This is a genomic window from Aneurinibacillus thermoaerophilus, assembly GCF_019603355.1.
GTDB lineage: Bacteria > Bacillota > Bacilli > Aneurinibacillales > Aneurinibacillaceae > Aneurinibacillus > Aneurinibacillus thermoaerophilus.
Window position 1 is genome coordinate 1,660,862 of the sequence record NZ_CP080764.1, and the last position, 461,373, is coordinate 2,122,234.

The following is a 461,373-nucleotide window of genomic DNA, read 5'->3' on the forward strand; positions in this document are numbered from 1 at the left end:
TTGGATTTTTATATTAGTTTCGCAACAACATCAATATTTGTATAAAATGTTAAAATTATATATTTATTGTTTAAAATTCCAGATAAATTACCTACTATTTAGTTAACTTGCGGATGGATACTAGGGAGGTGGATAAAAGTAAACTCTATTATTTAGCTACGGTAAACTAATAGTTAAAAAGTGCGGTTTGTTTGCTTGATCAGCAAAACTAGATGCATAGCTTATAAAACTTTAGAGGAGAGAACGATATGGGACATGTCATTACAGGAATACGTGCAACAGGAATACCGCACCTAGGAAACTATGTAGGGTCTATAAAACCAATCATTGATTTGCAAAATGAACATACGTTTTTTCAGGTTGTGGAGGATTTACACGCAGTTTCACATGTGAAAAAAGCTGATATTTTAGAACAAAATATCCTGACTATTACTGCCTGCTACCTGGCCTGTGGCATTAATGTAGAGAAATCTATAATCTGGAGACATCACAGGCGAAAGAGCTAACCCGTATCATGTCTGTTTTGTCTGCATGTACATCTCCCGAAGAAGTGGATGAATTAATGGATAGACAGAACAACCAGGGCATGGATTTTCTGAGCTACATGTATCCTTTGCTGATGGCTTCTGATACGCTCATGGTTAATGCAGATTATGTATTCGTTGAAGTGGACCACAAAAACGGCCTGGCGTTTATTAAAAATTTGGCTGAGCGATTTAATAATATGTATGGAAACATTTTACGTGTTCCTTGTTAAGCTTATTGTCGACTTTTAGCTCGATGGAAGAATATGATTCAATTAGTGCAAGCCTTAAAAACAATGAGATTGATTGTGTTTTTGTCAATAAATAAAGAGTTAAATCCAATACGGAAAAAGTTTGCAGAGATTATTAAACATCCCGATTATATTCAAAATGTTTTAGATAACGGATTAAAAAAGATGAGAGAACACAGTGAAAGTCACATTGAAAAGATGTTAAAGGCTGCAGGAGTTTACTACTAGTCGCATCTTATAACTTTAGGAGAAAGTTTGACCCCAACGAACGAGAAAATCCTTGTTTGAAGGGGTCTATTTGTTCTACTTCTATTCGATTAATCCTATAATTTTATTTACCTTGTTTAGATGAAGAGGGTTGATTTTCAATGTATAATTCGGGTGACCAGAACCCCCATAAATGAATGGATAACTTTGTAGACGGTAATCAACTAAATAAGGAAGATCCATTCCTACCAACGGTATGGTGCCGATTTCATACCCGGTAACGCTTTTAATTTCATCCGATTTGGCTAAACGGACTTGAGTGTATCCTAGAACATCACTAATTCGATTTAGGTCTAGTTTTGGACTGTTTCCCGAAGAAATAACAGCAATGTACTCGTCCTCTGCTTTTAAAACAAGAGTAGAGGCGGCCTGCCCTTTGTTAATTTTTAAGATTTCGATGCCGTCTTTTAGCGATAATATGGGCGATTTATGATAGATAAACTCGAAGTCAACTCCTTTATCGGATAATGCTTGTTTAACCTTTTCCATAGAATTTCCTCCTTGATAACACCGGTAATTTTCTTATATGCAAGTTCACGGCGCTTAACAGTATCAGTTCAAGATGTGGTCGCAGCTTTTGTTCTGAAGCATACAAAAAAACATTTTTCTCCCTCGTACTAATTTCTGTGTTATATACTTGGTAAACATCTTTTGCTTGCAGAAAACAGAAGATAGAAGCGAAATCCGAGTGAAATAAGCTCAAAAATGGTCGCTTCTTGATCCTCTGTATAAAAAATAATAGATTTTTGAACCCCTGTATGACTGATTTCCCTTTGTTTGAATAAAGTAGCAGCTTGGACAGAAAATAAATACAGTTCATGGGTATTTTCGGATGGAATTTCATTTACAATGTTGATCTTGCTGTCTATCTCAATTGCAGTAAGGAACTTACATGTTTTATCAAGTGCTCTATGAAGTATATCCTCCTCACTTTTTAGACAGCAAACATTTAACATATTTTTTCACCTGCCGTTCTTCTTTTTTATAGAAATACAGAAAAACTTACGGTTGTATAATAATGTAATTTCAATCCTTTTTATACCAAAATTAAGAAAAAAATTATTGAACATTTAATTCAAAAAATATTCAATTTATTTTACGAAAAACTAGTAATTATACGAGTTTTATAAAAAATGGAATTGTATATAAATGGTTTATTCGGTGGAAGGAGAATTAAAATGGCCCAATTTCTTTTTTTGTTACCGCCCAATCCTAGAGTATACTCAGAAAAATCAACAGAGGTTATAGAAAACTCGTCTCCCCCTTTAGGAATTTCTTATTTAGGAGTGTACTCGAGCAAAAGGAATGTGAAGTACGTATCATAGATATGAATCTAACAGGAATGAATGTAGAAGATATCGTTCCTATTATAGAAAAGGAACAAGCACAAGTCGTGGGCATTTCAACAGGCACGCCAACATTTCCAAATGGTGTAAGAATCGCTGATTTAATAAAGGCAGTACATCCACAAACATATATCGTTTTTGGTGGAATCCATGCAACTTCCTTGCCGAACGAAGCCCTGATAAACCCATCAATTGATATTGTATGTCGCGGTGAAGGTGAGCTTGTTATTGCTGATTTATACGAAGCGTTAATTCTATCGAAAAAACCACTTGCTGAAGTTCCAGGTATCTCTTTTAAAATTGATGACCAAGTGATTCACAATCCGCCGCGTGAATATATTACTAATTTGGATGAAATACCATTCCCAGCAAGGCATCTCCTTTCACTGAGTAAGTATTCCCAACGAGGGGCGATGGTTACTAGTAGAGGATGCCCTGCAAGATGTATTTTCTGTTCTTGTGGTGCATTTGCCGGAAGAACCATTCGAACGCGTAGCCCTGAGAACGTAATAGCCGAAATAAGGGTAATGCATGAAACATATGGTATTACTCAATTTCAATTTCATGATGACACCTTTACCATGTTTCCCGATCGTGCCATTGAAGTATGCAAATTATTAATAAAAGAAAATAAAGGATGGGAGTTTGGTTGCCAGTCTCGTGTAACGCAAATTACACAGGAGCTTGCAGACATTTTATACGCAGCAGGTTGTAGAGCTATACAGTTTGGAGTTGAATCTGGAAATCCTTACGTGCTTCGCTCTATACGGAAAGGAATTACGTTAGAAAAAGTAGAGGAAGCTGTAAAGGCGGTACGAAAGGCTGGGATTCCACATATTACTTGTGGATTTATGGTAGCCCATCCTGAAGATACGAAAGAAACAATAAAAGATACTGTAAATTTTGCTAAAAAATTAATTGGATTAGGAGCTACAAGCTGCCCAATGAGTATTTTTACACCATATCCTGGTACGGACATATTCAATAATCCGGAGAAATATGGAATAAAAATACTAAGTAGGGACTGGGAAAAGTACACTTTTTCGCGCGCACACATTGAGACAAAAAATCTGACTCAACGGGAAATACATGAACTATATGTTGAGGGGCTAATTCAAATTCTTGAGGCGCAAGGAAATAAACCTTTTCAGAAGACTTCTTAACCAAATCGAGAGGATAACTTAAGCAAATATTGGTGGGAGGGGTCGGCATGGATGAACGGTTACAAATGTATAAGGAGTTAACAGAGTTACCAGGTGCACCGGGTCATGAGAAAACTATACGCAAAGCAATGGAAAGATATATCCGGGATTATGCTGATGAGTTAAGTACAGACAATCTGGGAGGCTTGATTGCCCGAATAGGGAACAGAGGGCCTAAAATCATGGTAGCTGCCCATCTTGATGAAGTGGCTTTTATAATCACATCAATCACACAAGAAGGCTTTCTTAAGTTTCTTCCTCTTGGTGGGTGGTGGAATCAGGTTATGCTGGCACAGAGAGTAACAATTCATACGAAAAAAGAGGTAATAGATGGGGTTATTGGCTCGATTCCACCTCATGTTCTATCAAATGAAGAGCGTAGAAAACCCGTTGAATTAAAGGATATGTTTATTGATATTGGAGCAACCAGCAGGGAAGAGGTAATAGAATTTGGTGTGTCTCCTGGTGATATCGTGATTCCGGTTTGTCCGTTTACGGTAATGAAAAATCCCAAAGTAATGATGGCTAAAGCCTGGGATAATAGGGTCGGTATCGCTATCATTATTGAGTTGTTTAAACGTTTAAGACAAGTAGACATTCCGAATCGTGTATTTGGAGTTGGTACCATACAGGAAGAATTAGGGATGCGTGGCGCTAAGACTGCAGCATATACCATTTTCTGAAAACAGGGGAGGTTATTTTTATTTTTTGTCTAAGGGTGTTGCAAAACGCATAATTTCTGAATAATGGGTAATAAAAAAACCACCTGTTTGGAAAAAATGGTGAGTATCCAACCATGAACCAAAAAGGTGGATACTCCCATGCTGCCCCAATTTACAATTATGAAAAATAATCGCTTGATTTTCTAAGCATATTTGGACGGATAGCAATATGCTTTTGGGCGTGGTTTATTTGACTGCACCGGAAAAATAAAGCGACTGGACGCGTTGCACCGTATCGTCCAAATTGTTGGGAATCTGCAGGATGGAATACCCCATCAAGTACGGTGAACCCGGTGCGCGCAGCACAATTTTGGCAATAATGTGACCCTGGTATTCATAGAAGAAAATGTTGTAGCTTTTGTATCTTTTATTCATATGATTTAGCAGAAAATGCACGGCAATCTGCACGTAATCCCCCATCTTATAAAGCGATTTCAGGTCGCTTAACACAACGTTAAATTCGGTGAAGCCACCTCGCGGACGGGTCGATAGATTGAATTCGACGCCGGGAGAACGGTCGATGACGATCCCTTGAAAATGTTCAGGCAGAAGGTGTGTGCGGTAATCGACGTCATAAAGCCCGACAATTTGCATATGTGCGTGATAAATCGAACCACCAGAGTGTATGCCGTGATTTTTGAAGAAAATAACAGAGCGGTATTTTCCGCTCTTTTCTATTGCGAGCCAGTTGTGTATCGCAAAATCAAACAGCGAATGCAGATGTTCTTTTCCGTATGTCGACAAATCACCTTCGCACGTCTCTGTTTCTATCAGTACCATCTGGTAGGCGCGCTCAAGCGTCTGAAACTTGTTTTCAATCAATAAAAAGGGGGCTTGCTGGCTAATAATCACCCCTTCTTTAAAAATGGTCTCCCGATCGCAAAACGGGCAGTTTGTTTCCCGGTTCAGAAGAGTTGAAGGTTTTTCCCGTGCGATGTTCGTTTGAAATTTCAAATATGTATGCATAGCCTACCTTCTTTCACCCGTAGAATGTTATATGTGTATTAAAATCATACTTAATTTTTGATAATCTGAAAACGTCTGTACGTGCCATAGGCGGTTTTCACGTTTCATTTAGTGAAAAAACAGGCTACAATAAAAATCTGTGGACATCATCAAAAACGGGGAGAAAGACATGGATTTTACCGTACAGTACCTTTCTTTTTTTGTTGTGCGCGGCGCAGATGAAAACGAAACAGCCGCCGGATACAAACATTATCAAACGCTGGATGAGGCAGGTTACCTGGGCAGCGCGCTTAAAGATTTTCTTGATGGAGAGTTTGCGCGTATTGTAAAGCGCAAAGTGGATCGCAACCCAAAAAATGAACAGGCGCCCACGAAAATCGGCCGTTTTATTGTAGAATCGGGCTACGAACTGGAAAGCAACCCGAATTATAATCTGTTTGCCCGCTTGCAGGAAGCGACCACCAAGGAAGATTTCCGGTGTCAGAGCGAAGAGCTTGCGCGGGCATATGCGAACACGAGCGCGGTTCGCGGGGGAGCATTAATCGTAGCGCGCGCCAAGCTGGACAAGTATTTTGACAAGGCGTTCATATTTATCATGAAATGCGACTTTGAGCCGAAAATCGCTACCATCACCGATGAGAGCAGCCTAATTAGTCAGGTGGAAATGGCGATTAGCGCGAAAAATATGAAGTCAATCCAATATCCGCATATGCCGGAAGAAGGCATGGTGGAGGAGTGGGAGCTGAAAATTCACCAGGCGTCGCATGCCCGTTATTTCGAAGACTTTCTCAAATTTGTTCAGTATGAAAAATCGTTACCGGAAATTATGAACACGCAAGTCATGGGGCTTGTGCAGCAGTATATTGAAATGACGTACGAAGCGGAAAGCGAAGAGCGGCGGCAGGAAGAAGAAGCGATAGAATTGTGGGCCGCAAGTGAGAAGCGCGAGTTGCAGAAGAAATGGTCGAGCGAACAAGTCATTGAAGCGGCGGCCGCGTTGGTGGAGCAGAGGCCGGATTTGGAAATGAAGCTGAAGCTCGACCATATTGCCATTAAAGCGTTACTTGCTGATTTCGGCGAAAATATTCACATTGCAAGACTCGGCGAGCGGTATGTTGTATTAATTGAAGGAAATACGTTTCAGTTTGAAAAAGGAGTGTCTCCGGTTGAATTGCTGCGCCCGGATGAACTGGAAGATGTACTCGCGCGTATCAGGCAAAAACAAACGCGGGGCATGGAGGATGCAATAGCGGAGGACGACAAACCGCCGTTTTAACATGACTAAATCTTTTGCGATGGCTTGTTGGATTCCTGTTGGATGATTCGATGTAAATCGTATTTTTATAGACCTGTATTTTTAAAAGAAATCATAGTGGAGCGAGCTGGCATCGCTGTCGACTGGTTGGATGAGGTCATCCTCGGAAACGTATTTCAATCCGGTGGAAAAGGGAATCTGGCCTGGCAAGCGACGCTAAAGGCAGGGATTCCGGAGACGGTTCCCGCCAAGCAAAAAGCAAGCAGGCAGTCAGAATAGCCTGCTTGCTTTTTACGCATTCGACTGTGCAAAAATCAACAAAATAATCATAAATGCCAAAAGAATGCTGGCTAAAATATATACGAGGCGTCGCACAAATTGCTTTTCATCCATACTTTATTCCTCCGTTTATCAGATCCTTTTCCAAAAATTATAGCACGTACCATTCTTTCATAAAAGAAAAGAGAAAGTACAAACCCAAATTTATTTTCCTATTCTATTGTGTTGTAACAAAAACATGTCTTTTGCTTACGATGGTAGTAGGGAAAACCGAAATGGTCATACAAGGGGATGGGAGGTATGGAGCACTTTAGCGTAGGCGAATGGGTCAGATTCCCATACAATGATAAAGGGAGAATACTGCTTCTTACCGGTTATGTGAAAGAAATGAACAAGGTGCAAATGATGATGACGGTATTTGTTCCGACAGTTAAAGACGGATTTTCCACGGCGGCGCGCAGCGGCCATTTTCGTGTACCGCTCGATGTGGCGGAAAAAATAAAGGATTTACAACTAGAACGAGAGGACTACGACACGTTGCTTGATATGGCGCTTGATAGCAGAGATGAGCAGTGGTTTGAAGAGCTGGTATGCAGGCGGAATAAAATGTAGCGAGGAGACTCGCTGCATTTTTCTTGCCGGAAAAGAAGGATGGATTTTGTGGTTGCTATAAAGGTTATGTCAGGATAGGGAAACAACGGGCTAGAACAAGCGCTCCAATTGCCCGGCGTAGCGTTGGAGTTGTGAGTAGTCGATCATGCCTTGCTCGTAAAAACGGCATAGTTCCGCGAATTCTTCGCTTTTGACCATTTTATAAAAGGATAGCCTTGGAATGTCGCCGCGTAAGCGGTTACGAAATTCTTTTTGCGTCGGAGCCCCCACGGAAGATTCACCTCGGTTAACAGATTGTTTTTTTAGTTTCGGTTTTTTAGCGTGAAAATAAACATAGCAGGCATAAAACAACCGAATCTATAATTTTATGAATAATTTGGAATATGTTAATTGATATCTTCCTAATTTTACTATATTATGAATATATTATAACAATCTCGTAAGGAGGAAGCAGTATGAAAAAGATGTTTAGGATTTTGTCATCTATCGTACTGGCAACGACTGTATTAGCACCTGCTGTATTTGCAGAAGAGGCTCCAACGCTTTCTTCAGAGAAAATTAGTACAGAAGAAGCCAAAGTAACAACACTAGAAGATTTAGATCGGAAGTTTAATTTGGAAAGTGTTGATGTTTTGCCTAAAGGAGTCATCCCTTTGAAATTTAATTCTGTGACAGAGGCAGACCAATATTTGTCATCAAAATATCTTAATGTAAGTCAAACAGCAGATAATGACAATTTCTCTCAAATGAGTGAAAGCAATGCAGGTAATACAACAGGGGAAATTCTTAGCACGCAAACAATAACAAAAACTAAATCTACTAAATTACAAGGTAGAATAAATCTAGATGTAACAGCAGTATATATACTAAAAAATGGATACATTTACAGTCTAGAAAAAGTAACGTCAGATATATCGGGAGAGACAACAAATTTTTCATGGAAACAAACTAGCTATACAGAAAAGAGACTTGACGCGAATAGAACAATTGCATTGACTGTGTATGGGGAACTCACAGAATATATGTACGTTAACGGACAAATAAGAAAAATTGTAACATCAAAAAATGTTTATGTGGAATTTCATGGTGCTTAATATTACAATAATCAGCCTGAGCAATGGGGCTGATTGTTATAATTACAAAACAATAAAAGCATAAATTATTAACTGTATTTGCCCAAAATGGATAACATAAATTTACAATAGTAAACAAAAAGAGACATCAACATTCATCCTGTGTAAAAATAGATGTACCACCAAACATTTTTACGCAGAGGAGAATGCTGTATATCTCATACGTATAGCGTAGCACATCAACAGGAAATCAACAATATTTTGCGCAAGTGGAATTTCCCGCTCTGTTTTTCAAAAGCAGTCATGAACCATATGGTTCATTTTATAGATGGTGTCATGACCCATGGCTTCTCTGGTACCCTTACCGATATTCACCGAGAAAGCTGCCATTCACGAAATCGGCGTACACTCAGTCATTTCTTATCACACGGAAAATGGGATGAAAACTACCTCATGCGCATCATCCAGGAAAAAACCTGTATCTTTATTGCTAGCTGCAACTTTAATGGCCGGTGCCGGAGTTTCGAGCTTTTCCGCTGTAGCAAGTGCTGCACCTACTACTCAAGATATTCAGATTCAACAAAATGAAAAATTAGACATTAGAAAATTTGATCAGTTTATCACTGTTGAAAACGATCGTTTTATTATCGCTGATGAAGCTGCCTTAGAAAAAGTGGCCACTAATGAAGAAGTAGTTTTAGTTAAGACTGCACTTGACCAAGCTAACGGAATTTTAGATGAATCTCCAGGTGCTGTTCTTGATGGAGAAAAAACTTTCACGGTACCTGCCAAGCAAGAAATAACACAAAATAAGACTGGAGAATTCGCTAGTTTAGCTGCTTCTGGAGAAGGAATACGGGACATTAAGTTTCATTGGTGGGGCGTTGAAATTTATTTAACAAAAACGGACGTAAATGCTATTGTTAAAGGAGGAATCTCAGGAGGTACAACATATCTGGGAGCTATATTTGGTGGCTTAAGTGGAGCAGTCGCAGGTGCTGTAGCAGGTGCTGTCCTTAGTGAATATGCAGGGGCCGTAATCGTTCCTCTCAAAATCACTTATACGTACTTATCTCCTATGCTGCCAAGTGTTTCCCCACAGTAAAGGAGGGAGTCTGTGAGTAACAGCGCGAAAAAGGCACTCATTTCAGCCGTTATCGTCGCTATCTTAGTTGGCTTGTTTAGCATAACTATTTCCGAGCAAACAGTAAGATTAGTCGTTACTATTCCTGCTGTGGTAATTGCGGTTCTGCTAGTTTATTTCTTTATGCGGGATAAAACAGGTGGAAAAAACAATAAATACTAAAAACAAAAGAGGCCGCCCCATATAGGGCGGCTCGATTTTTGGAGTCTACTGTTATAATAAAATAAACAACGATAGGTTTTTTGCTATGATTTAACTAATAACTGTAGTTGCCCAAAAACACTTACACAAATTTACAATTGAATAGAAAAGAGACATATCTCTTCACCCTGTGTAAAAATAGAAGTACCACCAACCACTTTTACGCAAAGGAGAAGACTATATGCCTCTTACGTATAGGGTAGCACATCAACAGGAAATCAACAATATTTTACGTACCTGGCGTTTCCCACTTTATTTTTCTAAGCCGGTAATGAACCATATGGTTCATTTTCTCGATGGTGTGATGACCAGAGGTTTTTCTGGAACGTTAACCGATATCCATCGTGAAAGCTGCCATTCACAAGACCGACGGACACTGAGCCATTTTCTTACTCATGGGAAGTGGAATGAGCAGCATTTGATGCGTATAATTCAGCAACAATCATGGGAGAGCATCAAGAGGGAAGCGAAACATACACAAGAGCCGATTTTCGTTATTATCGATGATACGGTCTGTAGAAAGACAAAGCCCTCGTCACAGGCATTGTCCCCTATGCAAGGAACAGATTTTCACTATTCCCATACCGAAGGTAAGTCAGTATGGGGGCATGCAGTAGTTCAGGAATTCATTCGATGTGGTGAAAAAGCATTCCCTTATGCGTTTAGCCGATACGAATCAGAGCAAAACAGCAAAATTGATATTGCATGTGAACTGCTTTCTATGGTGCCAAAAAGTTCTTTTTCTACTTATGTTCTTATGGATACATGGTATCCTGCTCAATCTGTACTCGAAACCTGCGCTTTATCTGGATTTCACGTCATTAGCGGTATAAAAACCAATCGTATTATTTATCCATATGGTATTTGGCAGTCAATAAAGGAATTTGCCTCGCACATCCATAAAGAAGATACCGACCTTGTGACCGTCGGTCACGCTTCTTATCACGTCTATCGTTATGAAGGCAAGCTAAATTTCATTGAAAATGCTGTGGTACTACTGTGTTGGGATGCGACCCAGCCAATGACTCTCCAAACTATGCGGGCATTCTTAAGTACAGACGTTTCCTTATCTAATGAGCAAATTCTAACGTACTACAGTAAACGTTGGGCGATTGAGACTTATTTTCGTACCATGAAAAGCAACTTTTCCTTTAACGGTTATCAAATACGTAGTACCGTTGCAATTAAGCGGTTTTGGACATTGCTTTCTTTTACAGCCATGTTCTGCAGTGTAACAGGACACGGTGATATCTTAACAGGACTACGAAGTTGGCAAAACAAAAAGACAGAGAGTTGGATCGAATTTGTTTACTATGAAGCAAAGGCAGGAACGCAGCTGGATTTGATAAAAAATCAGTTACAAGCTGCCTAGGAGAACCTTCGGTTCTTTCTACATGGTAAATTTTGTATCAAATTTTGGGCAAGTCTAGTAATAAAATATGAACGGAATTTGACACTCCACATGGCTAAAGCCAGGGGATTCTTAAGTGATTAGCGTTCGCAGTCCATTTCTGTTTTGAACAATCCTTAAGATTACGGTGTGCCATCTCTTTAGCCCCCTAGAGAAGTTGGACACTAAGAGTGTGTTTTGATTACACTTATAGTGACAGAGGGGGAAGACATCCATGACAAGAAGAAAGTATTCCATTGATTTTAAAAAACAAGTGGTGAAAGAAGCGAAAGAGACCGGTAATTTAGCAGCCGTTGCTCGCCGGTATGAATTATCTGCTAACATGGTGGGGCACTGGAAGCGAGAGCTGGAAAGCGGAAAACATGGAGACATCGACTTCTCTACGGTTCCTGTCCTAGATGCCGAAGAAGTTGTGAAAGAAAATGAGCAGCTCAAACGCCTACTTGGCGAACAGGCATTGGAACTTGCGATTTTACGTGATTTGATAAAAAAGAAAAACCCTCACTTGCTGAAAAACTTGAAGTAGCGGAACGCTATATTCAGCAGGGCTATCCGAAACGGCTAGTCTTGCGTTTTGCCCGAATTCCACGCTCCACGTATTACTACCATCGAAAACGAAAAGGGCAGGATGTGGAACCAGTGAAAAGTGAAGGACGAGTCATACCGGGCTATTCCCTAAAGCAGGACGGCACAAAAGTGTCCGATGAACAGATCAAAGAATGGTTGATGGAAGACATGGAAGGCGAAGCCTATGCCTATGGGTACCGTAAACTGACCATCTTTTTACGTCGGATCTGCGTATCATATCAGCTTGTCTTGTGAAGCAAAGGATGCGAGTCGTACTGTACAGCAGGCATTGTTTAAACGGCAGTTATTTGGAACAGAAGCACGTCCCGTCTTTCGTTCCGATAATGGCCCACAGTTTACGTCTCATCACTTTAGCCAAGCGTGTGAAACATTCGGTATTGTGCATGAGCGTATCCCGCCGCGAACACCGAATATGAATGCGCACATCGAAGCCTTTCATCGCATTCTGGAAGATGAATGTCTGGCACGTTATGAATTCATGTCCTACGCAGAGGCTTATCAGGTTGTAGCAGAATTTATCCGCTTTTATAACGAAAGGAGAATCCATTCTAGCATTTGCGATTTAGCGCCACAAGAGTTTTATGTGCTCTAAACAGAACGTAAGTTCGTGATAAAAGAAGTCCGAGTATAAACGAGTAATTGTTTGAAAAAAGACGAATAAGGTTGTCTGTGTCCAAATGGTGGGGGTTAATCCGATTGCGTGATTCCCTATGATTTCAAACGATATGAATCCGAGAAGCAAAGTAAAATTCAACTGGCCTGTGAGCTTGTAGCGAATTTACCACGTTGTTCACAAAAGAAATATCTTCTTATTGATACATGGTATCCTGCCAAAAGTGTACTTGAAACAGCCGCACAATCTGGATGTCATGTAATCAGCGGCTTAAAAACCAATCGCATTTTTTATCCGCAAGGGATTCGTCAATCATTGAAAGAATTTGCGAACCATATTAGAAAAAGTGATACCGACCTTGTGACCGTCGGTCACACTTCCTATCGTGTTTATCGTTATGAAGGAAAACTAAACATGGTTGAAAATGCTGTAGTGTTTTTATGTTGGGATGCCGCTGAGTCGCTCACCTTGAAAAACATGCGAGCTTTTCTAAGTACAGATATTTCGTTATCTAGTGAACAAATTCTATCCTACTATAGCAAGCGATGGGTAATTGAAACATACTTTCGAACGATAAAGGGTAATTTTTCGTTTGACTGTTATCAAGTACGAAGTACAAAAGCAATTCATCGTTTCTGGACACTGCTATCTTTGTACCGCTGCTTTTTGCATCCTTACAGGACACGCTACACTTCTAGATGGATTACAGCGATGGCGGGTAAAAAAAAGCCAAAGCTGGATTGAATTTGTCTATCAAGCAGCAAGAGCAGGAGAGTCGCTGGATTTTATTCCAAAACAGCTGCAAGCTGCATAGGGAATTCTTCGTTTCTTTGTAGATGGTAAATTTTGTTTCTAATTTTTATAAAACTATACAAATCATCTACCATAGTATACCCAACAATTGCTTTACTCCTTTTCCTTTTTAGCTCTTTTATTTTTTCAAACTTTCTCCTCATACGCCTCATCTGATGTTAGCCAGCATTTTGCTATAGATGCGGATTAAGTCCTCGATATCTTGGGCAGATAAGCACTCATAAAACTTCTTCATCAATTCTTTGCGTATTAATTGAGCTTTTTGTAGTGTTTCCCTTCCTTTCTCCGTAATTTCAAGCAGGACAATTCTTCGATCTTTTTCCGACCGTTTACGTTCCACATATCCTCCGGCAATCAAACGATCGGACAGCCCGGTAACGGAAGGAAGCGTAATATTTAATTCGTTAGCCAAATCCGAGACCCGTTTAGGTCCCTGCGTTTCCAGGATTTCCAGCAGTAACGCCTGGGAACCTGTGAGACCGGATTCTGTGTTTTTGTGCAAATTGCTGTTGATTTTCCGGGATAGCACGCGGAAAATTTCTTCTAATTCCTCCAACAAGCGAGTATGCATATTGGTTTCTTCCTGCATCGTTTTTCAGCCCTTTTCCTCGGTTAATTAATGAGCTTTCGAATTATTAGTATAACTAACAATTCGATATTATATTGATTTTTTATTTATTCGTCAACCGGTTGGGATATATTCTGACTTTTTTGAGATGGCTGATTTTATGTGGATTTGACACATAATGTTCATTGAATATTTAACGAAATGTTAAGAAATTAAAACATCACATTAAGAACTTCGTATTACAATGAAACTTGAAGAAGAAAGTACCTTGTGAGGAGGATATAAATTATGAAAGATTGCGTAATCTGCGGCAAAGAAACGGAAGACATATGCATTTGCCAAGTTTGCATGGACGTTCAAGAGTTCGGTTATCCGTCGTTCCCGGCGTACGCGTTGGTTGAAAAAGAGGAAACAGAAGAAAAGGTATTGGAATTGGTCGGCTAATATACATTGTTGATGTTTTATTATTTGCTATTTTTACACACAATAAATCAGGATGTCTCTTTTTTATGAATGGAAAAACGGAGTGCCTTGTGTTGCACTCCGTTTGCGCTTATTTCGCTTTGAAATGAACGACAGCGCTGTAAAGCGGACGCCCGGTTTCCGGATGGAAGGCGACGTGGTGGGTAACCGAATGTACTTCCAGCAGCAGCGCCTTGTTGTTTTCGATTTGCTCGTCGATTTTTCTCTCCAATGTCTTAAGGTCGTTTGCCTCGAAGAATTCGATCTTGTCATGAATGCGTTCCAATTTGAATTCCATTGCGTTTATCTCCTTATCTTTAGTTTTTCCTTTACTCTATCATTCTTATTATAGAAGGAAGGGAAGCGACCGGAAAGTGGGGGGGATTGTGTGGAAGATATGCCTGTCTTGCTGCGGAAAATTTTGATAGAATGGAAAAAAGAAGGCGAAAAACAGTGGAGAAAGACAGGCGTGTAGCCTGCCTTTTGCTTTTATTTTTATAATTGGGAGAGAAAAGGACGGGAAGATAGCATGAAGTTTTTTCATACGGCCGACTGGCACTTGGGGAAAATTATCCAGTCAGTACATATGACAGAAGATCAAGAATACATTTTACGTCAATTTGTGGCAGCGGCATGCGAAGAAAAACCGGATGCTATTATTATTGCCGGCGATGTATACGATCGGGCGGTGCCGCCTACTGAAGCGGTTGATTTGTTGAACAGCGTATTCAACGAACTTGTCATAGAGTTAAACATCCCGGTACTGGCGATCGCAGGGAATCACGACAGTCCGGACAGGCTGGAATTCGGCAGTCGGATTATGAAAGACAACGGCCTCTATATCGCCGGGCGGTTTCGCGCTGTGTTCGAGCCGGTCGTGCTTTGCGATGAATATGGGCCGGTGCATTTTTACCTTGTGCCATATGCCGAGCCGGGACGGGTTCGCCATGCGCTCGGGGATGAAACGATTCGTACCCATGATGATGCGATGCGAGCGGTTACGGCGCGAATTGTCGAAAATATGGATTCAAAAGCGCGGCATGTATTCGTCGGTCACGCGTTTGTCACCCCTACAGGTGAAAAAGAAGAAGGTGTAGAAAACGCGAGCGACGCGGAACGTCCGCTTTCCATCGGCGGAGCTGAGTATGTTCACGCCCGTCATTTTGCGCCGTTCCATTATACTGCGCTCGGCCATCTGCATCAGGCGCACCACGTCGGAAGCGAGGTCATCCGCTATGCCGGCTCACCGCTGAAGTATTCTATTTCCGAAGAGCACCACAGGAAAGGGTTCTATATTGTTGAATTGGACGGACAGGGGAAGGTACGTGTCGAAAAGCGCCCGCTTGTGCCCCGGCGTGATATGCGCACGGTTAGCACAACCATTGAGGAACTGGAAACACACGAACGAAGCGACGATTATGTGTTCGTAAAGCTGTTGGATGAAAATCCGGTGCTTTCCGCCATGGAACGTGTGCGCACCGTATATCCAAATGCAATGCATGTATCGCAAAATTTGATGGCGCGGCAGGCGACCGAGCTTGTCGCTGAGCGGATTGAGCAGCCGGAAAAAGATGATATTGCCTTATTCCGCGCGTTTTATAAAGAAATTCGCGGTATGGAACTAACGGAAGAGAAAGAGCGTATTTTCCGCGAAGTGCTTGAAGAAGTGTTCGCGAAAGAAGGGGAGAAAGTATGAGGCCGATTAAAGTGACGATGACGGCGTTCGGACCGTATAAACACAAAGAGACAATTGATTTTACGGAATTGGGCGAACATCGTCTGTTTGTCATTTCAGGAAACACCGGCGCAGGCAAGACAACCATTTTTGATGCCATCTGTTTCGCGCTGTACGGCGAAGCGAGCGGTGAAGAGCGCAATGATGCCAAGTTTTTGCGCAGCCATTTTGCCGCTGATGACGTACATACGTCGGTGGAACTAATTTTTGAGTTGCGCGGACGGACGTACCGTGTGTTCCGCCAGCTTGGTCATGTAAAAGCTGGAAACAAAACGGCGACTGGAGCGCAGATTGAACTGTATGAGGTGACAGGCGATGGGGAAGTGCCGTGTGTGGATCGGTTTACCGTGAGCGACGTAAACCAAAAAATTGAGAGTTTGCTTGGTTTGACCAAGCATCAGTTCAGCCAGATCGTAATGCTTCCACAGGGCGAGTTCCGCAAGTTGCTTACATCCGAAACGGAGAACAAGGAAGAAATTTTGCGCCGGATTTTTAAAACCGAGCCGTACCAAGCGGTAGAAGACGCGTTGAACCGCCGGCGGAAAGAAGCGGATCGGCGCGTGGTGGAAGCGTGGAAAGAGCAGGAGAAATTCATTAGCCAGATTTCGGCTTTTTTGCCGGAGCGCGAGGGTGCGTTGTTATTTGTGGCGCTTGAACAGGAGACGCGCAACATCCACCAGATTATGACGGGACTTGCCGAAGAGTATGCGTACCATGATACGCAGGCAATGATACATAAAGCAAGGCTGGCGCAGGTGGAGGAAGCTTACAGGACAAAAAATGAAACCTATCACCGGGCGCGGAACATAAACGAGAGGTTCGCTGAACTAGACAGGAAGCGTGCGGCCGCGGAGGAGTTGGAGAATAAGACGGAAGTGATGGAGCGCATGGAAGCACGGCTCCTTTGCGCCGAGCGGGCAGGCAGAATTGAAGCGCATGAAGAGCACTGGATGTCGGCACAGCGGGAAGAAGCGGAGAAGGAGCGGGAATTGGCGCGAGCGCGAGAAGCCGAAGCGTGGGCGAAAGAGCGCCTCGCGCAGGTAAAGCGGACGTATGAGCAGGAGGAAGCGCGTGAGCCGGAACGTCAGACCGTAGCGCGTGAAGTGGAGCGTATGCGGGAAATGCTGTCGGTGGTGGAAGCGCTCAGCCAAAAAGAGGGCAAGTTGCGGGAGCGAAAGCAAAAGCTTGTACAGCTTGAAGAATCGTTAGTAGAGGCCGTGCGTCGGCAGGAAGCTGCCAAGGAGCAAAAGGCTGCGCTTCTTGCGGAAATAAAGGAACTGGAAGGAAAAGTGGTAGCGCTCGCCCGGAAACGAGAGCGTCTAGCGGAGATGCGGTTACAGTTTCGCGCTGTGGATAAATACATGGAATGCGAACGTTCTTTGTCTGCGTTAAAACGGGAAGTAGAAGCGAAGCGGGCGGCGTGCACAGCGGCCGGACAGGAATACGAGGCGCTGGAGCGGCGCTGGATTGAAGGGCAGGCGAGCCTGCTTGCCCTGCACCTGCGCGACGGGGAGCCATGCCCGGTCTGTGGCAGCGCGGAACATCCGAAAAAAGCCGGAAGCTACGGTCACATCCCGACGAAAGAGCAACTACAGGAGGCCAAGAAAGCGCGTGATGAAACAGAGAAAGCACTTCGTGCGGCTGAGGCCAGGCTTAATGCTGGGCAAGAGTCATTGAAGGGATACGCGGAAGAGATGGCTTCCTATGGCTTTGATCCTTACGAGGTACGCGACGTGCATGCGGGCCTTGTTCGTGAAGGGCAGAAGCTGCGGGCAGAAGTAGAGACGTTGGAACGGGACGAAATGAAGCTGGCTGAACGGAGGCAAGAATACGAGCGGCTCGAAGCACAATGGGAGCGGCAGGCCGAACAGAATAGCAGGCTGGAGCGTGAGTTGCAGGAGATGCGAATCGCCTATGAAAGAGAGCGCGCCGCATATGAGACCCAGCTTGTATCGGTGCCGGAACCGCTTCGCTCGCTTGATATTTTGCGTAAGCACTATCAGGAAGCGGTACAGCGTAAGGAAGAAGCAGAGGTGAAATGGAAGCGTACGCAGGAGCAGTACCGCCATGCATCCGAACAGGCGCTTAAGGCAAGTAGCAACGTGCAGCACGCGCAAAAGTTGCTTGCGGAAGCGGCCGCGCGGAACACGCAGGCGGAACAGCGGTTTGCGGAAGCGCGCTTCGAAGCCGGGTTTATGACGGTCGAAGCGTATCGGGAAGCGAAGTTGCCCGCGCCGGAACGCGAGCGGATGAAGAAGGAGTTGGAACGCTTTGCCGCAGAGAAGACCGCGGTCATGGCGCAGCTTAAAGAGCTGGAGCGGGAGCTTGCCGGTAAAGAGCGGTTCGATACGCAGGCGCTTTTGCGCGAATTGGAATGCCTTAAAGCGGAATGCAACGAAGCGCGCGACGCGCACCGCGCCGCGTTAAACTGCCGCGATAAAGCGCATGAACTCGCCGAACATATCGCTAAAGCGAATGAACGGGTAAAGGCAGTGGAAGAAGAGCGAGCGTGCATCGCTGATCTGTATGATGTGGTGCGCGGAGAGAATCGGTACAAAATTTCATTTGAGCGGTATTTGCAGATTGAGTTTTTGGAAAAAATTATTCAGATGGCGAACGAGCGGCTGTATAATCTTTCGAACGGGCAGTTCCAGTTGCGGCGCAGCGATCGGCTTGAAAAACGGGGACGCCAGAGCGGGCTCGGACTGGATGTATACGACGGATATACCGGGTATACGCGCGATGTCAAGACATTGTCCGGCGGCGAAAAATTTAACGCTTCCCTTTGCCTTGCGCTTGGGATGGCCGACGTTATTCAGGCGTACCAGGGAGGGATTTCGATTGAAACGATGTTCATTGACGAAGGATTTGGCTCACTTGACGATGAATCCCTGCATAAAGCGATTGATACGCTAATTGAATTGCAGAGTTCCGGCCGTATGATCGGGGTCATTTCGCATGTGCAGGAACTGAAAAGCGCGATACCGGCCACGCTTGAGGTGCAGAAGACGAAAGAAGGGTACAGCCGGACAAAATTCGTGCTAAGAGAATAGGAGGAAGCAGCAATGCCTCATCGACTGGCGGAATGGATACAGGCGTACCTGGCGGATACGGAAAGCAGGAAGCAGGCGGATGAAATGGAAGAAAAACGTGCGGCGTTCCGCGCTCATTTCACGGAGCTTGAGCGGCTGCGCCAAGGTGAGATCACGCTGGAACAGTTTAAAAAAACGCTGGACCATAAAACGAAGATCAAGCACGTTATCGGCGGAAAAAAAGTGAATATCTGGGGATTCAGTGGTTTTTCCGGGCAAATGTTTTTCAACCAACTGTACAATCAAGCCGTGTCCGCTGGTATGGTGGACGAGCTCACCGCTGCTTTTCTTGCTGCAACGGAAATTCCCGCGTTAGGGACGGGCGGATATAGGTGGACCACAGAAAAGCTGGAGGCATTCGCAGACGCGGTGTTTCGGACGCAAAAGGCGGCGACGGAAAAAGGATATCCGTCCCAAAAATGTGCGTCCGTCAAGTTTTCCACGTTTTTTCTGAGTTTTTTTTGGAATTTGCAGGACCCGGGAAGATACCCTATCTATTACCGCGCGGACCGCGACGCGCTGGCACATTTCGCTTATGATACGGATGGACAGGAGCGCCCGTTTGACAGTGGAAGTTACATGCGGTTTGTCCGGATTTTGTTTGAACTGCGTGAAGAAATCGGGCGAATAAGCGGGGAGACATGGAGTTTGCCCGAGTTGCAACACTTTTTGTTTTATGTTGCGCGGCGCGCGGGTGAGATAGAGAGCTCGCCGCCCGGAAAAGGAAGCTTGCAGGCGGATCGGTTTGCCCAGCGGCTTACGCGCTTGCTCAGGGAGTATGGTTTTCTTGTTTCAAATGCGGAAGAGGTTGAGGCTGTGCAATTGGAACTTGGCGAAGAGTACCGGGACAAAGTAATCTGGCGGTTTGCGGGCAGCGAAGGGAATGCAACGTTCGCTTATGTTTTTGTATGGGATGTGCCCGGAGAGTACATTTGCGCGATTCATGAAGAAAACGAAGAAGGCTTTTTGCGGAAGAGGTATACGATTGAAACGGAAGATGAAAACACGTTTTTAAAAGAATTTGAGACATACCTTGCCCGCAAAGGAGACGAGACACGATTCTATACGCTGGACGACATGGCGGACGATACGTACCTTCCGCGCGCGACGCTGGAAGAATGGCTTAGTTTGCTGCACGAGAAGAAACAACTGATTTTGTACGGTCCGCCCGGCACGGGCAAAACATACGCCGCCCAGCGTCTGGCAAAAGTAATCGCTCAGAACGAACGCCGGGTTTGTCTTATCCAATTTCACCCTTCCTACACGTACGAAGAGTTTATCGAAGGATTGCGGCCGGAAGTGGTCGAAGGGGAAAACGGGGTTACGCACATGAATGTTGTAGTCAGGCCCGGCGTATTTCTTGAGCTGTGCAATGAAGCGCTAAAGCAAGAGAATAGAGAATGCGCGTATGTTATGATTATTGACGAGATTAACCGGGCCAACACGGCCAAGGTGTTCGGGGAATTGCTGTACGCGCTTGAGTATCGAAACTTTCCGGTGCCTTTGCCGTATTCCAAAAGCAAAATGGTGGTACCGGATAATGTGTATATCATCGGTACGATGAATACGGCCGATCGCTCGCTATCGCAGCTTGATTTTGCCCTTCGGCGCCGCTTCCCGTTCGCGCGCTTTTCCCCATATGAAACAGAGCAGGCGCTAGAGCGTTATCTGAAGCGACATTATCCGGATTTAGCGTGGCTTGCAGAAGCGGTGCACGAAGCGAACCGGCGAATCGGGAATTTTGATTTTTGGCTTGGTCATGGCTATTTTATGAACCGCGGTTTGTCCGCGGAAAAAATACGGCGCATTTGGAAGTATGAAATTATTCCGTATCTGGAAGAATATTTCATCTGCGAGCCGGAGCGGGTGCATGAATTTGAGCTAGAAGCGCTGCTTGCTGAGAGGAAGGAACGATATGAGGGAATATAAACGGCAATATATTTTGCGTGAACACGAAACGTTGGAGGGCGTGGAGCTGGCCTCGGCAAGCGCTGAAATGTTGCGGCGAGAATTTTCGTACGCGCTGACGCTTCGTCCGTCCGTGCGAGGGGGGTGGGAGCTCAAGGCTGGCTCTCATATCGGGCGCATTGAACTTAAGGATGCCTCCATACGTATTCAGCCTAAGCTGCCAGCGGATATCGTATGGGAATGGCTGGCCCGGGCGTACGACATTCGTTCGCTTCGCTTTTATCAAGATAGGAGCGGATTTACGGAAAAGCCAGGCGACTTGGAGTGGCTTGTGAAGTTGTTTATTGCTGAATGCAGGGATATCGTCCGACGCGGCCTGTGCAGAGGATATGTGTCGCGGACGGAGAAATTGGGGGGTGTCCGCGGTCAGCTCGCTGTACCGGAGACGTTGCGCTTGTGGAGTAAGCAGGAGTATCGGTTCGGTTGTACGTATGACGAACATACGGAACGAGTGCCCGAGAATGGTGCGATTTACGCCGCGCTGTACGATATGGAAAGAAGGAGCTACCATGATGCGAGCATCAGGCGGGAGATTAAGGAACTTATGCGCTTGTTCGTTGCGGGACGGGAATCAGAAGAGCAAAGGGGACGTCCGCGGTCAGCGCGGGAGCGGCTCGTCGAAGTGGAACGCATTCCGATAACACGGCTTAACCGGCATTACGCGGATGCGCTGAGCCTATTGCGCCTGTACTGGCGGGCGGCGGGGCTCTCGATGCATGCAGGGCATGTGTATTGCGAAAGTTTCGTGCTAGATATGAACGAATTATTTGAACGCTATATCGCTCGGCTGTTATCCGAGGAGTTGCGGCCGCACGGGATTAAGGTGCGCATACAGACACGGCACTGGCTGGGGGAAGGTGGGCGCCTTGTGGTGATTCCTGACATTCTTTTGCAAGACACGATCGGACGGGAAATTGTGCTTGATACGAAATATACAGAGCGTGCTAGGGGATATGCGGAGCATCCGCATGTGTACCAAATGCTAGCATATATGACGGCACGCAGGGCCGATACCGGAATTTTGCTGTATGCTTCGGGACCGGAGTGCGTTGATCGTATTCGGAATACGGGACAGACGATTTATCGCTGGAGTCTGGGTCTTGATGTTCCTCTTGCGGTGAGCGAACATGAACAGCATACAAAACGAATCATCGCACGAATCCTCCGCCTGTTTTACTAGAAACTTTTGAAGTTTACCCCTATACACCTCTATATAAACCGTTCTACATCCAGCGGATGCGAACGGGACAGTGGTCGCGTACCGGAATTCTTTTCGTCAAGGGTTGCCGATACGTCTCGCTCGCTCCGCTTTCTCATGATTTCTCTCGGACGTTTGGCGGGACGAAAGGCACGGGCAACGCACCCCGCGATTCTGGCGTCGCAAGCCTTAATGTATACACCGAATTTCTGCGCTTATATAAAATAGTACAAAAATACTGCGTACTAAATAATTTAAAAAAAATCCCTCTTCCACAAAAGCAAAGAAGGATTTTGTATGACATATACACATTAGATAGTTACTGTACTTTTTTGTTCCCTTTTTATATAAATCCAATACAAAATAAATGCGACAGCTGATATGAGCATTCCTGAGATGTATGGAAGTCCCATTTGTGTGGAATAAAGCGCACCTCCGATCGGTGGGCCGGCGATGCGACCGAGTGAATCGAACGAAGATAATAGTCCGGTAGCGCTGCCTTGGCCACCTTTTGCTTTTTTGGTTACAAGCGCTGAAACGCTCGGACGGATGACACCATTTCCGATGCCGAAAATCGTCACGAAAATAGCGGCGGTAACAAAGCTGTTCGTAAGCAAGATGAGACCAAATCCGATAATGGAAATAACAAGACCTGCCTGGATAACAGCACCTTCCCCGAATTTTTTTGTCAATCGGCCGACGAGACCGCCCTGTACGATGGCTCCGGCCACCCCCATAATCATAAAAATATAGCCCAGTTGCGTCGTATTAACACCAGCACGCGCCGCTGCAAAATAGGCGAATGTCGCCTCCAGACCTGCGAGCGAGAAAGAAACGAACAGTTGCAACACGTACAAAACGGCAACTGGCCCGTTAAACGCTTTCCAGCGGGATTCTTTTGTGTCTGTATTTTGCATCGTTCGTTTTTCAGCCGGTAGTGACTCGCTTAGGAAGAACAAGACGAAGAAGAATGTAATTGCTGAGACCATCCCCGCGATAAAGAATGGCATGTTTAAGCTGGTTTTTGAGAAAACCCCGCCGATAGCCGGGCCGAAGATAAAGCCGAGGCCAACCGCTGCGCCGATAATTCCCATGCCTTTCCCGCGGTTTTCTGGCGTGGTAATGTCGGCGACATAGGCCATCGTTGTTGGCATGTTGGCGGACGATAGGAGTCCCCCGAGAATCCGGGCCGCGAATAACATCCATAGCTTGGTGGAGATAGCAAACAAAAAGAAGGAAATAGACAAGCCGGCGATGCCAATAAGCATTACTGGTTTGCGCCCGATTTTGTCGGAAATTCGTCCCCATATCGGCGCGAACAGAAATTGCATCAAGGAGTACACAGCCATCAGCCAACCGAGCTGTTCCGGCGTTGCGCCTACCCGCTCGGCGAAAAATGGCAGCACAGGAATAATAATGCCGAACCCTACCATAACAAGAAACATTACGACGAACAAAAGCGGCAACGCTTTTTTATTTTCCATATTTCACACCCCATCAGAAGCCCATTGCCCTATTATAAAGCGCTGGTTGGTTATCTATATTGTTTACCAGAAAGCAAAAGTGATTCGATGAATGTAAAAAGGTCATTTATTTTTGACTAATCTGACTGTGATTATACGACTTTGAAGAGGATATAGTCAAGTGTGACTATACCGCTTAAAACAATCAACTCATACGGAAAGCCTGTTTATTTTGTCGAAAAATCACGAAAAGAAATGGTTGTACTGGTGTCCGAACTCCCATACTCTTGTATAAAGCATGAAGGTATAAAAATGAGGTTCTATATGTGAATATAAAATAAATAAGAACAGATGGGATGACTATGCAAGTGGGGGAGACGAGTGAAGAAGCTGCAACGAACGTCGCTATTCATCATATTATCGATTACGTTTTTTACGACTTTGCTGTACGCTGTGTCCGCTATCGTAATGAAGATTAGCAAGGTAAAAGAAACGACCAAAATAGCAATAAAACCGGCTGATTTGCGCAAGCCGGAAGAGAGAAGGGAATCTGGAGCGGAACGTTGGACACCAACTGAAATAATTACGGTAAGCGCCGCCGGTGATGTCACAATTGGACGTGACGAAGCCTACCCGTATCCGTTTAGCTTCGAGCATGAAGTGATGAAGAATGGCAAGGCTTTTTTTGGAAAGCACATTCGGGCTATTTTTAATAGAGACGATTTGACGATTGTCAACCTAGAGACGACGCTGACGACAGCGACCGCCAAAGCGACGAAGACATTTCGTTTTAGGGGAAAACCGGAATATGTGCAAATTTTGACGCTGTCAGGCATTGATGCCGTAAATCTTGCAAATAATCATACGCATGATTATTTGCGGGAGGGATATGAGGATACGATAAAGAATCTGCAAAAATATCATATTGGCTATTTTGGCTATGACAACAAATATATGAAGACGATAAAAGGAATCAAAATTGGACTGCTCGGGTATGAAGGATGGGAGAACAGCGAGAAATTACAGCGGACGATTGCCCGTGATATTGCCGAGCTACGTGGTCGCGGCACACAAATTGTGATCGTAAGCTTTCACTGGGGGGTGGAGCGCAGTTATTATCCGAATCGGACACAAAAAGCGCTCGGCAGATACGCTGTGGAGCGGGGCGCTGATCTTGTCCTTGGCCATCACCCGCACGTAATGCAAGGAATTGAGGAATACAAAGGAAAGTTTATCGTTTACAGCCTTGGCAATTTTATGTTTGGGGGCAATAAAAATCCTAAAGATAAAGATACGTTTATTTTTCAGCAGACGTTTTATGTTAAAAACGGCTCGTTGACAGGAGAACAGGAGATCAGGATCATTCCTTGTTCCATTTCTTCGGTAAAGGAAAGAAATAACTATCAGCCTCTGCCGTTAAAAGGAGTAGAAGCGGAGCGCGTACGGGCAAGGCTAAAAGCGTACAGCCGCAACCTCGGTGAACTGGACTGGAGCACGATTAAATAGCCAAAAATAAGCGATGCGAAAGCGTCAAGGGCCTGTCCTTGGCGCTTTTCGTCTTTACACATAAGCAGTGAAATGCCCGTGAGTTTTTCTTATCATGATAAACAAACAGAAAAATGTTGTATACAGTACCGGGGTATGATATATTGAAAAGTGAAGGAAATAGATACATTAAATTAGAGTTTTTTTTATTATACTATACATAGGTATAGTGTAAGGAGGGGCGCTAAATGTCGGCGAGCAAACAGACAGCGATTCAAATAAAAGGCATGACGTGTGCGGCTTGTGCCAACCGCATTGAAAAAGGGCTTAAGCGAATGGAAGGAGTGGAGGAAGCGAATGTTAACTTTGCGGTGGAGAAGGCCGTGGTTACGTACGACCCGGAAAAAGTGACGCTCTCCCAGCTGGAAGAAAGGATTGAAAAGTTAGGATACGCTACGGTAAAAGAGCAGATCGATTTCCAAATTGCAGGCATGACGTGCGCGGCCTGCGCGAATCGGATTGAGAAAGGGCTTAGCAAAATGCCTGGCGTAACGGAAGCGACCGTCAACTTTGCGCTGGAAACTGCCCACCTAGAGTATCTGCCTGCTGAGGTTTCTATTGAAGATATGGTGTGCAAGGTGGAGAAGCTCGGTTACAAAGCGGTGCCGAAACAAGAAGATGGGCAGGAAGAGAATCACCGCCGGCAGGAAATCAATCGGCAAAAGCGGAAGTTTATTATTTCAGCGATTTTATCTTTTCCTTTATTATGGTCGATGGCCGGACATTTTTCGTTTACTTCTTTTATCTGGATGCCGGAATGGTTGATGAATCCCTGGGTACAGTTCGCTTTAGCCACTCCGATCCAGTTTATTATCGGAGCCCAATTTTATATCGGCGCGTATAAAGCATTGCGCAATAAAAGTGCAAACATGGATGTGTTAGTCGCACTTGGCACGTCTGCTGCTTACTTTTACAGTTTATATTTAACGATTCTATCCATTGGTCAAGCGCATCATGCCCCAGAGATGTATTATGAGACCAGCGCGATACTGATTACATTAATTTTGCTTGGAAAACTATTTGAAGCTTTGGCAAAAGGGCGGACGTCCAAGGCCATTGAAACATTGATGGGCCTTAGGGCGAAGCAAGCGCTTGTCATTCGAAACGGACAGGAAATGCTCGTTCCGGTGGAAGAAGTGATTGTCGGTGATATGATTGTGATAAAACCCGGCGAAAAAATTCCTGTTGACGGCGAAATTATCGAGGGCCGTTCGTCTATTGATGAATCGATGCTGACGGGAGAAAGCGTGCCGGTAGAAAAACAGGTGGGCGCAAACGTATTTGGCGCGACGGTAAACAAAAATGGCGTGCTGAAAATAAGAGCCACTAAAGTCGGCAGAGAGACAGCGCTTGCGCAAATTATTAAAGTGGTGGAAGAGGCGCAGGGCTCGAAAGCACCGATTCAGCGCATTGCGGACCGTATCTCAGGAATTTTTGTCCCGATTGTCGTTGGCATCGCTGTGCTCGTTTTCCTTATCTGGTATTTCTGGCTTGTTCCTGGAGACTTTGCGAACGCGTTGGAAAAGCTGATTGCTGTGCTCGTAATCGCGTGCCCATGCGCCCTTGGCCTGGCTACCCCGACTTCGATTATGGCCGGTTCGGGAAGAGCGGCTGAGCTCGGCATTTTGTTTAAAGGGGGCGAATATCTGGAAATTGCGCACCGAGTAGACACCGTCGTGTTTGATAAAACGGGAACTGTAACAAAGGGCAAGCCGGAACTGACAGACGTGGTGGCGGAAAGTATAGAAGAAGCGGAGTTTCTGCGTCTTGTTGGTGGAACAGAGAAAAACTCGGAACACCCGCTCGCGGAAGCGATGGTCGTTGGTATAGAGGAAAAAGGAATCGCCCTGCCTTCAGCGGAGCAGTTCGAAGCTATCCCGGGCTATGGAGTGCGGGCTGTAGTGGAAGGCAAAGAGGTTCTCATTGGCACACGCAAGTTAATGGAAACATACGGAGTGGATGTAAAGCGGGTGTACGGGAGAATGGATGTCTTAGAAGATGAAGGAAAGACCGCCATGCTTGTCGCTGTCGACCGAAAATACGCAGGATTGGTAGCGGTCGCGGATACGGTGAAGGAAACGTCACGCGAAGCCGTGGCGCGACTTAAACGAATGAATATTGACGTTATGATGATAACGGGAGACAATGAACGAACAGCACAGGCGATCGCGCGGGAAGTAGGAATTAAACAGGTTCGCGCCGAAGTGTTGCCGGAAGATAAAGCAGAGGAAGTAAGGAATTTGCAGGCCCAAGGTAAAAAAGTCGCTATGGTAGGAGATGGGATTAACGATGCGCCTGCGCTGGCGGTAGCTGATGTCGGTATTGCCATGGGGACCGGAACGGACGTAGCGATGGAGGCCGGGGATATTACTTTGATGCGCGGCGATTTAAACAGTATTGCTGATGCGTTTGTGATGAGTCGGAAAACAATGACCAATATTAAACAAAACCTGTTTTGGGCGCTTGCTTACAATTCGCTCGGCATTCCGATCGCTGCCGCAGGATTTCTTGCGCCGTGGGTGGCTGGCGCTGCTATGGCCTTGAGTTCAGTATCGGTCGTTCTTAATGCTCTACGCCTGCAAAAGGCGAAAGTAGAATAAGGGGGTGACAAAGACGATGGAGCCGATGATCCACGAAAATGGACAGGAGGTGTGCAATCACGGGAGCGAACGCACGAGCCATCATTCAGAGAAGTTGAAAAATAATTTAATTACCCGGCTGAATCGGATTGAAGGACAAATCCGTGGAATTAAGGGAATGGTCGAAAAAGATGTGTACTGTGACGACATTCTGAATCAAATCGCTGCCGTTCAGTCTGCGCTAAACGCGGTTGGCCGCCTCCTTCTGGAAGGACATATGAGAAGCTGCGTGATCGAGCGAATCCAGGAAGGGGATCATGAAGTGATTGATGAATTGTTAAAGACAATGAACAAATTAATGAAATAATGCACTTTTACTGATATGGAGGGAATAACAAGATGCAAACTGTAACGATAAAAGTAGAAGGAATGTCTTGCGGGCATTGTGTAAAAGCAGTGGAAGGAGCGCTTGAAGAAATCGGTGCCAAAGGCAAAGTCAATCTGAATGAGAAGACAGTGCAGGTGGAATATGATGAACATAAATTGACATTAGAAGCTATTAAGGAAGCGATTGAAGACCAGGGTTACGATGTTTTATAAACGAAAAGATTGCTAATTGTAAATTAAGAAGAGAGGCTGTCTCAAAAGGTCGTTAAAAAACGTCATGAGGCAGCTTTTCTTTTTTATGCCAAAAAGGGGGGCCAAAAAGTAGCTTTTTGGCCCCCCTTTTCTTAAGTATTAACTATAAATTGTTTGCAGGATTTCCAGATTCACTTTCTCGTTTTTGCGAATGCTCATTTGTTTATCTTGATGAAATACGTCGAGAGGCGAGACAGGAAGCTCTCCGCAGATGTCTACCCCATAAATTTTGGCAGAACAATGGATAAGCGCTTTCACTATCGCTTGCAGTTGAGCAAGTGTCATAACGCCCTGATCCCAGTTTGTCTCGACTTCTTCAGGAGAAAGAACATCTTTATCAATGCTGATATAGACTGTATCCGTATGGATGCTTAAAAGAATGGAAGAAATAAACGTATTTATGTTTGTTTCACGGAGTTGTTGGCTCGTAAAAACTGTGATGTAAGAAGAGAAATGCGGATCGATTTGCGCCGCCAAATCGGATCGGGTGCCGATGAGTATAACGTGGCGCAATAGAGGTAAATGAAGCAAAGCATCGACAACCCAAGAACCGCATGAAAGAAAGTGCTGTGGCACATTTGTCATCATGTCCGTATGGTTGTCAAGAAGAATGAGGGTAAAAGGACGATCGACTTCCTGAAGAAGCGTGCGTGAGACATAATGGTAATTGCCGTTACCGACAAAAGTGATGCCACCTGGATGTCGTCTCTGATGCAGCCGTTCAGCAATCAAACGAAAGGAATCCTGCTCACAGTATCCGTTTGTATGTTCAATATCTTCACATTCGATCCACGTATGAGGCAGAGCAAGCAGGTTCGTTTGAGGAATGTAAACGTGATCGAAATTGCAGATGGTAAGGTCATCATATAGCAATCCCATCGCGATCTCTCCTCTGTTTTACAGCAGACGCGGAATCGAGCAAAGCAATACCGTGATGCTGCATTTTTTTCTATACTATTAATATAGTAGTAACGTCTATATAAAACAATATATATTCCAGTATATTGTGAACCTCTCCCACTTCCTGGCGTGTGAGACACCTTTCATAAGTGGAAATTCACTTTCATTTTTGAAAGAATCTTTTCTTGTATTTATTCTGTTTTTACTTATACGTCTATATTTTTTAATTTTTAAAATTGGCATAATAATTGCTAAATTTAAATGGGCGAAAGCAAGTGCATTTTAGCTAGAGGAGGAAACGTATGATGGGAAAATATCATGTAGCCGTCGATGTTGGTGGAACCTTTACTGACGTATTTGTTTTTGATGAGGAAAAGGGGGAAATTGCTGTTACGAAAGTATCTTCTACACCTGACAATCCAGCTCGAGGCATTTTAGAAGGGATTAAAAATTCAGCGGTTCCGATATCTGAAATTTCATTATTTTCTCACGGTACGACCGTTGGAACCAATGCCTTGATCACAAGACGCCTGCCAAAAACAGCTTTTATTGCAAGCAGAGGATTTCGTGATGTACCGGAAATTCGTCGTGGAACTAAGCTAGAATTATGGGACGCCTATGAAGATGTAGCACCTCCGTACATACGGCGTCGTGACCGGTTTGAGGTTACAGAGCGCACAGACTATAGCGGAAATATTATTACTCCGCTTGATGAACAGGAAGCGCGCGAACTGGCCCGTATCCTGAAAAGGCGCGGGGTAGAATCCATTGCGATTGGTTTCATGAATGCATATGTGAATGGAACAAATGAACAAAGAATGAAAGAAATCCTTCAGGAAGAAATGCCGGGAGTCTATATTTGTACATCGAGTGAAACGCTTCCGGAAATTTTCGAACATGAACGAATGAGCACCACAATTGTAAACGCTGTGCTGGGGCCGATTGTAAGTAATTATATTCAGGAACTGTCAGATTCTTTGCGTAAAGATGGATATAAAGGAGATGTACTTGTACTTCATTCCGGTGGTGGCGTGATGACGTCCGAAACGGTTCCGAGGTATGCCGCTCGTCTCGCCAGCTCAGGAATTGCGGCCGGTGCGATTGCAAGCGCTCACATCGCTAAATTATGCGGATTTCAAAACGCGATTGGATTGGACATGGGAGGGACAAGTACGGATATTTCTCTCATGTATAACGGTGAGTTACGCGTTACAAATGATTGGTATATCGAATATGGTTATCCGATCGGGTTCCCGAGCATTGAAATTCTCACCATTGGTGCCGGTGGTGGTAGCCTAGCCTGGATTGACGATGGGGGTTCACTTCGTAACGGTCCGCAGAGTGCAGGAGCGACACCCGGCCCAGCTTGCTATCAACGCGGGGGAACAGAACCAACGAACAGTGATGCCAATGTGCTATTAGGTCGCCTTGGAACGGAACTTCTGGATGGGAAGATGACGCTTGACAAAGAAAAAGCACGCGAAGCGATTCGAAAAATCGCTGAACCATTCGGCTATACGGAAGCAGAAGCAGCGAACGCCATCATCAAAGTAGCAAACGCTAACATGTGCGATGCGCTACGTCTCATTTCCGTTCGCCGTGGATATGATCCGCGTGATTTTGCGCTTGTTGTGTTTGGTGGTGCAGGTGCACTTCATGGCGCACATCTAGCGAAAGAATTAGAGATTCCAACCGTAATTGTACCACCGCATCCGGGAATTACGTCTGCTATGGGATGTTTGCTTGTTGATGTAAGACATGACATTTCCAAAACGTATTTAATGAACATACAGGATGTCTCATTGACTGAATTAGAACAAACATATGTAAATATGGAACAGGAAGCGGCTAAACTTCTGGAAGAAGAGGGGGTACCGCAAGAAAATACTCAACTTATTCGTTATATTGACATGCGGTATACCGGACAATGGCGTTCATTATCTATTCCAGTTTCCCGTCCGATTCACTCACTTAAGGAAGCATTGGAGCGGTTCCACAGGGAACATGAGCGTGAATTCGCATTCTCAAATCCGGAACAAGGGGTTGAAATTTACGGCCTACGCGTAGCGGCCACCGGAATTGTACCGAAGCCGGATTTACCAATGGAGCAGCCGAAAGGCAATATGAATGATGCGATTCGGGGCAAGCGAGATGTTTATTTTGAAGAAAGCGGGGGCTTTGTAGAAGCAACCATTTATAATCGTTCGCTGCTCCCTGTAGGTTCTACATTCCAAGGGCCAGCAATTGTCGAGCAGATGGATTCGACAGTTGTTATTCCGCCAGGATTTACGGCTGAAGTCGATCCGTATAAGAATTTACTGTTAACGTACAAAAAAGATATGGAGGCGAAATAATGAGTCAAACACAATCTGCCATCACACGTCTAGATCCGGTAACGTTTGAGGTGTTAAAAAATGCGTTTGTAAATTTGGTTGACCAGATGTCTGAGCAAATTCTGCGGACATGCTATTCTTTCGTGATTTATAGCCGTGATTTTAGTTCGGCTATTTGTGATGCTGAAGGGAACACCATTATGCAAGGAACGCAGGATATTTCCGTTCATGTAGGAACACTCCATTTAACAGCCAAAGCAGTACTTGAAGATTTCGGAGACGATATTCATCCTGGGGACGTATTTTTGATTAATGATCCGTATCGAGGTGGGACACATTTTTGTGATGTTCGCGTAGTTCGACCGGTATTCTATGATGGAAAACTTATTTCTTTTATGCAATCGAACGGGCACTGGGCTGATGTTGGTGGTAACGTTCCGGGCTCCTTCAATGTTCGTTCCAAAGATCATTATGGGGAAGGGATGCGAATTCCACCGGTACGGATTTGGAGCAAAGGTCAGTATTTGCAGGATGTGGCCAATCTTCTGGTGGCCAATATGCGTGTTCCGGAAGAGCGCCTTGGCGATTTGCGTGCGCAGGCGGAAGCAACCAAAGTCGGGGAGATGCAACTTGTTCGTTTAATCGAAAAGTATGGTCTTGATACGGTTCTCATTGCTTTTGAAGAAGTGCAAAACTATGTGGAACGTCTCGGACGAGCACGTATTTCCGAACTGCCGAACGGCACATGGGAAACAACAGACTATATTGACATGGATCCGGAAGTTGGTGATCAATTAATCCCAATTCATGTGCGTATGACGATTAAAGATGATGAAATTGATTATGATTTGACCGGTTCACATCCCTACATCAGCTGCTTTTTGAATGCTGGGTTCGGCGCTTCTTTTTCCGCGGTCATTTCCGGAACAAAAACATTTTTCCCGGATATTCCGCTTAATTCTGGTTTTTATCGCTTCATTCATGTGAATTTGCCCGAAGATTCTGTTGTAAATGCACCGTGGCCTGTAGCTGTAACCGGTTTTTGCTCCGGTGCATACGAAAAAATCATGAACGCTATTTTTGAATTGTGGTCTGGTATTATGCCGGAACGAGCGCTTGCCTGCTCGTTTAACCTGGAATATTTGTTAATCGGTGGTTGGGATCGACGCGCCGGATATGACAATTACTTTATGTGGTATGACTGGATGGCCGGTGGACACGGTGGTCGTTCATATAAAGATGGAGCGAATGCGATGTCTCCGGTATTTGGTGTCGGATTAAGCATTCAGCCATGCGAAGGACAGGAGAGGTTGTCCCCTGTTATTACAACGCATCATGAAATTGTAACAGACTCTGCTGGTCCGGGGAAATTTCGCGGTGGCTGTGGTGTGCGTAAAGGTGGAATATTGACATCATGTGAAAATACGGTTATGTCGTACTGCTGCGATCGTTCGCGCTCTGTTACATGGGGGATTCAAGGGGGACTTCCGTCCTTGCCGCATGGAGTAAGGTTAAATCCAGGTAGCGATAACGAACGTTTTTTGGGGACGGTATTTTCGAGTGTGGCGCTTAAACCGGGGGATTCATTCGATCGTCCTTCCGCAGGTGGTGGCGGATTGGGTGACCCGCTTGAACGTGATCCGAAGCTTGTATTGGAAGATGTGATCGATCAGTATGTATCCATAGAGCGTGCGCGTAAAGATTACGGAGTTATTATCAAAGAGATTGACCGCGAGATTGACCTGTTTGAAATTGATGAGGAGGCAACGAAAAACGAGCGTGCGTACATTCGAGCCAAACGCAGACAGTGGTTGCAGGAAGATATCGCTTCCGTAGAGGAAAAATTTAAAAGAGGAGAAATCGATGAACTGGATGTAATCCGTCGCTATGGTGTGATTATGGATTACACAACCGGGCATGTTCTGCCAAATTCGACAGCACAATATCGCGATATGTTATATAAACGCACGCTGGCCCATTGGGAGTAGCGGTAAGATTTTCGTTTGTTTTCACGACATTACAGCCGATGCACAAAAGCAGGTGTCTTTCATAGATGCCTGCTTACTTTATTAATAAGAGTTCATGAAAATGGGACTTTTTTCATGAGGGAAAGTTGTTCATTCTTTGATAAAGAAATTGTACAATAATATAATCAATTTCCTATATTACGTATTAAAGATATATTTAGGAATTTTTGTGGAAGTATAGCAGATTGGTCGTTTTGTGAATTGCAGAACGGGAAAGAGAGGATAAATTATGAAACAAGCGTTTTATAGGATTAGCCTGCTTCTTTTTCTCTTGATGGGGATGTTGTCGGCGGTGGTTCAAGCTGCACCCGCTCCTTCCATTCAGCTCTGGATGAATGGAGAAAGAATGAAGCCGAAGATTCCTCCACAAATTCAAGTGAATGGACAAGCTGTGACAGAGCTATTTGGACAAAACGGCAGTTGGGATAAAGGGAAAACAACATATTCCATAAGTTCTAAAGCAGTCAACGAAGTCGATGAAAAACCGAAAGTAGTTATTGAAAAAGTGAAAATTACAGGGCTTGTGCAAAAGGAAGAAATGATAGAGATAGAAGCGAATGGAGAGGTACAAGCCAAGCATTTCACGATGAACAATCCGTTCCGTATTTGATGTAGTAATGACACGAGAAGGCGACACGTTCCCTGAATTGCCTGAACGAGTAAAGATAGCGAATGGGGAAAAGGCGGACTTGTTTATCTCCGTCCATATTAACTCGGCCACTTCGTCGTCGGCTAAAGGAACAGAAACATACTATTACACTGCAAAAAGCAAAACGTATGCAAATACCGTTCATAAATATCTTATACAGGCAACAGGGTTTTCGGATCGAAAAGTCAAAAAAGCGAGATTTCAGGTCATCAGAGATACGAAAATGCCCGCTGTTTTAGTAGAAATTGGATTTATTACGAATCCTTCAGAAGCGAAGCAAATGGCTGATGAAGAATTCCAGAAACGGGTTGCAGATGCGCTGTATAAAGGCATTCGTGAATTTGTTGACCAGAATTAAGGAATACGAAAACGAGCTTTGTTTTTTGTCTTCCTTAGCGTATATTTTTGTTATGGTACAGAAATAATGACTTTCTTAAAAGATGAGCAAGAAGTAAAGGTCATTGACTATGGGCATAAAGATAGATGAATTTTTACATAGACATTAGAGGCAAGAGGCAATATTTTTCTGCCTCTTTTTTATTATGTAGCGTTTTAAGAGGCTCCCCTTCCTTGTCCATTGAAATCAAAAATGATTTACATTCTCACTGCATTATGATATGTTTCTATTAAACCAATCATCCGATGTTTGGAGGTGTGTGAATGAAATTACAAAAAACAAACCGCATGACGCTGGTCGAACAAGTGGCCGCACAAATTGAAGCCATCATTGAATCAGGGCAATGGCCGATCGGAACCCGGATACCAGCCGAACCAGAACTGGTTAGGGAATTGGGGGTTAGTCGAAATACGTTGAGGGAGGCGATTCGAGCCCTCGTTCATGCCGGACTTTTACGAACCAAGCAGGGAGATGGCACGTATGTATGCTCAACCAGTGTTCTTGGTGCGGCGCTGCAACGGCGTATTCAACAATCCAATATATTGGAAACGCTGGAGGTACGTGATGGGTTGGAGCAGCAGTCAGCACGGTTGGCTGCCCTGCGACGTACGGACGAAGATGTGGAAAAGCTGCGCGCCTGCCTTGCCGCTTGTGATTCCGCTGCGGAAGCGAATGATATGGATGCTTATGTCGAGTTCGATATCCAATTGCACCAGGCAGTTGCAGAAGCTACACACAATAGTGTTCTGATCGATTTATACGAATATATGACAGAAGCTGTCAAACGATCCATTCGTGAATTAGTCGAAGTTGCTTGTTGTGATTCTCATCAAAAAGTGCATCATGAACTCATTGAAGCGATTATTCAACAAGATGAAAGGCAAGCTGTTGAGGCTGTCCGTACCTATATTGAACAGTTTAAAGAAAAACTTCAACAACATCTGGAGGATGAGAAATGAGTTCACACCATCAGGCGATTGAGAAGCACTTTCAAGAAAGTGATGAGCCCTCACGCTCGTCTGCCGGTATCTTGCTGCTTATACTTGGAATAATCTTCATTGGAATGAATCTTCGAGCACCGCTCACATCAGTAGGTCCTTTAGTAGGTATGATTCGTGATGATTTAGGAATATCCAACACTTTAGCCGGTATGTTAACCACTTTACCTTTGCTCGCGTTTGCTTTCGTATCTCCTTTTGCGCCTAAGCTGGCCCGGCGATTCGGAATCAATGCGGTGGTACTCGCCTCTTTACCTATATTAACACTGGGTATCATTTTACGTTCCGTATCCGGGATCGGTACATTATTTTTAGGTACAGCCCTGCTTGGGTTTGCTATTTCGATTTGTAATGTTTTGTTGCCGAGTTTAATCAAACAAGAATTTCCGCTCAGAATTGGATTTATGACGGGTATCTACTCGGTAGCCATGAATTTGTGTGGAGCGATTGCTTCAGGAATCAGCATCCCTCTTGCTACCGATTTTGGACTAGGATGGAAGGTGGTTTTGGGCTGCTGGGCTATTCCCGCTTTTCTTTCACTTCTTGTTTGGTTGCCGCAAGCCCGTAATCGACATAAACAGATGATAGCTGTTAAATCAGATAGGAAAAATGAGCCGGTGAACGTATGGCGTTCGAGACTCGCTTGGAAAGTGACAATATTTATGGGGCTACAATCTTTGATGTTTTATATTATTGTTGCTTGGATGCCTGAAATCCTTATCGAACGAGGATTAAGTGCTAGCTCCAGTGGTTGGATGCTTTTCTTACTGCAATTTGCCTTGCTTCCGTTCACTTTTATCATTCCTGTTATTGCAGGACGTATGTCCAATCAGCGATTATTAGTCATTATTACGTTTCTTTTGTTTGTTGTTGGATACTTAGGTCTCTTGTTCGGAGGGAACCTACTTATTCCGGTATGGGCTATTTTGATTGGCATTGGGGGAGGATGTGCTTTTAGTTTAAGTATGATGTTCTTTAGCCTTCGTACCCAAAATGTTCACCAGGCAGCAGAATTGTCCGGAATGGCTCAGTCCGTAGGATATCTTTTGGCCGCAATAGGGCCAACTCTTTTTGGATTGCTGCATGATATGACACACAGTTGGACGCTTCCACTGTTCATACTGGTTGTGGCTTCGGCTTTACTTTTGATAGTTGGTCTTGGCGCAGGAAGCAACCAATACGTGACTTCAAAGGAAAAGAACTAGAACATACAAAACTTTACCCATTATTTTGTTAAAATTAATCGTACAAAATCATGTAGCTGGAGGAATAAACCTTGAAAGTATTAAAAACGTTCACTCGTATTTATGTTAGCGACTTAGATACTGTATTACCTTTTTGTGAAGAGCTTTATGGTGTAAAAACAGAATTAAGATTTACATATCCTGAAATGAATTTGGAACTTGCATCAGTCGGTGATCTTTTGTTTATAGCTGGATCACCGGAGGCATTAAAACCATTTGAAGGCACGAAAGCTACATTTGTAGTAGACTCATTAGATGAATTTCTAACTCACCTTAATAAAATAGGGGTAAAGGTTATTAGAGAACCAAAACAAGTCCCTACAGGGAAAAATATGACTGTACAACATCCCGATGGAACGATTATTGAATATGTTGAACATACCCAAGCTTACATTGAGAGTTGACACACATTCATTATACCTTCTTATGTTCGTCAAGTAATAGAATGATTCAGTTTAAGGAGGGTTTTTATGAAAATCAGAAATGTACATGAATCAGATTATTCTTACATAATTACTCGTATAAACCAGTGGTGGGGGGGAAGACAAATGTCGGACATGCTCCCAAGATTGTTCTTCTCTCATTTTCAGGAAACATCTTTTGTTATTGAAGATCATGATCGAATTATCGCTTTTGTTATTGGATTTATATCTCAAACACACCCAAAAGAAGCATATATCCATTTTGTCGGAGTCCATCCCGATGGGCGCAAGAAAGGTTATGCTAAAAAACTATATCATCACTTTTTTGAGACGGTAAAACAGAGGGGTTGCAGTATTGTCAAGTGTGTTACTTCTCCGGTCAATAAAGCGTCTATTGCTTATCATACAAAGTTAGGTTTTGACATTCTTGAAAGTGATATAAAGATTGAGGGGATTTCTGTTCATAAAGATTATGATGGACCTGATCAAGATCGCGTCGTGTTTCAAAAAATCCTTTCTACCACATAGCCCATTTTTTGTTTTAAGGGTACTTGAAATTTTTAGCTGGATAGCGATGCATAGAGGAGGCAATCTATAAATTAATAGGACTTCAGGTGCTGTAATTTTCAATTGACCTTTTATCTCTCCGTGCTCCCCCGTTGCTTCTTTTACATTCCTAAAAACATTAAGTATTTGAATCGCATGTGGCAGCAATTTTTCACCAGCTTCAGTTAAAAAAATCCTTTTTCCGATCCTATCAAAAATGGGAGTTCCCAGTTCTTCTTCTATTGCTTTTATATGAAATGTTACAGTCGACTGGGAATAGTTAAGAAGTTCAGCCGCTTTAGTGAAACTCCCTGTTTGAATAACAGCTTTAAATGTATTTAGATGCCTAATTTCCATGAAGTCCAGCTCCTCCTATTTAAAAACTCGATAGATATATTTTAAAACACTAATTTCACTAGCTTAAGGAAAAAACATAAAATAATAATTGGAAAAATCGATATAAGAATTTTATCTTTCAACTTCATTTTTTCATGATTGTAAAAATCATATTATTTATATATGAAAAGATGATATAATAATGGGCAGACAGTACAAAATCTTAGTGAATTCAAAAATTAAGAAGTCTATGCAGACAGGTATTTTGTTGAAAAGGAGTATTATTCCTTGGTTATTTGTTCTGATGTGGAGCAGTGGGGGGATTTTTGTAAAAATTGGTTTACACTATGCCGATCCATTTATTTTTCTGTTTTTTCGATTATTATTTTCCTCTCTTCTTTTTTGGGGAATGTTGCTCATATTTAGACCTTCATTACCAACAAATTCAAAAGAATGGATGGATGTCATTTTCACAGGATTATGTATGCAAGCTGGTTATCAAACCTTTTATTTTTTAGCTTTAGATTACAATATTTCTCCTGGGCTGCTGGCCATTATACTTGGAGCACAACCTATTCTTACAACATTTCTTTCAAGAGAAAAAAGTGGAAAAAATCAATGGATAGAGCTCATTATTGGAATCATCGGTCTTACTTTAGTCGTGCTCGATAGTACAAAAATAGCGAACATTTCAAAAATAGGCATGATGAGTTCATTGATTTCACTCCTTTGTATTACAGGAGGAACCATCTTACAAAAGTCTATACAGGTTAATCAAATATCAAATATGACGATTCAGTATACATCCGGAACTATTTTTTTATCCATCTTATTATATTGTTTTGAACAAAAAGTAAGTTGGTCTCCTATGTTTTTACTCTCCCTCTGTTGGATGGTATTCGTTGTTTCAGTAGGAGCAACCTTATTGCTCTATCATATGATACGACAGGGCAATCTTACAAATGTAACAAGTTTATTTTATTGTGTACCACCTGTGACAGCTATATTCGATTTCTTTGTGTTCAAAAATAGTTTAGCAATGCTGAGTATAATCGGTATGGGTTTGATTGTCTTAGGAATTTTTCTTGTTAACAGACAAGGCAAGCTGGTATGATTCACAAAAACATGCATCTGAATCCTCTTTATTACAAGGAAAGCTTTGAATTGAGTGTAGAGACAAATGGAGCCCCCTCATCAATATGAAAGCCATATGGGTAGCGAAAGTGTATGTCCGTTTATAAGCGATGGTGAAGCATGTGTCAATAACTTCTACAGGTGTAACCAGAAAAACTCGCAGGCTCGCTTCGCCGTAATATCCTGACGCTCCTTGTGGAGTATCACTTTTTCATTGTTTGGCATATGGTATATAAATACAGTTTCAGTTATAGAAAAAGTGGGAAAAGGATAATAGGGGGAGTATACCCCTTTTACTCTACCGAATGGTCATTTGAAAATGTAAGGAGGAGCAGATGCAAGCAAAAAAAATGGACTGGATTACGTTTACCATCACTTTTGTAGTACTGATCGCCGTTTGCATTCCACTGGGGCTATACCCTGAGAAAGGCGGTGAAATGTTAACGGCGGCCAGTAAGTTTTTTACTAACACCTTCGGGATTTCGTATCTTTGGCTTGGAATCGGTGTATTTTTCTTTCTTTTGTGGGTCGCTTACGGACGATATGGAACGATTAAATTGGGTGAGCCCGGAGAACGTCCGGCTTTTTCTACTTTTAGCTGGGCTTCTATGTTATTTTGCGCGGGGATCGGTGCCAGTATTTTGTATTGGGGAACGATTGAATGGGCGTATTATTATGAAAGTCCGCCATTCGGTCTGCAACCCGGTTCTACGGAAGCGATCGAATGGGCCGCCACATACGGCATTTTCCACTGGGGACCGACAGCATGGGCGATTTATTGCCTGCCTGCTGTACCGATTGCATATTTATACCACGTTCGTAAGAAGCCCGTATTGAAAATCAGCGAAGCGTGTCGGCCATTCATCGGCAAGGCGGCAGATGGTATTCTCGGCAAAATGATCGATATTTTATTTATGTTTGGATTGCTGGGAGCTGCCGGAACGACGCTCGGTCTGGGTACGCCGATGATTTCAGCCGGCATTAGCAAAATGACGGGAATTCCGGAATCATTCGGTTTAAACATTGGAGTATTATTGATTGTGACGATTATTTTTTCTTTTAGCGCGTATTCCGGATTACAAAAAGGGATTAAATGGCTGAGCGATATGAACATGGTACTGACTTTTTTGCTGTTGACCTTTATTCTTGTCGTCGGTCCGACCCTTTTTATTTTAAAAATGGGAACGAACAGCGTAGGCTTATTACTGGACAACATTTTGCGAATGAGTTTATGGACGGATCCAATTACAAAATCAGGGTTCCCGGAAAGATGGACGATGTTTTACTGGTCATGGTGGCTTGTATATTCGCCGTTTGTAGGATTATTTATTGCTCGTATCTCGCGCGGTCGTACCATTCGCCAGATGATTATCGGCACTCTTGTATGGGGAACGATAGGCTGTACTGTATATTTTGTTATCCTTGGAAATTATGCAATATATTTGCAGTTAAATGATATCCTTCCTGTATTGAGTATTTTGCAAGAAAGCGGTGCGCCGACGGCGATTATTAGCGTGATGAATACGCTACCTTTCAATAAGATAATGGTACCATTATTTTGTATACTGGCTATTATTTTCTTGGCGACTACGTTTGATTCTTCCGCTTATGTGCTTGCAGCAGTAACCCAAAAGCGCGTCGATAATGACCCGTTGCGTTGGAATCGAATGTTCTGGGCATTCGCGCTTTCGCTTCTTCCGATGGTTCTTATGTTTATTGGCGGGTTAGAAACGCTTCAGACAGCAAGTATTTTAACTGCATTGCCGCTTGTTTTTATAACCTTGCTGTTGATTCTTTCATTCGTCAAAGCTGTACAACAAGATGAAAAAAAGAAAGTAGTAGCGGAAAGAAAAATGTTCTGGGAAGCGGAGAATACGCGCATTCAAGCTAAAAAGCGACATAGTGAGGCGGGGATGGAAAAAAAAGCAAGATAAAATATACCGGTAGGTCATTTCTACGAAGTCATGCGCTTTTTGCATGGCTCTTTCTTTATGGGGTACGTTTGGAGCTACGGTATATACGGCGGCTGGAATATCCCAGCCGTCGTTACGTTTCCACTTTGAAGCTTCGTGCCGCATACAGCGCAGGCGTCGAGAGAACAGAAATGACGAATTTAATTAAGTATGTGGTAATGAAAATATCCATCCATACACCAAAAGAGTGAATACCGGCAAATGCGATCGTACAGAAGACGAGCGAGTCAATCAATTGGCTGATTACCGTACTTCCGTTATTGCGGAGCCAGAGCTGATTGGGCTTCGGAAATTTCTTTTTTAGGAAAGTGTAAATTTTTACATCCAGGAATTGGCTGATGAAATAAGCCGCCAGGCTTCCTAAGGCCAAACGTGGCATAATACCGAATAGTTTTTCCATCGGCTCTTGGGCGAAGTCGCTCGCATGCGGCTGAAATTTTAGCACCATTTGCATGATAATCGTTGTCATAATAAGAGTAAAGAATCCAAACCAAACGGCCTTCTTCGCGTCCTTTTCCCCATACTTTTCGTTCAACAGGTCGCTGGTAAGATAAATTGTTCCATACATCGTATTGCCTAATGTCATGACAAAACCAAACAATTCGATCGTTTTGACTACCTGGATATTGGCCAGTACGGTCGCTACGCCAACCCAAGCGTATAGCCCGACTTTGCCGAATAGACGGTAACAGACAAGAAACAATAAGAAATTGACCAGGACAAATACTAAGCCGAAATAAAAATTATACATTGTAAAATGCCTCCTAGTTTTGATAACGCGGGATTTTGCGAACCGCGGCTTCGGTATATCCGAAGCATGATTCATTTTACTTGTTGAATGAAGAAATCACAACAAAAAATTACAAGCCCAGCATTGGGGCTAGGCCTGTAATTTTTGGCTTAAAAATTATTATTCTACAAGGTGGGGGAAGTCCTTTTTTGTTACTTAACACCGCCAATAAATACGACGATTTTTATCTATTGCTTTTTTTAAGGAAACTTTTCTTTCTTCAATGGTTTCGTATTTATGTCGTGTAATTTTAGACACTAAACTAAACAGTAAGTATAGGATATATAGGCCTTCATCAAATAAGAAATGATTACGCTTTTTTCCGTACCAACGAGACTGCTCAAGTGCAAGTTTGTTCTTTATATATTAGTACTTGGAGGATATTCTATAAGACGAAAGAGTATTCTCTCATATTATACTTCCAATAGCGCCCGATATCCCAAAGCGGAATAAGGGCGCTGTTCGTTATACAAAGTAATATACGCAAAAAAAAGTTACTCCGGAGAGTGACGCACAATCATTGAGTCGATTCACTTGAAACAAACCGACAATTAGCTATACGATTTTTTTAGCGATCAAAATAAAGGTATCATTTCCGCAATCTGGACACCTTTGATTTTTCAATTCCTCAATCGTGGGGAAGTCTCCCTGAATGCCAACAAGTATCGATCCATTGCATTGCTTACACTGGTAGGTGCGTATCGTCCGCTTGACCTCACCTGTATAGAGCACATCTTCGAAAGAGCCGGTAATATCGGGAGATGTCAACTCCGTTGTCTTGAGAACGATCATCTGTCCCCGATTTCCAATCATCTGCGCTCCTTCATACTCATTAAAATGCGAAATCATTTCTTTAAGTGATAAACCCATACGTACAAACTCACGCTGTAATGCTAACATAAAATCAGGCGATTTATGGGCAAACGACAAAAAGATTGGCAATCCTTTTTCTTTCTTCAAGGCGCTTATTCCGCGGGAAACGAATAATGTCATCCCCTGCAGCGTATAAGGCGGGTCCGTAAAAAAGCAGTCGTACTGTCCGTGTAACTCCTCCGAAAGAGGTTGCCGTAAATTTGCATAGTGACAGGTAACCGCTATTCCTTTCCGATCCGCTATGTCGCGAATATACCGCAAGAATCGCTTATCGATATCTACGACTGTAATCGCCGCTTTTTGATTCTTTATGTTCGGGAACAATCGTTTGAGAAGAAAGCCAAGCGACACACTGACCAGGTCGTCATCACCAACACACAAAACTTGCTTTCCGATCAACGCATGCTCCCTCAGGCAAAGAATCGCCCGACGTAGACTTGTTTCAGGTGTACATTTTGACTGGTCAATTTGTACATTAACTTGTGGTCGTAATTGAAATAATTCTGTGAGTAACGATAAAATATCTGCAAGCTCGGTCTTCCAATCTGTCTCATTGACCATAAGCTTTTGATATAAGGCTTTGTCTAATCCACCATATCCCAACTCATTTTCGATATACGCAACTCCTTCATGGGTACAATGCACACCACGGTCCTGCGTTAGAGCACCTGCCTGCATGAGTTCCTTCTTGATCGCGGTAGCAACCGGAACAGGCAGAAGCGTTTTTCGCGCCAGCTCTTTTGTGGAAATGCCGGGCCGTATATAACATTCCACTAAAAGTTGCTCGATTACCCGGGAGCCCTCTTGAAGACGTACATTTGCATTTGCTTGTTCTATATAATTTTTCATGGAATCACTCTCTTATCATCGATATTTTTAACGTGCTATATTCGTTCTGGAAAAGCACGCACGTCATCCAAACGGTTATTTCACTTTTACCCCAAATAAAAAAGGACAGAAAATGAACATATAGCCCATCTTCTGTCCCTCTTAGGGAATTGACTGCTAAACGACTTTCGCCAGAATGGAATAGGCGTTAAAAAGTTCCTATTCCTGACATACGCGTAAAAAAATAAAACCGTGCATAAGAGCACGGCTGTTTGCAGTCAATGAAATATCATGGATGGCCGTCGTGTTCTTAACCAATATAGGTTCATCCACTTGTATCCATGACAAATAAACCACTCCAAAAGTGGATGTTTGCCAAAGCAACAGAATGAACCATATAAAATTAATTAGTTAAGAACAAATACCGACATCAAGACAACTCCTATTTTTAAAGTTATGTTCAATTGTAATTTAAAAATATTAGAAAATCAAGAGGAAAGACATATCCTGTTACTAATAAGATTTTTGACTACACATTATCAGCTTGTAGACAAAGTCTAACTTTCAGACAGGTCTGCCAGCTTTTTTTGTCGAATGAAATAAGTAAACTTTCTTTGAGGGGGAGAAAACGACATGTTTTCGAAACATTCGTCTGAAGGACGCCATCAAATAACTTCAATTTCTGTACTGGAAACCGCATAAAATCTAGGGAGGAGGGTTTCTATGTCCTATCATACAAGACCATATCCCGAATGGTCGTGGTCGCTTGCACGCGATCAGATGTTTCACGCGTGCAAGCGGCAATACTATTATCATTATTACGGCTCTCATGGAGGCTGGTTGATGAGAACGAAGCCGAGAACTTAGTGATATCAACCTTTCTAACCATTTTAAATTTTATGGTATTAGTTTAATTTTCGGAAGTGGTAGCATTTTTGGTAGCATATCTATCCAATACTTGACCGAAATTGTCTGCTGCTTCCGCCTGCATACTCGGTAGCACATGAGAATATGTGTCAAGGGTAAGTTGTGTGCGACTGTGTCCAAGTCGTTCTGCTACGATTTTCGGATGTACTCCTTGTTTCAGCATGATGGTCGCATGCGTATGACGCAAATCATGAAAACGAATTTTCGGTACTTTTGCCACTTCGATCAGGTTGCGAAAACGCCTAGTAATGTTGTTCGGTTTTAGTGTTGTACAAATACTCGTCATTACGAGAGTATCATCGGGTTGTTTACCTTCTATGGCTTTTTGAAGGTCAGGGACGATGGAAGAAGGAAAGACAACAGTTCTGGAACTTCCTGATGTTTTGGTTCCTTCTTTAAATCCTTTTCCATTGTTCAACATGATTCGGTTAATGCTAATTGTTCTGCGTTGTATATCTACATCACGCACACGCAAACCAAGTATTTCGCCCTGACGCATTCCGGTATAGATAGCGAGCAAAAATACAATATAGTATCTACTTTGTTTTGCTACGGCAAGGAAACGGATTGTTTCTTCCTCACTCCAAACATTGAATTGCTTCGCTTTTTGTTTAGGTTTTTCTACGGTATGAGCAGGATTCGTAGCCAAAAGTTGTTGTTTAACAGCAGAGGTCAATGAACTGGCGCATACGCTGTGTACAAATCGTACTGTTCCTTTCCTTCTGCAAGCCCTTTTTTTCTCATTGTTTGAATCAAATCCTGGATGTGTTGCGGTGTGATCCCATTCAACTTTAAATGACCTAGATAAGGAAGAATATGCTTTTGACCATGTTGTTTTTATATACATGACAATTATAAAATTCACTGATTATACCATATTTAAGAAATTCGCTACATTTTCATGGACGAAAGAAGCAAACTATGCGAAAAGTGAAATATTCGGGTGGGATTTTATAGATATAGCAGTAATAGGAGGTAATACACATGGAATATAAACACGAATGGACAGAAGAGGAAATGAAGGCGTGGCATTACTGGGAAATGGAATGGCTGAAGAAAGATTTACTTAAAATGACATTGTCTGACCTGCCATCTTTGAGCGTAAGCGAAAATGGGCAAAGGTTCAGTGAACCTTAACAAGAATGATTTTATTAAACAAACTATTGATTTTTTTCCTAAATTTGTTATATTAAAAATGTGTTAATTAACATTTTTTTCTATGTATGGGAAAACAAGAAAAAAAGAAAGGAGATTAATAATGAAAAAAGCATTGTTTATATGTGCATTAGCATCTTTGGTGATTCCTACTGTTGTATCAGCCACTTCAACCAATTCAACATCTTTAGCCGATCCTACTATTATTGAAAGCAAATCTCATTCATCTGAAACTATTCCAGCTAGTATGGAGCCGGGTGTTGTAATAGAATATGATGAGAACAATAAAATGCATATTGTTCACAAACCAAATTTGGAAGATTTTTATGTTGAAGTCGAAGACTTAGAGCAAGTGAAGAGTAATACAGCAAAAAACAACAACACTTTAAAATTAGAAGACAATGCTATTGTCCCTAATTTTGAGAATGAAAAATTATTTTTACCTAAACCTCAACCGGGAATGAGAGTAGCATATGATGGTCAAGGGCTTCCTGCTTTTATTAAAGTAAATGGGGAAGTTTATTATGGAGATAATAATAAACAAATGTCGGCTCCAGTAATACGTAATCAATATGTGTATGGAAACATTACTTGGTATGACGACGCAATTGGACAAGAGAAACATAAATTGGGGCCAAAAGATTGTGCAACAAAAAGAGGATATGATGAGCCAGACGTTGGAACACCAATCATAGTAACAAAAACGGATGATGGGAAAACTGATACTTTAACAAAATGGGATGTAGGAACACTACCTAATGCAATTCTTGACATCAGATTAGAGGAAATGAGAGATTATTTTAACGTACCAGCAGGATATAAAACAAAAAATGGTAAGAAAATATCATATGGTAGTTTTCAAGGTAAATACATCCATAAGTAATGTTTTTTATAAATGAGGGAAAGAAATCTTTCCCTCATTCTAAATTTCTTGGAAGTGAGTGATTTCGTAATGAATAAACGATATATTATTCTTTTATCTATTGCTTTTCTTGTAGTTTTAATCCTATATGGAGGATATACATTATTTAAAAGAAACACATCCTTTATTGTATTTACATTTACCGATCTAAATCAGGTAACATATTATTATAAGTATGATTTAAAAAATCAACAAACCGAACAACTTTTGGAAAGTAATATAACTACGGCACCAAGAGCTGTTTTACATAAACAAAAAAATGAGATGTATTTTCCTTATCGTTCTTCGGATGGGAGTGTTCAATTATTCAAAAAAGATTTAAATCAAAGAAATAGTGAAAAAACTCAACTAACAAATTCATTGTATGCTATTAACAATTTTTTATTAGCAGACTCAAAAATTTTTATGAATGTTGTTAATGGAAATCATCGTAACTTACAATTAGCAACTTATGATATTGAGAAGAAAAGGCTCAATGTTTGGGATTCTAATGACACGGATAAAAATATAAGAGATTTTGATTACAGTAAAACGACTAATAAAGTATATGCAGTAGTTTATTCAAACAAAGAATTATATGATAAAATATTACAAGCTAGGTCTACAAATCCATATGTTTTAAGCCCCCCAACGTATACTATTGTTGAATATGATAGTAATGGTAATAAATTAAGGGATATTTGTAAGATAAATAAAGGCATTGACAGAATATCTGTATCTAATCAAGGTGATACTTTATTAATTTCAGCTACCGAACAGGAGGTTGTTGGAAAGTCAGCTATTTATAAAATTGATATTGATAAAGGCTCACTAACCCCAGTTTTGGTTGAAGATAAAAACCATATGTTTCTCACTGAACCGCGTTTTTCTCCTGATAAAGAAGGGTTTTATTTTTTGGCATCTCCTAGTAATAAAACATTAAAGGATAAAGAGGGAGTGGAGGGAAGAAACAGAATGCTTTATTATTTTAATTTCAATAGTAAAAAAATAACAAAAGTTTGGGGTAAAGAAAACGGTACAATAAATCATTTTATGATTCAATACTAAAAACCTTTTAAATAAAAATCGTTAAAATTGCATACACTCATTTAAAAACATGGGTTGTTAAGGGGTTTATAATTATTTTATAATATTTTTGATATTCAAGATGTAATTTATGATGGAGAGTTGGTGAACTACTACTAACTCTTTCTTTTTTATTTTAGGAGTAACTTTAAATCAGTTTTATAGCGCCCCAATCTAAAATGCGATGATGAGATGTGTAGAGGTCTCCCTTCTGATACAATTATAGTTAACAGGAGGGAACGGAACATGAAACGTCGCAAATGGTCAGCAGAGGAGAAAATGAATATTGTGATGGAGGGGCTAAAGTGGGAACAATCCATCGCCGAGATTTGCCGACAACATAACATTAGCCAGACTCTGTATTACCGTTGGAAAGATGAGTTCATCCAAGGAGGAATGGCTGCCCTTTCGGGTAAACAACGTAAGACAGCAAAAGAAGACGCTGCCGTTCAAGCAAAGTTGGACGAGTATGAGCAACTTATTGGCAAGTTGACTGTAAAACTTTCAAAGCTAAAAAAAACGTTCGACATCTGAGTGAAGAGCACTGGGCATTTATCTTTGAGGTAGTGGAAGATTCCCACCTGTCGGTGGAAAAAGTATGCCGTCTTCTTGGTGTGCACAAAAGTACGTTTTACCGTCAAAAAGCAAAGGCAACTTTCGTGCGACCGAAACAGGCAGTGATTCAAGAGAAAGTGCGTGTTCTTTGTCAACAGCATCCTACCTACGGATATCGTAGAATTTGGGCTTTACTAAAGCGCCAGGGAATCGAAGTCAATCAGAAAACCGTTTACTCTGTGATGAAAGCCGAAGGCTTAACACAAAAGCAAAAGCGATATGAAGCCAAGCGCACATATCAGCCTGTCGATTTTCAAATCAACTCCTCCAATTAAGTTTGGCATATTGACATGACGAAGATTTGGACAAGTGAGGGATGGAAGTCTCTTGTCAGCATCATCGATGCCTATGACCGTCGTATTGTAGCCTGGAGTCTCGACCGGCACTTATATTACCTTGTATAACGAACAGCGCCCTCATTCCGCTTTGGGATATTGGGTGCCATTGGAAGTATATATGGGAGAATACTCTACAAAAGCTGCTTGATTTTCGTCGCTTTTTGAGGGTAGCATTACAATTCGTAATGAAGACGGTACAAGTACACCTTATGCGACTATTCAAAGCCAAACAGGTAATAGTTGTACAGTACAAGCAGGTAGTACAGTCGGAAAATATGTACTTCTAAAAGCGACATTTGTAGATGACTTGAATGTATATACTGAAAAACGGATACTGATTAAGTCGATATTTTAAAATTTAACCTGCTCGGAGTTAAGTTCTGAGCAGGTTTTATTGTTGCACTATTTTTAGTTAGTGCAGAATTTTGTTATTATTAAACATACCAAGTAATGGTTGCATCTGTGATTAAAAATGATGATTAACCGCCCGTATTTTTTGGTAGCATTTCATCAAAACAAAAATACTTATTCTTGAATTATGCTGTATTTCACTTACTTTTTAGAAGTATACTTTCGTTAGCTTGATAAAAATAAAAACAAACAACTTCTGTACTGGAAACTGCATAAAATCTAGGGAGGAGGGTTTCTATGTCCTATCATACAAGACCATATCCCGAATGGTCGTGGTCGCTTGCACGCGATCAGATGTTTCACGCGTGCAAGCGGCAATACTATTATCATTATTACGGCTCTCATGGAGGCTGGTTATTAACAGCTACACCTGAAGCACAGACAGCCTATCGTTTGAAACAAATGAAAAATTTATACATTGTGCTTGGAGACGCTATACATACAGTTGCACAGAAACTATTGGAGCTGCGTGAGATGGGAAAACCTTACCCAAAGCAAGAACAGGTTATTTCATATATACGTAATCTATTAAACGCGGCTTATCGTGATTCAAAACAGAAAGACCGATGGTGGGGATACCCCAAGCAATATACGATGCTTCATGAAATGTATTACGAAGGGGGGCTTTCGCCCGAACGCATCGAGGTGATCGCCAACCGAATCACCACATGTGTGTCCAATTTGTTAGCAAGCACAAGCTGGCGTGAGATTCGCGATAACCCGGATGTTACACTACTGGAAGTGGAAACGCTTAAAGATTTTATTTTTCATGATGAAAAAATTTATGTAAAACTCGACGTATTATACCGACGCGGTGACGGAACATGGGTGATTACCGATTGGAAAACAGGCAGGATAGCGGAAAAAAATGAGGAACAATTACGATTATACGCGCTGTACATTCATGAATACTACAGTGTACCGCTTACACACATTGAAGTACGAACCGAATATTTATTAGATGGCATATGCACCCGTACCCATCCTGATGTGGAAGATATCGAAAGAATCGTGCATAAAATCCGAGCCAGTTTGAACAGTATGAAAAGCTACCTGGCAGACTCATACTACAACCGGCCTCTTCCGCTTGAACAGTTTGCCGGAGCAGGGCATCCTTCCGTCTGTAAATCTTGCAATTTCCGCCAGATTTGTTCAGAAAAACAATAGAATTTTTCTTGAATGTATCGAGCGTATCCTATCTATGATTTACGACTAAAGGGGAGGATTCGTAAGAGATTCTTCTTTCTTCCCAAAGCACAAATAAAGAAAGGAGATAAACGCGTTATGTGCGTAATCTTGTTTGCTTACTGTGTTCATCCGCAATTTCCGCTTATTATTGCCGCTAATCGCGACGAATTTTACAACCGACCGACCGCGCCTGCCGCCTTTTGGGACGATGCACCCGATGTGCTGGGCGGACGCGACTTGGAGAAGGGAGGAACATGGATGGGCGTGACCCGTACCGGACGCTTTGCTGCCATTACAAATTATCGCGATCCAAAGCATATGCGCCCTGATGCCAAATCGCGCGGACATCTCGTGAGCGGTTACTTAACCGGAACGGATACGCCTATTGTCTATCTCGAAAAAGTAAAGCAAGAGTGCGGGTTATATAACGGGTTTAACCTGTTGGTGGGGGATACCGAATCGCTTTATTACTATACACCGCTACATAACGAAATTAAAGAAGTAAAGCCAGGCATCCACGGATTAAGTAACCATATTTTGGATACGCCTTGGCCTAAGGTGAAAAAAGGAACGCAGCGCCTGTGGCAAGCAATAAAAGAGGATAAAATAGAAGATGATGTATTGTTTTCTATTCTCGCGGACATGGAACAGGCAAAAGATAGTGAATTGCCAGATACAGGCGTAGGTATTGAATGGGAGAGGATTCTTTCGCCACTTTTCATCAGCAGTAAAAAATATGGTACAAGGTCTTCCACAATTCTTATGATAGATAACCATAAAAATATTATGTTTACTGAAAGGTTTCTATTGTCCGATTTGAGAAATTGGAAAGTATCTACTTTTCGTTTTCACATTTAATGCTCCTTTGGAAGTAGGCCCACACATTCACAGGCTCTATGGTGCCCCGTGGCGGTTTGCGCCGCGGGAGCAAAACCACGCTTAAAAAGCCGCCTGTATTGGCCAAACTGGACAGTAAACCGACCTAATTCGGTGGAAATATTTCACGAATAGGGGGGAGAGGTAGCATCCGTCGATTTTGGAGTCATTTGCTCAACAAATGGAAAAGAGCCGCGCAAAGCGGCTCGATGGTGTTTCTAGTATCCTGCGCCAGTTCAAGGTTCAATTGTTTGAGAAGAATGACGTATTTGAAGCAAGCCATTGTCAACAACCAAGATAACCTGACCACTTTGTTGAAGTTCTGTTATATAAGATCGAACTACAGCGCTAGTTAGTGTATGTTGAATTACATTATTAGCTATATTAAACTGGCTCATCACTTGTTGCACCAGGAAATCAAGGCTCGTAGAGTGTTCCGCTATTTGTTCAAGAATAAAATCTTTCGTCTTTTCAATCATCTTTAGATGTTCCTCAATAAGTTCTGACAGAGAGAGGCGTTCTCCTCCATGATAAAGAACATAACTATTAACATTAAGCCTCTCTAGCTTTTCAAGAGAATCCTTAGTTTTAGCAATATCCGTGTAAAAAAGAATCCCATGTTTTTCTAAAGTCTCTTCTCCGAAAATCGCATCCCCTACATATAAAACCTGGTCCGGTGATATTATCCCAATCATACCTTGTGTATGACCGGGTAAGGTTACAACTGTAAATGACTGGCCACCAATATCTAGCGTATGATCTTCGTATTTCAGCACATTAGTCACTTTTGACGGCTTGGCTTCTAGAAATTTGTTGCGCAACTCCTGAAAAGGAAGTGCACCTAAGCAAAAACACAGAGGTTCTAAAAAAGGATCTTCAATGAAATGTGTTTCAAATCGAGTCGCATATATTTGTATGTCAGGATATTTTTTTTGAAAAAAGTGATTTCCACCACAATGATCAGCATGGCTGTGTGTGTTTATGATTGCAGTAGGCTGATAGTCATTTTCCAGTATAATTTTGTCCAATTTTTTAGCTAGATCCTTATCAATTCCACTTGCTCCTTTTGTACGATTTATTAAAAATTATTTCAAAATTGTTAAATTAAGGGGTAAAAATATTCTTTTTGTTGAATTTTATATAGCAATCTACAAAAAAGGAAAGTGCCTAAAAAGATGACTGAATTCACGGAAATGGAAACTTCTGAAATAGAAGAAATGTTGGAACAAGCTGTTAATAAATATGGAATGGAAGGATTACCTCACATCCTTAACACTCAAACTTATTTCCATTCTAACCTACTGAAACGATATTAAACATTTACTTCTTTCATCCACTCCGTTAAATGAAGTAAGACAATCGGCTATATAAACCATTGCTAACTTATAACAAGCGCTCGCATCCATTGGTTCAACCCAAATATTTCTATGATTTGATAAGACAAAAACTAAAAAATGCACATTCAGTTATATAACAGTATTTATTTTTCTTTTTTATCATAGTACAATATATGTTAGAATATTGCATAAATTTTTTATCTTCTTATTGAAAAGCAAGAAAAGTGAGGAAGTAGGAGTGGATAGTATGGAGACGTCAACGCGCAAAGATTTTCATTGCCTGATGCGTGAAGAGGCAAGAAGGCTTTTGGCGCACATTAAAAACGAGACAGATTACAACCGGAGATATCAACTGTGTGGCTTGTTACTGGAAATCTACGAAGAACTTGATATCGAGGTCAGAGACAATGCATCATTCTGGGGGGATATTCGGCTCAATTATCATCATTTTGTCAACCATTATTCATAACTTAACTAGAGCTCCCTTCTGCCTGTTAGGCAGGGGAGATTTTTTTGTCCATCCGGGAGAAATTATGTACAATAAAATGACGAGAAAAAATCTACACAAAGCGGTGATTGAAATTGCTAGAGTTAACCGGAGAACGTGTCATTCCACATCTGATGAAACCTACGAACGGATTGTTGCTCGAACACTTGGCCCGCTACTACTTCGCCATTCCTTACGCAAAAGGAAGGGTGCTCGACATTGCCTGCGGCGCCGGCTATGGCTCGCATATGATCGCTAAGAACGGAAAACACGGGAAACAAATTGTGAAAGAAGTGGTGGGCGTCGATGTCGATAAGACAACCATCCGGTATGCACAAAAAACATATGGTCACCCGCACGTTACGTTTCGCCGGGAAGACGCAACCGATCCGAACCTGCCGAAAAAACTGGGGCAGTTTGATACCATTCTCAGCTTTGAAACACTGGAGCACCTTGAGGATGAAGCACAATTTATGAAAAACCTATATATGATGTTAAAACCGGGTGGCACTTTGGTTCTTTCCACGCCGTTTGGTAAGGGAAGGGGAAAGCCGTGTGGCGTGCCGTTTCACGTACATCAGCTAACAGAACAGGAATTTTGCGAGCTTTTCTCTGGATATTCGCAAGTGGAAATTTACTATCAGCGTGGCGTCACATTTGAGCGCGAGAAAAGAGATGCTACGTATCCGTTAGGTATCGCGGTTTGCGAAAAATAAGCTGAACGATATACATTCGTTTCACCAAAGTATCTAATTTGAAAAAAATGGAGCGCATAAGAAACCGCCCCCAGAAAGTGGTAGATAAGGTCTTTCGGGGGCGGTTGCTTATTTTTCCGATAGCGCAAGCTGGATGCCAATAAGAGAAAATATGATTGCTTTTGCGAGATTTACATACTTGCTTATTGTCGCATTGTGCAAAATCTTTTGGCCCACGCTTCCGGAAAGTAGCGCGACGACGCTGAAAATAATAATGGCCTGAATCATGAACACAAAGCCAAGCACAATCATCTGTAGCGCGTTATTTCCGGCACCGGGTGTCACGAACTGGGGAAGAAAAGCCAAAAAGAAAAGCGATACCTTTGGATTTAACACATTCATCAAAATTCCGCGGCGATACAATGCGCCGAGCTTATATTCTGTAATCGCTTCAACAGGCAAAAGCGGCGCATCTTTTTCTTTAAACGCCTGCCATGCAAGATACAGCAGATAGCACGCCCCTGCGTATTTCAGCGCCTGAAACGCGACTGTAGATTGGTATAGAATAGCGGAAATTCCAAATGCCGCAGCTAGGGTATGAACAGTTACACCTGAGCACAGGCCAAGAGCCGTGGCAATTCCCGCTTTTTTGCCTTGCGAGACGCTTTGCGTAATCACAAATAAAATATCAGGTCCCGGCGCCAGTGTCAGCATGGCTGATACCGCGGCGAAATACAATACGTGTGAGATCTCCATATTTTTTCTCCTCTCTAATGTGAACTATCCGCCATTAATCACTTTTTTACGATATTTCATGACCAAGACAAGATGATAATACAACGCGAACACTGAATGATGATTATTGTCTAAGAGAATGAATGTATCCCTGTTTATGCCGACGAATGACTTATCTGAAAACCGATCGCAGCCGCGATAATACCTATGATGATACTGCTCCCTATATACCAAACCATTTCCTTATGTTTTTTCAGCTTTTTAAGCTGAAAAATCTCATACTGAAATGTCGAAAAGGTTGTAAATGAACCGAGGAATCCTGTGCCAAACATTACGCTCATCTGCCAGTCAACATCCGCCCCATACAGAAAACCCAATAAAAAAGAACCAACAATATTTACCGTTAACGTACCATACGGGAACGAAGAATCTGTCCATTTATTTACAATATTAACCACTATAAAACGGCTAATGGCACCGATAAATCCTCCAACCGCAACCCATACCACATCCATCATTTTTTCCCGCTCTCCTGTGAAAATTGCTTTTTTTCGTAACTGCCTAGCTTGACGCCCAGATAAGAGCAAAAATACCCACCGATCAGGCTAGCTGTAGTATACAAAATCGCGAATATGTAATGTGAATGATGTATGAATTCCAGCGTTTCATAGCTGAAAGTAGAAAATGTAGTAAACGAGCCCACAAAACCTGTTCCAAACGATAACCGAAAATAAGGATGCACCGTAAAGCGAGCAGTAGTTAAAGTATAGAAAAATGCCAGAATAAAGCAGCCGAACAGGTTAATAAGAAAGGTAGAGAAAGGGAATAACATTCCTGCTCCGACCCATATTCCTAATAAATACCGACAAACAGCACCTGCAATACCTCCCAAGCCCACAAGCAGATAAAGCATATGATTCATCCCTTCATCATAATTTTCCTAAACAAAATCGTTCCAGCTTTTTTGTTTGGTTATTCATGACAGACAGGGCATATTCGATCTGAAAAAGCCAGTTTTGCAAAACTGGCTTTAACTGGTTTTGGCTTTAATGTTAAAAAGAGATCACTTTAAACGCGAGTAAAAGCACCAATACCAAAAGAAGAATGAATAACCCCCAGTATGGACCTGTTTGTATTCCCTTACTAGCTCTAATAAGTATTAATTCTATCACACCAATCATGCAGATGGCTACAATTCCTTTTACTACATAGGCCAAAGGGAAGTGAAGGGTAACAAGCATTGCAATCCCCGTGACAATCATAATAGCGGAAACCAATCGCAATAAGACACGGGTAACCTTTTGGAGCTTCGTTTTTTCTTTTTTGATGAATACAAAACTGATTACGGAGAAAAGCAAAATCCAAAACCATGAATGGGCATGGGTTTGATATAGCATATGAAATACATTTGGTGACACCGTCGTTTTCCTCCTGGCTTTTTTTGTCCAGCTTAAGTATAGCAATATTTACACTATTAGTATATGAAGTAACTGTGTAGATTCATTGACAAACTTGTGGCTACTTTCAAAGTTACAACGATAAATGCTGCTTGGCTATGCGCAAAGATTCCTGAAGCGCCGGCGTGACCAATACATCACGACGCCGGATGAAAACCGTTGGCACTTTTCTGTATTGTGCCGGGATCTCGTGAAGGAACAATGAAGAATACGTTCATCCTGTAACTATTGTTCAAGTTTTGAACGTCAGATATAATCATTTTATTAAATGATATTTGTAATTTACAATAAAAGCAAGACACAGGCAAGAATAGAAACTCACTGACACACTCATTTGGCTTTTCATGCAAGCGAGATTAGAAAAGTGGCTTTTGGATTGTGCTTTACCACATACCATTTTAGAAGGGTGTGATACATATGTGGCCAAATACAAAGGTATCCAAAATGTTAAAGATTGACTATCCGATTATTCAAGCACCTATGGCAGGAGGGGTCACTACACCGGAGTTGGTTGCAGCTGTTTCCAATGCTGGTGGTCTGGGGACGCTGGGAGCTGGGTATATGTCTCCGGAACAGATAAGGGCCACTATCCGTGAGATAAGAAAAATGACCGAACGTCCATTTGCGGTCAACTTATTTAGCCCGGAACCAATAGATGAGTCGCCTGAGAAAATCATACAGATGAACAAATATCTGAAACATTACCGAGAACAATTAGGGATACATTCTGTTCCGGACATGAGAAAATATACAGAATCATTCGATGAGCAGATCGGTGTAATCCTTGACGAAAAAGTTCCCATTTTCAGCTTTACATTTGGCATCCCATCATCAAATATCATTCATCAATTAAAAAATAAAGGGACCATGATCATTGGAACTGCAACAACGGTTCGTGAAGCAATTCTTCTTCAGGAAAACAATGTTGATATAATCGTGGCTCAAGGAAGTGAAGCGGGAGGACACCGCGGCACGTTTGCCAGCCCATTTCAAAACGCGCTTATCGGGAGCATGGCTTTAGTGCCGCAAATTGTCGATCATGTTCACATCCCGGTTATTGCCGCCGGGGGAATTATGGATGCCCGCGGTGTTGTAGCAAGCCTTGCTTTAGGCGCTTCCGGCGTACAAATGGGAACAGCCTTTCTCACGTGTCCGGAAAGCGGAGCGCATGAAAAATATAAAGAAGCCTTGCTTAACAGTACGGAGGAAAGTACGGTAATTACCCGCTCTTTGACAGGAAAGCCGGCCCGCGGAATAAAAAATGCATTCATTGCAGAAATGGAGAAATTTCAAGGTGATGTTCCTGATTATCCGATCCAGCATGTATTAACTCGTGAAATTCGGCAATCAGCCGCTAAGCAAAACCGTCCGGAATGGATGTCCATGTGGGCAGGGCAAGCCTCGCGTTTATCCACGACCTGGCCTGCTAGTGAACTGGTAGAGCAAACGGTTGCCGATGTGTCTCGCATCATTCAACAATTGGGCAATTCATCGATTCAGAATGCGTGATCGTTATAATATGAAAAAACGAAGGGTGATGAATCCCCTTCGTTTTTTGCGTTCCAGTCTATGAATTCGTTACTAAATTAATAAAAACAATCACGATCCCAATCGGCACTAACCATTTCATGAGCCATCTCCACGTTGTATAAAGGGAAGGAGAGAAATTTCCAGTAAGTAGAAACTCTTGCTTAACTAAAGTTTCATCCATTTTGTGGATGATAAACAAAGCAATGAGTAAATTACCAATCGGCAGTAAAAGGTTGCTTACTAAATAGTCCGTCGCGTCGAAAACGGTTTTACCAAAAATCTGAAAATCAGCAAGAGAACTGAATGAAAGGGCAGCAGGAATTCCAGCAATAAAGACAATAAGTCCGGATACCCAGGAGACCGCTTGACGAGAACGGTTTCCATTTGCCGTAAAGGCAGAAACGATAATTTCAAGTAAACTGAATGAGCTTGTTAATGTAGCGAATAAAAACAGCAATAAAAACATGCTAAAAAACAGTTCACCAAACGGCATTTTTGAAAAAACGGTTGGGAGTACGATGAATAATAATCCAGGGCCCTCTGCTGGCTCAAGACCAAAGGAGAACACAGCTGGAAAAATCGCCAGACCGGCGAGCACTGATACAAAAATGTTCATAATGACAACCCAACCTGCTGAAGATGGAATGCTTACATCTTTACTTAAATAAGAACTATATGTGACCATACAGGAAAACCCAACAGCTAAAGCAAAAAAGGATTGGCCCAGTGCGTATAAAATAGCTTCACTCGTAATATTCTCAAAGCTTGGTGTTAAGAAAAAGCGCACACCTTCCATTGCTCTTTCTAATGTAAGAGAACGGACAACGAGAACGATGAAAAAGATAAATAATAGCGGCATTAAGTATTTATTCGCTCTTTCAATACCATTTTGAATACCGAAAGATACGACAATGACATTGATGAGTAAAAAGAGAGCAAGTCCGAGGAAAGTGGTCATATGGTTTGAAATGATCGCTTCAAATAACTCTGAATAACTTGCACCATCTTTAATAATCATTCCCGGTATAGATAAGCCTGTATAAATAAGAACCCATCCTCCGACAACACTATAAAAGGATAATAGTAAAAAGCAACCGATAACTCCTAGCCGGCCAACCCATATCCAAAGCGTGTCCGGAGCTAATTTTTTATAAGCACTGATCGCTTCTTTTTCAGCACCGCGGCCAATAATAAATTCAGAGATTAACATCGGAAGTCCTATTAAAATCGTAAAAGCAATGAAAATAAGAAGAAAAGCACCGCCGCCACTCATGCCAGTGACGTACGGAAATTTCCAAATTGCACCTAATCCAATCGCTGCTCCAGCTGACGACAGGACAAACCCGATTCTTGAAGACCATTGTTCTTTTTTTCTCCCATCCATTTCCCCTAAACCCCTTTGCGATTTTCTGTGAAACAACTTTAATCCACTAATACGCCTAATACGCCGCTATATCATAGTTTTGTACGGATGTTCCACAATTCCGGGAAGAAGCAATGATTAAGCACCTTTTTTAAATAGGTAACACCAGATGAACCACCCGTACCCATTTTGTGTCCGATAATCCGTTCGACCGTTTTCATATGGCGAAAGCGCCATTGCTGAATCCAGTCTTCGATATCAATGAGTTTTTCAGCTAGCTGGTATAAATCCCAATATTTATCAACCTCTTGATAAACAGCAAGCCAAGCAGCTTCAACGGTTGGATCCCCTTTATATGGTTTGGAGTAGTCACGTTCTAAGAGGTCTGAGTTGATATCAAATCCAGCTTTCGCCAGTTGTTTAATCGCAACATCATAAATGCTTGGTGCCTCATACGCTTGTTTCAATTCTTTTAATAGCTCAGGAGCTTTTTCATAAATTTTTAAGACATGGTCGGATTTATAGCCTAGGGCGAATTCAATCATTCGATATTGATATGATTGAAAGCCTGATGCCTGCCCTAGCTTATCGCGGAACTCCATATATTCGGAAGGTGTGAGCGTTGACAAGACATCCCAAGCATAAATAATTTGCGATTGTATTTTGGAAACACGTGCAAGCATTTTAAAAGCAGGAGCAAGGTTATCTTGTTCAATTTGTCGGATACTTGCCCGAAGCTCGTGCAGGATAAGCTTCATCCATAATTCACTTACCTGGTGAATGATGATAAATAACATTTCATCGTGATGATCAGATAAACAGATTTGACTCGATAAAATTTGATCAAGTTTTAAATATTCGCCATACGTCATACGGTTTTTAAAATCCGTATGAATACCACGTTCTTTTTCCATTTCTGAAAGATGTTTGCTCATTTACATTCCCTCCGTATTTACTCGTCTAACGACTGCTCGAACCGGGCTTCCATCTGCGCCCTTTATTGGAAGCGGAAGAGCGATCAGTTCATAATCACCTGGTTCAATATGATGAAGAACGATATTTTCTAATATCATAATTCCATGTTTATAAAGTGCTTGATGTGCGGACATTTCTTTACTATCAAGCGGATCAACAGATGGCACGTCAACGCCAATAAGCTTCACTCCATACTCATGTAAATAAGGAGCAAGATCAGGTGAAATAGACGGGATTTTAGTCGGAAATTGATCAGGTTGCTTTTGGCGTGACGTTCGTAATAAAAGTCTCTCGACACCATGTAAGTCAACGTTCTTTAGTTCGCTCGGCCCGATTTTTTCTACTCCTGTTACATCAACCATCCGTGCTTTACCAATGAAAATATTGATATTTAGCTCAAGTATTTTTTCGCCATGATTATCAAAATGAAACGGAGCATCGACATGTGTCCCAGTATGAAGACTCGTGGTTATTTTGCCGATATTCACAGAGCCAGTTTCTTCTTTTGAAAAAGCTATTTCATAGGAAAAGGGCGTATCTCCTGGCCAGTGAGCCATGTGATTATGAAGCGGTTGAGAAATATCGATCCACATTGCTATGCCACCACTTCTCGATTGTTTTCATATTTTTTGTAGCGTTCATTTTCCATAATATCTTTTAAGATTTGAACCGATTGCCAAACTTCTTCAAATGTATTGTAAAGGGCAACGGGAGCCAAACGAATACCGTTTGGAGCACGGAAATCAGGAATGACCTTCGCATCTTTTAGCGCTCTACAAATTCTTGCTGCTTCCTTATGTTCTAAAAAGATATGCCCGCCTCGTTTATTGTCTTCAAGCGGATTACCAAGCGAAAAGCCATAATCGTTGAGCTCTTGTTTTATTAAATCAATCATGAATTGTGTTAACTGCAAAGATTTTTTTCGGATGTTTTCAATCCCTGCTTCATGAAATATTTCCAGAGAGCCGATCAAGGGAGCAGTGCTTAAAACATGGGGAGTGCCAATCTGATAGGCTCCGGCATCTTCAGCAGGTGTTAACGTATGTTCCATATCAAATTGCTTTTCTTTTTTCGAGCTGAACCAGCCAGCAAGGCCAGGTCTTTTTCCGAAGTGCTTTTGATTTACGTAAAGGGCTGCAACACTTCCTGGGCCGGCATTTATATGTTTATAATTGCACCAGAAAGCAAAATCGACACCCCAGTCGTCTAACGCATGGGGAATAGCGCCAATCGAATGACATAAATCGAACCCGATGAGAATGTTTCGTTTATGGGCTTCTTCTGTTAAACGTTTCATATCCAAAATTTGTCCGCTTCTGTATAAAATACTGGGTAAAACAATTAAAGCAACTTCATCGGTCATCTTTTCAATAATGTCATCTTCGTGAAGTGTAAGACCATCACGACTTTTCACACGAATTAAGTGTTCAGAAGGATCGTAACCTTTTAGTTTCAATTGACTTTTTAATGCATAAATATCTGAAGGGAAATTTAATTCATCGGCTAAAATTTTTGTCTTTTTTCCTTTTGGTTCATAAAAAGATGAGACTAATTGATGTAAGTTTACGGTCGTGGAACCACTTACAATTACTTCATTCGCTTTGGCACCTACTAATGGAGCCATCTTTTTGCCTAAAGTTTCCGACAAATAAAACCAGGGATATTCCCCATTTGTCCAACCGTCAATCCCGTATGTTTTCCAAGAATCTAGGATGGAGAGAAGGGACTTTTCGGCACGCTTTGACAAGAGTCCAAGAGAATTGCCATCCAGATAAATAACTCCATCTTGCACATAAAATTCATCTCGAAATTTTGCGAGTTGATCATTTTGATCCAATTGTTGGGCGTTTTCACGTGTTAAGCTCATAGGAATCACTCCAAATATATAATTTTTCCTCATTTCTTAATAATTAAAATATAAGTTTTCATTGATACTATGTCAATGATATAATGTCAGTAATATAGAAAAAGCGGCTAACAGTTTAGCAGAGAACAGATTGAGAGGGTTGAGAAAAGGTGAAACATGAGATTGCGAAGCTAACAACGAGACAAAAACAAGCACTAGAGACTAGACAGAGATTGTTAGAGGCTAGTTTAACGGTTTTCCTGGAAAATGGATTTCAAAAAGCAACCATCTCGCAAATTATTAAAAAAGCAAAAACAGGTTACGGTACAGCATACGTGTACTTTCAAAATAAAGACGAGATATTTATGGAATTAATGGAACATGTGATGGAGAAATTTTATGAAGTAGCGAAATGTCCATTTGAACCGAAGACAAAGAAAGAAGCTTATGACATGATTCAACATCAAGTTCGACTTTTTTTAAACCTTGCTGTTCAAGAACGGAAAATCATGAAAGTTGTAAAGGAAGCCATTGGAGTATCACCGATTATAGAAAAAAAGTGGCAAGAAATTCGCGAACGCTTTATTAAACGGATTACCGAAGATATTCAATATTCTCAACAAAATAAGTTAGCGAAAACAGATTTGAATTCAAACCTTGTGGCAAGAGCTTGGTTTTATGCGAATGAAATGTTTATGTGGGAGCTTGTTAATCAAGAAGAATCATCAATAGATGAGATTGCCCTTCACCTGACGACGATGTACACGAGTGGATTGTATGTATAGTTAAACGTTTGGCTCTTTTGAAACAAAAGCTGTTCCATCTCAATCATTGACTAAAAAGAAATTTAGTGAACACGGCACTTACTAAAAACAAATTTCGGCTTAGAATGATAATGGTATAATTATTAGAGACAAAATAAAGGTAGGATGAACAATGAAAAAATTAGTAATGGGAAAGCCAATCGAACAATGGAAATGTGAAATAAATCTTTTAAATAAGTTAGTTTCTTTATATGAGGTGTTTTGGAAAAATCCAAACCATACTTCAGTTGAAGAGGCGATGTCAGGCTGCTTTTTGACGATAGAGGATGTAAAAGAAGCAGAGGCTCGGCTTCATCGTTTTCGTTCTTATATTCAGCATGTTTTTCCTGAAACACGTGGGCAAAACGGAATGATTGAGTCTCCACTTGTTGAAATTTCGAGAATGAAACAGGCTGTTGAACAATTTTATGGTCTTGATATTCCAGGTCGATTTTTTTTGAAACTTGATAGTCATCTTCCGATTTCCGGTTCAATCAAGGCGCGTGGTGGCATTTATGAAGTGTTAAAGCATGCAGAAGAACTTGCGGTAAAACATCGTCTATTATCCTTAGAAGACGATTATTCAAAGTTAGATAGTGAATCATTCCGAAAGTTTTTCTCACAATTTTCCATTGCAGTAGGTTCAACAGGAAACCTCGGTTTAAGCATCGGAATTATAAGTGCAAAATTAGGTTTTCAAGTGACGGTTCATATGTCACAAGATGCCAAACAATGGAAAAAGGATTTGCTGCGAAAACATGGGGTGACAGTCGTTGAGTATCAAGAGGATTACTCAAAAGCGGTAGAAGAAGGAAGAAAACAAGCGTTACAAGACCCGACATGCTACTTCATTGACGATGAAAACTCTCGACATCTGTTTTTAGGCTATGCGGTAGCGGCTTTAAGACTACAAAAACAATTAGAAAATATGAATATTAAAATTGATGAAGATCATCCGTTATTTGTTTACCTTCCTTGTGGAGTCGGTGGAGGACCAGGTGGAGTTGCATTCGGCTTAAAAATGATCTATGAAGACAATGTTCATTGCTTTTTTGCAGAACCAACTCATTCTCCGTGTATGCTGCTCGGTTTAGTGACAGGCCTTCATGATCAGGTGTCTGTTCAAGACTTTGGAATTGATAATAAAACGATTGCTGACGGTTTGGCTGTAGGAAGACCTTCTCGATTTGTTGGGAAATTAATGGAGCCACTTTTAAGCGGAAGCTATACAGTTTCCGACGAACAATTGTACAGGTTATTAAGTATGATGATCGATGAAGAAAATATTCATTTAGAACCATCTGCATTGGCCGGTGTTTATGGGCCTGTTTCGCTCATAAGAAAAGGGCAAGATTATATTCACCAACAGAAGCTTAAAGATAAAATAAAAAATGCAACACATATTATGTGGGCAACCGGAGGTAGCATGGTTCCGAGAGATATAATAAGGCAAGATTATAAAAAAGGAAAAGAGTTATTAATAAACTGGCAGTAAAACGAATGGCTTTCCTTAAAAAATCGTTCAGGGAAGCTCAGACTAGGCGGGGATATAATGGCAAAGAAAAAACAGAACGATAGGAAAACTCTAGTCATAGCTACGATTATCTTTTTAATTATAGGACTGAGTATTTTTTTAATTTTCTACACTCTTTCCAAACCGGAAGAAAAAACGAAGGTTTATCACTTTTCGTATGAGAATCAGCCCTACATAGGAAAAGAAGATGCTCCGGTACAAATTGTTGAATTTGCTGACTTCAAATGTCCTGTTTGTGCAAAATGGGAGGACGTTTATTTCCCTTTGCTAAAAAAGGAATTTATTGATACAGGAAAAGTTAAGTTTGTGTTTATGAACTTTCCGATTCTTGGTGCTGACTCTTATACAGCTGCTGCGGCGGGAGAAGCGATTTATCATCAAAATGAACAAGCCTTCTGGACATTCTATTCTGCCATTTATAAAAAACAAGGGGAGGAAAACGAGGAATGGGCAACACCAGAATTTTTGGTTGAGCTAGCCAAAAGAAACGTACCTGGAGTCGATTATGAAAAGTTGAAACATGATCTTGAACATAAAACATATTTATCTGAAATCAAACAGGATGCCAAACAAGGGGAGGCAGCATCTGTTCCTGGCACACCTACGTTTTTTATTAACGGGAAGAAAATAGATTCCATTCATTATGAGGATATGAAAGCTGCTATCGAGCAAGAATTGAAGGCTGTTGACACTCCACGCGGCTGAAGTCGTGAGATTCCCGGGTCGTTTGGAAGGGATACCGAGCAACGCCGCCTTTCTGTAAACTAAAGCAGCTACCCTTGGCTAGAACGAGGGGAGCTGCTTTACTCATGAATGTTCTGTTTTTCATCGTGAAAATACGACATATCTTTTTCATGCCCTTCACCACTCTAAGCTAATTTCACCATTATACCTTATTTTATCATTTATAAATGGCTTTTTTATGGAAATGTTTACGTGTGTTGAAACATTACGCCAGTCCCTCCTGGTGGATACTCCCAGTTAATATTATGATAAGGGCACCCCATAATGGAAGCACCGCATTCAATGCAGCGTTCTTGATCAATCTCAATTCGATTGTCTTGCCACCGGTATACTTGTGTCGGGCAAAAATACGTGCAGGGTTTATCGATGCATTTTTTTAGACAGATTTTCGGATCGATGATTCCAATAAACGTTTGGTCAGCAGGAATGCGCTGCACCAGTTCCATCGGCGCCATATCGGTGCGTGTAATCCCCCTATTTTGCATTACAGTACCTCCCAATTTCGAAGCGCCTGCCAGACGTCCTTTACTGATTTCAAGGGAAGTTGCATTTGCTTCAATTCTTGTTGAATTCTTTTCATTTTATCCTGCTCAGCACTCATATCGACACGAAAATATGCTGAGCCAAACTCGTTCATCGCCCGGCTGATTAAATAATCGCTGTCCTGATACTTCTTTACATACTTATCATAATTTTTCTTAGCGCGAATATCATTCATAAAAAAGCTCTCGTTAATTTTCCATCCGTATCCAGCTAAAATCTTCTGACTAAAATCGCCTTTGGCATGTGCCTGTAAGGCGATTTCCGCCGCCATCTTGCCTGATAACATAGCTAAATCCGTCCCGCGCCTGCCGCTGACCATTGTCGCAGCATCACCTGCGACGAGCAAATGATGATCATAAAGCTGCGGAATCATTTTAAAGCCGCCTTTTGGAATCATGTGTGCCGCATACTCAATCGGCTCCGCACCACGCAGCAGGCGGCTAATCATCGGATGGCGCTTCGTGCGTTCCAAAAGTTCATAAGGGCTCATCCTTTTCTGCGCTAGCTGATTTAAAAAGCCACCGACGATAAGTCCTAGTGTTTCTTTGCCTAACCAGATGCCAGCCTTCCCAATGATGCCTGCAGTCGGGTATCCGACAAATCCATATACTGCTCCTTCATCACCATCAAGATGAAATCTCTCTTCCATAATATCACGAGGCAGACGGAATACCTGCTTTACATATAGCTTCACTGTCTCGGCAGGAATATCGGAACGCAGGCCGGCCTGTTTTGTCAAGAATGCGTTAATTCCTTCGGCCAAGATGACAATATCAGCATAATATTTTTGTCCATTATCCAGCTCAACACCTTGGACTCTTCCCTTACTAAATCGGTGTTCCGAGTATAACAATCGAGTAACCAGTGAATGAGTTTGCAATACTGCCCCTTCACTTACCGCTTTCTGTGCCAACCAACTGTCAAACTTACCACGGTGAACGACCAGTTTGTTATAAGGTGGCTTTCCGTAGGTTTGGTTTGTAAATCCGATTTGAAACGCAGAATTGTCATCAAGAAAATATAAATATTCTGTTGTGACAGCACGTTCCCATGGCGCTTCTTCCCAAAACTCTGGGAAAATTTCAGCGGTCGGCACGGCATAAATCGTACCGCCGAACATATTCTTACTGCCCGGATACGTTCCCCTCTCCAGCAGTAATACTTTCAAACCACCACGCGCCATTATATAAGCAGCAACCGATCCGGATGGCCCGGCTCCCACCACAATCGCGTCATACGTGTCCTGCATACATCTCATCCTTTCAAAAAGCGTCTTTTTTTACTGTTTGTTTTTCTGAAAGGTTTTATACTGCTAAATCGATCATCCTTTCGATGTTTTGAGTGATAAAGGTTGGCTAATCACATAAAGGTCAAGCATTGAAACAACTCGATAGAGGAGGAGAATCCGTGAACACGTTTGATTTGACGGGCCGGGTGGCCATCGTGACAGGAGGCAGCAAAGGTTTGGGAGCGGGGATGGCTTTAGCGCTCGCTCAGCATGGAGCAAATGTGGTGGTTGTAAGCCGCAAAGCAGAGGAAGGAGAATTGGTGGCTGAGAAGATTCGCGGAATGGGCCGCAAGTCCCTTGCTTTAGCGGTTGATGTCCAAGACATTGCCGGTTTGCATCGGATGGCAGAAATGGTGAAAAAAGAATTTGGCCGGATCGATATCCTGATCAATAACGCGGGAATCGGGCTCACAAAATTTGCTCTTGAAGTGACAGAAGAGGATTGGGACAAGGTCGTCGATACCAATCTAAAAGGGGTCTTTTTCTGCTCCCAGGCCGTTGCAAAGGTGATGAAACAGCAGAATGGAGGAAAAATTATCAATATGGCTTCCGTTGCCGGGGCAGCAGGAGCCATTGCCATTGCTCCGTACTGCGCGAGCAAGGCTGGAGTGATTAATTTAACGCGAGCGCTGGCTAAAGAATGGGCTCGCTATAACATCCAGGTCAATGCCATCGGACCGGGATATATTGAAACGGATATGAATAGAGAAGAGCTGGCTAATCCGTCTTTTTATAACAAGATCCTTTCCTCAGTAACAATCAAGCGCTTGGGGGAAGTGAACGATTTGTCAGGTGTGGTTGTGCTGCTGGCCTCTGATGCTTCTAACTATATTACAGGGCAGACAATCTATATTGATGGAGGCAGTTTGATTTAGTTAAGGTATCCAATCTATTTTTTGGGGCGATTAATGTAGGGAAAGACAAAGTAAAGACCATCCTTTCATTTTTAGATTCGCACTAAATAAGGATGGTCATTTTTTTGCCTTTTTATATCATGTTCTTAACTTGATGGAGGATGTTGCAAAACGTATAATCTCTGAATAATGAATAATAAAAAAACCACCTGAAAAGATAGAAAAAAAGATGGTAAACTTGTACAAAGAAGAATATAGCTATAATGATATGAAAAGAGATTTGCAAATTGGACGAGAATTCGAGTTTATTTATAATGGAGTAACCTATTACCTAAGTAGAACTAAACAGGGTTGGATTCTCGTAAGTTCTGATGGCCTGGAAACAGAAAGTGCAACATATAACGAATTACTAGAAAACATTTTTGACAATAAAAACATAAAAGATTTGTGGGATAAAATTGAAATTGTTCAAGTTTTTTTAAAGGTCCTATAACAAAGCCATCTGTATTATAATCGCAGATGGCTTTTCATCTGTCGTCGGTTCCCTCATCAATGGAATAAAGATTGACGACATCTTTAAAGCCTTTCCAGGGAATTTGTTCAGGGGTTACCTACTTGTTCACTATTGTCCAGAACAACGGAACCATCGACTTGCTCCCTCGCCTTAGACCTCCGACATTATTGCTCCAGAATTATTAAATAAAGCTGATTATGTGATAACTCTCTGCGGCGATGCAAATGATAAATGTCCGGTGACTCCTCCTCATGTGAAGCGTGAACACTGGGGATTTGACGAACCAGCCAAAGCTACCGGGACAGAGGAAGAGAAGTGGGACGTGTTCCAACGTGTACGCGATGAAATTGAAGATAGAATGAAGCGTTTTTGTTTTATAACAGAGACAAATGAAAATTGATTGTTTTACTTATCATTTGTATAATGGAGTTATAAATTGGTACCTATGTCATGATGAGTTGAAATTTTTTGAATATGGAGGGATGTTTATGGAGCTAGATGCTAAAAATCCGATACCATTGCATGTTCAGTTAAAAAATATATTAGAAAATCAGATATTGCAGGGACAGTATACGGAAAAAATCCCAAGTGAAAGGGAACTAATGGAAATGTACTCTGTTAGTAGAAGTACGGTTAGGGAAGCAGTTTCCGCTTTAGTTCGCGAAGGAATTTTAGAAAAAAAACATGGCAAAGGAACGTTTGTATCGCTTAAGCCTGTACAAGAATGGTTGCGGATAACTAGTTTTACTGAAACGATTAAAAAGATGGACATTAAGCTGTTAGATAGCGGAATTGTTTCTACGCCTGAGAATATCGAAAACGTGAGTGGTTTCCATGATGAATCTTATTATATTAAACGTTTGAGATTAAAAGATAATGTCCCTATTGCAATTGAGAATCATTACTATCCTATGGAAATTGGTGAGAAATTAGCGCAATACGATTTAAATAAAACCATTTTATACGATGTGTTGGAAGGGGAACTAGGCATTCATTTCTGGGAGGCAGAACAAATTATTACATGTGGTTATTTGCCCAAGGAAGAGGCAAAACATTTAGGTGTTACAGAATCTACTTGTTTGTTGATTACCGAGCGCATGATTACAGATCCAGATGGCAACCTTGTAGAGTATTATAAAGGATTCTTTCGTGCTGATATGTATTCCTTTGTAATGAAGATGTCACGAAAACCGAACCTGCTAGTTTGAGTTTATATGTCCACTTTGTTCGGTATAACTCATTTTTATTTCCCGAATAGGTGGGCTTTTTTGTTATACTAGAAAGTCATTTGTATGAAGGGGGCGTTTGTTATGTCGTATATAGCTGTCATGCTTCTCTTAGTTTCAGCGTTTCTTCATGCTACATGGAATTTTTTATCTAAGCGCGCAGAAGGAGGAATCGCATTTGTATGGCTTTTTACTGCTATTGGGACTGTTATTTATACACCAATTGTATGTATCTTTCTTTTTTTAAAACCGTATACGGGAGAAAATACGAGTTTTGTGTATGTATTAGGTAGTATTTTTCTTCATCTTTTGTATTTTGTCATTTTGCAAAAAGGATATACAAAAAGTGACTTTTCTTTGGTTTATCCTGTTGCACGTGGACTTGGTCCAATGCTTGTAACCATCATGGCTATTTTATTATTTAACGAACAACCTTCTATGCTTGCATTTATTGGTACCGGAATAATTGTAGGCAGCGTCTTTTTTTTGACGGGAGGTTTTACAATATTCAAGGACACCAAGGCTTTATCAGCGATTCATTATGGATTATTTTTAGGTATGATTATTGCTGCATATACATTGTGGGATAAGTATGTGGTAAGCTATCTTTTAATCCCTCCTTTATTATTGGATTACTTAACCACACTGGGACGTTTTATAGTGCTGACTCCCGTTGCCTTGCAGTCCTGGGCAGGTATATGTTATGAATGGAAAACACACCGGAGGGAAGCTATTGGGGTAGGGATTCTCAATTCATTAGCCTACATATTGGTTCTTAGTGCTATGGTTTTAGCCCCTATTAGTTATGTAGCTCCTATCCGGGAGCTTAGCATTTTAATCGGAACGATATTTGGCATTTATTTTCTACGGGAAGGATATGGGTGGAAACGTATTATAGCGGCAAGCACGATTGTAATAGGAGTAACATTTGTTGTGATTGGATAGATAAAGGAAAGTACAATATAAAAAGTCTGATATTTTAAAATAGATCTATATTTTTAAAAATTTAAAATAATGTATTGACTTAACTTTTAACAGGGGATACAATAACGATAACAACTGGTACTGACATCATGATGTATAAATACTAGTACGGATGTCATGATGTTAGCTCCAGTACATATGACAAAAAATAAATAGTCATTCTATCAATTCAGAGGAGGAATGAAATCATGGAAAAGGTAAAATCAAAAATCAAAACAGGAACAAAAGTAAAAATGACACCAAGCGAGGCAATCGTAGAAACCTTGGTAGCTGAGGGAGTTACCCATATTAACGGAATTTTAGGCTCCGCTTTCATGGATATGTTAGATTTACTTCCTACGGCAGGTATTCGTTTTATCGGGGTTCGACATGAACAAAGCGCAGCTCACATGGCAGATGCATATACCCGTATTAGCGGGGTAGCTGGGGTTGTCATTGGACAAAATGGTCCTGGAATTACCAATATGGTAACTTCGGTAGCAGCTGCTTATCAAGCTCATACTCCTATGGTTGTTATTTCTCCTTCTGCAGGAACTCCCACTATTGGGTGGGACGGTTTCCAAGAATGTGATCAGGTCTCTGTTTTTAAAGCGATTACAAAAGAGACAGTACGTGTTACACATCCAAGTCGGGTCGCTGATTGTTTACGAACAGCATTCCGTATTGCGTATGCTGAACGGGGGCCCGTCTTATTCGATATCCCTCGTGACTATTTCTATGGTGAACTGGAAGACCAAATTCTTGAGCCTCATCAATATCGTGTCGATGCTCGTGGATGCGGAGCACCGGAATCGCTGGAAAGAGCAGTCCAATTGTTAATAGAAGCGAAAAATCCCGTTATCATTTCTGGTCGGGGTACGGTTGACTCCGATGGGATTGATGCGGTGAAAGCCATTGCCGAATACTTAACAGCACCGGTAGCGGTTTCATATATGCATAACGATGCATTCCCGGCTAATCATCCTTTAGCTGTTGGACCAATCGGATATATGGGTTCCAAAGCAGCGATGAGGACTTTGGCGAAAGCGGATGTTGTGCTGGCGATTGGCACACGTCTATCCGTATTCGGAACGCTGCCTTGTTATGACATTGATTATTTCCCGAAGACAGCAAAAATCATTCAAATAGATATTAATCCACGGAATATCGCGCGTACACATCCGATTGAAGTGGGAATTATCGGGGATGCACGGGCGGCTAGTGAAGAAATTATGAAACGCTTAAGAGAAATTGCGCCAAACCGAAAAGAAGATCGCGATCGCTTGTTAGAAGTTGCAAATGAAAAACAGGCATGGGAACAAGAGTTAATTGATCTGGCTATGGTAGAAGGAAATCCGATTAATCCTCGCAGAGCTCTATTAGAACTTACAAAAGTGTTACCTGAAAACGCAATTGTGACAACAGATATTGGAAACGTTTCTTCTACAGCCAATGCGTATCTCAAATTTAATGAGGGTCGGAAACATATTGCAGCTCTTACATTTGGCAATACAGGCTTTGCGTATCCGGCAGCTTTGGGGGCTAAAATTGCTAGACCGGATTGCCCGGTTGTTGCGATTGTCGGCGATGGAGCATGGGGTATGAGCTTACATGAAGTAAGCACAGCAGTAGAGGAGAAGATACCGGTTGTGGCCTGCGTCTTTAATAACGGAGCATGGTGCGCGGAAAAGAAAAATCAGGTTGACTTTTATAACAGTCGCTTTGTTGGAGCTGATATTGATAACCCTGATTTTGCTGAAGTGGCACGTGCTATGGGTGCTGTCGGTATTCGAGTTGAGAAAGCCGATGAGTTAGGGGCCGTAATTCAAGAAGCGATTGAATCGAATAAGCCTACGGTTATTGATATTCAAGTAGATGGCACGCAATTAGCTCCTCCATTTAGAAAAGATGCGTTAAGAATGCCAGTTCGCTTGTTAGAAAAATACGCACACTTAGATTATAGAAACTGGTAATGTTACGTTGTTCTCTAGCAAATGGCTCATCATCATACATCGACATTCGTTCATGGAGTGAGGGGAAATGTCGAAGCTTCAAAGTAAATTTATATATAAGTGTAAGGAAATGGGAAAGGGATGGGGTATGATGAGGAAAATAATAGAACAAAGTAACAAAAACCTTACAGAATCTTTAGCATATCAATTGGAGCTAAATACGATTCCTGTAGGTATATCAGCCAGACATGTTCACCTTTCCCTTGATCATATCGATATTTTGTTTGGAAAAGGATATCAACTAAGGATCCATAAAGAATTGTCCCAGCCTGGTCAGTTTGCGGCAAAGGAAAGCGTAATGATTGCTGGACCTAAAGGCACTATAGATAAGGTAAGAATACTGGGCCCCGCTCGCTGCACTACACAAGTGGAAGTATCCCTAACCGATGCCCATCGTTTGGGGATCTCCCCCCCAATTAGGGATTCAGGTGATCTTGCCGGAAGTAGTCCAATTACGATCATTGGCCCCAAAGGCTCGATCTATTTAAAAGAAGGGGCAATTATTGCAAGCAGACATATTCATATGTCTGAAGAAGATGCCCGGCAGTTTCAAGTTCATGATAGGGAAAAGGTGCACGTCGTATCGCAAACGAAGAGAGGGGTTATCTTTAGCGATGTGAAAATTAGAGTAAGTGCTGATTATCGTCTGGAATTTCATATTGACACAGATGAAGCGAATGCTGCTGGGCTTACCAATCAAGATCGGGTTTGGATTTTAAAATGAAGTGTACTTTTCATAGAAGGAGGATAAAGGATGATCATAGGTGTTCCAAAGGAAATTAAAAACAACGAAAACCGTGTAGGGATGACTCCTGCTTCTGTAAGCGCATACAGAGATAATGGTCATGAAGTATGGGTAGAGACTGGAGCGGGATTAGGCAGTGGGTTTACGGATGATGATTATGTGGCTGCAGGAGCAAAAATAGTTCATACACCTAAAGAAGCTTGGTCAGCTGAAATGGTTGTTAAAGTAAAAGAACCTCTTCCTGAGGAATATCGATTTTTTCGTAAAGGTTTGATTTTATATACGTATTTACATTTAGCTGCGGAACCTGAATTAACGCAGGCTCTTATAGATAATGAAGTTATTGCGATTGCTTATGAAACGATTCAGCTGGATAATGGAACTCTTCCACTGCTGACTCCGATGAGTGAAGTAGCCGGGCGTATGTCTATTCAAATTGGAGCTCAATTCTTGGAAAAATCCAAAGGTGGAAAAGGTGTTTTGCTTGGTGGCGTACCAGGAGTAGCGCCGGCAGAAGTTGTCATTATCGGTGGTGGTGTTGTAGGTACGAATGCGGCAAAGATGGCCATCGGTCTGGGGGCGAATGTTACGCTGTTGGATATTAATCCTGCTCGCCTTCGTCAGCTGGATGATCAATTCCAAGGACGTTTAAAGACATTAATATCAAACAACTATAACATTGCAGAGGCAGTAATGAAAGCGGATTTGCTTGTTGGAGCTGTTCTTATACCGGGCGCGCGTGCGCCACGACTAGTAACTGAAGAAATGGTCAAAACAATGCAACCAGGTTCGGTTATTGTTGATGTAGCCGTTGACCAAGGGGGTTCCATTGAAACAATTGATCGTACCACTACACATAGCAATCCTACGTATGAGAAGCATGGAGTACTTCACTATGCCGTAGCAAATATGCCCGGGGCTGTTGCGCGTACCTCAACAATCGCTTTAACGAATGTAACGACTCCTTATGGGTTACAAATTGCAGGGAAAGGATATAAGCAAGCAGCTTTGGACAACAAGCCTTTAGCGAAAGGATTTAATGTAATTGACGGAAAAATAACGTACAAGGCAGTTGCTGATGCGCACGGGTACGAGTATTATTCGATCGATTCTGTTTTATGTAATACTCCTGTAACTATTTAGTTATTTTGATTCAAATAAAAGATAACGAGGAGGCTGCATTATGCAAACAGAGCTGAAAACAAACAAACTTATTGAGCAAGACAAAGAGCATTTATGGCATGCTATGTCCCGCTATAATGAGAAAGCAAGCCCAATGATTGCAACGAAAGGGGAGGGAGCTTGGTTTACCGATATTAACGGAGACAAATACATGGATGGCGTATCGGGGCTATGGTGCCTAAATCTAGGACACGGCCGCAAAGAAATTGTGGATGCTGCTTATGAACAAATGATGAACTTATCTTATTTTCCGCTAACCCTTAGTCATATTCCAGCTATTCAATTATCAACTAAAATTAGTGAACTTCTTCAAGGCTCTTACACAACCTTTTTTTCAAATAGTGGCTCAGAAGCAAATGAAACTGCATTTAAAATTGCTCGTCAGTATCATACACAAAATGGAAACCAAGGAAAATACAAATTTATATCCAGATATCGCGCTTATCATGGTTCAACTCTCGGTGCGTTGAGTGCAACAGCCCAAGCTAATCGAAGAATGAAATACGATCCTGCCGTTCCAGGATTCATCCATGTTCCACCACCGTACAGCTATCGTTCTTTATTTGGAGAGAACGCGAAAAATTCTGACCTTTTGGCAGCTGACTATATTGAGCAGGTCATTAATTGGGAAGGTGCTGATACGGTAGCCGGTGTTATTCTTGAACCTTTCATCTCTGGCGGTGGTGTCATCATCCCATCCAACGAATACTTAAAACGTGTTGCTGAAATTTGTAAGAAATATGATGTTCTTCTAATAGTAGATGAGGTTGTTTCCGGATTTGGTAGAACAGGTAAAATGTTTGGATTTATGCATTCGGAAGGTGTACAACCGGATATTGTAACAATGGCAAAAGGGCTGACAAGTGGATACCTTCCTTTGGGAGCTACCGCTGTGAGTTCTAAAATTTACGAAAAATTCAAAGAAAATGGCTCGAACAATCATTTGCGCCATATTTCTACGTACGGCGGACATCCCGCATCATGCGCGGTAGCACTTAAAAACATTGAAATTATAGAAAACGAAAACATTGTAGAGCGTGTGTCGCAATTAGGCAAAACCATCTTAGGCGAATTACATGATTTAATCGAGCTAGATAAAGTAGGAGAAGTTCGTGGAGTGGGATTCTTATACGGTATTGAATTGGTGGAAGATAAAGTATCAAAAACTCCGGTTTCAGAAGAATTTATGGGAGCTATTATCGCTGCTTGCAAAAATAAAGGATTAATCATTGGCCGAAATGGTGATACGGTTCCAGGATATAATAATGTACTAATTATTGCCCCACCACTTTCTTCAACAGAAGAAGATTTGCGTTTTGTAGTAGATACGGTAAAGACTGTTTTGTATCAACTGTGCTAAGTAATGATAATTAAAAGAGGACACTGTAAAACATATCATTCATAATTAATGAATAAAACGGAGTAGAAATCCACCTTGTTTGAACAGAATAAAAGATGCTTAAGCAAGGTGGATGCTCTCGTGACAATCTCCATTCCCGTAAAACATGCTTTTTTAGAATTTATGATGTACTTACAGATAGCATGAGGATAAGCAGTGTACAAGCTGCATTCGGAAAAGTTGCTTTTTCACAGGAATCAATTTACGGTCAGACCGTTTCCTCTAACCAACCCTATATAATTTATAATTCAGTTTTCAAGATTTAAGAATATATGGATATGTATCTATAGTATACCAAATTTTTCATTTCTTTTCTACAAAAAAAAGAGTTGATTCTACCATATTCGTAAAAGGGACAGCTGACCTATCAGGATTCAAATTTGTATTTTGATAAAGGAGGATGCTATCTGTGTCAATGGTTGAAAAAGAATCACAAATTCAAGCAACTGAGTCACATGGACTTAACCGCAGCCTATCAAATCGTCAAATTCAAATGCTGGCAATTGGAGGGGTAATTGGGGTAGGTTTATTCTACGGATCTACTACGGCTGTAAAATTGGCTGGTCCAGGGGTATTAATCACTTTCATCCTTTGCGGTGTGCTTGCTGCCATTGTCATGCGAGCACTTGGTGAAATGACCGTAGAAAACCCTGTTGCCGGCTCATTTAGTCATTACGCCGGGGATCTTCTGGGTGTCCGGATGGGGTTCTTGACAGCGGGAATGTGGTGGTTTTATTGGATAGCCACTGTCATGTCTGAACTTGCTGCAATCGGAAGTTTAGTACAATATTGGTTTCCAACTTTTCCGGCGTGGATACCTGGGCTGATTGGGCTTATTCTTTTTACTCTCTCTAATATGCTTGCCGTACGAATTTTCGGTGAAGTAGAATATTGGTTTGCTGTTTTGAAAATTTTCGCCATCGTTGTATTTATGATCTTCGGCGGACTGATCATCCTTACGGGAGTTTTCAATGATGGATACGCTGTTGGCTTAACCAATCTTTGGGTAAATGGTGGTTTCCTTCCGCATGGCTGGCCAGGGGTTTTTGCGACGATTTCGCTGATTGTACAAGTCTATAGTGGAATTGAGACGCTGGGTGTTGAAGCAGGAGAATCCCATGATCCTGCACAGACGATGCGCAAAGCTTTCCGCTCCGTGACGATTCGGATTTCCTTCTTCTATATTGGGTCTATTTTGATTGCGTTGAGCGCATTTTCATGGACTTACATACTTGAGAGCAACGTAAGTCCTTACGTTCTAATGTTTACGAAAATTGGTATTCCAGTAGCTGCAGGGCTTGTCAATTTGATTATCATTTTATCTGCCCTTTCTTCTTGTAATACTGGTGTATATGGCGGTAGCCGAATGCTCTATGGTATGGCATGTAAGGGACTATATTCTCCCAAATTTACTAAGCTGAATCGGAATCAAGTGCCTCATATAGCGGTTTGGATGACGGCAGCAATGATTTCTATAGGAGTTGTCATTACGTATTTGGCACCTGAAAATGTGTATGTTTGGATAACGAGTGCTTCTGCTTTTGCTTCACTATGGACATGGGGTACGATCTTAGTGAGCGAATTGGTTTTCAGACATCGGGCCAACAAAGAAAAGAAAATCCTCCAATTTGGGATGCCTCTATGGCCTGTTTTACCAATTATTGGTCTGCTAATGTTAGTTATAGCCTTTTTGGCGATTGCAACTTCCCCTTTAACGAGAATCTCCGTATTTGGGGGAATCGGTTGGTTAGTCATTCTGTTAGTGTATTATCAGATTAAGGTTAAGCATAGGATTAACGCTAATGATTGGAATGGTATACAGTACAAGAAGGAAGACCTTGATGCTTCTTAGTGAAGACCGATTCGGAACGATTATGGTTCTGCATCATTTTGTTAACGCTTACATTTATAAGATAATTCTTAAACTGGAGAATATGCCTAATCTTCATAAGTAGATTTTAAAGAATAAAACAAGAGGGGTTTTCCTATAAGTAAGCTGGGAAGGCCCCGTTTTTTGCTTGCTTTTAACAATGGGGCCTCTTCTCGGCGATTTCTCGAAATGAAACCTTTACAAAATTTTATTTTTATGATATTATAAAATTTTAATAATTTACATAAGGGGGTGGGTTTGGTATACTTCTTTTTAGATGTTATCTCTCAGTTCTTAAGGAGATAGACTCTAAAAGGAGGATATTTAAATGAAAGAAAACCAAGTCAGTCTTACTGCAATAATGACCGCCTACTTACGTGCCTACCATGCTATGAATGATACCCCAAAAATTTTTGATGACTTTCTAGCCTATCGTTTGATACCAGAGGAAAGACGTGCACTCATTGAACAAGGATTTTCTAGGGTTCTCCAGATTAATGTTCCCGAAAGTAACTCGACATGCTCCGACCAGGCGACAAATCCCTTGCCGTCTTTATTGCAAGCCATGGGGTTACCTAATGTTCTTAGCCGTTCAAGATATACGGAAGATAACCTTGAGCAGGCTATAAAACAAGGGGTGAAGCAGTATGTGATACTCGGGGCTGGGATGGATACCTTTGCTTTTCGTCGTCCAGATCTTCTAAGTAAGGTTCAGGTATTTGAAGTTGACCATCCGGCCACACAAGCCTTCAAACTTAATCGACTGGCTGAATTAGAGTGGGAAATCCCATCAAACCTTCACTTTGTACCTGTAGATTTCACAAAGGAGAGTTTGGCTGATGCACTCAAGGGAACTTCGTATGACGTGCAGACTAAAAGTTTTTTTAGTTGGCTAGGTGTCACAATGTACTTAACTCGAAACGAAGTGTTCGCAACGCTGCGTTCCATTACCGATATTGCCCCCGTGGGCAGTGCGGTTATTTTCGATTACTTTGTACCAGAAGAAGCTACTCCACATATGAAAGAGATGCAGGAGGATTTACGAAAGATAGGCGAGCCGATCAAAACGACCTTTGACCCGTCAACACTGGCTTTTGAACTGAAAAGTTTAGGGCTCCGTCTTCATGAGAACTTAAGCCCATCCGATATCCAAGAACGCTATTTTCAGAGTCGAACGGACGGCTATTATGCAAGTAAACATGTGCACTTGGCGAGGGCAGTAGTAGAGTAAAAAAATATGTTCTCCCAATATTGAGCGTTTTGCAAAATAACAACAAACGTATTCACTCAGCAACAGAGTATTTTTCGTCTGTCTATAAGCTATCTTTTCTGTGAAATGGTACAGAAAGGATAGCTTTTTGTATATGAAAAATTAAATTTTGCAAAAAAGTTGCGTAGAACCTATAATAATCATGGGTTTGTATATTGTACGTTTGCTGTTTTGGCATTTCTTTACAAAATGTGGTGCAGTGGAAAGATAGAAGCTAGATCACCACATGAAGCATCGAGTGTGCTGGAGGATAGATCGCGAGTATGTACAGTCTTCTCTTTTCAGACAGAAGGCTTTTCTTTTTTATGAATATGAAAAAAGACACGGGTGGGAAAATATGAAAACGTTAGTATTAGCTGAAAAACCGAGCGTAGGGAAAGACATCGCCCGCGTGCTTGGTTGCAATCAGAAACATAAAAACTATATGGAAGGCCCAAAATATATCGTTACCTGGGCGCTTGGCCATCTGGTCGAATTGGCAGAGCCAGAGGATTACGACCCGAAGTATAAAACGTGGAAGCTGGAAGATTTGCCGATTTTACCCGAGCGTATGCGGCTTAAGATCATCAGAGAAACCTCGCATCAGTTCCGGGCGATTTCCCAGCTTGCGAAACGAAAAGACATTAAAGACCTTATTATTGCAACGGACGCTGGAAGGGAAGGGGAACTTGTAGCTCGCTGGATTATGGAAATGATCAAGTGGAAGAAACCGTTCAAGCGCCTCTGGATTTCTTCGCAGACAGACAAAGCTATACGCGAAGGATTTGCAAACGCAAAACCAGGTTCGGTATATGATAGTTTGTACGAATCAGCCGTCTGCCGTGCGGAAGCTGACTGGCTTATCGGTCTGAATGTCACACGGGCGCTCACCACAAAATATAACGCTCAATTGGCTGCGGGCCGGGTACAGACGCCAACGCTGGCAATGATCATTCAACGTGAAGAGGAAATCAGAAAGTTCAAGCCGACCGAATATTGGACGCTTACAGTGGACTTTGGTGCATTCTCAGGTATGTGGCGCTCAGGCATGAACCAAAATAGCCGCATTTTTAAAAAAGAGGCGGCACAAGCGATCGATCAAAAAGTCTCTGGACAAACCGGTAAAGTAATACGGGTTAAAACAAGCGAAAAAACAGAGCCGCAACCGCTGGCATATGATTTGACCGAACTGCAACGCGACGCCAACAAACGATACGGCTTTTCTGCCAAACATACAGCGAATGTTTTGCAACGTCTCTATGAACATCACAAGCTGGTCACCTATCCGCGAACGGATTCGCGCTATTTGACAACCGATATGGTACCGACGTTAAAAAGTCGTTTGGAAAGTATTGAAGTAGGGCCGTACGCGCAATTGGTGCGTCCTCTGCTGAAACAAAAATCGCTGCGCATTACCAAACGTATTGTCGATGACAGCAAAGTGACCGATCACCATGCCATTATTCCGACAGAAGAGCCGGTACGCCTAAACGACTTAACGAATGATGAGCGAAAATTGTATGACTTGATTGTACGTCGTTTTATCGCGTTGTTCTATCCACCGCACCGCTATGAAAGCGTGCAGATAACGATTGATGTGACAGGTGAAGAGTTTTATGCCACGGGAAAAACGGTCAAAGACACCGGCTGGAAAGAAGTATACGGAAAAGATTCGTCCTCTTCCAACGAAGACAGAGAAGAGGATGAACCTGCGGAACAAATGCTTCCATCGTTGCATGAAGGGGATAGTGTGACTGTCAAGCACAGCGCGATTCACAGTCACCTTACCAAACCGCCGCTTCGTTACACAGAGTCCGATTTGCTTGCCAGAATGGAGAAAAACAATCTCGGTACTCCAGCGACGCGCGCCGATATTATCGAAAAGTTGCTGAATATAGATACGATTGAGCGTCAAGGAAACCGCCTGCTTCCGACAAAAAAAGGATTGCAGTTGATTGAGCTCGTCGCAAACGAATTGAGATCGCCGGAATTGACAGCCAAATGGGAACGTCAATTGGAAAATATTGCACGCGGCAAAGGGGACGCGAAACATTTTCTCTCTGGAATTCGCCGTCAGGCGGCAGCGCTTGTAAAAGAAATTACCCAAAGCGATGTCGAATACAAGCCGCACAACGTGACCGGTTCTAAATGTCCGGAATGTGGCCAGAACCTGCGGGAAATCAAAGGAAAACGCGGCAAGATGCTGGTGTGCCCGGATCGTGAATGCGGTTACCGCCGCTCCGCGGAAAAACAACTGTCCAACAAACGTTGTCCGCAATGCCACAAAAAAATGGAGATTCGTACCGGAAAGGCAGGAAAATTTTTGCAGTGCAAAGCGTGCAATGTAATAGAGATGCTGGAAGACAAAAAAGGGGCTCAAATGAACAAGCGCCAGGAACGTGCATTGCTTAAGAAGTATAGCAGCAGTGAAGGATTAACGGCTAATCTGGGCGAAATGTTGAAGGCGGCTCTGGAGAGTAGCAAAGAATAATGTTTTTGAATAAGGCAGACTGTTGATGATTCAAGATTCAGGATAAAGCGTATCTAGGTAGTGAAAAACTTGCGGGCATACCCGCAAGTTTTTCATTTTTCTACTCCCAGGGTTTTTTCGTTGTCAAAAACTCGGCGAGCCGCTTGCTTTCTTCACGTCTCATCTTGCGCATCTGCGCGCGCTGCGCCGCGCGTTCATGCAATTTTTTTTCTTCTTCTGTTTCGGGAATCACGCCCGGTACAGGCACTGGCTTTTTGTTCTCGTCCAACGCCACAAACGTCAAAAAAGCAGTAGCGGCAATTTTTCGTTCACCAGTATACAATCCTTCCGAAATCACTTTCACAAACACTTCCATCGAGCTTGTGCCTGTGGAAATAACAAACGATTCCACACATACAGAATCCGTAGGATTAATAGGGTGAAGAAAATCAACGGAATCAGTGGACGCTGTCACGACTGGCATGCGGGCATGACGGGTCGCCGATAGTGCGGCCACATCATCAATATAAGACATTAATTTTCCTCCGAACAGCGTACCATGTTGATTCGTGTCAGGAGGAAGAACGATGCTTGTTTTTACGACTCTTGAATCTTTTACATATTTCTTTTCCATATTGATTGCACACCTTATATAAAAGTTTTATGTATATACAATTTGTCCTGTAATGAGAGGGTCCATCGCTTTAATTTTTACCATAAGCTATGAAAAGAGCTTACGTCAGATGTATATAGATACAAAATATAAGCATAAATGCTTCGACTACATCATTCATTATAATACCGATCTTATTATTTCAAAACAGGTTCATGATAAGTTTATTTTTTACGATTTTTCGGTTAAGTATCAATTTTTTAGGAAAGTGTTATACACTTTGGTTGACTGTTATATACACATGCGCGCTACAATCAATTTGTGAAAAAGAGATATACATAACACTCTATATAGAAAGTTAAGTGTTATATAAAGCATTATGACAATTATAATTTTAAGAAAAAGGCAGGAGGAATTAGTATGGCACAACAAGGAACAGAACGCGTAAAACGCGGAATGGCAGAAATGCAAAAAGGCGGCGTAATTATGGACGTCGTAAATGCTGAACAGGCGCGCATCGCGGAAGCTGCTGGCGCGGTTGCGGTTATGGCGCTTGAACGCGTACCGGCGGATATTCGAGCAGCAGGCGGTGTAGCGCGCATGGCAGATCCGACAATCATAGAAGAAGTTATGAACGCTGTTTCCATTCCGGTGATGGCGAAAGCGCGCATTGGTCACTTCGTGGAAGCAAAGGTGCTAGAAGCGTTGGGCGTAGACTACATCGACGAATCCGAAGTGTTAACTCCGGCAGATGAAGTGTTCCATATTAACAAGCGCGAATTCACCGTTCCATTCGTTTGCGGAGCACGTGATCTCGGGGAAGCGCTACGCCGTATCGGCGAAGGTGCATCCATGATCCGAACAAAAGGTGAGCCTGGCACAGGCAACATCGTGGAAGCGGTTCGTCACCAGCGTATGATGCAGAGCCAAATTCGCAAAGTAGCGAGCATGTCCGAGGATGAACTGATGGCGGAAGCAAAAGCGCTCGGTGCGCCGTATGAACTGTTAAAGCAAGTACATGATACAGGCAAATTACCGGTCGTAAACTTTGCTGCAGGTGGCGTATCCACGCCGGCGGATGCGGCCCTTATGATGCATCTTGGTTCCGATGGAGTATTCGTAGGTTCCGGTATCTTTAAATCCGAAAATCCGGAAAAATTTGCGCGCGCGATCGTCGAGGCGACAACACACTACGAAGATTACGAATTAATCGGCCATCTGTCCAAAGGTTTGGGCAACCCAATGAAAGGGATTGATGTAGCGTCCCTGCTTGAAAACGAGCGGATGGCTGTACGGGGCTGGTAAGCGATGAAGATCGGAGTACTGGCGTTGCAGGGAGCGGTCGCTGAACACATTCGCCTGCTTGAGCAGGCGGGTGCGGAAGCGATCGCCGTCAAAAGAGTAGAACAACTAGCAGAACTGGACGGCTTGGTCATTCCGGGCGGCGAAAGCACAGCCATTGGCAAACTGATGAAAAAGTACGGATTTGACGTAGCGCTTAAAGAATTTTCTGCACAGAAAAAGCCTTTGTTCGGCACATGCGCCGGAATGATTATTCTCGCCGGAGAAATTGAAGGGCAGGACTGGACACACCTTGGACTGATGGATATAAAAGTGGCACGCAACGCGTTCGGACGCCAGCGCGAAAGTTTTGAAACCGATCTTCCGGTGGCAGGTATTGCCGAAGATTTCCGCGCTGTGTTTATCCGTGCTCCGCTTATCCGCGAAGTAGGGGAAGAAGTCGACATCTTGGCGCGATATAAAGACGAAATCGTCGCCGCCCGCCAAGGGCATTTGCTCTGTGCTTCCTTTCATCCCGAACTTACAGATGACAAACGTATGCACGCTTATTTCTTAGAAATGGTCAGGGAGTACCGGACACAGGAAGCGGCCGTTGCCCAATAAATTAAAATTGCTTAAGACGGCAAGCGAAAACGCTGGAAGCGGCGGGCGCTTGCCGTTTTTATACAACAGGCGTTTTTCTGTAAGTGACCGTCGCCTCAATAAACGCCGCAGTCGCCCGGCACAATTCTTTAACGCCCTCTGCAAGCAATGGTTCATTCATAAACGAAAAACTGAGTCTTAGGAAATGGTGTTTCGACTCAATCGGATAGCAGGCCGCTCCGGGGAGAAATGTAAGCTGATAGTTGCTGGCATACATAAGAAAGTCTTCCGTATCCACATGCGGAGGAAGCGAAAGCCATAAATTTACTCCGCCTCTGGGTGTAAGCCAGCTAATCCCTTCCGGCATATGCTTCGCCAGCAATTCAATCATCATATCGCGGCGAAGTTGCAGAGCAATGCGCAATTTTTTAACATGGTTGCGCATCCGTTCCGAATAAAGCAGCGGGAGCACCGCTTTTTGCGTCAATAGCGGGCTGCCAAGATCCATATTGCCTTTAGCTGCGACCAATCTATGAAAAATTGTGCCAGAAGCGACCAGCACGCCAATCCGGCAACCGGGAGCGAGTATTTTACTAAGGCCTTTCAAATAAATCACATGGCCGAGCGGGTCCATGCTTTTTAGCGAAGACGGGGGCTTATTCTCATAATAAATTTCGCTCCACGGATCATCCTCTAGGATGATGCTCTGTGTCTCATAGGCAATGTCAAGCAACTGGCGTCGTCGCTCGATACTCATCACCGTTCCGGTTGGATTATGAAAGGTTGGCATCGTATAAATAAGCTTTGGCTTGTATTTCTCACATAGCGCCGCCAGCATATCTACTCGCATTCCATCCTTATCTACAGGCACGGGAAGAATGGTAGCCCCGCGCCAGCGGAATACATCAATCGCCGCAGGGTAGGTAGGCGCCTCGGTAATGACGATATCCCCTGGGCCGACAAACGTCCGAGCCACGAGATCAATGCCCTGTTGTGTTCCATTCGTAATTAAAATTTCTTCCGGTGTTACTTGAATTTGCTTATCCCGTAAATAAACAGTTAGTTCTTGACGCAGCGGCAAGTCACCCTGAACGTCGCTGTACGTGGAAAGAATTCTCGGCTCCTCAGCAAGAATGCGCTGAATTTCTTTTTCCAAGTACCGGTTTGGCAAAAGCCCGGGGTCAATCGTAGAAGAAAAAAATTCATAGCGGGCCGATACCTGGTGATAGCGTGAAAACTGCGCTCGTGGCAAATAGTCGGGAACCGACAGTTGCCAATCAAACGGCGACTCTTTTTTTGGCAGCTCTTTTTTCGGCGTTGTATCCGCCGCTTTTGTCCGTACAAATGTGCCTTTTCCTTGAATACGTATAATATATCCATCTTCTTCAAGCGCATCATACGCTTGAACGACTGTCATGAAACTTACATGAATCTGTTTAGCCAGCGCACGGACAGAAGGGAGACGTGTGCCTTCTTCCAACAACTCCGACTGGATACGGTCCACAATCGCTTGATAAATTTGCTTGGCCAACGGAACAGGAAGCTGCCGGTTCACTTTTATTTGCATAACGGATAACTCCTTATTAAGTGTTATATAAAGATATACTGTTATATAAGCATAACATAATCATCAGTTTTATAGAAAGTGCTCCTTCGTTCAATATTTATAGCCTTTCCATCGTAATCAAAGCAGCCGTTCCCATCCACGGAATGGCTTTATTGTTATGTGAGTAAATAATAAAAGGTTATGAATAAAAAATGTATGGATGTTATCTTTTTTATTTTTTCTGTTCTCCGTTTTGATAAGCCGCGATGAACTTAGGAAATCTCCCGAAATAACTAGTACTTTTATGAGCTTCTCTTCATATTCACAAGATACGGTTTAATATTTTTAATAATACAAAAACAGGAAAGATGGTTGATTTATAAAGTTATATTAGTAAAATAATCCTGGTAGAACCAACCTATTCTAATCTGAAAAAGGCAAATCTATCGAAAGGTAGAGACGTAAAGCCAAGGGTCTAAGGTTGCAAAACTATGACAGCCGGTTGCCAAAATTGTAGCGCACATAAGTGCCGTTAGTAAAAGCATTCTATCATCTTATCAAAGGTTTACAAATCGGGTGTACTGCATATTGGCACAGGCTATTCTAAAGAATATGGATGGCCTTTTTCTTTTAGTATTAAAAAAATAAGAAAATCAAGCAAAGGGAATGGGGGATAAACATGAAGATGAAAGACATACAAGCTTTGTTTCCAAGCGAAGATGGAAACAAAGAACGTCGGCAGGTGCTACTTCAATTCATGCAAAACATTGTGGAGGGGCTTGATCGCCTGAAAGACCCACAACGCGCAACACTAGGATCGATGCAGGAGAGGACAGGAGAGTTTTACAAGGATATTATAGACTGCGCGCAGGTTCCAGAGCGCGGAATAGCATTGGATAAAGTCGTTGAAGAACTTCTCGGGTTAGCCAAAGGACATCCGTATCATACAAGAAATTTCGTAAGTAATGTATTGCCTATGGCAAGTATTCCAGGTATTCTGGGCTCTTTACTTACTACATTGTTAAATGGCAACAATTTATGGGATGTATACGGACCGGCTGGCGCGGAGGCAGAAGTAAAAGTCATCGCCATGATGTCCAAACTGGCGGGTTATGACGCTACAAAATCATGGGGATACACGACATGGGGCGGGCAAGGAGCCGTATTCTCAGGGCTGCGCCTCGCTATCGCCAAGCAATTCCCGGATGCTAAAGAAAAGGGCGTGCCTGGCAATTTGTACTGCTTTGCTTCAGAAAACGCGCATTATAGCCTTTTTAAATCCATGGAGGCGACCGGCATCGGCAGTAACCATTTGATTACGGTCAAAGCCGATCCGCTAACGCACGCTATGAATACAGATGATTTGCGCGAAAAAATGGAACGTGTTATTCAGCAGGGAGGTATCCCCATATACATCGTCGCCACGACAGGGGCCACGGATTCATTCGGAATTGACGATATAAAAGCGATTAAAGAAACAGCCGATGCAATTACGAATCGATACGGGCTCCATCCGGCGCATATCCACGCCGATTCGGCGCTAGGCGGATTCTATTGCCTGTTTAACGACTACGATTTTGCGCGCAATCCGCTTCAACTCGAACAGCCTTTGTGCGAGAACTTACTGCAAATCCGCGAAAAAATGCAGCATTTACATCTGGCTGACAGTCTCTGCTTCGATTTTCAAAAGCTCGGACAAACGCCGTATCTTACGAGCCTGTTCCTTGTGAAAAACGGAAAAGATATTGGGCTGCTTGATTTGCATGAGTTCGAAACACCATATGTGGGCAACCGGGGCTATGGCAGTTATCACACAAGCTACACGCTGGAATGCTCGCGTATGGCCAGTTCGATCGCGATATACGCGGCACTGTTGGCGTTCGGCGTGGATGGCTACCGCCAAATCCTTGCCAATTATGTGCGGGTGAATATGGCGTTCCGCGACAGGCTATTGGCCCGTTTTTCGAATGTGGCTGTTACAAATGAGAATAATCCTGGACCGATTACGACTTTCCGGTTTTATCCAGAACAGGCGGAGTGGCACAAAGAAAGAGCAGGGAAACTTACAGGCAAGCAGATTAAACAGAACAACGAATGGAACTACCCAATATTTGAAGAATTAGGCAAACACCGTGAGCACGTGTTTTTCGGCGATACAACAAGGCAATGCTTAGTCGATGCATCCGATGTTTCAAAACGTGTACCTGTTTACGCTGCTAAGTTTTTTTCGATTTCTCCTTATACAACGGTAGAAACGTTGGACGAAATTGTTGAATTTTTGGCGAAACGTGTGGCATGCGTAGACACAATGCGAAATGCGAGGGAAAAGACCTATGTTTAAAACAAAAAGCTCCCTCGGTAAAAAAATTACCGCCTATTTTGCAGGTTGCATTCTCGTATTATCTATCATCTTCAGCTTTGTTTCTTATGAGCTTTCCATGTGGATTGTTAATCAATACGTTTTGCCCCAGTTCGAGAACACGCTGCAAACCAATATCCGGGAACTTGAGCGGAATTTGGACAAGACGCTGGCTACTCGTTCGGACGCAGGCTCAGACTCGGCCTATGCTAGCCTGCTGGCTTTCTTAAATGAACAAAAACAGGACATGGGTGCCGAATATGTGTATGTGCTCGGAAAAAAAGATAAAGCCTATATCGTTGCGCTGAGCGGAGCCGCTGAAAAACGAAACGCGGACTACACGTTCACCGCAGGGATGGAAAGAGCGTTTGACAACCCGGGAACCGTGCAGTTTAGCGAGGTATACGAGGACAGCTATGGTGTACATAAATCGGTCTTCACCCGTCTTGCGGGAACGGATATGATCATCGGCATTGATATGAACGCAGAGTTTGTCAAGAAGTTGAATCGCTACATTATTGGTATTAGCATCTTGCTTACACTGGCACTTATCGTTTTCGGTTTTGCCGCTGGCTATTCGATAGCGAGAAAAATCATAAAACCGATACAGCTCCTCGTCCAACATACACAAAAAGTGGCAGCTGGCGATTTGCGCGATGAAATAAAAATTGCAAACAACGATGAACTTGGGCAGCTTGCGACCAGCTTTAACCATATGAGCCAGCAGCTTAAAGATATGATTTCACAATTGTCGGCTACATCAAACCATGTGGTGGATTCATCCGAGACCTTATCCGCCAACGCGCAACTGACAACGGAGATGGCACACCAAATGGTAGCGGCGACTGAAGAAATTGTATCTGGCAACCAAACAGTGTCGCAAGCTGCGGAAGAGAACGCACAAGCTATGGGAGAAATCGCCTCGGGCATCCAGCACATTAGCGAATCAGCTGTTGCTGTTGCCGAACAATCCGTCAAAGCGGCACAGGAAGCGAATGACGGTAACGATCGGATTCAAAAAGCCGTATTGCAAATGGATTCGATTTCTGCTTCACTTTCCCATTCGACGGTACTTGTAAAGCAAACAAACGAGCGCACAAACCAAATTGGCCATGTAGTGGAATTGATTACGAGCATAGCCGATCAAATTAATCTACTCGCGCTTAATGCAGCGATTGAGGCGGCCCGCGCTGGAGAATATGGCCGCGGATTCGCGGTAGTAGCGGACGAAGTGCGCAAGCTTGCCGAACAATCGGCCGCTTCTGCAAGCAAAATTGCAGGCTCATTGCATGCCATTTGCGAAGATTCGATTAAATCAGTGGAAGCGATGAATCAGATGGCGGCGGAAGTACAGGCCGGAACAGAGGTCGTAAATGAAGCTGGTCAAGCGTTTGAAAATATTCTCAGTCTCATCGACGATATTTCACAAAAAATCCAGGCGGTTTCCGCTGTAACACAACAGGTATCCGCAAGTGCTCAGCAAGTATCTGCATCGGCGGAAGAAACGGTACAGATCGCCTCGGAATCCCTTGAGAATACAAGAAAAATAGCAGCTAGCTCCCAGGAGCAGTTAGCGTCAATGGAAGAGAGCGCAAATGCTATCAAAGAACTGCAAGCACGGGCCCATTCATTGCAAAGCAAGCTCGGCAACTTCAAAATTTAGCAGGAGGAAGAAGAAGGTGTCCCAGAGGTGATGGGGCACCCTTTTTTCCTGCTTTAGAAATGATCCCTTGATAAATAGAAAGCCTATTATTCCTATGTAAATATTTCTAAAAAATAAAATAAATAGTATATATAGAAAGTATTGATTAAATGCATTGTAATGGTTATAATGAAATCGCTTGATCTAAAAAGGAATGGGAAAGTACATAAGTAAAAAAGTAAGGAAAGGGCATATTTCGTTTTATGCTCTTTTTTCGTGCGTAAAAGGTTTTGATTTACAGTATTTGTTATTGTGTGATATTGTATCATTGTTTATTTTGCGACATTCCAAAAAATAAACATAGGAGAAAAAAAGATGAGAGAAACATATTCTGTAAGGGAAAAAACGCGGCAGCTTCTGGTGATTCTGCTTCCAATTTTAATTACACAATTATCACTATATGCGATGAATTTTTTTGACACAGTCATGTCTGGCCACGCCAGCCCAAATGATCTGGCGGGCGTTGCAATTGGTTCCAGTATCTGGATGCCGGTCTATACAGGCTTAAGCGGAATTATGCTGGCCATAACACCGATTATCGCTCAATTAGCCGGGGCCAGAAGTACAGAGCGCATGCCGTTCACAGTCATACAGGGGGCTTACTTGGCACTCGCGTTGTCTATTGTTGTTTTCATTGCCGGTTCGTTTACGCTCAGGCCCATCCTTGACATGATGGAACTGGAGCCCACCGTGCGCGATATCGCTTATCATTATCTGATAGCTATTGGCTTTGGCATCGCGCCGCTGTTCATATCTATGGTGTTTCGCTGTTTTATTGATGCCCTTGGCTATACGCGTGTAACGATGCTCATCATGTTAATTTCGCTGCCCATAAACGTGGCGCTCAACTATGTGTTCATTTACGGAAAGTTTGGGTTTCCGCGTCTCGGCGGGGTAGGAGCAGGATATGCATCCGCGATTACGTATTGGTGCATCGCGTTTTTAAGTATATATGTTATTCACCGGATGTCCCCGTTTGCTAGCTACCGTATCTTTCGCTGCTTTTACCGCGTGGCGTTCTCTGCGTGGAAAGAGCAACTCAAGATCGGAATCCCGATTGGCTTTTCGATTTTTTTTGAAACAAGTATTTTTGCGGCCGTTACGCTTTTGATGAGCGAGTTCAGTACGGTGACGATCGCAGCGCATCAAGCGGCCATGAATTTCGCGTCGTGTCTGTATATGGTGCCAATGAGCATTGCGATGGCCCTAACGATCGCGGTTGGGTTCGAAGTAGGGGCACGGCGCTTTAAAGACGCGGTACAGTATAGCTATCTTGGGATAGGTATGGCCGTGACGATGGCGCTTGTTTGCGCTTGTCTGCTGTTTTTCTTTAACGAACAAGTCGCTGGACTGTATACAACCGATGCTGAAGTGCTTGAATTAACCATGCAATTTCTAATATACGCGCTTTTCTTCCAGTTATCTGATGCCGTCGCCGCTCCGATCCAGGGCGTGCTACGTGGATATAAAGATGTTAATATTGTATTCCTCATCGCGTTCGTTTCCTATTGGCTCATCGGCCTTCCAGTCGGCTACATGCTTGCTAATTATACGTCCCTTGGCGCATTTGGCTATTGGATCGGATTGATTACCGGTCTTTTGTTTGGAGCGATTGGTCTTTCGCTGCGTCTTGTTTACACGCAGCGAAAATTTCACCATGTATCAAAAGGAAGCCGAACAGAGCGGTTGGATAAAGATCTAGCCAATTGAAAGGATGGGAGTGTTTGTCTTTTTGTGGGTAATGCGATATAATTTAAATGTTAAGAAAATATATTTTTCAAGCATGGGATTGCATAGAAAAACCTGACTGTTTGCAGCGCATCATTCAGCACCGTATTTTCAATATACTTTGTAGTTAACGAAACACTTGTACGGAAAGGGGTATGGATATGGATAGCATACAAGGCACTTATCAAATCGTTGATGGCAGCGGTAAATTGGCTCTTGGAAACAAGGAAGTCATTTCCCTGGTAGTAGGAAAAGCGATTAAAATTCTTCACCCCGAACACGGATGGCTGCAGGGAATTTATCAGGGCAACGGTGAGGTCGTTCACCCACAAGGAACATATTCGTTGAAAGAAGGCGACATGATTCGTATTTTAAAGTAATTCTGCATAGAAAAGCAGGCGCACAAAGCGCCTGTTTCAGATTGAAGAAAAACTCCCTCTACTCAATGGCAGTAGAGGGAGTTTTTCGTGTATGCATACGAATTTTCCAAAAGCCTGTGAAACAATTGATAGAAGAATAAAGGAGAGGACAAATTTAAAAGTTGCTGCGCGACTGCCCACCGTCCACATTCAGCGTTGCGCCGACCACCCAGGACGCTTTCTCAGAAGCGAGAAAGACGGCGACATTTGCAACTTCTTCTACCGTGCCGAAGCGGCCAGCCGGAATCTCGTTTTTTACAAATTGCTTAATTTTCTCCGGGTTTTCCTGAAGACGCTTCTGCCAGTTTCCGGTCGGGTGCAAAATTGAGCCTGGCGCGATGCCATTGACGCGGATGCCGTACGGAATGACTTCGTTTGCCAGCGCTTTCGTAAAGCTAATAAGCGCCGCTTTCGCCGCATTGTACGTCGGTTTGCCGCCCGATTCACGGCCGTAAATCGAACTGATATTAATAATGCTTCCTGCTCCTTTTTCTTTCATCAATGGAATGACTGCCTTGCTTAAATCGACGGCTGGATAGAAGTTAATGTCCATGGCCGCCTGAAATAGTTCGAGATCCGTGTCAAGAACGGTGCCACCGTTGCTTCCGCCTACATTGTTAACCAAGACGTCAACGGTTCCCCAATTGTTTACAACCTGGTTTATGATACTTTTGCGGGCCTCCCTGTCTGTCAAATCAGCAGGAAGCGCGAGAATACCATCCATTTCTGCGGCTGCTTCCTGCAACTCTGTTTCGCCGCGTGCAGCAATCGCCACTTTTGCTTCTTCCTCGTAAAAAGCGCGAGCAATCGCGCGCCCGATTCCTTTGGAACCGCCCGTTATAAGCACCACTTTATCTTTTAGTCCTAGATCCATTGTGTCACACCTTTCCACTTTGCTAGGAAATACATTTTATCATACCATTGGGAAAACCAACATAACCATCAAAACAAACTTATACGTTCGGTCAGTTTATCATAGACAAATTTTGCAGATTGTACCGTTTTCTGAATTTGAAGTGCTCGCGCTTGGCTTGCTAGGGCAAAATATGGCTTATGCTCTCTCGACTTTGAAGTAACAATTTTTGTATAACAAATGAGGGGACACTTCTTTTTTTACATATAATAGAATTGGCAATATCCAAATTACAAATTATTAAGTAACTATAAAAATATTATGTAAAGTAGTGTGAGAACAATGCCAAATGATGATTTTTTGAAAGGATAAACGGGTAATTATATAATTGCAAATGAATAAAGGAAGGAATATATGTATGAAAAATTGTCTTGGTGCGCAAATTTTATAAACTGGGTATCGAAAAGGAGAGAGACAACATGTGTAACATGTATCCAGACGACGGCTTTGCACTGCATACGGATCTATATCAAATCAATATGGCAGAAACGTATTGGGAAGATAACATACATCAGCGGAAAGCAGTGTTTGACCTTTATTTCCGCAAGCTTCCGTTTGGAAATGGATTCGGCGTTTTTGCTGGGCTTGAACGGATTATTGAGTATATTCAATCGTTCCGCTTCACGGACAGCGATCTTCAATATTTAAAGGAAGAGTTGGGATACGCAGACGATTTTCTGGATTATTTAAGAACGATGCGTTTTACCGGTACGATCCGTGCCATGGAGGAAGGGCAAATCGTGTTCGGTAACGAACCAATTCTTACGGTGGAAGCGCCGCTTATCGAAGCGCAGTTGATTGAAACAGCGTTGTTGAATATTGTCAATTACCAGACGCTTGTCGCTACCAAAGCGGCACGTATTAAACATGTAGTAGGAAATGCCACAGTTATGGAGTTTGGTACACGAAGGGCTCATGAGTTTGACGCGGCCATCTGGGGAACGCGCGCCGCCTACATCGGCGGCTTCGACGCTACGAGCAACGTACGGGCGGGAAAACGTTTTGGCATTCCGGTCGCGGGCACGCATGCCCATGCAATGGTACAAGCGTACAAGGACGAGTATACGGCGTTTAAAACGTACGCTCGTCGTCATAAACATTGTGTATTTTTGGTAGATACATATGATACGTTGCGTTCGGGCGTACCGAACGCTATCCGCGTAGCTAAGGAATTAGGCAATAACATTCATTTCGCCGGCATCCGCCTCGATAGCGGAGACCTTGCCTATTTATCCAAAGAGGCGCGGAAAATGCTGGATGAAGCCGGATTTACAGACACAAAGATTATCGCTTCCAATGATTTGGACGAATACACGATTATGAACCTGAAAGCTCAGGGAGCAAAAATTGATATATGGGGGATCGGAACCAAGCTAATTACCGCGTATGACCAGCCAGCGTTGGGTGCCGTTTATAAGCTGGTCGCCATCGAAGACGAGAACGGAAATATGGTGGATACGATTAAAATTTCTGCCAATCCGGAAAAAGTCACTACTCCTGGAACGAAAAGAGTGTACCGGATTATCAATACTATCAACCAGCACGCGGAAGGCGATTACATTGCGCTCGAAGATGAAAGGCCACAGGAAGAGGAAAAACTGAAATTGTTTCATCCGGTTCATACATTCATTAGCAAATTCGTTACAGATTTTGAAGCGCGCGATTTACACAAAGAGATTTTCAAGGATGGAAAGCTTATCTATTCGCCGCCTTCGCTTGACGAAATCAAGGTGTTTGCAAACCAAAATTTGGCTTATTTCTGGGAAGAATATAAACGAACGTTAAATCCGGAAGAATATCCGGTCGACTTAAGTCAGAAGTGCTGGGACAATAAAATGCGTAACATTGAAGAAACGAGAGAACGATTGCAGCGTTTTTAAACTGTTTTATTTATCCAAAGCACAACTGGCAATCAGGACTGACTGTGCCAATCGTTTTTCTGGACATGAAGCGATGGATCGTACAGGTTATTCCCGGAATCGAAGGAATATGAGATTAAAGATCCGAATGTACGTTGGTTGTTTGAACGTATTGATAGGTTAGATATCCCCGAAAGGGCACATGAATGTTCGCTATCCATATAAGCAAAATAAGCAAAAGAAGTATTTCAACACAAACTGGGTGGCGGACGGTTTTACGATGGTTAGCTGGGAGGGTAGCGTTTTTTGATTTATTTAGAGAGTATGTTGTCTAAATATTGTATAACTGACTCTCGACTTTTCAAAACGCTTTCTTCCCTTTCCTGATCTTTTTTCATTTTTTTAACTGCTTTATTTAGCACATCTTGCTCAATTGTCTGTGGGATGACCACTACACCATCTACATCTCCAATAATGATATCATTAGGATGAACTGTTACTCCTCCGCAAGAAATAGGGACATTTGTTTCGCCGATACCAACCTTATTGCTTGCTGCCACTGTTGTTCCTTTACAGAAAACAGGAAAATTCAAGTTTTTGATTCCCATAACATCCCGAATGACCCCATCGACAACGATTCCTTGAATGCCTAGTGTTTGTGCCATTCCTACTACAAAATCACCGGCGATCGCACGGTATGTATCTCCTTTGGCATCAATAACCAAAATGTCCCCGGGTTTTGCTTCTCTAATTGCTTTTAGTACGTAAAAGTTATCTCCGGCTGCTGTTTTTACAGTAAAAGCTCTTCCGACGATTTTATACTCTTCTTTTAAAGGTTTAATGTCTGGATGCAAGTTATTAAGCCCTTGCATTGCATCAGATACACAGGTTGTCGGAGTTTCGCGCAATTTCTCAATTATGTCGTTCATCAATGTTCCTCCTCACAATATAATACTTGTTTTTCTATTTTGAGTTATCTTGTTTATATTGTATTATAACAGATTATATTAGTCAATTTTTGTTATACAACTTTTATATTCGTTTTGTTTTTAGGGAAATCGTAGGATGACTAAAATTCACCATGTTATTTTTTATAATGAGCGTTTTGCATAATTTTCGCTCTTGAAGCCCCAAGGCTCTTTTAGTCACAAAAAAGGAATGCACCCCAACTTGTAGAAGAATATAGCTCCCTTTATAAAAGACTGTTTATCTATCAAGTCTTATTTATATATAATGATAGTACCAAACAAAATGAGGTGCTTGACATGCAAAACATCCTTTAAGTTTGTCGTAGAAGTAATGCAGACGTGCCGGACAAAAAGCCTTCTCGCTCGTAAGAGAAAGGCTTTTTATACTGAGATATAAATGTACAAAGGAAAGCTCATAGATAACTGTATATTCAGTCCAATAAATAACTGAACTCAATGTGATTTATGAGCAGAAAATTGGAAAAGTGCTAGCGGAAATTGATCAAAAAATATGACGTAATATATATAAACAAAGGTGTGAAAACATTATGGCTCTAAGATTCGTACTTGGCCGCGCTGGAAGCGGAAAAAGCGCGTTCTGTCTGGAAGAAATCCGTCGGCGCTTGGAACAGAAACCGATAGGCGAGCCTCTGATTTACCTTGTTCCGCAACAGATGAGTTTTCAGGCGGAATACGAATTGACGGCAAAATCCGGAGTAAAGGGCACGATGCGGGCTCAGGTTTTCAGTTTTCGCCGTCTGGCATGGAAGGTGCTACAGGAAACAGGAGGATTATCCCGAATTCACATCGACAGTATCGGGATTAAAATGGCGTTGCGCCGTATCCTTGACAAACGCGGTAACGAGCTCCGCGTATTCGGACGCGCAGCCAATCGGCTTGGTTTTACCGACCAGTTGGAAGAAATGTATTGTGAGCTTACCCGCAATGGCATGACCGCGGAAGATTTGCTGCACCACAAAGAAGCACTTATCCGGCACAGTGTGGAGGAGCCCGGATTTCTCGCAGACAAGCTGCACGACATGCACATCATTTACGGGGAGCTGGAGCAATATCTGGCGGATCGCTATCTTGATTCTGAGCATTATCTGCCGCTGCTGGCGGAGCGACTGGAACATTCCCGTTACATACAGGGTGCAGAAATCTGGGCAGACGGCTTTGACAGCTTCACCCCTCAGGAGATGGCCGTACTTCGTGCGTTGTTGCTGTATGCGGATCATCTTACCATCACACTTACCCTAGATAAGCCGTATGATGGAGAAACGGAACCGGATGAACTGCATTTATTTTACTCTACTGCTGTTACATATCGGAATTTACTTACATTAGCTAAAAATAGCGCCATTCACGTGGAAGTGCCTGTGCTGCTTCCACAAGCCGGCCTGCTTCCGCGCTTCGCGCACGACCCGGCTCTTACGCACTTGGAAAAATGGTATGATAGAAGACCCGCCGCACCCTATCCGTATGAAACAGATACCATTCGCTTGGTTGCCGCCGCGCACCGGCGCGCTGAAGTGGAAGGAGTCGCCCAGCGCGCGCTTGCGCTTGTGCGCGATCAGGGGTATCGGTGGCGCGATATTGCTGTACTTGTGCGCGATATAAAAGACTATGAACATTTATTTATGACGGTTTTTCAAGATTACCAGATTCCGTTCTTCCTAGACGAAAAGCGCCCAATGATTCATCATCCGCTTACAGAACTGATCCGCTCCGCGCTGGAAGTCATCCGCTATAACTGGCGTTATGAATCGGTTTTCCGTTGTATTAAGACCGAGCTGCTGCTTTCTCCAGTGGAAGGGGAAACAATGGAAGACATGCGTCACAGCGTCGACCGATTGGAAAACTATGTGCTGGCATATGGCATAGAAGGATACCGTTGGACAGACGGCAAACGTTGGATATACCGCGCATATCGCGGGCTTGATGAAAATGCGGTACAAACAGCGGCCGCCATACAGCGTTCGGAAGGGGAAGAAAGAATAGAGGTGAAACTGAATGAGCTGCGTGCCCGCGTTGCAAGGCCGTTGCAAAATCTCGAAGAATCGCTAAAAAAGGCAAAAACGGCACGGAACATGTGCCAGGCACTGTATGAATTTCTCATCAGCCTTAATATCCCGAAGCGCTTGGAAGCATGGAGTGAACAGGCAAAAGACGCAGGGCGACCGGAGCAGGCGCGCGAACATGGTCAGGTATGGCAGGCGCTGATCGCCATGATGGATCAGATCGTTGAGGTAATGGGCGAAGAAAAAATGGAACTCGATACCTTTGCATCCGTCATTGAAGCTGGCATGGAAAGCCTGACATTCGCGCTCGTACCACCGGCGCTTGATCAAATGCTTGTCGGAAGCCTGGATCGTACGCGTTTTGCCAATGTGCCGTGCGTGTTTATTCTCGGCATTAATGATGGCATCATCCCAGCGCGACCAAGCGAAAACGGTATGCTATCGGAACACGAAAGAGAACTGCTACTTCAAACTGGCATGTCGCTCTCGTCTAGCAGCCGCCGCAAACTGATGGAAGAAGAATTCATGCTATACCGAGCGCTTACTTCGGCTTCGCACAAGCTGTTTCTAAGTTACGCGCTCGCCGACGAAGAAGGGAAAGGATTGCTTCCATCCGGTTTGATAAAACGGATCAAAGATATGTTCCCGAAAGTACGCGAGGAATTCATTACAACGGAGGTGAGCGAAATTGCCGACGAAGCCGCCCAGCTTGCGTTTGTGGCGAACCCGGCGCGCGCGTTGTCATATGTAAGCGCGCAGCTACAGCAATGGCAAAGAGGGTATTACATTGCTCCGCTCTGGTGGGATGCGTATAACTGGCTGCAGCGTGAATATCCGGAACGGCAAAAGCAGGTCACACGCGGACTTTTCTATTATAACCAGGAAGAGCACCTCCAAGAACAAACAAGCCGCCAACTGTATGGCACGAAAATCCGAGCAAGCGTCTCACGTATGGAAAGATTCCAGGCGTGTCCCTTTTCGCATTTTGCTTCGCATGGCCTAAAATTAAGGGAGCGTGAACTGTACCGGCTGGAAGCGCCGGATATCGGCCAGCTATTTCATACTGCGTTGAAAATGGTCGGTGAACACATCAAAGCCCACGGATTGGAATGGGGTTCGCTCGAAGCTGACAGGATGCATAGATTGGCAGCCGAGCAAGTAGAAACGTTAAAACCGTTATTGCAAAAAGAGATTTTGTTAAGTTCAAAACGAAACCATTATTTGACTTACAAATTAAAAAATGTGGTCGGGCGGGCTGCCGTTGTATTAGGTGAACAAGCGCGCCGCAGCAAATTCACCCCCCGCGCGCTCGAGCTTGCATTCGGCCCAGGCGCCGAACTGCCGCCGCTCACTTTTACCCTTCCAAACGGGTGTGTAATGGAGCTTATCGGGCGAATTGACCGGGTGGATGGCGCAGAAAGTTCGCAAGGATTGCTCCTGCGCATCATCGACTACAAATCAAGCGCTACTGACCTAGCGATTGAAGACGTATACTTCGGTCTTTCGCTGCAAATGTTGACATACCTTGATGTGGTAATCTCCCAGGCGGAAGCTCTGTTTGGACAGGCGGCGAAACCGGCCGGAATTTTATATTTTCACATACACAACCCGCTGCTGAATGGATCTGGACCACTGCCGGACGAAAAGTTGAAAAACGAAATACAAAAACGTTTTAAAATGAAAGGGCTTGTGGTGGAAGATGATGAAATTGTACGTTTAATGGACAGTGAGCTGGACGTGAGCGGAAGTTCGGATATCATTCCGGTAGCCATCAAAAAAAACGGAGAATTCGCAAGCCGCTCCAAAGTCATTTCAGTTGAGCGCCTGGATCAACTGCGCCGCTATACGCGTAGCTTGATTAAAGAAATTGGCCAGCGCATCACCGATGGGGATGTGGCGATTGACCCGTACCGCCACAAGGCACGAACCGCCTGCACATATTGTGCTTATAAAGCGGTGTGCCAGTTCGATCCGTTCATTAAGCCTGGTGAATTTCGCGTGCTGCGCGACGAGGACAAGGAAAAAATCTGGCAAGATATCGCTGCAAGAGGAGAGGAGAAATACGAATGACAACCCTGCAAAAACCGGCCGACAGCATATGGACCGATCAGCAATGGGAAGCGATAGCGGCACGCGGCTCGAACGTGCTGGTCGCCGCCGCTGCAGGCTCAGGAAAAACAGCGGTGCTTGTCGAACGCATCATCCGCCGTATTTCCGATGAGCAAGATCCGATCGGCGTCGATAATTTGCTCGTTGTCACATTTACGAACGCTGCCGCTGCGGAAATGCGCCATCGCATCGGGGAAGCATTAGAAAAGGCAGTTGCCCGAAATCCTTCCCCGTATTTGCGGCGCCAGCTTACGCTGTTGAACCGGGCTTCGATTACCACTCTGCACTCTTTTTGCATGGAAGTGCTACAGCGGTATTATTATCTCATCGATATCGATCCTTCTTTCCGCATCGCAGACGATACGGAAGCGAAACTGCTGCGTCAGGAAGCCATTGATCAGCTGTTTGAAGAAGAATACGGGGAAGAAGAAGAAAATTCGCTATTTTTCCGGCTGGTAGATAGCTATACAAGCGACCGCAGTGACATGGAATTACAAGAGCTGGTACAAAACGTATACGAATTTTCTCGCAGTCATCCATGGCCGGAACACTGGCTCGAAGAAATGGCGCGTATGTATAAGATTACCAAATTCGAAGAATTTTGTGCCCTTCCTTGGTTCGATTCTCTACGCCAAAGCGTATGGCTTGAGTTGAACGGAGCCATGGAACTGCTGCGTCAGGCTGCGGATATCGCCAGGATGGATGGCGGGCCTGCGCCATATCTAGGCACCCTCGACCAGGACGCCACCCTAATCGAACGACTTATCCATACGAGCTACGGAACGTGGGAAGAGCTGTACGAAGCGTTTCAAGGAGCTGCTTTTAGCCGCCTTAACAGTTGTCGCGGCGCGGATTACAATAAAACGCTGGTGGAACAGGTGAAACATTTGCGCGACCGCGTAAAAAAAATAGTGGAAGAACTGAAAGATGAGTTGTTTGCTGTATCGCCGCGGCTACATTTTGAAACCGTTCAGGAAATGGGGCCACTCATTGATAAGCTTATTGACCTTGTGCGAAAGTTCGGGGAAAGATACAGCGCGTTAAAGCAGGAAAAAGGATTGGTCGACTTTTCTGATTTAGAACACTATTGCTTACAAATCTTGCGCGATGAAACGGCGACGCCGGACAACCTCATTCCCTCAGCGGCCGCGCTGGAGTACCGAGCGCAGTTTGGCGAAGTGCTCGTAGACGAATACCAAGACACCAACGCAGTGCAGGAGATGATCATCAGTCTTGTGACGAAAGACAGCGAAGCGGAAGGCAACCTGTTTATGGTGGGTGATGTGAAGCAAAGCATTTACCGTTTCCGTCTCGCTGAACCGGGGTTGTTTCTTGACAAATATAAACGGTTCATGCCGGACGGACGAGGAGGCGGAAAACGAATTGATCTTGCGATGAACTTCCGAAGTCGTCGTGAGGTCATTGATGGTACAAACTTTGTATTTCAGCAGATCATGAGCGAAACGATCGGGGAAGTGGAATACGATGAAGCCGCCCGGCTCGTATTCGGTGCCAAAGACTATCCGGAAACGGAAGAAACCGATTCCTGCATTGAAGTGATGCTGATCGATCGAAACAAAACGAAAAGTAAAGACGAAGAATCTGTACCCCTTCAAGAAAATATGGAAGAAGGGGGAGAGGCAAACACCGGACAAGCGTCCGATCCGTCCGAACTGGAAACGGCCCAGCTAGAAGCTCGTCTTATCGCGAACAAAATTAAAAAGCTGGTGGGTGCGACTGGCGAAAACCCATACCTTGTATACGATAAAATGAGTAAAACAATGCGTCCGGCACAATACCGTGATATCGTTATTTTGTTGCGTTCGGCAAGCAGCCTGGCATCGGTCATGGCAGAAGAGTTCAAGTGGCAAGGAATTCCCGCTTACGCCGAACTTTCCGGAGGGTACTTCGCCGCTACGGAAATTGAAGTTATGACATCGCTTTTGCATGTCATTGATAACCCGTTTCAAGATATTCCGCTCGCCGCTGTGCTGCGTTCGCCGCTTGTTGGGCTTAACGCGGAAGAATTGGCGCAGATTCGCTTGGCACAAAAAGAGAACAGCTATTACGAAGCACTGCTTGCCTATCTCGAACAGCATGCGGACGATCAGCCGCCGCTCTGGCGGAAACTGAACGAATTTCTAACTCGTCTACAGAATTGGAGAACGGAAGCCCGGCAGGGCGCTTTATCTTCGCTTATCTGGCAAATCTACCGTGAAACCGGCTATTATGACTTCGTCGGCGGTTTGCCGGGTGGCAAGCAGCGTCAGGCAAACCTGCGCGTCCTGTACGATCGGGCTTGCCAGTACGAAGCAACCTCGTTCCGCGGCTTGTTTCGCTTCCTCCGGTTTATTGAGAAAATGCAGGAGCAGGGCGGAGATATGGGAACGGCGCGTGCGCTCGGTGAACAAGAAGATGTGGTGCGTATTATGACGATCCATAAAAGCAAAGGGCTGGAGTTTCCGATCGTATTTGTCGCTGGCTTGTCCAAGCAGCACAATCTCCAAGACTTGCGACGAAATTTTTTATTGCACAAAGAATTGGGATTTGGACCAAAATATGTTGATCCTGTACAACGTATCAGCTTTCCAACGCTCCCGCTTATTTCCATGAAACGGCGCATGCGCCTAGAACTGCTGGCTGAAGAGATGCGGGTGTTGTACGTGGCGCTTACCCGTGCGCGCGAAAAATTGCTCCTTGTCGGCACGGTGGATAATCTGGCCAAAGCGGTGGGAAAATGGGCACAGCACGTGTCGCTGCCTTCATGGATGTTGCCGGATTATGAACTTGTCAAAGGGCGTACATATCTTGATTGGATCGGACCTGCGCTCATACGGCATCGGGATGGTGAATTGCTGTATGCATATATTGACCGGACGGAACGCGCACCAGATTTTATCCGTGAGCATCCTTCACGCTGGAAAATCAAGTGTTATCAGGCTTTTGAACTAATAGAAGTGTCGGGCGAAGAAGAACAAATTCAGCAAGAAATAGCGGGCGCGGTCGCTGAAGGACGTCCCGTTCCTGTAAGCAGCCCCTACCGGGAAACGGTGGAACGCCAGCTTTCCTGGAAATACCCGTACCGAAAAGCGACCGAATTATTGTCCAAACTGTCCGTATCAGAACTGAAACGGCGTCGTCAGGCTGCGATGCAGAGGGAAGAGGTAGGCGGACCTGCATATATGTCAGGGCTTTTCCGGAGCGAAACGGCAGAGCGTCCCCAGTTTCTGTCGGAAAAGAAACTGAACGCGGCCGAGAGAGGAACTGCAACGCATACTGTTATGCAGCAACTGCCGCTTGACTGCGCGCTTACAAAGGAAGAAATCGAAGAAGCAATCGCGCGCATGGTTCGGCAAGAACTGTTGACGCCACTGGAAGCGCAAGCGATTGACATCGTGCAAATTGAGCGGTTCTTTCAAAGCGATATCAGCCGGAAAATCCGAGAAAACGGCGGGCGAATTTTCCGCGAAATCCCGTTCAACCTTTCGCTTCCAGCAAGCGAAGTTTATCCGGAATGGAACCGAGGCGAAAACGGAACGGACGAGCAGCTGGATGAAACGGTATTGCTGCAGGGGGTTATCGATTGCCTGGTAGAATATGAAGACGGATGGATATTGCTGGATTACAAGACGGACAATACGGTCGACTTACCGGACGCGTTGCTAAAAGCAAGGTACCGCGATCAGCTTGCTAGCTATGCCCGAGCCGTAGAAGAAATTACGGGTCGCCCAGTGAAAGAGAAGGTACTATATTTCTTTGATGGTTCCCGCATTTTTTATTTATAGGATTTTGACCAAAAACAAACCTCTTTAATTTTTAACAAAATGCTAACAATTTAACCAATCATTCATCATTGATTTAAAAAGTTTTTTCTGTACCATTAATACTATCCTACGTTAGGATAGTATTTTTGCTGAATATGTTGTCACTATCATTTGGGTTCGGACATGTCTGAACCCACTTTTTTATTTTTGGCGAAATGGCATGAAAAGGTATGATTGCATTTACCGTCGCTTTCGTTTGCCGTCACCCCATTTTACAATATATACGTCCAGATGGCGGCGTCCGAATTTTCGAACCTGGTTCATGTTTGACATAAATACGTCAATTTTGTTTCCATGAATGGCGCCACCGCGATCATGAACGGTGCGGTACCCGATTCCTTCGATGTAAATGACCGTTCCAAAAGGGATATGCCGCCCGGCGGCCACCGTAACTCCCGCTTTCGTTCGGTGGCCGCTGGCCGTAATCCCGTAATCTGGATGACGCGATGTTTTTCCTGTTTCTCTTAGGCCATTCGTGTATGCCGAGATATTCCCACGAAACTTCTGTAAGTAATGAGCTGGGCGTTTTTTATCCGCCGCTATAACCTGCTCGTCCCGATTTTCATCGGGAAGCGTCGCTGCCAGTACAGGACGCACCTTTTCCCGCTCCCAAACCTGAAGTAAGAGAGAAGAGGTGTATGTAAGAGTTTCTGTGATGGTCCCATCACCTTTTTGCACCATCGTATCGCCACCCTTAGCGGGATATAACCACATAATGAGCACCAACCCTAATAAGAAACATCCCATTTGCCTAACTTTGTTCATTCCTTCTCCTTTCATTCCTTAAAAAATAAATTTGCTAGAATCGAACGATTCTTTTCATTCATATGGCATGGTTTCTTCTAGTAGAACTTTTTTCTACATTCAGGGAAAAAGTGAATAAAAACCTTGCGTTTTCATAACATAGAAAAAAGAAAAGAAAGGCGTGAAAAAAATGATGGGACGGCAGGATGTCGAAAAGCTAATTGCTGATATTCAGCAAGAACAAATCCAGGCCGCGCTTAACGCCAGTAACCTGCCTGAAAGTGAGGAAGTGTATAAAGAAATTGGCCGAGCGAAAGGCTTGGCGTATGTGCTCGGCCTTTTAAAGGAAAAATTGCGCGATTAATTAATATGCACAAATGAAAGGAGAAGGATGATGAATACACCTTATTTATGCCCTAGATGTAAAACAAACCGAACTCGATTCGCTATTATGGATCAGATTCCGCGCTATGTAAAAATGAATCCGCAGAGCGGAGAAGTGGTGCAGGAATATGCTGCGAATGAGCTTGATCCGTTTCATATGCCTTATCAGGGCAGCACGCGCCGGATTCAATGCGGCGCCTGCGGCTTGATTGAAGATGAACAAACTTTTATCGCGATGGCGCACAATTATCGAAAATAGCAAGGGAAGAAAAAAGGTTGTTGGACATGCATGTTCAACAACCTTTTTTCTTCCCTTTTTTCTTCCTGTGGCTTTGGTTACGCCTGCCAGCAGGAACTATCATAATGAAAAACGAAAAATTGCCGATCGGCTAAACAAGCGTAAGCGAGTGCGTTGTCGCGACCGGTTGTTCTCCGACAAGTATGAGGCCCGGTTTTCCGCTCTCTGTTACAAAAGACGCACGCGTAACGACAGGAGCGCCTTTGCGGCTTACGTACGGAAGCACACGGTAGTCCGTCTGCCATTTTTCCGGCGTTACCGTACAACGCACATAGCCACGATGATTATTAAAAAACTTAATATGCGGATTTTCCTGCAAAATGCGCTCCGTATCGGCGCGCACATCCGAACCGTCGCCACCTGACGTGATCGAAGTGCCTACGATTTCTACACCAAGCGTTGCGGAATTCGAGTCATTAAAATCTTTTTTAATCTCCGCAGCCCAGTTCGCGTGTACATCGCCGGTAAGAACAACAAAATTCCTTCCGGCATGCTCCGCCATAAAATTCACCAAACGATCGCGGTTCGCCGGATATCCGTCCCAAGCATCCATGCTGAGCTTTTGGCCGGGGCCTTCGGTGTAATCACGCTGACAGAAAAACACTTGCTGTGCTAGCACGTTCCAACGTGCTCCTGAGCGGGTAAGGCCATCCAACAACCATTTTTCTTGTTCCGTCCCGAGCAATGTGCGTTGCGGATTCAGCGATTCCGGGCTTGGCGGCTTAGAGCCATCTCCATTGGCCTGATCATCCCGGTATTGGCGCGTATCAAGCACATGAAACTCCGCCAAATTTCCGTATGCGAAACGACGATATAACTGCATAACGACTCCTTGCGGCAAGGAGGAACGACGCAGTGGCATGTGTTCGTAATATGCTTGGTATGCGGCTATCCTTCTTTTCATAAACGCTTCCGGAGATTGTCCTTTTTCTGGAATAGGCCCGGCATAATTATTTTCCACTTCATGGTCATCCCAGGTTACAATCCATGGAAAAGCAGCGTGCGCTTCGCGCAGATCCGCATCCGTTTTATATTGTGCGTATCGGTTGCGGTAATCTTCCAGCGTCATAATTTCGTTTCCTTGGTGGGTGCGGACGTTGCCGCCGTCTGCCACATATTCATTGGCTCCGTATTCGTAGATGTAGTCTCCGAGATGGAACACAACATCTAAATCTTCTTCGGCCATCCGGCGGTAAGCAGTGAAATACCCGTGCTCGTATTGCTGACAAGAAGCAAACGCGAACGTCAGCCGGGCGAGAGGTGCTTCCACCGCAGGCAATGTTTTCGTACGGCCGGTCGGACTGATTTCCGCTCCTGCTTTAAATCGGTAATAATACCATGTGTCCGGGCGCAGTCCATTTACCTCAACATGGACGGAATGGGCCAGTTCCGCACGGGCGAATTCCGTTCCGCGCTGTACAACATGACGGAATCCTTCATCCAATGCCACTTCCCACTGTACGGGCACATTATGAAACGGCATGCCGCCGCCGTTAAGTGGATCTGGAGCTAGCCTTGTCCACAGCACCGCTCCGTCAGGCGACGGATCGCCAGAGGCAACGCCTAGCGTAAATGGATATGATTTGAATTTCGGGGACGCGTCCACCGGAATTCCTTTCAAAGAGCCAAGTAAGGTCAGCCCAAGCGTTAGGCCAGCGATTTTTCCTGTAGCACGCAAGAATTCGCGCCGTCCCATCTTCTGCACGTTCAGTTCATTCGATTTACATAATTCTTGCAACCATTTGTTTTTGTCCACTGAATGGTTCCCCTTTCCTTGATGGATATGTGGTTTGAAATTCTCTATGCATTATAAAAATAGAAATGTTAAGGAAAGGTAATAGATTAGTATATAATATGTAAAAATTTAAAATTTTAGTAAGTTATTCTTAGTTGCCTTGTTTTGGAATCCATCTTTTTTCATAAATCGAAGAAACATTGTTTTCTATGGGCATGTATCGGAAGACGATGTGGATCTATTTCGGCGGCGCTTAAGTTCCGCTTCTCGCGCTTTAATGACTTCGCTTCTGTTGCGCAGCGTATGTTTATGCAGCAAAAATTCGTTCTGTAAATCGCTTGTGGACAGCCAGCGTACATTTCGCTTGCTGCATCGGATTTCGCATGCCCGAAGTAATTTATCAGGACGGATCGGCAAGTTCATATCCGTATAAGGTTTACGTTCATGAATTTCTTGTTTTCTGACTATTAAACGATCGATTAATTCCTGACCGAAAAAACCATACTGATCCAATTCGGCTGCATCAAGCCGCTTCAGTGCGCCTGCGATCATTTTTTCCGCGCCGGCAAAATTACCACGCCGATGATGGTATAATCCGACCGCGATCTGAATTAAGCCGACCCACATCTCGTTCCGTTCTTCTTTCGGCAAACTCTTCCAATATTCTTCTAGTACCTCATGGCACTCGAAATAATCGCGATCCGCATGGAAATATACAAGATAATCAATTAAAGCTTCGGGATACATGTATAGAACCTCGCTTTACCTCAATATCATTTCCTTTTTTTAGTATAGCAAACTGCTCTTGTTTTTTCTTTTTACGTGCTTCGCTCCAGATATACTCAAAGAAAAAAGCCCTTATTTTGAGGGCTTTGCTACATATAAGAACAAGCTTCTGGAATCCCGTATAATTTCTGCGTCGCACGAGTGCTGGACGCGGCGACCTCCGCGAAAGCGAGGCCACGCAATGCTGCGACTGTAGCGATACTGTCTCGCAAAAACAACGGGGTAGTTCTTTTTCCCGTAAACGGCCCACTATGTGGCCAGGGACCGTCTGTTTCCAAAAGCAGGCCGGAGAGAGGAACGCGAAGCGCTAGACGCTGATCTCGCTTCCGGTAGCAAACTTCCGGGGTAAGCGAAATATAATATCCGCATCGGATGATGCGATCGATCACATCGTCTGGCGCCTTGAGCCAGTGAAAATGCGCTTTGCATACACCTTGCGCAAGGATGATCTCTAACGCGGGTTCCGCCTTGTCGTGGACAGCATGCAGCACGAGCGGCAAATCTGTCTCTGCTGCCAGCGCGGCGAACTGTCCCAATAATTCCCCATATGCTTCTGCCCATGCTCCAGCATGCGGACTGTAATAAGGAAGTCCGACTTCCCCGATGGCACAAAGTTTCTCTTTCTCCTGTTTTATAAGTGAAAAGATCTCCTCAATTTCAGCGGGGTGGGGGAAAGGTTGTTCCGGATGATAGCCGATAGCCGCATATACAAAATCGGGATACCGTTTCTTAAGTTCCAACGTCCGATGTGCGGAAGCAAGGTTCATAGATACAGCTATCACCGCACCGACACGCGCGGCTTGCCATTCCGGGATACACTTGTCTAATTCGGTGTCTGAATACTGATCAAGATGGATATGAGCATCAATCAGCATCGTATCATTCCAATTTTTTTCTCCCAGCGAACCCATCATAAAGACCGTGATAGTGCGTAATTTTTTCTTCGCCTTCCCGCCAGCACAACAGCGCTTCCTCTCCATTTATAATCGTTGGAAAATCAACCAGCCCCGGCTCGATTTCTTTTAATTGGGCCCCCTGATTACGGATATTGTTGACATGCATCTTCGCCTGTATTTCTAAAAATTCCATGCTGCTTTCTAATTTAAAGATATATTCTTCCTGTGTATCAAGTGCGGCCTGTTGGACGTGTCGTTTTTTGTATGTCGTCAGCTCAAGATATTTCTGTCGGAATTCGTTGCGAATCTGCTGTAGCGCCGCGATTTCTTCGCGAATCATTGGTAACAGTTGATTTGCTTCCGCGACAGTAAAATATTTTTTTGACATCGGTTCTCCCTCCTTGCTTGTATTATACTGAAAAAGCATGGCTTATGGACAAGACTTAATTCTTTCATATCTTTATGCTATACAGCTCAACGATTACATGGAAACAAAGTAAAACCTCTCCTAATTAAGGCTTCATAACTTCTTTCCTTTTAGGAAATAATGTACTTGTTCATTATTCCTATGATCGTCAATAAGGGGGAGAATCATGGAAAATCGAGTATATTATGTAGCAATGGGAGACTCTTTAACCGAAGGCGTTGGAGCCTCAAGTATCGAATCCTCTTTTGCAGCAAAATTTTTTAAGGCCATAAGGCAAACACCTTATTGTCAATATGTAAACCTTGGTCGCTCCGGCATGAGCAGTAGCGAACTTTTACAGTATATCGAAAAAACCCCTGTAAGGGAGCAATGGCAAAAGGCTACAAATATTACCATTACTATCGGGGGAATTGATCTTATTGAAACATATAAAAGAAAAGGAAGCATGGCTGATTATTTCACAACCATTTACAAATTAAAGCGGAATGTTAATCAGTTATTGCAACGAATTACTTTTGATAATCCCAATGCTGAAGTTATGATTATGGGATTTTATAATCCTGGACACCCTGATGATGCTTTATATTCTTTTGCCAATATGCTCTTGCAAAAGGTAAACAAAATATACGGGATGCTGGCCAAGCGATATAACTCCCATTTGGTTGAGCCTTTTCATGATTTCTTGAACAAACCACATCTGTTAGCAGATGTGGTACACCCGAACGATCTAGGTTACGAGACCATCACTCATTTATTTTTAGAAAAAAGAAACAAAGGATTGTTTGCTGACTTCAGTGATCCCCCTTCATGGATGAATAAAGCAGTACAAACAAAAATTAGGGCAGACTGATATTATTCCCTTGTGGTTGACAGTGTAAAAAAGCCCTGCAAATGAAAAATCCTCCTAAAAAACAAACAAATATTCGAAGGGATAAATCGGTGCTGAATCAAGATTTTCTTGTTTTTTTTAGAAAATGGTTGCTATTTCAATGATTTCATGTATGATGGAAATAGTTTCTATTTTTATTCAGAAGGGGGATTTGTGATGAAACATTCGCTACCATTGGCTGCCTTGCTGCTGGCCTCTTCGTTCGTTCCTGCCGTTCCGGCTCTTGCCGCCGAGACGGGGAGCGAGATGATCCAGCCTGTGGAAGCGGCTGATGCAAGTGAACTTCTTGCTCCTATTCCACCCGCTGTGCAGAAATCGATGGACAGGTTATTTGCGCTGCAGCCTGAATTGAAAAAACTGCACATTGTTACAAGCGGTACCTCAGAAAGAGACGGCAAATTTTTTGTGCATCTGAGTAATCGTTTGCCAGAAGCGGAAAGGGAGCAGAGGGGAGAATCAAGTGCCTATCTTGAGTTTGATGGCAAGACCGGAGAACTGTTGAGCTTTAATCTGCAATTGTTGGAATGGGCGTCTGAGAAAAATCCGTCGCGCCAGCTGGCGTTTGAGGCGGCGGAGCGGTTCCTTACGCAGTGGTTTGGTGCAGAAAACAGGCAACAATTCGGAGAACCGCGATTGAGCGGTGGAAGCGGTTCTGCTATCCATCACGAGGATGGGACAAAAACGGAGTGGAGTGAGCGCCATGTGGATTTCCCACTTATGCTGAACGGCCTTCCCATTCTCTATGAAGGACCGCAATTGGGCATTGATGCTTTCGGCCATGTTGTAAGCTATACATACAGGCCAGTGGACCTTGACAAAGTTTCTGCACCGAAGCCGGATACTGCTAAGTCTGTAGAAGAGATCAAGCAAAAAATCGCCACCGCTGATAGCTTGGAGCTAAACTATGTAGAAGCACAACCGGAGAAATACAGTAGCCACCCATACTCCGAACAAAAAACGAAACCGGTACTGAAGTATGATTTTCTCGGTTATACGTATCTTCATCCTGAAAACGGAAAACCAATTGATATACTGAGCGGGGAAGAATGGAGAAAAGACAGGGATAGCTCCGTCTCGAAGAAAGAAATCACGCTCAATCCGCAAGGGCAATCGCTCATCGTTCGTTCTGAGGAAGAAGCGAAACAGACGCTGGCAAAACTGTTTGGTGTCGAGCAGTTTATATCCCAGCTGCGGCGGAGCGAGCATTTTATGACTGAAGAGGAAAACAGTCCGTATCAGTCATACAATTTCGAGACAGAAGACCCTCGAATCACCTTGCATGCCATGGTAGAGAAGAAGACGGGACGTGTGCAAAGCGCCAGCTGGTCGATGTACACAGAAAAAGAACAAGAGGCAAATGCGACGATGGCAACGAAAGAACAGGCGCTTGATACGGCGCTTGCCTTTTTGGAGAAGTATGCTGGGCCAACGGCCAAGCACATTCAATGGACAGATTTTATTTGGAAGGAACTGGAACCCCCGGCCTGGGTTGATAAAAGCAAACTTTCGCCAGAGATGATGGCAAGTGGGCCAAACGAATATTGGTTTTCTTTTTATGAATTGCACGAGGGTATTCCCGTACAGGATCGTTCCTACTCCGTAACGGTGGATAAGCGAACAGGCAAAGTGAGCGGATTCTCCTTTGCGGCTCCGCGAGACGAACTGAACTTACCTGACGCACAGAATATCGTAACGAAGGAACAGGCGCTTAAAACTTTCCTGAAGAACAAACCGTTGAAGCTGCAATACATTTGGCCAAGATACATGGATCAGCGTGCGCCTTCCCCCATCCTTATCTATGCGTGGGGCCATTCGGAAGAATATGGGTATGTGGATGCTCTGACAGGCCAATATGTAACTGTGCCGATGGAATGGGATGAAGAATAGGGCCCTCGTTTTTATGCAAAAAGGTGAGGGAGCATGAGCGAGGGCATTTCCTTACTTAAAGGAAGCAAATATTAAGTAAGGCCATAATCGACGATGGAGATACCTGAGCCCCATATTTGACGGGGCTCAGGTTATTTATTTGCTGGAATTGTTTTGCGTTATAAAAACGGAATCTTAACGGTTAGTTTTGTAATTCCACATTTCTTCTTGGATAATCGATCGGCTCAATGACAAGTTCGCCTGGACGGGCAGCCTGATATACGGCAGAGCCGACAATATCCGCGACATTGTCCAGCTTTTCTTTGCTAATCTTGTCAAGCGTATCATTTGGTGTATGGTACCATGGTTCGACTGGAGCGTGAATAAACAGAGCGGCCGGAATGCCAAGCGCATGGAACGATTCGTGGTCACTGCGGCCTTCTTGGCCGTATGGCAACACACCGGAGAGGCGGGAGCTTGCTGCAGCACCTAGGTCGGTCACCCGGTTTTTCTTGCCGTCAATCGTATACATGATTAAGTCACCGGCATCCTTGCTTCCGACCATGTCCAGTTGGAACATGCCGATTGTACGCTTGATTTCATCTTCACTGAGCGAAGCCGCATATTTCTTCGAACCGATTAAGCCGTTTTCCTCCGCGCCGAAGGTGATGAAGCGCAGTTCCGTATCGGTTTTTAGTTTGGACATCACACGTGCGAGCTCAAGGGTGACCGCCACGCCGGAAGCGTCATCGTTCGCGCCCGGAGCTTTTTCCACCGAATCGTGGTGTGAGCCGATAATAATAATGTCATTGGTGTTTTTCTTGTTGGCATCCGGTTTTTTAGTCGCGATGACATTGTGGGAAGTGAGCGTTTTTACTTCAGCGCCCGCCACTTTTACAGTGGCTGTGATCTTTTCGCCCGCTCGCAAATTCGCCGCCAGTGCGTCCCCCTCCTGTTTCGTAATACCGACAGCAGCTACGAATGACGCGTCCGAGCCGCCGAGCGTTCCGTTTAGTTTTCCATCCGTATTGTTGTAGATGATAACCGCTTTGGCCCCTTGCTTGGCCGCGTTGCGTACTTTGTCAGCGAACGAAATGTTGCCTCGCTGAATGAGGGCGATTTTTCCGTTCAAGTCTTTGCCGGCTACATCCGCAGTTGTGCCGAGTCCCACATAGACAAGTTCGGCGGTGACGTCACTGTTCGGGGAATATGTAAATGCTTCTCCTTCTTTCTTCTCTGTTCCAATTTTTAATGTCACTTCGGAAGGGGCAGTATATCCCTCAAACTGAAACGGCTGCACTTCTACATGATAACCGTATGATTTAAATTGTTGCTCGATATAGCGAACGGCTTTTAATTCCTCTGGTGAACCGGCTACACGCGGTGCCTGGGAAAGAAATTGGATGGTGTTGTACATGTTTTCGGCGTCTGTTCGTTTCGTGATTTGGTGATCCGCATGGGCCGGCGCGGTGTGTTCATGTTGGATCGGGGCAGGCGGCGCAGCATATACAGTACTTCCAGCCAGCAAGCTTGCGGCCAAGATGGTAGATAGAAAAGAAAAAGGCTTGTGCATCATGAATGTATTGCCTCCTTACATATTTTTGTAATTCAAAATTATGGATGGATTTTGGAGAAGAGCCAAGGGTACACAGACCGACATTCAAATAGGATAAGAACAATAAATTTTCGTTTCTATGAGATTGATTAATAGGAAAAAAATAACAGGTTTTTTTTGTGAATGGGACTATTGGCTATATTGTTGGTTATCATTAATTTTTTTGACCTTATATTCAGAAAAAATGAACATCAAGCATCTTTGGCATTTTGTTTGTAATTTTTCATATAAACAAATAGTGTAACTATGAACAAAGGAGTTGGATACATATGCAAAAAAAACAAATTTGCCAGCGATGCCATCGCGAAATGACAGAGGAAACCATTTGTGGCCGTTGTCAGGATGTATTAGAATTCGGCTATCCATCCTTCCCTTTTTATGAACTTGAAGAACATAAAGAAAGGGAGCCTGTTGCACAGTAAGTACAGGCAGGAACCTTTATATCGAGAGGTTAGGACAAAAAGGTGAAACGCGCTATCTAGCAACGTTTCGCCTTTATTTTTTAAATAAATTGAAAAAAAAGACAAAAAGCAGTACCATTCATTTTAAAGAAGCTAAGGGGGGAAGCGTATTCGTGATTTCATTCCCGTTTCAGAAGATGATTTCCCAGCAGCGAATCCGGAGACAGACAGGCCGAGCGTACTGCCCGTTAGGAAATACGGCTCCTTATACGGTGTATCCCCATACAGAGGAAGAAATTGCGCTTATTTTGCGTCATGCAAACGAACGTGGCCTCACAGTTATTCCCGAGGGCGGCGGTACAAAAAGGGGATGGGGAGGAACAAAAGAGAATGTCGACTTTTTGCTTTCTCTTTCCGAATATAAGGGCATCATCGAGCACTCGCCTGGAGATATGATTGTCACCGTACGAGCTGGCACGACCATTCAAGAGTTAAAAGAAGGGCTTGCCGCACATAAGCAAATGCTTCCACTTGATCCGCCTTGGCCTGAATTCGCCACGATCGGCGGAGTCGTGGCGACGAATGAAAGCGGGCCAAAGCGGTTGCGGTACGGCTCGGCCAGAGACCATGTCATCGGCCTGAGGGTGGTATATCCTGATGGCACCGTGATCCGGACGGGCGGAAAAGTTGTGAAAAACGTAGCCGGATATGACATGAACAAGCTGTTTATCGGTTCCATGGGAACCCTTGGAGTAATTAGTGAAATTTCGCTGAAACTTCGTCCTCTTCCCCAGTATGAGAGCCTGGTTCTGCTTGTTTTTCCGGAGAAAGATATAGCAGCGATGCGCCCTTTTGTCGTTTCTCTGCTTGATTCAGTATTGGAGCCGTTCTCGCTTGAGCTTCTAAGCCCAACCTTAACGGAGCGAATGTATGGGGAAAATGGCTATATGCTAGCGATCGCGTTTGAAGATGTCGAAAAGGCCGTCCGCTATCAGGAAGAATGGATACAGTCTCACAGACCGCCCGTCAGCCGTATGTACATTCTGGAATGTGAAAAGGCGGAAAAATGGTGGGACGATTTTAGTCGGATTTCCCCGCGCGGAGCGGAGGAGGAAGGTCTTTGGGATGCAAGGGTGACAGTGAAAATCGGCAGCAAGAACATGGATGTTCTTGACATCGTGCCCATGTGTCATATGCTGGGTCAGGTTAAAGGAATAACCGTGAAGGCTAGGGGAGGAGCAGGCCATGGTTTGAGCTATGTATATATCGGCGAACATACGGAAGAAACGCTTCTCTCCTATATCGAAGAGGTGCGTTCGTTCATCGGCCGAAAGGGAGGATATGCCATTATTCAGCATGCCCCGCTTGCGCTGCGCCAGAAGATAGAGGTATGGGGAGGTACGCCCTCTTCTTTCTTTTTGCTTGAGGGCATAAAACGTTCGATTGATCCGAACCGCATATTAAATCCAGGACGGTTCATAGGAGGGATATAAACAATGAGCCAAATGCCCACAGATTCAGCCGAACACGAAAAACGGGAGCCGGTCTGTGTTTCTTCCGGCAATTACCTTTGGCCCGATCCGCCGAGCGAGGACAAGTATTCAGCTTGTGTGCACTGTGGTATGTGCCTTGAGGCGTGTCCGACGTATGATGAACTGGGACAAGAACACCAATCCCCGCGCGGGCGTGTCTATCTAATAAAAGCCGTGGCGGAAGGAAAGATGGATGTCAACGAAGCGTTTGCCGATCCTATATTCACTTGTCTGGATTGCCGCGCATGTGAGACGGCTTGTCCGTCCGGCGTGCAGGTGGGGACGTTAATTGAAGAAGCGCGAGGGCAGGTGCGCCAGGCCATGCCTTTGACCGGATGGAAGAAGGCAGTAAATGATTTGTTTCTGAAAAAGGTATTTCCTTATCCGGCACGGCTGCATACGCTCGGGAGTTTATTTGCCTTCTATCAGAAAAGCGGGCTGCAGAAACTGGTGCGAAAAACCGGTTTGCTCCATTTGCTTCCGTCCTATTTGCGTGATATGGAGGCAGTCATGCCGAGCGTTTCCAAACCTATCATGAAGACGCATCCACGCATCATACCAGCGGAAGGTCCCGTTAGGAAGCGTGTCGCCTTCTTTACCGGTTGCGTGATGGACGCTATATTTGGAGAGGTTAACGAAGCTACGATTCGTGTGCTAACGAAGAACGGGTACGAAGTTGTGATTCCGGAAGACCAGCGCTGTTGCGGTGCCCTGCACGTTCACGCAGGAGAACGCGAAGAAGGAAAAAAACTTGCCAGGCGAAATATCGATGCATTTCTCGCTTTCGACATCGACCGGATTGTAGTAAATGCGGCCGGTTGCGGTTGTGCGCTCAAAGAGTATCCAGAACTGCTGCACCATGATGAGCGATACAGGGAAAAAGCGGAAACGTTTGCCGGAAAAGTGGAGGACGTAGCAAAATTTCTCTACGATAATGGGTACAGGAAGCCACGCGCGAAACTGAACGTTAGCGTCACGTATCATGATGCCTGTCATCTGGCGCACGGGCAGGGCATTCGCCTTGAACCGCGCCAAATCCTCAAAAATATTCCTGGCGTAACGATGGTAGAATTTCCTGACGCTGATCGCTGTTGCGGAAGCGCAGGCATTTACAATCTGACCCATCCGGAAATGGCGGGCAGGATTTTGGATAAAAAAATGGAAAATGTGCCGCGCGAAGTGGAATTGATTTCTATGGGGAATCCCGGCTGTATGCTGCAAGTTGCCATAGGCATACAAAAGCATGGACGAAATCAGAAGGCGGTGCACACAATCCAGCTGTTGGATTGGGCATACCAAGAAGAACAGAGGCAAACCGCAAAGGAGGGATAGGTGATGCCAGATCGGATCGTTCAGGAATTGACAGCTATCGTCGGGCCTGATGCCATTTTGTATAAAAAAGAAGATTTGCTTGCCTATGAGTGCGACGGGTATACGATTCACAAAGGGCTCTCTAGAGCCGTTGTTTTTCCGTCCACAACGGAAGAAGTGGCTGCGGTGGTCAAATATTTACACAACAAAAAAATTCCATTCATCCCGCGTGGAGCAGGTACAGGATTGAGCGGAGGTGCCACTCCGCTGGGCGGCGAAGTCATAATCAGTTTGGTACGCATGAAGAAATTGCTGCATGTTGATCTTGAGAACCGCTTGGCGGTCGTGCAGCCGGGATTCGTGAATCTGAAGCTTACGCATTCAATTTCTCATAAAGGATATTACTATGCGCCCGATCCTTCCAGTCAATACGCCTGTACGATCGGGGGAAACGTCGCCGAAAACGCCGGGGGTGCTCATTGTCTGAAATACGGCGTAACGACCAACCATGTGCTTGGCCTTGAAGTTGTGCTTTCTGACGGCAAAGTTGTTGAAATCGGAGGTGTCCCCGACGCGCCGGGCTATGATTTGGTCGGACTCTTGACAGGTTCCGAGGGCACACTAGGAATCGTAACGAAAATTATTGTCCGCATTCTGAAAAATCCCGAAGCCAAGCGAACGGTACTTGCATACTTCGATACGGTAGAGGCGGCAAGCTATACGGTGTCTGATATCATTGCTGCTGGCATCGTTCCCGCCGCGCTGGAAATGATGGATACAGTAGCCATCCAGGGAGTGGAAGCCGGAACATATCCGGTCGTGCATCCGCCGGGGATTAAGGCGCTTCTTCTGGCTGAAGTGGACGGCATCGCAGCCGGAATTGACGAGCAAGTTGAACGAATTGTCGGCATATGTGAGAAAAGGGGTGTCGTTGATGTAAAAGTGGCGCGAGATGAAAAAGAGCACATGAGATGGTGGGCCAACCGGAAAACGGCGTTTGCAGCTATGGGCAGCATTTCGCCTGACTATTTGGTACAGGACGGCGTTATTCCACGAAGCCGTCTGCCGGAAGTGCTTGCGGAAATTCAAACCATCAGCGAACGTTCCGGCTTGCGTATCGCTAACGTATTCCACGCCGGGGATGGGAATCTTCATCCGCTTATTCTGTTTGACGCGCGGAAGCCGGGCGAGGCCGAATTGGCTGTTCGAGTAGGCTCGGAAGTACTAAAGGTATGCGCGGATGTCGGCGGAACGATTACAGGAGAACACGGGGTCGGCATTGAGAAGAAAGAAGAAATGCGATACGTATTCAGCGAGGAAGAGATTGAAGCACAAATTCAAATCAGAGAAGTTTTCAATCCGGAGAATTTGCTAAATCCAGACAAATTGTTTCCGACTCCGGGTCGTTGTGCGGAGGTAAAGAAGGGGAGGCAGTAAGGCGGACGCCGCTTTTGATACCTAAGATACAGATAGAATGCCCTCTTTGATAGATAACATAAGGAAAGACAACACAAGTGAAAAACGGAGCGGTGAGCCACTAGATGGGCCACTATTTGTTTCCACGCCTAATCCCTTAGAAGTAAGAATCTTCTCGACTGATATGATAAAATACATCTGGGATTAGGCGTTTCTGAATGGCTAATTATGAAATGATATTCAAAGATGATAAAGAATGTTTTTCTATCTTAAAGTTTTGTTAATTAACAGTTAGTTATATAAGACAATATACGAAAAGAATATAAATACTGCGTACAAAAAATACATACAAAAAACCAAAAAACAAAGCTCAAAAAACTGCTTCCTCTGTGGTTTAATACACGTATAAAAATAAAGGAAAAATAGAAAACAAGGAGGAACCAAATGGAACTTGCACTTTGGTTTATTATTGGTGCGTTATTTTTGTTAAGCCTTGTAGGGGTCGTCATTCCTGTCATCCCTGACGCGCTTTTAATATGGCTTGCTTTCCTTATTTACCAGTTTGGCATTGATAACGCGACGCTCGGATGGACATTTTGGGTGCCGATGACCATTCTTACTTTGTTTATTATTGGCGCGGATATGCTTTCCAATATTTACTTTGTTAAAAAATACGGCGGAGATAAATGGTCAATGATGGCTGCGGTAGCCGGGATTTTACTTGGGCCGTTTGTGCTTGGCTTGTTTCTTGGTCCGCTCTCCATCGTAGTTGGGCCGTTCGTGGCTGTGTTCTTGGTTCAACTTGTACGCGGCTGTGGAGCAGAGAAGTCATTTCGCATCGCACTTGGAACATTACTGGGATTTCTTAGCAGCACGATAGCCAAAATCATTATTCAGCTCATTATGATGATCTGGTTCTTCATCGTTGTTCTGTAAATGTAAAAAATAATAAATAAAGCAAGATAGAACATGACTGAGACACTTGTCAAAACAGGCTACAGACTGGATTTTACTTCCACATCCAATCTGTAGCCTTATTTTTCAGGCGTATCATCAACGTTTTGTATTCGTTCTTATAGTGCTTAATTAGAACATGAAAGAGGGATAAAAAGTGATAAAAAGTGATAAAAAACTTTTCATTTTACTTACTTCTAATAGGTCAGTTTATGGCTAATTTAGGAGACGCTTTATATACAATCACTGTTGTCACCTTAATTTATAAGCTAACTGGATCTGCAACTTTATCTACAATGATTCCTATTATTCAAACTTTTTTCTGGTATTTTTAATGATGGTAACAAACTATTTAGGGGGAATATTGATTTTAGTCTTTGTAATTTCATTTATAGACGGTTGGACCAGACCTTGTAGAAATTCCTTAGTCTCTCGTTTAGTTTCCTCAAATCAAATAGTAAAAGCAAATAGTTTATTATCAAGTATTAATCAAATAGTTCAGATATTAGGTTGGTCTTTAGGAGGGATACTAATCGTTTATATTGGAGAGATCTATGTTTTATTGATTACAATTTGTTTGTTTGCTTTATCCACAATATCGTTGTTTTTTATTAAGGATCCAACAAATGATACAACAGTAAACCAAGACGCGGAATCTAAATGGAAGCGTTTCAGCTTTGGATGGATAAATATTTGGAATAACAAAATTTTGCGAGTTGCAACATTAATGGATCTTTTTGAAACATTCGCAGGGAGTATTTGGATTGGAGCTATTATTCTAGTTTTTGTAAAGAAAGTACTTTATAAAGGTGAAGAATGGTGGGGGTTTATTAATGCAAGCAATATAACCGGAATGTTGATTGGAAGTGTAGTTGCGTGGTTTTTAGCTAGATGGATTAATAAAAAACTCATCGTTAGTCTGTTTTTATCTTCTTTATCAGTCTGTATCCTTACTTTTATATTTGCGCTAAATAACAATCCATGGATATCACTTGGTATCGTATTGTTAATGGGAATACCATATCAATTAAGAGACATCTCTCAACAAACTATATTTCAAAAAAACGTAGAATATTCTATCCTGCCAATCGTTTTTTCTGCCCATGGGATTCTTATATACATGGTATTTGGTTTATCGGTACTAATCATGGGATTATTATCTGATCTATTTGGGGTTAAAACAGTGTATTTAACAGCTGGCACCCTTTACGGAATATCCGCACTTCTAACGGCGTTAGTAAAATCAAAAGTTAATATTGAAGATAACATAAAAATCAAAAGTACTTTGTAGAATTTTATTATGTTCTTCTCCTTATTTTATAATCTATTTATTACAAAATATTATATAATATGGTATTATGGATGATTCGTTTACAAATATATCAAATAGGAGGGAAAGTTTATGAAAAAAATGTACTAAGAGTTTTATCCTCTGCCGTATTAATCACTGCTTTGTTTACACCTTCTGCATTTGCAGAAGAACCAAGTAGTCCATCGGAAAAATCTCCTATGACAACAATTGAATAATTGGACAAATAATTCAATCCCGAAACTGCGACAGATAGTGCCCCTTTTGCTGCCGCCGCTGAAGTCAATGAAAAAGTCTCACCTGTACTAAATGAAAATGTTATCAGTATCTTAGAGAAAAACAATATTGACTTTCAAAGTTAAATGAAACATCACCTGAATTTATAACTGAGGTTAATAAGTTGCTTAGCTCACAGTCACAAATCAACCTTTCTGAGATGAAATGAGATGATTAAATTTTGGGATACTTTATTACTTTCATACTTAACTTTATAGTAGCTTACTTTATCTACGATGAACCCAGCTATGTTAAACCTTTAATGCATTCTGTTTTTATACTGACTTTGGTTGTTATAATGGATTTAATTAAGAAAAACAAAAAGAAAAGAAAAAATTAATCAAGTTAATGAACAAATGGTACCGTCAAGAATCTTGTGTAAGTAAGCAGGGTATCCACCGGAGGTGGATAGAAAATCGGAATCAACTCCCTCCTTAGTGACTCAGAAAAAAATACAGAAGGTTCAGTCAAGGGCAAGCTAAAAAGCGAGGGCCTGCCGAACCCTCGACGGGTTCTTCTATTTTTTACCATACAAACAGGAAGTTGATTCTACTCTCCATATTTTTGTTTAAATTTGTCTTGCAATGCCATATAAGCAGACGCAAATTCCTTTAGCTTGCGGGTAGACCAACGTTCTTGTAAGTCTTGCAGCGTAAGGTACACAATTTTCTCTGCCGCTTTGAGATTCGATAAGCTGTTCATGGGCTTTTAGGCGTTTACGAATTTCTTTGTTTGTACGTTCAATCCAGTTGGTTGTATAAATGACACCTCGGATCGAAGAAGGATAAGACAAAAAGACTCTAAATATTGGTGAATAACCTTACACAAAACACAAAATAATTACGTCATCTATATTATGGAAAAGAAGCAAGAGTATATAATAATTCCAGCATATAAATTATCGGTTTCACACTGGGTCTTTGCCCGTATTTCTGAGGTTGGGGAGTTCCGTATCGTGGCCCTTCACAAATCAAATGTAGTGCAGGATGTAATTTATAATAATTGAAAGGAGAGGGTTGTAGCCTCTCCTTTTTTCTTAGGGACAATAGCCAACTAAAATATATAATTTATGTTTAATTGATATTTAAGGTTGTTTTAATTCCTATATATCCCTTTTTTATAAAAAAAGGGGGGATATCATTGAAGAAACCATATTCTTATGGGAAATTAAAAGGTGGGTTAGAAAGGAGCGTAGTGAATTTTATTCAACAATATAAAAGAGGATTATCTAATCGTGTTGTGAAAAGCTTTTTATATAATCAGGAACATTTTCATTTGTTTTTAAAAGCAATTTGTTTTCCTACAGCAGATAATATCGAAGAATTAAATCAAGCCTTCCGAAGGCATTATATTGTTATCCGCTTAACTCACTATCTGTCTAAACTTCTAAGTCACACCTCACGAGATTATTACCACAAGCACAAAAAAAGACAGTATCATTGTCTACTTATTTTCGATCAGCCGATTAACAAGGGAGATTCCGTTGAAACCATTGGCAATCTTATAGATATAAATGAAAGTGATACTGCGGAAAAAGTAATTAATAAACAAGATAATTTTTTAGAGCACATCGAAGACTCTTCTTTGTATCACATCTTAACTACATTGAGCAAACGGCAGCTCGAAATTCTAGAATTATCCTTTCTGGACAATCTCACTCATAAACAAATCGCAAAAATCTTAGGTATTACACCTCAAGCTGTGTCTAAATCATATAGACAAGCAGTAAAGAAGCTAGCAGAAGCATACAAAATGAGGGATTCTTATGGAACAGTTTGACTGGGTAGGGGTGATTTCTAATGTAGGCTTTCCCATTTTTATTACGATTTATTTATTGGCTCGCTTAGAAAAAAGTTTTCAGCAATTGGAGAATATAGTGAAAGAACTAATTGACGAAATAAAGAAGAGGGAAACAAAATGAAAAAATTGTATGAACTGGTTGACAATATTCATGATAAAGAAACAATGTTAAAAATTATTAGATTGTTTGAGCCGAAAATTAAAAAATCAAGTCGTTTTATTACCTATTCCGAACAAGAAGATATAGAACAAGAACTACGGATTGAAATGATAAAGGCGATTCAACGATTTGATACATCTAATATACCTGGATTTTTTGAGTTTTTAGAGAGAGCGAATAGTGAAAAGTAAATAGAAATGCAAAAAGAACCTTCCTTCCATAAAAGGTTCTTTTTTTGGTTGTTTTCTTTATCACCTATTCCCTTTTAAGACATAGAAGCCAGTACCTAATCATTCGTTCACCTAAAGTATGGAATAAAAGCGATTATAGTAAAGGGAGTACTAGAGTTATTCCAAAATTCTATTTTTTTAAAGTGGTTGTTATTTTACACCTTGATTCCCTTTTCTATAGTAGAACTTCACAAAAGAGCTAAAGGAGGGAAAATATCATGAGTTCTCCAGAGAAATTGTTTCGCTGTTTCCAAGAAGCAAGGCGAAGTCAAGCACAATACTCTAAATGCTTGCAAGACATATGCTCAGATGGAGAGGAAAAACTTTTTCAGGAGTTAGCTATGGATGCTGCAAAACAAGTAAAGAAAATTAAAGATTTTTACAGAACTTACTATGGGACAAACCTCACATCTTGTCATTGTCGAAAGGAAAGGGGTGATTTATCTAAAAAATTTTTTGGCGGTATAGCCAAGTGGTAAGGCAAAGATCTGCAAAACCTTAATCCTTGGTTCGAATCCGAGTACCGCCTCCACCAAATTTTTAATAAGGAGAGTGTAACTTATGAAACAGTTTGTATCCGATGTTCAGGAGCAACAGTTGGTTGAGCAAGCGAAAAAAAATAAAGACTTTAATATCCTTTTGAAAGGATTAATTAAAGACAACATCTTATTAGCAAAAACCACAGCTTTTACATTAAAAAAAGGGGAAACTATTGTAAATGTTTTGGAGGTCAAATTAGGGAACATAAAAGTTCTTTTTACTGAGTCTGAAGTAGAATCAGTTTTTGGGAGTAAAATTGAAAAGAAAGGAGATATAATCGAAACTACTGGTTATAAAGTTATTGACAACCAAGTTAGTATTGTATATAACAAACAACATACTGAAAATGAGTTTCAAGAAATCCAAGAAATAATGAACGAAAAAATTAATCAAATTGATAGTCTTGATAATAAAACAGAATTAATGGATCTTCCATGTATTTATGGAAATTATTGCGGTCCTAAGTGTGGGTCTGGAACACCAATTAGTCCTGTTGACTGGTGCTGTAAGCATCACGATGATTGTTATGGGAATAATGGTTATTTTAATTGTGAATGCGATAGAAAGTTAATTCATTGTTTAGCACCTTACGTATATGAAGGAAGCGAATGGGCAATTATTATAAATGCTTATTTCCTTAAGCAGTATGAATATAATTGTACTTAAAAAGGTAATTAGAATCATTACAGAAGTAGTGTATTAAACACTACTTCTTTTTTTTGGATAAAATTCCTTGAATTATGATATATAATAAATTTAAATCTAATGATTGAGGTGTTGTTATGAATCAAATTAAATCTCCATGTAATATTGTAGGTTTGGTTTCTTTTTTGTTTTTAGTTTTTTCCATAATAGCCTTTTTTAGTGGTTTTCGCTTATTTGGATCTGAATGGGTGTTGTTTTATGGAAGTAATATAATAGGTTTACTAATTGGAATATCTGCCTTTTTCTTTGAAAAAAATAAACAAATGAACTATTTAAGTAAGTTAGGACTTTGGGGTAATTTAGCCATGGCTATTTTGTTTTTTCCGCCTTTTTACTTTATTTGGGGCACTATTCTTTTTGGTCCTTAAAGTTTTTGATATAGTCAATAATTTGGGGTCCCACCACATCGCCACCAAGCTAGTGAAAAGGAAAAGTTGAGAATCGAAAAACTTGATCATTTTTCCTTCCCAACTATCATATGATCCAGTCGCTCCAATTCTTTTTCCGGGTTTCAAGCTGCTGTAGCCAAGAGCAGGTATGAGCAAAAAGCAATTCGGAGGCAGAAATGGTAGAGAACGTATGATCAGCCCCTTCAAGCGTGATCGCACGACATTCCCCTGTAATCTGCTGCCGCAATACGCCTTCATACAAATAGCAGGCGTCAACCGGAATGACTTCGTCGCGTGTCCCGTGCAAAATAAGTGCATCATCAAGAAAACCAGCGCCAGATGCAAGCGGTTGTGCTTCTGCAAGTGAAATGAAGAATTCTTTTTTAAGACGGTAGCCACTGTATTCCGTTTCGCCGTTTCGCATTGCTTCTTCATATGCATCGTTGCCGATGATGCGGGTAATATCCGCGAACGGATGGGCTACCGGTGCCCAAAGAATCAGCGCATTTACCCGCGTATCTCGTTCTGCAGTCAAGCGGGCAATGGCACCGCCCAAACTATGGCCGAGCAAGAACACACGTGTTTTATCAATACAATCGATGCTTAGTACATAATCAAGTACATAACGCGTTTGCTCAATAAAACTATCGATGCCGTAAGAACCGTATTCGCCATTGCTTTCTCCGCATCCAGCATAATCGAAGCGCAGAACAAAATAGCCTTCCGCTGCCAGTCTGCGCGCCGCTTTAACAAATAAGCGGTTAACCCCAATCCGATTACCGACAAATCCATGGCAGATAATAATTACAGGCCAGCATTTCTCCTTTTGTTTCCTTTTTTCTTCGCATGGATAATGCACACTGGCGACAAGTTCAAGACTTTGATACACGATGGTAATACTGCGTTCCATATTATTTCCTCCTTCAATAAATAAAAAGCTTTCTTCTGAAGAGAAGAAAGGAGGAGAAGAAAAGATCCTTTCTTATCTTTCAGAACAAAATGTCCTGTAGGATGTAGCACCTTGCGAATGCATCCGCCGGTTGCTGGGTTTCATTGGGCCTAATCCCTCCACCACTCTTGATAAGAACAAGAAAACCAAGTATAAAGATGTGATATATTATCTTAAAGTATAGCTATAGATGCTATTGACGTCAATAAAAACTTAAATTCAAACCTGTATAGTTGGTATTATTTCTTTTGCCAAAAACACGCATAACTAAAGAAAGCAGCCTTTAAAGGCTGCTTTCTTTAGTTCTCTAGATTTAATGAATGTTGCGGTATACCCCGATTACTTTGCCAAGAATGGTAACTGCAGGAAGCAAAATCGGCTCCATCGTCGGATTCTCTGGCTGCAAGCGAATGTGATTTTTTTCTTTGAAAAAACGTTTAACGGTTGCCTCATTTTCTTCTGTCATCGCCACGACAATGTCCCCATTGTTGGCGGTTTGTTGTTGGCGAACAATGACGTAATCCCCGTCTAAAATACCGGCATCAATCATGCTCTCTCCTTGCACACGCAGCATATAGACCGTATCATTTCCAACCATGTTTTCCGGCAACACGAAGTATTCCTCAATGTTTTCCACCGCTGTAATCGGCATACCGGCCGTAACTTTCCCCAATACGGGAATCGTTACAGTCTTAACGGACGCGTCTGTAGCTTCATTGCGCTCCCCGTCTAAAATTTCGATAGCGCGCGGCTTTGTCGGATCGCGGCGAATCAGTCCTTTTTTCTCCAAGCGTGCCAAGTGTCCATGAACCGTAGAGCTGGAAGCGAGGCCCACGGCTTCACCGATCTCACGTACGGACGGCGGATAGCCTTTTTCCCTGACTTCTTTCTTTATGTAATCAAGGATGGCAAGTTGACGGCTGGACAGCTTTTTCATACTAACACCCCATTCTTTCTATGAAATCTTCCTTGTTCTTAATTATATCAACATTTGTTCTAGTATACAAACATAAGTTCTAATCTTTGTTGACAAGAACGCTTGTTCTGATTAATATATTGATATACAACTAAGAACAAATGTTCTTTTTCATTCAGTTCTATTATACATAGACAAGCATAAACTCTCAATAACGAAAGCGAAAACAATAGAAGGGGGATAGTACGATGAAGATGAACAAGAAATCATTACTTATCGGAATTATTATCGGTATGGGTATCCTCGGCATGGCAAATCTTGTGTTTGCATCTATTGGCGGAAACGATAAGCCAGCGAACCCACTTGGTGTTGAGGTGATAGTAGAAGCTGGCGATACGCTCTGGTCGATCGCTGATCGTTATAATGAGAAGGCTGGCATGTCCATTAACGAGCTATTATTTTATATCCAGCGCGAGAACAAGCTTGACAGCGCCATTGTACATCCAGGTGATCATATTATTATTCCGATTAAATAAAGTAAAAAAGATTGTGGGGAGAGAAAACGCTTGATATATAAGAGGTTCTCTCTTCTTTTTTTCTTAAAAATAGGCAAATGACCACATTTTGACCACCTTTTGTTCAGCCTTATGTTTTCGTAAGCAAGCGACAGCATAGTCGGAAAGAGAAATAACTCTTTTGGAGCCTCTAGTTTTCGGCTCTTGAAACTGGAGTTTGCTAGCGCCTGTACGATATAACGTTTGTCGAATGCTGATTTTCTTTTCATCAAAGTTACAATTTTGCCAACGCAGTGCAAGAATTTCTCCTCGGCGCATTCCGGTATAAATTGCTAGGAGATATATAATAAAGTTGCTGTTTCCTTTCATAGCTTCTAAAAAGTAGTTTGCTTGTTCTAATGTCCAAGTTTTAATATTGGTTGTCTCTGGCCGTGGAGCTTTGGCTAATGAAGCGATGTTTTTTGGGATAAAATTTCACTCTGTTGCTGCGTTTAGTGCTTTTCTGATAATAGAGTGTATATTACGAATGTAGTTAGAAGAAAGGCTATTATCTAGTTTCTTCTTATATAGTTTTTGAAGATGCATTGGCTTTAAATCTTTGAGTTTAATATGTCCTAAAAAGGAAGGGGAGAGAATTGTAAAAAATAATCAATGATTTCACCTTTCATTTCAACAAGGCCCGTCCTATTTTTTGTAGCAAATACCAATTTGGTTTTTTCAACTTCAGTTTATAAGTGGAAAGACCTTATTGCTTACGTTAGCTCGTAATGGGGGGATTTTTGCTTATGTCTATTTGGTATAGCGCAGTAAAAATGTATTTTGACGAAGGATTTTATACAACGGATGATGTAAAAGTATTTGTTGGTGCAAAATGGATTACAGCTGATGAGTATCAACAAATTACGAATGAGCCATATTCAGCTTAACAAGCGTCTTTTCCAGATCGGAAGAGGCGTTTTTATTATGGAATTACTATTGTAATAGTATCTGGCCCCGTAACTTGACTGATAATACTACCGTTATTTATTGGAGCGACGATTACTTCTGTTTCTTTCGTTAGCAAAAATGCAATAGCTAAAGAAAAGAACAAAATCATTAACAATAATGAAAATAAAAATTTTTTCACGGTAATCCCTCCTAATAAACAAGCTTGGACACAAATAATGAGGGAATATACCTGAACACAGTCGCTTTAGCGGCTTTTTATTTTCCCCAACAGGGGGTGAGGAGGAATATAAGGATGGAAGAAAGCTTACTGAAGATTTTGTTTCAACAGGGGCCGTTCGCGGCCCTTTTTGTTTGGTTATTATTGTCCACTAAGAAAGAAGCACGGGAACGCGAGCAGAAACTCATGGAACATATAGACAAAGAGACATAGTGTTAAAGTCGTGCTGACGAGAACGAGTCTTCATTAAACGGATGAATTTGGCCGAATTCCGGCTTTTTGTGTTTAATGAGTTTACCATAGTGGACAGTATCAGACACTATGAATATAAATGGCATTATCAAACAGGCAAGAATTTGTATGAATTTCATGTACTCAAATTCATTAAACAAGGTATTTACGACTACTTAAAATAGGTACTATTATTTATTGAAAGAGTGTAAAATAGATACATATTCATTCATGGAGGAGAGGAAGAAATGAGTATAAGCAAGAAATTGTTTTCTGGGTTTTTTGCTGTTCTTTTGCTTTTAGCGATGATAGCGGCAATTGGCAGTTACCAAATTTCATCCGTAAACAATACATACTCTAACTTAATTGATGACCGAGTCAAAAAACTTAATATTACTAAAGAGCTGAAGTATTTGTCAGCACAAGAAGCTAAAGCGGTTTGGGGATATTTAATTTCGGGTGATGATTCGGATTTCAAAAGTTATGAGGAAAGCAAAGGTAAATTCTTGGAACTATTAAACCAAATGCAGAAGATTACAAAGTCGAAAGAAGCTCAAACCCTTTTGCAACAGTTAAATCAGCTTCATATTGAGTACGAAGAAGTAGCTAAGCAAATAGCTGCGTACAAAAAACAAGGTAATGTAGAAGGCTACATTGCGCTTATGAAGGAAAAGGGAACGCCTATAGGAGTGAAATTGGCTGCAAAAGCGCAACAGTTAGAAAAATACCAGCAGGATTCATTACATAAAGGGAGCCAGGAAACGTCTGCTAAAGTCTCAAATGTTAAAAGCGTTGTATTCATGATTTCGATTGTTACGTTAGTAATCGGAATGCTTATTGCTTTTTATATCAGCCGCATTATATCTAAACCCGTTATAGCAGTAGCAGAAGCAGCGAAACAAATTGCAGAAGGCGATCTTTCCATCTCTGATATTCATATAAAAAACAGAGACGAAATTGGGGAAATGGCACGTTCGTTTAATCACATGAAGCAAAATTTGCGGGAGTTAATTCGTAAAGTGAGTATAAGTTCCGAACAGGTAGCTACTTCTTCCGAGGAATTGTATGCAGGTTCTGAACAGTCTGCTGAGGCAGCCAATCAAGTAGCTACGTCTATTCAAGATATTTCTAGCGCCACAGATGTCCAGATGAAAAGTATGGAAGAAAATAGAAAGGCGATGGAAGAAAGTGCAGCTGGATTGCAACGTATTGCTGAATCAGCTTCCACAGTTTCAGAATCATCCACAGAGGTGCTACACGAGGCTGAACAAGGAAATCAGATCATAGTTAAAACGATACAACAAATGGAAAGCATAAATCTTTCCGTGCAGGAAGCTGCTGCTGTAATTAAAGATTTAGGAGAAAACTCAAAGCAGATTGGAAAAATTATTGAGGTTATTAGTGACATTGCAAATCAAACAAATCTCCTGGCGCTTAATGCTGCAATTGAAGCTGCACGGGCAGGTGAAAACGGAAAAGGATTTGCTGTTGTTGCAGATGAAGTAAGAAAACTTGCAGAACAATCCAAACAATCTTCCGAACAAATTGCAGTCTTAATTCAGAACATACAAGAAAACACGAGACATGCTGTAAGTGTAATGGAAAAAGGAACAGAAGAAGTCAAGTCTGGATCTGCAATCGTACATCAGGCAGGAGAGGCTTTCCGTCACATTTTGGATTCCATTCAGCAGGTTACTAATCAGGTACAAGAAGTATCAGCAGCAACAGAAGAAATATCCGCAAGTGCAGAACAGTTGACAGCCTCTATAGACCAGATTACACGTATTTCGAAAGATATATCAATGAACACACAGGCAGTTGCCGCAGCCTCTGAAGAGCAGCTGGCATCAATGGAGGAAATTACAGCTTCTGCGGATTCTCTAAGTAAGCTTGCCCAGGAATTACAAAATGAAGTGACCAAGTTTAAGGTTTAATCCCCTACAGTAAATATAGATACACTAAAAAAGCAGTTCTAAGTCTTCTAAAGGAACTGCTTTTTTTGCATAAGGAATATTATCGGATGCGCATTAATTCACAAAAATATTTTCCTTTATATTCCTTATGTGTGTTTTCATGTAAAATGGTTTGTAGCTTACCTATAAGGAATTGAAATCTCACATTTATCACTGCAAAAGAAACCCTTCCTATGTTTTTAGCCTACCTAAAAAGAAACAGCCTATTTATTTTGAGGCTGTTTCTTTCTAATCTTTATATACATGTGTATATATAGACCTAACCCTTAATTCTTTTTAACGGTGAAATAGTAATATCTTTTTTCACCATTTCCTATATCAACAGTAACAAGCGCTTCACCCGGCGCCACGCCTTTTACCCTTGCGAAAGTAAGTCCATTTTTATCCTCATAAAGACGGATATCAATAACATCCGGCCAACCGTATTCAGGTACGAAACTATAACCGTAAATCTCGCGAGAAGTGCTACCAACCCTTAATCTTTCATAAAAAGTATCTGATGCTATTTTGGAATCCGATACTACTGTATGTTCTGTAACAGGTGAAATCGATTGTTCAGAAGCGAAAGCGGCTGGTGTTAAGGAAATGGATAGAGAAAGAGCAGATAATGTAGCTAAAACTTTTTTCTTCATTGATTCATCACCTCTTTAATTTTTTGAAACTTATAGAAATTCCTAACAATATATTAATGTATTTTTCTTCCTATTTATATAAAAAAATTTCATCAAAATTCTGTGTAAAATGACAATAAGAGAGTGAATTAAGGAGAATTTCGTCTAAAAATATACATAAATGTAAATAAATATAACTATTATATTAACATACTATTAATAGTAAGATTTTTCTTGATATTATGTGGTAAAAAATACCCCGCTGTCCTTATGGATGGCGGGGATTTTTATTTTCGGCTATGTTAACTAATATTGTTGATTAATAACTAATAATGATACCTTGTTCGTCAGTGGTATCTACTTTAAAGACTTCATATTTCTCGTTATTCGGTATTTCAATAAAAGATTTCCCATTATTATCTTCAATTGCAACGCTTAATGAATAATCTCCTTTATAGTCACTTTCGTAATCATAATAAACTCCATATACACTATTTTGATGGTTTTTCAGTTTGCGAGAGGCTTCTCCCCACATAGTTTTGATTTTCTCCATCATTTGCTCATCATTAAAATTATTAGTTCTAATGCTGTTGATGAAATACAGCTTCATAATAAGTCATCCCTTTCGATAAAATATTTATTAAATTCTGATTAAATATTTAAATAACGAAAACGTTTGTGGTGATCATAGGTTGCAAGGACGATGAAGCAAAAATCAACAAGGGAAACCCCGTGTAAGTGTTAAAGAGAATGCAGAGTATCTTTACTTTGATAAGGTCTAGTAAAATAAGGGCAGTTGACATTCGAGGAAACCATGCTATAATGAATGGACACTTCCGGTCTCCTTTATTCACAACCTCAAGTTATACTTATTATAGAGAGGGGGATATGACTGGCATGGTAACCGAAGAGAAAATTAGACGGATTAATGAACTTGCCGCTAAATCGAAAAGTACGGGGCTTACGGAGAAAGAGAAAGCGGAACAAAAAGCGCTACGTAATGAATATATTCAGGCAGTTCGCCGTTCGCTTAAAGCAAATCTCGAATTGATTCGTTTAGTGGATGAAAACGGAAGGGAAATAGGGCCCTTGCCAAGAAAATATAAACACTGATACAGTCCCTCCGCATATGTTGGAGGGATTTTTTGCCCTTACATAAAGAAAAGAGCGTAGGTGAAAAAATGAGAGTAGGATTATACGCAAGAGTAAGTACAGAGCGCAAAGAGCAGGAAACGAGCCTCGCTCGTCAGATGGAAGAGCTGAGGCGATATTCATCACAAAAAGGTTGGACAATTGTCCATGAAATTTCTGAACAAGAAAGCGGTTTTGACATGGAACGGTCCGGACTTCTGACGCTGCTTGAAGCGTTATCAAACGGTGAGATCGAAGCGATTGTCATTCAGGATGAATCACGGCTGGGACGCGGCAACAGTAAAATTGCCGCCCTTCACCAAATCCGCAAACTGGGTGGCAAAGTGTTCTCGCTTGATAATCAGGGAGAATTACAGGTAAGTGAAATGGAGGGCATGGTGTTGGAAATTCTCGCGATTGTGGAAGAATATCAGCGCAGACTAACCAACCATAAAATTTCACGTGGCATGCAACGTGCTATTGCAAAAGGATACCGTCCAGAGAAAAATTTAAAAAACACTGACCAAGGCGGGCGCAAACGGAATGAACTTCCGATTGACGAAATCATTAAGTTGCGCCGCAAAAAACTTACATTCGAAGAGATTGCCCTCACGCTTCGCGGATTGGGATACGAAGCGTCGCGAGCCACCGTCCATCGTCGCTTCCGTGAGCATATAGCCGCTCAGCAAGTCGGAAAAAACGGCGAGAATACGGGAAGATGAAAAAGTATGTAACGGAACTTTTACCAGTCTGGTATCATTATAATGAACCAAATTGGATAGAAAAATACAGACACAAAATACATATACAACCACCCGCTTTTTAAACGAATCATATGAAAAGCGGGTGGTTTTTGTTTTTGAGGTTGAGAACGTAATTTTTATGTTAACATGATTTTAAGCTTAGTTATGAGAGGTGAGTATCGTTGGAGTGAAGTAGAAAATTAAAAAAGGATAACAGAAAGGGATAGTGTTCGACTGCAAAAAATATAGTCAGTTTTATGAAAAGGGCAATACATTCTTTTTCATTTAATAGATTTTAGAGATTATTTCTATTCATTCGCAAAACGGTTTCGATAGGTATTTTGTACTTAATGCATATTTTTCTTAAAAAAACAATACCCATTCTTCGTGAATAAAGCTAGAATAAGAATATAATCGGTACATACTTTTTACTATTCGCCCGTAATTTGTCGCTTTTGTAACGTGAAAAATAACAGAGAAATAGAAAAATAAAGAAACAGATAATAGAAAAATAGATAAACATGGGGATGGTGAAAGCAATGAGAAGATTAGCGTTGGCAACTTTTTTGTCCATGGCTATTGTCACGCCTGTATCGGCTGCCTCTTATACCGTTGGCAAGGATGATACTTTGTACAAAGTAAGCAAACGGTTTGGTGTTTCGATAGAGGAATTAAAGAAGGTAAACAAATTGACAAGCGATATAATTAAGGTCGGACAAGTTCTAACAATTCCAGGGACAGAAAAACAAACAACTGGAAATGGCAAAGGTTCATTATCCTCCAGAAATGAAACGAGCGGTATTTTGACCGATTATGTGGCGGCAAATTCCACCAAACGAAGCTCGGTGGTAGCTACGCGCGGGCAACAATCGTCAAACACTGCAAAAGTAGCTCGGCAAACGCCAACATTGGCTCTGAACCAGGAAAGGGAAGAAAAAACTTCGCGTTCTGAATCAAGAACATACGAACCAAGCCAGATGAATGCACTTATTAATCAGCTCCTTGGTATTCCGTACAAATGGGGCGGAACCACGCCAGAAGGATTTGATTGCAGTGGTTTTACGGCATATGTATTTAAATCCATGGGTGTCGATTTGCCTCGCACTTCTGAGGAGCAGTTTGAAGTCGGTCAAGCTGTAGAAGATGAATTAAAACCAGGTGATTTGCTGTTCTTTGATTCGGAGAAAAAAGGCTATATTACTCACGTGGGCATATACATAGGAGACAACAAAATGGCGCATGCCGCATCAAAAAGTGTGCGCATTGATACCTTAGACTGGTACTTTAAAAATTACCAATATTATGGGGCAAAGCGTTTATTCTAGAACAGTGTGTTGATGTAATAATCCCACCTTCATGCAAAGGAATACTTTCTTATTCTTGTTCTTGAAGGTGGGATTATTTTTTCTTTATTCTTATGAACCTCCTACTATGGGAGAAGGCGACGAAGCAGACAAATCAATAGAAAAGTTGTGAAGAGAAGGACGAGAAAGTATGATAAAAAAAAGTATGATAAAAAAGAAGAAAAATGAATGACGGAAACAATCGACAAAGGCAGAAAGAAGGGGGAAAAGCAAGCGTCATGAACAAGCACATTGTTGTACTAGGTGCCGGTTACGGAGGTATGGCCTTTATCAACACTATATTGCCACATATACCATCTGATGTGTGCATTTCAGTTATCGACAGATTGCCTTGTCATACTATTAAGCCAGAATATTACGCGCTGGCCAGTGGATCGTTGAACGAAAACAAAGTCAAAGCAGCTTTTCCTATACATAGCCAAGTCGATTATATTCTTGATGAAGTCGAGGAAATTCAAGTTGCCTATCATAAAGTAATATGCAAAAACAACGAAGTGGCCTTTGACCAGTTAATCGTTGCGCTTGGATGCGTAGACAACTATTTCAACGTACCTTGGGCGGAAAAATATACAGAAAGCATTCAAACTTTTGGCCAGGCGATGCGGACGAGAAAAAAAATTGACCAGTTACCTCCAGGAAGCTGTGTAGCAATTATTGGCGGAGGGCTTTCCGGGATCGAGTTTGCCAGCGATTTGCGCGAACAACATCCCGATTTGAAAATTATATTGATGGAGCGTTCGAATGAAGTATTGTCGACGTTACCAGACCGCATCCGAAAGTATGTGCGCCAACATTTGGAAGATAATTCTATAGAAGTAATGACGAATGTAAGCGTGACGATGATTGATGAAAGGGCCATATATTATGGGCCTGTACAGGAATGGATGGAATACGATATGTGCGTATGGGCTGCAGGTATTAAACCGAATCCGGTTGCAAGTCCGCTTCTGGCTTATAGTAACGCCGATCGTTTAACTCGTATTGTCGTGAAAGAAAACTATGAACTTCCGTATTATAATGACATATTTGTTATCGGGGATTGTGCGAGCTCGGAATTTGCTCCGAGCGCCCAACTTGCGCATATTCAAGGTAAGCAACTCGGACAATATTTCATTTCTGTATGGGAAGGTCGTGAGTATCTTCCAGAGCCAATTAAACTAAAGGGCGTGTTGGGGTATCTTGGAAAGAAAACAGGATTCGGCCTTGTAAATGGGAATGTGCTACTTGGAAAAGTACCGAATGTAATTAAATCGGGCGTGTTGTGGATGCATAAGCATCATTTGGGATAATGATATTTCCCGCGCCGTAGACAACGCTAATCACTAGCTATAGCTAAATTGAAAGTCTGCGCGCGGGAACATTAAATAAATTTAATACTTACTTTTTACATTTTTCATTTTTTATCTCAAAATCTTAATAAATCTTAAGTTTTAAGATTTATTTCTATTGCGTCCGATAATATATATTATGTAAACTAATAAAATCCAATCGTCCCAATAACTCTCCCCTCTTCAAGTTCTTTATATGACGACATAAAACCATCCCCATTCTGCGACATAAACACATGAGCATAATTTTTTATGACATAAAACTATCTTTATTCCTCTTTAATGCGTATACATTTATGTCACGATTTTATGACATAAATGTATACGCATAACTCACAAAAAAATATTATTTTTATCTGTGTATTTAGATGCCACCATAGGCTGCGTATACTAGGAATGATTCCATACAGCCTTAAATTTTTATTTTTCTTCTTGGGCAAAACGCTGAATTCTTTTTTCAATTTCGTCACGTACATGCTGGAAGAATGCCCATTTTTCTTCTTCCGTTCCAGTAGCTTTCGCAGGATCATCAAATCCCCAGTGATCACGCTTTACATGAGGAGGAGTCATTGGACATTTATCATTTGCATCACCACAGAGAGTTATCACATAATCAGCTTTATTTAATAATTCTGGATCAATAATGTCGGAGGTCTGATTTGAAATATCGATCCCCTTTTCTACCATGACCTTTACAGCGTTTGGATTCAATCCGTGAGCTTCAATCCCCGCGCTATAGACATCATACTTGTCGCCTAAATATTTTTTCCCGAATCCTTCTGCCATTTGGCTACGGCATGAGTTACCGGTGCATAGGAAATAGATGATTTTTTTATTATCTGTCATGATTATTTCTCCTTAGGATTTATTGTATTTCCTCTTTCCTTATATTTTTTGTTCTTTAAAGTATTTTCTCTGAAGCCAGAATGCAGCATTCACTAAAGCAATTAGGGCTGGAACTTCTACAAGAGGACCAATGACAGCTGCAAAAGCAGCACCAGAATTGATACCAAACACTCCGACAGCCACAGCGATGGCTAACTCGAAGTTATTTCCCGATGCAGTAAAGGCTAGAGTAGTTGCAATCGGATAATTTGCCCCTGCTTTTTTACTGAGATAAAACGATACAAAAAACATGACCACAAAGTAAATGAGTAACGGAATAGAAACCCGTATTACATCAAGTGGCAGTCGAACAATGACATCCCCTTTTAACGAGAACATAACAATAATAGTAAAGAGCAACGCGATGAGGGTAATGGGGCTAATTTTAGGGATAAATACTTTTTCATACCACTCTCTGCCCTTCGCCTTCACCAATACCAAGCGCGTTAGCATACCAGCAAGGAAAGGAATACCTAAATAAATAAAGACACTTTTTGCAACTTCGCTGATGGTAATATCTACGACAACGCCTTGTAAGCCAAACCATCCTGGAATAACCGTAACAAACACATACGCGTAAATGGAGTAAAAGAACACTTGGAATATGGAGTTAAATGCAACAAGTCCTGCGGCATATTCAGGATCTCCTTTCGCAAGGTCGTTCCAAACAATCACCATGGCAATACAACGAGCAAGCCCAATCATGATTAAACCAACCATATATTCTGGATAATCACGGAGAAAAAGAATGGCCAATAAAAACATAAGAATGGGTCCAATAACCCAGTTTTGTAAAAGAGAAACCCCTAATATCTTTGTATTGCGAAATACATGCCCCATTTTTTCATAACGAACTTTGGCTAACGGCGGATACATCATCAAAATGAGTCCAATCGCTAAAGGAATGGATGTGGTTCCAGTTTGATATTTATTCAACCCTTGCACAAAATCTGGAGAAAAATAGCCAATTCCAATCCCAATAATCATGGCTGCGAATATCCAGAGAGTTAAATAGCGATCCAAAAAGGACATCCGTTTACGAACGGGAATTTCGATCATTTTCATCACTTTCCTTTTAGCCGTTGTTTTCCCTTTCACACATCATCGAATTTCTTTGTTTTTCATACACTTCCAGTTTTTCTTTAAGGGAAGGTGCATGCTGCAGAATAGCCTGAACCACCGGATGAGCCGATTCATCTAATCGATAATACATCCATGTTCCTTGTCTGCGTTCCTGTACTAATCCTGCCTGCTTCATTTTTCGCAAATGTTGACTAATTCCTGGCTGAGAAATACCAATCATTTCAACTAAATCACATACACACAATTCTTTTTCTTGTAAAAGTAATAAAATGGTAAGCCGTGTTTTGTCTGCAGTTAGTTTTAATACCTCAATCATTTCTTCAAGAGAACGCTCCAATATATTCGCCTCCAATTATATAATCTTATAACTATATTATTATTCACTTATATAAAATGCAATTCCTTTTTTACCATTTGGATGCCTATTTTATACGTTAGGTTTGTCGGTACGATCATTTTTCATAAAAGGAGTATTATTGCTTGATAACGACAAATGAGGAGTTATGCACTGACTTTTATGTCGTAAAATTTACGACATAAAAGTCAGTGCATAAAAATAAAAAACCTTATAAAATAAGGTTTTAGAGAATTGATTAATGCACATAAAGCCATGGGAAGTTTAGAAGAATATCAGCCCCATCCTTTCCAACCGGTATTTTTAAATAAAAACGGCGAAAAACTGAACCCACGTGGTTTACATAAGATATTTATAGAAATCTTGCAAAAAGCGGGTCTGTCACCTCAAAGGAACTGTTCTAGTTTCAGCACTAATTCTATTCAGTCTTCACTTTATATTTTTTATAGCTCGAACCAATATCATCATATTTTTAAATATTCCATTAAATCATTTAAAATTCCATCTAAATTATCCCTACAAATATTAACATGAATAATTGTTATTTTAACTATCCCATTTTCCGTTTCAATCTCATATTTACCAAGAGGATTTATATATCCATTATTAATACGGAACATCGGATAAACTAAGATAATGTTTTTGCAATTATATGCTAGTGAATACGAAAGCATTTGATAAATATCTGCTTGTGACACATTTACGTCTATGCCATGAATAGGATTTTTATATTTTACATCAATAATCGTTTCGACTTTTCCATCTTTAAAAATAGTTATATCTGGTTTTAACATAAATGCTTTATTCTTTTTATCTAGATATTTTTGAGGCTTATGATAGAGAACTGAATACTCCTCTAAACCTTTTAAAGCTTTGTAAACCGTATATTCAAATAATTCATTTAAAGGAACTAAAAATGTAAATGTATATTCATCCCCATTAGACATGCCAGCTTGTTCATTATAATAAAACAATTTTGATAAATTAAATAGCGGAAGGTATTGATGATTTAATCTATTAAAACGAATCTTATCAAATATTGTTTGGTTTAATTTTATTGTCTGGACATGTTGTAGATACAATAGCCCTGTTTTTAACCTTTTCTTATTTTCAGCTATTTTTGTTATTCGTAAAAGTCTTTCAATAGTAGTTTTAAAAATCTGGTTTAGTAGAGTATCCTCCGTAAATTCTTCATATATTACATAATGCAAATAATTTAGATCACGATTTCTTAGCAGTGATTTTTGAAAAATGATTTTCCCTTTAATAAACTGTGTGTTTTCTTCAATTGGCTCGTATTGACGATGAACATTTACCTTGAATTGGTTAAGAAATTCTTTAATAAAGATCGCTATAAAAATTTCCAAAATATCATTTTGATATTTTGAAACCATCTTTGGGGTAGGTATTTCTTTTACCTTTAAATAGTTTGAGTAAGTAAGAAGGCGAAACAATAATTGTATAGAATGCTCCTTCTCTGCCTCTATTTCTCTTGATTCACCATCCCGGAAAATTTTAGGAAGAATTTGTATTTGTAAATTTTTAGATGCCACAAAGCCAACATATTTCTTTAACAATACTCGATGATCTGAACGTACAATAAAATTTTGGCTACCCCAAATCCGTTCAAAAGACTGAAGCTCTTTAGTTTGCTCTGGCGTAAGATTAACATAACAAGTTCTATCTTCAAACACCGTAATCATTTCTGAAGGCTTCATCTTTACTTCTCCGTGTAAATCGCCATAATGGCTTGTTCGAACTCAGTATATTGATTATTATTGGGCTTTATACTTAGGTAATGAATATTCCCATATTCATCTAAAAATTTTGAGCCAATAATTTCTTTGATTGTTTCAAAGTCTTGATAAAAATACTCCATAAGCAAAGGAAGAATTTTATAATACCATGTTTTATATAAATCTTCTAGAGTAATGATATCCATAAAATAGGCATGCCCAATTCGATGATCTCTATCTAAATGCTTTTGAATTTTTTTATTCAGAGCATCTAATAATTTGTCTAATTCTATTGAATGATTGACCCTTGCGCTTATATTTAAATACGGTTTGATAAAAATTGTAGGGTCAGGTTCAACTTCAAGAAATGCGAAACGTCTTCTTAATGCTGTATCCAACATCGCTATTGAACGATCAGCTGTATTCATCGTACCAATAATATATAGATTTTCAGGGATTGTGAAAGACTTTTTAGAATAAGGTAACGTAACACTTACATTATTTCGTTTATCTTTTTCAATTAGCGTAATTAATTCTCCAAATATTTTAGAAATGTTTCCTCGATTGATTTCATCAATTATTAGATAATAAGGCTTAATATCATTTGAAGAAACGTGTTGTTTTTCTTTATCCTCTACGTGAACCAGCTTAAGAATATCAGAAATAGATATTCTTGGTAGTTCATACACTGTTTTTAACGTTAATTTTTTCCGTCCATTAAGTTCAAAAATATCTACTGGTTCCTCAAACTCTTTCAACCATGCTACTTCTCTTGTGTGAGGATAAATCATTTTGGGATTGTATTTATAATCACCTTTTACAATTGCTATATCCCGAATAGTTGTTGGACCATCATAGACGAGAATAATATCCCCAATGCTCATTTGATTCACTAGATTATCTAAACTACTTGCATCCTGAAGCGGCTCAGGTTCATCATAAGATCTTTCTTTATTTAAACTTGTAAATATATCTTCATATGAGAAATTTGTTAGATCTTGATTGCTGAGCCAACCAACAGCAATAACTTTTTTTGTCTTACATTCATTATAAACATCATCACTGCTTCGATGTCCCAATGACACTTTCCATACCTTTGAAGAATCACGTATTAACTGAATGTCATTTGAGTGTATGTCTGCTTTTAATAATTGAGTAGATGCAGACTCTACAAATTCTTTTAGAATACCATCTTCTATCTTGTATTTAAGATCAGTGTTATCTTCATTGCTGAGTTGAGGACGAATTCCTTCGATAAATTCTTCATATGAATATGATTGATGGAAAGTTACAAATTTAACACGTTCTTCTTTCAAAACAGTGTCAAACTTCACGTATTTGCCATTTCGTTTAGTCTCAAAACATTCAATAATCTTTTTTGTAGCATAAGTTTTACCTGTACCCGGTGGACCATAGAGAATGAGGTTAGGGCTAAATTCTAATAAATCCGCATATTTTTTGTACTCCTCTAATTCTTCCAAATGTTCTTCTACATCATCATGTTCAAGATCTTCTCCCTCCCTAGGATTACTAATATCGTTTACGGATGAAGTTCTAGGTGTTTTTCTTCTCCCAACTAATATGTTGTCATAAAGCTGAATAGGATTATCGACAATAAAATAACCCTTGTCTTCTAGCTCTGAAAGGACACTTTTAATGTATTTTTCCTTATTTGGAGCTATATCTTCTTGGGCATACTTTAATAACTGATTTAACGAATATTTTGTTGGGTTTTTTTCGTTGTATAAATTTTGAAGAGGAAAATAAGGATGCCAAGCCCCATTTTGATATATTTTTATACCTACAATTTGTGTTTCACGGTTAATGATAATATTTATATCATTTTCTTTAGTATCTATTGCAGTATTTTCTAAGGTAATAAATATTTTTCTTTCATATTGAAAATTATAGCGGGTTGGATTATCAGGTGCATTGGGTGAAAGTTTTATCTCGAAAAAACCACACCCCATAGTCGCCTTAGATATTTTATTAAGTAAATTAATGTCATATTCAAAGTATGGATATTTAATAAATTTTTGAACACTCACAGGTTCTTCAAATATATGTACTTCATCAAATAAGACGACCCAGTTATCTTCCTTATGAATTTTGTTTGGCTTCTCACCATAGCCCTTTACCTTCCAAAGAACATTAATCTTAGAATTAAAAATCGGAAAAACATAATCTCCCGGCTTAATCCCTCCATACCAAGGATTGCCCTCTGGACCAGCAGCATAGAACTTCTCTTCTATCTGCTCCGGCTTATCCTTTCCAAACTTCCCAAAAAAAATTCTTCCCATTACTTAAACTCCTTTACTTTTACTATAAGCCTATTGTCTTATTTATATTATATATTTTATCTAACAAAACTGATCTTTTCATTTACATAAGTTACCCATCTATATCTCCCCTTATAATAGACAGTACATCCCCTTCTTTTTTCTGTCTACGTTTTTTTGTTCTAAAAAAAGGAATAAATTGGTGTTTTGACCTTTCATTTTGCATAGGAGCCTCAGGAAGAATAGTCAGTGAATGACGAAATGATCTAGCTCTACTGATAAGAATCCAGAATAACTTATAATTCTTACCTGTTTTAATTTTTGCATTAATATACCAATATACCCTTTTTCTGATAAAATATGATAATTCATTTTTGGCATTTCTCACTTAGAAAATAAGAGCAAAATGATACATATGAAATGGAGGGTTTATTATGACTCCAATAAATATGGGGCTATTAATGGGTGCCGTACCTTTTTTTATCTCTTGTTTTCTTAATTTGTTTCAAATCGTTTCTTTTGTTATTGGTCTTATCTTAATTCCCTTAGGTTTTCGTATAGAATTAGGTTACTTCAGTGTAGGAGCCGGAATACTTGTGACTTCTTTCTTTGGCATTGTCATTACCATCATAATACATGATTTTAACTATAAGAAACGAAGCGAAACGTATAACCCTTAATCTTGTTATGCTGATTCTAAACCCGTTTCAAAATTTTATTTTCATTAACCGGAAAGTTTGTGTTTAGAGTCTTTAAGGCAATAAAAAAGTAGGGTACCCTCGGAATTGTCCAGATCCCATAAAAGAAGAGTAACCCTACTATATCTAGTATCCCTCATTCCGATTTATCAAATCAGTTGAAATCCCTATTTCGAAATTTTATGAAAGAAAAGCTTGCACTCATTATGCGGGAAGAGCTAACGAACTTCCTGCAGGTGGAACAGCCTGATACTTTAAACAGTAAAAATGGGCAGAGGATGGTTTCCTCTATTTATTAAATCGTATAATTACATTAAATCCTCAAGAATAAATGAAGCATGTTTAATCAAGATTCATCCAGATAGACTTCACTTGTGTATATAATTCAAGCGCGTAAGACCCCATTTCACGACCAAAGCCGGACTGTTTATAGCCGCCAAATGGCACGGCCGCATCGAGCGCATTGTAGCAGTTTACCCAAACGGTTCCTGCTTCCAGCGCATGAGCAACCTTGTGCGCTTTTCGTACATCCGTCGTCCATACGCCCGCAGCGAGCCCATACTCACTATTGTTCGCACGCCGGATTACGTCAGCAATTTGCTCTTCATCATCAAACGGCATGGCAGCGACAACCGGCCCAAAAATTTCCTCTTTAGCAATTGTCATATGATCTTGAACATCGGCAAAAATGGTTGGCGGTATAAAATATCCGGCTCCTTCCAGCGGCTGTCCTCCGGTGAGCGGATTAGCCCCTTCTTCGATCCCTTTCCGCAAATAATTAGATACCCGCGAAAACTGCTCTTCTGATACCAGCGGACCAATTTGAGTCGATTCATCCATGCCGGCTCCCTGCTTAAGTTTGGATGCATAGCTTGTCATATCGGACAACACATTATCAAACACTTTTTTGTGCACAAATAGCCGTGAACCTGCGCAGCATACTTGCCCCTGGTTAAAGAAAATTCCCATTAAGGCCCCGGGGATTGCTTTGGAAAAGTCAGCATCCGGGAAAATAATATTCGGTGATTTCCCGCCGAGTTCAAGCGATACACGCTTCAAGTTACCTGCCGCCTGTTGCATAATTAGCTTCCCGACCTCTGTTGATCCCGTAAACGCAACTTTACGGATACGCGGGTGTTGAACAATCGCTGCTCCAGCCGTTGGTCCGTAGCCTGTAATAATATTAACGACTCCCTCCGGGAAGCCGGCTTCCTGAATCAATTTCGCCAAATAAATCGCAGAAAGCGGTGTTTGTTCAGCACTTTTCAAAATCACTACATTTCCTGTTGCCAGGGCGGCGCCCAGCTTCCATGTAGCCATTAGCAGCGGAAAGTTCCATGGGATAATTTGGCCAACCACGCCAACCGGTTCACGGCGCGTGTACGTAAACATGTTTCTGCCTACTGAATTATCAATTACCTCTCCAGCTATCTTTGTTGCCCAACCAGCATAGTAACGAAAATGATCGATAGAAAGCGGAATATCCACGGCACGTGCCTCGCGAATCGGCTTGCCGTTATCAAGTGTTTCGAGCTGGGCCAATGCTTCCGCATGCTCCTCTATTAAATCAGCGAGCTTCCAAAGCATTCTTCCCCTCTCGCTTGGTGTAACTTTTGACCAAGAACCTTTAAACGCACGTTCTGCAGCTTCTACCGCCCGGTTCACATCCTCCTTATCCGCTTCATATACAGAAGCGATTCTTTCGCCTGTAGCTGGATTGATCGTGTTAAACGTTCTACCAGAAAGTGATTCGACAAATTCCCCTCCAATAAATAATTTCTTCGGCTCACCCTTCAGAAAATCCTCTACACGTGGGTCAATGGAGACTGTAGCTATTTTCTCCATCTGCATTCCTCCTAACATATAAATTTATATAATTTTTTGATGATTCTGTTATACGCTTTTATGCATTTTCCATGCCAAGAGAAAACGTTTTCTTTTCAAGGAATCCTAAAGGCATCGTATTGTTCCATAACGGAACAATTGTGTCATTATGGAACAGGATACCCTTCTAATCTATCGAAACATTGAGTTCGCATCATTGCGTAAAACAGAAATTTCCTAACACCACGTTTCATTAAGGGATAATTCACACATACATTCGGACTTGAATCACCCAAAAATACGGAATATTATGATAAAATCTTTTTAAATGAGATGCTTATTTTAAATTAAGAGGTGAGAGAAATGCCGGAACCCATTAATACATGGTTAAAAAAGTCATGGGAACGAAGCCGAATGTACAACGTAGATCCAGCGGTGGCCAGGGATGCAATCCTTGGAGCCTCTGAATTTAAACAGTACAGGGAACAGAAAGAAGCATTTCTTCGGGAGATAAAACCGACGCTCGAACGTTTAGCTAATTGGTTGAAATCTTCTGGCTCTGTTGTAGTAATCTGTGATACAGCGGGATATATCCTGAAAAGCATGGGAGATCCGGTGTTTTTGAACGAGACAAAAAAAATTCATGTAGTAGAGGGCGCTTGCTGGTCCGAGCAGGTACGGGGCACCAATTCTGCAGGGACAGTAATTGTTGAGCAAAAGCCGCTAGCTGTAGTAGGAAGGGAGCATTATCTAGAAGAAAACCATATCCTATACTGCGCGGCTTCACCAATTTTTGATCCTCATGGCCGCCTGCTTGCTGTGCTTAATGTTAGCGGTTACCATGAGAAATACCACCCTCACATCCTTGGAATGGTGGATGTCATTGCGAGAGAAATTGAAGATCGAATTCTCATTCATCGCTCTGATAAACAAATACTCATTTCTCTTTACCCTGAACACAAACAAAACCAACAGGCATTGCTTGCAGTAAATCATGACGGGGTTTTAACCGGCACCAATCGGGAAGCACGGGAGATGCTACAACTTGATAAGTCAACAATTGGAAATGTTCATCTTTCTGAACTCATTTCAGATGTTCAACGGTTGCTGCAAAGACATGGTAAAATTTGTTCAAACGATATCTTTGCTCTTCAGGATAAAACAAAGGAGCAAAGCAGATGGATGGCCTCAGTATTGATTGATATGCGTCCCCATTTTAACGCACCGCTTGAAAAGCGAAATTCAAAACAGGCGACATCACTCAGAACTCCCTGCACATTTGCTAATCTATATGGTAATGACAGAAGCTTTCAGACCGCGATTCACCTCGCAAAGAAGGCGGCTGCAACCGATTATACAATTCTGATTACCGGTGAAAGCGGTACCGGAAAGGATATGGTTAGTCAGGCGATTCATCAGGCAAGTCTTCGGTCAGGAAAACCATTTGTCGCGATTAACTGCGGTGCGGTTACAAAAAGTCTCCTGGAAAGCGAATTGTTCGGATATGAAGCGGGAGCTTTTACAGGAGCCAAACAGTCTGGCCATCCCGGAAAATTTGAGTTAGCCCACGGTGGAACACTGTTTCTGGATGAAATTGCGGAAATGCCACCGGAAATGCAGGTAGCACTACTACGAGTCCTTCAGGATTTCACTATCACCCGGGTCGGTGGTACAAAACCAATTCGGGTTGATGTACGAATTATCGCCGCAACACACACAGATTTATGGAAAAAGGTACAGGATGGCAGTTTTCGAGCCGATTTATTTTATCGTCTGCAGGGGATACATATTACGTTGCCACCACTTCGTAAACGATCCGACCGTCTAGAAATTGCTCGTTTTCTACTACGAAATATTCAAGAAGAACTGCAAAAGGAAACTCTTTCCCTTTCTCCTGCAGCAGAGCGCTTAATCGAGAACTATGCATGGCCGGGAAATATCCGCCAACTTACTGGCGCACTACGTGAAGCTGCTTTTTTAGCAGACAGCTCAATGATTGATCTCGTCCATTTTCCATCCTATATTCTTTCTGACTATACACCTCATGTAAACAAACACGTCAGTTCACTCAAGCAATTGGAAAATCATGCAATTATGGAGACTCTACAAAAAACGGGCGGCAATATTTCGCAAACTGCACGTATTCTTGGTATTGGACGCAATACTTTGTATAGAAAATTAAAAAAAATATAAGTGGAAATCATCCTCATCTTTTTCACGCCTAATAACGTTAGCTATCGTCGATTCCCAAATACAAAACCCCCGCTTGGACTGCATGCAGTCCAAGCGGGGGTTTTTCTTTCCAAAGAAAACCTGAGTAAGGATAGGAGATTTTTTGTTTTTTCTTCTCCTTACCGAACGGGAAGACGGGATGCGACAGCCAGATTGAGCAGGCCGTTTCCTTCGGCGCGTGCACCGTATCCGAGCGGTACGGTACGTTTGCATAGCTGCGCGTAAAGCTCACTCTCCGTTAGCGTGCGTCCAAATTCTTGCTCGCAACGGTTAATAATAAGTGCCAATGCCCCTGCCACGTGCGGCGTCGCCATTGAGGTTCCTGACAGCACTCCGTATTTGTTTCCCGGATATGTCGAAAGAATATCCACGCCGGGAGCGACCAGGTCAACTTGGTTGTTCGTATTTGAGAATTCGGCCAGTCTCCCATGTAAATCAACGGCTCCTACCTGGATGACTTCATTATAAGCACCAGGATAGGAAAGTTCCGGTGTGTCGGGGTCGTTGTCCCCTTCGTTTCCTGCCGCGCAGACGACAAGCACCTGCTGGCGGACAGCCTTCACAATGACTTTATGCAATTCAGGTGAATCTTCGGGACCACCAAGCGACATTGTAATAATACGTACGCGTTCCCCGTTCGGTCCTCTCCACTGAAGCGCATATTCGATCGCGTCAATAATCCACTGATAGTCACCAGAACCATCTGCGGATAATACTTTTAAAATCAACAGGCTAGCTTTCGGGGCAACCCCGACTACACCTTTATTGTTTAAGATTGCGGCTACCGTACCCGCGACGTGTGTACCGTGGTAATGGTTATCTTCATAACGGTTAGGATTTCCGTTATAATCGGTCGTGAAATTTCTGCCGCCGATAATATTGTCTTTTAAGTCAGAATGGTCAAGCTGGCAACCGGTATCGAGTACAGCAACAACAACCCCTTCCCCATAGCGGGCACTTTCCCACTCTGCCGGAGCCTGAATCATTTCCACACCTTGTGGAATCTCACGGGTATACTCCTTGACCTCGGTTACAACAGTTGGAAATAGATACATTTTGCTCATACGTGTTTCCCCTTTCATAGTTTATTTACATGGTCATTGTCCACGGTATCAGACAAGCATTCGCCAGGTTTCAGGCTTTCAATAAATTCCCAAAAGCCCGGTGTCGCGCTTATATCAAAGCGGCGCAGCGCCCTGACAATTTCCGTTTTCACCTCTTGTTCGACGTCATCCCTGTCTCGAAATGGAATAAAACGGCTTGATTTTTTGATTTTCGGTTCAAAGAGATGAAGAATGGCACATAATGCTTCCGGATCATTCTCTCGCGCTTTATGGGCCAGTTCGTATAATGTCGCCACGGGAATTCACCTCTTTCTCATTTCATCGATCATGTCCTGCACATTTTCAGATAGTTGCTGGAAACTTTTCTCAAGGCGAAGCAACACATAAAATGTCACCGCGATTGGAAAGCCAACCTGACGAATAAAGTTAATCCATTCGCTCGGCTCCAACGCACTCACCCTCTTTGTAGAATAAACGCAAAGTACGTATGGCCTTGTTATAAGATTTGGCGACGGATTGTCGGGAAATGCCAAGAACTTGTCCAATTTCCGTATGCGTCAAATGATGTAAAAAATGCAATTCAAGAATGTCCAGTTGCCTGCGGGTCAATTGCTGTAGAGCTTTATACAGCGAAGGATTTGATACGTGTTCCAGTAGATGTCGCGTATTGCGCACGACAATATCGATGACCTCTTCCTCTTTGTCTGCCACCTCATACTCCGGTCTGTTCGTATCCAAGCTGATGTCACAAAATGGTGCAAGCGAATAAGAGTGCCGCTTTTTTTCTTTCAGATAACAATCCCTGGAAACCCGTGAGATAAGTTTGGAGATGTAATGAATAAGACGTATTTCGGTGAAAAATTGCTGGAAGGCTTCGTCAAGTTTTTTGCGGTGATGGAGAGTTGGAATGCAGACGGCATCGACAAACAGTTTATAATATTCCGTATTACTTAAAAAGCTGTCGATTACCCGGTTTGATAGTTCATGTTTATGCTGTATAAGGAATGCGGTGAATATCGCTTCAAGATCTGGATACGATTCTTTGTACACGAACGGATATTTTTCCATTTCACCCCTCCCTTCACTCTATAAAGAAGGAAATACGGAAACATTTGACAACCCAGATTCAAAGAATCGTTCTAAAATAACAGAGATTATCATTGTGGTATAAGCAAAATTTACTAATAGATAAATGAATAAAGAACTAGGAGGGAAAATGTGTCCATTTGCAGATTCCTTGTCACAAAAAGATAAAAAGAGGAAGAGAACAAGAATGCCTGTCCTTTGGTTCTAACATATTTACTTTTGCCATCAAACATTCTTGTTCTTTTATTATAGCATGGAGCATACGAGGAAAAAAGAAAAAAATTCTAAAAAATCAATAAAATGTAATGTCGTTTGTGGTCATGTGAGCTATTTGCGTTGTTGTTCAATGGTATGAATTAATGTATTGAAATATAGTGCCGCTTTTATCATACGGACACCGTACCATGAGAACATCTCCCCGTCTACCAAAAGCGGCACGCTATCAGGAAATTGTTCATGAAAAACATTTCGGTGCGTCTCTTTGAAAGGAAACGGTTCGGAAGAAAGAAAAATAAAATCAGGCGCTTCCTCACGCAAATCTGCCTCCATCACTGTCGGGTAACGCCCCGGAAAGTCTCGGAACACATTTACAAAACCGCATTTTTCAAGCAGCGAATGAATATACGTATGATTGCCTGCTGCCATATACGGTTTCTGCCAAATAAGGTAGGCGACACGCACATCCCGCGTCGGCTTCAGCGAAGCAAAATTTGTCTCAATTCGCGTGATAATGTGTTGGGCAGCATCTTCTGTTCCTGTGATTTGACCCAAATCCCGAATCATTCGTAGGGCGTCCGTGTAATTTTCTACGTCTGTTACATACACCGGATAGCGCTCAGCCAGCGCTTCAACCATTTCTTTTGGATTTTCTTCTTTTTCCGCGATAATGAGATCCGGCTGTAATTCTTTAATTACATCCATTTTTATTTGTTTCGTTCCACCTACACGCCTGACGTTCTTTACTTGCTCGGCCGGATGGATGCAAAACTGTGTACGTCCTACGATTTTTTCCTTTAATCCGAGTGCAAACAGCGTGTCAGTCAGCGACGGGCAAAGTGAAACAATGCGCTGCGGCGGAAAGTGAAAGGTAACAGCGCGTTCTGCATGATCTATAACCGTCTTGTTTTCCATGGTTTCACCACCTGTGTATGATTCTATGAATCGGTCAACTATTTAATAAAAACAGAGCCTGGTAAACCTGTCCGTATTGCTACTGGGATTGGTATTCCAACCTCCCTACACTGATTTCCTTTTCCTTTTTCCAAAAAGATCCTGGGTAAACCGAATCCATTCTCGTGCCGCAAACGAAAGATACCGATCTTTGCGCCAAATCATGACTAAATGCCAGGGGATGATCGGTTCAATGAGCGGCAGAACCCGAATCCGATCCGCATCAAGTTCACGACAAATCGGTTCCGGAAGAAGAGCAATGCCAAAATTAGCTGCCACCATTTCACTAATAAAATCCCATTGTGAACTCTCATATATCACGCGTGGCTGAAACCCTGCCTGCACACACTCCGCGATAATTCGATCATGGAGAGCAAAATCTTCGCGAAAAAAAACGAACGGCTCTTGTGCTAGCTCGCATAATGATACCGCTTCTCTATTTGCCAATGAATGGGATGGATGGACAAGTAACATCAACCTCTCCTTCACAAGCGAAAATGAATGAAACACCTCCTCATTTGTCGGTGATAGCACAACCCCGATATCCAGTACACCATTTTCAACATCCGCTTCTACTTTCTTTGCACCATCTTCTACAAGCTGAATTGTAACATCCGGATACTGCTCACGGAACTTTCCAAGCACTTTAGGAAAAAAACTTGACCCGATCATCGGGGGTAATCCAATCCGAATATGCCCCTTTTTCAAATTCATCAGATCATCCAGCTCGGACGACAAATTGTAAAATGAGTTTACAATATCCTGCGCCTGAGCAAAAATAATCTGTCCGGCATCTGTTAATTCTACCTGTTTTCCTAAACGATTAAACAGCACAACCCCTAGTTCCTTTTCAATATTTTTAATCATTTTACTAATGGTTGGTTGCGTGAGGTATAAAGCCTGGGCAGCTTTCGTAAAGCTTTTGCACTGTGCCACCTTCAAAAAACATTGCAAATGCCGTATATCCATTTCATATCTCCTTTTCTAACTATAGATAAAAGGAATAGTATACATTCTATATATGCATTTTACCTATGAAAACAAATAATGTACACTTTTCACTGAAAGGAGGGAAGAGAAGTGACAACCCTACTCAAAGGTGCGGGGCAAATTGCTCTTTTGTGCGTCTTTTCACTGGTCATGAACAAATTAGTCGACTTCTTTCATTTAAAAATACCAGGCAGCATTTTAGGTATTTTTATCATTTTTACTTTACTACAAACAAAAATAATCCGGCTAGAATGGGTTGAATTGGGCGCAAAATGGTTACTGGCAGAGCTGTTGCTATTCTTCATTCCATCGGCTGTTGGAATTATAAAATATAAAAGTGTTTTGGTAAATGACGGAGTATATGTAACCATGGTCATTGTTTTCAGCACGGCCATTGTCATGGCCTGCACAGGGCTAGTAGCAAAAAAAATCGCAGAAAGAAAGGAGCAAAAACCTTCATGATGATTTCTCTTTTTAGCCTCATTTTCACAATGAGCCTTTACTGGGGAGCCAAGTGGTGTTATAAGCATAAACCGAAAGTCTATTTGTCTCCCCTGCTTACGACACCATTATTTATCGTTGCTTTTTTATTTTTGACTCATATCTCGTATGAATCATACAATACAGGCGCAAAATGGCTAAGTAATATGCTTGAACCGGCCACCATTGCATTCGCTGTTCCACTTTATAAATATTTCAATATATTAAAAAAGCATGCGACTGAAATTATTGTCAGCGTGCTATCAGGTTCGGTTATAGCCATTGTTTCGTCATTGTGTGTTGCTAAAGTGCTACATCTAAATACGCAAATTGTTAATAGTCTGATCCCACGTTCCGTAACCACACCCATTGCCATGGATGTGTCTGAAAGCATTGGCGGTATACCTACTATTACAGCCGTATTTGTGATTATGACCGGATTGCTCGGCACAGTTATTGGGCCGATTATCATCCGGTTACTGCGGATTGAGAATGAGATTGCCCGAGGCGTACTTCTTGGTACAGGAGCGCATGGTGCAGGTACTTCAAAAGCTTTTGAACTTAGTTCCATTACAGGTACGATTTCCAGTTTATCCATGATTATGGCAGCGCTCATTACCTTATGTATGGCACCATGGCTCGTGCCCATGATACTGAGAATTTTTTGATTTATGCACCTCTGAATCGTACCGTTCTCGTCTATAAGATTCCATACTGTCGGTTCTGCGTCACCTTTTCCCAGCCCATCTCCTTTTACCAAAGGTGCCAATTCTGTGGCCACTGAAGACTGTGCGGAATCGCAAGCAAGCGCCCCCCTTTATAACAGTGTGCAAGTTGGTTGAAAATAGTAGGGTTAAGTTTATACGCAGTATTATTTTACTTTTGTGCCTGTTTAAGAACTTTTATGTACATTGTTTGATCTGGCGTCTGAAAAGCGCGCGCGTAGCCTTTTGCAACCATGGTGTGATTTACCATTTCTCCTCTCAGCCACACGTAAGCCAGAATGTTTCCTTTTTCATCTCTTGCTTGTTCGTCATATTCGAGCGCAACTTGCTGACCGGTGACCTTTTCTTTTAAAAACCACCTCGCTTCTCGTGTTGTGGAAATCATTATGCCTTGCAGGCGAACAGTATAGCTCTTTCCATCTATCATAGCCAGAATTGTATTATCTTTTGTTACTTTATAGACATAGGCAGTAACAGTATCACTGGGTATACCTTGTTGCAGCTTAGCTGGTTCATTTGTCAAATGCCAATAGGCAACTGCAAAGAAACAAAGAAACCAAAAAAGAAATACTAGATCATGTGGACGAAACACAATGATTCTCCCTTCTCCAATATGTCCTCTTTATCCATATGTGTACAGCGCCCAGGAATTGACTGATTTTCTGTTTAAAAATAGAATGAAAAGAAGAAAAAGAAAAATGGGGGGCACAGATGAAAGAACGGTATATGTTCATTGACTTTGAATTTACAACGTTTGACAAAAAAGAAGCTCCGAAAGGCTTTTTCCATGAGGTCATAGAAGTGGGGATGGTTATCATTGAGGAAAATGAAATTGTCGATACATTTTCCTCGCTGGTCGTTCCTGTCTTCTTTCCCCAGTTGGGCGAAAAATGTATCAAGCTGACTGGAATTACGCAACAAGACGTTATGGAAGGCATCGAATTTAAAGCAATGATTGACGAACTGCTTGCACAATACATACGGGAGAAGACAACGCTTGTTACATGGGGCGATTTGGATATGAAGGGATTACGCCGCAATTGTCGGGAACACAATATAAAATTCCCTTTTTCCGTAATGCTGGAAGATTGGCTGGATTTGTCCAAAGCATACCAGTTCTACTATGGGCATAAAGACACACCTGGCCTATGGTACGCTTTAGACAAATACGGATTGGCTGAAACGGCACAGTCGCACCGTGCCCTTGACGACGCGATGGCAACATTTAAGGTCATGCAGATGATGCAGAAAGACCAGTGGGTATATACGCGGGAAAAACCAAAAATGCAAACATCCATTGCAGATTTAATGGGGAGCCAGATGACGCTTTTGGAAAAACTGAAGCAACAACTTTCCTAAAAAGTAAATAGCGCCCCCCGTTTTTTGTGCGGCGGCGCTTTTGATTTGAATGCATATGGTCGAGGGAAAGTGAGGGGTTCTGAACGATCCACCTAAATTCCTAAAGCGGCTGACTCTTATTCACTATGTTTATTTATTTTTATTATATTCCAGTTCACTCCATTTATTTGTCTTCACAGGTGGCTTGTATGTACGAATCTTCTCTAGGAGAATTATTGGGTCGCTTTCGCAAATAATAAACTCTTTATGTGTCGAAGGCATAAAACCTCCTTCTACCGCTTTTGCAATCATCTCCATTAAAGGGTTGTAGTAGCCTTCTACATTTAATACTGCTACAGGCTTATTATGTATTCCTAGTTGTCCCCAGCTAACAAACTCAAAAATTTCTTCAAATGTTCCATATCCTCCAGGAAGAGCAATGAACGCATCGGAAAGCTCCCCCATCTTGGCCTTTCGTTCATGCATATCTTTTACTTCATAGAGATGAGTGAGGTTCTGATGAACCACTTCTCCACGGAACAAGTTTGTAGGCATGACGCCTATAGCGGTACCACCTTGCTCTAATACCGTATTCGCTATCGTACCCATAAGTCCGATATTTGAGCCACCATATACTAGCTCAATTCCTTTTTTTACCAACTCTTTCCCGAGCTGAATGGCAGATTCTTTATACTCAGGATGAGTTCCGGGATTAGATCCAGCAAAGACACAAACACGCTTCATTTTATCGCTCTCCTATTGTTTTTAAATTGTCCAATGTCATTATATTATATATTTCAAAACAAAGGGTACGAAAAAAGATGAATAAGGTTGTTTGTGTCCAAGTAATGGGGGTTAATCCGTAAAAAACATCGTGAAAGGACTCGTCTGCTTGAATAGCTTGAATAATATCGTTTTGTTCAAGTGAAACCTTTAAATTATTATTACTTACCTCCATCATTTTTATATCTGAATCCTTTAACAAAGGAACCGCAAGTCGAGCAGCTAAAGAATGTAAGGCTGCTACGACAGTAAATGCATGTTTTGCCTCCTCTGGTTTTAATGGCGTTACACGGGTAGCGGAACCGGGAACAGATTCTACAAGACCCTCATCTTCAAGACGTTTAAGCGCCTCTCTAACTGGGGTGCGGCTTATTCCAAAGTCTTCGGCTAGTTCCTTATCATTCAAACGTTGCCCCGGCTCTAACTTCAACATTATAATAGCTTTTTTTAAGGTCTGATATACTTCATCTCTAAATGACAAATTGGTAAAATATTTATATAAAAAATAGAATAGGAATATGGAATGGAGTGCTTCTGGTTCTTCATCGAATGATGTTGTTTCTTACAAGAAATTTGCCATTGAATTTGATCGGAATGCCTTCTCCATCTTTTTCTGCATGGATATGCAGATGCGGCTCTGTCGTGTTTCCGGAATTGCCCACTCGTCCAATCGGTTGACCCTCCTGTACAACTTCCCCTTCTTTCACTGCAACACTGCCTTCCTGCATATGTGCCATATAGATCACTGCTTCTTCATTTTCACACACAAGAGCGACATAATTTCCCTCCGGTCTTTCAGAATCCATATCCGGTGGCATGAGGTCAGGTGCATCATTTCTTACTTTCAGCACTTTACCGGTACAAGGACTTATCACTTCATCACCGTAAATCATGTATCGATCAAGCTGTTTTGGATATATGCCATTCGAACGCATACCAAGCGTATTCAATTTCACAATATCCAAGGCATACTTTTGCGACGGATAGGCATTATGATTATTCATTTGCACATGATTGCCACCTTGGAGCACATAATAAGTTCCTTTATGCAATGGGAAAGACAGTTCAATCGCTTTTTTTCCTGTCACATAACTACTAAAAACAAAAGTATTATATATGCCAAACACAAGCAAAAGCACTGCATAGATCGCCATATATACTTTCTGCCTGCGGCTGAATTTGATACGAAGCGGCAATGCCCGCGCTTTTTTCCATGATCGGTAAGTCGATAAAGTTTTGTGCTACTTTTAATCGCTTCTTTTGTCATTTTATCATTATTTTCATGATACGTATCTTACATTTTTAGAATAAAAAAATACTCCCCTTCATATAGGAGTATTTGAATCGTTCTCAACTTGCTTCCATTGTATTTTTTATACGTTCTCGCTTTTGCAAGACTTTTGTAGTATAAGAAAAATCACCGTAGCAATAGGGGTATCGAAAATTGTTGCGATCCTCTCCACAATTGTAGACATTAGGTTCTTTTTTTACCTGAATTGCGGAATATTGCTTTGCCAGTTCTTCCGTATGCTTCTTACCATGTGCAGCTATAAAGTCAATGTATCCTTTCCCCATATTATACGCCTGTATAACAGTAGGGAAGTCGACTTTCTTTTTTGTTCCGTACGTAAGAACGTCATTAAAATGTTTTACCCCCTGTCGGATGCTCCAGGCAGGATCATTGATTGTATTTGGTGGAAGACCGGCCGACTCTGATGCCTGCATTGGGTCGCCTCCTTCCCCTCTGCTTTCCTGATGCATCAAGGCAAGCAGCGTAAGTGTATATTCTTCCAAATGATACTTTCTTAATTCAGCTCGTAACATAGGTTCATACTGCTTAACTTTCTCGTACCTATCTATCCTAGGGGGTGTCGGGGTATCATAATCCGTTCTGTAAGTAAACAGTAACGCCATAATGAAAAGCCCGAACATGATAGATAGGATACCTATCCATTTCTTTATTCGTTCCATTCTTCTCTCCCATCGCTATATCTCTTTATGCTTTATGTATATACGTTCTGAGTGCTCATAGCATAATAGAAACGACGATAAAGCAAATCAACGAACCAATCCAACCATATAATATACATCCGATGTCTTTTGATCAATACCCTGCGGTTGAAGTAGTGTTACCGTATCTTCTCCGAATTTGAGATACATAACTAATTTTGCTGTCATATCATTCTGCATCTCATGTATTTTTACTTATCGTATCTTCTCTCTTATCTAATTTTTTATATCATCCATATTTACCAAATAATTAAAATATATATTTTTATTTCTTGTGAGAATCTTATGATCTATTCCATAATAGAGAAAATACCGCAATCAATAAAGAAAATGCCGCATGGATTACAAAATTTAGAATGAATGGGAGGAACAAATATGAATCTTATTCCTTATGCCGGTACCAACCACGCGCTATTTGTTTTGTTTGAAAAAAATGATTATATCAAAAATGAAAAAGGAGGAAATGTATGGATCAAGAACAACGAATTGCCGAGTTAGAGGCCCGCGTGGCGCAGCTGGAACGAAAAATAGCGGCCCTTCAGCCCCAAAAACCTACACTGACTGGGATAAACAACGTTTCGCCTGCGGTGAAATCGCACACGGTGTCAGAGAAAAAAGAGCCGACAGACTGGGAAACACTTATCGGTCGTGTCTGGCTGCCACGCATCTTTGTCATCGTGCTACTGGTCGGCATTGTTTGGGCATTTAAAGCTTCGATTGATCGAGGATACATTACCGAACCTGTGCGTATTGTGCTTGGTTTTATCGTATCCGGGTGGCTCCTCTGGATGGGGAGTCGTCAAATGAAGCATCAACGAACCGGGCTTGGCCAGGTTTTGTTAGGAGCTGCCATTTGTATTGTGATACTGACGACATTTGCTATGCATATGCTGTACGGATTTATCCCAGCTTCCCTAGCCTTTCCGCTCAATATCATCTGGATCGCGGGCGGTGTCTTTTTATCGTATCGCCATCGGTCACAGGCGCTGGCTGTGCTATCATCCCTAGCCGGTGTATTTATTCCGTTTCTTGTAGAAAGCCATAATCCGAATTCTTTGTTTTTTGTTGCATACGAGATAGCATTGTACGTCACGTTTTTATATGTGGCAATACGAAAGCAATATCTCGTTTTGTATTACACGTCGGCAGCTCTGTTACAGATTGTTTTCTTTCTCTTTTTCATCATTACTGGAGGCGAAGAAGGAAGTACTTTTGCGGTTGGCAGTATAATTCAGCATGCAGCCCTGCTTTTGTTTTTCCTGCGACAAACCGTGTACATGCGCAGTCAGACAGGTATGCTGTTTACTACATTTGTACTGACAACGGTATGGCTGAACATCGCATTTGCTGAAGTACAGGTAGAATGGATGCTGCTTGGCATATTTGTGTTGTATGGAAGCATAGCTTATGCTTTGCTGGGACGAAACCGGAAGAAAGCGGCCGTTGCCATATCGATCGCTTCTTTCGCGCTAGCAAGCTATATACTGTACGTACTGGAAAACGAAAATGAGACGATAATGATACTGTTGGAAGGAACGCTGGCATTGTATCTGGGGATTGTCCTGCAGTCAAAGTTACAGCAAATTACTGGTGGCCTTATTTATGGTCTCAGTCTGATGGTAACCATTGCGCGTGATATTGAATTTGTCGTTTCATCAGTGACGTTCAACTGGTGTGTTATGCTCATTACGGCAGCCTGGTTATATAAACTGCTTAAGCAGAAGAGGCTATTTAAGGAAGAAAAAGTATTCCGCATAATGGGTGTAGGTTATGCATTTTTGTTGCTTGTTTTTTTAACGGAATTTACCGGAGCGGTCATGCGTGAGATGTCGTTTGAAATAATGCAGCTAGCTATTTCTACAGTTTGGGCACTGTATGCAGTGGCAGGAATTCTTTATGGTGCGAGAAGCGCCAACAAAGATCTGCGCCGCCTGGGAATGGCGCTGCTTATTATAACACTGCTGAAAGCAATTTTCTTTGATTTACCGTTTCTGTCGCTTCTTGTCCGTGCTGTTTTGTTCATTGGTCTTGGCGTTATTGGACTCATTGTATCGCGCTTTTTCTATACAACTAAATAAATGTACGTTGAAATTTCAATATTTGTAATGTGGCATGAGGAAGAGGAAAAGATTCGTTTTTATCTTTTCCTCCGTCTTCTCTTCCCTCTGTTGACTAAAACACACTTCCCATCCATATCAGACAGCGCAATGTTAAAAACAACCAAATTATGATTTTGTGTCTGTTTGTTTCTTCGTCAAGAAATTCTCGATTTTATATTCGGCCCTCTTCTCTTCCATCCAAGTATTGTATACAGGCTGCATTTTCTTGGCGAATAACATGTCTTTTATTTCACTTTTGCTTTCTTCATAATTCGCTTGTTTCGCTGGCTTTTTTTGTTCTACCTTAATAATGTGGTATCCAAATTCTGTTTTCACTGGGTCGCTGATTTTCCCTGGCGCTAATGAAAAGGCGACTTTGTCAAACGGTTCTACCATCTGGCCCTTGCCAAAAAAACCAAGATCGCCTCCCTGATCCTTATTGTTTATATCTATCGAATATTTTTTTGCCAGCTCGGCAAAATCTTCGCCAGCCGCTAATTTCTTTTTCACTTCGTCCGCTTTTTCTTTCGTTTCTACCAAAATATGGCGGGCTTTTACTTGCTCTTCCGTTGCAAACATCGCCTTGTTTTCTTCAAAATACTTTTTCATTTCTTCTTCAGTTATTGGAACTTTCGGTTCAAGCAGCTTTTTCACTTTTATATTGATGGCCGCATCTTCTCGCAGATCCTGCAAAGAAAAACCGGTTTGTTTCAACGCTTGATTAAATGCTTCTTCCGTTCCGAAGGAATCCTTTACTTTTTTTAACTCCTTATCTATATCCGCCTGTGAAACGGAAATGTTTTGCTTTTTGGCTTCCTGGTTGATGATACTGTTTGTAATTAAGACGTCTAATGCTTGCTCTCCATTTTGTTTCACCATAAAATTATACAAATCATCCCTGCTAATCGTTTCCCCATTTACGCGAGCTACGGCTTGTTCATTTGAGCATGCACTGGTGATGAGCACAAGCCCGAGCATCAAAATGAGAAGTAAAAATCGAACATTTTTTTGAAACACTTCCTCGTTCTCCTTTCTAAATTTCCTTTTAGAACAATCAATCGTTTACACATCAATCAGCATACCATTTCTTCATGAAAAAAAGGGGAACAAGGAAACATTCATAATCTTCTCACTTTATGATTTCCATTTAGGGGAATGAAAACAAGCGCAACGGGACACAGAAAAAATAAAGAGATTGGAAATATCATCCAACCTCTTTTTTTCCTGCTCTTCGATTTTCCAACTACAATACCGGTATCCAAACGAAAAAATACATTCAATAAAAAAGGGAGCCACGATAAAACCACTGGACAATGATGCCTACGACTCCAAGGCCAATCGCCCACCATCCCAGGGTGTTCGCCTTACTAAACACTGTGATCAATCCAAGGATTACGGCAGCCCCGCCAAAAAGAAGCGGAGCGTAGAAGAAAGCAACAATCCCCGCTACGATGCCGATCCACCCCAACCATAGAGCAGAGGTATCACGTGTTTCTTCCTCTCTTGTTTCCTCTCTTGTTTCCTCTCTTGTTTCCTTTACTTCATCCATTTTATCACCTCCTTCAACTTTTAGTATTCCCGGCTTTTTTGCATTTGTTCCGTTCCTTCACAGTTTCTTAAAAAAGGATGCAAATTATGCATGAAAAATCGCTTGTATTTATTGGATATTGCAGTCTTTTTCTACTGTTTCACAGCTATACAAAAAAGTAACAATAATCCGGTGTAGCCAAATAAAGGATAGAGGAAGCCAAGCAGGGAACCAAATCCAATCTGACTAATTAAAAAGCTAAGTAATAAAATCCCTACTATCATCCATTTTTCCGATATAACGAAGAATTTCTGCATTTTGCGCGAAATTCCAAACACGTTACCAATTAGCGTGGTAAAAATTTCGCCATAAACGACGATCAGGAATAAAATATGAATAAATGAACCAAAATCTTCGAGCACTTCAGCGATAGGAACATTAAATTGTGCTACGTTCGGTAAAGAAGAAAGAGCTAAATGATAAGAGATCAGCATACAACAAAGACCGATCCCTCCCCAAAAACCTCCCCACTTCAACACGCTTTCGTCCTTTATTTCTTTTCCAAGAGGAACAAGAACAGCCTGTGCCATAGCCAGATTAAATGCCACATAAGCAAAGGGACTCACAAGCGACTTCCAGGTTACCTGTGCTTCTTCTTTCTGAAAAACATGGGAAAAATCATGGTGTCCCAACAAAGAAGTAGCAATCAGAAAACTAAAAAAGAGCATCATCGGAACGACCAAGGAATTAACAGCAAGAATGCCATCCAGTCCTTTTATCATGACGGCATAGCAAAGAATCAGCGTAAATAAAATCCCCCATTGATAAGAAAAGCCTAATTGTTCTTCAAAAATGGAACCCGTTCCTGACAACATGACCGACGTAACACCAAATAAAATAAGCAGCGTCAGTACATTGATCACCTTACCAACCATTTCACCGAATATATAGGTATTTAATTCTTCATAGGAATAGGCGCCAATCCGGTGGGATAGGAGCATCATTTTCGTGCCAATCCAAATAAACAACATTCCACTTACTAAGATGCCGATTAGTCCTACCAGTCCGTAAACAGTAAAAAATTCAACAATTTCCTTCCCGGAAGCAAACCCTGCCCCAACCACAGTGCCGATATAAGTGGCTGCAATTTGTAATATAGTTCCCCATCTTTTCTTCATATCCCCACCCCTGTAAACAGTAAACTCACAAAACCTTACTGCATGGAAAGATTGCTTTTTTATGCAAATTATATGTAGACATTTTGAAAAAAAAGACAGGCTGTACGATTTAATTTTTCGCCTTTTTGACAAATTCTACATTCATTCATGAACAAAAATATCGGCCTCCAAAAAATATTGGGAGACTTCCGGCCGGCCAAAAATAACGGTAGATACTACATGCCTTGCCGGTTGCCTGCTTCCAACCATCTTGCTGCTGAAACAAAAGAACGATGTAAAAACATCAAAAGTTTAAAAGATGGCATATTAAAAATTTTCCATAAAAAAACCGCAAACCCGGAATGAAAATCCGGTTTGCGGCATAAAATATAAATAAAAATCAATGCAAGCTTAGCGTTTTTGTCAATGAAACCTTCCACCTTCTTACCGTTTAACGTCCGTGGAATTTGTTCGACAAATATACGGCATAATGAATGGTATTTCTGGCTACATCCAGCTCTAAATCAAACGTGGGAGGAACTCCGGGACGCCAATTCACCTCGTAAATCCATATCTTCCGGTTGGCGTCTAATCCTACATCAATGCCCAGTTCATCAAAAGATTCGTCATAGATTTTATCCATATGTTCGGCAAAAACGAGGGAAAATTGTTCGAGATATCGTTTAACATTGTAGGACTCCTCCTCAAACTCCTGAATTAAAAAAGATTCCAGCATCGAGATGGCGCCCCCGCTATTTAGATTAGTTACAATTTTTCCCGGATTGGCGATTCGTGGATAAATGTTTGTAATCACCCATTTGCCTTCTCCGTTTTTCTGAACATGCAGGCGAAAATCATAGGCGCTTCCATATTTTGTTTTTGATGAAACATAACGCTGAATCAAATATTCTTCATCTATAACCAACGGATTTAACAATTCCCGAAGCGTTTGTTTACTATAAGTTGAAGTATCGTCCTGATTAATAACAGTGTACGTGCCATTATTTTCTTCTATAAAGATAACCCCAATCCCTTTATGACCGGATACAGGCTTTATGACTACATTTTGATGCGCAGCCAAAAATTCAAAAACATCTTTCATACTCTTTATCATCATAAAAGGAAGAAGATATTGAGAAAATTGGCCATTTTTCTTGACTCGTTCATACACACTCGTTTTACTGCCTAGCGAGTGACTTGTAAAAGGAATTTGTTCAGAAAGTTTTTCATGAATATCATACGCCTTCTCAGTCAAAGGACTGCCTGCATTATAAATCACATCAGGAAATGGCATTTTTCTTTCTATCCATTCTCCTTTTTCCAATGCATACCCTAGAATCGTTTTCTTTTCCATATTCACTTTTCCGGGGGTAAAATAGAAAAAATCAACCCCTTCCGCCTTGGCAACAGCAGCAAATGCATATGCTTTTAGAACTTTCTCCGGGTGTTTACGATAATGGAGCATGCCGATTGTCGTCATGTTCCCCCTCCTTTCTTAAAATCAATAAAGATGAAAGTGGATTTCCTTGGCTGCGGCTTTCGCGATTGTTTTGGCTTCTTCCTTTGTAGAAGACGAAGCCATGACATAGGCATAACGGTGCCCCATCGATAATGGAGGATGCAAATACGTTCCCCGCTTTGGCTTAATATATACATCATCAACCCCTTCATATCGCCAAGCTCTGTTTCTTCCGGTTACCAATTGCAGTTCTCCTGACGAAGCTAACGTAATATACTGAGTAAAAACGAATTTCTTATATGTTTTTTGTAAGGACGGCGCTTCTCCAATAGCTATTTTAATAATTTGTTCAGCTAAATTAATGCCATAAGCAACCTCAATCATTTTGTTCATGGCTCCCCCGGATATTCTGGGATTCGCTTCTATCAGTTTCCATTGGTTTTTGTGGAATTTTAATTCCAGATGGCATGCCCCGTTTTTCATCCCTAACATTCGAATGATTGATATAACAGCACGCGAAAGACTTTCATATAAATGCTCCTCTACTTTTGCAAGCAAAGAATAGCCTGTTACAATAAAGCGTTGCTCTTTTGAAATTTCTTGTTCAATAATAGCTACAATGTTCACCTTATTTTGGTAAACCAACGTTTCTACCAAATATTGCGGTCCATCAATATATTCCTCAACTAAAATAGGGCTTCCTGGATACTTTTGCTTTAATTTGTTTACACAAGATTCAAACTCAGATTTGCGGTCAACTTTTAAAACGTCTTTCGAACCAGCTGAATGGGGAGCCTTTACAATGAGCGGGAATGTCAGCTCGTTTTCTTCTATAAAAAAAGATAAAGATCCTTGCTTATATATCGCATAATTCATATTAAAAGGAGTCTTTTGCAAAGCGCTGCGTGTTTGTATTTTATCTTCCATTTTTAAAATGGCTTCCTTGGACAGGTCTGTATGACAAAATTCCTCCGAAAGAACCGCGGCCGTATAAACAAGTCCATCAACAAAACTAACAATCGCCTCAATGATTTTTCCTTGTTTTTGTAGCTGTTTGATCTTTTCTCTCATTGATGGTACATCATCTAAATCAATCGATATTAATTCGTGGACATCGGAAAATTCCGCTCGTTGCTCCAGATTTAGCTTACGCCTCGTAAAGAGAACGGTATAAAAACCAAGCCGTTCGGCCGCCCGAATCGCTTCCCGACTCGAACCGGACTTGCTTGTTCCTATAAATACCATCGTTCTCATACAGCCAACCACCTCTTTTTCTCTCATTAAAGTAGAACCGCACATTGTCTCATTGTGTTTACAAATACAATGTATCTTATGCACGTACAAAACGGGTTGGTTATAGGTGAATGAACTGTATTTGAAAGCGACGGATATAAATTTCTCCACGTTTGTCGTCACCAATCCATTCTTTTTTGCATTCTCTATACAGTGTGAGGGTGTTGCAAAACTAACCTAAAGATAACATGTGATAACACCGTTCAGTATGAAAAAGAAAGGATGGATCGTATGCGTTCCTATATTATTTCCCAGGCTCAATACAATATATATAAAAATCAATCGATTATATACAAAGCTCAATCTGCTACATATAAAAATAAACATAGTACATCAACGCCAAAAAAAGTCGCAACATGCTTAGTGGCAAACCTGGAAGAGCAAAAAGAACTGGACGAGGAAATGCCAACAAATATTCAAAAGCAACTATTATCTGAAAGACGTACAAAGGTAGTGAGCAGCCAACAAACATCGGCTCCTTACGATGAAACCATATGTAACCGGTCTGTCCCTTTTAGTTGCAATATTGTGCTACCACAAGGATTCAGGCTTGCCCCTTCTTTTGCTCCTGACATTGCTTTTAACACAGAGGGGATCGAATGCATTATTGATACTTGTACACAAACCGCTGAACATATCCCTCATTTTGACCAAAAGGAAGCGAATTGTAGCGGGAGCCTTCAACGCGTGAGAGCGGTAGGCTATATCCAGTTTATTGTCAGTATCTCTAACATTACGGGAAACGTTGGCAGAGATTTAGCAGCGATTAGTCGCTTGGGCTCAGTTCACGTGAATCATACGATTTACTTTACGCGCGCTGAAAATCCCTGCCCGGATTTCAGTAACATCGTTGTTTCAGAACTACGTATTGATGAGGATCTCTCGTTTACAACGGATTGCGGAGAAACCGTTCTAAACATCAAAGGGACATTCGAACTTCCAGCCTATAATGAAAGCGAATAAAAGCATGCTATACATCCATATTTTCTCCCTTAATAGACTCACTAATACGGAAGCGATCATGCCGCCAACATAACGAAACAACGAAACGTTGAAAAAATTCCCGATGCAATTCCTGTCATCTTTTTGGGAACGGCCTGTAACATCCTTTAAAACAGTGGTGGCCATTCTACAACGGAAGGAACTTTATATTCTCGCGCTACCGTGCCCGCATGGGATAAAACCCCTATATACATTCCTAATATTTAGGCATAAAGAAAGTAGGGCACATTATGCACCCTACTTTCTTTATGACGAATACCTTTATAAATAATAATTAATAATGATTTAAAAATAATAGCCGTTGAACATCATACAAATGAAACTGAATGGATTTTAATGAATTATACCGGAAATCTACGATCTAGCTCAGTATAATTTTTTTGCTTGCCGGCTCCCACTTTGCTTTCACTCCTAAAAATGCGGCAACCACATCAAGCGGCACCATAATATGTGCATCTTTCATTTCAATATCTGTAGGAATCGGCACTTTCATACTGTTAATACCCACGATATCGCTTCCTGCCTGTAACTGAAGAATCTTTTTGTCTTTAAGAATGGTCATCGTTTGGCTTGCTTCATCCCAGAGCAACTCATTTTCATGAATCCCCAGCGCTTCGGCCAAATGATGAATCGGCGCATAAATGTGGTTCTTCTTCATGTAAGGAGCAATATTCATTTTTTTCTCTGTGTGCCCTATGTAATAAACCAGCTCTCCAACCGAAAAAGATATCTCTCTTTTTACTTCATGCTTTTCATCTGAACCGTTAACTGAAACGTACGGAAAAGACATCACCTTCGAATCTTTCAACTGTTTTTCATGCGCCAGAGCATCTCCCCATACGGTTAAATCATACAATCCATCTGCCATCGTACGGTTGGTAGAAATTTTAATATCAGAAACCTGGATGACGGAAGGTTTGGAACTTTCTTTTTTGATTTTAAAAGTAACTCCATTAGAATAAGAGTCATCTTTCAGTTCTTTCTCCTCTACCAGCTGAACCGAATGCTCATCGATTTGCAAATCTCCCTTGATGACTTTAACCGTCGGCACTTCACTAAAGCGCATACCAACTCTGGGAAGATGAAATGTAATATCGGCATTTCCCTCTTTTCTAAATGCACCTGCCACACGTTCAGTAAAAAGAAGATCGGGTGCCGGCTGAGCTTGAACACCTAAACGGAGCGGACGTTGTTTTTCGTTTTTAACGGGCTCAATGCTTGCGCCCTGAATAACCCTTGCAATCAAAACCTTGCTTTCCGTAACGCCATCCCCTTTAATTGTCGCTTTTAATTCTCCTTCTTGATCAATCCTGGCGACAAGGCGCATGGTTGCTGTCAGTTTATATTTCTCCTCTGAACGATAGGCTGGGACATGGATCGTAATTTTACTTGTTGTCGTTTCGACGCGTAAATCGCTATTATGCCAAACCTTAATTTTGTCCACCGATGAAAGCCCTTTTGGCAAGGAAAAAGTAACTTCCCTTCCAGGCAGGAATGTCCCAGGAATCAGCTCCTCGATTTCAACCGTGGTCAATGCATTTTCATCCTTCTTTCCCGCTACCAACGTATGAACTTTATCCACGGTAACGGATACCTTGTATTCTTCTTTTTCACTCTTCACCGATTTATCCGAACTACTCGCTTGTCCATATGACGGATACGAAAATAAAATAGAAGATATAACAAGTGTAGCCGATCCTACTCGTTGTATTGTCTTTCTTTTTATCACTTACATTCTCCCCTTAATAAATAAAAATGAAACTCATTATCAATTAAAAACAACAAAAAAAATAATCTAGCCGATTTACTTCCCCCTTTTTCATCTTTTAATCAATAATGATTATTATTATCAATATCAATTATAGTTTAGTTATTATTAGGTACACTGTCAATATCCTTTTCCATATACAGTTGGTACCATCAAGAAGTTTGTGTAAATAGGGGTCCGTACCCTCCGCCCGATGTGATATGATCATATGGGCAAAATTCGAATAGAAAGAAAAGGAGCGATGATATATTGTATAAAATGATTGCTATCGATGCTGTTATACTATGATGAACCTGAAGCACTTGATGCACTAGCAAAAGAGCTAAACGAAGAATTTGGGGAGGCGGCATATATTACGAAATCAAAGCCATATTTTCTTGAAGTTATGCACCCCGAAGCCAGCAAAGGCCAAGCGATTCTTCATCTGGCAAAAATGTTTGGCATTGACCGTTCGAAAATCATCGGCATCGGGGATAGCTATAATGACATCGATTTGATTAAAGTCGCCGGTCTCGGCGTCGCGATGGGCAACGCGCCGGAGTTTATTAAACAAAAAGCCGATTATGTAACGCGCTCCAACAATGAAGAAGGCGTGCGCCATGTCATCGAAGAGTTTGTACTGCAAAAAAGCACGAAATCAGGTTCATTTTAGCGATAACATTCGCATGACGCACGTATTATATCCGTATTTTACTCCTGTTTTGTGCTACAGTTCGGGCAGAGAGGTAAGTACGGTTGCTTTTTCCCTTTTCTTACACATCGCTGTCCGAATTCTTTTTATCATCCATTCCGTTTGCGTCTGCTGCCAGTTTCTCTACCTCCACTCTCGTTGAAAAGAAAGTGGCACCTCCTCCCATATCAGATAAACGGCTTGGCGTCAGAGCGTTCACAATGCGTTTTGTTCCTGGCTCATCCGCCCAGAGCCCCTGGCTGACAACCGCACCTGGCAAAACATTTTCTGCAACGAAAGCGGTCAGTTCGCATTCACCACGGTTATTATAGACACGAACCTTTTCTCCATGCTCAATGCCCCGTTTCCGGGCATCTTCCGGATGAATGTGCAGGCGCGGCGTTTTCTCCATCGCTACATGCTTAGCATTATTAGAAAACGTTGAGTTTAAGAAATTATGGTTCGGCGCCGAAACGAACAAAAGCGGAAACATCTCTTCTTCTTTAATAGGTTCGTATGTCGGGAGCGGCGGCAATCCCTCTTTTTCCATCCGCGTGGAATACAGTTCAATCTTGCCGCTCGGTGTCGGCAGGCGCCCGGGGAATTTCGGAGCCTTGCTACTATCGATTTTCATAAACCGTTTCTCATGCAGCGCTTCATACGTAATGCCGTCCAAGTATGGATTCGCCTCGCGGTCGAGAATTTGCCGAATCATCTCCTCTTCCGTATCTTTAAACGCTTGTTCTTCGAACCCCATCGCCTGTGCAAGCAGACGAAACACGTCCACATTGGATTTGCTTTCCCCGTATGGTTCAAGCACCGGCTCGTGCAAATGCACGTACAAATGCCAGTATGACGTGTACAAATCCAAATTTTCAAACGCCGATGTCGCCGGCAGCACAATATCGGCGTAACGGGCGGTCTCTGTTAAAAATAAATCATGCACAACCGTAAACAAATCTTCGCGCGCAAAACCCGCTTTTACTTTATTTGTATCCGGCGCCACGACAAGCGGGTTGCTATTGTAAACAAAAACAGAGTAAACGGGCGGATCGAGTTCAGTGAGCGCTTCGCCAATTTGATTCATATTAATGGAGCGTGTCTTCTGCTTCAGCAAATCCGGACGTTGCAATACTTGAAAATTGACGGCTGAGTAGTCGCTGTTTCCTTTAATGGCCCCTCCACCTTTGATATGCCACTGGCCGGTTAAGGCCGGAAGACAGGCAACGCTACGCACGAACATGCCACCATTGTCATGATGCTGTGGCCCATTGCCAATTCGGATAAATGCGGGCGATGTTGTACCGTACAAGCGCGCCAGCTTATAAATATCTTCCGCTGGTACTTTTGTGATGGCGGAAACCGTTTCCGGATCATATCGCTTAACATGTTCACGCAATTCCTCATGCCCGACTGTATGCGCAGTAAGAAACTCCTCATCCACCAGATTTTCAGCAAATAACACATGCATCAGTCCGAGTGCGAGTGCCGTATCAGTTCCCGGCAAAATCGGAATAAACCAGTCTGCCCAGCGGCCAGTCTGGTTTTTGTGTACATCAATGACGACAACCTGGGCACCGTTTTTCCGCGCTTTTTCTGCGAGCGTAACCTGATGCATATTCGTACTGACCGCATTGCAACCCCAGAAAATAAAAAGTTTCGCATGCACGGTTTCCTCCGGGTCGGTGCCATACCCACCGCCCAACGTATACATATATCCGGCTTTGCCAGCGGCATTGCAAATGGTACGCTCTAGCTGACTTGCGCCGAGTCGGTGAAAAAAACGGCGATCCATGCCTTCCGCGTTCAGAATTCCCATATTGCCGTAAAAGCTATACGGCAGAATGCTTTCCGCGCCATGTTCGCGGATAAGCGCTTTCCATTTAGATGAAATGGTTTCGATCGCTTCTTCCCATGTAATGCGGGCAAACTTGCCCTCTCCCTTCGCCCCGATGCGCTTTAGCGGGTATTTGAGTCGGTTCGGATCATGAATGCGCGCCGGCATGTTGCGCACTTTGTTGCAAATGGCCCCCTGTGTTACTGGGTGTGTCGGATCCCCTTCCACTTTGACGATTTTTCCATCCTTTTTATGTACAAGCAAGCCACACGTATCCGGACAATCAAGCGAACAAACGGAAGGAAATATTCCGTCTTTTTCTTTTGCGTACGAAGCCATCCGCTTTCCCTCTCCTTTCCATACTTACTTTAAGAAACGTTTACTCTCCTTTATCCCTTCTTCGTACCGTTACTTCTTCACGACCGCGTGTCCGCCAAATTCGTTGCGCAGTGCGGCGACAACTTTGCCATGGAACGTATCGTCTTCAAGCGAACGAAAGCGCATGAACTGGGACAGCGCGATAACTGGAGCGCTCGCTTGCAGTTCCATCGCAGTCTCCACTGTCCAGATTCCTTCACCGGACGAATGCATAACGCCTTTAATATTTTCTAGTCTCGGTTGTTTGGAAAACGCGTTTTGCATCAGTTCCATCAGCCAACTGCGGATAACGGAACCGTTGTTCCATACACGGGCCACCGCTTCGTAATCATAGTCAAACGGACTTTTGTCCAGAATTTCAAACCCTTCACCGATGGCCTGCATCATCCCATATTCAATACCGTTGTGCACCATTTTTAAGAAGTGGCCGCTGCCCGGCTGTCCTGCTTTGAGAAAACCGTTCGGCACAGAAATGCTTTCAAACAACGGAGTGATATAAGCAAGCGCTTCCGGGTCGCCGCCGACCATGGCACATATCCCGTGCCGCGCACCTTCCGTGCCGCCGCTTGTGCCACAATCGACGAAATAAATTCCTTTTTCCTTAAGCTGCGTATAGCGAGCGAGCGTATCTTTATAATTGGAATTCCCGGCATCGATTAAAATATCACCCTTTTCGAGATAGGGTACCAACTCCTCGATCACTTGACTGGTGATTTTTCCAGCTGGTACCAACATAATAATAACACGTGGCGCCTTTAGTTTTTCCGCGAGTGCGGCCAGAGAATCAGCTCCTATCGCACCTTCTTTCGCAATGCGTTCCACGTGTTCGCCTACCGTATCATAGGCAACGACTTCATGCTTCTTGTCCAACATGTTTAACGCCAGATTGTATCCCATTTTTCCGAGTCCGACCAATCCTACTTCCATTTCTTTGCCACTCCTTTGTTTTTTTGTCTTCGCTCCTTACTCTAACATGTTGCACGGAGACGCAGCAATGCTTCAGAATCAGAATGAAAAAACAATAAAGAAGATGCACGCGCACATAACTGCTTTCTGCCCGGCAAAGTTACACAGGCAAAAACCAAGCACACTGCATCTTCTTCCTGCTTTCTTCATTATCCGTTTTTCTTCATAAAGTCTTTCATGAATTCGCTGAGTACCTTGCAGCTTTCATACGGCACAGCATTGTAAATGGACGCGCGACAACCTCCGACGGAACGGTGACCGTTCAGACCTACAAAACCTGCTTCTTTTGCTTCGGCGAGGAACTTTTTCTCCAGCTCTTCAGAAGCGAGACGGAACGTAATGTTCATCAGGGAACGGCTGTCTTTTTCCGCATGTCCTCTATAGAAACCTTCACTTTGATCAATAACATCGTAAATGAGTGCCGCTTTTTCTTTATTCATTTTCGCAAGCGCTTCAAGGCCACCTTGCTCTTTTGCCCACTCAAGCACAAGGCTAAGCATATAAATCCCAAACGTCGGCGGCGTGTTATAGAGGGAGTTGTTTTTCACATGTGTATCATAACGAAACATTGTCGGCACGTTCGCGTTAGCACGCTCCAGCATGTCCGGTCGCAAGATGACGACGGTAACACCGGAAGGCCCCAGATTCTTTTGTGCACCCGCATAGATCATCGCGAACTTGCTGACATCGATCGGATGGGACAGGATATCGCTTGACATATCCGCAATGAGTGGTAAATCACCGGTATCGGGAAACGTAAACCACTCGGTGCCAAAAATCGTATTATTGGACGTAAGATGCACATACGCCGTATTGTCTTCGTATTTCAACTCATCCAGCGCCGGAATACGGTTGTAATTTGTTTCTTTTGTGGAAGCGACCACGTATGTTTCGCCAAGCATTTTCGCTTCTTTATGTGCTTTCTCAGACCAAGAACCGGTCATAATGTATCCCGCTTTTTTACCTTGTGCAAGAAAATTCATCGGAATGGTCGCAAACTGCGTGCTGGCCCCGCCCTGCAAAAACAGAACGTGATAGTCTTCCGGAATATTCATTAGCTCTTTTAAGGACGCGATCGCCTCGTTATGTACCTGCTCGTAAGTGGCACTGCGGTGACTTAATTCCATCACGGACATGCCAGTTCCCTGGAAGTTTACAAGTTCTTGTTGAGCCTTTTCCAAAACGGCGAACGGCAAAGCGGACGGGCCCGCATTAAAGTTATAGGCGCGTTGTGCCTGTTTTAACATCTCTATTCACTCCTTGGTCGGTTTAGAAAAAACTTTGTCTTTATCCTACACCTAATTTTCATAAAAGAAAAGAGAGGTTTTCATTCAATCTGAATACTTTTACACTTTTTAAAGATTGAGGGGAGGGATTTTCTGATACAATAGGACGTTGGAGGAGTGATATATAGATGAAAATTGGATCGCATGTTTCGTTTTCAAAAAAAGGATTATTAAACGCGGTGGAAGAAGCCATTAGCTACGGTTCCACTTCGTTTATGGTGTATACGGGGGCACCACAAAACACAAAACGAAAACCGATGGAAGAACAATACGTCGCAGAAGGCCTGGAACTAATGAAGCAGCACGGGATCGATGACATTGTTGTACATGCTCCCTATATTATCAATCTCGGTTCCTATAAACCGAACACATTTGAACTTGCGGTTTCGTTTTTGCAGGAAGAGATCAAGCGAGCTGAATATCTTGGGGTAAAAAACATTGTGCTACATCCGGGAGCATACACAGACAAAGACCCGGAATACGGCATCAATCGGATTGCCGAAGGACTAAATGAAGTGCTGCATCGGGGGCAGACCGTCAACATCGCGCTTGAGACGATGGCGGGCAAAGGCTCCGAAGTGGGCCGTACATTTGAAGAATTAGCGGCAATTATCGATAAAGTGACATTGAACGACAAACTGACGATTTGCTTTGACACATGTCATACGCATGACGCCGGATATGATATCGTGAACGACTTTGACGGCGTAATGGAACATTTTGACCGGATAATTGGGCTTGATCGTCTTGCCGTCTTCCATATCAATGACAGCAAAAACTTCCGTGGCGCCGCGAAAGATCGGCATGCGCCCGTTGGTTCCGGACTTATCGGATTTGACGCCATCCATTACATCGTTCACCACGAAGTCGCACGGAACAAACCGATTATTCTAGAAACACCATGGATCGGCAAAAACAAAAATGACCAATCTCCAATGTATGAAATCGAAATCGCTCTTCTGCGTGGTACAGTGGAAGAACGTTTTACGGATAACTTCCGTAGCGATGTCGAACGACTGACTGCTTATTTCGCCAAAGAAGGTATTGACCGCCGCGAATATGTGGTACAAAATTGGGAAGTGCTACAGGATAAACAATTGAAAAAAGCAGATCCGCGCGAACCGCTTGAGAAGCTATTCGACACGGTCGTAGACGCAGAGCTTTTACCAAGCGAGTCTGAAGAAGGCATTTACAAACGCCTGATTGCTTGGCTGGCTGGTCTTCAAACAAACTAAATTGAAAAAGAAAAAACGGGGAGGAAATTCAAATTTCCTCCCCGTTTTTTCTTTGAAGTCCAACCGTGTATCACATCTACTCCAATTTTTGCACAAGGCTGGAAAGAAAAACTTCAACCAGTCTCGTTCTTTCCGCATGCGCCGGATAAATGTACGAAAACCGCCGCAAAAACGGCTCGCTTTGAAGTGATAATTCAGCAAGTTCGCCGTGCTGCAAATGCTTTTTGACCACCCAGCGGGATAACAGCGTAATCCCCAATCCGGCAATAACCGCTTCTTTGACCCCCTGATTGCTGCTTAATGTAATCATTTTTTTCACTCTAAGACCGAATGCCCGGATCACGTAGTCAGAATAGACGCGTGTGCCGGAACCTTCCTCCCTCACTACCCACGTTTCATCCTGTAGTTCATCAGGTGTTACTGTCCCACGCGCTGCAAGCGGATGTGCAATGGGGACAACAAGCACCATTTCGTCTTGCATAAACGGGGTAATCCGCAATTCTTTATCGCTCGTTTGTCCTTCAATTAAACCGATATCCATCTGTAACAGTTTCACAGCTTCAGCAATGCGTTTTGTATTGCCGATCGTTACCTCCACTTCGACCTCCGAGTACCTGCGGCTGAAGTCGGCCAGCAAAACCGGCAGCACGTACTCCCCGATAGTGAAGCTCGCTCCAATGCGGAGCTTTCCTGTTACCGTGTGTTGATGCGCGTAGATGTCTTCTTTCGTCTTTTCATATAGGTTTACAATTTGTTTGGCTCTTTCATACAACATTTTTCCCGCCGTCGTAACATACAGATGCTTCGGCGAACGATCAATCAGTTTTGCCTGGAACTCCGTTTCAAGATGTTTAATATGAAGACTTACGCTTGGTTGGGATAAACGAAGCTTTTCCCCTGCTCTCGTAAAACTTTTTTCTTCCACCACCGTAATAAATGTACGCAATGCGTCGTAGTACATATATCTTCCCTTCTATCATTAAAAATATTAATCTTTAGCATAATATATCTATATTTTACTTATCATTTAATCTTTCATATATTGAAAAATGAAAAAAGATTATGAGAGGAGGGCGAAACATGGATCAAACAGCTATGCAAAAACCTTCTGCCAGCAAAGACGTTTCTATTGAGAAGACATCTCCCGAAAAAAAAGGGACTGTTCTTCCGTTTCTGCTGGGTATCGGCCTAACATTGCTGATTGCCGTAGTAGCAAAATATGTGGCGATGCTTCCTTTACTTAGCATCATCGGTCAATTGGTCATCGCTATTCTGCTCGGGATGCTATGGCGATCGACTCTTCCTGTCCCGGAAAGAGCACATAGTGGAATCACTTTCTCCAGCAAAAAGCTGCTACGTTGGGGAATTATTTTGCTTGGTATGAGGCTGAATTTATCCGATATTATAGCGTCCGGACCGAAAGTGTTCACGATTGCGGCCGCTGATATCGCATTTGCGCTCTTGGTTGTATACTGGCTTACCCGGCTATTTAACGTTGACAGGAAACTGGGCATGCTGACGGCATGCGGAACAGCGATTTGCGGTGCAGCGGCCGTGGCGGCGGTAGCTCCGCAAGTCAAAGCGGACGAAAAAGAAACAGCGGTCGGCGTTGCGATCATCGCCGTGCTCGGTACACTATTCACGCTAGCCTATACGCTATTGTATCCAGTACTAGGACTTACGGAGAAGGGTTTCGGCGTGTTTTCCGGAGCAACATTACACGAAATCGCCCATGTCATTGCCGCAGCGGCGCCGGGCGGGCAGGCGGCAATGGATATTGCCATTATTGTGAAACTGACGCGAGTAGCATTACTCGTACCCGTAGCGATACTCATCGGCTGGTGGTTTCAGCGGCACGCGGCAAAACAAGCCGGGCAGAATGACGATAAACGCACTTCTTTGCAAATTCCTTGGTTTATTTTAGGTTTTCTGCTTATGAGCGGAGTCAATACGCTAGGTATTATACCGGAAAATGTCGCCGCCCAGATTGTTACAGCAGCCTACCTGCTGATTGCGATGGCAATGGCCGGGCTTGGGCTTAACATTGAAGCAAGCGCGTTTAAAAAAATGGGAGCCCGTCCTTTCTGGGCGGGATTCATTGGCTCGATCCTGCTTTCCTTGTTTGGTTTTGCTCTTGTTTGCTTCCTAAGACTTTCTTAAGCGCTAAAACGAAAAAACCTGACATCATCCTTACATCACATCGTAGGATGTTCTGCCAGGTTTTTTCTATGCATGTGTTATCCATATCATAAACAATCAGTTATTTGCTTTTCCTGCATCTATTCATCCGCAAGCGGATGCTCTCCACCTTCCCACGGGTTTTTGAAAAACGCTTCCACATCTTCACGCTTTACCTCTTCAATAGAAGCCGGTCTCCAGTTCGGATTACGGTCTTTGTCCACAAGCACGGAACGTACACCTTCGTAGAAATCGTGACTGTGCATGAAATGCATGCTCATGTCCATCTCCATACGGAAACAATCAGCAGCCGACATGTTTTTGCCACGGATAAGCTGTTCAAGCGCCACGGCCATCGAAATCGGGGATTTGCTGCGCAGCGTTTTGGCGGTTTCAGCCGCCCATTCGTCTCCTTCTGCGGCAGATGCATCCAAGGAAGCGAGAATGTCTGCGACAGAGTTATGTGCGAAATGTTTGTCCACTTTGTCTTGCACGTTTGCAAGCTGTGATTCCGGCACCTCTTTCACCGTGTATTTTTGGATAATTTCACGCAGTTTGTCTTCCACCACTTTACGTCCGCCGCATGCGATCCAATCCATGGTCTGCACGTCTTTTTTCAGCGCGTCCCAATTCGTGGATTCCATGTAATGGTCAGCTGCTCCAAGATAAATCGCGTCCGCGCCGTTGAACAAGTGTGCAGTCAATGCGAGATAACGTCCCATATGGCCAGGCATTTGGTTTAAGAAGTAACTGCCCCCCACATCCGGAAAGAAACCAATATTCATCTCTGGCATGGATAATTTCGAGCGCTCAGTCACCACGCGGTCACTGGCAAAGATCGATAAGCCGACACCGCCCCCCATGACAATCCCATTCATGTAAGCAACAATCGGCTTTGTATAACGATATAACGCAAGGTTCATTTTATATTCGGTAGAAAAAAACGTAAGCGCATGTGCCTCCACATTATCGTTACGCTTATCGTAGAACGAGCGCATATCTCCACCAGCACAGAGCCCTTTTTCGCCAGCACCTTCAATTATAATAATCGCAACGGAATCGTCTTGTTCCCATTCAGTCAATCTTTTTCCAATTTCCTCCACCATTCTAATAGACAAAGCGTTAATTGCTTTCGGTCGGTTTAACAGAATATGTCCGACTCCATTTGTTACACTAAACAGCACCTCATTGTTTGCTTGTACCGCGTTCTCCACTCTATAACCTCCTGTTTTTTCTTTCTATTCAGTATTTTTTTCGACAAAATTTGCGAAATTCCTTCATAATTTCTTATGTAAAAGCGGCCCATCAATCACTTTATCATCTATGAATGAAAGATGAAGAATTCTTGCGATTGTTGGAGCGATAGGTACGATATGTTCATTTGTTACATACCTTGTGAAAAGAAAAGAATTCTGACGCAAAACCTGAATACGAGCAGGTGACCTTTATAATGAAACGAAAAAAGGGCAAACAGAAAAAAGGCGAAGAAATTTTCTCGCCCCAAAATTTACAACTGATCGGACAGGTGCTGGCTACGATTGGCGCTGTTCTCCAGACTATCGGATACGTACAGGAGCTAGAAGAAGAAAACAATAAGAAAAATGGATAACGTATGAAACCCGAAGCCTATATCGACTTCGGGTCTGTTCTCAAGCATCCACATTACCAGCTTGCTTTTTTCACGCCAGGCAACTGCCCCTGGTAAGCCAGTTCCCGGATGCAAATTCGGCACAACTTAAATTTGCGGTATACGGAATGCGGACGACCGCACCGCTCGCAGCGGGTATATGCGCGAACTTTGAATTTCGGCTTCCGCTTGGATTTTGCGATCATTGATTTTTTGGCCATAGCTTCCTCCTTTACATTTATTAACATCTATCCTATCACACAAAGCGTTATCTATATCAATACAACTCGATATATCGACATTTTTTCATGGGATCGAGAGAAATAAAAAAGACACCCGACAATGTCGAAACATCAAGTCAAATGTATATATATATCATATCACTGCTTGCGTTTGAGCGCAAAACCGCATTTCAATTTTTCTGCGCCTCTATTTCTTCCACAAGCAAACTTAATTCCGCCCAGCGCTCCACTTTTGCTTCCAGCTCGGCGTCGATCTTTTCTTTTGCGGCGGTCAATTCCTGCAATTTGCCATAGTCGGTAGCGGCCAGCGCCATTTCCTCTTCAAGCTCCTGGCTGCGCCGCTCCAGTTCGCTAATCTCTTGCTCAATCGTTTCAAACTCCCGTTTTTCTTTGTATGACAGGCGGCGCGGCTTGTCTTTTTTCTCACGGAGAGCAAGCTCCTTCTTCCCTTTTACGACTTCAGTCGCTTTTTGCTCTTCCCGCTTCTTTACTTCCAAATATTCGCTATAATTGCCGATATACTCCCGAATTACGCCATCACCTTCAAATGCAAATAGGCGGTCCGCCATACGATCGAGAAAATACCGATCGTGTGACACGGTAATAACAGCACCAGGGAACGTTTCGAGATAGTCTTCCAGAATGGAAAGCGTCTGGATATCCAGATCATTCGTGGGTTCGTCCAATAGCAAAACGTTCGGCTCACCCATTAAGACACGAAGCAAATACAAGCGGCGCTTTTCCCCGCCGGATAACCTGCCAAGCGGCGTCCCATGCATATCGGATGGAAACAAGAAGCGTTCCAAAAGTTGGCCTGCCGAAAGTGTTTTGCCGTCCGCAAGATGAATGATATGCCCGGCTTCTTTAATATAATCAATAACACGCTGCGTTTCGTCCATTTCTGTATTTTCCTGTCCGTAATAACCAAGCCGTACAGTCGGTCCCAGCACCGCCGTCCCTTCCGTCGGTTCGAGACGACCAGCAATGATTTGCAATAAAGTTGTTTTGCCGCTCCCGTTCGGCCCGACGATACCGACACGGTCGCCAGGGACAGCGATGTAGCTGAAATCGCGGATGAGCGTTTTTCCGTCAAATGATATCGAAACATGATCAAGCTCGATGATTTTTTTGCCAAGTCGCTGCGTTTTTAGCTCAATTTGTAGCGTTTTGCTTCGTTCCTGTGGCTTGTTTTCCTGTAGTTCACGGATGCGGTCGATACGGGCTTTCTGCTTCGTTGTACGCGCCTTCGCCCCGCGCCTGAGCCAGGCAAGCTCGCGGCGCAAAATATTCTGCCGGGTCGCTTCCATCGCCGCCTCACGCTCTTCGCGCGCCGCTTTTTGTTCCAGAAAATAACCATAATTTCCGGCATATGAGTACAGCTTCCCTCTATCAAGTTCAATAATACGATGGACAACACGATCAAGAAAATATCTATCATGCGTGATCAAAAGCAGCGCCCCTTTGAAACGCGACAGATAACTTTCCAGCCATTCTATCGTCTCGTTATCGAGATGGTTGGTCGGCTCATCCAAAATCAACAAATCAGCCGGATTAATCAGGGCGCGCGCCATCGCCACCCGCTTGCGCTGCCCCCCGGAAAGCAAGCGGGTTTCCGCAGAAAAGTTATCGATGCCAAGACGCGTTAAAATTGTTTTGGCGTTCGTTTCCAAATCCCAGGCACCAGCGCGATCCATTTGCTCGTTAAGGCTAGCCAGCTTCTGCTGGAGCTTTTCATTTTCCGGATGTCGAGCTAATTGCTCTATCGTCTGTTCATATTCTTTAACCAGTTGGATCAACGGAGAATCGCCCAGAAAAACTTGATCCAGTACCGTTCCTTCTTCTTCAAATGCTGGATTCTGCGGAAGATATTCGACGCGTATGCGATTTCCGATAGTGATCGTTCCGGTATCAGGTGGAATGATGCCGGCCAATACTTTCAGCAACGTCGATTTGCCTGTGCCATTCACACCAATCAGACCGATTCGCTCCCTTTCCTGAATACCGAAGGAAATGTTTTCAAACAGCGTTTTTATGCCATACGATTTAGAAAGATTTTCTGCCGTCAAGATGTTCATAAATACAACGATCCTTTTCTATGTAATCATCTAGTTTTCTCATCTTTTATTATAAATGAAATGTGAGCGAAACAAAGCCGAGTTCAATAAAATTTCAGGGATATTTCCCCATTTGATTGTCTTGTAAATCACAATTCCAACAAAAAAACTGTAAAACACAGCTACGACCGCTGATTCAGTCGAAATAAAAATCCCGCTGTAAATTCCGCATTCATCAAAATGAACAAATGTTTACAGGAGCTAGTTTTACGATTTGTTTAATGACAAAAAATTATTAATATAAATAATTTTTACAATATTTTGTTGATTAAAGTTTATTAAGTATATATAATCAAACATAAAGCAATAAAAAATGAATTTGTACTTTTTTATTTATAGATGATATTGCAAAACTAACATAAAAATTCAATATTATGAATAAGTACGCACAACTGACAGTGGAAATAGTAGCGATTTTTACCATACCAACGAGGCTACTCAAAAGAGAGTTTGTTCTTTAGGCAGCAGAATACATGCTCAATTTCTTTTTCAAGTACACGCCGTGGCTTCGAATCCTTCTATTATTGGATACAAAGTTTGATGACAGAACATCAAAAGACAGAAGTTATTGTCGGTTTAGAACCTACTGGGCATTATTGGTTAACACTAGCTGCTTTTTTACGAAATCGTAAGATTTCGATCGTCGTTGTTAATCCTATGCATGTAAAAAAGTCAAAAGAATTAGATGATAATTCGCCAACAAAGAACGATCCGAAGGATGCGCGTGTGATTGCACAACTCGTGAAAGATGGGCGATACTCTGTACCTTATTTCCCGAATGGTGTATACGCCGAGTTGCGGGAAGCTGTGAAAATAAGAGACGATATCTCTTGCGAGATTCAGCGTATTCAAGGAAACATTCATAACTGGTTAGATCGCTACTTTCCAGAGTTTCTGGAGGTATTTGCAAGCTGGGAAGACAAAGCAGCTTTAGAAACGCTTAAACACTTTCCTTTGCCTCAAGATATCATCGAAGCAGGCTCTTCCGTCATTCTGTCTGTATGGCAGAATAAGATGAAGAGAGGATTACGGCCCGTACGGGCCGTTGAACTTGTGGAACAAGCTAGGCATTCTATTGGCTTGCATGAAGGTGCCAAAATGGCTCAATTGGAACTAAAAACATTGCTCATGAGCTATGAACTAAAGGAACAATTACTTAATCAAGTTATGAAAGAGAGCGAAGAGCTACTGGCTCATATCCCAGGGGTTCAAGAGATTCTAACAATCCCTGGAATGGGAATAACCACCGTGGCGGGTTTTTTTGCCGAAGTTGGAGATTTGTCGCGATACCAGCATCCTCGACAACTTCAAAAATTATCCAGATTGAGTTTGAAAGAAAATCGTTCTGGAAAATATCGTGGAAAAACACAGATTACTAAGCGAGGACGTCCTCGGCTTCGTACTTTACTCTATCGAGTCATTCGACCAATGGTGCTCGTAAATCCAGCTTTTCAAGCACTGCATACCTACTATACGACACGCCAGGAAAATCCATTACGCAAGCAACAATCGTTGATTGCCTTATGTTGTCGTTTACTTCGTATCATATTTGTGCTTGTACGTAAACAAATCGCTCGGGAAAAACGCTAAATATGTCAACCATCAAGCGTTGGACCGACGAAGGCTATCTCGAAGAAGTGATTGACGAACGTGAACGGTTTTGGGCACTAAAGCTGAAGCAGGGAAAAAAAACGCAACCTCTACTCCGTGTCCATCGTTTTTTCTTTTTTGTATGAAAAAAGATATATCGCTCCTCTCTATGATATATTGGACGAAGTAATGTATACTGACGGAGACGAAATGCTGTACGCAGTTGTAACAGATGTGCGAATGAGCGAGGGCCGCTTCTTATATAAAATCCAGTTAGAAGATTACACGGTATTGCAGGATATAGACGAAAAAGCACTGGCAGGTGTACAAGAACATGGTCAAAATTGAAATGAAAAATACAAATGAAAATATTTTGGTTGCAAGAAAATTTCGAGATAAGAACAAATACAATGTAGAAAATTTTAATCTTTATTTCAGCGAAGATAACAGTACCATTATTATTGAAGGGAACAAACTGCTGATTCCCTGCAAAAAGTTTCCCCTCCCTAACATAAAAATAAAAGGCTTGCTTCATCCGCGCGGCGAAGAATTCGAACTTGTAGACGGAGAAAAGGGAAAAACAGTAAATCTTCATTTGGATGCCGAATTGGTAAAAGAGATTAACGCGATTCGAAGCTATGTCAAAAGTAAAACGCAGCATGAAGCTCTGCTTGAAGTGTTTAAGAAAGGATTGGAACAGTACAAAAAAGAACAGGGCGGAACAGAATAGCGATGAAGCACCCCCGTCGAGCAAACGAGGAAACACTCGCGAGGTGTGTTTCAAACATTGCTTTTTCCATGTGGAGCGTGTGGGACGGAGAAAGATCAACAATGGTCTCCTTCCTCAAAGTACCTAGATGTTTTGCCGATTCGACTGAAGAGCCACAAAGCGGCCGTTTGGCTTTTTTGAGGAAAAAGAGCGAACAGCAACACCCGCGAGTGCTTCTTATCATGTAGAATCAGCCACCGCTAACGGGTGGAATGAATGCTACTTCGTCGCCGTCTTGCAACGGGTTCGCAAAGGCGGCAAATTCCTGATTCACCGCGACCATTGCGGCTGGAATCCGGGAGGCAAGCGACGGATATTGTTCGGCAAGCCACCTTTTCACGTCTTCCGTGGTCATTCCTTCCTGCCACGTCATTTCGATCGTTTCTTTGCCTGCCTCTTCCGCCATGGCTGCAAAAAGTTTGATCGTAATCAAGCGTCTTTTCCTCCAATCTCCGGTTTTCCGGTCGGGTATGGTGTGATTTCTTTTTGATCACCAATCCATTCTTCCCCATCTTCCCAATGCTCTTTTTTCCAAATCGGGACGATTTCTTTCATTCGTTCGATGGCGTAACGAGAATATTCGTAAGAATCCGCTCGGTGCGGAGTCGCAACTGCAATGGTGACAGCGATATCGCTAATGTCGAGCCGCCCGATGCGATGGGTAATAGCGACGCGGGCCTCCGGGCACTTCTCCTGAATTTCGCGGCCGATTCGTTCCAGTTGTTTCTCCGCCATTTCTTTGTAAGCAGCATATTCAAGATACAGTGTTTTTTTACCTTTCGTTAGTTCACGCACGGTACCGACGAATAAATTAACGGCACCGCAGTTCGGATGAATCACTTTGCGCATGACCTGCTCTACAGATATCGTATCTTCCACAATTTCAAACAGCTTCAATCCGTTTCTCCTCCAAGATAAAGTAACACTTCCTTCATCAGGCCGGTTACATCATTTATGTGATACTGTGGACATGAAATGTTGGGAAGGGGTTCCCAGGCGGCAACCATAAGCACAGATGTAACATTCTCCAATAACTCTGTATGTTCCGGATGCCGGAGAACGACGATTTTCGGATAATCGGCCCATTTATATCCCTCAATAAACACCACATCCATATCTTCATACATCGGGAGCAATTCTTCAATGGAGCGCCGTTCCTGAATCATGATCGCCGTTTTGGCGGCAGAGGTAATGGATACAATGCACGCACCCGCTTCCCTGTGTTGCCATGTGTCCTTGCCCGGTTTATCCACATCAAAATCGTGGGCGTCATGCTTAATAGTTCCGACTTTATAGCCACATGCGGTCAGCCTAGCGATCAGTTTGACAAGCAATGTCGTCTTCCCGCTGCCTGAATAACCGACAACCTGTAATACGTGCGGCCTGTGTTGCGTCATAATGCTCTCCCCTTATTCTCCCGCATTGTACGGTAGCAATAGAATCGTAGCTTTATCCCCTCTGCTTATGCCGCTTCCTCCCGGCGGGATACGAAGCAGACAATTCGCGTCGGTGATATTGGTCACGACACCGGATTTATCCTGACCAACCGGGTAGACGACTATTTTTCCGTCTTCTACCGTCCAGGAACTGCGGACGTACCGCGTGAACGAAGATGGCTTTTTCATATCGAGCCCCATTGTCGCTTCGATTTCAGGTAAAGTCACTTGTTTTTTCCCTTGCATCGTCTGCAACAGCGGACGGACAAACAGCTCGAATCCGACGAAACAAGCGCCTGGATTACCGGAAAGCCCGAAGATGAATTTATCCTTATAGCGAACCGCTGACGTTACGCTGCCCGGGCGCATCGCGATTTTGTTGAACAAAAGTTCTGCTTTCAAACGTTGAAAAACTTCGACCATAATATCAAAATCGCCGACTGACACGCCGCCGGACGTAATCAGTATATCGGTTTCCTCCAGAATGGAAAGCACCGTTTCTACCGCTTTATCCGGGTTATCTTCAAGGTTGCCATATAATACGGGAATGCCTCCTGCCTGACGAACTTGGCTTGCCGTCATATAGCTATTACTGTTGCGAATTTTTCCGTAGCGCAGCGGCTCCTCCGGCTGCAAAAGTTCCGAGCCGGTGGCCAGAATCCCAATTTTCGGCTGGCAATATACAGGCACCTGTGCATAACCGAACGTGGCAAGTAGGGCCATCTCTCCCGGACCGATGCGTTTGCCGGCCTCAATAAGCAAATCGCCTGTTTTCGCCTCTTCTCCCAATTGAATAACATTCTCACCAGGTTTCATTTCCTTTTTAATACCAACGATTTTTTTCGTTGGCGCTTCGTTTTCCGTTGTCATCTCAAACATAATAACACAGTCGGCTCCTTTTGGAATGGCGGCGCCGGTCATAATGCGTGCGGCCTGTCTTTTTCCGACAAAAAAAGCTGGCTCATCACCGCAGGCAATCGCTCCGACAATTTCCAGTTCAACAGGTTTGGTGATGCAAGCGCCAATGGTGTCTTCTGAGCGTACAGCAAACCCATCGTACGGAGATTTTGGGAAATGTGGCACATCATTAGTGGCACGAATCGGCTCCGCCAGCCTGCGGCCTTCGCTTTCCGTCAACGGAACAAGCTCCACGGCGCCTGTTTCGGCAAATGCAAGAATACGTTGCTGGGCTTCCGCCACCTGAATGGGTTCTCGGTGAAACCTCATGTTCTCTCTCCCTTTCGAAAATGATTGTACTCTTCCATCGTATTTACGTTATAAAAAGGATCGGCTGCAAAATAAGGCGTGGCGTCCCACTGTTTCACTCTGGATGCCTGTATCACATCGAACATACGTCGCCGTCCACTTTGCAAAAGCTTGATGACAAGCGGATATAACCTGCGGTGGTAAAGCGCACATAACGGATGCGCCCGTCCATTCCACAGCGGGAGAACGATATCAAAATCGGCACGCAACTCGTCCGACTGCGCACGCAACATTCGTAACAGTTCCAGAGTAAGCGCGGGCATATCGCACGCTACCACCAGTAATACATCGTGCTTAGATACACGCATGGCGGTCGCTATACCGCCAAGAGGTCCCTGCCCTAGTATGTCGTCTGAATATATAGGAACACTGTCTGAAATCATGGTCAACCGTTCCCGGTGATTGGACACAATTAGACAACTATTCGCCACTAAATCAAGCAATTTCCATGTCCGCTCAATGAACGTAACGCCGCTCACTGGAAGCAGCTCTTTGGGCCTTCCCATCCGCGAGCTCCGCCCGCCAGCGAGAATCACGCCTTCCATTCGCTCGCTCCTTCTCTACAAAAGTTGGTATTATTCATCTATTTTACCTTATTTACAATTTAAAAAAACGGTTGATGAAAGATAAAGAGAGCGAACGCGCAGCTTCGCTCTCTTTATCTTTCCTAGTTTCTTATATTTCCGTCAACGCTTTATCCGTTGTAATGGCTTCATACGCTTCTTCAAGGACGCTGACAAGCTGACTCATGCCAAATTCGATTTTCTCCGGAACAGAGTGCGTATAATTGAGACGGAACGTGTTATGTTTCGGTTCTTCTACATAGAACGGGGAACCCGGAACGTACGCTACGCCTTTTTCAATCGCTTTAGGAAGCAGCGATTTCGTATTGATTTTCTCATGCAGAGAAACCCAGAAGAACATGCCTCCCTGCGGAACGACATACTCGAGACCAGGCAAGTCTAATCTTTGCAGCTGGTTAAGCATGGCATGCATTCTTTCTTTGTAAACGGCGCGCAATACCGCAATATGCCCGTTCAAATCAAAATCGCGCAGCAAATAATACAGGGCCTGCTGGTCGATGGAACTGGAATGAAGATCAGCAGCTTGCTTGGCTTGCGCCATCATTCGGATGATCTGATAGGGCCCCATTACCCAGCCAGTGCGCAAGGCGGGCACGACCGTTTTGGAAAACGTGCTCGTATACAGTACCGTTTCACCGTTATCAAGCGCAGCAATGGGTGTGTAATTGGCCGCTTCATCGAATTGAATTTCTCCGTACGGATCATCTTCAAAAATAATGACATTATATTTTTTCGCAAGGCGCAACAGGTGTTCGCGGCGCTCAAGCGACCATACTTTGCCGCTCGGATTGGAAAATGTCGGCACAACATATACGAATTTCGGCAGATGAGTTTTCATTTTTTTCTCTAGGTCTTCCGGCAACATACCGAACGCGTCCGATTCAACCGGAATGACCTGTGCTTCGTACGATTGGAATACCTGAAGCGCCGCTAGATATGTAGGATTCTCCGTAAGAATAATGTCGCCCGGGTTCAGCATAATGCGGGCGAACAAGTCAATCGCTTGCTGGGAACCGGTTGTAAGCAAAATATTTTGCGTATCCATACGAATGTTCTTGCGCTGCGCCATCCGTTCCGCAATCGCTTCGCGCAACAGAATAAACCCTTCGGTTAAACCATATTGCAGCGAATGTTTTCCGCTCTCAAATACCCGCTTATATGCTTCTTCTACCGCTTCAAGCGGAAACAAATCATCATCGGGCAATCCACCAGCGAACGAGATGATGTTCCCTTGGTCAATAACTTTTAAAATATCCCGGACCGCGGATGATTGGAAGTTCCGGGTTCGTTGTGCAAATGCGTATTTCATAATCCAGCCACCTCGATATGCTTTGCTTTTTAAAATATTAAAAATACATTATACCTTTTGAGCGAGATTGGCAAGACCTTACGCTATTTTTCTTCCAGATTTTTTGGAATAGACGGATAAAATGCGTTCGCTTGCAAAGCCGTTCTTCAGGCAGAACACCCAAAACATCCAAGTAGTCCAATGTTGGAGATAGCCCATGTTTTTTCCGTTTTTCAAACGGTTTTGCTGAAACGAAAAAGCAAACTTCACTTTTATCAAAATTAGCCAAGCACGATTCCGCCTGGATCTAAAGTATATAATATCTTCAATTCCTCTTGTGTCGGCTCAGGGAGGTAACTCCAATTCGGATCAATATCAATGGCAAAACCGCTGTTCTCCTGCACTTGCTCCAGTTTCACTCCTTCGTATAAGTGCAAAAGAGTCAATCGACGCGTTTCTTTGGGAAAACCGTAAACACCTAACTGCGTCACCACGCGGTACGGCCCCGTATCCGCGGGCAATCCTCGGCTCTCACGTGCACCTGGACCGTCAAAGTATCCCGGACTGGTGATAAAATCGAGTTTGGGCGTAAATTTTCTTTTATCCTGCTTCATTAAAATAATCGTTCTCCAGCAGAAGGAAGCGATATCCGCTCCGCCACCGGAACCGGGAAGTCTGACTTTCGGATTTTCCCAGCTTCCAATCACCGTTGTATTTAAATTTCCATAAGGATCAATTTCCGCTCCCCCAAGAAACCCATACTCGACAAAACCCGCCTGTGCGAGGCTCATTACATAATCCATGGAACCGACAATAATTCCGTTCTGAAACGTCAACGACTCACTCACCTGAATGGGCAATCTTCCGGTCGGCTGGCCCCCGACTCCGCCTCCCTCATAGATAGTAAGCAGGCCCGGTGCATGCGTCCGCTGGGCCAAGACCGCAGATAAAAGCGGCATTCCCGTTCCAACAAATACACTTTTATTGTTTTCCAATAATCTTGAAGAAGCAACGATCATCCGTTCCATATCTGTTGCCATAGCTCTTACCTCCTTTTCGCTACCGGCGGATAATCCGCAATTCCTTTCTCAATATGCTCCAGTTCACGCAGTACGCGCAGACCCCCGATTCGCTCCAAGTACTCATAGTGGTCTTTTGTGCCCCGGATATACGTGTTGAGATACTCTTCCACACCTTCATCGGTCAACGACGCGTCCAGCCATTCCTGCCAGTGTATTTCATCAAAGGAATACAGATATGGAACCTGGTTCGGATGAGAACCGTACGGCACTTCAACGACTGAATCCACTACAAAATAAGGGATTTTCGTATGGTCAGGACGCTTTCGAATTTCATCCGTTGCCACAATTTTTTCCGTCGTGACAATAACGTGCTTGGCAGCATGGGCCAGTTCGAAATCTTCTGTGATATTGCCGTCAATTTGACAGTTACCATATTTATCCGCACGATGGACATGCAGAATCACAACATCGGGATAGCAGGCAGGAATCAATTCCACCGGCCTTCCAGTAAACGGGTCTTGTATGCGTACAGAACCACTGTAGTGCAGCGTGTCGGTGCCGATTGCCGTGCGTGTGGGATAAAACGACAGGCCCTTCATAGCAGCCGTAAAACGCCATTGGAAGGCGGCATTTGTTGTCTCAGAAATGACCTTTAACTTTCCACTTTCTACTGCCGCACGAGCTGGACGGGACAGTCCTCTAATTTCATCCCCGAAGCCATAGGCCACTTCCGCTTTTGAAACTAGTCCGGCGGCTGTTAACAAATTCCAGTCATGCTGAGAACCTTTGGCTCCTACTGTCAAATCGCCGATCCCCTGTCGAATTATTTCGTAGACGGCAGCCATAGGGGTACGCACGGAACCCATACCGCCAAAGACAATATAGCTTCCCGGTTTGACACCCCAGCTTATCGCTTCTCGTAACGTTGTTCTTTTGTCGCGCAGTTCTACCGATTTATGCTGACGTCGGTATGCCCGTATCTCATCCGGGTCCGCCCATCCAAACAGGTAGGGGTTTACTTGTGTTGCTTCGCTTGTCATCAGCGATCTCATCTCCTTACTTAAACCATTCAGCCCATTATTTTTGATAATCTGGCTTTACGAATCCTTCAAATTCTTTATCTGTAATTTCTTTAAATTCAGATGATTTGTAAGCTTCAACTAAATCTTTCACAAACATTTTATCTTTGTCTTCTGTTCTAACTGTTAATACGATCATGTAGTGAGGTGGCGTTTTTTCCAACGCAACCGCTTCTTTAAGCTTTAATCCGGATGCGATGGCAAAGTTTCCGTTAATAAATGCGTAATCGGCGTCATCAAGCGAACGTGGAAGTTGGGCCGCCTCCAGCGGAAGAATAGTAAGTTTTTTAATGTTTTGTGCAATATCTTTTTCAGAGGCTTTGGTTGGATCGATCCCTTCTTTCAGCTTAATCCAGCCAAACTGGTCAAGCATGGTTAAAGCTCGTGCCTGATTTACTGGATCGTTCGGCAGTGTAACCGTTGCCCCTTCCTGAATATCATTCAATGACTTATGTTTCCTAGAATATAGCCCTATCGGCGCTGTCGGCACTTCAAGCACCCCTGTAAGATGCAAGTTATGGTCTTGCGCAAACTTTTTCAAGTATAGTGGATTTTGAAATACGTTGGCATCCAGCGAACCTTCGGCCAACGCTTTGTTTGGCTGCACATAATCACTGAACTCAACCACTTCAATTTTATACCCTTTCTTCTCAAGAATCGGTTTAATCCCTTTGTTAATCTGATCGCTGTATGGTCCTGCTGTAGCACCGATTTTCAATTCCTTTTTCTCTCCGTTTGCTTTACCGGCTGCAGCTGTTTCTTCCTTCGCCGAGCCGCAAGCTGATGCAATCATTGAAAAAATGAGAATAAGCGCCATAATGAATACAGACTTTGTTTTCACCGGAAATCCTCCTCAACAAGTTATATACTTTCTGAATCCAGCCCATCCCTTACACGTCTACATGAAATCTATGTACCGACAATATTTTTTTACTCTTTCACCTCCTGAATGAATAAAAAAATTGGCCTCTTGTTACACAAGAGGCCGACGGATGATGAAAAGTTGTCACATCGCACCTCCTTATCTTTCAGGACATAAATCCTGTTGGAATTGGCACCGTTTGGATGTAGTCTCCAATGGTTGCCGAGGTTTCACCGGGCCAGTCCCTCCACCTCTCTAGATAAGAAAGTAAGTATTCAAAGCAGTTTACTTTGTATTATTTTATTACTACAATTCCAATTAGTCAACTAAGTTTAATTACATGATATACAAATTTTATCTTCCTATCTTTGTGCCGCGATTTCTTCCATAATGTGATCAGGCAAAATCAACTGCTCGATGCCAAGCATATCGGCCACTTCGTCCCGGCTGTAACCGCGCAGCATCTTCTGCACAACAAACGTGTTGCGCAGTTTTTGCGCATGGATGTGCAGCCCCGCTTTTTTGCCGAGCGTGTTCAGAATAAATTGGATGCTGCGCGGGCTCATTCTTTCCCCCTGCCGTGATGTAAACACAAACGGTGAATCCCCGCTGACTTCTTTGTATGCCCGTAAAAATCTGGCTTCGTGCGCCGTGAGGACAACCCGTCGTATATTTCCAAGCGAAATGCCGATAATTGTGCTGTCATTTTCCCATATGATTTCGTTCCACAATAAATTCGACGCCTCCTGAATTCGCAGCCCTCCCCATAGAAACAGCGAGATAAGCGCCATGTTGCGCAAATAGATCTCCTGCTTATTTTTCGCGGCCGCATCCTGTTCGACGGTACGAAGCAAAAAGTCCACTTCCTCATCCGTTAAATAGAACGCCTGCTCCTCCTTTTTATCCGGTCGCCGCTTCAGTTTAGCGCACGGATCAATGCCAATTACACCTTTAAGCCATAAAAAATGAAAGTAGGATTTGAGCGCCGATATTTTTTTGTTAACGGTCGACACCTGACGCCCTGCTTTCAATTCTTCTTCGATAAATTGGGTTACTGTCGAGTAACCGATTTGATGCAATTCCATATGGGGATGCACCCTGCCAAGCCAGGCGAAAAAGATGGTCATTTCCATCATATAAGAATGAATCGTTAAATCAGCTCTCATCTGCTCGATCAGATATTGTTCGTACTCATCGTGGTAGCTGAAGCGATAGTTCATAGCACTCCCTCCTTCTTTTTTGGTGTGTTTGGTTTATGGTTTGTTATTTTATACGCAGTATTTTTATACATTAATTTTATTGAATCTTCTTCCTTTTCTCAAGCTTTTTTAGCCGAGAATTTACCGCAGCTTTCATACAGACTATTAATAAAAGTAAAACGCCAGCAGAAAATCTTTAATGACGCCGGAGAAGAGGAGTACATATAACGGATGTGCTTTATCACAGCAACGCAACGAAGGCAGCAGAAAAAAGAAAGAGCACGGGGCAACATTTCCGCGCTCTTTTATTATGCTTATTCATCTTTATATCGTCATATTTTCATAAATGACTGACAGCCCCATGCCACCAGCCATACAAAGCGTTACCATACCATACTTCACACCTGAACGCAGCATCTCATTCATCAGCGTGACCGTCAACTTCGCTCCGGTTGCACCCACGGGATGGCCCAGCGCAATAGCGCCCCCATTCACATTCACGACATCCGGGTTCAAGTCGAGCTCTTTTATTACTGCAAGCGCCTGGGCCGCAAACGCTTCGTTTAGCTCGATCCGCCCAATATCCTCTAACTTTAATCCCGCTTTCTCCAATGCCTTGCGTGTCGCCGGCACCGGGCCGATCCCCATAATATTCGGTTCCACGCCCGCGCTCGCGAAAGCTTTCACCTTTAGCAACGGTGTAAGCCCTTTTTCTTCCGCTTTTTCACGTGACATCATCAGTACGGCTGCCGCTCCGTCATTCATCGGGCAAGCGTTGCCCGCCGTAATCGTGCCGTCTTTTTTAAAGACCGGACGAAGCTGCGCCAGGCTGTCAAGATTAATATCAGCGCGAACCGACTCATCCGTCGTAAACAGCTGCACCTCTTTCCGCCCGGTCACTTTTACCGGGACAATCTCATCGTTAAAATGCCCGTTCTCAATCGCCTGCAACGCTTTTTTGTGACTATCGTACGCAAACTTATCCTGTTCTTCACGACTGATGCCGTAGCGTTCAGCTAAACGTTCTGCTGTCATGCCCATATGTTCGTTTTCAAGCGAGCAAATAAGTCCGTCTGCAAGCAGCGCATCTTCCATTTCAATGTTTCCAAATTTGCTGCCCCACCTGTTTTTCACAAGGTATGGTACATTGCTCATGCTTTCTACACCTCCGGCGATAACAACGTCTTCTTGGCCTGCCGCTATCGTAAGCGCGGCCGTCGTAATCGCTTTCAGGCCGGAGCCGCATGCTTTTATGACAACATGAGCCGGGGCGCTGCGTGGGAATCCTGTGCGCTGGGATGCAATGCGCGCAGAGTTCAATCCGCCGCCGTGCACATATCCGTGCCCAAAAATAATTTCATTAACCTCTTCTTTCTTCAGCGAAGTTTTCGTCATCAATCCTTCCAACACCTGCACACCTAGCTCAACCGCCGGCACGTCGCGCAACGATTTTCCAAACGCTCCTACAGGCGTACGTGCACCCGCTACGATCACCGCTTCTTTCATATTCTTCTTCCTCTCCTTCTTCAGCCAGTCTTATGCACCTTCTTCGTCTCCATCATAAGAAAAAAGCAGAGCGCAAGACATCCGCCGCGGCATCTGAAAATCACACAAATTTTTATACATTGTGTACAAACGCAGTACCTTTACCGCTAACACGCTTTCGTCACTACCATGATCGTTTCCTCAGTTATTCTTTGCAACCCATCGACCTTGATTTTCAACAATGATTCCGTCATTACGTTTTTGTTACCCATCCATGCCCGGCCAACCCTCTCTTCATACGATAAGAAAGGAGGTGATCGCTTGGCATACTCTATTCATGTTTCCCTTTTTGCCCACACGCTGACGCTTCAGCAAAATAATCGCGTGATCAAAACATACCCCATCGGCGTCGGAAAAATGCTCACACGTACACCTATCGGCACATTTTATATCATCAACAAAGCTCCCAATCCCGGGGGGCCGTACGGCACCATGTGGATTGGCCTTTCCAAAAAACATTACGGCATACACGGCACCAACAACCCGGCTTCCATCGGCAAAAACGTATCGAAAGGTTGCATTCGGATGCACAACCGAGACGTCAATGAACTGGCACGGATCGTCCCTATTGGAACGCCGGTATACATTCGTCCATAGTCAACTTCCCCACCTCCGCTAACACTTGGGGGTAAAGTTTCGTCCCATCGTTCAAGCGTTCCGTCCGCTTTCTTACCCACCTCCGCTAACACTTGGGGGTAAAGAGCCTATGCGGTTTGGGATAAAAAAAGCACCCTCGTCATCCAAAGGTGCTCTAAGAATAAGTTATGATTGCTTGATTAGCAATCCATCTTTATGTCCCAGCGTCGCTACGCTGGTTTTCTTTTCCTTTTCTATTTTTTATATATCTCCCTTATCACATGACCTAATTCAGGAATAATCAACTTGCTCATCGCAAGTCGCACCGCACCCGAAGAGCCCGGCATGGAGAAAATAGCTCGGTCTTTATATACGCCCGCAATTGCCCGACTCAAAATGGCCGCTGAACCGATATCTTCCGTATAACTGAGCATGCGGAAAATCTCGCCAAACCCCGGCAACTCTTTTTCTAACAAAGAAGCGACCACTTCATACGTCACATCCCGCTTCGCAATCCCTGTTCCTCCGTTCAAAAGAATAGCATGCACATCCGAAGCGGATACCGCTTCTTCGATTGCCGCCGCAATCGCATCCCGCTCGTCTTTGACAATCTGGTAGCGCACGACCGGATGGCCTGCTTCTATTAGAAATCTGCGAATAAGCTGCCCGCTTTTATCCGTTTCCTCATTTCGGGTATCGCTTACCGTAATAATCATGCAGCCGACCTGCTTCGGTGCTTCTTTTTTATGTTCCGCTACTGACACGTGGATCTTCCTCCCCTTTTCCCGTGAATACCGGCTCACGTAAACATAAGGTTTATTTTTGCAGCGCTTCCGCTACCTGCACAGCACGATTAAGGAACGTTTCGATCTCCTCACGTGTTTTGCCAGCGCGGCTTACAAAGCGAACAATCTCCCTGCCGTTCCGAAATGCGACAAAACTCGGAATACCAAAAATGTTAAGCTCTTCGGAAAGCTCGGGAAACGCATCACGATCCACGCTGATGAATGTTACCTTATCTTTATACGCCTCTTCAACTTCCGGCATAAATGGGTCAATCCGGTGGCAATCCGGGCACCAATCGGTATAAAATTTCGCAACAGTAAGCTCATCGGATTGAATCGCTTCCCGAAATTGTTCAGCTGTTTTGATTTCTTGCATAAATATTCACTCCTTGACATTGGTGTAATCGTTTTTCAAGAGAACTATCTCTTTCATTATCTTATCTTTTTCCTGCGCAAAAAAACACGAACAGCCTCTCTTTCATTTTTCTAAATTCTCTTCTTCTCTCATAACAATATTACTAGCAACTGTTACGAGGGAGGAAAATGCATGTCCAACCTTTTTGCTGAACGTTCACTCCACGAAATCCGCTTCTGGAGCCAGATTATGAAAGAACACGCCTTTTTTCTACGCCTCGGGTTTACTTCTGACCAATCACGGCTGATTCAAGAAGCAAACCAATTTTACCATATGTTCGAAAACATTGAGGAGCGCGCAGGTGCTTTTGCTGCTGATACTGACCATGAAGCGATCGCACGCTTTAATATGGAAGTGTATCAGGCGACGACCCGCCTTTGGACCTATAAGCGCAACGTGCTTGGGCTCATTCTATCCTGTAAAATCCACGCTCATCTCTTTCCATCGTTCATTGATCATATAAGCCGGGAAGCCGCCTACTTTATGAACCGGCTTGAACAATTGAATCGCGGCATGCTCGATCCGCTACCAGACACTGTGATTAATGAGAATGTTTTCTTTCTCCGCCTGATGGCCGATCATGCAAAATTTATCGCGCACATGCTCGATCCGTCGGAGCGAAACCTTATCAGCGAAGCGACCGATTTAAGCTATCAGTTCGAGCAATTGCTATTCCAGATGGTCGATCTTGAATCGATGCGCCCTGCTTCGCAAACCGCGGGCATTTTAACCCGGCTCCTTGAGGAACATCGCGAAGCCATGCAAAACATCCACGCCTTTAAACAAACGATACGTGAGTTACTGGATCTGTGCTGCCTCCGGGGCATCATACATCCGCTTTTTGCTGATCATACGTACCGGGAAGCGAACCATTTCCTTGAGCTGCTCGGACATCTGGAAGCGAGCTTGACAGCAGGACCGGAGCCCTCCGCTAAATAATGCTTTTTTCTTTTAATTCTTGAATCATCTTGTCATCATATCCTAACCCGCGCAACACTTCTTCCGTCTGCGCGCCGCGCGCAGGCGGAAAAGCTTGCGCTTCAATGTTCGCCTCAGCCAGCAAAGGATTCTTCACCTGTGTAACGGAAGGGTGCTCGTTCCAGCGCGCAAACATGCCCCGGTCAAGCAAATGCGGATCGTCCAATGCCTCTGCCAACGATAATACCGGTGTCAGACAAACGTCTTCTTCTTTAAAAATATCCATAATCTGCTCAGCTGTATATTTCTTGAAATAGGCCGTTACTTCCTTTTTAATGCACAGCTGCTTGGCAGGCTCCAAATAATCCGGCATGTGATCATCAAGTCCGGCCACTTCACAAAAGCGCTTCCAAAACTTCGCCTCAAGCGCTCCGAGAGCCATCCATTTCCCATCCTTTGTCTCATAAACATTATAGCAAGCAAGCGCCCCGGTCAGCGGATTGAACGAAGGTCTGCCACTTTCTCGGGCCGCAAGATGGTACCCCAGTGCCGGAATCATAAACGGCAACACACCATCCGTCATGGCAACATCAAGATATGTGCCTTTTCCTGTTCGCTCCCTGCCAAAAAGCGCAAGCAAAATTCCGCTAACCGCGTGTAATGTACCGGCCCCTATATCCGCGATCTGAACCGGAGGAAGCCATGGCATGGGCGTCTTTCCTGAGTGAATGCAATCATGGAGCAACCCGGTAAATCCTATATAATTCAGATCATGGCCGGCCTTTTTCGCATACGGCCCGTTCTGTCCGTATCCAGTAATCGAGCAATAAACAAGACGCGGATTTATTTCGCACAATGCCTCATAGTCCAATCCAAGCCTCCGCATAACGCCCGGACGAAATCCTTCCACCAGTATATCGGCCTTGCAGACCATCTTCCGTAAAATCTCTTTTCCCTCTTCCTGCCGCAAATCGAGCGTCATGCTTCGTTTGCCACGGTTAACGAGTTGGTAAAGCGCACCCGCACCCGCAAGCATCGGTTCCATTTCGCGCGCATAATCTCCCAATCCGGGGTCTTCAATCTTTACTACATCCGCTCCCCAATCCGCCAGATACATCGTACACAACGGCCCTGGAAGCAACCGGGTTAAATCAAGCACCTTGATTCCATGCAACGTCCGATGCATATTCTCCCTTCTCTCTATAGATTTTTTCCTTTCAAATAAAAAAATAGCACACTAAGGTGCTATTGGCTATTCACTAACCCACAGTTCTACAACTTCGACTCTCGGAATTTTCTCACCAGGTTTTGGGTTTTGCTTCAACACAGTCCCTTTTTTAAAGAACGAAGATTCAAGATAATATTTATAACGCAAGCCCGATTCACTTAGCTTCTGGCTGGCTTCCTGAAGGGATAGACCTTCTACGTCCGGCACCTCTACTCCCGCTTTATTTTCTTCCGACTGCTGTCCGCCTGTCTCTTGGGAAATCGTTTCAACCGATTTAGCCGAACTCGGTTTATCGTTTTGTGCAAATGCGAACGCCACTACACAAACGATTGCTACCAGCGCAACCGCAGCCAAGCGTTTAGGCGACAGGCCTGGAACCTTGCGTTTTTTCGCTTCTACGTGGGCGCGCGTTTTTAGCGGAGCTGAAAGCAGCCCATGCGATGTTGTATTCTTTCCCTCTTCCTGCACAGAAAAAGGACGAAGGCCCGCTTGTGTCTTTTTAATATAATGATAAAGAGATGTAATATCTTCCAGCGTTTGCGCCAGCATTCTTTCATACTGTTCTGCCCTATTCTTCTGTTCACGACGCCAGATCGCCCGGAGCGATTTGCGGATAATAAATAGATCTCCCGGATATGATAAAGACATTTCTTCAATGACTTGCTCAAGCGGTAGCTCAATCTTTACCTCGCCGAACATCATATAATGCATAAGACGAAACATATCGCTAATTTCACGGCCGACGGCTTCTTCAGATACAGCCCAGCTATTGATCACTTTCACTTCTCCAGTTTCCGTTAACCAAAGATTATTTTTAGTAAAAAGCAACCCCCGGCCTTTCGTTTGGCTGGCCTCTTGCAAAATTTGCACAAACTGGCGAGCCATACCAAGCGCCTCCTTCAAAGACAGTGCACGCGACTTGGCCGCCGTGCCAAGCAGCAGGCCCGGGATGTATTCCAAGACGACAAACGCTTCGTTTTCCGTCTCCCCTCGATCCAGGATTTGCAGAACGGATGAGCCGTGCATCATGCATTCCGGGTACGACGATCTGCGCGGAAAAATATAGAGAAGAACATCGCGCTTTAAAATTTTATCGTGCCCGCGGTGAAGCTGCCCTATTTCATCCTCGTGCAGCAGCATATCCGGCACATAACGCTCGTACAATCCTTTTTTCATATGCAATCATACCCCTCACATCGGTTTCTCAAGCTGTCGTTCTAGTCCGTATGACTTTCTTCAAGACTGAAAAACTGTCGTATCTTTCTTGCATCACCATACACAGCACACAGTCCCCAGGTTGAATCACGGTGCTTCCTGTCGGATTTTTAATGATGTAGCTGTTTCTTTTTTATATTCATGATTTTTACATCTTGTTGTGCCAAATTCAACTCTTTTAGCGGAATAGTTATTACCTGTTTATCCTTACTTATACAGTACTAAAAAACGATGTGCAACAAACATCCTCCTACTTCATCTATATGTCTGTCTACTACCTAATATTAAAGAAGACATCTTTGGATGCAAGCGAATTTTAGTTGCATTTTGTAATAAAAATAAAAGTCTCCCTATTTTTTTCTAGGGAGACTTTTCTGTTCTATACATCATTTAGTTACTTTCCGCAGCATGGCTAAGTTTTTGAATGTAATAATCTGCTTCTTTTTTGTTGAATTGGCCTTCCCATTTGGACATGACAATGCCAGCTACCGTGTTACCCAATACGTTTACAACCGTACGTGCCATATCAAGCAAACGGTCAATACCTGCAATGAACGCCAAACCTTCCACCGGAATACCAACAGAGCCGAGCGTTGCCAGCAACACAACGAAGGATACACCCGGTACACCGGCAATCCCTTTTGATGTCAGCATCAGAACAAGCACAAATGTAATCTGTTGGGTAATAGAAAGCTCAATGCCGTACATCTGCGCGATAAAAATGCCAGCTAACGCTTGATATAGTGTACTTCCATCCAGATTAAACGAATAGCCGGTCGGGATAACAAAGGATACGATCGATTTCGGACAGCCCATTTTCTCAAGCTTTTCCATAATGCGCGGAAGTACGGTTTCGCTGCTGGAAGTGGAATAAGCCAGCAACAGTTCTTCTTTTAATACGCCCATTAAGCGGAAGATACTAATGCCTGCCCATTTTGAAATAACGCCCAATATGACAACAACAAAGAATATCATCGTGAGATACACTGTAATAAACAACTTGCCAAGCGGAATGAGAGAAGATACCCCGAACTTGGAAACTGTTACGCCAATTAACGCAAATACACCGAACGGTGCAAACCGCATAACCATATTCGTTACGTTAAACATTGTATCCGCTACCAGTTCAAAGAAATTCAATAACGGTTTGCCGCGTTCGCCAAGCTTGGCCAAACCAAGACCAAACATCACTGCAAAGAAAATAACTGCCAGCATGTCCGCTTTGGCCATGGATTCAATGATATTGGTCGGTACAATGTTAACAAGCGTTTCCGCAAAACCGTGCGCTTTTGTTTCTTCTGTTGTGTGAACATACTTACTGATATCTGTTTGAGAAAGATGAGACATGTCCACACCAACGCCGGGCTTAAAAATGTTCGCTACTAAAAGACCAATAATGATAGCGATCGTTGTTACAATTTCGAAGTAAATGATTGTTTTACCGCCGAGCTTACCAAGTTTCTTAACATCACCGACTCCAGCTACACCGACAATAAGCGTAGAAATGACAATCGGCACAACAATCATCTTAATAAGATGAATAAAAATGGTTCCGATCGGCTCAAGAATTTCTGCTACTTTCGGATTGCCATAGAAAATCGCACCCACGGCGATACCGAGGATCAGACCAAGCAGAATTTGTCCTACGAGTCCGAATTTCTTCATTTTGTCACCGCTTTCATTCAGGATTCTCAACTTTATGTTAATTATCTATAAATTAAGTGTAATCTCGATCGACAAAATCCTACATAAAAACTCATAAAAATACAGATTAAGAAAGCCTCGTGGGCATTGCCACTCACTTTTTTCCGCAACAAAGTGAAACAGCCACTTATCCACTCAAACAAAAAACGCATAAATCCATATTGTGAATTCATGCGTTCTCTTTTCATCTTATTTCATATGTGCCGGACGTGGCAACGAACCAGTCCGATGATAAATCTCGGCCAGTTCATCAATTTCTTTTTTCAATTCTTCTACAAGCTTCTCTTCCGGAATTTTGCGGGCGATTTCACCATGTTTAAACAGCAGTCCTTCTCCGCGCGCCCCGGCAATACCTATATCTGCTTCGCGTGCCTCACCCGGTCCGTTGACCGCACAGCCGAGCACCGCAACTTTAATGGGTGCCTTCACTTTTGCAATATATTCTTCAATTTCATTGGCCACAGAGATTAAATCAATCTCGATCCGCCCGCACGTCGGGCAGGAAATCAATGTTGCTGCATCAGACAAAAGGCCGAACGTCTTCAGCAGTTCACGACCCACTTTAATTTCTTCCACGGGGTCGGCACTCAGCGACACGCGCAGCGTCGATCCGATACCTTGCGCCAGCAACGCTCCGAGGCCAGCGGCGCTTTTTACCGTACCAGCAAACAATGTGCCCGCTTCCGTAATGCCGAGGTGAAGCGGATAGCGAAACGCTGCGGCCGCCTTCTGATATGCTTCGATCGCCAACGGTACATTGGAAGCTTTCAACGATACAATAATATCATGAAAATCGAGCTCTTCTAAAATTTGGATATGGTGTAGCGCGCTCTCGACCATCGCGTCAGCTGTCGGATAGCCATACTTCTCCAACAGATGCTTTTCCAAAGAACCGGCATTCACCCCGATTCGAATCGGCACGCCATGTGCTTTGCAGGCCCGGACAACTTCCTCGACCTTTTCGCGCCTTCCGATATTACCAGGGTTAATCCGCACTTTATCAATCCCATTCTCAATCGCTTTCAACGCAAGTCTATAGTCAAAATGAATATCGGATACAAGCGGAATGGAAATCTGCTTTTTAATCTCCTTAATGGCTTCCGCTGCTTCCATGTTGTTCACAGTCACACGCACAATCTGGCAGCCCGCTTCTTCAAGGCGGTAAATTTGCTCCACGGTCGCTTTTACGTCCGCGGTTTTTGTCGTGGTCATGCTCTGCACGATCACCTGATTGCTGCCGCCGATTGTCAAATTCCCTACCTTCACAGGTCTGGTTTGTGTACGATGATACATCCTTTACGTCTCCTTTTCAGGAATATATTTGTTTCTTGCCTTTTCTATCTTATCATAAAACAGAAAACGCGAGAATGTATCATCTACGGCAATAACGCTTCACACTAACAGCTTATGGTTTAGCGCATTGACCAGCTCTTCTTCAACCCCTCCTCCTTTTGTAGCCTTTTATGATTCGAACAACCGGTTGATGTCTACGCCCCGTTCCCGCAAAATCTGACGTAGCACCTGTTTGTGCTGCTGCTCAGTGTACGTATTCATCCCGAGCGTTAATGCGGCCGACATCTCAATATCGTACAAAATGTCTTCGAGTTCGCTCGTCGGTAAACTGCTGTAACGTTCATAAAGACTTTTGTGTTCGCTCATCTTCCGTTTCCCCCATGCCATATATCGTATTCGTTACCCATGTATAAACGCTATCTTTATATGTTATACAACTTCTATATATGGTGTTCGCTTGTACCGACAAGCGAGGCCACCGCCTCCGCGAGCGAACCAAAAACATAGTCCGGTTGCGGTTCTTTTCCCTTTAGATTTTCTTTACCGATATACACCGTTTTTAAACCAGCTCGATGCCCGGCTTGAATATCTGTATAAAAGTCGCCCACCATATAACTTTTAGAAGGTTCAATATTATATCGTTTTATTAAATCAAATATCATTCCCGGTTCCGGTTTACGGCAAGTACACCCTTCCTGCGGTTTATGAGTACAAGCCAAAATTTCCGCTAACATCCCACCCGCTTCTTTAATTTTTTCTTCCATATAGTTATGAATTTCAGCGAGCGCTTCCCGTTTCATGTATCCCAAACCAACACCGCCTTGGTTTGTTACGACAAACACTTTGTATCCTCGCTCATGAAGCGTGCGTATCGCCTCGAGCGCTCCCGGTATAAAAACAAACTGTCCAACATGGTTGATCGGGTGAGGATTTTCGTTAATGACCCCATCACGATCCAAAAAAAAGGCTTTTGTCATCCGTACCCCTCTTTAGATGTAAGAAAAATGATGTATTCATATGAAAATACTACAAATATATTCATCATTATGATAAATAATCGTTTCGTTTATTGATGTAGAAGCGAAACTGCAAAATATGCTCTTTTTATTGTTTCGCTTCGTGCTGGTATGTATCCTTCCAAACAGAGGAAAAAAACCGCTCCGGAGTCTGGAACGGTTCTTTATCCTTTGGTAATTTAATATAACAAACCAAACTTCCTCGCCTCGAATTCCAGTTCTTCCCTAAATTTCGGATGAGCAATTGCTAAAAGCGCTTTTGTACGCTCAGCAATGCTTTTTCCGCGCAAGGAAGCCACACCGTATTCCGTCACAATGTGATCTACATCGTTTTTTGAAGTAGTGACAACCGAGCCGAGCGTAAGCTGCGGACGAATGCGGGAGATCGAGCCATCACGCGTGGTAGAGTGCAAGCAAATAAAGCCCTTTCCGTTCTTAGCAAAACGGATTCCGCGTGCAAAGTCCGCCTGACCTCCGCTGGAACTATAATAACGTCCAGCAATCGTTTCCGAGGCGCACTGTCCCATAAAGTCCACTTCTGTCGTCGCATTGATGGAGACGATGTTATCCTCCTGTCCGATAATACGCGGGTCATTGACATAATCAACCGGCAGCATTTCTACGCTGGTATTCTCATCAATAAAATCATACAATTTCTTTGTGCCAAGCGCAAAGGTTCCGACAATTTTTCCTCTATGCGTTTTCTTTTCAATACCGTTGACGATTCCTTGCTCCGCTAGATCAACAATACCGTCCGTTATAAGCTCTGTATGAATACCGAGATTTTTATGATCTTGCAAAAACCCGATAATCGCGTTCGGAATGGCACCGATTCCTACTTGCAACGTCGCTCCGTTCGGAATCCGTTCCACCACATAGGCAGCAATTTTGCGGTCGATATCGGTCACTTCCTTTTCTTTTACCTCGTACAGCGGATAATCTACTTCAATGTAGCCAAGAATCTGGCTAATATGTATCTGATTCGATCCGAAGGTACGCGGCATGTTTGGATTCACTTCAAGGAAAAACGGTACTTTTCCAATAAAGGAAGCAACATAGTCAGCCTGCGTACCAAGCGAGAAATATCCGTGCTCATCCATCGGCGCGGCAGCGGCCAGCACGAGCGACATTTTCGTTGTTTCCCGTAATAGACGCGGTACCTCATGAAAATGATTGGGAACAAGATCGCATTCGCCAGCAAGAAACGCTTTGCGCGAGGCGCCGCTTAAGAAATACGCAACATGGCGCAAATGTTTCCGGTATTTTCCGTGAATGTAGTCGCGCTCTTTAAGCGCATGCATCTGGTGAATACGCACGTCGAACCAGCGCTCCGCATGTTTCTCAATCGTATCCAAAAGCACGAGCGGCTCACCGTTCGCGAGCGGAACAATAATGTCATCCCCGCTCTTGATGTACGCTAATACATCTTGTGGCGTTTTTCGTTTGTTCTCCAAATCAATGAACTGATCCATTCATTCAACCTCCATATATACAGTTAACTTGATATATCAGCATCGTATTTTCTTACCACAGGGCGAATATCAAAACATCAAAAACTGTACAGCGAGTATTTTTCCTTTATTCATCATAAATGCCAAAGCTTATGCAAGCAACCAATTTTCTGTTAAGAATAAGTGAAAAGTCCACCCCGCAGTTTCAGGGTGGACTTTCTTCTATACCGTTATTTTCTTTTACATGTTTTGCTTTTGCTTCGTGATTTCAGATTCCAAAACCTGCAGCTCGCCCATACCACGAATCAGCTTACGGGTATAGAGCTTTTCGGGCTGCAAAATGTTGACCATATATTCGATCGCAAGTTCCGGATCAACCGTCTCGCCACACGTGTAGCAATCGAGCGCAGCAAACCCTTTTTCCGGATATGTATGAATCGAAATATGGCTTTCAGATAATAGAACCAGTACTGTTGCCCCTTGCGGTTCGAATTGCTTCGATTGTACGGACAAAACCGTAGCACCGCAGGCCTCCGCAGCTTCAACAAGATGATGCTGCAAAAACTCCGCACTGTTCAACTTTTCAAAATCGACACCCCAAGTATCAATCGCAACATGTCTTCCGAAAGTAGAATATTCCACTTTTCGGTCCCCCCTCCTAGCAATTTTGTGTTGAAAATCTCGCTAGGACCTACGTCATTCACTATATTTCGAGGAGAAACTTCCTTGAGTGAATCCTGGTTCCTAATCTTTTCACAACAAAGAAGATAGCATGTTTCTAAAAAATTTGCAACAGTTTCTTATGGATACTTGGGAAACTTTTTACGCTTCTAATACAAACAATTGATGAGAGAGCGTAGCTAACTGACGATCCACCTCTTCCGTTGGCAAATGTGCTGCTTGGCGTTGATTGCGAAAATCGAGCAACTGATCAATATGCACCCTAAGCCATGCGATTTGATCTTCAGCGCCCTGCGCTTCGTATAGACGCTGCAAGTCTCCTACCGTATCCCGGTATTCAAAGACAAGCGTTTCGCTATCTCCTTTCCGTTCGATAATTTTCATAACTTTCCCTTCTTTGTAATGATAAATCATCGTATACGTTGGATATACCCGATAAACGACAGCGTCCCCTTTAAAGCGGCGCACAGCCTGGCGCATTTGGTTCGCCAATTTGGCGTCCCGAATAGTATACCTGCCCTCAAAAGTGTACATATTTCCGATCAGTTTAAAGGATAGGGGGATTTCTTTTTCCCTATCAAACAGTACGATTTCCTTTTCACCATTGTCATACACTCGAACTTCTGTCTCAAACTCTGCACATTGAAACATTTCGATAAAAGATTGCAACTGCCAAGTACTTAATTCAAGCACAAGCTTCTTGTATTCGGTGGCTACTCGTTGAGCCATACAAATCTCTCCCATATATTTTTTCCTATCGTAATTATTATACCGAAAAGCTATATCTATTCTCCAATCGCTTATACAATAGAAAAAGTAAGGATAGAAGAGAAACAAAAAGATAATTTCGCTAAATAGCTGTTGATTCTTGTCTATATCCGTTATATTATGAAAAATTACATTTTTGTTTACCTGACATTTATTTTACCAGTACTGCGGCATCTTCTCTTGCTGCGCTCAGCCGTTCGTCTAACACCGGGCGAAGCTTGAGTTCCGCCTGTAAGTCGTCGGCCAATGCTTTCAACGCGTACACATCCGGATTGCTGATTACGGCAGCTACATGTACTTCGCTCCCACTGCTAACTGTTTCCACCGCGTGCAAAAACCCTTCTCCACCTGATAAAAAGGAAATCAGACGAATTTTCTGACTGTCATTCGTTTGTTTTGAAAAGGTAAAGAACGCCAGCACCACTTTTTCCACACCTGTGCTTTGCTCCACGTCTTCTCTCATGAGCCCCTCTTTATCGGGTGTAAATGTCCAACCACGAACAATGTTTAACATATCTTCCACAATCGCGCTTCCTGTAGGCAGCGCTCCTGCTCCCTTTCCGGTAAATGATACATCTCCAACTACATCGCCGGTAATAAAAACACCATTGCATTCATTTTTAACTCCGGAGAGTGGATGAGCGTACGGCACCAACGTCGGCACAACCCGTAAGCAGCATCCTGCGTCCGTGCGTTCTGCGGAAGCAAGCAACTTAATACGGTATCCCAGCTTCTCACATACTTTCATCTCTTCACCGGTTATGGACGCAATTCCTTCGCGCTCCTGTTCCAGTACCGGGGTGTCGGGGCCGAAGCACAGATTAGCTATAATCTGAATTTTGTTAAATGCATCATACCCTTCTACATCCGCCGTAGGATCAGCCTCTGCAAAGCCAAATTCCTGTGCCTGTTCCAGCGCTTCTTGATATGTGAGTCCTTCTTCTTCCATCTTGGTTAAAATATAGTTGGTCGTACCGTTTAAAATACCGTATACACGCGTAATCCGGTTTGCCTTTAATAGCTGGCTTAACGCATTTAAAATTGGAATGCCGCCACCTACGCTCGCTTCGTATAGGAGCGAAACACCATTTTTGTCAGCCAGCCTGTGCAAATGTGTGCCATAGGCAGCGATCATTTCCTTATTCGCAGATACAACGTGGCACTTCCGTTCAATCGCTTGCTCGATATAACCGAGTGCGGGGGAAATCCCGCCCATCGCATCAATCACAATCTCCGGATTTTTCTCCCAAATGGTTTCGATCTCTGTAGTCAAAAGTTCCCGTTTTACTTTCACGCGGCGCGGCTTTTTAACATCGCGCACCAGAACGCCTACCACTTCAAACTTGACCCCCGCCTGCTTTTCGATTCGTGTAGCATGTGTATGTAAAATCGTCATAACTCCTGAACCGACTGTACCCAACCCAAGTAACGCAATTTTCCAAGTTTTCATAACGTATCCCTCCCAAAATCTATAACCTGCGAAATAAAAAACCCTCTTCCAGAGAAGAGGGCTGTTGGACCATATCGATCCGCAACACGTTCCTCCTCTCATCTGCCAAAGCTTATACACAAGCTTTGATGGAATTAGCACCTTTCAGGCTTTTGCCTGCGGTTGCTGAGGTTTCATCGGGCCATTTCCCTCCGCCTCTCTGGATAAGAGTTTTCCGTTTCGTTCGCTATTTAATTGATTTAAAAATTATACTATCGTGTTTTTCCGCGAATGTCAAATATTTGTACAAGCTTTTTTTATGGTTTTCCGCCAGAGATTCAAGCTACTTGAACCAAGAGAGAATTTGCTCGATCAAATGTTTCAAAAATAAAAGCATTTCCTGTACGAGCGATTTTGCTTCCGGGTTGTTATTCAGGAACTCTTGAATTTTTCCTTTATAGCTTGAAACCTGCTCCAGCGTTTTGTTCCAGTCAATATCTAAATTTTGGATTTTACGTAGAATGCTGACGAGGGATTCAATCTCCGCGTCGGAAAGATTCAGTCCCATCTGATCCGCTACGCTGCGAATCATTTCGCGCAATTGGTCGTCAGACAATTTACTCGTCTGTTTGGCCAGTTCCGCTTTCAGGCGTGTCAGAAGCTCAGCCGCTTTTTCTTTATCGCCGATCGTCTCACCGATTTTCGCGGTGGTGACCATCTCTTCGTTTGCCACTTTTTTCTGCGTTTCATCAATTTTTTTCCCGGTTACCGTTTCATACGCCTTCATAATTCCTGTCAGCGCAGCCGTGCCAGACACCGGGAACGGGGCATCAATTTTTACAATCGCGTCTTTTACACCCGCCGTCGCCAATGCGTTTTCGTACATGGCTTTGCTAACCCAGGTAATATTGTTTGTTTCAACCACAATCCCCTTGCCAGGTTCAGCGATTTGAATCATCGCCGACGAAATGGCACGGGTACCGATCACGCTTTTACTGAGCAAACCTTCCAGATATTTATGCTCCTCCGCGTTAGTGACGGTAATTTCTTGCGCGTTCGGCGCATTAAACCTGCTTTTGATTTGTTCTTTCTGCGCCGGTTTTAAATCCTGGCCAAGCGTGATAATGGTGTCACCCACCGCAGCGTCCGCATACGCGGTCGCAGTCGTCAGGATAAAAAGAAGTAGGGCTAAAAGCAGCCTCCTCACTTCTATTCACTCCTCCCCATCTGAAATGATATCCCATCTGAATTATAGCACAGAGAAGAAAAACAGCCAGAGCTGTGCGCATATACATGCGACAATGGAGTCATTTCACCCGCGCAGCGCCGACTCCATCAAGAGTTCCCTGTTTCTAACCAACAATTATGTCGGTTAACTAACTTACAGCCAAACTATAATCGGTAAAAACAAACAAGTCAACTCCCTAAAGAAGTGGTGGTTTACTCTCAAACACGATACAATATGTTATTTATCGTTTTTATATGCGTATATGCGGTAGCGAAAAAGAGGGTGTCCCACCACTTTTGGGGACACCCTCATAGATCTTATCTTACTTTTACCGCTGTTCCTGTAGCGATACACATCATCATACCATCGCGCAACGTTTCAAAATCTAAATCTACCCCAACAACCGCGTCGGCTCCCATCGCTCGCGCTTTATCTGCCATCTCTTTCAAAGCAATTTCCCGCCCCTCCGCGAGTTTGCTTTCATACGCGCCGCTACGACCACCGATAATGTCTGTAATCCCGGCCAAAAAATCCCGTACCACGTTTGATCCCATGATGGCCTCGCCTGAAATCACACCCAGGTACTCCTGAATTTCTCTTCCTTGAATCGTCGGCGTTGTCGTAATGATCATACCATGATTCCTCCCTTAACAAGTGTGCGCCTTACAAAGCGTTCACTATGTTTTACGGTTCACTTACCGTATCGTTTCAAAAATCTGGCTCACATGAAACATTCGCGAACAAGCGCATGGAAAGTTTCCCTTTTCTAACTATTAAAAAAAAAGCACATATTCCTGTATCCATTCAAAGAAATATGTACTTTCGTGAACTCCCCACCACTTAGCTATCGCTTGAAGAGGAGACTTCTTGGCTGTTCAGTTAAACAGGCCTGTCAGTGTAGTCGTTCTCTGACCATTTGTACATCCGTAACCGGGGCCTGGCACGCAAAATTTTCACACACGTACACAGTCGCTTTGCCCTTTCGAGCGGTTTTATCGGTGAGCAGCGGGGCAAGCAGCAGCAATTTCTCACGTGTTTCATCCGTCACAACCGATACGACGCTGTTCGGTATGAAGTGCGCTCGAATTTCCTGAATCATCTCCTCTGCCACCTTTTTATCCGGCGCCGCAATAATAATTCCTTGGTTGGTCCAAACAGGAACTGAATCGCCATCATGAAATGGGCATGTGCCTGTGGATAAAGAGAAATCTCCCCAGCAAACGCCGAGATTTGTTCGCTGGAAAGACGCATAATATCGTTTTTTCCCGTCAGGCGTGCCAATCTAAGCAGATTCATCGCTGTTACCGAGTTGCCGGACGGCATCGCTCCATCATATAATTCTTTCGGTCGAACCAGCAATTGTTCGCCGTCACTGCCGTAGAAATAAAAGCCACCCTCTTCATTGTCCCAGAAGAGCGCAAACTGCTTCTCCTGAAGCTGAAGCGCGATCGAACACAAACTGTAAAAGCTTTGGATAAAATATTAAATATCCTTTCTAAACAAGAATACAAATTTGTTACAATTTCTGATCTAGTCCATCAAAACCTAAAAGAAAACACACAAAAAATGGAGAACCCATACCCCTCCATTTTTTGTGTGTCAGTTACCTAATCCCCACCATGTTTTTAAATTGCTGTATTGTAGTGGTTGAAAGAATTCCGTAGCGCGGAATTTCAAAAGGCGGAGTGCCTGGTTGAACTTTGCCGGGACGAGTGGTAAAAGCCATTGTATACCCTGCTTTTTTAAGCAATTGAATAGTACCCTCAACAGTTTAAGTACTTGTTCGTAGTTTAATAGGAACTTATGGAGAGGGCGGAATAAGGGAAGCATAGGTGTTCAATAATGTTTTTGTAACTTGCTCGATCCCAAAATTTTCCTTAATAAAAAGGCGGTTTTGTCGTCCCCAAATCAATCTTTGTCTCTTTGAAGTAGAAAGAACCGTTTTTATATTTTTTGCGAGGAGAGAACTCGTGCATGGCTGAATAGAATTATGATCACCAAAGTAGTAATACCAGGCTTGCTGAAGGTTGTTAGGATATAGAGTACCAAAAAAACCATGCCGTCCTGCAGAAACGACCAGACGAGAACATGCCATCGCCTCCAGGGCGACACGTCCTGTGCCAACGACACAGTTACTGATTGAATATAAAGAACTCATCATGGTATATTCACCTAAAAAATGAATAAATTTGTATTTAGATTTACCTTGAACTTTTTCTATCATTTTTTTAATCTCACCATCATGAAAGCCCTTCCCAGCAATAATCAAATGCAAAGAGGGAAAATATCTTTTGCGTAAATAACAGCAGGCTTGAATAACCTGTTTACATATTTTTGCCTTTTCCCAACTTAATCGAGCTGCGTACAGAACAACCGGGGCATGTAAGGGAATCCTCATTTTTTTAAGAAGATTCGTTTTTTGTAAGGGTCGGTATTGTTTTAGATTGATTCCGTTAGGAATTAAAGTAGAAGAAATATTTTGTTGCATGAGCCAATGTTGTATCGGTTGACTCACACTGATGATAGTACCACCATTTTCCGCAATATCAGGTAGATTTTCTAAGCTTTCATACGTACCATGTACTGTAAACACGAAAGGAATGCCTAGTTCTCTGGCGACAGGAAAAGCAAATCGTGCTGAAGTTGTTTGATGACCATGTACAACGGTGATTTTCTCCCACTTCATAATTTCCCTTAGTATATTCTTCGTTTCTTCCCATATATCAGAAGAAACGCTTCCTTCTACTTTGCACTCAATTGGATAAATAGGACAACCAAGGGACAAAAAAGAGCGATGTAGAGGCCCTGTTTTCCCAACGATAACAACATGTACCCCCTGTTTTATCATTTCTTTGGCTATGGCTAAAACGTGTGTCTCTGTACCACCAATATATAATCCGTCCATAATGATTAAAACACGTTCGTTTTGTAGCGTCATTGTCATTTATCCTCTTCTTTACCGAAGTATTTTCTTGAACGCTGTAGCGAATGGGCACGATAGTAGTAGAGAACTTCAGGAATATTGTTAATAGGTATACCGTTATTAAGAAACTTGACAATAAACTCGTAGTCCTCTGCCCCCTCCATTCTCCTTGTCAGGCCACCTATTTGGTCAAATATCGAACCTCGAAACATAATCGTTCCATGGCACACACAATGTCCACCTGCGGCATATGTTTCCCTGATATCATTACCATATTTAATCCAGTTAGCTTGTTCCTGTTTATTGAATGCGCCATTTGTAAAGGAGGCGTAGTTTGTTCCAACCAAGCCCACTTCGGGATGACTACGAAGGAACTGTACTTGTTTTTCCAAGCGTTTCGGATGGGATAAATCATCGGAATCCTGAATGGCGATAAATTCCCCTCTTGCCATAAATAATCCCGTCGTTACAGCCCCAGGAAACCCAATATTTCGCGGCATCTTAACTTCTAGAACACGACGCTTGCGCGAAAGTGCTACACCTGATGATTTTCTCCATGCCTCAATGACCTGGGAAGTTCTATCTGTTGAAGCATCATTAACGATGATAATTTCAATATTGTTATAGCTTTGTTTGCGCAAACTATCCAAACATTTTCTAATATAGCGCGCTCGATTATAAGCCGTAACAATAATGCTTACACGTCCCGGAACTCTTTGAAATGACATCCTTTCTTCCTCCTCATGTTGTTATAGTAGGATTTCTATCGCTTAGTACAAATTATGTGGCAAAGAATTGAGTGTATGAGCTTGTACCTATTTATTAAAAATATACTTTTTTCTCTATCACTTAAAATAAAACTCTATCACTCTTTGCTTGCTTGATTGAGTGTGTTTTTTCTAATTTGAAAGAGAAAATTATGCTAATTTTGCAACAAGCTCAAGTATGTTAGAATTCAAAACGAGTCTTCATCATTCTAATTATGTTTTATGAAAGAGTTACTTTTGTAAAATTTTTGTATAGAATTGCTGATAATCAGCTGCAACACGTTCCCAGCTAAAATGGGAAAGTACCGTTTTTCTTCCTACTTCAGCTAATTTTTTTGCATACGCAGGTTCATTGAAAATCTTATTTATTTCTTTAGCAAAAGCTACAGGATTTTTATAATCAAGAATAAGTATACCGTTCTGTCCATTGATAATTTCTACAACCCCACCACGTCTTGATGCAATTACAGGTAGTTCACTAGCCATAGCTTCTACACTAACCAGTCCGAACGCTTCGTGGAATTGAGTTGGAAAAACAAAACAATCCCCTAACCAATACATTTTATACATAACAGAGGGTTTCACACTCCCTGTAAATAATACAGGGACCTTTCTTCGTTTTGCTTCACGCATAAGCCTTGCTTTATAACCTTTTAGATATGGACCTACTAAAACAAGACGAACGGAAGGAATCGTTTTTTTGACAAGACTAGCGGCTTTAATAAGGATATGCACACCTTTTCCTGGAATAATTCGCCCAGCGTATAAAATAATAAAAGAAGACGGGAGAGCATAGCGAGCGTACATATCACTTTTTTCTTCAGGAGTAGGCTTCCTAAAACGGGACAAGTCTGTTCCTAGGTGAATTGCAGTAATTTTATTTTCATAATGTGGAAATTTACTCGCGTAGTAATTTCGAAGAAATTGACTATTACATATAATTGCAGTTGATTTACGAATAACATCATGTTTTTCTTTTATCGTTAAGAAGTTCATAAAAGTTAAGGAATGTAGCACAAGAACAAGTGGAATATTAGGAAAGTGACGACGCAGAATCGGAATAAAGCGGGGACGGTTATCAACCTGAATACAGTCAAATTTATGAGATTTTATATAGTGTATGACATTACGTACATAACCTTTTCCACCTGGAACTCGGACAATAGTTAGGTTTCCACTTTTAGAAATACGGGGAAGGCTGTTTGATTTCCGACTAATAATAGTAACATTATTTTGTAATGCGAGTCGCTTAGCAGTTTGATATATACTGATTTCAACTGAACCTCCAGTAGTTTCTGAAACAGAAAGCATTGGAGGGGCCACTATTAAAATGTCCAACTCTCGCTCCCCCCTTTTTAATATTAATGTTATGCAATAAAATAGAAAAGACTAAATAGTATCTGCCTAAATTCTCTTTTATTATTTTGAAAAATTAAAGATTACGAATATCATACTCTGCAAGGAGTAGATGAGCCAGAGACTAACTAAAAACACTGAAAGAAAAACTCGTATACAAAATCTTTATATGCTACACCACTTGTTCATTTGTACAAAAAATTATATTACTGTAGTTGCCCAAAAACACTTACACAAATTTACAATTGAATAGAAAAGAGACATATCTCTTCACCCTGTGTAAAAATAGAAGTACCACCAACCACTTTTACGCAAAGGAGAAGACTATATGCCTCTTACGTATAGGGTAGCACATCAACAGGAAATCAACAATATTTTACGTACCTGGCGTTTCCCACTTTATTTTTCTAAGCCGGTAATGAACCATATGGTTCATTTTCTCGATGGTGTGATGACCAGAGGTTTTTCTGGAACGTTAACCGATATCCATCGTGAAAGCTGCCATTCACAAGACCGACGGACACTGAGCCATTTTCTTACTCATGGGAAGTGGAATGAGCAGCATTTGATGCGTATAATTCAGCAACAATCATGGGAGAGCATCAAGAGGGAAGCGAAACATACACAAGAGCCGATTTTCGTTATTATCGATGATACGGTCTGTAGAAAGACAAAGCCCTCGTCACAGGCATTGTCCCCTATGCAAGGAACAGATTTTCACTATTCCCATACCGAAGGTAAGTCAGTATGGGGGCATGCAGTAGTTCAGGAATTCATTCGATGTGGTGAAAAAGCATTCCCTTATGCGTTTAGCCGATACGAATCAGAGCAAAACAGCAAAATTGATATTGCATGTGAACTGCTTTCTATGGTGCCAAAAAGTTCTTTTTCTACTTATGTTCTTATGGATACATGGTATCCTGCTCAATCTGTACTCGAAACCTGCGCTTTATCTGGATTTCACGTCATTAGCGGTATAAAAACCAATCGTATTATTTATCCATATGGTATTCGGCAGTCAATAAAGGAATTTGCCTCGCACATCCATAAAGAAGATACCGACCTTGTGACCGTCGGTCACGCTTCTTATCACGTCTATCGTTATGAAGGCAAGCTAAATTTCATTGAAAATGCTGTGGTACTACTGTGTTGGGATGCGACCCAGCCAATGACTCTCCAAACTATGCGGGCATTCTTAAGTACAGACGTTTCCTTATCTAATGAGCAAATTCTAACGTACTACAGTAAACGTTGGGCGATTGAGACTTATTTTCGTACCATGAAAAGCAACTTTTCCTTTAACGGTTATCAAATACATAGTACCGTTGCAATTAAGCGGTTTTGGACATTGCTTTCTTTTACAGCCATGTTCTGCAGTGTAACAGGACACGTTGATATCTTAACAGGACTACGAAGTTGGCAAAACAAAAAGACAGAGAGTTGGAGCGAATTTGTTTACTATGAAGCAAAGGCAGGAACGCAGCTGGATTTGATAAAAAATCAGTTACAAGCTGCCTAGAAGAACCTTCGGTTCTTTCTACATGGTAAATTTTGTATCAAATTTTGGGCAAGTCTAGTGTATAATTTAGTTTATTTAAGTTTGTTTTTGGCTGCATTTTCGTGAAGTTAATTGGTAAAATATACATGAACATATCTTCCAAGCAAATATTTTTATACGGTCTTGTGGACAACCGTTCAAGCAAAGATGGAAGAAGTGTTCTATTATTTGATAAAAGGAAGTGTTACATGATGAAGGAATATCTCGAACGTGAACGTTATAACGAAAAATACAACTGGTTAGTGATGTCTAAAAGTCCTTATTTGAAGCAACATGAAACAAATCCTGTGAATTGGTTGGAATGGTCACCAGAAGCGTTTCAAAAAGCGAAAAGGGAAGGTAAGCCTGTCTTTTTGTCCATTGGCTATAGCTAGCCCTGTAATGGGGCTAACTATGAAATAAACGAAAAGAGGTTTAACTTAGTACATGTCACTGGTGTCATGTCATGGAGCGAGAAAGCTTCGAAGACGAAGAAGTCGCGGCAATCCTGAACGAACACTATGTCTCGATCAAAGTTGACCGGGAAGAACGTCCGGACGTCGACCAGATCTACATGACCGTTTGCCAGGCCATGACCGGGCATGGCGGCTGGCCGCTCACCATCATCATGACGCCTGACAAAGAACCTTTTTTTGCCGGCACCTATTTTCCGAAACAGAGCAAATACGGCCGCCCGGGGCTTGTCGATATTTTAAATCAAATTCATAGCAAGTGGCTTGAAGACCGGGATCGCGTTGTCCGTACCGGTAAACAGATCACGCAGGCTATTCAGGAACATCGTATAAAAACAAAAGGAAACGGCGAACTTACCGAACAGACGCTGCAAGAAGCGTACAGCCAATATGTAAGCACGTTTGACGGTGAATACGGCGGGTTCGGGTCGGCACCTAAGTTCCCTTCGCCACATAACTTAGCCTTTCTGCTGAGACACTGGAAACTGACAGGGGAAGAACGCGCGCTTGCCATGGTTGAAAAAACGCTTGATGCTATGCGCCGCGGCGGCATCTACGATCATATCGGCTTCGGATTTGCGCGCTATTCGGTTGACCGGGAATGGCTTGTTCCGCACTTTGAAAAGATGTTGTATGACAACGCCTTGCTCGCACTCATTTATCTTGATGCCTACCAAGCAACGAAAAAAGAAGAGTACGCAGAAACAGCGCGTCAAATTTTCACATATGTGTTGCGTGATATGACGCACCCGGAAGGCGGATTTTATTCGGCGGAAGACGCCGATTCCGAGGGCGAAGAGGGCAAGTTCTATGTCTGGCGTCCAGAAGAAATTCGCCAAATTCTTGGAGAAGAAGACGGCACGCGTTTCTGTCGGATTTACGATATTACGGAGCATGGCAATTTTGAACACAACACAAGTATTCCTAACCTTGTTCGCAAGTCGCTGGATCAGGCGGCACGGGAAGAAGGAATGGAACTGGACGAACTGAAGCCGTTCATCGAGAAGTGCCGGGAGAAATTATTCACGGCACGGGAAACGCGCGTGCATCCGCACAAAGACGATAAAATTTTGACCGCATGGAACGGTCTGATGATTGCGGCGCTGGCACGCGGGACAGTAGTGCTAGGTGACACGATATACGTGGCGGCAGCTGAACGGGCGCTCCGTTTTATTCAGAATCGACTGCAACGGGAAGATGGGCGTCTTCTTGCGCGGTATCGGGACGAAGAGGCGGCGTTTCTCGGTTATTTGGACGATTATGCGTTTCTGATCTGGGGGCTGCTTGAACTGTATGAAGCCACTTTTAATACGGATTATTTGTCATACGCGCTTGAGCTTCAGGGAAAGCAGGTTGCGCTCTTCTGGGACAATGAAGAGGGTGGCTTTTATTTTTACGGCAGTGACGGCGAAGCGTTGTTGTTTCGACCAAAAGAATTGTATGACGGAGCCATACCTTCGGGGAACTCTGTGGCAGCGCTGAACTTGTTGCGGCTCGCTCGTCTTACTGGTAAAGAAGACATTGCCCGCTTAGCGGATGAGCAAATCGCTGTATTTGCGGGAGAGGTAGCCCTGTATCCACAGGCACACGCGCATTTTATGATGGCGGCGCAGTTTTTGTTTGGTCCGGTGAAAGAAATCATTATTGCTGCACCGAACCGGGAAGCCGCACAGGAAATCGTTCAGGAAGTTCAGACTCGTTTTATGCCGAATGCGGTAGTATCAGTTATCACAGATGAGACGCGGGAAAAATTACTCCTGCTTGCGCCTGTGTTGACGGATAAAACGACACAGGATGGAAAGGCGACAGTCTACATTTGTGAAAACTTTGCATGCCAGAAGCCTGTGACAAGCCTTGAAGAATTGAAACGCCAATTGAAATAAATGTATGTTCTAAAGTAAAAATAAAAAGTGGAGAAAGTTCTTTCCGGACGCTTCTCCACTTTTTTGTGTCTATTTTATTAACATAATATCATATCATAAAGTGCCAAACATCAAAGCTACGCATCTTCCAATACATTGAAAGTTGGTACAACAACCGATGGATTCACATTCCAATCGCTGCAATTAAAGCAAAGGTAAATACAACAACACACCGGGATAGCATAAGTCTAGAATGCTCACGCAGATTTAGCCATAGCAAATAACCGGGCATTCCATAAAATGTAGCTGATACCATGCCATGTCCGCTTGGAAAGCTGTACCCCCCACTTTTACCAAATGTTTGATATCTGCACGGGTACGTCGGAAGATTAATTTTAGTATACCATTCAGCAAGGAACCCTCCAACAAACTGGTAGCAAGAATAACAGTTTCCCAAACGTGGTGCAAACGAAACAACAGATAACTTCCTACCAAGAGTATAACACATATGAGTGTAACGCCTGAACCGATGTGCGTAATAAAGATAGCCACCTTGGCAACTATTTCGCTGAAAAAATTTTGAATAAAATCGGTGACCACTCTATGGAAGGTTGTTACCTCTTGAGATGAAAATTCTTCCACCAATTTTGCAAATAAGCCTAGAAAAAGGATGGCGGCTACAATTCCCCAAAGTAAATGTGCGCCAAACTTTTGAAGCGGAGACCGGAAATAGCTTTTGATTTTATCTGTTAGAAACATTCGTAATCCCGCTTTACTATTTTGATTCCATTCCAATCGGAGTCAAAGAGTAAAGGGATCAGTGCCACAATAATGGTATTACATTCTTCAAATTCGTTGTTTAGATAATCCTGAATTAAATCAACCATAAAAATGACCAGTCCAAGAAATAGAATCGTTGTTCCTAGAATAAGCATTCCTCCTCGCCTATAAGATTTCATTTCCCCCTTTTTATTATCACGAGGCCATTTGTTTTTTCTTACTTATCTTTTCCCAAATCCATACTGTCATAATTCCCAATGAAATCCAAATCTGACATATAAGTAGAATTCAACCAAATAAAGGGAGGTTGATACCTGCAATGACGAGTCCAGCTCCTGTTGCTGCTTTTATTGTGGCGGGTCTTTCGGTACTTTTCGGCAACCATTCTCCCATTCTTATGCTGACGGCAGCCAGTCCTACGATGAAGAACAGCAGCACAAGAAGTAGCAGAAAAATAACAAATGGAATCCCGATCATGGTGATGGACAGTAAAATACTGAGAGCAATAACCAACAGGCTGCCAATAAATCCAATGGTAAGCAGTTGGATCGGTGAACGATATACGTAAGCAACGAATGGATCTATTCGATGTTTCAATAGGTACACCGTAAGAGGCGACAAAATAAAAAGAAGGAGACTGCACGCTATTCTCACCAGCCAGATACCGAGAAGAGTAATGCTAGCAATGAACAGACTATTTTTTGTCGCATTATCGAATGCCAAACTCAGAACATTATCCGTTACATGGGCTCCCGGTTCCTGGTGAATGCTCCCTCCGATTACCAAAATAATGCCTTCAATTTTCGCTGATTTCTTAACGGTAAGATCACCATTAAAAATAACAATAGCCTCACGCACCGTTCCATAAATCGTTGCATCTCCACCGATAACAATCACATTTTCAACCGATTGTTTATCAGGAATAACGGTACTTTGATGCATAAACACATCTTCGTTCGCAGCAAAAACCGTTGTGCTTGAAAAGGAAAATAGGAAACTGACGATGAAACATAACAAAAATCGTTGGTTTATTTTTAGCAAGACTATCACTTCCTTATCCTGGTATCTTCATAAGAAGGAACCGACGCAATGACCAGATTAATAAGAACAAAAGAAAAACCGTAGCCCCTGCTATCCCAATGAAAAGGGAAGGAAGCGAGGCCGCGAATACAGGAACAACTTGAAGTACGCTCACCATAATCGTAACTAACGAAGAAAAAAGGCCAATGCTAAGCGTAGCCAAAGGCGATAGGCTTACCATAAAAAGCAAAAGTAAAGTTACAGCACTACCAGTCTCAAAGCGAGACGAGCCGTATGAAGACGAGATTTAATTGTTCCAACAGGGACTTGTAAGATATCAGCTATCTCATCATATGTCAAGCCTTGTATATCCCTTAGGATAATAACCATCTTTTGTTCGGGAGAAAGTTTTTGCAGGGCCTCTTCAATGCTTAGCTGCAGCTGTTTATGCTCCATGGTATCTCTTTAGCCCCCTAGAGAAGTTGGACACTAAGGGTGTATTTTGATTACACTTATAGTGACAGAGGGGGAAGACATCAATGACAAGAAGAAAGTATTCGATTGATTTCAAAAAACAAGTGGTGAAAGAAGCGAAAGAGACCGGTAATTTAGCAGCCGTTGCCCGCCGTTATGAGTTATCTGCTAACATGGTGGGGCGCTGGAAGCGAGAGTTCGAGAGCGGAAAACATGGAGAAATTGATTTCTCTATGGTTCCGGTCCTTGATGCCGAAGAAGTTGTGAAAGAAAACGAACAACTTAAACGGTTACTTGGCGAACAAGCATTAGAACTTGCGATTTTACGTGATTTGATAAAAAAGAAAAACCCTCACTTGCTGAAAAACTTGAAGTAGCGGAACGCTATATTCAGCAGGGCTATCCAAAACGGCTAGTCTTGCGTTTTGCCCGGATTCCACGCTCCACGTATTACTACCATCGAAAACGAAAAGGGCAGAACGTGGAACCAGTGAAAAGTGAGGGACGAGCCATACCGGGCTATTCCCTAAAGCAGGACGGCACAAAAGTGTCCGATGAACAGATCAAAGAATGGTTGATGGAAGGCATGGAAGGCGAAGCCTATGCCTATGGGTACCGTAAACTGACCGTCTTTTTACGTCGGACATACGGGCTTTGTATCAACAAGAAAAAAGTGTACCGATTATGCAAGGAGATGGATATTCTACGGCCACAGCGCCAAAAACGGGATTCGTACTCGAAAAAGCTGGCACGAAACCGCATTATTACCGGCTCGAATCAATTGTTTGAACGGGATAAGTATTGCAGCACAGCACCTTTACATAACTCAATCGGAGAAAAAGGTCTTTCTTTTGCAAAATGGGATGAGATAATACCAAGTTGGACAAGTTCCTAGTACGTCTCATCTGAAACGTCAAATTCAATTCGTGGCATTTACAATCACCTATCCGTTTTTATAATCTATTTTATCTGGAAAGGAACCTGATTATGTCCATTGTTATTTCACGTAAGGAGGCCCAGTACCAGCGTTGCTGTAACCAGGGGCAAAGTAGTAAGGAAAGATGGCATTTCACCAGAACTTGATAAGGTAAGGCAAATTGACTACGTATTAAAAAAATAGTTTAGATGCTACAGAGGGAATCATCTCATCGAACAAAAGTATCTTGATTCAAAAGAGTTAACGGATATGTACAGCTATATAGAAAATTGAATTTTAATATAAAATAAGGCACTCCTTAAAAAGAGTGCCCTTATAGTATATTCAATTTTGATAAAATCACTTTCTTCTATAAAGGTAAGCACATAAAAATATTAGTAATATGCTCGACATTGCTACAAAACTAATTGAACGAGGATGATCACTAAACATTTCATAAATTGAAAGCCCTATTGTCAGAAGGGCAGCACCTATGCTTATAGCCAAAAGAATTGGTTTAAAAAGGCGAATTATAATCCCTCCTTTTTAGCTACTGAGGCCAAACGAAGAATGGAATATCAGGTGAAATATATGATTCTGCACAACGTATTCCTACACCCGTTCCCCATGAGTTAGCAGCACCAATAGCTGCAGCTCCAATTCCCATAATCGCACCTACAACCACAGAAACTGCTTTAGCAGAAATTGGACCAAGTTTAGACTTTAAGAAAGTTCCTAATGCAGAAGCTGACACTCCGCCCCATAGGTAATTAGACAGCAGGGTTGCATTACAACTATCTAAATAAACTATGTACCCATACCAAGTGTCCTCAATAGAATTTTTCCCCTGGCAATTACTTTGAATAGCCATACTATCTTTATTCATTTTTTGATGAACCAATTTAGATTGTTCATTAATAATCTCAAAGCTTCTTACTGTGTCTTTGATAAGTTCTTCAGATAAACCTTCTTCTCTTGCGGCTTTTTCATCAAAATACAGCCCTTCTTCCGTTTCTTTAACAAACGGGGAAATAGCATTCATTTCCTCTTCTATTTTTTGAATAGTTTCTGGATTAACTGGATTTGGGCCTTCTTGCGCTGCTGATGCAAAACTGGATAGAGATACTACTAATAATAGTACCAAACTGACCAAAAATGAAATCTTTCTTTTCATAAACTTCATCCTCTCCTATATTTTTAACACATAGAAGATATTACCATAAATGAATCAATTTCATAATTGCTTTCTAAAAACTTCAATACCTGCAGAATTTCCGTATTTAATTTTTTTTAACGACCGGAGGTCGTGTCCTACTAAGCAGCTTTATCGTTTAATTTGGTATTGATACGATCTACAGCTAATTTAGAAGCATTAAACAATAGACACAGCAAATCGACATGAACTTTTGCCAACTCTCCAGAACGGTATTGGACATTATTAAGCTGAAAATATTCTTTTAAGTAGGCATTGACTCGCTCCACAGAAGTACGTTCCTTATAAAGCTTTTTCCATGCTCTACTTCCGCGTGCAGGGGAAGGATAACGGCGTAAGTCTATTGTCTTTTTGATTTTAATGACCTTTTGGCACAGCGTGTCGTCAGCTAACGGACAATCTTTGCATTCCTTTGGTCTTGTATACTTGAGTGTTTCATATTTTGCATCATAACTGTCATACCGATAGGAGTGTTCACGAACACATGTCGGTGCAAAATACTTGTCGACACCGATAGGTGGCGCTTCATTCCGCTTATTATAAGCAATGATACCGTCCGCTTTCATGCGATAAATCTGTTCATAAATCGGATTGTAGTCATATCCAGCATCCGCCATCACTTTCGTGATGTTGAGAAAAGGAAAACGCTCAGCCACTCCTTTTAACAGGGGAATAGCAGCTTTAGCATCATTCATGTTTCCTGACGAAAGCAAGTGAGCTAAAAGATACTGGCTTTTGGTTTCTACAGCTAGATGGAGTTTGTAGCCATACCAGAAAACATTTTTATTTTCGGAGTTCTTCTTAATTCCCCACCGAGGAGCGTTTGGCATTTCTTTTTGGAGTTCACCGAAGGTGTAGTCCAATTGTTTTTCGATTTTCTGTTCAAAAAGAGGAAGATGATTTTCGATTTCTTCTTGTTCTTTTTTCCATGCTTCATAGGCTTCTTTTTTCTTACGACCCCGTTTTTTCGGCTCTTTGACGGGTTGTTGCACTTCAACTTCTTCTTTTTGTGGAGCTTGGTCTCGCGCTTCTACATGGGTAGCGTCAATTGCAATGTGGTTACCATCAATGAAGCCTTCTTCAACAGCTTGTAAAACAAGGGCATGATTTATTTCATCGAGCACATTGGAGGATTTAATTCTTCGAATCAAACGGGAAAAAGAAGCTTCAGATGGTACTCGATCAGAAAAAGAAAATCCGCAATCCAAACGAAAAAGAACATCGGTTTTCAAGCGACGAACAAGAAGTGGTTGCAATACCTTCTAGAATACGAGCAAACAGGGAATAAATCATCGCTGGATAATTAAGCGATTGAGGCGCACCTTCACATACTTTTTTAGACACAATTTTAAGCAGAGGCATAATATTGATGCCTTCAAAAATTGCTGTGTAGTGCTCAGTAGGTTCTAAATCTAATAAGTCTTGCAGGGAAAATAAATGTCCTTGACGAATAGAGTACATGAGGAGTCCAACCTTTCTCATTGAGTTGTTTGAGCAACTACTCTATTCGAGATTTAGGGAGGTACTCCTTTTTTCATGTCTATTGAACCTTACGGTTCAAGGGCTTTGAGTTATGAAATTGATTCATTCGGGAAAATTGTACGCTTATATAAACGAACAATGAACATTTCATAGCGTATCCACCAAGTTAAAAGTTCTGGAAGCCAGAACTCTACTGTTTAAAATATTTACTTTGCCCCTGGTTACAGCAACGCTGGTACTGGGCCACTTTATATCCCACTACGTTCAGATAAAACTGTACAATTTGAAGAAGAGAGGTGAGATATGTGACTTTACTTTATATCCCACTACGTTCAGATAAAACTATGGCATTCATTCCCTTATCTACAAACTGACCAACTTTATATCCCACTACGTTCAGATAAAACCCAAAGGGAATTCCAGGCACGCTGAGGTAAAGTCTTCTTTATATCCCACTACGTTCAGATAAAACGCCGGACCGCTGGCTACTCCACCGAAACCTTTAATATCTTTATATCCCACTACGTTCAGATAAAACGCTAGTGAAAATCCTTGCGAGCAACGCCGTATACCCTTTATATCCCACTACGTTCAGATAAAACCCGCATACTTAAATGCATATTGCATGTCTAGAATACCTTTATATCCCACTACGTTCAGATAAAACTGTGTTTTTCCGCCCGTTCTTGCACACTGTAAGCAAACTTTATATCCCACTACGTTCAGATAAAACGCGTACTCATAGCTACGCCTCCTCTTTACTAGATTCCGCTTTATATCCCACTACGTTCAGATAAAACCTTGTCGTTCATCACTCTCATACTTAGAAAGTGTTGACTTTATATCCCACTACGTTCAGATAAAACCACTAGAAGCGAATAAAACAGCGTCACAATGGCGTCTTTATATCCCACTACGTTCAGATAAAACGGTAAGTAAGGAAGGAAGCCACAAATGTGGACTTCCTTCCCTTTATATCCCACTACGTTCAGATAAAACCTGTTATGCTATTAACGCATAACGCAGAAATGATAGACTTTATATCCCACTACGTTCAGATAAAACCTGTTATGCTATTAACGCATAACGCAGAAATGATAGACTTTATATCCCACTACGTTCAGATAAAACCAAATTAAAAATTTCCGATAACAAACTCACTATAGCCTTTATATCCCACTACGTTCAGATAAAACTCCCACGAGCGCCGCTGAAAATACAAATACATATTCGACTTTATATCCCACTACGTTCAGATAAAACAAAAGTCAGGGCATCGCCCTGTAAGATAGTAATAGTAACTTTATATCCCACTACGTTCAGATAAAACTCCTGGCCGCGTAGAGGCTCTATAGCAGCCCATACTGCTTTATATCCCACTACGTTCAGATAAAACCAAGTTTATGTCCAAACAGTTCAGCTTGAATAGCAAGCTTTATATCCCACTACGTTCAGATAAAACCAGTACTGGAAATGATGGTAACGATGGGCTGACTGCCTTTATATCCCACTACGTTCAGATAAAACACCGGCTCAGGAGCAGGTTCGGGAACTGGTTCAGGAAACTTTATATCCCACTACGTTCAGATAAAACGTAAATTTAACGAAATGGTAACGAAAGTTCGTGTAACCTTTATATCCCACTACGTTCAGATAAAACTTCGCGCCATTCATGCGATCCTAAATAAAAGTTTAAAAACTTTATATCCCACTACGTTCAGATAAAACTGGAGCGATTGGATCATATGAAAGACCACGAACAGAATCCCTTTATATCCCACTACGTTCAGATAAAACTCATGTGTTCTAGGTTGGTTTGGTTTGCGCTCGTCAACTTTATATCCCACTACGTTCAGATAAAACCAGTTTTACCGCTTGAGCAATACGGACGCAAAATCACTTTATATCCCACTACGTTCAGATAAAACTCGTAACTCATGCGTTAATCACCTCGCTAATTGGACGGCTTTATATCCCACTACGTTCAGATAAAACAGTTAGATTTACGACAACAGGACGCGGCCCTACTACTCTTTATATCCCACTACGTTCAGATAAAACGGAGATTGCAAAAAAAATGGCAGAAGCCAGAAAGGTATTCTTTATATCCCACTACGTTCAGATAAAACCATACCTAGCAGCATCAATAGCATGATTATTCTTATCTTCACTTTATATCCCACTACGTTCAGATAAAACACACGCAAGATCGTTGAGCGTCATCGTCGTTTAGGCGTCTTTATATCCCACTACGTTCAGATAAAACACGTTTGCGGGCGTTTCAGGGCAGACAGGGCGGGCATACTTTATATCCCACTACGTTCAGATAAAACTGCAGATCAATAGCTATTTGCCGTTCCTGCTCTTTCACACTTTATATCCCACTACGTTCAGATAAAACTCTTAAAACAACACCTGGTCAATATAACCTGTCTGTACTCTTTATATCCCACTACGTTCAGATAAAACTTACCTACACCTCAAGTACACATTCGTTCGGGTTTTTGTCCTTTATATCCCACTACGTTCAGATAAAACGTGCATATTTTGCGGATGATTTGCGTAGCGGTCATATTGCTTTATATCCCACTACGTTCAGATAAAACTTAGGGTACTCATCATATGTTTGTTCATCAAGAATACTTTATATCCCACTACGTTCAGATAAAACGCAAACTCGTATACTGCTTCGTCTGGAATTGTATATTGCTTTATATCCCACTACGTTCAGATAAAACGACGATAGTGTTAACGATGCCATCCGTGATTACCTTCTTTATATCCCACTACGTTCAGATAAAACCCTAAAAACCAAGCAGCCAAAATCCTTTATTTCTCAAACCTTTCACGTTCCAACAAATCAACCAAAAATCATTTTTTGCAGTAAACCGGCAATTCTATTTTCATACTCTATAAAAAAAGCACGAAAACCTTATCACACAAGGCTTTGTGCTTATTCTACCAAAAACTATCTTCACTGCAAACTACCCATTCTCTTCTAAATTAAATTCACAAGTATTGGTTTCGGATTAACCCCCATTACTTGGACACAAACAACCTTATTCATCCTTTTTCGTAAAATTCCTCGCTTATACTCGCACTTCTCTAATTACGAACTTACGTTCTGTTTGAAGCGCATAAAACTCTTGTGGAGCTAAATCGCAAATGCTCGAATGGATTCGTCTCTCGTTATAAAAGCGGATAAACTCTGTTACAACTTGATACGCCTCTGCATAGGACATAAACTCATAACGTGCCAGACATTCATCTTCCAGGATGCGATGAAACGCTTCGATGTGCGCATTCATATTCGGTGTTCGTGGCGGAATACGCTCATGAACAATTCCAAACGTTTCACATGCTTGTGTAAAATGATGAGACGTAAACTGCGGGCCATTAACGGGAAGCGTATCTGTTCCAAATAATTGCCGTTTAAATAATGCCTGTTGTATCGTACGACTCGCATCCTTTGCCTCACAGGACAGACCCATATGATACGCAATGACCGAACGGTCATATACGTCCAGAACGGACTGGATGAAAAAGAAGCGGTCTTCTCCAGCGATATACCCGTATTTAATGTCCGTTTCAAACAATTGATTCGAGCCGGTAATAATGCGGTTTCGTGCCAGCTTTTTCGAGTACGAATCCCGTTTTTGGCGCTGTGGCCGTAGAATACCCATCTCCTTGCATAATCGGTCCACTTTTTTCTTGTTGATACAAAGCCCGTATGTCCGACGTAAAAAGACGGTCAGTTTACGGTACCCATAGGCATAGGCTTCGCCTTCCATGCCTTCCATCAACCATTCTTTGATCTGTTCATCGGACACTTTTGTGCCGTCCTGCTTTAGGGAATAGCCCGGTATGGCTCGTCCCTCACTTTTCACTGGTTCCACGTTCTGCCCTTTTCGTTTTCGATGGTAGTAATACGTGGAGCGTGGAATCCGGGCAAAACGCAAGACCAGCCGTTTTGGATAGCCCTGCTGAATATAGCGTTCCGCTACTTCAAATTTTTCAGCAAGTGAGGGTTTTTCTTTTTTATCAAATCACGTAAAATCGCAAGTTCTAATGCTTGTTCGCCAAGTAACCGTTTAAGTTGTTCGTTTTCTTTCACAACTTCTTCGGCATCAAGGACCGGAACCATAGAGAAATCAATTTCTCCATGTTTTCCGCTCTCGAACTCTCGCTTCCAGCGCCCCACCATGTTAGCAGATAACTCATAACGGCGGGCAACGGCTGCTAAATTACCGGTCTCTTTCGCTTCTTTCACCACTTGTTTTTTGAAATCAATCGAATACTTTCTTCTTGTCATTGATGTCTTCCCCCTCTGTCACTATAAGTGTAATCAAAATACACCCTTAGTGTCCAACTTCTCTAGGGGGCTAAAGAGTTTACACATAAAATTTGACAATTCTCAATAGATCCTTTAAAGTGACAATAAGTAAAAAGAACGGAAGGGTGAACCAACTACATGAAGTACTAATCCTATTTATGAAAACCATCAACTGAAGGCATTTTTTAGCAGATGAATGTCTCTGCCTTATTTTTGATGTCTTCAATCGGAGTTTTCAGAATAGGATTGGATTTCTATAGTTGAAACCAAAAGGAGTAGTCTCTTTTTGATGTCCACCTATACCTATGCCTCCTATTCTGAATGTAGATAGGGGGCATTTTTTGTCCCTGAAAAAATGGAAAAAACGGGGATGATGATATGATTCTATTAGAAGCACTTAATATAAAGCACTATGTAAAGGATCGTTTATTGCTAGATGTTAACCAATTACAAATTCATAAAAATGATCGGATTGGATTAGTTGGCCGTAATGGCAGTGGAAAAACAACATTATTGAACATATTGGCTGGAAAATTACCCCCAGAAAATGGGACGGTAATTCGTCATGTTCACTGTGAACTTTTGCCACAGCTAAAAAGAACAGATACAACTAAAAGCGGTGGAGAAGTAACACAGGCATATATTAATGATGCCATCGTTAAGGCTCCAGAAATCTTATTTGCAGACGAACCAACCACAAATCTTGATACAGAGCATATTGAATGGCTGGAAAAGAAACTGATTCAATGGAAAGGAGCTTTCGTCATTGTATCTCATGATCGAGCATTTCTGGATGCCCTTTGCACAACCATATGGGAAATTAATGAAGGACAGGTAAACGAGTATAAAGGCAACTACAGCGATTATGCAGAGCAAAAAGAAGTGGAGTATCGTCAAAAGAAAATAGCTTATGAAAAATATGAGATGAAGAAAAAACAGTTAGAAGAAGCATTGAAATTAAAAGAAAAAAAAGCTGAAAGAGCAACAAAAGCTCCGAAAAAGGTAAGCAAATCAGAAGCAAAAATAACGGGTGCCAAACCATACTTTGCTAAAAAACAAAAAAAGTTGCAAAAAACAGCAAAAGCGATTGAAACACGGCTAGAAAAGTTAGAAAAAGTAGAAAAAGTTAAAGAGACTCCTCCACTTAAAATGAATATACCTAATGAAGACACGTTTAAAGATCGAATTATTCTTCGTGTACAAGGTGTTACAGGTGCCATTGGCGAACGTATTCTTTGGAACAAAGTAAGCTTTCATGTTCGTGGTGGCGATAAACTAGCGATTATCGGGCGGAATGGCAGTGGAAAAACGACTCTTGTGAAAAAAATCATCAATCAAGATAAAGGTATCACGATTTCTCCATCTGTGAAAATGGGCTACTTCAGTCAAAACTTAAATATAGTAGATGTTGAAAAGTCGATTTTAGAGAATGTCAGCTCCACTTCAAAACAGGATGAAACATTCATTCGAACGGTACTTGCAAGGCTGCATTTCTTTAGAGACGATGTTCATAAAGTTGTAGGGGTTTTGAGTGGAGGTGAGCGAGTAAAAGTAGCGCTTGCAAAATTATTTTTGAGCAATATTAATACGTTAATTTTGGATGAACCGACGAATTTTCTCGATATTGAAGCTGCTAGCGCATTGGAATCGCTCTTAAAAGAATATGAAGGAACCGTAATCTTTGTCTCTCATGACCGCCGACTAATCGAAAACATCGCTACACGAATTTTGGCTATTCATAATAGAGAGATTGAACTGTTTGAAGGAACTTATAAACAATATAAACATTATGAGCACCAAAAAAAGCGAAATATTGGGGAAGATAAACGGCTCATACTTGAAACAAAAATATCAGAAGTACTAAGTCGGCTAAGCACCGAACCATGTGAAGAACTGGAAATGGAGTTTCAACGCCTTTTAGAAGAAAAACGAAAATTGGATATGTTTGAATAGCTTAAAAAAGTGCCTTTTGTAAAAGTAGTAAATTTAAAATTGAGAAGATAACTTTATGGATAAATTCAAGCAAGATAAAATGCTAAAAAAGAATAAGTAATCCAGTGGGGAATTTGCTGATTCAGTTAACCGGTTTATGACCGGAACTTAAATAAGTGGTAAAAGGCGGCTGTATTATCAAAGTTTTCATAACAGGAATAATTATTATTGAATTCCTTACGCTATTTCGCATCGGATCGGTTAGCAAAAGTTTAACAGCAACGTTAATTATGCGGCTTGTGCAAGAGGGCATTTTGGATTTAAATGTACCCATTCATACGTATATACATGAGTTTACTTTACAGAATAAAGAGGATACTCGCAGTATTACACTCTGTATGTTGCTGAGCCATACCGCTGGTTTTCCTGATGGTGGAGACATCGTTGGAGAGACTATGCGGGAAATTATTTAGGTGCGGAAAGAGAATTTGTTAGTATAACAATTGAAGATACTGAGCTCATGATGGAGTGGAATGGAGAAAAGATGCCTGGCATTTTGGAATACGTAGATGACAAGAAACAAAGCGTAATTGAGAAGTAAGCATTAAGTAGCTATGGAAAATATAAAAAAGAAAAATTGTTAGGGCTGTCAGGCTGATGATGTTTAACTTTATCATCAGTCTTATTTTACGTATTAAGTTTTTTATTGATTTTTCCAAAATAAAGGGAGAGAGAAGAAATATAAAAAATGTGTTTACTATTTACGTTAGCAAATTGTGATGTTGTAATAATTTTCTCGAATTTATCAGAGCAGAACATTCAGCTCATTTGATATAGAGAGCGTTATATGGATGTAGCATATGAGTCAAGAGAGATAATAAAGTGGTTTTTCTTTTTTTAAGAAGCAAATTTATATAATTAGCCAAAGGGGTGTTTTTATGTCCGAAAGAAGAGCATCTGAAGTTGAAAAACGGATGGATGAAGGTCACAGCACTGGTATTGGAACGAATTATAAACGACTTTATTTTTTAATATGGCATAGTACATTTGAATACTCATCTGCTTTTTTTAGAAAGGAAAGTAAAAAACTGTAATAGTTCTAGTTACATGAACCTCCCCCACTTACCATAGGTTGAAGTGGGGGTTTCTGAACGATCCACCTCGATAGAACAGGCGATCAGCGGGTTGTCGCTGATCTCACAGACACGTGCCGTCTGCGAGGGGAATCATTCAGCAACACACCCTTACGGGCGTGGGGCGGAACAAACCATCTACTACTTCTCGCTTAGGCGATCCGTAGATACGTGGGTTTCTGAATTTCAAACGGCAAGGACTGAATCCGGTTTTCATACAACACTTTGGACAGTAGATTCGCCGCACCGTGAATGTCCTGATGTTGGGTATAGCCGCACCACGCACGTTCTTTTTCGCCCCGCAAACCGGACAGGTTTGCGATGTATAGCGTTCCTCGCGCTTGTGGAGCATGATGCCTTTCGCCTTCAGTTTGTACATTAGGTACTTCTTTACTTTCCCAACATGCCACTGGCTCATTCGCTGATTGTGGCAGCGAGAACGTTTCTTTTTCTTCTTTCGCTGGACGCCTTCGACATCTCCGAGGTAGACTTCGTTCACTTGCTGGGCGACCACCCATTCGACAAACTGTTTCGTCGTTTTGTGCAAGGCATCCTGTAACTGGCGTTTACTTTTAGAAAGAAGATATTGTTTGGCTCGGTTGTACCGCTTCCACTGAAGGCTGTATTTCTGGCACTTGCTCATTTTTCATGGTGGAGCGGGATGCGGTAAAAGCGACTTTTGCGGTTCGAATCATTCGAATCACCTTCTTTCTCACTACGAACGTACATTCCCAGTGTACAACGAATAGAAGGGAAAAAGAAGCACGATTCATCTCCCACCTACGCCGGAGGCGTGGAGGAAGGGGACTTCTCGCGTGTTATGTTAAAAAATTTCCGTTAAAAATGGGAACCCAAGCATTTTCGGCAGGTAAATATTCGATAAATACTTTCCCTCTGGCATCAAGCTTCTTTCTTCAAACCTGCACCTCAACTATTTTTTAACATGACTCCGTTCTGAGTTTTCTTGTCAGACATTGCACAGCAGATATGGTGCTCTAAGATGTTATCCTGGCTTAATTTTAGAATATCCGCCAGGTTTATCACCTTCGTATTATTATACATTATTTTGGATCAGCTTATCGGACATCGGTGTAGCTTTTGTATCTTCTTTTTCCCAATCATAATCAAGCAGACCAATCATTTTTCTTGACCGCTGAACAGCTCGGAAAAAGCCGCATGTAATCCAAGGGCGCCATATCTTTTCCGAAACTCTTCTATCGTACCTTCCTGAATGATCTTCCCATTTCGTAGAAATATAACCCGATCTGCAATCGCCTCAGCAACATGAAGCTGATGAGTTGAAAAAAGCACGGCATGCCCTTTTTCCTTAATCCCTTTGACAAGACGAACAAACGAATCCATCCAATACGGATCAAGTCCGTTTGTTGGCTCATCCAACACAAGCAGTGGCGGGCGGGACAATAATGCCTGGGCGAACAATAGACGCTGCCGCATTCCTTTTGAAAAAGCAGAAACAGGTTGGTTTTTTACCTCTTCTAATCCGACCCATTCTAATGTTTCTAAGATCTGTCCTCTCTCAACCCCTCGTAATTTCGCCCAAAAAGTCAATGTCTCTATCGCCGAAAGGGCATTGCCAAATTGATAATCATCCGGCATATATCCAATATATTGCGCATAACGTTCACGTTCCTGCTTCCATTGTATCCCCTTTACAAAAATGCTGCCTTTTGAAGGCTGCGACAATCCTACAATCATGCGTATGATCGTGCTTTTCCCCGCTCCGTTACCTCCACATAAAGCAATCACTTGCCCTGGAAACAACGTCATATTTATAGACTGGACAATGGTCTGGTTCTCAATCATCTTATAAACATCTTGCACTTGCAGCACAGGTTCAGTCACGTAAGCGTCCCCTCTCCCAAAGCACAACAGCCAAATATATTGAAAATCCAACCCACATCACACATGCCCACAGAAAAACAAGTATTCCACTGGGATGATTGATCCATTCAACCCATTGATAATACTCCGGGCCAAGAACAGAACCCCCTCCCAATTTCACGATAACAAATAAGCGAACAAGTTCTGCAGGATTCATTAAAGTTAAACATACAAGTGCTGGCTTAATCCAAAGATACGGAAGCAATCCTAAAAAGGAAATAAGAATCATTGGCCATCCGATAATGGTAAAAAACCAAATACCTACACAAAAGGTTAAAGCTTGCCAGCGGTTTTTAGCCAGCGTACCAACGATAAGAGCAAGGGCTAGAAACAAAAAAATAAGCAGCATTGAAAAAACAAAAAACAGTATATAAACAGGAAAAGCAAACGATTTTCCAATCAAAGCGCCAATTATGCCTATTAATCCATATCCAAAACTAATAATAACCAGCAAAACAATCGTTAAGCCTATGTATTTTCCATTAATAAAGGAAGCTGTACTCATTGGATACGTAGACAGGAGCTGCCAGCTTCCTTCTTCCTTTTCTCCGGTTAGAGAAAAGGAACCAAGCAGCAGTGTCATAAGCGGTAGCAAGTATAAAATAAGATTTAGCATCGTTCCGGTTGTACTTGAGTAACCTTCAATGAAATTTTGTGTGTTAATGAGGAGCAACGTAAAGCTAAAAAAAGAGAAAAGAGCCATAAACGAATAGGCCCATGGATTACGAAATCCCATTTTAATTTCTCTGAGCGCAATCGCATTCGTATGCATCTTATGAATCCGCGCCTTTCTTATCCATCTTCATACTGTCGGAATGGCCGTGCTTCATTTTGTGCATCATATCCATGTTGCGCTCCCATGTATGAGAGTGTAAGTCATTCGCGTTCATTAGCTTTCCTTTTCCTTGCCCATTCAAAAACGTTTGTGCTGCTCCCTTGTCCTTAAATGAATAAATTCCATATCCCATCGGTGTTTTGAACGTTTTATCGTAAATAAAAGAGGCTTCTTTAAGAGGAACCCATTCTTTTGTATTATAGTCCCGGACATATTCGGCTCCTACTTGTTCTGTTCCGTTTTTCTTCTCCCACTCATTCAGGCAACCAATATCGTCAAATTTCAAGGCTTTTCCATCTTTAAGAATGATTTCGGTCGAATGTTGATTGTCCGCTACTTGCATATTACAAACTGAACATTTATCCACATTCTCCTCAATGCTTACAGGATGATACTCTTTAGTTCCACAGCCTGATAATAAAGCGATGGACAATACTGATGCCATAATAAGCCCTTTTTTCTTCATATTCTTCTTACCCCCAAATAGAAAATTGTGCTAATAGATGCTACAAACAAAAACACGCCCATCCATAAAGTGTTTTTCGATTGTAAAGAACGGTGTATATCAGTAGTCAAAGGTGGTCTTATCAATGGTGAAGTATCTTTTGTCCAGGAATCCTGATTTGTCATAAACATACTTTCTAAAAAAAACATTCCTGGAGATTGGAAAAATAACTGATAGGCAGGAACCGCTTCTGTCAGCTTTTGAAAGAAAGGGTTTATCGCATAAGGAATACTGCTATGACCTGTATTCGCCATATCAATTCCTTGAAAATTGTCCCAGTAATTCTCTTTTAGTTGATTGTTGCGACTATCAATTCCTTCAGCCTGAATGACATTCGCATAAAACAGGTTGCTGTGGCATGTATTCTGCTGAGCATTTTTAAGCTGCAAACCAATAAAATTTTGATGAATCACGTTATTCCTCAGATCGTTGTTTTGAGATTGCTCAACATACATGCCAACGCGGTTCCCTTCCAATCTATTTCGCTCAATAATAGACGTTTGCACATCATACAAAAGCAATCCTTGGGAATTAACATTTTCACTCTGTTTATAAAATGTGTTTCCAATTACCTGGGTGTTTTTTGCCCCCATAATCATGGCCCCTGTTACATTATAGGAGCCTACATTATGACGAATGATCGTACCGTTTGTGTACATACAATGAATGCCATATCGTGAGTAATCAATACGATTGCTTTCCACTTGATTCAAATTACTATTTTCGAGATAAATACCATCATGCAGGTTCACAACCGTATTTTCTATGATGTTGTTTTGATGGGATTTCCATAAGTCAATGCCGTTTCCTTTTTGCGACATTTTAGCGGGTGGTTCATCCTTTTGTTCCAACCAAATAATCCGTGTTTCTCGAATCGTATTATGGCTAGCATTGCTCAATTGAATTCCAGAAGATTTTGTTTGTATCGCTAGATTTTCCAGGATATTATCATTTCCTGTTATAACAATCGCCGCCGATTCTTTAGATAAAGAATCAACAATCTCTATTCCGGTAAGACGACTGTGATCTGCTTTTATTTGAATAGCAGGCTGCTTGCTTTCATTTCGAATGCGAACCTTACCATTTACTACTTTAAGATGAAGAGGCTTGTCAATAATGATGGGGCCCTTATAGTCTCCAGCCTGTATCAGCAATGTCTCACCAGGTTTTGCAAGTCTGATCAGGTTTTGGAGATTATCTGGGGAACCCTGCTCATTTGCACTCCCTTCTTGATTGGAGAGAAAAGAAAAGATACATATAAAAATTAGACCTTTTATCAGTTTATGGGACAATTCGTTCACCTGCCTATAAACATCCAGTCGTAATTGACACCTCTTCTATTTTAAACCTGTAATAAGAACAGAAAAATGGCTCGAATGAGTCATCTTTGCACTCATCTTCTATGATTTTTCAACGTTACCTTTTATGCCGTTCTTTACTTATTCTACTGTCAACCCATGCCGAACAGCATAAGCAGCCAGCTGTACACGATTATCAAGATGAAGCTTTTCTAACAAATTTTTTATGTGATTTTTTACCGTATTTTCCGCAATCATAAGACGATTCGCTATTTGTTTATTCGTCTCACCTGCCGCTACCCAAGAAAGGATTTCACGTTCTCTCGGCGTCAAAGAACCCGGATCCGGTTCATTAGATGTCTTCTTTGTACGAAAACGATATAACAATCGATTGGCTATTTCTCTCGATACTTCTACATCCTCTCCAAGCAAAGCATGAAGGTATTGTATCCAATCATCCGGCTCCATATTCTTCAATAAATACCCCTGTGCACCGAATTGAATAGCCGTAAACAAATCCTTTACATCATCCGAAACCGTCAGCATGACAACATGGATTCTTGGATAAGCCATTCTGATCTTCCGAACCACTTCCAGCCCATTTAACCGCGGCATATTAATATCGAGCAAAAGTAAATGAGGCTGAAGCTCACCACAAAGCTTAAGAGCTTCCTGTCCGTCGGCAGCTTCTCCAACAATAAAAAAGACTTCGTCGCTCTCCAATACACTGCGGATGCCTGCTCGTGCTAGCGGATGATCATCTGCAATAACTACTCGATATTGCTTCATTTTTTACTTCTCCTTTGTCACAATTAGTTCTGTTCCCCGCGTCTCTCGCTTAAAGAGACGAAAGCTTGCTCCTAGCTGTTCTGCTCGTTCCTTCATCATGAAAACACCATAGTTCTTTACAGATATTGCAGCGCTATCAAACCCACACCCATCATCGATAATTTTCAATTGCCATCCCCCATCTCCCCCTTTAAATTCAATGATTACATGAGAAGCTCCAGAGTGCTTCCGAATATTAGCAAATGCTTCTTGAATAATAGCAAAAAGCTGTATTTCTTCTTTTGGCGTAAATAATTTATGAGGAAGCTCAATGTCTTCCTTTACATCAATTCCTGTTAACGCACTCCACTCCGAAAGCCACTTTGCCAGTCGAGAGGTAAGTACATCTCCCTCCTCAGGTAAAGAACGCAGATTAAAAATCGCCTGTCGCACATGATTATCGATCATTGAGACAGCATGCATTGCCTCAGCAATGTGTCCTTGCTTGAGCTTAATATTGAGAAAGAAAAGAGTTTGCGCAATTCCATCATGAAGTTCAGAAGCGAGCCTTTCTCTTTCCTCATACACAGCCCTTTTCGCTTGTTCCTGTGCTAATCGTTCATTTGTTGCACGAATAATACGAAACATCCATACAGAAAATAAAAGGGAAAGAATAAATGTAAGAATTGTGATATATAGATTTCCCGTTTCCATAGATAAATACTCCAAAAGAAATTCATGACGTATATATTCAAATCCACCTATCAGCAACGTAGGCAAAACAACGGCAAGTACTTGTAAAAGACGATAAGACATAAAGCGTATTCTCCTTTTAACGTTAATCTTAAGTATCCATTTTTATAATAACTTAGTCCTTCACAGATTAAGATAGCTCATCTGGGCTATCACTTTTACTGTAAGAGATGCTATCATTTGCTGCCCGCCAAAGTAAAAACTTCAGGTATCTCCAAAACAAAAAAACACCATCCTTCGTCCCGTTGATTAGAAAAAGAATCGTGTTTTAATATGCGGCCTTTCATCAACCCATCAAAAGACCTTGTTTCTTGGTTCTGTATCTTGGACAAAAAATAACATGGTTATCCAACAGGAACCCCCTTCTATTTCATCATCATATAATACGCACGAAATGATGAAGGATAAAAAAATGTGAACACTTCATAGATAAATTACGTTTATTTAAAGGAGGAGCTTTATGCAACGACTTATCATTTTTGCCATCATTGGATTTTTTGCCCAGTTAGTGGATGGCTCATTAGGGATGGCATATGGAGTCACTTCCAGTTCATTGTTACTTCTATTCGGCATTTCCCCTGCGGTTGCATCTGCTTCTGTTCACATGGCCGAAGTGGTCACTACTGCCGCTTCAGGTGTTTCCCACATTCGTTTTGGCAACGTGGATAAGCGAACCGTTTATCGCCTTATTCTTCCTGGCTCCCTTGGTGCGTTCATCGGTGCTTGCTTTTTAAGTAACTTGCCTGGAAATATGGTTAAGCCTTATATCGCGATTTTCTTGTTTTCTCTGGGTGTTTATGTTCTCTTTCGATTTTTGCTCGCCGGGGTTAAGAAGATTCCCGCCGCTCAAACTAATCGCACTCCAAGTAAAAAATTACTGGTTCCGCTCGGCTTCATTGCGGGATTTGCTGATTCTACAGGAGGAGGTGGCTGGGGGCCTCTTGCTACGCCTGTCTTGCTGTCACGCAATGAACTTGAACCTCGCAAAGTAATCGGTTCTGTAGACACCAGTGAATTTGTTATCGCCTCTTCTGCTACTCTTGGCTTCCTCATATCATTAGGCTTGGAGCAATTCCATTTGGGATGGGTATTCGCATTGATGATTGGAGGGGTGGTAGCTGCTCCAATCGCTGCTTGGCTAGTCCGCAAGATTCCATCTGCTATTCTTGGAGTATTAGTCGGGGGACTCATCATGATTACCAACCTCAAAACATTATTCGAAACCTTTGGTATAAGTTCCAATCATGTTCAAAATTTGATTTATCTTTTTTTCACCTTCATTTGGGCAGGTACTGTAGCATATAACATTTTACGCCACCGAAAACAGATTCAGCAATCAGAGCAAACGGAATGTTTGGCAACCTGTGAGAAGTAATGGAACAAAAAACCGGAATAAGGATTACACGTAAAGAAAGCATTGACAGATAATGAATAACCTGTTATGCTACGAGTAATTTCATAAGAAAAGAATGTCCACTAGGGGTGCCGTTTACGGCTGAGATAAGGTTTTCCTTGATCCCTTTGAACCTGATCTGGATAATACCAGCGTAGGGAAGTGGCAGCGACGAATCATAAGCCGGAATATGCCTTCCGGTTTGTCCGTCTTTGTCTCGCGTGCCGCTCTGCTACCAGGGCGGCTTTTTTAGTCGAGAAATGGCGTCCACAGTTGGGCTTTCTACATTTTTCATATTGTTCAGGGAGGAATGATTATGTCATTTACACAACAATTACGCGAGGCGGCCGATCCGATTTTTGAAGCGATTTTCCAGCACCCGTTCGTACAAGGACTAGCAAACGGCGATCTCAAAAAAGAAGCGCTCATTCATTACGTTAAACAAGACTTTGAATATTTGAACGCGTTTGCCAGAATTTATGGTATCGCCATTTCCAAATGCGAATCGCGCGAAGATATGCAGATGTTCTGCGACCAGCTTCCTGTCGTACTGCACGGAGAAGCGCATCCGCACAACAATCTCTGCCGCGTCGCTGGCGTGCGTTACGAAGATTTGCAAGGGTATCCACTTGCGCCAACGGCCAGCCACTACATCCGTCATATGCTCACGGTAGCGCATGAGGGGACGCTCGGCGAAATTTTGGCCGTGCTGCTTCCCTGCCCGTGGACATACTTAGAAATCGGGCAAAAACTGATGCGCGAAGTAAATCCAGACTCTTCCCATCCATTCTACGAATGGATTACGTTTTACGGCAAGTCAGTTGAAATGACCGTAACCGACAAATTTCGAGCACGACTTGATGAATGGGCATTGAATGCATCCGATAAAGAAAAAGAAAAAATGAAACAGCATTTCCTGACCAGTTGTCAACTGGAATACGCGTTTTGGGAAATGGCATACACGGAAGAAGCATGGCCGGTGAAAATCGGGGAGGCAGCGCGCCGATGAACTGGAAGATGCGTGAAATTGTGCTGGCCGTCGTTCTCTCGATCGCCTGTGGTGTATTATATCTTGGCTGGTCCACCCTCTGGTTGCCCATCTCGGCGCTGGTAGGCCCGGTCGGTGCGGAATTTATGTTCGGCGTATGGGTCGTGGCCAGCCCTCTTGTCGCTTTTATCGTACGCAAACCGGGAGCCGCACTCATCGCCGAAGTGGCCGCAGCTGCTGTTGAAGTGTTCACCGGCAGCCACTTCGGCCTCTCTTCCCTGCTTATCGGCATCCTGCAGGGGCTTGGCGCCGAAATCGCGTTTTTCATGTTCCGTTATAAAAAATATTCGGTGCCTGTGTTAATGCTGTCCGGGGTATTGGCCGCGATCGGAAGCATGGTATATAGCTTACTGGCTAACGGGTTTGCCTATTATACAACCGGTGTGCTGCTCGCCACATTCGGCCTCCGCGTCATAAGCGGTGCCATTCTCGGAGGCCTGCTTGCAAAGATCATTGCCGAATCGCTCGCAAAAACCGGCATTCTTTCTTCCTATGAAATGATGAAACAACGCAGACACCACGGTGGTGACCCGTATGACTCCGCATCTGGCGTGTAAGGATGTCTCCGTCCGATTCTTTGATTCTCGCTTTTTTACGTTAAAGGATGTTACCCTCTCCATTGAGAAGGGAGAAAAAGTTCTCTTCCTCGGACCGAGCGGTTGCGGCAAGTCGACGCTTCTTGCCGCGCTGGCCGGCCTTATTCCTGGCTCTATCGAGGCGGAAATAACAGGCGAAATCGTCCGTCCGGACAGAATTGGCATCATGTTTCAGGACCCTGACGCACAGTTTTGCATGCTAACGGTCGGAGACGAAATCGCATTTAGTTTGGAAAACCGCTGTGTGCCCCGGAACCAGATGGATTCACTCATCGAAAAGGCGATGGCACAAGCTGGGCTATCTTTGCCGAAAGATACTCCCATCGCCACGCTATCTGGCGGAATGAAACAGCGGCTCGCGCTCGCCTGCCTGCTCGCTTTGGACGCGGACACGTTATTTTTCGACGAACCAACCGCCCAGCTCGATCCGCAAGGAAGACAGGAGATTTTCGAGTTATTGCGATCTTTTTCCGATAGCGACGTTACAATGGTATTTGTTGAACACGTGCTGGACGAATTAATTGACTGGATGGATCGCGTCGTTCTGTTCGATGCTGGCGGCCGCCTTATCGGCGAAGGTACGCCAGAGGACGTGCTGTCCTTATATGGGAAAGAAATGGAAGAGGCCGGAATTTGGAAGCCGCGCCTCTTTCCTCATACAATGGAAGAAGTATGCGCCGACCCTTCCCACCCTTTACAAACAGAGTGGTCGTCCCAACTCCAGCGAAGCAAGGCGAAGCATACAACTTCCTCTCTGAGAACGAATGAACCGGTTTATACGGTGCATGATCTGTCGATTTCCTATGGAAAAAAACAAGTGCTCACTTCCATCAACTTCTCGCTGCATGCGGGGGAATGGGTGGCCATAGTCGGAAAAAATGGGGCCGGAAAGAGCACATTGCTCAAAGTGTTGGTTGGCTTGGAAAAATGGAAGCAGGGCGACATTCTGTTTGCAGGCCGGTCGCTAAAAAAATGGCCAACTAAGGCATTGTTCGAACAAGTCGGCTTTGTTTTTCAAAATCCAGAGTTGCAGTTTGTAACCGATCGGGTATATGACGAAGTAGCATTCGGCGGGAAAGTAAGGGGCTGGAATGAAACAGCGCTGCATGAGAAAACGATACGGTTGCTTCAGGAGTTTGCGCTTGAACCGTTCAGCGAAAAACATCCATTTACATTAAGCCAGGGACAAAAGCGCCGGTTAAGCGTGGCTACTATGCTTTTGTTTGACCAAAAAGTACTATTGCTGGACGAGCCTACGTTTGGTCAGGATGCAGGCACGTGTGCGCAGCTTCTTTCCCGCCTCCAACAACGCAAGGAACAGGGTACATCGATTATCATGGTTACCCATGATATGGATCTGGTAGATCAGTATGCGGATCGGGTGCTGTTGCTTGACAATGGAACCATACAATTCGACGGTACACCGTACGAGTTGTTTTCTTCTCAGCTTCCCCTTCCCGGCCTGATTCGTCCGCTGCCGTACGAATGGGAAAGGAGGATAAAAGATGACGCACGATTCGGGCTCGTTTCTTACGCGCGTGAATCCATCCGTTAAGCTAACCGCACATCTTCTAATTATGATGTTTCTAATGACCATCGGCGATCCAGGTACATCTGCCTTACTCTGGCTACTTTCGCTTATCATCGGTGTCGCGCTCGGAGGCTGGACATGGCAGTATATAAAACGACGCATCCTGCCATATCTCGGCTTCTTTGTTCTCGTATTCTGGATGCTGGCTGCTTTCGGCAAAGGCGAGGCAGTACTGTGGCAGTTCGCCTGGTTTCGGATCACGGAAGAGGGCGTCTATCATGGTTTGGTCATCGCGTTCCGAATGCTCGGTTTCGTAACATACGGTCTACTATTTACATCCACGACCGATACAACGCAACTTGTCATGAGCCTAATTCAACAGTACAAACTTTCTCCAAAATGGGGATACGGACTGATGGCAGGGATGCGGTTCATTCCGCTATTTGAAAGCGAGCTGAAACAAATGAAAGCCGCGCATAAAATCCGCGGTTTTCATACGCAGGGAAAGCTGAAGGCTTTTGCACGCTATACGCTACCTTTATTCGCGCAAGGCATCCGTAAAGCAGAACGGGTGGCTGTGGCAATGGAAGCAAGAGGATTCAACGGTTCCCGCAAGCGGACGTATTATCATACGCCGATCGTGGCGAACCTGGACTATCTGTATTGTACTTTTCTCTTTTTGGCCGTATTGGTTATTACATTTTCCTCCTATTTATTTGGATGGTTCACCTGGGTATGGGATTCATAACATGCACACAAACCAGCTCGATCATTGGGCTGGTTTGTGTGCTCAGCTTCCTTTCTTTTGTAAAAGATAAAACCGTTTATCTTTGTACGTTCTCATAGACAAAATCCCCGAATCCGGCAGACAATAGTAGAATTCGAGGATTTTTGCTTTATAGTTGGCGAAAAAAATGAGGCAGGCTACCCTATTAGAGAAAAATCAAACGTTAATAGTTTCTTAATCTCCCGTGACGAACGAAGCGCATACTTTTCCATCCACTTGGCGATAAATCCGGTCATATGAGCGGCAGCGAAGCTATGCCCCTGCAAATTAAATTTTTGCAGGGGTCCTTCCAGACGCTTGGGAAGTCCAAGAGCGGAAAATGACACCGGCTCATCTGCATGATAATAAAACTCATCGGCCCGGCAATCTTCACTTGCTTGCACTGCGAATACAGACGGATAATAACCGGGCCACAACAATCCCCGCCCTTTATCACAAGCGGAAACAATCACGATTCCCGCCCGCTCTGCTTTCTCGCACACATCCCGCAACTCCTTAACATCGCGGCGGACACCAAGACTCAAGTTAATGATATGCATTCGCGCGTCGATACACCATTCGATCGCGGCACATAGTACCTCAATGTGCGCGCTTAGTGTCTCGTGAAAAATTTTGACCGCCCAAATCTCAGCATCCGGTACATGTTCGTACAACACACCAGCCACCGCCGTTCCATGTCCTAGCCGATCGTGATAAGCATCCGATATTCGGATCATCCCTTCGTCCGACACATGGAACGCAAGACCACCGGCGACCTTTCCGATATGGGAATGATGCGCGTTCACTCCGCTGTCAATCTGGGCAATACGTATGTTTTCGCCTCTTCCCCAAACCTGTTTAGCCATGTCGCCTTTCCAACGCCGCATTCTCATTCCCCCCTATAGACGAATGAACACGTTCAAGCAAACCCCCATCCTCCATGAACCAAATCCGATCCGCCCATCCAATATGTTGCATACGATGGGTAATCATCAACACCGTCTTGTGCCATAAATGCCGGCGAATAAATGAAACAATGTCCTGTTCCATCTTCTCGTCAAGATGGCACATCGCCTCATCGAAAATAAAAATATCGGGGTCTCGCAAAAATGCCCGGGCCAGCGCCAGACGCTGCTTCTGTCCCGTCGACAATGCCCTGCCGCGTTCTCCTAATTTGCTATTCAGTCCCTCCGGCATCTCCATGATTTCCTGCCATAATCCTACCGCCACAAGCGCCTGCTTGATTTCTTGTTGTGAAAACGAATATGCGCCCATTTGCAAATAATCGACTACCGTTTCATGCCATACCGGCGTGTCATGTGTGACAAGACATACGCGACGATTCCAGGAGTCGCGCGTAAAGGTTCGGATATCGATACCGTCGCAATAAATCGCGCCGGACACCGGAGTATACAGTCGCGCCAGCAAATCAGCAAGCGTGCTTTTTCCAGCCCCGTTCGGCCCGACAATCGCTACCTTCTCTCCTTTTTTTACGGAACAAGTAATCTCTTGTAAAATATCGCGTTCCTCTTCATGGCGAAAACGCACCCGGCGAAACTCTAAAACGGAGCGAAATTCAGGCATGACTTGCGTCCCATCTTCTTGCACAGGCAAATTCAGAAGCTCCTGAACCCGCACGATCGCGGCTTTTCCTTTTTGAAAACGAATGTACAATTGGGCAAACCCCTGAACAGAACTGAAAAATTTCGCCTGGTATGCGCTAAACGCCAGCAACGCGCCAAGAGTCGTCTCGCCCGCCAGCACTTTTCCCCCCAGTACACTGACCGTACCGATGGTCGAAAGCAAAATCACCAACTGTGGAATGCCCTGCGCGCAACCGGAAAAAAACGTAAGCTTCATATGTTGGCGGTTTATCGTTTGCAACTCGTTCCTGTATTTTTCGGCGCACCACATTTCCAAACTTCCAGCCTGGATAAAGCGCAGCGAAGACAGCGTATCGAATAAAAAGCTTTGATTGCCGGCGGACAGCTTGCGCAACTGTAAATTCTCCATATACAATAAATGGCGAAATTTTTGTAAGCCGACCAGCAAAACGGGCAAGAGCAAAAAACAGCACATTGCCATCGACCAGTCAAGATAAAGCAGGAAACCAACTTCCAAAACAACATTCAGGCTGACAATCACCGTCTGCAATATCCAATCGGTATACATACGCTGCGCTTCTCCCGCATCTTCATTCAACCGGGAAATGGCATCTCCCGCTCTTTTTTTGGAAAAAGCGCATAAAGTCGTACTCAACAGCCGCTCATACAATGCGCCTCTTATGTTTGCTGCCATATGCAAATGAACGCGCAGATGATAATACTTCGTCGCCAGGAAAAAGACATACATTAGCAAAATACACCCGATCCCCCACGCCAGCGCAAGCGAAAACGGATACGCGCGCTGGATAAACACCCGGTCAACGATAAACTTTCCTATCATTGGCTGCAACGCCAATAAGACGGTGGCGATCATATTCAGCCATAACATCAACAACAGCGATTTCCAATATGGAACAATAAAAGCGGACAGCTTTTGCGGCATCCTGCACCTCCTATCTGTAGTAGCACATCAGCCCTGACTCGCAGAAAGAAGGCTGGTTTCTCACCTTTTTGGCAAAGCGCTGCACGTCTTCCGCTTCTTCCTGCGCCCGCACGCGGTCTACTACCGCTTTTACCAGCTGTACGCTCGCCAGTTTCCGATAAGGAGAGCCTTCCCTTCCGACAATTTTCAACGAATCCACTCCGGCCCGATACAAAGCGGGAAGCGCGCACAGACCGCACGGGCCGAGGGGAAGCCCGTCTTCCGCGAGCTGGCAGCCGCAATCATTCACAAACCAGACAAACTCACGGTAATCCTGCACTTGTCTTGTCAGCATCTCCACCTCGGCGGGTTCCAGTATCCGATCGCCGTCCGTCGGTATGCCGATATATTCCCACTGGCTCTGGGAGCAAAAGGCGCCGACCCGGTTATGGGTTGTATGGCAAAAACTTTCTTCATATACACACCCATCGTTTAAAATAAACATTTCGAGCTCGATCTCACCGGCGGCCTGCTTCAGTCTTAAAACTTCATCTACCTGTACCGTACGCGGCAGTACAATCCTGCTTGCTCCAAGCTCTCTGTACAGTTCGATACTTCCGACATTCAGCGGCGCTGCCAGGCTGCTCACATGAAGATTGGCCCGCGGCACATGATGCTTGATGGCCATCATGAAACCAATATCGCTTACAATGAAAGCATCCACCCCGATGCTCTCCGCGCAATGCGTAACCAAATCCAGCAACATCGGGTATTGTTCCTCTACGTAATATGGGGCGTTCAGCGTAATATAAACCGGAATCCCGTACCGATGCGAAACCTCAACAATACGTCGCAATTCCTGAAAAGACAGGACGCCCGCAAACGGATTCCGCCGATTTATCCACACGCCGGCTGAATATTTCTCCATCCATTCCAGCGGAGTAATTCCACAATAAAATTCTTCGGCACCGTTTTCCGCCAGCATTTCCACTTCCTGCGCCGAGCCTAATGGAGCTAGTATTTTCATATGTCTGTCCCCTTCCTCCATCTTTTGGATTTCACACGGGAATCCGCGGGCTGTATACCACTCTCCCACTCTCCGCTTTGGCCATGTTCGCTAATCCCCGCTTTACGATATCCCGGTTATGGGTATAAAAAGCGGTGTTGCCTTTTTGGAAAATGCGATGCCTCATATCCGGGATGTGCCTGTTTTTCAGCTCAAACGTATAGCGTTGACATTGCTGTCGGCAGTTCGGATCACCGCGAAACTTATCTTTTTTTTCCGCTTCCATAAATCCCACCATACAGGCGCTCCCGCTGGCCACGCAGCCGAACGGAAAATGAAAGGACAGCATGTACGGCGATGAATATTCAAGCAGCGCATGTTCCTGAATCAGTTCATCAAACTCAAGTCCTGCCACATTCCCCTCCTGCAAAAAACGTCCAAACCATTCCGACAACAACCCGCTCCCTGCAAACACACGGCGAGCGTCTGTTGGCGCGTTCTCATCCGCATAATAATCCGCTACCCGCGGATCCCGAATCGTCCTGTTTAACAATCGTCCTATCACAATATGCAAAACGGGAAAATGCTTGCGGATATGGTGATATACCCCCCAGTCATTAACTACAACTTCAAGCGGCCGCTCTTCCTTTACAGCCATTGTCTGCAAGTAAACAAGAATTTCAGGCAGCGCCTCAAATTTCACGGTATGGACATACGGGATGACAAACGTAAACGCCAGACCGTGCTCCTGACTATATGCAAGTGCTTGCTTTACAGCAGTGAGAGAAGGAAGGCGATACTGGCAAAATTCAGATCCAAAGTACAAGCGATCAGGCTGCCGCCTAGCCCCGCACATTTGCTCCCATACCGAAAAAAACATCGTCTGCATATTTCTCTCTATTTCATTTAAATGCGTGCAAGCCGACCACGGTTGCCTCGAAAGCTCCAAATCCCGCAGCGATTGGATCGCGACCGCAAATTCTTTCATGATATATGCACCTTCCTTCCGTTTCATCGGCGGCGCCGCCATATGAACCGTAAACAAAACAGTTAGTTACGAATCGCCTTTACTTTAATATCCATTCCGTCTGTTGGTGTTTTTAAAATTTTCTCTACATTCAAATCTGTATCCGCGATAATAAAGTCATTACCGCCACCGCCTAAATAAATCTTCTTTCCATCTGTGCTCATGTTAATGCCGTAAATCGTACCTGTAGGTGCTTTTACGTCTTTTATCACATGCCCGGTTTTTGCGTCTACTTTATACCAATGGTTCATAATGGAATATCCGTAACGTTCGTCCGGATCGATAATGGCAGAAAACATACCGACAGGCTCTTTGTCAAAGTCTTTCTTTTTGACTTCTCCGGTTTCCAAATTAGTCCAGCTCATTCCTTCTTTCACCGTTCCATCCGGATAGGTGGTCACCGTCGGGAAAGAATTAAACTTGCTGTTATCCCCCCGCGGAAAAAGCAGCAAAACATTCGTAGAACCATCCTTGCCGTTTTTGATTCCTTCCTTTTCTTTTAGCTGCCATTGCTTCGTATCCAACGTGTAAAGATCATATCCCCATACAAACAATGTGTGCGGATCATTCTTTTTAAATACCATGGCGTGAATGCCGTAAGGAGCTTCCAAATCGCGCGTAACCTTTTTGGTTTGCAAATCGATCTCGATAATTTTGCTTGGAAGCGCCTTGAAAATATTGGTTCGTTTTTCCCCTTGTGTCACAAACGCATACGCTTTAGAGCCATCCGGAGATATCGCCGAACCCCATACCCGGCGATCCAGCATGCCCTGATCCGTTCTTCCTGTCAGATTGATTTCATCCATCACTTTGTTTTGCAATGTGTCAATCACATACAACGTCGTTCGCCCATTTGCGAGCAACAACGCCTTTGTCCCATCTTCCGTAAAACTCAAATCCCGGGTCGGTCCTTTGACTTTAACACTGGCGATAACTTTCGGAATCGCAGGATCGATCACCGTCAGTTCGCCGTATCCTGTCACAAATACCCGTTCGGTGTACCCCTGAGCTGTTGTTGTATGTGCGCCGGAAAAGCTGAACATAAGCAATGTCAACCATATGCTAAGAACAGCGATTACTTTTTTCATCACGAATGACTCACGCACCCTTCTTTCCCGATGCCGGAAATCCGATCAAGAAACGCTGGATTTGCCTTGGCAATTTTGACATATGCTTTCAATCCGATCACCATCCATTCGTGCATCCATTCACAGTAGTGTGCGTTCGGGCGACGAAAATCCCCCTGCCGCTCCATCGCTTCATAATAACAGCCTCCTGAGCAAATATGCTTCAGGGCACACATCGTACATGATTCTTTCCGCTCTACATGCAGCTGCTCCAACATCTCCCGTTGACGTTCGCGCTGAATGCCCGAATAAATATCGCCCATTTTAAAACGTTCATCCTCATTAAAACGATGGCACAAATACAGTCCCCCGTCGGGACTAACAGCAAAAAAGCCCAGCCCTGCCCCGCACCCGTACGCTTTATTTGTTCCGATATGGAGTTCTTTTAGCAAATTGGTTAAGTTGGAAAATCCGAGGTAACGTCCGTTGACCGCATGCTCCACATATAAGTCGGCAATGTCTGCGAATTGCCGGAGCAATTCTCGCAACTCTTCACCGTTTAATAGCAGATTTGCATCTGTTTCGGTAACAGGAGCGAATCCTACTTCATAAAACCCTTTGGCCAGCAAATGTGAAAGCGACGTTTCCACCGCCTCAAATCCTCTGGATACGGTCACCCGCGCACCAACCGGAGCGGTGCGGTGGCCTTCCACCAGCCGCTCCACATTTTGGCTCACTCGCTCATACGATCCTTGTCCTCCAGCGAAGAGACGATGCTTGTCATGCGCTTCTTGCGTACCATCCATGCTGACCGACACCCCTATGGAATACCTATTTAAAAACGCAATGCGCTCAGGTGAAAGCAGCGTCCCGTTCGTGGTCAACGAATAACTAATTTTTTTGCCATAGAGTTCGGCTTGTTCCGTGCCGTACTCAACCAAATGCTGTAGTACATCCCAGTTTAGAAAAGGTTCGCCGCCAAACAATACAATGGTCACTTCCTGTTCATGAAAACTGTTTTCCATCAGAAAATGAACAGCCTGCTCGGCTACTTCTTTGGATAAATATTTTTTCGGGGCACCGTATTCCCCATCTCCTGCATAGCAATACGTACACCGCAAATTGCATTCATTGACCAGATGAACGACAAGCGTTTTTACAGGCATATTATCTGTTTGGCGGGGAGCAGAAGGGGTGCGGGAAAACACCCCCTCACCCTCCGCGCCTTCATCGTGCACGATTTCCATTTTTGCCAGCTCTCTTATGGCTTCCTGCCATTTTTCGTCCCTTTGCATTTGAACGGCATACACATCTTCTGCCAGAACCGTACAATCCCCTATGGGTTGCCCATGCTGTTTAGCGAAGGAAAGAAATGAAGAGGCCGCCTCATCCAATTCCATAATATTCCCTGTTAAACCATGAAATAAGTAATGATGTCCATCAACGAAAAAGTCAATATAATTGCGAATCTGCATCGTTCCCATAATATCCCCCCTTTTTTCGTTAATTTACAATATTATTGTAGTCAGGCACCGTTACGATAAGGTGCGTTTTTCCGATGAGTGTTTTTCCACCGCTTTCATATTTTGCGATAACGGTTGCACTTCCTACATTTTCTGCGGTAAACACCCGTTTCGCATTGGTTCCTTCCGTTCCCGGAGTAAACAAGCCGCTTTGATCTATCTTTCCGATATAAGCCAGATCCTCGCCCTTGTTTCCTTCCGGATACGGAGCAAGCGACCATTTAGCTTTGACCGGCATCAGTTGCATATCATCCGCCGTTCCTTTCTTTCTGTCCGGGCCATTGCTATAAGCGTATGCCACGAATTGGGTGCTTACTTTATGCATCGGTCCAGCCCCTCCTACCCGCGAAACGGCGTATGAAGGCGTCACCTTGACATAATCCACACGGTGATACACCGCAAGCTTTTTATGGCTGATTACCTGTCCAGATCCGATAGCAAACGAGCCTTCGGCAACGTTTTTGCCCACCGCTACCGTGACTTTTATTTCTTCATTTGATACGGGCGTTATTTTTTGCACGGAAACACCCGCCGGAAGCCGCATATCTTTTGCCGTAAGTTGCTGCAAATTCATCCCGTATAATGTAATGTCCTGCGTTTTTCCCCGCTCGATCGCCTGCGGTTCCATATGAATAATCTCCGGCTTTTCCGTCTGCACCTTATAATATATCTCTTCCCCCGTAATGCCCGGATCACTTGCATCAGACCAATCTCCCTTAATGACCGTTCCACCTTCCAGCACATTAAACGTACCGGTGAGCTTCTTTTTGTCCTGCTGATACTGCGTCCTTAGCGCATAACCTGTATACAGGCGCGCCTGTCCGCGCATAGTAAGTGAACCCGGTTCATGAAGATATCGGATGGTTTTTGTTTCCACAAAACCGTCTTTGTCTTTCACGAATTCACTATCCCCAATGTATGTCCCTTTTGTGCCTCTAAATCCGACGACTTTCCATTTTCCCTGCACATCATAACCTTTTCCTTTCCACTGCCTCCACTCTTCTGTTTCCAGCGGATATTGCTCAGCAAGATAGCGAATGGCCGCATCCGCCACCACCGGCCAGTCCATATGACGATGGTTCAAATAAATAGAAGGAAGCATGACGAGATGGAAATCTTTCAAATTTTTCCATTCTTCTTCGGTCCGTCGCTGGGCCATGAAACGCCCACCCGCATGACAGGTCATACATGCGTTTTGTACATTTTCATTCTTTACAGATTCCGTATAGGATGGTTTATTTGCCGTCCAATACTGCACAGCTTCGGCTTCCTCAGGAGCAAGGCCACGCTCCGCGCTTAAATCTTGAATCAATTGCCGCCGTTGCTCATCGGTCAACTTCAACCCGTGAATCCGTTCCATTCTGGCGATCGTTTGCGACCATCCTTCCGGCGTTTTCCGCATGTACTCGATGCGTGCCAGCTTTCCGTTTTCATCTACCGCATGGCAGCCCATACACGACGCTTCGACTTGTTTACTGACATGGACGGCGCCTTCAACCTTCATAACTGAAGCGCTTTCTTTTACGTCCGACTGATTTTGAAACCAAATAAAAAGAATTCCTAGGCAACCTACCACAAGTAACAGTAAAATCACGCGCATGCTTGTTTTCTTCATCGCCTCTCCCCTCGCACTACGGCTTTACATACTGCAATTTTCGCCAATCGTTCGCCGCAACCGGGCAAACATCAGAGTATGTGCTATAATTTGTAAGACCATCAGGCACTTGCGCCGCCCACCAGCAATCGCCATAACATCCGTAAATATCGCGATAATGCGGCTGGCAAAGGCCATCAAGCACCATCCCCGAGAAATCCGTCTCCCATCCCGGGTCAAACAACGTGGAGCATCCCATCGGCAGCAAAGCCAGCCCTTCCACTTCCGGCTCTTTTTTGAGATCAATACGTTTTTCCAGTTGTTTTCCTTTCCAGTTCAACGGTTTGATATGTTTCACTTTACACTCCCCTTCCAGTTTAAACTTTTTAAATAGTTTAAACTTTATAAGACAAATTAGCGTCACACTTTCATCAAAAAACGATAAACTTTTTATCAACTTCTTTTGATAGTTCTCCTATAAAACCTTTATATTTTTCAAAAAAATTTAAGCAATAGTTGACTTATGAGGTATAATTATAAGAAAATTTCGATAAAGAGATGTACATCTCAGAAAGCGATGTCGCTATATGGATACATCAAGTCAAATGTATAAAGAGGTGAACGAAATGGAGCCTATACTCATTGTAGAAGACGATAAGGATATTCAAAAACTGCTCTCTACTTGCTTTGAACAAGAAGCCTTGCCGTACTCCATTACTTCGTCAGGCCTCGAAGCGGTGGAAAAAGTTAAAAAAAGCTCCCCTTCCCTTATCCTTCTTGATATTATGCTGCCGGATTCGGATGGTATTGAAATCTGCCAGCAACTCCGTATGCTCACTTCTTGCCCGATTATTTTTTTAAGCTGCAAGAATAAGGATACCGATAAAGTGTTGGGATTAAGCATCGGCGCGGACGATTATGTGGAAAAGCCTTTTAACATTAGCGTACTAATGGCCCGTGTGCGCGCCCATCTTAGGCGAAACCGCATTTTGCAAAAGTTTCAAAAACAACAGACAAAACAGCATATTCAATTCGATAATATTTGCATTAATCTTCACGCAAGAGAAGTTTACCGCGACGGAAAAAGCATTCCTCTTACCGCTAAAGAATTCGATTTGCTCGCATTTCTGGCGCAACATCCGAATCGGGTCTTCTCTGCTGAGCAACTGCTTGATCATGTGTGGGGAATGAATACGTTAAGCGAGAAACGAACCGTCGTCGTCCATATCTCAAGTCTCAGGAAAAATATTGAAGAAAACGCTCTTCAGCCAAGATATATTCTGACGGTCAGAGGAGTTGGATATAAATTTGCGGCTTTTTAACATCATACGTAAATCTTTTTTTCTTAAAATCGTCTGTTTTACGACCTTGCTTTCCTTTATTCCGTATGTCCTGCTCGGTTGTTATAGTTTGATCCAGGTTCATTCGCTGTCGAGCACAATGGCAAACGAACAAATTCAGAAAACGATTACCAATGTGCTCATGCAAAAATTGGCGTTACTAGAAAAGGAAACAGAGATCAATAATGCTGAATTTACCAAAATCGAACACAATTTAAAACTGATTCGCAAGCAAGCCGAATATTTATTTGCGAAAAAGTCCGATTTTATAGCTTTGCGCAAGCCAACGATCACGTTACAACGGGATCCGAAAGGGTATTTCTTTTATCCTGATAGGCAAAACTCCCGTTTTTTTCTCAGCGCTTTGACCCCTATAACGAAAAATGTGCAAAGCGATTTGGAGATCGTATCTCAGTTGGAACCATTATTAAAAGAAACGGTGCAAAACGAACCAGGATTAAAAGCCGCCTTTTTCGGCTTTGCTGAATTCGGATTTTTTATCTATCCACCGATAAACGCTGAATATGAAGTGTCCACGGGCCGACTTCCTCCTGATATTCGGATCCAACAGTATGAGTTTTATTATATTGCGGATGCCGAGCATAATCCGGAACGGGCGGTAAAATGGACCCGCCCGTATGAAGATGTTACGCATTGGAAATGGGTAGTAACAGCTGTCATTCCTGTATATTCGCCAAACGGAGTATTACAAGGAGTTATTGGGGTGGACTTTCCGCTTGACCGTATGGTACGCAAATTTCTCGATTTCACTTTCACTGAACCGAATGCTTTCGCCTTTATCGTAGACGAGAATGGCCATATGATCGCCAGCAATCAGCCATCCGGGCGGAAGTTGTCCACCCCTCTTCCCGGTTTTGGAAGCTCTTCGGACGCCTTCAAACCATACATAGAAAAGATGAAACAAAAGAAAAAAGGCATCGTGAAGATGGCTACAGCAGAGGGAAACGCGTATCTTTTGTTTGCCAACATTCCCAGCAGCAGATGGATGATGAGCTTTTATATCCCCGAAGCGGATATTGCGAATCCTATTATCGCCGAAACGAAAGTGCAAATATCTTCGCAAATGAAACAATTCGTCATTCCGTTTTTGTTCTTTTTGTTCGTCGGCGCGTTCCTTCTCATTTTCTTTTCTTATCGTTTTTCGCGAACGGTAACCGAGCCTGTGAAAAATTTGGCCATAGCGCTAAAACAAAGCGGGAAAGGTCATTATCATCAGGAAATACCGATTACCTCACAGGATGAAATCGGCAATTTGACGAAAACGTTCAACAGGATGAGCCAAACGATTGAACAGCTCATCGCAGAACTGAAGAAGCGGGCAAATGAACTTGAAGAAAAAGTAGGGGAACGAACAAAAGAGTTGCAGGAAGCGAATACAAAACTAACGGAAATGTATGAGAAGTTGAAGGGAGCAGAACAGGCGCGGGCGGAACTTATTGCACAGGTATCCCATGATTTAAAAACGCCGCTGACAACCATTAAGGGATATTTGCAAGCTTTGCATAAGTACGAATTTCCGCCGGAGAAAGAACGAGAATTTATTCGCACGATTCTCACCCGAATTAATCATACGATTCAATTGATTGACGATTTGTTTGAACTTTCTGCTTTGCACATGGATCAGCTGTCTTTTCAAAAAGAATGGATAAACCTCGATTTCTTAATCGACTATGCCCTGGAAATGGTCATCGCAGAGTTCGCGGAACCGAACATCGACGTTTATACTTCATACGAACCTGAATTGCCGCTCGTATTTGTTGATCCTGCGAAAATCAACCGCGCGCTCGTAAACATTTTGAGCAATGCGGTGAAATATTCGCGGGAAAAAGAAAAAATCCGCATCGAGATTGCGTGCTATCAAAAAGGAGAGTTTATTATAACGGAAATTAAAGACAATGGCATGGGGATATCAGAAGAAAACATGGAAAAAATTTTTACGATGTTTTATCGCGAACCGAAAGTGAAAGAAGCGAAAATAACCGGGAGCGGGCTGGGAACCAGCATCGCGAAAGGTATCATCGAAAAGCATAACGGTACCATTTCGATTACGACAAATTCCGATGTTGGCACTACAATTATTATCTCTCTTCCAGTTATGCATATGGAGAAGGAAGATAGCAGGAGTTAAGAAAAACTTGCGGGCAATGCCCGCAAGTTTTTCTTAAACTATTAATAATTAATGTACTGATCGCGTTCCCACGAGTGAACAGTGGTACGGAACATATCCCATTCGATCTCTTTTGCTTCAATGAAGTGCTCAAGTGCGTGTTCACCGAGCGCCTTGCAAATCACTTCGTCGGCTTTCAGTTCTTCAATCGCTTCTTTCAACGTAGCCGGCAGACTTGCGATGCCCGCTTCTTGGCGTTCCGTTTCATTCATTACATAGATATTGCGGTCAATCGCCGGAGGTGCCTGCAATTTGTTTTTAATGCCATCCAGACCGGCAGCCAGCAATGCCGTTAATGCCAGATACGGATTTGCGGCCGGGTCTGGATTGCGTACTTCAATCCGGGTACTCAAGCCACGGGAAGCCGGAATACGAATTAACGGGCTGCGGTTTTTTGCAGACCATGCTACATAGCAAGGTGCTTCATAACCAGGAACAAGACGTTTATAGGAGTTTACAGTCGGGTTTGTGATGGCTGCAAAGCCACGGGCATGCTTGATGATGCCAGCCAAGAAATGCATAGCTGTTTCGCTTAGTCCCAGTTCAGTTGACGGATCTTCAAACGCGTTCTTGTTGCCTGCGAATAGAGACAGGTTGCAATGCATACCGGAACCGTTAATACCGAACAACGGTTTCGGCATGAAGGTCGCGTGCAGACCGTGTTTACGTGCGATCGTTTTGACTACCAGCTTAAATGTTTGGATCTGGTCAGCCGCCTCTACAGCATTCGCATATTTGAAGTCGATTTCGTGCTGACCAGGTGCTACTTCATGATGAGACGCTTCAACTTGGAAGCCCATTTGCTCGAGCGTCAGCACGATGTCACGCCGACAGTTTTCACCAAGATCCAGCGGGGCAAAGTCAAAATATCCGCCTTGGTCATTCAACTCGTTTGTCGGCTGACCGTGTTCATCCAGCTTGAATAGAAAGAACTCCGGCTCCGGTCCGAGATTAAACGAAGTGAAGCCGAATGATTCCATTTCTTGCAGCGCCGCTTTCAGGATTTGGCGCGGATCCCCCATGAACGGTTTGCCATCTGGTGTGTATACATCGCAAATGAAGCGAGCCACTTTGCCATCTTCCGTCGTCCACGGAAAGACAACGAATGTGTCAAGATCCGGATACAGGTACATGTCGGATTCTTCGATGCGTACAAAACCTTCGATGGAAGAACCGTCAAACATCATCTTGTTATTGAGCGCCTTTTCGAGCTGGCTTACCGGAATTTCTACGTTTTTAATCGTTCCAAGTAGATCCGTGAACTGCAAGCGGATATATTTTACATTCTCTTCCTTGACTAAGCGATAAATATCCTCTTTCGTGTACTTTGCTGCCATCTCAAACTACCTCCTTAAAAATCTCTCCTCATAAGCAAGGAGACTCCCTTATTTTTGCTTTTATTTTTTTTAATGGAAGAAGCGGGAAAGCTCCCCCCAGTTAAGCGGCGTCTGTCCCGGCCGATTCGCGTGCATAATCTGCTGCTTGAGCAGTTCATGCAGCTCGCGGTCGGTAAGTTCCCTGCGTTTCTGCTCTGTTTTTTCATCAATCATGTTCTCGTTGCGCTTTTCCTCGTGTTTCATTTCCAGCACTTGTTTGATGCCAGCAATGTTTAATCCTTTCTCCAGCAACGCTTTAATCTCCAGCAGGCGGTCGACATCGTTGAATGAAAACAGGCGTTGGTTTCCTTTCGTCCGCGCCGGAGAAATAAGCTGTTGCTGTTCATAATAACGGATTTGACGGGCCGATAATTCAGTCAGCTGCATCACAATCCCTATCGGAAAAAGAGCCATATTACGGCGAATTTTGTCTTTCACGTTTTTATCTCCTTTCGCCGGCGAATCTCCTTGCTTCCTTAGTTCTTATTCTACACATGTCAGGTTTTATCGTCAATACATGTAAGATAATTTTACATATATTTTTTGAAAGATACCGCCTCTTTTTAAATTTGTAACAAATTCTTTTTTAACATTTCGTCGAGCGCGGTCAGTACACCAACTTTAACATGGGAAGCAGTCAGGCCACCCTGGACGAACCCCAGGTACGGCGAGCGGATCGGGCCATCCGCGGACAACTCGATGCTGGCACCTTGAATAAACGTGCCGGCCGCCATAATGACCGGATCGGCGTATCCCGGCATCGCACCCGGCTGCGGTACAACGTGCGAATCGACTGGCGAGGCTTTCTGGATTCCTTGGCAGAATGTCACCAGCCCTTCTGCCGTGCCGAATTCGACAGATTGGATCAAATCGGTACGTGGCGCGTCCCAGCGCGGGTTCGTTTTGAATCCGAGCTTTTCCAAAAGGCCTGCGGTAAATACCGCTCCCTTCAGCGCTTCACCAACGACATGCGGCGCTAAGAAAAAGCCCTGGAACATTTCCAGCGTCCCATACTGCGTCGAACCGACCTCGGCGCCGAGCCCCGGTGCGGTCATCCGGTAGGACGCCATCTCCACAAGATCCGCCCGACCAACGATATATCCCCCACTCTTGGCAAGACCGCCGCCAGGGTTCTTAATAAGCGACCCGGCCATAATGTCAGCACCAACTTCCAACGGCTCCTTGCTCTCGGTGAACTCTCCGTAACAATTATCCACAAAGACAATGATGTCCGGACGAATTGCTTTTACGAAATCAATCATTTCCTTTATTTTTTCGATCGTAAAAGAAGGACGGTCAGCATAGCCGCGAGAGCGCTGAATGCCGATCACTTTTGTCCGACTGTTGATGGCACGAGCCACCGCTTCTTTGTCGATCTCTCCCGCTTCCGTCAGCGGTACGGCGGCATAGCTCACCCCGAACTCTTTGAGCGAACCTTTGCCGTGACCTCTTACGCCGACGATTTCTTCCAGCGTATCATACGGTGCGCCGGTAATATACAAAAGCTCATCTCCCGGACGAAGAAGGCCGAACAAGGTGATCGCAATGGCATGTGTACCGCTCAAAATATGCGTGCGCACGAGCGCCGTTTCCCCGCCGAATACTTCGGCATACACTTTTTCCAATGTTTCCCGTCCCATATCGTCGTATCCATATCCGGTCGACGGAGCAAAGTGAAAATCGCTGACTTGGTGTTTTTGAAACGCCCTCAGCACTTTGAACTGGTTGTAATCTGCTATTTTTTCAATCTCGCGCAGGCGTGGATAAATCTCCGCTTCTACCTGCTCTACATAAGGGGCCAGTTTATCTCCATGCATCAAGTACGAAAACACGCTATCTTCCCTCTCTACCTCTACTTTTTTATATGATAAACTGCAAAAGTTCCGGGGAAAGTTGTGTAACATTTCGACCTTCCACTTGCAGTTCATAGTACATGCCGTCCTCGCTAATATTTTCGTGGACGATATGCAAGTTACGGCGCACAAGCGCGTATAAATCGCCACGTATGGTCGGCAGGCGCAGCGTATACCGGGCATACCGACTCTTTATGTGTGCTTCGATGACCATAAGTAGACGCTTTATATCCTCCGGACGGTGTGCGGATATGTACAAGACTTCGCCTGTTACCGGCGCAATCGGTGCTTCGGCAACCACATCCATCTTATTGAATACTGTCAAGCGCGGGATCATGCCCGCCCCAAGTTCGGTAAGCACGCTGTCTACCACTTCCATGTGGATTTGGTGGTCTGGATGGGATGCATCGACGATCTGAACGATAACATCCGCTTCTGCCGCTTCTTCCAGCGTGGAACGGAACGCGGCTACCAACTGGTGCGGCAAGTCCTGAATAAATCCCACCGTGTCGGTCATGATAATTTCTTCGCCTCCAGGCAACCGTACGCGGCGCGATGTCGGATCAAGCGTAGCGAATAGCTTGTCCTCTTCCAGAACGCCCGCCCCGGTGAGACGGTTCAAAATGGTCGATTTTCCTGCGTTCGTGTAACCGACAAGTGCTGCCTGAAACACTTCGTTCTTTTTACGACGTTCACGGTACAACAGACGGTGCCTTTTTACTTCTGCCAACTGGTGTTCGATTTCGCTGATACGGCGGCGGATGTGGCGCCGATCCGTCTCCAGCTTGGTTTCCCCCGGCCCCCGGGTTCCGATGCCGGCTCCAAGTCGCGACAGCCCCGCCCCTTTCCCTGTCAAACGCGGTAATCTATACTGTAATTGGGCCAGCTCAACCTGCAATTTTCCTTCGCGCGAATGGGCACGTTGGGCAAAAATGTCGAGGATGAGCTGGGTGCGGTCAATCACTTTGCATTCAATGGCCTGCTCAAGGTTGCGGATTTGCATCGGAGTCAGCTCATCATTGAAAATGACGAGATCGGCTTTCAGCTCAAGCGCAAGCTGATTGATTTCTTCGACTTTGCCCTTGCCTACATACAAGCGTGCATCTATTTGATTCCGCTCTTGTGTCAGCGAAGCGATAACCTCCGCCTGCGCCGTCCGGGTTAGCTCCGCCAATTCCTCCATAGACAGCTCGAATCGGCGCTGGTCACCGTGTTTCTTATAGCAGCCGATGAGGATCGCCTGCTCGGTTTTTTGTTCATCGACAATGTGTATAAAAAACGCCTCCTTTCACACACGTAATATGCAAGCTTCTATGTTAGCCACAGAACGTGCTTGCGTTGTAGAAGTTTCTTTATTATCTTACCAAATCTCTATCACATAAACACGAAGATTCCAGCAGAAAGGAGGAAGAAGATGGCTTTCGGCGTGAAACGTGCAGAGCTTGAAGCATGGAAAGAACAAGTTCGCAGAGGAGAAGTGGCGTTCATTACCCATTTCTGGCTCCATCCGCGCTGCCCCGATATTACGACGGTCACAAAAGCAGGATGCGCCGATCTCGCTGCTTTACTCGCATGGGGGGAAAAATATGGCCTGGGCAGCCAACATCTTCATCACCGCGAAGAATTCCCTCATTTTGACTTGATTGGCGACAAGCAAAAAGAAGTGTTGGTAGGCGAAGCGCTCTGGGACCAGATCAAACGTTTTCGTATTAAAATATAGGGAAAGGTAAACATTCCTTCCCTCTAAACGCAACCTATTTTATAAAAGAATCGTCTATACAGTAAAACATGGACATAGGAGAGATAAATATGAAGAATATACCTACTGTTAGAACATTATCTTGTGCTCTACTTCTCGGGATGTCTATTATTTCCGGATGGGTGCCTGCCGCCTATGCCCAAACATCCGTGCAAAGTTCAGAAGTTGTTGCCCCCGCCGCGCTGCGCACAATCACCGTGACCGGTCATGGAGAAGTTACGGTACAACCAGATATCGCCTACATTCAGCTCGGGTTATATACAACAGGAAAAACAGCCCGGGAAGCACAGGAAAAGAATGCCCAGCAATTCAAGACGATTCATAACGCGCTCATCCGCCTGCAAATCGCCGAAAAAGACATACAAACCGTGCGTTTTTCCACCATGCCGGAGTATACGTGGGAAAACAACAAGCAGCAATTTAAAGGGTATCAAGTCGAACAAATCGTCCAGATCAAATACCGTAATCTGGAGAAGATCGGACAGGTGATGGATACCGCTGTCGCTATCGGAGCCAACCGGATTGAAAATGTCTGGTTTAGTTCGGAAAAAATCGAGGAGCACAAACTCGCAGCCATGGATAAAGCGATGGATAATGCCCGTCTAAAGGCGGAACGCATAGCGAAACATGCCGGCGTGAAAATTAAAGACATCGTGCAGATCACTGACAACATTACCCCTCAGCCTATTCCTATGTACCGCCAGTCAGTGGTTGCCGACTATAGCGCACAAGAAAAGAGCAACGCGAGCAGCCAGGTGTATCCGGGCGAATTGAAGATCGAAAGCACTGTAACAGCAACCTATTCATACTAACTTCACGTTCTTCACAAAAGGAGCTAGAAAGACGAAGAAAATGCCCCGCAGGTTTACTTGTGGGGCATTTTCTCCTATTCCTCTTCTCTTTCGGCTTCCGTCATAGAAATGAACCGCGGCGGCTCCTGCCCAGTAATCGGAATTTGTCCGTCCCGGCCAAACTGATCCAAACGCGACGGGTGGCTGCGCGGATGTACCCGCTCCATCGCCTGGCGTTTATTTTCGTCAGTCATGAAAGCTCCCCCTTTTTATAAACGCTATTTTTAGTATGGCCGAATCGCAAAAAATTATCGAAGACAAAAGCCAAGTTACAAAATTAAACCGTCAATCACTTTCACAAGATTTACAATTTCCGGCTTACTTACCTGTGCATCTGCACCCACTTTCTCTCCTTTATGGCGCAAATCATCCGTAATCAGCGACGAAAAAATGACAACCGGTAGCTTCTGCAACTCCGGATGTTCTTTAATGCGTTTTGTCAGATGATGCCCGTCCATTCCCGGCATTTCGATATCTGTAATTACCAGTTGAATATGCTCGGTTACATCCTGCCCTGTGCCGACAAGGTGTTCAAGATAGCGCCATGCCTCGTTTCCGTCCTCGCATGCTTCAACGTGCGTATATCCTGCCTTATGAAGCGTCTCTTCGATCAGCTTGCGCAGAATGGCAGAATCTTCCGCCAGCAAAATGCGCTTGGCCGAAATGGGCCGCTCGCCAAGCTCCCGCATCTGTCCGCTTTGGAATCCCGCTTCCGGGCTAATGTCCACCACGATCTTTTCAAAATCAAGCAACAAAATAAAGCGATCTTCCATTTTCACCACACCGGTTGTACTGCTTTCAAGGCCGCGTGTGAGCTCGGATGGTTTCTCGATTTGTTCCCAAGAAATCCGATGAATGCGCGAAACTGAATGCACATGAAAGGCCACCTTCATCTGATTGAGTTCCGCAATGATAAATTTGTCCTGTTCCGGATGCTCAGATGGCGGAAAGCCGAGCGCTTTTGCCAAATCAATGACTGGAAGCACTTCTCCACGCAACTGAATAATGCCCATTACATGAGGATGGGATTTCGGCGTGCGCGTCACCGGCAGTGGATTAATGACTTCACGTACTTTAATGACGTTAATGCCAAACACTTCCCCAGCAATGCCAAACTCGATAATCTCCAGTTCATTTGTACCACTTTCCAGAAGAATTCCTTTGTTATTTTCTATGTCCATGTTCCTGTCTCCTTTCGACTTGCTCCATAAGCAAACTATGATTTATAAGACATTATTTCTAGTAATAGAGTACCTTATAAATTTAGGTTTTTTCTACATAAATATTGATATATTTTTAGAAATTTGTTTGTTTTTTCTTTTTGTACGCAGTATTTTAATACTATTCCTGGCCTTTCCATACTGCGACATTTACGACATTGACATTGTGGACAAAAATAACGATAGTCCTGTACCCTGTCATGGGGCCCGGACTGTCTGCCATTTAAGATTGCCTTCTAACCGCATTCAGCACGTATAGTATTCCGTCTTATTTTATTTATCTTAAGGATTGTAATCGCTCCGTTTTCTCTCTCGTCAGAATCCCTTTTTGTCATTTTTTAATATCCAGAAGACTGGGCAATAAATTTCCTTCGCCCAATCATCATAACAGCGCTGTTCAAATTCACTCAAATGCATACAATCTTTATTGAATCACACCATGAGCTTTGATTTGTATCATTGGTGCTACTCTAACAGTCGCCCTTGAAAATTCATCCATCCAGTGAGTATCAATCTTTTTCCATTGCTGATATTGGTAAGCACGTGCATACCATCCAAATCCAAACGGATCGAGATGGTGCTTCTGCACTTTTTTAACCAACCTATTTAATTCTTTTTCGAGTTGATCCGTGATGAGAAGAGTTAATTGTTCTTTCTCCTTCTCATTTTCCATATCGATATGAAACGTACGTTCCACTAATGTAACATCAAGTTTCATCTTTACATCAAATGAAAAATGGTTTTTTCTATAATTTGTCGAAATACGACGGTTAATTTTATTTACATTTATTGTTACAAAGTTAGTCCCTTTTACGTTTTCACGAAAATTCAGGGTTTTAAATGATCCTGGAGGCATACGGATTGTAAGGGATACCGGCAACTTTGCTTCGTCCTGCAAAATAAGAAGTAACGCACTTTCTCGACGAGTTAGCGACAGTTTATACATTCCTCTATCATTTAAAAGCGCAGACCCAGTGACAACAATTCCCGTCTTATCTGCTTTTATTTCTGAAATCGCAGGCGTAATCCCTTTATCAAAAAACATTTTATGGAATTTTTGCAGCGTGGTAAAAACCGTTTCATTGGACTGATTTGCCACATCAATTACATTATTTATATACACAGGAAAGCGAGGCTTATCGCTAAACTTACTGTTCAAAACAGAAGAAACTGGCCCCTTCACAGCAACCATACGCATATTTCCCGTGTTTTTCGGATCGCGATAAGCCACGTCCAGATAAGGTACGCTGCCCTCTTTTTTCAATATTTTGTCACCCAATAGAAATACTTGCACTTTTCCGGTAGCAATTTGACCGTTCGCTGTACTGTTAAACCTCTCCCTTGCCTGCCTGACTGTGTTCACTTTGGATCCATACACTTCGTATTTCTTTTTTGTATCTTTACTAAAAACCGGACTTATTTGATAAACCATTAGCTCATTATCTTTATCTAAATCAATCCCATACGCTAAAGATAGCGTTAAGTCCTCCACATCAAGCCGATCGCCACAGCCCGACATAAAAAATAGCCATAAACATACCACAATAAATTTTGCCCGCTTTCTCATCGATCTTCTCTTCCTTCCAATAACGTATAACCCATTACATCTAAAAACACACAACGAGAAAAGCAGAGAAGTTCTGAAGCATACAATAACTACAAAAAGCAGAAATGAAAAACACGATAGTTGCCAGTCTTTTTACTATACAGGCAAGAAAGGTTATACGTCACAAAAAGTGTAAGGGATACCCGATGTTAAGAAATAAAAATATAAATTGACTTCTTTGGCGCAGTATATTCTTAGGAGTAGTATGGACAAGATCTCCGTCAATTACCCAAAGATTACAGAAGAAAAATCCTCTTCGTTGCTATTTTAAGTTAGCACTTGGTAACAGCTTCGCTGATACGACTCCGAATACTAGCGAAGAAACGGAAGATCATGGTTAGCCAGCGCATCTTCCAGCCATTTTGGATGCATTGGCAAAAGCTCTGAAGGCAGACGATCGTGCGGAAAATAAGCCAGTTCAAGCGTCTCGGCGCAGCGGGGAGATAATTTTCCCCCTATAACCTGCGCTTGAAAACATGTGGTAACAAACTGTACGACGCGACCATCCGGATAATAAAACGTTTGCGAAACAGGATCAGAATAAATCCCAATTAACCGTGTTATCGCAACTCGTAAGCCTGTCTCTTCCCATGCTTCACGGACAGCAGCCTGCAACACCGTCTCACCAGGTTCTACATGTCCTGATGGAATTCCCCACAACCCGACATCCGCCCTTTTTTGAAGTAACACCCGATTTTGTTCGTCGAAAATAATAATGGCCACCCCGGGACGAATTTGTGTCGCTTTTTTCATTACGTATTCAACCTCCTTAAAAAATAAAAAAAGCCCAAAGAAGAAAAGCAGCGCAAATACGCTGAACTTTCCCCCTCGGGCTTTTTGTGCCAATAGGTGCCTCTTGCACAAAGCAAGATCTGTAGCGCTCGGTCGCAGTCCTTCATATCAAATATAAAGCGGAACCCTAGCTACCTATTCCCAGTTCAGTCAAAGGAAACCCATCGCTTTTTTATTTTTTATTATACCTGCACAAGATCAACCATTTCAATAAAAACTTACGCTTTATAATCATCATTCAAAATTCAATGCAAAAAAAATAGCAAAATATACGCCATTTTTTTTGCATTTGCTATTTTTCTTGCAGGAAAAATTCCCCTTCCATCCTGCTTCTTGCACCGGACACAACGAATAAAGCTTGTTCTTCTCTATTGTTTTGTCAATAAAAGAGCTTAAGCCTGAAATTTTTTCTACGAGCTTCCCATTTTTGTGCCCAAATTGGCGAAATAATTGCAATAAAATTTAGTAAATTGAAAAACAAATTATATACTTTATTCTTTTTATTTTGTGCGAAGGTGAATGCTAAAAATTCGCATATCGGTTCATCTCCAAAACTTTTCTTCTCTATACTACAAATCAAAAAATGAGGTGGTTACATGAGCCAATCTCCATTGCAAGTAAACGAAATGATCGAACCGGTAACCGATACTTCCAGCCAGTTGCATCGCGGATTAAGAGCGCGGCATTTGACCATGATTGCCATCGGTGGTTCAATCGGAACCGGCCTCTTCTTGGCAAGCGGTGCAACCATTCACTCAGCCGGCCCCGGCGGCGCGCTCGTCGCGTACCTAGCTATTAGCATTATGGTCTACTTTTTAATGACAAGCCTTGGTGAGATGGCTACATTTTTACCAGTATCTGGTTCTTTTAGCAGCTATGCATCCAGATTTGTCGATCCGGCGCTTGGCTTCGCACTTGGTTGGAACTACTGGTATAACTGGGCCGTGACCATCGCGGTAGAAATCTCGGCCGGGGCTCTTATCATGAAGTTCTGGTTTCCTGATAGCTCTTCGCTTCTCTGGAGCGTCCTCTTCCTCGGTATCATGTTTGGCCTTAACTATTTATCGGTCAAAGGATACGGGGAAGGCGAATACTGGTTCGCATTAATCAAAGTTATTTCCATTCTCGCTTTTATTATTGTCGGTATCAGTATGATTTTCGGCATTATGGGAGGGGAAGCGGTCGGATTCAAAAACTTCACCGTAGGGGACGCCCCGTTCCACGGCGGATTTATGGCCATATTCAGCGTCTTTATAATCGCGGGCTTCTCTTTCCAGGGCACCGAGCTGGTCGGCATCGCGGCAGGGGAAAGCGAAAAACCAGGGAAAAACGTACCAAGAGCCATCAAACAAGTATTTTGGCGAATTCTTTTATTTTACATTTTGGCTATTCTGATCATTGGCCTGATGATTCCATACACGGATGAACGTCTCATCAATTCTGATATTGAAAATATTGCTGTAAGCCCTTTCACTCTAGTGTTTGAAAAGGCGGGACTGGCATTTGCGGCTTCAGTTATGAACGCCATTATTCTGACCGCCGTCCTTTCAGCGGGCAACTCCGGCATGTACGCCTGTACGAGGATGCTATGGATGCTGGCCAAGGAAGGAAAGGCACCGAAATTCCTTGGCAAAGTAAATAAACGCGGCATTCCTGTCAATGCTCTCTACATAACGTCGCTTGTGGGCATGTTAGCGTTCTTGTCCTCGCTGTTTGGTGACGGTACCGTGTACATCTGGTTGCTGAACGCGAGCGGTATGTCCGGATTTATCGCCTGGGTTGGCATCGCAATCTGTCATTACCGCTTTCGCAGGGCATACGTGGCTCAGGGAGGAGATATAAACGCGCTTCCTTACAAAGCGAAATGGTTCCCGTTCGGTCCGCTCTTCGCCCTTGTGCTCTGTATTATCATCATTCTCGGCCAGAACTACGGCGCGTTTATGGAGGAGAAAATCGACTGGAATGGCGTGCTCGTTTCCTATATCGGTCTGCCATTGTTTCTCATTCTCTGGCTGGGATATAAGTTTATTAAGAAAACAAAAGTCATTCCTTTGCATGAGTGCGATTTTAGCCGCGATCAATAAGCTTGACGTACAAAAAGATAGCCCGGCACATAGCCGGGCTTTGTACTAGCGCAAAAAAGCGACAATATGCCTCTTCCTCCTGTGTGGTCTCGCGGAAAGTCAACATAAGCACAGGAAGAAGAGGGATATTTGTCAACAGACCGAAGTTATGTAGCCGGAGCATTCGGCCCCTCCAGCTTCTTATCCCCGTAACCCGGTGCTCTTTCCGTATCCTTTTCTTTATCCGCCTGCTTCATTCTCTGTTCTGTGCTTTGATTTTTCGTTTCTTGATCCTTCATAACTTTGTAACCCTTTCCTTATTATCAATTATGATTTGCATGTATATTTTTTGTTAGAAGCAGAGAAAGAAACACGGAAAATTTTTACGTTAGATTGTACAACGCGGGAAAACACTTCTTAAATTATGCTATTACAACATCGGCCTCCACAAGCACTTCCACATTTCCTTGGACAGCTTTGGAAACCATGCACGCTTTTTCGGCGCGTTCAGCCAGCACAACTACGGTCTCGATCTGCTCTTCTGCAGCTTCCGCTTCCAACGTAATGCGGGGACGGTGGATAATTTTTTGAAAACGCGGGCTGCTGCCCTCCATGATCACGATTCCTTCTGACTCCAAATGCAAATCCGATACGCCAATTCCCCTGTTTTGGAGAATGGCTGCCAGCGTAATCAAATAGCAGGTCGCCGCCGCGCCGATCAGCATCTCATCAGGATTCGTGCCAACGCCTGGACCGTTCATCTCTTTTGGAACGGAAATCGGCGCTTGCAGGTTGCCCACGGAAATGCGCCCTTCTCCGTCCCGTCCTCCTTTCCAATCTGCCGTCAAATAAAAATGGTGTTCCGCCATAGTCCCATCCCCCCTTTAAAAATAAACCAGCGATTTTTTTTGCCTATTCGCTTTCACATCCACAATCCGCATATAAAAAGTATTAATTATGATATTCATTCGCTGTGGTAGTCAAAATTCCTTTTTCTTTCTATTTTTTATTTATGTGGCCTGGCGCTGTAAAATAAAAGCCTCATCAGCGGATCAACCGTAAAATCCAATCCTTCATATCCACAATCCGCAAATGTTTTGGGGAAAGATCCGTACCGCTGACAATAAGGGGCACAAGGGAATCCTGTTCGTGCAACGAACCATGCCCGGCCCCATTAATGTGCGTATGAATACTCGGCCCCGTCAATTCGCACCCTGGTCTAGCTGTTAGTATAAGATAGCGCCCCGGATGTGAATGCAGGGCACCATATAATCTAGCCAGGCCATCAGGATAGCTGCCATATGCGATTCGGTTTCCTGTTACAGATAGATCCAGAACGGAAGCATCTCCTTGCATAGACCACGTCTGTCCATACGTATCAATGTACCGACCGTTCCGCCGGTAGAAAAAATCCCCTTCTTTTCCTCCGTTTACGATCCGAATGAAAGAACCTTCTTTCCAGGCAATCACATCGATCCGTTTATCCTTTTGCAGGGAACGGGCAATTTCGGACAGGGACAACCGCTCATCCAGCGCATAAACATACGCCATTCTCTCATTAAAACCAAGCACGATTTGATCCGTTTTCCGAGCTGGCTTCCCTTCCTCTGCAATCCGATAAGAAGACAAAAGGGAAGGCAAATCGATCAATGCCTCTTTCCGTTCGCCGCCGATCGACGTTTGTCCACTGTCGCCCATAACAATCCAAATCGCCTCTTTGAGCGCTGTCTCCCACGATCCATACGCCGCAAATATCTCCTGTATCTGTCGATCAGCCCTCTCAATCTCTCTGGTAACTGTGATTCCCTTTTTATGGATGGCCTGATCCAACTCAGGAAAATAAGCGATGGTAAAAGCGGGAAGCTTTCTCTTTTGAATTAGGTACTTGATCTCATCAGCAGCGAATTTGTTATTAAATCCGAACTTTTTCCAAGCATGATGGTAGCGACTATCCGGCTCAATTTGCGATAGCACGCCTAGCGAGAACCATTCCGGCCCAAACGTTTTCAAACGGGCAGGAAATGTTTTATCTACCGGAATCATTGCAGATGTATGTAATATATGAGGCGTCTTGCCTCTATAAATAAGCGCATTAACAGAGGCGGACGCTTTTCCTTTGGCAGCCAGCTCTTCATGGATCGTTTTAACATTGCGGCTTAGATGAACATTATTTAAATTATACAGGCTGTCATACAACATTTGTCCAAGCCCCGTCTTCAACGTTTCCCTTATTCCCCCGCTACCGTAATTGACGATACGGTTCTCGGCTGCGTCATACCAGACAAGTCCGGGCACGCGATGCAGGTCAGGATATGTTCCGGTTAAAAGCGTCGCGTCAATCGTAACGGACATGGTGGGAAAAGAACTTACCATTTTGGGAAAATACCGTCCATGCTTGAGCAAAAACGCGAGCGCAGGAGCGCGTCCGTCCCTGATCACTTCCTGTAGCGGCTTGTGCATCAATGAATCAATCATGAGCAGAATGACAGGTTTCTCCACAGGCGAAGAGGATTTCATTTTTATATCGATTGGGTTCGGAAGACGAAAAAAAAGATTCCATCCTCCTGCAAGCGCAGTCAGCATGACAACAATAGCAATGGTCAAATATCGTTTACCCTTCATTGCTTATCCCCTATTCCAGCGCCGCCTCGGTTTGAGGAAACCGTCCAGCCGTTCATATTCCGGTTTTGCTGTCGCGGCATTTCTTTATTCCTTTGGTTCGCTTCTGGCAATGGATAATCTTAAGCTTCCACAGAAAAACGATATTATACATTCACCCGCTCATCGCCAGCTGAATGACTTTGTATTACATCTTCGTTCCTCTCGTTCCGAATTCGCTGATTTGCACTTTCACGTTAATATCTACAGGTATTTTGCTAAAATGTTTATCCCAGTCTTTTTTGACTTCCTTCCAAACTTTGGGGTAGTAGATACTGAGCTGTTTGCCAAATCCGGCCACATCAACTTTAAACTTCTTCTGTGTTTTTGTCAGCGCCTTCTGAGTTAAACGTTTAATTTCCATCTCTGCTGCCTTCTCGGCTCTTTTTATTAAGTTTTCTTTGAAAGCATTTCCCGGCTCCAACCAGTCTTCACGAAGTGACCCTTCCGTCTCGATGTCTACGGTGAAAGAGATGTTATTTCCCTGCACTTTCGGCTTAATCCTGCTTCTCATTTTTCCTACTTCATACACCATGGTTTTTCCTGTTTTTTGGTCTGTTCCTTTCACAATGCCTGCTTTTCCTTTTCCGCTCATCCAGTTTAGCCCTTCCATTTCGTCCTCACCCAGCCAACCGACCATTTTGTGGGTTTTTCCGTTTATTACGGTGGCTCCGGCTACTTTTGTTCCCGTTTTGGAGGTGACTACACGCTGCATAACAAAGCTGGTTTCCGACGTTAGTTTTTCCGACATGTCACCCAGTGTCATTTCGGGTGCCATCCGCAGGGTTTTCTTGGTGTTTTCAATCATTTTCGCCATTTTTAAGGCTGGATTAGCCATAATCGGTGGCTTTTTTTCGAACGTTTCCCGTGCTTTTCCTTTCGCGATAAGCATTTTGATCGTCCGTCTTGATTCAGGATTGCGAAGGAAAAAATTGATAATATCGCGTAAATCAGTAGAACGAGCTATCTCTTCGCTAATGACGATCACTTTTAGATGCTCATAGTTTGGGGGACGTGCTACGCGGGTTGACAGCTCTCGGACAATTTCAAAGATGGTTTCGCCTTCATTGACAACGTTGGAATACGGCTTATTCTTTCCCGTTCTGGTTTTTCCTTCCACTTCTTGTGGTATGATAAAATGGTGAACCATCAAAATATGCTTACGTTCCTTTGCTTGTCCCTTTAACTCTTCCTTTTCCTGTTTTTTCGCTGCTTTCGTTGCAGATTCGTCAATAGCGACTCCAAGCACGATACCAATGTCTTCAAGTTCTACCCGATCCCAGCAACCTGTTATCATGATGAGGGAGAGGAGAAGAGAGAACATGAATGTCCTTTTAGTTTTTTTCATGATTCCCCCTCCTTGCTTTAGCCACAAGCCATAAGAAGATTGGAATAATCATAGTAAAGAATATTGCTAAATATCCCATAAACTCGCCCAGTTTAAAAGTGGCGTTTAAATCTTTCGGATACATAGCGATAATGTAGATGGCCGGTAACACTCCAAAAACAAAATAATACATGTTTTTTTGGAAAAGTTGTCCCAAACCCAGACTGGCTGCATAATGATAAGGGACAAAAGTTGTATAGATGGCCATAATCCAGACAATCACCAGAAAAGAGTCAAAACGTTCGAAAAAAGCGCCGGGAAACTCGATATCTTTCGCCAGCGTCATGGTCGGCCATGTCAGCGTCTTCAGCTCCTCTACCGTAAAGATACCAATGGCCACCACGACCACCGATATATATAAAACGATTATCGTACTAATTGCCGTAATAGTTGATCTTACGGCCTTGTTTGGCTCTGTCATGAATGCGGTCACAATGAACATGATTTCAAATCCCGTGAAAGAAAAGGCGGTATTTTTTACCCCTTCCCATACAGGCGTGAACCCTTCACTTAGCAGTGGACGAAGATTGTCCAGTTCAAAATGGCTAAAACTTAACGTCAAAGTTAAAAAAAGAATCAGGACGATAGGGAGGGTAAACAATTCGCACAGCCGTGCGATCGGATTGATGCCCCCCACTGTTAGATAAGTGGCTACACTCATAAATACAATGATTACCACTTCAATCGGTGTTTTTTCTAACACAAAGACATGGATGACTTCCCCTAAAATCCGCACTACGTATCCACAGACAAAAATACAATAGACAATCAGGAGCACGTTAAGAATCGTACCAATAAACTTTCCGGTAAGAGCTTGACTGTACTGATAGAAAGTGTACTCGGGAAATAGGAGGCTTACTTTTGTGATCATATACCCGGCAAACAAGGAAATAAGGCCACCTAAAAGCAGAGAAATCCAGGCATCCGCTGTTCCGGCAGCATCCAATACTCTGCGGGGCAGCGTAAGAATGCCTGTTGCTAACATGGTATTGGCTACGACGATAGTAGCCTGTGTCTGCGTGATTCGATCTTTCGGATGGCTAATCATGAAAGGCCTCCTTCTCCTGTTTATTGCCGTTTGCGATCTTGCGTTTTGTTCATTTCCGGTCGCTGCTTCATCATCATCAGAGGGGCTCTAATCACCATATCTTTCCAATCCTTTGGCCGATAAGGGGTAAAAGAAGCCGTGTAATGAACGCCAAAGCTTTTCAATTTTACAAGATGAGCATTAATCAGAATGAAAAACAAAATAACACCGTACAGACCAAGCACAGCAGCCGACATCATCATTCCGAAGCGGAGCATCCGAATCGCAATCCCAGCCCCATATTGGGGAAAAGCGAAGGATGAGATGGCGGTTAAGGCAACGACAATAACCATGATCGGGCTTACAATTCCGGCTTCCACCGCTGCTTGACCAATAACGAGCCCTCCTACGATGCCGACAGCCTGTCCTACCGGTTTGGGTAGGCGAACCCCGGCTTCCCGCAAAATTTCAATGATAACTTCCATCATCAACGCTTCAATAAGAGAAGGAAAGGGAACCCCCTCTCTTGTTGCAGCAATGGAGATCGCTAACTTTGTTGGAATAAGCCCCTGGTTATATGAAATTAAAGAAATGTATAAGGCAGGGAGAAACAAGGCAGTAAAAGTGGCACCATATCGCATAGCCCGAATTAAAGAGCCAGGCAACCAGCGCTCATAGTAATCTTCTGGTGAACTCATAAGCATAGAAAATGTAACTGGTACGATAAGAGCGAAGGGAGTACCGTCCAATAGAAGAGCTACACGTCCTTCCATTAATGCACTCATCACCCGATCGGGTCTTTCCGTGTTTTGTACTTGAGGAAAAGGGGAAAGGTAATTATCCTCAATTAATTGTTCAACATACCCTGATTCCGGAACATCATCAATATTAATCCTTTCCACCCTTCTTTTTACTTCCGCTACTAACTCCTCATTAGCGATTCCTTTTATATAAACAATCGCTAAATCTTTTTTTGCACGTTGGCCTACTTTGTAAACAACCATTGTGAAATTTGGATCTTTGATTCGCCGCCGAAGCATCGCCGTATTGTTGCGAAGCGTTTCCACAAAACCATCCCGCGGTCCCCGTACAAGCGATTCGGTAACCGGTTCATCGATGGAACGACCCTCCCAGCCGGTTATGCCGAGAATGAAACCACTGTCTATTCCATCAATGAACAAAAGCGCATTTCCGGAAAGTACCTCAAGAATACAATCGTTCAGGTTATGTGCCTCTTTTATTTCCGCTATCGGAATGCCAGAATTTATCACCCAATTTTTTATGTGTGCTGCTCCATCAGAAAGTTGTTTTGCCTTTTCTGCTGCTGTAGGCTCTTGCATTAAAGGTTTCATGATTTGTTCGTGCAAAGCTGTCTTATCTACTAAACCATCAATATAAACAATAGCTGCTTTCCATAATGTGCCACAAAAGGAAAACTGGCGAAAAATTACATCAGGACTATGTCCAATTTGCTCTCTTACTACTTGTAGGTTGCGCTGTAAACTGCTTGTCAACGGACGTACCTCGCTCGGATGAATGGCAGCAGAAGAAGTTTGGCTTTTTTTTTTACGTGAATTCAACCACTTAAACATAACAAAATCCTCCGTTTTTTATCCGCGTAGCCACTTAAATAGGCTAAAGATACCGAATGGGACAAGAAAAGATACCAGGGCTCCGATCCATATATCCCAAGTTGGTAAATAAGAAAGAATGGTTTTTAACACTGTTGATAATCCTTTACCACTTTTTTTGTATTTTGCTGTATTTATGATTTTTTTATTCTTCAAACAATCAATCCCACAAAAAAAGACTGCCACCCCCGTACAGCTGACAGTCCTCATTTGTTTCTATCGGTTTTCTACCACGATATATGTGGCTTTTATCGGTCCGTGTACGCCGACAATCAAATTCATCTCAATATCCGCACTGTTGCTCGGACCGGAAATGAAATTGATGCATGAAGGGAACGTGCCTTTTTCTTGCGCCATCTCATGGATGCGCCGGGTCGCCTGCGTCATGCGCGGCACAATCGTACTCTTCGGAATAACCGCGATATAATACTTGGGCAAAAGGCTTACGACCCGCCCTTTCTCCCCGCTGTCAAATAGTACGACCGTTCCCGACTCGGCCAGTGTCATATCACTAAACGTAATTCCGATATCCGCTTTTTCCGCGGCGCGTATATTTTCCTCTCCTCGTTCCGGATTCCATACATACACATCAAGGTTTTTGTCTGCTTTCTGGCGATCGAAACATACATCGAGTCCGTACTCTGCAAACCGTTGATCTTCCCATCTGATGATGGATTTCGCCCTGTAAAACGCAATCGTTTCTTCCATCACACGCGGAAGCGTTGCGCTTGTCGCCAGCTTCAGATCCGTGTGGATCCGAAGACACTGCTCTTTAAGTACATCAACAAGTTCTTCCATGGAACGATCCTTATATTTGCGCAACTGCGGACCATGCGTCCAGTCGGGCCGCACGACGCCGTCCGTCCGTCGTTCGCGTCCGAGTCTTACCGCAATCTGATTCAAAAACGCTTCACGGTTTCGGATGGTCATAACTTTTTCCCTTCTTTCTGCCGTTTTTCAAACCACTCTCTGAACGATTCGCGCGCCGGTGCCGGGAAATCCCGGATATCCGTCCATGGTTTGACCGGTTTCGGGCCTTCTTTGATAGTATCACCGTTCATGAACGGCCCCAAGACGAACGGCGCCGCTTTTTCGCCCATTGCAAACAACTTTGGCGAGCGCGCCGCCAGCCCGAATCCTTTCATGGCCAACTTTTCTCCAAACGATGAACGCCCCTCGTCCTCTACAATTTTGCGACGGTGTTTAATCAACAGTTCATGAAGTGGAATCCGCACCGGACATGCTTCCGTACAAGCCACGCACAAACTGGACGCATACGGAAGTTCCTTGTAATCATCGTATCCACCCAGCAAAGGGGAAAGCACGGCACCGATCGGGCCTGGGTAGATCGAACCGTACGAATGACCACCGATATGCCGGTATACGGGACAAACGTTAATGCAGGCAGCGCAGCGGATACAATGCAACACGCTCTGAAACTCCGTGCCCAAAATGTTAGAACGGCCATTATCAATAATGACCAAATGAAATTCCTCCGGACCGTCCACCGCTTTTTCGCTTCGTGGGCCAGTTAATCCCGTCACATAGCTCGTTAATTTCTGTCCGACAGCGCTACGGCACAGAAGCGATACGAGAATGTCAAGCTCTTCCCATGTCGGTACGATACGTTCCATGCCCATTACGGTAATTTGCGTCTTCGGTAGCGCTGTCACAAGCCGGGCATTGCCTTCATTCGTCACAAGCGTAATCGAACCTGACTCCGCCACCGCGAAATTACATCCGGTAATCCCAATATCTGCTGTCAAAAACTCTTTGCGCAACTGTTCGCGCGCAAACCAGGCAAGCTCCTCCGGTTTCTCCGTCCGATCGTAGCCCCGCTTTTTCGCAAAAACATCCCGGATTTGTTCTTTGTTTTTATGAAGGGACGGAACGACGATATGAGACGGAGCATCATGGTCGTCCAACTGCAAAATGTATTCCGCTAGATCAGTCTCGATCACCTCGCAACCGATCGCCTCCAATGCAGCATTCATACTGATTTCTTCCGTCACCATCGATTTTGCTTTGACAACTTTTTTGCCGTTGCGCTTTTTGACCACATCAGTAATGTATTCGTTCGCTTCTTCAGCTGTCTGGGCGAAAAACACGTGGCCACCAGCCTTCTCGACGTTTTCGCTGAGCTGGTACAAATAATAATCCAGATTCTCCAGCGTATGGCGGCGAATATCTTCACCGAGCTTTCGCCACTCTTCCCAATCTCCCAATTCTTCGGCCGCCGTTAACCTCCGGCCGCGCAGCCGTTCCTGCGCGGAACTGACCGCACCACGCATGAATCCGTTTTCAATCCCCTGAGCAACCCGGCTAAAAAATTTGTCATTCCCGATTTTCATCGGCATAGCTTCCGCCCCCTTCACGTTTTGAATGGTTTAACACCTGAGCAATGTGCATCACTTTAATCGGCTTTCCTTTGCGGTTGATTCGGCCGCCTATATTCATCAGGCATCCGCAATCGGCTCCGATCAGTACCTCCGCATCCGTTTCCTCGATATGTCGTATTTTTTCATCCACCATTTGTTCGGATATTGGCACCATCTTAACGGAGAACGTACCACCGAACCCACAGCAGTCATGAGCGTTCGGCAACGGAGTAACACGAAGACCTTCCACATGCTCCAGAAGCTTCATCGGCGCTTCCTTTACACCCAACAGACGAGTCATATGGCAGGAACGGTGATAAGTGGCGTTTGCCCGAAAGGCGGCGCCCACATCCTCCACGCGTAACACTTCGACGATAAATTGGGTAAACTCATACGTTTTTGCCGCCAATACCCGCGCTTTCTCCAGCCATTCCGGCTCATCTTCAAACAATTTGACGTAATCGTGAAGCATTGCGGCGCATGAACCGGACGGTGTCACCACATATTCGGCACCGGCAAACGTTTCGATCATGTGCCTCGCAATGTTTTTCGTTTCTTTATGGTATCCGCTATTGTACGCAGGCTGTCCGCAACATGTTTGCGCCTGCGGAAACTCCACTTCGCAGCCAAGTCGCTCCAACACTTCTACCGCATCCTTTGCCACACCCGGATAAAATACATCAGCGAGACATGTAACAAAAAACGAAATTTTCATAAATTCATCATCCTTTCTGATGATCGAGTCATCTGATGATATGATATTAAAAAACGCACCTACTACTCGTTCCATTTCAGTATACAAACATCTCGCCAAATGTTCAACGTGTTATATTGCTTTTCACGTGTGTCACACAACAACCGAATGTGGCATGTGGAGGAAGAAGACTTCTCGCGTGTTGTGAAAGAGGCGGTAAACAAACAAGTTTCATCCATATAGCGCCGGCTATATAATAAACAGCCGACGCTTTCAACTTAGTACTTTTCTCACTCTTATTGATTTTCCACAGAAATAATCAGGCTATCTATCTTAGACAAGATGTTGCTTTGTATCACCTTCACCTTTCCGAAATCCGTCGCTTCTGCATAAATGTTTTTACGTTCATCATGAATCGCTTTCGCTTCCGCAAGATAAGCGGTGCCTTCTTTCATAACAGCAGAATATTTTGCTTTGATTTCTTGCAATTCAGCAGCATACTTTTCATCCGTTCCCGGAGCGATAAGCCGAGTATACATGTCAATGATCTCATCACTGTCTCTAGTCGGGAAATGTTCGTGAGGTGCGGTACTATCAAAAATGGCAATGCTTTTTTCAGGGATGATCACCATATCAAGGCTGTGCGGATCTAAGCCGCAATGGTATATTTCCACATTATATCCGCGCTGTTCCGCTACAGCCGCCAGTTTTTTCAGCATTGTCGATTTGCCTGAACCCGGACGACCCTTAATGAAATATCTCTTCGCTATGTCTTCGGTAAGATTTTGAATATGATCGACCGGCCCTTCCGGTGTAGCTGCCCCTAAAAACATTCGGCGCACCGTTGCCGCCTTCGGGAGTACCTGCTCTCCGATAATACGTTCAATCACCTCATCCGTAACCTTATTCGCCTCAACAACATTCATGTTTTCAATATAAAACCGCTCCCACTCGTCATGTATGCGCAAAGCTTGAGCAAAAGCATCATACGCTTTCTGAAAGGCGCGCCCTACCGCATCATTCAACTGCATAATATTCACCTTATGCGCACGCAAATAACTGACATCCCACGCTGTTCCTATATCAACGTACTCTTCAACCGCCCCCGGAGCGTTCGACTTAATGACCCGGGGAGCCGTTCCATCTACGATACCTACTTTCAATCCTGCAATGATGACGCCATCAACGGAATGATTGTCAGAGGGGCAATGGATCCACTCAATCTCATAGCCCCGTTCCATCATTTCTTCACCTATGGCTTTTATCAAAGACGATTTACCTGTTCCCGGCCCTCCTTGAAGAATGAAGAGACGCTCAAGGTTCTGGAGGACGGATTCATAAAAATGATAATAACCTCGAGCAGTATTTCCCGCAGCGTAAATATTTCGCACCTTTCCCATCTACAATCACCTCTTAGAGTAAGTGGATAACTTTAGTATATTCACCACGTGACTCTGAGATGTTTGCCTACTTTGTATTCGTTTCTATTCGCATATTTATCTTTTTGCGAAATAAGCTATATAGTATGACTATCATATCCTCACTCTTTGCCGGTTCAAAAGACTTAAAGAAACGGGAGATAAACGCACCTTTTATGTTGGGGTGTGTAAATTATCATCCGTGCCCAGAATCCCTCTAATTTCGTTAACAGCCGATATGACTTCATAATTCTGCGTATTTTGAACGTTTTTTTCTATCTCGGGAAAAACTTCGTTTAATAAGAACCGAACACTCTGATCAGGATAAGGATGTTCTCCTGCTGGTGAAGTGGTCGCCATACTCATATTGCTTTCGAACTGTTCATCTGACATCCCCACTACTTTTTCTTTTATATTTCTTATTCTACTGGAAAGCTCGGCGGCAGATGGAAGAAATGTGTTCTCTAATGTTTCAAGCGCCTGAGTCAGAATGGATTGTTTATTATTCATAAAACCAATTTCTCTCCTTTTACGATTTCTTTTATTTACGCTTTCCCCCATCATGATTTTTCATACATCCCGTTTGCTGATTCACTGGCGTTTCTCTTCATTCTTGCTTACAGTACGCATGAATTCCGAGCATTTCGCTCCCGAATCACTTGGCCATACATATGAGAGGGAGGAAACAGAATGGAGATTCAAACCGTACAAACCGTTGCGGCCATTCGCCCCGAGCAAATGGCCGGACGAACGGTAATTGTGATTGATGTGCTCAGGGCGTCAAGTACGATTGTAACTGCCTTCAACTGCGGCTTTGCCTCTGTGATTCCGGTTGAAACAAGCGAGCAGGCGTATGCTTTACGCTCTTCTGATACTGTTTTGGCCGGAGAACGGCATTGTAAAAAGATCGCCGATTTTGATTACAATAACTCTCCTGCTGCCGTGCGTGCAGGCAAGCATACAGGAAAGCACCTCGTTCTAACAACGACAAATGGCACAAGAGCTATTCAAAAGACAAAAAAAGCAAAACATGTATTAATTGGATGTTTTCTTAATGCCCTCGCATGCATCGAAGAAGCGCTGAATAAAAATTGTAATATTACGCTGTACTGCGCGGGTACTCGTGGAGAATTTGCTTTGGAGGACGGCCTTGCCGCGGGATTGATGGTTCATTTGGCCAAAAAGCGTGCCGCTGCCATCCATACCTGTGATGTATCCGAGGCACTGGAAGCCTGTTACCTTCAAATGGCTCCCCAGCTTCCCGAGCGCCTCCTTACCACTACCACAGGCAGGCGTTTGGTTCAGCATCAATACACAGAGGACATTCTATACTGTGGCCAAATCGATCTTTTAAAAATTGTCCCTATTGTCCGAGAAAAAAGAATACTTTCCTCCGTTTCTTCATAGAAGTGAAGAAAAGGACAGGGGTTGGATGCGGATGCACGTATCTTCAGGCGAAGCAGCACTTGTTATTCTGATTATTGTCGGCCTAATCGGTCGCTCGCCGATCATCGCTACGGCGGCAAGCATGCTGTTAATGCTCAAGCTTACCTCTCTGGAGCGCTTTTTTCCGGCGGTAGAACGGCGTGGAATGGAACTGGGTCTCCTCTTTTTAACCATATCCGTTTTAGTGCCGTTTGCCAGCGAACGAATCACCGCCAAGGATCTTCTCCCGCTCTTTACTACGCTTATGGGGGTTATCGCGCTGACAGGAGGGGCGCTCGCCACTTATTTGAATGGAAAAGGATTGGATATGCTCCGAGCTCAACCGCACCTAATCGTCGGTCTTGTCGTCGGCTCCATTATCGGCATTGTCTTTCTGCGCGGTATTCCGGTTGGCCCGTTGATGGCGGCCGCGATTACCGCCCTCTTATTGAAATTTATTTATTTTGTTTCAAAATTTTTCTAGACCATTACGTAGGCGCTTTTTCTCTTTTTCTGAAAAGGGTGGTTGGGCCATGCTCTTCCGTTGTATCCCCCTTGTTTTTTATGCCGGGTTTAATGAAAAAAAGAGACAGCATCAACGTTGCAAGGCTTACTCCCGTCATGCTCAAAAAAACTGTCTTATGCGAAATTTTCATTAACCAACTGAAAAGAGGAGGGCCAAACGCGACACCAAGAAAACGAACGCTCCCGTATAAGGATGTAATCATGCCTCTTTCCGCCTTTTCCACAGCTCCTGTGATCAGCGTATTTAAACAAGGCAACAAAAGACCCGTTCCGATGCTTCCTAACGTCAGCAATCCAATCATAAGATAAATCTGTTTAAAAAAAGCGACACCAAACATAGAACCGGTTAAAATCACAAGCCCGGCTACCATTACTTTTCGAATAAGCGGCTTATTCTGCTTAATTTTTGCTCCCGTAATGTATGCGGTAACAACCATTCCGAACAACGGAATCGCAAGAATACTTCCTTTAAGAACCCCATCGATTTTAAAGGTTTCTTCCAATACATCGGACAGATAAAATAAAACGCCGAAAAGAATAAATAGCCCAGCAGAACCAACAAAAAAAGCGGGAATAAGCCATCTTCCTTTATTTTTAAAAATTTGCTTTAATGCTTTAAGATATTGAAAAAAAGACTTTTCTTCCATCTTTTTCTTTTCCTTCACTCCAAACCATACATAGGCAGCCACAGCAAAGCAGAGGACGGGAAACGTAAAAAATACGGCATACCACGTAACGAGAGCAATCAGCGAGCCAATAATTGGCGATAAAATTTTCCCTAATCCGTTAGATGATTCAATAATCCCCAGCGCTTTGCTTTCCTGAGCTCCCGAATACAAGTCGCCGATAAGCGCCATAGCGACATACGCTGTTCCTGCTGCTCCGATTCCCTGAACGATCCGCCCGATCAGAATCATCGTATAGGAATTTTCCATCAGCCAAGCGGCCAGTCCCGACATAATTCCTCCGATTCCATACAAGATTAATGAGGGAACAATCACCCACTTACGGCTAAAGCGATCAGACAAATAACCGACCACAGGAATAATGATACCTGCCGCAAGGGAGAACAGCGTAATCATGAGACTTGTCTGAAACTGGGATAAACCCAGTTTTGCCTTCATCGTGGGAAGAACGGGTACTAACATCGAGTTCCCCAATACCATTACTAAAGGGATAAAGGCAATCGCAATCATGGCTGATGTCCCTTGTTTTGCCTCCATTCGACTTCCTCCAATTTTTTGCTTCTTTAATTTCGGCTCTTTATTTACCCTTTCCTTTACGATTATTTTTGATACCAATCCACTTTATCCAAATTGCCCAGAAGCCTCCTCCCTCAACGCCTGTCGCGTAAGGAGAGGACAAATCGACTCAGGACAAGACGTGTCTTCTGAATATGTTCATTGTCCGCCTGTTCTCTTTAGATTTTGAAAAAGATACGTAATCGAAGCGAAGGAGGTGAAAAACGAAAGAAACGGCACAAAGCATTCATCATAAGATGTTAAATGGTGGGAGTGTTCAAGCCAATTTGCTTATCATCCGCAAGATAGGTTGCCTGCAAACCGGAACTCGTATGCCCTAAAATAAACGTGTCAAACCTTAGGCCACGACGCAGGCATTCAAGGTTGTAAGCATCCTCGAACTGGATGTTTCCCATATTTACATTTCGTCCCCAAAAATGAATCAGTCCTATCTGCTGGTTTTTCTGCGGCGCTTCCCATATAAGGTGTTTTCTTACATCAACCGGAATCTTTTTTTCAACAGCGCTCAAAAACTCTGTATCAAGCTTTCCTTCTTTATCGTATATGCCTACATTTTTTCCTGATTCCCTGCCCTCAACAATAACGTACGAAGCCCCGCACTCCAGATCAGAATAAAGGGTTTGTTGCAGGTCTTCTACGCTAAGATGGCTGCCGCTTGCTTTCTTGCCGCATTCCGTAATAACAGTGAATCCTCTTGCTACTATTTTTCGTATCACAGTACGCCGCTCACTGGCAGGCAACTCAATGGTTCCATCAGAAATTTCCAAATGACTAAACCCCATCTGTTCCATATAATCCAAATGTTCTTTGAGCACACCTTGATGGTATGCGACTTCGAACATTGTCCCCCCTGGATATAGGAAAACGCCGGCTTTTTTGGCTAACAAAAGCTTCTTTTGCAAAATTTCGGACGGATACAGGGCTACAGTGCCGAACCCGAGTTTAATATAATCAACATATTGACCGGCAAGCTGTAAAAATTCTTCAAATGAAGCCAAGCCAACTCCTTTATCAATTAACATGGTCAAACCAACATCTTTCGGCTTTCCTGCTCTTTCTCCCGACGGATCAACAAGCCGTGGATGATAAACGCTGTCTGGATGGTTCACAGCTACAAGTTCCTCCTTATGGGCGGGTGTCTTCTGCAAACCATCCTATGCGTAACAACCTATACAGGTTCTTCTTTTATTTCTCTTCACCGTTATCCTCATTGTCCAGTTGAAGCAACTGGCCGCCCAAATGAATGTATATATTCGGTTCTTTCTCGCCATCTCCAAGAATCGCCTTTTTTAGGCCATCAATAAAGCTGGCTGTCATGTCAATAAAATTCTGTTTCTCCCCTTCCTCATTCAACTGTCCCATAATGTAAAGCTCCTTGTCCTCTTTATATAGATAAGCAATATAACCAATCGCCCTGCCTTTTGCATTCACTACATTTACGATCTCTCCCTGCTGATTCCGAAATTCTGGTTTAAAAAATATCAATAGTCTCCCCCCTTTCATGTATGTACATGCAAAACAACGATTCTATGCGATGGCCTGTATACCTGTATATAGGGTGGCTAAATCTTGTTCTTCTTAACCTTAAAACAGGTAAAAAAGAACAATTAAAATTGAGCTTTCCACTCTTTTTTTGTTACAATAAATGTAGTTTTATATTCTTTAAATCTTATGAAAGAGTTGGAGCTTACTTATGAGTAATGTTACGAATAGTTTGGATGCTACTTCACAAATAGCCACACGATCACGTCGACTATGGATGGCTGTTGTGTTAGGTTCGCTGTCTGCTTTCGGACCACTGTCTCTAGATATGTATCTACCTTCTCTCCCTATACTGGCCAGAGATTTGCATACGAGTACATCACTGGCCCAGTTCAGCTTAACATTTTGCTTACTCGGGCTTGCGCTTGGACAATTACTTGCCGGACCGTTTAGTGATGTACGAGGACGCCGTCTGCCTCTTCTTGCTAGTCTCATTATTTACGCCGTCACATCACTGTTATGCGCTTTTGCGCCTTCTATTTTGGCATTGATCTTGTTGCGGTTTGTTCAGGGATTAGCAGGAGCTGCCGGGATTGTCATTTCGCGTGCTATCGTACGGGACTTATACTCCGGTTCAGAATTGACAAAATTTTATTCTCTTTTAATGCTAGTCAACGGGGTTGCTCCAATCGTTGCTCCTATCGCAGGCGGGCAACTATTGCGGGTGACAGCCTGGCCGGGAGTATTCATCGTACTTGGAATCATTGGTATACTTATGTTTCTTGCTGTTCTTTTCGGTTTACCGGAAACACTGTCCTCTCAAAATCGCTCAGCGGGTGGTATCAAGAACACGCTATCTACATTTCGAGGGCTCGTTAGCGATCGTGTCTTTATGGGATATGCGCTGGCCCAAGGGCTGGTCGTAGCCGCTATGTTTGCATACATATCCGGTTCGCCGTTCGTCCTTCAGAATATATACGGTGTTTCACCTCAGATGTTCAGCATGTTCTTTGCTATTAACGGACTTGGTATTATTATCGCTACTCAAATTACTGGCAGATTAGTGGATCGGGTGGGTGAAACAAAGCTGTTCATCAGCGGGCTTGGTCTTGCTTTTCTGGGTGGCATTATGCTCCTTGTCATGATTCTTATCGGAGCCCGGCTTTCTGCTGTCCTACTACCATTGTTCGTCGTTGTGTCAAGCGTCGGAATCGTAACGACTACCGGTTTTTCTCTGGCAATGCAAAATCAAGGACAATCGGCAGGCAGCGCATCTGCATTGCTTGGATTGCTATCATTTATCTTTGGAGGAATGGTGGCCCCTCTCGTCGGCCTTGGCGGAAGCTACACGGCTGTACCAATGGGCATTGTAATCGCCGTCGCTGAAGCCAGCGCTATATTATGCTATGCCACCCTTACACGGCATAAATCATTCAAATGCTAAAATATTAAGACATGTGTAAATGCGAAGAAGCCAATCTTGAAAGCAGTCAAGATTGGCTTCTTCTTATTTCCGCAATAAGCATGGCTATTTTTATTCTTCATGCTGCATCGTTTTTACGAAAATAAAAGAATGGACAGAATGTATAAATAGTTGATATTTTATAGACTAAATTTTATAATGTCTATTATATTACAAACTAAAAAGGAGTTTGTTTGCTTATGAATAATTCAGAACGATTTTGGAATGCATCGTTGGAGGAACTTAAATGTGGGTATATTCTAGAAAATGAGCATTATATATGTCTTCTCTGTGGTGCAAAGTTTGAAAAAGGCATTATTTACCCTGATGAAGGCACTCTATATGAAGCTGAAAGGTACATACGGCTCCATATTGAGAAAAACCATCAATCAGTGTTCGATTACCTGATCCAGCTGGACAAGAAACTCACAGGTTTAACAGACCGTCAGAACCTTCTTCTTCGGCTACTTTATCAGGGAAAAAGCGATGCCGAAGTCCAAAAAGAAATGAATATCGGAAGTGCTTCCACGATTCGAAATTACCGCTTTGTACTAAAAGAGAAGGAACGTCAATCCAAAGTGTTTTTAGCCATAATGGAACTGTTAAAAGAAAAGGACAAACATGCGCCGGCTTTTATGAGCCTTCATAAAACATTCGAGATTTTGGATGAACGTTACAATGTTACCGAGCAAGAAAGAGAGAAGATTTTGAAAAAGTATTTTCCTGAAGGCACGGATGGACCATTGGATACTTTTCCTAAAAAAGAAAAAAATAAGCTGGTTGTCCTTTATGAAATCGCAAAGCGCTTTGATAGTGAACGAACCTATAATGAAAAAGAAATCAATCAGATTTTAAAGGAAGTTTATCATGATTATGTAATGGTAAGAAGGTACTTAATTGATTACGGATTTTTAGATAGAAAGTCAGATGGAAGCCAGTATTGGTTAAAAAGTGATTCTAAAAGAAAGGAAGAGGAACACATGGAGCGTAAAAAAGAATTGAAACGACTATACAAAGAATGGAAACCCCAGGCTGGAGTTTATCAGATTAAGAATACTAAAAATCAGAAGATTTTTATAGATAGTACTATGAATTTGAAGACAATAAATGGAAAGAAGTTTGCGTTGAACCTGGGTGGTCACGTAAACAAATCGCTTCAAGAGGATTGGAATCGATTCGGAGAAGAAGCCTTCGTCTTTGAAGTATTAGAGACCTTAAAAGTGAAAGAGAACGGATATTTTGACGCAAAAGATGCGTTAAAAAAACTGAAACAAAAATGGCTGGATACACTACAACCTTATGGTGAACGTGGATATAATCAAAAGAAATCCTAACAAAAAGGAGAAATAAAAGTTGAAACCACCCCAAAATATAAACAAAGAAGATACGAGTTCACAGAGTAAGGAAACGAGCAACCACCCAGTGTGGTACTCTATGTTCATGTTTCTTATCCCTCTGATTATTAGCAATGCTCTGCAATCGATTGGTCAATTAGCTGGCAGTGTTGTTGTCGGTCGTTGGCTTGGCGTAGATGCCCTGGCTGCTATTTCTGCCTTTTTTCCATTATTTTTTCTACTTATTTCATTCACTATCGGAATAGGTTCAGGCAGTTCCATCTTGATCGGTCAGGCATATGGTGCACGTAATGAAGAGCGTGTTAAAGCAATCGTTGGTACCACACTCACCTTTACTTTCATTCTTGGAGTGGTGTTAGCGGTGGTTGGGGGTCTATTCACTTGGGATATCCTGCAACTAATAGGCACACCAGAAAATATCATTGCCGTAAGTGTCCATTATGCGCGAATTTTATTTTGGTTTATGCCGGTTATGTTTTTATATATTGCCTATACCACTTTTATACGTGGTATAGGTGACTCCAAGACACCGTTTTACTTTCTTATTATTAGCACGGTACTCGATGTAGGATTGTTACCCCTTCTGATTTTTGGTTGGCTGGGTCTGCCAAAACTCGGTATATACGGGGCAGCGTACGCGTCCATAGTATCAACGGTTCTAACATTTGTCATCATGCTTATCTACCTAGACAAAATAAAGCATCCACTTCGATTCGATGCATCCGTTCGGAAGCACCTACGGATGGATGTAGGATTGCTCAAGTTGCTACTGCGTCTTGGCATTCCATCCAGCATCAATATGATACTCGTATCCCTGGCTGAAGTTGCCGTCATCACATTCGTGAATCGTTTTGGTTCCGATGCTACCGCAGCGTATGGTGCAGTAAATCAAGTGGTCAGTTACGTATCAATGCCAGCAATAAGTCTAAGCATTGCCGTCTCCATATTTGCCGCACAGTCTATAGGAGGGAATCAGTTCGAGCGACTAAAGAAAGTGATTCGGGCAGGTGTGCTGCTTAATTATGTAATCGGTGGGATTTTAATCATACTTGTCTATGTGTTCTCGCAGGATATTTTGTCATGGTTCTTAACAAGCAAGCATACGCTTGATATCGCACATAGTTTGCTAATGATCACTCTGTGGAGTTATTTGATTTTTGGCCATGCACTGGTCATTGCCGCTACAATGCGTGCGAGTGGAACTGTACTGTGGCCAACTGTGTTCAGCATAATATCGATCTGGTGTGTTGAAGTGCCTGTTGCTTACCTGCTTTCACACTTTAGCAGCCTTGGCATTAAAGGAATATGGGTTGGATATCCAGCTGCATTCATCATCAGTCTCGCTTTACAATATTCCTACTATCGATGGTCATGGAAGAAGAAGCGGATCGTGCGTCTCATCCATTAAGAAAGTAACATGCCAATGGATTGCGTATCATCGAACTAAAAAGTATAGATATGGATACAGACATTATGATTAGCTATGATTGACGTAGAAAAACTGTAAAGATGAAGAAGCGGGGGAGGCTGGAGAGCTTGGCACCATTCCCTACCCTTTCTCTCTGCCTCCCCATTTCTTTGTAGTTATCCCCCCCCTTTTCATATAGTGACTGACCAATCGCATTCGAAATAACAAATAAATTGTTCAATATCGCTATTTTTTCACCATAGTAGTGCTAGCAGTTCCTCCACCATTTTTGCGCTCCCACCTTTGACGCAAACAACAATCTCGGTATCCTTTTCTAATCAGCAACCAGCCATTCCGCTCCTGTAGCTCTGACTGCCTTTTCCCACTCAACGGGTATGGAAACATTGCTAATCAGAACATCCGTATCTTCAAGATCAGCCAGCTTATAAAAATTGCTTACACCAATTTTTGAGCCATCAAACATGACAATGGTTTGTGTAGCTTGTTCCATAAACTTTCGGGACAGCATCGCTCGCTCAACATCATAACTTGTGATGCCTCTTTCCGGAGAAATTCCATCAATCGCAATAAACGCTTTATCTACATAAAAGTTTTCCATCATTTTTTCCGCTAACGAACCTGATGTACGGGAATAGCGCGGATTTACCTTGCCACCAATAAAAAAAATTTCCCCGGAAAACAACCCTTGATTTTCATACTGCAACAGAAGCGATAAAACAGGTACAGACGCGGTAATCATCGTAAGGTTCTCTTTTCCCGTAAGATAATGCACAAGTTGAATCGTCGTCGTGCCGTCATCAATTGCGATAATTTCATTATCCTGAATCAAGCTGGCAGCAGCTCTTCCTATCCGCTTCTTCTCTTCCGCATAAAGAATCTCGCGTGTGTAGATAGAAGGCTCTTCTTTGCCGTAGTTTACTTTTACAGCCCCACCATATACCCGTTTCAGTTTCTTTTCATTTTCAAGCTCTTCCAGGTAACGCCGGATCGTTTCAGACGACACTTCCAGCTTCTCTACGAGCTCCGTCGTTCTTACTTTTCCGGATTCATGCAATAGATGCAAAATAAACTGTTTTCTTTCTTCTCCAATGAGTGACACGTCACCAAAGCCCCCTGTTTTATTGCTTAATCCTTTTTGATTAGCGTGACATAGACTCTACTATCGCCTGCGTTTCCGCACCAATCTCCGTAATTTCCTCATGAACAAAAATTTGACGCTTCTCCAACTCTTTGAAAATAGCAGCCGGATCAAACGCTTCTTCCGGTGTAATGACACCTGTCGCCTTTACCATCCCTTTTGCCAGCATTTCCGTTGCAATGGCCATCGGGATACCGACGTTACGTGTATACGCACGCAGTTTTTCCCATCCTTCTACCGAACCATCTGAAGCCGGGTGCGTATGATACAACGTATGGCACATCCGTTTTCCATCCTTCATGCCTACGACTTCCACATGCAGTGAATATCCGTACAGCTCGGTTTCCGTTCCTTCTTTGGAATTGAACAAATATTCGCTAATGCAATCAAGAATGCCAACTTCTACGCCTTTAACATTAATTTTTTCATTGCGCAAAAAGCCCCATTCGTACAGCGCGCGAACTAATTGCATGTTTTTCTTCGGCCATGTGCCGCGCACTTCGATCAATTTTATACCTTTATGCGCCAACGCTTTCGCTAGGGTCTTTGTTTCCGCATGCGGAATGATATACTGCACCGTTGTGCCATATGGCTCCGGCAGGCGAATTTCACGGGGTCTTGCAAACGGCGGAACTTGTACAAATTCGCCATTCTCATATATAACACGGTCTGGCAAATTCGGATCATATTCATAGGTGGTCGTCTCCGCAATCGAACGCGAAAAAGCAATCGGACGAAACGCGCCATGGCTTACACGAATGCTTTCCACTTCATCTAATTGGTTAGCAGCATGCATCGCCATCATTTGCGTTACGCCTGGTGTCATCCCGAAGCCCGGTACGCATGTTTTTCCATTCTTTTTGAACACTTTATCAGACGCACTCTCTTCACCGAATCCGTTCAAGTTAATACCGTGGCACCCCGCTTCCGCAATGCATGCCGTAGACAACCCATTCAGTGTAATGGTCGTACCATCCATTACGACATCGTATCCTTTCATTTGCTGTACCGTCGCCTCGCGGTTCCGCACATCAACTTTTTGGAAATCGACACGTGGGTCGTTCAGCCACTTTACCACTTTGTGACCTTCCTCTTCGTTAAAATCGGCCACTGTAATTTTTTCAAACGAAGAATGCTGCACCAAATCCAGAATCGCTTCCCGACAAATTCGTCCTGCCCCACCTAAGCAAAATACTTTCATGTTCATTCTCCTTTACTATATATCATCTCATCTTTTTACCAAAATATGTTTTTCTCGATAGCCTCTACCAGTCGTTTCATATCATCCGGGTACACTTCTCCAATATTTCCGATGCGGAACGTATCCATCGTCGTAATTTTTCCTGGATAAATCACAAATCCTTCCCTCTTCAACCGGGCATAAAACTCTTTAAACGTAAATAATGAGCTTTCTGGATAATAGAAGGATGTAATGATCGGCGATTGATGCTGCTCATCCAACAACGGCATAAATCCAAGGTGCTTCATCCCTTCTATCAACGTGCGCTGATTCTGCCGGTAGCGCGCTTCCCGTACCGCAATACCGCCTTCTTCCTCCAATTCTTGCAATGCAACGTAAAAAGCATGTACAACATGCGTCGGAGAAGTAAAACGCCATTTTCCGTTTTGCTTCTCCATTGTGTTCCACTGGTCATATAAATCAAGCGATAATGAGCGGGCCTGTCCTTTACACCCAGCAAGCACTTCTTTTTTTGCCAGAATAAATCCGAAGCCCGGAACACCTTGAATGCACTTGTTCGCACTGCTGATTAAAAAGTCGATATCCAGTGCCGCTACGTCGAGCGCAATGCCGCCGAAGCTGCTCATCGCATCGACAATAAAGCATTTGCCATACGCTTTAGCTACCTTCCCAACATCCGCGATCGGATTCAGCATCCCAGTGGTCGTCTCCGTATGTACCACTGCAATATGCGTAATATCCGGATCGTGCTTTAGTTCTTCTTCCAGGCGCGCGACATCTACCGGCGCAACTTCTCCTGCATCGAGAACCATCGTTTCAATGCGCAGCATGCGGGCCATCTGTGCAATCCGCTGGCCGTACGCACCGTTGGTCAGCACAAGCAGCTTGCCGTTTTCCGGAATCGCTGTGCCAATAACGGACTCAACGCAAAACGTTCCGCTTCCCTGCATGAGCACAGCCGTATAGTCTTCCATATTCGAACCAGCCAATTGCACCAGCTTCCGGCGAATGGCTTGTACGAGTTCATTGTAATCGTCATCCCATGTGCACCAATCACGCAACATTGCTGCTTTGACCCGCTTCGTTGTTGAAAGCGGTCCAGGCGTTAATAACAAATAAGAATTGTCTGGCAATTGATGGAGCATCACTTTGGACATTTTCTTCTTCCTTTCTTTCTCTGATTACGGGCGTTCGCCTTGCCGCATGCGCTCATTTATCTCGGCAATCACTTCTTCCAGTTCACCGATCGTTTCAATGACAAAATGGGCCCCGGCGTGGAGGAATCTATCACGGACATCCGTCATTTTTCTGCTGAGTACATCTGTATCACATGCGTGTACTTCCTCCTCTGTCATACCAAGCTCGCTGCTTCCTTTAATTACACCTACCGTCCATGCTCCAGCGTTTCTTCCTTCCTGAATGTCGCTCAGCGTATCGCCTACCTTTACAATCCGCCACATTGGATATACACCTAAGCGCATCGCGTTCGTATAGCACATCCAGGGGAACGGACGGCCTGCCGGCACTTCATCCGGTGTCACAAGCGTATCCGGCTCATACCCGTGCTTCTTCGCTTTCGGTACGATAACATGCATCATATCTGTCGTGTATCCTGTCGTAGAGCCGATTTTCATCCCTTGTTCACGCAAACGATTGACCAACTGGACGGCTCCCGGAACCGGTTTCGCATGATTCGCAAGCACGGAAAACAATCTGGCTTCAAAATCGGCATATAACTCATCAATATCTGCATGATCCGGGCGTTTGCCATGCTTTTCCTCCCATGCACCGGCAACACGCTCCATAGCACAAATCGCCGCAATATGCTCACGCTTCAAAAGCCCCATCGGCTCCCGCGCTTCTTCCACGGTAATCTCCACACCTTTGTGTTTGAAAGCTTCCATAAATGCCGCCAGCGGGGCGAAGCATCCGTAATCAATCATTGTTCCTGCCCAGTCGAAAATCACAGCCTGTATCATTGTCTTCTCCTCCTCTATCATTTATCGTTTTTGCCATGCTTGCGTACGCTGACGCAATTTGAACGTCAGCCCTTCATATATGGTTCGCACAATAATATTTGTTAGCACAATCAGGATTGACATCGCTGCTGCCGGGGCAATATCGCCGGCGTCATCCATATTGACAATCGCCACCGATGCCAGTTTGAAATCCGCTGAATAAAGGAAGACTACAGCCGAAATCGTAACCATCGAATTCACAAAATAATAGACAGCTATTTCAAGAATCGCTGGCAATGTCAACGGTACGGTAACCCGGAAAAACGTTTTATAAAACGGCACCCTCATAGACTCAGAAACAAGTTCAAATTCCTTGTCCAGCTTTTTCAACGCACTTGTTGCCGTAATGAATGCCACCGAATAAAAATGCGTAATGTTCGCCAATATGATGATATATATCGTTCCATACATCCAATTCAGCGGATTGCCTGGCTGGTTAAAGAAAAAGATGTAGGCGAGACCAATCACCAACCCTGGAACCGCCATTGGCAAAATCGAGATAAAATAACCAAATTGACGCAGCATCGGCATAAATCTAGTTTTTTCAATCAAGTACGCATTTACAAACGTGATCACGGTTCCGACAACTGCACTTAACGCAGCTACCAGCACGCTATTCCAATAAGAAGTCATTCCATCGCCGCCAGCGACCGTTGTAAAATCAAAGTGTGCCAGCGTAAACGTTACATCATACGGCCATACTTTCACGAACGCCGCCAGCGCTACCGCGCCAAGCAGAACAAGAATGGCGCCTGCTACAAATGAGCAATACACAAAACAAAGACGATCACGCAGCGGCTTTTTGTCCACTCGGTAAGGAATGGACTTAGCCGTAATAAATGAGCCTTGCTTTCGTTCTACCAAGCGATCTACGATAAATGCGAGCACGGCCGGAATCAACAAGAGCATTCCCACAGTGGAACCCATGCCCATATCTTGCTGTCCAATCACATACTTATAAATGTCCGTTGCCAACACGTTATATTGTCCACCAACAATTTTCGGAGCACCGAAATCGGTAAAACACAGTGTAAATGTAACAAATGCGGAGCTAACAAGCCCATATTTAATGCTAGGCAATGTAATGGTGAAAAACTTGCGGATTTTGCCTGCACCTAGCGTATCCGCCGCCTCGTACAACGTATAATCCGCGACCGCCAGCGAAACGCTTACGATCAGAAACGCCTGCGGGAATGTGTACACAATTTCCGCCAGAATGATGCCAACCGGACCGTACAGATCAATATTAATACCCTTAGAGAAGTACCCGAACAGCCCTGTTGTTACCACTCCCTGATTGCCAAACAAATAGGTCAATCCAATGCCATACATCATCGTCGGTGCAAACAGCGGAAGCAAGGCCACATATTTGAAAAATCCTTTCCCCCTCATCGCCGTACGATGGAGCGCATAAGCATACAGGAACGCTAGCATGACGGATACAACTGTCGTAACAGTGGAAACGTATATCGTATTCACAAGAGACTGTGCCAGCGTTGAATTGGAAAAATACGAAATGAAATGGGCAAACCCGACAAACGCTCCTGTTTTATCGAATAATGCCTGGCGAAACAAAACACCAAGGGGTATGACTATACTGACAAAGAGCGAAACAAGCATTACAAGTAACAGCGCTTTTTGAATCCATTCATCTTTTCCGGTTTTCTGGCGAATCATCGGCGAATCCAGCAATCTCGCTTCCCCGCGCTCATTTTGCCACCATGCTTTCTTCAAATGAGATCAGCCTCTCCATTGGTAATTCAAGTGATAACCTTTTATCCTTTTCCAGGCGAATCCGCTCTGATACATGCGCCGATACATCAAGCATCACCATCTGATCCGTTAGTGTATTGCGCTCGTCTATCATTTGCAGCATGACCCGGTAAAACGGGCCACGAAATTCGACATCCCGAATCACAGCCTGCAAGCCAACTTCACTTTCCACTTCCATGATGCGAATATGTTCAGGACGTACGGCCATCAACGCTTCCTTTCCTGATGTAACGTCGCTCAACTGGGAAGCAGATAAGAAATTAATGGCTCCGATAAAGTCAGCCACAAACGGAGAGTTTGGATACTGATATACGTCCTCCGGTGTCCCGACTTGCACAATTTCTGCATGATTCATCACCATAATCCGATCTGCCATTGTTAATGCTTCTTCCTGATCATGTGTAACCATAATCGTTGTAATTCCTAATCTGTCTTGCAAGGCGCAAATTTCTCGCCGCAGTTTCATGCGTACTTTTGCATCGAGTGCCGACAATGGTTCATCCAAGAGTAGAAAATCAGGTGACAAAGCAATGGCACGCGCCAGTGCAATGCGCTGCTGCTGTCCTCCCGAAAGCTGAGACGGATACTTGTCTCGGATATGTTCTAAATCCACCATTGCCAGTGCTTCCCGCACTTTTTCATCAATCTCCCGTTTGGACAGCTTTCTGTTCTTCAAGCCATACGCAATATTTTGATAGGCCGTTAAATTCGGAAACAAAGCGTACGATTGGAATACCATCCCGAAATTACGCTGTGCAGGAGGAAGGGACGTTACTTCCTTCCCCCCGACGAAAATTCGCCCCTGATTCGGCTGTTCCAATCCGGCTAAAATTCGAAGAAGCGTCGTTTTTCCACACCCACTCGGACCAAGCAGGCAAACAAACTCACCCTTACGAATCTCAAAGCTAATATCACGTAACGCGGTAAATGTACCAAATTGCTTGGAAATGTTATGTACAGAAAGGTATGCATCGTTCATAAGCCCATCTCTTCTCCTTTCTACTTTTTCGGTTCGCTTTTTGCGCTATAGCGCTTGTCCCATTCCGCTAAAATCTTATCACGCTCAGTCGCTGCTTTATTAAAATCATAAGGAATGAGTTGCTTTAACGGATCTTGAGTATACCCTTCCGGAATGCCCTGTCCTTCATTTTTCACACTAACAATCGCAAAGTTCTTGTTGTATTCTTTCATCGCTTCACCGCTAATCGCCCAATCAAGAAATAGCTTCGCTTCCGGCTTGATCTCCTTCTTTTTCACCAGCGCATTTGCCTCCAGATCCCATCCAGAGCCCTCTTTCGGGAATACAACTTCCACCGGCGCTCCTTTTTTCTTCTCCGTAATCCCACGATAACCAAAGGAAATCCCGATTGGATATTCCCCTTGCGCCGCCATTTTCGCTGGCTTGGAACCGGAATGCGTATATAGCGCAATATTTTCATGCAGCTTATCCATGTACTCCCATGCCTTTTGCTCCCCAAGCAATTGATGTAAACCTGAAACCGTCAGAAACCCTGTGCCGGAAGAAGACGGGTTCGGCATGACGATTAACCCTTTGTATTCTGGCTTAATTAAATCAGCATACGTTTGCGGAATCGGAAGCTTACGCTTTTCTAACTCTTTTGTATTTACAATTATCGCTGTTTCCCAAGCGTCAATTCCCACCCAATGCGCAGGCTCTGCTTTATCTTTAAACTGTGGAACAATACGTTCAATTCCTTTTGGTGAATAACCTTCCAGCATTTGATTTTGATCTAACACCAGCAGGCTTGTCGCTGCTGTCCCCCACACAACATCCGCTTGCGGATTTTCTTTTTCCGCGAGAAGCTTAGCAGTAATGACACCAGTCGAGTCGCGCACAATATTCAGTTTAATATCAGGATATTTTTTCTTGAATGATTCCAAATACGTTTGAATTTGGTCATCTTCTAGTGCCGTATAGATCGTTAACTCTTTTGCTTTTCCTTCCCCATTTCCCTGCGTTTTTTCTCCCGTCGTTGCCTTTCCACCGCCGCATCCTGTCAAGATAGCTAACAGCAATAGCGTCATCACCAGCAACAGCTTGCTCCATCGCTTCATCTTTTTCTCCCTCGCTTCGTTTTATCAAATTTGTAATTGCTTGACACCTCTCACTATAAAGAAGAAATGTTAATCTAATATTAATTCCACATTAATTTTTGTTTGTTTCGTTGTTTTTACCTGTTTTTAATTTGTTTTTCTCTTTTCCTTTCACCTTGGTGTGTTACCATTCGTGTTAATTAAATGTAAAAAAACTCGCAGACATGCAAAAAAAGTTTTTGGCACGCACTGCGAGTTTTTGTCTGATGTGAAAATATTCATAGAAAAAAGAGTGTCTCTTTGCAGCTTGTAGACCTGTCTGAAAGTTAGACTTTGTCTACAATCAAAGAGTGACTTCTTTAATTGTTTACCTTTATTTCCTGTTATCGTAACCTCAGTTTTGGAACAGGAAGTTGAATGATAAAGCCTTCTGGAGCCATGTTAATAGCGTTTTGAATAGCAGCGGTATCATCTTGTACTCCATCAAAATTCGCCTCATAATCAGAACCATTAATTACGGTTTTAGCTTGGACTTTCTCTTGAAAAAGACATGCATTCAACACAAAAATCATTAGCCCAAGAGTGATAAAAAAGTATTTATTCATCATTGAGCCATCGCAAAAGAAACGGGGCATTGCTTCCAGACTGTACGAAAGTACGCAAACAAAGTGAGAGATGAATTTCGGAAGAATGTTAAAAGCTGTGCTATCGATCAGCTAAAGCCAGTGTGCTTTCAAACGGCATTTTCTGTCATGAAAAAGCGCAGAAATCATGAGCCGGTTTGTACGGGAACGTCCGGATGATCTATAACTGTCAGCAAATTCTCGGCCGCCGTTCTTGGATGTGCAGGCGGAATTTGCTCCGGATAACCGATTTGTAGCAAACCGACGATGCGCTCGTCCCTTCCTACACCCAGCTTTTCTTTCACATCCTCTTCCTGCAAAAATGGATTCGTTCGCCATAAAACGCCAATCCCTATTTCCCATGCCGCTAACTGCAAATTTTGAATCAAAGCACTGGCAGCGGCAAAATCCTCGTCTCTCTCATGTTCGTTCGGATGAAGAGGCATGACGACAAGCAGAAGCAACGGAATACTTTTAAAATAATCCATTCGCTTATTAACGGTCTCCACATCCATCTTCAAAGGACCATGAATTAAAAACTCGCTGATCGCATTTGTTAATACAGTCTTTCCACTATCCTTAAAAACAATGAAGCGCCACGGTTCCCGTAGTCCATGATTGGGCGCCCATACCGCCACATTAAGCAGCTCATTCAGAATCTCAAGGGACACCGAATCAGATTTGAATTTTTTTATCGTTCTTCGCTCCTGAATGACAGTTGCTACTTTTCCTTTCGCTATTGAATGATTCATACATCCACACCTCTAATCAATAATAATTATCATTATCATATAAAACATTAGTCTCTCAGTCAAGCTTAGAGTGTATAGCACACGTTCTAATATCCGGAGACAGTCGTTTTTGGGCTTCTGACAGAAAACGATCATAACGAGCGAGCCAGTATTTTGCTTCTCCTCAGCTGTCACATGGTCACCGTTAAAGGATTGTTATTCTCGTCAACGGTATACAAATCTTTTATCAAGATATAGATGTCAATGCAAACCGTACGCCGCGGCTGATCAAGACCGGCAGCACCGATATATGGCCCTCCTCCTCGAACTCTTTGAACTCTACGTGCACTCCACAGTCTGCGAAGGCAGATAGACGTTCTGAAAGCTCCTTCGCGTTTTCGTTCATGCGACTCTTATGTGATTTTTCTAGCTCTCCCGCCGCGATCATGAGGCTAACATTTATACTTTCCTGCTCCAGAAAGGAAACGAATTGCCGCTCCGCTTCAAAAATGAACGACTTGTTCCAATGAATGGAGGGGCTGCCCGCGACATACGTTTGAAAAGCATGCGGATGAGTAAAAAGCACTTGCAACACAAAGAGACCACCAAGTGAATGGCCAAAGATAGTTTGTCTACTTTTATCAATTTTGAACGTGCGCTCGATCTCGGGTTTCAGATCCTCTTCGATGAATCGCAAAAATAATTCTGCTCCTCCGAGCTCCGGCCATGCTCTTCCGTCAGGGCTTTTGGGCAGCTCTTCAGCTGGAGTCGGCAGAGTAAAATCGTAATAACGTGCGGAATCAAACGGGGCTTCGGTCTGATAGCCAATCCCAACGATAACTGCCGGAACAACTCCGGTCTTCTCGTGCGCACGCGCCTGTACGCGCACAGTCTCTACCATCGTTCCAAATACAGAGTTGGCATCCAGCAAATAGATCACCGGATATCCCGAGGGTGGCGGAGCCTCATTGGGCTTAGCGACAAAGATTCGATATTTACGGTTGTGGACGCTAGAATGCAGCTCCCACTGTTCTGTATGCGGTATTGTAACCTCACTGCCTGCAGTATGTTTGACCGGCGTTTCAATCTGCTTGATTATCTTGCGAGCCATTGTTAGCATTTCCTCCCCTAATCCTAATAGAATCCTTTAAACTTTTCTCAATTAGCTCCGCCCCTTTTTCCTGTAAAGCAAAAAAATAAAATACGGAACGCCAATGATTGCAGTGACGATACCTACGGGCAATTCTGCCGGGGCAAAGACCGTCTTGCTGATATAATCAGAGATCATCACTAACAGTGCCCCGACAACTCCGCATACTGGAATGATTCGTCTATGTGCATTGCCGACAAGATACTTCGCGATGTGAGGGGCCATCAGACCAATAAATCCGATCCCCCCCGATACGGATACACATGCGCTCACAATGCCGATACTGCTTAATAAGAGCACCGCTTTTTCTTTTTGCGAGGCTACACCCACGCTTATGACGCTGTCTTCATCCAATTGAAATAAATCCAGAATATATGACTTGCTCACAATGACAGGAACAAGAAGTACAAACCATGGAAGAATAGAAATGATATATTTCCAATTGGCATTGTAAATGCTGCCCGAATTCCATACCACTGCCATCTCAAAGTCGTTAGGATTCATTTTCAATGTCAGATAAAGCGAAACAGCCCCTAAGCCTGATGCTATTGCAATACCGGTCAGCAAGAGACGTTGCGATTCCAGCTTTCCATTCTTCCAAGAAAACAGGTAGATAAGGAACGCTGCGAGAAGCCCGCCTATCAAGCCAAATAGCGGCATCGCCAGAATAGACGTCCATTCGTCTCCTTTACTTTGTCCTTGATAAAAAAACAAAAAAATGACCATAGCTGCACCTGCGCCCGAGTTAATTCCCAGAATCCCCGGATCAGCCAATCCGTTTCTCGTAATGCTCTGAATGACAGCCCCTGCGATGGCCAACCCCATTCCAACCAGCATGGCGATGATGATTCTTGGCAGACGAAATTCAAAAATGACCAAGTCCTGATCAGGCTGCGAATCCATTCGCAATAATGTCCGAATAATATCCATGACCTTAATATCAAAAGCGCCGCTCGTCAAACTCATATACATAGTAACTAACATCATGGCAATACCGATAACTAACGCGATGACATAGCGACTTCTAGAAACATTATTCACGCGTCCCGCCTCCCCTCGTTCTGATTAAATAAAGAAAAAAAGGAACGCCAAGGAGAGACGTGACCACACCAATCGGCATCTCGAACGGATAATTAAGGAATCGGCTGAGCACATCACACAGTGCAAGAAAGAGTCCTCCAAGCACCCCGGAGCATGGAATTATCCATTTATAATCGGCACCTGTCAAAAAACGGGCGATATGAGGTACGATAAGCCCTACAAATCCAATCTTCCCTACAAGCGCCACCGAGATGCCCGTCAAAATGACAACGCTGAATGTAGCAGCAAACTTGATCAGCGTCGTTTTTTGCCCCAAGCTAACGGCAATCTCTTCACCAAGAGATAGAACAGAAATGGATTTGGAAAGCTGGATTGCCATCACAATGCCGACCACGGCAAAAGGGATCGCGAGCTTAATCAGTTCTGGATCCATCTGGTGCAGCCGCGCATTGTACCAAAAGCTGATGTTTTGCGAGACTTGGAAATAGGTCGATAACGCTGCGGAAATGCTGCTTAGAAACGTACCGATGATCGTACCTAAAATCGCCATCCGAACCGGCGAGAGCCCTCCGGGAAGCAGAATTGCCATCCCGAACACGAGGACGATGCTAAGCGCCGATCCCATAAAAGAGTACAGAATCATTTCTATAGACGAAGAATTCGGCATAAAGATCATACAGATCGTAATCGCAAAAACCGAGCCGTCAGAAACCCCCATAATAGAGGGAGATGCAAGATAATTTCTTGTCATACCCTGCATAAGCGCTCCTGAAATGGCCAGAAAAGCTCCAATTAACAGAGCCCCGACCACCCTTGGGAATCTGGAATGCATAATAATCTGGTGATTCACATTTCCTGGATCAAAAGAGAACAACGCATCACGAATCGTGCTTATCTCTATGTTCTTGGCTCCATATAAAATCGACAAAAGAATCGTAAGTACAATGAGAAATGGTGAACTCCATAGGATCAGGGCAGATGGAGAAATCCTTGATCGCATAGCGCTCTACTCACTTTGTTTGAACTAATTTGCTGCTTTTAATGGCTTCCAAGAAGGCAATTTTACTGTAAACCGTACCGCCCTGAAGAGTCGGATCGACCAAATTGACAAACACGTTGTCATTTTTTACTGCATTGATGCTTTTCCAAATCGGATTTTTTTGCAAATCTTCAAGCACCTTAGGTGTGTCTTTATTCTCAGCTTCCGAGAATTGAACAAAAAGGTAATCCGGGTTCATCTCAGACAGCTTTTCAAGAGAAATCACTTGTTGAGCCTTCGCTTGCTTCACTTCTTTCGGAACCATAGCCCCCAGATCGGAATATACTGATGGATTAAAGAACACATTTTCAGGATAGATCATGATGCTGCCTGCCCGCACCCTCATAACCAGAACGTTCTTGTCTTTAAAAACAACTCCGATCTTTTCTTTAAGCCCATGAACCTCCTCATTGTACTTTTGCAATGCCTGTCTGGCTTGCTCCTGCTTCCCTGTAAGCTCAGCCAACAAGTTTAGGTTAGATTCCCAATTAGTGGAAATGTGTGAGACGGGGATCGTTGTGGCTATCTTGTTCAGTTTTTCCACTGTTTCGGCAGGAAACTTAGTGCTGGCCAGAATAACATCCGGCTTAAGCTTCAGGATGGTTTCCATATTGGGCTGAGTCTTCTCCCCGACCCCTTCCGCACCTTCGATAATCTTGGCAAACAGTGGCGCGAACCTGCCGCCGGTTGTCATAGCTCCCACAGGTTTAACGTCAAGTACCAGCGCATCTTCCATTGATTCCACCGACCCGGTAATGACAATTTTTTCTGCTTTCACTGGAACGCTGTACTCTTTGCCTAAGTAATGAATGGTTCTCATTTCGTTTGTAGCGTTCACCGTATTCTTGGAAGAATTGTTTTCAGACATGCCTTTGCTTTGCGAACTCGTCGTTGCAGCGGTTGCTGGCTTGGCCTCCTCTTTCGCTCCGCAAGCTGCCACCCCAAACATCATCATACCTGCCAAACCTAATGCCCATACTTTCTTATTCATTCTACTGCTCCCTCTCTACTGTCATATCATTAGAAGCATCCCTGTAGGAGCTTCCGTAAATTATGTGTTAAAACCTTGTCATTTGCATGCTGCACTGTACTCTCCGTAATGAAGACATTCCACCTCCAGACGGACAATCCTGAAAGCCTATGTACTCTTTCTTAATAAGCAAACAGGTGTTATGACATTCCTCCTAAATAATGAACTCCGACTCTTTTTTAAGAATCATTATCATTTCAATGATAATGATTCTCATTAAAATTATAAACTACGACTTTCACAATCGAACATGGACAATATCCAGAATTAATTTGGACAATCTCCATAAAACGCGGCATCAGAAAAGGGCTCTCTAAACGGCCTGAAATAGTTGCTTCAACAGGTCATCCACTATTCGTTCACAGGCATACGCAGAATATTCCCGCCATGGATCGGAGGAAATTAAATATACATGGTTCCTGCGGACGGCTTTCAAGTCTTGCCACAGCCGGGAAGTTTGCAGCAATTGCCATTGGTTCAATGATTGCGGTTCCTGGCATATATTCAGTAGAATCCGATCAGCATCCATTTCCGCTAATTGCTCCAAGGTGACAGCTTGTTTGTATTCAGCATCATTGAATCGAGGCACCATATTCAGCTGTAAATCATCGTATAACACATCTTTCATCCCGCGGGCGGGGCAAAGATAATAACTTTTCTTATGAATACTCATAATGAGCATGGTGTCGTTTCCTAATTCCCGATTCAGTCGTTCTCTGGCAGACTTCACCTTATGCTCATAGTTATCCAGCCAGTAATCCGCTTCTCGCGCAGCTCCAAGGAATTGCGCCGTCAGCTGAAATTGCTCCCGCCAATTCTTTTCTTTCCAGGGAATGTAAAATACTGGTGCAATTTTTTCCAGCTGTTTCTTCTCATTGGGATGCAGATTGTCCTTGTCGCATATCACAACATCCGGTTGAGCAACGTTCAGCGCCTCAATATTGGATTCCCAGTCTTGATTGAACCGGTATGCGCTGAGATGCAGCGGAATATCTGTCCGATACATTTTGTGGTAGTAAGCTGTCCATTTCGGGTGAAGCGGAGCGGCATAGGGAATGATGTTGAGCGCAAGCATTTGGCCGAGAATCGCAGACGTATAAGCTACGATTTTGCGACGACGATTCTTCATATAGACTGTAGGAGATACCCCTACCTCTTTTTTAAATTTGCGGCTAAAATAAAATTCATCATTATAGCCCACTTGATGAGCGATATCGCGCAGCCGGGCATCCGATTGTATCATCATCTTCTTGGCATTGTTGAGCCTCACTTCCGTTATATAATCGATCGCGCTTTTACCGTACGTTTTTTTAAATAAGTCGACGTAATATTTAGGGCTAATATCCGCCATGCGAGCCAAGAACTCAATCGTCAGGCTTTCGTTGTAATGGCTGTCGATATAGGCCTTGGTGCGATCCAGCGCTGTTCGCTGGTCTGACTCAGGAAAAAGCCGAATATTTTTCAGCAGCCAATACAGCAATTCCTGAAATGCGGACTGCCCACGAAACCGTTCCAATGAATGTTCACTGCGGCAACTCCTGTACATCAACTCGCATAACATAACCATCTGGGTATCTTGATAAATCGGAAGCTCTCTTTGCAGTGGGAACGCTTCTCTCGAATCCGAATCCCAAGATACATCAAATCTGATGACATATAGCTCCCCCCTCTCCCCTTCCTCTGTAGATATTCCAATGGTTTGTCCGGGTAAAGCGAAATGAACGGCATCCTGTCTCAATCGGTAATCCGTATAATCGATCGTCAAACGTCCCTCGCCGTTCTTTACTATAATCAAGACATGCGACTCAATGAGTTGTTGCTCTATCTGTCCGACACGCACTAATTCGATGCTTCGCAATTTACACCAAAGATCGTCCAAAAAAATAGACGTATGTTCTTTATCAATACGTGGATTTAGCAATATGGACACCTCTATCCAATACGAAAATGATAATCATTATCATATTGATAAATTAACATAGAGTACGAACAACGATCAAACAGATTCAAGATACAAAAATAGATCTGTCTCTCTGCGAGACCGATCTATTATGCTCAGTGGCTTAATCTGTGTCCTTTTCTCCTATCTTGGCCTCCCCTGCAACAGCAGATTATTGGCTTGCATCGCGAGGTGGAGGCTTCTCCAACGAGAGTCATTTTACCAAGCTATCAAGCTTGTTTTATGCTCTATATCGGAAGCATGTTAAAATTCTTCTCGCCATAGTTTTCGAGGTATGATGTGGAGAAGGTAACTCATTTGTGACTGAGTAGCCCTCTCCAAAAAAGAAACCTTGAAAGGCATAAAGCCTATCAAGGCTGAAAATAGTAATCATCTAATCAACTAATATAGATATGAATGTCGAAATTAATACGTTCATTAATAGGATGACCCACAATCGGAAACAAATCCGACAATGCGGCGCGGTAGAAAGCTAATGATTGCCGTCCCTTTGAAATAAAATCGTTACAAGGTAAATGATAATATGTAACGAAGCAACGCCATTACCACGATCCCTGTCATGACCGTGGCAAGCAAACTTCGAGTAAAATAAGCGACAGCAAACGCTGGCAGGGCGGCAATGAGCCCAGTGGGCGACGGCGAGAAAGATCCGTTCGAAATAAGCAGCTCTTGGGCCAGCAAGGCGGACATAACGGCAATCGGAATATGATTAAGCCAGCGAAGCACCCAATCCGGCAAACGAATCCGGCTCAGCACAACGAGCGGTAAAACCCTTGGTATGAAAGTAACAAGTGAGGCTCCCAGAAGCATCCATAGAAAACTCCATCTCACTTCCATTTCTCGATCCACACCCCTATATTTGCAGCGATAATGATAGCGATCAATACTCCAGCGTTTTCGGATACGAAAACAGTTCCAGCGATCGCTATAACGACTGCACTGATCGCAACGACCAGATCAACGCCAAACTTTGAACGTTCTATCAATTGTAGCATGAATAAGCCGATAAACATGGCAGGTAAAGCGAAATCCAGACCGAACTTCTCCGGCGAAGTGAGCCATTGGCCAAAAATCCCTCCAGCCATATTGGCTAGCAACCAGTTGAGATAACCGGTAAAATTTAAACCGAACATCCATCGGTCACTTCCCCTTGCCTTTCCAGACAGCCGAGTAGCGGCAACGCCAAACGTTTCGTCCGTTAATTGAGATCCGATCAAGACGTTTTTCCATACAGGCAGATGACGATAATAAGGGGCGATCGCCGCACTCATTAGAAGATGGCGCAAATTGACAAAAAACACGGTGAAAATAATAGCTGTAGCCGGGTTACCTGCTGCCATCATCCCGGCAGCGATGAACTGAGCCGAACCAGCATACAACAGTAAAGACATTAGAGCAATTTCAGCCAAGGACATACCGGCCGTTTTCTCCACCACGCCAGCAGCAAATCCGATGCTCAAATAACCTAATACCGTGGGCAAGCAATCCTTCACACCTTGAATAAAACTTTCGTCGTTACTTGTCGGGTAATCCAAGTAAACTTCTTTCTCGCTCATGATTCCTCCATTGAGAACTTTTCTATATAAGAAGTTATTGTTATAAACACTAACATGCATGTGTTAAAAAACGGTTCTCTGCTAGTCGAACCGTTTTCCCCTCACGACATAAACCAAATCGGGGTTATTTCGCCAAAGTGCATCCAACCTTTCTGAACCAAACTCAGCGGTAATTTCTTCGATCATAATGTCGTGTCGAATATATTCTGTCGCAACTAATACGAGCACCGGATCGTGTGTCTTAACTGCCCAAGAGGTGGATTCATCCGAAAAATTGGCGATTAACACTTCTTGGCCGTCTCGGGCTACAATCGTCAAATGGCCGTTCGTCCGCTCTTTTACGACTTCAGGCGTCATGTAATCATGGTGAAAGGTTGCCCCGATTTTTATGTCCGGCGCCCCGAAAAGAACGGAGAAGACATGAACCCCTTCCCGAAGATGTCGTTCTACCGCCTCTTGAATCATCGGAACTTGCGGTTCCCAGACGGAAAGCCATAACTCCTTTTCGGCCCTGCCGATCATCTCTGTCATTTCATTCAAGACCAGTTCGTCGCTGCGAATATGCCATATCACGTCCATTTCCCGTTCCTGCTGCAGCATGGTCAGTTTTTTCTCTAAATAGGAAAATGAGCGATCGAATTGTTTCCTCAACCGGTCGATTAACTTATCAGCGGGTACCGGGGAGTATTTTACCGGTTCGGAAGGGACAAGATGGACAGCGCCTTTGTCCATCAGTTTCCCCAACACCTCGTAAATCATTGATCGAGGCACGCCTGAACGCTTGCTGATTTCATATCCTGTTACCGGATGAACCTTGAGCAGACTAACGTAAGCTTTGCACTCATACAGCGAAAAACCAAACTTTTGCAGTTCCTTAAAGATTTCCTCCATATATCACACACCCAATCATTACGTTCGTGTTCATGACCGTACCTCCTGTGGAGCATGAATAATTCTCACTTCCAGGCGCTTGTTGTTTTTTCCTTTGCTTTTTACATTGGTAATCTCCATTTGACCAATTTCTCTGGTACGTTTCACATGCGTACCTCCGCATGCTTGTTCATCGACAGAATCAATAGAGACAAGACGGACATGGGTAACAGAGGGCGGAAGCAGGCTGACCATCGTCTTGATCATGCCGGGAATATTTTCTGCTTCCTCCCTGCTTACCGTGCGGTACGAAATCGGATAATCCGAATCAATTATGCGATTTGTTTCTTCCATGACGTCGTTAAGCTGCTCCGGTGTCAAATCGTGAAGCTGGTTAAAATCAATGCGGGCTCGGTCAGGATAAATTTGATTACCGGTACACAACGCGCCGTACTTTTTGTAAACGACCGCGCTGAGTACGTGCAAAAGTGTGTGGTGCCGCATCAGTCCGTAGCGGCGCTCCCAGTCAACTCGAGCAAAGACAGGGCCCTTTTCCAATTTCTCCGCATTTCTCACATAGTGAACAATTCGCCCCCCTTCCCGTTTCACCCGGTAGACCTCAAACATCTGCTCGCCTTGTACGAGCATGCCAGTGTCATGCTCCTGCCCTCCCCCTGTAGGATAAAAAACGGTTTGATCCAAAATTACCTTGTCCTCCGCGATTTCTAAAACGGAGGCTTCACATTCCCTTCGATAGCTGTCGGTCAAAAATAATTCCTTCGTCAAGGGTCATCTCCCTTTCTCTTTCGGAGTTATTATACTAACTACTTAAAATGAACGGAAGAAAAACGGCTCAACACGAAGTGAACCGTTTTTCGGGCGACTCTATGTATATCACATAGCTACACTTGTCAAATGCCACCCACTTATTTTTTTATTTCCTGTATCAAAAATAAACCGTCCAAATATAAGTAGTTATATTATTACCCACTATAATTCAGACACTTCCAAAATGTCAAGCATTTCAATCAAAGCGACGAGGGGAATCGAATCGTTCCCTATCCATGTTCTTTCACGATTCCTGGGATAAAAAGAACGATGTATTCACTTCTATCTTCTGAACTCCCATGGCAATTTTATCCCTCATTTTCTTAAAGAGGGAAGTACGCCGCGCCACGGGTGCGACCGTACGACGCAATCCGAGAAAGGTCGGATTTTTTATTGCAATCAAGCGGGCCTGCATCGCTTGAATTCTTTGAATTTCCGCCACCGCCGGTTTGCGGTATAGCTCGTAATTTTTTAAAAAGGATTCTTGCAAAACACCAGATCCTTGAGTAGTCATCGCTTTCATGATAGAGTCGTGAGCTATGACCGCATCTTGAATCGCCAAACTGTTTCCTTGTCCCGAAAACGGCGAAGCGATGTGAGCCGCATCTCCAAGCAATAGCAGTCCATCCCGCACCCATGTATCTGTCATCCCTACCTGAATGTCCAAGACAGAACACTGCTTGAAACTTTTAAGATGATAAGGCAACACGTCTTGCAAATCCGGCTCGATGACAATCAATGTGCGAATAAAATCATCGATTCCTTTTTTTACAAGCTCGGGATATGTTTTTTTCTTAATCACCCAACCGACCTGTACCTGATCCTCTCCTTTCGGAATATAGATCAGCATACCTTCGTCCTCAATCTTTATTTGCAACGGATAGTCTTTTCCCAAGGCTTTGGGCATATCGAACCAGACAAAGTCAAACTCAAATTTGTCCATCGTTTGGCTTATGTCCGCCAGTTTCCGAATCGTGGAATAGCGTCCGTCGGCGCCGACCACTAACCGGCTGTGCAGTTCGATCTCCTCCTCTTGGTTTATCGCCAAAATTCCATGTACGGAATCACCTCGTTTGATTAAATTCTTTGCTGTCGTTCCGCCAAAATAGGTGAAATTCGAGAATCGAGAAGATTGTTGTATGAAATATTCCAACAACGGAGGCTGCGAAATATTTAACCCGTAATTGTAAGGAGGCTCAAGTTCGTCAAAACGAACTTCAAACAACGTTTTTCCGTGATCCACAAACTTAAACATATCAACGCGCTCATGTGGGATGCGTAAAATGTCTTCCAGCAATCCGAGCTGATCAAATAGCTTTAACACTAAAGGTTGAAAAAAATAGCCTCGAAATTCACGGTCCAAACTATTGTGCCGTTCCAAAAGTGCGGTTTTCACCCCACTCCGGGCAAGCAAATAACTGAGCATGCAGCCACCCGGTCCAGCTCCGACGACGACTACATCAACATCAAATCTGTTCAGTGGGGTTGACTTACTCATCTCTGTACTTTTCATTTGGACAACCTCCATTTAATTAATTAAATACTTAGTAAATAAATATTGTAAAAAAATTATTGTAAAACTTTTAAAAACTGGCGAACGGATGTCTCAATATATTTATTACGATCCGTTTCATTATCGGCGAACCGATCGGTCATCAGAAAATAAAGAACCATGGCGGTCTGTATATTACGGATGGCGATCAGCAGATCATGCGTTGCCACTCGAACACGGGGTGCAAGATAAGCATGTAACAGTTCCACACCTTGTCGAATAACCCCCTCAAGCCGTTTGCGAACGTCAGAATTATGTTGTGCCTCGCCAAAACACATAACAATCAGATCTTGCTGCTCGTGCAAGCTGCGAAACAATGAGTGGAAATAAACCGTCAGATTATGCTCAAGCGATGCCTGATTGTCCATCTTATTCAACACTTCTTGCAAAGAATGAAGGAGCGTGTACTTATCTAAGATCGCCCAAAGCAGATCTTCCTTCGACTGAAAATAGTGATAAATTAAACCGTCAGTAACCCCCGCTTCTTTAGCAATATCTTTAGTCGTACTTTGACTGAAGCCCTTGCGTGAAAACGTTCTGAGTGCGGCATCGATCAGCCTGTTTTTCGTTTCTAAAGCCTTTAGTTGGCGGTTGGTTCTCATCTTCATTGCGATTCATCCTTTGCAGAAACTAAGATTCAATTAATTAAGTACTTACTTAATAATATTGTGTATTTTCTATTTTGTCAATTATATCCTCCATTCATGAATGAATTCACCAAACACTTGACAGGGTTCTGTTTAAGAAAAGCTTATATTCTGATCCCCGACCCGTTCTACACGATCAAATTATTGTTTTCTACATTTCACGAGCAAAAAAAGCGGTCTCCTTCCATGTTCGGCCAACTCCGGTCTTTCAACCACCGCTTCAGATATCGCCTCCGGCTCTTCCACCAAGTTACTTTTGATTGGTAGGAAAAATGAAAATTGGCTTATCATCACGTTTATATAACCAGTGATTATCTATGTTACTATTACCTAAATAAATATCGAGAAAAAAGACACCAACGAATGTGTTGGTGTCAGATTGAAGACAGGGTTCTGCAAGGAACAGGATTTACAGGCTGAATCATTTTTCATTTTTCCGTTCGCCATTGCCTGTTTGAATTCATGTGAAGAATATCGTATAAATTCTTATCAGACAACGTTCAGAACAAGGATTACATCAAATTATTTGACAACCTTCTTTTCTGATAAAACCTCCAGCAAAGCCTGAACGAATTTTAGTCCATCCTGAACTGTAGGATCTTTTAACAATTTCAACAGGCCAAATATGGATATATTCGTTTGATTCTGTGCTGCCCTTTCCTTTGCTTCCTTCACGATCGATACGCCCTCTTGAACACGTTCCGTCACTGGCGTGGTGACCAGTTTAACCGTATCTGCCAGGTATGCCAAGGATTCCTTATCTGTGATGAGAGGTTCAATGGTCGAAAATAATCGGTCAAGCAACGTTACGCATTTTGCAATTCTCGGGAGACTTTCAATCATAACCGCAAGGGCTTCCATATTTTCCTTGTTAAGAGCAAGTTTTGAGAACCTATCCACGCGTTCAGCCAAATAATTAATAGAATCGGTATCACTGGCAAAAGCTGAAACCACTTCTACGCCTTGTTCCACTTTTACGATTGCTTCTTTCACTTGAGGGAGCTTCTGAATAAGCATAGCCAATGCTTCTTGAACTTCCGGGTTGGACAGCTCGTTTATCCATAGAGCTGAATCTTGCTTCAAATTTTGCTGTTTAATTTCTGTGTCCATTTATTCTCTTCCTTTCGTCAAAAACATTTTGCGTGAACCTTTTCACCATTCGATTCTGCTACATAAGGAGTGTATCCTTAGTGATTAGTTTCACAATCTCTAAGATACATGCCTGCTCATACGTAACAATCGCTCCCGCATATGGCGAAACGGAAAAGGCTCACAAGGAGACCGGTTACATAAAATCCAACTAGCCCAAGTTTATTATACTCCTGTTGCAAACAGCCAGAAAGTATAACTATACGCAAACCGTATTATGGAGGATTCCATTATGTGCCAAACAGCCCTTCTTAAATATGTAAGCTAATTACTACAATCCCCTATTTAAATAATATATTAGAATAATGCTTACATTGCAAATAGGAGCTTTGAAAAGGAGAAAGCATCATTCACACAATGTCAACATAACTTTTGAAAAGTTGCCATACCTTCCCCGCAATTTTTTCCCGTTTTTTCTGTACAATACAGGTAAACACCCCGGGGCATACAAGGAGGATACCTTATGATTAGAAAACAGGAAAGATATCTACTAATGGTTTCCATAACTGTGGCAATGGTTATGCTCCTGTCGATGCTTGGTCGACTGTTTCGCTAATAAGGGGGATTGTCATGTTTGCATACGATGCAACATTATACAGCCGAATTTTGACCGAGGTGACGTTGGCGTTTCATATTCTGTTTGCCACCATTGGTGTCGGCATTCCATTAATGATTGCGCTGGCCCAATGGATCGGCATTAAACAAAACGATCCGCATTTTATCCTGCTGGCGCGCCGCTGGACAAGGGGTTTCGTCATTACCGTAGCTGTCGGCGTCGTAACCGGAACGGCCATTGGTTTGCAATTGAGCCTGCTGTGGCCGAAATTTATGGAACTGGCAGGTCAGGTGATCAGTTTACCTTTGTTCATGGAAACATTCGCCTTCTTCTTTGAAGCGATTTTTCTTGGCATTTACTTATATACATGGGATCGCTTTAAAAAACCAATGAAGCATTTTCTTTTGCTGATCCCGGTCGCGATCGGCTCCTCGCTGTCTGCCTTTTTCATCACTGTTGTGAATGCATTTATGAACACGCCGCAAGGTTTTGAGCTCAAAAACGGGGTCATTACGAATATTCAACCGCTCGTGGCCATGTTTAATCCAGCAATGCCTACGAAAGTGGCTCACGTACTGGCTTCGGCCTATATGACATCGGCCTTCGTGCTGGCGTCCATTGCGGCCTATCATCTGTTACGCAACAAAAAAACGCATGTGTACCATAAGAAGGCATTGCATTTGACGCTCGTTGCTGGTTTTGTGTTTTCCTTAGCTACAATCGTAGTCGGTGACTTCTCTGGAAAATTTCTGGCCGAATATCAGCCAGAAAAACTAGCGGCTGCCGAATGGCATTTTGAGACAAAACCAGAAGCTCCGCTGATCTTATTCGGTACATTGGATGAGAACAACGAAATCAAAAACGGGATCGAGATTCCGTACGGGTTAAGCATTTTGGCGCATAACCGCCCTTCCGCTGAAGTAACCGGCCTGAATGAATTTCCAGTAGATGAACGCCCCCCGCTCTATATACATTATTTGTTTGACCTAATGGTCGTCATCGGGATTTTGCTGACAATCGTTGCTTTCACCTATCTTGTACTGTGGAAACAAAAACAGAAACGTAGCAACATCAATCTGTATCATAAAGCGCTCATGTTTCTTGTGCTATTGTCGGGCCCGCTTGCGCTCCTGGCCATTGAACTCGGCTGGATTTTTGCTGAAGTAGGACGACAGCCGTGGATTTTGCGCGGGTACATGAAAACAGTAGCTGGCGCAACAACCGCCGATTATGTGGATGTGCTGCTCATCTTCTTTATTATCCTTTATGTTCTACTCGCCATTGCAAGTACATTCATTTTACGGAAAATATTTAAAAACAATCCGGTAGAACATGAACTCAAAACAATGAACGCCTCACAGGAGGTGAACGTATGACGCTCGAATTGGTTGGAATTTCGGTTCTTTGGCTGTTCTTGTTCGGCTATGTCATCATCGGCTCGATCGACTTTGGTGCCGGGTTTTTCAGCACATACAGCGACTGGTCTGGCAAAAAGCATATTATTCACAAAGTCATTCAACGCTACCTATCGCCAGTATGGGAAGTAACAAATGTATTCCTTGTGTTTTTCTTTGTTGGAATCGTGGGCTTTTTCCCGAAAACCGCCTACTATTATGGCACGGCACTGCTGGTTCCGGCCAGCATTTCAATTATGTTGCTTGCCATTCGCGGCTCCTATTATGCGTTCGGCACATACGGGGCCAAAGACAATAAACTCTATACCTTTCTGTATGGTGTAACCGGTATTCTCATTCCCGCCTCATTTACAACCGTACTGACGATATCCGAAGGAGGTTTCATCGAAGTAACAGACCAAAGCGTACGCTTGCTATACAGCAAACTGTTTGCCAGTCCTTATTCGTGGAGTGTGGTATTGTTAGCCATTGTTAGCGTACTGTTTATCTCGGCCAGTTTTTTGACCTATTATGCTCATGCTGCCGGGGACGAAAAAGCAACAGCACTGCTCCGCATCTATACATTGCTCTGGAGTTTGCCATCAATTTTAGCCGCGTTTGTCGTACTATTTACACTCAAGCAGCACAATTCCATGCACTTTGCGCGGATGCTCGACATCGCCTGGGTATTTGTGTTATCCGTTCTGTGTTTCGCGGCCGCAGTGTATCTTTTCTATAAGAAAAAGCGGTACGGCACCGCGTTTGGTCTTGTGACATTACAATACGGGTTTGCTTTCTTCGGCTACGGATTCTCCCATTACCCATACCTATTGTATCCTTACTTAACCATTTATGATGGATTTACGAATCAAACGATGGCTATCGCGCTCATCGTCGCCTTTATCGCCGGATTGTGCTTGCTTCTGCCTTCTTTATATTTGTTGTTGCGACTGTTTCTGTTCGATAAAAAATACGTCCAAGGTCAACGATAAGGAGGAAGATACGATGCAACAATTTCTGATTACGTATGCGCCCATTCTCGTAGTAGCCCTCTCTGTTATTGGCATGTTTATATGGGGAGCCAAAGGAAAGTTTTTAAAGCATATCAAATAAAACAAAAATCAACTGGCAATCGATCGAACATGATATCTGTTCCCAAATCGAGGGGCTACCCGCTGAACCAATGCAAATAAAGCAGTCCTCAGCAGGATATTCAAATCTGACTTATTTGATTCAGTTAAGCATTAGATTTAACGTAATAAGCCAAGACGACTCCCGCTTCAAGCGTTAGCTAAGCGGTGAGTCGTTCACTATCATCTGAACACAATGAATCCAGATACTAGTAATCCCGTACCTACAATTGCTGCTAATAATTGTGCGAAAATCATGTTTTTACGGGCTATCCAGACAATGGTAAGATTAAACAAGCTATGCACAATAAGAAGAATCAAGGTTAGCAAGGGGATTTTCGCTATAAGCAGGGTCGCTCCAATATGAAAGGCAGTAGCAAAGATCCGTTCAACCACACCCCACCATGGATTTAAATAAAGCGTTCCTTGTGATTCTAAAAACTCTTTTGCCTGAATCGCCTTTTCGTCATTTTGCTGAAGAACATAGATCAAAGCCAATCCATTGATAATGGTAAACAATACTTCAATCGCAGCCCATCCTTGCCCAACTGAGAGAGCCCAAGAAAAAGAAGATCCAGTCAGCAACAAAAGGATCAAACGAACCCCTTCCTCTAAAGGTCCAGAAGATAAACCAATGTAAAGCATGGCTCTCTCTTTGGGCAATCCTTTCATAAGTACAGTGACTGGTCCGCGCAACATAAGCGCAACCACCCAGCCAAGAGCACCCAAACCAAATGCTTTCCAATGAATGTAGCCAAACACATAGTGAAAAAAAATCCCGATTGATAGAGGAACAGCTAGATAAAAAGGGATAACAAAGAGAAACTTGCGAGCAATGTTTTGAAGTGATTGATCAGATAAAGCATTTTCATTTTTAGGCATAAATTAATCCCCTTCTCTATTATCATTTGAAGACGTTTGTTCCGGCTGAGGAATGATGATCGTTGAAAGTGTCCGGGGACGTCGACCCGGGGCAGGATGGTTTTTAAAAAATGGTTCAACAACGGAACGAAGCGCTTTTATCAATTGAGAAAACTCCTCATCATTTACGTACAATGTAGCCTTTCGATAGCTAACCCCATCTGCTTCCAAATCAAACTGTTCCTGCTGAAGATACCTTTGAAAATCAGATTGAAGAGAAGCTAAAAAAGTTAAAAAATATAACATATGCTCATCACGGCTACAGTCTGCTAAGTCATCCTTTGTCAAATTTGCTCCTTGTTCCATCAGTGCATAAACTTTCTCTGTTGTTCCACGCACTTGACGTTGATCGATTACATAAATAATATCTCCTTCAAAAAGCTTATTAAGGTGTCGATACAAGCTAGCCTGCGGGACATCTGGTAACAACTCTATTAATTGCTGAGCCGTTAGATGTCGACCACCGATGAGAGCTTGAACGATACGCAGTCGGATTGGATGAAGGAGTAAGTCTGCCTTTGACTGTTTCATTATTGTTCACCTATTTTTTATTATTATTAATAATGATAATAAAAATTGACTAGTATTGTCAATCCTTAAAGTAAATCACAATCAGCAGCAACTTCTACACCAAAGCAAGAAAAACAGTCAGACCATTCACCATATAATACTGGATAAAAATCTGATCATTACAAAAAAACACCCAATAGCTATCAAAGATCCTCTTTCGCCTGTTTAACCTCCTACAAAAAAACAGGCGAACCCCCCACCGATATGAGAAAAAAACGGTCTTTGATATATTGGGTGTTACTAGAGTTTAATGATTTATTGTATTTCAGACGAAGTCGGTGTTTGGAGCATTTGATAATAAATCCTTAGAATATCTTCTCCATACCCCTTTCCCGGAACAGCCCAGCGACCATTTAAATCTTGCCAGCTTGGCGCTATCCCTCTGGCTACATACTTAAAACGCGGATCTACCAACTTTTCACCTTGGGGAAGGTTTTGTTTTGTAGCATATGCATACAAATGCTGAATATGTGCCAGCACTCCTTGTTCCGGGCTTTGGAATGAGTTTCCCTTATTCGTTTTACTATTCCCAGTGGCACCGATTCCGGCATAATTATACTGGTTGGCCTCAACAATTCCTCCAAATCGATGATATCCCGTCTCTTTTATCATCTGACAAAAGGCGATATCGCCCCGTATACCGTATTTTTTACCAATTTCGAGATACAGCTTAGGCAATTCCGCAGGAAAGTTGGGGTTTACAGCACGAGCGAATGCAAGCATTTGTTCTTCTGTAGCTATTGATTCTCCGATAATCGGCTGTTTCTCTTCCAGTAATTGAGATAAAGGTACAGAAGTGACAGAGTACAAAGACCCTTTATTGCTCTGCGCATATGTAATATGTTTACTAGAAACCGGGAGCATTCCTCCTGTATATACCATACTCGTAGCAACCGCAACAAATACGACTTTTCTTACCATATATTTATTGTACAATCCCTTTCTCTTAACGTATAAAACAGTACGAAAGGTTTGCACTCACATCCTCCTTTTCATTTTTTGCTGAAAATATATGTAACCTATGTAAGAGAATAGAGTCTATTAAATACTCCTATCATTTTTTATTAGACTTCATTTCTTCCATTTAGTTTTGCTTTTTCATTTTTTATTTTTCATTTTTTCGACTCAAAACCAAAGAATAGAGTTAAATGAGAAAAACTCGCGGGCATTGCCGCTCGTCTTCGCCTTTTTCCTATACGTTAAAAAACCTCCTGCTTTGGCGCAGGAGGAAACAGAAACAATGCAACCTAAACTTATTTCTTTAAAGGTTATACAACGTTTTAACGTCCTGAATTTGCAAGTACATTCCTTTTTCCACATCAAACTGCGGATCATACTGTAGCATATTTTTTGCTTTGGTAATATCTGCCCATGTATGTTTCGGATCGCCCGGCTGCTCCGGCAAATATTGTCGTTTGGCCTTCTGTCCCGTTTGCTTTTCAATAATATCAATGATTTCGTTTATCCGCAACCGCGAAATACCTCCAACATTAAATACCTCACCTATATAGGGCGATTGCATGGCTAAAATGTTGGCCGTCACCGCATCCTTAATAAAGGTAAAATCTCGTGACTGCTCTCCGTCGCCAAAAATCGTAACAGGCGCATCTTGCAAAATGGAATAAATCATTTTGTGAAAAGCCATGTCCGGACGTTGTCTTGGGCCAAATACGGTAAAGTACCGAAGCGAAATGACGGGGACGTGAAAATTGCGCGCATACAATTGGCACAAGTGTTCAGCCGCTAGTTTTGTCACGCCGTAAGGGGAAATTGGATGCGGAGTTCGCTGTTCATCCGTAGACCCCATCATCCCCCCGTATACGGAAGACGAAGAAGCGTATATCATTTTTTTAATCGAAGAATGTTTTACTGCTTCTAGCAACAGCTGCGTAGCTAAAACATTGTTCTTCGCATATTTTGCAAAGTGTTCCCCCCAACTCGTGCGCACGCCCGGAATCGCCGCCAAATGGAAAACGTAGTCCACCTTGTCAAGAAGCGATGCAAGCGGAAAGGCGGCAAGATCAACTTCCATAAAGCGAAAGCGGCTAAACTGTTTTAACGACTCCAGATTGCGTTCTTTTATCCAGCGTTCGTAATTAGATGTAAATATGTCGATACCTGTTACATAATATCCGTCCTGTAACAGCGCATAGCAAAGACTTGAGCCGATAAAGCCGCCGCATCCGGTAACCAGTACCTTTCCCATTAGTTTGCCTTCTTTCTAATGACAACTTTTGCTTCCCAAACATCAAGAATTTCATGTGCCACACGGTTCCAACTATAGCGTTCAAGAGCCAAGCGGCGATTTTTGCTTCCCATTTGTTCCATAAGTTTCGGATTGGAAAACAAAGTAGTAATTGCTTCGGCAAATGCTTTTGGGTTTTCCGGCTCGCTGATAATAAGCCCGGTCTCATTGTGAACAACGACTTCTGCGTTTCCGCCACGCGCTGTCGTGATAATCGGCAATCCGGCGGCCATCGCTTCGTAATGGACACGAGCCAGCGGCTCTTCCCACTGGGAAGGACAGACGAATATATCACCGGCCCAGAACCATTTATGAACTTGATCCGCTGGCACAAATCCTGTTGTAACAATCGGAATGGGAGAGCGTGCGGCAAGCGCACGAACGTACGCTACATAGTCGCTAATTTCATCGTCGCTATACCACTTGCTTCCTACCAAAACGAGGGCCACATCTTTGTACCTGTCGGCTACATCGGTCATGGCTCGCACAAGGATGTCCGCACCTTTCTTTGGTGACAGGCGACCCACAAAGAGAATGACTTTTTTGGAGCTGAGTTCATATAGGGTTCTTAGACCTTCCCGCTCTTTTTTTGCCGTACCAGGACTATCCGGAATGTATCGCTTAAGATCCACGCCGGAGTAGATCGTTCGTAATTTATCAGCTGCCTGCGGGTACAATCCGGCAATCGTTCGGCCCACATAGTCGCTGACAGTGATAATACGATCTACTTCCTCAATCGCTGTCTCTGCTTCGGAAGAACTAATTTTCTCCGGAAGAAACATGTCATTGTGCATGCTTAGCACAATACGTGCGTGCGGAGCCACTTTGCGCACAGGAGCGACCAAGCGAGGGCGATTGAAAATATGAATCAAATCAAAAGTATGCTGACTCAGGTAAGAAACGACTTCTTCCATATAAATATCAAATACTTTACCAGGAACCCGTACATAGTTTACATTCCCAATTTTCTGCTGTGTGGGAAGCTCCGGATCAGCAATACCAAGGATGGTAACATGATGATGTTCACCGAGTATGGGAGCAACCCCATCAATGTACGTTTGAATGGCTCCGCCGCGCACAGGCGGAACCGGAAGTTTTTCCGTACAAATCATCAAAATTCTGGCCGGTTTAGGCAATTCGTATATTTCAGGAGAAAGCAGTATGGTATCACCCGATTCGGTAACTTCTTGTGTCTCCAATATTTGTACTGTTTCATCACTTTCAGTGATTTCGATTTTCCCTACATCTTTTGGACGCGGCCGCTTCCATACCGTACCCTGTTTGACCCTCAATTGTTTTATGTTCGTATTGGCCTTTTTCAGCACAGGAAATGACCAGGATACTTTCTTTGGCGTATTCACAGAAACCACGAACTGTTTCACGCGTCTGTCCGATGCCTCATTTTTTCGGCTGTAGCTCAAAACGTTTTCCTCCTTTATGCTTTTTCTGCAATGCCTTTTCATAAACGGCAAGCGTACGCTTCATCATCATCTCCAGAGACCATTGTTTCTGTCCCCATTCTTTCGCGTTATCTGCGATTTGATGGCGCAACGTTTCTTCTTCCATCACTCTTTTTAAGTTAAGGTATAAAGGCTCTTCTTGGCCGGGAGGTGAAAGAAGGCCCGTTATTTCGTGCTGCACCATTTCCGTGATACCACCAACTGCGGATGCTACAATGGGCTTTCCTGCCACTTGTGCCTCCATGACAGAATAAGGGCAATTCTCTTGTAGAGAGGGAAGGGTGCAGATATCCACCTTTTTCAGCAAGGCGGCGACATCATTACGGGCACCTAAAAACATGACATGCTCTTCCAACTGCAAATCTTGACTCTGGCGCTCTAAGTCTTTCTGTAAACTGCCAGCTCCGATAATCCAACATACCCAATCCGTTCTTTCGTTTTTTAGTCTAGCAAGTGCCTCAAGTAGGTGATGGTGACCTTTTAGTTTATGAAGCCGGGCAACACAAGCGATTATTTTTTTATCCAAAGGCGACACAAATTCGTCAGCGCTTTCCATCTCTTTTAGGAACCGCTCAATGTCCATTCCATTTGGAATCACTTTCATATAATGGGAAGGTACGTTGAACTGTTGAACAAGGAGATTTTTCATCCATTGCGAAGGAACAATCGTCACGTCGCTTGCTGTAACTCCGTAATATTCAAGCAGTGAGCTATATGTCCAATGAGGGGAATCTTTCGATGAGATAACTCCATTCTCTAGTATCTCCACCGTATAGCATCCGTGAATGGTTGCAATCAAAGGGGTTTCCTTTCGCTTCACCCGTGCAATTGCCATAGTAGAAATAATGTCTTGTGTATGGATGATGTCATACTCTGTTACCCCAAGATGAAGCGCGGCTGCTTCGTAAATGCACCGCTGTAGTTCCATATCTGCAATCTTTGGATCAGATAGTGAATCAACCTGGTAATAAGCCGGTGAAAAAACAGGAGAAACCTGTGTTTTAGCTTTTTTAATGTCAAAGTCATTCGTCTGGTGGAACATATAGTAGCTTCGTTTTTCTGGATGATGAGCGAATACATCGACATCATGCCCCATTCGTTCCAAATATTGCTTTAGTTGCTGAACGTATGTCCATAATCCTCCTATACTAGGAAGGGCAAAAAATGAGGCTAATAAAATCTTCATTTTTTCCTCCTTTCCGGCCGGATTTCATTGTGTTCAAAGAAGTCGACTGCTGAACTCCATATAAGGAAATACGGCTTTAATTGCTCGATGGCCTCGCGCACGTGCGATTGCCGCTGGATTAAGTGTTCAGTTAACACATGCAATTCATCCTGGGAAACTTCCCACTCCTCAGGTATATCGATGACTGCTTCTTCGATTTGTGTTCTGCTTAATGATTCAAGCAAGGCAAGCGCCTCATCAAACGGGCGGGGACCATCAATGAAGGGCACGAATCTTTCATACACTTCGCCCCAATATGCTTCAATATGACAGCTGTTTTGCCTTAGTATGTCACTGGTCCATCCAGCACCGTAGAAGCAACTTCCGTGATCAATCAGACGCAGGGTCCATACATCTTCCCGAGTAACAATGAAATTGGCGCTGCTCCCGGCCCGGTCATTGTTATTAATCCAATAATCAAATACAATGATTAATGGCACTTGACAAAGATTTGCACACTTAGAGATAGAGTCATTCGTAGCGTGTATTGCGTTTGGGTAAAAGACGCTGCCGAAGTGCGGTCCGGGCGTCAGGTGAAAAGGAGAAAGGTCAGGCGTTGTGACGATGAGTTGTTCCGGAATATAAATGATTTTTCCCTCAACAACAGGAAGATGTAAAAGCTTTCCCAAGCGATACGCGATCAGCTCATTCGGCAAAATCCGGATTCCTTGGGGATTGGACATGAACTTAATTACATACTGATTCCCGTCATCGCATTCAAATAACTGCGGCCGACAAAATCCGGTACGCATCGGCCTTATATAACGAGCCGCTGTTATTGTTGTCACAGTAGATGCCTCCTATATAGAACATCTCATATCTTCATCGCCTTTATATCCCCTTCTTTTGATGCTCGCGGCATGTAGGCTGTGATTCATCGTTGCTCTCAATCCATAAGGCGTGCCTGCCGGTTCACTTCATAAGGAAGAAGTAAATGTCCAATTGTTGCTTAGTTCTTGCAGGGCAGGCCATTTCGTTGCATCCGATGCTTCCAGCCGCTGCAGAAGGCTACTTAATTCATCATTTAGAAACGTTGTTGGACTGTATACCATTTCTTTAACATGCTTATAAAATTCATTCGGTAGTGACATATCAATAATCAGCACTTGATACAACTCAGGTTCAATAGGATTTGCTTCATGGTATGCTTCAATCATGCCCCGCATCCATGTCACATCCCAGTTCCCCATATCATCCATGGTACTTGTGATTAACTTGCGTAAATCGCGGATGGGTAAATCATATGCGACTCCATCCAAATCGATAATCCAGATGCCACCCGGCCCTTGCTGTCCGTTGGACCAACCGTAATCTTGATGGGCAATGCCCCAATACTCTTCACCTCTGGCTACTAGATCGGCATAAGGAGAACGATTTAATTTTTCAAACGCTTCGCGCGCCTGTTGCTCATACACATCGACCATAGAAAGGATATGCTTGCTGGCGGACATATCGGAATAAGTAGTAGCCAATACTCTAAACCACCCGATTTTCGTAATAATTTTTTGATACAATTTTGGATAGCGATAAAGACGAGTTGCACGCTGCGCACCTTTTGGCGGCACATAACCTCGCGAATGACGATGAAATTCACCAAGCCCGTAACAAAGTACTTTCGCCCCTTCCAAATCAATTTTGCTGGCTTGTGTTAATGGTTCGATCCATTCTGTGACAATCCAGAGCTTTCCGCCGCGTTCCACATAGTTCTGGCCTTCCTTCGTCTGAATTAGCTTTGGCACTCGTGCCCCCTGCCCTACTAGATATTCCTGTGCGCCAATGCTGAAAAGGCTGCGCTGCGGAGAACGATGTAACACTTTTAAGCTGCGCGGCCCTTTATCCGTTTCAATTCGCCAGATTGCTCCTCCTTTATCTGGCTTAGATGTAATAAGTGTCATGCCTGTTACTTCCATTTCATAATGTGTAGCCACTTGTTTTGCCATATCTTCGATTTCTGGAGGTACGGTGGCCAAGTCTTCCTCTACGGTTCCCCATGGCTGAATGAGATAATCCGTCATTTCTTTCCTCCTTCTTTGGCTTAAAATGTCTATGACAAGATATGCTAAGACAAGGATTATAGTATAGGCTGACGTCTTAAATTTCAAAAATTTATCTTGTGAATGCGAAAACTAGGCGCTGAAATATAGGTGTTTCACCGTTTCACTCGTCCTGCTTGCTTCGTAAGCTGTATAAATCATAAAGAGATAAGGAGCGAGGTGAGCCTTATGAAAGTGGCGGTCATTGGATGTGGATATGTAGGGACTTCAACGAGCATTGCTTTTGCTATGTATGATCATACGGTTGTTGCTATCGATAATGATATGGGAAAAATAAAGAAGTTAAAGCAAGCGGTTCTGCCTTTTTATGAAGCAGGCATGGAAGAGACGCTACAAAAACTTGTAAAAGACGGAACCCTTTCTTTTACAACCGATATGAAAGAAGCAATCACACAATGCGATGTTTTATTCATTGCTGTGGGTACCCCCTCTTCGTCAGATGGCTCAGCAGATTTATCGCATGTGGAAGAAGTAGCACAGCAAATTGGAAAAACAATGGAAAGTTACAAAGTAGTTGTAATCAAAAGTACCGTACCGATAGGTACATGTGACAAAATAAAAAAAATCATTAAAAATGAGCTGGAAAAAAGGCGTCTGGCTCTCTCTTTCGATCTAGTTTCCAACCCTGAATTTCTGCGGGAGGGAAAAGCGTTATATGATGCGCTGCATCCGGAAAGAATTGTTATCGGTTGTGACACAAAGAAAGCGCAGAAAATCATGCAAGAATTGTATAAAGATATAAAGACGAACATACTCTTTGTTAGCAACAAAGATGCGGAAATGATTAAGTACGCCTCCAATGCATTTCTGGCAACTAAGATTTCATTTATCAATGAATTAGCGCGGATATGCGAAAAAATAGGCGCAAATATTATCCAAGTAGCAAAAGGCATGGGAATGGACAGTCGGATTGGGTTCCAATTTCTCCAGGCAGGAATCGGATATGGTGGCTCTTGCTTCCCGAAGGATATAAAGGCTTTGCTTACCTTAGCCTCCGAAAACGGAAATCCTCTGCATATTTTACAAGCTGTAGCTTCCGTTAATCAAACACAAACAGATTGGTTTATGGAGAAAGTACAAAAAGCAATAGGCCCACTCTCCGGAAAACGGATCGCTGTCCTGGGTCTTACGTTCAAACCAGAAACCGACGACATTCGTGAAGCGCCTTCTTTGAAAATCATTGATTATCTTATAAAGGAAAAAGCTTTCATTACGGCTTATGATCCAAAAGGTGTCGAACACGTCAAAAAATTGTATCCCGCGATTCACTACACGTTTACTCCACTGGAGGCGCTACAAAAAGCGGACGCTGCTTTGCTCGTAACGGAATGGAAAGAAATCGTGAATATAGATTGGCAAAACGCTAAACATATCATGTCTCAACCGTTTGTGTTCGATGGAAGAAATGCGCTTAATTCCTCGGAAATGTTAACATTCGGCTACCATTATGTAGGGGTAGGCACACCCCATGCTTAATTAAAAGGAGAAATATATGAAAGGCGTTATTTTATGTGCAGGCAAGGGGACGCGCATGCAGCCATTTTCTTCTACGGTTCCAAAAACTCTTTTGCCCATTTTAAATCAGCCTATTCTTTATCATTGTATAAATAAAATGAAAGAGGTAGGAATCCGGGAAATCGGAATCGTGATCCATCCTCGGCAAAAAATGATTATTGATTATGTTTCCGCATACAAAGGAGAGGTAACGATAAAGTACATGTACCAAGCGAAACCGTTGGGCATTGCGCATGCGCTTATTCAGGTGCAATCGTTTGTTGGTGATGATTCTTTCGTACTGATGTTAGGAGATAATTTAATTATGGAACCTCTGCACACATTAATACAAGCGTATCAAGGACATAAAGGCTCTATTCTTCTCTCCCAAGTAGAAAATGCGAGCGATTACGGAATTGCTGAGATTAAGAATGAACGTATTATAAAGGTAGAAGAAAAACCTGAGAAGCCGAAAAGCAATCTTGCGATTATCGGTACTTATATGCTTGATTCTTCTATTTTCGAAGCAATTCAACATATTACGCCTTCAAAAAGAGGAGAGTATGAAATTACTGATGCAATTCAGTGGATGATCGAGCAAGGGTACTCTATTTCTTATTCGATTACTGAAAAACCATATACAGATGTCGGCACAATTGAAAGATGGCTGGATGCCAATCAATGGACGTTAACAGAACAACTCGGGCACAAAGTACAAGTAGGAAAAAATACCACCCTGGAAAATTGTATTTTGCAAGGACCTGTTCTTATTGGAAATAATTGTACAATTAAAAATGCCGTTATTGGACCGTATGTTTCCATTCAAGATGACTCCATGCTTACAGATTGCATGGTAGAAAATAGCATCTGTCTTCAAAACACGAAAATTGCGAATGTACAGTCGCTAATTTGCCGCAGCATTTTTGGACAAAAAACCATCGTACAGGGAATCCCCAATGAAACAGAACATGTACATTTTATCATAGGAGATCATTCACAGATCTCCATTCTTACCAAACCAAATGAACGATAACTTGTGTTTGATCATATGCTGCTGAAACCGAGGCCATGTCGTAATATTGTTCACTGCATGGCCTGCTTCTGTGATCTATCCGTGTTCCTTCAAAAGCTCGGCCAATCTCGTCAGCTTTTTCTTTCTCTCGAGCCGCACCTGCATGGCCTGATCTACGGTAATAGCCAAAAAACGGCACTTCGACATTGGCCTGGATTGAGCAACAATGTCCAAATCCGTGCTGATTACGGTGCCGATTGTGACAAATCCCCCACCCGACGTGGCATCGTTGAGTAAAATAATCAACTCCTCTTCGTTTGGAACCATAAGCGCCCCGATCGGATAGGCAAAATCGACGACATTTGAGAAACCATCACCGGCTCCGAACGGGGGCTCATGCTCCTTGAAAGCGATTTTCGCTCCGGTATAGCGATATGCCACCTGATTCGATTCCGTCGATACTGTCCATTCCGAGTTCAAAAAGGCTCTGATTCCCTCATCGCTCACCCGGTGTCCGGACAACCCCATAACCACACGAAGGTCTTGAAAATTCTTGTATTCAGGAATAAATTCAGAAGGGAGCCGTTTTCCGACCTGTTTAAAGGCTCCTGGGAGCGGTTCGCCGATCTCCAATTCATCTCCAACATCCAATTTTCTCCCTTGAAAACCTCCAAGCCTGCTCAGGGTATAAGTAGAACGACTTCCAAGAACCTCTGGAACTTGAATCCCTCCAGAAACACAAAGATAGCTTTTTACCCCTTGTTTACAAAACTTGAAAGAAAGAATATCTCCCTCGTTTACTTGAACGGGTTCCCATAGGGGAATCGGCTGCTGGTTAAGATACGCCTCCATCGGAGCTCCCGTTATAGCAATGACCGTTTTTTTCAAAAACTCAACCTTTGGGCCAAGCAAGGTCATCTCCAGCCCGGCAAATTCCAACGGATTACCAAGCAGCAAGTTACCCACCATAAAAGAGTACTTGTCTGCGGCTCCTGAAGGAGGAAGCCCAAAATGATAATAACCTTGGCGTCCTATGTCCTGTACAGTGGTCCATAAACCGGGTTCCAATATGCGTAGCATTCAGAATCCCTCCATCAATTCCCGAATATATACCTTCCCCTTTGTCACATATTCCTGCGGCGAAAACTCGATGTATTTCATTCGATAGCGATACGTTCCCTGCTTCACTTCCTCTACGATCCGGCTATATTCCCGCTCATCAACGGAGCGATACTTCCAAATATCTCCCGGTCGCGCCAAAAAATAAGTATCCTCCAAATCTACCAGACGTTTTTCATTATCGTAGACAGGAACTGCTGATATGCCGATTAACTGATAGCTCCCCGGGCCATTGACAGGATAAACTACAGTAAAAGCTCCGCCAACTCCTACAGCTTGTCTGGGAGTGTCCGTTCGAGGACTTAGATATTTCGGAACCTGAATAATTTCTTGCGGATGCAAACCCAGTGGAAACCCCCAAGCCGTCCCAGGCAGAAAGCCAACCATCGTAATTAAATAGGGCATGCGTGTATGCGCCTCGATAAACGCTTCTTTTTCTCTGAATCCGTTTACCTTCATAGCAAACTCGAAATTAGAAATATCAGGTTCTTGATGACGGCTTTTAAACCGCCTAGAATATTCCCGCGTAATCGGATCATCATACCAGACAGGGATTTCTACCATACGAACCGATAAATTCAACTCTGCCGGATTGCTTTTCGTAATATCGATGTCCTTCAAATAATCAAGCAAATCCCTAGCTGGTATAATCTCCGGATTATAACGGACCAAATACGAAGCGTTGGAAGGAACGATTTCGATAATACCCGGGATATTGCGCTTCCTTAATTCATTGACGATAGCCAATGCTTTAAAATTGCTTTCTGCGCTCATATCACGGGAAATTTCCGCGTAAATGTATTCATCTCCACCAAAATCAAACCGCGTTTCCGGCAATGTAAACAAATGGCTACCTCCCTTTATTTAAACAACTTATTCATTCGTCTGCTAATGGTGGCCGGACTTACTCCCAGCACTTCCGATACTTTAGCCGCTGTTCCATATTTCTTGAGCCCAAGCTGAATCAATTGACTTTCCAGTTCGGCTACGGCCTCCTTAAGCGGCATCAGCTCAAACACCATCGTTTTCTTGCGCTTCCCCCCTGCTTCACCGTACAGCACCCTCAGTACATCTTCACGCTGGATGAATTCCTCGCGGCTCGTTACAATCAACCGTTCAACAATATTCTGCAACTCCCTAACATTCCCCGGCCAATCATAGTTTTCCAACACTTCAAGCGCCCCCGGAGAAAATCCTTTTTCCATCTGGTACGTTCGGTTAAACTGTTGAGAGAAATAAAGAACCAGGGAAAAAATATCTTCCGTACGTTCCCTTAAGGGAGGAATATGAATCGGAATAACATTCAGCCGATAGTAAAGATCTTCTCGAAATTCCCCCTGCTCCATCATATCCTTTATATTTTTGTTGGTTGCCGCAATCACCCTGACATCCACAGGAATGGTCTGTACACCGCCTATCCGTGTCACTTCCTTCTCCTGCAGAACCCGAAGCAACTTGACCTGCATGTTTAATGATAACTCGCTGATTTCATCAAGGAAAATCGTCCCCCGATGGGCCATTTCGAAAAGACCTGGCTTTCCTTTCTGATCCGCGCCGGTAAAGGCTCCCTTCTCATAACCAAACAATTCGCTCTCGATCAGATTCTCAGGAATCGCCCCACAATTAACCCGAATGAGGGGATAATCCTTGCGGCGACTCGCTGCGTGAAGGGTACGGGCAAACACTTCTTTCCCCACCCCTGATTCTCCCTCGAGCAGAACGGTGGAGTCGACCTGAGCGATCCGCTTCACTTCCTCGACTAAGTCCTCCATAATACGAGAGCGATAAATTAAAGGTTTATCAGCACTGTATCGGTTCATCAGCTGGTCCAATTCCTGTTTGTATGTATTCGATTTCTTAGTAACTCGCTTCAATTCCTCTTGCAGTTGATTCGTTTTCGTAATATCGCGCGAAAGAACGACGACTTTTTCCAGTTTCCCTTCATGATAAACAGGAGTTGCGACAGACCAAACTTTCCGTCCATGAACAGTGTCCTGAATCATGGTTAGCTTCTTTTTTTTCTTTATGCATAGATCGACGATATTAGGCCGGAATACTCCCTTGCGTTCGAATTCAGCAACATTTCTACCAATGACCTTCTCAGGCTGATCCAAACCCCAAAACTCCTGCAAAAATGTACCTGCCAACCGAATCACTTCACCTTTTGGATTGACGACAAGAATTTGCTCATGGGAGGAAGAATAAACCGCCTGCAAATCAGAGTACAAATTACGCACAAATTCCAATTCTTGAACAGCTTCCTCAAACGCTTCACGAAGAAAAAAAACATGTACCAAACCTGTAATCCGACCGTCGATTCGGAGCGGAGAGAAATTCCCGCTGATTTGCTTGAAGTTAATTGAACTGTTCACGCTGATAAATGTCTCTCCTTGAATCACTCGATCCAAATCCTTATCCATAGTAAGTAGCGTTTTGTAATTACGAGACAAAAGAAACGAGCGAGACAGCCCCAGAATATTCTCTGCTGTTTCATTAATGAATTCAATTTCAAAACGAGTGTTTGTTCTGATGATTCCTACCCCGGCCCCGTCTAAAATTTGATTCATGTGTCTAAGTTGCAGTTCATTCATCTGGTGGCGCGCTTGCTGCACCAAACTGTAACCGATGATTTCTCCACCCGGATTTACCCCTAGTACAACAGAAATATTGTGATAGTACTCAACAGGGTGCATGTAAGGAACTTTGAGAATATCTTTTCGATACTGGATGGGTTGCTGAAGGTCTGGTGTATGTCGCAATTGTTCCAACAGAGAATCCGTATGGATGAAGCCAACAATATTTCCCTTATCCATGACAAAAGCAATATCGGCTCCCCGCTCGTGCATTTCACGCAGAACATCCTGAATCGTACTTTCCCGGTTCACCACCGCCGAAATCGGCCGCAGAATTTGTTTCCAGGTAATCACGTCATACACCTCCTACTAACAAACGAAATCATTTCCTCTAAATTATAACAAATAATCTTTCAAAATTGAAATTAATTTCATAAATGAAATTATATTAGAAATAAATAGGCTGTTGATCATCAACAGCCCACATTCAAAACTTCTCTAATAGGAGCAATCTGAACCCCGTTTTCACGAAGAGCCTCTACAATGGTTTTGGCCAGTTGTGAGGCTCCTGGCGTGTCCCCATGAATGCAGATCGTATCCGCTTGAATGGCTATCTCTTCACCATCATGTGTCATAACTTTTCCTTCTTTGACCATCCTAACCACACGCTGGGCCATCTCATGATAATCCTTAATCTGTGACCCTTTTCTCGTTAAAATAATCGAACCGGTCGTCGTATGCTCGCGATCTGCATAAGCTTCCCGTGCGACCGGAATCCCCATTTTTTTTGCTTCCTCTAGTACAGCGGAATTGTTCAAGGCAAAGATAACGGTTTGCTGATCAACTTCCGCAATCGCTTCTAGAATCGCCCGGGCCAGCGCCTTATCTTCCATAGCTTTCATATATAATGCGCCATGGGGTTTACAATGCTGAATTTTTATGTTTGCCGCCACGGCAAATTCGCGCAGGGCTCCTAATTGATAGGTAACATAATCCTTAACTTCTGCCGCTGTACATGTCATATAGCGGCGACCAAACCCTAGCAAATCCGGAAAAGCAGGATGCGCCCCGATGCCGACTCCGTATCGTTTGGCCAGCTCCACCGTTTTCCGCATTACATGCGGATCCCCTCCATGAAAGCCACAGGCAATATTGGCGGATGTAATGTACTGCATCATTTCTTCATCATTACCCAACTCATACAAACCGAAACTTTCTCCCATATCACAATTCAAATCCACTTTATGCAACTCGTACCACCTCTTTTCAGGAATAGTCAGACAAGCAATTTCTCAAGGAAACGTGTCGTATAATGTCCGTCCCGGAAATCTTTGTCCTGAACAATCTTTTGAAGCAGGGAAACGTTCGTCGTCAGACCTTCCACCGCGATTTGTTCCAGGGCCTTTTCCATCTTGTGGATGGCATCGGAACGATCGCGTCCATGCGTAATGATTTTCCCAATCATCGGGTCATAAAATGGTGTGACTGTACTGCCTTCGATCACGCCAAAGTCCAGGCGCACCTCCTCCTTCGGCAAAGCTAACCGCTTCAAAACGCCCGGCGAAGGAAAGAAAGTTTTCGGGTCCTCGGCATATAGTCTGCATTCGATAGCATGACCTGTTTTTCGGATTTCTTCTTGCTGAAATGGCAACTTTTCTTTGGCAGCAAGACGGATTTGCAATTCTACCAAATCAAGACCGGTGATTTCCTCCGTCACCGGATGCTCAACTTGCAGGCGTGTATTCATCTCCAAGAAGTAAAAATTTCGATTTTCATCGAAAATGAATTCCATCGTCCCCACATTGGAATATCCAATGTGTCTTGCTCCCCGCAAGGCGGTCTCTAACAGCTTAGCTCTGGTTTCTTCATCCAGAAAAGGAGACGGGCTTTCTTCAACGACTTTCTGGTTTCTTCGCTGTACCGAGCATTCCCGCTCAAATAAGTGTACCGCATGGCCATAGGCATCACAGGCCACCTGTACTTCAATATGACGTGGGCCAGAAATCCATTTCTCCAAAAATAAGGTCCCATCACCGAAATACGACTGAGCCCGTTGCATGGTAGACGCAAACGCTTTTTGCAGTTCATCGGGATTATGGATCACCTGCATCCCAATCCCTCCACCACCAGCGCTCGCTTTTAGCATAAGCGGGTACCCTAACTGGTCGGCGATAGACAACGCTTCTGTAACAGAATCAATTTTTCCATCCCATCCAGGAACCACTGGCACCCCCGCCTGCTGCATCTGACGGCGCGCCTCAATCTTACTGCCCATCAACTCGATCGTCCTAGCATCCGGACCGATGAACACAATTCCCTCTTCTTCACAGCGACGAACAAAACGCGGGTTTTCCGACAGAAACCCGTATCCGGGATGAATCGCGTTTGCCTCTGTTTCTTTGGCAACCTGGATCACCTTCTCAATGTCCAGATAGCTCTTTTTGACCTGAGCTGGACCGATGCAAACAGCCTCATCCGCCTCCTCGACAAAAGGCGCGTCCATATCCGCTTCTGAATAAACAGCTACAGTTCGAATCTTCAACCGCTTACAGGTTCGGATAATCCGTCTGGCAATCTCTCCTCTGTTGGCAATTAAAATTTTGTCAAAATAACTCATACTCTACCCCCATGTTACGTGTTGGAATAGGGATTCAAACAAACTTGAATCCCTATCAGCATCACTGTTACCTTTTGATCACGGCTATTTCCTGTCCGGCATCCACGATTTCTTCGTTTTCCACACAAAAACGTTCAAGGACGCCGTCTGATTCCGCTTTGATTTCATAAAAATTCTTCATAACTTCGATTAAGCCGATAGTATCCCCGACTTTCACGGTGTCCCCTTCCTTTACATATACATCCTGGTCCGGAGCGGGTCTGCGGTAAAACACTCCAGGAATCGGGGATAGGATGGATTTGCTTTCTGCCACAGTTCTTACCTCCCATTCTCTGAAATTACTTGTTTTATTTGCGCAATCTTGTCCTTCATTTCCCGCCTCGCCCGCAGAGCTTCTTCGAGGCTGACAGACACGAAACGCACCTTTTCATTCGTCTTAATTTGTGCCATCCGATTGAGATCGGCGCTAATAATCGTAGCAATAGTAGCATAGCCGCCGCCCGTCACCGCGTCATTCAACAAAGCGATTGGTTCCACTCCATCCGGAACTTGGATGGAGCCAATGGGATAGCCTAAATCAACAACATTCGAAGGATTGCTTCCGGCACCGAAAGGCTGCTCCCGGGGGACAAAATTCAAGCGTTCACCCTTGAAGCGGTACCCGACACGGTTCGCTTCCGGCGTTACAGTCCAATCCAGGGACAGGAAGCGCTCCTTGCTTTCCTCTGTTAAGCGGTAACTGCAAAGCCCCATAAGCACGCGGATTTCATAAGACTTGGAGAATCTTGGGATAAAAGTCTCCGGAATGCGGGTTCCCGCACTGATCTTCCGGCGGATGTCGCTGCCGATGCAGAGTCCATCCCCGGCTTGCAGGGCGCGACCCTCAAAACCGCCAATTCCACACAGCGTATAGGTTGAACGAGAGTCCATAATAACTGGAACATTAATTCCACCAGCTACAGCAAGGTAAGCCCTCGCCCCCTGCCTGATAAAATCAAAAGATAGCTGGTCACCGGCTTTAACAGCGATTGTCTCCCACATCGGGGCCGGCTGTCCATTAATCTTCGGGGGGATTTCGCCGCCCGTCACCGCAATAACAGAATCGCGCTGGAATTCGAGCGTCGGACCCATATATGTAATCTCCAAAGCCGCCGCATTCTCGTCATTTCCTACAAGTAAATTGGCAATAACGTAAGAATATTTGTCCATCGCGCCAGAAGGCGGCATTCCAATTTCGTAGTAGCCGATTCGGCCCTGATCCTGAACCGTCGTTTGAAGCCCGGGGGTTATCACTTTAATCATACATATAACCTCCCTAACACGTTTTCAGAAAACTGTTTCGGATTCTCGATAACATCATGGGGCGTAAAAGTAATTTCCGTCGTTAAATAACGGAAAGTACCTGCTTCCACCTGTTCCCGGATCGATTCGAACTCTTCCTTTGTCACACTGCGATAACGGAAAATATCTCCCTGCCTGGGAAAAGTCATAGAATCTGCAAAATCCGGCAACCGCTGCTCCTTGTCGTAAATAGGAGCGGCCGCTATGCCAAACAACTGATATCCGCCTGCTCCCTGCACCGGGTAGATAACGGCAAAGGCTCCGCCAAAGCCAAAAGCTCTCTCCGGCGTATATGTACGCGGACGAACATATTTCGGCACCTCGATTTGCTGCTCCCGGGGCACCATCTGATAGCACCAAGGCAGTCCGGGGACAAACCCGACCATAGACACTAGATAGGGATAATCGGTGATAGCCTGGATCAACTCTTCCTTGGATGCGAACCCATTAATGCGAGCAGCATATTCCAGATCGGTAGAATTCGGGTCTTGGTGACGGTCTCTGAAGCGCATCAATGCTTCGTGTGTCCACGGATCTTCAAACAAGATCGGGACGTCAACAATGCGCGCGGATATTTCAAAGTCATCGATCGAAACAGAGTGTTCCAAGTCCTTCAATTCCTTAATAAGCACATCCGGATGCAACTGGTCGGGATCAACCCGAATCATATAGGAAGCATTGGAAGGACAAATATCCAGGATACCCGGAAGCTGTTTTTCTCTCAATTTTCGAGTGATGGCCATGGCTTGGAAATTCACTTCAAGGCTCATTTCTTCCGCCAGTTCCACAAAGACAAATTCATCTCCGCCATACTCATAACGTACCATCGTTCGTTTCACCTCACTCAAGAAATGGCATAGCTTCTTTTTGACTTACTCCATAAAAATTCAATAGCAAAAACGATACCAAATAGACAAAATATAATAAATAAATTTTATATACAGTTAATTCAAAGCATTGGCTGGCCTATCCTATTCGAAACGAACCAAACACCCAAGCATAATCTTTCAAAATTGAAAAATATCTTTCAAATTTGAAATTTATCATTTCACACCTTCACAACCAACTTTTAAATGTCGTTATAAAGTCATTACACATCAAAAGCCCGGAATTCGGTTGAATTCCGGGCTTTTGCCTTATTTGGTATTCAATGAAACGGTTACTTTGAATAAGTCACCGTCTACTTCAATATCTAAACTGCCTTCGTGAAGGTCTATAATCGATTTAGCAATAGCAAGCCCAAGTCCTGAGCCTTCTGTATGACGAGATGTATCACCGCGTTTAAATCGTTCAAACAGTTCGTCTATATCTTCACTAAGCTCGTATTTAGTAATATTTTTAAAAGCAATTACCGCTTTGTCATTTGCTTTTTTCACTGAAATATATACTCTCGTATTTTCTAATGAATATTTGAGGATGTTTCCAATTAAGTTGTCAAACACCCGCCACAGTTTTTGTCCATCGACAACAGCATAAACAGGTGTATCAGGGGTAGTGATCCGAAATTGCAATGTTGACTCTTCGATTGTTTCATTGTATTCAGCTAATGCCTGCTGTAAAAGCTGGACAAGATCTACTTTTTCTTTTTCAAGCTCAATGTTCCCGCTTGCCATTTTGGATGCTTCAAATAAGTCATCAATGAGCACTTTTAATCGTTTAGACTTACGGTCAATAATCTCAATGTATGCGTCACGCTCTTCATCTGTTACATCTGATGTCTTCAAAAGCTCTGTGTATGTAATGATAGAAGTTAACGGTGTTCGCAAGTCATGACTTACATTTGTAATTAGTTCCGTTTTTAATCGTTCACTTTTCGCCTGTTCCTTTTGTGATACTTTTATACCATGCTTTAATGCATTAATATTGGCTGCAAGAACGGCTAACGCCGATTTCCCTATCACAGGTATATCCTGCTCGAAATTTCCATGTACTAACTCGTCCGTGTTGGTAACAATACGATTAAAATAACCGCTACGCTTTATAATTATGATGAAAATTGGAACGCAGATCACAATAAATAAAGGGATATAAATCCATATATATATGGGCTCTATAAGAACAATTGCCGCACCAACGCCAAAAGCAAACACAACCGATAACAGAATAAATAGTTGCATACCAATACTTCGGATGAGAAACGCTTCCTTTATGCCTTGGTATGCTCTGTGTAGCAGGGCCTTTTGCCAATCTGCTTTTAGGTTCGCCGGGGCCTTTGCTCTCTCTAACAAAAATTTTCCTTGAATAAGTGTTAGTGCAACAAAAAGGGTTGTAACGATTAAACGAAAGAGTGTATCTCTAATATAGATATATAAATTTTGATGTAAGGATAGGGTATTATCCATTATGAATAGCAAAAGCGTGAGAAGTCCCGTAAATACTAAAGCCATTACTGTTACGTCTATCGGAATACAGTTGTAGTAAGGCTGCCATTTCCCTGTAGGAATGCATTGAATGACCCTTGTTTTTTTGTTTAAATAAAAACTCAGCAGAAAAGCGAGAATACCGCTAATGGTGTAGATAAAAAAGATTTTTTGTTTTTGTTGAAAATCATAATAATCTGCCAGAATAGGGTTTTCTGAAGACGCTGCTTTCGGTAACGCAATCTTCCCCTCAAACGTGCTCGTTTCCTTTTCTATTAACGGAGTGACCACATCATTATCACCAACAAAGCGATATTGTCCGCCAGTTGAAAGGTAAGCATATTTTGACGAAGGATAGCTTTGAATAAATATCATATTTTTATTGTTTATAAACGTATCTATTGAATCGCCACTGCTTATATTTACATTCGTATAAACTTCTCCCGTTGCGGTGTTCTTTAAATAATACGTAAAAAGCGCTTTGTATCTCATAAAATCCGAACGGTAATTTTCTATCTCACGAAAATATTCGTCAATCTTTTGTTCTTTTTCTTTAACGATTTTTGCCCGGACATGTTCGTCGCTTTTAAAATTGTTTGTAATATCCTCTATTTTCTTATCTCTTTCAGCAATATAGGCATCAGCTACTTCTTTGTTGCCTGCTAACAGTGCATCCTGAATTTTATGCTCATATTGACCTTTTATATTTGAGACTTGTGTCGATAAATCTCCATAGCGATAGCGGTGTTCTTCAATTTCCTCAGCTGTAACGGTAATCTTCTTTTTGAGTTCTTCTTTATTTATATTATTTAATTCAAACATCTTTAGATAATCAACAAACTGATTTAGTTCATCTTCAAACTGTTGAGTCTGAAAATAATCTTTTTTTATATAGTCTTTTCCGTTAAATAACCCTGAGATAATACCGCTTAATCCGAAAGTAAATAATAAAATCCAAATCACGAATATCATCTTACTTTTCGATTTTGTATCCAATTCCCCATACCACCTTTAAATATTTTGGTTGTTTTGGATTGATTTCGATTTTTTCACGAATCTTACGGATGTGAACGGCTACAGTATTTTCAGCATTAAAACCTGGTTCCTTCCATACCCGTTCATAAATTTCGTTAATAGAAAACACACGTCCGGCATTTGTCATAAGCAATTCAACGATTTTATATTCAGTCGGCGTTAATTTCACAACTTCACCGTCAACCGTTACTTCTTTTGCCGACTGATCTAATGTAAGACCATTGAGATGAATCACTTTTTCTATTCCTTCGTAAGTGCCCAGAGTCACGTATCTTCTTAGCTGTGACTTCACTCGAGCAATAAGCTCTAAGGGATTAAACGGCTTCGTGACATAGTCATCAGCACCAACCTGAAGACCTAGAATTTTATCCATATCCTCGCTTTTGGCACTAAGAATAATAATCGGAATGTTTTTTTCTTCACGTATTTTAAATGTAGTTGCGATACCGTCAAGGCGCGGCATCATGATGTCTAAAATAATGAGGTGAATAACATGCTCGTTCAATTTTTCAATCGCTTCGATGCCGTCTTTTGCTTTTATAACCGTCATCCCTTCATTTTTTAAATATATTTCGATACCATCCCTGATCTCTTTTTCATCATCGACAACTAATATGGAATAATGATTCATATTTTTTCACGCTCCCTTCAAAAGCATATCATGGTCAGTTCCCGGGACTTTCTATATTGTAAGATGTATTTCTTAACATTAAATTAAGGGAATCCTTAAGACTTTCTTAAGATTTATACTCTTTCTTAAGGATATACCATTGTATAACCCTTTTTCATAAATTCTCATGTAGGTACATGGCATACTTGTGAAGGAAACCACAAGCAACATAAACCAAGTTATCGGCCCGTTTTCTTTTTTGTTTTATATTTACTTTCACAGATTCATGTTGACTAATTAACTTAGGGTGTTCCAAAAGTGTAAGTGAGGAAGTTTTCTATCGCTCGAAACAATATATTTAGATTTTTTGCACAAATGAATATTTATATGTAGGTATCGTTTCATACCAAAGGGGCTGGCTCATGACTTTTGAGACAGCCCCCAGTTTCCGTGTAATTAAAGAAAGTGGCGTCAATTTTCCCCTCTTCTATAACTAACATTAGTTGCCTGCCTGAAATGTCGAAACGTTAAGCACCTATATCGTTTAAAGATTTTAAGAAGAGCAGAAATAATAACATTTAGTTTCTCTATTCTACTCCTTCTTATTTGATAATCCCAGTGGAATGATCAGATACATAGCATAGGCACATACCATCCAGATCGTGAACGCAATGACTTGATCTTCTGAAAGTTTTGGAAAAACAATCGAATGATTCCATACTGAAAAAGTGTCAATAAACAAACCGATCGCAGAACCCCAAATTCCAAGTTTAATACTTGCATACGGTGATTTGTCAAGTTTTTTATAAATAAGTAACACAACATATAAAACAATAGCTGTCGCAGCTTCTAGAAGTAAGAAAGTTCCCAAAAAGTTATCTTTACTAGGATCCACTAGGACTAAGTCTCCAAAAAGTACAAAGAACATCGTTGCACCTAACCAAACAAGAAAAGAAAAAAGAAATGTAAGACCTAATTTGTGTGTAAACATGTTCATCCTCTTTGCCCTTCCTTTATTTAAAAGACACTATCGTATAAAGTTATTTTCACCCAGGTAATTTAACAAGATAAGAGCAACTAAATCAATGCTTTTGCGTCTTTTCTGTTAGTTTCAGCAGAATAACTTCCAATTCCTTGTAGACCTCTTCAGATGAAAAGTTAGATGAAATTAAAGATTGTAATGCAAGACCATCAACTAATGCGTTCAATAAAATCCCCCAAGTTTTTAAAGATACTCCTTCAATAGGAGAACAACTCCATATATTAGAGAGTTGATCTGTTAAAAACGCATTTTCATCGTCCAAAAGTTGACTCAATTGATTTTTTATCATTTCATTCTGGAATCCAAATACAATTAACGTTAAAAATAACTGATGGTAACAGGAATCTTCCTTTGTTCGTGATTGGGCAGAAATGAGTCCTTCTTTAATCTTTTCAATTGCTGGCTTCGGATCGGTTTTTAAATTGGCCCATGAAGTGTAGCAAACATCTCGAACGACTTCAAAAATAAGCTGTTCTTTTGTACGAAAGTGATAATATACGGTTCCCTGTGTCACATTTGCTTTTTCTGCTACCGCTTTTAACGTCAGCTGTTCTATTCCATGCTCCACAATACATCTCTTAGCCGAATCAATTAATGTTCCTTTCGAAGTGACATTTGGTCTGGCCATTTCCTTCTCTCCTCTTAGTTAGTTAAATAACTAATTTATATAAATGACTGTAATATGAATAGTTTGGAATGTCAATATTAAAACACGCTCAACTCCCACTCTTTCGATATATGCTCAAGGAGCTTAACGCCTGCGACGCTGTTGCCGGCCTTATCGATCGCCGGACCGTAGATGCCGATGCCACAGCCGTTGTGAAACGGCGTAGCTTTGTGGATCCGCGATGGAACCGCCGTCATAATTCCACCAGAAACTCCGCTTTTGGAAGGGGCTCCTACAAAAGCAGCGAATTTTCCGGAAGCGTTGTACATGCCACACGTTAGCATAATCGCTTTTGTCAGACGGGCAAGTTCCGGATGAATCATCTGTTTCTCTTTCAACGGATGGTAGCCATCACAGGCAAGAATCAACCCGATGCGCGCCAAATCTTCGGTGGTCACTTCAATGGCGCATTGCCGTAAATATACGTACAGCGCCTCTTCCACTTCACATTCGAGGAATCCTTCAGCTTTTAGAAAGTGGGCAAGCGCAAAATTATAATGGGCGGTGTTCCACTCGGACATAAATACTGTTTCATCCACCTTGGGATGACGCCCTAACAACTTCGCAAGCAATTCTAACAAAGAATCAAACTTTTCTTCTTTTGTCGTTCCCGGAAGCAAAGATGCGATCGTAATAGCGCCCGCATTAATCATCGGATTAAACGGTTTGCTGGGCTTTTTTAATTCCAAGCGCATAATCGAATTGTACGGGTCTCCTGTCGGCTCTACATCAACCCGTTCCAGAGCGTAGGAAACTCCTTTATCGAGACAAACGGCCATAAAACTGATAACTTTCGAGATGCTTTGCATGGTAAACGTAACATCCGCTTCACCTGCCTTGATTACTTCTCCGTTATGACCAATAATGCAAATGCCGAGCTGGCTCTGGTTGACATGCTGAAGCGCGGGAATATACGACGCGCATGCGCCTTCAAGGGTATACTTACGGTACTGTCGAACCCAACAACAAAGCTGTTCGGCGCACTTGTCTTCCGTTTGGTAGCGATTATCATCCATAAATTTTTCCCTCTTCCCGTTCTCAAAAATCTGCTATGCCAATAAATAAACATATTCTTTCCAAAATTGATGCAACTAACCCGCATTTCTACTACACATATCGATCGTATCTTCACAAATCCAGGCGCTTTTTTATTGTTTTTTGTCGTTTATTGCACATAGAGAGTAGAATTTGACGAGCGATTCTTGTTTCATCTCCCTTGTTATCACGATAAAATAATCAGTGAAAACCTCGTAGGATACCTCTTTTAAATCCCCGGTTATCCTTCCTTGCTCGGTGCGCCTCTTAGCACCCTCTTTTTTTTTCAAAAATAAAAAGCGGAACGTATTTTCCGCTTTCTCTCGTTGCGCCTTGTATACAGGAACGCTGTCTTATTCAATGGTCACCGTTTGCGTGGACGGCATAGCAAGACCGCGGGCGTTCACAAGCACAGATACCTTATATTTTCCTTTTTCTTTAAAAACTTTCTCAATGCCGTACCGCCCTTCTCCAAGATGTTTACCCTGTATCCGCTCGCCAGTCTTCTGCCCGACCTTTCCTATTTCAAATTCGACGCTGGAAGCATCGTCCACTTTTTCTTTGCCCTGGGTGACTTCAACATAAATCGTAACCGTTTCGCCCGCTTTGCTAGATTCTGGTTTGATCACGAACTTCCCTTCTAACGGCATTTCGTGCGTGTCGGTTTCCCCAGTGCAGGCAGCAAGCGCAAGTATAAAACAAAGCAATAACCCGGCTATAAACTTCCATCTTCTCAAGCGGTCTCTCTCCCTTTCCGACAATTGATAAAAAAGTCTGGAGTGTTTCGGTTTCGTCTTTATTTTAGCACAACCAGGCTGTTCATCGGCCTTTCTTCGCGCTTATTCCGCGCCGAAGAAAATTGATTAGTCTATCGGAAACTTATGTTTATGTGGGAGCCGGTTAGCGCATCCGTTCCTGCATTCTGATTGATAGGATGAACATTTAAAGACTAAGACATTTATAGCGTCCAATTTATCAATAGACCCGCCTGCACAAGTCCTCCTCCGAACCCGTAGAGCATAACCTTATCTCCCGTATGTAGTTTCCCTTCTTTTTCCCCTTTGTCCAATGCCAGCGGAATGCTAGCGGATGATGTATTCCCATAATATTCTAGACTCCACAACGTCTTTGCCAGCGGAAAACCGCTGCGCTGGCAAATCGACTCAATCATGCGTAAGTTCGCGCTGTGTGGGACAAACCAGTCCACGTCCTCCAATTGGTATCCACTTTTTTCTATCAAACACCGCATTCCCAAAGGCACACTGGTAACGGCCCATTTATACACCTCTCGCCCGTTTTGGACAATGCAGCCGTTGCTTTTCAATTCTTGCCCTTCCATTTTCTGAGACAGTCCGGTTCGGTACAGGTACAGGCCACCTTCTCCGTTAGAAGTCATATGCGAAGCCAAAAAACCTGGATTCGTTTCGTCATATTCTACCAATACAGCGCCTGCTCCATCCCCGAACAGAATGCAAGTAGTACGGTCGCTGTAATCCACTGTTTTGGACATTGTTTCCGCACCAATAACCAGCACTTTTTTGTTTACGCCTGACGTTATCAGAGCGTTCGCCATCTGCAACGCATACACAAAGCCCGCACACGCCGCATTTAAATCAATTGCCCCTGCATTCTCTATTCCTAACCGAGCCTGCACTTGGCTGGCAACACTCGGAAAACCATAATCTGGCGTCGTCGTGGCAACTAAGATACAATCTACATCTCGTACGGACTTTTCATATCTTTGTATTAAATCTTTTACGGCCGCCACGCATAAATCTGTAGTAAACTCCTGCGGCCCAGCAATGCGCCGTTCCCGGATGCCGGTTCGGCTGAAAATCCATTCATGACTCGTATCAACCATTTTTTCAAAATCAAAATTCGTAAGTACGCGCTCCGGAACATAAGTTCCAATAGCTGTAAGCTTGGCCTTAGATAAGAAACTCTGCATATCCATTCCCTCCTAAGATTTATAATACAACATTATAACACTAGCTATTAATATCAGGTGCTAATTTTTAAAGAAAAAGCCCCATGAAAAATATCGTAAAGAAAACTCCTTAAAACTATAGAATAACCAATAAAACGCTCCTTGAGACGATCATCTCAAAGAGCGTTTTATTTTTACCAGCTGCCGTTCACCGATGATATCACTGATTCCTCCGGCGCACCGACTGCTTTGCCGGATGCATTCCGCATCAACCGGTCGTAGTGCTTTTCCATGCTTTCAGCCTGTGCAAAAGCCGCTTTGATTGTCGTCAAATCCCCCGATTCGATGCCTTTCCGCATTAAAATTGCAAATCTCTCATACTGACGTATCATTTCCAAATAAGAATCATACAGCCTATTCAACTGCGGGTGCGGTTTCGGAATAGACATAGCTTTCTTTACTGCAGCCTCGTAAGCGTTAAGCTTCTCACCAAGTCCTTTGCTCCAATCTTCTAGCTTAAATTCACTTTGCATACTCCCCTGTAAGTCGGCACTAGTTATAATCAAATCATTCATGTATTCCGCAGCCTGCAACCCAAAATCCGCAGCATTTTGCGCAGACACCGTCAGCAGGGGCTCTGACATATCGAACGTGCCTTGAATTGCAGCATCTTCTCCTTGCGTCATTTGGGCATCAGGCACGTTGCTTGATACTTCTGCAGACATATTCCTAAAATCATGTTCGGAAAAATAAGTGCATGCCGACATAGATAGAGCAAAAACAAGCGCAACAACGAGACTGGTCAAAAAGTTTCGGATCAAGTTATCCCACCTCGTTTTCATATATATTTTTTTCAAGTTCAAACCATACCTTGTCTTCTGTACTTTCTTCGCTATCAAGAGGGCTCCATCATGTTGTCGATGATCTAACCGCTACAAAAAAGCGAAAGTACGCGCAGAAATAAAGAGTGGGATTTCTTTATCTTAAATCTTTTGTAATCCATATTTTTAGTTTACATAATAAAAATATGGTAAATTAAAAACCAATCCCCGAATCAGACTGCTTTCCGCCTAATTCGGGGATTCATTCTTACGAAAAATCAATTTCCATTTTTCACATCTTACCGCTATAAGTGTTTTTTCAACACGCGCTTCAATGTGCTCACAATAAATGCTACATCTTCGTCTGTAACGGATAGTGGTGGGGAGAGGACAATTACATTATTAAAGCCCGCTACAGTATCGCCGTTTCTGCCAACGATCAGACCATTCGCTTTACAATCCGCGATAATCTGGCCTACTTTCGCCGGTGCGGCAGGCTCTTTCGTTTTCTTATCTTCTACCAGTTCAATGCCAAGCAGAAATCCAAAGCCGCGAATATCCCCGACCAAGGGATGATTCTCCATTTCCTTCATTTCTTCCTGCAAACGTTCACCGAGCACACGTGCACGTTCGATTAAATTTTCCTGCTCCATAATCTCCAGGTTTTTCAAAGCGAGCGCGCAAGCCGCCGGATTGCCGCCAAACGTATTAACATGACGCAGATAACCGTATTCGTCCGATGCTTTGAACACCTCATAAATATCCCTGCGAACCGCCGTCACAGAAAGCGGAAGGTAACCGCTTGTCAAGCCTTTGGCCATTGTCACAATGTCCGGGTGTACACCAAAATGCATATGACCGAATTTCTTGCCTGTACGCCCGAATCCACAAATCACCTCATCAATAATTAGCAGCACACCGTATTTATTGCAAATCTCCTGCACTTTTTCCATGTAAACCGGATGCGGAACGATAATACCGCCACCTGTAATCGCGGGCTCCATAATCACGGCGGCCACTGTTTCCTTGCCTTCCCAAATTATCGTTTCTTCAATCGCTTGGGCGCATTGGATATTAAATTCTTCTATACTTTGCCTAGCAGGGCGACGGTAACTATCCGGGGGACGAACGTGAATGAAACCGGGTGCCAGGGGTTCATACTTATATTTCCGCACTGCCTGGCCCGTCGCCGCCAGAGCACCCATGGAGTTTCCGTGGTAAGCACGGTAGCGGGAAATAAACTTGTAGCGGCTCGGCTCGCCGTTTTGCTCATGATATTGTCTTGCAATTTTAAAGGCTATCTCGTTCGCTTCAGAACCGCTGTTAGAGAAAAAAATAACATATTCTCCTTCGAGCCATTCATTTAGTTTTTCAGCCAGTTGAATGGCAGGAAGATGGCTTTGTGTGAGCGGAAAATACGGCATCGCTTTTAATTGCTCATACGCTGCTTCCGCCAGCTCTTCCCTTCCATATCCGACATTCACGCACCATAATCCGGCCATTCCATCCAGATAACGGTTTCCATTGATATCCGTGATCCATGCCCCCTTCGCTTCTACAGCTACCGTAGGAGGAACCTTTTCATTATAAGGCGTGATATGGTGCCACAAATATTTTCGGTCGCTGGCAATTACATCCTCAACTTTGTTTTGCAACATAGACATATTTTCACCTCCTCAGTTAAAACGAATAGCGCGCGGTGACCATCTTTTTACGAGTATAGAATTCAACCCCATCGCGGCCGTTGGCATGAAGATCTCCATAGAACGAATTCTTATAACCTGAGAATGGGAAGAAAGCCATCGGCGCGGGCACTCCGAGATTGATGCCAATCATGCCCGGATCGATTTCATCACGGAGCTGACGTACCGCTTTCGCGCTGTTCGTATAAAGACATACACCATTGGCAAATTTAGACTTATTGGTAAGCTCAATCGCCTCATCCAAATCTTTTACGCGGACAACGGAAAGAACAGGGGCAAAAATCTCGTCTTTCCAGATGGACATCTCCGTTGTTACGTTATCAAAAATTGTAGGACCTATAAAATAGCCTTGACCATTTACCGCTGCATCTTTTCTTCCGTCACGGACAAGCAATGCGCCTTCCTTTTCGCCCGCTTCGATATAACCGATCGTGCGCGCTTTATGCGAATCGCGAATAACAGGTCCTAAGAAAACGCCTTTTTCAAGCCCGTTTCCAATCTTGATTTTATCCGCTTCCTCTTTCAGGCGGCTTACGAGTTCATCCGCGATCTCTCCGACAGCCACTACGACAGAGCAAGCCATGCACCGTTCACCGGCGGAACCGAAAGCGGCGCTGATGATATTTTTGGCGGCATAATCCAAATCAGCATCCGGCATAACGATCGAATGGTTCTTTGCGCCGGCAAGAGCCTGCACACGTTTTAAATTCGCGGCTGCTGTTTTATATACATATTCCGCTACAGGCTGTGAGCCGACAAACGATACTGCTTGAATGTCCGGGTGTTCCAAAATACCGTTTACCACATCATGCGCTCCATGCACAATATTTAACACTCCATCCGGAAGCCCGGCTTCCATAAGCAGTTCGGCAAGACGGTTCGCCAAAAGCGGCGTACGCTCCGACGGCTTTAGCACAAACGTATTTCCGCAAGCAATCGCCAGCGGGAACATCCAGCACGGAACCATCATCGGGAAATTAAACGGTGTAATACCGCCTACAACCCCGAGTGGATAACGGTACATACCGGACTCGATCCCAGCGGCAATATCAGGAAGCTGGGTGCCCATCATCAGCGTAGGAGCTCCCGCCGCAAACTCCACGCATTCAATGCCACGCTGCACTTCGCCATACGCTTCCTCGTAGCTTTTGCCATTCTCAATCGTAATGAGACGAGCCAATTCCTGCCAATGTTCAACAAGGAGCTGCTGATACTTGAAGAGAATCCGGGCGCGGCGCGGCACCGGTGTTTTCTTCCATGTTTTAAACGCTTCCTTCGCCGCTTGTACCGCTCTGTCTAAATCTTCCCGTGAGGATATCGGAACATAAGCAATAATTTCGCCTGTTGCTGGGTTAGGTACTTCCTCGTAACGAGAAGTAGCAGCTTCCACCCATTTACCACCTACAAAATTTTTCAATGTCATTACTTTATCTTTTGCAATTGTCATAAAACACACCCCCATTATTCTTACATCTGTTTACATGCTGTAGCGTTTCTTTCACTATAGCAAAGCTTATGAAACGCTTACACTAGACAAAATGTCAAAAATAATACCATTTATTTTAAACTTATAATAACATTAAAAATAAAAAATGAATGGAATGGGGATGAATCGCAGTGCATTCTGAATTTATACTCACAGTAAACGATGTATTAAAGCGCCCCCTATTTCAAGAAGCACGCATCATTGCCGGAAAACACGGGTTGCATCGCCGTATCCGCTGGGTTCATATTCTTGAAACCTCTCATTTTGACACCCTAATTCACGGAGAAGAAATGATTCTGGCAACCGGCATTGGTTTTCAATCGGATGGACAACGTTTCGCATCCTATCTGCAAAAATTAATAGACGCGAACGTCTCCTGCTTATGTTTAGAAATCGGGCAATACGTAGAGTCCGTTCCTGACGAGATGATTAAGCTTGCCAACAAGCATAACTTTCCGCTGATTATCTTTCTGAAAACGGTCCGCTTTGTGGATATCACGCAGGATTTGCACCCGTTAATCATTAATCGCCATTATCAAATGCTACAAAAGCTTGAAAGTGTTTCAAGGGAATTTCACCGTCTATCCCTTACTTCTCAAGGTGCTTTGAATGTTTTAAAATTGCTGCACGACAGTACGAAAACGCAAATCGTTTACCTCCCAACCCAAGGAAAGCCGGTTTTTATACCCACCTTGGAGCCGATTGCCCAAAATGATTGGCTGACTTTTCTTTATGGACATTTGCAAAAATTATGCCAGCATCCTTTCAATCTATCTTCTTATCGTTTAAAAAAGGAAGACAAAACCATGCTTCTACAGCCTGTAGGTGCCATGGGACAAGTCTGGGCATTAATCGCGATGGCGAGCAAACAAGAGCCGAGCGAATATCATGATTTGTTATTGGATTCGGCCTCTCTTTCTATCGCCCAGGATTTATTACGAAAGCGTTATATGGAAGAGCGAAAACTCCATGCCGAAAATTTGTGGGTGAATGATTTATTGCACAATCGACTCAACGAGGAAGAGCATATCAAAACACTTATTGGCCCGGATTACAACAAACTCAACAAAATGAACTACTGGGTTTGCTTATTTGAAATTGAGCACATTCCCAATGAGAAGGAAAGCATTTCAGAGGAATCGCTTGAATCGATAGGGTTCCATCTTTCTTTGCTATTGCGTTCCGCTTTTGAACAGCATGCCTTTCGTCCATTCATCACTCTTAAAAATAACCAGCTTGTAGTCATGGCCCTTGATTTGACATCATTCGGGCAATCAAAGAAAAAACTCCAAACCAAAGAAAGACTACAACAAGTATTAGACTATATCAAAGAGGCAAACGCAAACCAAAAAATCGGCCATTTTCATCTGCGCATCGGAGTCGGACAATCTTATCGCCAGTTTAAAAATGCGCATCTCAGTTACCAGGAAGCAACGCAGGCGCTTTTGCTGTACCCTTATTATCAAAAGCCGCTAATTTTTTATGATGAACTGGGCGTGTTTCAGTTGCTTATTCATCTTCAGGAAGGTAATATTCTTGAATCATTTGTGCATCGTTACCTCGGCCCATTAATTGAAGAAGATCGGCTTAAAGGAAGCGATCTCCTTTACACGTTGAAGGTATATCTAGAAAACAACGGCTCAAAAAAGCTTGCGGCCGAAAAACTTTATATCGTTAGACAGTCTCTCTATTATCGACTAGAAAAAATCAAAGAACTGCTTGGACAAGATTTTATGTCTCCAGAAAACCAGTTGGCGCTCCAATTGGCGCTGCGCGCATATAAGTTGCTATACCCGGATAAATCAGGCGATATCACAACATAGTCGCCACATGAAGAAAAGGAACTGAATGCTTAAAACGTCAGTTCCTTCATCCCTTTTGTTCTCCTACGTATACGCATAATGGCCCAACAATGCTTCCGCGATTCCAATAAAGTATTCGGACTCGCGACGAATATGATTCAAAACCGTGACTGCAGTCGGGTTATTTTTTAATGCACTACTTTCCGTTCCCAGTTGATTTAATAACTGAACAAACTGATGGCTCTGTCCGAGCGCACAGCATACGAGCTGCATGATTTCATTGTATACCATCGAATCTACACGATGACCTAATCTAACGACTCGTTCAATATATCTGACAAAAGCGGCTTGCGTTTGTGAAAAAGCCTGTTCCCAACCCTGGAGCGCCTGAACAAAAACAGGCTCCAGATTCGGTACCAAAGCGCGAATCACCTGTGTATGTTCTGCTTCCTGTAGTTTCCAAAATTCGCCTTCATCCAGAATCCGGAGCGGCATTTTTTCTCCATAATAAAATTGCATCGTGTCAACTCCTCCTGTATGAAAATGTGGCCCTGATTAACATATGTAGGCAAAACAGAAATGGTGAATATCTTCTCCAGAACGCACCCCGAATAGCCATCATCCTACACAAAAATCTTGAAAAATATGGATATCTGCATTCCTCCTCATTATTTTCTGTTCCATATAAAAAAATAAAGGTAGCCATAAATTTCGCAGGACAAATGAAGGAGGTACACAATGGCTGATACATGTTATTATTGCGGTCATGATATGCAAAATGCCCATTGCGTTACTTTTTATGATTCCAATACTGAACGCAATGAACTTCTGTGTGACGAATGTTATGCCGAATGGCTGGAATCCACAAAAGGTTGACGCTTCTCACAATCTAATGTTAGAAATTTCACAGTGCTGGATGATCAATTTTTTGCACGGAAGCATCAAGCAAAACATACAAACGGACTGCCTGATCGGACAGTCCGTTATCCTATCGTTTGAAAAAAAAATGAAGCTTATATATACCAAATAGTAACAAATATGAATTCCGTTGTTTTTACTCTATAAAAAATAAATGTCATAACCAGGAGGTCTACAAATGCCAAAAGGTGGGGCTTTAACATAATCATCGACACCCCATGCTTAACCTTGAGAAATATGGAGCGACCAGGTGAAAATCCCCCATACGCTAATGCCAACTAACATGAACAAAAGAAATAAGTCTCTATATGTATGTACCGTTTCATACCAAAGAGGCTGGCTCATAACTTTTGAGACAGCTCTACTTGCTTTTATTCTAACGACTTTAACAAATCATCAATGTACGATAACACTTCCTCAGAGGCTTTAGAAAGTAAGCGCAAATGGTTTTCGGCTTGAAGAATATTTCCATTCTTATACGATTCCGCAGCTAATCGTGCCTGTTCATGTACCTGTTGATGTGGAACATCTAATAAATTAAAACTTTTATAACTCTCCAATCTTTCACGGGTCGTAGCATCAAAATACCATTTACCCAGTCTACAAACCTTATGAGAAGACACATCTTCCGGACGTACTATCTCATATCCAAGAATCATATTGTAAATACGCCATTTCCATAAAATATGGTCTGTCTTTGCTAGCTGTAATAATGCCCTGGTAGACAACTTAATATTATTATGGAACACTTCTGTTCGTAATAACTCTGTCATTTTACTAAGTTCATATACAGTTTTCCCTGTATCCTTTCCTAACTCTTCAATCTCTTCTGCAAGCTTGCTAATGGATACCATGCGTTGCGAAATTTCATCTACAGAAGCTGCTTGTTGTTGGGAAATCGCTGCCGTATGGCTGGTTGCCTCATTAATTTGCTGAATATCTTCCGTAATTTCCGTTAAAATAGGAAGAGCCAATTCAGCCTCATCAACTCCTTTTTTAATCGATTCAGCAGTTATCGCGACAGTATTCGATACATCTGAAGAAAACACTTTTAAATTTTCTACACTCACATGAACCTGATGTAAGGAATCAACCGTACTTTCTGCAAGTTTTCGTACCTCATCGGCCACTACCGCAAATCCACGTCCATACTCCCCTGCTCGGGCTGCTTCAATCGAAGCATTTAATGCAAGTAAATTGGTCTGATCGGCAATCCCTCGAATAATTTCAACAACATTGACGATAGAAGAAACATGATTTTGTAGGGAAGAAAATTTATCGACAATGCTTTCAAATGTTTCTCCTGTATGCACAATATCGTTAAGTGCCTTTTCAATTACCTGTTTTCCTTCTGTCGCTTTCGATACGGCCGTTTTGGTTTTTTCTGCTACAGATGCAGCATTATTTGCAACTTCTATAATTGAAGCCTTCATTTCTTCCGTTGCCGCAGTGACAGTTTGTATATCCGAATTTTGCAAATCAAGCTGCCTCACTAGCTCTTTAATTTGCATAACTTCGGAATTTTTATCCATCAATCGTGCAATTCCTTCGGCTACCTGTTCAATAATCTTTTCTGTATACACCTCAATTAATATTTGATGTTCGATATTAATAGCACGCTGCAAAGCTTCTGCTAATTGCAAATATGTTGATGGCAAAATTGTTTTTTTAGAGAATAAAGACATTTGCAAAAAGAAATGTAGTTGATTGAAAGCCACAATTAGCTTTCCTATATTATAACGTCTTATCCGCAGTTCATTAAAAAAAGGAATAATTTTATCTACGTACTCTTTATCCCTTTTTTCGTTAAAGAAAATATAGAGGTATCGTTTGATTTCCTCGCTATGAATCTCCTGTTCCCCTTCTTCCTTCAACTCGATAAGATATTTATGAAAAAGATCAGCGGCTTCTGAGATTGATTCCTGTACTATTTCCCTCACTTGAAACAGAGTATTTTCATCTTCTTCTGTAAAATGATTGTAGGCAAGTGTATCTTTAAATCTTCCCTTAAACTCGATGTTAGTTCCTCTTTCTATAAGTTTCAGCGCAGAAATTTGAGGGCGGATATGTTTAAACATAAAATTCCTCCTTTATACTGTTAACCTACACGAAACATTTTAGCAAGGATTACCAATTAGTTCAACCGTATCATTTTTTGTCTTTGTTTATAGTCATATTATACTAAAATAAATAGTTTATTATTCCTATTTATAAAATCATAAACATACTACACAGCCTAAATTGACTAAAATGATATGCATCACAAAACAAATAATAAAGATAAAAATCAGAGGAACGAATGAAATGTGTCCACTAAATAAAAAAAAGACCTGAATTGCATCAGATCTTCTTCACTGAATTGAAAGCGAAATAATAGCTGAGCGGCTATGGCGGCAACTAGAAGTTCATTTTATAAATTGAGCGTGGTCTTCCTTTTTGATAAGGCTGTTCTTCACCAGATATTTCTGCATAATTCTTCTCTACAAGTATTTTTAACATTCTCTCCGCACTGCGCCTGCTTAACTGCAAGTAATCAGCCAGATCATTCGCGGAAAAACCATGATTGTGACGCAGATTGGTAAAATTCACTATTTTTGATATACTTGAAACACTAATACCGGTTTTTTTAGCTATTGCAAGAATACGCTCATCCTGACTCTGCAGCTCAAACATTTTTGTTATCTTTTTATTTAATGGCCCAATTACTTTCTTTTCTTCCGTTACAATAAAAACACTGTGTTCGTTCAGTTTTTTTGCATGATACAAGCCAATTTGCGCATGTTCCTCTGCTTCTGTCACCGTAATACCGAAACCAAAACCAAAGTTGATGTTCACATCTTTCATTTCTTTTACATGATTCAATAAAGGAAATACACGGTATCGATCCGTTAGCTGTTCAACACCGCCCCTTGTTCCATAAATCATAAACGTGCGTTCATCGACCGTTTTAACAGACGCATTCATCTTTCGAGCGAACTCTGTAAGAAATCCAAATATAGTAGCTTTTAATTCTTTTACATCATAATGATCCTGATCATGTTGATCAGCTATTTGAACGATTCCAACCGCAATTTGTGAAGATTTACTTAGTAAAAGCTCTCCTATTGTTACAGCTTGTTCAAGTGTAGCGATCATATTTTTTCGTGGGATCATCATACGAAGGCTTGGAATATTTAGTTTCTGCAGTTCATTGTAAACAGACTGCACGCTTGTCAAAACAAATGAAGTTTCACCTTTCTTCCAAAAATCGTAATGAAATTGAACGATCTCATCTGTATACCTATGTTGATTCATTTTGTCTTCAAACTCTTTAATAAAAATTGACGTAGTGTCTAGTCCCAATTCATGAAATATATTATAGACCACTTCTTTTTTTGGAATATCAATAGAAAGCTTTGACGGATAAATACCGAAAGCATGCTGTATATGATATAAAGACAAAGAAAAGGCCAGTTCGTCAAAGGGAATGTAAACAGCATGCAAATTGTACTCCTCAATTTTACCTTTTGCCATATAATAAGGAATGGGACCTGTGAAAAAAAGAACCGTACAGCCCTTTGCTTTTTCAACAAGTTTCAAACTTTCCTCAGGTTTTTCATAAATGAAAGGTTTAATACCGATACGTTCATTCTGATTTAAACGGATGATTTCATGAACCATTTTTTCAGAACCGATCACTGCAATATGAACAACCATTTTATCCTCCAACGGTAACAAAAATCATAAGAAATTGTTTAACATAAAATTCGCTTTTTCGATTCTGTACAAAAAACTTTATATTTAATATTAAACCGCTGAAAAATTACAAAATCAAATAAAAGTTTCCCTTTCCCTTTGGTTCTTATGCACGCAAGTAATCAAAAACAAGTTTTCCCACTTGAGCGATCACCCGTTGGCCAGAAGCATTATCAGACAGTTCTGTTGTTAAAACAGCTACATAAGCATACTTTCCATTAAAACAGAAAATGCCAGCATCATGTTCGGTTCCTGGAAGTTCTCCCGTTTTATGAGCAAGAGTAGCATGAAGGGAAAAACCGCCTGTAATCAAGGCAGGCAATTTTGTATGAAACTGTTGGTTTAAAAGAGTATCATAAACAGCTTTTTTGTTTTCTTCATTTAATATACTTCCTTCTACTATCTCCTTCAAAAAGCGAACGATATCACTGGCCGATGTCATATTATCCTTACCTCGTTTGACCGCCTCATGATCCATCATCATCCGTACCAAAACGGTTTGTCCACAGTTTAAATCAGCCGCTAACTGATTCACAGTATCCATGCCAACATTGCGAATGACCATGTTGGTTGCCGTATTATCAGAAATCATGATCATAAGCGAAATCAGATCTTTTAATGTTAAGCGGAGTTCAGGTGAAAGATGAGAAAGAACGCCCATCCCTCCTACCCTATCTTCGGGTAGGAAGGAATATTCACTGAACAAGTTCAATTTACCTTCTTGTGCTTGACGATATGCTGCAATCATGATTGGAATTTTAATCAAACTTGCAGACGGAAGCGGATCATTTGCATTAATCAAAATGTGGCCCTCATCTGTTTCAATGGCAACACTTACTTTTCCATCGACTTGTGACACTATTCTCTCTACATCTCTTCTAAGTTTCTGCCAGTCCATATTAAGCCACCTCTTTATCCGTCATAGTTTACAAAAATAACACACGTATAACAATAAATAAAACGACAATAATGGTTACAAACACCCCGAAGATAATTACATTCTTAAGATCTTTTGAGCGAGCAAGTCCCATTGCTCCTAAAGCATCTCCGGTCGGATACAAGAAGAACGGCATTTGTGAACCGACAAGTAGTGCCAACACCCAGACAGACATCGGAATATGCAAGTCCATGACAGTTGGAATGAACATCTTATGCATAAGAATGGAGTGTGCAACCGCTGCACCAGGAATACCCGCAATGTTTACGATCGTGCTTAATATCACCATTGTAGCTTGTCCGCCATTCTCTACATAAGGAAGAAGCAAGTTTTTAAGCGCTTCAAAACCTCCCATTTTTTCAGTAAAATAAATGAATGGCGTAAATAAAACAAATTGAATGAAGATCCACAGCAATGGTTTTGCACCTTCTACAAATGTATCAGCAATTTGATTCGGTGACATTCTGCCGGCAAGACCAGTTATAATGGCTGTTAATAAAATGACGACAATCGTATACGTTGATCCGCCTTTAATCATGATACCGTATACAATAGATGCGATGAGCGTTACTAAAAAGGCAACTGTTGCCTGAGTTGTAATTTTTTTTTGTTTCAGCTCCACTTCCAGTTCTTTCTGATTGAAACCGCTTAAATCTTCTTCCGGATAAGAATGCTCAATAAGAGACTTCTTCAGAATCATTTTTGAATAAACGAATGTGCATAACCATATAATGATGGCAACCGGAAGACCAGCATGCAAAAGCACTTGAGGATACGTTAATCCTGTCAATTCCATTAATGTAACTACTGGCGGAGTAAATGGTCCGATTAAAATCCCCGCCGCCGCTGCGCCGTGAAAAATAATTGCTACAACGCTCGATGATAATCCAGCCGCTGCCACTACCGGGATAAGTACGGGTGCAACAATGGCATTCGCACCTGCCAACGTTCCTAATAATGCAGCTAATAAAGATGATGCTATCATTGTGCTAATCATTGCTTTATTGGGCGTATTAATGCCGACTTTATTCATAATAAAATACACAATATTACGGGCAACTCCTGTTTTTTCCGCAATTTTTCCAAGTCCGCCGCCCGCCAAAATAACCAGACCAATATAAGCGATAAAATCTGTCAGCCCGTTTTTCCCAATGACCTTTGCAACATCCATTAAACTTGCACCGCTCATAACCGCTCCAAAAATAATGGCACCGGAAATGGCAGCGATCGGATTCCATTTTCTGAATATTAGGATAATAAAAACGATAAGGGGGACAAGCCCCCAGAGCGAAGGGGAATGAATCATAAAAATCCTCCTTTTTTGTTTTAATCAAGTTGCTCATCTACGTTCAAAATAGCTTGAAGCATCACATTACTGGCAATTTCAATATCGTCCGGGGTACTATATTCTTGTGGACAATGGCTCTTTCCGTTGATACTTTTTACAAAAATCATCGCCGTTTTTGAAATATCAGCCATATGGCTTGCATCATGTCCGGCCATACTTGCCAATCTTACAATTGGCACATGACGTTCCTGTGCTGCCTTTTCAATACAAGCAACAATATCCATATCTAAATGAACAGGTTTTTGGTTAAGAATATTTTGCTCTTTAACGTCCACTTGACGTGCCTTTCTAATCTTTTTCCATTCCGCTTTAATATTGGCTACAAGCCGTTGAATATCTTCTTCCGTTTCTCCACGTACTTCGAGAATAAACTCTACTTTTCCCGGTATTATATTTGCTGCATTTGGAAAAACGTTAAACTTTCCAACCGTACAAACGGTATCTTTCGCGTCCTCTCTTCCAAGCTTTTCTGCTATGAGCACCATTTCTGCCGCTGCTGTAAGCGCATCAAAGCGATGTTCCATCATCGTCGTTCCGGCATGATTTGCCTGGCCGATAACAGTCACTTGATCGCGGTAAATACCGACAATTTTATCAACGGAAGCAACTGAAATATTTTGTTGCTCCAAACGTTTACCTTGTTCGATATGAAGCTCAATAAAAGCTTTTTTGTCTTTCTTGGCTTGAGCCATTTCGGAAAAATACTCTAGGCCGCCGCCTGCTTTTTGAAAACAGTCGGCCAAACGTGTGCCTTTCGAATCTGTCACATCCATCAGGTGTTCAGGAAGTAATTTTCCAGTAAAACTGCGGCTGCCCATAGTGGACACATTAAAATCGTTTGGTTCCTCAGCGGTAAACGATACAATTTCAAGATCATGATTCAGCATGATATTATGGTCTTTTAATGTTCGAATGATTTCTTTTGCGACTAAGACACCTAAAGCACCATCATATTTTCCCCCGTTAGGTACGGTGTCAAGATGAGAACCAATGACAATCGTTCCCTTTTTTCGACCATTTCCCTTCATCAACCCCCATATGTTAGAGGCACCGTCCACTTTTACTTCAAGTCCGAGTTGTTTGAGTTCGTTAATAAATAAGTCCCTTACTTCAAAATCCGCTTCCGAAAAACTTGGTCTTGTTATGCCGTTGTTTGGATCTTTTCCATAACGTGCATACTTTTCTAAATCATTTTGCAGTCGTTCAATCGAGATGTTCATTTAGACTCTCTCCCAAGTAATGAGATGTTGACATCAATGCCTAATCCTGGCTTGTCCGAGACTTTCATCGCTCCGTTTTCCACTAGATCCATCATAGGCGTTTCAGTAATGTCATATTCATGCAAATAAGCTCCACATATAAAGTCGCTCGGATTTTTGACAACTGGGGTACTTGTAACAAATTGGGCACTTGCGGCAATGCCGATACCGAGCTCCAAGTTGCTTCCAACCGTACAGGACATTCCTGCCGCTTCCGCCAATGCAGCAATCTTTCGAGATTGATAAATTCCGCCTACTTTACAAACTTTCAAATTGATAATATCAGCGATGCCAAGTTTGATGGCATTCATCGCGTCTTCAGGGCTAAAGACCGTTTCATCGATCATGATTGGTGTTTTTACTTTTTCACGGATTTCTTTTATACCGAAAATGTTCCATTTTCGAACTGGCTGTTCAACCGACTCAATTTCGCCCGTCTCCTCAAGTTCCTTAATCACTTTAATTGCAGTCGGTACATCATATCCCTGGTTCGCATCCAGGCGAATCTTTGCCTCTTTTCCTGAATCGCTTATCGCTTTACGAATTAGATTCACTAAAGTGATATCTCTTTTCGGCTCATTTCCAACTTTAATTTTGATCACGTTGAATCCTTCATTCACTCGTCGTATGGCTTCTTCGTAAGCATCTTCATTATTCTTAATACCCACCACATATGTGAGTGGAACCGTTTTTCTAGTTTCTCCACCCATCAATTTATAGAGCGGCTGGTTCAACGTTTTTCCCCATGCATCATGAAGCGCGATGTCAATCGCTGATTTTGCTGCTGTTTGTGCGTAAATCACCTGATTCATTTTCGTATGTGCAACCGCTATTTCGTCAACAGGCAAGCCAATCAACGCCGGTGCTAAATAAAGGTCGTTTACCAGCTTAATTGTTTCTGCCGTCTCCCCCATGAAGGCCGGAGATGGAGCGGCTTCACCGAAGCCGTGAATGCCATTTTCCAAAATTACTTCTACAATAGCATGTTGTCTTATGTTTGCAGAATACAAAGAAATTTGCCACTTGTTTTTAAGCGGTACTTCTACAATGTGAGTGACTATTTTCTTTATTCTATTGGTCATTCTCTGTTACCTCCTGTTTTGTCGTTATATAGTCGTTAATAGGGTAAAAAAATAACTTTTTATCATTTTCCGATATTTTAATTTTGTCGCTATAATTTCGTTAATTAGAATATACTCGTTTCTTTGTTTTTTGTCAATTAGAACTTTTTTTTCAATATCAAAATATGACTGATTCTTTTCTCTCTAAGACGGGTAACACTCGTTACCGCCTCCATCTGATATTGTTAATTGGAAACTCTGTTAGAGCAGTACACCTAGATTTCTAGCAACAAAAGATAGGTAATTTTACCAAAGACGTAAAGGCATCTGCCATTATAAATTTTGCAGATGCCTTCAAGCTTGCTTAGCTCTTGAACTCTTAATAATAAAGCGCCTCAGAGAATCCGCACTTTTTGCATGTCCGCACATACGCGTCTTCTTTAAAATCATGTTTACATGTATCCTGTATCGTCCGTAACTGCTTCTTTAACAAAAGAATCTCTCTCGATAGCATTGCGATCCGATTTTCAATTTCTTTTACTTGTTTCACCGATAAATTTCACTTCCACTTTCACGGAATTCCCTGGCCTTTTCTTTCATCCCTTCACTCAGTGCGTCTTGCATATCCAATCCTTTGCTTTCCGCATATGCCCGAATGTCCTGTGTAATGCGCATACTACAAAATTTCGGGCCGCACATGGAACAAAAATGAGCGGTCTTTGCGCCCTCCGCCGGCAGTGTTTCATCATGGTATTCCCTCGCCCTTTCCGGGTCAAGCGAAAGATTGAATTGATCGTACCAGCGAAACTCAAACCGCGCCTTTGAAAGAGCGTCGTCGCGCACCTGTGCTCCGGGATGTCCTTTGGCCAGATCCGCTGCGTGGGCCGCAATCTTATATGTGACGACTCCCTGGCGCACATCTTCCTTGTTCGGCAAACCAAGATGCTCTTTTGGCGTAACATAACACAGCATGGACGTTCCGTACCATCCGATCATCGCCGCACCAATCGCAGAAGTAATGTGGTCATACCCTGGGGCAATGTCTGTTGTCAACGGCCCCAATGTATAAAAAGGAGCCTCCTGGCAAATTTCGAGTTGCTTATCCATATTTTCCTTAATTTTATGCATGGGTACATGTCCAGGCCCTTCCACCATTACCTGTACATCATGCTCCCATGCGATTTTGGTAAGTTCTCCAAGCGTTTCCAGCTCAGCAAACTGCGCTTCATCGTTTGCATCAGCAATACTTCCAGGCCGCAGTCCATCCCCTAACGAAAACGCAACATCATACGTTTTCATAATCTCGCAGATCTCTTCAAAATGCGTATACAAAAAGTTTTCTTGATGATGCGCCAAACACCATGCAGCCATAATAGACCCACCGCGTGAAACAATTCCTGTGACGCGTTTGGCTGTGAGCGGTATATAGCGTAATAATACCCCGGCGTGGATCGTAAAATAATCGACTCCCTGTTCAGCCTGCTCAATTAACGTATCCCGATAAATTTCCCATGTTAATTCTTCCGCTTTTCCTCCCACTTTCTCTAATGCTTGATAAATGGGAACCGTACCGACCGGAACCGGAGAATTTCGGATAATCCACTCGCGTATTGTATGAATATTTTTGCCGGTGGAAAGATCCATAATCGTATCGGCACCCCAGCGAATCGCCCATGTCATTTTTTCCACTTCCTCTTCAATGGAAGAAGTAACGACTGAATTCCCAATATTCGCATTAATTTTTACATGAAAATTTCTCCCGATAATCATCGGTTCGCTTTCTGGATGATTAATATTCGCTGGAATAATCGCCCGACCCGCCGCCACTTCCTGCCTTACAAATTCGGGGGCCATATTCTCGCGAATAGCGACAAACTCCATCTCTGGCGTAATGATACCACGCCGCGCGTAGTGAAGCTGTGTGACATTTTTTCCTTTCTTTGCACGAAGCGGACGGCGTGCGTATCCTGGAAATTCTTCCTGCACAGCCCGGTCGACACTCGAACGAAAGCCATTATCTTCCGGCTTTACTTTTCTTCCTTCATACTCTTCTACATCGCCACGCTCCTCAATCCAAGTACGGCGAATTTTCGGCAATCCTTCCCTTATATTTACGCTATACGTCTCATCCGTATAAGGACCGCTCGTATCGTATACGCGAACCGGCTTATTTTCCTGCAACGCCTCTCCGCTTTTTGAAGGGCTTAAGGCAATTTCACGCACCGGCACCCGAATATCGGGCCTTGACCCTTCCACATACACTTTTTTGCTATTTGGGAATTTTTCGACAGTTAAATTTCTTACTTGTTCCATACTACCTTTATCCTCCTTTTCCAATTTGAATACATTGCAAAAGGACAAGACAAGGATCATAACCGTGCCGCAGATGAATATATCAAAAAAGCCGGATTCACAAGGACCCGGCTCTTCTTAACAAAACATCTGCACACCCGCAATAGATGGGAAGACGCAAACATTACGCATGCAAACTACTTTCCTACGCTGGTATGATCCAGATCAGGTCCCAAGGGTTTAGAAACGTACGCGTGTTTCATTCTCAGCCCGGACTCCCGGACACCCCTAGTAGTAAAATGATTCAGTTGTAAACTTCGCGCAGCCAAAAGACCCTGCGCTTAAGAAGATTATACCAATAAATTACTAGATTGTAAAATGGAAATTTTACAAGCAAATTTTGTCTTACCATCCCCTTGTAGGATAGTAAGACAAAAGATAATATAAGTATAGTAAGAACGTTTTTTCTTTGATACCGGAATCATACGGAGTTGTGGTAGGGAATTAGCTACTACGTAAAATGATTCCTGTACCAATAGGTAAAAATGGTGTACGACGAAAACTGTCGGAGGGTACGCTCATAAAGATATGGATGCTCGTTGGCGGTTCAACCCAGAAAGCTCTGTCGAGAGAACAGTCAGTTGTTCACTTATCCTTAAAATAAGAGAGGGGGAGATATCCATGCATTGGATTTATCTAATTCTTGCGATTGGTTTTGAAGTCGCCGGAACGACATGTATGAAACTTGCACAGGGATTTACTAAAATACTCCCATCCATAATGATGGGCATTTTTTATGTGGCCAGTCTTTCTTTTTTAACAATATCATTGAAAAAAATCGATGTAAGCTTAGCATATGCTATCTGGTCCGGTCTGGGAACAGCGATCATCGCCATTATCGGCGTTTTTCTCTTTAAAGAATCGCTGACGGCGGCAAAAATAACCGGCATTATTTTTATCATTCTGGGCGTTGTGCTGCTTAATCTGTATGGAGAAGCGCACTAATATACGACAAATAGAGACTGCTACCTTCGCCATGCGAGACTTTCACCCTACAGACAGCACCCATGCCAGGCATACAAAAAAAGCGCAAAAGTCTCCTACACTTCTGCGCTTTTTTGTTCATACCTATAGATATCGTTTCACACCAACCACCTTGTAGTGAGACAAATACCAGTCGATATCATTTATCTTCACCTCGCCCTGACCACTGGCTGCATGCGCCATTCGGCCCTGGCCCACATAGATACCTACATGCGATATTTTTCCGTCTCCAGTATCAAAGAAAAGCAAATCGCCTGGCTGCATGTTTTTTAAAGAAACAGACGTTCCTTTTTCGAATTGCTGGCTTGTGGTGCGTGGTAAATCAACACCAAGGGATTTGTATACATATTGTGTAAATCCGCTGCAATCAAATCCTTTAGGTGTTGTACCACCCCAACGATACGGCGTGCCAAGCAACGGCTCGACTTTGCGCATCACCAACTCATCAAGACGAGAATCCGTACGAGATGCTACCTGGCGTACCGGTTCTGTTTTTGGCACGGAACCGAACAATGCTTTCTGCAATATAACAGCCGCTTCAGCACGTGTTAATTCTTTCTGTGGATTGAAATAGCCATCGTCTCCTAAAAAAACTTGTCTTTGTGCAACTGCTTGTACGCTATCAATAGCCCAGTTACTCACTTTGGCTTTGTCCAAGTACGGCAACTGCCGATCGGAATGAGAATAGTTAAACGTGTGGGCGATAATTACAGCTGCTTCTTCCCGCGTAATCGGACGCTCTGGAGCGAAGCGGGTGTCTGATACACCTTTAACGATTCCCATTTGGTATGCTTTTTTGACTGGTTTATAGTACCAACTGCTTTCCGCTACATCTATAAATGGAAAGGTATGTATATTTTCTTCTTTTTCTATCGCCCTTGATAAAATCGCAGCAAATTCTGCGCGAGTTATCTTTTTGTTCGGCGAGAATGTGTTTGCGGTTGTTCCTTTTACTATCCCTTTTTCATAAAGATTATAAATGCTTGGTACTGCCCATGATACGTTGGATACATCCGTAAAATTCCTGCTTGCTTCCGCCGTTCCAGAAAAAAACGGGGCGAATCCACTTGTTAAAGACACCGAAAACAATCCTGTCATTACTAGCTGCTTAATCCCTGTTTTTTTCGTTTTCATAGCCTCTTTCCTTCATAGAATTGGTTGTTATCTGCTTTATTAAACACCACTCTTTGTTTCCGTTGGATCTTTCTACTTATCATATAAATATCGTAGAAGTTACCTTTCACATTATAAAAATGAATTGTTATCAAACTATGATCGTTTTGTGAAATTTTTAAACATCCCTTACCTCATTATCTTCCAGCATGCACCATAAACCATTGATAATTCGACTACGTTTTTGCTTATATTTTTTTCTCACAGGCACAATCGATCAATATGGAACTCGAAAACACCTGCATTAGTTTTTAGAATAAGGGTTGCGAAATAACTTGGAAATAAAAATGAACCTCCCTCCACTTATAGAAGTGGGAGAGGTTCATAAACGATTTATTCAGGCAATGGAGACCACTTTATTTCTTCTTCAATAGGCTGTGTTTCACCAGGTATGATTGAATAATATGGATTAGCATACAACAGCCTTGTTATAAACCATCCTTCTTTACCATCTACCGTAAGTTTTTCGATAATAAATTTTTCAGTACCTAGAGTCGAGCCAAAAGAAGTGATTTCTGGATAAGTCACTGTATATTCTACGGCTGTCTCGCTAAGTTTCTTTTCTTCTTTGACTGTGATGGGCCCAACCCAGGGACTTGATCCTCCAGTTGTCCAATTTTTTTCACGAACACGTTCTTCAGCCTTTTTCCGAAGCTCTGGTGATAATACAGCGTATTGAAGAGCTCCGCTCCGTGTCTGCTCGCCACGTCCCCATAGCTTCATTGCTTCTTCAGGTGTAGAAGCAACAAGAGCATCTTCGACCGCTGCTAGTTGCTGCTCAATCTCCGCTTTGTTTGGCGCTTGAATAAAAAGTTGATTTGTTTCTTTGTTATACTGAACATCTGCCCAAAATAATTGCTCCAGCCAATCCATAGGAATATAAAAATGCCCATTATGATTTTCTGCACTATTAACGGCATAAGAAACATATTCACGATTGACTGTAATTGAAATCACTCGTTTAAGAGATGAATCCGGAAGATTCAAAACCAATTCGTGATCGCGATGGAATAAGGGCTGGTTTTGAAGAAAAAGCCATGCCTTTTTTGCATTTTCTGTAAGAGGCCACATTTCTGCTTCTTTACTTGCCTCATATGTTTCCAATGCTCTATTATAGGAGGCTAATTTCGCTATCTTATCCGTAACGTCTTCTGTCTGAATGAATATATCACGTGTTTTAGGATCCCATTTGATAGAACGAGCACCTAACTGTTCGGCAGCCCACCGAATAGGAACCATAACTTGGCCATTTACTACGTGTATACCCGGTGGCGTAGCAACGGTAGAACCGTTGACTTGAATAGTGAGAGGAGAAGCGACAGATGCATACGCTTCTACTGATCCTAAAATTAACATTGTGACCAGAATTGATAGAATCGCCCAAGCTTTTTTCATTTTTTACTCAACCTTTCATCTGTTGTTTAAAAGCAATAATAGGAAATTTCTCATAGTAAAAAACATGATCTAATGATAAGGAAGTACTGTATGTAAAAATCTCAATGGAACATCCCTAATCCAAAGTATGCAAAGCTAAAAATCACAAGTAAAGAAATAATATAATAATATGGCTGTTTTATAATCTTAAAACTGTATTTACCTAGAAGTCGAAAAACAGCATCCTCTGTTTTATAGCCGAAGAAAATCATAATCACAGAGAAGAGAAAAAATACTGTCCACCCATAATTTTTAGGAATGAACATGATTAAAAACATGACTAGAGGTAAAAAAGTGCAGGTATGGAGCAATCTCCCTAAAGTATTGACTCGGATTTTATCCTTTTCTTTTGTATTTTGATACCACTTTTTTATTGAAAACACCATTCAACACCTCTACCGCCTCTATTTTCTATATTTTACATCAATACCCTTTATTTTAATACTCTTTATTTTGTTGGAAAATGGTATTGTAAAACAAAAATGACTGCTAATACTATCAATCCAGATACATACTTCATTACGAACCACTTGTAGAAAGTTGAGGAATAACCTATGGATTTACAGGATTTACGTTAGCATTGCTTCAAACAAAAAGGGGCAGGGGAGGCTTTTCCATTCGAAGATGATGTACACGTTTGAAGCTTCGTTTCCTCATACACACCCAGAGCATACAGGCCATATGCCACGAGCGCACATCAGGCCCGAAAGGAAGGGCATGCGAACGTCTGTTATCCATATAAGCATAAAGAAGTATTTCAACACAAAGTGGGCAGTAGACGATTTTACGATTGACCCCAACAGACGCAAAAGTCGAAGCATTCACCGCCTGCGTAACAAGAAGCTCGCGGAGCTTCAGCGCAAGGAGAAAAAATCTTATATATCAAGCGTTTCCTCTCTCCGAAGCATTTTTTTGCTTTATGTTATAAGAATAAGGGTTGCGAAACAATTTGGAAAAACAAAGGTAAATAAAATTAAATATCTCTGTTTATCTCAAGTTTTTGCAAGAGGAGAGAGAATAAAAAGGAAAGAAATAAACTAAGTATGTGGTCAAAAATGTGATCAAACAAAAACCCGGCCTTGCGCCGGGTCTTCTCTTTCACTCGCTCGTACAAAAGCTAAACATCCCAAGCCCTCTTACGATAGGAATGAGGGAAATTTTTCTAAATAAAAAGCCGCTACTATAAGCAGCGACCTTCTTCCCACTACGTTCAGATAATTACTACAAAGTACAACTGTTAAACTTTATATCCCACTACGTTCAAATAAATCTAATGATGATTAATGATACCATTTAAGTCTCTATAAATCAGTTTCAATTCCTCATAGGTAAGCTACAAACCGGGGAGCGCGGTCGCGGAATTGGCGAAGTATACGAGTTTCAATTCCTCATAGGTAAGCTACAAACTCTTCTGGAATGTCATCCAAACTTTTTGGAACATCAGTTTCAATTCCTCATAGGTAAGCTACAAACTTAACCTATTGGGACGGGATGGAAATTGCGAAAGGTTTCAATTCCTCATAGGTAAGCTACAAACCCATTTTACATGAAAACATACATAATGAGAACCCTTGCGGCATAACGTTTTTTTAGTTCTCACACCAAAATATAAACATACGCCATATGATAAGCTATTTTTTACGTCCTATCGCCAACTTCCATGTTTATACGTATTTAAACCAAAACCACATGTCGTCGATCCCCCACCTTTTTTGCAGGATTAGATGTCGACGACATCGACAACAATCGTTATTTATTTTGACCTATATCGTTATATAAATTTGCTTTGAGATTTCGATGTTTCAAACAACCAATTCTGGATAATACTTTCTCAGGACACGAATGAATAAATTCAAAAAAATGAGAAACAGATAAGCGAATCTCCGATTCATCTTCTCGTACTCTTCATCTCCAGGCTACAGTTCAACACGTGGATTATACTGCGCTGGGTTAATGCTACTTACTGGTACTTTCCGTATTTCCATGTTGCCATTCACCTCCAAAGCAAAATAAAAAGCACCGCGTGGGTGCCTATTCCTTGTCCATAAACTCTTGAATTTTCTTTTTCTCCCATTCTGAACCGAATAATCCTCCAAATCCCAGAACTGTTATGCCGTGAGCGAGTAGTCCAATCCCCCATCCGAACAAAGGAAAATAAAACCAAGTACTATCACGGGAAAATAGCAAATCAATAAAAAACAAACCGATGTTAACTAAAATAAAAACAACCAAATGAATATAAAACCCTTTTAGCGCTTTTACTCTTTTTTTTGCTCTAAGATACTTCTCGTTTTTTTCCATTTTCTTCACATCCTTTCCCTAATAAAATCAAACGTGAAAAAAAAGAAAAAGTTTCATAAATAAGACCGCTCCCCTCGGAACGGCCTCCTTCGCTTATCTTCTGACACTATCTTCTGTTCTTTAAAAAAGCGTTTCTGGCGGCGTAGCAATTCGCCATACACCATTTACTTTTTTTACTTTTATTGTTTTAATTTCCGGTTTTGATTGATTATCAGGATAAGGGATTGATAATTTATATTCCTTAGTTGTTGAAGAGCTTTTAGTCAGTTTTGCTGTTGCTTTATCAAATTCTAGAATGTTTCCTGTATCCGCATTTACCTGTGCCATTCTTCCTTTGTACTCAATGAAGCGCTTTTTTATATATGCTTCACTTGCTTCTTTTGTGAATGTCTTCATTAAATAATCAAGTAGCTTTTTTCTTGTGCCAATATCAGAAGAAAGATATCGATACTCAGAATTTTTTACATTGAAGACTTCCATTTTTCCCTTGCCACCACCATCAGCGTAAAAATATCGTTTTTTTGCTTCTACAATTAACGAAATGATATTCTTTTCGTTTATTGCTTTGATTTGTGTAGGATCTACAGCTCTTTGTTTTGTAACAGCTGCTGCAACAGGTTCTGCAATGACAGGATTAACAGAAAGTAAACCACAAGACACCACTAAGCAACCAATTAGCATTTGTTTTTTCATGTTTACATCCTCCTTTAGCTTTCTACTTTCTAAACGAAAGGTTGAAGGAAAATGTTGCTACTACCTTTCCGTAAAAAAGCCTTCACTGGATTTTTTATGCTGACACCGGCTCATCAGCCAATACTTCCAGATTCAACATGAATGCAAGCTAATATACGGCCTTTGCTTTCTGTCTTCCATACGTACTCTCTGACATTCCTAACTCTGTGCAGACAATATAATCAAAGACATCCTCATCTTCTAAATAGCGCTTCTCGATGATTTGACGCTGACGTTTCGGTAGACGCTTAACCGCTCTTTCAACGCGCACTGTAAGCCTTCGGACCCTTTCTTCCTCGTCCACATTCCATGTGGCAAACTCAGCCACCTGGTCACTTGTCTTGTTGGTCGCACCGTGATACCGAGCTTCATAAGCAGGCGTCATCTCGATTTCACGACGAACAAAACCAATCTGACGATAAATACGTGCCGTCTTCAACGCTTCTTCTACGCGGCGCTGTGTAGCCCTCCGGTTAATCTTCGGCAAAAACGATAATTGCATACCTAATTCCCCCTGCTCATGGTAAATTATTTTTATAGGAAGTAAGCAGGGACCCCTACCCGGTTGGTGGCCGGGAGGGGATTTTTTTATTTATATATCCAAAAAATTGAAACTTTCTACCTTTTTATTCCGTTTATAATATGACTCCCTTTTTTACTACCTCTATATAGAGAGGTAGCAGTGTATAAGGCACACCTCTTTTACTTCCCCTTCTGTAACTACACAGAAAGGGGCTTTTTTATTCCCTTTAAAAACTGCTCCAACCTTGTCCAGATTTCGAGGTAGTAGTTCTCTAACGACTTACCGCAATGCAAAATTCTATACACTTTATGCCACTCCTATTTTTAAAAACGATTTTGTATTTTTCATCCATTTTGTCCTTATTTAATTTGCCATTACTAACGACGCTTTTTCCTCTTCTTCAATCAAAAGACGCAACATATCGCCTCGATTCATTCCTGTTCCCATAAGTTGATGAATGACATATTGCTTTTCACCCAATAACTTCTCTAGGCTTTCATCGACCGTATTTTCTCCAATCAAAGAATATACTTTAAGGCATTATATAATTGAATTTGATGAGTACGTAAAGGGATTTTCGGCGAGTAACTTCCTGATAAACTGACAGATTCAACAGATAAATCATTACGATGATCAAGTAGTTTAAGTAATTCTTTGTCAATTACATGAACAGGCGTTTTTCTCGCCTTTTTCCTTCCAGGGACTTTAGGCAGTCGTTTCCTATATACTACTACTCCCGATTTATGCTCCATATCTGTAAGCGTTTGAGATTCATTTTCTTCCTTTTTATCGTTCGTAAGAGGTTCTGCCAATTCTTCAGTTTGTTCATCTTCCTGTTTCTTCTTTCCAAACAAGCTGAATATCTTTTTAATCCAACTCCACATATTCATAACTCCTGATGCAAAAAATAAAAATGATAGGATTACCAATATAACCAATAAAAGAAAAACCAGCTCAATGAAATAACTTTCAATCTTGCTCTCTTATTGCTTATTTAACAGGTTCTAGTTTTTCTTGTAGAATTTCTTTTAACAGTCCCAGCTCACTTTCTTCTTCCTGATTATTGGTATATAGTGCCCCAATCTAAAATGCGACGATAAGATGTGTAGAGGTATCCCTTTTGATATAATCATAGCTAACAGGAGGGAACGGAACATGAAACGTCGCAAATGGTCAGCAGAGGAGAAAATGAATATTGTGATGGAGGGGCTGAAGGGGGAACAATCCATCGCCGAGATTTGCCGACAACATAACATTAGCCAGACTCTGTATTACCGTTGGAAAGATGAGTTCATCCAAGGAGGAATGGCTGCCCTTTCGGGTAAACAACGTAAGACAGCAAAAGAAGACGCTGCCGTTCAAGCAAAGTTGGACGAGTATGAGCAACTTATTGGTAAGTTGACTGTAAAACTTTCAAAGCTAAAAAAAACGTTCGACATCTAAGCGAAGAACACTGGGCATTTATCTTTGAGGTAGTGGAAGATTCTCACCTATCGGTGGAAGAAGTATGCCGTCTTCTTGGTGTGCACAAAAGTACGTTTTACCGTCAAAAAGCAAAGGCAACTTTCTCCCAACCAAGTGCTCGTCAACGACCAAAACAGGCAGTGATTCAAGAGAAAGTGCGTGTTCTTTGTCAACAGCATCCTACCTACGGATATCGTAGAATTTGGGCTTTACTAAAGCGCCAGGGAATCGAAGTAAACCAGAAAACCGTTTACTCTGTGATGAAAGCCGAAGGCTTAACACAAAAGCAAAAGCGATATGAAGCCAAGCGCACCTATCAGCCTGTCGATTTTCAAATCAACTCCTCCAATCAAGTTTGGCATATTGACATGACGAAGATTTGGACAAGTGAGGGATGGAAGTATCTTGTGAGCATCATCGATGCCTATGACCGCCGTATTGTAGCCTGGAGTCTCGACAACTACTGCCGTGATGATGAAGCTATCAGTGTGCTGGAGAAAGCGGTGAATGAAGCTTTTCCATATGGTGTGAGAGAGCAAGGGATAAAATTAGTGCAGGATAACGGGAGTCAGTTTACCAGTCGTGATTTTGTCTCCACGTTGAAGATATTGGGAATTGAGCAAATTCGAACGTCATACAAGCATCCACAAAGCAACGGAAAGATGGAACGTTGGTATCGCACATTAAAAGAAGAAGAGGTCTGGGCAAACGAATACCAGAACCTAGAAGAAGCGCGAGCTTCCATCGGCACTTATATTACCTTGTATAACGAACAGCGCCCTCATTCCGCTTTGGGATATCGGGCGCCATTGGAAGTATATATGGGAGAATACTCTACAAAAGCTGCTTGATTTTCGTCGCTTTTTGAGGGTAGCATTACAGGTACCGAGTTTACCGCGAAGGACCTTAACAAGATAAAAAATGTACTATGAAATTAAATAGAAATGTTTAAGATAGTTATTTTGAGCCACTTTTAAAAGACTAATTATTACTTTTTGGAAACGCTATAATGATAAAACATGTGATAAAAGCCACCATCGTCACTATAATACCAAATATTAAACCAATGGACTCCATAAAGGTATCCTCGACGGGATACGAAGGTTTTAATGTCATTAACCTGTAAACGAACACCAAACTCAAAATAATATAAAAACTACTTCCTACTAACCCCACCTTGAAACGATTAGCCTTACTCCCTTGCCATGATTTACTTATTATCATCCAAAAACAGACACTAACAATTACAGCAAGGAGCATGATAATTACATGGACAAAAGGAATGATGAAATAGGCAAGTAAATAAAGAATAAAACCAACTAAAAAAAATAGAACAGCATTAATAAAAAATAAAAATACTCCAGTTCTCCAATGACTTTGAAACCATGTAGCATGTTTCATTTTTTGAATCATTTTATAATCAACGTTGATTTTTTCCATCAATGAATTTTTAAAGAGTAAAAAAACAAAGATTGCAACAATGCCAATAAATAATATGGAAGACATAATATCCCTCCTTTTCTTTTACTTCAAAGCTAAATTTAAATGGCTCGTAGATGAACCATTCTCCCGGTGACACTTTGAGGAATAAACGTATCATACTGAATTCCTTTCGCATTGTGGTTCATCAGGGAGCTGGAGGTGACTCAAGTGATTCAAGTGATTCAATCGAACTTACCGGTTCTGATGGCGAAACATGGAGTGAGAACGTTAGCTGAAGTTGTAAGACAAACAGGTTTGTCCAGGACAATGTTAACTGCGGTCTGCTACAGCAGGGGAAAAGGGATTCCGTTCGATACGATGGATGCCCTGTGTGAGATGTTCGGGGTTGGCATTGGGGAACTGCCCGTTATTCGCTTCCATGATCTCCGGCATACACATGCAACCATTTTGCTACAACTTAGCGAAAATCCAAAGATTGTATCTGAGCGCCTAGGACATGTTAACATAACTATTACTCTGGATACTTATTCTCACATTCTGCCTGACATGCAAAAAAACCTTGCTCAAAACTTCGACGTTGCGATGAAAAATCCAGTCAAAAGGAATACAAAATCAGCTTTAGTAGACTAAAGGTGGTCAAAATGTGGTCAATTTCCTATTTTTAAGAAGAAAAAGAGTAAAAAACCCCTTATATATCAAGCGTTTCCTCTCTCCGGAGTATTTTTTTGCTTTATTTTATAAGAATAATATTGATTAATTAATTTATCCAGTTTTTTACTCATAGCTATTACCGCTGGGTCCGTTAATTTCCTAACGCTAGCTACTCTATTTAATTCTTCCCTCGCCTCTTCAATCGCACACAAAAGAAACTCTTCTTCGTTCAACTTTTTTCTCCTTTAACATCTGTAAATAGATTTATTAATGACAGTAAATGTAATGTCCCGATGGGATGTATACCCACAGTGACAACGGTAGTTGCGAGTAAATCCTTTCTTTCTGCGTTTGCAAACAGGACATGTTTGAATGCTATACGATTTGTCTACAAACAATACCTTAATGCCTTGTGCCTAGCATTTGTATTGAAGGATTTCCTTTGTTTGTAGGAATGCTTGGCGGTTCTGTCCCCTTTTTGCATCGCTTTATGCGTGACTTGTGGCACAACACCTGTATGTTTTGACTATGTAGACCCTACTTTCTATTGAGAAGAGCTTGCTGAACTCACCTCCTTTTATATGATTTTCTACTATATCATAGAAGGTAGGGATAGAAAAATAAAAAAGCGATTCCATCCCCCACCTAGATAGAAAGAGGACTTCTCGCTATTCATGTTAAAATATAATTAAAGAAGCAAAATCTCTTTTCCCTTCTTTGTTATGCTTTATGCTCTCTTTCAAGAATAAATCACCGCAGTAGACTATCAATAATAATATAAAAAAATTAGCATATAATCCATATTTATGTGTGTACAGGAGATATTGTATAATTTAAGGAGCGGCATAGCATGAATCTTTTAATGTTTTTCCTCTACTCTATACCGGAAGAGTTTCTCATTGTAGCCCTATGCATTACTTTAGCAGGTTATAATATATCTGCTTGTAAATTGAGATATATTATCGTTTCGCTTCTTCTCGCAATTAGTGTGAAAGCTTTACAACTGTTAGATCTTTCACTACCTTTACGCTCTTTTTTCCAATTTGTGATACTCATCATTTTAGTAAAGCAAGGAATGGGGATTCCATTGCTTCCGCTGATTACTTGTTCCGTCATCACTTTACTTGTGCTTCAAATGAATGAACTTCTTGTAATGAGTATATTTACAAACTTTTACGATAAAACGCTACAAGAAATTCAGATGGAGCCTTTATTATGGTTTGCAAGAACTTTACCCAATCTGCTCCTAATGTCTTTGTTTCTATACATAATTAAAAAATACAAAATATTCTTTTTCAAAGAAAATATTCCTTCCAACAAACTTACTTTTCGTTCATATTGGATATTTTCTGCGTTTTATACGTTTGGCATTATCGGAGCCATCACATTGGAACAAGGCGACATCGGCCCAGGATATATCCTTGTTTGTATCGTTATTTTTCAAGCTTTCTCGCTGTTAGTCATTCAGGAACTGGTCAAATCAAATCGGCATGAAACCCAACTAGCGGTTTATAAAGAATCGATTAAAAACATGACCTCTTTATTTACAACGATTCGCTCACAACGCCATGACTTTGCCAATCATATTCAAGTGCTATATATTCTGGCCAAACAAAAAGAACATGAAAAATTGTTACGTTATATCGAACAGCTGGTCGGTCAAATCACATCAATCAATGAAGTTTTACTTTCGGATAACCCTGAACTAAGCGCTTTGTTGCAAACAAAGATCGCGCAATTTGCACAAGAAAAAATTCGGTTGCGCTTACATCTCACCTCTTCATTGACTGAATTAGAGATACCTGTGATAGAATTGAATCAAATTATCGGAAATCTATTAGACAATGCGGCCGATGCTATAAAAGCAGCCGATTACCCAAGCGATGAAATTCTTTTAGAAACAATCAAAATAAACAACAAAGTGCAAATTAAAGTGAAAAATTATCGCCCTATTATTCCAATCTATTTACAAAAGAAAATATTTGAATACGGATTTTCTACAAAGCAAAACCATTCAGGTTTGGGACTGGCAATCGTAACAAGTCTAGTAGAGAAAAACAAAGGAACCCTGTGTCTCATCAGCAATGAAAAAGTCGGAACCGAATTTACCATTACATTTCCGGTTAAGGAGCTGAAAAAGATTGAGCAAAAAACTGGCTGATACCATCGCTTTAGCGCTCATCAAGCACAGCGATACCCGGCACCCACTTCCTGTTCTGTCCTATGGCCTGCAAATTTTAATCAATACCTTAATTAAAATTGTTATGATTACGATTATCGGCTGGGTCTTACATATCTTACTGGAACTTTACATAATGATTTTCTTTTTCGGCAGCTTTCGTATGATTACAGGTGGGGTTCATGCGCATACGTTCTTTAAATGTTTAACAATCAGTCTTGTTTCTTTTGTTTTATTAATCCTATTATCTTCTTACACTTTGCCCTTTTTTATAGAAAATAAATTCATTATCCTTCTTTCGCTCTTCCTCTTTGGCACAATGATTACATGGCTTTATGTTCCGGCCAGATGGGGAAATAGAAGATTCTCCAAAAAGAGAATCACTGTGTCAAAATGGTTATCCATTTCTTATCTTGCTCTTATTCTCTTGTCCGTTTGGTGTATACCTGCACATTCTACGATAAACAAACTACAAGAAATTTCATGGATCGCGGTTATGGGAATTACCTGGCAATGCATTCTCGTTACACCATGGGGATACGCGCTCTTCGATAGAATCGAGCGGATTACGTTATTGAAAGGAGGTGACAACAATGTGGCAAAAAATGAAGGGTAAAATGTTTGGCGGAATCGCTTCCATTGCCTATTTGCTTGCTTTAACCGGTATTAGCACAAACAGTTGGTGGACATCTTATGAACCGGAAATTCCCAAGGAACTGCAAAAGTAATGACTTCACGGCCGGGAACAAAAAACAGGACTCCTGGTTAGAATAACCAGGAGTCCTGTTGACTTTATAGTTCTAAAGAAACAACAGCAGACGGCTTACCACTCTCTTTCCTTCAGGCTTTGGACGAAACCTATCTCCCTCTTACCACAGGGTAAGTGTTATGTAATAGTAGCCGCAAAACTCTTGCCGAAATCTCGGCACACGTCCTTTTCTTCTTTCTCAGGAGCCAGTTCCACTTTAAGTCCTGGCAGGGTCACATCGGCTCCTGATGCTTTGGCGCGTTCCTCCAGAATGTCAACCGCTGCACAAAAATCTGGGTACGATGTATCTCCTGATCCGAAAATCGCCGCTTTTTTTCCTGTTAAATCAAGAGATTCCATGTCATCATAAAAGTCAAGAAACTCATCCGGCAATTCGCCGTCCCCCCATGTGTAAGCTCCCAGCAAAAAACCGTCATAATCAAGCAAATCTGTAGCGTTTATTTCTACCACACTTTTTATATCTACCAATACTCCTTGGGATTTTACCCCTTCCGCTACAAGTTCGGCGATTTCTTCTGTATTTCCTGATAAACTAGCATAGACCAAAATAACGTTTGCCATTCCTCTCCCTCCAAGAAAATGATAATCATTATCAATACATTCTTTAATGTATCAATAATGATAATCGTTGTCAACTGTGTGAGTGAAAACCGGGAAATCGATCTGTGTTGACCTGTAACCTGCCTCATCTTTACCGAAAGAATTAAAAACGTTATAATTCCTTTTGGTGTTTTTCCCTATTTTCTATGATAAATATTAGAACATCCGGTCAGATAGATATCTAAATGAACAAATGAAATGTTAGTAAAGGAGAGAACAACATGAAAGCAACCGTACGTTTAACATTTATGGCTCTTCTCGTAGCCATCGGAACCATTGGTTCGAGTTTTTTATGGTTTCCGGCTGGCGTGGCCAAAGCTTATCCTATACAACACGCCGTCAACGTCATCGCAGGCGTTTTACTTGGTCCGGGAGCCGCCGTTTTTATTGCCTTTACCATCGGAGTCATCCGCAATATCCTGGGAATCGGGACGTTACTGGCGTTTCCGGGAGGAATGATCGGGGCTTTCCTTGCCGGCTACTTATACAAGAAAATCCGCAAAACTTGGGGAGCGGGTATTGGTGAGATCGTCGGTACTGGCCTCATCGGTTCCTTTGTTTCCATTCCAATCGCCACCCTGTTAATGGGAAAAAGTGTAGGTGCCTTTGCTTTTGTTCCCCCTTTTCTCATTAGCAGCGTGTCTGGTGTCCTTATCGCCTGCCTTCTGCTTCCTTTGCTTAAGAAAACACCACTTGGTGACTATTATAAATAATATATATATAGATCTGAATTGATGTCTTAACTGGAAAAATTTTACCATACTGATTCCTATAAAAATTTCAAAGGAGTCGGAATGTATGGGAAAACTTGTCGTAACACAAGCACATGGTTTTACACCGGAAAGTCTGCGTGTAGAAGAACGAAAAATGCAAGATGTACTCTTTAAGCAACGCCTTATGGCGGTTCGACTGGTCATGGAAGGATACTCGGCCACATGTTCTGCAGCAGAGAAATGTAATGCGGCTACCTTTTTGAATTTTTTACAACAACTGCTCACTCAGTATACCGATAAATTTGTGATTTTGATCCTGGACAATGCCAGAATCCATCATGCTAAGCTAGTACAGCCATTCTTGGAACAGAATCGCCATCGTCTTTTCTTGTTGTTTCTTCCGCCATATTCACCAGAATTGAATCCGATTGAAAAAGTATGGTGTTGGCTCAAAGACATGGTCATTGTGAATCGTTTTCACAGAAACGAATCGGGTGTGCAGACCGTTAGAACGTTAGCTCAGTTCTATATAATAATGAATATTCTATACCAAAACAGTATCAAAGTATATGGAGGAACATAATATTATCTGAATTTAGCTAGAAAAATAGTTGCTGATGATCATAACGACATGTTTAAAGGTTTGTCTGAGCAAAGGTATTCAAAAACCTCCATTTTCACTAAAAAATACAAAAATTAGGAATAAGATTGAACTTAAAGCAATATATTTACAGATTCTCAAAAAATGTATAAAATAGTTTTTCGATTCTAATTTTTTCTAAGGAGATGGGAGTTGTGAAAAAGAAAGTTGTATTATTGGGGCTGTCTATGGGTCTATTAAGTAATCCTGCTATTGGAACGGTATGGGCAGAAGGAGCTGCGAATCCTGTATTTTTTCAGAATGAGAATGAAGAATCGACCACGTTTACTTCAACTACCTCGGATCAATTGCAAATAAATAAAATGAAGGCATCCCCTTTTGATGTGATGGCATATGCAAAGAGATGGAAAAGAAAGGTACACCGTAATCCTGAGAGCAACAAAGTAGAATTCATTTCAGGGCAATTTAAACCTAAAAATCCTTATAATTTCAACACTGTTGTTCAGGAATTCGTAGGTGCAAACTCGGATGTTTTTAAAGTAACAACGGAAGACACCATACAGGTAATGAAAGAAGAAATGACTCCTTTGGGAGATTATGTAATTCGTACCCAGCAGTTCTTCAGAGGAGTGCCCGTATATGGTTCGACACAAGTATTAAACTTAAATCAAAAAGGAGTGGTAACAGCATGGTCCGGAGGGATTGTTTCAGAACTGAACAAGCAAGAAAACCTAAATAAAGCAAAGAATCTTAGTCAACAGGCAGCGATTCAAAAAGCCGAACATGACCTAGGTTTTATCCCTGAGTATTATATTCCACCGGCTGTCGAACTTGTAATTTACATGAAAGAAGAGATTGCGCATTACGCTTACCATGTAAATCTAAATTTTCTGAATCCACAACCGGGAAATTGGGATTACTTTATAGATGCAAATGATGGAACAATTTTAAATAAAGTCAATCGTATCCATCAAGTGCAAGTGGCGCGAAATATGGTCGATTCTAACCAAATTGGATTTGGAATAGGAGTGCATGGAGATAAAAAACAAGTAAATACAGTATTTTCTAATTCGTATTACTATTTGCAAGATAATACTAGAGGTAAGGGCATTTATACATACGATGCCAAAAATTCAAACCGGCTCCCGGGCACGCTATGGAGAAACGCGGATAATCAGTTTACTGCAAAGTATGATGGTCCCGCTGTAGACGCACATTATTACGCAGGAGTTGTATACGATTACTACAAAAATAAGTTTAATCGTAACAGCTATGATGGAGCAGGAGCGCCAATAAAATCAACTGTTCATTATGGGAAATCGTATACGAACGCGTTTTGGAATTCCTATCAAATGGTTTATGGAGATGGGGACGGGTCTACCTATCCATTCTCAGGAGCATTGGATGTAGTAGGACATGAGTTGACGCATGCTGTAACGGAAAAAACGGCAAATTTAATTTACGAAAATGAGTCTGGTGCTTTAAATGAAGCAATGTCCGATATTTTTGGGACATTAATTGAGTACTACAATAATCAGAATCCTGATTGGGAAATAGGTGAGGACTTAAGTTTTAATAGACAGGGATTTCGTTCATTAGCTGATCCGACAAAATATGGTGATCCGGACCATTATTCCAAAAGATACCGTGGTTCAAACCAAAACTATTTAGTTCATACAAACAGCGGAATTATAAACAAGGCTGCTTATCTTATCAGTGAAGGCGGAACCCACTATGGCGTTACCGTGAATGGAATCGGCAAAGAGAAACTGGGAAATATTTTTTACAGGGCATTAACACAGTATCTTACAGAGTCAGCTACATTTAGCCAAATGAGGGCAGCAGCTTTACAAGCCGCGACGGATTTATATGGAGCAGCAAGTGCTGAAGTTATAAGCGTGGGCAAAGCTTTTGATGCAGTAGGAGTCAATTCTATAGACTTGTCCTAATGTCTTAACCGATGAAAATTTGACAATACTGGCTCCTAAGATAAGACTAAAGGAGCGACTTATTATGAGAAAAATGAAGATAACAGAAACCTACGGCTTTACGGTGGAAAGCTTATGTAAAGAAGAGCGAAAAATAAAAGATGCTTTCTTTAAACAGCGCCTTACAGTGTTCGTCTCGTTATGGAAGGTTATTCATCTACGGAAGCAGCCCGCATTCCAGGAATATATTGTCAATCCTTGTCCGTAAAAATGAATCGGAGAGTTGCTTATCCGTTTCCAATTTTTTGAATTTATTTTATTGTCTAGAATTGGTTGTTTGAAACGTTAAAACCTCAAAGCAAATTTATATAGTTTGTGAGGCGCACCAGGCGATGCATGGCTCACTAGCACCTTTAGGCCTTGTTCCTAGTAGGCTCTGACGTATGTGCCCACAGTTTTTTTATTCCGGCCAATGATGGCATTGATTTGCTGCTCATATTTGTACCCCTGCAGAAATAAAGAAAGGGCTTGGTAGCGTTCATACATGCGCTTGTCTTTTGTCTGTTTCATCGCTTGTTGTACAGTTTGCAGTTCTGTTGGATGAGTATTCATGTCTATTTCTCCTATCCTGTTCCTAGTTTGTTTGCTTCTATTTTTTGTAACACAGGACAGAAAGGGATTTTATTTAATTCAACTTATATAGAAATAAATAAAGGTTTATGTATATATGATGGTGTTGCAAAACTAATAATCGCTGAATGGTAAATGTTAAATTTAATGGGGAGAATCCTGAAAATATCAGGCTTTTCACGATGTGCAATTAATGAATTATGCATAATAATGCTCAGCTATGAATTAAAAATGAAGTTTTGCAACATCCTCTATATATGTAAGAATTAATACCATTGGGCTAACAGGAAGTGATATTTAGACTGTTGAGAGATTCTCGGTGGTCTTTTTTCTTTTTTGATGGTATTGCAAAACTAACATAAAAATCCAATTTTATCAATAAGTACGCACAAATGACAGTGGAAATCGTAGCGATTTTTGCTATACCAACGAGGTTGCTCAAGGGAAAAATTGTTCTTTAGGCAGCAGAATACATGTTCAATTTTTCGTCGATAATCTATATAGAACTGAGCTAACGTTCTAACGGTCTGCACACCCGATTCGTTTCTGTGAAAACGATTCACAATGACCATGTCTTTGAGCCAACGCCATACTTTTTCAATCGGATTCAATTCTGGTGAATATGGCGGAAGAAACAACAAGAAAAGACGATGGCGATTCTGTTCCAAGAATGGCCGTACTAGTTTAGCATGATGGATTCTGGCATTGTCCAGGATCAAAATCACAAATTTATCGGTATACTGAGTGAGCAGTTGTTGTAAAAAATCCAAAAAGGTAGCCGCATTACATTTCTCTGCTGCAGAACATGTGGCCGAGTATCCTTCCATGACCAGTCGAACCGCCATAAGGCGTTGCTTAAAGAGTACATCTTGCATTTTTCGTTCTTCTACACGCAAACTTTCCGGTGTAAAACCATGTGCTTGTGTTACGACAAGTTTTCCCATACATTCCGACTCCTTTGAAATTTTTATAGGAATCAGTATGGTAAAATTTTTCTAGTTAAGACATCAATTCAGACATCAATTCAGATCTATATGGAAAGAAAAAGTGGCCGCTCTACAGCTATTGCATAAAAAGCGTAAAAGAAAGCTATATCTGTTTAATAGTAAGATAGGTGTCAGGACAATTACGAGCGGACCCTACCATATTGATGTTAAGAAGATCCAGCACTGACCTTGCCGTTGCCAGCGGATCGATCGTTTGCCAAAACAGCTCCATATGCTGTTCCAAAAAGGCAATATCCTGTGGACATTTTAATAGCTTATGCACCCACTCATCCACTTCCTGTTCCGCATCAATCCGCACTGCCAGCTTATGTTTCGTCAGAAATTCACAGTTATTTTCCTCATGCCCGGGAAGCGGCTGATAAATAAACATGGGAAGCTTCTTTGCCAGCGCTTCAAAACAGGTGATTCCGCCGGCCTTCGTAATCAGCCCATCCGCGGCATCCATCCACTGGCTGATACTTTCAACGAACCCAAGGATATGAATATTCGGATGATGAAAATTTTTATCTTTATACAGCGCCTGCTTCAGGCTATCATTATAGCCTGTACAAATAACGATCTGCAGGGATTCTCGCCATTTCAAAAGAATATGGGCCAGGTGTTCAATCCCCCCGAGCCCCAATCCTCCGCCCATAATCATAACCGTTGGCATGTCCTTTATGCCGAGCGTGTGCCGTACCTCCTGCTTATTACGCTTCATACGAAAATCTGATGTAATAGGGAGCCCGGTAATCATCACTTTCTCTTTAGATATGCCCATACCAATAAGTTGGCGGTACACTTCATCACTAGATACAAGATAAAGATCGACTTCAGGCTGCACCCACACCCCATGCGCATAAAAATCCGTAATAATCGTGCACAGAGGCAATGGATATCCTAAACGCTTCAAACGGGATACCGAAGAACTGCTGAAAGGATGGGTGCAAATAATCAGATCCGGATTAACGCGGGCAAAAACGTCTTTAATCGTACGATGAAGCACTTGATAGATAAACGATTGTTTCCATCCAGAAATCGGCTGATTCTGTTTATAGTTGTATACTTTGCGCCACACAGAGGGGTACCGGGTGATCATTTTCAAATAAAATTGGTACACTAGCTTCGCAGCAAAAGGATGAAGCTCCTGCCCAAGTTCCAACACCTGCGTATGCACGGAAGGGTCCAGTAATGAAATCCCCTGCACCAGTGCTTCCGCCGCTTTCGTATGACCTGTTCCTACTGCTTCGGATAAAATAAGCACTTTCTTTTTCAAGAGAAATTCCTCCGCGATACTAATAAGTGTATCTGTCCTTTTTTAATAGCGCTATCCAAGCCATGCCATATAAAACGAAAATAAACATGATAATAATCAGCCAATTCAATGTAAAATTTCCGGAAAGCGCCGGGAGTGGCTCAGGAAGCGAACTACGACTGTTGATATTAGTAATGGTTCCACCCACCAATTCATACCCCCATTTGCTAACAGCCAAATAGAATACGCCCTTTATATAGTCCGGTTTAATATGAACAAGCGGTACGAGGGCGCCAGATAAAATAATTTGGGGAACAAGCAAAATGGGAACAAAGCTAACCGCCTTATCCGAGGTAGACACACAGGCAGATACAACAAGTCCCATCATTACACCCGCCAGTGACAAAAGAAAAAAAGCCAAAAAGTTAAGCCAGAATTCCGGCAGGGCAAGTCCATATGTAACAATCGACACAAGCAAAAATGTTTGTACCGCACAAATAATAGAAAGAACGGTGATTTTAGAAAGCAGATACGGTATGACGAGCACACTAACGTATCGCTCCCGGCGATATATATCCTGCTCCTTGACAATTTCACGCGCGGCATTTGAAGTGCCTAACCAGATTGCGGTAAACACCATCAAGGCAACTGCATTCGACATGAAGCTGCGCCGATTTTTTTCCTCCTGTATTTTCCGCTGTATCTCATCAACCTTTCCCAAACGAACGATTTGTTGGGTAATTTTCAGTTCCTGCGTCCGGTATTCACTATAACGGAACGTAGGAGCGCTATGATAAAAAGCGATGACAAGCAGGCAGGGAATAAACACAGCCTGCAACAACAAAATCATAAGATGTCTGCGATCGCGTGTAAGCAGTCGGACATAGCGTTCCGTAAGTACTCTCCACTGTTGGATAAACGATGAGACCCTCTTGACCCTCCTGTCCTGCGCTTTAACATTTACGGCTCGCCTGTCCCTTTCGCTCTTTGCTGCAAATAACTGGTTGTTTTTATGAATATGTCCATCTTTTTCAAAAAAGACAGATTGTTTATAAGCGGCTGCCCACCCATTCGGGGGATTTTCTCGTTCCATCTTTTGATAAATGTCTACAAACGAATCAACGGAAAAATACGTAAGCGCTTCAGACGGTGAACCGACAAAAGCTAACCCGCCTTCCTGCGTGAGAAAAACGATTTTATCGTACAAATGTATGTTGTACGTAGTATGGGTAGCCATAATAATTGTAGTTCCTTTCATTTTAAGCTCACACAGGACTTCCATGATATTCTTTTCCAACCCCGGATCAAGCCCGGATGTAATTTCATCAAGAAGCAAGAGAGACGGGTTGGTCATAAGCTCAACGCCAATGCTAACCCTCTTCCGCTGACCACCGCTTAAATTCCTAACAAGCATGGCCCGGTGTTTTGTCATCTTTAAGTCAGCCAGTACTTCCTCTACCCGCTGTTCCATAACAAAGAGCGGTATATCTTTATGAAATCGCAAGCGCGCGGCATACAACAGCGACTCTTCTACCGTTAAATCCAAATGCACGATATCATGCTGTGGCACATATCCAATACAAGAGCGAAATGCTTCATACTCCTCATAAAAATTCCGGCCTTTTATCCATACCATTCCTTCCGTGGCCGGAACAATTCCGGATAGCGCGTGAAGAAGTGTGCTTTTTCCCGCTCCGCTTCCACCTAAAACAGCAACCAGCTCTCCTGGATATACGGTAAAAGTAATATCGTCAAGCAACTTCTTTCGTTTCTTTTGCCGCGCCTGTGCTGTGCAAAACGTTATATGTTCAGCCTTAAGTACGGGCATTGGACAAAAATTACTCTGCTCGGATATCATCCTTTGCCCGGACGCCGTGTCCCAAGAAACTCTCGCCGTCCAGCCATGAATGCCTTCCATACTTTACCTCCTCTCTAGTATTTATTTTTTGACGTTCATTTTTTCTTTTATACCCACAACCTCTCTACGTTTATACGTTTAGATCATAAAAAAAACGACAACAATGAAAGCAACGAAAATAAAGAACGGCATTGATTCATACAATAAAGCGACTTTATATACATACTTAAGGAGATATTGTAATGATGAACCAAACAAAGAACGAAACGCTGGAATGGGGAATGATTCTCCTTTTTTTGCTCCCTCCTTTGGGCATGGTATGGATGATCGGGATAGGACTTTATCATATATGCAACAAGCTTCTGCATAAGCAAACAATAGAAGCTCTGCATCCAACTTCCTTCTTTTTTTTAACTTTATTTTTTTCTTCGCTTGGAGCCTGTCTCCATCTTAGAGAAGGCCTATATTTTTTCATACCCGCAATGGTGCTAGGATATTTCGGGATATACTTATATGTAAAAGAAGGAGATACTGCGCGAAAGCTAAAAAACTTTAGCCGGATAACCGTACTCGGTGGACTCTACATCGCTACCATTGGACAACTTCAATTGCAAAAAGGATATGTATACGGAGGAAGCTGGTGGCTTGGCATGCTCACCGGCCTTATGCCGCTTGGCTTAGAAGAGAAACATCGCTTGTTCGGCAGCGCCTATAACCCTAACTTTGCTTCTTTTCTTCTTCTTTTGGCACTGGCATGCCTAATATCTGGCATATTGCAAACGATCAAAGCGCGGAAAAATTGGATAAAACCTGTCCTTTTATATATAATTCTTCTTTTTCCTATCACTCTTGCAATTAACCAAACAGGTTCTCGGGTAGGAGTAGCCATCACGATGTTGCTATTTTTTTTACTTGTCTGGAAACTTTGCTGGCAGGCTGGGGGATTGCTTATGGCTATCGCCAGCGCATACCTAGTATATACTGGATCATTTTCTGCTATCATTCCACGTTTTGAGAGTATCGTCCAGTCTTTTGAAACAAGACAAGTCATCTGGAAAAACAGCATCCAAGTGTGGAACAACTCCCCTTTGTTCGGAGTAACGCCTCTTGGATTTAAAGAAGCGTATGCTGTGTTTGAAAAAACAGGAATTGCGCATGCACATAATATAGTTCTTGGTTTTTTTTGTGAATACGGAATTATAGGGGGTACCTCCTTTCTGCTGCTTATCATTACATCCTTGCACAAAGTAGTCCAAGCATTCTTTTTATCGAGGCAGCATGATGCAAAAAGCGAATTGTTTTTCTTCGTTTTACCGGTGCTTCTATTAACCGGCGTGCTGGATCATCCGCTGATTTCACCGCAGACAGCGCTGCTCGCGATTATTCTACTGGGGAGCTGGGATCGGTATACGGATCATATCCTTGCACCTTCCGCCTCGTTTTCATCCACGAAAAATTTACAATCTGACTAAAATAGAAATGCGCGATAAAATCAAGCGCTGCGTCTAGACCATAGCCATACATCAACAAAAAAGACCCCACGACGATAATGAACCAGAACATCACAGAATTACAGCATAAAGAAAACGGTACCGCCTCCTTCGCCTCGCCGATTAGAACCGCAAGAATTGGCAATGGACAACAGATACATAATGTTTTATAGTTAAGTAAATAATGGAAAGCAGTGATTTCTATTATATATTCCAGTATTCCAGCGCTTGAATTCCATCGTAAGGAGATCGAGAAGTATGCCATTTGAAATTCTTTCGATCAATGTAGGAAAACCAAAAAATGTTTTCTGTGACGGGATGGAAATTACGACGGGAATTTACAAGAAACCGGTCACAACTGAGGTATTTTTGTCTACTCTGAATTTTACAGGGGACGGACAAGCTGATTTAGTACACCACGGCGGCGTTGATAAAGCGGTCTGTGTTTACCCTTATGAACACTATCCGTATTGGGAAACACAGTTGGGACAAATGCTTGAGTTTGCCGCATTCGGGGAAAATCTGACGGTTAAGGGAATGACAGAAGAAAAGGTACACATCGGTGATATTTTTCAATTGGGAGAAGCCGTCGTCCAAATCAGTCAGCCGCGACAACCCTGTTATAAGCTAGCGAAAAGATACAATATAGTAGACCTGCCGCTGAAAGTTCAACAAACCGGCTTTACTGGCTTCTATTTTCGTGTTCTTCAAAAAGGATGGGTAAATCCCGCGAGCACAATACAGCTTCTCGAACGCCATCCGGCCGGCATTACTGTCGCATTCGCCAACCAAATCATGCATCATGATAAAAAAAACAAAGAAGCCATTCGAAAACTTTTGGAAATTGATGAACTTTCTGCCAGCTGGAAAAAAACATTGCAAAAGCGCCTGAAAGGGGCCGACACCGATCCACGGAAACGCCTGACAGGAGAAAGCTGACGGCTCTACCTTATTGCATCGTTTTGGCGACTCTCAAACAAAAACGTTGAATTTGCTTCCCCCATAAAAGAAGCGGTTTGTGCAAACCGCTTCCCAAATGTTCCAAACGCACTGGCCCCTCAGACTTTATTTGTCCATTTCCCAGACTAATGTTTCCATTGCCTTACGCATATTTTCAAAGCGCAAATGCACCCGAGCGCCATGCCCTGGGAGTATCCATTCAAACCGCTCTGTAAGCAGACGTTTCATCGAGTCGCATTGTGCGCTCCACGAATACCAGCAATAATCTTTGTGCGCGTCCAGCTTGCCGGCTTCCCGATCCCACGCCAAATGATCGCCGGTAAATAAGAATTCGTTTCTGTATAAGAGTACCATATGTCCCCTCGTATGACCCGGAACAGGAATGATACGGAAGTCCTTTCCCCATTCAACTGATTCCATCCCATCAATGATATGTTCTGCATCCGGCTGGGCGCTTTGTTCCAAGCGATGAATAATCCGTTCCGCGGAAAAATGGTTCGCATATTTGTCTGCATCAGCCACATCGTCTCGGTGTGTCAAAAAAATATAACGAATTCCACCCATCTTCTCAAGCTTTCTTACAAGAAAAGGAAAATATCTAGGCGAATCAATGAGCCAGTTACCATCGGGATGAACCAAAAAATAGCTGCTACCGCCAAACGATTTACGGGACGTAAACCCGCAATAATAAATTCCGTTCGTCAAAGGCAACGGAAATAACTGTCTTGCCTCCCCTAGCCCACGTACATCCTTACTTCCGATGGCGCCCGTCGGGCAGGAAAGCAATGCGTAAAACGTTCGCTGTTTTTCCTCCTGATTCACGGGCTGGCGGGTTACAGCCGAGTAATCTCCTATTTCCGAGAACGTGTCAGGCGCCAACTGACGACATGTATCACAATTAATACAGGCGGTATTCACATAAAAATCGCCGTCCACATTCGCCTCCAGACGCCGAGGTGTATTCATTAGCACTCCCTCCTTTTTCTTAAAGTATACTAAACTTTCCAATTTTGAATGTTGATTTTATCAAAATTTCTTATTTTAGTTTTATTCCTTCATTTGAGCCTCTTACCGCAAAACGAGCGTTAAAACATCAAAAGAGTCACTCTAATACAATCCTATGTTTTCTTGACAATAAATACGAAACAGCATATAATTTTTGCAAGTAAACACTTGCATAGATAGGAAGAGATAGAAATGGATTCTAACCGTAATGATACCCGGGAAAAAATTTTACTAGCTACGATTAAACTAATGCGAAAAGAAGGAATCAAAGCGATGACGACCCGCAAAATAGCAAAAGAAGCGGGAGTCAATGAAGTAACGCTGTTTCGTCATTTCGGTAATAAAGAAGGGCTTGCGAAAGCAGCGGTTGAAAAATTCTCGTATGAATCAAGCATGTTAAAGATTTTTCAAAATGTTGAATGGGATCTGGAAAAAGACTTATATGAAATATGCAAAGCATATCAAGAACACTTAAATAAGAATCAGGATGTCATCATGATCGGGCTGAAAGAAGCAAATTCATGGCCTGGGCTTATCGAAGAAATAGCTAACATACCGCGTCAACTCAAAGTCTTGATCATTAATTACTTTAGTAAAATGCAGGAAAAAGGAAAAATAATCAATACAAATCCAGAGGCCCAAGCCATGAATTTTATGTGGGTAAACTTCGGATTTTTTCTCTCACGCGCCCAATTTGGTGAAAACGTAACCAACTTATCTCATGATGAATTTATAAAACATTGTGTTCAAATTTTTTCTAGGGGTCTGAAACCCTAGATTTTTTTAAAGGGGGTGAAAGTATGCACTTGCTTTATATAAAAATAAAAATAAATTAAAAGTAGACATTATTTATAATAAAATCACTCAATATTCTTATTTCTAAAAAGAAAGATTTTTATAAAAAAGGGTGGGGAATATGGATAAAAAGAAAGTAGCCCGCATTTTTATCGGCGGCATTATTGCAGCCGCACTAAGTGTAACAGGTTATTACATATATGAAGATTATTATTATGTAAAAACAGACGATGCGATCATAACCGGTGACATTTATAAAATTGCCCCAAAAATGACCGGAAAAATTACAAGCGTCCATGTGAAAGAAGGCAGTCATGTTAAGAAAAATGAAATCATAATGGAGCAAGAGCAAGCGAACAATATCCCGGTTGATGATGCTTTTATTCGTTCGCCCATTTCAGGCGTTATCATCCAAAAAACAGCCAAACAGGGAGAAATCGTTGGGGCCGGCGCCACGATCGCGATGGTTGTTTCAAAGAAAGATTTGTATGTAAAGGCGAACATAGAAGAGACGAAAGCAGCTGCCGTTAAAGTAGGCCAGCCGGTGGATATTACGATTGATATGTATCCGGGAACGACTTTCCACGGCAAGGTGCAGCAAATTGAAGAAGCGACCCAATCTACCTTCTCGCTTTTACCCCCTATGAATGCGGGCGGCAATTTCACGAAGGTCACACAACGTATTCCAGTGAAAATTGCCTTTACGGAAGGCCCTTATGATTTTAAGCCAGGATTAAATGCGGTTGTAAAAATTCATGTGAAATAGGATGTGCTTGCAATGCAAATTTCTTATTGGCCCGGGGTATTCGCACTTATTATTGGAATCTTTATGTCAATTCTCGATACGAGTATCGTTAATGTTGCTCTTCCTAAGATGATGAACGTATTCGGGGTGTCAACAAGTGAAATTCAATGGGTGCTAACCGCATATACAATGGCTATGGCTGCCGTCATTCCGCTGACCGGGTATTTATGCGATCGGTTCGGCATGAAACGGATGTATCTCATTTCATTTATTTTATTTACCGTGGGCTCATTATTTTGCGGCTTAGCCTGGAGCAATAACAGCATGATTGTCGCACGTATTATTCAGGCGCTCGGCGGTGGGTTGATTATGCCGGTCGGACAAGCTCTTATCTTCCATACCGTTCCAGAGGAAAAAATGGGGGCAGCCATGGGGATATTCGGCATCTCAGCGATGGTAGCACCGGCGATTGGGCCGACACTCAGCGGGTATATTGTCGAGTATCTTGACTGGCGCATTATTTTTACTATCAATGTTCCAATTGGATTAATTGGCATTTTAATGGCGTGGACCTTCTTACAAGAAACAGAAATAAAAAAAGATAAGGTGTTTGATTTTCCTGGTTTTATTTATTCAACCGTTATGTTAACCAGCTTATTGCTTGCCGTAGCAAAAGGGGAAGAAAAAGGATGGACTTCTTTTTATATCGTATCTTTAATCATGATTTCGATTATCTGCCTCTCACTGTTTATTTATCGTCAGCTAACGGCTAGGCACCCGCTAATAAACATACGGCTTTTTACAATCCCTGATTTTACATACGGTGTAATCGTGAACAGCTTGATCATGGTCGGAATGTTTGGCGTCGTTTTTTTGCTGCCGATTTACGCGGAATCATTGCTCGGCCTTACCGCGATGAAAACAGGGATGATGATGCTTCCGCAAGTACTGGTACAAATGGTGGTAACGTTTGTTACATCCGCCATTCTCATGCGAATAATCAACGGGAAATGGCTTATTCTTGCCGGCCTCCTAATCATTTCAGTGAACGGATATTATTTAATCAGGCTGGATGACAATACAGCGTATGAGCATATTCAATTTTTGCTTATGCTGCGGGGAATCGGACTCGGATTATGCATGATGGTTTCCATGCAAGTTCCGCTGCAAGGTCTGGATAAATCACAATCCGGCGATGCTTCCGCTCTCATGAATACAACGCGCCAGGTTGCTACCTCCATTGGCGTTGCGATATTAACATCCGTATTTCAAACACAAGGTGTCCGCCATGCGGTTCATTATGCCGAAACAATAACCGGTGACAATGCGACAAGCAGTTCTTTTCTTAATAGCTTGCAACAGATGTATATAGCACAAGGTATGGGAAATGAGGCAGCGTACGCTTCCGCAATAAACTCGCTTACAGGTTTGGTAAAAAAATATGCGACCATTCACGCACTGGATGATGCCATTCTTGTGACTACATTCTTCATAATATCGGCCATTCCTATGACTCTATTGCTTAAGGGAAAACAAGGTATGGCTAAAAATGAAAAAACGAATACCATTGCGGAAATGTAATTTCAAATCAAAATAATAGGTGGGAAAACGCATGAATAAGCGTACATTTTTAATCATTAGCATAATAATGAGTGTTGGACTTGCCGGATGCAGTAAAGCGAAGCCTGCGAACCTCGCTTTAACAGGCAGCCAAGCGAGTGCAAGCAATGCGACAAATCAAAGGGACGTCATGACATATTCCGGGAAAATGACAGGAGTTGTGGAAACAAATATTTTCGCCAAAACACCTGGCCGAATTGCAAGTGTGCAAAAAGATGTCGGGGAGCAGGTAAATGTGGGCGATGTACTCGTAACGCTTGAAACGACAGATTTGCAGGCACAATTAGCGAGTGCCAAGGCAGATTTGGCGCTTGCTGAAGCGAAATATAACGAAATAAAACGCGGAACCCGTGAAGAAGATATCCGCTCCTCAGAGGCTGCGTATCAACAAGCGTATCAAAAATATTTAGATGTAAAAAAAGGAAAACGTCCACAGGAAATAGCAAAACTAAACGCTACGCTCAATGAAGCAAAACAAGCGTATGATCTAGCAAAAGTGAAATATGATCGTATAAAGGCTCTATATGAGCAAGGTGCGACATCGAAGCAATCGTTAGATGATGCGGAGATAGCACTCCGACAAGCTGAGACGAAATATTTCAATGCCAAAAACGAACTGTCGCTAGCGCTCGAAGGGCCAACGGAAGAAACGCTGAACGCGCTTAAAGCCAACGTAGACCAGACGAAAGCTATGCTTGATAAAGCGAAAAATGGGCCTACGAAAGAAGCAATCGAACAAAACGCTGCAAGTGTTGCCAAAGCGCGAGCGCTCGTCCAACTTCATGAGTACAACTTACAGAATGGAGTCATCAAAAGTCCGATTAAAGGATTTGTAGCTACTAAAAACGCCAATGCCGGAGAAATGGCCAATCCTTCAGCACCACTTATGACGATTGTCAATCTGGATCGCGTGTATCTGGTAGTAAGCGTACCGGAAAAAGATTTAAAATACATGAAAATAGGGAATGAAGTGAACGTAAATGTGGAGGCAATCGGAAAGACGATGAAAGGTAAAGTGAGTATGATCAGTCCCAAAGCCGACCCCGGTACAGATAAATTTACAGTTAAAATCATACTGAATAATGCAAGCCATGAATTACGTGCCGGCATGACAGGGATTGTTATCATTTCAAAATCATAAGAAAAATAGGCTGGCGCCAAATGCAGGCGGCAGCCTTTCTTTTTGCTTATTCTTTTTCAAAATCTTCCGCTCTAAGTTCCATTAAAATATCCCGATTCACCTGATGTTCCGCATGTCCAGTGACGATTCGGATGGCCTGCTGGCGAATCGCCTTTTCAATCATGTTGCGTACGCAGCGGGCATTGCTAAAGTGTTCTTTCTCATTTTCCTGCTCGCGCATTAACTGTTTGCGGACAAGATAACGCGCCTCGGACGATAAATAATACGCCTGCTCTTTGCACATTGCATCCGCGATTTCCAGCAATTGTTGAATCGTATAGTCTGGAAAATCAAGCTTAATCGGAAAACGGGATGGCAGGCCGGGATTGGACGCGAGAAATGCGTCCATTTCTTCGTTATATCCTGCGAGAATGACAATTAACTGCTTGCGGTCATCTTCCAAACTTTTAATCAATGTATCAATGCATTCTTTTCCGAAGTCTTTTTCTCCGCCCCGTACCAGCGAATACGCCTCATCAATAAATAAAACGCCTCCCAGCGCTTTCTTAATAATATCGCGCGTCTTGGACGCGGTATGTCCGATATATTCTCCAACCAAATCAGCCCGTTCCACTTCCACCAGATGACCTTTTTCCAGAATGCCTATATCTTTGAACAGCTTTCCCAAAATCCGGGCCACTGTCGTTTTACCTGTTCCCGGGTTTCCACGAAATACCATATGAAACATATGCGGCGCATTATAAAGCCCCTGCTCTTCCCGCAGTTTACGTATCGTTAAAAATGCGTAAATTTCATAAACAAGCTTCTTCACATCATCCAATCCAACGAGGTTTTCCAGCTCTTTTAACGCCCCGGATTCCCGCTCCAGCGATTTCTCCATACGCGAACTAATAATTTGTTCGCGGCTTGGTGGCCTGGAAATATCGTTTTGAAACACTACTTTAATCTGGTTGCCTGTCGTAGTCTGACCCGTCGCCTTCATTCTCTCACCCCGAATCGCTTCAGCGCTCGTTCTTTTATGTGTTCGCCCGATTGTGTGGTACGCGGCAGCTTCGTTTGGGCGAGACGGTTTTCGTTTTTGCTGTTTATATTACTGTATGTGTCGGATTAACAAATTAGGATTTCGACAAAAGTTTTTTTCTATTTCCTCTAGATGAAAACATTACCAACAACTTTTATCGGAATTATATGTTACGATATAAAAGGCTGCGGCATTTCTAAACTTTTTATTAATAGGAGTGATGACATGAAAAAGATTATTGCAGCATCCGTATTATGTACATCTTTGCTTGGATTTAACCTGCCTGTTACAGAGGCGGCAAACATATGCCCTGCGCCAAAAATTGTAAAAATATTCCCGCAAAATTATAATGCGACCCAAACAGACTTACAGCAGTTGATTAACCAGTATTTCAAGCAATATCAGCAAACAAAGCCTGCCGCACCAGCACAACAAGTCCAAGAGCCGGCCAAACAACCAACACAAACGATAACGAAACCTGCACAAAATACGGCTCCCGCTCAAGCTCAAGCACCTGTGACCAATACTACAACCCAAGGATTGACAGCAGATGAAAAACAGATGCTTGACCTTGTTAATCAGGAACGCGCAAAACAGGGCATTACCCCGCTAAAAATTAACATGGAACTGCAAAAGCTGGCCCGCCTGAAAGCAAAAGATATGATCGAGAACAACTATTTCAGCCATCAATCCCCGACATATGGTTCCCCGTTTGACATGATGAACCGTTTCGGTGTGACATACCGCACCGCGGGTGAAAATATTGCAGGGAATTCTTCCGTACAGGGCGCGCATACGTCCCTGATGAATTCTCCGGGACACCGCAAAAATATTTTGAACCCGTCCTTTACGGAAGTCGGTATCGGTATTGTCGATGGTGGTCCGTACGGCAAGATGTTCGTGCAAATGTTTAAAGGATAAATATGAAGAAAAAAGGGGTGTCCCATCACTTTTGGGACACCCCTTTTTATTACCATTTACAATCAATCAACCTTTGAGACAGCCTTTATCCTGTCTATAATGTGATCTTTTGTGTTTATCTCTTCTTTAAAAAAGAGAAAGGAAGATGCATCCTTTCTCTTAAGAAGTTTGAGATTGCTTAATAGTAATTGTAAATGTGATTTTTGTATTTGGATACGGATTTCCGTTGTTCCGCACCAGTTCAACTTCAAATGTATGCGCTCCTGGAGTGAGGTTGCCGACTTTAAAGTTATTTGCATACACCCGGCTCAACTTGCCGTCGACCCGCACATGCACATGCCCCTCACCATAGCGCAGTTCAGTTGCTCCCTCCGGCACGTACATAAAATTACGTGTCAAAAACGTCAAATACACGGTATTGCCTTCAATAGAATGCGACACCGCAAGCGAAGGGGATTGCGCGAGAACTTCCCGGCTTTCTTCCGGCTGTTCAGGCAACGCTTTGGGCATTTGCCCCTGACAACCAGCAAACATAAAAGCCAGCGCAATCATCAAACCGCACATTATCGTTTTGTTCATCTCTTATCCTCCTATGAAGGGTTCTCTTTCACAGGATGGACAGGAGAACGAATTTCTAAACGATTATTTGACCGAGATTTTTACATCATCGCTAATCAATGTCTGTCCTTTCACAATCACTTTTTCACCCGCGTTTATGCCAGTAACAAGAGCGCGCTCGCTGTTCTGTTCAACAACGGTAATCGGTTTGCGCACAGGCTTGTCCCCCTGTGCAATATACACATACGGTTTGTTGTCTTCTCTTAAAATCGCATTCGTTGGAATCACGATACCTTTCTTCGCATTTGGCGAAGCTACATTCACCTGAATTACCATGCCGCCCTTAATTTTGCCATCCGGATTCGGTACTTCAACCGTCACTGGATAACCTTTAGATTGCTGGTTAAGCGGACTGATGGTCGTTACCTTTCCGTTCTTATTCAGCTTAAGCGACGGAATTTCGATATCAACCGTCTGGTTCACAGCGAAAAGACTAATCAGATTTTCCGGTACGTTGATTACCACTTTCATCGGATCCAGATTTGCCAATACGATAAACGGGTTTTGGGGGGATGCAAAATCGCCCACTTCTCCGTTAATCGCACCAATCGTACCTGAAATCGGAGCGGTTACCACTGCATTTGCTAGTTTATCACGGGCGATTTGCAAATTTACTTCCGCTTGCCTCAACTGCTGACGGGCCACTTCTATATTCTCTCCGCCCTTCGCGTTTTTTACTTGTTTCTGTGCAGTCTGCAAGGATGCAAGCGCGTTTTTGCGGGATTCTTCCGCGCTGCGCTTGCTCTCTTCCGCATTCTTTAACGCGACGCTTGCCTTCTTTTTAGCAATCTGCGCTTCCTGTAGGGCGATTTCTGCATTTTTCAACTGTGTTTGTGCCTTCTCTAATTCTTGTTTTGTCACAGCACCCTGACTAAACAGCATTTGCATGCGATCCGCATTCGTCTTCGCGTCATTATATCCTTGCTGGGCGCGAGCGATCTCAACATCCGCCTGCTGGAGACCATTTTGCGCGTTGACGATGCTGTTTTTGGCCTGTTCATACGCACTATTCGCCTGTGAGAGGCTACTATTGGCCTGATTCACTCCATTTTGTGCTGAATCAATCCCGTTTCTCGTCTGCGCTTCCATTTGAGCGAGTGATGCGCGGGAAAGTGCCACGCTCTGCTGCTCTTGCTCAACCGAATAACGTAGGTCTGTGTCATCAAGCCGGAACAAGATATCGCCCGCCTTTACCTTTTGCCCTACTTTTACCGGAATGGATACGACTTTCGCGCTTACTTTTGGCACAATATTGACCTGTTGCGACGGTTGGCTTGTGCCGGTCAATTCCCGGCCTTTATCCAATGAACCCATTACAGCAGACACCACTTCGACCGGAACTACCTTCGCCTGAACAGGGGCAGCGGCTTCTTGGCTCCCACCTGCCCCACAGCCCGCCACAAGGACGCTACTTACTACCAGGCTGGCCATGGTCATTCCTAACACTATCTTACGCATTGAACGCTTCTCCTCCTGTTCCTTTCTCTCTCCGCTGTCTTCTCTTTTCCCGGCGTTCCCTTCTACGACGCTTCCGCTTTTGAATCATATCATCAAACAAGGTATACACAACCGGAATCAGAACGAGTGTAACCAATGTGGAGAATGTAAGACCAAATGTGACAACAATCGCGAGTGGCGCATAGCCTTCAGCCCCTTCCCCACTACCAAACGCCAGCGGAAGAATCGCTAACACAGTCGCAAGGGTCGTCATGACAATCGGGCGCAAGCGAACCGGGCCAGCTACAAGGATCGCCTCATCCCGTTGCATTCCTTCTTTACGCAACGTATTGACATAGTCAATGAGAACGATCGCGTTGTTTACCACAATCCCGATCAGCAAGATATAGCCCATCAAGGCCATAACACCAAGATTCTCACCTGTTACAAGAAGACCAACTACTACTCCGATAAAAGTAGGCGGAATCGAAAACATAATCACAAACGGATAGAATAATGATTCAAACTGGCTGGCCATTACCATGTACACAAGGACAATGGACAGCAGAATCGCCAGGCTTAAGCTGCTAAACGCATCGGCCATATCTTCCGCCTGCCCTCCGGTTGTAACATGATATCCTTCCGGGAGCTTCAAGTCTTTTAGTTTCGTGTTGATATCCTTGATAACAGAACCTAAATCACGGCCTGCAATATCGCCAGTGACCTTCACTTGGCGCGTTTGATTGGAACGCGTAATCTTCTGCGGCACACTTTCCTTTGTAATCGTGGCAACTTGTCCGACGGAAACCCGCGCCCCGGAAGGTGTGGAAAGCATAAGGCTATCAATATGATTCATTTCATCCCTGAAATGAGACGGAAACTGAACACGCACATCAATTTCATCATCGCCGGTACGGTATTTCGTAGCTACCTCACCGTCAAAAGCCGTGCGAACGGCCGAGAGCACTTGCCCGGTTGTAATCCCGTACTGGGAAGCAATATTGCTATCCACTTTTATCTGAATTTCATCATTTACGCTGTCAAGGGAGGAAACAACATTTCGCGTCCCTTCTATCCCCTTCACCAACTCAACAACCGTGTCGCTTAAATCTCTTAATGTATCCAGATCATCCCCGCTCACCGCGATATCGATCGGACTTCCTGTTCCGCCGCCGCCACCCGGATCGGTCGCTTGTACAGTAATATCGGCGCCGGGAATGCCTTTCACACGATCGCGTATTTCTTCAATAACCTCATCGGTTGATCTTGTTCTTTGCTCTTTCGGCACAAGCTTAAGCTCAACCGAACCGGTATTGGATGAAGACGATGCAGAAGCCGGACCTCCTGAACCGACAGAAGTATAAATCAACTGCTTCTCCGGCACACTTGCAGCAATTTTTTCGATCTTCTTCAAAATATTTTCCGTCTCTTCCAAGCGGGAGCCAGGCGGCAATTTTACATTAACCGTCAAGCTTCCTTCATCAAAAGAAGGCAAAAATTCCTTTCCGACAAGCGGTGTCACAAAGATACCTATCGAAACAACAAGAGCGACAATCGTCCCAAAAATAACCGTTTTCCGATGCCCTAATGCCCAACGAATCAATCTTCCATAAGCCTGGCTCAGCCGATAAAATCCTTTCTGGAATAACACCATCGGCGATTTGCTTGATGAATGTATGTAATCTTCCGGCTCCTTTGGCATCTCGGTCAATAATTTCGACGACATCATCGGCACAAGCGTAATGGCTGCGAATAGCGCGGCGATGTGCGAGAATACCACCGTTAAGGCTAAGGGACCAAATAGCATCTTTGGCAGTCCCTCAACAAATACAATCGGAAGAAATACGCAAATTTGCGCCAGCGCAGACGCCATAACCGCCGTACCGACTTCTTTTGTACCAATAATGGCAGCCAAATCAGGCTTAAGCCCCTGTTGACGCTTGCGGTAAACACTCTCAATGACAACTACCGCAAAGTCCACCAACGAGCCGAGCCCAAGCAATAAACCACTAAGAGAAATAAGGTTGATCGTCTGCCCGGTAAAGTACATAAGTGAGAACGTTGCAATAACAGATATCGGAATAACAATGGCAATGACAAGCGTAGAACGAAAGCTGTTTAAAAATAGGAACAAGATAACAATGGCAAAGATACTGCCCTCTATTCCGTGGCCAGCTACTGTATTAATCGAGTCTTTAATAAAGACTGAAGTATCAAGAATGGTTTCAATTTTAACCCCTTTCGGCAGAAGCGGCCGAATCTTATCCAGTTCTTTCTGCACAAGATCCGCAGTCTTTACCGTATTCGCACCCGTTGCTTTCATTACCTGAAGCCCAATGCTTGGTTGCCCGTTCACCATACTTTTTTGGCTAACCTTCTTATAACCATCTGTGACGGTCGCAATGTCAGCAAGTTGAATGACTCCTCCGCCTGCACTCTGTGGAAGATAAATAGGCGTTTGCGCAATATCTTCAGGACTGTTAAATTCACCGGTGACTTTGAGATTAATATCTTTGTCACCTTCGATTACGTTACCAGCGGTTCCGGATAAATTACGGGCAGAAAGTGCCTGATTGATCTGATCAATGGTCAAACCATATGCATCCATCATATCCGGATTAAGTATAACCTGGATCTCACGTTCTTTTGCACCGCTTATTGTAAGCGAAGCAACACCCTCGACCCGCTCGATTCGTGACTTAATCACATCTTCGGCAATTTTATTTAGTTCAACAACATCCATAGGACCAGACATAGCCAACGTGATAATCGGCGCGCTGTTCGGGTCCATCTTCAGCACACGTGGGGAACCTGCATCTTTCGGTAACACACCACGCACAGAATCGATTTTTTCACGGACATCCAATGCTGCCTGATCCATATCCGTTCCCCAGTTAAACTGGATAATCACAAGCGAAGCACCGTTCGATGACTGTGATTCAACCTTTTTTACATTACTAACAGTTCCAACCGCCTCTTCTATTGGCTTAGTCACCAGTTTCTCGACTTCCGCCGGCGCTGCCCCTTCATCGCTTGTTACAACCGCAAGAACCGGTACCTTTAGTTCAGGATATAAATCAACTTTAAGCATTGGTAAGGAAATCACGCCAAATATCACAAGGGCGACGATAAGCATCGCAATAGTGACCGGTCTTTTTACGGAAAAGTCCGCAATCTTCACTCCTATCTCTCCTTTTGCATTTCTTAAGCTATATAAACATTGCGCTAACGTTTTAACACATAAAGTCTTCTTACACTTCTCAAGCGAGGCTTCTCGCCTAGAAATCAGCTTTTTGATTGAATGATGAACAGGCAAATGTCCCATTGCACGAGGTCATGCAATGCATGTCCATCAATATACATCCCTCTTGATATTTTGGCTTTCATCTTTCGTCTCCACAGTTTTTCCCTTGAACTACAAAAGGATGCCAATCTATCAAATCAGATGTATATACACACTCACAAAAACCGATCACCTATTCGCGAGCCCTCTCTTCTACAAGAAGCGCTGAAACAAAACATGCAACATACCTGATCTGTTCAAATGTTAAAACGATAAAGTAAATGTATATAGTGCTTAGAAGACGCATGTACTTAATAAAGATATACGGGCAAAAACAGTAGGTAGTTTCACCCCCATATTTTTTGTCAAAACCTATGAACACATGTTCATTTTAAACGATCATACTAAAAAATCAAGCGAAAATTTTGTAAATGACTATGACTTTCGCCCTCTTTTGAGAGATAAAAATCATTTTGCATGAAAATTCTCTTGTGGAATTGCAGGGGTAACTCTTTCCCGATTCTTTAGATTACGGAAAACGCACTATATAACAAACGTAAGTTCCTTTATAATTGATATATCCGATCGCTACAAGAAAACAGTTATCGCATAAAAACAAATTCTGTCGCTATGGGAATGATGTAACCATAACATGAGAGAGTCAATCCAAGCCTGATGGTGTAACTGCACGAAGAAGAGTGTTCAAGCATCTAATTTATGTATAACCTTGACCGAAAGGCAGTAACAGCACTACCTATGGCTTTCATGATGAAGATCAATGGGAAACAGAACAACGGTTTTAAAAGATAAAGTCCCTGTCTAAGTGAATCGCTTCCTTTCACAGAAAATCTTGTCATTTTTGAAAAGACAATGTCACAAAACTGTGCCTTATACAATGATAAGGGAAGACTCCATATATTTCAATAACGAAGATGATTACCGGTCTTTCCTATCCTTCGTCCCACACGTTTCTCCTGGTAAGAAGCTAACAAAAAACCTCAAAAGCGTTACCTTTTGAGGTTTTTTGCATATCCATGCAGCGTTTTGATTTTCGTAAAGACACTCTCTACATTCTGTATAAAATTTTTCACGTCCCGCATGGATTGGGCAATTTGGTGTGCCATGAGCTTACGCTGGGCCGATTCTGACTGCTTGCTTTTTTCCCATTCTTGAACAATAAGCTCATAATTGCGCTGCCGAGCCAGCGCTCTTACTTTCTGCCGCTGCGATTTGGCCCAGGCGACGAAATCCGGGTTCTGTCTTGCGAAGCGTTCCAACTCTTTTTTCGTCATCCCTTCACCTTCATTTCTATACTTCTGCTATATCGTACGCAGCGGCCAAAAAGCAAGGAAGAGGGACAAACGCCCATTCATCTCAAGGAAAGGCTACGTTCAGCTCTCTCAAGTTGCTTTTCAAGCTTGTCGATATCCCGTTCGATCTGCTGGATATCCTGCTCAAGCAACTCCTTCAACCGCCGTTTTTCTTTCAACAACTTTCGCATTTGTTCCAACCTTTCCCCCATATCAAATACACCAAGATACATGGCTACCCCTCCACATTTAACATTCACATCTTTATATATATATGCATACCACCAGAAATATAGAAGGGAAAACGCCCAACTTCTGTTCTCGAAGCCAAACTTTTTCCCCTTTATCTGAAACATTCACTTTTGTTATCCGTATTAATAAAATAAATACGCAAGGAGGCTAAAATGCATGAATGTTAAACCAGCTTGTGTGATTATCCACGGAAGCACATTTTTCGCTCCGGTACTTATTCCGTTATTGTTTTACTTTTTGTCCGATCATCCGTATATAAAAGAAAAAGCGATGGAAGCGCTTTTGTTCCACGTTTTGATGGTCATTGCACTGTTCATTTCTTCTCTGCTCGTCATTGTGCTGATCGGATTTGTATTGCTGCTGATTTTTTCACTTATTGGGATTTATTATCCGATCAAAGGCATCGTGTACGCACTGCAAGAGCGCCCTTTCCATTATCCGATCGTGCATGGCTGGGTAAAGTAAAGTACTACATTTCAAATATCATTAGTGGAGCGACGCGAAAGCAAGCTAAAAAATAAACGCCCAGGAAATGCGCTCTTGGGCGTTTATTTTTTGGCTCTGTTCAATTCAGAAAGATGAAAGTCGCGAATCCGTTCGGCCGCTTTACTCGGCTGTATTTCTTACTACCATACAAATCATCTCTTACTCCTTGCGCATTGTCCGCGCGATCCGGTTCCCCAGCGTTTGCAGCAATTGTACAAGCACAATTAGAATAATAACCGTAATGATCATGACAAGCGTTTCCCAGCGCTGAAAGCCGTAACGATACGCCAGATTCCCCAAGCCGCCAGCACCGATGATTCCCGCCATCGCTGTTGCATCGATCAACCCGATGATCGCAATGGTTAGCGAAAGCACAATCGCCGGACGTGCTTCCTTCAACATCACATTGAAAATAATCTGACGTCGAGTCGCGCCCATCGCCTGAAACGCCTCAATCAATCCTGCATCCACTTCCAACAGTGCCGATTCCATCAAACGCGCAATATACGGCGACACGTACACGACAAGCGGTACAATCGCGCCTTCTACACCGATAAATGTGCCAACGATCAGCTTGGTCAGCGGAATGAGCGCGAACAGCAGAATGATGAACGGCACCGAACGAATAATATTGATTATCGTATTAATTATTTGAAAAATGATCGGTTGTTCAAAAATATGACCTGGGCGAGTAATGACAAGCAGCACGCCCAGCGGAATCCCGATAAGCGTACCGATGAAAATTGATAGCCCGACCATGTACAGCGTTTCCTGTAGCGCGGGTAAATATAAATCCCAATGCGGATCCGCTCCACTAAACATGATGAATCACCTCCGCATGTATTCCTTGTTCTTTCACGTATTGCAACGCTTCATCCAAAACGCTCGCTTCCCCGGTCAGCGAAATGACCAGGTAGCCGAAGGTCGTATCTTTAATTTGTGTAATATGTCCGAACATGATATTCGGCTTCAGGTGAAACTTCTCTGTCAATTCCGCAAGCACCGGCTGTTCCGTGCTTTCCCCGATAAATGTTAGGCGCACGATGCGACTTCCTGGTGCATGCTGCACGCGCTCAAGAAAGCCTGGTGGCAGTTCGTCGTCAAAAATATTGCGAATAAAATTTTTCGTGGTCGCAGTTTGCGGGCGTGAGAAAATGTCAAGCACCGAACCCATCTCCACGATCTTCCCTTCCTCCATCACGGCCACACGATCGCAAATTTTCTTGACGACATGCATTTCATGGGTAATAAGCATAATTGTCAGATTATACTTCTTGTTAATATCCAGCAACAAGTCAAGAATCGATTCTGTCGTCTGCGGATCAAGCGCGGATGTCGCCTCATCGCACAGCAAAATCTCCGGATCATTCGCCAGCGCCCGGGCAATCGCTACACGCTGCTTCTGACCGCCAGACAATTGTGACGGATATGCGTGTGCCCGTTTGGATAGTCCGACGACTTCCAGCAATTCCGTTACTTTCTTTTGAATCACGTCCTTTGGCGCCTTGCTAAGTTTAAGCGGTGCGGCCACGTTGTCAAATACCGTACTGGACGATAACAAATTAAAGTGCTGAAAAATCATCCCGATCTTGCGGCGCGCTTTGCGCAGCTCATTTGAAGAAAGCTTGGTCAAATCCGTGCCATTGACGATAATTTCTCCCGATGTAGGACGTTCCAGCAAATTGATGCAGCGGATTAATGAACTTTTTCCGGCGCCGCTGAATCCGATAACGCCGAAAATCTCGCCTTTTTTGATTTCAAAGTTCGCGTTTTTAATCGCATGGACGGCTTTGTCGCCACTTCCATATATCTTTTCAAGATTGCGGACTGAAATCAACGTATTCCCTCCTTTAATTAAGAAAAACTCGCACGCTTGCACCCACACGCCCTTTTTCCACATTGAAATCAAACAGCCGCATTACGGGCGAATCGGCAAGCTTGTTCCTTTAGATCTCATACAAAAAATCTCTTTTACAAAAAAACCTCTTTTTCCGAGACAAAAGAGGGAGCATCTTCTCTCTTCTCTGCCGTAAAACCATATGCTGGCAAAACGCACACTTTCTATGCGCACGCCATCTGCTCGTTTAAGCACAATAAATAATTTAATCATTTTCATAAGTTTAGTCAAATAAAAAATGCCGGGCAGCATGTCGCTGCCCGGTAGTGCGCCGTAAACGAATATTACTCGTTATCAGACATCAAAGAAACCGGCCGTTGTGGTAAGAAGGTAGAAATGGCATGCTTGTATACCAATTGCTGTTTTCCTTCCGTATCAATAACGACAGTAAAATTATCAAACGCTCTAACAAGTCCGCGAAGCTGGAAACCATTCACCAAATAAATGGTGACAGGCACGTTCTCCTTCCGCAGATGATTCAAAAACGTATCCTGAATGTTGATGGTATTTGCCATGATAATACCTCCTCGTATAGTATGTTTAAGCCCCTCGAAATTGCGAATTTCCAGTTCGATTTGAGAGACTGTTAACCAAAAAACAAAAAGCCAATTCCCCCCTTGTAACTCTGAAAAAGGGAGGCCACCATTCTCACCCAAATCGTAAGATTGGATTTTTCATGATGTTTCTGAACAATGATTTTTATAATTTTTTTATTATATTTCGTCGCTTAACCGAACTTTCCTGCCACAGTCTCATAAATTGACTCATATATAGACGCGAGGGGCTGCCCATTTATAGGGGTGACATCGAACCAAATGATATCCTTCATAGCACGAAACCATGTAAGCTGACGCTTCGCAAAATTTCGTGTCCGCTTCTTTATCAGTTCAATCGCTTCCTCTCTCGCCATCTGCCCTTCCAAATAGGCGATGATTTCCTTATAGCCGAGAGCCTGCATAGAACGCAGTGAAGCATTATACCCTTTTGCCAGCAATCCTTCCACTTCTTCCACTAGCCCTTCCGCAACCATTGCATCCACGCGGCGGTTGATGCGTTCATACAGCTGTGTCCTGTCCATCGTCAGCCCAATAAGCAGCAAATTGTACGGCGACTCTTCGCTTCGCGTCTGATATTCGGACATAGGCATTCCAGTCACATGGTGCACTTCGAGCGCACGAATCACACGTTTAACATCATTTGGGTGCAACCGGTTCGCTGTTTCTTGATCCACCGCTGCAAGCTTGGCATGTAGCGCCTCTTTGCCATATTTCGCGACGAATTCCTTCATTTCTTCCCGATATGCTTCGTCTTCTCCAGCCGCAGAAAACTTATAATCATAAATAACGGATTGAACGTACAAACCCGTTCCACCGACCAGCATGGGAAGCTTCCTGCGCGCATTGATATCTTTGATAAGGGCCACGCATGCGCGTTGAAAATCAGCGACGGTAAACTCCTCATCCGGGTCGCAAATGTCGATCAGATAATGCGGTATAGCTTCTCGCTCCGCTTCTGTCGCCTTGGCCGTTCCAATGTCCATCCCGCGATAAAACTGCATCGAATCACCGGAAATAATCTCGCCATCAAACCGCTTGGCCAGTTCCAGACTAAGCGCTGTTTTCCCTACCGAAGTCGGTCCAACTATCGTAAGCAGACGCTGTGTACTTCCACTCATTGCGCTTCGCCTCCGACTTCGATAATTCCGTATGTAAAGGCGCGTTCTGCTTTCGGCAGGCGCACAAAACCAAGCCGATTAAAATCAACACTGTCCCGGTGGTTTTTCATCACGACGCGTCGACGGGCCACACGCTTTGCTTCTTCTACCGCCTCTGCCGTCAGCGGTTCATAGTTAGCGAACGGGCGCAACGGCGCTATGCTATCAGAGGCCGCGATCGCTTGAAAAAACATCGGGTCGAAATAAACAATATCAAAACTATTATTCTCACATTGCCGTAAAAAAGTCAAATGATGAATCGACACAACTTCAATGCGCCGCATCGCCTGCACCGCTTCGACCAGCGGACTTTCATAGCGTTTTAGTCCGTCGGCGACCACAGCGGCCAGAATTTGCTCCGATTCCAGACCTACCACGCGTCCCGTATCACCAGTGACAAAAGACGCAACGATCGAATCAGAGCCAAGGCCAAGCGTACAATCCAAAAACGTGTCGCCAGTTCGCAGCCCGCATGCCCGAACCATTACATCAGTATCGCCGCCAAGTATCCTTTTTATACGAAGCAAAGCCATGCTAGGATGAAAAAAAAAGGGAGCATCCGCTTTTGCGCTATAGGCGCGAAGCCCGCTGTCAGTTACGACAAGCACTTCATCATCCAGTTCATGCAGCCGATTCACGGACAAGTTTCTTCGTTCAATAAAGCGGACGCCGAACGCTTCAGCAAGCGATCGCGCCTGTGTTCGCACATCAGATCCTGCTTTATGCCGTGTGGTCACTATCATACTCTCACTCGTTCCCTTTTCTATGTATTCGTCACGCAACAATCATCATACCGCATTTTACACAGAAGGAAAACCCTATCATTTACCACTCGGCGGGGCTTGTAATACAGCTTTACCGCCACGATACCCCCGGCTGTTCAAAAAGAAAAAACGGGTCGGAAGCGAAGACGAGCGAAGAATCCAACGGGCCACACGGCGCACCATCGGCTGACGCTGAACTTTACCGTCCGATAAATACAGCCCCAAAAGCCCATCGACAATCATATTGTGAAACTTCCGGTCTGGAAGCGCCTGAATGTTCTTCTTCGCTTCTCCGACGATATAGTGAATCCGTTCATAAATTTCTCGCTCGTTTTGATAGTATGCAATAAAATTCAAGTCGCCACCGATTTCATCTTCTTCTAAATCAATTAAATAATCTAGCAAAATGTGCAACGAACATACCCAAGGGAAATACGCTTTTTTAATGAATGCGATACGGCTGGCTGATACTTCAGGATAGGACGCAATTTGAAAAAGATGAAATACCCCAAGAGTTGAACCGGTTGCGGCCGCGAATTCGTTCCATTTAAGGTCCGGCGCTTTCCCTCGATGCTCCTGCCACCAGTTCAGCAAGCGCCCTTCCCGCTCTTCCTGTACCACATGCTTGTGAACTTGCAAGTTGCAATACAACGAAGCCAATTCATATACATCATCCCGTACGAGAGCATAATTAGGCAGATGTTCAATTTCCGCATGGCAGGCCGCGACAAGCGCACGCAAATATCCCCCGTCATCTTTTTCCCTATTAAATTCATAATAATCAACCGACGAAAAGCGACCCGATACCGCGTCCAACATCGCTTGATGCAGACGGGCAAAGTTATTCGCACCGAGCGATGTGGAACGGTCGCATAAGTTATCCAAATAATCGCTAATCGTCTGATATGCGACGATTAAACGGATAAGCGGTTCTTTCCATGCCAGATGCGCGGCAGCATACACGGAACCACCCTCGCAGTGAAACCGTTTATTTTCGATGCTATCGAGTGCCTGCTTGCGCAGCTCCGGGTCCGGAATCTGCCCCGCCCGCTCGCGCCAGCGCTCCACTTCCGCCCGTACGGCGGGAAAGATATGCCGGTACAAACGATACATTAAACGCAAAGGTCCTCTAGGATACAACCCGTTCAACACCACCTTTACCAAAATCATTCTATTCCTTTCATTGTAACCTTATCCGCTCCATTTTTTACATTTTCCGTGGGATTTCTTTGAAGAGAAAGTGTTAAATCTGTGACAATCATGAAAACAAAAAAAGGAGCTAGAGAGCGGGGGTATGAAGAAAAAGAGAACCGCATAGATATGCTACACGGTTCTTTTTCTGTTCTATTATACCCTATTTTTATCTTCTGCGCATGTTGGTTCTGGATTTATACTTGACTGCCAGGATTCAAATTATTTTGCAGAAGTCCTTGCATTTCGGCAATCTGTTCAGGCGTTGCCTGCGGCACTACATAATAGCCGCTCTGCCGCATATTGTCGAAAATTTGCTTTTGGTTGTCAAGGACGGTGTCCATGCAGCGCTGATAAATCTTTCGCAATTCGCTGTGGCTTGTCTCCAAGAGCACGCTGGCAATACTGCGCGCCCGACCTTTTTCCAATTCAAGGCAAAGCTGCATAATCTCCCGATCTGTCAAACCGCGCCCTTCCATATTGTTTGGCATAATGCTCCTCCTTTGCGTCTATCCTTATTGTACATGATCAGTACGGTTAAAGTATTGGGACAGCTCAGCTACGCGCAGTTGGTGTTGTTCCGCCATTCGCTCGAGCATGGAACGCATTCCCGCGTCTTGACACTGCGAAGCACACCAGTTCATCGTTTTGGCCGTAATAGACTCCGCCCGCAGTTCGTCTTCAATCATCATTAACTCCCGTAAGGTTATCTCGTTCACTTCTTGTCACCTCCCGTTTTCTTTTCACTTTCTGTATTGTTTTCCTTTTCTGGTGTTTTATGCGTAATCTAGATTAATGTAAAGGGAAGGCATCAAAATACAGGAAAAAGACCAGAACAACGCAGGCAAGCACCACAGCCGCTTCACGGCGGCTGTCTTTTTTCGTCTTGATCAGCGGAAGCTTGACCGTCGGCGGAAAAGGATGAAAATAACGCACCCCGGCTACAGTCAGCGTATCTGCAAACAAATGGGAGGCGTATCCGATGATCGCGGCCAAAAATAAGCCGGATATATGTAACGACGCTTCCGCGTAAAACCAAATATATCCCCAAGCGATAAGCGCCCAAACGGTATGCGTGTATGTCCGATGGGCAAAGTGCGGCACAAGGGCAATAAAAAGTCCAAACCCAAGCAACCATACGTAATCAGAGCGCAGCACCTCGTACGGAACCCGGTGCAAAACAAGCGCAGAAGCGCCAGAATAGAGATAAATTGCCGTTCCCATCAACAATATGCCCAAAAGCGTCACCATCCACTTACGGGATGCATGATCCCTTAGCACAAACCCGACACCAAGGAACAAAAGTCCGATAAACGCGGTCAAAAACTGACCGTTACGCGTTTCCGGGAAATAGCTCAACAAAATAAGCGCTACGCCAATATATCCGGAGAATAGCCGGATTATGCGCAAAGGCCGATCTGTTAGCTTACGGGTTAAAAGGCCATCAGCATCCAGATCGGGAACAAGCGCCGAGAAGGCCGCAAACAGCGTCACGACGGCACCGTCAAACATACCTGTTTCCGTTACTTTTGCCACCGCAATACCGCTCAGCGCACCCAGCGTCAGATGGCTTCTGCCCATCATGTCCACTTCACCCTTTCTCGGCTTTTTTCTTCCCCTGCAATCATGATTGCTTAAGCGCTTTTGTCACGCGCAACAATTCGCAGACCATCTCTTTCAGCCTCGTCCGGCTGTCGTCATGTACCAATTCGCATCGATCGTTATAGCAACTCATATCCGTCACATATTGATCAGAAAGCACAAGCGCATACACGCCGCGTAAAACAGTGCGCAGGTTGTTCAGCGCGTTGATTCCGCCTTTTCCACCGCCGCCCACCGCGGCGATCATTACAGGCTTCCCGCGGAAATGGTCACCGTGCAGAAAATCCAATGCATTCTTTAACGCTCCGCTCATTCCACTGTGATATTCCGGCGTGCACACAAAAAAGGCATCCGCTTCTTCTGCGTATCGCTGCAAGCGCTTGACCTCCGGATGCTCCATGTCTTCTCCGCCCTTATAAATCGGCAACTCATTTATCCCAACATCAAAAAACAATACATCCACCTTTTGCTGTTCCAAATGCGCGCATACCCCCTTCGCCAATCCTCTCGTGTTGGAATTCGGTCTCGAACTTCCGGATAAAACCATTACTTTCATCACTATCATCCCTTTTTATATTGTAATTTTTACCTATTTGTAACTACTATAAATAAATAAAAAAATGATGTCAACGCTGGACTTCTGGTGGGAGTTCCCTTTGTCGTTGAAAGGGTCAACTTCATCATAAAAAACTAAAAATAGGGCATCTTATTTTTATCCAAAACGTGAATGAGAGGATAAAAATGAGGAAAAACACACTGCTCGTTCTTTGTTTATTTCTCGCTTTTTCTCTTTTTCCACACACTGCTAAGGCGGAGGAACATTCATTTTCTCCGGTGGAAGTAGATGTTCTCATCGACGCCGGGCATGGGGGTGTGGACGGAGGAGCTGCTTACGGCAAACAATTGGAGAAAGACATAACCCTTGCTGTCGCCCGCCTATTGTTCAAACATCTAAATATGCTCGGCTACAAGGTTGCGCTCAACCGTGACGGCGATTACGCTCTGAGCGACGAAAACGAATGGTTACAAACCCGTTCACGTCACCAAAAAGATTTAGCGCAACGCAAACACCTGGCAAAGGCGCTGACACCAAAAATTATGATCAGTCTGCATACCAACGCCTCGAAAAACCCGTCAATACACGGTCCTATCGTATTTTATCAGGAAAATAACCAAAGCTTTTTTCTAGCCGACACGATACAACATGCGCTTAACAATTTGTATAAGACATCTGAACTTCCACGCAAAGCGAAAACGCTTTATTTGCTTAATCATTCCATCTGTCCGACAGCATTGGTGGAAATGGGCTTTTTAAGCCATCCAATCGACCGGGCCCGCCTGACCGATCCGGAGTATCAAGCGCAAATCGTCCGCGCCCTCGTATCAGCCATTGATACATACTTCTGGTTCCTGAATACTCCTATGCACGCGCGCTGAACGGTTAAAAAGCGCGCCTATTTTTTCATGGGCCTCTTCCATATAAAATAAAAAGAGCCGCGGGCGGGTTCCCGTGACTCTTTTTCCTATTACCTTGCACCTTCTTTTTCTTAAATAATTATAGACCAAATGAAACAAACTTCGTTTCCAAAAACTCGTCCATCGCGTAATGTCCGCCTTCACGGCCAATGCCGCTTTCCTTGAAACCACCGAACGGTGCCTGTGTTTGAGTCGGCGCTCCATCGTTAATGCCGACGATGCCATATTCCAGCATTTCAGCCATCCGGAAGCAGCGCGCGTTATTCTGTGTATATACGTACGCAGCCAGGCCATAGTCCGTATCATTTGCCGCTTCTACTACAGCCGCTTCATCTGTGAATGTAATAATCGGCACGACCGGTCCGAATGTTTCTTCCCTATAGATACGCATGTCTTGCGTCACGCCGGTAATAACCGTCGGCTCGCAATAGAAGCCTTTGGCGTATTCGCCGTCCATCAAGCGGTTGCCACCGCAGGCAACAATGGCACCTTTCGCGCGCGCGTCTTCAATATGTTCGAGCACCTTATTCAGTCCTTGCTCATTGATGAGCGGCCCGATTTCCGTATCTTTGTTGCGGCCGTCGCCCACTTTTACCTGCTTAATGCGTGCAACCAGCTTATTTGTAAACGCTTCGACAACCGATTCATGCACATACAGGCGGTTCGTGCAAATACACATCTGACCAGAGTTGCGGAACTTGCTTTCGAACAGGCCGTTAACCGCAGCGTCTAAGTCCGCGTCTTCGAAAACGATAAACGGCGCATGCCCGCCTAGCTCCAGACTGACCCGTTTCACCGTCTTCGCCGCTCCTTCCATAAGCAGCTTGCCAACGCGAGTCGAGCCGGTAAACGCGATTTTACGAACTTTTTTGTTCTCCAAAAACTCTTTGCCGATCGGCTCAGGTTCCCCGATAACAAGATTGACAACACCTTTCGGAAAACCCGCCTGCTCGATGAGTTCAAATAAGCGGATCGCGCTCAAAGGCGTGCTTTCTGCAGGCTTCAGCACAACAGTGCAGCCGGCGGCCAACGCGGGCGCGATTTTGCGCGCCACCATATTCACCGGAAAATTCCACGGCGTAATTGCGGCAACAACACCAACCGGATGCTTGGTCACCATAATACGCTTATTCGGTACAGAAGAAGGAACCGTCTCGCCGTAGACTCGCTTTGCTTCCTCCGCATACCACATGAAGTTATCAGCTGCACCAAGCACTTCTCCTTTGGCTTCGCGGATCGGCTTGCCCATCTCGGCTGAGATGATACCTGCCAATTCATCGCGATTCTCGCGTACTAAATCATACAGCTTATATAAATATTTAGAGCGCTCGCGGGCGGTTAGCTGTGACCAAGCTTTAAACGCTTCCGCCGCCGCATCAATCGCCTTTCTCGCATCGCGCTCGTCCCCGGCACTCACGATACCGACCTGCTCTCCTGTAGCCGGGCTTACCACTTTCAGCGTCTTTCCGCTTTCTGATTCCACCCATTCACCATTAATGAACATCCGTTTCGTTTCCGTGATTACGTTTGCTTCCGTCATACGCGATTCCTCCTCTTTTCGATGTCTTACTCTTTGTGGTTAAATGGGCTTTAACGCCTCAAAAGGATTTTTGCACTGCTTACAATACAAAATACTGCGACAAGCCGCCGGGCCAAATAAATTATCCAGCGTTGTGTACGGCGAGCCGCAGAACGGACAATCCACTTGCCAAGGATCGCCTGGTTTGTGGTTTACAGGAGGCGGAGCGATGCCGAATTGGCGCAACTTCTCCCGTCCCGCTTCACTGATACGTTCCGACGTCCACGCCGGATCATACACGAACGTAACGCGCACCTCCTGCACGCCTTCCACGGTTTGTAACTGACGAATGATTTCGTTCCGCATAATGTCGAGCGCCGGACAGCCGACAAATGTCGGTAGCACCTGAACCGTGACAACGCCATCTTGTTCGTCGACTGCGTGAATCATTCCCATTTCCACCATGCTGACGGCTGGAATCTCCGGGTCCTTCACATCTTGGAGTTTTTCCCATACCGCGCTCTCGATTTGCGTTTCCATTTGCTGCGCCAACGGCTTTCCCTCCTTGCTTTACCAGTTTGCTGCCGGGTCAATACGGTATACTTCCGAAAGCGTATTCAGCACTTCGGTCAGATCCGGCGTATGCTGTCCTGCACGGCCTGATAATTCGGTCGTCTGCGGCATACCCGGCCAGGGCAGGACGCACGCATCAAGCGCCTGCTTCGCTTTTTCCAGCCAGCGCTGGGCCAGCGTCTGACCGCTTTCAATAAGCCCGAATTTTACCATATCCACTTCTTTCGAACCGAATACGAACAAATCTCCGGCATCCTGCCATACTTTCTCTACCCCCTGCATGATGCGGTCATACCCTTCCTGACTGCCAACCGCAAGCTGATTCATCCATACCTGCCAGTGATAAAGATGATACCCTAGTTCCGGCAGCATTTTTCTTGCTGCAAGCGTAAGCGGCTGATAGGAAGAATGAACAAGCGACTCAAGGCGCGTCTGCTTAAAGAGGCCGTATAAGTAAAAACGAGTAACAGCGTATCCCCAGTCGAAATGCGGATTTTCCTTGTAATGACCCGTGCCGTTCGGGCGTTCAACGAGGATAGCGTTACGAAACGCCGACGCTTCTCTTAGTTGCGCCAAGTCGTCCGCTTTCCCTTCTCCGAGTTCTTCCAACATCTCATAGAACATGACCGCGTGTCCCATCGTGTCCTGGGATATGGACGAAAATGCTACATCTTCTTCGATGTGAGGGCCAAGCCCAAGCCATTCGGACCCGCGGTATGCCAGAATAAAATCATCGTCTGCCATTTGATACAACAATTCTTTCAACGCCGCCAAATATTCCGGATGTTGCTTCGCCTCGTCAGCACTTGTAATTGAGTGTTGGTTTGCCATGCTGTCCCTCCGTTCTTTCCTACTTCGCCGCATTTTTTCTTTCATACTGTTCTTTGTGGTAGCGCCACTTCGCCTGAAGATCGCCGTATCCTTTCGTCTCGCGATACGCTTTGTTATCCATGCGTTCCAGATGCGGCCGCTCTTCCGGCGGCAGGACATAAATATCGTCACGCTTAACAACCCAGATGTTGACGGCCGGTTCGCGGCGCATGAAATTCTCGCGTGCCATCGTCATCGCTACTTCATGATTCGGCGCGAGCAAACTAAACTGATGTGTAAAGCTAGCCGTCGGACTTTTCTGGCTGAATACTTCGTATACGGAAAACGTTTGCTTGTTCTCGCTCATCGTTTCTTCCTCCTTATACCGCTCGGCGCCCTTTACCCAATAACGCGTCACGCACCCATTGCGTTTCTTCGTACGACATTCTCCTCAATTGCAGTCTTTCTTTAGAACAAGGGCCACCGCCTTTGATAATTCGCTTAAATTCTTCCCAATCAGGCTGTTTGTAGTGCCATTTGCCTTCCCTCTCATCGTAATGAATCGTCTCGTCCGGAAGGGTTAGACCAAGGTGGAAAATCCGCGGCACATATTTGGAGAAGAATGCTTGGCGCAACTCTTCATTCGTTTGTGAACGGATTTTGTAACGCATATTGAGTTGCTGGTTGCTCGTGATACCACCATCTTCCGGCGGTCCGAAAAACATCAGCAGCGCCGGCCACCAGCGGCTAACCGCATCCTGCAGCATTTGCCTCTGTTCTTTCGTTCCTTCCGCGAGTGCGAGCACGATACTTTCACCGTGCTGGGCATGAAACTTCTCCTCCGCACAAATTCTGTGCAGCGCGCGCGCGTACGGCGCGTACGATGTGTCCAGCGACATCGTCTGCGTAATAATGGCGGCACCATCCACTAACCAGCCAATAACGCCCGCATCCGCCCACGTGGGCGCTTCCATATGAAACACGTTATGAAATTTCAATCGTCCGGTAAACAAGTCATCCAGCAAATCTTCGCGCGTCTTGCCAAGCGGGACAAGCAAGTCTTCCGCTACGCGCATGAGCAACTGCCCGTGTCCCATCTCGTCCTGCACCTTCGCCATAATCGCCAGTTTCCGGCGCAGGCTCGGCGCTTTCGGTACCCATTCTTTTTCCGGAAGCGCCCCCATAATTTCGCTAACTGCGTGCATTGAAATAAGCTTAATTAATTGCTGGCGATAATCATCTGGCATCCAGTCGTCTGCCTCAATTTTTTCCCCGCGCTCGATTCGCGCCATGAACTGCGCTACTTTCTCTTCGTACGCTGTCCCTGTCACCGCATGTAATTGCTGTGCCATTACGTTGCCTCCCCTCAATCTTGTCCGCGTTTTTCCGCACAATGTTTATGATGGATTTCCATTTATCTTGCACTAAATATATATAATACGTTTTTATAACGTTATAATAACATAACGTTATACTCTCTTTCAATAGATTATTTAAAATTGAGGGATTACGATAAAAATTTTAAAAAGAAGGAATTTTATTTAAGCCAGGGCACAAAAAACCCCTTTCCTGCGTCCTCTCGTAAGGCGCAAAGAAAGGGGGAATATCAAAAGCAATGGCCGTACCGCCTGCCTTATTTTCCGACAGGTACAGCTTCGTATACCTCTTCAAAAAAACGGACCGCGCCAGGATGAAGCAAGTTATGGTACTCATTAAACAATTCATCCGCTTCTTTACCAAGCCATACATCCGGCAACAATTCTTCTGGAAGATCCGGGTCAATAAACAAGAATTTGCGGTAATAATGCACTAGTTCCGTCTTGGCAACGAAGCATTCGTTATCCGGAATCTCCCTTCCGGCTTTCAATTTCTTTTTCATCTCTTCGTACCGCGGATGATACATGTTGATAAATTCGCGGTATGCTTTGTTGATTTCGTCAAGATTCCAGCACTTTTCTACCAGCCTTTTCGGATCGCTCCATCCAAGATGTTCGGCCGTAAAAATTTCAACATACTCGGTCAGATTATACGCTTCGGTAATGTCCTTTACGCGCTCTTCCAAATCATTCGGGCTAATCCACGTGCTGTTGGTAAGCATGCCAAAACCCAGAAAGTTCAATTCTTTGCGTAAGTGGTCGCGCAAATTTCGCTGCGTTTCCGGAATCGTGTAGCTTGTAATGCACCATTTTCCGTTCCAGCCGCTCGCTTCCACTTTATAAATCCGGGCAGCTGCCTCATCCAGACGCTTCTGGCCGCGCGGCGACATCGAATAGTAGCTGCGGTTGCCGACCCGTCTCGATTCAAGCCATCCCTGACGCAACATTCGGGAGATTGCAGCGCGGACGGCCTGTTCGGACAAGCCGAATTCTCCCATCAGCCGTGTCAGGCTCCCCACCCAGATCTCACTACCGTAATGTCGCACATATTCCCCATATATCGTAAAAAGCATAGATTGTGGCTTCATCATTCTTCCAACTCCTATTTTCCTATTTCCCAACAGTACCGACATTATAGTAGACATGACAAAAGTCGTCAAATTATTTCTGCATTTCAGCTGTTGGACAGCAACAAAAATGTAGACCTGGAAGGGCAAAAAATAAGCCGCAGCGCAACTGGAAGCGCCGTGGCTTTCTCCTTTTCACCATTCTTCGTTTTATACGTTATACGCGCTCGATAATGGTGGCAATACCTTGCCCAACACCGATGCACATCGTGGCAAGACCGTACCGTACCTCCCTGCGTTCCATTTCGTACAATAGCGTGGTCAAAATGCGCGCACCGCTCATACCAAGCGGATGACCAAGCGCGATAGCGCCGCCGTTCACATTGACCTTCTCCATATCGATGCCAAGTTCACGCACACAGGCCACCGCTTGCGCGGCGAACGCTTCATTCACTTCGAACAAATCAATGTCATGAATCGATAAACCGGCCTTCGCCAACACTTTACGCGTCGCCGGGATCGGCCCGATCCCCATAACTGAAGGATCGACGCCCGCAACTGCGGACGCAACGATTTTTGCCCGCGGCTTAAGCCCCAGTTTACGCGCCGTCTCTTCTTCGGCCAGCAATAAAGCGGCTGCCCCGTCATTTAATCCCGACGAATTGCCTGCCGTTACCGTGCCTCCCTGCTTAAACGCCGGTTTCAACCTGGCTAATTGTTCCATCGTCGTATCCGGCCGCGGGTGTTCGTCCCGATTAAATACGATTGGCTCACCTTTACGCTGTGGAATTTCTACGGGCACAATTTCAGCCGCAAATTTGCCTGCTGCAAGCGCCGCCGCATATTTTCGCTGGCTGGCAAGCGCAAATGCGTCCTGATCTTCGCGTGAGATGCTGTATTGTTCTGCTACGTTCTCCGCCGTTTCCCCAAGCGAAATAGGCGGATACATAGCCGCCAATTTATCGTTGACGAGACGCCAACCAAGCGTCGTATCGTGCAATTGCAGGTTGCCGCGCTGATAGGCAGCACCAGGTTTCATCACCACGAGCGGGGCTCGGGTCATGCTCTCTGTTCCTCCGGCAATATATACGTCGCCGCAGCCGGCCACAATTGCATTTGCGCTCTGATTCACCGCTTCCAGTCCTGAACCGCACAAACGGTTCACTGTCACACCCGGTACCGTTACAGGTAAGCCCGCGAGCAAAAGCGACATTCTTGCTACATTGCGGTTATCTTCTCCAGCTTGGTTGGCGCAGCCAAAAATGACATCCTCTATTTTTTCAGGAGCTATCTCCGGATTACGTTCCAACAATTTGCGGATAACCACGGCGCCCAAATCGTCCGGACGTACATCTTTCAGCGCGCCTCCGTGTCGACCAATAGCCGTCCGCACCGCATCAATAATGACAGGCGTTCTCATAGCTTCTCTCCCCTTTCTCCTTGTGCCCCCACTACTATACCGTCTCTACAAGCGTCGCAAGTCCCTGGCCACCCCCAATGCATAGAGAGACGACACCATATCGTTTGCCACGACGCCGAAGTTCGTATAAAATCGTGCCCAAAAGCCGAGCGCCGCTCATCCCAAGCGGATGGCCGAGCGCAATGGCACCGCCGTTCACATTCGTTTTTTCCATTGGAAGTCCTAATTCGCGAATGCAGGCAAGCGACTGGGACGCAAAGGCTTCATTTAACTCAAATAAATCAATGTCATCAATCGAAAGCCCGGTCTCCTTCAAAAGCTTACGGATGGCGACTACCGGGCCAATGCCCATAATCCGCGGATCTACCCCGCCGCACGCAAAGTGCACGACACGGCCCAATGGCTTGACTCCATACCGCTTGATTTTGTCTTCGCTCATCACCAACACCGCAGCCGCCCCGTCATTAATGCCGGATGAATTGCCCGCCGTTACCGTTCCGTTTTTGCGGAACGCCGGCTTAAGCTTCGCCAGTGCCGCAAGCGTCGTGTCGCGGCGAGGGTATTCATCTTCCGCAAACACAACAGGGTCGCCCTTACGTTGCGGAATTTCCACCTGCACGATTTCCTCCGCAAATTTTCCAGCGTCGATCGCCGCAACTGCGCGCCGCTGGCTTTCCAACGCAAATTTATCTTGGTCTTCGCGACTAATCTCGAATTTCTCAGCCACGTTTTCGGCCGTATCCCCCATGGTTAGTTCCCCGTAGATGGATACGGGCGCCGAACGAGGGCCGCCGAACGACTCCATTAACGTCTGAGGCCCCCGTTGATACGGCTGCGAGAATTTCTCTAGAATATACGGCGAACGGGTCAGGTTTTCCACACCTCCCGCCAGCATCACATCCGCATGTCCGGCCTGAATGGATTGAACCGCGAGATTAATCGCTTCCAGTCCCGAAGCACAGACCCGGTTCACCGTAAGCCCCGGCAAAGATTCCGGTAGTCCAGCTTTCAACAGGCCGACGCGCGCAATATTAATGAATGGACCGGCCGAAATGACATTGCCCATAATCACGCCGTCGACTTGCTCGCCTGTTATCTGTGCACGGTGCAGCGTTTCTTTCATTACAACGGCAGACAAATCGTCGATCGGCACGTCTTTCAAACTGCCGCCCAGCTTACCGATCGGCGTCCGCGCGCTGGCTACTATATACGCTTCTCTTCTGGTTCCCGTTATCATGCTATCGGCACCTCTTGTCCGTCATATGTGTAAAACCCTCGGCCGCTCCGGCGTCCGATCCGTCCGGCTAACACCATTTTGCGCAGCAGCGGAGCTGGACGATAACGCTCTTCCAACATATTTTGGTGTAACCCTTTAATCACGGCATATATTTCATCCAGACCGATCATATCCGCCCACTCCAGCGGGCCGTACGGATAGTTCGTGCCTTTCTTCATGGCCGTATCAATATCTTCGGGCGTCGCCGTGCCTTCCATGACCGTGAAAATCGCTTCATTAATAATAAGCGAAAGAATGCGCGGAAATACGAGTCCGACTTCGTCTTCTACCGTTTCTACCTCTTTGCCGAGCGATTCCAAAAAAGCGGAAGCCTGTACCATAAACGTTCCTTCGGTCTGCAAAGCCGGCGCCATTTCAATCAGCTCGCGCGCCGCAAGCGGCGCAAATGTGCCAAATCCTACAATGCGCTGCGGATGCACCGCCCACGAGGCAATCTCAGTCGCCGTCACGGCAAGCGATGTAGAAAGAAGCGGCACATCCGGTGCAAGCACGCTATCCAAATCCCGCACGGCCGCCTTTTTCGTCTCCAGATCAAAATTCGTGACTTCAACGGCTACCGTAATATTTCCACCGTACTCTTTTGCTTCATCTATTGAAAGAACGCGGTACCCTTTTTCCAACATCGCTTCGCGCAACTCTTGCTCCAGGGGACTTGTGCCGGCGAGAACCACCGCCTTATTTGCTGTAATCATAAAATCCCTCCCCTGTTTTCCGGCCCAGGCTTCCCGCCTGCACCATCCGCTGCTGAATTCGACTCGGCTTAAAACGCCCTTCATAGAAGAAATTTGTGTACACCGATTCGGTCGTCGCAAAGTTAATATCAATGCCAATCATGTCCTGCAATTCGAACGGCCCCATCTTAAAGCCACCCGCTTTTTTCATAATCCGGTCGATCTGTTTCGGCCCTGCCACGCGGTCACTCATAATGCGCAACGCTTCATTATAATAAGGACGCGCCACGCGATTGACGATAAAACCAGGCGTATCCTCGACCAGCACTGGAACCTTGCCCAATTCTTCTGCAAATCGGTATACCCGATTCACGTTTTCCGTGCTTGACTTTTTCCCGCGAATGACTTCTACAAGCGGCATAACCGGCGCAGGATTAAAGAAATGAAGTCCAAGAATACGTTCCGGATGTTTCAGACCGCCTGCGATTTCCGTAATAGAAAGAGAAGACGTATTCGTTAACAGTAACGCGTCTTCCCGACAAATAGTAACGAGGGAAGCAAAAATCGATTTCTTAAGCGCAAGCCGCTCCGGCACCGCTTCAATTACGATATCGCACCCTCGGAGCCGATTCATATCTTCTACCGGGGATACTCTCGCGTACGTTGCTTCTTTTTCTTGTTCCGTCATCCGGCCTTTCTCAACATTGCGGGTCAATGTCGCCTGCAAATACGCTTGCGCTTTTTCCAGCACGTTCCGATCCGCGTCCAGCAAAAGCACGCGGTGCCCTTTGCTAGCACACACGAGGGCGATACCCGCCCCCATCGTTCCGGCGCCGATAACCCCGATCTGATACGCTGTCATATCCTCTCCTCCTTGCTATTTTCCTGTGAAAACAGGAGAGCGCTTTTCCAAAAATGCCTGCACGCCCTCTTTGTGATCCGCAGTACTGCCCGCAATGTCCTGACAGTACGCTTCATATTCAAGCGTCTCCTCCAAATTCATTTCCACTCCCTTGTACATCGCCCGTTTAATTAAACCGATGCTTTTCGTCGGCAATTTCGCTAGACGCGCGGCGTATTCTTTCACTTCGGCTTCAAAGTTTTCGGCCGAACAAATTTTGTTGGCAAGCCCGATACGGTACGCTTCCTCAGCCGAAATTTTTTCGCCTGTCATCGCCAACTCCAGCGCTTTGCCGATGCCGACAATGCGCGGCAAGAAGTAACAGCCGCCTGAATCCGGCACAAGTCCGATGTTGATAAATGCATTAGTAAAGAACGCCTTCTCTGATACAAGCCGAATATCGCATGCCAGCGCTAGACTCATGCCTGCGCCCGCCGCCACGCCGTTCACTGCGGCAATAACGGGTTTTTCGGTATTTCGGATTTGCATAATCATTGGATTATAGCGCTTGCGCAAAAACTCGCCAAAATCAACTTCTACCCCCTGCATATCGCTTAAATCCTGGCCCGCGTTAAACGCTTTTCCGGTGCCAGTAATGATAAGGCAGCGAACGTCTGAGCTTTTCCCGGCCTGTTTTAACGCGTCAATTATTTCTTTGTGCATTTTCTCGGTGAACGCATTGAATTTTTCCGGTCGATTGAGCGTAATCGTCGCTATTCCTTCCATCACATCATATAAAATCGTCTCGTACATAATCATGCGCCTCCTTAGCGTCCGCTGAATTTCGGCCTGCGCTTCTCAATAAAAGCGCGCATGCCTTCTTTTTGGTCTTCGCTCGCAAACAGCAAATAAAAACAATTGCGTTCATAATCCAATCCTTCGCTCAATGGATTGTCGATCGCTTTCAGCACGGATTTTTTAATCAACCGGGCCGCAATGGGAGGTTGCTCCGCAATTTTCCGTGCGAGTTTCATCGTTTCGTGGAAGTACATTTCTACTGGCACCACTTTATTCACCAATCCGTAGCGCAGCGCTTCGTCCGCCGAAATCGGCTCTCCCGTCAACAGCATTTCCATCGCTTTCACCTTGCCGACCGCTTTCGTCAGGCGTTGCGTACCACCTGCGCCCGGCATAACGCCAAGCTTAATTTCCGGCTGTCCTATTTTTGTCGTCTCTGAAGCGATTATGATGTCACAATTCATCATCAGCTCGCAGCCACCACCAAGCGCAAAACCGCTTACAGCCGCAAGAATCGGCTTCGAAATGCCCGCGATACGATCCCAAACAGCGAATTGATCTTTCAAAAGCATTGAAATTGCCGCTTCATCGGCCATCTCACCAATATCAGCCCCAGCCGCAAACGCCCGCTCATTTCCCGTTAGTACGATGGCGCGGATCGAATCATCCCGATCCATCCGTTCCAGTTCGGTCACTAATTCGTCGATGAGCTGCAAATTAAGCGCGTTCAACACTTCTGGACGATTCAGCGCAATCACACCGACCGCGCCTTCCCGCTCTGCTTTAATGTAGTCATACCCCATACTCCGCCCCCCTATAAAATAAAAGATTGCGAAAAAAAAGATAAATCAAACAAAAACTACGACAGTACCTTGTTACGATTATCGACGATGCGCACCGCCTTGCCTTCACTGCGCGGAATCGTATTCGGCTTTCCTAGACACAACCTGACAGACACGCCCAGCGTGTTCTTCATTTCATGACTGATTGCTTTTACAAGACGTGCTACTTCTTCATTTCCTTCCAGCGTCACAACCTGGCTCATGTATTCTGGCGTTGTTTCACAATGAATTTCAAAACTGTCCAGCGGGCCTTCGCGTTTAATAACAACCTGATAGTGTGGAGCAAGCTGTTTAAATGTAAGCAGCACCGATTCAATTTCAGTCGGAAACACGTTCACCCCGCGAATAATAAGCATATCGTCTACGCGACCTTTAATGCGGGACATACGCATGCTCGTCCGTCCGCACTTGCACGGTTCCGGATTCAACGACGCAATATCTCCGGTGCGGTAGCGAATGACCGGGAACGCCTGCTTAGTCAGCGATGTAAACACAAGCTCTCCTTGTTCACCATATGGCAGCGGCTCTCCGGTTTCAGGGTCCACAACTTCGGCAATAAAATGATCTTCCACGATATGCAGGCCATCCTGTGCCTCATAACACTCAATCGAAACGCCAGGTCCCATTACTTCGCTCAATCCGTAAATATCCACCGCTTTAATGCCGAGTTCTTCCTCCAACTGTGCGCGCATCTCTTCGGACCACGGCTCCGCTCCAAAAATGCCGTATTCCAAGCTCGTCTCGCGCGGGTTGAGCCCCTGCTTCTTCATTTCTTCCACAATGTTAAGAATATATGACGGCGTACCGGAAATGCCGCGCGGACGAAAGTCCTGAATCAGCGTAATCTGACGGGGCGTATTACCGCCAGATACCGGAACAGCAACGGCTCCCAAATATTCAATACCATAGTGCAAACCGAGACCGCCCGTAAACAAACCGTAGCCATACGCATTGTGGAATATATCACCTGGGCGGCCTCCCGCACAGCAAATGGCGCGAGCCACCATTTCCGACCAATTCTCAATATCTTGTTTCGTATAGCCAACGACGGTCGGTTTGCCTTTCGTACCAGAAGAACCGTGAATGCGCACAATATCTTCCTGTCCGACCGCGAACAGGCCAAACGGATAATTTTCGCGCAGATCGGTTTTCTTCATAAACGGAAGTCGGCGCAAATCCTCTAGCGACTGAATATCTTCCGGTTTGATGCCCGCTTTGGCAAACGCTTCCCGATGAAACGGCACGTTTTCGTACGCACGCTTTACCGTCTCTTTCAGCCTTTCAAGTTGCAGTTCTTCCATCTTTCTCCTTGACATCGTTTCCATTTCCTTATTAAAAATCATACTGCTTCCCTCCTTATTCTGCCCTTCAAACGTTTGCGCTTACAGTTTTGAATTACAAATATATTCAGTCATTTTTTGTCATATTCGCTTACTCCCCTGAGAACACGGGCTTTCTTTTTTCACGGAACGCCTCCAGCGCTTCTACTCGGTCTTTTGTCGGGATAATGACTTCATACGCTTTACTCTCCAGATCGAGCCCTGTCTGCAAATCAACGCTGCTTCCCTTATCGATCGCGTATTTCGCTTGATACACGGCGAGCGGCGCGTTGGCGATTATTTCTTCTGCCAGAACCCGCGCTCTCTCCCGCGCTTCTTCAACCGTCTCAGACACTCCGTTTAAAATCCCGTATTCATATGCTTCGGCCGCGGTAATCTTGCGCGCGGTCAAAATTAATTCTTTTGCTTTCGATGGCCCAATTAGACGCGGCAATCGCTGCGTACCACCTGCTCCCGGAATAATGCCAAGGCTTACTTCAGTCAGTCCCATTTTTGCATCCCTTACCGCAAACCGGAAATCGCAAGCAAGTGCCAGTTCAAAACCACCGCCAAACGCAAACCCGTTAATTACCGCAATCGTCGGTTGAGGCATTCGCTCCAGCGCAGAGAATACGTCTCGAATTTTACGCACATTTCGGCGCACCTGCTGTTCATTGAGCGTACGGCGCTCTTTCAAATCGGCCCCGGCGCAAAACGCCCGCCCTTCCGCCGCTACCAGCACAACACGAATATCTTTCGGATTTTGTGCAATTTCTTCTACAATTTCTCCCAGGCGGACAAGTGTGGCATAATTCAAAGCGTTCAATTCATTTGGACGGTTTAGCTTTATTGTCGCGATATACTGTTCTCTCTCAAGCACTACAGTTTCCGTTTCCATGCACACCTTCCTCTCTTCATCTTTTGTGCAGAAATCACACAAATTTTTATGACAAAAATTTATATAACGTTATTTTAACGTAAATTATAATTTTAGTATAATTGCACTGTAAATATAGCGTCAATAAATTTTTATTATTTTTGCAAGGATAAATATATTATTTTATCGAAAAATTCCACCCGATCCATCTGTTTACAACAAAAGAAACACGCTCCACATAGAAAAGGTAAAGAGTGCGCGCAACCCCTTACCCCTATCGAAAAAGCCCTTTACTTCAATAATTTTCGCAATCGTAATCAGTTTTTCAAGCATCCTTTCTGTAGGTATCCCCAAGTTCATGATTCCACAAATTTAATATCAAAAAGATTATTCTATTTTTAAAATTTAAAATTTCATTTCTACACTTGTAATAAACTGCGAGAGATTGATATAATCCTGCTATTATTTATGAGTAAAACAACAGGCAAGTTTGTTACGATTCATGTCCTCGCCGCACGGCATCAGGAGCACGCTCAAGTTATTCAATAGAAGAACAGAACAAAGAAGGTGATTGGACATTGAAGAAGTTCACGAAGAAACATCTCATATTTGTAAGCTTTATGTTGTTTTCCATGTTTTTCGGGGCTGGTAATCTTATTTTCCCCGCTTTTCTCGGCTTTTCCGCTGGCGAACATGTTTGGATTTCTCTTACCGGTTTTATTCTATCTGCGGTCGGGTTGCCGATTTTGGGAGTCGCCGCCGTCGCCAAAGCCGGCAGTTTCCAAACGCTTGCCCGCCGTGTTCACCCGGTGTTTGCCTTTATTTTTCCGCTCATTATTTATCTGTCCATCGGACCGGGACTGGCGATTCCGCGCGCGGGAAGCCTAGCGTTTGAAATGGGGGCAGGGCCGCTGCTACCTGAGGATTGGGCCACCGCTCCAGCCGTTCTGCTCATCTACACGGCCATTTTTTTCGGACTGGTGTTCTGGCTAAGTCTTTCGCCATCTAAACTGGTGGATCGTTTCGGAAAACTATTGACACCCATTGTCTTAACACTTATTTTCATCATTTTTATCAAAAGTCTAACAATGCCGACAAGTGCGACTGGTACACCGCAGGGAGATTATGGACCTAACCCGTTTTTCCAGGGATTTTTGGATGGATACTTGACCATGGACGCGCTAGCATCGCTCGTCTTCGGGATTGTGGTGGCAAACACGCTGCGAGCGAAAGGGGTAGAGAACAAGAAGACATTATCCACCTGCGTTATGTATGCCGGGTTTGGGGCCGGATTACTGCTAGCAGCCATTTATCTTATTCTTGGATTCCTCGGTGCCTACGGCGGTCCCTACGGACAGGTAGAAAACGGGGCCCAAGTCCTCACACATGTTATGGCTCACTTGTTTGGCCAGAGCGGCACGATTCTGCTGAGTGTTGTGTTTACCTTGGCTTGTTTATGTGTATCCATTGGCTTGGTCACGTCATGCAGTCAATTTTTCACAAGCGTCTTTCCGCGTGTTCCATATAAAACATGGGCCATCATTTTCTGTGTATGGAGCATGGCAACCGCAAACCTAGGGTTGACCGAAATTTTGAATGTATCCGTTCCGATTCTTGGTGCCATTTATCCTGTCGCGATCGTACTCATCGTTTTGGCACTGGTTCATGATTATATAAGAAGCTATTCTTCGATTTACATCGTAACCGTAACATTTGTCGGCCTTTTCAGTATGGTTGATATGATAAACACAGCGTTCTTGGCACATAAATGGAACATGGTACTGGTAAAATTTCCGCTGTATGCACACGGGATCGGCTGGCTTGTGCCCGCGCTTGCCGGAGTGATCATCGGCTATACCATTGACTTGATGAAGCACCCCGGCAAAAGAGCGCCTGTCGAAAAGGAAGCAGCGTGAAAAGCGGCGCATGCTCTGAACAATGAAACGTTCAATCTTGATAAACGGAAAACGTTGCAGGCAAAAAATTGCCGTAATATCCTGGATTCCAATCAATCCCGCGTATCCATTCTACAGGTTTAGAAGCAGAAAAAGATTGAAAATACAGCGAGCCAACAGGTTGTTTACTTAATGATGAACGCAGAAAGAGGAAACCTTTGCCGTCCGCGAGCGGTACCGCATGATAGTCCGTAACCGTTCGCGCGGCTGAAGTTACCGCTTGCTCATTCCCATCGCTCGTCCTTTGCCAAATGCGGCGGTTTTGGTAATCGTTCCACTTCGTGACCGGGCCACGTATAAAGAGAAGACGCGCCGGAGAGGAAGGGCTCCAAACAGGCTGAATATCCGCTGTTCCTTTCTGTCCGGCTTGTACAATCTTCCCGGATTTTGTATCAAAAATACAAAGCGCTTTATCGCTTACTGCTTCTCTCCCCTCTCCATCGATGTAAGCGAGCTGTGTGCTATCAGGTGACCAAGCAAACCAAGCGGGATATTTCAGTCCTCCCCCAAGCGCAATTCGCTGTTTCGTTTTTATATTTATTGCTTCAATGTCATTGGCATCAGCGGACATTGAACCAGAGTTCGGCCGAATAAAGTAGGCAAGATACTCTCCATCAGGCGACCATTTCATGCCAACAATAGCCGATGAATATATTTCTTCCTCCGCTTTTTTTGTTTCGCCGATATTAAATAATACACTGCTTGTTCCATCGAGCGCGACACGTTCCACCGTCATTGGGTGTTGCTCCGTTCTCATATATGATACCGTGAGGCTTTTTCCGTCCGGATGCCAAGTAAAGTCTTCTACATACGGCCTGTCAGACACAATGGCAGTAATTACAGGTTTATCCCCTTTCAAATTTGCGACTTTAATGGAGCTATACCTCTTATCTTCCGGTTTACTAAAATGGGATGTCATATAGGCAATCATAGCACCTGTGGGCGACCAAGCCTGATGCCCTTCAATGATGTCCGCATCTTTTTCTACTAAGCGCCAAATTTTTTTGGTCGGGTTGACAACCCACAGCTCTTTTGTATGATCATAGTCTTCTTTCTCTTCCCACATGTAAGCGAACCATTCTCCTGTCGATGACCAACCGATAGGGGATGCGATACCTTTTTTCGTTAATGGAACAGGTTGCGCGCCTGCCTGATACCCATTTACAAACCAAAGGGAGTGTTGATTTACAAAAACGACTTTTGCAGGAAAATACGCCTGCTGTACCCGTGCTGGACTATTTGCTGCCGCGACAGCGGAAATAGAAACCGAAACGAGTAACATGAATAAACATATAAGAAGAAATATTCGCAATTTATAAAACATGTTTCCATCTTCCTCTCTTATGATATGTTAACCTCTATAAGCCAATCTTTATAGGGTATAGATTAACACTTCATTCATTCTCCAAGTTAGAAATAAAATCCTTTTAAAAACAACATGTAGTACGCGCCTTATGAGTTTTTCTTCGTTTACAGAAAGTGCCGTCTGAAAGCCCACGGTTTTAAGCAAAAACAAAGACCGTTCTCCTTCAATCTTATTAAGGATAATACAGTAGAAGCATCTCTTAAGTATATCTATTTATCTAATTCCCTATAATAAACAATATGAAAATGCGCTCACAAAAAAGGTGAAATCATGTCTTTCTTTCGTTATTTTTTGCGGGGTAAACAAGCATTTCGCAGGCAGAAAAAGGATCATGATCTCTTACACAGTATGATCGCCTCTTCTGCCTCCATAAATCTCCAGCATGTATCCATGCTCTTTAGCGGGATTCCTGAGTTTACGATCCGTGAGATTCCATTGAAAACAGGACAGAAGTCTATTCTTGTGTATATGGATGGCCTGGTAGATAAAAACGTCATTAACACGGATATTCTGCGTCCGCTCTTATATGGAGAATATAATGAAAAAGATTCTCTGGAGTCTGCTGTAACAATAGGGCAGATCAAAAAAGTCCAGAAATGGTCGGAGATTGAACAAGCCCTCCTGATTGGAAAAAGCATTCTTTTTATTGATGGACATGACTCTGCCCTTGAACTTGAAACACAGAATTGGCCGGAGCGGGCGATTCAGGAACCACAGGCGGAATTGTCAGTCAAAAACGGCTCACATCAAGGGTTTATTGAAACAGCCGCTCAAAATATTGCCATGATTCGCCGCTACATCCCAAGCCGGGAATTAAAAGTGAAAGAATTAATGATCGGGGAACGAGGACGTGTAAAAATTTCGCTGCTTTACCTGGAAGATGTGGCAAATCCACAAACTCTTCAAGAAGTCGAAAGCAGAATTACATCGCTCCATGTTGATACGATTCTCACCACTGGAGAGTTAAAAGAACTCATTGAAGATAATCTGTATACACCTTTTCCGCAGCTTACCGTGACGGAACGTCCGGATACAGCATCCTCTCATCTCCTTGAAGGGCGAATCGCTATCGTTGTAGACCGCACGCCGGGTGTGTTAATTGGGCCGATGACCTTTTCTGCTTTTTTTCAAACGGTGGATGATTATAATATAGGATGGCTCGCCGCTTCGTTTATCCGACTCCTGCATTTCGCTGGATTTTTCATCGCGATTTTTACACCTGCTTTCTATATCGCGATCATTTCCTTTCATTACGAAGTGATTCCGCTTGAATTGCTTTTATCGGTTGCAGAATCACGGAACCGGGTTCCTTTTCCACCTCTATTCGAAGCGCTGCTTATGGAACTTGTACTTGAAATGCTTCGGGAAGCAGGGGTCCGGCTCCCGACGCCCATTGGTCAAACCATAGGCGTTGTCGGTGGAATTGTCATCGGACAGGCGGCGGTTCAAGCCGGACTTGTAAGCAATATCATGGTCATTGTCGTATCCATCACCGCAATTGCTTCTTTTATTATTCCAAATATAGAAATGTCGAATGGGATACGGCTGATTCGTTTTCCGATGATGCTTCTCGCTTCTGCTTTTGGCATAGTGGGTATCATATCTGGAATGATGGCAGTTTTCGTTCATTTACTCTCTTTAGAATCCCTTGGAGTACCGTATAGTGCCCCCATTTCGCCGTTGCGTCTTTCAGATATGAAAGACACGTTTGTTCGTTTACCGATACAGACGATGAAGAAGCGCCCTGTATCGATTCGGCCCAGCCAATTACAACGGCAAAGGAATAGAAAAAAAAGCAGGGAAGATCAATGAGCAGACTCGTCAAGAAAGAAATAACATTACTCCAGTATATTCTGGCTATTCATGGCACCCAGGTAGGAACCAGCATCCTAACTCTTCCGGCTGAAGTGGCTAAGACGGCAGGCACGGACGGCTGGATCTCGATTATTATCGGATCGATCCTCGCTACAATCGTTAGCTTATGTATTGTTCATCTTATGGCCAATCATCCAGGGGATACCATGCTTGAGCTGATGACACGGTATCTGGGAAAAGGACTGGGAAAAGCCATGATGGTGATCTGGATGTTATATTCTTTATTCGCTATCACGGTCATTCTTTTTGTTACCATATCCATTATTCAAATATGGATTTTGCCGAACACGTCCAGTTATTTAATCGTTACCCTGCTTATGATTAACACCTATATGATTATACGTAGAGGTGTACGGCTCATCGGACGTTATGCCGAGTTTGTTTTTTTCTTTACGCTCGGGCTGCCAATATTATTAATCATCCCGCTCAAAGATAGTCACTGGGTTTATCTGCTGCCCATATTGAAAGAAGGATGGATGCCGATCCTTTCTGCGGTGAAAACGACGACCGTTGCCTTCCTTGGATTTGAGTTGGCGTTTCTTTTCTATCCTTATCTAAAAAATAAAAAAGCCGCAGCCAAAGGGGTTGTGATTGCCAATGCCCTTACCCTGCTTGTTTATCTCCATATTACGTTAAGCTGTTTTGTTTATTTTAGCCCAGATGAAATTACGCAGTTTTTATGGCCCACGCTTACACTTGTCAAGCCGATCGAGTTTCCATTTCTCGAACGAATGGAAATTATCTTTGTAGCATTTTACATTTTTCTTTTTTCAACCTCGTCCATTCCCTACCTTTTTTTTGTTACGGATACCTTTTCTCAGTTGTGTAATAAAAAAGACTGGCAGCTGCCGTACCTTTTGTTGCCGCTCTTTGTGGTTGTTTTCTTCTTCTTCAAACCATCCTATAAAGTGCTTGAACTATGGGAAGAGTGGTGGGGGTGGATAAGTTATTTCACCGCCTATGCGTTCCCGGTTATCTTTCTTTTTTATGTTAAAGGTTATACACATTGGAAAAGGAGGAAAATCGATGATAAAGCAGGCTAAATTCATCCTAGCATGCCTTGACATGCGAGGATCAGCTTAATGACCCTATCTTTAGTCTAAAGAAAAAAGAGAGGGCCAATAAGAAGTTCATGAAATGAATTTTAGTCCAATTGCCGCCATAAGAACCATACTAATAAACAAAACCCGACGCCATTCTTTTGATTCCCCATATATAAACATACCGACAAGCGCGCTTCCTACCGTGCCAATCCCAGTCCAAACGGCATACGCCGTTCCCATGGAGATCGTTTTCATCGCCTGAGAAAGAAAGAAAAAGCTCAAACAAAATCCCCCAACCAGTATGGCAATTGACTGCCAATTTTTTTGTTTATGTACTTTATTTATTCCTGTTACGCCGACCACTTCGAAAGAGCCGGCTAGGATAAGATAGATCCAACCCATTATCCTCTGTCTCCTTTCATTTCCCTTCCGCTTCAGCTCCAACGTTATCTTCCGATTCTTTCGTAACAACCTTCAGCCCAATTACGCCTATCAATAATAATAAAATAAGCAACACTTTCACCCATTGAAACGGTTCGCCAAACACAAGCATCTCCATGATTACGGTTCCAGCCGTTCCGATTCCTGTAAAAACGGCGTATACGGTGCCAACCGGCAGTCTGCTTGAGGAGCGAATCAACAAATCAAAACTAACGTAAATAGCTATTATCGTCCCAACCCATGTCCAAAAATTATAAGCATGCTTGAGTCCGATAACCCATGCGACTTCAAAAAAGCCGGCAATCAATACCAATATCCAGTTTCGGTTCATTCCATTGCCTCTCCTGTGTTTTTCTTTATTATTCATATAGATAATCCGCGCCAATACAAATACCAGGAAGCATGTAACCTTCTTATGAATCGTTCCGTTCCGCCATATAACATTTCCACGAGGAGCCCGTCAAGCAAACCCATGAACGCGACAGCGGCCCGCTCCGCACCGACAGAACGAATCTCGCCTTCCTCTATCGCTTTTTCAAACACCGGAATAAGAAGACCTTCGAGTTTATCCAGATAAATGTAAACATCGTGCATGACTTCATCGTACAAGTGGGTTGGCGGAAAAAATGTGATGCGTAGCAAAAATTTCGTTCTGTCATCATGCTCATACCGTGCTTTATACTGGCTCAAAAAGTTATACAAACGCTCGTGTAAAGGAATGTTTGCATGACGCGCAAAAAAATGAGTTACAAACTCCGCTTCATCACTAATAACATCCTCGATCACCTTTAGAAAAAGATCGTCTTTTCCTTTAAAATGTGCATAGATCGATGGCTTTTTTATCCCCACCTCATCAGCAATATGTGCAAGGGAAGCCCCTTCATACCCATGTCTGGCAAAATGAGCGAGAGCGACCTTTTTTATGCGATGGATCGTCATCTCCCGTTCACCTCCCTAACGTTCGTTAGTTCATTTTTACACAGATTTTCTAGAAAGTCTACGGACGGAGAATAAAACGTTCTTGTTCCATACTACCGCTGTTCTATCTTTTACAAACCAAAAAATTCCATATGATACTTTTCACTTCTGTAATAAGATAATCGGTCATTCAAGTTACCTGTGTGAAGTTCGAATTTATGTCCATCAGGGTCTGTAAAATAAACGGAACGTTTGTCTTTTTCATCTCTGTCTCTACCCGGAAGAATATTGACGAATACCTCCCAACTAGAACTTTGAATCATTTAGTTTTTCCCTTTTTAATAGTTACGCTAAATCACTCAAAATTCCTGCTTATTAGTGAAATGGCTACGTTCATTCTGCTCCGCTTCTATACAAATCCAAGTACAAAAGCAGCTCGTAAATCAGCACTAATGACCACCACAATCACAAGCGCTTTCTTCTTCGCTGTATATCTCGGTGCTGTAGGCCGCCCCATCTTCCTTAGCGGTTCTGCTGAGCCACAAGTTATGAAAGATAAGGAATGGGTTTTCTTTTTCAATATAAAGTGGTATGATTATGTATGTTCGCCTTTCTTATGGTTGTTTGATCGTACTTACATCATATAAGAAAATGGCGAATTTTTGTTTTTTCTGATTGAGAATGATTCAACAAGTTCATTAGATAAAAAATAAAGTTTTCCTACAAGAGGTACTATGCATCCAGACATTCATTCTAATACAAATACTAAAACAATAAAAAAAATTTACATTCCTGTAAGTACAAAATTTTGGCTAAGTCATTTTATCGCTTTTTTGTGGATGTGCTTTTCCATTTATATTTCCATGCCTTGGTTAAAGGATTTATCAAGTATTATTTCTTTTCCTTTCGCTCTGCTCATTATTATAGGAATTTCATATATTCCAGGATATATGAACGCTTTTCTTGTTGCAAGCTTAGTCTTTGATCGACAGCCGCCGTTCAAGAATGAGTTTTCCACCGATTCTGTAACCGTTCTAATAGCTGCTTATAATGAAGAAGAAAAAATATTTAATACATTAAGATATCTTTCAAAGCAAGATTATAAAGGTAAAATAACTACGATGATTATTGATAACGGTTCAACTGATAATACTGTTTCCGAAATACTAAAAGCAAAACAGGAACTAGACTTGGATATTGCAATTTTTCACGAAGAGCATCCTGGAAAGTTTCATGCTTTAAACAAAGGACTACAATATGTTACGACTCCATATGTAATTACACTAGATGCAGATACATTATTGCATCCATCCGCTATTCGTTATATCGTAGCCAGAATAAAAAGTAGTTCAGAAGAGATATGTGCAGTGGCAGGCTCTATTCTTGTTAAAAATAGTCGAGATAATATATGGACAAAGATACAGGAATGGGATTATTTTTTAGGAATTGCTTCTATTAAACGGCTTCAGGGTTTATATCAGGGAACACTTGTTGCACAAGGAGCCTATAGCATATACAAAACTTCATGCCTCAAAGAAATCGGGGGATGGCCTAATGCAATCGGTGAGGACATTGTCTTAACATGGAGACTTTTACAAAAAGGGTGGAAAGTTTATTTTGAACCATTAGCAGTAGCTTTTACAGAAGTACCTACCAGTTTGAAACACTTTGTTCGTCAACGCTCTCGTTGGGCTAGAGGAATGATTGAAGGGCTAAAGGAAATTAAACCCTGGGAACAACCCCAGCTATATACAAAATACTTAACCTTTATTAATTTGATTATGCCTTATTTGGACTTTGCATACACATTCTTTTGGATTCCTGGCCTTGTTCTTGCATGGTTCGGTTACTATTGGATTGTTGGACCTATGACATTACTCGTTTTACCTCTCACTTTAATAAGCTATAGTTTCCTTTATTTCTTTCAAAAAAAATATGTTTTTACCTCCTTACATTTAAAAGTTCGTAAAAACTTTCTCGGTTTTCTTTTATTTGTTCTTTTTTATCAAATGATTATGTCACCCGTTTCAACATATGGATATATACAAGAAGTGTTCAAACTACAAAGGATATGGAAATAGCAGCTGCATTCTACAAAAGCACCCAGGGCTGAAAGTTTCGCTCTAGATGATAACCGTCTTTATGTGACGGGAAAAAATGAATCATGTAGAAAAAAGATAGCTGTAGCTGATACCGATGGTTATAGAGCAAAGCCTCGCCACCCAAATGGGCAGCGGGGCATTATTATTTTTGCTGCACTCTTCCTCTAAATACCCCGACAATGTTTTAACATGACACTACAGAGAAATCTAATTCCAATGGTAGGCATTCTAACATTTTATCTCAAACTATTTTCGTCTATCATACGCTTAATTCTCTCTTTTGCTTCTTCAATATCCAATTCAACACTACTAATGATATCTAACCAATGTTCCTTCTGTTTTTTCATCGTAAAAAATATGGTTGGTTTTTCATGTTTAAGAATAGTGATTAGTTCTATTATTGGTAATGTTTCCCCAATCGCTTTCTCTCTAAGCAGACCTTTAAAAAAACTAGTAAAGATATAATAATGCTGTGACTCATCATGGTGTTTCTCTAGAAGTTTATAAAAATCCACTATCGCATCAACAACTCGATACATTTTTCTTCTCATATATTCCTCCTGGCAACTGGCTGGCATATCTTAAAGATAGAAGCCCCTATAGTTTTGCGTCCTTATCTTTCAATAAGTTTACCTTTTTCAGCAGGAATATATTATCACTAAAAACAAAGCGATAATAGGTATAAAGACATGCAAAAATTGCACCTATCTGACACGGCCCCTTCGCTTATCTTCTGATACTATCATCATACTCCCCCTATTTCAAAACAGCGCCCATCCAATCAAAAATCAGGCCATTTATCCCCGGATTAATTTAATCAAAGATATAACAGCACCATATACCCCCTAAATCATTGAGCGGTTAACTCAAAATAGTTTTATGTCTACTTCGTAACATTTATAAACATAGACCATCCTATGCAAATATGTACTCAAGGGGACAAATGGTGAGTGATAAATGGGGTTCCAAATTATCGTTTACTGATCTTATTTTCTTAGATAAAATTTATGTATATTTTATTTAAATTCCAAAGGAGGAATAATATGTGAAAGGGGAGAAAGTCGTTATCACAGGATATGGAATCAAAGTTCCAGGTGGATATAATGTAAATCACTTTGCCGATACTCTTTTAACGGGAAAAAGCGCTCTAGACCTTTACATAGGAGAAGGAACGGAAGGAAAAAATATCGCATTCGGGGTTGTACATGATAGATTAGCAGAAATACAGAATAAAAAGTATAGAAGATACCCTAGGATCAGTCTTCTGGCTATGTCAGCCGCAAAGGAAGCGCTACAAATGACAGGAAATATCCATTTAGATCAATATAAAACAGGAATTTTCCTCGGAACGGCTTTAGGGGGAACCCTAGGATACGATGAGATTGTCGTTCTTGCCCAACAGAATAATCTGAAAGATATGCCTGTCAGTGGATGTGGGATCGTCCATTATCATAGCTTAGCTTCTTCAATAGCAGAGTTTCTAGGGGTAAATGGAGTTACGAGAACCGTAGCCACAGGATGCGCAGCAAGCATTGATGCCATCCAGGATGCCATTATGTATTTGCGTTCTGGCGAGTTAGACATCTGCATCGTAGGGGGGGCCGATGCGCCTATTTCTAAAACAGTGATATATGCCTTCGGAAAAATAAGATGTTTATCACAAGACAAAGAGCTACATATGATGGGCGTTCCATTTTCAAAAAAGAGCGGAGGATTTGTCATCGCTGAAGGAGCAAGCGTATTAGTGCTTGAAAGAGAATCGAGCGCTCTGAAAAGGGGAACAAAGATTTTAGGTGTCATTGACGAGGTCAGTACATCAAACGATGGAAAAGGAATATTTTTTTCAGACAGCGAAGGGAAACATTTGCTTCGTGATTTAGAAAAGGTAACTAAACATAGAAAGCCTACATATGTCAATAGCCAGGCACTTGGAATGAAAGAAAACGATAGGATTGAAGCTATCAACCATATGCAGTTGTTTGGTAAAGATGTTCCTATTACTTCTATAAAAAGTATAACCGGTCATACGTTTGGAGCAAGTGCAGGAGCACAAATGATTTCTTCTCTTATTGGAATGGAACGGAATTTCATTCCTAGTACAGTGAATGCGGTTCGAGAGGATTATCCGGAACTGTCTATTGTATATGATACCATTCAAACGGAAGTTGACAGTTTTGTTGTTACTTCTCATGGATACGGTGGAAATAATGCTGCTATTTTCATCTCTAAATACCCATTTTAAAAAATTCATACTTACTGAGGAAGGAAAACGAATGATTGAAACACATAAGGATAAAGAAAAATTGTTGTATTTAATTATCGAAAAAGTTCCAAACATGATCGAAGCGCATATTCAAAATATGCTACAAAAAACTGAAAACTTCCATAAAGTTATTGAAGACCTTGAAGCCTATAGAACTTCTTTATATTCAATATATACTACTGTGGCGAGAATATTATTTAAAGAGAATGAGGAATATATAGAAGCGCTACAACAGCTGGAGAAAACAGGCTATGAAGTAGGGCTTTATTTTGGAGAAGTAAAAGAAATGAATCGAGAAACATTCCTCCAGCTAACACATAGTATTCGAATACATTCTTTTGATTATGTTTGTTCTTTAATTAATGTTCATCTCTCCAAACCAGAAGAACGCTCTTTTCTGATCTCTAGGCTTTTTGAAATTCTAAATGCGAGATTTAACAGTTGTGTCAACGGCTTCCTTTCTGCAAAAGATAAACAAATCCATTATTTGCATAATCAAAAACTATCAATTATGGGGCAAATGGCAGCGGGCATGGCTCATGAAATCAGAAATCCGCTTTGCAGTATTAAAGGTTTTCAACAACTGATGAAACGAATGGTCCTTAATAAAACAGCAAATACAAATAATTTTTTGAATTACATCGATATTTGCATTAACGAAATTACAAAAATCGAAAACCTGGTGTATGATTTCCTTTTGTTAGCGCGTAAAGGAGACAGTAGAAAAAGAAGCTGGGAAAAAGTAAATATCAATCAAATTTTCCAAAAAATTCATGCGTTAGCTGCATGCTTTGCATTAGAAAAGAACGTTACTCTTCATTTATCTCTGCCATCAACTACTCTTTTCACCTATGGAATCTCTTCATATATCGAACAAATCATGCTTAACATTATCAAAAACAGTATCTCTGCGCTACATCCTGGAGGACTCTTACTCATCAATTTGTATCCTTCGATAGACAGCAAAGAAGCGATTTTAACTTTTGTCGATAATGGAATAGGGATTCCGGAAAATCACATAAATAAAATTTTTGAGCCCTTTTTTACAACGAAAGAAGACGGAACGGGATTAGGTTTGTCCATATGTAAAAGGTTAGTTGAGGAAATGCGAGGAAGTATTCTGATACAGTCAAAAGAAAAAGAAGGAACAACTGTCGAGATTCGTTTGCCCTTAGTTCCCCATGTCATGTAGATCCTTATTAATATCTTCAACTAACACATAATTCTTTTCACCTATTTATAAGCAACATTAATTTACATAACTTTAACTTGTATGTATTTTTTAACCAAATATAACAAAAGCATCCTGTTCCAAATTGGAATAGGATGCTTATGGAATAGAATTAAAATTTATTCTTGTTATCCAAATTAATCACTGAAATTTTCAAACAGAAACTTTAACTCTTTACTATCATAAATCTCTCCATTACTAATGAATTTTTCAACTTCTACTGTACCATCTTCCATAAACTCTATTTCCCACCGTTGACCTGGAACGGCTACCTCAACCATAATTGCTTCATTCCTCACTTTACCTAACTTATAGAATATATGATTTTCCTCTAATTTATTAAGAAAACGAATCAACTCTTTTAGATCCAACAAGCCTTCCCCCCATCTTAAGTATAAATTCTTACTCTTCTACTTCGTTCGTTGTTGAAGTGATGTTTTCAAACATTTTTCTTTTCGTTCCTTTTTAAGCAACAACTAAAAAAAAAATAGGCAGCACCTATTTTTTTAATGGTTACTTATATATATATCAGGAAAATATTGTGTAGTAAATACTTTTCCTGGTATAGTGTGATTTAACATAAAGTAGCGAAAAATTCCTTTTCTCTATAGGTGGGAGATGAATCGCTTCTGCTTTTTTATCTATAAAAAGTATCTTTCATATAAAAGGAGCATTCCTGTAATGAATGAAATATTCGCCAACGCAGAACGATCCGAAGAATGCACGTGTAATCGCACATCTCATAAAAGCTGGACGGTACTCCGCACCCATTTTCCGACCGGTGTTTATGCCGAACTACGGGAAGCTGTCAAAATACGAGACCACATCTCTTGCAAGATTCAACGCATTCCAGTCAAGGTGCATATCATTGCTAAAGTCCATATTCGGCACACTAGGCTCTGGCTTAACGTCCTGATAAAAAGTCATGTAGGTCAATAGTAATGAAAAACAGTGAAAAACGACAAAATAGTAAGAATAAATAGCATGATGTACGTTTTCATTAGTTTTCAATGGATATGATTGCCGCTTTCATGGAGATGGACCACCTTTGTCAAGAGAGCCCCATAAACATGATAATAAATGTAAAACATATTAACACAAACTTGGTATTTAGATAAAAAGTGAGGGAGTAAAAATGGCTTCTACATCCAATGTCATTTATTTAAGACAATATAAAGCGAGAAAGAAATTTCATCATCTAAAGAAAATTATTTTTTCCAAAGATACATTGTTCGCTATATTCTTCATTATATTTATAGTAGTATTGCTTATAGTAGCGGGTATTGCAAGTTATTATGATTATTCCTCCCCTTTATTTGATAAAATAAGTACTAATATTGCCGACATATATACCTTTGAACTAAAATAAGCAGCCGGAGAAATTTATTCGTTGCTTTAGTTTACGATTTAGTCGCAGAATGCCTCTCATTTCAATGAGGGGCATATGGTTACCTCCAAATATAAGACTTACTGTGTAAGTCACAGGTTGTCGAAAAAGTCTTGGCAACCTGACAGTCACCTTAATATAAGATGGCTGTTTTTATTTGGTTATAAAATAAACGACAAACGATAACAAAGTCTTATTTTTATTAATTCACAGCAAAATTTTTTGCATCTACTCTGTTTTTATCAAATTATAGCAAATTTTTTTGCGTCAACACGCTTAATTTTTTGCATTTCAATATATTTGGTAATATTTAACCGCATTTTTATACTCTAAATTTACTTTGTATTATGAATATTTCTGGAACGAATTTTGCATAAATTATTATTTATTATTTATATACCAAAAAGGAGGGAAACTACATGGAATTGTTAAGAAATAATTCAAAGCAAATAAGTGACCAAATTATGGACGCACCTGATAAAAAAAAGCAATTTCTATTGGGGGCGAAGCAAATCCTACCCGTCGCGTTAGCCGGTACTATCGATGGATTAGTGTTTGGTCTTCTTGCGAGGCAAGCAGGATTCAGCGTAACAGAAGCCGTGTTGTTTTCATTTTTAGTTAATGCGGCATCATCACAATTTGCCACTTTGGGCTTTATTTCCCAAGGTGTAGCAGGATTTCCTATTCTTATATCTACTATGTTGTTAAACGCACGGCAAATATTGTATGGATTATCTTTAGGACCCCACTTTCGAGATATTCCCATCTGGAAACTGATGGGTGCAGCATGGATGTTAAATGATGAAACCTATGCTCTTAAATCAACCTATCTATCACAAGGAAAGAAAACAAGTCTTCCTTTTTATTGTGGAGCTGGAGTGGTTGATTTAATGATTTGGACCCTCAGCACATTAATTGGGGCTGCTTTTGGTACATTGATTTCAGAACCTCAAAAATATGGACTTGATTTTGCTTATATTGCAACTTTTATTGGATTTCTGGCAATCAATTTAAAATCAACATTTTATGTAAAGACAGCACTTGTTGCCTCTTCTCTTGCATGTTTGGGGTATCACTTAAATGGAGTGACATTATCGGTTATTTTGGGAACTTTTAGTGCTGTAATAATGGGGGTTATTTTTGATGAACGATAAGCTAATATTATACATCTTACTAATGGCAGTAATAACCTATCTAACAAGATTTCCAATGCTTGTCTTAAGTTCTCGTGTAGAAATGCCTTCTTGGGTTCAACGTGGGCTTAGAATGGTTCCTGTCGGGGTTTTTAGTTCATTAACAATTCCGCCAATTCTCTTTCATACACCTGCAAACATATGGAATCCTGAGTATATGGTAGCTGGAGCCTTTGCTTTATGGATAGGATTATGGAAAAAACAAATTGTACTATCTTTGTTAGTAGGAGTGGGCTGTCTTGTTTTGTGGAGAATAATATAACACTATTCATGTTATCTCCTTAATATTTTAAATAATAATCATATTCGAAAGGGGAGGTGCCGAAGAGCAAAAGAAAGGAAGTGAACTTCTCCCATAAGGGAAGTAAAAATATGAAAAGTATATTGTTGGTAGATTTATGCTTGCACCTTAGAATCATCGAATACTATTAAATGTTAAATTAGCAATCTACACAAAGTAATTATTATGTAGAGGGGTGTAAGTAGTGGTAAATTATAAGTTTTCAGAGGAAATAAAGGCACAATTACTACCGCTTCATGAATCTAACAACTATAGAGCCCTTATCGGTTTACTATTTGACTTTTTAGTCATATTTGGAGCTATTATGCTTGGTACTTACAGTTGGTATCTATATCCTATTTCTGTATTAGTTATCGGCGGAAGACAAAAAGCTTTAGCAACTATTTTACACGAAGCAGCTCACTTCTCTCTAGCAAAAAGTAAAAAACTATGTATTTTTTGGGGTAAATATTTCTCAGGTTACTTAATTGGACAGGAATTTTATAATTATAGGGATTCACATGTAGCAAATCATCATCCTTTCCTTGGGGACAAAGAGAAAGATCCCGATTACAAATATCATTTAGATATCGGATTATATAGTGTAAAAGACAAAAAACATTTTTTATTTAAATTTGTATTGAGACCTTTTTTACTATTAAGTTTAGCCCACTATGCATATTATGTTTTTAAGTATAGAATGTTTAAGTTCAAAAATATAAAGCAATTTGTAAATATGAGTATATACTGGATAGTATTATTATCAGGTATTATTTATTTTGATTTATTTAACTACTTTATCTTATATTGGATTATACCTTACTTCACCTCTTTTATGGTTATAGGATGGTTTGTGGAGTTAGCAGAACATTATCCCCTGGTACATGAAAATAAAGTGAGCCTGTATATGACAAGAAATAGATTTAGTCATTGGATCGAAGCATTTTTCTTAAGTATTCATGCTGAAAATTATCATCTTACCCATCATTTGTGGCCAACGATTCCATATTGGAACCTTGCAAAAGCGCATAAGATCATGATGCAGGATAAAGCATATAGAGAGGCAAATCTACAAATGGGTGGCGTTTTTCTTTCGTCAAACCAAAATCCTCCATTTATAAAAGATTTAATTAAAAAAGACATCTGCCTATGATAATTGTCCAAACCAAAGAGAAAAGACAAACATACGATACCATAAGACTTTACTTCAAGGGGGGCATCTTTATGAATAAAGAGCCTGCAAACATAAAAAGTTTTAAAATAAAAAACAAAGCGAATAGCAAAATACATGCAAAAAAACGGATACAAACACATACACACGAATTTTTAGGTAGTACCAAGTTGGCAGAAGCAGGGGCTGACAGACATAACCATCGTTTTGCAGGAGTTACAAGCCAAGCAATCCGCAGAGGTAATAGCCATGTACATGTAATAACCGTTAATACTGATTTTTTTAATCACCTGCATCAAATTAGAATCATAACAGGTCCTGCTATTCCTGTCGGTAACGGAAAACATGTACACTTTGCCAAAGGGAGAACTACACTGAACGATGGCCATGTCCATAATTTTGAATTCTCCACCTTAATTCAAAGCCCCCTCATATAGTGGAAACTTATAACAAAGCGGCTCTCTGGTGCACTAGAGAGCCGCTTTGTACATAGCTGAGATTACGAAACATCACAGTTATCGTTCATTATTATGACATCCCATCTCTTCAAATTCCCTGTCAAACTCATCAGCATCACGCATAAACGTCTCCACTTGCTTTATGGACCTCCCCCACTTACCATAGGTTGAAGTAGGGGTTTCTGAACTATCCACTTCGATAGAACAGGCGATCAGCGGGTTGTCGCTAATCTCACAGACACGTGCCGTCTGCGAGGGGAATCATTCAGCAACACACCCTTACGGGCGTGGGTCGGAACAAACCATCTACTACTTCTCGCTTAGGCGATCCGTAGATACGTGGGTTTCTGTGGACACCTTCGACGTCTCCAAGGTAGACTTCGTTCACTTGCTGGGCGACCATTGCGTATAATCGGTCATATACGTCACCGCAGTCTCTACTTCCCGTCCGGTATACTCCTGCTTGTCTGGGTCAAACTCTTTCAATACAAGCGTATTTCCTTCTTCAAATCCCCGATCATTTTTCCAAATCTCAAACTTTTTTCGGCCATCCAGCACTGCTTGGAAATATTCAGGCCATGTTTTTTATTCGTACGTTTTCATTGTTCCTTCACCGTTTACGGCGCTTACACATAAGATATTAAATAATTTTAGTCCTAGGAGGAATTTTCTTATGAAAATCTATCCTGATTATACAATGCAGGCATATCATCTATTATATCCTTTGATGTTCCAAAACACAGTGACACCTATACAGTACCAAGCTCAATCTTCCTTGCCTTCTTCATATGCGATGTACCAAACGAATTTACAAGCCGTTCTTCCTCTTTTACAACAAGCAATACAAGGAGAACGTAACGACGAACTTTTTTACGATTACCTGATTCAAAACGCTCCATCAAATCAAGACAAAGAAATCATTATCTCCATTCGTGATGATGAAAGACGTCATCGTCAAATGTTTAGGCAGATGTACTATTCTCTAACAGGTCAAATGATTGGGCCAAGCGATAGCGAATCGTTTGAGAAACCAGCCAACTATCTTTCTGGAATCGAAAAAGCCATATTTGGTGAACTAAGCGCAGTAGAGCTTTATCGCAAAATTTACTTTATGATCCCGGGTACAGTATTCAAAAATATGGTGTTTGAGATTTTAACCGACGAGATTAAACATGCTAGTAAATATAATTTTCTGTATGCTAAAAACAAATAGGTTTGTAACGTTCCTGTGTTCTAGTCAAGGGAACCTTTTTTGTATTCCCCATCGGACTCCCGGCAGGCAACCGATTTATGCTATTTACTTCTGGTGCTTCTTCAAAAAACACTTCACTCATACTGCGATACCTCCTATATTCCAGATTTGATTTGCTACAGCCAGATAATCAATCGGTACTCGTCCTGTTCAAACCTCATAGGCGTATATCTCGAAGTCATGCAACGGAATCCTTTTTCTTCCCCGGCCACGCCGGTTTTTTTCGTGCTTGCATCCATATAAATGCATAGTCAGGTTTTGGTCTTACCCCTGTCAAGTAGACAGTGTTAAAAAAGCCTATATTTTTATGTGTCCATTTTTTCCCGATATTCGATCGGCGACAGATAGCCGAGTTTTTTCTGGAACCGTTCACTGTTGTAAAAAGTAATATATTGCCCAATGGCTTGATGAAGTTCGTCCATTGACGTATACTTATCCATGTACAACTTTTCTGTTTTGAGATGCGAAAAGAACGATTCGATGCAGGCGTTGTCTAGGCAGTTTCCTTTGCGAGAGTGGCTGCCCACCATGCCCCACTGTTCGATTCGTCTGTTGTACGAACGAGACGTGTATTGGAAGCCTTGATCGGAGTGGGTCATGCTTCCAGTCACGTTTCTTTTTCTTTTTGCTTTATCCAATGTATCCAGGACAAGCTTGAGGTCATTTCGTTCGGAAATATGATAGGCAACAATTTCGTTATTATATAAATCCTGTATGGCAGACAAGTAAAGAAACTGGTTTTGGAAAGAAAGATACGTAATGTCGGTTACCCATTTTTGATTTGGTGCTTCTGCCTTAAACTGGCGTGCTAGAAGGTTTGGGTACACTACGGATGGTTGTTTGCCAAAGAAACGTCTCTTCTTACGGATCACCGACCGAAGGTCGAGATCTTTCATTAAGCGGTAGACACGTTTGTGATTGACATCGTATCCTTCTTTTCGTAAAGCAACGGTCATACGTGGATAGCCATAAAACGGACATATGGTATGTATGGCTATGATGTGCGCCTTGAGCTCCTCTTCTAACTGTTTACGTCTCGCTTTATGTTCCCCTGGTTTCGGCCATTTATGGTATCCCTGACGGGATACCTTTGCAATCTCAAGCAACCAACATAAACGGTAGGTAGAGCGCAGGGTATGGATGATTTCAAATCGCTTCTCTTTTGGAATCACTCCTTGTGTAGATTTGGATATCGCTTTTTTAGGTAATCACGCTCCGCTTTCACATACGCCAGTTCTTCCTCTACACTTTTAAACTTCGTCTTTGGTCGTCCTTTTCTCCAGGCTGTTGATTCCCCTCTTTTATCTTTAAAATCTTCTCCGTTGCGGTACTTTTTCACCCATCGCTTCACCTGTGTATTGCTTCGAATCTCCAGTCGCTCTGCCACTGCTTGATAACTCATTCCCTCTTCTTCATACAGTCGAACCGCTTCCACCTTAAGCTCCGGTGTGTAGTGTTGAAACTTCTGTCCCTTTTTAGCCACAAAAAATCCCCTCCAGTTAACAGTGAAAATCCATTGTAACACAGGGCTTTTTTACACTGTCAACCACAAGGGAATAATATCAAGATGTGCATGGCCTTTTTTAAAATAGCATTTTCTTCTTCCAGGTAACGAATTCGTTTTTGAAACTCGGAGAGCTGGTGGTTCTCGTTACGGAATTTCTGTTTGTTTCTAATCTCAGGTTCCTGCTTATATTTTTTTACCCAGTTGTTAATCGTGTTTTTACTAATGTCCAACTCTCGTGCTGTTTGAGTAACACTTTTCCCCTTCTCCAAAATATAACGAGCCGTTTGCCGTTTACACTCTTCATCATATTGTCTTCTCATACGGACACCTCATGTATAGATTCTTATTTCTATCATAATGTGTGTCCACTTTTTAGTCTAACATCAAGAAATGTCTATCTCTGACATTGCCCGGCAGTTGGGGATTGATCGAAAAACAGTTCGTTAAATATCTTGGGGAAAACTCTCCGCCTTTGAAAAAGAAACGAACGAGCCGAGGAAGTAAACTAGACCGTTATAAAGACTACTTGCATAAACGCATGATAAAAGAATGAGAAACAGGTCATTGGAGTTGGCCGCTCTCAATCCGCTTCTCATTTTGGGGTACATACTCGTTCGCTTTCTGAATATGACGAGCTCACCGAAGGTGAGACGTCATGATGGAGAAAATCGAAAAGTACTGTCAAAGATTAAATGTACCGACCATATGCGATGTGTGGTCGGAAGCAGCAGAACAAGCTGCCAAGAATAATGTACTATACTCTGCGTTTTTATTCAGCCTTCCATATACATAGTACTTGAAGCTTCGTCATGTGTATGGTGGGATATCAAGTGTGATTTATATAGTAGGACACACTCATGTGCTAATTCATTGATGTAATATCTAGTCGAATCATTTGAATTTTATTTTCTTCACACCAAAATTCGAGCGTTATTTGATTCTTTTTATCAATGTATCCTAAAATTTCAGCTCCTTGTTCTCGCCTCTTATAGTTGTTTTTACCATATAATTTAACAACTTTTTCTGAAAAGTCTCCTAGCTTAATTCCATTTTGGGTCACTAATTTTTTTGTGTTATTATCGTTAACAATGATTCTGACAATCTCATGGCTACCTTTGTCAGTAGCAATAACTAAACCATTTTTTAGACTGAAGTAGTCATGAGAACTATTCATATTTAAATAGTGAATCTCTCCATACTTTTTTATAAAATTTGACTCTTTAATATTTTCATGTAACTTTAATCCATTTATATTTTCTTTGCTTAGGTCGGTGCTATTAGTAATTAGTAAATAAACAGGTCGTGGGGCTAGTTGCCATTGAAAGATAATTAGATAAGTTGAGGTAATAACTAATACTACTAAAAAAATTATCTTTTTCAAATTCATCTCTTCCCATTATATAGACTTCAAATGTATAATTCCCATCATTTTGATTACCATTTCAATTACCAAGGGACACATAGAAATCTTGTCCATTCCATTTTTCTTCTTTACTGCGTACTGGTGCACTTACTACCATTTCGTTTGGATCAATTAGCCATGTGCGTGATATCTATTCTGCCTCTACACCCCCTCAAGCTTTGTCTCATTTTCCATATGTACCGTATTTATCCGGAAAACCCCATTGTCAATTCTCCAAATTCCTGTTTCAATCGGCACCTCTTTCCCCTCGCTATCCACTGTACTTCTCATGCTAAAATTATATATTCCTCACTACTACTTTACTTTGTCTGCATCCATTTTCCTAGTCTTGACCTTTATAAATTCTGGAAGTTTAGTATAATTGAAAGAAAAATAAGATAGACAAAGGAAATCAAAAGTAAGCTTTTATGATACATCATCATCTTTTTGAAAGGGGATGGGAACATGAAGCAAACCACACTCATGATTGATGCAGACCAGTTGCGTGAGATTGTTGTTCGTCTAGCAAATGATGTGGTGCGCGAACTGACCCGGAACCGGAAAGAAAAGATGGTGGATAAACTTGAGTTTCATAGTGCACTGCAAAAGAAACTTCTGGAATTAGCGCCGGATTTCTGCTGCTATGGGGAAAAAGAGCACCCGATTCCTAACGTACAATCCAACGATCGAAGTGGGATAATTGATGTCGCCTGGTGGACGCTAGCCGATCGAGAATTGTTGGCCGTGTTTGAAATAGATTCCACCGTTCGCACAAAGTCTCTTCGTAAAATCCTGCATGCCAACTGTCCCTACCGCTTCTGGGTGTACTATGGAAGTTGCGAAATTCGAGACGTAATCGAAACATTGGATATAGAGCACAAAATTAAAATCATTGATTTTTCGATAGAGTTTGGAAAGAAAAAGCGAAAACCCTGAAAAATAATAAATGAACAGATTGTAGTGGAATTATGAACATAAAGAAAGAGGCGTATTTGCGCAACACGTCTCTTTCTTCGTTAACCATTACGTTTTCAACTTTTTCCCTGATGATGTTTTTGGAATTGCGCTTTTAGCTCATCTACCGTAACGCCCTTTTGTTTTGCCAGTTCTTCAAGTTTCGCTTCACGCTCTTTTTGGAATTGCGCTTTTAGCTCATCCACCGTAACGCCTTTTTGTTTTGCCAGCTCTTCAAGTTTCGCTTCACGCTCTTTTTGGAATTGCGCTTTTAGCTCATCCACCGTAACGCCTTTTTGTTTTGCCAGCTCTTCAAGTTTCGCTTCACGCTCTTTTTGGAATTGCGCTTTTAGCTCATCCACCGTAACGCCCTTTTGTTTTGCCAGTTCTTCAAGTTTCGCTTCACGCTCTTTTTGGAATTGCACTTTTAGCTCATTCACCGTAACGCCTTTTTGTTTTGCCAGCTCTTCAAGTTTCGCTTCACGCTCTTTTTGGAATTGCGCTTTTAGCTCATCCACCGTAACGCCTTTTTGTTTTGCCAGCTCTTCAAGGTTTACTTTTTGATGATGTGCAAAACGGAAATCTTTTGAAGGATGAGTTGTTTGTGTCGTTGTCTCTGCAGCAAAAACAGAGCTGAATGATGCAAGTGCGAATACAGCACCTAATGTTGTCGCAGCTACTTTCTTTTTCATTTTCATTGGTTCATGTCCTCCTATCTGCTTTTGTTTTTATCTTGCTTACATACATAATATAACCAATCAATGTGGGAAGACTGTCAAGCAATTGTGTAAAATTGTGAAAAAAAGAATGAACCAAGAGTGTTGATTATACAGTATGATCCAGGGCATCTAACTGTTGATGGCAATCAGAAAATGTACCGTTTGGCAATTAAGAGTATGCGCTTACCGTTCGAAATTTGAACTGTGTTTTCTGTTCTCAAGATACTTTTAGTAAAGAATATTATTGTATGTCGATGACATACTTAAAACATATCTTCTGCCAATAAGCATCCCCACTCCTTGGTTTCCCCATTGGAGCCACTTGTACAAAATCTTCCCTTGCAACGAAACGTAAAGAGATGATTCCCCATTATGCCTCATGATAAACTAAAGAAAAGCGAGGTGAAAACAATGAGCACACCAATGCAAAAAAATCTGGCCCAAAACTTTGATGTTGCCATGAAAAATTCTCTTAAAAAAACAAGGATAAAAACGCTTTAGTATGATAAAAGTTAGCAAAATGTTATCAAACGTAATTTTTCAGAATAAAAAAGAGCCGAAAACCCTTGATATTACTGGGGTCTCAGCTCATGCTTTTCGCTATTCAATTACACTTCCATTTTTATTTCAGATACCTTATGTCGTTAAACATTGGATAACGAAATTAAATACGTCTTATTTCTTCCTTAATTATATGCAATTCAGATAAAAAATAAAAAACCAAATAAAATAAGTATGTGGTCAAAAATGTGGTCAGTGTGGTCAAAATGAAAAACCCGGCACAAGGCCGTGTTTTCTCTTTAGAAACATCAAAAGCCCTACTATCCAAACAAAGGAGGAGTAAGTCAATTATTATTTGCGTTCAACTGTTTGTTTATACGTTTAATGAACTGTGATGACCGTCAAAGATGCAATAATACCATTATGATTTGTAATGCCATTAGTCATATTTCTTTTAGACAAAGAAAAAACTGGGTATATCCCAGCTTTTTCTAACGAATAACTTTCAGCGAATAAAAATAGCGAATAGCCATATAGCGAATAAAAAATAATGTATGTTAAGATATATATTATTCAAATTAATGATTAATGTCAATCATTCTTCTCCGGTTGCAGCTTCTGATACCGTCTGTTCAAGAAGTTGTAACCCCTTTTCTGTAAGAGAAAGACTTAACTTATTCTCTCCTTTAACAAACTTTCGTTTTTCCTCAATTAATCCTTCTAACTTCATTTTTTCTATAAGTTCACTTGATTTATTTCCTGGCAAGCTGAACTTAGAAGCATATTGCATACGTAACCAAGGAATACCTAAAAACCTGTCTGTCTCTTCGTATTTTTCTTGCCACTGCTTGATAAATAACAAACCCTCAATAATATAATCTTCAATATCATAAGATTTAACCTCAACATTTAGGAAGTCTAATAAATCCTCATGATAATGAACGAAACTTGTCATATCAATATGTTTAGGTGCTGCTTCTGATAAATAGTAAAGCTCTACCCTTTTTCCTTTATACATCATACGACTAATAATTGGAATCATATCGCTATCAGCAGTAACAAATACATAACAAGTAATCGATGAGTCCTTATATGTACTCTCAATAGCATCGATACATAATTCAATATCGGAAGAGTTTTTACGATGATCCCCATCTTTTCCATTTGAGTATACATGACGAATTTGTATTCTTTTCTTCTGAAGACTCGTTAGTTGTGTCCTGATTTTTTCAAAATCTGCATAAGCTCGGAAGGTTCTAACGTTGTCTTGTCCATATTTCCTCCATAGTTTTACGAACAGATTCTTTTGAGGATCTTCATGATCTGGATTATGAGAGTATGTATTCATAAGCGTCCAATAAACGTTATCATAATCAACAAAGACAGCAACATTATCTAATTCTTTTTGCTTACTCAAAGCTTGAAGAGTTTTTTCCGTAGAGCTAGAAAAGGCATCTGCTACAACCTTTGAAATGGCTTTTAGCTCACTAAACTTTTCCTCCATTATCTGTACATGGTCTATTGCTCCACCTTCAGATGGTACTAAATCAAGTCCATTATCCTTGAAATCTTTCATAAATATTTCCACCTCATTTCTTTTTTTGAATAATCATATAATAAATAGTTATAAAGTTCTATACCCCGCCACCAAAAAGTAACGGGGTTATTTCATTAGCCGTTCACCTTCTTCATGCCGGCTGCCGCGCGTACCTCATCAGCAAGCCGGCCGATTTCCTTTTTCTCATCCTCGCAGGTAGCTGCCTTCCATGCTGCCTGCAGATAGATAATTATTTTTTCTGCATCGGCTTGCTTCATTCGGGGTTCCTCCTTCTTTCCTGGATTCTTTAACGGTACATACTTAATACCAATTGCAGTAAGAATGCCTTTCGCAATCGTCTCGGTAAGGCCGTTAAAAAAGGACGGCTTTTTCATCAATTCCATATCTTTTGGATTATCAATGAAAAGGCACTCAAGCAGAACTGCTTTTGGCTTGCATTTCAAAACAGCTAAATCAGTTCGCACTTTAATTCCTCTATCTTTGACGTTATTGAACTTTAAAAACTCTGCCACCGCATCATGAACAGCTCTGACCCTTGCATCAATCGAGTAACAGAGTGTTTCATAGCCAGTTCCTCCGCCGCTATTCAGATGGAAACTAACGAACAAATCGGCTTCTGCTGCATTGGCAATGGCGACACGCTTATTTAAATCCTCACGTTTGTTTTGCTTTAAGTCTCTGACTGACGAAAGTGAATAAGGACCCGTTCTCGTCAGCACGACTTTGACATTATGTCGCTCCAGGTGCATTTTTACGGCAGAGCCAAGCTCCGCTGCGACTTTATATTCTTCGAGTCCACATCCGCATGCACCTGGATCAGGCAAACCGTGACCGTAATCTAAAACTACAATTTTGCTCATGATTTATGCTCCTCTCAATCGTTCACGCATATCTTTCATTTCATCTTCAAGACCAGATAAGCTACGTTCAATCTGTTGCAAAGCCGCTGTATTCTTCTCAAATTGAATAGCCATCTTGTCTACATGTTCCATGAGTTTCTGCTCGCGTTCCCGTGCTTCTTTCTTAGTGGACAATAATAACCAAACAAAAAGAGCCGCAAACGGCCCCTGTTGAAACAAAATCTTCAGTAAGCTTTCTTCCATTCTTATATTCCTCCTCACCCCCTGTTGGGGAGAATAACTGCATGAGCAGTTTCCAAAGCCAAGTGAACTATTTTGTATAAACCTTTTATTTTAGCAAACCTTAATATTGAATGAATTCTTAACCAGGGAGGTTGCCAAAGTGAATAGCCAAAATCAAAGGAAAAAAACAATGAATAATGTGGATACGGATAAAACACTCGATCTTGTTACAGACGGATTTAAACATATGATGAATCCAACCCCAGAAATAATCGAAAAGATGACCGAGTCAGATGGCGAAAATGAAAATAATGATGATAACGCAGGGAATGTAACTCTTATTTAGACATCTGCAATTAAGCATAGAACCCGCTTGTTTTATCAAGAGCAAGCGGACTTTTATTCTAAGTCACATTTGCCATCCTTTAGATAAAAATAAAGGGAGCTATGTCAGCTCCCAAAATAAAAACGCCTCCCCATTTGGAAAGACGTTTGTTATTGAGTCGTCCCTATAATTTGACTTACCTCCTCCTGTGTGATTAGTCCAAGTACGGCTGCTTCTTGTATTTGCTCTGGTGATGCCCACCCAAATTCGTATGCTGCTTTCCAGAACTCGTAATTCATAGCACACCTCCATCATTTCAACAATAGTGATGTAATACCCCTGCCCAATGCATCCAATTTGGACTTCACTATCTGTAATTCTTGCTTCGATCGTGCACTCTCTAATACTTGGACGACAATGAACTGACCTAACTTGACATCCTTCTGCTCAGCAATCTCTCGTTCTAATCCCGCTTGATTTTTTGGCTCCTTGCGAACTTCAAACCTCATTACGGCGTGACCTCCACACTTAGTATATGTGCCATCACTGGCAATTCATTTCCAGACTTGAAGTCAATGAGATATTGACCCTCATCCGGGAATGACATTGTTACGTCAATGGTATTGCTATCCATATTATACTCTGCTGAAAATATACAATCGGTTTGACATATGGACAACACCACTTCTTGATTAATATTGTTAATATCTACCAAATTTCCCTCATAATCTATTAATTCGAAATGTAGAATATATTCCGTACCTACTTTGGCATTCAGATGCGTGACATTGCATTTGAACTTCAGAAATGGGCATTTATAGAATTCAATGCCCTGTATTACTTCATATACGATATAGTCTTTCACGATAATTTCCATCCGATTGCCCCCTATTACTTACTTATGGATGCTGACCAATGAATACTCAAACAACCACCGCTACAACTAGAGCACGATGCACGACCTCGTACTATGAGAGAGGTTTTGAAATATATATTAGCACCCAATTGCACGGACGTAGGATAGTTAACGTAGTAATTAGGATTTGAACTTTCCGTCTGTTTTATTGGTGCAGAAAATACTACCGCCCCATCAGCCACTACCTCTATTGTACCGGTACATGTGTAGCTATTTGTTGGTATTACCGATAGGGCAGTCAATATGCCTGCACCACTATAATTAACTAGTATCGTGTCAGATGAGCCGGTTGATATGCTGCTTACAGTATTGACATACCCAATAGTAGTCATCTTTGGTGTATGTGTTAGCACATTTGGATTCAGTGTACCAGTTAGATAATTCTTGATGTCCGCTATTTTAGCGTGTAGAGAACCAGTACCGCTAGCTGCATCTCCAGTCTGCCCCAGAGAACCCTCTAATGTATCCACGTACGCCGCAATTTGTGCTAGTCTAGCAAACACAGTAGAAGTACCGGCAGTATCAGTATTCAATCCTAATTTTGTTTCCAGGGTATCAACAAACGCTTCAAGTTGGTCAGTATACTCGGCAATTTGAGCAAGCCGTGCAAATAGGGTCGTCGTACCCGCTGCATCGGTATTTTTCCCTGTTCGTTTGAGTAGTTCCAGCACCTGACTAAGCGTTACCGCATCCATTAAACCACACTCCTCGCTACAGATGTTAAATTATCGTTTGCATCATAATTCAGTGTCTGCGTAATGGTTTTTCCCCCAACCGTTTCCCTAACTTTTGTTAATTTACCAGACGTATAGGTAAGATCTGTTGCTTTCACAACCGTTGTTCCATCTTTTTCTTCCACCCTTGTTAAATCCCCATTGGTGTAAGTGAGAACGATCGTCCTTGTATCCGCCTGCTGAATAATGGCTTGGACAAAATTTACGTCCAGATTTGTTGTCCCGACCTTAAGGAACGCGGAAAGATTAACAGCTTTCCTTCGATCTATGGAAGTAATGACCTGAGAAGCATCCGTCGCAAAATACCAAAGGGGAAGTTTAGCGTCCGCCGTTGCCTGGGAAGTTGTCTTTTTTATCACTCCGTCAGTATCAAGATAAATATACTGCCCCTGGGTAGCGTTTAATTCAATAGAGCCTGCTTGAATTTCGAAACGTACACCATTCACGTATCCTATGCCAGCCGTCCAACTTGCAGTAAGATCGAAAGAAGAAAAAATAAACCCTGGTTCGCTTCCAGGTGGAGACGCTACAAAACTGCCACCAAGTTCCCGAGCCAAGCTTTCCGCCATAATATGGGCATCTTCAATTCCTTTCTCTATTTTATTGGCTCGTGCAGCTGTGAACCGTGTCCCTTGCTGAATGACTTTAGGTTGTCCGGTAACCGGATCGATTTCTCCTGGATCTACCACATGGTCTACCCAGTTTGTCTTTTCATACGCCATTACATTCCTACCTCCACTTTCAGCTGAAGTTCAAATTCAAAGGCAATAAGTAAACCAGTCTCTGTCTTTGTAATAGAGACTGGCTTATGTACAAGCGTATTTCCTTCACCGTTAATAAGTGATGCGCTTTGAATTTGCCCTTGAGTAGTATTATCAAGATAAACGTACTTCGTTATTTTCAGACCATGTACAGCGGTTTTAAAAATAGGAAAGGCTCGTAATTGACCATCTACATTGATAAGTGCACTGGCAACGTGATTACTCAAATCATCGCGCAACAATTCCAACAGTAACGGTTGTACGATTGGTTCATTTGCCACTCTCTACACCCCTTCCTCAGAATAGAATTCATTACATACAGGATACTCTACCGAATAATGGCGTTCTGTCGCTCCTAAAAGCAGAGTTTCTTGATAAATACGGCCTTCTAAGTCATCCTCCGGGTAAAATTCCCCGCAGATAGGATATTCGATATCATACTGACGCGCAGAGACAGAAATTACAATGGTATCTGTTTCAACTCTCCCTGAAATTGAATAGCTGAGGTGTTTTGGCCGCATCTCATATACCATCTGCGACATGCCTTCAAAATCTGCAATTTGGTCCAAGTCTGCAATAATCTCAAATCGTTTTTCACGTCCGTACTCTACAATTTGTGCTTGTTTATTTTTTGTATAATCACGAATCATTCGCTGCATTGAAAAAGGTGTGATTACGTCAGGAACATTCAATCGTGCAATAACCTTGGCACGCTGTGATTCGAGAGGTACGCTTTCCGGAGCGACCGGCAACCCTACTTCCTTCTCCCACTGGTTTAGCCCCCATGTAGCTGTTTTAGGATTACCCTGACGAATGACATCCAGGGCAAAAGCAATCAACCTCTCCGATTCCCCTTCTACTGCACCAAAAATTCCATTTGCTTCTTTATTTTTTCGATAATAAGGCGGAACGATATGAATTAATCGCTGACTCATATCATCACCTCAAGTGTTACGGTGCCAACTACAGGAATTTCAAAGGAGTCAATCGTTTGATTGGTCATTTCTCCATTGATAGTCAGTTCATCATAGTCTTCCACACCACTAACGCTATGGAGAAGAGCCCCTGTTTTCGTGCGAATGATAGTCCTTGATGCCATCTCTACATCTTCATATTCCATTAGTTCGGTAAAGTACGATTGTAGTGCTTTTTTATACGACGCTGTCACCTCTTCCATGCTGTAATTCTTTAGTAGACGTACCTTCGAATAGAAATTGAATACTTTTGGTAATGCTGCCATAACAAATATACCGTCATCACCAGGGCCAAGAGGTCGCTGAGAAAGAATATGACGGCGCGCATTTTCTACAATCGTACTATCTGGAGACGTTCCGTTTTGTCCAAGTAAAACCACACGGACCGTATTCGGCCCGTCCACATTTTCAAATACTCGCGCAGCAGCAACACCTGGAACTTCGAGTGCCCATTCAATGTAATGAGCTCCATTCCCAGAAGTAGCTCGACGACGCACCTTTTGCCAGTATCGATTTCTCAACTCCTCATCCGATTCATCGTCTGTACCCCCTTCCAAATTCCCGAGTAATTCGACACTTTGTAAACCGTTAATTGTATTTACCGGAAGAAGTGTGGTACCGGCTGTGATTTTCCATGCTGCTCCTGCTTGTTCAGCCTCCAACAAGCCAAAGCCTACACCGTTACTGTCTAACACGACTGTTTCCGGAACAACAAAAAACAGAGGGGATATTCCCTCTGTCATGAATCGGGTTCCAGCTCTAATTTCTGAGTTTGGTATGCCAACAAATTTTAATTGTGGAAGGGTAAGTTGCGCCTTTGTAGCAAGTTTTCTCTCTATTCCTGCCACACTAACCGCTAAATCTAAATTTTCCCCTTCTGCATATTCCACCCACAATGCATAATAAAGAGCCTGGATAAATTGGTAAGCATAATAAAACTCTAACGATACAGGTTTTAAAAAGTCATAGGGGATCGTTCCCTCATCCACATTCATTGGACCTGCAATCGCCAGATAGTTGCTGATAAGCCGCGAAAAGATTTCTTCCTCCGTTGGAATTGCAATCATTCCACATACACCTCCTGAGGAATGACGCCTTCATCGGTTATCATGACATAGTTAATCTTCAAACCTGCTCCTACCCATTCAAATTCGAAGTTTTCACAGCGGTCAACGCCATACAAATATTCAATCGCCTCTTTTACCAAACGCTCAGCCTCTGCTTGCTTCCATTCCCGGGTACCATCCGAGCGAATAAGTTGTTTTAATTCATGGCCATAATCAGAGGTATAAATCGGAAAGACATACCGCTCGGTACTAAGAGCTTTCTGTCCGTTTTGCTCTAACGCTTCTGCTCCATCAATAATAACCGGCTTTCCATTTGATTGGAGAATAAACTTCCCGGTATTTATATCAAATGCATAGGTGCGTAAGGAGCGTATCTCTTCCTCCTGTGGAGTTTCTTGGGCCGGCTCTGGGAATTCAGGAAAAACACTCATGTATATCTCACCGCCCGATCTAAAATGAAATATAAAGAACCACAAGAAGCCACAATAATCCGATCGCCTTTCTTAAGTTCGTCTAAAAATTCAATTTCTCCATCGATTAACTCAAATTCACTATTGCTTAGTTCTATATACTTGTAATTATGGCTGCTCTGTGGTGGTAATTTAGGGTACAGGTCATCAACGCTTTCGCTATACATTTTCGTTTTCCCCTGGTTTCGAATGCTGACTTTTCTCTTATGGCTGCACAAGTCTTCCGCAACAACGATAAACTCCTTGGTAATCGGAACTGACAATCCATCGATTTGTATAGATAAATCCGGAGGAGGCGCAAGAACAGTGCCTAATTCAAAGCGCAGCTCACCCAGATCCTGAGATGTATGATTTCCCCCTGCTTTTGGCTGGCTCTTATATGATGACTGTTGTAAAACGCCAGCTAATTGCTGAAATCCGTTCATGCTCCCGCCTTCTCCATCTGAAGCTGTAGCTTCATTTCATGATAGCCCGGCCGAATCGTATGACTGTCCGACCAAACGGTATAAATCCCTTTCAATTCTGTAAACTCTTCATATACTTCTATTTTTGTACCGGAAATCACATCATCAATCCCGAGGGAGGAAATCGAGGCTTCATCTTTTACCTTGCTCAAATTCTTCAATTCCTGCTTAGCCTGGGAAACGGCGCTGCCTTTATTTTTATCCTGTACCTCGATGACCTTAACCAGCTTCCCGTATTTTTTCATACCGGGCGCATCTGACTCTTCGTAAAGCAAAGCATTCGACTTGTCATCTCCCCCAATTACCCTTACTACGGTCCGCATACCAGCGATGGAACGCTTCCGACTGGCATCCAGTAAAGCCCCGCCTTGCTCAATCTTCCATCGCTTCGTTTGACCGCGCTGGGTGCCAATATAGGCTTTTCCGTTCTCAATCCAGCACCAATACCGAACACCGTGCGTTTTGTATACCTGGTTTAAAATATCAGCTGTTGCATCCCAAAGACTCTTACCACGAATCACCTGTTTTTCTACAGGCGGCATCAAACCAATACCTCCGATTGGAATACCTACTTGTTCGAACATACGCCGAAGCAGCCTATCAGCTGGCTCCCCTGTGGTAATAGCCACGACATCGTTATTCAACAAATAGTAGCCATAGTCATAAGCAACAGGAGAAATATCACCCTTTGCATTTTTATTTAAATCGATCACGATACCCGAAAATAAGGAACGAGGTGAGCCGGTAAAGAAAGAAACAAGTTCTACAAAGTCTCCCTCTTCCACTTTCGGATCGGGCCAAAACTTATCACGTCCCTGGTGAAGTTTAACCTCTAATGTGCGCTTGGCCTCTTGCCGCCCTCCAGACCATGTCACCTCTGAAAAAGGAAGGATGATGGTTTTTTGCCCTCGTTTCTGTAAATGAATCCTGTAATCATAGTTAGGTCCCATTTCTACCCTCACTTCAACTTAGGCTTTCCACGCGCCAAATACTTGTCTACCAGCTTTTCCTTGCTACTTTTTTCTTTCGTAGAAGAAACCTTAGCGGCTTTCGTATCTGGGCGCTTTCCCTTTTTCTTTTTACTTGTATCCTTCTCGCTTTTTTGTGCCGGTAATGGCTTCCACTTCCCGCTTGGTGCTTGAAAAACGATATTCACTTTCACAGATTCAAGATGGATAAATTGATACTCTTTCAGTGACAACGAGTATTCAATGTCAAATCCATCCCAATCATATGAAAAGTCACGTATGGTAGCAGCCGTGTTTATCTTGCTTCCGGTTACAATAAAACGTATCGGCCATCCAGTATTTTTCCACCGCTCAATGGTAGCCACAAATTCTTCCGGAGAAGGGAAGCCACTATAATCGCATAAACCTGAGTCATACATCTCCGGCCACAAGGAGGAAAAAGAGTATTCCTTTAGCTGCGGTTCCCCGATAATGGTTGATTGGCCGACAGAAACCAGGTCAATATCATGATAGGTATGCCCCATTTTTACAGAGAGCTTTGGAGGGAGAACAGGTAATCGTAATTTCTCTGCATTGTTATTCCAAGACAGCCAGAATTCAAGATGTTTTTCTTTCAAACGTCCTCACCTCCAATGCATCATTCAAGAATGACCGTTCCATGTCCGGCCATGATGTGCTGTAGCTTTTTCGCAATAATTTCCGCAATTTCATTCGCCGTCTTCTCCATATCTATTTGTCCATCTGCTCCCTGAGTAGCAAGCTGTGGCAAATGAAACTGATTTGTCATCGTAATGTATACCGCACCTCCCCCCACCGCATTACTTCCTCCACCTGACGAAGTAGCGTTAGAAGGGACAAGAGAAGGCGAGAAAGAAGGCGTATACGTAGGTGCCCTATACGGTTCTTGGACAAATTCAGTGTTGATAGAAGAAAGTTGCGCCTCTGGAATATCAGGGATACCCGAAATAGCATAGTTCGGATGAAGTGCTACATCACCGAAAGCATCATTGAGTGCATCCGGTAATACATTACTGGCATAGGCCACTCCTTCTGCCATCGTTTCTGGAATTGCCATACCGCTGTCTGTGAGACGCGAGAAAGGGCCTTTATCCGCGTCCGAGTGTGGTAGGAATTTATCCGCGATCGAAAATACTTTATTAATGGCCTCGCCCACTTTTCCAGCTACCGACATAATGCCATCAACAATTGTAGTCACGATTTTTTGCCCGCTACTGAAAAGACCGCTAATCCATCCGTCTAACCATGAACCGATCCCGGTAAATACGTTAATAAAAGATGTTTTGATATTTTGCCATATCGTTGATAGGAACGTGGCTAGTGCTTGAAAGGCTGTCATTGCCGTTGTCTTAATCGTTTCCCACGTGGTAGTAGCCGTCGTTACCATCCACTGTAACGCTGCCAGAGCCGTACTTTTAATGTACTCCCATGCTGATACTAAGAACGCCATAAGCGTTTGAAATGCCGCTATCGCTGTATCTTTAACCCATTGCCACCCAGCAGCCAACGCTTGTGTGACAACATTCCAGTTATCATAAAGCCACCATCCAGCAGCAATCAAAAGAAGAACAGCGGCAATGACAGCAAGCACAGGCCAGAGTGCAGATAGTGACGCGATTCCGAATCCACCCATCGCCACGCTCATGGCTCCAATTACGGTTTGTAACGCATAACCGATCGTAATTAAAAGTAAGAACGGGGTAGCGATTAAAAGAAGCACTCCAAGCAGCATAAAGAAAGAAACGACCACTTTTGTAAGAAATGGATGCTGTGCTGCAAAATCCCCCATTCCTTTGGCCATGTCTGCCAGCAATTTAGCTATTGGCTGCGCAATTTCTAAAACGGTATCCCCAATGGGTTGAATGGCTGTTTTTATTTCATTCGCCATCGCAATCCATTCATTTTTTGTCTTATCAATCGCTTCCTGTGACTTTCCGGCAAAATCATCAAGCGGCTTTGCGTTCATCATAGCCAATACAGCGTCGCGTCCTAAGTCCTCATATTGTGTGCCGAAGATATTACTCAACACATCATCCTGCAGCTTCTGGTCTTTAATCGAGGCAATACCAGCTGTAATTGCCATAATCGCACTTTCTGCTTCTTTTCCTCCAGCTTTAATCTGGTCAAGCATCTTGAATAGTTTATCTTCTCCAAAGATGCCTTCCAGAGCACCCAGCGCATTTTCATCCAACGCCTTATTCAATCGAATACCAAAACTTTCTTTAAATGCATCGCCCAGTTTATCGAAATTGAAGGCACCTTTTTCCGCACCGGCTATAAACATACCCATCATCTTCTCCGCACTAATGCCGGCTTCTTTAAACTGTGGGCTGTATTCCCAGATGGTATCCAGCAAGTCATTTGCTTTGTCCCCGGTACGCTGGTAGGTAGCTGTAATCATATCCAATGCTTTTACACCATCGGTTCCCCATTGCATTTGCATGGCATTGGCCGCCTTTGCAATGCTTGCTTGATCCAAATCTCCCGCTGACATTTTCTCCAATGCCAGCGCCCCCTCTGCCGTCTTACGAATCTCCTCGTCCGTCCCTTTTAGCAATTGACGGAAACGGCTAAACGCTTCTGCAGCTTCTGTGGGTGTCTCTACTAAGCCAGACATGTATAGTTTTTTTACTGAGTCAGACATACTTATCATTTGCTGATCTGTAGCATCCACTTTCGCTTGTAACATATCCAGCGAATGACTCATTTCATAGCTTGAAGCAGCAGCTCCCGCAAGTCCTGCGGTAATGGCCAATCCGCCACCCAGCGCTGCCCCTGCTAATGTTTCGGCCCCATCTGCTGCCTCTTCCATATCCGCGACAGAATCAGCCGCCTCATCGACGGCTTTCGTTGCTTCTTTCGCTGACGCTTCTAGTTCTCTCATTTTAGTAGAGCTAATGGAGGCAGCTTCCCGATCCACTTCATCTAATTCCCGTGCCAACCTATCGGCTTCACGGTACGCATCAGATGTAGCTTGTTCCAGTTGCTGTATAGCGGAATCATCCATGCTATTGAGCGCATCTTCTACATGATTGGCTGCATCTTCTACATCATCAAACGCATCAATTACATCTCCCAGGTATTTGAGGATGGAGGCAAGCTGCTTGGACATTTTCTCTTGAAATGAGAGCGTTGTTGTTACCGCCACGCTTATCGCCTCCTTCCTCTCCTAAAACGCCGCTGGTTCTGCGCTTTCTTCGCTTCTTCGTTTTTTCTCTCAATCTCCATAACCGTAGAAACGAGAATAAATTGCCTTTCTCGCTCTGGTAGAGACAAAATTTCCGACGGAAACTTCTTTTTTTCCTGCCAGATATACGAAAAGAGAGCCAGCTCTGGGCTCTCTTTAATTAGTTTTTTACGTCTTCTTCCTCTTCTTCATCCGTACTGAAATCACTAATGGATTCGATTTTTTCATACAGATCATTGATTTCACGCGGCGTAAATACACATGGTACCACATCACAAGCCGCCACTTTATTATACTTAGCCAGCACTTGGGCAGAGTCCAGATGGAAGTTTGTCCGCTCCTTATCGATAGCTGCAATAATGATTTCCGATTTTAGCTTCAACTCATCAAACTCTACCTTGCGCTCTGCGCTTTTCTTTCGACCCGTTACCGACATCTTCATCGCCGCTTTACGTGCCTTGAAGTAAATATCACCTGGAACCGAGCGAATCGGGATTACAACGTCTTTTCGCTCCCATTTCCATTCCGATTTTGTATCAACTTCCGTATTCATACCCAGAAATTCTTCCATCGTTAAAAACTGACTCATCACTTCATTCCCCTTTCTTTTTTACACAAACTCATAGTCATCCACGGTACCTTCCAGCGGTGTATCTTCATCAATTTCACCGTGTGCCCATTTAGCCAGTGTCAGAGAATCCGGAGAGAACCCGGTAACCGCAACCCCATATTTTCCGGCAACAGGATCATCCATCCGTCCCATGAAATTTACTTTTTTCTCCGGGTTCTCTGCAAGATAACGGATGAGTGCTTGTACATTGGCTGTTCTTTCGAAAGTGACCGACATCGTAACATCGGAAGCGGTAACTCGATTACTTCTACGCAGCTTACCCATCCGCTTACTTTGTGCTTTTTCAAACTCCTCTGTTAGTTCGAATTCGATTGCTTCTGTTAATTCATTCCCATTTTGGTCATAGAAATGACCATGGGTACCAGAATACGTTTCAGCCATGCTACATCACCTCATTTCGCTTTGTTGTAGGTGTAAATTTTCTCAAGTACATCCTGGTGTCTAAAGCCAGCTACAAAGTGACCAGCCGAGCGTTTTGGAGTATATATAGCATCCTGACCATAATATAGAGGGTCTTCCATATACTCGTAGTCAGGTGCAATAACTTCAATAGCGGCCAGCGGAGCAAACACCTTTTCTTTCATCATTTGACAAAAGGCGGCGCGGCGTGCAGGGCTGTTTGTATTTGGTTGTTTACGAATCCACTCTTTCCCCGCTTCTTCCTCGGCTAACAAGATGCTGTCAAACGTGTCAACCACACGAATCTTACCGAAATCACTGGACTGATCCGGCCCCGGAACAGTTAGAGTATTAACCGGCTCTTGGATGATGACTTTATCATTATCTTTGTTCAGCATCAGTGTCCCGGCTTCAATTAAATCAATTAAATCCGTATCCTGATCCCACTCAACGGTTACTTCATCAAAGTTAGTAATATATAGCGCCATTGTGTAATTAAGCGGCATAGCGGCAGCAAGAGAAGCGATATAAACAGCAACTTTGGAACTTGAGTATGTTTTTCCCCTCCATTTAACCCCGCTTCCTACGTTAATAACGGCCATATGATTCGCATCTTTTGAAGCTTGGATAATATCGGCTTTGTTTTTATCCCGGTTTGCATCACCACCAAAGACGAATTTAATGTAGTTCCCTTTATACCGCTGTTCATCTGTCCAATCCTGAGCTGCCGCATTTAATGCCGCATCTGCAACCCCGAGTGTAAAAACGCCATATTCCCCTTTTTTTGTAATGAGTTTGTCCAAGTAATCAGTATACTTGGTAGCCTCAACGCTCTTTCCGCTGTCCCCATCTGCTAGGTTTGTACCAGCGTTCGGGATAGGGAGTTCATCGGATATTTTAGTTAAAGTCACATATTCACTTCCGGCAAATGCAGCTACAAGCTCAGCATTTGTAGCACCTGTTTGGCTTTCTACCAGTTCGGCATCGAGATAAATTAAGATATCAATCAAAGCAGCATCCATAAGGTTCGGCTGCACAGCTACTTTGAGACGGTTGCCAAACTCTCCTTCATATTTAGCTTCAACTCGAATACAATCTCCGCTTGGACCAACAAGAATCAGGAAGGCTTTTTTTGCACTTGCTCCCGCTAGTCGATAAAGCAATACCTGTGTCGGACGGATAGAAATGGAAGAAGGTCGAATGGAGTCCGCCCAAATTAAGTCAAAGTCTTCTACTTCACCAAAAATATTTACAGCGGCTTGTTTATTTCGCACCCGAACAAATTCACCAATTGGCCCCCAATCGGCTACTATAGGCAATGCAAGTTTTCCGCGTAGTCCTGGGGTGGTTTGCTCCTCTATGAATGATTTGAGAAAAGAATATGCTCCAGAGAGCACCTTTTCCTCACCCGGTTGATAAATGCCCGCCATCTACTTCACCGTCCTTTCTTTAAATTTGTTTACGAGCTCTTGCGCCTCTTCAAGTGTCATTTCCTCTGGTGCATTAAAAAAGGCAGCAATCGCTTGTGTCCGTGTTAATCCGAACTTTTGCTCTGCCACCTTCATAAACTCTTCCTTTTTATGCTTAAAAGCCGTAGCTTCTTGCTTCTTTTCTCTTTTTGTCGTCACTCTATTGTCCCCCCCTTACGTAATACAGGATCATATCTACTGTAAAACTCTAATAACGGATCATACTCAATCGGGGTATACGGAATATATACCATGCATTTCAGTTCCATCGTCTGGTCTAAGCCATCCGGTTTCCCAAACGTTGGTCGGCATTCCCTTAAATAGCCGACTTGTTGACGTTCCTCATTAAATAGCGGTAAAACCCAACCTCGATCAGCTAAATCCTGTCGTACAGCTCTTACCACACTTTTTAATTGCACCGCATCCTTTGCCAGCAAAATTATATTCAGTGTGACTTTCTCCCGATAAGCATCAGGCCGGCAGGGTTCCGGTAGACGAATCGGCTCTTCCGCAAACCACATCGGCCGTTCAAAATCCTTTGGAATAGCGAGAGACTCCGTTGGTATCCCAGTTACTTTATACAACCAGTGGCGAATGGATAATGTATCATCACCCATCCTGGAACAACCTCCTTGCCAAATCTTCCAGCTCCTCATAAGCCAGATCATCAAGAACCGCCTCGATTTCGGCCAGCGAGCGAGCCAGATAACGAACCCCAGGGATACGCTGTCCAGTGAGAATGATGCCATAATCGGTTAGATTCGGATGATTGCCCTTCTTCCGCTCTTGCAGGAATTTTTTATACGCATTCGGATCATATCGAAATTCTCCACCTTTCCAGTACCCCGGCACAAACTGGCCTTTTCGCTGGGTAAACCCTTCCTCCACGTATCGGGCATATTCTACATTCGTACCCACGGTAATATCAGCATGACTCCCTTTCATGGAGAACTCAAAAACATTATCAGAACGGCCAACGGAAAGAGACCGACGCAGAACACCATCGCGCACCGGAACTCGATCCTGTGCCCCTCTTAGCACCCCATATCCAGCCGTTCTAGCTAGACGGCTCACAGCCTCTTTTACTTCATCTGCTGAGTTCTCCTTCAAGTGACGATATAGGCGTTCTAACTCTCTCTTATCGACTTTAGCCATTAGATTTCATCTTCCCCACCGGTTACAGCGTCAATTAAGCGAATAACGACCTCATAATGATGCAGGCTTTCCGCGCCATAAACCGGCACTGGCTTTCCTACTTCATAGAGGTCATCTGCAAACTCCGGCTGTTCAATTTTGACTCGCATCCCCGGCTTTAAACCAGCATACAGGGTATGCAAAAGGAAATCCTGTGCACTCACTTGCCTGCCGGTTAGCTGCTGTATCTGCGCCGGAGAGCCGCCAACGCGACAGGGGATATGCTGTGCGATAGGGACCCACTCACGACTTTCTGACTTACCGCCAGTAAAGGCGTCTTCTGCTGCTCCCTGTAAATCATATACCGTCATAGAATGGCACAGCAGGCGTTCATAGTTATTTAGATCAGCCATAGTTTTTGCTTCACCGCCACTTCCTCGGGAGTTTTCATTCCGTATTTGCGTAGAATCCCTAAGATTTGCTCGCTAAAATCCACATCAGCGTACGTTTCTGAATATGTTCCTTGTGTTGTACTTTTAAGTGTTTTTGCGTCGGCCCCATTTTTTGCAATCATCGCTGTAGCCAGCTTCAAATCATCGGGAACCGGCTCAGGCACCACCACCTGACCCGCGACATAAACATTTGCCCGCAGAACAGCCCCGTTAACCTTCGTTTCTGGCCAGGATGCACACTCCGGATAAAACCCGAGGAATTCCTCACTTGTCAGAATCGCCATCGGCATTCACCGGTTCTCTTTCGAGCTTGTATCCGAGCGTTGCATAAATGACCTCAAACGCTTTTCGGGTAACCTGCAACTTCTCTTTTCCCTTCACAATCGAAACGATATCATTGGGCTTCATGCCTCTCCTCTCCTTTCTGGGTATCTATCTTATGATGCTACGTACCCAATAGGTCGCAGCACACCAAAGGCACTCTCTTTTACGACCAAGAACGCCACCTGGAACGTTGCTTTTAAACCAACCATATCCTGCTCAGCAAGAGAGAGTGGCTTACCATCTGCTCCCAGCGTGTTCTGCAGCGTCGCTTCTTTCAGAATTTCATATTCGATATTCTGCAAGATACCGATACGTGACTTTTTGTAGTCACCCGCAATCAAATCTGCTTTTGTTTTATCCCAGGCACCGTTACGGCTGTATTCGATCGGCAAGGAGTATAAAGAGTCCTCCGTTACACCGTCCCGGATGCTGGACAAGTAAAGAGGGTCTCCATTGGAGTTTTTCAGGCCACGCAGCGATGCTTTAAGTCCGAAATGGGCCGTAAACGCGCGCGGTTCCTGGTCACTGGCTTCCACTAACGCCATTACACTGTTTACATCATCGGCAAGGTTTTGACCAGCTACCGAGCCACGGGTAAATTCATTTCCTGCGTTGACTGCTGCAGATAAAATGTTTGTCGCAAACGGAGAGTCCGTTCCCATCAGGGCCGCTGCATCCAGTTTGGTATAAAATGCTTCTGCAATGTGTGGCTTTAACTCTTCAAATACATCGATTTTCGCACGGTTCAGCGCTTCTTTTGTCATTGGGATAATGACAGCCAGCTTTTTAGCCGTAAGCGTTACCTGCGCCCAGGTTGGCTTGCTGGTGCTAATACGCTCACCTTCACCCACCCAGTAAGCGCCCGGACCATCGAGCAACACTGGGATTTTCTTTGTGGCCGTTGTCATTGGTTCTAGCTGTGCCAGCTTCATAATGGAAGAACCACGAATAACATCTTTGATGATTTCATTCGACGTTTCTTCCGGAATAAGACCCGTCAATTCGTTACTTAATTGCGCTCCAGTACCATTAAAACGCTGCAGATTCATTTTTATTTTTGATTTATACATAACCGTTATCCTCCTTAAATTCGCTGCATTTTACGCAGATCTGAAATATTAGGGATGCTTGTTTTTGTATTGCCTGGCGGCTTCTGCTCGGGCGTATGACCGGTAGGTGTACTTTCGACTTTAAGCCACGGCTTTGCAGCCACTAACTCACTCACATGCTTGTCTATGTTTTTAATTTTGCCGCCGTCTGTTACCTCTACTTTCGACAGGTCAGCCAGGCGAATCGCATCGGACAGTTTTTCCGGGTCAATCCCCTGTTTAATGGCTTCCAGAATAAACGCATTCTCCACCCGCAGAGATTGAATTGTGCTATTTGCTGTTTTTAATTCCGCATCTCGCTCTGCAAGCTTGGTTTCTGCTGTTTTATTGGCTTCCTCCTGTTGTTTATGGGCATCGATAATTCCCTTCAAATCTTCTGCTTTCTCAATGCCTAACGACTTCAAATAATCGGTGACAGCCCCCTGCAAAGCTTTGTCATAGTCCTCCTGCGTTTGGAAGGAGACAGCTGGTTGTTTATTTGTGCCATTGTCACCGCCTACATTACTACCAGCTCCACCGTTTCCGCCATTCCCAGCTCCTGTACCGTCGCCGTCTTGTCCTCCACTTCCTCCCTCACCTCCTTCATTGAATCTTTGAATGTTAAACATCCAAAATTTCTTCATCTTTGCTTTCTCCTTTCTTCTCAGTAACTTTTAATGAAACATGCTCAGGGTACTGCTCAGCGATTGCTTGCAGTCCAAGCAAAGCGGTTTGCATTATCGCAGAAACAGCAGCGCAAACAATGTCTTTGCCATGTTCTGCGTAATTGGCGTGGCCCACTGCCTCTACTTTCATTTGACCGTTAGCCATTTCCGCTGTGATATGAATCAATCCACATCTCCCTTTCAAGACAATAAAAAAACACCCTTGAAGTCGGATGTTTGATTATGCGGCTATTCCTTTTTCTTCTGCCCATTGTTCAAAGGTTCTAGCTTTCGTGTACCCTCGTTCCTTCCAGAGTTTATACGCACGTTCACGCTCAAGACTTTCTAGCACTTTCGATTTCATCACCGGCCGCCAGTACGAACGACAATTCGGGTGATTTGGGATTCGTTCTCCCTCTTTCCCCGGATTTGCCGGTGTATCATAATCCAACGGGAACTTTTTTCCATCGACTTTGCGACACACCTTAGAGGTTTTGGTATCCAGCGTGGCGCAAAACTCTTTTGCTTCGATAATGTCGCTGTTCGCCTGGTATGCCAGACTTTGTCCCTGAGCTGCAGCTCGGTTCAATTCAGTGCGTGCCAGCCGGACTGCATTGGACCAGCTTTCCGTTGTGCGAATCATGATTTCCTTTGACGTGCGTGTAACGCCCCATCCCTGCACAGAAGCACGGGTAATAACATCCTCAATAGCAGCAGCTAAAAGGTCGGTTCTGAGCCTGATTCGCTTGGAAAAATGCCGCCCTTCCCACTTATGCTCAACCGCCGCTAATATCATCGGGCCGTTTAGCATCGGTACGTTTACCGAAACCCCAAAGTCCTCCTCGATAAAGTAGAGGTGATGATATAAACTTCGCTTGTATTCTTCCCCCCATACAGCCCGTAATTGTGCTTCTTCCTGCGCACCAAGGTCGAACAGAATCTTTTGTATCATCTGCATAATTTGTTCAAGCTGAATGGCACTGTATAAGAAAGAAGGATATTCCTCGTTTGTTTCGGCATGCTTTGCATACAGCATGGCCACTTCCTTAATGATGCTATTGGTTACACTGCCGAAAAGTTTTTTCAGATGAGTCGCGTATTTAGCAATGCGCTTCTCTAAATCAATCTGATACTGCTCTTCTCGGCTCATGCCGCATCACCCGGTGAGCCATTCTCGTCCTCATCCTCTTCATTATCCACGGCCAGCGGGTCCATTAAGGCCATACGCCTTTGCGCTTCTTCTTCCTGCTCGGCAAGTAATTTCTTACGTGACGCCTGCGGATCGTCAACAAACGGCAGCAATGCCAGGCGCTCTTCATGCGATAGCTCGCCTATTAACTTCGTGATGATATCGACCATCTCTACAATATTGACCGGCATATTCTTGCTGAATTTAATATCAATGTCCTGATAGTTCCACTGCTTCCTATACTTCATATTCAACATACCTGTAAGTATACGCAGTCGATTTCGCAGTCCCTTGCCATACTGGCGCATTTTAATTCCGGCTTTAATATCTGCATGATAGAAGATGAGTTTTAATGCAATGCCAGATGGTGCATTTCCTACCTGATCCGGGCGAAGGTGCGGCGTACCGGATTGGTCAAGCAAAGACTCTATCAGGCGATTAATGGTGTTTTCCTCATGTTGATCCTGCAAATCCCATGTGATCGGTACCGCTTTGCTACCCACAAGAACATGAGAAGTCCAAAACATCTTTGCGAGATATTGCCTCTTTCTCTCTACGTCAGTAATCAGATTGCCCTCTTCGTCATAGAGAATCAACTCATCCAGATCAAGATCTTCAAACATGATTTTTGGATTTTTAAAATACTCCTGTACATTGACCTTTCCGGTAATGGCTTTGTTAATCGCATCAAACAGGTTCTTTAAATCAGCAAGGTCACCCATTCCTTCAATCATGCCGTCATCCCGTGCCGCCTGATGCTTACGTGGTCGATTCACATAATGCGTCCAGGGAACAACCGGTTTGGGCTTAATCTTTCCATCCTGATCCGTCACGAGCACTGTAATCTTATGAAGATAAGGATTATCCGGGCGGGAAGTATCCAGCACAAGGGATTCTCCCTCCTGCTTTAAATAACTAATTTCATGCTCATCATATACTTCGACACGGAGCTCGTTTCGTTTGGCCGCATCATTCCATACGTGATAGTAGCGAATGACCGCAATCAGCTTGGCTTTTACCGTTGTATCATAAACAGCTATGCATTCGTCTGCCGTAAACGGAGTCATACAAATCTGGCCATCTTCATCAAAATAATAGTATTCGAACACTTCACCATCGATGGAACCATTTTCAATGAGTTCGTACGTACTGCTTTCTTCATCATTATCAACGAATATCGCCTGTAGCTTTTCAACAAACTCATCCAGCCCTTCTTTTTCCACGTTTGGCGCATAGCGAATCGGATTGCTGGCAATATAAGACGTACTAAAATCGATAATTTTCCGTGCGAAGTTCACAACAATGCGGTTATTTGGCTTCCCTCTCTCTTCTGGCTGCTTCAGGATGTCATGCTCGCCGTCTACATACTTCCGCATAACGGAGTAATCCCGTGTTTGATGCTTTCGAATTACATCGAGCACCCATTTCCATGTGTTATTTTCTTTGTTTTCCTGATAAAACTGCTCAATCAGCATCGTTTGCATGGCTTTTCACCCCCTCTATGCAGCAATCTTCCACGGAATCATGTTAAATCGCTTAACCAACAACTGATGGAATGTTTTACTGTTCCATACAAGGTAACGCAGTGCGTCCATTGCATGGTCATCCCCCTCAGGGATTTCCGCCTTGTCCCCTGTCGCATCTTCCGGATAGCGATAGTTGGTAAGCTCCTGCAAAAATTCTTTTAGATGGTCGCTGATAAAGATGTTTGGTCGGCCGTTATCGGACTTTACCGGGAACAGCGAAGCAACGGCACGCAACCCCTCTTTCAAATGCTTCTGTGCCGCTTTAGCCGGCAATCCATTGGTCACATAAGTTTTTATATTGCTTGGGTTCTCAGAGTCACACCAAAAACGAGAAATGCGCCATTTCTTCATCAACTTTTTATCCTGTTCAACCCAGCAATCAGACGAACCAGGAATTAAAATCTCCATTCCCGGTTTATAAATCGCATCGACAATCCAAAGCTCGCCGTTTGCGGTCATGGCACCCACAATGGTCGTGCCAGGATTAGAGAAGCCCCAGTCCTTCCCGGCTTCAATGTGGACGAAATCACCATTTTTAAATTTCTCTTCACATAGCTGACGCGGAACCACATGAATAGAGCGATTAAACTCCTCGAAAACCTGTCCAAAAAACACATCAAACCGGGCATAAATCTCCCGATCCACGTATCGCTTTGGCATGGTTTCAATCATGCGCTGAATATTCTTCTGTAATTCTGGCAGCGGATTATCTTTACTCGTCCAGTAGAAGTTTTTCCATTCCGGATCATTGCGGTAATCGCCTGGTTCGCCGCCAGCATCCGTATACTGTCCGTTGAGCACCACATCCTCATAAAACCAGTTCATGCCCTCCGGCGTGGTTGTCCATATCGTCCATCCACCTTTATCCGCCAATGCATATGATAAATATCCAGACCACGTTTCCTCCTTCATCTTACTGGCCTCATCCAACCAGGCACCGTCCAGCCCTTTACCAACAAGTGTTTTAGAATTGTCAGCTGACTTAAACTGAATAAGAATGTAGCCTTTCAACCATACCCGGTTCTTGGATAAGTCCCAGCTTTCAATCATTTCTTCCGGGATCACACAGGATAATTCCTCTTGCTGAATCTCCGACATGGAATAGGTCGGTGCCACACACCAGTATTCCAGGCGTGGCTTCGGCTTTTTCATCAGCTTTA

461 protein-coding genes, 1 tRNA gene, 12 pseudogenes, 1 CRISPR repeat array and 7 riboswitches (1 of these 482 running past the window's edge) are annotated in these 461,373 nt (G+C 43.0%); of the genes and pseudogenes, 179 read left to right on the top strand and 295 right to left on the bottom strand.

Annotation, left to right across the window (positions count from 1 at the left end; translation table 11 throughout):
• Window positions 1-248 precede the first annotated feature (248 nt).
• Both K3F53_RS19395 and K3F53_RS08695 read left to right on the top strand, forming a co-directional pair.
• Window positions 249-757, top strand: a pseudogene (locus K3F53_RS19395) (hypothetical protein).
• A 33-nt stretch (window positions 758-790) separates the two neighbouring features.
• A complete protein-coding gene (locus K3F53_RS08695; protein ID WP_220560460.1) occupies window positions 791-1,003 on the top strand; it encodes a hypothetical protein in 213 nt (70 codons plus the stop codon).
• A gap of 81 nt (window positions 1,004-1,084) precedes the next feature.
• Here the strand turns inward: K3F53_RS08695 and K3F53_RS08700 are convergent, their stop codons facing one another.
• Window positions 1,085-1,531, bottom strand: coding sequence for an aminoacyl-tRNA deacylase (locus K3F53_RS08700; protein WP_057898939.1), 447 nt, complete (start codon window positions 1,529-1,531; stop codon window positions 1,085-1,087).
• Between the two features lie 140 nt (window positions 1,532-1,671).
• Window positions 1,672-1,998 carry a hypothetical protein gene (locus K3F53_RS08705; protein ID WP_057898938.1) on the bottom strand — a complete coding sequence of 109 codons (327 nt, stop codon included), beginning with the start codon at window positions 1,996-1,998 and terminating at the stop codon, window positions 1,672-1,674.
• A gap of 275 nt (window positions 1,999-2,273) precedes the next feature.
• On the opposite strand from K3F53_RS08705, the gene K3F53_RS08710 reads away from it, so the two are divergent.
• Both K3F53_RS08710 and K3F53_RS08715 read left to right on the top strand, forming a co-directional pair.
• Window positions 2,274-3,551: a B12-binding domain-containing radical SAM protein gene (locus K3F53_RS08710; RefSeq protein WP_281423735.1), complete on the top strand. Its 1,278-nt coding sequence runs from the start codon at window positions 2,274-2,276 to the stop codon at window positions 3,549-3,551.
• A 47-nt stretch (window positions 3,552-3,598) separates the two neighbouring features.
• A complete protein-coding gene (locus tag K3F53_RS08715; protein ID WP_057898936.1) occupies window positions 3,599-4,273 on the top strand; it encodes a M42 family metallopeptidase in 675 nt (224 codons plus the stop codon).
• Window positions 4,274-4,498: 225 nt separating this feature from the next.
• Here the strand turns inward: K3F53_RS08715 and K3F53_RS08720 are convergent, their stop codons facing one another.
• Window positions 4,499-5,278 carry a DUF4931 domain-containing protein gene (locus tag K3F53_RS08720; protein WP_220560481.1) on the bottom strand — a complete coding sequence of 260 codons (780 nt, stop codon included), beginning with the start codon at window positions 5,276-5,278 and terminating at the stop codon, window positions 4,499-4,501.
• A gap of 169 nt (window positions 5,279-5,447) precedes the next feature.
• Here K3F53_RS08720 and K3F53_RS08725 point away from each other — a divergent pair, with 169 nt between their 5' ends.
• The 3 genes from K3F53_RS08725 to K3F53_RS08735 all read left to right on the top strand — a co-directional run bounded on the left by K3F53_RS08725 (window position 5,448) and on the right by K3F53_RS08735 (window position 7,424).
• Window positions 5,448-6,554 carry a DUF3900 domain-containing protein gene (locus K3F53_RS08725; protein ID WP_091259858.1) on the top strand — a complete coding sequence of 369 codons (1,107 nt, stop codon included), beginning with the start codon at window positions 5,448-5,450 and terminating at the stop codon, window positions 6,552-6,554.
• Between the two features lie 42 nt (window positions 6,555-6,596).
• On the top strand, window positions 6,597-6,812 hold the full coding sequence (locus K3F53_RS08730; protein ID WP_091259856.1) for a thiolase family protein: 216 nt from the start codon (window positions 6,597-6,599) through the stop codon (window positions 6,810-6,812).
• Window positions 6,813-7,112: 300 nt separating this feature from the next.
• Window positions 7,113-7,424, top strand: coding sequence for a hypothetical protein (locus tag K3F53_RS08735; protein ID WP_057898933.1), 312 nt, complete (start codon window positions 7,113-7,115; stop codon window positions 7,422-7,424).
• A gap of 90 nt (window positions 7,425-7,514) precedes the next feature.
• On the opposite strand, the gene K3F53_RS08740 is transcribed toward K3F53_RS08735, so the two are convergent.
• Entirely contained in the window at window positions 7,515-7,694 is a 180-nt protein-coding gene (locus K3F53_RS08740; protein ID WP_091259854.1) for a hypothetical protein, read from the bottom strand.
• 185 nt (window positions 7,695-7,879) lie between these two features.
• Between K3F53_RS08740 and K3F53_RS08745 the strand changes: the two genes are divergently transcribed.
• The 8 genes from K3F53_RS08745 (at window position 7,880) to K3F53_RS08780 (ending at window position 13,198) form a co-directional block, all read left to right on the top strand.
• Window positions 7,880-8,518: a hypothetical protein gene (locus K3F53_RS08745; RefSeq protein ID WP_091261635.1), complete on the top strand. Its 639-nt coding sequence runs from the start codon at window positions 7,880-7,882 to the stop codon at window positions 8,516-8,518.
• Between the two features lie 322 nt (window positions 8,519-8,840).
• Entirely contained in the window at window positions 8,841-9,602 is a 762-nt protein-coding gene (locus K3F53_RS08750; RefSeq protein ID WP_220560483.1) for a hypothetical protein, read from the top strand.
• Window positions 9,603-9,614: 12 nt separating this feature from the next.
• Window positions 9,615-9,803 carry a hypothetical protein gene (locus tag K3F53_RS08755; RefSeq protein ID WP_057898929.1) on the top strand — a complete coding sequence of 63 codons (189 nt, stop codon included), beginning with the start codon at window positions 9,615-9,617 and terminating at the stop codon, window positions 9,801-9,803.
• Between the two features lie 220 nt (window positions 9,804-10,023).
• Window positions 10,024-11,214, top strand: coding sequence for an IS701 family transposase (locus K3F53_RS08760; protein ID WP_220560495.1), 1,191 nt, complete (start codon window positions 10,024-10,026; stop codon window positions 11,212-11,214).
• A gap of 253 nt (window positions 11,215-11,467) precedes the next feature.
• Window positions 11,468-11,779 carry a transposase gene (locus tag K3F53_RS08765; RefSeq protein WP_220560504.1) on the top strand — a complete coding sequence of 104 codons (312 nt, stop codon included), beginning with the start codon at window positions 11,468-11,470 and terminating at the stop codon, window positions 11,777-11,779.
• Window positions 11,780-11,892: 113 nt separating this feature from the next.
• Window positions 11,893-12,075 carry a hypothetical protein gene (locus K3F53_RS08770; protein ID WP_082705997.1) on the top strand — a complete coding sequence of 61 codons (183 nt, stop codon included), beginning with the start codon at window positions 11,893-11,895 and terminating at the stop codon, window positions 12,073-12,075.
• A gap of 34 nt (window positions 12,076-12,109) precedes the next feature.
• Window positions 12,110-12,433 carry an integrase core domain-containing protein gene (locus K3F53_RS08775; protein WP_162265024.1) on the top strand — a complete coding sequence of 108 codons (324 nt, stop codon included), beginning with the start codon at window positions 12,110-12,112 and terminating at the stop codon, window positions 12,431-12,433.
• 108 nt (window positions 12,434-12,541) lie between these two features.
• A complete protein-coding gene (locus K3F53_RS08780) occupies window positions 12,542-13,198 on the top strand; it encodes a transposase (protein WP_057898928.1) in 657 nt (218 codons plus the stop codon).
• Between the two features lie 217 nt (window positions 13,199-13,415).
• Here K3F53_RS08780 and K3F53_RS08785 read toward each other — a convergent pair whose 3' ends face one another.
• Window positions 13,416-13,838 (bottom strand): MarR family winged helix-turn-helix transcriptional regulator, encoded by a 423-nt coding sequence (locus tag K3F53_RS08785; protein WP_057898926.1) that lies wholly within the window; start codon window positions 13,836-13,838, stop codon window positions 13,416-13,418.
• 285 nt (window positions 13,839-14,123) lie between these two features.
• On the opposite strand from K3F53_RS08785, the gene K3F53_RS08790 reads away from it, so the two are divergent.
• A complete protein-coding gene (locus tag K3F53_RS08790; RefSeq protein ID WP_156424046.1) occupies window positions 14,124-14,279 on the top strand; it encodes a hypothetical protein in 156 nt (51 codons plus the stop codon).
• A gap of 109 nt (window positions 14,280-14,388) precedes the next feature.
• On the opposite strand, the gene K3F53_RS08795 is transcribed toward K3F53_RS08790, so the two are convergent.
• Complete coding sequence (locus K3F53_RS08795) at window positions 14,389-14,595, bottom strand: YrzA family protein (RefSeq protein WP_057898925.1); 207 nt, start codon at window positions 14,593-14,595, stop codon at window positions 14,389-14,391.
• 231 nt (window positions 14,596-14,826) lie between these two features.
• On the opposite strand from K3F53_RS08795, the gene K3F53_RS08800 reads away from it, so the two are divergent.
• From K3F53_RS08800 to K3F53_RS08815, 4 genes are read left to right on the top strand one after another with little or no spacing between them, the layout of a single operon-like run.
• Window positions 14,827-15,993 carry an exonuclease SbcCD subunit D gene (locus K3F53_RS08800; protein WP_091260189.1) on the top strand — a complete coding sequence of 389 codons (1,167 nt, stop codon included), beginning with the start codon at window positions 14,827-14,829 and terminating at the stop codon, window positions 15,991-15,993.
• Window positions 15,990-19,085 carry an AAA family ATPase gene (locus K3F53_RS08805; RefSeq protein ID WP_220560516.1) on the top strand — a complete coding sequence of 1,032 codons (3,096 nt, stop codon included), beginning with the start codon at window positions 15,990-15,992 and terminating at the stop codon, window positions 19,083-19,085. Before K3F53_RS08800 ends, K3F53_RS08805 begins: the two co-directional genes overlap by 4 nt.
• A 12-nt stretch (window positions 19,086-19,097) precedes the next feature.
• Window positions 19,098-21,053 (top strand): McrB family protein, encoded by a 1,956-nt coding sequence (locus K3F53_RS08810; protein ID WP_220560526.1) that lies wholly within the window; start codon window positions 19,098-19,100, stop codon window positions 21,051-21,053.
• On the top strand, window positions 21,040-22,272 hold the full coding sequence (locus K3F53_RS08815; protein ID WP_091260193.1) for an McrC family protein: 1,233 nt from the start codon (window positions 21,040-21,042) through the stop codon (window positions 22,270-22,272). The genes K3F53_RS08810 and K3F53_RS08815 overlap by 14 nt, the downstream gene beginning before the upstream one ends.
• Window positions 22,273-22,601: 329 nt before the next feature.
• Here K3F53_RS08815 and K3F53_RS08820 read toward each other — a convergent pair whose 3' ends face one another.
• Window positions 22,602-23,774 carry an MFS transporter gene (locus K3F53_RS08820; protein ID WP_220560528.1) on the bottom strand — a complete coding sequence of 391 codons (1,173 nt, stop codon included), beginning with the start codon at window positions 23,772-23,774 and terminating at the stop codon, window positions 22,602-22,604.
• A gap of 360 nt (window positions 23,775-24,134) precedes the next feature.
• Between K3F53_RS08820 and K3F53_RS08825 the strand changes: the two genes are divergently transcribed.
• The 4 genes from K3F53_RS08825 to copZ all read left to right on the top strand — a co-directional run bounded on the left by K3F53_RS08825 (window position 24,135) and on the right by copZ (window position 28,477).
• The gene (locus K3F53_RS08825) at window positions 24,135-25,259 is read left to right on the top strand and encodes a CapA family protein (RefSeq protein ID WP_246615698.1); all 1,125 of its coding nucleotides are present in this window, start codon (window positions 24,135-24,137) and stop codon (window positions 25,257-25,259) included.
• 227 nt (window positions 25,260-25,486) lie between these two features.
• The gene (locus K3F53_RS08830) at window positions 25,487-27,898 is read left to right on the top strand and encodes a heavy metal translocating P-type ATPase (protein WP_057898918.1); all 2,412 of its coding nucleotides are present in this window, start codon (window positions 25,487-25,489) and stop codon (window positions 27,896-27,898) included.
• A gap of 25 nt (window positions 27,899-27,923) precedes the next feature.
• The gene (locus K3F53_RS08835; RefSeq protein WP_091260247.1) at window positions 27,924-28,244 is read left to right on the top strand and encodes a metal-sensitive transcriptional regulator; all 321 of its coding nucleotides are present in this window, start codon (window positions 27,924-27,926) and stop codon (window positions 28,242-28,244) included.
• A 32-nt stretch (window positions 28,245-28,276) separates the two neighbouring features.
• Entirely contained in the window at window positions 28,277-28,477 is a 201-nt protein-coding gene (gene copZ / locus K3F53_RS08840) for a copper chaperone CopZ (protein WP_057898916.1), read from the top strand.
• A gap of 138 nt (window positions 28,478-28,615) precedes the next feature.
• Here the strand turns inward: copZ and K3F53_RS08845 are convergent, their stop codons facing one another.
• A complete protein-coding gene (locus K3F53_RS08845) occupies window positions 28,616-29,395 on the bottom strand; it encodes an arginase family protein (RefSeq protein WP_091260198.1) in 780 nt (259 codons plus the stop codon).
• Between the two features lie 323 nt (window positions 29,396-29,718).
• On the opposite strand from K3F53_RS08845, the gene K3F53_RS08850 reads away from it, so the two are divergent.
• The 8 genes from K3F53_RS08850 (at window position 29,719) to K3F53_RS08885 (ending at window position 38,014) form a co-directional block, all read left to right on the top strand.
• Window positions 29,719-31,770 (top strand): hydantoinase/oxoprolinase family protein, encoded by a 2,052-nt coding sequence (locus K3F53_RS08850; RefSeq protein WP_246615699.1) that lies wholly within the window; start codon window positions 29,719-29,721, stop codon window positions 31,768-31,770.
• Window positions 31,770-33,737, top strand: coding sequence for a hydantoinase B/oxoprolinase family protein (locus K3F53_RS08855; protein WP_057898914.1), 1,968 nt, complete (start codon window positions 31,770-31,772; stop codon window positions 33,735-33,737). The genes K3F53_RS08850 and K3F53_RS08855 overlap by 1 nt, the downstream gene beginning before the upstream one ends.
• Before the next feature lie 268 nt (window positions 33,738-34,005).
• Window positions 34,006-34,386 (top strand): hypothetical protein, encoded by a 381-nt coding sequence (locus K3F53_RS08860; RefSeq protein ID WP_057898913.1) that lies wholly within the window; start codon window positions 34,006-34,008, stop codon window positions 34,384-34,386.
• 7 nt (window positions 34,387-34,393) lie between these two features.
• Complete coding sequence (locus tag K3F53_RS08865; RefSeq protein ID WP_082705994.1) at window positions 34,394-34,783, top strand: N-acetylmuramoyl-L-alanine amidase family protein; 390 nt, start codon at window positions 34,394-34,396, stop codon at window positions 34,781-34,783.
• A gap of 302 nt (window positions 34,784-35,085) precedes the next feature.
• Window positions 35,086-35,781 carry a FadR/GntR family transcriptional regulator gene (locus K3F53_RS08870; RefSeq protein WP_057898911.1) on the top strand — a complete coding sequence of 232 codons (696 nt, stop codon included), beginning with the start codon at window positions 35,086-35,088 and terminating at the stop codon, window positions 35,779-35,781.
• Window positions 35,778-37,025 (top strand): CynX/NimT family MFS transporter, encoded by a 1,248-nt coding sequence (locus K3F53_RS08875; RefSeq protein ID WP_057898910.1) that lies wholly within the window; start codon window positions 35,778-35,780, stop codon window positions 37,023-37,025. Before K3F53_RS08870 ends, K3F53_RS08875 begins: the two co-directional genes overlap by 4 nt.
• A 71-nt stretch (window positions 37,026-37,096) precedes the next feature.
• On the top strand, window positions 37,097-37,468 hold the full coding sequence (locus tag K3F53_RS08880) for a VOC family protein (RefSeq protein ID WP_057898909.1): 372 nt from the start codon (window positions 37,097-37,099) through the stop codon (window positions 37,466-37,468).
• Window positions 37,469-37,534: 66 nt separating this feature from the next.
• A complete protein-coding gene (locus K3F53_RS08885) occupies window positions 37,535-38,014 on the top strand; it encodes a GNAT family N-acetyltransferase (protein WP_082705993.1) in 480 nt (159 codons plus the stop codon).
• Here the strand turns inward: K3F53_RS08885 and K3F53_RS19900 are convergent.
• Window positions 37,898-38,389, bottom strand: a complete 492-nt coding sequence (locus K3F53_RS19900) for a LysR family transcriptional regulator (RefSeq protein WP_057898908.1) — start codon at window positions 38,387-38,389, stop codon at window positions 37,898-37,900. The two genes, K3F53_RS08885 and K3F53_RS19900, sit on opposite strands and share 117 nt — an antisense overlap.
• 181 nt (window positions 38,390-38,570) lie before the next feature.
• Between K3F53_RS19900 and K3F53_RS08895 the strand changes: the two genes are divergently transcribed.
• On the top strand, window positions 38,571-39,482 hold the full coding sequence (locus tag K3F53_RS08895) for a DMT family transporter (protein ID WP_220560530.1): 912 nt from the start codon (window positions 38,571-38,573) through the stop codon (window positions 39,480-39,482).
• Window positions 39,483-39,837: 355 nt separating this feature from the next.
• Window positions 39,838-41,436, top strand: a complete 1,599-nt coding sequence (locus K3F53_RS08900; RefSeq protein WP_091260203.1) for a BCCT family transporter — start codon at window positions 39,838-39,840, stop codon at window positions 41,434-41,436.
• Window positions 41,437-41,548: 112 nt separating this feature from the next.
• Here the strand turns inward: K3F53_RS08900 and K3F53_RS08905 are convergent, their stop codons facing one another.
• Window positions 41,549-42,226, bottom strand: coding sequence for a queuosine precursor transporter (locus K3F53_RS08905; RefSeq protein WP_057898905.1), 678 nt, complete (start codon window positions 42,224-42,226; stop codon window positions 41,549-41,551).
• Window positions 42,227-42,820: 594 nt separating this feature from the next.
• Entirely contained in the window at window positions 42,821-43,987 is a 1,167-nt protein-coding gene (locus tag K3F53_RS08910; protein WP_091260205.1) for a bis-aminopropyl spermidine synthase family protein, read from the bottom strand.
• A 702-nt stretch (window positions 43,988-44,689) separates the two neighbouring features.
• Between K3F53_RS08910 and K3F53_RS08915 the strand changes: the two genes are divergently transcribed.
• Complete coding sequence (locus tag K3F53_RS08915; protein WP_156424044.1) at window positions 44,690-44,833, top strand: hypothetical protein; 144 nt, start codon at window positions 44,690-44,692, stop codon at window positions 44,831-44,833.
• Between the two features lie 43 nt (window positions 44,834-44,876).
• Here K3F53_RS08915 and K3F53_RS08920 read toward each other — a convergent pair whose 3' ends face one another.
• Entirely contained in the window at window positions 44,877-45,758 is an 882-nt protein-coding gene (locus tag K3F53_RS08920) for a site-specific integrase (RefSeq protein WP_156424043.1), read from the bottom strand.
• Between the two features lie 119 nt (window positions 45,759-45,877).
• Between K3F53_RS08920 and K3F53_RS08930 the strand changes: the two genes are divergently transcribed.
• The 7 genes from K3F53_RS08930 (at window position 45,878) to K3F53_RS08960 (ending at window position 51,445) form a co-directional block, all read left to right on the top strand.
• The gene (locus K3F53_RS08930; RefSeq protein ID WP_156424042.1) at window positions 45,878-46,030 is read left to right on the top strand and encodes a hypothetical protein; all 153 of its coding nucleotides are present in this window, start codon (window positions 45,878-45,880) and stop codon (window positions 46,028-46,030) included.
• 121 nt (window positions 46,031-46,151) lie between these two features.
• Window positions 46,152-46,931: a hypothetical protein gene (locus K3F53_RS08935; protein WP_220560548.1), complete on the top strand. Its 780-nt coding sequence runs from the start codon at window positions 46,152-46,154 to the stop codon at window positions 46,929-46,931.
• A gap of 69 nt (window positions 46,932-47,000) precedes the next feature.
• Window positions 47,001-48,017, top strand: a complete 1,017-nt coding sequence (locus K3F53_RS08940; RefSeq protein WP_057898901.1) for a hypothetical protein — start codon at window positions 47,001-47,003, stop codon at window positions 48,015-48,017.
• A 264-nt stretch (window positions 48,018-48,281) separates the two neighbouring features.
• On the top strand, window positions 48,282-48,569 hold the full coding sequence (locus K3F53_RS08945; RefSeq protein WP_057898900.1) for a transposase: 288 nt from the start codon (window positions 48,282-48,284) through the stop codon (window positions 48,567-48,569).
• Window positions 48,570-48,601: 32 nt separating this feature from the next.
• Window positions 48,602-48,925 carry an IS3 family transposase gene (locus K3F53_RS08950; protein ID WP_175493564.1) on the top strand — a complete coding sequence of 108 codons (324 nt, stop codon included), beginning with the start codon at window positions 48,602-48,604 and terminating at the stop codon, window positions 48,923-48,925.
• Window positions 48,926-49,636: 711 nt separating this feature from the next.
• Window positions 49,637-50,566: a PD-(D/E)XK nuclease family protein gene (locus K3F53_RS08955; protein WP_057898898.1), complete on the top strand. Its 930-nt coding sequence runs from the start codon at window positions 49,637-49,639 to the stop codon at window positions 50,564-50,566.
• Between the two features lie 117 nt (window positions 50,567-50,683).
• Window positions 50,684-51,445 carry an NRDE family protein gene (locus K3F53_RS08960; protein WP_057898897.1) on the top strand — a complete coding sequence of 254 codons (762 nt, stop codon included), beginning with the start codon at window positions 50,684-50,686 and terminating at the stop codon, window positions 51,443-51,445.
• Window positions 51,446-51,699: 254 nt separating this feature from the next.
• Here the strand turns inward: K3F53_RS08960 and K3F53_RS08965 are convergent, their stop codons facing one another.
• Window positions 51,700-52,491, bottom strand: coding sequence for an MBL fold metallo-hydrolase (locus K3F53_RS08965; protein WP_057898896.1), 792 nt, complete (start codon window positions 52,489-52,491; stop codon window positions 51,700-51,702).
• 556 nt (window positions 52,492-53,047) lie between these two features.
• Here K3F53_RS08965 and K3F53_RS08970 point away from each other — a divergent pair.
• Window positions 53,048-53,269, top strand: coding sequence for a hypothetical protein (locus K3F53_RS08970; protein ID WP_057898895.1), 222 nt, complete (start codon window positions 53,048-53,050; stop codon window positions 53,267-53,269).
• Window positions 53,270-53,382: 113 nt separating this feature from the next.
• On the top strand, window positions 53,383-54,003 hold the full coding sequence (locus tag K3F53_RS08975) for a class I SAM-dependent methyltransferase (RefSeq protein WP_057898894.1): 621 nt from the start codon (window positions 53,383-53,385) through the stop codon (window positions 54,001-54,003).
• 108 nt (window positions 54,004-54,111) lie between these two features.
• Here the strand turns inward: K3F53_RS08975 and K3F53_RS08980 are convergent, their stop codons facing one another.
• From K3F53_RS08980 to K3F53_RS09000, 4 genes are all read right to left on the bottom strand, one after another.
• Window positions 54,112-54,738 (bottom strand): LysE family translocator, encoded by a 627-nt coding sequence (locus K3F53_RS08980; protein WP_057898893.1) that lies wholly within the window; start codon window positions 54,736-54,738, stop codon window positions 54,112-54,114.
• Between the two features lie 134 nt (window positions 54,739-54,872).
• Window positions 54,873-55,235 (bottom strand): fluoride efflux transporter CrcB, encoded by a 363-nt coding sequence (gene crcB, locus K3F53_RS08990; protein ID WP_236781853.1) that lies wholly within the window; start codon window positions 55,233-55,235, stop codon window positions 54,873-54,875.
• Window positions 55,232-55,630, bottom strand: coding sequence for a fluoride efflux transporter CrcB (crcB, locus tag K3F53_RS08995; RefSeq protein ID WP_057898892.1), 399 nt, complete (start codon window positions 55,628-55,630; stop codon window positions 55,232-55,234). The genes crcB (K3F53_RS08990) and crcB (K3F53_RS08995) overlap by 4 nt, the downstream gene beginning before the upstream one ends.
• 139 nt (window positions 55,631-55,769) lie before the next feature.
• A complete protein-coding gene (locus K3F53_RS09000) occupies window positions 55,770-56,135 on the bottom strand; it encodes a DUF1516 family protein (RefSeq protein WP_057898891.1) in 366 nt (121 codons plus the stop codon).
• Window positions 56,136-56,591: 456 nt separating this feature from the next.
• Between K3F53_RS09000 and K3F53_RS09005 the strand changes: the two genes are divergently transcribed.
• Complete coding sequence (locus K3F53_RS09005) at window positions 56,592-57,683, top strand: NAD(P)H-dependent flavin oxidoreductase (protein ID WP_057898890.1); 1,092 nt, start codon at window positions 56,592-56,594, stop codon at window positions 57,681-57,683.
• Window positions 57,684-57,741: 58 nt separating this feature from the next.
• Here K3F53_RS09005 and K3F53_RS09010 read toward each other — a convergent pair whose 3' ends face one another.
• The 4 genes from K3F53_RS09010 to kynU all read right to left on the bottom strand — a co-directional run bounded on the left by K3F53_RS09010 (window position 57,742) and on the right by kynU (window position 61,909).
• A complete protein-coding gene (locus K3F53_RS09010) occupies window positions 57,742-59,088 on the bottom strand; it encodes a sodium-dependent transporter (protein ID WP_057898889.1) in 1,347 nt (448 codons plus the stop codon).
• Window positions 59,089-59,159: 71 nt separating this feature from the next.
• Complete coding sequence (kynA, locus tag K3F53_RS09015; protein ID WP_220560563.1) at window positions 59,160-60,002, bottom strand: tryptophan 2,3-dioxygenase; 843 nt, start codon at window positions 60,000-60,002, stop codon at window positions 59,160-59,162.
• Entirely contained in the window at window positions 60,003-60,635 is a 633-nt protein-coding gene (kynB, locus tag K3F53_RS09020) for an arylformamidase (protein WP_175493566.1), read from the bottom strand.
• Between the two features lie 2 nt (window positions 60,636-60,637).
• A complete protein-coding gene (gene kynU / locus K3F53_RS09025) occupies window positions 60,638-61,909 on the bottom strand; it encodes a kynureninase (protein ID WP_091260217.1) in 1,272 nt (423 codons plus the stop codon).
• A 149-nt stretch (window positions 61,910-62,058) separates the two neighbouring features.
• Between kynU and K3F53_RS09030 the strand changes: the two genes are divergently transcribed.
• The 3 genes from K3F53_RS09030 (at window position 62,059) to K3F53_RS09040 (ending at window position 64,930) form a co-directional block, all read left to right on the top strand.
• Window positions 62,059-62,673, top strand: a complete 615-nt coding sequence (locus K3F53_RS09030; protein ID WP_057898885.1) for a TetR/AcrR family transcriptional regulator — start codon at window positions 62,059-62,061, stop codon at window positions 62,671-62,673.
• A 151-nt stretch (window positions 62,674-62,824) separates the two neighbouring features.
• A complete protein-coding gene (locus K3F53_RS09035; protein WP_236781851.1) occupies window positions 62,825-64,186 on the top strand; it encodes a D-serine ammonia-lyase in 1,362 nt (453 codons plus the stop codon).
• A 57-nt stretch (window positions 64,187-64,243) separates the two neighbouring features.
• Window positions 64,244-64,930, top strand: a complete 687-nt coding sequence (locus K3F53_RS09040) for a DsbA family protein (RefSeq protein ID WP_220560565.1) — start codon at window positions 64,244-64,246, stop codon at window positions 64,928-64,930.
• A 227-nt stretch (window positions 64,931-65,157) separates the two neighbouring features.
• On the opposite strand, the gene K3F53_RS09045 is transcribed toward K3F53_RS09040, so the two are convergent.
• Both K3F53_RS09045 and K3F53_RS09050 read right to left on the bottom strand, forming a co-directional pair.
• Complete coding sequence (locus K3F53_RS09045; RefSeq protein WP_057898883.1) at window positions 65,158-65,454, bottom strand: ferredoxin family protein; 297 nt, start codon at window positions 65,452-65,454, stop codon at window positions 65,158-65,160.
• Window positions 65,454-66,761, bottom strand: a complete 1,308-nt coding sequence (locus K3F53_RS09050; RefSeq protein WP_091260222.1) for an FAD-dependent oxidoreductase — start codon at window positions 66,759-66,761, stop codon at window positions 65,454-65,456. Before K3F53_RS09050 ends, K3F53_RS09045 begins: the two co-directional genes overlap by 1 nt.
• A 158-nt stretch (window positions 66,762-66,919) precedes the next feature.
• Between K3F53_RS09050 and K3F53_RS09055 the strand changes: the two genes are divergently transcribed.
• From K3F53_RS09055 to K3F53_RS09110, 12 genes and pseudogenes are all read left to right on the top strand, one after another.
• Window positions 66,920-67,675, top strand: a complete 756-nt coding sequence (locus K3F53_RS09055) for an SDR family NAD(P)-dependent oxidoreductase (protein ID WP_091260223.1) — start codon at window positions 66,920-66,922, stop codon at window positions 67,673-67,675.
• Between the two features lie 217 nt (window positions 67,676-67,892).
• Window positions 67,893-68,147: a hypothetical protein gene (locus K3F53_RS09060; protein ID WP_156424041.1), complete on the top strand. Its 255-nt coding sequence runs from the start codon at window positions 67,893-67,895 to the stop codon at window positions 68,145-68,147.
• A gap of 175 nt (window positions 68,148-68,322) precedes the next feature.
• Window positions 68,323-68,568 (top strand): annotated as a pseudogene (locus K3F53_RS09065) (arsenate reductase); the annotation flags it as partial.
• An 88-nt stretch (window positions 68,569-68,656) separates the two neighbouring features.
• Window positions 68,657-69,376 (top strand): GntR family transcriptional regulator, encoded by a 720-nt coding sequence (locus tag K3F53_RS09070; protein ID WP_057898879.1) that lies wholly within the window; start codon window positions 68,657-68,659, stop codon window positions 69,374-69,376.
• A gap of 102 nt (window positions 69,377-69,478) precedes the next feature.
• Window positions 69,479-70,339 carry a DMT family transporter gene (locus K3F53_RS09075; RefSeq protein WP_057898878.1) on the top strand — a complete coding sequence of 287 codons (861 nt, stop codon included), beginning with the start codon at window positions 69,479-69,481 and terminating at the stop codon, window positions 70,337-70,339.
• 227 nt (window positions 70,340-70,566) lie between these two features.
• Window positions 70,567-72,330 carry a sulfoacetaldehyde acetyltransferase gene (xsc, locus tag K3F53_RS09080; RefSeq protein ID WP_057898877.1) on the top strand — a complete coding sequence of 588 codons (1,764 nt, stop codon included), beginning with the start codon at window positions 70,567-70,569 and terminating at the stop codon, window positions 72,328-72,330.
• 139 nt (window positions 72,331-72,469) lie between these two features.
• On the top strand, window positions 72,470-73,093 hold the full coding sequence (gene pduL / locus K3F53_RS09085) for a phosphate propanoyltransferase (RefSeq protein ID WP_408863344.1): 624 nt from the start codon (window positions 72,470-72,472) through the stop codon (window positions 73,091-73,093).
• Between the two features lie 30 nt (window positions 73,094-73,123).
• On the top strand, window positions 73,124-74,257 hold the full coding sequence (gene ald / locus K3F53_RS09090; protein WP_057898876.1) for an alanine dehydrogenase: 1,134 nt from the start codon (window positions 73,124-73,126) through the stop codon (window positions 74,255-74,257).
• Window positions 74,258-74,297: 40 nt separating this feature from the next.
• Window positions 74,298-75,656 (top strand): aminotransferase, encoded by a 1,359-nt coding sequence (locus tag K3F53_RS09095; RefSeq protein WP_057898875.1) that lies wholly within the window; start codon window positions 74,298-74,300, stop codon window positions 75,654-75,656.
• Between the two features lie 454 nt (window positions 75,657-76,110).
• Window positions 76,111-77,547: an amino acid permease gene (locus K3F53_RS09100; RefSeq protein ID WP_057900326.1), complete on the top strand. Its 1,437-nt coding sequence runs from the start codon at window positions 76,111-76,113 to the stop codon at window positions 77,545-77,547.
• Window positions 77,548-77,893: 346 nt separating this feature from the next.
• The gene (locus K3F53_RS09105; protein ID WP_057898874.1) at window positions 77,894-78,796 is read left to right on the top strand and encodes a class I SAM-dependent methyltransferase; all 903 of its coding nucleotides are present in this window, start codon (window positions 77,894-77,896) and stop codon (window positions 78,794-78,796) included.
• Between the two features lie 376 nt (window positions 78,797-79,172).
• On the top strand, window positions 79,173-81,305 hold the full coding sequence (locus K3F53_RS09110) for a DNA topoisomerase III (protein ID WP_057898873.1): 2,133 nt from the start codon (window positions 79,173-79,175) through the stop codon (window positions 81,303-81,305).
• 100 nt (window positions 81,306-81,405) lie between these two features.
• On the opposite strand, the gene K3F53_RS09115 is transcribed toward K3F53_RS09110, so the two are convergent.
• Window positions 81,406-81,918 (bottom strand): acyl-CoA thioesterase, encoded by a 513-nt coding sequence (locus K3F53_RS09115; RefSeq protein WP_057898872.1) that lies wholly within the window; start codon window positions 81,916-81,918, stop codon window positions 81,406-81,408.
• Window positions 81,919-82,317: 399 nt separating this feature from the next.
• Between K3F53_RS09115 and pdxS the strand changes: the two genes are divergently transcribed.
• Entirely contained in the window at window positions 82,318-83,202 is an 885-nt protein-coding gene (pdxS, locus tag K3F53_RS09120) for a pyridoxal 5'-phosphate synthase lyase subunit PdxS (RefSeq protein ID WP_057898871.1), read from the top strand.
• A gap of 3 nt (window positions 83,203-83,205) precedes the next feature.
• Window positions 83,206-83,802, top strand: a complete 597-nt coding sequence (gene pdxT / locus K3F53_RS09125) for a pyridoxal 5'-phosphate synthase glutaminase subunit PdxT (protein WP_057898870.1) — start codon at window positions 83,206-83,208, stop codon at window positions 83,800-83,802.
• Between the two features lie 58 nt (window positions 83,803-83,860).
• Here pdxT and pdxR read toward each other — a convergent pair whose 3' ends face one another.
• Complete coding sequence (gene pdxR, locus K3F53_RS09130) at window positions 83,861-85,348, bottom strand: MocR-like pyridoxine biosynthesis transcription factor PdxR (protein ID WP_091260226.1); 1,488 nt, start codon at window positions 85,346-85,348, stop codon at window positions 83,861-83,863.
• A 405-nt stretch (window positions 85,349-85,753) separates the two neighbouring features.
• Window positions 85,754-85,837, top strand: a riboswitch (cyclic di-GMP riboswitch).
• A gap of 175 nt (window positions 85,838-86,012) precedes the next feature.
• On the opposite strand from pdxR, the gene K3F53_RS09135 reads away from it, so the two are divergent.
• The 4 genes from K3F53_RS09135 to K3F53_RS09150 all read left to right on the top strand — a co-directional run bounded on the left by K3F53_RS09135 (window position 86,013) and on the right by K3F53_RS09150 (window position 91,496).
• Window positions 86,013-87,668 (top strand): pyridoxal phosphate-dependent decarboxylase family protein, encoded by a 1,656-nt coding sequence (locus tag K3F53_RS09135; protein WP_220560851.1) that lies wholly within the window; start codon window positions 86,013-86,015, stop codon window positions 87,666-87,668.
• Window positions 87,661-89,349: a methyl-accepting chemotaxis protein gene (locus K3F53_RS09140; protein WP_057898868.1), complete on the top strand. Its 1,689-nt coding sequence runs from the start codon at window positions 87,661-87,663 to the stop codon at window positions 89,347-89,349. The genes K3F53_RS09135 and K3F53_RS09140 overlap by 8 nt, the downstream gene beginning before the upstream one ends.
• A 354-nt stretch (window positions 89,350-89,703) precedes the next feature.
• Window positions 89,704-91,098: an MATE family efflux transporter gene (locus K3F53_RS09145; RefSeq protein WP_220560567.1), complete on the top strand. Its 1,395-nt coding sequence runs from the start codon at window positions 89,704-89,706 to the stop codon at window positions 91,096-91,098.
• Window positions 91,099-91,277: 179 nt separating this feature from the next.
• Window positions 91,278-91,496, top strand: a complete 219-nt coding sequence (locus K3F53_RS09150; RefSeq protein ID WP_057898866.1) for a hypothetical protein — start codon at window positions 91,278-91,280, stop codon at window positions 91,494-91,496.
• Between the two features lie 154 nt (window positions 91,497-91,650).
• Here the strand turns inward: K3F53_RS09150 and K3F53_RS09155 are convergent, their stop codons facing one another.
• Window positions 91,651-92,409 (bottom strand): SDR family NAD(P)-dependent oxidoreductase, encoded by a 759-nt coding sequence (locus tag K3F53_RS09155; RefSeq protein ID WP_062731153.1) that lies wholly within the window; start codon window positions 92,407-92,409, stop codon window positions 91,651-91,653.
• A 458-nt stretch (window positions 92,410-92,867) separates the two neighbouring features.
• Between K3F53_RS09155 and K3F53_RS09160 the strand changes: the two genes are divergently transcribed.
• Window positions 92,868-94,328 (top strand): nicotinate phosphoribosyltransferase, encoded by a 1,461-nt coding sequence (locus K3F53_RS09160; RefSeq protein ID WP_062731152.1) that lies wholly within the window; start codon window positions 92,868-92,870, stop codon window positions 94,326-94,328.
• A 290-nt stretch (window positions 94,329-94,618) separates the two neighbouring features.
• On the opposite strand, the gene K3F53_RS09165 is transcribed toward K3F53_RS09160, so the two are convergent.
• Window positions 94,619-95,236 carry an RraA family protein gene (locus K3F53_RS09165; RefSeq protein WP_057898865.1) on the bottom strand — a complete coding sequence of 206 codons (618 nt, stop codon included), beginning with the start codon at window positions 95,234-95,236 and terminating at the stop codon, window positions 94,619-94,621.
• A gap of 587 nt (window positions 95,237-95,823) precedes the next feature.
• Here K3F53_RS09165 and addB point away from each other — a divergent pair.
• Window positions 95,824-99,366 carry a helicase-exonuclease AddAB subunit AddB gene (gene addB, locus K3F53_RS09170; protein WP_057898864.1) on the top strand — a complete coding sequence of 1,181 codons (3,543 nt, stop codon included), beginning with the start codon at window positions 95,824-95,826 and terminating at the stop codon, window positions 99,364-99,366.
• A complete protein-coding gene (gene addA, locus K3F53_RS09175; RefSeq protein WP_220560576.1) occupies window positions 99,363-103,190 on the top strand; it encodes a helicase-exonuclease AddAB subunit AddA in 3,828 nt (1,275 codons plus the stop codon). The genes addB and addA overlap by 4 nt, the downstream gene beginning before the upstream one ends.
• Window positions 103,191-103,409: 219 nt before the next feature.
• Here addA and K3F53_RS09180 read toward each other — a convergent pair whose 3' ends face one another.
• The gene (locus K3F53_RS09180) at window positions 103,410-103,994 is read right to left on the bottom strand and encodes a 3D domain-containing protein (RefSeq protein WP_057898862.1); all 585 of its coding nucleotides are present in this window, start codon (window positions 103,992-103,994) and stop codon (window positions 103,410-103,412) included.
• Window positions 103,995-104,163: 169 nt separating this feature from the next.
• On the opposite strand from K3F53_RS09180, the gene K3F53_RS09185 reads away from it, so the two are divergent.
• Together K3F53_RS09185 and K3F53_RS09190 are read left to right on the top strand one after the other, a co-directional pair.
• Complete coding sequence (locus K3F53_RS09185) at window positions 104,164-104,337, top strand: hypothetical protein (RefSeq protein WP_156424040.1); 174 nt, start codon at window positions 104,164-104,166, stop codon at window positions 104,335-104,337.
• 30 nt (window positions 104,338-104,367) lie between these two features.
• Entirely contained in the window at window positions 104,368-104,616 is a 249-nt protein-coding gene (locus K3F53_RS09190; RefSeq protein WP_057898861.1) for a hypothetical protein, read from the top strand.
• Window positions 104,617-104,800: 184 nt separating this feature from the next.
• On the opposite strand, the pseudogene K3F53_RS09195 reads toward K3F53_RS09190, so the two are convergent.
• The 4 genes and pseudogenes from K3F53_RS09195 to K3F53_RS09210 all read right to left on the bottom strand — a co-directional run.
• Window positions 104,801-106,351 (bottom strand): annotated as a pseudogene (locus K3F53_RS09195) (alkaline phosphatase D family protein); the annotation flags it as partial.
• Between the two features lie 246 nt (window positions 106,352-106,597).
• Entirely contained in the window at window positions 106,598-107,137 is a 540-nt protein-coding gene (locus K3F53_RS09200) for a DUF309 domain-containing protein (RefSeq protein WP_057898859.1), read from the bottom strand.
• A 128-nt stretch (window positions 107,138-107,265) separates the two neighbouring features.
• Window positions 107,266-108,051: a TatD family hydrolase gene (locus K3F53_RS09205; RefSeq protein WP_246615700.1), complete on the bottom strand. Its 786-nt coding sequence runs from the start codon at window positions 108,049-108,051 to the stop codon at window positions 107,266-107,268.
• Window positions 108,052-108,055: 4 nt separating this feature from the next.
• Complete coding sequence (locus tag K3F53_RS09210; RefSeq protein ID WP_057898858.1) at window positions 108,056-108,460, bottom strand: DUF2203 domain-containing protein; 405 nt, start codon at window positions 108,458-108,460, stop codon at window positions 108,056-108,058.
• A gap of 205 nt (window positions 108,461-108,665) precedes the next feature.
• Between K3F53_RS09210 and K3F53_RS09215 the strand changes: the two genes are divergently transcribed.
• Together K3F53_RS09215 and K3F53_RS09220 are read left to right on the top strand one after the other, a co-directional pair.
• Window positions 108,666-109,349 carry an SGNH/GDSL hydrolase family protein gene (locus tag K3F53_RS09215; RefSeq protein ID WP_057898857.1) on the top strand — a complete coding sequence of 228 codons (684 nt, stop codon included), beginning with the start codon at window positions 108,666-108,668 and terminating at the stop codon, window positions 109,347-109,349.
• 195 nt (window positions 109,350-109,544) lie between these two features.
• Window positions 109,545-111,275: a YcdB/YcdC domain-containing protein gene (locus tag K3F53_RS09220; protein WP_057898856.1), complete on the top strand. Its 1,731-nt coding sequence runs from the start codon at window positions 109,545-109,547 to the stop codon at window positions 111,273-111,275.
• 181 nt (window positions 111,276-111,456) lie between these two features.
• Here K3F53_RS09220 and K3F53_RS19660 read toward each other — a convergent pair whose 3' ends face one another.
• Window positions 111,457-112,830, bottom strand: a complete 1,374-nt coding sequence (locus K3F53_RS19660) for a M28 family peptidase (protein ID WP_091260238.1) — start codon at window positions 112,828-112,830, stop codon at window positions 111,457-111,459.
• A gap of 308 nt (window positions 112,831-113,138) precedes the next feature.
• Between K3F53_RS19660 and K3F53_RS09230 the strand changes: the two genes are divergently transcribed.
• The 6 genes from K3F53_RS09230 to K3F53_RS09255 all read left to right on the top strand — a co-directional run bounded on the left by K3F53_RS09230 (window position 113,139) and on the right by K3F53_RS09255 (window position 119,774).
• The gene (locus K3F53_RS09230) at window positions 113,139-113,291 is read left to right on the top strand and encodes a hypothetical protein (protein WP_175493568.1); all 153 of its coding nucleotides are present in this window, start codon (window positions 113,139-113,141) and stop codon (window positions 113,289-113,291) included.
• Between the two features lie 152 nt (window positions 113,292-113,443).
• Window positions 113,444-114,763 carry an FAD-binding oxidoreductase gene (locus tag K3F53_RS09235; RefSeq protein WP_057898855.1) on the top strand — a complete coding sequence of 440 codons (1,320 nt, stop codon included), beginning with the start codon at window positions 113,444-113,446 and terminating at the stop codon, window positions 114,761-114,763.
• Between the two features lie 3 nt (window positions 114,764-114,766).
• The gene (locus tag K3F53_RS09240) at window positions 114,767-116,134 is read left to right on the top strand and encodes a (Fe-S)-binding protein (RefSeq protein ID WP_408863316.1); all 1,368 of its coding nucleotides are present in this window, start codon (window positions 114,767-114,769) and stop codon (window positions 116,132-116,134) included.
• Window positions 116,135-116,137: 3 nt separating this feature from the next.
• The gene (locus K3F53_RS09245; protein ID WP_220560586.1) at window positions 116,138-117,550 is read left to right on the top strand and encodes an FAD-linked oxidase C-terminal domain-containing protein; all 1,413 of its coding nucleotides are present in this window, start codon (window positions 116,138-116,140) and stop codon (window positions 117,548-117,550) included.
• 423 nt (window positions 117,551-117,973) lie between these two features.
• Entirely contained in the window at window positions 117,974-118,465 is a 492-nt protein-coding gene (locus K3F53_RS09250; RefSeq protein WP_057898853.1) for a DUF456 domain-containing protein, read from the top strand.
• A 352-nt stretch (window positions 118,466-118,817) separates the two neighbouring features.
• Window positions 118,818-119,774, top strand: coding sequence for an MFS transporter (locus K3F53_RS09255; RefSeq protein ID WP_343211536.1), 957 nt, complete (start codon window positions 118,818-118,820; stop codon window positions 119,772-119,774).
• A gap of 109 nt (window positions 119,775-119,883) precedes the next feature.
• Here K3F53_RS09255 and K3F53_RS09260 read toward each other — a convergent pair whose 3' ends face one another.
• Entirely contained in the window at window positions 119,884-120,078 is a 195-nt protein-coding gene (locus tag K3F53_RS09260) for a hypothetical protein (protein WP_220560590.1), read from the bottom strand.
• Window positions 120,079-120,617: 539 nt separating this feature from the next.
• Window positions 120,618-120,864 (bottom strand): annotated as a pseudogene (locus K3F53_RS09265) (transposase); the annotation flags it as partial.
• 344 nt (window positions 120,865-121,208) lie between these two features.
• On the opposite strand from K3F53_RS09265, the gene K3F53_RS09270 reads away from it, so the two are divergent.
• The 7 genes from K3F53_RS09270 (at window position 121,209) to K3F53_RS09300 (ending at window position 123,871) form a co-directional block, all read left to right on the top strand.
• Window positions 121,209-121,847, top strand: coding sequence for an RNA polymerase sigma factor (locus tag K3F53_RS09270; RefSeq protein ID WP_220560591.1), 639 nt, complete (start codon window positions 121,209-121,211; stop codon window positions 121,845-121,847).
• Entirely contained in the window at window positions 121,834-121,989 is a 156-nt protein-coding gene (locus K3F53_RS09275; RefSeq protein ID WP_082705982.1) for a YvrJ family protein, read from the top strand. Before K3F53_RS09270 ends, K3F53_RS09275 begins: the two co-directional genes overlap by 14 nt.
• Window positions 121,986-122,219: a helix-turn-helix domain-containing protein gene (locus tag K3F53_RS09280; protein ID WP_057898849.1), complete on the top strand. Its 234-nt coding sequence runs from the start codon at window positions 121,986-121,988 to the stop codon at window positions 122,217-122,219. Before K3F53_RS09275 ends, K3F53_RS09280 begins: the two co-directional genes overlap by 4 nt.
• A 257-nt stretch (window positions 122,220-122,476) precedes the next feature.
• Window positions 122,477-122,737 (top strand): hypothetical protein, encoded by a 261-nt coding sequence (locus tag K3F53_RS09285; protein WP_082705981.1) that lies wholly within the window; start codon window positions 122,477-122,479, stop codon window positions 122,735-122,737.
• A tRNA-Cys gene (locus K3F53_RS09290) sits at window positions 122,717-122,790 on the top strand. The genes K3F53_RS09285 and K3F53_RS09290 overlap by 21 nt, the downstream gene beginning before the upstream one ends.
• 29 nt (window positions 122,791-122,819) lie before the next feature.
• On the top strand, window positions 122,820-123,464 hold the full coding sequence (locus tag K3F53_RS09295) for a phospholipase A2 family protein (protein ID WP_057898848.1): 645 nt from the start codon (window positions 122,820-122,822) through the stop codon (window positions 123,462-123,464).
• Between the two features lie 116 nt (window positions 123,465-123,580).
• Window positions 123,581-123,871, top strand: a complete 291-nt coding sequence (locus K3F53_RS09300; protein ID WP_057898847.1) for a hypothetical protein — start codon at window positions 123,581-123,583, stop codon at window positions 123,869-123,871.
• Between the two features lie 106 nt (window positions 123,872-123,977).
• Here K3F53_RS09300 and K3F53_RS09305 read toward each other — a convergent pair whose 3' ends face one another.
• Both K3F53_RS09305 and lexA read right to left on the bottom strand, forming a co-directional pair.
• A complete protein-coding gene (locus K3F53_RS09305; RefSeq protein ID WP_220560597.1) occupies window positions 123,978-124,802 on the bottom strand; it encodes an alpha/beta hydrolase in 825 nt (274 codons plus the stop codon).
• A gap of 69 nt (window positions 124,803-124,871) precedes the next feature.
• A riboswitch (SAM riboswitch) is annotated at window positions 124,872-124,979 on the bottom strand.
• A 175-nt stretch (window positions 124,980-125,154) separates the two neighbouring features.
• A complete protein-coding gene (gene lexA, locus K3F53_RS09310; RefSeq protein WP_057898845.1) occupies window positions 125,155-125,778 on the bottom strand; it encodes a transcriptional repressor LexA in 624 nt (207 codons plus the stop codon).
• A 227-nt stretch (window positions 125,779-126,005) separates the two neighbouring features.
• Between lexA and yneA the strand changes: the two genes are divergently transcribed.
• Window positions 126,006-126,293: a cell division suppressor protein YneA gene (gene yneA / locus K3F53_RS09315; RefSeq protein ID WP_057898844.1), complete on the top strand. Its 288-nt coding sequence runs from the start codon at window positions 126,006-126,008 to the stop codon at window positions 126,291-126,293.
• 63 nt (window positions 126,294-126,356) lie between these two features.
• On the opposite strand, the gene K3F53_RS19910 is transcribed toward yneA, so the two are convergent.
• Window positions 126,357-126,740 (bottom strand): site-specific integrase, encoded by a 384-nt coding sequence (locus tag K3F53_RS19910; RefSeq protein ID WP_409338416.1) that lies wholly within the window; start codon window positions 126,738-126,740, stop codon window positions 126,357-126,359.
• 317 nt (window positions 126,741-127,057) lie between these two features.
• On the opposite strand from K3F53_RS19910, the gene K3F53_RS09325 reads away from it, so the two are divergent.
• A complete protein-coding gene (locus tag K3F53_RS09325; protein ID WP_082705979.1) occupies window positions 127,058-127,198 on the top strand; it encodes an XkdX family protein in 141 nt (46 codons plus the stop codon).
• 35 nt (window positions 127,199-127,233) lie between these two features.
• Here K3F53_RS09325 and K3F53_RS09330 read toward each other — a convergent pair whose 3' ends face one another.
• Complete coding sequence (locus K3F53_RS09330; protein WP_156424038.1) at window positions 127,234-127,398, bottom strand: hypothetical protein; 165 nt, start codon at window positions 127,396-127,398, stop codon at window positions 127,234-127,236.
• Window positions 127,399-127,512: 114 nt separating this feature from the next.
• On the opposite strand from K3F53_RS09330, the gene K3F53_RS09335 reads away from it, so the two are divergent.
• Together K3F53_RS09335 and K3F53_RS09340 are read left to right on the top strand one after the other, a co-directional pair.
• Window positions 127,513-127,650, top strand: coding sequence for a BhlA/UviB family holin-like peptide (locus tag K3F53_RS09335; protein ID WP_082705978.1), 138 nt, complete (start codon window positions 127,513-127,515; stop codon window positions 127,648-127,650).
• 266 nt (window positions 127,651-127,916) lie between these two features.
• Window positions 127,917-129,602: a methyl-accepting chemotaxis protein gene (locus K3F53_RS09340; protein ID WP_057898842.1), complete on the top strand. Its 1,686-nt coding sequence runs from the start codon at window positions 127,917-127,919 to the stop codon at window positions 129,600-129,602.
• A gap of 305 nt (window positions 129,603-129,907) precedes the next feature.
• Here K3F53_RS09340 and K3F53_RS09345 read toward each other — a convergent pair whose 3' ends face one another.
• Both K3F53_RS09345 and K3F53_RS09350 read right to left on the bottom strand, forming a co-directional pair.
• A complete protein-coding gene (locus K3F53_RS09345; RefSeq protein WP_057898841.1) occupies window positions 129,908-130,273 on the bottom strand; it encodes a hypothetical protein in 366 nt (121 codons plus the stop codon).
• Between the two features lie 298 nt (window positions 130,274-130,571).
• A complete protein-coding gene (locus K3F53_RS09350; RefSeq protein WP_175493681.1) occupies window positions 130,572-130,862 on the bottom strand; it encodes an AraC family transcriptional regulator in 291 nt (96 codons plus the stop codon).
• 287 nt (window positions 130,863-131,149) lie between these two features.
• Between K3F53_RS09350 and K3F53_RS09355 the strand changes: the two genes are divergently transcribed.
• The 4 genes from K3F53_RS09355 (at window position 131,150) to K3F53_RS09370 (ending at window position 134,779) form a co-directional block, all read left to right on the top strand.
• Complete coding sequence (locus K3F53_RS09355) at window positions 131,150-131,365, top strand: DUF896 domain-containing protein (protein WP_057898840.1); 216 nt, start codon at window positions 131,150-131,152, stop codon at window positions 131,363-131,365.
• 68 nt (window positions 131,366-131,433) lie between these two features.
• A complete protein-coding gene (locus K3F53_RS09360; RefSeq protein ID WP_220560599.1) occupies window positions 131,434-132,105 on the top strand; it encodes a YneB family resolvase-like protein in 672 nt (223 codons plus the stop codon).
• A 560-nt stretch (window positions 132,106-132,665) separates the two neighbouring features.
• Window positions 132,666-133,451: a C40 family peptidase gene (locus K3F53_RS09365; RefSeq protein ID WP_175493680.1), complete on the top strand. Its 786-nt coding sequence runs from the start codon at window positions 132,666-132,668 to the stop codon at window positions 133,449-133,451.
• A gap of 257 nt (window positions 133,452-133,708) precedes the next feature.
• On the top strand, window positions 133,709-134,779 hold the full coding sequence (locus K3F53_RS09370) for an NAD(P)/FAD-dependent oxidoreductase (RefSeq protein WP_162265020.1): 1,071 nt from the start codon (window positions 133,709-133,711) through the stop codon (window positions 134,777-134,779).
• 459 nt (window positions 134,780-135,238) lie between these two features.
• Here K3F53_RS09370 and arsC read toward each other — a convergent pair whose 3' ends face one another.
• The 5 genes from arsC to K3F53_RS09395 all read right to left on the bottom strand — a co-directional run bounded on the left by arsC (window position 135,239) and on the right by K3F53_RS09395 (window position 141,177).
• Window positions 135,239-135,664, bottom strand: a complete 426-nt coding sequence (gene arsC / locus K3F53_RS09375; protein WP_057898837.1) for an arsenate reductase (thioredoxin) — start codon at window positions 135,662-135,664, stop codon at window positions 135,239-135,241.
• Window positions 135,665-135,703: 39 nt separating this feature from the next.
• A complete protein-coding gene (gene arsB, locus K3F53_RS09380; RefSeq protein WP_057900320.1) occupies window positions 135,704-136,768 on the bottom strand; it encodes an ACR3 family arsenite efflux transporter in 1,065 nt (354 codons plus the stop codon).
• Between the two features lie 10 nt (window positions 136,769-136,778).
• A complete protein-coding gene (locus K3F53_RS09385; protein ID WP_246615701.1) occupies window positions 136,779-137,123 on the bottom strand; it encodes an ArsR/SmtB family transcription factor in 345 nt (114 codons plus the stop codon).
• A 482-nt stretch (window positions 137,124-137,605) separates the two neighbouring features.
• The gene (locus K3F53_RS09390) at window positions 137,606-138,859 is read right to left on the bottom strand and encodes an McrC family protein (RefSeq protein ID WP_057898836.1); all 1,254 of its coding nucleotides are present in this window, start codon (window positions 138,857-138,859) and stop codon (window positions 137,606-137,608) included.
• A 2-nt stretch (window positions 138,860-138,861) separates the two neighbouring features.
• Window positions 138,862-141,177, bottom strand: a complete 2,316-nt coding sequence (locus K3F53_RS09395; protein ID WP_057898835.1) for an AAA family ATPase — start codon at window positions 141,175-141,177, stop codon at window positions 138,862-138,864.
• A 413-nt stretch (window positions 141,178-141,590) separates the two neighbouring features.
• Between K3F53_RS09395 and K3F53_RS09400 the strand changes: the two genes are divergently transcribed.
• Complete coding sequence (locus K3F53_RS09400; RefSeq protein WP_091260331.1) at window positions 141,591-141,836, top strand: hypothetical protein; 246 nt, start codon at window positions 141,591-141,593, stop codon at window positions 141,834-141,836.
• Window positions 141,837-142,196: 360 nt separating this feature from the next.
• Here K3F53_RS09400 and K3F53_RS09405 read toward each other — a convergent pair whose 3' ends face one another.
• On the bottom strand, window positions 142,197-143,699 hold the full coding sequence (locus K3F53_RS09405) for an aldehyde dehydrogenase family protein (RefSeq protein ID WP_057898833.1): 1,503 nt from the start codon (window positions 143,697-143,699) through the stop codon (window positions 142,197-142,199).
• A 342-nt stretch (window positions 143,700-144,041) separates the two neighbouring features.
• On the opposite strand from K3F53_RS09405, the gene K3F53_RS09410 reads away from it, so the two are divergent.
• Entirely contained in the window at window positions 144,042-145,871 is a 1,830-nt protein-coding gene (locus tag K3F53_RS09410; protein WP_091260329.1) for a sigma-54-dependent Fis family transcriptional regulator, read from the top strand.
• Between the two features lie 158 nt (window positions 145,872-146,029).
• Here K3F53_RS09410 and K3F53_RS09415 read toward each other — a convergent pair whose 3' ends face one another.
• The 6 genes from K3F53_RS09415 to cidR form a co-directional block, all read right to left on the bottom strand.
• The gene (locus K3F53_RS09415; RefSeq protein WP_236781847.1) at window positions 146,030-146,974 is read right to left on the bottom strand and encodes a S8 family peptidase; all 945 of its coding nucleotides are present in this window, start codon (window positions 146,972-146,974) and stop codon (window positions 146,030-146,032) included.
• Between the two features lie 14 nt (window positions 146,975-146,988).
• Window positions 146,989-147,270, bottom strand: a complete 282-nt coding sequence (locus K3F53_RS09420) for a helix-turn-helix domain-containing protein (protein WP_236781846.1) — start codon at window positions 147,268-147,270, stop codon at window positions 146,989-146,991.
• Window positions 147,271-147,276: 6 nt separating this feature from the next.
• On the bottom strand, window positions 147,277-147,423 hold the full coding sequence (locus tag K3F53_RS09425; RefSeq protein ID WP_139184939.1) for a YvrJ family protein: 147 nt from the start codon (window positions 147,421-147,423) through the stop codon (window positions 147,277-147,279).
• Window positions 147,401-148,042 carry a sigma-70 family RNA polymerase sigma factor gene (locus tag K3F53_RS09430; RefSeq protein ID WP_091260327.1) on the bottom strand — a complete coding sequence of 214 codons (642 nt, stop codon included), beginning with the start codon at window positions 148,040-148,042 and terminating at the stop codon, window positions 147,401-147,403. The genes K3F53_RS09425 and K3F53_RS09430 overlap by 23 nt, the downstream gene beginning before the upstream one ends.
• Window positions 148,043-148,387: 345 nt before the next feature.
• Window positions 148,388-149,191 (bottom strand): ABC transporter substrate-binding protein, encoded by an 804-nt coding sequence (locus K3F53_RS09435; RefSeq protein WP_220560601.1) that lies wholly within the window; start codon window positions 149,189-149,191, stop codon window positions 148,388-148,390.
• A 105-nt stretch (window positions 149,192-149,296) separates the two neighbouring features.
• Complete coding sequence (gene cidR, locus K3F53_RS09440; RefSeq protein ID WP_057898829.1) at window positions 149,297-150,199, bottom strand: cidABC operon transcriptional activator CidR; 903 nt, start codon at window positions 150,197-150,199, stop codon at window positions 149,297-149,299.
• 111 nt (window positions 150,200-150,310) lie between these two features.
• On the opposite strand from cidR, the gene K3F53_RS09445 reads away from it, so the two are divergent.
• Together K3F53_RS09445 and K3F53_RS09450 are read left to right on the top strand one after the other, a co-directional pair.
• Window positions 150,311-150,682, top strand: a complete 372-nt coding sequence (locus K3F53_RS09445) for a CidA/LrgA family holin-like protein (protein ID WP_057898828.1) — start codon at window positions 150,311-150,313, stop codon at window positions 150,680-150,682.
• On the top strand, window positions 150,679-151,368 hold the full coding sequence (locus tag K3F53_RS09450; RefSeq protein ID WP_175493574.1) for a CidB/LrgB family autolysis modulator: 690 nt from the start codon (window positions 150,679-150,681) through the stop codon (window positions 151,366-151,368). Before K3F53_RS09445 ends, K3F53_RS09450 begins: the two co-directional genes overlap by 4 nt.
• 208 nt (window positions 151,369-151,576) lie before the next feature.
• Here K3F53_RS09450 and K3F53_RS09455 read toward each other — a convergent pair whose 3' ends face one another.
• Window positions 151,577-152,017 (bottom strand): thermonuclease family protein, encoded by a 441-nt coding sequence (locus K3F53_RS09455; RefSeq protein WP_057898826.1) that lies wholly within the window; start codon window positions 152,015-152,017, stop codon window positions 151,577-151,579.
• A 119-nt stretch (window positions 152,018-152,136) separates the two neighbouring features.
• On the opposite strand from K3F53_RS09455, the gene kapD reads away from it, so the two are divergent.
• The gene (gene kapD, locus K3F53_RS09460) at window positions 152,137-152,784 is read left to right on the top strand and encodes a 3'-5' exonuclease KapD (protein ID WP_057898825.1); all 648 of its coding nucleotides are present in this window, start codon (window positions 152,137-152,139) and stop codon (window positions 152,782-152,784) included.
• Window positions 152,785-152,913: 129 nt separating this feature from the next.
• Here kapD and K3F53_RS09465 read toward each other — a convergent pair whose 3' ends face one another.
• From K3F53_RS09465 to K3F53_RS09480, 4 genes are all read right to left on the bottom strand, one after another.
• On the bottom strand, window positions 152,914-153,507 hold the full coding sequence (locus K3F53_RS09465) for an LOG family protein (RefSeq protein WP_057898824.1): 594 nt from the start codon (window positions 153,505-153,507) through the stop codon (window positions 152,914-152,916).
• A 1-nt stretch (window position 153,508) separates the two neighbouring features.
• Window positions 153,509-154,066, bottom strand: a complete 558-nt coding sequence (locus K3F53_RS09470) for a GntR family transcriptional regulator (protein ID WP_257721604.1) — start codon at window positions 154,064-154,066, stop codon at window positions 153,509-153,511.
• Between the two features lie 22 nt (window positions 154,067-154,088).
• Window positions 154,089-154,700 (bottom strand): M23 family metallopeptidase, encoded by a 612-nt coding sequence (locus tag K3F53_RS09475; protein ID WP_091260347.1) that lies wholly within the window; start codon window positions 154,698-154,700, stop codon window positions 154,089-154,091.
• Between the two features lie 196 nt (window positions 154,701-154,896).
• Window positions 154,897-155,517, bottom strand: a complete 621-nt coding sequence (locus K3F53_RS09480; protein ID WP_057898822.1) for a lysozyme family protein — start codon at window positions 155,515-155,517, stop codon at window positions 154,897-154,899.
• Window positions 155,518-155,931: 414 nt separating this feature from the next.
• Between K3F53_RS09480 and K3F53_RS19665 the strand changes: the two genes are divergently transcribed.
• Together K3F53_RS19665 and K3F53_RS09485 are read left to right on the top strand one after the other, a co-directional pair.
• On the top strand, window positions 155,932-156,054 hold the full coding sequence (locus K3F53_RS19665; protein WP_257721566.1) for a hypothetical protein: 123 nt from the start codon (window positions 155,932-155,934) through the stop codon (window positions 156,052-156,054).
• Complete coding sequence (locus K3F53_RS09485; RefSeq protein ID WP_220560611.1) at window positions 156,024-157,634, top strand: DUF2339 domain-containing protein; 1,611 nt, start codon at window positions 156,024-156,026, stop codon at window positions 157,632-157,634. The genes K3F53_RS19665 and K3F53_RS09485 overlap by 31 nt, the downstream gene beginning before the upstream one ends.
• Window positions 157,635-157,781: 147 nt before the next feature.
• Here K3F53_RS09485 and K3F53_RS09490 read toward each other — a convergent pair whose 3' ends face one another.
• The 5 genes from K3F53_RS09490 to K3F53_RS09510 form a co-directional block, all read right to left on the bottom strand.
• Window positions 157,782-158,672 (bottom strand): peptidylprolyl isomerase, encoded by an 891-nt coding sequence (locus K3F53_RS09490; RefSeq protein WP_246615702.1) that lies wholly within the window; start codon window positions 158,670-158,672, stop codon window positions 157,782-157,784.
• A 259-nt stretch (window positions 158,673-158,931) separates the two neighbouring features.
• Entirely contained in the window at window positions 158,932-159,204 is a 273-nt protein-coding gene (locus K3F53_RS09495) for a DUF4190 domain-containing protein (protein ID WP_220560613.1), read from the bottom strand.
• A 131-nt stretch (window positions 159,205-159,335) separates the two neighbouring features.
• Window positions 159,336-160,361, bottom strand: coding sequence for a YkvI family membrane protein (locus tag K3F53_RS09500; RefSeq protein WP_220560615.1), 1,026 nt, complete (start codon window positions 160,359-160,361; stop codon window positions 159,336-159,338).
• 430 nt (window positions 160,362-160,791) lie between these two features.
• On the bottom strand, window positions 160,792-161,820 hold the full coding sequence (locus K3F53_RS09505) for a YheC/YheD family endospore coat-associated protein (protein WP_057898817.1): 1,029 nt from the start codon (window positions 161,818-161,820) through the stop codon (window positions 160,792-160,794).
• 21 nt (window positions 161,821-161,841) lie between these two features.
• Window positions 161,842-163,053, bottom strand: coding sequence for an ATP-grasp domain-containing protein (locus K3F53_RS09510; RefSeq protein ID WP_057898816.1), 1,212 nt, complete (start codon window positions 163,051-163,053; stop codon window positions 161,842-161,844).
• A gap of 270 nt (window positions 163,054-163,323) precedes the next feature.
• Between K3F53_RS09510 and K3F53_RS09515 the strand changes: the two genes are divergently transcribed.
• Window positions 163,324-164,055 (top strand): hypothetical protein, encoded by a 732-nt coding sequence (locus tag K3F53_RS09515; protein WP_057898815.1) that lies wholly within the window; start codon window positions 163,324-163,326, stop codon window positions 164,053-164,055.
• A gap of 400 nt (window positions 164,056-164,455) precedes the next feature.
• On the opposite strand, the gene K3F53_RS09520 is transcribed toward K3F53_RS09515, so the two are convergent.
• Window positions 164,456-165,823: a copper amine oxidase N-terminal domain-containing protein gene (locus tag K3F53_RS09520; RefSeq protein WP_220560622.1), complete on the bottom strand. Its 1,368-nt coding sequence runs from the start codon at window positions 165,821-165,823 to the stop codon at window positions 164,456-164,458.
• A 310-nt stretch (window positions 165,824-166,133) separates the two neighbouring features.
• On the opposite strand from K3F53_RS09520, the gene K3F53_RS09525 reads away from it, so the two are divergent.
• Window positions 166,134-166,514: an HAD-IIB family hydrolase gene (locus K3F53_RS09525; RefSeq protein WP_057898813.1), complete on the top strand. Its 381-nt coding sequence runs from the start codon at window positions 166,134-166,136 to the stop codon at window positions 166,512-166,514.
• Between the two features lie 100 nt (window positions 166,515-166,614).
• On the opposite strand, the gene K3F53_RS09530 is transcribed toward K3F53_RS09525, so the two are convergent.
• From K3F53_RS09530 to serC, 3 genes and pseudogenes are all read right to left on the bottom strand, one after another.
• Entirely contained in the window at window positions 166,615-168,708 is a 2,094-nt protein-coding gene (locus K3F53_RS09530) for a molybdopterin-containing oxidoreductase family protein (RefSeq protein WP_057898812.1), read from the bottom strand.
• A 69-nt stretch (window positions 168,709-168,777) separates the two neighbouring features.
• Window positions 168,778-169,677 (bottom strand): annotated as a pseudogene (gnd, locus tag K3F53_RS09535) (phosphogluconate dehydrogenase (NAD(+)-dependent, decarboxylating)); the annotation flags it as partial.
• A 185-nt stretch (window positions 169,678-169,862) separates the two neighbouring features.
• Window positions 169,863-170,960: a 3-phosphoserine/phosphohydroxythreonine transaminase gene (serC, locus tag K3F53_RS09540; RefSeq protein WP_057898810.1), complete on the bottom strand. Its 1,098-nt coding sequence runs from the start codon at window positions 170,958-170,960 to the stop codon at window positions 169,863-169,865.
• Between the two features lie 167 nt (window positions 170,961-171,127).
• On the opposite strand from serC, the gene K3F53_RS09545 reads away from it, so the two are divergent.
• Window positions 171,128-172,234 carry a deoxyribonuclease IV gene (locus tag K3F53_RS09545; RefSeq protein WP_057898809.1) on the top strand — a complete coding sequence of 369 codons (1,107 nt, stop codon included), beginning with the start codon at window positions 171,128-171,130 and terminating at the stop codon, window positions 172,232-172,234.
• Between the two features lie 76 nt (window positions 172,235-172,310).
• Here K3F53_RS09545 and K3F53_RS09550 read toward each other — a convergent pair whose 3' ends face one another.
• Window positions 172,311-173,195 (bottom strand): LysR family transcriptional regulator, encoded by an 885-nt coding sequence (locus K3F53_RS09550; RefSeq protein WP_057898808.1) that lies wholly within the window; start codon window positions 173,193-173,195, stop codon window positions 172,311-172,313.
• A gap of 167 nt (window positions 173,196-173,362) precedes the next feature.
• On the opposite strand from K3F53_RS09550, the gene K3F53_RS09555 reads away from it, so the two are divergent.
• Entirely contained in the window at window positions 173,363-174,394 is a 1,032-nt protein-coding gene (locus tag K3F53_RS09555; protein WP_057900316.1) for a YeiH family protein, read from the top strand.
• Window positions 174,395-174,513: 119 nt separating this feature from the next.
• Here the strand turns inward: K3F53_RS09555 and K3F53_RS09560 are convergent, their stop codons facing one another.
• A complete protein-coding gene (locus K3F53_RS09560) occupies window positions 174,514-175,626 on the bottom strand; it encodes an enoyl-CoA hydratase/isomerase family protein (protein ID WP_220558903.1) in 1,113 nt (370 codons plus the stop codon).
• Window positions 175,627-175,862: 236 nt separating this feature from the next.
• Between K3F53_RS09560 and K3F53_RS09565 the strand changes: the two genes are divergently transcribed.
• Window positions 175,863-176,021 carry a hypothetical protein gene (locus tag K3F53_RS09565; protein WP_156424037.1) on the top strand — a complete coding sequence of 53 codons (159 nt, stop codon included), beginning with the start codon at window positions 175,863-175,865 and terminating at the stop codon, window positions 176,019-176,021.
• Window positions 176,022-176,074: 53 nt separating this feature from the next.
• Here the strand turns inward: K3F53_RS09565 and K3F53_RS09570 are convergent, their stop codons facing one another.
• The 3 genes from K3F53_RS09570 to K3F53_RS09580 form a co-directional block, all read right to left on the bottom strand.
• On the bottom strand, window positions 176,075-176,260 hold the full coding sequence (locus tag K3F53_RS09570; RefSeq protein ID WP_057898806.1) for a type Z 30S ribosomal protein S14: 186 nt from the start codon (window positions 176,258-176,260) through the stop codon (window positions 176,075-176,077).
• Window positions 176,261-176,451: 191 nt separating this feature from the next.
• On the bottom strand, window positions 176,452-178,356 hold the full coding sequence (locus K3F53_RS09575; protein WP_057898805.1) for an ABC-F family ATP-binding cassette domain-containing protein: 1,905 nt from the start codon (window positions 178,354-178,356) through the stop codon (window positions 176,452-176,454).
• 39 nt (window positions 178,357-178,395) lie between these two features.
• A complete protein-coding gene (locus K3F53_RS09580) occupies window positions 178,396-178,560 on the bottom strand; it encodes a TRAP transporter large permease subunit (protein ID WP_139184942.1) in 165 nt (54 codons plus the stop codon).
• 285 nt (window positions 178,561-178,845) lie between these two features.
• On the opposite strand from K3F53_RS09580, the gene K3F53_RS09585 reads away from it, so the two are divergent.
• From K3F53_RS09585 to K3F53_RS09600, 4 genes are all read left to right on the top strand, one after another.
• On the top strand, window positions 178,846-179,985 hold the full coding sequence (locus tag K3F53_RS09585) for an IS110 family RNA-guided transposase (protein ID WP_082705974.1): 1,140 nt from the start codon (window positions 178,846-178,848) through the stop codon (window positions 179,983-179,985).
• Window positions 179,986-179,987: 2 nt separating this feature from the next.
• The gene (locus K3F53_RS09590) at window positions 179,988-180,131 is read left to right on the top strand and encodes a hypothetical protein (protein ID WP_156424036.1); all 144 of its coding nucleotides are present in this window, start codon (window positions 179,988-179,990) and stop codon (window positions 180,129-180,131) included.
• Window positions 180,132-180,195: 64 nt separating this feature from the next.
• Complete coding sequence (locus tag K3F53_RS09595; RefSeq protein ID WP_220558904.1) at window positions 180,196-180,333, top strand: hypothetical protein; 138 nt, start codon at window positions 180,196-180,198, stop codon at window positions 180,331-180,333.
• Complete coding sequence (locus K3F53_RS09600) at window positions 180,320-180,715, top strand: hypothetical protein (RefSeq protein WP_057898802.1); 396 nt, start codon at window positions 180,320-180,322, stop codon at window positions 180,713-180,715. The genes K3F53_RS09595 and K3F53_RS09600 overlap by 14 nt, the downstream gene beginning before the upstream one ends.
• Before the next feature lie 229 nt (window positions 180,716-180,944).
• Here the strand turns inward: K3F53_RS09600 and moaD are convergent, their stop codons facing one another.
• From moaD to K3F53_RS09660, 12 genes are all read right to left on the bottom strand, one after another.
• Window positions 180,945-181,187, bottom strand: a complete 243-nt coding sequence (gene moaD / locus K3F53_RS09605) for a molybdopterin converting factor subunit 1 (protein ID WP_057898800.1) — start codon at window positions 181,185-181,187, stop codon at window positions 180,945-180,947.
• Window positions 181,184-181,651 carry a molybdenum cofactor biosynthesis protein MoaE gene (locus tag K3F53_RS09610; RefSeq protein WP_082705973.1) on the bottom strand — a complete coding sequence of 156 codons (468 nt, stop codon included), beginning with the start codon at window positions 181,649-181,651 and terminating at the stop codon, window positions 181,184-181,186. Before K3F53_RS09610 ends, moaD begins: the two co-directional genes overlap by 4 nt.
• Window positions 181,648-182,151, bottom strand: a complete 504-nt coding sequence (mobB, locus tag K3F53_RS09615; protein WP_057898799.1) for a molybdopterin-guanine dinucleotide biosynthesis protein B — start codon at window positions 182,149-182,151, stop codon at window positions 181,648-181,650. The genes K3F53_RS09610 and mobB overlap by 4 nt, the downstream gene beginning before the upstream one ends.
• 12 nt (window positions 182,152-182,163) lie before the next feature.
• Complete coding sequence (locus tag K3F53_RS09620) at window positions 182,164-183,417, bottom strand: molybdopterin molybdotransferase MoeA (RefSeq protein WP_057898798.1); 1,254 nt, start codon at window positions 183,415-183,417, stop codon at window positions 182,164-182,166.
• Window positions 183,414-184,001 (bottom strand): molybdenum cofactor guanylyltransferase, encoded by a 588-nt coding sequence (locus K3F53_RS09625; protein WP_057898797.1) that lies wholly within the window; start codon window positions 183,999-184,001, stop codon window positions 183,414-183,416. The genes K3F53_RS09620 and K3F53_RS09625 overlap by 4 nt, the downstream gene beginning before the upstream one ends.
• A 130-nt stretch (window positions 184,002-184,131) precedes the next feature.
• The gene (locus K3F53_RS09630; RefSeq protein WP_057898796.1) at window positions 184,132-185,349 is read right to left on the bottom strand and encodes an aminotransferase-like domain-containing protein; all 1,218 of its coding nucleotides are present in this window, start codon (window positions 185,347-185,349) and stop codon (window positions 184,132-184,134) included.
• A gap of 37 nt (window positions 185,350-185,386) precedes the next feature.
• Entirely contained in the window at window positions 185,387-185,617 is a 231-nt protein-coding gene (locus K3F53_RS09635) for a hypothetical protein (protein ID WP_057898795.1), read from the bottom strand.
• Window positions 185,610-186,368 carry a CoA-transferase subunit beta gene (locus tag K3F53_RS09640; protein WP_057898794.1) on the bottom strand — a complete coding sequence of 253 codons (759 nt, stop codon included), beginning with the start codon at window positions 186,366-186,368 and terminating at the stop codon, window positions 185,610-185,612. The genes K3F53_RS09635 and K3F53_RS09640 overlap by 8 nt, the downstream gene beginning before the upstream one ends.
• Window positions 186,369-186,373: 5 nt before the next feature.
• Window positions 186,374-187,390, bottom strand: coding sequence for a CoA transferase subunit A (locus K3F53_RS09645; RefSeq protein WP_236781841.1), 1,017 nt, complete (start codon window positions 187,388-187,390; stop codon window positions 186,374-186,376).
• A 37-nt stretch (window positions 187,391-187,427) separates the two neighbouring features.
• Window positions 187,428-188,270 carry a MetQ/NlpA family ABC transporter substrate-binding protein gene (locus K3F53_RS09650; protein WP_246615623.1) on the bottom strand — a complete coding sequence of 281 codons (843 nt, stop codon included), beginning with the start codon at window positions 188,268-188,270 and terminating at the stop codon, window positions 187,428-187,430.
• Between the two features lie 177 nt (window positions 188,271-188,447).
• A riboswitch (SAM riboswitch) is annotated at window positions 188,448-188,557 on the bottom strand.
• 96 nt (window positions 188,558-188,653) lie between these two features.
• Window positions 188,654-189,511 (bottom strand): tyrosine-type recombinase/integrase, encoded by an 858-nt coding sequence (locus K3F53_RS09655; RefSeq protein ID WP_057898792.1) that lies wholly within the window; start codon window positions 189,509-189,511, stop codon window positions 188,654-188,656.
• A gap of 303 nt (window positions 189,512-189,814) precedes the next feature.
• Window positions 189,815-190,996: a thiolase family protein gene (locus K3F53_RS09660; RefSeq protein WP_220558905.1), complete on the bottom strand. Its 1,182-nt coding sequence runs from the start codon at window positions 190,994-190,996 to the stop codon at window positions 189,815-189,817.
• Between the two features lie 168 nt (window positions 190,997-191,164).
• On the opposite strand from K3F53_RS09660, the gene K3F53_RS09665 reads away from it, so the two are divergent.
• Window positions 191,165-191,632: a L,D-transpeptidase gene (locus K3F53_RS09665; protein WP_082705972.1), complete on the top strand. Its 468-nt coding sequence runs from the start codon at window positions 191,165-191,167 to the stop codon at window positions 191,630-191,632.
• A gap of 233 nt (window positions 191,633-191,865) precedes the next feature.
• On the opposite strand, the gene K3F53_RS09670 is transcribed toward K3F53_RS09665, so the two are convergent.
• Window positions 191,866-192,375 carry a MogA/MoaB family molybdenum cofactor biosynthesis protein gene (locus tag K3F53_RS09670; RefSeq protein ID WP_057898789.1) on the bottom strand — a complete coding sequence of 170 codons (510 nt, stop codon included), beginning with the start codon at window positions 192,373-192,375 and terminating at the stop codon, window positions 191,866-191,868.
• Window positions 192,376-192,427: 52 nt separating this feature from the next.
• On the bottom strand, window positions 192,428-192,772 hold the full coding sequence (locus K3F53_RS09675; protein ID WP_057898788.1) for a thioredoxin family protein: 345 nt from the start codon (window positions 192,770-192,772) through the stop codon (window positions 192,428-192,430).
• A gap of 171 nt (window positions 192,773-192,943) precedes the next feature.
• On the opposite strand from K3F53_RS09675, the gene K3F53_RS09680 reads away from it, so the two are divergent.
• On the top strand, window positions 192,944-193,750 hold the full coding sequence (locus K3F53_RS09680; protein ID WP_220558906.1) for a DUF2935 domain-containing protein: 807 nt from the start codon (window positions 192,944-192,946) through the stop codon (window positions 193,748-193,750).
• On the opposite strand, the gene K3F53_RS09685 is transcribed toward K3F53_RS09680, so the two are convergent.
• The 17 genes from K3F53_RS09685 to K3F53_RS09765 all read right to left on the bottom strand — a co-directional run bounded on the left by K3F53_RS09685 (window position 193,743) and on the right by K3F53_RS09765 (window position 210,770).
• A complete protein-coding gene (locus K3F53_RS09685; protein ID WP_057898786.1) occupies window positions 193,743-194,915 on the bottom strand; it encodes a CaiB/BaiF CoA transferase family protein in 1,173 nt (390 codons plus the stop codon). The two genes, K3F53_RS09680 and K3F53_RS09685, sit on opposite strands and share 8 nt — an antisense overlap.
• A 66-nt stretch (window positions 194,916-194,981) precedes the next feature.
• Entirely contained in the window at window positions 194,982-196,133 is a 1,152-nt protein-coding gene (locus K3F53_RS09690; protein ID WP_057898785.1) for a PASTA domain-containing protein, read from the bottom strand.
• Between the two features lie 429 nt (window positions 196,134-196,562).
• Entirely contained in the window at window positions 196,563-197,837 is a 1,275-nt protein-coding gene (locus K3F53_RS09695; RefSeq protein ID WP_057898784.1) for a cation:dicarboxylate symporter family transporter, read from the bottom strand.
• A 228-nt stretch (window positions 197,838-198,065) separates the two neighbouring features.
• A complete protein-coding gene (ispG, locus tag K3F53_RS09700; RefSeq protein ID WP_057898783.1) occupies window positions 198,066-199,169 on the bottom strand; it encodes a flavodoxin-dependent (E)-4-hydroxy-3-methylbut-2-enyl-diphosphate synthase in 1,104 nt (367 codons plus the stop codon).
• A gap of 168 nt (window positions 199,170-199,337) precedes the next feature.
• Window positions 199,338-199,535, bottom strand: a complete 198-nt coding sequence (locus K3F53_RS09705) for a hypothetical protein (protein WP_057898782.1) — start codon at window positions 199,533-199,535, stop codon at window positions 199,338-199,340.
• Between the two features lie 74 nt (window positions 199,536-199,609).
• The gene (locus tag K3F53_RS09710; RefSeq protein WP_057898781.1) at window positions 199,610-200,146 is read right to left on the bottom strand and encodes a D-glycero-alpha-D-manno-heptose-1,7-bisphosphate 7-phosphatase; all 537 of its coding nucleotides are present in this window, start codon (window positions 200,144-200,146) and stop codon (window positions 199,610-199,612) included.
• 218 nt (window positions 200,147-200,364) lie between these two features.
• The gene (locus tag K3F53_RS09715) at window positions 200,365-201,657 is read right to left on the bottom strand and encodes an acetyl-CoA hydrolase/transferase family protein (RefSeq protein WP_057898780.1); all 1,293 of its coding nucleotides are present in this window, start codon (window positions 201,655-201,657) and stop codon (window positions 200,365-200,367) included.
• A 219-nt stretch (window positions 201,658-201,876) separates the two neighbouring features.
• Window positions 201,877-202,278, bottom strand: a complete 402-nt coding sequence (speD, locus tag K3F53_RS09720) for an adenosylmethionine decarboxylase (protein ID WP_057898779.1) — start codon at window positions 202,276-202,278, stop codon at window positions 201,877-201,879.
• Between the two features lie 180 nt (window positions 202,279-202,458).
• The gene (locus K3F53_RS09725; RefSeq protein WP_220558907.1) at window positions 202,459-203,046 is read right to left on the bottom strand and encodes a non-ribosomal peptide synthetase module; all 588 of its coding nucleotides are present in this window, start codon (window positions 203,044-203,046) and stop codon (window positions 202,459-202,461) included.
• A gap of 190 nt (window positions 203,047-203,236) precedes the next feature.
• Window positions 203,237-204,535 (bottom strand): homoserine dehydrogenase, encoded by a 1,299-nt coding sequence (locus K3F53_RS09730; protein ID WP_175493573.1) that lies wholly within the window; start codon window positions 204,533-204,535, stop codon window positions 203,237-203,239.
• A 95-nt stretch (window positions 204,536-204,630) separates the two neighbouring features.
• Window positions 204,631-204,745: riboswitch (SAM riboswitch) on the bottom strand.
• 112 nt (window positions 204,746-204,857) lie between these two features.
• Window positions 204,858-205,721 (bottom strand): DUF1002 domain-containing protein, encoded by an 864-nt coding sequence (locus tag K3F53_RS09735; RefSeq protein WP_220558908.1) that lies wholly within the window; start codon window positions 205,719-205,721, stop codon window positions 204,858-204,860.
• A 338-nt stretch (window positions 205,722-206,059) separates the two neighbouring features.
• The gene (locus K3F53_RS09740; RefSeq protein WP_057898775.1) at window positions 206,060-206,374 is read right to left on the bottom strand and encodes a YbjQ family protein; all 315 of its coding nucleotides are present in this window, start codon (window positions 206,372-206,374) and stop codon (window positions 206,060-206,062) included.
• Between the two features lie 260 nt (window positions 206,375-206,634).
• Window positions 206,635-206,841: a hypothetical protein gene (locus tag K3F53_RS09745; RefSeq protein ID WP_220558909.1), complete on the bottom strand. Its 207-nt coding sequence runs from the start codon at window positions 206,839-206,841 to the stop codon at window positions 206,635-206,637.
• Window positions 206,838-207,200, bottom strand: a complete 363-nt coding sequence (locus K3F53_RS09750) for a hypothetical protein (protein WP_220558910.1) — start codon at window positions 207,198-207,200, stop codon at window positions 206,838-206,840. The genes K3F53_RS09745 and K3F53_RS09750 overlap by 4 nt, the downstream gene beginning before the upstream one ends.
• Before the next feature lie 343 nt (window positions 207,201-207,543).
• On the bottom strand, window positions 207,544-208,680 hold the full coding sequence (locus K3F53_RS09755; RefSeq protein WP_220558911.1) for a glycosyltransferase family 4 protein: 1,137 nt from the start codon (window positions 208,678-208,680) through the stop codon (window positions 207,544-207,546).
• A 2-nt stretch (window positions 208,681-208,682) separates the two neighbouring features.
• A complete protein-coding gene (locus tag K3F53_RS09760) occupies window positions 208,683-209,393 on the bottom strand; it encodes a glycosyltransferase family 2 protein (RefSeq protein WP_057898772.1) in 711 nt (236 codons plus the stop codon).
• A 270-nt stretch (window positions 209,394-209,663) separates the two neighbouring features.
• Window positions 209,664-210,770: a glycosyltransferase family 4 protein gene (locus K3F53_RS09765; RefSeq protein WP_057898771.1), complete on the bottom strand. Its 1,107-nt coding sequence runs from the start codon at window positions 210,768-210,770 to the stop codon at window positions 209,664-209,666.
• A 346-nt stretch (window positions 210,771-211,116) separates the two neighbouring features.
• Between K3F53_RS09765 and K3F53_RS09770 the strand changes: the two genes are divergently transcribed.
• The 3 genes from K3F53_RS09770 to K3F53_RS09780 all read left to right on the top strand — a co-directional run bounded on the left by K3F53_RS09770 (window position 211,117) and on the right by K3F53_RS09780 (window position 214,681).
• Window positions 211,117-212,307, top strand: a complete 1,191-nt coding sequence (locus tag K3F53_RS09770) for an IS701 family transposase (RefSeq protein ID WP_220558912.1) — start codon at window positions 211,117-211,119, stop codon at window positions 212,305-212,307.
• 230 nt (window positions 212,308-212,537) lie between these two features.
• Window positions 212,538-212,720, top strand: coding sequence for a DUF255 domain-containing protein (locus K3F53_RS19670; RefSeq protein ID WP_035502040.1), 183 nt, complete (start codon window positions 212,538-212,540; stop codon window positions 212,718-212,720).
• A gap of 71 nt (window positions 212,721-212,791) precedes the next feature.
• Window positions 212,792-214,681: a thioredoxin domain-containing protein gene (locus tag K3F53_RS09780; RefSeq protein ID WP_220558913.1), complete on the top strand. Its 1,890-nt coding sequence runs from the start codon at window positions 212,792-212,794 to the stop codon at window positions 214,679-214,681.
• A gap of 246 nt (window positions 214,682-214,927) precedes the next feature.
• Here the strand turns inward: K3F53_RS09780 and K3F53_RS09785 are convergent, their stop codons facing one another.
• The 3 genes from K3F53_RS09785 to K3F53_RS09795 all read right to left on the bottom strand — a co-directional run bounded on the left by K3F53_RS09785 (window position 214,928) and on the right by K3F53_RS09795 (window position 216,916).
• Window positions 214,928-215,419, bottom strand: coding sequence for a phosphatase PAP2 family protein (locus tag K3F53_RS09785; RefSeq protein ID WP_091260300.1), 492 nt, complete (start codon window positions 215,417-215,419; stop codon window positions 214,928-214,930).
• 309 nt (window positions 215,420-215,728) lie between these two features.
• The gene (locus K3F53_RS09790; RefSeq protein WP_220558914.1) at window positions 215,729-216,382 is read right to left on the bottom strand and encodes a hypothetical protein; all 654 of its coding nucleotides are present in this window, start codon (window positions 216,380-216,382) and stop codon (window positions 215,729-215,731) included.
• Between the two features lie 336 nt (window positions 216,383-216,718).
• Complete coding sequence (locus K3F53_RS09795; protein WP_220558915.1) at window positions 216,719-216,916, bottom strand: sigma-70 family RNA polymerase sigma factor; 198 nt, start codon at window positions 216,914-216,916, stop codon at window positions 216,719-216,721.
• 83 nt (window positions 216,917-216,999) lie between these two features.
• On the opposite strand from K3F53_RS09795, the gene K3F53_RS09800 reads away from it, so the two are divergent.
• Window positions 217,000-217,311, top strand: coding sequence for a transposase (locus tag K3F53_RS09800; RefSeq protein ID WP_057897358.1), 312 nt, complete (start codon window positions 217,000-217,002; stop codon window positions 217,309-217,311).
• Window positions 217,312-217,415: 104 nt separating this feature from the next.
• Window positions 217,416-217,829, top strand: coding sequence for a helix-turn-helix domain-containing protein (locus tag K3F53_RS09805; protein ID WP_220558916.1), 414 nt, complete (start codon window positions 217,416-217,418; stop codon window positions 217,827-217,829).
• A gap of 571 nt (window positions 217,830-218,400) precedes the next feature.
• On the opposite strand, the gene K3F53_RS09810 is transcribed toward K3F53_RS09805, so the two are convergent.
• The 4 genes and pseudogenes from K3F53_RS09810 to K3F53_RS09825 form a co-directional block, all read right to left on the bottom strand.
• On the bottom strand, window positions 218,401-219,024 hold the full coding sequence (locus tag K3F53_RS09810) for a hypothetical protein (protein ID WP_220558917.1): 624 nt from the start codon (window positions 219,022-219,024) through the stop codon (window positions 218,401-218,403).
• 140 nt (window positions 219,025-219,164) lie between these two features.
• Window positions 219,165-220,524, bottom strand: a pseudogene (locus K3F53_RS09815) (transposase).
• 267 nt (window positions 220,525-220,791) lie between these two features.
• Window positions 220,792-223,348: direct repeats of the CRISPR family, unit length 29 nt; unit sequence CTTTATATCCCACTACGTTCAGATAAAAC.
• Between the two features lie 286 nt (window positions 223,349-223,634).
• Window positions 223,635-224,504: an IS3 family transposase gene (locus K3F53_RS09820; protein ID WP_246615624.1), complete on the bottom strand. Its 870-nt coding sequence runs from the start codon at window positions 224,502-224,504 to the stop codon at window positions 223,635-223,637.
• A gap of 41 nt (window positions 224,505-224,545) precedes the next feature.
• Window positions 224,546-224,857 carry a transposase gene (locus K3F53_RS09825; protein WP_057897358.1) on the bottom strand — a complete coding sequence of 104 codons (312 nt, stop codon included), beginning with the start codon at window positions 224,855-224,857 and terminating at the stop codon, window positions 224,546-224,548.
• 399 nt (window positions 224,858-225,256) lie between these two features.
• Between K3F53_RS09825 and K3F53_RS09830 the strand changes: the two genes are divergently transcribed.
• From K3F53_RS09830 to K3F53_RS09840, 3 genes are all read left to right on the top strand, one after another.
• A complete protein-coding gene (locus K3F53_RS09830) occupies window positions 225,257-226,831 on the top strand; it encodes a Vga family ABC-F type ribosomal protection protein (protein ID WP_057898763.1) in 1,575 nt (524 codons plus the stop codon).
• Between the two features lie 155 nt (window positions 226,832-226,986).
• Window positions 226,987-227,283 carry a serine hydrolase domain-containing protein gene (locus K3F53_RS19675; protein ID WP_057898762.1) on the top strand — a complete coding sequence of 99 codons (297 nt, stop codon included), beginning with the start codon at window positions 226,987-226,989 and terminating at the stop codon, window positions 227,281-227,283.
• Window positions 227,284-227,748: 465 nt separating this feature from the next.
• Complete coding sequence (locus tag K3F53_RS09840) at window positions 227,749-227,904, top strand: hypothetical protein (RefSeq protein WP_156424033.1); 156 nt, start codon at window positions 227,749-227,751, stop codon at window positions 227,902-227,904.
• Between the two features lie 136 nt (window positions 227,905-228,040).
• On the opposite strand, the gene K3F53_RS09845 is transcribed toward K3F53_RS09840, so the two are convergent.
• The 8 genes from K3F53_RS09845 to K3F53_RS09875 form a co-directional block, all read right to left on the bottom strand.
• Window positions 228,041-228,457 carry a transposase gene (locus K3F53_RS09845; RefSeq protein WP_246615715.1) on the bottom strand — a complete coding sequence of 139 codons (417 nt, stop codon included), beginning with the start codon at window positions 228,455-228,457 and terminating at the stop codon, window positions 228,041-228,043.
• Window positions 228,458-228,515: 58 nt separating this feature from the next.
• Complete coding sequence (locus K3F53_RS19680; RefSeq protein WP_281423665.1) at window positions 228,516-228,638, bottom strand: hypothetical protein; 123 nt, start codon at window positions 228,636-228,638, stop codon at window positions 228,516-228,518.
• A gap of 442 nt (window positions 228,639-229,080) precedes the next feature.
• On the bottom strand, window positions 229,081-229,806 hold the full coding sequence (locus K3F53_RS09850) for an ABC transporter ATP-binding protein (RefSeq protein ID WP_057898760.1): 726 nt from the start codon (window positions 229,804-229,806) through the stop codon (window positions 229,081-229,083).
• Window positions 229,799-230,617, bottom strand: coding sequence for an ABC transporter permease (locus K3F53_RS09855; protein ID WP_057898759.1), 819 nt, complete (start codon window positions 230,615-230,617; stop codon window positions 229,799-229,801). The genes K3F53_RS09850 and K3F53_RS09855 overlap by 8 nt, the downstream gene beginning before the upstream one ends.
• Before the next feature lies 1 nt (window position 230,618).
• On the bottom strand, window positions 230,619-231,146 hold the full coding sequence (locus K3F53_RS09860; RefSeq protein ID WP_057898758.1) for a nitrous oxide reductase accessory protein NosL: 528 nt from the start codon (window positions 231,144-231,146) through the stop codon (window positions 230,619-230,621).
• Entirely contained in the window at window positions 231,143-232,486 is a 1,344-nt protein-coding gene (locus K3F53_RS09865) for a right-handed parallel beta-helix repeat-containing protein (protein WP_162265018.1), read from the bottom strand. Before K3F53_RS09865 ends, K3F53_RS09860 begins: the two co-directional genes overlap by 4 nt.
• Window positions 232,487-232,624: 138 nt before the next feature.
• Window positions 232,625-233,272, bottom strand: a complete 648-nt coding sequence (locus K3F53_RS09870) for a response regulator (protein ID WP_057898756.1) — start codon at window positions 233,270-233,272, stop codon at window positions 232,625-232,627.
• Window positions 233,273-233,275: 3 nt separating this feature from the next.
• Window positions 233,276-234,067, bottom strand: a complete 792-nt coding sequence (locus K3F53_RS09875; protein WP_057898755.1) for a sensor histidine kinase — start codon at window positions 234,065-234,067, stop codon at window positions 233,276-233,278.
• A 397-nt stretch (window positions 234,068-234,464) separates the two neighbouring features.
• On the opposite strand from K3F53_RS09875, the gene K3F53_RS09880 reads away from it, so the two are divergent.
• From K3F53_RS09880 to K3F53_RS09900, 5 genes are all read left to right on the top strand, one after another.
• Window positions 234,465-235,379 carry a sulfite exporter TauE/SafE family protein gene (locus K3F53_RS09880; protein WP_057898754.1) on the top strand — a complete coding sequence of 305 codons (915 nt, stop codon included), beginning with the start codon at window positions 234,465-234,467 and terminating at the stop codon, window positions 235,377-235,379.
• A gap of 93 nt (window positions 235,380-235,472) precedes the next feature.
• A riboswitch (TPP riboswitch) is annotated at window positions 235,473-235,575 on the top strand.
• A gap of 138 nt (window positions 235,576-235,713) precedes the next feature.
• A complete protein-coding gene (gene tenA, locus K3F53_RS09885) occupies window positions 235,714-236,406 on the top strand; it encodes a thiaminase II (protein WP_057898753.1) in 693 nt (230 codons plus the stop codon).
• Window positions 236,403-237,002 (top strand): ECF transporter S component, encoded by a 600-nt coding sequence (locus tag K3F53_RS09890; protein WP_057898752.1) that lies wholly within the window; start codon window positions 236,403-236,405, stop codon window positions 237,000-237,002. Before tenA ends, K3F53_RS09890 begins: the two co-directional genes overlap by 4 nt.
• Complete coding sequence (locus tag K3F53_RS09895) at window positions 236,980-238,596, top strand: ABC transporter ATP-binding protein (protein ID WP_220558919.1); 1,617 nt, start codon at window positions 236,980-236,982, stop codon at window positions 238,594-238,596. Before K3F53_RS09890 ends, K3F53_RS09895 begins: the two co-directional genes overlap by 23 nt.
• Window positions 238,547-239,320: an energy-coupling factor transporter transmembrane component T family protein gene (locus K3F53_RS09900; RefSeq protein ID WP_057898750.1), complete on the top strand. Its 774-nt coding sequence runs from the start codon at window positions 238,547-238,549 to the stop codon at window positions 239,318-239,320. Before K3F53_RS09895 ends, K3F53_RS09900 begins: the two co-directional genes overlap by 50 nt.
• 176 nt (window positions 239,321-239,496) lie before the next feature.
• Here the strand turns inward: K3F53_RS09900 and qhpE are convergent, their stop codons facing one another.
• From qhpE to qhpC, 8 genes are read right to left on the bottom strand one after another with little or no spacing between them, the layout of a single operon-like run.
• Window positions 239,497-240,225 carry a subtilisin-like serine protease QhpE gene (qhpE, locus tag K3F53_RS09905; RefSeq protein ID WP_057898749.1) on the bottom strand — a complete coding sequence of 243 codons (729 nt, stop codon included), beginning with the start codon at window positions 240,223-240,225 and terminating at the stop codon, window positions 239,497-239,499.
• Entirely contained in the window at window positions 240,197-241,885 is a 1,689-nt protein-coding gene (locus tag K3F53_RS09910; protein ID WP_220558920.1) for an ABC transporter ATP-binding protein, read from the bottom strand. Before K3F53_RS09910 ends, qhpE begins: the two co-directional genes overlap by 29 nt.
• A 10-nt stretch (window positions 241,886-241,895) precedes the next feature.
• Entirely contained in the window at window positions 241,896-242,891 is a 996-nt protein-coding gene (locus K3F53_RS09915) for a peptidase U32 family protein (RefSeq protein WP_220558921.1), read from the bottom strand.
• 31 nt (window positions 242,892-242,922) lie between these two features.
• Complete coding sequence (locus K3F53_RS09920; protein WP_220558922.1) at window positions 242,923-243,885, bottom strand: hypothetical protein; 963 nt, start codon at window positions 243,883-243,885, stop codon at window positions 242,923-242,925.
• 35 nt (window positions 243,886-243,920) lie between these two features.
• Window positions 243,921-244,988, bottom strand: a complete 1,068-nt coding sequence (locus tag K3F53_RS09925; RefSeq protein ID WP_139184908.1) for a YncE family protein — start codon at window positions 244,986-244,988, stop codon at window positions 243,921-243,923.
• On the bottom strand, window positions 244,985-246,448 hold the full coding sequence (locus tag K3F53_RS09930; RefSeq protein WP_091260011.1) for a radical SAM/SPASM domain-containing protein: 1,464 nt from the start codon (window positions 246,446-246,448) through the stop codon (window positions 244,985-244,987). The genes K3F53_RS09925 and K3F53_RS09930 overlap by 4 nt, the downstream gene beginning before the upstream one ends.
• Before the next feature lie 19 nt (window positions 246,449-246,467).
• On the bottom strand, window positions 246,468-248,102 hold the full coding sequence (peaA, locus tag K3F53_RS09935) for a quinohemoprotein amine dehydrogenase subunit alpha (protein WP_091260013.1): 1,635 nt from the start codon (window positions 248,100-248,102) through the stop codon (window positions 246,468-246,470).
• Window positions 248,103-248,118: 16 nt separating this feature from the next.
• Window positions 248,119-248,439, bottom strand: a complete 321-nt coding sequence (gene qhpC / locus K3F53_RS09940; protein WP_057900312.1) for a quinohemoprotein amine dehydrogenase subunit gamma — start codon at window positions 248,437-248,439, stop codon at window positions 248,119-248,121.
• A 268-nt stretch (window positions 248,440-248,707) separates the two neighbouring features.
• On the opposite strand from qhpC, the gene K3F53_RS09945 reads away from it, so the two are divergent.
• Window positions 248,708-249,403: a response regulator transcription factor gene (locus K3F53_RS09945; RefSeq protein ID WP_057898743.1), complete on the top strand. Its 696-nt coding sequence runs from the start codon at window positions 248,708-248,710 to the stop codon at window positions 249,401-249,403.
• Window positions 249,390-251,570 carry a sensor histidine kinase gene (locus K3F53_RS09950; RefSeq protein ID WP_057898742.1) on the top strand — a complete coding sequence of 727 codons (2,181 nt, stop codon included), beginning with the start codon at window positions 249,390-249,392 and terminating at the stop codon, window positions 251,568-251,570. The genes K3F53_RS09945 and K3F53_RS09950 overlap by 14 nt, the downstream gene beginning before the upstream one ends.
• A 41-nt stretch (window positions 251,571-251,611) precedes the next feature.
• Here K3F53_RS09950 and glnA read toward each other — a convergent pair whose 3' ends face one another.
• The 4 genes from glnA to hflX all read right to left on the bottom strand — a co-directional run bounded on the left by glnA (window position 251,612) and on the right by hflX (window position 256,105).
• Window positions 251,612-252,946 (bottom strand): type I glutamate--ammonia ligase, encoded by a 1,335-nt coding sequence (gene glnA / locus K3F53_RS09955; RefSeq protein ID WP_057898741.1) that lies wholly within the window; start codon window positions 252,944-252,946, stop codon window positions 251,612-251,614.
• A gap of 69 nt (window positions 252,947-253,015) precedes the next feature.
• Window positions 253,016-253,423 carry a MerR family transcriptional regulator gene (locus K3F53_RS09960; RefSeq protein ID WP_057898740.1) on the bottom strand — a complete coding sequence of 136 codons (408 nt, stop codon included), beginning with the start codon at window positions 253,421-253,423 and terminating at the stop codon, window positions 253,016-253,018.
• 125 nt (window positions 253,424-253,548) lie between these two features.
• Entirely contained in the window at window positions 253,549-254,817 is a 1,269-nt protein-coding gene (locus K3F53_RS09965; protein ID WP_057898739.1) for a methionine gamma-lyase family protein, read from the bottom strand.
• Between the two features lie 28 nt (window positions 254,818-254,845).
• The gene (gene hflX, locus K3F53_RS09970) at window positions 254,846-256,105 is read right to left on the bottom strand and encodes a GTPase HflX (protein WP_057898738.1); all 1,260 of its coding nucleotides are present in this window, start codon (window positions 256,103-256,105) and stop codon (window positions 254,846-254,848) included.
• Between the two features lie 147 nt (window positions 256,106-256,252).
• Between hflX and K3F53_RS09975 the strand changes: the two genes are divergently transcribed.
• Both K3F53_RS09975 and K3F53_RS09980 read left to right on the top strand, forming a co-directional pair.
• Window positions 256,253-256,558 (top strand): hypothetical protein, encoded by a 306-nt coding sequence (locus K3F53_RS09975; RefSeq protein ID WP_057898737.1) that lies wholly within the window; start codon window positions 256,253-256,255, stop codon window positions 256,556-256,558.
• Window positions 256,559-256,647: 89 nt separating this feature from the next.
• Window positions 256,648-257,409 (top strand): SIMPL domain-containing protein, encoded by a 762-nt coding sequence (locus tag K3F53_RS09980; RefSeq protein ID WP_220558923.1) that lies wholly within the window; start codon window positions 256,648-256,650, stop codon window positions 257,407-257,409.
• A 74-nt stretch (window positions 257,410-257,483) separates the two neighbouring features.
• Here the strand turns inward: K3F53_RS09980 and K3F53_RS09985 are convergent, their stop codons facing one another.
• The 4 genes from K3F53_RS09985 to K3F53_RS10000 form a co-directional block, all read right to left on the bottom strand.
• Window positions 257,484-257,642 carry a hypothetical protein gene (locus K3F53_RS09985; RefSeq protein ID WP_156424030.1) on the bottom strand — a complete coding sequence of 53 codons (159 nt, stop codon included), beginning with the start codon at window positions 257,640-257,642 and terminating at the stop codon, window positions 257,484-257,486.
• A 75-nt stretch (window positions 257,643-257,717) separates the two neighbouring features.
• On the bottom strand, window positions 257,718-258,623 hold the full coding sequence (locus tag K3F53_RS09990) for a chemotaxis protein (RefSeq protein WP_408863345.1): 906 nt from the start codon (window positions 258,621-258,623) through the stop codon (window positions 257,718-257,720).
• A 469-nt stretch (window positions 258,624-259,092) separates the two neighbouring features.
• Window positions 259,093-260,235, bottom strand: a complete 1,143-nt coding sequence (locus K3F53_RS09995) for a Ger(x)C family spore germination protein (protein ID WP_057898734.1) — start codon at window positions 260,233-260,235, stop codon at window positions 259,093-259,095.
• A 351-nt stretch (window positions 260,236-260,586) separates the two neighbouring features.
• Window positions 260,587-261,027: an NUDIX domain-containing protein gene (locus K3F53_RS10000; protein WP_057898733.1), complete on the bottom strand. Its 441-nt coding sequence runs from the start codon at window positions 261,025-261,027 to the stop codon at window positions 260,587-260,589.
• 635 nt (window positions 261,028-261,662) lie between these two features.
• On the opposite strand from K3F53_RS10000, the gene K3F53_RS10005 reads away from it, so the two are divergent.
• Entirely contained in the window at window positions 261,663-263,150 is a 1,488-nt protein-coding gene (locus K3F53_RS10005) for an amino acid permease (RefSeq protein WP_082705965.1), read from the top strand.
• On the opposite strand, the gene K3F53_RS10010 is transcribed toward K3F53_RS10005, so the two are convergent.
• From K3F53_RS10010 to K3F53_RS10060, 12 genes are all read right to left on the bottom strand, one after another.
• Entirely contained in the window at window positions 263,134-263,313 is a 180-nt protein-coding gene (locus K3F53_RS10010; protein ID WP_057898731.1) for a hypothetical protein, read from the bottom strand. The two genes, K3F53_RS10005 and K3F53_RS10010, sit on opposite strands and share 17 nt — an antisense overlap.
• Window positions 263,297-263,428: a hypothetical protein gene (locus K3F53_RS19685; protein ID WP_257721591.1), complete on the bottom strand. Its 132-nt coding sequence runs from the start codon at window positions 263,426-263,428 to the stop codon at window positions 263,297-263,299. The genes K3F53_RS10010 and K3F53_RS19685 overlap by 17 nt, the downstream gene beginning before the upstream one ends.
• Before the next feature lie 123 nt (window positions 263,429-263,551).
• Window positions 263,552-263,998: an SACOL1771 family peroxiredoxin gene (locus K3F53_RS10015; RefSeq protein ID WP_057898730.1), complete on the bottom strand. Its 447-nt coding sequence runs from the start codon at window positions 263,996-263,998 to the stop codon at window positions 263,552-263,554.
• Window positions 263,999-264,173: 175 nt separating this feature from the next.
• Complete coding sequence (locus K3F53_RS10020; protein ID WP_057898729.1) at window positions 264,174-265,751, bottom strand: alkaline phosphatase family protein; 1,578 nt, start codon at window positions 265,749-265,751, stop codon at window positions 264,174-264,176.
• Window positions 265,752-265,935: 184 nt separating this feature from the next.
• Complete coding sequence (locus K3F53_RS10025) at window positions 265,936-267,135, bottom strand: Ger(x)C family spore germination protein (protein WP_091260032.1); 1,200 nt, start codon at window positions 267,133-267,135, stop codon at window positions 265,936-265,938.
• Window positions 267,122-268,222: a GerAB/ArcD/ProY family transporter gene (locus tag K3F53_RS10030; protein ID WP_057898727.1), complete on the bottom strand. Its 1,101-nt coding sequence runs from the start codon at window positions 268,220-268,222 to the stop codon at window positions 267,122-267,124. Before K3F53_RS10030 ends, K3F53_RS10025 begins: the two co-directional genes overlap by 14 nt.
• 20 nt (window positions 268,223-268,242) lie before the next feature.
• On the bottom strand, window positions 268,243-269,793 hold the full coding sequence (locus tag K3F53_RS10035) for a spore germination protein (RefSeq protein WP_220558924.1): 1,551 nt from the start codon (window positions 269,791-269,793) through the stop codon (window positions 268,243-268,245).
• 255 nt (window positions 269,794-270,048) lie between these two features.
• Complete coding sequence (locus K3F53_RS10040) at window positions 270,049-270,762, bottom strand: LutC/YkgG family protein (protein ID WP_220558925.1); 714 nt, start codon at window positions 270,760-270,762, stop codon at window positions 270,049-270,051.
• The gene (locus K3F53_RS10045) at window positions 270,759-272,189 is read right to left on the bottom strand and encodes a LutB/LldF family L-lactate oxidation iron-sulfur protein (RefSeq protein WP_057898724.1); all 1,431 of its coding nucleotides are present in this window, start codon (window positions 272,187-272,189) and stop codon (window positions 270,759-270,761) included. The genes K3F53_RS10040 and K3F53_RS10045 overlap by 4 nt, the downstream gene beginning before the upstream one ends.
• Entirely contained in the window at window positions 272,167-272,925 is a 759-nt protein-coding gene (locus K3F53_RS10050; RefSeq protein ID WP_057898723.1) for a (Fe-S)-binding protein, read from the bottom strand. Before K3F53_RS10050 ends, K3F53_RS10045 begins: the two co-directional genes overlap by 23 nt.
• 275 nt (window positions 272,926-273,200) lie before the next feature.
• Window positions 273,201-274,304, bottom strand: a complete 1,104-nt coding sequence (locus tag K3F53_RS10055) for a PRK06851 family protein (RefSeq protein ID WP_057898722.1) — start codon at window positions 274,302-274,304, stop codon at window positions 273,201-273,203.
• A gap of 192 nt (window positions 274,305-274,496) precedes the next feature.
• Window positions 274,497-274,886, bottom strand: a complete 390-nt coding sequence (locus K3F53_RS10060) for a hypothetical protein (protein WP_220558926.1) — start codon at window positions 274,884-274,886, stop codon at window positions 274,497-274,499.
• Between the two features lie 126 nt (window positions 274,887-275,012).
• Here K3F53_RS10060 and K3F53_RS10065 point away from each other — a divergent pair, with 126 nt between their 5' ends.
• Window positions 275,013-275,729: a 2-phosphosulfolactate phosphatase gene (locus K3F53_RS10065; RefSeq protein ID WP_057898720.1), complete on the top strand. Its 717-nt coding sequence runs from the start codon at window positions 275,013-275,015 to the stop codon at window positions 275,727-275,729.
• 31 nt (window positions 275,730-275,760) lie between these two features.
• A complete protein-coding gene (locus tag K3F53_RS10070) occupies window positions 275,761-276,231 on the top strand; it encodes a DUF441 domain-containing protein (protein WP_057898719.1) in 471 nt (156 codons plus the stop codon).
• Between the two features lie 4 nt (window positions 276,232-276,235).
• On the opposite strand, the gene K3F53_RS10075 is transcribed toward K3F53_RS10070, so the two are convergent.
• The 3 genes from K3F53_RS10075 to K3F53_RS10085 all read right to left on the bottom strand — a co-directional run bounded on the left by K3F53_RS10075 (window position 276,236) and on the right by K3F53_RS10085 (window position 279,019).
• The gene (locus K3F53_RS10075) at window positions 276,236-277,495 is read right to left on the bottom strand and encodes an MFS transporter (RefSeq protein WP_057900310.1); all 1,260 of its coding nucleotides are present in this window, start codon (window positions 277,493-277,495) and stop codon (window positions 276,236-276,238) included.
• Window positions 277,496-277,773: 278 nt separating this feature from the next.
• Complete coding sequence (comA, locus tag K3F53_RS10080) at window positions 277,774-278,643, bottom strand: phosphosulfolactate synthase (protein ID WP_057898718.1); 870 nt, start codon at window positions 278,641-278,643, stop codon at window positions 277,774-277,776.
• Between the two features lie 76 nt (window positions 278,644-278,719).
• Window positions 278,720-279,019, bottom strand: a complete 300-nt coding sequence (locus tag K3F53_RS10085) for a hypothetical protein (RefSeq protein ID WP_057898717.1) — start codon at window positions 279,017-279,019, stop codon at window positions 278,720-278,722.
• Window positions 279,020-279,227: 208 nt separating this feature from the next.
• Between K3F53_RS10085 and K3F53_RS10090 the strand changes: the two genes are divergently transcribed.
• From K3F53_RS10090 to K3F53_RS10100, 3 genes are all read left to right on the top strand, one after another.
• The gene (locus K3F53_RS10090) at window positions 279,228-280,460 is read left to right on the top strand and encodes a multidrug effflux MFS transporter (RefSeq protein WP_057898716.1); all 1,233 of its coding nucleotides are present in this window, start codon (window positions 279,228-279,230) and stop codon (window positions 280,458-280,460) included.
• A gap of 218 nt (window positions 280,461-280,678) precedes the next feature.
• Window positions 280,679-281,812 (top strand): DUF2087 domain-containing protein, encoded by a 1,134-nt coding sequence (locus K3F53_RS10095; protein WP_220558927.1) that lies wholly within the window; start codon window positions 280,679-280,681, stop codon window positions 281,810-281,812.
• A gap of 19 nt (window positions 281,813-281,831) precedes the next feature.
• Window positions 281,832-283,241 carry an MATE family efflux transporter gene (locus K3F53_RS10100; protein ID WP_220558928.1) on the top strand — a complete coding sequence of 470 codons (1,410 nt, stop codon included), beginning with the start codon at window positions 281,832-281,834 and terminating at the stop codon, window positions 283,239-283,241.
• A gap of 334 nt (window positions 283,242-283,575) precedes the next feature.
• Here K3F53_RS10100 and K3F53_RS10105 read toward each other — a convergent pair whose 3' ends face one another.
• The 21 genes from K3F53_RS10105 to K3F53_RS10205 all read right to left on the bottom strand — a co-directional run bounded on the left by K3F53_RS10105 (window position 283,576) and on the right by K3F53_RS10205 (window position 305,584).
• Entirely contained in the window at window positions 283,576-284,361 is a 786-nt protein-coding gene (locus K3F53_RS10105; protein WP_220558929.1) for a DeoR/GlpR family DNA-binding transcription regulator, read from the bottom strand.
• Window positions 284,362-284,401: 40 nt separating this feature from the next.
• Window positions 284,402-285,601, bottom strand: coding sequence for a saccharopine dehydrogenase family protein (locus K3F53_RS10110; RefSeq protein ID WP_057898712.1), 1,200 nt, complete (start codon window positions 285,599-285,601; stop codon window positions 284,402-284,404).
• 35 nt (window positions 285,602-285,636) lie between these two features.
• A complete protein-coding gene (phnW, locus tag K3F53_RS10115; RefSeq protein WP_220560879.1) occupies window positions 285,637-286,734 on the bottom strand; it encodes a 2-aminoethylphosphonate--pyruvate transaminase in 1,098 nt (365 codons plus the stop codon).
• A gap of 48 nt (window positions 286,735-286,782) precedes the next feature.
• Entirely contained in the window at window positions 286,783-287,580 is a 798-nt protein-coding gene (gene phnX, locus K3F53_RS10120) for a phosphonoacetaldehyde hydrolase (protein ID WP_082705964.1), read from the bottom strand.
• Window positions 287,581-287,601: 21 nt separating this feature from the next.
• On the bottom strand, window positions 287,602-289,296 hold the full coding sequence (locus tag K3F53_RS10125; RefSeq protein WP_220560890.1) for a putative 2-aminoethylphosphonate ABC transporter permease subunit: 1,695 nt from the start codon (window positions 289,294-289,296) through the stop codon (window positions 287,602-287,604).
• A 31-nt stretch (window positions 289,297-289,327) separates the two neighbouring features.
• Complete coding sequence (locus tag K3F53_RS10130) at window positions 289,328-290,371, bottom strand: putative 2-aminoethylphosphonate ABC transporter ATP-binding protein (RefSeq protein ID WP_057898711.1); 1,044 nt, start codon at window positions 290,369-290,371, stop codon at window positions 289,328-289,330.
• Between the two features lie 20 nt (window positions 290,372-290,391).
• A complete protein-coding gene (locus tag K3F53_RS10135) occupies window positions 290,392-291,468 on the bottom strand; it encodes a putative 2-aminoethylphosphonate ABC transporter substrate-binding protein (protein ID WP_220558930.1) in 1,077 nt (358 codons plus the stop codon).
• 362 nt (window positions 291,469-291,830) lie between these two features.
• Window positions 291,831-292,055, bottom strand: a complete 225-nt coding sequence (locus K3F53_RS10140; RefSeq protein ID WP_057898709.1) for a hypothetical protein — start codon at window positions 292,053-292,055, stop codon at window positions 291,831-291,833.
• 161 nt (window positions 292,056-292,216) lie between these two features.
• On the bottom strand, window positions 292,217-292,822 hold the full coding sequence (locus tag K3F53_RS10145) for a nitroreductase family protein (protein ID WP_057898708.1): 606 nt from the start codon (window positions 292,820-292,822) through the stop codon (window positions 292,217-292,219).
• A gap of 226 nt (window positions 292,823-293,048) precedes the next feature.
• Window positions 293,049-293,912, bottom strand: coding sequence for an alpha/beta hydrolase (locus K3F53_RS10150; RefSeq protein ID WP_220558931.1), 864 nt, complete (start codon window positions 293,910-293,912; stop codon window positions 293,049-293,051).
• 51 nt (window positions 293,913-293,963) lie between these two features.
• Complete coding sequence (locus K3F53_RS10155; protein ID WP_057900306.1) at window positions 293,964-294,938, bottom strand: FecCD family ABC transporter permease; 975 nt, start codon at window positions 294,936-294,938, stop codon at window positions 293,964-293,966.
• Window positions 294,939-294,984: 46 nt separating this feature from the next.
• Complete coding sequence (locus tag K3F53_RS10160) at window positions 294,985-295,992, bottom strand: FecCD family ABC transporter permease (RefSeq protein WP_057898706.1); 1,008 nt, start codon at window positions 295,990-295,992, stop codon at window positions 294,985-294,987.
• A gap of 10 nt (window positions 295,993-296,002) precedes the next feature.
• Window positions 296,003-297,022, bottom strand: a complete 1,020-nt coding sequence (locus K3F53_RS10165) for an ABC transporter substrate-binding protein (RefSeq protein WP_057898705.1) — start codon at window positions 297,020-297,022, stop codon at window positions 296,003-296,005.
• A 352-nt stretch (window positions 297,023-297,374) separates the two neighbouring features.
• The gene (locus tag K3F53_RS10170; protein ID WP_057900305.1) at window positions 297,375-298,985 is read right to left on the bottom strand and encodes an AraC family transcriptional regulator; all 1,611 of its coding nucleotides are present in this window, start codon (window positions 298,983-298,985) and stop codon (window positions 297,375-297,377) included.
• 540 nt (window positions 298,986-299,525) lie between these two features.
• Window positions 299,526-299,858 (bottom strand): AzlD domain-containing protein, encoded by a 333-nt coding sequence (locus K3F53_RS10175; RefSeq protein WP_057898704.1) that lies wholly within the window; start codon window positions 299,856-299,858, stop codon window positions 299,526-299,528.
• Window positions 299,849-300,577: an AzlC family ABC transporter permease gene (locus K3F53_RS10180; RefSeq protein WP_220558932.1), complete on the bottom strand. Its 729-nt coding sequence runs from the start codon at window positions 300,575-300,577 to the stop codon at window positions 299,849-299,851. The genes K3F53_RS10175 and K3F53_RS10180 overlap by 10 nt, the downstream gene beginning before the upstream one ends.
• Before the next feature lie 81 nt (window positions 300,578-300,658).
• The gene (locus K3F53_RS10185) at window positions 300,659-301,468 is read right to left on the bottom strand and encodes a TrmB family transcriptional regulator (protein WP_057898702.1); all 810 of its coding nucleotides are present in this window, start codon (window positions 301,466-301,468) and stop codon (window positions 300,659-300,661) included.
• Between the two features lie 30 nt (window positions 301,469-301,498).
• Entirely contained in the window at window positions 301,499-302,233 is a 735-nt protein-coding gene (locus K3F53_RS10190; RefSeq protein WP_057898701.1) for an alanyl-tRNA editing protein, read from the bottom strand.
• 286 nt (window positions 302,234-302,519) lie between these two features.
• On the bottom strand, window positions 302,520-303,788 hold the full coding sequence (locus K3F53_RS10195; RefSeq protein ID WP_246615625.1) for an FAD-dependent monooxygenase: 1,269 nt from the start codon (window positions 303,786-303,788) through the stop codon (window positions 302,520-302,522).
• Window positions 303,789-303,844: 56 nt separating this feature from the next.
• The gene (locus K3F53_RS10200) at window positions 303,845-304,435 is read right to left on the bottom strand and encodes a TetR/AcrR family transcriptional regulator (RefSeq protein WP_091260040.1); all 591 of its coding nucleotides are present in this window, start codon (window positions 304,433-304,435) and stop codon (window positions 303,845-303,847) included.
• A gap of 561 nt (window positions 304,436-304,996) precedes the next feature.
• The gene (locus tag K3F53_RS10205) at window positions 304,997-305,584 is read right to left on the bottom strand and encodes a DUF1641 domain-containing protein (protein WP_057898699.1); all 588 of its coding nucleotides are present in this window, start codon (window positions 305,582-305,584) and stop codon (window positions 304,997-304,999) included.
• Between the two features lie 609 nt (window positions 305,585-306,193).
• On the opposite strand from K3F53_RS10205, the gene K3F53_RS10210 reads away from it, so the two are divergent.
• From K3F53_RS10210 to cydS, 3 genes are read left to right on the top strand one after another with little or no spacing between them, the layout of a single operon-like run.
• Window positions 306,194-307,555 (top strand): cytochrome ubiquinol oxidase subunit I, encoded by a 1,362-nt coding sequence (locus K3F53_RS10210; protein WP_091260043.1) that lies wholly within the window; start codon window positions 306,194-306,196, stop codon window positions 307,553-307,555.
• Window positions 307,552-308,565, top strand: coding sequence for a cytochrome d ubiquinol oxidase subunit II (locus K3F53_RS10215; protein WP_057898697.1), 1,014 nt, complete (start codon window positions 307,552-307,554; stop codon window positions 308,563-308,565). The genes K3F53_RS10210 and K3F53_RS10215 overlap by 4 nt, the downstream gene beginning before the upstream one ends.
• A 13-nt stretch (window positions 308,566-308,578) precedes the next feature.
• Entirely contained in the window at window positions 308,579-308,686 is a 108-nt protein-coding gene (cydS, locus tag K3F53_RS19915; protein ID WP_408863232.1) for a cytochrome bd oxidase small subunit CydS family protein, read from the top strand.
• Window positions 308,687-308,886: 200 nt separating this feature from the next.
• Here cydS and K3F53_RS10220 read toward each other — a convergent pair whose 3' ends face one another.
• From K3F53_RS10220 to K3F53_RS10255, 8 genes are all read right to left on the bottom strand, one after another.
• Window positions 308,887-309,585 (bottom strand): YhfC family intramembrane metalloprotease, encoded by a 699-nt coding sequence (locus K3F53_RS10220; protein WP_057898696.1) that lies wholly within the window; start codon window positions 309,583-309,585, stop codon window positions 308,887-308,889.
• 3 nt (window positions 309,586-309,588) lie between these two features.
• Window positions 309,589-310,155, bottom strand: coding sequence for a helix-turn-helix domain-containing protein (locus K3F53_RS10225; RefSeq protein WP_057898695.1), 567 nt, complete (start codon window positions 310,153-310,155; stop codon window positions 309,589-309,591).
• A 294-nt stretch (window positions 310,156-310,449) separates the two neighbouring features.
• Window positions 310,450-311,172 (bottom strand): glucosaminidase domain-containing protein, encoded by a 723-nt coding sequence (locus K3F53_RS10230; protein ID WP_220558933.1) that lies wholly within the window; start codon window positions 311,170-311,172, stop codon window positions 310,450-310,452.
• Window positions 311,173-311,455: 283 nt separating this feature from the next.
• A complete protein-coding gene (locus K3F53_RS10235; protein ID WP_057898693.1) occupies window positions 311,456-312,400 on the bottom strand; it encodes an NAD-dependent epimerase/dehydratase family protein in 945 nt (314 codons plus the stop codon).
• Window positions 312,400-313,860, bottom strand: a complete 1,461-nt coding sequence (locus K3F53_RS10240; protein ID WP_236781990.1) for a glycosyltransferase family 4 protein — start codon at window positions 313,858-313,860, stop codon at window positions 312,400-312,402. Before K3F53_RS10240 ends, K3F53_RS10235 begins: the two co-directional genes overlap by 1 nt.
• Window positions 313,838-315,085, bottom strand: a complete 1,248-nt coding sequence (locus K3F53_RS10245) for a glycosyltransferase family 4 protein (RefSeq protein WP_057898692.1) — start codon at window positions 315,083-315,085, stop codon at window positions 313,838-313,840. The genes K3F53_RS10240 and K3F53_RS10245 overlap by 23 nt, the downstream gene beginning before the upstream one ends.
• Complete coding sequence (locus tag K3F53_RS10250) at window positions 315,082-315,912, bottom strand: HipA family kinase (RefSeq protein ID WP_091260045.1); 831 nt, start codon at window positions 315,910-315,912, stop codon at window positions 315,082-315,084. The genes K3F53_RS10245 and K3F53_RS10250 overlap by 4 nt, the downstream gene beginning before the upstream one ends.
• Window positions 315,913-316,041: 129 nt before the next feature.
• Window positions 316,042-317,139 carry a CotS family spore coat protein gene (locus tag K3F53_RS10255; RefSeq protein WP_057898690.1) on the bottom strand — a complete coding sequence of 366 codons (1,098 nt, stop codon included), beginning with the start codon at window positions 317,137-317,139 and terminating at the stop codon, window positions 316,042-316,044.
• A gap of 207 nt (window positions 317,140-317,346) precedes the next feature.
• On the opposite strand from K3F53_RS10255, the gene K3F53_RS10260 reads away from it, so the two are divergent.
• Together K3F53_RS10260 and K3F53_RS10265 are read left to right on the top strand one after the other, a co-directional pair.
• Window positions 317,347-318,654: a UDP-glucose dehydrogenase family protein gene (locus K3F53_RS10260; RefSeq protein WP_091260047.1), complete on the top strand. Its 1,308-nt coding sequence runs from the start codon at window positions 317,347-317,349 to the stop codon at window positions 318,652-318,654.
• Window positions 318,655-318,670: 16 nt separating this feature from the next.
• Entirely contained in the window at window positions 318,671-319,705 is a 1,035-nt protein-coding gene (locus K3F53_RS10265; RefSeq protein WP_091260049.1) for a glucose-1-phosphate thymidylyltransferase, read from the top strand.
• Between the two features lie 75 nt (window positions 319,706-319,780).
• Here K3F53_RS10265 and K3F53_RS10270 read toward each other — a convergent pair whose 3' ends face one another.
• From K3F53_RS10270 to K3F53_RS10355, 18 genes are all read right to left on the bottom strand, one after another.
• On the bottom strand, window positions 319,781-320,764 hold the full coding sequence (locus K3F53_RS10270; RefSeq protein ID WP_091260050.1) for a 5-oxoprolinase subunit C family protein: 984 nt from the start codon (window positions 320,762-320,764) through the stop codon (window positions 319,781-319,783).
• Entirely contained in the window at window positions 320,765-321,649 is an 885-nt protein-coding gene (locus tag K3F53_RS10275) for a 5-oxoprolinase subunit B family protein (RefSeq protein ID WP_091260053.1), read from the bottom strand.
• Window positions 321,650-321,663: 14 nt separating this feature from the next.
• Window positions 321,664-323,730: a sigma 54-interacting transcriptional regulator gene (locus K3F53_RS10280; RefSeq protein WP_057898685.1), complete on the bottom strand. Its 2,067-nt coding sequence runs from the start codon at window positions 323,728-323,730 to the stop codon at window positions 321,664-321,666.
• A 119-nt stretch (window positions 323,731-323,849) separates the two neighbouring features.
• Window positions 323,850-324,626: a LamB/YcsF family protein gene (locus K3F53_RS10285; RefSeq protein ID WP_220558934.1), complete on the bottom strand. Its 777-nt coding sequence runs from the start codon at window positions 324,624-324,626 to the stop codon at window positions 323,850-323,852.
• 26 nt (window positions 324,627-324,652) lie between these two features.
• Window positions 324,653-325,993: an acetyl-CoA carboxylase biotin carboxylase subunit gene (locus tag K3F53_RS10290; RefSeq protein ID WP_057898684.1), complete on the bottom strand. Its 1,341-nt coding sequence runs from the start codon at window positions 325,991-325,993 to the stop codon at window positions 324,653-324,655.
• Window positions 325,994-326,060: 67 nt separating this feature from the next.
• The gene (locus K3F53_RS10295; protein WP_057898683.1) at window positions 326,061-326,306 is read right to left on the bottom strand and encodes an acetyl-CoA carboxylase; all 246 of its coding nucleotides are present in this window, start codon (window positions 326,304-326,306) and stop codon (window positions 326,061-326,063) included.
• Between the two features lie 5 nt (window positions 326,307-326,311).
• Complete coding sequence (locus K3F53_RS10300; RefSeq protein ID WP_057898682.1) at window positions 326,312-327,295, bottom strand: 5-oxoprolinase subunit C family protein; 984 nt, start codon at window positions 327,293-327,295, stop codon at window positions 326,312-326,314.
• Complete coding sequence (locus tag K3F53_RS10305) at window positions 327,292-328,161, bottom strand: 5-oxoprolinase subunit B family protein (protein WP_057898681.1); 870 nt, start codon at window positions 328,159-328,161, stop codon at window positions 327,292-327,294. The genes K3F53_RS10300 and K3F53_RS10305 overlap by 4 nt, the downstream gene beginning before the upstream one ends.
• Before the next feature lie 309 nt (window positions 328,162-328,470).
• A complete protein-coding gene (locus K3F53_RS10310) occupies window positions 328,471-330,690 on the bottom strand; it encodes a sensor histidine kinase (protein ID WP_057898680.1) in 2,220 nt (739 codons plus the stop codon).
• Entirely contained in the window at window positions 330,668-331,360 is a 693-nt protein-coding gene (locus K3F53_RS10315; protein ID WP_057898679.1) for a response regulator transcription factor, read from the bottom strand. Before K3F53_RS10315 ends, K3F53_RS10310 begins: the two co-directional genes overlap by 23 nt.
• A gap of 571 nt (window positions 331,361-331,931) precedes the next feature.
• Complete coding sequence (locus K3F53_RS10320) at window positions 331,932-332,330, bottom strand: DUF5367 family protein (protein WP_082706175.1); 399 nt, start codon at window positions 332,328-332,330, stop codon at window positions 331,932-331,934.
• A 91-nt stretch (window positions 332,331-332,421) separates the two neighbouring features.
• Complete coding sequence (locus K3F53_RS10325) at window positions 332,422-333,009, bottom strand: TetR/AcrR family transcriptional regulator (protein WP_091260054.1); 588 nt, start codon at window positions 333,007-333,009, stop codon at window positions 332,422-332,424.
• Window positions 333,010-333,086: 77 nt separating this feature from the next.
• The gene (locus K3F53_RS10330) at window positions 333,087-334,064 is read right to left on the bottom strand and encodes a glutaminase (protein WP_220558935.1); all 978 of its coding nucleotides are present in this window, start codon (window positions 334,062-334,064) and stop codon (window positions 333,087-333,089) included.
• Between the two features lie 372 nt (window positions 334,065-334,436).
• On the bottom strand, window positions 334,437-334,820 hold the full coding sequence (locus K3F53_RS10335; RefSeq protein ID WP_057898624.1) for a FixH family protein: 384 nt from the start codon (window positions 334,818-334,820) through the stop codon (window positions 334,437-334,439).
• 221 nt (window positions 334,821-335,041) lie between these two features.
• A complete protein-coding gene (locus K3F53_RS10340) occupies window positions 335,042-336,031 on the bottom strand; it encodes a ketoacyl-ACP synthase III (RefSeq protein WP_408863233.1) in 990 nt (329 codons plus the stop codon).
• 173 nt (window positions 336,032-336,204) lie between these two features.
• Window positions 336,205-336,831, bottom strand: a complete 627-nt coding sequence (locus K3F53_RS10345; protein WP_057898622.1) for a hypothetical protein — start codon at window positions 336,829-336,831, stop codon at window positions 336,205-336,207.
• Window positions 336,832-337,136: 305 nt separating this feature from the next.
• On the bottom strand, window positions 337,137-338,495 hold the full coding sequence (locus tag K3F53_RS10350) for an aspartate aminotransferase family protein (protein ID WP_220558937.1): 1,359 nt from the start codon (window positions 338,493-338,495) through the stop codon (window positions 337,137-337,139).
• A 16-nt stretch (window positions 338,496-338,511) separates the two neighbouring features.
• Window positions 338,512-339,981, bottom strand: coding sequence for a CoA-acylating methylmalonate-semialdehyde dehydrogenase (locus tag K3F53_RS10355; protein ID WP_057898620.1), 1,470 nt, complete (start codon window positions 339,979-339,981; stop codon window positions 338,512-338,514).
• 170 nt (window positions 339,982-340,151) lie between these two features.
• On the opposite strand from K3F53_RS10355, the gene K3F53_RS10360 reads away from it, so the two are divergent.
• On the top strand, window positions 340,152-341,843 hold the full coding sequence (locus K3F53_RS10360; RefSeq protein ID WP_091260063.1) for a PucR family transcriptional regulator: 1,692 nt from the start codon (window positions 340,152-340,154) through the stop codon (window positions 341,841-341,843).
• 63 nt (window positions 341,844-341,906) lie between these two features.
• On the opposite strand, the gene K3F53_RS10365 is transcribed toward K3F53_RS10360, so the two are convergent.
• Window positions 341,907-342,341, bottom strand: a complete 435-nt coding sequence (locus tag K3F53_RS10365) for a DUF2935 domain-containing protein (RefSeq protein ID WP_091260065.1) — start codon at window positions 342,339-342,341, stop codon at window positions 341,907-341,909.
• A gap of 219 nt (window positions 342,342-342,560) precedes the next feature.
• Here K3F53_RS10365 and K3F53_RS10370 point away from each other — a divergent pair, with 219 nt between their 5' ends.
• Window positions 342,561-342,698 carry a hypothetical protein gene (locus tag K3F53_RS10370; RefSeq protein WP_175493556.1) on the top strand — a complete coding sequence of 46 codons (138 nt, stop codon included), beginning with the start codon at window positions 342,561-342,563 and terminating at the stop codon, window positions 342,696-342,698.
• A 413-nt stretch (window positions 342,699-343,111) separates the two neighbouring features.
• Here the strand turns inward: K3F53_RS10370 and K3F53_RS10375 are convergent, their stop codons facing one another.
• From K3F53_RS10375 to thiC, 8 genes are all read right to left on the bottom strand, one after another.
• A complete protein-coding gene (locus K3F53_RS10375; protein ID WP_091260066.1) occupies window positions 343,112-344,818 on the bottom strand; it encodes a globin-coupled sensor protein in 1,707 nt (568 codons plus the stop codon).
• Between the two features lie 319 nt (window positions 344,819-345,137).
• A complete protein-coding gene (locus K3F53_RS10380) occupies window positions 345,138-346,436 on the bottom strand; it encodes a hypothetical protein (RefSeq protein WP_091260068.1) in 1,299 nt (432 codons plus the stop codon).
• Between the two features lie 145 nt (window positions 346,437-346,581).
• On the bottom strand, window positions 346,582-347,373 hold the full coding sequence (locus K3F53_RS10385; protein WP_091260070.1) for a serine hydrolase: 792 nt from the start codon (window positions 347,371-347,373) through the stop codon (window positions 346,582-346,584).
• Between the two features lie 28 nt (window positions 347,374-347,401).
• Window positions 347,402-348,718, bottom strand: a complete 1,317-nt coding sequence (locus K3F53_RS10390) for a hypothetical protein (protein WP_091260072.1) — start codon at window positions 348,716-348,718, stop codon at window positions 347,402-347,404.
• Between the two features lie 20 nt (window positions 348,719-348,738).
• Window positions 348,739-349,980, bottom strand: a complete 1,242-nt coding sequence (locus K3F53_RS10395; protein ID WP_057898612.1) for a Zn-dependent hydrolase — start codon at window positions 349,978-349,980, stop codon at window positions 348,739-348,741.
• Window positions 349,977-351,101, bottom strand: coding sequence for a mandelate racemase/muconate lactonizing enzyme family protein (locus K3F53_RS10400; RefSeq protein WP_091260073.1), 1,125 nt, complete (start codon window positions 351,099-351,101; stop codon window positions 349,977-349,979). The genes K3F53_RS10395 and K3F53_RS10400 overlap by 4 nt, the downstream gene beginning before the upstream one ends.
• A gap of 358 nt (window positions 351,102-351,459) precedes the next feature.
• The gene (locus tag K3F53_RS10405) at window positions 351,460-351,630 is read right to left on the bottom strand and encodes a hypothetical protein (RefSeq protein ID WP_175493557.1); all 171 of its coding nucleotides are present in this window, start codon (window positions 351,628-351,630) and stop codon (window positions 351,460-351,462) included.
• The gene (thiC, locus tag K3F53_RS10410) at window positions 351,627-353,393 is read right to left on the bottom strand and encodes a phosphomethylpyrimidine synthase ThiC (protein WP_091260074.1); all 1,767 of its coding nucleotides are present in this window, start codon (window positions 353,391-353,393) and stop codon (window positions 351,627-351,629) included. Before thiC ends, K3F53_RS10405 begins: the two co-directional genes overlap by 4 nt.
• 164 nt (window positions 353,394-353,557) lie before the next feature.
• Window positions 353,558-353,672: riboswitch (TPP riboswitch) on the bottom strand.
• Between the two features lie 381 nt (window positions 353,673-354,053).
• Here thiC and K3F53_RS10415 point away from each other — a divergent pair.
• Complete coding sequence (locus K3F53_RS10415; RefSeq protein ID WP_057898609.1) at window positions 354,054-354,377, top strand: DMT family transporter; 324 nt, start codon at window positions 354,054-354,056, stop codon at window positions 354,375-354,377.
• A 123-nt stretch (window positions 354,378-354,500) separates the two neighbouring features.
• Here the strand turns inward: K3F53_RS10415 and K3F53_RS10420 are convergent, their stop codons facing one another.
• The 7 genes from K3F53_RS10420 to K3F53_RS10450 all read right to left on the bottom strand — a co-directional run bounded on the left by K3F53_RS10420 (window position 354,501) and on the right by K3F53_RS10450 (window position 361,463).
• Window positions 354,501-355,550: an S-layer homology domain-containing protein gene (locus K3F53_RS10420; protein WP_057898608.1), complete on the bottom strand. Its 1,050-nt coding sequence runs from the start codon at window positions 355,548-355,550 to the stop codon at window positions 354,501-354,503.
• A gap of 372 nt (window positions 355,551-355,922) precedes the next feature.
• Window positions 355,923-356,984, bottom strand: coding sequence for a stalk domain-containing protein (locus tag K3F53_RS10425; protein ID WP_057898607.1), 1,062 nt, complete (start codon window positions 356,982-356,984; stop codon window positions 355,923-355,925).
• Window positions 356,985-359,054: 2,070 nt separating this feature from the next.
• Complete coding sequence (locus K3F53_RS10430) at window positions 359,055-359,324, bottom strand: 2TM domain-containing protein (RefSeq protein WP_057898605.1); 270 nt, start codon at window positions 359,322-359,324, stop codon at window positions 359,055-359,057.
• 120 nt (window positions 359,325-359,444) lie between these two features.
• Entirely contained in the window at window positions 359,445-360,017 is a 573-nt protein-coding gene (locus tag K3F53_RS10435; RefSeq protein ID WP_057898604.1) for a DL-endopeptidase inhibitor IseA family protein, read from the bottom strand.
• A 148-nt stretch (window positions 360,018-360,165) separates the two neighbouring features.
• A complete protein-coding gene (locus tag K3F53_RS10440) occupies window positions 360,166-360,558 on the bottom strand; it encodes an ArpU family phage packaging/lysis transcriptional regulator (RefSeq protein WP_057898603.1) in 393 nt (130 codons plus the stop codon).
• A 384-nt stretch (window positions 360,559-360,942) separates the two neighbouring features.
• Window positions 360,943-361,101, bottom strand: a complete 159-nt coding sequence (locus tag K3F53_RS10445) for a hypothetical protein (RefSeq protein WP_156424021.1) — start codon at window positions 361,099-361,101, stop codon at window positions 360,943-360,945.
• Window positions 361,098-361,463, bottom strand: coding sequence for a hypothetical protein (locus tag K3F53_RS10450; protein ID WP_057898602.1), 366 nt, complete (start codon window positions 361,461-361,463; stop codon window positions 361,098-361,100). Before K3F53_RS10450 ends, K3F53_RS10445 begins: the two co-directional genes overlap by 4 nt.
• 271 nt (window positions 361,464-361,734) lie before the next feature.
• Here K3F53_RS10450 and K3F53_RS10455 point away from each other — a divergent pair, with 271 nt between their 5' ends.
• Window positions 361,735-362,022 carry a transposase gene (locus tag K3F53_RS10455; RefSeq protein ID WP_220558938.1) on the top strand — a complete coding sequence of 96 codons (288 nt, stop codon included), beginning with the start codon at window positions 361,735-361,737 and terminating at the stop codon, window positions 362,020-362,022.
• 32 nt (window positions 362,023-362,054) lie between these two features.
• Complete coding sequence (locus K3F53_RS10460) at window positions 362,055-362,894, top strand: IS3 family transposase (protein ID WP_220558939.1); 840 nt, start codon at window positions 362,055-362,057, stop codon at window positions 362,892-362,894.
• A gap of 130 nt (window positions 362,895-363,024) precedes the next feature.
• Here the strand turns inward: K3F53_RS10460 and K3F53_RS10465 are convergent, their stop codons facing one another.
• Window positions 363,025-363,549 carry a hypothetical protein gene (locus K3F53_RS10465; RefSeq protein ID WP_057898601.1) on the bottom strand — a complete coding sequence of 175 codons (525 nt, stop codon included), beginning with the start codon at window positions 363,547-363,549 and terminating at the stop codon, window positions 363,025-363,027.
• 153 nt (window positions 363,550-363,702) lie between these two features.
• Here K3F53_RS10465 and K3F53_RS20025 point away from each other — a divergent pair.
• Window positions 363,703-363,876 (top strand): annotated as a pseudogene (locus K3F53_RS20025) (helix-turn-helix domain-containing protein); the annotation flags it as partial.
• Window positions 363,877-363,882: 6 nt separating this feature from the next.
• Window positions 363,883-364,116: pseudogene (locus K3F53_RS20030) on the top strand (tyrosine-type recombinase/integrase); the annotation flags it as partial.
• A gap of 65 nt (window positions 364,117-364,181) precedes the next feature.
• Here the strand turns inward: K3F53_RS20030 and K3F53_RS10475 are convergent.
• Both K3F53_RS10475 and K3F53_RS19920 read right to left on the bottom strand, forming a co-directional pair.
• Complete coding sequence (locus K3F53_RS10475; protein WP_057898600.1) at window positions 364,182-364,370, bottom strand: aspartyl-phosphate phosphatase Spo0E family protein; 189 nt, start codon at window positions 364,368-364,370, stop codon at window positions 364,182-364,184.
• Window positions 364,371-364,382: 12 nt separating this feature from the next.
• Window positions 364,383-364,544 carry a zinc ribbon domain-containing protein gene (locus tag K3F53_RS19920; protein ID WP_082705957.1) on the bottom strand — a complete coding sequence of 54 codons (162 nt, stop codon included), beginning with the start codon at window positions 364,542-364,544 and terminating at the stop codon, window positions 364,383-364,385.
• A gap of 443 nt (window positions 364,545-364,987) precedes the next feature.
• On the opposite strand from K3F53_RS19920, the gene K3F53_RS10485 reads away from it, so the two are divergent.
• The 3 genes from K3F53_RS10485 to K3F53_RS10495 are packed head-to-tail and all read left to right on the top strand — an operon-like array spanning window position 364,988 to window position 367,044.
• Complete coding sequence (locus K3F53_RS10485) at window positions 364,988-366,298, top strand: sensor histidine kinase (RefSeq protein WP_057898599.1); 1,311 nt, start codon at window positions 364,988-364,990, stop codon at window positions 366,296-366,298.
• On the top strand, window positions 366,279-366,932 hold the full coding sequence (locus K3F53_RS10490; protein WP_057898598.1) for an accessory gene regulator ArgB-like protein: 654 nt from the start codon (window positions 366,279-366,281) through the stop codon (window positions 366,930-366,932). The genes K3F53_RS10485 and K3F53_RS10490 overlap by 20 nt, the downstream gene beginning before the upstream one ends.
• Window positions 366,910-367,044 carry a cyclic lactone autoinducer peptide gene (locus K3F53_RS10495; protein WP_082705956.1) on the top strand — a complete coding sequence of 45 codons (135 nt, stop codon included), beginning with the start codon at window positions 366,910-366,912 and terminating at the stop codon, window positions 367,042-367,044. Before K3F53_RS10490 ends, K3F53_RS10495 begins: the two co-directional genes overlap by 23 nt.
• A gap of 158 nt (window positions 367,045-367,202) precedes the next feature.
• Here K3F53_RS10495 and K3F53_RS10500 read toward each other — a convergent pair whose 3' ends face one another.
• Window positions 367,203-367,646 carry a flavodoxin gene (locus tag K3F53_RS10500; protein WP_057898597.1) on the bottom strand — a complete coding sequence of 148 codons (444 nt, stop codon included), beginning with the start codon at window positions 367,644-367,646 and terminating at the stop codon, window positions 367,203-367,205.
• A gap of 260 nt (window positions 367,647-367,906) precedes the next feature.
• Between K3F53_RS10500 and thiW the strand changes: the two genes are divergently transcribed.
• The 4 genes from thiW to K3F53_RS10520 all read left to right on the top strand — a co-directional run bounded on the left by thiW (window position 367,907) and on the right by K3F53_RS10520 (window position 371,195).
• Entirely contained in the window at window positions 367,907-368,398 is a 492-nt protein-coding gene (thiW, locus tag K3F53_RS10505; protein WP_091260078.1) for an energy coupling factor transporter S component ThiW, read from the top strand.
• A gap of 85 nt (window positions 368,399-368,483) precedes the next feature.
• A complete protein-coding gene (locus K3F53_RS10510; RefSeq protein ID WP_057898595.1) occupies window positions 368,484-368,981 on the top strand; it encodes a transposase in 498 nt (165 codons plus the stop codon).
• Window positions 368,982-369,193: 212 nt separating this feature from the next.
• On the top strand, window positions 369,194-370,948 hold the full coding sequence (locus K3F53_RS10515; protein WP_246615626.1) for a M4 family metallopeptidase: 1,755 nt from the start codon (window positions 369,194-369,196) through the stop codon (window positions 370,946-370,948).
• A 64-nt stretch (window positions 370,949-371,012) separates the two neighbouring features.
• On the top strand, window positions 371,013-371,195 hold the full coding sequence (locus K3F53_RS10520; RefSeq protein ID WP_057898593.1) for a hypothetical protein: 183 nt from the start codon (window positions 371,013-371,015) through the stop codon (window positions 371,193-371,195).
• 158 nt (window positions 371,196-371,353) lie between these two features.
• Here the strand turns inward: K3F53_RS10520 and K3F53_RS10525 are convergent, their stop codons facing one another.
• The 4 genes from K3F53_RS10525 to K3F53_RS10540 form a co-directional block, all read right to left on the bottom strand.
• Window positions 371,354-371,539 (bottom strand): terminase gpP N-terminus-related DNA-binding protein, encoded by a 186-nt coding sequence (locus tag K3F53_RS10525; protein WP_057898592.1) that lies wholly within the window; start codon window positions 371,537-371,539, stop codon window positions 371,354-371,356.
• Window positions 371,540-371,910: 371 nt separating this feature from the next.
• Window positions 371,911-372,501, bottom strand: a complete 591-nt coding sequence (locus K3F53_RS10530) for a transposase (protein ID WP_156424020.1) — start codon at window positions 372,499-372,501, stop codon at window positions 371,911-371,913.
• Window positions 372,502-372,646: 145 nt separating this feature from the next.
• Window positions 372,647-373,819 (bottom strand): MGDG synthase family glycosyltransferase, encoded by a 1,173-nt coding sequence (locus K3F53_RS10535; RefSeq protein WP_082705954.1) that lies wholly within the window; start codon window positions 373,817-373,819, stop codon window positions 372,647-372,649.
• 19 nt (window positions 373,820-373,838) lie between these two features.
• Entirely contained in the window at window positions 373,839-375,716 is a 1,878-nt protein-coding gene (locus tag K3F53_RS10540) for an ATP-binding cassette domain-containing protein (RefSeq protein WP_057898591.1), read from the bottom strand.
• 182 nt (window positions 375,717-375,898) lie between these two features.
• On the opposite strand from K3F53_RS10540, the gene K3F53_RS10545 reads away from it, so the two are divergent.
• Both K3F53_RS10545 and K3F53_RS10550 read left to right on the top strand, forming a co-directional pair.
• Window positions 375,899-377,128: an O-antigen ligase family protein gene (locus K3F53_RS10545; protein WP_220558940.1), complete on the top strand. Its 1,230-nt coding sequence runs from the start codon at window positions 375,899-375,901 to the stop codon at window positions 377,126-377,128.
• Between the two features lie 276 nt (window positions 377,129-377,404).
• Window positions 377,405-378,085 (top strand): MOSC domain-containing protein, encoded by a 681-nt coding sequence (locus K3F53_RS10550; RefSeq protein WP_057898589.1) that lies wholly within the window; start codon window positions 377,405-377,407, stop codon window positions 378,083-378,085.
• Window positions 378,086-378,211: 126 nt separating this feature from the next.
• Here K3F53_RS10550 and K3F53_RS10555 read toward each other — a convergent pair whose 3' ends face one another.
• Window positions 378,212-379,072, bottom strand: coding sequence for an MBL fold metallo-hydrolase (locus tag K3F53_RS10555; protein ID WP_057898588.1), 861 nt, complete (start codon window positions 379,070-379,072; stop codon window positions 378,212-378,214).
• Between the two features lie 231 nt (window positions 379,073-379,303).
• Here K3F53_RS10555 and K3F53_RS10560 point away from each other — a divergent pair, with 231 nt between their 5' ends.
• The 4 genes from K3F53_RS10560 to K3F53_RS10575 all read left to right on the top strand — a co-directional run bounded on the left by K3F53_RS10560 (window position 379,304) and on the right by K3F53_RS10575 (window position 383,412).
• Window positions 379,304-379,888, top strand: coding sequence for a TetR/AcrR family transcriptional regulator (locus tag K3F53_RS10560; RefSeq protein WP_057898587.1), 585 nt, complete (start codon window positions 379,304-379,306; stop codon window positions 379,886-379,888).
• A gap of 139 nt (window positions 379,889-380,027) precedes the next feature.
• Window positions 380,028-380,672 carry an HlyD family secretion protein gene (locus tag K3F53_RS10565; protein WP_057898586.1) on the top strand — a complete coding sequence of 215 codons (645 nt, stop codon included), beginning with the start codon at window positions 380,028-380,030 and terminating at the stop codon, window positions 380,670-380,672.
• A 12-nt stretch (window positions 380,673-380,684) separates the two neighbouring features.
• Window positions 380,685-382,232 carry a DHA2 family efflux MFS transporter permease subunit gene (locus K3F53_RS10570; RefSeq protein ID WP_220558941.1) on the top strand — a complete coding sequence of 516 codons (1,548 nt, stop codon included), beginning with the start codon at window positions 380,685-380,687 and terminating at the stop codon, window positions 382,230-382,232.
• A gap of 31 nt (window positions 382,233-382,263) precedes the next feature.
• Window positions 382,264-383,412, top strand: coding sequence for an HlyD family secretion protein (locus K3F53_RS10575; protein WP_057898584.1), 1,149 nt, complete (start codon window positions 382,264-382,266; stop codon window positions 383,410-383,412).
• A gap of 46 nt (window positions 383,413-383,458) precedes the next feature.
• Here the strand turns inward: K3F53_RS10575 and K3F53_RS10580 are convergent, their stop codons facing one another.
• Complete coding sequence (locus K3F53_RS10580; RefSeq protein ID WP_057898583.1) at window positions 383,459-384,394, bottom strand: AAA family ATPase; 936 nt, start codon at window positions 384,392-384,394, stop codon at window positions 383,459-383,461.
• Between the two features lie 264 nt (window positions 384,395-384,658).
• Here K3F53_RS10580 and K3F53_RS10585 point away from each other — a divergent pair, with 264 nt between their 5' ends.
• Window positions 384,659-385,354: a CAP domain-containing protein gene (locus K3F53_RS10585; protein ID WP_057898582.1), complete on the top strand. Its 696-nt coding sequence runs from the start codon at window positions 384,659-384,661 to the stop codon at window positions 385,352-385,354.
• A 159-nt stretch (window positions 385,355-385,513) separates the two neighbouring features.
• Here K3F53_RS10585 and K3F53_RS10590 read toward each other — a convergent pair whose 3' ends face one another.
• The 5 genes from K3F53_RS10590 to K3F53_RS10610 form a co-directional block, all read right to left on the bottom strand.
• Window positions 385,514-385,933 carry a hypothetical protein gene (locus K3F53_RS10590; protein ID WP_057898581.1) on the bottom strand — a complete coding sequence of 140 codons (420 nt, stop codon included), beginning with the start codon at window positions 385,931-385,933 and terminating at the stop codon, window positions 385,514-385,516.
• A gap of 63 nt (window positions 385,934-385,996) precedes the next feature.
• Window positions 385,997-387,430, bottom strand: coding sequence for an efflux RND transporter periplasmic adaptor subunit (locus K3F53_RS10595; protein WP_091260599.1), 1,434 nt, complete (start codon window positions 387,428-387,430; stop codon window positions 385,997-385,999).
• Window positions 387,423-390,590 (bottom strand): efflux RND transporter permease subunit, encoded by a 3,168-nt coding sequence (locus tag K3F53_RS10600; protein WP_057898579.1) that lies wholly within the window; start codon window positions 390,588-390,590, stop codon window positions 387,423-387,425. Before K3F53_RS10600 ends, K3F53_RS10595 begins: the two co-directional genes overlap by 8 nt.
• Window positions 390,591-391,699: 1,109 nt before the next feature.
• Entirely contained in the window at window positions 391,700-391,984 is a 285-nt protein-coding gene (locus K3F53_RS10605; protein WP_057898578.1) for a hypothetical protein, read from the bottom strand.
• A 77-nt stretch (window positions 391,985-392,061) separates the two neighbouring features.
• A complete protein-coding gene (locus K3F53_RS10610) occupies window positions 392,062-392,235 on the bottom strand; it encodes a hypothetical protein (RefSeq protein WP_175493599.1) in 174 nt (57 codons plus the stop codon).
• A gap of 175 nt (window positions 392,236-392,410) precedes the next feature.
• Here K3F53_RS10610 and K3F53_RS10615 point away from each other — a divergent pair, with 175 nt between their 5' ends.
• Window positions 392,411-392,719: a DUF4870 domain-containing protein gene (locus tag K3F53_RS10615; RefSeq protein ID WP_220558942.1), complete on the top strand. Its 309-nt coding sequence runs from the start codon at window positions 392,411-392,413 to the stop codon at window positions 392,717-392,719.
• A gap of 180 nt (window positions 392,720-392,899) precedes the next feature.
• Here the strand turns inward: K3F53_RS10615 and K3F53_RS10620 are convergent, their stop codons facing one another.
• From K3F53_RS10620 to K3F53_RS10665, 10 genes are all read right to left on the bottom strand, one after another.
• Entirely contained in the window at window positions 392,900-393,562 is a 663-nt protein-coding gene (locus K3F53_RS10620) for a methionine ABC transporter permease (protein WP_057898576.1), read from the bottom strand.
• A complete protein-coding gene (locus K3F53_RS10625; protein WP_057898575.1) occupies window positions 393,555-394,577 on the bottom strand; it encodes a methionine ABC transporter ATP-binding protein in 1,023 nt (340 codons plus the stop codon). The genes K3F53_RS10620 and K3F53_RS10625 overlap by 8 nt, the downstream gene beginning before the upstream one ends.
• A gap of 344 nt (window positions 394,578-394,921) precedes the next feature.
• On the bottom strand, window positions 394,922-395,152 hold the full coding sequence (gene hfq / locus K3F53_RS10630) for an RNA chaperone Hfq (protein ID WP_057898573.1): 231 nt from the start codon (window positions 395,150-395,152) through the stop codon (window positions 394,922-394,924).
• Between the two features lie 212 nt (window positions 395,153-395,364).
• Entirely contained in the window at window positions 395,365-396,312 is a 948-nt protein-coding gene (gene miaA / locus K3F53_RS10635) for a tRNA (adenosine(37)-N6)-dimethylallyltransferase MiaA (RefSeq protein WP_057898572.1), read from the bottom strand.
• Window positions 396,309-397,058, bottom strand: a complete 750-nt coding sequence (locus tag K3F53_RS10640; RefSeq protein WP_162265013.1) for a class I SAM-dependent methyltransferase — start codon at window positions 397,056-397,058, stop codon at window positions 396,309-396,311. Before K3F53_RS10640 ends, miaA begins: the two co-directional genes overlap by 4 nt.
• Before the next feature lie 114 nt (window positions 397,059-397,172).
• Entirely contained in the window at window positions 397,173-398,285 is a 1,113-nt protein-coding gene (locus tag K3F53_RS10645; protein WP_246615627.1) for a tetraprenyl-beta-curcumene synthase family protein, read from the bottom strand.
• Window positions 398,286-398,503: 218 nt separating this feature from the next.
• Window positions 398,504-398,797 (bottom strand): spore coat protein, encoded by a 294-nt coding sequence (locus K3F53_RS10650; protein ID WP_057898569.1) that lies wholly within the window; start codon window positions 398,795-398,797, stop codon window positions 398,504-398,506.
• 24 nt (window positions 398,798-398,821) lie between these two features.
• A complete protein-coding gene (locus tag K3F53_RS10655) occupies window positions 398,822-399,025 on the bottom strand; it encodes a hypothetical protein (protein WP_057898568.1) in 204 nt (67 codons plus the stop codon).
• 73 nt (window positions 399,026-399,098) lie between these two features.
• The gene (locus K3F53_RS10660) at window positions 399,099-399,890 is read right to left on the bottom strand and encodes a metal-dependent hydrolase (protein WP_220558943.1); all 792 of its coding nucleotides are present in this window, start codon (window positions 399,888-399,890) and stop codon (window positions 399,099-399,101) included.
• 40 nt (window positions 399,891-399,930) lie between these two features.
• Window positions 399,931-400,464 (bottom strand): NADPH-dependent FMN reductase, encoded by a 534-nt coding sequence (locus tag K3F53_RS10665; protein WP_220558944.1) that lies wholly within the window; start codon window positions 400,462-400,464, stop codon window positions 399,931-399,933.
• 185 nt (window positions 400,465-400,649) lie between these two features.
• On the opposite strand from K3F53_RS10665, the gene K3F53_RS10670 reads away from it, so the two are divergent.
• The gene (locus K3F53_RS10670; RefSeq protein ID WP_057898565.1) at window positions 400,650-401,345 is read left to right on the top strand and encodes an N-acetylmuramoyl-L-alanine amidase family protein; all 696 of its coding nucleotides are present in this window, start codon (window positions 400,650-400,652) and stop codon (window positions 401,343-401,345) included.
• A 118-nt stretch (window positions 401,346-401,463) separates the two neighbouring features.
• Here the strand turns inward: K3F53_RS10670 and K3F53_RS10675 are convergent, their stop codons facing one another.
• From K3F53_RS10675 to K3F53_RS10740, 14 genes are all read right to left on the bottom strand, one after another.
• On the bottom strand, window positions 401,464-402,906 hold the full coding sequence (locus K3F53_RS10675; RefSeq protein WP_057900301.1) for an NAD-dependent succinate-semialdehyde dehydrogenase: 1,443 nt from the start codon (window positions 402,904-402,906) through the stop codon (window positions 401,464-401,466).
• 57 nt (window positions 402,907-402,963) lie between these two features.
• Window positions 402,964-403,455, bottom strand: coding sequence for a 1,2-phenylacetyl-CoA epoxidase subunit PaaD (paaD, locus tag K3F53_RS10680; protein WP_057898564.1), 492 nt, complete (start codon window positions 403,453-403,455; stop codon window positions 402,964-402,966).
• Between the two features lie 18 nt (window positions 403,456-403,473).
• Window positions 403,474-404,307, bottom strand: coding sequence for a 1,2-phenylacetyl-CoA epoxidase subunit PaaC (gene paaC, locus K3F53_RS10685; RefSeq protein WP_057898563.1), 834 nt, complete (start codon window positions 404,305-404,307; stop codon window positions 403,474-403,476).
• A 19-nt stretch (window positions 404,308-404,326) separates the two neighbouring features.
• Complete coding sequence (paaB, locus tag K3F53_RS10690; RefSeq protein ID WP_057898562.1) at window positions 404,327-404,653, bottom strand: 1,2-phenylacetyl-CoA epoxidase subunit PaaB; 327 nt, start codon at window positions 404,651-404,653, stop codon at window positions 404,327-404,329.
• A gap of 13 nt (window positions 404,654-404,666) precedes the next feature.
• Window positions 404,667-405,638: a 1,2-phenylacetyl-CoA epoxidase subunit PaaA gene (gene paaA / locus K3F53_RS10695; protein WP_057898561.1), complete on the bottom strand. Its 972-nt coding sequence runs from the start codon at window positions 405,636-405,638 to the stop codon at window positions 404,667-404,669.
• Between the two features lie 281 nt (window positions 405,639-405,919).
• Window positions 405,920-406,750: a phenylacetic acid degradation operon negative regulatory protein PaaX gene (paaX, locus tag K3F53_RS10700; protein WP_057900300.1), complete on the bottom strand. Its 831-nt coding sequence runs from the start codon at window positions 406,748-406,750 to the stop codon at window positions 405,920-405,922.
• A 196-nt stretch (window positions 406,751-406,946) separates the two neighbouring features.
• Window positions 406,947-408,149, bottom strand: coding sequence for a 3-oxoadipyl-CoA thiolase (gene pcaF, locus K3F53_RS10705; protein WP_057898560.1), 1,203 nt, complete (start codon window positions 408,147-408,149; stop codon window positions 406,947-406,949).
• A gap of 34 nt (window positions 408,150-408,183) precedes the next feature.
• Window positions 408,184-409,386 (bottom strand): thiolase family protein, encoded by a 1,203-nt coding sequence (locus K3F53_RS10710; protein ID WP_175493602.1) that lies wholly within the window; start codon window positions 409,384-409,386, stop codon window positions 408,184-408,186.
• Window positions 409,383-410,138, bottom strand: coding sequence for a 3-hydroxyacyl-CoA dehydrogenase family protein (locus tag K3F53_RS10715; RefSeq protein WP_057898559.1), 756 nt, complete (start codon window positions 410,136-410,138; stop codon window positions 409,383-409,385). The genes K3F53_RS10710 and K3F53_RS10715 overlap by 4 nt, the downstream gene beginning before the upstream one ends.
• Complete coding sequence (locus K3F53_RS10720; protein WP_057898558.1) at window positions 410,122-410,979, bottom strand: 3-hydroxyacyl-CoA dehydrogenase family protein; 858 nt, start codon at window positions 410,977-410,979, stop codon at window positions 410,122-410,124. Before K3F53_RS10720 ends, K3F53_RS10715 begins: the two co-directional genes overlap by 17 nt.
• Before the next feature lie 15 nt (window positions 410,980-410,994).
• Window positions 410,995-411,771 (bottom strand): enoyl-CoA hydratase-related protein, encoded by a 777-nt coding sequence (locus K3F53_RS10725; protein WP_057898557.1) that lies wholly within the window; start codon window positions 411,769-411,771, stop codon window positions 410,995-410,997.
• Window positions 411,772-411,785: 14 nt separating this feature from the next.
• Window positions 411,786-412,559 (bottom strand): enoyl-CoA hydratase-related protein, encoded by a 774-nt coding sequence (locus K3F53_RS10730; protein WP_091260604.1) that lies wholly within the window; start codon window positions 412,557-412,559, stop codon window positions 411,786-411,788.
• Window positions 412,560-412,615: 56 nt separating this feature from the next.
• Window positions 412,616-413,941 (bottom strand): phenylacetate--CoA ligase PaaK, encoded by a 1,326-nt coding sequence (paaK, locus tag K3F53_RS10735; protein ID WP_057898555.1) that lies wholly within the window; start codon window positions 413,939-413,941, stop codon window positions 412,616-412,618.
• Window positions 413,942-414,029: 88 nt separating this feature from the next.
• The gene (locus K3F53_RS10740; RefSeq protein ID WP_057898554.1) at window positions 414,030-414,815 is read right to left on the bottom strand and encodes an enoyl-CoA hydratase-related protein; all 786 of its coding nucleotides are present in this window, start codon (window positions 414,813-414,815) and stop codon (window positions 414,030-414,032) included.
• Window positions 414,816-415,372: 557 nt separating this feature from the next.
• Here K3F53_RS10740 and brnQ point away from each other — a divergent pair.
• Window positions 415,373-416,710, top strand: coding sequence for a branched-chain amino acid transport system II carrier protein (gene brnQ / locus K3F53_RS10745; protein WP_220558945.1), 1,338 nt, complete (start codon window positions 415,373-415,375; stop codon window positions 416,708-416,710).
• A 31-nt stretch (window positions 416,711-416,741) separates the two neighbouring features.
• Here the strand turns inward: brnQ and K3F53_RS10750 are convergent, their stop codons facing one another.
• Entirely contained in the window at window positions 416,742-418,073 is a 1,332-nt protein-coding gene (locus K3F53_RS10750; RefSeq protein ID WP_091260608.1) for a TolB-like translocation protein, read from the bottom strand.
• A gap of 312 nt (window positions 418,074-418,385) precedes the next feature.
• On the opposite strand from K3F53_RS10750, the gene K3F53_RS10755 reads away from it, so the two are divergent.
• Together K3F53_RS10755 and K3F53_RS10760 are read left to right on the top strand one after the other, a co-directional pair.
• Window positions 418,386-419,927, top strand: a complete 1,542-nt coding sequence (locus tag K3F53_RS10755; protein WP_057898552.1) for a spore germination protein — start codon at window positions 418,386-418,388, stop codon at window positions 419,925-419,927.
• Complete coding sequence (locus tag K3F53_RS10760; protein ID WP_220558946.1) at window positions 419,924-421,033, top strand: GerAB/ArcD/ProY family transporter; 1,110 nt, start codon at window positions 419,924-419,926, stop codon at window positions 421,031-421,033. Before K3F53_RS10755 ends, K3F53_RS10760 begins: the two co-directional genes overlap by 4 nt.
• A gap of 87 nt (window positions 421,034-421,120) precedes the next feature.
• Here K3F53_RS10760 and K3F53_RS10765 read toward each other — a convergent pair whose 3' ends face one another.
• From K3F53_RS10765 to K3F53_RS10780, 4 genes and pseudogenes are all read right to left on the bottom strand, one after another.
• Entirely contained in the window at window positions 421,121-421,435 is a 315-nt protein-coding gene (locus tag K3F53_RS10765) for a DMT family transporter (protein WP_220558947.1), read from the bottom strand.
• 16 nt (window positions 421,436-421,451) lie between these two features.
• Window positions 421,452-421,805, bottom strand: coding sequence for a DMT family transporter (locus K3F53_RS10770; protein ID WP_057898549.1), 354 nt, complete (start codon window positions 421,803-421,805; stop codon window positions 421,452-421,454).
• A gap of 32 nt (window positions 421,806-421,837) precedes the next feature.
• Window positions 421,838-422,413, bottom strand: coding sequence for a TetR/AcrR family transcriptional regulator (locus tag K3F53_RS10775; protein WP_057898548.1), 576 nt, complete (start codon window positions 422,411-422,413; stop codon window positions 421,838-421,840).
• A gap of 110 nt (window positions 422,414-422,523) precedes the next feature.
• Window positions 422,524-422,685, bottom strand: a pseudogene (locus K3F53_RS10780) (metallothiol transferase FosB); the annotation flags it as partial.
• Between the two features lie 441 nt (window positions 422,686-423,126).
• Here K3F53_RS10780 and K3F53_RS10785 point away from each other — a divergent pair.
• Complete coding sequence (locus tag K3F53_RS10785) at window positions 423,127-424,473, top strand: glycosyltransferase family 2 protein (RefSeq protein ID WP_091260614.1); 1,347 nt, start codon at window positions 423,127-423,129, stop codon at window positions 424,471-424,473.
• Window positions 424,474-424,730: 257 nt separating this feature from the next.
• Here K3F53_RS10785 and K3F53_RS10790 read toward each other — a convergent pair whose 3' ends face one another.
• Window positions 424,731-425,045, bottom strand: a complete 315-nt coding sequence (locus K3F53_RS10790) for a hypothetical protein (protein WP_057898546.1) — start codon at window positions 425,043-425,045, stop codon at window positions 424,731-424,733.
• 8 nt (window positions 425,046-425,053) lie between these two features.
• A riboswitch (cyclic di-GMP riboswitch) is annotated at window positions 425,054-425,138 on the bottom strand.
• Window positions 425,139-425,539: 401 nt separating this feature from the next.
• On the opposite strand from K3F53_RS10790, the gene K3F53_RS10795 reads away from it, so the two are divergent.
• Both K3F53_RS10795 and K3F53_RS10800 read left to right on the top strand, forming a co-directional pair.
• The gene (locus tag K3F53_RS10795) at window positions 425,540-426,736 is read left to right on the top strand and encodes a beta-ketoacyl synthase N-terminal-like domain-containing protein (RefSeq protein WP_057898545.1); all 1,197 of its coding nucleotides are present in this window, start codon (window positions 425,540-425,542) and stop codon (window positions 426,734-426,736) included.
• Window positions 426,737-426,767: 31 nt separating this feature from the next.
• A complete protein-coding gene (locus tag K3F53_RS10800; protein ID WP_057898544.1) occupies window positions 426,768-427,949 on the top strand; it encodes a sensor histidine kinase in 1,182 nt (393 codons plus the stop codon).
• 176 nt (window positions 427,950-428,125) lie between these two features.
• Here K3F53_RS10800 and K3F53_RS10805 read toward each other — a convergent pair whose 3' ends face one another.
• A complete protein-coding gene (locus K3F53_RS10805; protein ID WP_057898543.1) occupies window positions 428,126-428,359 on the bottom strand; it encodes a hypothetical protein in 234 nt (77 codons plus the stop codon).
• A 323-nt stretch (window positions 428,360-428,682) separates the two neighbouring features.
• On the opposite strand from K3F53_RS10805, the pseudogene K3F53_RS19425 reads away from it, so the two are divergent.
• The 5 genes and pseudogenes from K3F53_RS19425 to K3F53_RS10825 all read left to right on the top strand — a co-directional run.
• Window positions 428,683-428,819, top strand: a pseudogene (locus K3F53_RS19425) (IS110 family transposase); the annotation flags it as partial.
• Window positions 428,820-429,794: 975 nt separating this feature from the next.
• A complete protein-coding gene (locus tag K3F53_RS10810; RefSeq protein WP_057898540.1) occupies window positions 429,795-430,529 on the top strand; it encodes an AzlC family ABC transporter permease in 735 nt (244 codons plus the stop codon).
• Window positions 430,519-430,830, top strand: coding sequence for an AzlD domain-containing protein (locus K3F53_RS10815; protein WP_082705952.1), 312 nt, complete (start codon window positions 430,519-430,521; stop codon window positions 430,828-430,830). Before K3F53_RS10810 ends, K3F53_RS10815 begins: the two co-directional genes overlap by 11 nt.
• 223 nt (window positions 430,831-431,053) lie before the next feature.
• On the top strand, window positions 431,054-432,001 hold the full coding sequence (gene gntB, locus K3F53_RS10820; RefSeq protein WP_220558948.1) for a guanitoxin biosynthesis L-arginine gamma (S) hydroxylase: 948 nt from the start codon (window positions 431,054-431,056) through the stop codon (window positions 431,999-432,001).
• Between the two features lie 71 nt (window positions 432,002-432,072).
• Complete coding sequence (locus tag K3F53_RS10825; RefSeq protein WP_082705951.1) at window positions 432,073-432,456, top strand: YmaF family protein; 384 nt, start codon at window positions 432,073-432,075, stop codon at window positions 432,454-432,456.
• 405 nt (window positions 432,457-432,861) lie between these two features.
• On the opposite strand, the pseudogene K3F53_RS10830 reads toward K3F53_RS10825, so the two are convergent.
• Window positions 432,862-433,050, bottom strand: a pseudogene (locus K3F53_RS10830) (DUF3850 domain-containing protein); the annotation flags it as partial.
• A gap of 100 nt (window positions 433,051-433,150) precedes the next feature.
• On the opposite strand from K3F53_RS10830, the gene K3F53_RS10835 reads away from it, so the two are divergent.
• Window positions 433,151-433,690, top strand: coding sequence for a ferritin family protein (locus K3F53_RS10835; RefSeq protein WP_236781989.1), 540 nt, complete (start codon window positions 433,151-433,153; stop codon window positions 433,688-433,690).
• Here K3F53_RS10835 and K3F53_RS19695 read toward each other — a convergent pair.
• The 3 genes from K3F53_RS19695 to K3F53_RS10845 form a co-directional block, all read right to left on the bottom strand.
• Window positions 433,677-433,811: a hypothetical protein gene (locus tag K3F53_RS19695; RefSeq protein WP_257721589.1), complete on the bottom strand. Its 135-nt coding sequence runs from the start codon at window positions 433,809-433,811 to the stop codon at window positions 433,677-433,679. The genes K3F53_RS10835 and K3F53_RS19695 overlap by 14 nt on opposite strands.
• Before the next feature lie 223 nt (window positions 433,812-434,034).
• A protein-coding gene (locus tag K3F53_RS10840) for an IS3 family transposase (protein WP_408863234.1) occupies window positions 434,035-435,212 on the bottom strand; the annotation gives its coding sequence in 2 pieces (ribosomal slippage) (window positions 434,035-434,936 and window positions 434,936-435,212; 1,179 coding nt in all).
• A 59-nt stretch (window positions 435,213-435,271) separates the two neighbouring features.
• A complete protein-coding gene (locus K3F53_RS10845; protein ID WP_057898535.1) occupies window positions 435,272-435,556 on the bottom strand; it encodes a transposase in 285 nt (94 codons plus the stop codon).
• A gap of 70 nt (window positions 435,557-435,626) precedes the next feature.
• On the opposite strand from K3F53_RS10845, the pseudogene K3F53_RS19430 reads away from it, so the two are divergent.
• Together K3F53_RS19430 and K3F53_RS10850 are read left to right on the top strand one after the other, a co-directional pair.
• Window positions 435,627-435,786, top strand: a pseudogene (locus tag K3F53_RS19430) (IS21-like element IS5376 family transposase); the annotation flags it as partial.
• A 105-nt stretch (window positions 435,787-435,891) separates the two neighbouring features.
• Window positions 435,892-436,029, top strand: coding sequence for a hypothetical protein (locus K3F53_RS10850; protein ID WP_156424018.1), 138 nt, complete (start codon window positions 435,892-435,894; stop codon window positions 436,027-436,029).
• Window positions 436,030-436,098: 69 nt separating this feature from the next.
• On the opposite strand, the gene K3F53_RS10855 is transcribed toward K3F53_RS10850, so the two are convergent.
• The gene (locus tag K3F53_RS10855) at window positions 436,099-436,617 is read right to left on the bottom strand and encodes a hypothetical protein (protein ID WP_057898534.1); all 519 of its coding nucleotides are present in this window, start codon (window positions 436,615-436,617) and stop codon (window positions 436,099-436,101) included.
• Between the two features lie 486 nt (window positions 436,618-437,103).
• Here K3F53_RS10855 and K3F53_RS10860 point away from each other — a divergent pair, with 486 nt between their 5' ends.
• Window positions 437,104-437,574: a hypothetical protein gene (locus K3F53_RS10860; RefSeq protein ID WP_057898533.1), complete on the top strand. Its 471-nt coding sequence runs from the start codon at window positions 437,104-437,106 to the stop codon at window positions 437,572-437,574.
• A 95-nt stretch (window positions 437,575-437,669) separates the two neighbouring features.
• Here the strand turns inward: K3F53_RS10860 and K3F53_RS10865 are convergent, their stop codons facing one another.
• The 4 genes from K3F53_RS10865 to K3F53_RS10880 form a co-directional block, all read right to left on the bottom strand.
• Window positions 437,670-438,290 (bottom strand): hypothetical protein, encoded by a 621-nt coding sequence (locus K3F53_RS10865; protein WP_057898532.1) that lies wholly within the window; start codon window positions 438,288-438,290, stop codon window positions 437,670-437,672.
• Between the two features lie 1,117 nt (window positions 438,291-439,407).
• The gene (locus K3F53_RS10870; RefSeq protein ID WP_246615628.1) at window positions 439,408-440,388 is read right to left on the bottom strand and encodes an NYN domain-containing protein; all 981 of its coding nucleotides are present in this window, start codon (window positions 440,386-440,388) and stop codon (window positions 439,408-439,410) included.
• Between the two features lie 95 nt (window positions 440,389-440,483).
• Window positions 440,484-441,230: an N-acetylmuramoyl-L-alanine amidase gene (locus tag K3F53_RS10875; RefSeq protein ID WP_220558949.1), complete on the bottom strand. Its 747-nt coding sequence runs from the start codon at window positions 441,228-441,230 to the stop codon at window positions 440,484-440,486.
• Between the two features lie 3 nt (window positions 441,231-441,233).
• A complete protein-coding gene (locus K3F53_RS10880; protein ID WP_220558950.1) occupies window positions 441,234-441,473 on the bottom strand; it encodes a BhlA/UviB family holin-like peptide in 240 nt (79 codons plus the stop codon).
• A 139-nt stretch (window positions 441,474-441,612) separates the two neighbouring features.
• On the opposite strand from K3F53_RS10880, the gene K3F53_RS10885 reads away from it, so the two are divergent.
• Window positions 441,613-441,798: a hypothetical protein gene (locus K3F53_RS10885; RefSeq protein WP_220558951.1), complete on the top strand. Its 186-nt coding sequence runs from the start codon at window positions 441,613-441,615 to the stop codon at window positions 441,796-441,798.
• A 149-nt stretch (window positions 441,799-441,947) separates the two neighbouring features.
• Here the strand turns inward: K3F53_RS10885 and K3F53_RS10890 are convergent, their stop codons facing one another.
• From K3F53_RS10890 to K3F53_RS11025, 28 genes are all read right to left on the bottom strand, one after another.
• The gene (locus tag K3F53_RS10890) at window positions 441,948-442,076 is read right to left on the bottom strand and encodes an XkdX family protein (protein ID WP_220558952.1); all 129 of its coding nucleotides are present in this window, start codon (window positions 442,074-442,076) and stop codon (window positions 441,948-441,950) included.
• Window positions 442,077-442,088: 12 nt separating this feature from the next.
• Complete coding sequence (locus K3F53_RS10895) at window positions 442,089-442,286, bottom strand: hypothetical protein (RefSeq protein ID WP_220558953.1); 198 nt, start codon at window positions 442,284-442,286, stop codon at window positions 442,089-442,091.
• Complete coding sequence (locus tag K3F53_RS10900) at window positions 442,286-442,654, bottom strand: hypothetical protein (RefSeq protein ID WP_220558954.1); 369 nt, start codon at window positions 442,652-442,654, stop codon at window positions 442,286-442,288. Before K3F53_RS10900 ends, K3F53_RS10895 begins: the two co-directional genes overlap by 1 nt.
• A gap of 14 nt (window positions 442,655-442,668) precedes the next feature.
• Window positions 442,669-443,388, bottom strand: a complete 720-nt coding sequence (locus tag K3F53_RS10905) for a hypothetical protein (protein WP_220558955.1) — start codon at window positions 443,386-443,388, stop codon at window positions 442,669-442,671.
• Window positions 443,388-444,149 carry a hypothetical protein gene (locus K3F53_RS10910; RefSeq protein ID WP_220558956.1) on the bottom strand — a complete coding sequence of 254 codons (762 nt, stop codon included), beginning with the start codon at window positions 444,147-444,149 and terminating at the stop codon, window positions 443,388-443,390. Before K3F53_RS10910 ends, K3F53_RS10905 begins: the two co-directional genes overlap by 1 nt.
• Entirely contained in the window at window positions 444,149-444,469 is a 321-nt protein-coding gene (locus K3F53_RS10915; protein ID WP_246615629.1) for a hypothetical protein, read from the bottom strand. The genes K3F53_RS10910 and K3F53_RS10915 overlap by 1 nt, the downstream gene beginning before the upstream one ends.
• A 3-nt stretch (window positions 444,470-444,472) precedes the next feature.
• On the bottom strand, window positions 444,473-445,123 hold the full coding sequence (locus tag K3F53_RS10920) for a putative phage tail protein (RefSeq protein ID WP_220558957.1): 651 nt from the start codon (window positions 445,121-445,123) through the stop codon (window positions 444,473-444,475).
• The gene (locus tag K3F53_RS10925; protein WP_220558958.1) at window positions 445,120-446,229 is read right to left on the bottom strand and encodes a baseplate J/gp47 family protein; all 1,110 of its coding nucleotides are present in this window, start codon (window positions 446,227-446,229) and stop codon (window positions 445,120-445,122) included. The genes K3F53_RS10920 and K3F53_RS10925 overlap by 4 nt, the downstream gene beginning before the upstream one ends.
• Window positions 446,226-446,660, bottom strand: a complete 435-nt coding sequence (locus tag K3F53_RS10930) for a DUF2634 domain-containing protein (RefSeq protein WP_220558959.1) — start codon at window positions 446,658-446,660, stop codon at window positions 446,226-446,228. The genes K3F53_RS10925 and K3F53_RS10930 overlap by 4 nt, the downstream gene beginning before the upstream one ends.
• Window positions 446,657-447,124 (bottom strand): DUF2577 family protein, encoded by a 468-nt coding sequence (locus K3F53_RS10935; RefSeq protein WP_220558960.1) that lies wholly within the window; start codon window positions 447,122-447,124, stop codon window positions 446,657-446,659. Before K3F53_RS10935 ends, K3F53_RS10930 begins: the two co-directional genes overlap by 4 nt.
• Window positions 447,121-448,113, bottom strand: coding sequence for an XkdQ/YqbQ family protein (locus K3F53_RS10940; RefSeq protein ID WP_220558961.1), 993 nt, complete (start codon window positions 448,111-448,113; stop codon window positions 447,121-447,123). The genes K3F53_RS10935 and K3F53_RS10940 overlap by 4 nt, the downstream gene beginning before the upstream one ends.
• Window positions 448,114-448,121: 8 nt before the next feature.
• Entirely contained in the window at window positions 448,122-448,748 is a 627-nt protein-coding gene (locus tag K3F53_RS10945) for a hypothetical protein (protein WP_220558962.1), read from the bottom strand.
• A gap of 20 nt (window positions 448,749-448,768) precedes the next feature.
• Complete coding sequence (locus K3F53_RS10950; RefSeq protein WP_220558963.1) at window positions 448,769-451,297, bottom strand: phage tail tape measure protein; 2,529 nt, start codon at window positions 451,295-451,297, stop codon at window positions 448,769-448,771.
• Window positions 451,298-451,496: 199 nt separating this feature from the next.
• A complete protein-coding gene (locus K3F53_RS10955) occupies window positions 451,497-451,925 on the bottom strand; it encodes a phage tail assembly chaperone (RefSeq protein WP_220558964.1) in 429 nt (142 codons plus the stop codon).
• Between the two features lie 21 nt (window positions 451,926-451,946).
• Entirely contained in the window at window positions 451,947-452,348 is a 402-nt protein-coding gene (locus K3F53_RS10960) for a phage tail tube protein (RefSeq protein WP_057898513.1), read from the bottom strand.
• A gap of 11 nt (window positions 452,349-452,359) precedes the next feature.
• Entirely contained in the window at window positions 452,360-453,796 is a 1,437-nt protein-coding gene (locus tag K3F53_RS10965; protein WP_220558965.1) for a phage tail sheath N-terminal beta-sandwich domain-containing protein, read from the bottom strand.
• Complete coding sequence (locus K3F53_RS10970) at window positions 453,797-453,994, bottom strand: YqzN/YkzM domain-containing protein (RefSeq protein WP_057898511.1); 198 nt, start codon at window positions 453,992-453,994, stop codon at window positions 453,797-453,799.
• Window positions 453,991-454,452 (bottom strand): hypothetical protein, encoded by a 462-nt coding sequence (locus tag K3F53_RS10975; protein WP_057898510.1) that lies wholly within the window; start codon window positions 454,450-454,452, stop codon window positions 453,991-453,993. The genes K3F53_RS10970 and K3F53_RS10975 overlap by 4 nt, the downstream gene beginning before the upstream one ends.
• Complete coding sequence (locus tag K3F53_RS10980; RefSeq protein ID WP_057898509.1) at window positions 454,445-454,990, bottom strand: HK97 gp10 family phage protein; 546 nt, start codon at window positions 454,988-454,990, stop codon at window positions 454,445-454,447. The genes K3F53_RS10975 and K3F53_RS10980 overlap by 8 nt, the downstream gene beginning before the upstream one ends.
• Window positions 454,990-455,382 carry a hypothetical protein gene (locus K3F53_RS10985; protein ID WP_057898508.1) on the bottom strand — a complete coding sequence of 131 codons (393 nt, stop codon included), beginning with the start codon at window positions 455,380-455,382 and terminating at the stop codon, window positions 454,990-454,992. The genes K3F53_RS10980 and K3F53_RS10985 overlap by 1 nt, the downstream gene beginning before the upstream one ends.
• Window positions 455,370-455,711 (bottom strand): DNA-packaging protein, encoded by a 342-nt coding sequence (locus K3F53_RS10990; RefSeq protein WP_236781986.1) that lies wholly within the window; start codon window positions 455,709-455,711, stop codon window positions 455,370-455,372. The genes K3F53_RS10985 and K3F53_RS10990 overlap by 13 nt, the downstream gene beginning before the upstream one ends.
• Window positions 455,686-455,829 (bottom strand): hypothetical protein, encoded by a 144-nt coding sequence (locus tag K3F53_RS10995; RefSeq protein WP_220558966.1) that lies wholly within the window; start codon window positions 455,827-455,829, stop codon window positions 455,686-455,688. Before K3F53_RS10995 ends, K3F53_RS10990 begins: the two co-directional genes overlap by 26 nt.
• A gap of 29 nt (window positions 455,830-455,858) precedes the next feature.
• The gene (locus K3F53_RS11000; RefSeq protein WP_220558967.1) at window positions 455,859-456,815 is read right to left on the bottom strand and encodes a phage major capsid protein; all 957 of its coding nucleotides are present in this window, start codon (window positions 456,813-456,815) and stop codon (window positions 455,859-455,861) included.
• A gap of 14 nt (window positions 456,816-456,829) precedes the next feature.
• Window positions 456,830-457,477 carry a hypothetical protein gene (locus tag K3F53_RS11005; RefSeq protein ID WP_220558968.1) on the bottom strand — a complete coding sequence of 216 codons (648 nt, stop codon included), beginning with the start codon at window positions 457,475-457,477 and terminating at the stop codon, window positions 456,830-456,832.
• On the bottom strand, window positions 457,455-457,685 hold the full coding sequence (locus K3F53_RS11010; RefSeq protein WP_220558969.1) for a ribosomal-processing cysteine protease Prp: 231 nt from the start codon (window positions 457,683-457,685) through the stop codon (window positions 457,455-457,457). Before K3F53_RS11010 ends, K3F53_RS11005 begins: the two co-directional genes overlap by 23 nt.
• Before the next feature lie 54 nt (window positions 457,686-457,739).
• The gene (locus K3F53_RS11015; RefSeq protein WP_220558970.1) at window positions 457,740-458,648 is read right to left on the bottom strand and encodes a minor capsid protein; all 909 of its coding nucleotides are present in this window, start codon (window positions 458,646-458,648) and stop codon (window positions 457,740-457,742) included.
• On the bottom strand, window positions 458,645-460,171 hold the full coding sequence (locus K3F53_RS11020; protein WP_220558971.1) for a phage portal protein: 1,527 nt from the start codon (window positions 460,169-460,171) through the stop codon (window positions 458,645-458,647). Before K3F53_RS11020 ends, K3F53_RS11015 begins: the two co-directional genes overlap by 4 nt.
• Before the next feature lie 15 nt (window positions 460,172-460,186).
• A protein-coding gene (locus K3F53_RS11025; RefSeq protein ID WP_220558972.1) for a terminase large subunit domain-containing protein crosses the window boundary here: on the bottom strand, window positions 460,187-461,373 show its 3' portion. It continues 205 nt past the right edge of the window; 1,187 of the gene's 1,392 nt are visible here — the last part of the coding sequence; the start codon falls outside the window, past its right edge; its stop codon occupies window positions 460,187-460,189.

Coding starts and splice junctions, on each gene's coding strand:
- K3F53_RS08695 (WP_220560460.1), top strand. CDS start 791: ATGATTCAATTAGTGCAAGCCTTAAAAACAATGAGATTGATTGTGTTT.
- K3F53_RS08700 (WP_057898939.1), bottom strand. CDS start 1,531: ATGGAAAAGGTTAAACAAGCATTATCCGATAAAGGAGTTGACTTCGAG.
- K3F53_RS08705 (WP_057898938.1), bottom strand. CDS start 1,998: ATGTTAAATGTTTGCTGTCTAAAAAGTGAGGAGGATATACTTCATAGA.
- K3F53_RS08715 (WP_057898936.1), top strand. CDS start 3,599: ATGGATGAACGGTTACAAATGTATAAGGAGTTAACAGAGTTACCAGGT.
- K3F53_RS08720 (WP_220560481.1), bottom strand. CDS start 5,278: ATGCATACATATTTGAAATTTCAAACGAACATCGCACGGGAAAAACCT.
- K3F53_RS08725 (WP_091259858.1), top strand. CDS start 5,448: ATGGATTTTACCGTACAGTACCTTTCTTTTTTTGTTGTGCGCGGCGCA.
- K3F53_RS08730 (WP_091259856.1), top strand. CDS start 6,597: ATGATTCGATGTAAATCGTATTTTTATAGACCTGTATTTTTAAAAGAA.
- K3F53_RS08735 (WP_057898933.1), top strand. CDS start 7,113: ATGGAGCACTTTAGCGTAGGCGAATGGGTCAGATTCCCATACAATGAT.
- K3F53_RS08745 (WP_091261635.1), top strand. CDS start 7,880: ATGAAAAAGATGTTTAGGATTTTGTCATCTATCGTACTGGCAACGACT.
- K3F53_RS08750 (WP_220560483.1), top strand. CDS start 8,841: ATGGCTTCTCTGGTACCCTTACCGATATTCACCGAGAAAGCTGCCATT.
- K3F53_RS08760 (WP_220560495.1), top strand. CDS start 10,024: ATGCCTCTTACGTATAGGGTAGCACATCAACAGGAAATCAACAATATT.
- K3F53_RS08765 (WP_220560504.1), top strand. CDS start 11,468: ATGACAAGAAGAAAGTATTCCATTGATTTTAAAAAACAAGTGGTGAAA.
- K3F53_RS08785 (WP_057898926.1), bottom strand. CDS start 13,838: ATGCATACTCGCTTGTTGGAGGAATTAGAAGAAATTTTCCGCGTGCTA.
- K3F53_RS08790 (WP_156424046.1), top strand. CDS start 14,124: ATGAAAGATTGCGTAATCTGCGGCAAAGAAACGGAAGACATATGCATT.
- K3F53_RS08795 (WP_057898925.1), bottom strand. CDS start 14,595: ATGGAATTCAAATTGGAACGCATTCATGACAAGATCGAATTCTTCGAG.
- K3F53_RS08800 (WP_091260189.1), top strand. CDS start 14,827: ATGAAGTTTTTTCATACGGCCGACTGGCACTTGGGGAAAATTATCCAG.
- K3F53_RS08805 (WP_220560516.1), top strand. CDS start 15,990: ATGAGGCCGATTAAAGTGACGATGACGGCGTTCGGACCGTATAAACAC.
- K3F53_RS08810 (WP_220560526.1), top strand. CDS start 19,098: ATGCCTCATCGACTGGCGGAATGGATACAGGCGTACCTGGCGGATACG.
- K3F53_RS08815 (WP_091260193.1), top strand. CDS start 21,040: ATGAGGGAATATAAACGGCAATATATTTTGCGTGAACACGAAACGTTG.
- K3F53_RS08820 (WP_220560528.1), bottom strand. CDS start 23,774: ATGGAAAATAAAAAAGCGTTGCCGCTTTTGTTCGTCGTAATGTTTCTT.
- K3F53_RS08830 (WP_057898918.1), top strand. CDS start 25,487: ATGTCGGCGAGCAAACAGACAGCGATTCAAATAAAAGGCATGACGTGT.
- K3F53_RS08835 (WP_091260247.1), top strand. CDS start 27,924: ATGATCCACGAAAATGGACAGGAGGTGTGCAATCACGGGAGCGAACGC.
- copZ (WP_057898916.1), top strand. CDS start 28,277: ATGCAAACTGTAACGATAAAAGTAGAAGGAATGTCTTGCGGGCATTGT.
- K3F53_RS08845 (WP_091260198.1), bottom strand. CDS start 29,395: ATGGGATTGCTATATGATGACCTTACCATCTGCAATTTCGATCACGTT.
- K3F53_RS08850 (WP_246615699.1), top strand. CDS start 29,719: ATGATGGGAAAATATCATGTAGCCGTCGATGTTGGTGGAACCTTTACT.
- K3F53_RS08855 (WP_057898914.1), top strand. CDS start 31,770: ATGAGTCAAACACAATCTGCCATCACACGTCTAGATCCGGTAACGTTT.
- K3F53_RS08860 (WP_057898913.1), top strand. CDS start 34,006: ATGAAACAAGCGTTTTATAGGATTAGCCTGCTTCTTTTTCTCTTGATG.
- K3F53_RS08865 (WP_082705994.1), top strand. CDS start 34,394: ATGACACGAGAAGGCGACACGTTCCCTGAATTGCCTGAACGAGTAAAG.
- K3F53_RS08870 (WP_057898911.1), top strand. CDS start 35,086: ATGAAATTACAAAAAACAAACCGCATGACGCTGGTCGAACAAGTGGCC.
- K3F53_RS08875 (WP_057898910.1), top strand. CDS start 35,778: ATGAGTTCACACCATCAGGCGATTGAGAAGCACTTTCAAGAAAGTGAT.
- K3F53_RS08885 (WP_082705993.1), top strand. CDS start 37,535: ATGAAAATCAGAAATGTACATGAATCAGATTATTCTTACATAATTACT.
- K3F53_RS19900 (WP_057898908.1), bottom strand. CDS start 38,389: ATGGAAATTAGGCATCTAAATACATTTAAAGCTGTTATTCAAACAGGG.
- K3F53_RS08895 (WP_220560530.1), top strand. CDS start 38,571: ATGGGCAGACAGTACAAAATCTTAGTGAATTCAAAAATTAAGAAGTCT.
- K3F53_RS08900 (WP_091260203.1), top strand. CDS start 39,838: ATGCAAGCAAAAAAAATGGACTGGATTACGTTTACCATCACTTTTGTA.
- K3F53_RS08905 (WP_057898905.1), bottom strand. CDS start 42,226: ATGTATAATTTTTATTTCGGCTTAGTATTTGTCCTGGTCAATTTCTTA.
- K3F53_RS08910 (WP_091260205.1), bottom strand. CDS start 43,987: ATGAAAAATTATATAGAACAAGCAAATGCAAATGTACGTCTTCAAGAG.
- K3F53_RS08915 (WP_156424044.1), top strand. CDS start 44,690: ATGTCCTATCATACAAGACCATATCCCGAATGGTCGTGGTCGCTTGCA.
- K3F53_RS08930 (WP_156424042.1), top strand. CDS start 45,878: ATGGAATATAAACACGAATGGACAGAAGAGGAAATGAAGGCGTGGCAT.
- K3F53_RS08935 (WP_220560548.1), top strand. CDS start 46,152: ATGAAAAAAGCATTGTTTATATGTGCATTAGCATCTTTGGTGATTCCT.
- K3F53_RS08940 (WP_057898901.1), top strand. CDS start 47,001: ATGAATAAACGATATATTATTCTTTTATCTATTGCTTTTCTTGTAGTT.
- K3F53_RS08945 (WP_057898900.1), top strand. CDS start 48,282: ATGAAACGTCGCAAATGGTCAGCAGAGGAGAAAATGAATATTGTGATG.
- K3F53_RS08955 (WP_057898898.1), top strand. CDS start 49,637: ATGTCCTATCATACAAGACCATATCCCGAATGGTCGTGGTCGCTTGCA.
- K3F53_RS08960 (WP_057898897.1), top strand. CDS start 50,684: ATGTGCGTAATCTTGTTTGCTTACTGTGTTCATCCGCAATTTCCGCTT.
- K3F53_RS08970 (WP_057898895.1), top strand. CDS start 53,048: ATGGAGACGTCAACGCGCAAAGATTTTCATTGCCTGATGCGTGAAGAG.
- K3F53_RS08980 (WP_057898893.1), bottom strand. CDS start 54,738: ATGGAGATCTCACACGTATTGTATTTCGCCGCGGTATCAGCCATGCTG.
- crcB (WP_236781853.1), bottom strand. CDS start 55,235: ATGATGGATGTGGTATGGGTTGCGGTTGGAGGATTTATCGGTGCCATT.
- crcB (WP_057898892.1), bottom strand. CDS start 55,630: ATGCTTTATCTGCTTGTGGGCTTGGGAGGTATTGCAGGTGCTGTTTGT.
- K3F53_RS09005 (WP_057898890.1), top strand. CDS start 56,592: ATGTGGCCAAATACAAAGGTATCCAAAATGTTAAAGATTGACTATCCG.
- K3F53_RS09010 (WP_057898889.1), bottom strand. CDS start 59,088: ATGGATGGGAGAAAAAAAGAACAATGGTCTTCAAGAATCGGGTTTGTC.
- kynA (WP_220560563.1), bottom strand. CDS start 60,002: ATGAGCAAACATCTTTCAGAAATGGAAAAAGAACGTGGTATTCATACG.
- kynB (WP_175493566.1), bottom strand. CDS start 60,635: ATGTGGATCGATATTTCTCAACCGCTTCATAATCACATGGCTCACTGG.
- kynU (WP_091260217.1), bottom strand. CDS start 61,909: ATGAGCTTAACACGTGAAAACGCCCAACAATTGGATCAAAATGATCAA.
- K3F53_RS09035 (WP_236781851.1), top strand. CDS start 62,825: ATGAAAAAATTAGTAATGGGAAAGCCAATCGAACAATGGAAATGTGAA.
- K3F53_RS09040 (WP_220560565.1), top strand. CDS start 64,244: ATGGCAAAGAAAAAACAGAACGATAGGAAAACTCTAGTCATAGCTACG.
- K3F53_RS09045 (WP_057898883.1), bottom strand. CDS start 65,454: ATGCAAAATAGGGGGATTACACGCACCGATATGGCGCCGATGGAACTG.
- K3F53_RS09050 (WP_091260222.1), bottom strand. CDS start 66,761: ATGCAGGACACGTATGACGCGATTGTGGTGGGAGCCGGGCCATCCGGA.
- K3F53_RS09070 (WP_057898879.1), top strand. CDS start 68,657: ATGGAGCTAGATGCTAAAAATCCGATACCATTGCATGTTCAGTTAAAA.
- K3F53_RS09075 (WP_057898878.1), top strand. CDS start 69,479: ATGTCGTATATAGCTGTCATGCTTCTCTTAGTTTCAGCGTTTCTTCAT.
- xsc (WP_057898877.1), top strand. CDS start 70,567: ATGGAAAAGGTAAAATCAAAAATCAAAACAGGAACAAAAGTAAAAATG.
- ald (WP_057898876.1), top strand. CDS start 73,124: ATGATCATAGGTGTTCCAAAGGAAATTAAAAACAACGAAAACCGTGTA.
- K3F53_RS09095 (WP_057898875.1), top strand. CDS start 74,298: ATGCAAACAGAGCTGAAAACAAACAAACTTATTGAGCAAGACAAAGAG.
- K3F53_RS09100 (WP_057900326.1), top strand. CDS start 76,111: ATGGTTGAAAAAGAATCACAAATTCAAGCAACTGAGTCACATGGACTT.
- K3F53_RS09105 (WP_057898874.1), top strand. CDS start 77,894: ATGAAAGAAAACCAAGTCAGTCTTACTGCAATAATGACCGCCTACTTA.
- K3F53_RS09110 (WP_057898873.1), top strand. CDS start 79,173: ATGAAAACGTTAGTATTAGCTGAAAAACCGAGCGTAGGGAAAGACATC.
- K3F53_RS09115 (WP_057898872.1), bottom strand. CDS start 81,918: ATGGAAAAGAAATATGTAAAAGATTCAAGAGTCGTAAAAACAAGCATC.
- pdxS (WP_057898871.1), top strand. CDS start 82,318: ATGGCACAACAAGGAACAGAACGCGTAAAACGCGGAATGGCAGAAATG.
- pdxT (WP_057898870.1), top strand. CDS start 83,206: ATGAAGATCGGAGTACTGGCGTTGCAGGGAGCGGTCGCTGAACACATT.
- pdxR (WP_091260226.1), bottom strand. CDS start 85,348: ATGCAAATAAAAGTGAACCGGCAGCTTCCTGTTCCGTTGGCCAAGCAA.
- K3F53_RS09135 (WP_220560851.1), top strand. CDS start 86,013: ATGAAAGACATACAAGCTTTGTTTCCAAGCGAAGATGGAAACAAAGAA.
- K3F53_RS09140 (WP_057898868.1), top strand. CDS start 87,661: ATGTTTAAAACAAAAAGCTCCCTCGGTAAAAAAATTACCGCCTATTTT.
- K3F53_RS09145 (WP_220560567.1), top strand. CDS start 89,704: ATGAGAGAAACATATTCTGTAAGGGAAAAAACGCGGCAGCTTCTGGTG.
- K3F53_RS09150 (WP_057898866.1), top strand. CDS start 91,278: ATGGATAGCATACAAGGCACTTATCAAATCGTTGATGGCAGCGGTAAA.
- K3F53_RS09155 (WP_062731153.1), bottom strand. CDS start 92,409: ATGGATCTAGGACTAAAAGATAAAGTGGTGCTTATAACGGGCGGTTCC.
- K3F53_RS09160 (WP_062731152.1), top strand. CDS start 92,868: ATGTGTAACATGTATCCAGACGACGGCTTTGCACTGCATACGGATCTA.
- K3F53_RS09165 (WP_057898865.1), bottom strand. CDS start 95,236: ATGAACGACATAATTGAGAAATTGCGCGAAACTCCGACAACCTGTGTA.
- addB (WP_057898864.1), top strand. CDS start 95,824: ATGGCTCTAAGATTCGTACTTGGCCGCGCTGGAAGCGGAAAAAGCGCG.
- addA (WP_220560576.1), top strand. CDS start 99,363: ATGACAACCCTGCAAAAACCGGCCGACAGCATATGGACCGATCAGCAA.
- K3F53_RS09180 (WP_057898862.1), bottom strand. CDS start 103,994: ATGAACAAAGTTAGGCAAATGGGATGTTTCTTATTAGGGTTGGTGCTC.
- K3F53_RS09185 (WP_156424040.1), top strand. CDS start 104,164: ATGATGGGACGGCAGGATGTCGAAAAGCTAATTGCTGATATTCAGCAA.
- K3F53_RS09190 (WP_057898861.1), top strand. CDS start 104,368: ATGAATACACCTTATTTATGCCCTAGATGTAAAACAAACCGAACTCGA.
- K3F53_RS09200 (WP_057898859.1), bottom strand. CDS start 107,137: ATGTATCCCGAAGCTTTAATTGATTATCTTGTATATTTCCATGCGGAT.
- K3F53_RS09205 (WP_246615700.1), bottom strand. CDS start 108,051: ATGCTGATTGATGCTCATATCCATCTTGATCAGTATTCAGACACCGAA.
- K3F53_RS09210 (WP_057898858.1), bottom strand. CDS start 108,460: ATGTCAAAAAAATATTTTACTGTCGCGGAAGCAAATCAACTGTTACCA.
- K3F53_RS09215 (WP_057898857.1), top strand. CDS start 108,666: ATGGAAAATCGAGTATATTATGTAGCAATGGGAGACTCTTTAACCGAA.
- K3F53_RS09220 (WP_057898856.1), top strand. CDS start 109,545: ATGAAACATTCGCTACCATTGGCTGCCTTGCTGCTGGCCTCTTCGTTC.
- K3F53_RS19660 (WP_091260238.1), bottom strand. CDS start 112,830: ATGATGCACAAGCCTTTTTCTTTTCTATCTACCATCTTGGCCGCAAGC.
- K3F53_RS09230 (WP_175493568.1), top strand. CDS start 113,139: ATGCAAAAAAAACAAATTTGCCAGCGATGCCATCGCGAAATGACAGAG.
- K3F53_RS09240 (WP_408863316.1), top strand. CDS start 114,767: ATGAGCCAAATGCCCACAGATTCAGCCGAACACGAAAAACGGGAGCCG.
- K3F53_RS09245 (WP_220560586.1), top strand. CDS start 116,138: ATGCCAGATCGGATCGTTCAGGAATTGACAGCTATCGTCGGGCCTGAT.
- K3F53_RS09250 (WP_057898853.1), top strand. CDS start 117,974: ATGGAACTTGCACTTTGGTTTATTATTGGTGCGTTATTTTTGTTAAGC.
- K3F53_RS09255 (WP_343211536.1), top strand. CDS start 118,818: ATGATGGTAACAAACTATTTAGGGGGAATATTGATTTTAGTCTTTGTA.
- K3F53_RS09275 (WP_082705982.1), top strand. CDS start 121,834: ATGGAACAGTTTGACTGGGTAGGGGTGATTTCTAATGTAGGCTTTCCC.
- K3F53_RS09280 (WP_057898849.1), top strand. CDS start 121,986: ATGAAAAAATTGTATGAACTGGTTGACAATATTCATGATAAAGAAACA.
- K3F53_RS09285 (WP_082705981.1), top strand. CDS start 122,477: ATGAGTTCTCCAGAGAAATTGTTTCGCTGTTTCCAAGAAGCAAGGCGA.
- K3F53_RS09295 (WP_057898848.1), top strand. CDS start 122,820: ATGAAACAGTTTGTATCCGATGTTCAGGAGCAACAGTTGGTTGAGCAA.
- K3F53_RS09300 (WP_057898847.1), top strand. CDS start 123,581: ATGAATCAAATTAAATCTCCATGTAATATTGTAGGTTTGGTTTCTTTT.
- K3F53_RS09305 (WP_220560597.1), bottom strand. CDS start 124,802: ATGGAACGCAGTATTACCATCGTGTATCAAAGTCTTGAACTTGTCGCC.
- lexA (WP_057898845.1), bottom strand. CDS start 125,778: ATGAAAAAGCTGTCCAGCCGTCAACTTGCCATCCTTGATTACATAAAG.
- yneA (WP_057898844.1), top strand. CDS start 126,006: ATGAAGATGAACAAGAAATCATTACTTATCGGAATTATTATCGGTATG.
- K3F53_RS09325 (WP_082705979.1), top strand. CDS start 127,058: ATGTCTATTTGGTATAGCGCAGTAAAAATGTATTTTGACGAAGGATTT.
- K3F53_RS09335 (WP_082705978.1), top strand. CDS start 127,513: ATGGAAGAAAGCTTACTGAAGATTTTGTTTCAACAGGGGCCGTTCGCG.
- K3F53_RS09340 (WP_057898842.1), top strand. CDS start 127,917: ATGAGTATAAGCAAGAAATTGTTTTCTGGGTTTTTTGCTGTTCTTTTG.
- K3F53_RS09345 (WP_057898841.1), bottom strand. CDS start 130,273: ATGAAGAAAAAAGTTTTAGCTACATTATCTGCTCTTTCTCTATCCATT.
- K3F53_RS09350 (WP_175493681.1), bottom strand. CDS start 130,862: ATGAAGCTGTATTTCATCAACAGCATTAGAACTAATAATTTTAATGAT.
- K3F53_RS09355 (WP_057898840.1), top strand. CDS start 131,150: ATGGTAACCGAAGAGAAAATTAGACGGATTAATGAACTTGCCGCTAAA.
- K3F53_RS09360 (WP_220560599.1), top strand. CDS start 131,434: ATGAGAGTAGGATTATACGCAAGAGTAAGTACAGAGCGCAAAGAGCAG.
- K3F53_RS09365 (WP_175493680.1), top strand. CDS start 132,666: ATGAGAAGATTAGCGTTGGCAACTTTTTTGTCCATGGCTATTGTCACG.
- K3F53_RS09370 (WP_162265020.1), top strand. CDS start 133,709: ATGAACAAGCACATTGTTGTACTAGGTGCCGGTTACGGAGGTATGGCC.
- arsC (WP_057898837.1), bottom strand. CDS start 135,664: ATGACAGATAATAAAAAAATCATCTATTTCCTATGCACCGGTAACTCA.
- arsB (WP_057900320.1), bottom strand. CDS start 136,768: ATGAAAATGATCGAAATTCCCGTTCGTAAACGGATGTCCTTTTTGGAT.
- K3F53_RS09390 (WP_057898836.1), bottom strand. CDS start 138,859: ATGAAGCCTTCAGAAATGATTACGGTGTTTGAAGATAGAACTTGTTAT.
- K3F53_RS09395 (WP_057898835.1), bottom strand. CDS start 141,177: ATGGGAAGAATTTTTTTTGGGAAGTTTGGAAAGGATAAGCCGGAGCAG.
- K3F53_RS09400 (WP_091260331.1), top strand. CDS start 141,591: ATGACTCCAATAAATATGGGGCTATTAATGGGTGCCGTACCTTTTTTT.
- K3F53_RS09405 (WP_057898833.1), bottom strand. CDS start 143,699: ATGGAGAAAATAGCTACAGTCTCCATTGACCCACGTGTAGAGGATTTT.
- K3F53_RS09410 (WP_091260329.1), top strand. CDS start 144,042: ATGCCGGAACCCATTAATACATGGTTAAAAAAGTCATGGGAACGAAGC.
- K3F53_RS09415 (WP_236781847.1), bottom strand. CDS start 146,974: ATGAGCAAAATGTATCTATTTCCAACTGTTGTAACCGAGGTCAAGGAG.
- K3F53_RS09430 (WP_091260327.1), bottom strand. CDS start 148,042: ATGGAAAAATATCCGTTCGTGTACAAAGAATCGTATCCAGATCTTGAA.
- K3F53_RS09435 (WP_220560601.1), bottom strand. CDS start 149,191: ATGGAAAACAAGACGGTTATAGATCATGCAGAACGCGCTGTTACCTTT.
- cidR (WP_057898829.1), bottom strand. CDS start 150,199: ATGGATATACGGCATTTGCAATGTTTTTTGAAGGTGGCACAGTGCAAA.
- K3F53_RS09450 (WP_175493574.1), top strand. CDS start 150,679: ATGATGATTTCTCTTTTTAGCCTCATTTTCACAATGAGCCTTTACTGG.
- kapD (WP_057898825.1), top strand. CDS start 152,137: ATGAAAGAACGGTATATGTTCATTGACTTTGAATTTACAACGTTTGAC.
- K3F53_RS09465 (WP_057898824.1), bottom strand. CDS start 153,507: ATGAAGCGTGTTTGTGTCTTTGCTGGATCTAATCCCGGAACTCATCCT.
- K3F53_RS09475 (WP_091260347.1), bottom strand. CDS start 154,700: ATGGCGATCTATGCAGTGCTTTTGCTTGTGTTTGGCATATATAATACT.
- K3F53_RS09480 (WP_057898822.1), bottom strand. CDS start 155,517: ATGGAACGAATAAAGAAATGGATAGGTATCCTATCTATCATGTTCGGG.
- K3F53_RS19665 (WP_257721566.1), top strand. CDS start 155,932: ATGAATCTTATTCCTTATGCCGGTACCAACCACGCGCTATTTGTTTTG.
- K3F53_RS09485 (WP_220560611.1), top strand. CDS start 156,024: ATGGATCAAGAACAACGAATTGCCGAGTTAGAGGCCCGCGTGGCGCAG.
- K3F53_RS09495 (WP_220560613.1), bottom strand. CDS start 159,204: ATGGATGAAGTAAAGGAAACAAGAGAGGAAACAAGAGAGGAAACAAGA.
- K3F53_RS09500 (WP_220560615.1), bottom strand. CDS start 160,361: ATGAAGAAAAGATGGGGAACTATATTACAAATTGCAGCCACTTATATC.
- K3F53_RS09505 (WP_057898817.1), bottom strand. CDS start 161,820: ATGACGACAATCGGCATGCTCCATTATCGTAAACACCCGGAGAAAGTT.
- K3F53_RS09510 (WP_057898816.1), bottom strand. CDS start 163,053: ATGAGAACGATGGTATTTATAGGAACAAGCAAGTCCGGTTCGAGTCGG.
- K3F53_RS09515 (WP_057898815.1), top strand. CDS start 163,324: ATGCGTTCCTATATTATTTCCCAGGCTCAATACAATATATATAAAAAT.
- K3F53_RS09525 (WP_057898813.1), top strand. CDS start 166,134: ATGCTGTTATACTATGATGAACCTGAAGCACTTGATGCACTAGCAAAA.
- K3F53_RS09530 (WP_057898812.1), bottom strand. CDS start 168,708: ATGGCTTCGTACGCAAAAGAAAAAGACGGAATATTTCCTTCCGTTTGT.
- serC (WP_057898810.1), bottom strand. CDS start 170,960: ATGTTAAAACAGGCACAACGCGCCTATAACTTTAATGCGGGCCCGTCC.
- K3F53_RS09545 (WP_057898809.1), top strand. CDS start 171,128: ATGAAAATTGGATCGCATGTTTCGTTTTCAAAAAAAGGATTATTAAAC.
- K3F53_RS09550 (WP_057898808.1), bottom strand. CDS start 173,195: ATGTACTACGACGCATTGCGTACATTTATTACGGTGGTGGAAGAAAAA.
- K3F53_RS09565 (WP_156424037.1), top strand. CDS start 175,863: ATGAAACGAAAAAAGGGCAAACAGAAAAAAGGCGAAGAAATTTTCTCG.
- K3F53_RS09570 (WP_057898806.1), bottom strand. CDS start 176,260: ATGGCCAAAAAATCAATGATCGCAAAATCCAAGCGGAAGCCGAAATTC.
- K3F53_RS09575 (WP_057898805.1), bottom strand. CDS start 178,356: ATGAACATCTTGACGGCAGAAAATCTTTCTAAATCGTATGGCATAAAA.
- K3F53_RS09590 (WP_156424036.1), top strand. CDS start 179,988: ATGTCAACCATCAAGCGTTGGACCGACGAAGGCTATCTCGAAGAAGTG.
- K3F53_RS09595 (WP_220558904.1), top strand. CDS start 180,196: ATGCTGTACGCAGTTGTAACAGATGTGCGAATGAGCGAGGGCCGCTTC.
- K3F53_RS09600 (WP_057898802.1), top strand. CDS start 180,320: ATGGTCAAAATTGAAATGAAAAATACAAATGAAAATATTTTGGTTGCA.
- mobB (WP_057898799.1), bottom strand. CDS start 182,151: ATGACGCAACACAGGCCGCACGTATTACAGGTTGTCGGTTATTCAGGC.
- K3F53_RS09620 (WP_057898798.1), bottom strand. CDS start 183,417: ATGAGGTTTCACCGAGAACCCATTCAGGTGGCGGAAGCCCAGCAACGT.
- K3F53_RS09625 (WP_057898797.1), bottom strand. CDS start 184,001: ATGGAAGGCGTGATTCTCGCTGGCGGGCGGAGCTCGCGGATGGGAAGG.
- K3F53_RS09630 (WP_057898796.1), bottom strand. CDS start 185,349: ATGAAATACGCATTTGCACAACGAACCCGGAACTTCCAATCATCCGCG.
- K3F53_RS09640 (WP_057898794.1), bottom strand. CDS start 186,368: ATGGCAACAGATATGGAACGGATGATCGTTGCTTCTTCAAGATTATTG.
- K3F53_RS09645 (WP_236781841.1), bottom strand. CDS start 187,390: ATGACAAGCGAAGCAACACAAGTAAACCCCTACCTGTTTGGATGGGCG.
- K3F53_RS09655 (WP_057898792.1), bottom strand. CDS start 189,511: ATGAACTATCGCTTCAGCTACCACGATGAGTACGAACAATATCTGATC.
- K3F53_RS09660 (WP_220558905.1), bottom strand. CDS start 190,996: ATGAAAGAAGCGGTGATCGTAGCGGGTGCACGTACGCCTGTAGGAGCG.
- K3F53_RS09665 (WP_082705972.1), top strand. CDS start 191,165: ATGATCGTTTCCTCAGTTATTCTTTGCAACCCATCGACCTTGATTTTC.
- K3F53_RS09675 (WP_057898788.1), bottom strand. CDS start 192,772: ATGCAAGAAATCAAAACAGCTGAACAATTTCGGGAAGCGATTCAATCC.
- K3F53_RS09680 (WP_220558906.1), top strand. CDS start 192,944: ATGTCCAACCTTTTTGCTGAACGTTCACTCCACGAAATCCGCTTCTGG.
- K3F53_RS09685 (WP_057898786.1), bottom strand. CDS start 194,915: ATGCATCGGACGTTGCATGGAATCAAGGTGCTTGATTTAACCCGGTTG.
- K3F53_RS09690 (WP_057898785.1), bottom strand. CDS start 196,133: ATGAAAAAAGGATTGTACGAGCGTTATGTGCCGGATATGCTGCTGCAC.
- K3F53_RS09695 (WP_057898784.1), bottom strand. CDS start 197,837: ATGAAGAAATTCGGACTCGTAGGACAAATTCTGCTTGGTCTGATCCTC.
- ispG (WP_057898783.1), bottom strand. CDS start 199,169: ATGTATCATCGTACACAAACCAGACCTGTGAAGGTAGGGAATTTGACA.
- K3F53_RS09705 (WP_057898782.1), bottom strand. CDS start 199,535: ATGAGCGAACACAAAAGTCTTTATGAACGTTACAGCAGTTTACCGACG.
- K3F53_RS09710 (WP_057898781.1), bottom strand. CDS start 200,146: ATGACAAAAGCCTTTTTTTTGGATCGTGATGGGGTCATTAACGAAAAT.
- K3F53_RS09715 (WP_057898780.1), bottom strand. CDS start 201,657: ATGGATCAGTTCATTGATTTGGAGAACAAACGAAAAACGCCACAAGAT.
- K3F53_RS09725 (WP_220558907.1), bottom strand. CDS start 203,046: ATGGCTCAACGAGTAGCCACCGAATACAAGAAGCTTGTGCTTGAATTA.
- K3F53_RS09730 (WP_175493573.1), bottom strand. CDS start 204,535: ATGAAAACTTGGAAAATTGCGTTACTTGGGTTGGGTACAGTCGGTTCA.
- K3F53_RS09740 (WP_057898775.1), bottom strand. CDS start 206,374: ATGATCATTACGACAACGCCGACGATTCAAGGAAGAGAAATTCAGGAG.
- K3F53_RS09745 (WP_220558909.1), bottom strand. CDS start 206,841: ATGATTCAGGAAATTCGAGCGCACTTCATACCGAACAGCGTCGTATCG.
- K3F53_RS09755 (WP_220558911.1), bottom strand. CDS start 208,680: ATGACGCTACAAAACGAACGTGTTTTAATCATTATGGACGGATTATAT.
- K3F53_RS09760 (WP_057898772.1), bottom strand. CDS start 209,393: ATGTCATTTCAAAGAGTTCCGGGACGTGTAAGCATTATTGTTACGGCT.
- K3F53_RS09770 (WP_220558912.1), top strand. CDS start 211,117: ATGCCTCTTACGTATAGGGTAGCACATCAACAGGAAATCAACAATATT.
- K3F53_RS19670 (WP_035502040.1), top strand. CDS start 212,538: ATGAAGGAATATCTCGAACGTGAACGTTATAACGAAAAATACAACTGG.
- K3F53_RS09780 (WP_220558913.1), top strand. CDS start 212,792: ATGGAGCGAGAAAGCTTCGAAGACGAAGAAGTCGCGGCAATCCTGAAC.
- K3F53_RS09785 (WP_091260300.1), bottom strand. CDS start 215,419: ATGTTTCTAACAGATAAAATCAAAAGCTATTTCCGGTCTCCGCTTCAA.
- K3F53_RS09790 (WP_220558914.1), bottom strand. CDS start 216,382: ATGCATCAAAGTACCGTTATTCCTGATAAACAATCGGTTGAAAATGTG.
- K3F53_RS09795 (WP_220558915.1), bottom strand. CDS start 216,916: ATGGAGCATAAACAGCTGCAGCTAAGCATTGAAGAGGCCCTGCAAAAA.
- K3F53_RS09800 (WP_057897358.1), top strand. CDS start 217,000: ATGACAAGAAGAAAGTATTCGATTGATTTCAAAAAACAAGTGGTGAAA.
- K3F53_RS09810 (WP_220558917.1), bottom strand. CDS start 219,024: ATGAAAAGAAAGATTTCATTTTTGGTCAGTTTGGTACTATTATTAGTA.
- K3F53_RS09825 (WP_057897358.1), bottom strand. CDS start 224,857: ATGACAAGAAGAAAGTATTCGATTGATTTCAAAAAACAAGTGGTGAAA.
- K3F53_RS09830 (WP_057898763.1), top strand. CDS start 225,257: ATGATTCTATTAGAAGCACTTAATATAAAGCACTATGTAAAGGATCGT.
- K3F53_RS09840 (WP_156424033.1), top strand. CDS start 227,749: ATGTCCGAAAGAAGAGCATCTGAAGTTGAAAAACGGATGGATGAAGGT.
- K3F53_RS19680 (WP_281423665.1), bottom strand. CDS start 228,638: ATGATTCGAACCGCAAAAGTCGCTTTTACCGCATCCCGCTCCACCATG.
- K3F53_RS09855 (WP_057898759.1), bottom strand. CDS start 230,617: ATGCATACGAATGCGATTGCGCTCAGAGAAATTAAAATGGGATTTCGT.
- K3F53_RS09860 (WP_057898758.1), bottom strand. CDS start 231,146: ATGAAGAAAAAAGGGCTTATTATGGCATCAGTATTGTCCATCGCTTTA.
- K3F53_RS09870 (WP_057898756.1), bottom strand. CDS start 233,272: ATGAAGCAATATCGAGTAGTTATTGCAGATGATCATCCGCTAGCACGA.
- K3F53_RS09875 (WP_057898755.1), bottom strand. CDS start 234,067: ATGTCTTATCGTCTTTTACAAGTACTTGCCGTTGTTTTGCCTACGTTG.
- K3F53_RS09880 (WP_057898754.1), top strand. CDS start 234,465: ATGCAACGACTTATCATTTTTGCCATCATTGGATTTTTTGCCCAGTTA.
- tenA (WP_057898753.1), top strand. CDS start 235,714: ATGTCATTTACACAACAATTACGCGAGGCGGCCGATCCGATTTTTGAA.
- K3F53_RS09890 (WP_057898752.1), top strand. CDS start 236,403: ATGAACTGGAAGATGCGTGAAATTGTGCTGGCCGTCGTTCTCTCGATC.
- K3F53_RS09895 (WP_220558919.1), top strand. CDS start 236,980: ATGACTCCGCATCTGGCGTGTAAGGATGTCTCCGTCCGATTCTTTGAT.
- K3F53_RS09900 (WP_057898750.1), top strand. CDS start 238,547: ATGACGCACGATTCGGGCTCGTTTCTTACGCGCGTGAATCCATCCGTT.
- qhpE (WP_057898749.1), bottom strand. CDS start 240,225: ATGCGGCGTTGGAAAGGCGACATGGCTAAACAGGTTTGGGGAAGAGGC.
- K3F53_RS09910 (WP_220558920.1), bottom strand. CDS start 241,885: ATGCCGCAAAAGCTGTCCGCTTTTATTGTTCCATATTGGAAATCGCTG.
- K3F53_RS09915 (WP_220558921.1), bottom strand. CDS start 242,891: ATGAAAATACTAGCTCCATTAGGCTCGGCGCAGGAAGTGGAAATGCTG.
- K3F53_RS09920 (WP_220558922.1), bottom strand. CDS start 243,885: ATGAAACGGAAGGAAGGTGCATATATCATGAAAGAATTTGCGGTCGCG.
- K3F53_RS09930 (WP_091260011.1), bottom strand. CDS start 246,448: ATGGGAACGATGCAGATTCGCAATTATATTGACTTTTTCGTTGATGGA.
- peaA (WP_091260013.1), bottom strand. CDS start 248,102: ATGAAGAAAACAAGCATGCGCGTGATTTTACTGTTACTTGTGGTAGGT.
- K3F53_RS09945 (WP_057898743.1), top strand. CDS start 248,708: ATGGAGCCTATACTCATTGTAGAAGACGATAAGGATATTCAAAAACTG.
- glnA (WP_057898741.1), bottom strand. CDS start 252,946: ATGGCAGCAAAGTACACGAAAGAGGATATTTATCGCTTAGTCAAGGAA.
- K3F53_RS09975 (WP_057898737.1), top strand. CDS start 256,253: ATGGCTTTCGGCGTGAAACGTGCAGAGCTTGAAGCATGGAAAGAACAA.
- K3F53_RS09980 (WP_220558923.1), top strand. CDS start 256,648: ATGAAGAATATACCTACTGTTAGAACATTATCTTGTGCTCTACTTCTC.
- K3F53_RS09985 (WP_156424030.1), bottom strand. CDS start 257,642: ATGACTGACGAAAATAAACGCCAGGCGATGGAGCGGGTACATCCGCGC.
- K3F53_RS09995 (WP_057898734.1), bottom strand. CDS start 260,235: ATGAGAAAGCGGGCAAAATTTATTGTGGTATGTTTATGGCTATTTTTT.
- K3F53_RS10000 (WP_057898733.1), bottom strand. CDS start 261,027: ATGAAAAAAGCGACACAAATTCGTCCCGGGGTGGCCATTATTATTTTC.
- K3F53_RS10005 (WP_082705965.1), top strand. CDS start 261,663: ATGAGCCAATCTCCATTGCAAGTAAACGAAATGATCGAACCGGTAACC.
- K3F53_RS10010 (WP_057898731.1), bottom strand. CDS start 263,313: ATGCTCCGGCTACATAACTTCGGTCTGTTGACAAATATCCCTCTTCTT.
- K3F53_RS19685 (WP_257721591.1), bottom strand. CDS start 263,428: ATGAAGGATCAAGAAACGAAAAATCAAAGCACAGAACAGAGAATGAAG.
- K3F53_RS10015 (WP_057898730.1), bottom strand. CDS start 263,998: ATGGCGGAACACCATTTTTATTTGACGGCAGATTGGAAAGGAGGACGG.
- K3F53_RS10020 (WP_057898729.1), bottom strand. CDS start 265,751: ATGAAGGGTAAACGATATTTGACCATTGCTATTGTTGTCATGCTGACT.
- K3F53_RS10025 (WP_091260032.1), bottom strand. CDS start 267,135: ATGAAAAAAACTAAAAGGACATTCATGTTCTCTCTTCTCCTCTCCCTC.
- K3F53_RS10030 (WP_057898727.1), bottom strand. CDS start 268,222: ATGATTAGCCATCCGAAAGATCGAATCACGCAGACACAGGCTACTATC.
- K3F53_RS10035 (WP_220558924.1), bottom strand. CDS start 269,793: ATGTTTAAGTGGTTGAATTCACGTAAAAAAAAAAGCCAAACTTCTTCT.
- K3F53_RS10040 (WP_220558925.1), bottom strand. CDS start 270,762: ATGACCATCCGAAACCGTGAAGCGTTTTTGAATCAGATTGCGGTAAGA.
- K3F53_RS10045 (WP_057898724.1), bottom strand. CDS start 272,189: ATGCCGATGAAAATCGGGAATGACAAATTTTTTAGCCGGGTTGCTCAG.
- K3F53_RS10050 (WP_057898723.1), bottom strand. CDS start 272,925: ATGAAAATTTCGTTTTTTGTTACATGTCTCGCTGATGTATTTTATCCG.
- K3F53_RS10055 (WP_057898722.1), bottom strand. CDS start 274,304: ATGGGAAAGGTGCGAAATATTTACGCTGCGGGAAATACTGCTCGAGGT.
- K3F53_RS10060 (WP_220558926.1), bottom strand. CDS start 274,886: ATGATGGGGGAAAGCGTAAATAAAAGAAATCGTAAAAGGAGAGAAATT.
- K3F53_RS10065 (WP_057898720.1), top strand. CDS start 275,013: ATGGAGATTCAAACCGTACAAACCGTTGCGGCCATTCGCCCCGAGCAA.
- K3F53_RS10070 (WP_057898719.1), top strand. CDS start 275,761: ATGCACGTATCTTCAGGCGAAGCAGCACTTGTTATTCTGATTATTGTC.
- K3F53_RS10075 (WP_057900310.1), bottom strand. CDS start 277,495: ATGGAGGCAAAACAAGGGACATCAGCCATGATTGCGATTGCCTTTATC.
- K3F53_RS10090 (WP_057898716.1), top strand. CDS start 279,228: ATGAGTAATGTTACGAATAGTTTGGATGCTACTTCACAAATAGCCACA.
- K3F53_RS10095 (WP_220558927.1), top strand. CDS start 280,679: ATGAATAATTCAGAACGATTTTGGAATGCATCGTTGGAGGAACTTAAA.
- K3F53_RS10110 (WP_057898712.1), bottom strand. CDS start 285,601: ATGAAAGTATTTTGCTTAGGTGGGGCAGGACGAATTTGTCGGGAAGCG.
- phnX (WP_082705964.1), bottom strand. CDS start 287,580: ATGATACAGGCTGTGATTTTCGACTGGGCAGGAACAATGATTGATTAC.
- K3F53_RS10125 (WP_220560890.1), bottom strand. CDS start 289,296: ATGATTCGCCAGAAAACCGGAAAAGATGAATGGATTCAAAAAGCGCTG.
- K3F53_RS10130 (WP_057898711.1), bottom strand. CDS start 290,371: ATGAACGATGCATACCTTTCTGTACATAACATTTCCAAGCAATTTGGT.
- K3F53_RS10135 (WP_220558930.1), bottom strand. CDS start 291,468: ATGAAGCGATGGAGCAAGCTGTTGCTGGTGATGACGCTATTGCTGTTA.
- K3F53_RS10140 (WP_057898709.1), bottom strand. CDS start 292,055: ATGATGAATAAATACTTTTTTATCACTCTTGGGCTAATGATTTTTGTG.
- K3F53_RS10145 (WP_057898708.1), bottom strand. CDS start 292,822: ATGAATCATTCAATAGCGAAAGGAAAAGTAGCAACTGTCATTCAGGAG.
- K3F53_RS10150 (WP_220558931.1), bottom strand. CDS start 293,912: ATGGCTCGCAAGATAATCAAGCAGATTGAAACGCCGGTCAAACATACT.
- K3F53_RS10155 (WP_057900306.1), bottom strand. CDS start 294,938: ATGATGTTAGTTACTATGTATATGAGTTTGACGAGCGGCGCTTTTGAT.
- K3F53_RS10160 (WP_057898706.1), bottom strand. CDS start 295,992: ATGCGATCAAGGATTTCTCCATCTGCCCTGATCCTATGGAGTTCACCA.
- K3F53_RS10165 (WP_057898705.1), bottom strand. CDS start 297,022: ATGAATAAGAAAGTATGGGCATTAGGTTTGGCAGGTATGATGATGTTT.
- K3F53_RS10175 (WP_057898704.1), bottom strand. CDS start 299,858: ATGGAAGTGAGATGGAGTTTTCTATGGATGCTTCTGGGAGCCTCACTT.
- K3F53_RS10180 (WP_220558932.1), bottom strand. CDS start 300,577: ATGAGCGAGAAAGAAGTTTACTTGGATTACCCGACAAGTAACGACGAA.
- K3F53_RS10185 (WP_057898702.1), bottom strand. CDS start 301,468: ATGGAGGAAATCTTTAAGGAACTGCAAAAGTTTGGTTTTTCGCTGTAT.
- K3F53_RS10195 (WP_246615625.1), bottom strand. CDS start 303,788: ATGAAAAGTACAGAGATGAGTAAGTCAACCCCACTGAACAGATTTGAT.
- K3F53_RS10200 (WP_091260040.1), bottom strand. CDS start 304,435: ATGAAGATGAGAACCAACCGCCAACTAAAGGCTTTAGAAACGAAAAAC.
- K3F53_RS10205 (WP_057898699.1), bottom strand. CDS start 305,584: ATGGACACAGAAATTAAACAGCAAAATTTGAAGCAAGATTCAGCTCTA.
- K3F53_RS10210 (WP_091260043.1), top strand. CDS start 306,194: ATGTTTGCATACGATGCAACATTATACAGCCGAATTTTGACCGAGGTG.
- K3F53_RS10215 (WP_057898697.1), top strand. CDS start 307,552: ATGACGCTCGAATTGGTTGGAATTTCGGTTCTTTGGCTGTTCTTGTTC.
- cydS (WP_408863232.1), top strand. CDS start 308,579: ATGCAACAATTTCTGATTACGTATGCGCCCATTCTCGTAGTAGCCCTC.
- K3F53_RS10220 (WP_057898696.1), bottom strand. CDS start 309,585: ATGCCTAAAAATGAAAATGCTTTATCTGATCAATCACTTCAAAACATT.
- K3F53_RS10225 (WP_057898695.1), bottom strand. CDS start 310,155: ATGAAACAGTCAAAGGCAGACTTACTCCTTCATCCAATCCGACTGCGT.
- K3F53_RS10235 (WP_057898693.1), bottom strand. CDS start 312,400: ATGGGAAAGGTACTGGTTACCGGATGCGGCGGCTTTATCGGCTCAAGT.
- K3F53_RS10245 (WP_057898692.1), bottom strand. CDS start 315,085: ATGAAGATTTTATTAGCCTCATTTTTTGCCCTTCCTAGTATAGGAGGA.
- K3F53_RS10255 (WP_057898690.1), bottom strand. CDS start 317,139: ATGACGGATTATCTCATTCAGCCATGGGGAACCGTAGAGGAAGACTTG.
- K3F53_RS10260 (WP_091260047.1), top strand. CDS start 317,347: ATGAAAGTGGCGGTCATTGGATGTGGATATGTAGGGACTTCAACGAGC.
- K3F53_RS10265 (WP_091260049.1), top strand. CDS start 318,671: ATGAAAGGCGTTATTTTATGTGCAGGCAAGGGGACGCGCATGCAGCCA.
- K3F53_RS10270 (WP_091260050.1), bottom strand. CDS start 320,764: ATGCTACGCATATTGGAACCCGGTTTATGGACCACTGTACAGGACATA.
- K3F53_RS10290 (WP_057898684.1), bottom strand. CDS start 325,993: ATGAGTTATTTTGACAAAATTTTAATTGCCAACAGAGGAGAGATTGCC.
- K3F53_RS10300 (WP_057898682.1), bottom strand. CDS start 327,295: ATGATTAAAGTGATAACCCCCGGGCTTCAAACGACGGTTCAGGATCAG.
- K3F53_RS10305 (WP_057898681.1), bottom strand. CDS start 328,161: ATGGTACGTTATGAGTATGGCGGAGATGAATTTGTCTTTGTGGAACTG.
- K3F53_RS10315 (WP_057898679.1), bottom strand. CDS start 331,360: ATGAATCATTATTCCATATTAGTTGTCGATGATGAAAAAGAGATCAGG.
- K3F53_RS10320 (WP_082706175.1), bottom strand. CDS start 332,330: ATGTTTACACACAAATTAGGTCTTACATTTCTTTTTTCTTTTCTTGTT.
- K3F53_RS10325 (WP_091260054.1), bottom strand. CDS start 333,009: ATGGCCAGACCAAATGTCACTTCGAAAGGAACATTAATTGATTCGGCT.
- K3F53_RS10330 (WP_220558935.1), bottom strand. CDS start 334,064: ATGGATGATAATCGCTACCAAACGGAAGACAAGTGCGCCGAACAGCTT.
- K3F53_RS10340 (WP_408863233.1), bottom strand. CDS start 336,031: ATGCAGAGTTTCTTATCTAAGGCCAAGCTTACAGCTATTGGAACTTAT.
- K3F53_RS10350 (WP_220558937.1), bottom strand. CDS start 338,495: ATGTCTATGTTGCAAAACAAAGTTGAGGATGTAATTGCCAGCGACCGA.
- K3F53_RS10355 (WP_057898620.1), bottom strand. CDS start 339,981: ATGACAATTGCAAAAGATAAAGTAATGACATTGAAAAATTTTGTAGGT.
- K3F53_RS10365 (WP_091260065.1), bottom strand. CDS start 342,341: ATGCAATTTTATTATGGAGAAAAAATGCCGCTCCGGATTCTGGATGAA.
- K3F53_RS10370 (WP_175493556.1), top strand. CDS start 342,561: ATGGCTGATACATGTTATTATTGCGGTCATGATATGCAAAATGCCCAT.
- K3F53_RS10375 (WP_091260066.1), bottom strand. CDS start 344,818: ATGTTTAAACATATCCGCCCTCAAATTTCTGCGCTGAAACTTATAGAA.
- K3F53_RS10380 (WP_091260068.1), bottom strand. CDS start 346,436: ATGGTTGTTCATATTGCAGTGATCGGTTCTGAAAAAATGGTTCATGAA.
- K3F53_RS10385 (WP_091260070.1), bottom strand. CDS start 347,373: ATGGACTGGCAGAAACTTAGAAGAGATGTAGAGAGAATAGTGTCACAA.
- K3F53_RS10390 (WP_091260072.1), bottom strand. CDS start 348,718: ATGATTCATTCCCCTTCGCTCTGGGGGCTTGTCCCCCTTATCGTTTTT.
- K3F53_RS10395 (WP_057898612.1), bottom strand. CDS start 349,980: ATGAACATCTCGATTGAACGACTGCAAAATGATTTAGAAAAGTATGCA.
- K3F53_RS10400 (WP_091260073.1), bottom strand. CDS start 351,101: ATGACCAATAGAATAAAGAAAATAGTCACTCACATTGTAGAAGTACCG.
- thiC (WP_091260074.1), bottom strand. CDS start 353,393: ATGGAACAAGTAAGAAATTTAACTGTCGAAAAATTCCCAAATAGCAAA.
- K3F53_RS10415 (WP_057898609.1), top strand. CDS start 354,054: ATGCATTGGATTTATCTAATTCTTGCGATTGGTTTTGAAGTCGCCGGA.
- K3F53_RS10420 (WP_057898608.1), bottom strand. CDS start 355,550: ATGAAAACGAAAAAAACAGGGATTAAGCAGCTAGTAATGACAGGATTG.
- K3F53_RS10425 (WP_057898607.1), bottom strand. CDS start 356,984: ATGAAAAAAGCTTGGGCGATTCTATCAATTCTGGTCACAATGTTAATT.
- K3F53_RS10430 (WP_057898605.1), bottom strand. CDS start 359,324: ATGGAAAAAAACGAGAAGTATCTTAGAGCAAAAAAAAGAGTAAAAGCG.
- K3F53_RS10435 (WP_057898604.1), bottom strand. CDS start 360,017: ATGAAAAAACAAATGCTAATTGGTTGCTTAGTGGTGTCTTGTGGTTTA.
- K3F53_RS10440 (WP_057898603.1), bottom strand. CDS start 360,558: ATGCAATTATCGTTTTTGCCGAAGATTAACCGGAGGGCTACACAGCGC.
- K3F53_RS10450 (WP_057898602.1), bottom strand. CDS start 361,463: ATGTGGAGTTGGATTAAAAAGATATTCAGCTTGTTTGGAAAGAAGAAA.
- K3F53_RS10455 (WP_220558938.1), top strand. CDS start 361,735: ATGAAACGTCGCAAATGGTCAGCAGAGGAGAAAATGAATATTGTGATG.
- K3F53_RS10465 (WP_057898601.1), bottom strand. CDS start 363,549: ATGTCTTCCATATTATTTATTGGCATTGTTGCAATCTTTGTTTTTTTA.
- K3F53_RS10485 (WP_057898599.1), top strand. CDS start 364,988: ATGAATCTTTTAATGTTTTTCCTCTACTCTATACCGGAAGAGTTTCTC.
- K3F53_RS10495 (WP_082705956.1), top strand. CDS start 366,910: ATGTGGCAAAAAATGAAGGGTAAAATGTTTGGCGGAATCGCTTCCATT.
- K3F53_RS10500 (WP_057898597.1), bottom strand. CDS start 367,646: ATGGCAAACGTTATTTTGGTCTATGCTAGTTTATCAGGAAATACAGAA.
- thiW (WP_091260078.1), top strand. CDS start 367,907: ATGAAAGCAACCGTACGTTTAACATTTATGGCTCTTCTCGTAGCCATC.
- K3F53_RS10510 (WP_057898595.1), top strand. CDS start 368,484: ATGGGAAAACTTGTCGTAACACAAGCACATGGTTTTACACCGGAAAGT.
- K3F53_RS10520 (WP_057898593.1), top strand. CDS start 371,013: ATGAGAAAAATGAAGATAACAGAAACCTACGGCTTTACGGTGGAAAGC.
- K3F53_RS10525 (WP_057898592.1), bottom strand. CDS start 371,539: ATGAATACTCATCCAACAGAACTGCAAACTGTACAACAAGCGATGAAA.
- K3F53_RS10530 (WP_156424020.1), bottom strand. CDS start 372,501: ATGGGAAAACTTGTCGTAACACAAGCACATGGTTTTACACCGGAAAGT.
- K3F53_RS10540 (WP_057898591.1), bottom strand. CDS start 375,716: ATGGAAGGCATTCATGGCTGGACGGCGAGAGTTTCTTGGGACACGGCG.
- K3F53_RS10545 (WP_220558940.1), top strand. CDS start 375,899: ATGATGAACCAAACAAAGAACGAAACGCTGGAATGGGGAATGATTCTC.
- K3F53_RS10550 (WP_057898589.1), top strand. CDS start 377,405: ATGCCATTTGAAATTCTTTCGATCAATGTAGGAAAACCAAAAAATGTT.
- K3F53_RS10555 (WP_057898588.1), bottom strand. CDS start 379,072: ATGAATACACCTCGGCGTCTGGAGGCGAATGTGGACGGCGATTTTTAT.
- K3F53_RS10560 (WP_057898587.1), top strand. CDS start 379,304: ATGGATTCTAACCGTAATGATACCCGGGAAAAAATTTTACTAGCTACG.
- K3F53_RS10565 (WP_057898586.1), top strand. CDS start 380,028: ATGGATAAAAAGAAAGTAGCCCGCATTTTTATCGGCGGCATTATTGCA.
- K3F53_RS10570 (WP_220558941.1), top strand. CDS start 380,685: ATGCAAATTTCTTATTGGCCCGGGGTATTCGCACTTATTATTGGAATC.
- K3F53_RS10575 (WP_057898584.1), top strand. CDS start 382,264: ATGAATAAGCGTACATTTTTAATCATTAGCATAATAATGAGTGTTGGA.
- K3F53_RS10580 (WP_057898583.1), bottom strand. CDS start 384,394: ATGAAGGCGACGGGTCAGACTACGACAGGCAACCAGATTAAAGTAGTG.
- K3F53_RS10585 (WP_057898582.1), top strand. CDS start 384,659: ATGAAAAAGATTATTGCAGCATCCGTATTATGTACATCTTTGCTTGGA.
- K3F53_RS10590 (WP_057898581.1), bottom strand. CDS start 385,933: ATGAACAAAACGATAATGTGCGGTTTGATGATTGCGCTGGCTTTTATG.
- K3F53_RS10595 (WP_091260599.1), bottom strand. CDS start 387,430: ATGCGTAAGATAGTGTTAGGAATGACCATGGCCAGCCTGGTAGTAAGT.
- K3F53_RS10605 (WP_057898578.1), bottom strand. CDS start 391,984: ATGACGAAAAAAGAGTTGGAACGCTTCGCAAGACAGAACCCGGATTTC.
- K3F53_RS10610 (WP_175493599.1), bottom strand. CDS start 392,235: ATGTATCTTGGTGTATTTGATATGGGGGAAAGGTTGGAACAAATGCGA.
- K3F53_RS10615 (WP_220558942.1), top strand. CDS start 392,411: ATGAATGTTAAACCAGCTTGTGTGATTATCCACGGAAGCACATTTTTC.
- K3F53_RS10620 (WP_057898576.1), bottom strand. CDS start 393,562: ATGTTTAGTGGAGCGGATCCGCATTGGGATTTATATTTACCCGCGCTA.
- hfq (WP_057898573.1), bottom strand. CDS start 395,152: ATGGCAAATACCATCAACATTCAGGATACGTTTTTGAATCATCTGCGG.
- miaA (WP_057898572.1), bottom strand. CDS start 396,312: ATGAGTGGAAGTACACAGCGTCTGCTTACGATAGTTGGACCGACTTCG.
- K3F53_RS10645 (WP_246615627.1), bottom strand. CDS start 398,285: ATGATTTTGGTAAAGGTGGTGTTGAACGGGTTGTATCCTAGAGGACCT.
- K3F53_RS10650 (WP_057898569.1), bottom strand. CDS start 398,797: ATGCCAAACAATATGGAAGGGCGCGGTTTGACAGATCGGGAGATTATG.
- K3F53_RS10660 (WP_220558943.1), bottom strand. CDS start 399,890: ATGATGGGCAGAAGCCATCTGACGCTGGGTGCGCTGAGCGGTATTGCG.
- K3F53_RS10665 (WP_220558944.1), bottom strand. CDS start 400,464: ATGAAAGTAATGGTTTTATCCGGAAGTTCGAGACCGAATTCCAACACG.
- K3F53_RS10670 (WP_057898565.1), top strand. CDS start 400,650: ATGAGGAAAAACACACTGCTCGTTCTTTGTTTATTTCTCGCTTTTTCT.
- paaC (WP_057898563.1), bottom strand. CDS start 404,307: ATGGCAAACCAACACTCAATTACAAGTGCTGACGAGGCGAAGCAACAT.
- paaB (WP_057898562.1), bottom strand. CDS start 404,653: ATGAGCGAGAACAAGCAAACGTTTTCCGTATACGAAGTATTCAGCCAG.
- paaA (WP_057898561.1), bottom strand. CDS start 405,638: ATGGCACAGCAATTACATGCGGTGACAGGGACAGCGTACGAAGAGAAA.
- paaX (WP_057900300.1), bottom strand. CDS start 406,750: ATGAAGCCACAATCTATGCTTTTTACGATATATGGGGAATATGTGCGA.
- pcaF (WP_057898560.1), bottom strand. CDS start 408,149: ATGAGAACGCCTGTCATTATTGATGCGGTGCGGACGGCTATTGGTCGA.
- K3F53_RS10710 (WP_175493602.1), bottom strand. CDS start 409,386: ATGATAACGGGAACCAGAAGAGAAGCGTATATAGTAGCCAGCGCGCGG.
- K3F53_RS10715 (WP_057898559.1), bottom strand. CDS start 410,138: ATGATTACAGCAAATAAGGCGGTGGTTCTCGCCGGCACAAGTCCCCTG.
- K3F53_RS10720 (WP_057898558.1), bottom strand. CDS start 410,979: ATGACAGCGTATCAGATCGGGGTTATCGGCGCCGGAACGATGGGGGCG.
- K3F53_RS10725 (WP_057898557.1), bottom strand. CDS start 411,771: ATGTACGAGACGATTTTATATGATGTGATGGAAGGAATAGCGACGATT.
- K3F53_RS10730 (WP_091260604.1), bottom strand. CDS start 412,559: ATGGGGTATGACTACATTAAAGCAGAGCGGGAAGGCGCGGTCGGTGTG.
- paaK (WP_057898555.1), bottom strand. CDS start 413,941: ATGATTTTTAATAAGGAAATGGAAACGATGTCAAGGAGAAAGATGGAA.
- K3F53_RS10740 (WP_057898554.1), bottom strand. CDS start 414,815: ATGGAAACGGAAACTGTAGTGCTTGAGAGAGAACAGTATATCGCGACA.
- K3F53_RS10750 (WP_091260608.1), bottom strand. CDS start 418,073: ATGTTTTATAAATTGCGAATATTTCTTCTTATATGTTTATTCATGTTA.
- K3F53_RS10755 (WP_057898552.1), top strand. CDS start 418,386: ATGTCTTTCTTTCGTTATTTTTTGCGGGGTAAACAAGCATTTCGCAGG.
- K3F53_RS10760 (WP_220558946.1), top strand. CDS start 419,924: ATGAGCAGACTCGTCAAGAAAGAAATAACATTACTCCAGTATATTCTG.
- K3F53_RS10765 (WP_220558947.1), bottom strand. CDS start 421,435: ATGGGTTGGATCTATCTTATCCTAGCCGGCTCTTTCGAAGTGGTCGGC.
- K3F53_RS10770 (WP_057898549.1), bottom strand. CDS start 421,805: ATGAACCGAAACTGGATATTGGTATTGATTGCCGGCTTTTTTGAAGTC.
- K3F53_RS10775 (WP_057898548.1), bottom strand. CDS start 422,413: ATGACGATCCATCGCATAAAAAAGGTCGCTCTCGCTCATTTTGCCAGA.
- K3F53_RS10785 (WP_091260614.1), top strand. CDS start 423,127: ATGCATCCAGACATTCATTCTAATACAAATACTAAAACAATAAAAAAA.
- K3F53_RS10790 (WP_057898546.1), bottom strand. CDS start 425,045: ATGAGAAGAAAAATGTATCGAGTTGTTGATGCGATAGTGGATTTTTAT.
- K3F53_RS10800 (WP_057898544.1), top strand. CDS start 426,768: ATGATTGAAACACATAAGGATAAAGAAAAATTGTTGTATTTAATTATC.
- K3F53_RS10810 (WP_057898540.1), top strand. CDS start 429,795: ATGGAATTGTTAAGAAATAATTCAAAGCAAATAAGTGACCAAATTATG.
- K3F53_RS10815 (WP_082705952.1), top strand. CDS start 430,519: ATGAACGATAAGCTAATATTATACATCTTACTAATGGCAGTAATAACC.
- K3F53_RS10825 (WP_082705951.1), top strand. CDS start 432,073: ATGAATAAAGAGCCTGCAAACATAAAAAGTTTTAAAATAAAAAACAAA.
- K3F53_RS10835 (WP_236781989.1), top strand. CDS start 433,151: ATGAAAATCTATCCTGATTATACAATGCAGGCATATCATCTATTATAT.
- K3F53_RS19695 (WP_257721589.1), bottom strand. CDS start 433,811: ATGAGTGAAGTGTTTTTTGAAGAAGCACCAGAAGTAAATAGCATAAAT.
- K3F53_RS10845 (WP_057898535.1), bottom strand. CDS start 435,556: ATGAGAAGACAATATGATGAAGAGTGTAAACGGCAAACGGCTCGTTAT.
- K3F53_RS10850 (WP_156424018.1), top strand. CDS start 435,892: ATGATGGAGAAAATCGAAAAGTACTGTCAAAGATTAAATGTACCGACC.
- K3F53_RS10860 (WP_057898533.1), top strand. CDS start 437,104: ATGAAGCAAACCACACTCATGATTGATGCAGACCAGTTGCGTGAGATT.
- K3F53_RS10865 (WP_057898532.1), bottom strand. CDS start 438,290: ATGAAAATGAAAAAGAAAGTAGCTGCGACAACATTAGGTGCTGTATTC.
- K3F53_RS10870 (WP_246615628.1), bottom strand. CDS start 440,388: ATGAAAGATTTCAAGGATAATGGACTTGATTTAGTACCATCTGAAGGT.
- K3F53_RS10875 (WP_220558949.1), bottom strand. CDS start 441,230: ATGAGCAAAATTGTAGTTTTAGATTACGGTCACGGTTTGCCTGATCCA.
- K3F53_RS10880 (WP_220558950.1), bottom strand. CDS start 441,473: ATGGAAGAAAGCTTACTGAAGATTTTGTTTCAACAGGGGCCGTTTGCG.
- K3F53_RS10890 (WP_220558952.1), bottom strand. CDS start 442,076: ATGAATTACGAGTTCTGGAAAGCAGCATACGAATTTGGGTGGGCATCA.
- K3F53_RS10895 (WP_220558953.1), bottom strand. CDS start 442,286: ATGAGGTTTGAAGTTCGCAAGGAGCCAAAAAATCAAGCGGGATTAGAA.
- K3F53_RS10900 (WP_220558954.1), bottom strand. CDS start 442,654: ATGGAAATTATCGTGAAAGACTATATCGTATATGAAGTAATACAGGGC.
- K3F53_RS10905 (WP_220558955.1), bottom strand. CDS start 443,388: ATGGATGCGGTAACGCTTAGTCAGGTGCTGGAACTACTCAAACGAACA.
- K3F53_RS10910 (WP_220558956.1), bottom strand. CDS start 444,149: ATGGCGTATGAAAAGACAAACTGGGTAGACCATGTGGTAGATCCAGGA.
- K3F53_RS10920 (WP_220558957.1), bottom strand. CDS start 445,123: ATGAGTCAGCGATTAATTCATATCGTTCCGCCTTATTATCGAAAAAAT.
- K3F53_RS10925 (WP_220558958.1), bottom strand. CDS start 446,229: ATGATTGCAATTCCAACGGAGGAAGAAATCTTTTCGCGGCTTATCAGC.
- K3F53_RS10930 (WP_220558959.1), bottom strand. CDS start 446,660: ATGAGTGTTTTTCCTGAATTCCCAGAGCCGGCCCAAGAAACTCCACAG.
- K3F53_RS10935 (WP_220558960.1), bottom strand. CDS start 447,124: ATGAACGGATTTCAGCAATTAGCTGGCGTTTTACAACAGTCATCATAT.
- K3F53_RS10940 (WP_220558961.1), bottom strand. CDS start 448,113: ATGGGACCTAACTATGATTACAGGATTCATTTACAGAAACGAGGGCAA.
- K3F53_RS10955 (WP_220558964.1), bottom strand. CDS start 451,925: ATGAGTCAGTTTTTAACGATGGAAGAATTTCTGGGTATGAATACGGAA.
- K3F53_RS10960 (WP_057898513.1), bottom strand. CDS start 452,348: ATGGCTGAAACGTATTCTGGTACCCATGGTCATTTCTATGACCAAAAT.
- K3F53_RS10965 (WP_220558965.1), bottom strand. CDS start 453,796: ATGGCGGGCATTTATCAACCGGGTGAGGAAAAGGTGCTCTCTGGAGCA.
- K3F53_RS10975 (WP_057898510.1), bottom strand. CDS start 454,452: ATGGGTGATGATACATTATCCATTCGCCACTGGTTGTATAAAGTAACT.
- K3F53_RS10980 (WP_057898509.1), bottom strand. CDS start 454,990: ATGGCTAAAGTCGATAAGAGAGAGTTAGAACGCCTATATCGTCACTTG.
- K3F53_RS10985 (WP_057898508.1), bottom strand. CDS start 455,382: ATGGCTGATCTAAATAACTATGAACGCCTGCTGTGCCATTCTATGACG.
- K3F53_RS10990 (WP_236781986.1), bottom strand. CDS start 455,711: ATGCCGATGGCGATTCTGACAAGTGAGGAATTCCTCGGGTTTTATCCG.
- K3F53_RS10995 (WP_220558966.1), bottom strand. CDS start 455,829: ATGAAGCCCAATGATATCGTTTCGATTGTGAAGGGAAAAGAGAAGTTG.
- K3F53_RS11000 (WP_220558967.1), bottom strand. CDS start 456,815: ATGTATAAATCAAAAATAAAAATGAATCTGCAGCGTTTTAATGGTACT.
- K3F53_RS11005 (WP_220558968.1), bottom strand. CDS start 457,477: ATGAAGAAATTTTGGATGTTTAACATTCAAAGATTCAATGAAGGAGGT.
- K3F53_RS11015 (WP_220558970.1), bottom strand. CDS start 458,648: ATGAGCCGAGAAGAGCAGTATCAGATTGATTTAGAGAAGCGCATTGCT.
- K3F53_RS11020 (WP_220558971.1), bottom strand. CDS start 460,171: ATGCAAACGATGCTGATTGAGCAGTTTTATCAGGAAAACAAAGAAAAT.